Annotated in this window: 400 protein-coding genes, 18 tRNA genes and 2 riboswitches (1 of these 420 running past the window's edge); of the genes, 171 read left to right on the top strand and 247 right to left on the bottom strand. The window is 52.4% G+C overall.

The annotated features are described in order from the left end of the window. Nucleotides 1-296: 296 nt before the first annotated feature. Nucleotides 297-743, bottom strand: coding sequence for an arsenate reductase ArsC (locus PCAR_RS09850; protein WP_011341509.1), 447 nt, complete (start codon nucleotides 741-743; stop codon nucleotides 297-299). 853 nt (nucleotides 744-1,596) lie between these two features. On the opposite strand from PCAR_RS09850, the gene PCAR_RS09845 reads away from it, so the two are divergent. From PCAR_RS09845 to PCAR_RS09820, 6 genes are all read left to right on the top strand, one after another. Beyond that, nucleotides 1,597-1,821: a DUF2061 domain-containing protein gene (locus PCAR_RS09845; protein WP_041531332.1), complete on the top strand. Its 225-nt coding sequence runs from the start codon at nucleotides 1,597-1,599 to the stop codon at nucleotides 1,819-1,821. A gap of 14 nt (nucleotides 1,822-1,835) precedes the next feature. Then, nucleotides 1,836-2,546, top strand: coding sequence for a phosphoadenylyl-sulfate reductase (locus PCAR_RS09840; RefSeq protein WP_011341506.1), 711 nt, complete (start codon nucleotides 1,836-1,838; stop codon nucleotides 2,544-2,546). Between the two features lie 810 nt (nucleotides 2,547-3,356). Then, the gene (cysD, locus tag PCAR_RS09835) at nucleotides 3,357-4,262 is read left to right on the top strand and encodes a sulfate adenylyltransferase subunit CysD (RefSeq protein WP_011341505.1); all 906 of its coding nucleotides are present in this window, start codon (nucleotides 3,357-3,359) and stop codon (nucleotides 4,260-4,262) included. 103 nt (nucleotides 4,263-4,365) lie between these two features. Further along, the gene (gene cysN, locus PCAR_RS09830) at nucleotides 4,366-6,168 is read left to right on the top strand and encodes a sulfate adenylyltransferase subunit CysN (protein WP_011341504.1); all 1,803 of its coding nucleotides are present in this window, start codon (nucleotides 4,366-4,368) and stop codon (nucleotides 6,166-6,168) included. Between the two features lie 179 nt (nucleotides 6,169-6,347). Further along, entirely contained in the window at nucleotides 6,348-7,649 is a 1,302-nt protein-coding gene (locus tag PCAR_RS09825; RefSeq protein ID WP_011341503.1) for a nitrite/sulfite reductase, read from the top strand. A gap of 745 nt (nucleotides 7,650-8,394) precedes the next feature. Then, a complete protein-coding gene (locus PCAR_RS09820; protein WP_200858964.1) occupies nucleotides 8,395-10,293 on the top strand; it encodes a phosphoenolpyruvate carboxykinase (GTP) in 1,899 nt (632 codons plus the stop codon). A gap of 618 nt (nucleotides 10,294-10,911) precedes the next feature. Here the strand turns inward: PCAR_RS09820 and PCAR_RS09815 are convergent. Continuing rightward, on the bottom strand, nucleotides 10,912-13,047 hold the full coding sequence (locus PCAR_RS09815; protein WP_011341501.1) for a thioredoxin domain-containing protein: 2,136 nt from the start codon (nucleotides 13,045-13,047) through the stop codon (nucleotides 10,912-10,914). Between the two features lie 550 nt (nucleotides 13,048-13,597). Here PCAR_RS09815 and htpG point away from each other — a divergent pair. The 5 genes from htpG to PCAR_RS19255 all read left to right on the top strand — a co-directional run bounded on the left by htpG (nucleotide 13,598) and on the right by PCAR_RS19255 (nucleotide 17,128). Continuing rightward, a complete protein-coding gene (gene htpG / locus PCAR_RS09810) occupies nucleotides 13,598-15,445 on the top strand; it encodes a molecular chaperone HtpG (protein WP_011341500.1) in 1,848 nt (615 codons plus the stop codon). 285 nt (nucleotides 15,446-15,730) lie between these two features. Continuing rightward, entirely contained in the window at nucleotides 15,731-15,964 is a 234-nt protein-coding gene (locus PCAR_RS09805; RefSeq protein ID WP_011341499.1) for a hypothetical protein, read from the top strand. Between the two features lie 274 nt (nucleotides 15,965-16,238). Further along, entirely contained in the window at nucleotides 16,239-16,535 is a 297-nt protein-coding gene (locus PCAR_RS09800; RefSeq protein WP_011341498.1) for a hypothetical protein, read from the top strand. A 66-nt stretch (nucleotides 16,536-16,601) separates the two neighbouring features. Then, the gene (locus PCAR_RS09795; RefSeq protein ID WP_011341497.1) at nucleotides 16,602-16,871 is read left to right on the top strand and encodes a hypothetical protein; all 270 of its coding nucleotides are present in this window, start codon (nucleotides 16,602-16,604) and stop codon (nucleotides 16,869-16,871) included. A gap of 65 nt (nucleotides 16,872-16,936) precedes the next feature. Beyond that, a complete protein-coding gene (locus PCAR_RS19255; RefSeq protein ID WP_011341496.1) occupies nucleotides 16,937-17,128 on the top strand; it encodes a GSU3473 family protein in 192 nt (63 codons plus the stop codon). Nucleotides 17,129-17,155: 27 nt separating this feature from the next. On the opposite strand, the gene PCAR_RS17860 is transcribed toward PCAR_RS19255, so the two are convergent. After that, on the bottom strand, nucleotides 17,156-18,367 hold the full coding sequence (locus PCAR_RS17860) for a phosphatase PAP2 family protein (protein WP_011341495.1): 1,212 nt from the start codon (nucleotides 18,365-18,367) through the stop codon (nucleotides 17,156-17,158). 157 nt (nucleotides 18,368-18,524) lie between these two features. On the opposite strand from PCAR_RS17860, the gene PCAR_RS09780 reads away from it, so the two are divergent. Both PCAR_RS09780 and PCAR_RS09775 read left to right on the top strand, forming a co-directional pair. After that, entirely contained in the window at nucleotides 18,525-19,304 is a 780-nt protein-coding gene (locus PCAR_RS09780) for a dolichyl-phosphate beta-glucosyltransferase (protein ID WP_011341494.1), read from the top strand. Nucleotides 19,305-19,367: 63 nt separating this feature from the next. After that, nucleotides 19,368-20,090, top strand: coding sequence for a methyltransferase domain-containing protein (locus PCAR_RS09775; protein ID WP_011341493.1), 723 nt, complete (start codon nucleotides 19,368-19,370; stop codon nucleotides 20,088-20,090). Here PCAR_RS09775 and PCAR_RS09770 read toward each other — a convergent pair. The 14 genes from PCAR_RS09770 to PCAR_RS09705 all read right to left on the bottom strand — a co-directional run bounded on the left by PCAR_RS09770 (nucleotide 20,059) and on the right by PCAR_RS09705 (nucleotide 33,520). Next, a complete protein-coding gene (locus PCAR_RS09770) occupies nucleotides 20,059-21,594 on the bottom strand; it encodes a hypothetical protein (RefSeq protein ID WP_011341492.1) in 1,536 nt (511 codons plus the stop codon). The two genes, PCAR_RS09775 and PCAR_RS09770, sit on opposite strands and share 32 nt — an antisense overlap. 17 nt (nucleotides 21,595-21,611) lie before the next feature. Further along, complete coding sequence (locus PCAR_RS09765; RefSeq protein ID WP_011341491.1) at nucleotides 21,612-22,577, bottom strand: tetratricopeptide repeat protein; 966 nt, start codon at nucleotides 22,575-22,577, stop codon at nucleotides 21,612-21,614. Nucleotides 22,578-22,663: 86 nt separating this feature from the next. Then, on the bottom strand, nucleotides 22,664-23,644 hold the full coding sequence (locus PCAR_RS09760; protein ID WP_011341490.1) for a type II secretion system F family protein: 981 nt from the start codon (nucleotides 23,642-23,644) through the stop codon (nucleotides 22,664-22,666). Nucleotides 23,645-23,655: 11 nt separating this feature from the next. Beyond that, nucleotides 23,656-24,633, bottom strand: coding sequence for a type II secretion system F family protein (locus PCAR_RS09755; RefSeq protein ID WP_011341489.1), 978 nt, complete (start codon nucleotides 24,631-24,633; stop codon nucleotides 23,656-23,658). Nucleotides 24,634-24,642: 9 nt separating this feature from the next. Next, nucleotides 24,643-25,998, bottom strand: a complete 1,356-nt coding sequence (locus tag PCAR_RS09750) for a CpaF family protein (RefSeq protein WP_011341488.1) — start codon at nucleotides 25,996-25,998, stop codon at nucleotides 24,643-24,645. 118 nt (nucleotides 25,999-26,116) lie between these two features. Continuing rightward, entirely contained in the window at nucleotides 26,117-27,295 is a 1,179-nt protein-coding gene (locus tag PCAR_RS09745; protein WP_011341487.1) for a response regulator, read from the bottom strand. A 56-nt stretch (nucleotides 27,296-27,351) separates the two neighbouring features. Further along, the gene (locus PCAR_RS09740) at nucleotides 27,352-28,617 is read right to left on the bottom strand and encodes a TadG family pilus assembly protein (RefSeq protein ID WP_011341486.1); all 1,266 of its coding nucleotides are present in this window, start codon (nucleotides 28,615-28,617) and stop codon (nucleotides 27,352-27,354) included. 20 nt (nucleotides 28,618-28,637) lie between these two features. After that, nucleotides 28,638-29,093, bottom strand: a complete 456-nt coding sequence (locus tag PCAR_RS09735; RefSeq protein WP_011341485.1) for a TadE/TadG family type IV pilus assembly protein — start codon at nucleotides 29,091-29,093, stop codon at nucleotides 28,638-28,640. A gap of 89 nt (nucleotides 29,094-29,182) precedes the next feature. Beyond that, a complete protein-coding gene (locus PCAR_RS09730) occupies nucleotides 29,183-29,452 on the bottom strand; it encodes a hypothetical protein (RefSeq protein ID WP_011341484.1) in 270 nt (89 codons plus the stop codon). 21 nt (nucleotides 29,453-29,473) lie between these two features. Next, nucleotides 29,474-30,997 (bottom strand): type II and III secretion system protein family protein, encoded by a 1,524-nt coding sequence (locus PCAR_RS09725; RefSeq protein ID WP_011341483.1) that lies wholly within the window; start codon nucleotides 30,995-30,997, stop codon nucleotides 29,474-29,476. A 27-nt stretch (nucleotides 30,998-31,024) separates the two neighbouring features. Then, nucleotides 31,025-31,843 (bottom strand): Flp pilus assembly protein CpaB, encoded by an 819-nt coding sequence (gene cpaB / locus PCAR_RS09720; RefSeq protein WP_011341482.1) that lies wholly within the window; start codon nucleotides 31,841-31,843, stop codon nucleotides 31,025-31,027. Nucleotides 31,844-31,962: 119 nt separating this feature from the next. Then, nucleotides 31,963-32,571 (bottom strand): prepilin peptidase, encoded by a 609-nt coding sequence (locus tag PCAR_RS17855; protein ID WP_011341481.1) that lies wholly within the window; start codon nucleotides 32,569-32,571, stop codon nucleotides 31,963-31,965. 48 nt (nucleotides 32,572-32,619) lie between these two features. Beyond that, nucleotides 32,620-33,123: a Flp family type IVb pilin gene (locus PCAR_RS19050; RefSeq protein ID WP_245523282.1), complete on the bottom strand. Its 504-nt coding sequence runs from the start codon at nucleotides 33,121-33,123 to the stop codon at nucleotides 32,620-32,622. A 217-nt stretch (nucleotides 33,124-33,340) separates the two neighbouring features. Next, nucleotides 33,341-33,520 carry a Flp family type IVb pilin gene (locus tag PCAR_RS09705; RefSeq protein ID WP_011341479.1) on the bottom strand — a complete coding sequence of 60 codons (180 nt, stop codon included), beginning with the start codon at nucleotides 33,518-33,520 and terminating at the stop codon, nucleotides 33,341-33,343. A 230-nt stretch (nucleotides 33,521-33,750) separates the two neighbouring features. On the opposite strand from PCAR_RS09705, the gene PCAR_RS09700 reads away from it, so the two are divergent. Next, entirely contained in the window at nucleotides 33,751-34,218 is a 468-nt protein-coding gene (locus PCAR_RS09700; RefSeq protein ID WP_011341478.1) for a GtrA family protein, read from the top strand. A 115-nt stretch (nucleotides 34,219-34,333) separates the two neighbouring features. On the opposite strand, the gene PCAR_RS09695 is transcribed toward PCAR_RS09700, so the two are convergent. The 4 genes from PCAR_RS09695 to lexA form a co-directional block, all read right to left on the bottom strand. Then, on the bottom strand, nucleotides 34,334-34,591 hold the full coding sequence (locus tag PCAR_RS09695; RefSeq protein ID WP_011341477.1) for a hypothetical protein: 258 nt from the start codon (nucleotides 34,589-34,591) through the stop codon (nucleotides 34,334-34,336). A gap of 207 nt (nucleotides 34,592-34,798) precedes the next feature. Beyond that, entirely contained in the window at nucleotides 34,799-37,846 is a 3,048-nt protein-coding gene (locus tag PCAR_RS09690; protein WP_011341476.1) for a DNA polymerase III subunit alpha, read from the bottom strand. A gap of 120 nt (nucleotides 37,847-37,966) precedes the next feature. Then, entirely contained in the window at nucleotides 37,967-39,148 is a 1,182-nt protein-coding gene (locus tag PCAR_RS09685) for a Y-family DNA polymerase (protein ID WP_011341475.1), read from the bottom strand. An 835-nt stretch (nucleotides 39,149-39,983) separates the two neighbouring features. Continuing rightward, the gene (gene lexA / locus PCAR_RS09680) at nucleotides 39,984-40,592 is read right to left on the bottom strand and encodes a transcriptional repressor LexA (RefSeq protein WP_011341474.1); all 609 of its coding nucleotides are present in this window, start codon (nucleotides 40,590-40,592) and stop codon (nucleotides 39,984-39,986) included. Between the two features lie 369 nt (nucleotides 40,593-40,961). On the opposite strand from lexA, the gene modA reads away from it, so the two are divergent. The 6 genes from modA to PCAR_RS09650 all read left to right on the top strand — a co-directional run bounded on the left by modA (nucleotide 40,962) and on the right by PCAR_RS09650 (nucleotide 48,482). Further along, the gene (gene modA / locus PCAR_RS09675) at nucleotides 40,962-41,702 is read left to right on the top strand and encodes a molybdate ABC transporter substrate-binding protein (protein ID WP_011341473.1); all 741 of its coding nucleotides are present in this window, start codon (nucleotides 40,962-40,964) and stop codon (nucleotides 41,700-41,702) included. Nucleotides 41,703-41,795: 93 nt separating this feature from the next. Then, entirely contained in the window at nucleotides 41,796-42,542 is a 747-nt protein-coding gene (locus PCAR_RS09670; protein ID WP_011341472.1) for a Rossmann-like domain-containing protein, read from the top strand. Between the two features lie 76 nt (nucleotides 42,543-42,618). Further along, on the top strand, nucleotides 42,619-43,434 hold the full coding sequence (locus PCAR_RS09665) for an ABC transporter permease (RefSeq protein ID WP_041531330.1): 816 nt from the start codon (nucleotides 42,619-42,621) through the stop codon (nucleotides 43,432-43,434). Beyond that, on the top strand, nucleotides 43,418-44,548 hold the full coding sequence (locus PCAR_RS09660; protein WP_011341470.1) for an ABC transporter ATP-binding protein: 1,131 nt from the start codon (nucleotides 43,418-43,420) through the stop codon (nucleotides 44,546-44,548). The genes PCAR_RS09665 and PCAR_RS09660 overlap by 17 nt, the downstream gene beginning before the upstream one ends. Nucleotides 44,549-45,314: 766 nt before the next feature. Beyond that, nucleotides 45,315-47,207 (top strand): sigma-54-dependent Fis family transcriptional regulator, encoded by a 1,893-nt coding sequence (locus PCAR_RS09655; protein WP_245523281.1) that lies wholly within the window; start codon nucleotides 45,315-45,317, stop codon nucleotides 47,205-47,207. 126 nt (nucleotides 47,208-47,333) lie between these two features. Further along, nucleotides 47,334-48,482 carry an aldo/keto reductase gene (locus PCAR_RS09650; RefSeq protein WP_011341467.1) on the top strand — a complete coding sequence of 383 codons (1,149 nt, stop codon included), beginning with the start codon at nucleotides 47,334-47,336 and terminating at the stop codon, nucleotides 48,480-48,482. Between the two features lie 163 nt (nucleotides 48,483-48,645). Here the strand turns inward: PCAR_RS09650 and metF are convergent, their stop codons facing one another. The 6 genes from metF to nadA form a co-directional block, all read right to left on the bottom strand. Continuing rightward, the gene (gene metF / locus PCAR_RS09645) at nucleotides 48,646-49,551 is read right to left on the bottom strand and encodes a methylenetetrahydrofolate reductase [NAD(P)H] (RefSeq protein ID WP_011341466.1); all 906 of its coding nucleotides are present in this window, start codon (nucleotides 49,549-49,551) and stop codon (nucleotides 48,646-48,648) included. Between the two features lie 255 nt (nucleotides 49,552-49,806). Continuing rightward, complete coding sequence (gene glgP, locus PCAR_RS09640; protein ID WP_011341465.1) at nucleotides 49,807-51,519, bottom strand: alpha-glucan family phosphorylase; 1,713 nt, start codon at nucleotides 51,517-51,519, stop codon at nucleotides 49,807-49,809. 158 nt (nucleotides 51,520-51,677) lie between these two features. Continuing rightward, the gene (locus PCAR_RS09635) at nucleotides 51,678-52,145 is read right to left on the bottom strand and encodes an RrF2 family transcriptional regulator (RefSeq protein ID WP_011341464.1); all 468 of its coding nucleotides are present in this window, start codon (nucleotides 52,143-52,145) and stop codon (nucleotides 51,678-51,680) included. Between the two features lie 220 nt (nucleotides 52,146-52,365). Next, on the bottom strand, nucleotides 52,366-53,523 hold the full coding sequence (locus PCAR_RS09630; RefSeq protein ID WP_011341463.1) for a cysteine desulfurase: 1,158 nt from the start codon (nucleotides 53,521-53,523) through the stop codon (nucleotides 52,366-52,368). A 9-nt stretch (nucleotides 53,524-53,532) separates the two neighbouring features. Continuing rightward, on the bottom strand, nucleotides 53,533-53,793 hold the full coding sequence (locus PCAR_RS09625) for a DUF3343 domain-containing protein (RefSeq protein WP_011341462.1): 261 nt from the start codon (nucleotides 53,791-53,793) through the stop codon (nucleotides 53,533-53,535). A gap of 53 nt (nucleotides 53,794-53,846) precedes the next feature. Beyond that, nucleotides 53,847-54,767 (bottom strand): quinolinate synthase NadA, encoded by a 921-nt coding sequence (gene nadA, locus PCAR_RS09620; protein WP_011341461.1) that lies wholly within the window; start codon nucleotides 54,765-54,767, stop codon nucleotides 53,847-53,849. Nucleotides 54,768-55,111: 344 nt separating this feature from the next. On the opposite strand from nadA, the gene PCAR_RS09615 reads away from it, so the two are divergent. The 4 genes from PCAR_RS09615 to PCAR_RS09600 all read left to right on the top strand — a co-directional run bounded on the left by PCAR_RS09615 (nucleotide 55,112) and on the right by PCAR_RS09600 (nucleotide 60,892). Next, nucleotides 55,112-55,795 carry a response regulator transcription factor gene (locus PCAR_RS09615; protein WP_011341460.1) on the top strand — a complete coding sequence of 228 codons (684 nt, stop codon included), beginning with the start codon at nucleotides 55,112-55,114 and terminating at the stop codon, nucleotides 55,793-55,795. After that, complete coding sequence (locus PCAR_RS09610; RefSeq protein ID WP_011341459.1) at nucleotides 55,785-57,047, top strand: sensor histidine kinase; 1,263 nt, start codon at nucleotides 55,785-55,787, stop codon at nucleotides 57,045-57,047. The genes PCAR_RS09615 and PCAR_RS09610 overlap by 11 nt, the downstream gene beginning before the upstream one ends. 98 nt (nucleotides 57,048-57,145) lie before the next feature. Next, complete coding sequence (locus PCAR_RS09605) at nucleotides 57,146-58,804, top strand: phosphoethanolamine transferase (protein ID WP_011341458.1); 1,659 nt, start codon at nucleotides 57,146-57,148, stop codon at nucleotides 58,802-58,804. A gap of 213 nt (nucleotides 58,805-59,017) precedes the next feature. Continuing rightward, a complete protein-coding gene (locus PCAR_RS09600; RefSeq protein ID WP_011341457.1) occupies nucleotides 59,018-60,892 on the top strand; it encodes a sulfatase-like hydrolase/transferase in 1,875 nt (624 codons plus the stop codon). 176 nt (nucleotides 60,893-61,068) lie between these two features. Here the strand turns inward: PCAR_RS09600 and hydE (PCAR_RS09595) are convergent, their stop codons facing one another. Next, the gene (gene hydE, locus PCAR_RS09595; protein WP_011341456.1) at nucleotides 61,069-62,115 is read right to left on the bottom strand and encodes a [FeFe] hydrogenase H-cluster radical SAM maturase HydE; all 1,047 of its coding nucleotides are present in this window, start codon (nucleotides 62,113-62,115) and stop codon (nucleotides 61,069-61,071) included. Nucleotides 62,116-62,605: 490 nt separating this feature from the next. Here hydE (PCAR_RS09595) and PCAR_RS09590 point away from each other — a divergent pair, with 490 nt between their 5' ends. From PCAR_RS09590 to PCAR_RS09545, 10 genes are all read left to right on the top strand, one after another. Further along, on the top strand, nucleotides 62,606-62,830 hold the full coding sequence (locus tag PCAR_RS09590) for a MoaD/ThiS family protein (protein WP_011341455.1): 225 nt from the start codon (nucleotides 62,606-62,608) through the stop codon (nucleotides 62,828-62,830). A gap of 2 nt (nucleotides 62,831-62,832) precedes the next feature. Continuing rightward, on the top strand, nucleotides 62,833-63,651 hold the full coding sequence (locus tag PCAR_RS09585; RefSeq protein ID WP_011341454.1) for a HesA/MoeB/ThiF family protein: 819 nt from the start codon (nucleotides 62,833-62,835) through the stop codon (nucleotides 63,649-63,651). A gap of 321 nt (nucleotides 63,652-63,972) precedes the next feature. Then, nucleotides 63,973-65,262: a homocysteine synthase gene (locus PCAR_RS09580; protein WP_011341453.1), complete on the top strand. Its 1,290-nt coding sequence runs from the start codon at nucleotides 63,973-63,975 to the stop codon at nucleotides 65,260-65,262. A gap of 76 nt (nucleotides 65,263-65,338) precedes the next feature. Further along, nucleotides 65,339-66,265: a cysteine synthase A gene (cysK, locus tag PCAR_RS09575; RefSeq protein ID WP_011341452.1), complete on the top strand. Its 927-nt coding sequence runs from the start codon at nucleotides 65,339-65,341 to the stop codon at nucleotides 66,263-66,265. A 149-nt stretch (nucleotides 66,266-66,414) separates the two neighbouring features. After that, a complete protein-coding gene (locus PCAR_RS09570) occupies nucleotides 66,415-66,807 on the top strand; it encodes a hypothetical protein (RefSeq protein WP_011341451.1) in 393 nt (130 codons plus the stop codon). Between the two features lie 355 nt (nucleotides 66,808-67,162). Further along, the gene (locus PCAR_RS09565; RefSeq protein WP_011341450.1) at nucleotides 67,163-68,485 is read left to right on the top strand and encodes a TolC family protein; all 1,323 of its coding nucleotides are present in this window, start codon (nucleotides 67,163-67,165) and stop codon (nucleotides 68,483-68,485) included. A 229-nt stretch (nucleotides 68,486-68,714) separates the two neighbouring features. Further along, the gene (locus tag PCAR_RS09560) at nucleotides 68,715-70,217 is read left to right on the top strand and encodes an efflux RND transporter periplasmic adaptor subunit (RefSeq protein ID WP_011341449.1); all 1,503 of its coding nucleotides are present in this window, start codon (nucleotides 68,715-68,717) and stop codon (nucleotides 70,215-70,217) included. Nucleotides 70,218-70,350: 133 nt separating this feature from the next. Then, on the top strand, nucleotides 70,351-73,575 hold the full coding sequence (locus PCAR_RS09555) for an efflux RND transporter permease subunit (protein WP_011341448.1): 3,225 nt from the start codon (nucleotides 70,351-70,353) through the stop codon (nucleotides 73,573-73,575). A gap of 54 nt (nucleotides 73,576-73,629) precedes the next feature. Continuing rightward, nucleotides 73,630-74,106, top strand: coding sequence for a hypothetical protein (locus PCAR_RS09550; protein WP_011341447.1), 477 nt, complete (start codon nucleotides 73,630-73,632; stop codon nucleotides 74,104-74,106). A 54-nt stretch (nucleotides 74,107-74,160) separates the two neighbouring features. After that, nucleotides 74,161-76,464, top strand: coding sequence for a heavy metal translocating P-type ATPase (locus tag PCAR_RS09545; RefSeq protein ID WP_011341446.1), 2,304 nt, complete (start codon nucleotides 74,161-74,163; stop codon nucleotides 76,462-76,464). A gap of 237 nt (nucleotides 76,465-76,701) precedes the next feature. Here the strand turns inward: PCAR_RS09545 and PCAR_RS09540 are convergent, their stop codons facing one another. Then, on the bottom strand, nucleotides 76,702-77,223 hold the full coding sequence (locus tag PCAR_RS09540) for a periplasmic heavy metal sensor (RefSeq protein ID WP_011341445.1): 522 nt from the start codon (nucleotides 77,221-77,223) through the stop codon (nucleotides 76,702-76,704). A 235-nt stretch (nucleotides 77,224-77,458) separates the two neighbouring features. Here PCAR_RS09540 and PCAR_RS17850 point away from each other — a divergent pair, with 235 nt between their 5' ends. The 7 genes from PCAR_RS17850 to PCAR_RS09505 all read left to right on the top strand — a co-directional run bounded on the left by PCAR_RS17850 (nucleotide 77,459) and on the right by PCAR_RS09505 (nucleotide 86,776). Further along, the gene (locus PCAR_RS17850; RefSeq protein WP_011341444.1) at nucleotides 77,459-77,842 is read left to right on the top strand and encodes a VanZ family protein; all 384 of its coding nucleotides are present in this window, start codon (nucleotides 77,459-77,461) and stop codon (nucleotides 77,840-77,842) included. Further along, nucleotides 77,833-80,523, top strand: coding sequence for a PD-(D/E)XK nuclease family protein (locus tag PCAR_RS09530; protein ID WP_011341443.1), 2,691 nt, complete (start codon nucleotides 77,833-77,835; stop codon nucleotides 80,521-80,523). The genes PCAR_RS17850 and PCAR_RS09530 overlap by 10 nt, the downstream gene beginning before the upstream one ends. Beyond that, nucleotides 80,520-83,876, top strand: coding sequence for a UvrD-helicase domain-containing protein (locus PCAR_RS09525; RefSeq protein ID WP_011341442.1), 3,357 nt, complete (start codon nucleotides 80,520-80,522; stop codon nucleotides 83,874-83,876). The genes PCAR_RS09530 and PCAR_RS09525 overlap by 4 nt, the downstream gene beginning before the upstream one ends. 97 nt (nucleotides 83,877-83,973) lie before the next feature. Beyond that, on the top strand, nucleotides 83,974-84,453 hold the full coding sequence (locus tag PCAR_RS09520; RefSeq protein ID WP_011341441.1) for a hypothetical protein: 480 nt from the start codon (nucleotides 83,974-83,976) through the stop codon (nucleotides 84,451-84,453). An 80-nt stretch (nucleotides 84,454-84,533) separates the two neighbouring features. Further along, complete coding sequence (locus PCAR_RS09515; RefSeq protein WP_011341440.1) at nucleotides 84,534-84,911, top strand: DUF4186 domain-containing protein; 378 nt, start codon at nucleotides 84,534-84,536, stop codon at nucleotides 84,909-84,911. A gap of 112 nt (nucleotides 84,912-85,023) precedes the next feature. Then, nucleotides 85,024-85,299 (top strand): DUF4242 domain-containing protein, encoded by a 276-nt coding sequence (locus PCAR_RS09510; protein ID WP_011341439.1) that lies wholly within the window; start codon nucleotides 85,024-85,026, stop codon nucleotides 85,297-85,299. Between the two features lie 328 nt (nucleotides 85,300-85,627). Further along, on the top strand, nucleotides 85,628-86,776 hold the full coding sequence (locus PCAR_RS09505) for an amidohydrolase (protein ID WP_011341438.1): 1,149 nt from the start codon (nucleotides 85,628-85,630) through the stop codon (nucleotides 86,774-86,776). 64 nt (nucleotides 86,777-86,840) lie between these two features. Here PCAR_RS09505 and PCAR_RS09500 read toward each other — a convergent pair whose 3' ends face one another. Together PCAR_RS09500 and PCAR_RS09495 are read right to left on the bottom strand one after the other, a co-directional pair. Further along, nucleotides 86,841-88,259, bottom strand: a complete 1,419-nt coding sequence (locus PCAR_RS09500) for a phenylacetate--CoA ligase family protein (RefSeq protein WP_011341437.1) — start codon at nucleotides 88,257-88,259, stop codon at nucleotides 86,841-86,843. 176 nt (nucleotides 88,260-88,435) lie between these two features. After that, nucleotides 88,436-88,515: riboswitch (cyclic di-GMP riboswitch) on the bottom strand. A gap of 281 nt (nucleotides 88,516-88,796) precedes the next feature. Beyond that, nucleotides 88,797-89,516, bottom strand: a complete 720-nt coding sequence (locus PCAR_RS09495) for a 4Fe-4S binding protein (protein WP_041531328.1) — start codon at nucleotides 89,514-89,516, stop codon at nucleotides 88,797-88,799. Between the two features lie 213 nt (nucleotides 89,517-89,729). On the opposite strand from PCAR_RS09495, the gene PCAR_RS09490 reads away from it, so the two are divergent. Next, nucleotides 89,730-91,148 carry an aldehyde dehydrogenase family protein gene (locus PCAR_RS09490; protein WP_011341435.1) on the top strand — a complete coding sequence of 473 codons (1,419 nt, stop codon included), beginning with the start codon at nucleotides 89,730-89,732 and terminating at the stop codon, nucleotides 91,146-91,148. 122 nt (nucleotides 91,149-91,270) lie between these two features. On the opposite strand, the gene PCAR_RS09485 is transcribed toward PCAR_RS09490, so the two are convergent. Beyond that, the gene (locus tag PCAR_RS09485) at nucleotides 91,271-92,425 is read right to left on the bottom strand and encodes an iron-containing alcohol dehydrogenase (protein ID WP_011341434.1); all 1,155 of its coding nucleotides are present in this window, start codon (nucleotides 92,423-92,425) and stop codon (nucleotides 91,271-91,273) included. A gap of 145 nt (nucleotides 92,426-92,570) precedes the next feature. Here PCAR_RS09485 and PCAR_RS09480 point away from each other — a divergent pair, with 145 nt between their 5' ends. Next, nucleotides 92,571-93,104 carry a hypothetical protein gene (locus PCAR_RS09480; protein ID WP_011341433.1) on the top strand — a complete coding sequence of 178 codons (534 nt, stop codon included), beginning with the start codon at nucleotides 92,571-92,573 and terminating at the stop codon, nucleotides 93,102-93,104. A gap of 96 nt (nucleotides 93,105-93,200) precedes the next feature. Beyond that, nucleotides 93,201-93,551, top strand: coding sequence for a DUF3135 domain-containing protein (locus tag PCAR_RS17845; protein WP_011341432.1), 351 nt, complete (start codon nucleotides 93,201-93,203; stop codon nucleotides 93,549-93,551). 265 nt (nucleotides 93,552-93,816) lie between these two features. Here PCAR_RS17845 and PCAR_RS09470 read toward each other — a convergent pair whose 3' ends face one another. Next, on the bottom strand, nucleotides 93,817-94,083 hold the full coding sequence (locus PCAR_RS09470) for a hypothetical protein (RefSeq protein WP_011341431.1): 267 nt from the start codon (nucleotides 94,081-94,083) through the stop codon (nucleotides 93,817-93,819). A 257-nt stretch (nucleotides 94,084-94,340) separates the two neighbouring features. Here PCAR_RS09470 and PCAR_RS09465 point away from each other — a divergent pair, with 257 nt between their 5' ends. Further along, entirely contained in the window at nucleotides 94,341-94,676 is a 336-nt protein-coding gene (locus tag PCAR_RS09465) for a PilZ domain-containing protein (protein WP_011341430.1), read from the top strand. A 137-nt stretch (nucleotides 94,677-94,813) separates the two neighbouring features. Here PCAR_RS09465 and PCAR_RS09460 read toward each other — a convergent pair whose 3' ends face one another. The 5 genes from PCAR_RS09460 to tmk all read right to left on the bottom strand — a co-directional run bounded on the left by PCAR_RS09460 (nucleotide 94,814) and on the right by tmk (nucleotide 100,594). Further along, complete coding sequence (locus PCAR_RS09460) at nucleotides 94,814-96,208, bottom strand: TatD family hydrolase (protein ID WP_011341429.1); 1,395 nt, start codon at nucleotides 96,206-96,208, stop codon at nucleotides 94,814-94,816. Nucleotides 96,209-96,276: 68 nt separating this feature from the next. After that, nucleotides 96,277-97,812, bottom strand: coding sequence for a methionine--tRNA ligase (gene metG, locus PCAR_RS09455; RefSeq protein WP_011341428.1), 1,536 nt, complete (start codon nucleotides 97,810-97,812; stop codon nucleotides 96,277-96,279). Further along, nucleotides 97,809-98,909 (bottom strand): PSP1 domain-containing protein, encoded by a 1,101-nt coding sequence (locus tag PCAR_RS09450; protein ID WP_011341427.1) that lies wholly within the window; start codon nucleotides 98,907-98,909, stop codon nucleotides 97,809-97,811. Before PCAR_RS09450 ends, metG begins: the two co-directional genes overlap by 4 nt. Nucleotides 98,910-98,978: 69 nt before the next feature. Continuing rightward, on the bottom strand, nucleotides 98,979-99,944 hold the full coding sequence (gene holB / locus PCAR_RS09445) for a DNA polymerase III subunit delta' (RefSeq protein ID WP_011341426.1): 966 nt from the start codon (nucleotides 99,942-99,944) through the stop codon (nucleotides 98,979-98,981). Then, nucleotides 99,944-100,594, bottom strand: a complete 651-nt coding sequence (gene tmk, locus PCAR_RS09440) for a dTMP kinase (RefSeq protein ID WP_011341425.1) — start codon at nucleotides 100,592-100,594, stop codon at nucleotides 99,944-99,946. The genes holB and tmk overlap by 1 nt, the downstream gene beginning before the upstream one ends. A gap of 501 nt (nucleotides 100,595-101,095) precedes the next feature. Between tmk and PCAR_RS09435 the strand changes: the two genes are divergently transcribed. The 26 genes from PCAR_RS09435 to PCAR_RS17835 all read left to right on the top strand — a co-directional run bounded on the left by PCAR_RS09435 (nucleotide 101,096) and on the right by PCAR_RS17835 (nucleotide 122,696). After that, nucleotides 101,096-101,171 (top strand) — tRNA-His (locus PCAR_RS09435). Between the two features lie 163 nt (nucleotides 101,172-101,334). Further along, nucleotides 101,335-101,417 (top strand) — tRNA-Leu (locus tag PCAR_RS09430). 129 nt (nucleotides 101,418-101,546) lie between these two features. Next, the gene (tig, locus tag PCAR_RS09425; RefSeq protein WP_011341424.1) at nucleotides 101,547-102,866 is read left to right on the top strand and encodes a trigger factor; all 1,320 of its coding nucleotides are present in this window, start codon (nucleotides 101,547-101,549) and stop codon (nucleotides 102,864-102,866) included. 4 nt (nucleotides 102,867-102,870) lie between these two features. Continuing rightward, entirely contained in the window at nucleotides 102,871-103,455 is a 585-nt protein-coding gene (gene clpP / locus PCAR_RS09420; protein WP_011341423.1) for an ATP-dependent Clp endopeptidase proteolytic subunit ClpP, read from the top strand. A gap of 23 nt (nucleotides 103,456-103,478) precedes the next feature. Next, the gene (gene clpX, locus PCAR_RS09415; protein ID WP_011341422.1) at nucleotides 103,479-104,729 is read left to right on the top strand and encodes an ATP-dependent Clp protease ATP-binding subunit ClpX; all 1,251 of its coding nucleotides are present in this window, start codon (nucleotides 103,479-103,481) and stop codon (nucleotides 104,727-104,729) included. A gap of 39 nt (nucleotides 104,730-104,768) precedes the next feature. After that, nucleotides 104,769-107,174, top strand: a complete 2,406-nt coding sequence (gene lon / locus PCAR_RS09410; RefSeq protein WP_011341421.1) for an endopeptidase La — start codon at nucleotides 104,769-104,771, stop codon at nucleotides 107,172-107,174. 102 nt (nucleotides 107,175-107,276) lie between these two features. Then, on the top strand, nucleotides 107,277-107,549 hold the full coding sequence (locus PCAR_RS09405) for an HU family DNA-binding protein (protein WP_011341420.1): 273 nt from the start codon (nucleotides 107,277-107,279) through the stop codon (nucleotides 107,547-107,549). Nucleotides 107,550-107,657: 108 nt separating this feature from the next. After that, nucleotides 107,658-107,734: transfer RNA gene (locus PCAR_RS09400), tRNA-Asp, on the top strand. A gap of 8 nt (nucleotides 107,735-107,742) precedes the next feature. Next, nucleotides 107,743-107,818: transfer RNA gene (locus PCAR_RS09395), tRNA-Val, on the top strand. An 18-nt stretch (nucleotides 107,819-107,836) separates the two neighbouring features. Then, nucleotides 107,837-107,913: transfer RNA gene (locus PCAR_RS09390), tRNA-Asp, on the top strand. Nucleotides 107,914-108,000: 87 nt separating this feature from the next. Then, nucleotides 108,001-108,076, top strand: a tRNA-Val gene (locus tag PCAR_RS09385). Between the two features lie 18 nt (nucleotides 108,077-108,094). Next, a tRNA-Asp gene (locus PCAR_RS09380) sits at nucleotides 108,095-108,171 on the top strand. Nucleotides 108,172-108,270: 99 nt separating this feature from the next. Continuing rightward, nucleotides 108,271-109,479: a type II secretion system F family protein gene (locus tag PCAR_RS09375; RefSeq protein ID WP_011341419.1), complete on the top strand. Its 1,209-nt coding sequence runs from the start codon at nucleotides 108,271-108,273 to the stop codon at nucleotides 109,477-109,479. Between the two features lie 18 nt (nucleotides 109,480-109,497). Then, nucleotides 109,498-111,231, top strand: coding sequence for a GspE/PulE family protein (locus tag PCAR_RS09370; protein WP_011341418.1), 1,734 nt, complete (start codon nucleotides 109,498-109,500; stop codon nucleotides 111,229-111,231). Further along, nucleotides 111,228-112,115: a hypothetical protein gene (locus PCAR_RS09365; protein ID WP_011341417.1), complete on the top strand. Its 888-nt coding sequence runs from the start codon at nucleotides 111,228-111,230 to the stop codon at nucleotides 112,113-112,115. The genes PCAR_RS09370 and PCAR_RS09365 overlap by 4 nt, the downstream gene beginning before the upstream one ends. Beyond that, nucleotides 112,116-112,658: a hypothetical protein gene (locus PCAR_RS18795; protein ID WP_011341416.1), complete on the top strand. Its 543-nt coding sequence runs from the start codon at nucleotides 112,116-112,118 to the stop codon at nucleotides 112,656-112,658. It begins immediately after the preceding gene. Between the two features lies 1 nt (nucleotide 112,659). Further along, nucleotides 112,660-113,214: a type 4a pilus biogenesis protein PilO gene (gene pilO / locus PCAR_RS09355; protein ID WP_011341415.1), complete on the top strand. Its 555-nt coding sequence runs from the start codon at nucleotides 112,660-112,662 to the stop codon at nucleotides 113,212-113,214. Continuing rightward, nucleotides 113,211-113,867 carry a hypothetical protein gene (locus PCAR_RS18790; protein WP_011341414.1) on the top strand — a complete coding sequence of 219 codons (657 nt, stop codon included), beginning with the start codon at nucleotides 113,211-113,213 and terminating at the stop codon, nucleotides 113,865-113,867. Before pilO ends, PCAR_RS18790 begins: the two co-directional genes overlap by 4 nt. Then, on the top strand, nucleotides 113,848-116,151 hold the full coding sequence (locus tag PCAR_RS09345) for a secretin N-terminal domain-containing protein (RefSeq protein ID WP_011341413.1): 2,304 nt from the start codon (nucleotides 113,848-113,850) through the stop codon (nucleotides 116,149-116,151). Before PCAR_RS18790 ends, PCAR_RS09345 begins: the two co-directional genes overlap by 20 nt. Then, a complete protein-coding gene (locus PCAR_RS09340; RefSeq protein WP_011341412.1) occupies nucleotides 116,152-116,643 on the top strand; it encodes a type II secretion system protein in 492 nt (163 codons plus the stop codon). It begins immediately after the preceding gene. A 4-nt stretch (nucleotides 116,644-116,647) separates the two neighbouring features. Then, complete coding sequence (locus tag PCAR_RS09335) at nucleotides 116,648-117,061, top strand: type IV pilin protein (protein ID WP_011341411.1); 414 nt, start codon at nucleotides 116,648-116,650, stop codon at nucleotides 117,059-117,061. A 7-nt stretch (nucleotides 117,062-117,068) separates the two neighbouring features. Beyond that, nucleotides 117,069-117,734, top strand: a complete 666-nt coding sequence (ftsE, locus tag PCAR_RS09330; RefSeq protein WP_011341410.1) for a cell division ATP-binding protein FtsE — start codon at nucleotides 117,069-117,071, stop codon at nucleotides 117,732-117,734. A 250-nt stretch (nucleotides 117,735-117,984) separates the two neighbouring features. Further along, nucleotides 117,985-118,881 (top strand): permease-like cell division protein FtsX, encoded by an 897-nt coding sequence (gene ftsX, locus PCAR_RS09325; RefSeq protein WP_011341409.1) that lies wholly within the window; start codon nucleotides 117,985-117,987, stop codon nucleotides 118,879-118,881. 2 nt (nucleotides 118,882-118,883) lie between these two features. After that, the gene (locus PCAR_RS17840; protein WP_011341408.1) at nucleotides 118,884-120,050 is read left to right on the top strand and encodes a murein hydrolase activator EnvC family protein; all 1,167 of its coding nucleotides are present in this window, start codon (nucleotides 118,884-118,886) and stop codon (nucleotides 120,048-120,050) included. 82 nt (nucleotides 120,051-120,132) lie between these two features. Beyond that, complete coding sequence (locus tag PCAR_RS09315; RefSeq protein WP_011341407.1) at nucleotides 120,133-121,458, top strand: S41 family peptidase; 1,326 nt, start codon at nucleotides 120,133-120,135, stop codon at nucleotides 121,456-121,458. 50 nt (nucleotides 121,459-121,508) lie between these two features. Then, nucleotides 121,509-122,696 carry a divergent polysaccharide deacetylase family protein gene (locus PCAR_RS17835; RefSeq protein ID WP_011341406.1) on the top strand — a complete coding sequence of 396 codons (1,188 nt, stop codon included), beginning with the start codon at nucleotides 121,509-121,511 and terminating at the stop codon, nucleotides 122,694-122,696. A 43-nt stretch (nucleotides 122,697-122,739) separates the two neighbouring features. Here PCAR_RS17835 and PCAR_RS09305 read toward each other — a convergent pair whose 3' ends face one another. Continuing rightward, the gene (locus tag PCAR_RS09305) at nucleotides 122,740-124,155 is read right to left on the bottom strand and encodes a ParA family protein (RefSeq protein WP_011341405.1); all 1,416 of its coding nucleotides are present in this window, start codon (nucleotides 124,153-124,155) and stop codon (nucleotides 122,740-122,742) included. A gap of 189 nt (nucleotides 124,156-124,344) precedes the next feature. On the opposite strand from PCAR_RS09305, the gene xseA reads away from it, so the two are divergent. The 8 genes from xseA (at nucleotide 124,345) to PCAR_RS09265 (ending at nucleotide 132,443) form a co-directional block, all read left to right on the top strand. Further along, on the top strand, nucleotides 124,345-125,550 hold the full coding sequence (gene xseA / locus PCAR_RS09300; protein WP_011341404.1) for an exodeoxyribonuclease VII large subunit: 1,206 nt from the start codon (nucleotides 124,345-124,347) through the stop codon (nucleotides 125,548-125,550). An 88-nt stretch (nucleotides 125,551-125,638) separates the two neighbouring features. Then, the gene (gene xseB, locus PCAR_RS09295; protein WP_011341403.1) at nucleotides 125,639-125,863 is read left to right on the top strand and encodes an exodeoxyribonuclease VII small subunit; all 225 of its coding nucleotides are present in this window, start codon (nucleotides 125,639-125,641) and stop codon (nucleotides 125,861-125,863) included. A gap of 43 nt (nucleotides 125,864-125,906) precedes the next feature. Further along, complete coding sequence (locus PCAR_RS09290) at nucleotides 125,907-126,797, top strand: polyprenyl synthetase family protein (protein ID WP_011341402.1); 891 nt, start codon at nucleotides 125,907-125,909, stop codon at nucleotides 126,795-126,797. A gap of 17 nt (nucleotides 126,798-126,814) precedes the next feature. Further along, on the top strand, nucleotides 126,815-128,722 hold the full coding sequence (dxs, locus tag PCAR_RS09285) for a 1-deoxy-D-xylulose-5-phosphate synthase (RefSeq protein WP_052643504.1): 1,908 nt from the start codon (nucleotides 126,815-126,817) through the stop codon (nucleotides 128,720-128,722). A gap of 145 nt (nucleotides 128,723-128,867) precedes the next feature. Then, nucleotides 128,868-129,665 (top strand): 6-carboxyhexanoate--CoA ligase, encoded by a 798-nt coding sequence (locus PCAR_RS09280; RefSeq protein WP_011341400.1) that lies wholly within the window; start codon nucleotides 128,868-128,870, stop codon nucleotides 129,663-129,665. Beyond that, nucleotides 129,662-130,834 carry an 8-amino-7-oxononanoate synthase gene (gene bioF / locus PCAR_RS09275; RefSeq protein WP_011341399.1) on the top strand — a complete coding sequence of 391 codons (1,173 nt, stop codon included), beginning with the start codon at nucleotides 129,662-129,664 and terminating at the stop codon, nucleotides 130,832-130,834. Before PCAR_RS09280 ends, bioF begins: the two co-directional genes overlap by 4 nt. Before the next feature lie 5 nt (nucleotides 130,835-130,839). Beyond that, complete coding sequence (locus tag PCAR_RS09270) at nucleotides 130,840-131,640, top strand: alpha/beta fold hydrolase (RefSeq protein WP_011341398.1); 801 nt, start codon at nucleotides 130,840-130,842, stop codon at nucleotides 131,638-131,640. Further along, on the top strand, nucleotides 131,637-132,443 hold the full coding sequence (locus PCAR_RS09265; protein ID WP_011341397.1) for a methyltransferase domain-containing protein: 807 nt from the start codon (nucleotides 131,637-131,639) through the stop codon (nucleotides 132,441-132,443). Before PCAR_RS09270 ends, PCAR_RS09265 begins: the two co-directional genes overlap by 4 nt. A gap of 15 nt (nucleotides 132,444-132,458) precedes the next feature. Here the strand turns inward: PCAR_RS09265 and PCAR_RS09260 are convergent, their stop codons facing one another. Together PCAR_RS09260 and PCAR_RS09255 are read right to left on the bottom strand one after the other, a co-directional pair. Next, nucleotides 132,459-133,637: a class I SAM-dependent rRNA methyltransferase gene (locus tag PCAR_RS09260; RefSeq protein ID WP_011341396.1), complete on the bottom strand. Its 1,179-nt coding sequence runs from the start codon at nucleotides 133,635-133,637 to the stop codon at nucleotides 132,459-132,461. Continuing rightward, nucleotides 133,634-133,927: an ArsR/SmtB family transcription factor gene (locus tag PCAR_RS09255; RefSeq protein ID WP_011341395.1), complete on the bottom strand. Its 294-nt coding sequence runs from the start codon at nucleotides 133,925-133,927 to the stop codon at nucleotides 133,634-133,636. The genes PCAR_RS09260 and PCAR_RS09255 overlap by 4 nt, the downstream gene beginning before the upstream one ends. 217 nt (nucleotides 133,928-134,144) lie before the next feature. Here PCAR_RS09255 and PCAR_RS09250 point away from each other — a divergent pair, with 217 nt between their 5' ends. From PCAR_RS09250 to PCAR_RS09135, 23 genes are all read left to right on the top strand, one after another. After that, nucleotides 134,145-134,978: a DUF3108 domain-containing protein gene (locus PCAR_RS09250; protein WP_011341394.1), complete on the top strand. Its 834-nt coding sequence runs from the start codon at nucleotides 134,145-134,147 to the stop codon at nucleotides 134,976-134,978. Beyond that, the gene (locus tag PCAR_RS09245; RefSeq protein WP_011341393.1) at nucleotides 134,975-136,621 is read left to right on the top strand and encodes a putative manganese-dependent inorganic diphosphatase; all 1,647 of its coding nucleotides are present in this window, start codon (nucleotides 134,975-134,977) and stop codon (nucleotides 136,619-136,621) included. Before PCAR_RS09250 ends, PCAR_RS09245 begins: the two co-directional genes overlap by 4 nt. A 561-nt stretch (nucleotides 136,622-137,182) precedes the next feature. Further along, on the top strand, nucleotides 137,183-139,342 hold the full coding sequence (locus PCAR_RS09235) for a carboxy terminal-processing peptidase (protein ID WP_011341391.1): 2,160 nt from the start codon (nucleotides 137,183-137,185) through the stop codon (nucleotides 139,340-139,342). A gap of 289 nt (nucleotides 139,343-139,631) precedes the next feature. Further along, nucleotides 139,632-140,498, top strand: a complete 867-nt coding sequence (locus tag PCAR_RS09230) for an outer membrane beta-barrel protein (RefSeq protein WP_052643364.1) — start codon at nucleotides 139,632-139,634, stop codon at nucleotides 140,496-140,498. A 219-nt stretch (nucleotides 140,499-140,717) separates the two neighbouring features. Then, nucleotides 140,718-141,263, top strand: a complete 546-nt coding sequence (locus PCAR_RS09225; RefSeq protein WP_011341389.1) for a hypothetical protein — start codon at nucleotides 140,718-140,720, stop codon at nucleotides 141,261-141,263. Nucleotides 141,264-141,320: 57 nt separating this feature from the next. Then, nucleotides 141,321-141,992, top strand: a complete 672-nt coding sequence (locus tag PCAR_RS09220; protein ID WP_011341388.1) for a MotA/TolQ/ExbB proton channel family protein — start codon at nucleotides 141,321-141,323, stop codon at nucleotides 141,990-141,992. Between the two features lie 14 nt (nucleotides 141,993-142,006). After that, nucleotides 142,007-142,483, top strand: coding sequence for a hypothetical protein (locus PCAR_RS09215; RefSeq protein WP_011341387.1), 477 nt, complete (start codon nucleotides 142,007-142,009; stop codon nucleotides 142,481-142,483). Then, entirely contained in the window at nucleotides 142,480-143,880 is a 1,401-nt protein-coding gene (locus PCAR_RS09210; RefSeq protein WP_011341386.1) for a hypothetical protein, read from the top strand. Before PCAR_RS09215 ends, PCAR_RS09210 begins: the two co-directional genes overlap by 4 nt. 16 nt (nucleotides 143,881-143,896) lie before the next feature. Continuing rightward, nucleotides 143,897-145,927 carry a hypothetical protein gene (locus PCAR_RS09205; RefSeq protein WP_011341385.1) on the top strand — a complete coding sequence of 677 codons (2,031 nt, stop codon included), beginning with the start codon at nucleotides 143,897-143,899 and terminating at the stop codon, nucleotides 145,925-145,927. Between the two features lie 92 nt (nucleotides 145,928-146,019). Next, nucleotides 146,020-146,093: transfer RNA gene (locus PCAR_RS09200), tRNA-Cys, on the top strand. Between the two features lie 256 nt (nucleotides 146,094-146,349). Continuing rightward, entirely contained in the window at nucleotides 146,350-147,153 is an 804-nt protein-coding gene (amrB, locus tag PCAR_RS09195; protein ID WP_011341384.1) for an AmmeMemoRadiSam system protein B, read from the top strand. Between the two features lie 118 nt (nucleotides 147,154-147,271). Next, nucleotides 147,272-148,672, top strand: coding sequence for a glutamate--tRNA ligase (gene gltX, locus PCAR_RS09190; RefSeq protein WP_011341383.1), 1,401 nt, complete (start codon nucleotides 147,272-147,274; stop codon nucleotides 148,670-148,672). A 290-nt stretch (nucleotides 148,673-148,962) separates the two neighbouring features. After that, nucleotides 148,963-151,629 carry an aminopeptidase N gene (gene pepN / locus PCAR_RS09185; protein ID WP_011341382.1) on the top strand — a complete coding sequence of 889 codons (2,667 nt, stop codon included), beginning with the start codon at nucleotides 148,963-148,965 and terminating at the stop codon, nucleotides 151,627-151,629. A 90-nt stretch (nucleotides 151,630-151,719) separates the two neighbouring features. Then, a tRNA-Gln gene (locus PCAR_RS09180) sits at nucleotides 151,720-151,793 on the top strand. A gap of 183 nt (nucleotides 151,794-151,976) precedes the next feature. Further along, nucleotides 151,977-153,122: an acetoin utilization protein AcuC gene (locus PCAR_RS09175; RefSeq protein WP_011341381.1), complete on the top strand. Its 1,146-nt coding sequence runs from the start codon at nucleotides 151,977-151,979 to the stop codon at nucleotides 153,120-153,122. 253 nt (nucleotides 153,123-153,375) lie between these two features. Beyond that, nucleotides 153,376-153,936: a hypothetical protein gene (locus PCAR_RS09170; RefSeq protein WP_245523280.1), complete on the top strand. Its 561-nt coding sequence runs from the start codon at nucleotides 153,376-153,378 to the stop codon at nucleotides 153,934-153,936. A gap of 245 nt (nucleotides 153,937-154,181) precedes the next feature. Beyond that, nucleotides 154,182-155,486, top strand: coding sequence for an aminotransferase class I/II-fold pyridoxal phosphate-dependent enzyme (locus PCAR_RS09160; protein ID WP_011341379.1), 1,305 nt, complete (start codon nucleotides 154,182-154,184; stop codon nucleotides 155,484-155,486). Between the two features lie 65 nt (nucleotides 155,487-155,551). Further along, nucleotides 155,552-156,868, top strand: a complete 1,317-nt coding sequence (locus PCAR_RS09155; protein WP_011341378.1) for a CCA tRNA nucleotidyltransferase — start codon at nucleotides 155,552-155,554, stop codon at nucleotides 156,866-156,868. 38 nt (nucleotides 156,869-156,906) lie between these two features. After that, nucleotides 156,907-156,981, top strand: a tRNA-Gly gene (locus PCAR_RS09150). Nucleotides 156,982-157,155: 174 nt separating this feature from the next. Next, the gene (locus PCAR_RS18380) at nucleotides 157,156-157,377 is read left to right on the top strand and encodes a DNA gyrase inhibitor YacG (RefSeq protein ID WP_011341377.1); all 222 of its coding nucleotides are present in this window, start codon (nucleotides 157,156-157,158) and stop codon (nucleotides 157,375-157,377) included. Between the two features lie 6 nt (nucleotides 157,378-157,383). Continuing rightward, nucleotides 157,384-157,752 (top strand): 6-carboxytetrahydropterin synthase QueD, encoded by a 369-nt coding sequence (gene queD / locus PCAR_RS09145; RefSeq protein WP_011341376.1) that lies wholly within the window; start codon nucleotides 157,384-157,386, stop codon nucleotides 157,750-157,752. Further along, nucleotides 157,724-158,485 (top strand): 7-carboxy-7-deazaguanine synthase QueE, encoded by a 762-nt coding sequence (locus tag PCAR_RS09140; RefSeq protein ID WP_011341375.1) that lies wholly within the window; start codon nucleotides 157,724-157,726, stop codon nucleotides 158,483-158,485. The genes queD and PCAR_RS09140 overlap by 29 nt, the downstream gene beginning before the upstream one ends. A gap of 35 nt (nucleotides 158,486-158,520) precedes the next feature. Then, nucleotides 158,521-159,240: a creatininase family protein gene (locus PCAR_RS09135; protein ID WP_011341374.1), complete on the top strand. Its 720-nt coding sequence runs from the start codon at nucleotides 158,521-158,523 to the stop codon at nucleotides 159,238-159,240. 77 nt (nucleotides 159,241-159,317) lie between these two features. Here the strand turns inward: PCAR_RS09135 and coaD are convergent, their stop codons facing one another. Both coaD and rsmD read right to left on the bottom strand, forming a co-directional pair. Next, nucleotides 159,318-159,818: a pantetheine-phosphate adenylyltransferase gene (gene coaD, locus PCAR_RS09130; RefSeq protein WP_011341373.1), complete on the bottom strand. Its 501-nt coding sequence runs from the start codon at nucleotides 159,816-159,818 to the stop codon at nucleotides 159,318-159,320. After that, complete coding sequence (rsmD, locus tag PCAR_RS09125) at nucleotides 159,815-160,447, bottom strand: 16S rRNA (guanine(966)-N(2))-methyltransferase RsmD (protein WP_281047610.1); 633 nt, start codon at nucleotides 160,445-160,447, stop codon at nucleotides 159,815-159,817. Before rsmD ends, coaD begins: the two co-directional genes overlap by 4 nt. Before the next feature lie 227 nt (nucleotides 160,448-160,674). Between rsmD and PCAR_RS09120 the strand changes: the two genes are divergently transcribed. Then, entirely contained in the window at nucleotides 160,675-161,805 is a 1,131-nt protein-coding gene (locus PCAR_RS09120) for a deoxyguanosinetriphosphate triphosphohydrolase (protein ID WP_011341371.1), read from the top strand. 42 nt (nucleotides 161,806-161,847) lie between these two features. Here PCAR_RS09120 and yhbY read toward each other — a convergent pair whose 3' ends face one another. Beyond that, the gene (yhbY, locus tag PCAR_RS09115) at nucleotides 161,848-162,159 is read right to left on the bottom strand and encodes a ribosome assembly RNA-binding protein YhbY (protein WP_011341370.1); all 312 of its coding nucleotides are present in this window, start codon (nucleotides 162,157-162,159) and stop codon (nucleotides 161,848-161,850) included. Nucleotides 162,160-163,010: 851 nt separating this feature from the next. Between yhbY and PCAR_RS09110 the strand changes: the two genes are divergently transcribed. The 17 genes from PCAR_RS09110 to PCAR_RS09020 all read left to right on the top strand — a co-directional run bounded on the left by PCAR_RS09110 (nucleotide 163,011) and on the right by PCAR_RS09020 (nucleotide 180,467). Further along, nucleotides 163,011-163,529: a complex I 24 kDa subunit family protein gene (locus tag PCAR_RS09110; protein WP_011341368.1), complete on the top strand. Its 519-nt coding sequence runs from the start codon at nucleotides 163,011-163,013 to the stop codon at nucleotides 163,527-163,529. A gap of 17 nt (nucleotides 163,530-163,546) precedes the next feature. Continuing rightward, complete coding sequence (locus tag PCAR_RS09105; protein ID WP_011341367.1) at nucleotides 163,547-163,930, top strand: (2Fe-2S) ferredoxin domain-containing protein; 384 nt, start codon at nucleotides 163,547-163,549, stop codon at nucleotides 163,928-163,930. An 18-nt stretch (nucleotides 163,931-163,948) separates the two neighbouring features. Further along, the gene (locus tag PCAR_RS09100) at nucleotides 163,949-165,409 is read left to right on the top strand and encodes an NADH-ubiquinone oxidoreductase-F iron-sulfur binding region domain-containing protein (protein ID WP_011341366.1); all 1,461 of its coding nucleotides are present in this window, start codon (nucleotides 163,949-163,951) and stop codon (nucleotides 165,407-165,409) included. Between the two features lie 18 nt (nucleotides 165,410-165,427). Beyond that, nucleotides 165,428-167,185 (top strand): NADH-dependent [FeFe] hydrogenase, group A6, encoded by a 1,758-nt coding sequence (locus tag PCAR_RS09095; RefSeq protein ID WP_011341365.1) that lies wholly within the window; start codon nucleotides 165,428-165,430, stop codon nucleotides 167,183-167,185. Nucleotides 167,186-167,370: 185 nt separating this feature from the next. Beyond that, nucleotides 167,371-168,441 carry a [FeFe] hydrogenase H-cluster radical SAM maturase HydE gene (gene hydE, locus PCAR_RS09090; RefSeq protein ID WP_011341364.1) on the top strand — a complete coding sequence of 357 codons (1,071 nt, stop codon included), beginning with the start codon at nucleotides 167,371-167,373 and terminating at the stop codon, nucleotides 168,439-168,441. A gap of 5 nt (nucleotides 168,442-168,446) precedes the next feature. Further along, entirely contained in the window at nucleotides 168,447-169,871 is a 1,425-nt protein-coding gene (gene hydG / locus PCAR_RS09085; RefSeq protein WP_011341363.1) for a [FeFe] hydrogenase H-cluster radical SAM maturase HydG, read from the top strand. A 2-nt stretch (nucleotides 169,872-169,873) separates the two neighbouring features. Next, on the top strand, nucleotides 169,874-171,286 hold the full coding sequence (locus PCAR_RS09080; protein WP_011341362.1) for an aspartate ammonia-lyase: 1,413 nt from the start codon (nucleotides 169,874-169,876) through the stop codon (nucleotides 171,284-171,286). Beyond that, entirely contained in the window at nucleotides 171,283-172,533 is a 1,251-nt protein-coding gene (hydF, locus tag PCAR_RS09075; RefSeq protein WP_011341361.1) for a [FeFe] hydrogenase H-cluster maturation GTPase HydF, read from the top strand. The genes PCAR_RS09080 and hydF overlap by 4 nt, the downstream gene beginning before the upstream one ends. A gap of 561 nt (nucleotides 172,534-173,094) precedes the next feature. Continuing rightward, nucleotides 173,095-173,595 carry a hypothetical protein gene (locus tag PCAR_RS09065; protein ID WP_011341359.1) on the top strand — a complete coding sequence of 167 codons (501 nt, stop codon included), beginning with the start codon at nucleotides 173,095-173,097 and terminating at the stop codon, nucleotides 173,593-173,595. A gap of 312 nt (nucleotides 173,596-173,907) precedes the next feature. Further along, nucleotides 173,908-174,183 (top strand): antitoxin, encoded by a 276-nt coding sequence (locus PCAR_RS09060; RefSeq protein ID WP_011341358.1) that lies wholly within the window; start codon nucleotides 173,908-173,910, stop codon nucleotides 174,181-174,183. An 8-nt stretch (nucleotides 174,184-174,191) separates the two neighbouring features. Next, nucleotides 174,192-174,542 carry a hypothetical protein gene (locus PCAR_RS09055; RefSeq protein WP_011341357.1) on the top strand — a complete coding sequence of 117 codons (351 nt, stop codon included), beginning with the start codon at nucleotides 174,192-174,194 and terminating at the stop codon, nucleotides 174,540-174,542. 267 nt (nucleotides 174,543-174,809) lie between these two features. Beyond that, nucleotides 174,810-175,340: a nitroreductase family protein gene (locus PCAR_RS09050; RefSeq protein WP_011341356.1), complete on the top strand. Its 531-nt coding sequence runs from the start codon at nucleotides 174,810-174,812 to the stop codon at nucleotides 175,338-175,340. Between the two features lie 68 nt (nucleotides 175,341-175,408). Next, on the top strand, nucleotides 175,409-175,939 hold the full coding sequence (locus PCAR_RS09045; protein ID WP_011341355.1) for a nitroreductase family protein: 531 nt from the start codon (nucleotides 175,409-175,411) through the stop codon (nucleotides 175,937-175,939). A gap of 122 nt (nucleotides 175,940-176,061) precedes the next feature. Next, nucleotides 176,062-177,405 carry a DNA recombination protein RmuC gene (locus PCAR_RS09040; RefSeq protein ID WP_200858963.1) on the top strand — a complete coding sequence of 448 codons (1,344 nt, stop codon included), beginning with the start codon at nucleotides 176,062-176,064 and terminating at the stop codon, nucleotides 177,403-177,405. Nucleotides 177,406-177,473: 68 nt separating this feature from the next. Then, nucleotides 177,474-177,872: an NINE protein gene (locus PCAR_RS09035; RefSeq protein ID WP_011341353.1), complete on the top strand. Its 399-nt coding sequence runs from the start codon at nucleotides 177,474-177,476 to the stop codon at nucleotides 177,870-177,872. A gap of 3 nt (nucleotides 177,873-177,875) precedes the next feature. Next, nucleotides 177,876-178,310: a PaaI family thioesterase gene (locus PCAR_RS09030; protein WP_011341352.1), complete on the top strand. Its 435-nt coding sequence runs from the start codon at nucleotides 177,876-177,878 to the stop codon at nucleotides 178,308-178,310. Between the two features lie 411 nt (nucleotides 178,311-178,721). After that, nucleotides 178,722-180,467 carry a chloride channel protein gene (locus PCAR_RS09020; RefSeq protein ID WP_245523278.1) on the top strand — a complete coding sequence of 582 codons (1,746 nt, stop codon included), beginning with the start codon at nucleotides 178,722-178,724 and terminating at the stop codon, nucleotides 180,465-180,467. A 17-nt stretch (nucleotides 180,468-180,484) separates the two neighbouring features. Here the strand turns inward: PCAR_RS09020 and PCAR_RS09015 are convergent, their stop codons facing one another. After that, nucleotides 180,485-182,359 (bottom strand): AMP-dependent synthetase/ligase, encoded by a 1,875-nt coding sequence (locus PCAR_RS09015; protein ID WP_011341350.1) that lies wholly within the window; start codon nucleotides 182,357-182,359, stop codon nucleotides 180,485-180,487. A 273-nt stretch (nucleotides 182,360-182,632) separates the two neighbouring features. Here PCAR_RS09015 and lepA point away from each other — a divergent pair, with 273 nt between their 5' ends. The 11 genes from lepA to PCAR_RS08960 all read left to right on the top strand — a co-directional run bounded on the left by lepA (nucleotide 182,633) and on the right by PCAR_RS08960 (nucleotide 196,390). Next, entirely contained in the window at nucleotides 182,633-184,432 is a 1,800-nt protein-coding gene (gene lepA, locus PCAR_RS09010) for a translation elongation factor 4 (protein ID WP_011341349.1), read from the top strand. A gap of 5 nt (nucleotides 184,433-184,437) precedes the next feature. After that, nucleotides 184,438-185,097 carry a signal peptidase I gene (gene lepB / locus PCAR_RS09005; RefSeq protein WP_011341348.1) on the top strand — a complete coding sequence of 220 codons (660 nt, stop codon included), beginning with the start codon at nucleotides 184,438-184,440 and terminating at the stop codon, nucleotides 185,095-185,097. Nucleotides 185,098-185,318: 221 nt separating this feature from the next. After that, entirely contained in the window at nucleotides 185,319-185,855 is a 537-nt protein-coding gene (gene pyrR, locus PCAR_RS09000; RefSeq protein WP_011341347.1) for a bifunctional pyr operon transcriptional regulator/uracil phosphoribosyltransferase PyrR, read from the top strand. Nucleotides 185,856-185,945: 90 nt separating this feature from the next. Beyond that, the gene (locus PCAR_RS08995; RefSeq protein ID WP_011341346.1) at nucleotides 185,946-186,887 is read left to right on the top strand and encodes an aspartate carbamoyltransferase catalytic subunit; all 942 of its coding nucleotides are present in this window, start codon (nucleotides 185,946-185,948) and stop codon (nucleotides 186,885-186,887) included. Nucleotides 186,888-186,913: 26 nt separating this feature from the next. Next, nucleotides 186,914-188,191, top strand: a complete 1,278-nt coding sequence (locus PCAR_RS08990) for a dihydroorotase (protein WP_011341345.1) — start codon at nucleotides 186,914-186,916, stop codon at nucleotides 188,189-188,191. 187 nt (nucleotides 188,192-188,378) lie between these two features. Beyond that, nucleotides 188,379-189,509, top strand: coding sequence for a glutamine-hydrolyzing carbamoyl-phosphate synthase small subunit (gene carA / locus PCAR_RS08985; protein ID WP_011341344.1), 1,131 nt, complete (start codon nucleotides 188,379-188,381; stop codon nucleotides 189,507-189,509). A 78-nt stretch (nucleotides 189,510-189,587) separates the two neighbouring features. Further along, nucleotides 189,588-192,842, top strand: a complete 3,255-nt coding sequence (gene carB / locus PCAR_RS08980) for a carbamoyl-phosphate synthase large subunit (protein WP_011341343.1) — start codon at nucleotides 189,588-189,590, stop codon at nucleotides 192,840-192,842. A gap of 116 nt (nucleotides 192,843-192,958) precedes the next feature. After that, entirely contained in the window at nucleotides 192,959-193,435 is a 477-nt protein-coding gene (gene greA, locus PCAR_RS08975) for a transcription elongation factor GreA (RefSeq protein ID WP_011341342.1), read from the top strand. Nucleotides 193,436-193,481: 46 nt separating this feature from the next. Next, entirely contained in the window at nucleotides 193,482-193,688 is a 207-nt protein-coding gene (locus PCAR_RS08970; protein WP_011341341.1) for a DUF1858 domain-containing protein, read from the top strand. A gap of 14 nt (nucleotides 193,689-193,702) precedes the next feature. Continuing rightward, nucleotides 193,703-195,856, top strand: a complete 2,154-nt coding sequence (gene recG, locus PCAR_RS08965) for an ATP-dependent DNA helicase RecG (RefSeq protein ID WP_011341340.1) — start codon at nucleotides 193,703-193,705, stop codon at nucleotides 195,854-195,856. A 108-nt stretch (nucleotides 195,857-195,964) separates the two neighbouring features. Continuing rightward, nucleotides 195,965-196,390 carry a hypothetical protein gene (locus PCAR_RS08960; protein WP_011341339.1) on the top strand — a complete coding sequence of 142 codons (426 nt, stop codon included), beginning with the start codon at nucleotides 195,965-195,967 and terminating at the stop codon, nucleotides 196,388-196,390. Between the two features lie 147 nt (nucleotides 196,391-196,537). Here PCAR_RS08960 and hydE (PCAR_RS08955) read toward each other — a convergent pair whose 3' ends face one another. The 8 genes from hydE (PCAR_RS08955) to PCAR_RS08920 form a co-directional block, all read right to left on the bottom strand. After that, nucleotides 196,538-197,551, bottom strand: coding sequence for a [FeFe] hydrogenase H-cluster radical SAM maturase HydE (hydE, locus tag PCAR_RS08955; RefSeq protein WP_011341338.1), 1,014 nt, complete (start codon nucleotides 197,549-197,551; stop codon nucleotides 196,538-196,540). Between the two features lie 65 nt (nucleotides 197,552-197,616). Next, entirely contained in the window at nucleotides 197,617-199,011 is a 1,395-nt protein-coding gene (locus PCAR_RS08950) for a heterodisulfide reductase-related iron-sulfur binding cluster (RefSeq protein ID WP_041531319.1), read from the bottom strand. Between the two features lie 91 nt (nucleotides 199,012-199,102). Beyond that, nucleotides 199,103-200,860: an NADH-dependent [FeFe] hydrogenase, group A6 gene (locus PCAR_RS08945; RefSeq protein ID WP_011341336.1), complete on the bottom strand. Its 1,758-nt coding sequence runs from the start codon at nucleotides 200,858-200,860 to the stop codon at nucleotides 199,103-199,105. An 18-nt stretch (nucleotides 200,861-200,878) separates the two neighbouring features. Next, complete coding sequence (locus tag PCAR_RS08940) at nucleotides 200,879-202,339, bottom strand: NADH-ubiquinone oxidoreductase-F iron-sulfur binding region domain-containing protein (protein ID WP_011341335.1); 1,461 nt, start codon at nucleotides 202,337-202,339, stop codon at nucleotides 200,879-200,881. 18 nt (nucleotides 202,340-202,357) lie between these two features. Further along, nucleotides 202,358-202,741, bottom strand: coding sequence for a (2Fe-2S) ferredoxin domain-containing protein (locus PCAR_RS08935; RefSeq protein WP_011341334.1), 384 nt, complete (start codon nucleotides 202,739-202,741; stop codon nucleotides 202,358-202,360). Nucleotides 202,742-202,760: 19 nt separating this feature from the next. Beyond that, entirely contained in the window at nucleotides 202,761-203,282 is a 522-nt protein-coding gene (locus tag PCAR_RS08930; RefSeq protein ID WP_011341333.1) for a complex I 24 kDa subunit family protein, read from the bottom strand. Nucleotides 203,283-204,249: 967 nt separating this feature from the next. Then, complete coding sequence (locus PCAR_RS08925) at nucleotides 204,250-205,419, bottom strand: DUF2201 family putative metallopeptidase (RefSeq protein ID WP_011341331.1); 1,170 nt, start codon at nucleotides 205,417-205,419, stop codon at nucleotides 204,250-204,252. A 32-nt stretch (nucleotides 205,420-205,451) separates the two neighbouring features. Beyond that, on the bottom strand, nucleotides 205,452-206,450 hold the full coding sequence (locus PCAR_RS08920) for an AAA family ATPase (RefSeq protein ID WP_011341330.1): 999 nt from the start codon (nucleotides 206,448-206,450) through the stop codon (nucleotides 205,452-205,454). 207 nt (nucleotides 206,451-206,657) lie between these two features. On the opposite strand from PCAR_RS08920, the gene PCAR_RS08915 reads away from it, so the two are divergent. Next, on the top strand, nucleotides 206,658-208,085 hold the full coding sequence (locus PCAR_RS08915; protein WP_011341329.1) for a PLP-dependent aminotransferase family protein: 1,428 nt from the start codon (nucleotides 206,658-206,660) through the stop codon (nucleotides 208,083-208,085). A gap of 74 nt (nucleotides 208,086-208,159) precedes the next feature. Here PCAR_RS08915 and PCAR_RS08910 read toward each other — a convergent pair whose 3' ends face one another. Further along, nucleotides 208,160-209,092, bottom strand: coding sequence for a YeiH family protein (locus tag PCAR_RS08910; RefSeq protein ID WP_011341328.1), 933 nt, complete (start codon nucleotides 209,090-209,092; stop codon nucleotides 208,160-208,162). Nucleotides 209,093-209,192: 100 nt separating this feature from the next. Between PCAR_RS08910 and PCAR_RS08905 the strand changes: the two genes are divergently transcribed. The 5 genes from PCAR_RS08905 (at nucleotide 209,193) to PCAR_RS08885 (ending at nucleotide 216,178) form a co-directional block, all read left to right on the top strand. Further along, the gene (locus PCAR_RS08905; RefSeq protein WP_011341327.1) at nucleotides 209,193-210,119 is read left to right on the top strand and encodes a LysR family transcriptional regulator; all 927 of its coding nucleotides are present in this window, start codon (nucleotides 209,193-209,195) and stop codon (nucleotides 210,117-210,119) included. Between the two features lie 212 nt (nucleotides 210,120-210,331). After that, a complete protein-coding gene (locus tag PCAR_RS08900) occupies nucleotides 210,332-212,836 on the top strand; it encodes a heavy metal translocating P-type ATPase (protein ID WP_011341326.1) in 2,505 nt (834 codons plus the stop codon). Continuing rightward, the gene (gene cueR, locus PCAR_RS08895) at nucleotides 212,829-213,242 is read left to right on the top strand and encodes a Cu(I)-responsive transcriptional regulator (RefSeq protein ID WP_011341325.1); all 414 of its coding nucleotides are present in this window, start codon (nucleotides 212,829-212,831) and stop codon (nucleotides 213,240-213,242) included. Before PCAR_RS08900 ends, cueR begins: the two co-directional genes overlap by 8 nt. Before the next feature lie 760 nt (nucleotides 213,243-214,002). Further along, nucleotides 214,003-215,175 carry an iron-dependent methanol dehydrogenase gene (gene mdh, locus PCAR_RS08890; protein WP_011341322.1) on the top strand — a complete coding sequence of 391 codons (1,173 nt, stop codon included), beginning with the start codon at nucleotides 214,003-214,005 and terminating at the stop codon, nucleotides 215,173-215,175. A gap of 355 nt (nucleotides 215,176-215,530) precedes the next feature. Then, entirely contained in the window at nucleotides 215,531-216,178 is a 648-nt protein-coding gene (locus PCAR_RS08885; protein WP_011341321.1) for a redox-sensing transcriptional repressor Rex, read from the top strand. A gap of 156 nt (nucleotides 216,179-216,334) precedes the next feature. Here the strand turns inward: PCAR_RS08885 and PCAR_RS08880 are convergent, their stop codons facing one another. The 13 genes from PCAR_RS08880 to PCAR_RS08815 all read right to left on the bottom strand — a co-directional run bounded on the left by PCAR_RS08880 (nucleotide 216,335) and on the right by PCAR_RS08815 (nucleotide 227,115). Then, nucleotides 216,335-217,366 carry a putative manganese transporter gene (locus PCAR_RS08880; protein WP_011341320.1) on the bottom strand — a complete coding sequence of 344 codons (1,032 nt, stop codon included), beginning with the start codon at nucleotides 217,364-217,366 and terminating at the stop codon, nucleotides 216,335-216,337. Nucleotides 217,367-217,529: 163 nt separating this feature from the next. Beyond that, entirely contained in the window at nucleotides 217,530-217,766 is a 237-nt protein-coding gene (locus tag PCAR_RS18645) for a MoaD/ThiS family protein (RefSeq protein ID WP_011341319.1), read from the bottom strand. A gap of 225 nt (nucleotides 217,767-217,991) precedes the next feature. Further along, nucleotides 217,992-219,035, bottom strand: coding sequence for an Mrp/NBP35 family ATP-binding protein (locus PCAR_RS08870; RefSeq protein WP_011341318.1), 1,044 nt, complete (start codon nucleotides 219,033-219,035; stop codon nucleotides 217,992-217,994). 82 nt (nucleotides 219,036-219,117) lie between these two features. Further along, nucleotides 219,118-219,954 carry an MBL fold metallo-hydrolase gene (locus tag PCAR_RS08865; protein WP_011341317.1) on the bottom strand — a complete coding sequence of 279 codons (837 nt, stop codon included), beginning with the start codon at nucleotides 219,952-219,954 and terminating at the stop codon, nucleotides 219,118-219,120. 139 nt (nucleotides 219,955-220,093) lie between these two features. Continuing rightward, nucleotides 220,094-220,969 (bottom strand): ATP-binding protein, encoded by an 876-nt coding sequence (locus PCAR_RS08860; RefSeq protein WP_011341316.1) that lies wholly within the window; start codon nucleotides 220,967-220,969, stop codon nucleotides 220,094-220,096. A gap of 12 nt (nucleotides 220,970-220,981) precedes the next feature. Continuing rightward, a complete protein-coding gene (locus PCAR_RS08855; protein WP_011341315.1) occupies nucleotides 220,982-221,605 on the bottom strand; it encodes a class I SAM-dependent methyltransferase in 624 nt (207 codons plus the stop codon). Then, nucleotides 221,595-222,575, bottom strand: a complete 981-nt coding sequence (locus tag PCAR_RS08850) for a radical SAM protein (protein WP_011341314.1) — start codon at nucleotides 222,573-222,575, stop codon at nucleotides 221,595-221,597. Before PCAR_RS08850 ends, PCAR_RS08855 begins: the two co-directional genes overlap by 11 nt. A 43-nt stretch (nucleotides 222,576-222,618) precedes the next feature. Beyond that, a complete protein-coding gene (locus PCAR_RS08845) occupies nucleotides 222,619-223,467 on the bottom strand; it encodes an ATP-binding protein (protein ID WP_011341313.1) in 849 nt (282 codons plus the stop codon). A gap of 94 nt (nucleotides 223,468-223,561) precedes the next feature. Beyond that, entirely contained in the window at nucleotides 223,562-223,924 is a 363-nt protein-coding gene (locus PCAR_RS08840) for a NifB/NifX family molybdenum-iron cluster-binding protein (protein ID WP_011341312.1), read from the bottom strand. A gap of 22 nt (nucleotides 223,925-223,946) precedes the next feature. Next, nucleotides 223,947-224,390, bottom strand: a complete 444-nt coding sequence (locus PCAR_RS08835; protein WP_011341311.1) for a CGGC domain-containing protein — start codon at nucleotides 224,388-224,390, stop codon at nucleotides 223,947-223,949. Nucleotides 224,391-224,545: 155 nt separating this feature from the next. Next, on the bottom strand, nucleotides 224,546-224,860 hold the full coding sequence (locus tag PCAR_RS18370) for a DUF5320 domain-containing protein (RefSeq protein WP_200858962.1): 315 nt from the start codon (nucleotides 224,858-224,860) through the stop codon (nucleotides 224,546-224,548). Between the two features lie 63 nt (nucleotides 224,861-224,923). Beyond that, complete coding sequence (locus PCAR_RS18365; RefSeq protein WP_011341309.1) at nucleotides 224,924-225,529, bottom strand: NifB/NifX family molybdenum-iron cluster-binding protein; 606 nt, start codon at nucleotides 225,527-225,529, stop codon at nucleotides 224,924-224,926. Between the two features lie 191 nt (nucleotides 225,530-225,720). Then, on the bottom strand, nucleotides 225,721-227,115 hold the full coding sequence (locus PCAR_RS08815; RefSeq protein ID WP_011341308.1) for a sigma-54 interaction domain-containing protein: 1,395 nt from the start codon (nucleotides 227,113-227,115) through the stop codon (nucleotides 225,721-225,723). 396 nt (nucleotides 227,116-227,511) lie between these two features. On the opposite strand from PCAR_RS08815, the gene PCAR_RS08810 reads away from it, so the two are divergent. Beyond that, entirely contained in the window at nucleotides 227,512-229,212 is a 1,701-nt protein-coding gene (locus PCAR_RS08810; protein ID WP_011341307.1) for an FAD-dependent oxidoreductase, read from the top strand. A 169-nt stretch (nucleotides 229,213-229,381) separates the two neighbouring features. After that, nucleotides 229,382-230,353, top strand: a complete 972-nt coding sequence (locus PCAR_RS08805) for an arsenic resistance protein (RefSeq protein WP_011341306.1) — start codon at nucleotides 229,382-229,384, stop codon at nucleotides 230,351-230,353. A gap of 227 nt (nucleotides 230,354-230,580) precedes the next feature. Here PCAR_RS08805 and PCAR_RS08800 read toward each other — a convergent pair whose 3' ends face one another. From PCAR_RS08800 to PCAR_RS08790, 3 genes are all read right to left on the bottom strand, one after another. Beyond that, entirely contained in the window at nucleotides 230,581-231,354 is a 774-nt protein-coding gene (locus PCAR_RS08800) for a hypothetical protein (protein WP_011341305.1), read from the bottom strand. A 244-nt stretch (nucleotides 231,355-231,598) separates the two neighbouring features. Further along, a complete protein-coding gene (locus PCAR_RS08795) occupies nucleotides 231,599-232,369 on the bottom strand; it encodes an ABC transporter permease (protein WP_011341304.1) in 771 nt (256 codons plus the stop codon). Beyond that, complete coding sequence (locus tag PCAR_RS08790; protein WP_011341303.1) at nucleotides 232,366-233,310, bottom strand: ABC transporter ATP-binding protein; 945 nt, start codon at nucleotides 233,308-233,310, stop codon at nucleotides 232,366-232,368. Before PCAR_RS08790 ends, PCAR_RS08795 begins: the two co-directional genes overlap by 4 nt. A gap of 467 nt (nucleotides 233,311-233,777) precedes the next feature. On the opposite strand from PCAR_RS08790, the gene PCAR_RS19250 reads away from it, so the two are divergent. Both PCAR_RS19250 and PCAR_RS08780 read left to right on the top strand, forming a co-directional pair. After that, a complete protein-coding gene (locus PCAR_RS19250; protein WP_041531318.1) occupies nucleotides 233,778-233,981 on the top strand; it encodes a DUF1722 domain-containing protein in 204 nt (67 codons plus the stop codon). Between the two features lie 104 nt (nucleotides 233,982-234,085). Further along, a complete protein-coding gene (locus PCAR_RS08780) occupies nucleotides 234,086-235,357 on the top strand; it encodes a pyridoxal phosphate-dependent aminotransferase (protein ID WP_011341302.1) in 1,272 nt (423 codons plus the stop codon). 383 nt (nucleotides 235,358-235,740) lie between these two features. Here the strand turns inward: PCAR_RS08780 and PCAR_RS18640 are convergent, their stop codons facing one another. After that, nucleotides 235,741-236,325 carry a flavin-binding protein gene (locus tag PCAR_RS18640; protein ID WP_011341301.1) on the bottom strand — a complete coding sequence of 195 codons (585 nt, stop codon included), beginning with the start codon at nucleotides 236,323-236,325 and terminating at the stop codon, nucleotides 235,741-235,743. Between the two features lie 140 nt (nucleotides 236,326-236,465). Next, entirely contained in the window at nucleotides 236,466-236,639 is a 174-nt protein-coding gene (locus PCAR_RS18785; RefSeq protein WP_011341300.1) for a hypothetical protein, read from the bottom strand. A 226-nt stretch (nucleotides 236,640-236,865) separates the two neighbouring features. On the opposite strand from PCAR_RS18785, the gene PCAR_RS08775 reads away from it, so the two are divergent. After that, the gene (locus PCAR_RS08775) at nucleotides 236,866-237,267 is read left to right on the top strand and encodes a hypothetical protein (protein WP_041531317.1); all 402 of its coding nucleotides are present in this window, start codon (nucleotides 236,866-236,868) and stop codon (nucleotides 237,265-237,267) included. Between the two features lie 805 nt (nucleotides 237,268-238,072). Here PCAR_RS08775 and PCAR_RS08770 read toward each other — a convergent pair. The 28 genes from PCAR_RS08770 to PCAR_RS19245 form a co-directional block, all read right to left on the bottom strand. Then, nucleotides 238,073-238,149, bottom strand: a tRNA-Pro gene (locus PCAR_RS08770). A 120-nt stretch (nucleotides 238,150-238,269) separates the two neighbouring features. Beyond that, entirely contained in the window at nucleotides 238,270-238,701 is a 432-nt protein-coding gene (locus PCAR_RS08765) for an ACT domain-containing protein (RefSeq protein ID WP_011341298.1), read from the bottom strand. Nucleotides 238,702-238,731: 30 nt separating this feature from the next. Continuing rightward, nucleotides 238,732-240,033: a phenylacetate--CoA ligase family protein gene (locus tag PCAR_RS08760; protein ID WP_011341297.1), complete on the bottom strand. Its 1,302-nt coding sequence runs from the start codon at nucleotides 240,031-240,033 to the stop codon at nucleotides 238,732-238,734. Nucleotides 240,034-240,049: 16 nt separating this feature from the next. Next, nucleotides 240,050-240,643 carry an indolepyruvate oxidoreductase subunit beta gene (locus PCAR_RS08755; protein WP_011341296.1) on the bottom strand — a complete coding sequence of 198 codons (594 nt, stop codon included), beginning with the start codon at nucleotides 240,641-240,643 and terminating at the stop codon, nucleotides 240,050-240,052. After that, a complete protein-coding gene (gene iorA / locus PCAR_RS08750; protein WP_011341295.1) occupies nucleotides 240,633-242,399 on the bottom strand; it encodes an indolepyruvate ferredoxin oxidoreductase subunit alpha in 1,767 nt (588 codons plus the stop codon). Before iorA ends, PCAR_RS08755 begins: the two co-directional genes overlap by 11 nt. A gap of 101 nt (nucleotides 242,400-242,500) precedes the next feature. Further along, nucleotides 242,501-243,427, bottom strand: coding sequence for a pppGpp 5'-phosphohydrolase and exopolyphosphatase (locus PCAR_RS08745; protein ID WP_011341294.1), 927 nt, complete (start codon nucleotides 243,425-243,427; stop codon nucleotides 242,501-242,503). A gap of 1 nt (nucleotide 243,428) precedes the next feature. Further along, the gene (locus PCAR_RS08740) at nucleotides 243,429-245,117 is read right to left on the bottom strand and encodes a Na/Pi cotransporter family protein (RefSeq protein WP_011341293.1); all 1,689 of its coding nucleotides are present in this window, start codon (nucleotides 245,115-245,117) and stop codon (nucleotides 243,429-243,431) included. 168 nt (nucleotides 245,118-245,285) lie between these two features. Beyond that, a complete protein-coding gene (locus tag PCAR_RS08735) occupies nucleotides 245,286-245,900 on the bottom strand; it encodes an L-threonylcarbamoyladenylate synthase (protein ID WP_011341292.1) in 615 nt (204 codons plus the stop codon). A gap of 38 nt (nucleotides 245,901-245,938) precedes the next feature. Beyond that, nucleotides 245,939-246,382, bottom strand: a complete 444-nt coding sequence (gene dut / locus PCAR_RS08730; protein ID WP_011341291.1) for a dUTP diphosphatase — start codon at nucleotides 246,380-246,382, stop codon at nucleotides 245,939-245,941. Nucleotides 246,383-246,424: 42 nt separating this feature from the next. Next, nucleotides 246,425-247,684, bottom strand: a complete 1,260-nt coding sequence (locus tag PCAR_RS08725; protein WP_011341290.1) for a M16 family metallopeptidase — start codon at nucleotides 247,682-247,684, stop codon at nucleotides 246,425-246,427. 11 nt (nucleotides 247,685-247,695) lie between these two features. Continuing rightward, entirely contained in the window at nucleotides 247,696-249,795 is a 2,100-nt protein-coding gene (gene pnp, locus PCAR_RS08720; protein ID WP_011341289.1) for a polyribonucleotide nucleotidyltransferase, read from the bottom strand. A gap of 204 nt (nucleotides 249,796-249,999) precedes the next feature. After that, entirely contained in the window at nucleotides 250,000-250,266 is a 267-nt protein-coding gene (gene rpsO / locus PCAR_RS08715) for a 30S ribosomal protein S15 (protein ID WP_011341288.1), read from the bottom strand. A gap of 100 nt (nucleotides 250,267-250,366) precedes the next feature. Next, on the bottom strand, nucleotides 250,367-251,287 hold the full coding sequence (truB, locus tag PCAR_RS08710) for a tRNA pseudouridine(55) synthase TruB (protein WP_011341287.1): 921 nt from the start codon (nucleotides 251,285-251,287) through the stop codon (nucleotides 250,367-250,369). Continuing rightward, nucleotides 251,287-252,243, bottom strand: coding sequence for a DHH family phosphoesterase (locus tag PCAR_RS08705; protein WP_011341286.1), 957 nt, complete (start codon nucleotides 252,241-252,243; stop codon nucleotides 251,287-251,289). Before PCAR_RS08705 ends, truB begins: the two co-directional genes overlap by 1 nt. After that, nucleotides 252,236-252,595 (bottom strand): 30S ribosome-binding factor RbfA, encoded by a 360-nt coding sequence (rbfA, locus tag PCAR_RS08700; RefSeq protein ID WP_011341285.1) that lies wholly within the window; start codon nucleotides 252,593-252,595, stop codon nucleotides 252,236-252,238. Before rbfA ends, PCAR_RS08705 begins: the two co-directional genes overlap by 8 nt. A gap of 12 nt (nucleotides 252,596-252,607) precedes the next feature. Then, entirely contained in the window at nucleotides 252,608-252,895 is a 288-nt protein-coding gene (locus PCAR_RS08695) for a DUF503 domain-containing protein (RefSeq protein ID WP_011341284.1), read from the bottom strand. Nucleotides 252,896-252,912: 17 nt separating this feature from the next. After that, complete coding sequence (gene infB / locus PCAR_RS08690; protein ID WP_011341283.1) at nucleotides 252,913-255,756, bottom strand: translation initiation factor IF-2; 2,844 nt, start codon at nucleotides 255,754-255,756, stop codon at nucleotides 252,913-252,915. Continuing rightward, nucleotides 255,749-256,387, bottom strand: a complete 639-nt coding sequence (locus PCAR_RS08685) for a DUF448 domain-containing protein (protein WP_011341282.1) — start codon at nucleotides 256,385-256,387, stop codon at nucleotides 255,749-255,751. Before PCAR_RS08685 ends, infB begins: the two co-directional genes overlap by 8 nt. After that, nucleotides 256,353-257,573 carry a transcription termination factor NusA gene (nusA, locus tag PCAR_RS08680; RefSeq protein ID WP_011341281.1) on the bottom strand — a complete coding sequence of 407 codons (1,221 nt, stop codon included), beginning with the start codon at nucleotides 257,571-257,573 and terminating at the stop codon, nucleotides 256,353-256,355. Before nusA ends, PCAR_RS08685 begins: the two co-directional genes overlap by 35 nt. A 90-nt stretch (nucleotides 257,574-257,663) precedes the next feature. Continuing rightward, a complete protein-coding gene (rimP, locus tag PCAR_RS08675; protein ID WP_011341280.1) occupies nucleotides 257,664-258,152 on the bottom strand; it encodes a ribosome maturation factor RimP in 489 nt (162 codons plus the stop codon). 167 nt (nucleotides 258,153-258,319) lie between these two features. Beyond that, nucleotides 258,320-259,615, bottom strand: a complete 1,296-nt coding sequence (locus PCAR_RS08670; protein ID WP_041531730.1) for a class I SAM-dependent RNA methyltransferase — start codon at nucleotides 259,613-259,615, stop codon at nucleotides 258,320-258,322. Nucleotides 259,616-259,623: 8 nt separating this feature from the next. After that, nucleotides 259,624-260,358, bottom strand: coding sequence for an RNA methyltransferase (locus PCAR_RS08665; RefSeq protein ID WP_011341278.1), 735 nt, complete (start codon nucleotides 260,356-260,358; stop codon nucleotides 259,624-259,626). A 52-nt stretch (nucleotides 260,359-260,410) separates the two neighbouring features. Continuing rightward, nucleotides 260,411-261,124 carry an RsmE family RNA methyltransferase gene (locus PCAR_RS08660; RefSeq protein ID WP_052643360.1) on the bottom strand — a complete coding sequence of 238 codons (714 nt, stop codon included), beginning with the start codon at nucleotides 261,122-261,124 and terminating at the stop codon, nucleotides 260,411-260,413. Between the two features lie 22 nt (nucleotides 261,125-261,146). Further along, complete coding sequence (locus PCAR_RS08655) at nucleotides 261,147-261,563, bottom strand: DNA polymerase III subunit chi (RefSeq protein ID WP_011341276.1); 417 nt, start codon at nucleotides 261,561-261,563, stop codon at nucleotides 261,147-261,149. 42 nt (nucleotides 261,564-261,605) lie between these two features. Continuing rightward, nucleotides 261,606-262,151, bottom strand: coding sequence for a 2-oxoacid:acceptor oxidoreductase family protein (locus PCAR_RS08650; protein WP_011341275.1), 546 nt, complete (start codon nucleotides 262,149-262,151; stop codon nucleotides 261,606-261,608). Between the two features lie 53 nt (nucleotides 262,152-262,204). Beyond that, nucleotides 262,205-262,963 carry a thiamine pyrophosphate-dependent enzyme gene (locus PCAR_RS08645; RefSeq protein ID WP_011341274.1) on the bottom strand — a complete coding sequence of 253 codons (759 nt, stop codon included), beginning with the start codon at nucleotides 262,961-262,963 and terminating at the stop codon, nucleotides 262,205-262,207. Nucleotides 262,964-262,965: 2 nt separating this feature from the next. Beyond that, on the bottom strand, nucleotides 262,966-264,033 hold the full coding sequence (locus tag PCAR_RS08640) for a 3-methyl-2-oxobutanoate dehydrogenase subunit VorB (protein ID WP_011341273.1): 1,068 nt from the start codon (nucleotides 264,031-264,033) through the stop codon (nucleotides 262,966-262,968). A gap of 79 nt (nucleotides 264,034-264,112) precedes the next feature. Then, entirely contained in the window at nucleotides 264,113-264,382 is a 270-nt protein-coding gene (locus PCAR_RS19245; RefSeq protein ID WP_245523328.1) for a 4Fe-4S binding protein, read from the bottom strand. Between the two features lie 298 nt (nucleotides 264,383-264,680). Between PCAR_RS19245 and PCAR_RS17820 the strand changes: the two genes are divergently transcribed. Beyond that, nucleotides 264,681-265,148, top strand: a complete 468-nt coding sequence (locus PCAR_RS17820; protein ID WP_011341271.1) for a hypothetical protein — start codon at nucleotides 264,681-264,683, stop codon at nucleotides 265,146-265,148. Nucleotides 265,149-265,279: 131 nt separating this feature from the next. After that, complete coding sequence (locus PCAR_RS08625) at nucleotides 265,280-266,476, top strand: 6-phosphofructokinase (RefSeq protein ID WP_011341270.1); 1,197 nt, start codon at nucleotides 265,280-265,282, stop codon at nucleotides 266,474-266,476. 106 nt (nucleotides 266,477-266,582) lie between these two features. Here PCAR_RS08625 and PCAR_RS08620 read toward each other — a convergent pair whose 3' ends face one another. The 31 genes from PCAR_RS08620 to mutS all read right to left on the bottom strand — a co-directional run bounded on the left by PCAR_RS08620 (nucleotide 266,583) and on the right by mutS (nucleotide 311,134). Further along, entirely contained in the window at nucleotides 266,583-268,892 is a 2,310-nt protein-coding gene (locus PCAR_RS08620) for a hypothetical protein (RefSeq protein WP_011341269.1), read from the bottom strand. Beyond that, the gene (locus PCAR_RS08615; RefSeq protein WP_148204323.1) at nucleotides 268,885-269,592 is read right to left on the bottom strand and encodes a tyrosine-protein phosphatase; all 708 of its coding nucleotides are present in this window, start codon (nucleotides 269,590-269,592) and stop codon (nucleotides 268,885-268,887) included. Before PCAR_RS08615 ends, PCAR_RS08620 begins: the two co-directional genes overlap by 8 nt. A gap of 77 nt (nucleotides 269,593-269,669) precedes the next feature. Beyond that, nucleotides 269,670-271,862 carry a GumC family protein gene (locus PCAR_RS08610; RefSeq protein WP_011341267.1) on the bottom strand — a complete coding sequence of 731 codons (2,193 nt, stop codon included), beginning with the start codon at nucleotides 271,860-271,862 and terminating at the stop codon, nucleotides 269,670-269,672. Nucleotides 271,863-271,921: 59 nt separating this feature from the next. After that, nucleotides 271,922-272,728 (bottom strand): SLBB domain-containing protein, encoded by an 807-nt coding sequence (locus tag PCAR_RS08605; protein ID WP_011341266.1) that lies wholly within the window; start codon nucleotides 272,726-272,728, stop codon nucleotides 271,922-271,924. 57 nt (nucleotides 272,729-272,785) lie between these two features. Further along, nucleotides 272,786-274,120 carry an outer membrane beta-barrel protein gene (locus tag PCAR_RS08600; protein ID WP_158447414.1) on the bottom strand — a complete coding sequence of 445 codons (1,335 nt, stop codon included), beginning with the start codon at nucleotides 274,118-274,120 and terminating at the stop codon, nucleotides 272,786-272,788. A gap of 115 nt (nucleotides 274,121-274,235) precedes the next feature. Next, on the bottom strand, nucleotides 274,236-276,179 hold the full coding sequence (locus PCAR_RS08595; protein WP_011341264.1) for a polysaccharide biosynthesis protein: 1,944 nt from the start codon (nucleotides 276,177-276,179) through the stop codon (nucleotides 274,236-274,238). Nucleotides 276,180-276,447: 268 nt separating this feature from the next. Next, a complete protein-coding gene (locus PCAR_RS08590) occupies nucleotides 276,448-277,335 on the bottom strand; it encodes a GNAT family N-acetyltransferase (RefSeq protein ID WP_011341263.1) in 888 nt (295 codons plus the stop codon). A gap of 37 nt (nucleotides 277,336-277,372) precedes the next feature. Then, nucleotides 277,373-278,269, bottom strand: coding sequence for a cysteine synthase A (cysK, locus tag PCAR_RS08585; protein ID WP_011341262.1), 897 nt, complete (start codon nucleotides 278,267-278,269; stop codon nucleotides 277,373-277,375). Nucleotides 278,270-278,313: 44 nt separating this feature from the next. Continuing rightward, a complete protein-coding gene (locus PCAR_RS18360; protein ID WP_081425031.1) occupies nucleotides 278,314-279,360 on the bottom strand; it encodes a sugar transferase in 1,047 nt (348 codons plus the stop codon). Between the two features lie 203 nt (nucleotides 279,361-279,563). Continuing rightward, on the bottom strand, nucleotides 279,564-280,085 hold the full coding sequence (locus tag PCAR_RS08575) for a hypothetical protein (protein ID WP_011341260.1): 522 nt from the start codon (nucleotides 280,083-280,085) through the stop codon (nucleotides 279,564-279,566). A gap of 206 nt (nucleotides 280,086-280,291) precedes the next feature. Beyond that, on the bottom strand, nucleotides 280,292-280,699 hold the full coding sequence (locus PCAR_RS19240) for a transposase (RefSeq protein WP_081425030.1): 408 nt from the start codon (nucleotides 280,697-280,699) through the stop codon (nucleotides 280,292-280,294). 57 nt (nucleotides 280,700-280,756) lie between these two features. After that, nucleotides 280,757-281,971 carry a DegT/DnrJ/EryC1/StrS family aminotransferase gene (locus PCAR_RS08565; RefSeq protein ID WP_011341259.1) on the bottom strand — a complete coding sequence of 405 codons (1,215 nt, stop codon included), beginning with the start codon at nucleotides 281,969-281,971 and terminating at the stop codon, nucleotides 280,757-280,759. Next, nucleotides 281,958-282,638: a sugar transferase gene (locus tag PCAR_RS08560; RefSeq protein WP_011341258.1), complete on the bottom strand. Its 681-nt coding sequence runs from the start codon at nucleotides 282,636-282,638 to the stop codon at nucleotides 281,958-281,960. Before PCAR_RS08560 ends, PCAR_RS08565 begins: the two co-directional genes overlap by 14 nt. Before the next feature lie 296 nt (nucleotides 282,639-282,934). After that, the gene (locus tag PCAR_RS08555; protein ID WP_011341257.1) at nucleotides 282,935-283,999 is read right to left on the bottom strand and encodes a GNAT family N-acetyltransferase; all 1,065 of its coding nucleotides are present in this window, start codon (nucleotides 283,997-283,999) and stop codon (nucleotides 282,935-282,937) included. A 106-nt stretch (nucleotides 284,000-284,105) separates the two neighbouring features. Beyond that, nucleotides 284,106-285,221 (bottom strand): glycosyltransferase family 4 protein, encoded by a 1,116-nt coding sequence (locus PCAR_RS08550; RefSeq protein WP_011341256.1) that lies wholly within the window; start codon nucleotides 285,219-285,221, stop codon nucleotides 284,106-284,108. A gap of 88 nt (nucleotides 285,222-285,309) precedes the next feature. Next, nucleotides 285,310-286,419 (bottom strand): glycosyltransferase, encoded by a 1,110-nt coding sequence (locus PCAR_RS08545; RefSeq protein WP_011341255.1) that lies wholly within the window; start codon nucleotides 286,417-286,419, stop codon nucleotides 285,310-285,312. Between the two features lie 200 nt (nucleotides 286,420-286,619). Then, a complete protein-coding gene (locus PCAR_RS08540) occupies nucleotides 286,620-288,047 on the bottom strand; it encodes an oligosaccharide flippase family protein (protein WP_011341254.1) in 1,428 nt (475 codons plus the stop codon). Between the two features lie 132 nt (nucleotides 288,048-288,179). After that, complete coding sequence (locus PCAR_RS08535) at nucleotides 288,180-289,367, bottom strand: DegT/DnrJ/EryC1/StrS family aminotransferase (RefSeq protein WP_011341253.1); 1,188 nt, start codon at nucleotides 289,365-289,367, stop codon at nucleotides 288,180-288,182. A 48-nt stretch (nucleotides 289,368-289,415) separates the two neighbouring features. Next, a complete protein-coding gene (locus PCAR_RS08530; protein WP_011341252.1) occupies nucleotides 289,416-290,579 on the bottom strand; it encodes a glycosyltransferase family 4 protein in 1,164 nt (387 codons plus the stop codon). Nucleotides 290,580-290,746: 167 nt separating this feature from the next. Beyond that, the gene (locus PCAR_RS08525) at nucleotides 290,747-291,862 is read right to left on the bottom strand and encodes a glycosyltransferase family 4 protein (protein ID WP_011341251.1); all 1,116 of its coding nucleotides are present in this window, start codon (nucleotides 291,860-291,862) and stop codon (nucleotides 290,747-290,749) included. Nucleotides 291,863-291,913: 51 nt separating this feature from the next. Then, nucleotides 291,914-292,591, bottom strand: a complete 678-nt coding sequence (locus PCAR_RS08520) for a metallophosphoesterase family protein (RefSeq protein ID WP_011341250.1) — start codon at nucleotides 292,589-292,591, stop codon at nucleotides 291,914-291,916. A 14-nt stretch (nucleotides 292,592-292,605) separates the two neighbouring features. Beyond that, the gene (locus PCAR_RS08515; RefSeq protein WP_011341249.1) at nucleotides 292,606-293,589 is read right to left on the bottom strand and encodes an ATP-grasp domain-containing protein; all 984 of its coding nucleotides are present in this window, start codon (nucleotides 293,587-293,589) and stop codon (nucleotides 292,606-292,608) included. A gap of 126 nt (nucleotides 293,590-293,715) precedes the next feature. Then, nucleotides 293,716-294,327 carry a sugar transferase gene (locus PCAR_RS08510; RefSeq protein ID WP_041531314.1) on the bottom strand — a complete coding sequence of 204 codons (612 nt, stop codon included), beginning with the start codon at nucleotides 294,325-294,327 and terminating at the stop codon, nucleotides 293,716-293,718. Nucleotides 294,328-294,359: 32 nt separating this feature from the next. Next, on the bottom strand, nucleotides 294,360-295,742 hold the full coding sequence (locus PCAR_RS08505) for a hypothetical protein (protein ID WP_041531313.1): 1,383 nt from the start codon (nucleotides 295,740-295,742) through the stop codon (nucleotides 294,360-294,362). A 313-nt stretch (nucleotides 295,743-296,055) separates the two neighbouring features. Beyond that, the gene (locus PCAR_RS08500; protein WP_011341246.1) at nucleotides 296,056-297,408 is read right to left on the bottom strand and encodes a pectate lyase family protein; all 1,353 of its coding nucleotides are present in this window, start codon (nucleotides 297,406-297,408) and stop codon (nucleotides 296,056-296,058) included. Between the two features lie 189 nt (nucleotides 297,409-297,597). Continuing rightward, nucleotides 297,598-300,693, bottom strand: coding sequence for a Calx-beta domain-containing protein (locus tag PCAR_RS17815; protein WP_011341245.1), 3,096 nt, complete (start codon nucleotides 300,691-300,693; stop codon nucleotides 297,598-297,600). A gap of 161 nt (nucleotides 300,694-300,854) precedes the next feature. Next, nucleotides 300,855-300,933: riboswitch (cyclic di-GMP riboswitch) on the bottom strand. A 924-nt stretch (nucleotides 300,934-301,857) separates the two neighbouring features. After that, the gene (locus PCAR_RS08485) at nucleotides 301,858-303,063 is read right to left on the bottom strand and encodes a cofactor-independent phosphoglycerate mutase (RefSeq protein WP_011341243.1); all 1,206 of its coding nucleotides are present in this window, start codon (nucleotides 303,061-303,063) and stop codon (nucleotides 301,858-301,860) included. Nucleotides 303,064-303,093: 30 nt separating this feature from the next. Further along, nucleotides 303,094-303,981: a site-specific tyrosine recombinase XerD gene (gene xerD, locus PCAR_RS08480; RefSeq protein ID WP_011341242.1), complete on the bottom strand. Its 888-nt coding sequence runs from the start codon at nucleotides 303,979-303,981 to the stop codon at nucleotides 303,094-303,096. Between the two features lie 86 nt (nucleotides 303,982-304,067). Then, the gene (glnD, locus tag PCAR_RS08475; protein ID WP_011341241.1) at nucleotides 304,068-306,788 is read right to left on the bottom strand and encodes a [protein-PII] uridylyltransferase; all 2,721 of its coding nucleotides are present in this window, start codon (nucleotides 306,786-306,788) and stop codon (nucleotides 304,068-304,070) included. Beyond that, nucleotides 306,785-308,518: an N-acetylmuramoyl-L-alanine amidase gene (locus PCAR_RS17810; RefSeq protein ID WP_011341240.1), complete on the bottom strand. Its 1,734-nt coding sequence runs from the start codon at nucleotides 308,516-308,518 to the stop codon at nucleotides 306,785-306,787. The genes glnD and PCAR_RS17810 overlap by 4 nt, the downstream gene beginning before the upstream one ends. 3 nt (nucleotides 308,519-308,521) lie before the next feature. Beyond that, a complete protein-coding gene (gene mutS, locus PCAR_RS08465; protein ID WP_011341239.1) occupies nucleotides 308,522-311,134 on the bottom strand; it encodes a DNA mismatch repair protein MutS in 2,613 nt (870 codons plus the stop codon). A gap of 373 nt (nucleotides 311,135-311,507) precedes the next feature. On the opposite strand from mutS, the gene PCAR_RS08460 reads away from it, so the two are divergent. Beyond that, a complete protein-coding gene (locus PCAR_RS08460; protein WP_011341238.1) occupies nucleotides 311,508-312,452 on the top strand; it encodes a cation diffusion facilitator family transporter in 945 nt (314 codons plus the stop codon). A 105-nt stretch (nucleotides 312,453-312,557) separates the two neighbouring features. Here the strand turns inward: PCAR_RS08460 and PCAR_RS08455 are convergent, their stop codons facing one another. The 6 genes from PCAR_RS08455 to PCAR_RS08430 form a co-directional block, all read right to left on the bottom strand. Further along, a complete protein-coding gene (locus tag PCAR_RS08455) occupies nucleotides 312,558-313,649 on the bottom strand; it encodes a 6-phosphofructokinase (RefSeq protein ID WP_011341237.1) in 1,092 nt (363 codons plus the stop codon). Between the two features lie 78 nt (nucleotides 313,650-313,727). Beyond that, on the bottom strand, nucleotides 313,728-314,687 hold the full coding sequence (locus PCAR_RS08450) for an ROK family protein (protein ID WP_011341236.1): 960 nt from the start codon (nucleotides 314,685-314,687) through the stop codon (nucleotides 313,728-313,730). Next, nucleotides 314,684-315,094 (bottom strand): ExbD/TolR family protein, encoded by a 411-nt coding sequence (locus PCAR_RS08445; RefSeq protein WP_011341235.1) that lies wholly within the window; start codon nucleotides 315,092-315,094, stop codon nucleotides 314,684-314,686. Before PCAR_RS08445 ends, PCAR_RS08450 begins: the two co-directional genes overlap by 4 nt. A 3-nt stretch (nucleotides 315,095-315,097) precedes the next feature. After that, the gene (locus PCAR_RS08440; protein WP_011341234.1) at nucleotides 315,098-315,697 is read right to left on the bottom strand and encodes a MotA/TolQ/ExbB proton channel family protein; all 600 of its coding nucleotides are present in this window, start codon (nucleotides 315,695-315,697) and stop codon (nucleotides 315,098-315,100) included. Nucleotides 315,698-315,848: 151 nt separating this feature from the next. Further along, on the bottom strand, nucleotides 315,849-316,346 hold the full coding sequence (locus tag PCAR_RS08435) for an HIT family protein (protein ID WP_011341233.1): 498 nt from the start codon (nucleotides 316,344-316,346) through the stop codon (nucleotides 315,849-315,851). Nucleotides 316,347-316,369: 23 nt separating this feature from the next. Further along, nucleotides 316,370-316,876, bottom strand: a complete 507-nt coding sequence (locus PCAR_RS08430) for a metallophosphoesterase family protein (protein ID WP_011341232.1) — start codon at nucleotides 316,874-316,876, stop codon at nucleotides 316,370-316,372. Between the two features lie 321 nt (nucleotides 316,877-317,197). On the opposite strand from PCAR_RS08430, the gene thrC reads away from it, so the two are divergent. After that, nucleotides 317,198-318,589: a threonine synthase gene (gene thrC / locus PCAR_RS08425; RefSeq protein WP_011341231.1), complete on the top strand. Its 1,392-nt coding sequence runs from the start codon at nucleotides 317,198-317,200 to the stop codon at nucleotides 318,587-318,589. A 185-nt stretch (nucleotides 318,590-318,774) separates the two neighbouring features. Here thrC and glnA read toward each other — a convergent pair whose 3' ends face one another. From glnA to PCAR_RS08395, 6 genes are all read right to left on the bottom strand, one after another. Continuing rightward, nucleotides 318,775-320,184, bottom strand: a complete 1,410-nt coding sequence (gene glnA / locus PCAR_RS08420; protein WP_011341230.1) for a type I glutamate--ammonia ligase — start codon at nucleotides 320,182-320,184, stop codon at nucleotides 318,775-318,777. A gap of 58 nt (nucleotides 320,185-320,242) precedes the next feature. After that, nucleotides 320,243-320,581 (bottom strand): P-II family nitrogen regulator, encoded by a 339-nt coding sequence (locus tag PCAR_RS08415; protein ID WP_011341229.1) that lies wholly within the window; start codon nucleotides 320,579-320,581, stop codon nucleotides 320,243-320,245. 372 nt (nucleotides 320,582-320,953) lie between these two features. Next, nucleotides 320,954-321,466, bottom strand: a complete 513-nt coding sequence (locus tag PCAR_RS08410; RefSeq protein ID WP_011341228.1) for an NUDIX hydrolase — start codon at nucleotides 321,464-321,466, stop codon at nucleotides 320,954-320,956. Continuing rightward, nucleotides 321,463-321,987, bottom strand: coding sequence for a ferredoxin domain-containing protein (locus PCAR_RS08405; protein WP_041531311.1), 525 nt, complete (start codon nucleotides 321,985-321,987; stop codon nucleotides 321,463-321,465). Before PCAR_RS08405 ends, PCAR_RS08410 begins: the two co-directional genes overlap by 4 nt. Nucleotides 321,988-322,350: 363 nt before the next feature. After that, nucleotides 322,351-323,694, bottom strand: a complete 1,344-nt coding sequence (locus PCAR_RS08400) for a GTPase (RefSeq protein WP_011341226.1) — start codon at nucleotides 323,692-323,694, stop codon at nucleotides 322,351-322,353. A gap of 20 nt (nucleotides 323,695-323,714) precedes the next feature. Then, nucleotides 323,715-325,205, bottom strand: coding sequence for an aldehyde dehydrogenase family protein (locus PCAR_RS08395; protein WP_011341225.1), 1,491 nt, complete (start codon nucleotides 325,203-325,205; stop codon nucleotides 323,715-323,717). A 407-nt stretch (nucleotides 325,206-325,612) separates the two neighbouring features. Here PCAR_RS08395 and lpxA point away from each other — a divergent pair, with 407 nt between their 5' ends. Continuing rightward, nucleotides 325,613-326,404: an acyl-ACP--UDP-N-acetylglucosamine O-acyltransferase gene (gene lpxA, locus PCAR_RS08390; protein WP_011341224.1), complete on the top strand. Its 792-nt coding sequence runs from the start codon at nucleotides 325,613-325,615 to the stop codon at nucleotides 326,402-326,404. Nucleotides 326,405-326,419: 15 nt separating this feature from the next. On the opposite strand, the gene PCAR_RS08385 is transcribed toward lpxA, so the two are convergent. Continuing rightward, on the bottom strand, nucleotides 326,420-326,740 hold the full coding sequence (locus PCAR_RS08385; protein WP_011341223.1) for a DUF2845 domain-containing protein: 321 nt from the start codon (nucleotides 326,738-326,740) through the stop codon (nucleotides 326,420-326,422). Between the two features lie 310 nt (nucleotides 326,741-327,050). Here PCAR_RS08385 and PCAR_RS08380 point away from each other — a divergent pair, with 310 nt between their 5' ends. Continuing rightward, entirely contained in the window at nucleotides 327,051-327,272 is a 222-nt protein-coding gene (locus tag PCAR_RS08380) for a hypothetical protein (protein WP_011341222.1), read from the top strand. A gap of 169 nt (nucleotides 327,273-327,441) precedes the next feature. Here the strand turns inward: PCAR_RS08380 and PCAR_RS08375 are convergent. The 9 genes from PCAR_RS08375 to PCAR_RS08335 all read right to left on the bottom strand — a co-directional run bounded on the left by PCAR_RS08375 (nucleotide 327,442) and on the right by PCAR_RS08335 (nucleotide 335,771). Beyond that, a tRNA-Val gene (locus PCAR_RS08375) sits at nucleotides 327,442-327,516 on the bottom strand. Between the two features lie 111 nt (nucleotides 327,517-327,627). Further along, nucleotides 327,628-328,032 carry an acyl-CoA thioesterase gene (locus tag PCAR_RS08370; protein ID WP_011341221.1) on the bottom strand — a complete coding sequence of 135 codons (405 nt, stop codon included), beginning with the start codon at nucleotides 328,030-328,032 and terminating at the stop codon, nucleotides 327,628-327,630. A gap of 85 nt (nucleotides 328,033-328,117) precedes the next feature. Beyond that, the gene (locus tag PCAR_RS08365; RefSeq protein WP_011341220.1) at nucleotides 328,118-328,792 is read right to left on the bottom strand and encodes a Crp/Fnr family transcriptional regulator; all 675 of its coding nucleotides are present in this window, start codon (nucleotides 328,790-328,792) and stop codon (nucleotides 328,118-328,120) included. Nucleotides 328,793-329,011: 219 nt separating this feature from the next. Further along, a tRNA-Leu gene (locus PCAR_RS08360) sits at nucleotides 329,012-329,098 on the bottom strand. 203 nt (nucleotides 329,099-329,301) lie between these two features. Beyond that, a complete protein-coding gene (locus PCAR_RS08355) occupies nucleotides 329,302-330,213 on the bottom strand; it encodes a tetratricopeptide repeat protein (protein ID WP_011341219.1) in 912 nt (303 codons plus the stop codon). Nucleotides 330,214-330,583: 370 nt separating this feature from the next. Next, nucleotides 330,584-330,670 (bottom strand) — tRNA-Leu (locus PCAR_RS08350). 124 nt (nucleotides 330,671-330,794) lie between these two features. Further along, on the bottom strand, nucleotides 330,795-332,450 hold the full coding sequence (locus PCAR_RS17805; protein ID WP_011341218.1) for an MraY family glycosyltransferase: 1,656 nt from the start codon (nucleotides 332,448-332,450) through the stop codon (nucleotides 330,795-330,797). Nucleotides 332,451-332,734: 284 nt separating this feature from the next. Further along, nucleotides 332,735-334,237, bottom strand: a complete 1,503-nt coding sequence (locus tag PCAR_RS08340; RefSeq protein WP_011341217.1) for an MBL fold metallo-hydrolase RNA specificity domain-containing protein — start codon at nucleotides 334,235-334,237, stop codon at nucleotides 332,735-332,737. A 298-nt stretch (nucleotides 334,238-334,535) separates the two neighbouring features. Continuing rightward, nucleotides 334,536-335,771 carry an MgtC/SapB family protein gene (locus PCAR_RS08335; RefSeq protein ID WP_011341216.1) on the bottom strand — a complete coding sequence of 412 codons (1,236 nt, stop codon included), beginning with the start codon at nucleotides 335,769-335,771 and terminating at the stop codon, nucleotides 334,536-334,538. 198 nt (nucleotides 335,772-335,969) lie between these two features. Here PCAR_RS08335 and PCAR_RS08330 point away from each other — a divergent pair, with 198 nt between their 5' ends. After that, entirely contained in the window at nucleotides 335,970-337,391 is a 1,422-nt protein-coding gene (locus PCAR_RS08330) for a dihydrolipoyl dehydrogenase (RefSeq protein ID WP_011341215.1), read from the top strand. Nucleotides 337,392-337,488: 97 nt separating this feature from the next. On the opposite strand, the gene PCAR_RS08325 is transcribed toward PCAR_RS08330, so the two are convergent. Further along, nucleotides 337,489-338,130 carry a DUF429 domain-containing protein gene (locus tag PCAR_RS08325; protein WP_011341214.1) on the bottom strand — a complete coding sequence of 214 codons (642 nt, stop codon included), beginning with the start codon at nucleotides 338,128-338,130 and terminating at the stop codon, nucleotides 337,489-337,491. Nucleotides 338,131-338,335: 205 nt separating this feature from the next. On the opposite strand from PCAR_RS08325, the gene PCAR_RS08320 reads away from it, so the two are divergent. Further along, a complete protein-coding gene (locus tag PCAR_RS08320; RefSeq protein WP_011341213.1) occupies nucleotides 338,336-338,974 on the top strand; it encodes a retropepsin-like aspartic protease in 639 nt (212 codons plus the stop codon). A gap of 142 nt (nucleotides 338,975-339,116) precedes the next feature. Here the strand turns inward: PCAR_RS08320 and PCAR_RS08315 are convergent, their stop codons facing one another. The 13 genes from PCAR_RS08315 to PCAR_RS08255 form a co-directional block, all read right to left on the bottom strand. After that, nucleotides 339,117-340,514 (bottom strand): glutamate synthase subunit beta, encoded by a 1,398-nt coding sequence (locus PCAR_RS08315; protein WP_011341212.1) that lies wholly within the window; start codon nucleotides 340,512-340,514, stop codon nucleotides 339,117-339,119. Nucleotides 340,515-340,654: 140 nt separating this feature from the next. After that, complete coding sequence (gene gltB, locus PCAR_RS08310) at nucleotides 340,655-345,076, bottom strand: glutamate synthase large subunit (protein ID WP_011341211.1); 4,422 nt, start codon at nucleotides 345,074-345,076, stop codon at nucleotides 340,655-340,657. A 1,372-nt stretch (nucleotides 345,077-346,448) separates the two neighbouring features. Continuing rightward, a complete protein-coding gene (locus PCAR_RS08305; RefSeq protein ID WP_011341210.1) occupies nucleotides 346,449-346,883 on the bottom strand; it encodes a GxxExxY protein in 435 nt (144 codons plus the stop codon). 346 nt (nucleotides 346,884-347,229) lie between these two features. Beyond that, on the bottom strand, nucleotides 347,230-347,592 hold the full coding sequence (locus PCAR_RS08300) for a translation initiation factor Sui1 (RefSeq protein WP_011341209.1): 363 nt from the start codon (nucleotides 347,590-347,592) through the stop codon (nucleotides 347,230-347,232). Then, a complete protein-coding gene (locus PCAR_RS08295) occupies nucleotides 347,592-348,866 on the bottom strand; it encodes a hypothetical protein (protein WP_052643346.1) in 1,275 nt (424 codons plus the stop codon). Before PCAR_RS08295 ends, PCAR_RS08300 begins: the two co-directional genes overlap by 1 nt. Before the next feature lie 14 nt (nucleotides 348,867-348,880). Beyond that, on the bottom strand, nucleotides 348,881-349,780 hold the full coding sequence (locus PCAR_RS08290) for an HD domain-containing protein (RefSeq protein ID WP_081425028.1): 900 nt from the start codon (nucleotides 349,778-349,780) through the stop codon (nucleotides 348,881-348,883). 30 nt (nucleotides 349,781-349,810) lie between these two features. Continuing rightward, entirely contained in the window at nucleotides 349,811-350,221 is a 411-nt protein-coding gene (gloA, locus tag PCAR_RS08285) for a lactoylglutathione lyase (RefSeq protein WP_011341206.1), read from the bottom strand. Nucleotides 350,222-350,518: 297 nt separating this feature from the next. Further along, nucleotides 350,519-352,243 (bottom strand): DUF3592 domain-containing protein, encoded by a 1,725-nt coding sequence (locus PCAR_RS17800; RefSeq protein WP_011341205.1) that lies wholly within the window; start codon nucleotides 352,241-352,243, stop codon nucleotides 350,519-350,521. A 217-nt stretch (nucleotides 352,244-352,460) separates the two neighbouring features. Then, nucleotides 352,461-353,390, bottom strand: coding sequence for a peptidoglycan DD-metalloendopeptidase family protein (locus tag PCAR_RS08275; protein ID WP_011341204.1), 930 nt, complete (start codon nucleotides 353,388-353,390; stop codon nucleotides 352,461-352,463). 150 nt (nucleotides 353,391-353,540) lie between these two features. After that, complete coding sequence (locus PCAR_RS17795; protein WP_011341203.1) at nucleotides 353,541-355,010, bottom strand: DUF6933 domain-containing protein; 1,470 nt, start codon at nucleotides 355,008-355,010, stop codon at nucleotides 353,541-353,543. A 284-nt stretch (nucleotides 355,011-355,294) separates the two neighbouring features. Then, nucleotides 355,295-355,834: an REP-associated tyrosine transposase gene (locus PCAR_RS08265; RefSeq protein ID WP_011341202.1), complete on the bottom strand. Its 540-nt coding sequence runs from the start codon at nucleotides 355,832-355,834 to the stop codon at nucleotides 355,295-355,297. A 175-nt stretch (nucleotides 355,835-356,009) separates the two neighbouring features. After that, nucleotides 356,010-356,336 carry a hypothetical protein gene (locus PCAR_RS08260; protein ID WP_011341201.1) on the bottom strand — a complete coding sequence of 109 codons (327 nt, stop codon included), beginning with the start codon at nucleotides 356,334-356,336 and terminating at the stop codon, nucleotides 356,010-356,012. Nucleotides 356,337-356,385: 49 nt separating this feature from the next. Further along, on the bottom strand, nucleotides 356,386-357,192 hold the full coding sequence (locus tag PCAR_RS08255; RefSeq protein ID WP_011341200.1) for a nitrate/sulfite reductase: 807 nt from the start codon (nucleotides 357,190-357,192) through the stop codon (nucleotides 356,386-356,388). A 376-nt stretch (nucleotides 357,193-357,568) separates the two neighbouring features. On the opposite strand from PCAR_RS08255, the gene PCAR_RS08250 reads away from it, so the two are divergent. Next, nucleotides 357,569-357,796: a hypothetical protein gene (locus PCAR_RS08250; RefSeq protein ID WP_011341199.1), complete on the top strand. Its 228-nt coding sequence runs from the start codon at nucleotides 357,569-357,571 to the stop codon at nucleotides 357,794-357,796. A gap of 412 nt (nucleotides 357,797-358,208) precedes the next feature. Here the strand turns inward: PCAR_RS08250 and PCAR_RS08245 are convergent, their stop codons facing one another. The 12 genes from PCAR_RS08245 to bioB all read right to left on the bottom strand — a co-directional run bounded on the left by PCAR_RS08245 (nucleotide 358,209) and on the right by bioB (nucleotide 373,185). Then, entirely contained in the window at nucleotides 358,209-358,781 is a 573-nt protein-coding gene (locus PCAR_RS08245; protein WP_011341198.1) for an HD domain-containing protein, read from the bottom strand. A 175-nt stretch (nucleotides 358,782-358,956) separates the two neighbouring features. Then, on the bottom strand, nucleotides 358,957-359,919 hold the full coding sequence (locus tag PCAR_RS08240) for an HPP family protein (protein WP_011341197.1): 963 nt from the start codon (nucleotides 359,917-359,919) through the stop codon (nucleotides 358,957-358,959). Between the two features lie 101 nt (nucleotides 359,920-360,020). Continuing rightward, nucleotides 360,021-361,031, bottom strand: a complete 1,011-nt coding sequence (locus PCAR_RS08235; protein ID WP_011341196.1) for an NAD-dependent epimerase — start codon at nucleotides 361,029-361,031, stop codon at nucleotides 360,021-360,023. Between the two features lie 149 nt (nucleotides 361,032-361,180). Continuing rightward, nucleotides 361,181-362,518: a UDP-glucose dehydrogenase family protein gene (locus tag PCAR_RS08230; RefSeq protein ID WP_011341195.1), complete on the bottom strand. Its 1,338-nt coding sequence runs from the start codon at nucleotides 362,516-362,518 to the stop codon at nucleotides 361,181-361,183. A 70-nt stretch (nucleotides 362,519-362,588) separates the two neighbouring features. Next, complete coding sequence (locus tag PCAR_RS08225) at nucleotides 362,589-363,359, bottom strand: tyrosine-protein phosphatase (protein WP_011341194.1); 771 nt, start codon at nucleotides 363,357-363,359, stop codon at nucleotides 362,589-362,591. A gap of 89 nt (nucleotides 363,360-363,448) precedes the next feature. Beyond that, complete coding sequence (locus PCAR_RS08220; protein ID WP_011341193.1) at nucleotides 363,449-365,863, bottom strand: polysaccharide biosynthesis tyrosine autokinase; 2,415 nt, start codon at nucleotides 365,861-365,863, stop codon at nucleotides 363,449-363,451. Between the two features lie 281 nt (nucleotides 365,864-366,144). Beyond that, the gene (locus PCAR_RS08215) at nucleotides 366,145-367,203 is read right to left on the bottom strand and encodes a polysaccharide biosynthesis/export family protein (RefSeq protein WP_011341192.1); all 1,059 of its coding nucleotides are present in this window, start codon (nucleotides 367,201-367,203) and stop codon (nucleotides 366,145-366,147) included. 548 nt (nucleotides 367,204-367,751) lie between these two features. Continuing rightward, entirely contained in the window at nucleotides 367,752-368,957 is a 1,206-nt protein-coding gene (locus PCAR_RS08210; protein WP_011341191.1) for a glycosyltransferase, read from the bottom strand. Between the two features lie 443 nt (nucleotides 368,958-369,400). Beyond that, complete coding sequence (locus PCAR_RS08205; RefSeq protein ID WP_011341190.1) at nucleotides 369,401-369,982, bottom strand: isochorismatase family protein; 582 nt, start codon at nucleotides 369,980-369,982, stop codon at nucleotides 369,401-369,403. A 108-nt stretch (nucleotides 369,983-370,090) separates the two neighbouring features. Continuing rightward, complete coding sequence (gene bioA / locus PCAR_RS08200) at nucleotides 370,091-371,437, bottom strand: adenosylmethionine--8-amino-7-oxononanoate transaminase (RefSeq protein ID WP_011341189.1); 1,347 nt, start codon at nucleotides 371,435-371,437, stop codon at nucleotides 370,091-370,093. A 43-nt stretch (nucleotides 371,438-371,480) separates the two neighbouring features. Beyond that, nucleotides 371,481-372,215, bottom strand: a complete 735-nt coding sequence (gene bioD / locus PCAR_RS08195; protein WP_011341188.1) for a dethiobiotin synthase — start codon at nucleotides 372,213-372,215, stop codon at nucleotides 371,481-371,483. Beyond that, nucleotides 372,202-373,185 (bottom strand): biotin synthase BioB, encoded by a 984-nt coding sequence (bioB, locus tag PCAR_RS08190; protein ID WP_011341187.1) that lies wholly within the window; start codon nucleotides 373,183-373,185, stop codon nucleotides 372,202-372,204. Before bioB ends, bioD begins: the two co-directional genes overlap by 14 nt. Before the next feature lie 236 nt (nucleotides 373,186-373,421). On the opposite strand from bioB, the gene PCAR_RS08185 reads away from it, so the two are divergent. The 3 genes from PCAR_RS08185 to PCAR_RS08175 all read left to right on the top strand — a co-directional run bounded on the left by PCAR_RS08185 (nucleotide 373,422) and on the right by PCAR_RS08175 (nucleotide 375,197). After that, complete coding sequence (locus PCAR_RS08185; RefSeq protein ID WP_011341186.1) at nucleotides 373,422-373,988, top strand: helix-turn-helix domain-containing protein; 567 nt, start codon at nucleotides 373,422-373,424, stop codon at nucleotides 373,986-373,988. A 37-nt stretch (nucleotides 373,989-374,025) separates the two neighbouring features. Continuing rightward, on the top strand, nucleotides 374,026-374,592 hold the full coding sequence (locus tag PCAR_RS08180; RefSeq protein ID WP_011341185.1) for a helix-turn-helix domain-containing protein: 567 nt from the start codon (nucleotides 374,026-374,028) through the stop codon (nucleotides 374,590-374,592). A 326-nt stretch (nucleotides 374,593-374,918) separates the two neighbouring features. Further along, on the top strand, nucleotides 374,919-375,197 hold the full coding sequence (locus PCAR_RS08175) for an HU family DNA-binding protein (protein ID WP_011341184.1): 279 nt from the start codon (nucleotides 374,919-374,921) through the stop codon (nucleotides 375,195-375,197). A 23-nt stretch (nucleotides 375,198-375,220) separates the two neighbouring features. Here the strand turns inward: PCAR_RS08175 and PCAR_RS08170 are convergent, their stop codons facing one another. Continuing rightward, complete coding sequence (locus PCAR_RS08170) at nucleotides 375,221-376,921, bottom strand: NFACT RNA binding domain-containing protein (RefSeq protein ID WP_011341183.1); 1,701 nt, start codon at nucleotides 376,919-376,921, stop codon at nucleotides 375,221-375,223. A gap of 119 nt (nucleotides 376,922-377,040) precedes the next feature. Here PCAR_RS08170 and PCAR_RS08165 point away from each other — a divergent pair, with 119 nt between their 5' ends. Both PCAR_RS08165 and PCAR_RS08160 read left to right on the top strand, forming a co-directional pair. After that, nucleotides 377,041-378,333: an O-acetylhomoserine aminocarboxypropyltransferase/cysteine synthase family protein gene (locus PCAR_RS08165; RefSeq protein WP_011341182.1), complete on the top strand. Its 1,293-nt coding sequence runs from the start codon at nucleotides 377,041-377,043 to the stop codon at nucleotides 378,331-378,333. A 66-nt stretch (nucleotides 378,334-378,399) separates the two neighbouring features. Continuing rightward, on the top strand, nucleotides 378,400-378,870 hold the full coding sequence (locus PCAR_RS08160) for a tRNA (cytidine(34)-2'-O)-methyltransferase (RefSeq protein WP_011341181.1): 471 nt from the start codon (nucleotides 378,400-378,402) through the stop codon (nucleotides 378,868-378,870). 161 nt (nucleotides 378,871-379,031) lie between these two features. Here the strand turns inward: PCAR_RS08160 and PCAR_RS08155 are convergent, their stop codons facing one another. The 19 genes from PCAR_RS08155 to PCAR_RS08065 all read right to left on the bottom strand — a co-directional run bounded on the left by PCAR_RS08155 (nucleotide 379,032) and on the right by PCAR_RS08065 (nucleotide 394,772). Next, nucleotides 379,032-380,342, bottom strand: a complete 1,311-nt coding sequence (locus PCAR_RS08155) for a homoserine dehydrogenase (RefSeq protein WP_011341180.1) — start codon at nucleotides 380,340-380,342, stop codon at nucleotides 379,032-379,034. A gap of 194 nt (nucleotides 380,343-380,536) precedes the next feature. Then, a complete protein-coding gene (locus PCAR_RS08150; RefSeq protein ID WP_011341179.1) occupies nucleotides 380,537-380,995 on the bottom strand; it encodes a M17 family peptidase N-terminal domain-containing protein in 459 nt (152 codons plus the stop codon). Continuing rightward, the gene (gene nusB, locus PCAR_RS08145) at nucleotides 380,992-381,462 is read right to left on the bottom strand and encodes a transcription antitermination factor NusB (RefSeq protein WP_011341178.1); all 471 of its coding nucleotides are present in this window, start codon (nucleotides 381,460-381,462) and stop codon (nucleotides 380,992-380,994) included. The genes PCAR_RS08150 and nusB overlap by 4 nt, the downstream gene beginning before the upstream one ends. 6 nt (nucleotides 381,463-381,468) lie before the next feature. Continuing rightward, complete coding sequence (ribH, locus tag PCAR_RS08140; protein ID WP_011341177.1) at nucleotides 381,469-381,933, bottom strand: 6,7-dimethyl-8-ribityllumazine synthase; 465 nt, start codon at nucleotides 381,931-381,933, stop codon at nucleotides 381,469-381,471. Between the two features lie 219 nt (nucleotides 381,934-382,152). Next, nucleotides 382,153-383,358: a bifunctional 3,4-dihydroxy-2-butanone-4-phosphate synthase/GTP cyclohydrolase II gene (locus PCAR_RS08135; RefSeq protein WP_011341176.1), complete on the bottom strand. Its 1,206-nt coding sequence runs from the start codon at nucleotides 383,356-383,358 to the stop codon at nucleotides 382,153-382,155. A gap of 350 nt (nucleotides 383,359-383,708) precedes the next feature. Next, the gene (locus tag PCAR_RS08130; RefSeq protein ID WP_011341175.1) at nucleotides 383,709-384,359 is read right to left on the bottom strand and encodes a riboflavin synthase; all 651 of its coding nucleotides are present in this window, start codon (nucleotides 384,357-384,359) and stop codon (nucleotides 383,709-383,711) included. Continuing rightward, on the bottom strand, nucleotides 384,344-385,459 hold the full coding sequence (gene ribD / locus PCAR_RS08125; RefSeq protein WP_011341174.1) for a bifunctional diaminohydroxyphosphoribosylaminopyrimidine deaminase/5-amino-6-(5-phosphoribosylamino)uracil reductase RibD: 1,116 nt from the start codon (nucleotides 385,457-385,459) through the stop codon (nucleotides 384,344-384,346). The genes PCAR_RS08130 and ribD overlap by 16 nt, the downstream gene beginning before the upstream one ends. A 28-nt stretch (nucleotides 385,460-385,487) precedes the next feature. Beyond that, a complete protein-coding gene (gene nrdR, locus PCAR_RS08120) occupies nucleotides 385,488-385,961 on the bottom strand; it encodes a transcriptional regulator NrdR (RefSeq protein ID WP_011341173.1) in 474 nt (157 codons plus the stop codon). Further along, a complete protein-coding gene (locus PCAR_RS08115) occupies nucleotides 385,958-386,434 on the bottom strand; it encodes a deoxycytidylate deaminase (protein ID WP_011341172.1) in 477 nt (158 codons plus the stop codon). The genes nrdR and PCAR_RS08115 overlap by 4 nt, the downstream gene beginning before the upstream one ends. Further along, on the bottom strand, nucleotides 386,435-387,685 hold the full coding sequence (gene glyA / locus PCAR_RS08110; RefSeq protein WP_011341171.1) for a serine hydroxymethyltransferase: 1,251 nt from the start codon (nucleotides 387,683-387,685) through the stop codon (nucleotides 386,435-386,437). Nucleotides 387,686-388,004: 319 nt separating this feature from the next. Then, the gene (gene rpiB / locus PCAR_RS08105; protein WP_011341170.1) at nucleotides 388,005-388,460 is read right to left on the bottom strand and encodes a ribose 5-phosphate isomerase B; all 456 of its coding nucleotides are present in this window, start codon (nucleotides 388,458-388,460) and stop codon (nucleotides 388,005-388,007) included. 8 nt (nucleotides 388,461-388,468) lie between these two features. Beyond that, nucleotides 388,469-389,701 carry a beta-ketoacyl-ACP synthase II gene (gene fabF / locus PCAR_RS08100; protein WP_011341169.1) on the bottom strand — a complete coding sequence of 411 codons (1,233 nt, stop codon included), beginning with the start codon at nucleotides 389,699-389,701 and terminating at the stop codon, nucleotides 388,469-388,471. Nucleotides 389,702-389,845: 144 nt separating this feature from the next. Continuing rightward, entirely contained in the window at nucleotides 389,846-390,079 is a 234-nt protein-coding gene (acpP, locus tag PCAR_RS08095) for an acyl carrier protein (protein ID WP_011341168.1), read from the bottom strand. A 77-nt stretch (nucleotides 390,080-390,156) separates the two neighbouring features. After that, on the bottom strand, nucleotides 390,157-390,894 hold the full coding sequence (fabG, locus tag PCAR_RS08090; protein WP_011341167.1) for a 3-oxoacyl-[acyl-carrier-protein] reductase: 738 nt from the start codon (nucleotides 390,892-390,894) through the stop codon (nucleotides 390,157-390,159). A gap of 25 nt (nucleotides 390,895-390,919) precedes the next feature. Beyond that, nucleotides 390,920-391,834 carry an ACP S-malonyltransferase gene (gene fabD / locus PCAR_RS08085; protein WP_011341166.1) on the bottom strand — a complete coding sequence of 305 codons (915 nt, stop codon included), beginning with the start codon at nucleotides 391,832-391,834 and terminating at the stop codon, nucleotides 390,920-390,922. 30 nt (nucleotides 391,835-391,864) lie between these two features. After that, nucleotides 391,865-392,845, bottom strand: coding sequence for a beta-ketoacyl-ACP synthase III (locus PCAR_RS08080; protein ID WP_041531701.1), 981 nt, complete (start codon nucleotides 392,843-392,845; stop codon nucleotides 391,865-391,867). 35 nt (nucleotides 392,846-392,880) lie between these two features. Further along, nucleotides 392,881-393,912: a phosphate acyltransferase PlsX gene (gene plsX / locus PCAR_RS08075; protein ID WP_041531700.1), complete on the bottom strand. Its 1,032-nt coding sequence runs from the start codon at nucleotides 393,910-393,912 to the stop codon at nucleotides 392,881-392,883. A 34-nt stretch (nucleotides 393,913-393,946) separates the two neighbouring features. Next, the gene (gene rpmF, locus PCAR_RS08070) at nucleotides 393,947-394,123 is read right to left on the bottom strand and encodes a 50S ribosomal protein L32 (RefSeq protein ID WP_011341163.1); all 177 of its coding nucleotides are present in this window, start codon (nucleotides 394,121-394,123) and stop codon (nucleotides 393,947-393,949) included. 91 nt (nucleotides 394,124-394,214) lie between these two features. Next, the gene (locus tag PCAR_RS08065; RefSeq protein ID WP_011341162.1) at nucleotides 394,215-394,772 is read right to left on the bottom strand and encodes a YceD family protein; all 558 of its coding nucleotides are present in this window, start codon (nucleotides 394,770-394,772) and stop codon (nucleotides 394,215-394,217) included. A 437-nt stretch (nucleotides 394,773-395,209) separates the two neighbouring features. On the opposite strand from PCAR_RS08065, the gene mazG reads away from it, so the two are divergent. Continuing rightward, nucleotides 395,210-396,016 carry a nucleoside triphosphate pyrophosphohydrolase gene (gene mazG, locus PCAR_RS08060; protein WP_011341161.1) on the top strand — a complete coding sequence of 269 codons (807 nt, stop codon included), beginning with the start codon at nucleotides 395,210-395,212 and terminating at the stop codon, nucleotides 396,014-396,016. Between the two features lie 538 nt (nucleotides 396,017-396,554). Here mazG and PCAR_RS08055 read toward each other — a convergent pair. The 17 genes from PCAR_RS08055 to murJ form a co-directional block, all read right to left on the bottom strand. Then, nucleotides 396,555-396,631: transfer RNA gene (locus PCAR_RS08055), tRNA-Arg, on the bottom strand. Nucleotides 396,632-396,691: 60 nt separating this feature from the next. After that, nucleotides 396,692-397,213: an adenine phosphoribosyltransferase gene (locus PCAR_RS08050; protein ID WP_425358612.1), complete on the bottom strand. Its 522-nt coding sequence runs from the start codon at nucleotides 397,211-397,213 to the stop codon at nucleotides 396,692-396,694. 51 nt (nucleotides 397,214-397,264) lie between these two features. After that, nucleotides 397,265-398,206, bottom strand: coding sequence for a sigma-70 family RNA polymerase sigma factor (locus PCAR_RS08045; RefSeq protein ID WP_052643500.1), 942 nt, complete (start codon nucleotides 398,204-398,206; stop codon nucleotides 397,265-397,267). Between the two features lie 305 nt (nucleotides 398,207-398,511). Further along, nucleotides 398,512-398,850, bottom strand: a complete 339-nt coding sequence (locus PCAR_RS19045; RefSeq protein WP_245523320.1) for a murein hydrolase activator EnvC family protein — start codon at nucleotides 398,848-398,850, stop codon at nucleotides 398,512-398,514. Nucleotides 398,851-399,375: 525 nt separating this feature from the next. Beyond that, nucleotides 399,376-399,969, bottom strand: coding sequence for a YqaA family protein (locus PCAR_RS08035; protein WP_011341157.1), 594 nt, complete (start codon nucleotides 399,967-399,969; stop codon nucleotides 399,376-399,378). 3 nt (nucleotides 399,970-399,972) lie between these two features. Continuing rightward, nucleotides 399,973-400,626, bottom strand: coding sequence for a protein-L-isoaspartate(D-aspartate) O-methyltransferase (locus PCAR_RS08030; RefSeq protein ID WP_011341156.1), 654 nt, complete (start codon nucleotides 400,624-400,626; stop codon nucleotides 399,973-399,975). A 125-nt stretch (nucleotides 400,627-400,751) separates the two neighbouring features. Beyond that, nucleotides 400,752-401,504, bottom strand: a complete 753-nt coding sequence (surE, locus tag PCAR_RS08025; protein ID WP_011341155.1) for a 5'/3'-nucleotidase SurE — start codon at nucleotides 401,502-401,504, stop codon at nucleotides 400,752-400,754. Nucleotides 401,505-401,567: 63 nt separating this feature from the next. After that, nucleotides 401,568-401,918: a MerR family transcriptional regulator gene (locus PCAR_RS08020; RefSeq protein WP_011341154.1), complete on the bottom strand. Its 351-nt coding sequence runs from the start codon at nucleotides 401,916-401,918 to the stop codon at nucleotides 401,568-401,570. Between the two features lie 22 nt (nucleotides 401,919-401,940). Further along, nucleotides 401,941-402,222 carry an integration host factor subunit alpha gene (locus PCAR_RS08015; protein WP_011341153.1) on the bottom strand — a complete coding sequence of 94 codons (282 nt, stop codon included), beginning with the start codon at nucleotides 402,220-402,222 and terminating at the stop codon, nucleotides 401,941-401,943. A 280-nt stretch (nucleotides 402,223-402,502) separates the two neighbouring features. After that, nucleotides 402,503-404,917: a phenylalanine--tRNA ligase subunit beta gene (gene pheT, locus PCAR_RS08010; RefSeq protein ID WP_011341152.1), complete on the bottom strand. Its 2,415-nt coding sequence runs from the start codon at nucleotides 404,915-404,917 to the stop codon at nucleotides 402,503-402,505. A gap of 50 nt (nucleotides 404,918-404,967) precedes the next feature. Further along, nucleotides 404,968-405,984 (bottom strand): phenylalanine--tRNA ligase subunit alpha, encoded by a 1,017-nt coding sequence (gene pheS / locus PCAR_RS08005; protein ID WP_011341151.1) that lies wholly within the window; start codon nucleotides 405,982-405,984, stop codon nucleotides 404,968-404,970. 118 nt (nucleotides 405,985-406,102) lie between these two features. Then, the gene (gene rplT / locus PCAR_RS08000) at nucleotides 406,103-406,459 is read right to left on the bottom strand and encodes a 50S ribosomal protein L20 (protein WP_011341150.1); all 357 of its coding nucleotides are present in this window, start codon (nucleotides 406,457-406,459) and stop codon (nucleotides 406,103-406,105) included. A 108-nt stretch (nucleotides 406,460-406,567) separates the two neighbouring features. Continuing rightward, nucleotides 406,568-406,765, bottom strand: coding sequence for a 50S ribosomal protein L35 (gene rpmI, locus PCAR_RS07995; protein WP_011341149.1), 198 nt, complete (start codon nucleotides 406,763-406,765; stop codon nucleotides 406,568-406,570). A 101-nt stretch (nucleotides 406,766-406,866) separates the two neighbouring features. Next, complete coding sequence (gene infC / locus PCAR_RS07990; RefSeq protein ID WP_011341148.1) at nucleotides 406,867-407,382, bottom strand: translation initiation factor IF-3; 516 nt, start codon at nucleotides 407,380-407,382, stop codon at nucleotides 406,867-406,869. Between the two features lie 11 nt (nucleotides 407,383-407,393). Then, nucleotides 407,394-409,304, bottom strand: a complete 1,911-nt coding sequence (gene thrS, locus PCAR_RS07985) for a threonine--tRNA ligase (protein ID WP_041531308.1) — start codon at nucleotides 409,302-409,304, stop codon at nucleotides 407,394-407,396. A 73-nt stretch (nucleotides 409,305-409,377) separates the two neighbouring features. Continuing rightward, nucleotides 409,378-409,452 (bottom strand) — tRNA-Val (locus PCAR_RS07980). A 152-nt stretch (nucleotides 409,453-409,604) separates the two neighbouring features. Continuing rightward, a complete protein-coding gene (murJ, locus tag PCAR_RS07975; protein ID WP_011341146.1) occupies nucleotides 409,605-411,185 on the bottom strand; it encodes a murein biosynthesis integral membrane protein MurJ in 1,581 nt (526 codons plus the stop codon). A 248-nt stretch (nucleotides 411,186-411,433) separates the two neighbouring features. On the opposite strand from murJ, the gene rpsT reads away from it, so the two are divergent. Continuing rightward, on the top strand, nucleotides 411,434-411,697 hold the full coding sequence (gene rpsT, locus PCAR_RS07970; protein ID WP_011341145.1) for a 30S ribosomal protein S20: 264 nt from the start codon (nucleotides 411,434-411,436) through the stop codon (nucleotides 411,695-411,697). A gap of 56 nt (nucleotides 411,698-411,753) precedes the next feature. Here rpsT and holA read toward each other — a convergent pair whose 3' ends face one another. From holA to PCAR_RS07875, 19 genes are all read right to left on the bottom strand, one after another. Beyond that, nucleotides 411,754-412,746, bottom strand: a complete 993-nt coding sequence (holA, locus tag PCAR_RS07965; RefSeq protein ID WP_011341144.1) for a DNA polymerase III subunit delta — start codon at nucleotides 412,744-412,746, stop codon at nucleotides 411,754-411,756. Nucleotides 412,747-412,769: 23 nt separating this feature from the next. Beyond that, nucleotides 412,770-413,282: an LptE family protein gene (gene lptE, locus PCAR_RS07960; protein WP_011341143.1), complete on the bottom strand. Its 513-nt coding sequence runs from the start codon at nucleotides 413,280-413,282 to the stop codon at nucleotides 412,770-412,772. Continuing rightward, on the bottom strand, nucleotides 413,279-415,834 hold the full coding sequence (leuS, locus tag PCAR_RS07955; protein WP_011341142.1) for a leucine--tRNA ligase: 2,556 nt from the start codon (nucleotides 415,832-415,834) through the stop codon (nucleotides 413,279-413,281). Before leuS ends, lptE begins: the two co-directional genes overlap by 4 nt. Nucleotides 415,835-416,017: 183 nt before the next feature. Next, nucleotides 416,018-416,236 (bottom strand): translation initiation factor IF-1, encoded by a 219-nt coding sequence (gene infA / locus PCAR_RS07950; protein ID WP_011341141.1) that lies wholly within the window; start codon nucleotides 416,234-416,236, stop codon nucleotides 416,018-416,020. 131 nt (nucleotides 416,237-416,367) lie between these two features. Further along, the gene (locus PCAR_RS07945; protein WP_011341140.1) at nucleotides 416,368-416,763 is read right to left on the bottom strand and encodes a response regulator; all 396 of its coding nucleotides are present in this window, start codon (nucleotides 416,761-416,763) and stop codon (nucleotides 416,368-416,370) included. Nucleotides 416,764-416,783: 20 nt separating this feature from the next. Beyond that, entirely contained in the window at nucleotides 416,784-417,611 is an 828-nt protein-coding gene (locus PCAR_RS07940) for a GAF domain-containing protein (protein ID WP_011341139.1), read from the bottom strand. 195 nt (nucleotides 417,612-417,806) lie between these two features. Next, complete coding sequence (locus PCAR_RS07935; RefSeq protein WP_011341138.1) at nucleotides 417,807-418,178, bottom strand: response regulator transcription factor; 372 nt, start codon at nucleotides 418,176-418,178, stop codon at nucleotides 417,807-417,809. 9 nt (nucleotides 418,179-418,187) lie between these two features. Further along, on the bottom strand, nucleotides 418,188-420,728 hold the full coding sequence (locus tag PCAR_RS07930) for a chemotaxis protein CheA (RefSeq protein WP_011341137.1): 2,541 nt from the start codon (nucleotides 420,726-420,728) through the stop codon (nucleotides 418,188-418,190). A 206-nt stretch (nucleotides 420,729-420,934) separates the two neighbouring features. Further along, a complete protein-coding gene (locus tag PCAR_RS07925; protein WP_011341136.1) occupies nucleotides 420,935-422,542 on the bottom strand; it encodes a response regulator in 1,608 nt (535 codons plus the stop codon). A gap of 93 nt (nucleotides 422,543-422,635) precedes the next feature. Further along, nucleotides 422,636-423,955: a ribosome biogenesis GTPase Der gene (gene der, locus PCAR_RS07920; protein WP_011341135.1), complete on the bottom strand. Its 1,320-nt coding sequence runs from the start codon at nucleotides 423,953-423,955 to the stop codon at nucleotides 422,636-422,638. A gap of 162 nt (nucleotides 423,956-424,117) precedes the next feature. Continuing rightward, complete coding sequence (gene era, locus PCAR_RS07915; RefSeq protein WP_011341134.1) at nucleotides 424,118-425,029, bottom strand: GTPase Era; 912 nt, start codon at nucleotides 425,027-425,029, stop codon at nucleotides 424,118-424,120. A 43-nt stretch (nucleotides 425,030-425,072) separates the two neighbouring features. Then, nucleotides 425,073-426,110: an elongator complex protein 3 gene (locus PCAR_RS07910; RefSeq protein WP_011341133.1), complete on the bottom strand. Its 1,038-nt coding sequence runs from the start codon at nucleotides 426,108-426,110 to the stop codon at nucleotides 425,073-425,075. A 90-nt stretch (nucleotides 426,111-426,200) separates the two neighbouring features. Then, entirely contained in the window at nucleotides 426,201-426,899 is a 699-nt protein-coding gene (gene rnc / locus PCAR_RS07905) for a ribonuclease III (RefSeq protein WP_011341132.1), read from the bottom strand. Between the two features lie 185 nt (nucleotides 426,900-427,084). After that, nucleotides 427,085-427,161, bottom strand: a tRNA-Arg gene (locus tag PCAR_RS07900). Nucleotides 427,162-427,168: 7 nt separating this feature from the next. Beyond that, a tRNA-Pro gene (locus tag PCAR_RS07895) sits at nucleotides 427,169-427,245 on the bottom strand. A gap of 106 nt (nucleotides 427,246-427,351) precedes the next feature. Then, nucleotides 427,352-428,200 carry a putative beta-lysine N-acetyltransferase gene (ablB, locus tag PCAR_RS07890; protein ID WP_041531307.1) on the bottom strand — a complete coding sequence of 283 codons (849 nt, stop codon included), beginning with the start codon at nucleotides 428,198-428,200 and terminating at the stop codon, nucleotides 427,352-427,354. Further along, nucleotides 428,193-429,497, bottom strand: coding sequence for a lysine 2,3-aminomutase (gene ablA, locus PCAR_RS07885; protein ID WP_011341130.1), 1,305 nt, complete (start codon nucleotides 429,495-429,497; stop codon nucleotides 428,193-428,195). The genes ablB and ablA overlap by 8 nt, the downstream gene beginning before the upstream one ends. 796 nt (nucleotides 429,498-430,293) lie before the next feature. After that, nucleotides 430,294-430,938 carry a response regulator transcription factor gene (locus PCAR_RS07880; RefSeq protein WP_011341128.1) on the bottom strand — a complete coding sequence of 215 codons (645 nt, stop codon included), beginning with the start codon at nucleotides 430,936-430,938 and terminating at the stop codon, nucleotides 430,294-430,296. Next, nucleotides 430,931-432,628: a PocR ligand-binding domain-containing protein gene (locus PCAR_RS07875; protein WP_011341127.1), complete on the bottom strand. Its 1,698-nt coding sequence runs from the start codon at nucleotides 432,626-432,628 to the stop codon at nucleotides 430,931-430,933. Before PCAR_RS07875 ends, PCAR_RS07880 begins: the two co-directional genes overlap by 8 nt. Before the next feature lie 381 nt (nucleotides 432,629-433,009). On the opposite strand from PCAR_RS07875, the gene PCAR_RS07870 reads away from it, so the two are divergent. From PCAR_RS07870 to PCAR_RS07855, 4 genes are all read left to right on the top strand, one after another. Beyond that, the gene (locus tag PCAR_RS07870) at nucleotides 433,010-433,975 is read left to right on the top strand and encodes a hypothetical protein (RefSeq protein WP_011341126.1); all 966 of its coding nucleotides are present in this window, start codon (nucleotides 433,010-433,012) and stop codon (nucleotides 433,973-433,975) included. A 132-nt stretch (nucleotides 433,976-434,107) separates the two neighbouring features. After that, nucleotides 434,108-436,507 (top strand): glycyl radical protein, encoded by a 2,400-nt coding sequence (locus PCAR_RS07865; protein WP_011341125.1) that lies wholly within the window; start codon nucleotides 434,108-434,110, stop codon nucleotides 436,505-436,507. Nucleotides 436,508-436,598: 91 nt separating this feature from the next. After that, nucleotides 436,599-437,567, top strand: a complete 969-nt coding sequence (locus tag PCAR_RS07860) for a glycyl-radical enzyme activating protein (RefSeq protein WP_011341124.1) — start codon at nucleotides 436,599-436,601, stop codon at nucleotides 437,565-437,567. Between the two features lie 89 nt (nucleotides 437,568-437,656). Further along, nucleotides 437,657-438,925, top strand: coding sequence for a histidine kinase (locus PCAR_RS07855; RefSeq protein ID WP_011341123.1), 1,269 nt, complete (start codon nucleotides 437,657-437,659; stop codon nucleotides 438,923-438,925). 86 nt (nucleotides 438,926-439,011) lie between these two features. Here PCAR_RS07855 and PCAR_RS07850 read toward each other — a convergent pair whose 3' ends face one another. After that, on the bottom strand, nucleotides 439,012-440,367 hold the full coding sequence (locus tag PCAR_RS07850; RefSeq protein WP_011341122.1) for a radical SAM/SPASM family putative metalloenzyme maturase: 1,356 nt from the start codon (nucleotides 440,365-440,367) through the stop codon (nucleotides 439,012-439,014). Nucleotides 440,368-440,576: 209 nt separating this feature from the next. Here PCAR_RS07850 and PCAR_RS07845 point away from each other — a divergent pair, with 209 nt between their 5' ends. From PCAR_RS07845 to nhaA, 4 genes are all read left to right on the top strand, one after another. Next, a complete protein-coding gene (locus PCAR_RS07845; protein ID WP_011341121.1) occupies nucleotides 440,577-441,854 on the top strand; it encodes a M48 family metallopeptidase in 1,278 nt (425 codons plus the stop codon). Continuing rightward, nucleotides 441,851-442,477 (top strand): class I SAM-dependent DNA methyltransferase, encoded by a 627-nt coding sequence (locus tag PCAR_RS07840; RefSeq protein WP_011341120.1) that lies wholly within the window; start codon nucleotides 441,851-441,853, stop codon nucleotides 442,475-442,477. The genes PCAR_RS07845 and PCAR_RS07840 overlap by 4 nt, the downstream gene beginning before the upstream one ends. Before the next feature lie 267 nt (nucleotides 442,478-442,744). Beyond that, nucleotides 442,745-443,212: a YbhB/YbcL family Raf kinase inhibitor-like protein gene (locus PCAR_RS07835; RefSeq protein ID WP_041531694.1), complete on the top strand. Its 468-nt coding sequence runs from the start codon at nucleotides 442,745-442,747 to the stop codon at nucleotides 443,210-443,212. A 332-nt stretch (nucleotides 443,213-443,544) separates the two neighbouring features. Beyond that, nucleotides 443,545-444,735: a Na+/H+ antiporter NhaA gene (nhaA, locus tag PCAR_RS07830; RefSeq protein ID WP_011341118.1), complete on the top strand. Its 1,191-nt coding sequence runs from the start codon at nucleotides 443,545-443,547 to the stop codon at nucleotides 444,733-444,735. Nucleotides 444,736-444,808: 73 nt separating this feature from the next. Here the strand turns inward: nhaA and PCAR_RS07825 are convergent, their stop codons facing one another. The 5 genes from PCAR_RS07825 to PCAR_RS07805 all read right to left on the bottom strand — a co-directional run bounded on the left by PCAR_RS07825 (nucleotide 444,809) and on the right by PCAR_RS07805 (nucleotide 448,845). After that, complete coding sequence (locus PCAR_RS07825; RefSeq protein WP_011341117.1) at nucleotides 444,809-445,210, bottom strand: rhodanese-like domain-containing protein; 402 nt, start codon at nucleotides 445,208-445,210, stop codon at nucleotides 444,809-444,811. A gap of 179 nt (nucleotides 445,211-445,389) precedes the next feature. Beyond that, nucleotides 445,390-446,094, bottom strand: coding sequence for an HAD family hydrolase (locus PCAR_RS07820; protein WP_011341116.1), 705 nt, complete (start codon nucleotides 446,092-446,094; stop codon nucleotides 445,390-445,392). 61 nt (nucleotides 446,095-446,155) lie between these two features. After that, a complete protein-coding gene (locus PCAR_RS07815; RefSeq protein ID WP_011341115.1) occupies nucleotides 446,156-446,680 on the bottom strand; it encodes a GNAT family N-acetyltransferase in 525 nt (174 codons plus the stop codon). A gap of 118 nt (nucleotides 446,681-446,798) precedes the next feature. Continuing rightward, entirely contained in the window at nucleotides 446,799-448,139 is a 1,341-nt protein-coding gene (locus tag PCAR_RS17790; RefSeq protein WP_011341114.1) for an HD domain-containing protein, read from the bottom strand. A gap of 250 nt (nucleotides 448,140-448,389) precedes the next feature. Continuing rightward, nucleotides 448,390-448,845 carry a hypothetical protein gene (locus PCAR_RS07805; protein WP_011341113.1) on the bottom strand — a complete coding sequence of 152 codons (456 nt, stop codon included), beginning with the start codon at nucleotides 448,843-448,845 and terminating at the stop codon, nucleotides 448,390-448,392. Nucleotides 448,846-449,059: 214 nt separating this feature from the next. On the opposite strand from PCAR_RS07805, the gene PCAR_RS07800 reads away from it, so the two are divergent. Then, complete coding sequence (locus PCAR_RS07800) at nucleotides 449,060-450,109, top strand: IS110 family transposase (RefSeq protein WP_011341112.1); 1,050 nt, start codon at nucleotides 449,060-449,062, stop codon at nucleotides 450,107-450,109. A gap of 519 nt (nucleotides 450,110-450,628) precedes the next feature. Here PCAR_RS07800 and PCAR_RS07790 read toward each other — a convergent pair. Further along, nucleotides 450,629-451,039: a hypothetical protein gene (locus tag PCAR_RS07790; protein ID WP_148204320.1), complete on the bottom strand. Its 411-nt coding sequence runs from the start codon at nucleotides 451,037-451,039 to the stop codon at nucleotides 450,629-450,631. Between the two features lie 298 nt (nucleotides 451,040-451,337). Continuing rightward, nucleotides 451,338-452,888 carry a transposase gene (locus tag PCAR_RS07785; protein WP_011341110.1) on the bottom strand — a complete coding sequence of 517 codons (1,551 nt, stop codon included), beginning with the start codon at nucleotides 452,886-452,888 and terminating at the stop codon, nucleotides 451,338-451,340. Nucleotides 452,889-453,295: 407 nt separating this feature from the next. Here PCAR_RS07785 and PCAR_RS07780 point away from each other — a divergent pair, with 407 nt between their 5' ends. Both PCAR_RS07780 and PCAR_RS07775 read left to right on the top strand, forming a co-directional pair. Next, complete coding sequence (locus PCAR_RS07780; RefSeq protein ID WP_011340233.1) at nucleotides 453,296-453,604, top strand: transposase; 309 nt, start codon at nucleotides 453,296-453,298, stop codon at nucleotides 453,602-453,604. Nucleotides 453,605-453,615: 11 nt separating this feature from the next. Beyond that, nucleotides 453,616-454,626 carry an IS3 family transposase gene (locus PCAR_RS07775; RefSeq protein ID WP_011340232.1) on the top strand — a complete coding sequence of 337 codons (1,011 nt, stop codon included), beginning with the start codon at nucleotides 453,616-453,618 and terminating at the stop codon, nucleotides 454,624-454,626. Here PCAR_RS07775 and PCAR_RS07770 read toward each other — a convergent pair. After that, nucleotides 454,614-455,330 carry a prephenate dehydratase gene (locus PCAR_RS07770; RefSeq protein ID WP_052643340.1) on the bottom strand — a complete coding sequence of 239 codons (717 nt, stop codon included), beginning with the start codon at nucleotides 455,328-455,330 and terminating at the stop codon, nucleotides 454,614-454,616. The genes PCAR_RS07775 and PCAR_RS07770 overlap by 13 nt on opposite strands. A gap of 486 nt (nucleotides 455,331-455,816) precedes the next feature. Then, entirely contained in the window at nucleotides 455,817-456,602 is a 786-nt protein-coding gene (locus PCAR_RS07760; protein WP_011341108.1) for a hypothetical protein, read from the bottom strand. Between the two features lie 714 nt (nucleotides 456,603-457,316). Here PCAR_RS07760 and PCAR_RS07750 point away from each other — a divergent pair. Together PCAR_RS07750 and PCAR_RS07745 are read left to right on the top strand one after the other, a co-directional pair. After that, on the top strand, nucleotides 457,317-458,294 hold the full coding sequence (locus PCAR_RS07750; protein ID WP_011341105.1) for an IS481-like element ISPca3 family transposase: 978 nt from the start codon (nucleotides 457,317-457,319) through the stop codon (nucleotides 458,292-458,294). Between the two features lie 421 nt (nucleotides 458,295-458,715). Next, complete coding sequence (locus PCAR_RS07745) at nucleotides 458,716-459,717, top strand: integron integrase (RefSeq protein WP_011341104.1); 1,002 nt, start codon at nucleotides 458,716-458,718, stop codon at nucleotides 459,715-459,717. A 149-nt stretch (nucleotides 459,718-459,866) separates the two neighbouring features. Here the strand turns inward: PCAR_RS07745 and PCAR_RS07740 are convergent, their stop codons facing one another. Beyond that, nucleotides 459,867-461,021, bottom strand: a complete 1,155-nt coding sequence (locus tag PCAR_RS07740) for an NAD(P)/FAD-dependent oxidoreductase (protein WP_011341103.1) — start codon at nucleotides 461,019-461,021, stop codon at nucleotides 459,867-459,869. 100 nt (nucleotides 461,022-461,121) lie between these two features. Continuing rightward, nucleotides 461,122-461,373 carry the end of an AAA family ATPase gene (locus tag PCAR_RS07735; protein ID WP_011341102.1) on the bottom strand. Its footprint extends 2,193 nt past the window's final position, so only the last 252 of its 2,445 coding nucleotides appear in the window; the start codon falls outside the window, past its right edge; it ends in the stop codon at nucleotides 461,122-461,124.

Below are 461,373 nucleotides of genomic sequence, written 5' to 3'. Positions count from 1 at the left end.
CTAACGTATTCCCTACCTAAGGTCAGGTCTTTCTTGAGCTGTTTAATCCCCTTGTGACGCCGCCGGAACGGTGCGACCGGCGGGCGAAACAGGTGGACGACTGAGCGCAGCGAATCTTGTCCGCCCGCCCGTCGGTTGCGCCGTGGAGGGAACCCGCCGCAGGCGGGCCAGGAGCTGGGGCGCCCTTTTCTGATTACTCTTTTGAGGCGTATTAAAAGAGTAATGCGTCGTGCGGGGACGCAACCCCGCGGTTTTGAAAATAAAATTTTAAAAGCGACAATTCTAAATGTTTCGGCTTATCCCTCCCCCTGGCCCATAAGCGCCTCAGGAAGCCTTTCTATAAACGTACGTATCTCATCCCTGACCCGCCTGTAGCAGTTCAGTTGTTCTTCCTCCGTTCCACATTCCTGAGCCATTTTCGGCGGATCGTCGAAGCCGACATGTACCACCTTGGCCTGTCCCGGGAAAATAGGGCAGGTTTCATGGGCATGTCCGCAGACGGTGACGACGTAATCGAAAGGTATGTCGAGAAGGTCGCGGATATTTTGGGATTCGTGGCCGGATATATCAACCCCGACTTCGGCCATGACCTGTACGGCGCGCGGATTAAGGCCGTGGGTTTCGATTCCTGCCGACCAGGCTTCCAGCTGATCGCTCTTAAGATGTCGTGCCCATCCTTCCGCCATCTGGCTGCGGCAGGAGTTGCCGGTGCACAGGAAGAGCACCTTGATTTTGTTCGGCATGGGATTTTCCTTTTTGAAATATTTTTGAATAGTACGCGGATCAAATCTGAAATCAAGCATTTAACCGCAGAGTTCGCCGAGAACGCAGAGGAAAGCCTAGATCTTGTTTTAAACCAAATAACCAAATTCCTGGTTTTGATTATCTCTGTGTCCTCTGTGTTCTCTAGTAAGCGAAGCGAGCGGGCGGTAACATGCTTTTGAATGAGACGCGAACACCCTTAAAATCAAGCATTTAACCGCAGAGCTCGCTGAGGACGCAGAGAAAAACTCAGATCTTGTTTCAAACCAAGAACCAAATTCCTTGTTTTTGCCTCTCTCAGCGTCCTCCGCGTTCTCGAGTGAGCGAAGCGAGCGGGCGGTTATATGGTGGTTCAGTATTATTAATCAAAGGGATGAATATTGGCGCCTATTCAAAGGTGTATGGCTGTCATGTGTCAAGAAAAACTTTTAGTTTGTCCCTGCAATGGGTCCGACGATACAAAATCGAAATGCAGTAGTCCCACCCCGGTGCGTCACGTCTCCTACCTCGGAACATCCTACTCGTAATAGCCTGGCAAGTTCAGCGGACATCTTCCGCACCTGAAAACAGTGCCTATTGTCTGATGTGGGTTAATCACACGTAAATAGGTGTGGAATCTTGCGTGGATAACTTATAAAAAAATATGCGCCGGGAATATATGTCTGAAGCGATGCCAATTGCCTGAAAACACATGCGTAAATTGTTTTTCCATTCAGCAAACCACACCACTACGGTGTGGTTTGCTGAATTTTTTATATTGACCAAACTTGTCGGTTAATGTATCTTCGCGACTACGAACTTGATCAAAACAATAGGGTAACCTGGAGGTGGCTGGTGGATACAACCCGTCGTAGTATCGCAAAAGCTCTGTCGTGGCGGTTTCTTGCATCGGCCATAACGGGTGGAATCGTTTTTCTGGTCACGGGAGAACTTGAGTACGCCGCGGGCATTGGCATGGCCGATACCGTGATCAAACTGGTGGTCTATGTGGGCCACGAGAGGCTCTGGAACAACATTTCGTACGGGCGTGCCGAGAAGCAGCCCGAGTACTACATCTAAGTGGGGAGGTCGACATGTCGCAGGATAAGGACAGTAAAACATTGCCGCTGCTGGATACTCAAGGGTTGACGGCTGAGGATATTATTCGGGCCGGCATTCGCGCTGCCGGGGGCGAAGTTTCCATGGCCAGCTCATTCAGCGTGGAAGATGTGGTCGTCATCGACATGTTGCACAAAATCGCTCCCCAGGTGCGGGTGTTTGCCATCGATACCGGACGACTCAATGAGGAAACGTACCAGGTCGCCGAGTCGGTCAGGGCCCGTTACGACCTCCGGATCGACTGGTATTTTCCCGAGAGGCAGACGGTTGAAAATCTCGAACGTGAAAAGGGTCTGTTCTCTTTTCGGGAAAGTCTCGACAATCGCCATGAATGTTGCCGCATTCGTAAGGTAGAACCTCTGGGACGGGCTCTTGACGGTTTGAGCGGTTGGGTTGTGGGGTTGCGTCGGCAGCAAAGTGTAACTCGGGCACAACTCAGCCCCCTGGAGATTGACGAGGCGCACGGTGGAATAGTTAAGATATCGCCTCTGGCCGATTGGAGCGAAGAACAGGTCTGGGCGTATGCGGAGAAACACGCCTTGCCCATCCATCGCCTGCATCGCATGGGGTATCCCTCCATCGGCTGTGCGCCATGCACGCGCGCGGTTGAAGCCGGTGAAGATCTACGCGCCGGTCGCTGGTGGTGGGAAAATCCGGAACATAAGGAATGCGGGTTGCACCGATAGGGGTGAATGTCAGGCCAGATCGACGTAAATCCCGTATCTCATTCAAAAGCATTTTACCGCCCGTTCGCTTTGCTCACTCGAGAACGCGGAGGACGCAGAGAGAGGCAAAAAACAGGATAAAGGACCCATAGGTTTCCTCCGTGTTCTCTGCGTCTCTAGCGAATGTAATGAGCGGGTGGTGAAAGGTTTTTGTTTTAAAGTCAAAGACATTTGTGGAACACAGATAAATGCGGATAACAGCGGATAACTTCGCAAAAGCCTGTAGGTCAAAGGCAATAGAACGCGGATGCCGCGGAAACTGCAGGGATCAACATCTGATTTAACCCCAAGATCTAGTTTTTGGAATAAGTGCCTTTATCTGTGTTCATCCGCCGTTATCTGTGTTCGCTATGACGATTTTGATTTTCGGTTTGAATCCGCGTAGACCCGCGCGCATCGGATTTGATCCGCGTACCATTAGATCTTAAAGGCAAAAACCAAGGCAAGTTGCCGAACACAGATTAAATGCGGATAACGGCGGATAACTTCGCAAAAACCTGAAGGTCAAAGGCAATAGGACGCGGATGCCGCGGAAACTGCAGGGATAAACATCTGATGTAACCTCAAGGTCCGGTTTTTTGGGTCGAAGAATTTGTCTTTATCCGTGTGTATCCGTCGTTGTCTGTGTTCGATATCACGGTTTTGATTTCAGGTTTAAATCCGTGTGTATCAGAGGTTGTCAGCTGGTTATCCGGATTGAAGATCCAGTTTTTTACAAACAGCATATACAGGCTGACTTCGACAAACCGTCAGCCTTAATCGTAAATCCCGATGGAGAAAGTTATGACTCACCTGGAACAGTTGGAAGCGGAAAGCATACATATCATACGCGAGGTTGCCGCCGAGTTCGAAAATCCGGTGATGCTCTATTCCGTCGGCAAGGATTCAGCGGTGATGCTGCACCTGGCGCGCAAGGCTTTTTATCCTGCGCGGCCACCTTTTTCGTTGTTGCATGTCGATACCACCTGGAAGTTCCGGGAGATGATAACCTTTCGCGATCGTATGGCTGCGGAGTGCGGTTTCGATCTGCTGGTGCATATCAATGAGGAAGGCGTTCGCCAGGGCATCAACCCGTTTGTGCATGGTTCGGCGGTGCATACCGATGTTTTCAAGACTGAAGCTTTGAAGCAGGCTCTCGATAAATACAAGTTCGATGCCGCATTTGGCGGCGCCCGACGTGACGAGGAGAAATCACGCGCCAAGGAACGTATCTTTTCCTTCCGTACCTCGACCCATCGCTGGGATCCGAAAAACCAGAGGCCCGAGCTGTGGAATATTTACAATGCCAAGGTGCAGCAGGGTGAGAGTATTCGCGCCTTCCCGCTGTCCAACTGGACCGAGCTGGATGTGTGGCAGTATATCTACCTCGAAAATATTCCCATCGTGCCCCTGTATTTCGCAAAGGAAAGGCCGGTGGTGGAACGCGACGGCATGTTGATCCTGGTGGATGACGACCGTTTGCAGCTGCGACCCGGCGAGAGGGTCGAAATGAAGTCGGTGCGATTTCGTACCCTGGGTTGCTATCCGCTGACCGGCGCGGTGGAATCGACGGCTGCGACGTTGCCGGAGATCATCCAGGAGATGCTTCTGACGCGGACCTCCGAACGTCAGGGTCGGTTGATCGACCATGATCAAAGCGGATCGATGGAGAAGAAGAAGCAGGAAGGTTATTTTTAGGCTCAAAGTGACAGATGTAAGGGAAAAGGTTGGCCTAAAACCAAACCCCTTGTTCCCTGAGCCTTGCCTCTTGAACCATGAACTTTGAACCAGAGGAATAGATATGTCCCATCAATCCGAACTTATCGCGACCGATATTCATTCTTATCTGAAGCAGCAGGAAGAAAAAAGCATGCTGCGTTTCATCACCTGCGGCAGCGTCGATGACGGCAAAAGCACGCTTATCGGCCGGTTGCTGTGGGATTCTAAGATGGTGTTCGAGGATCAGTTGGCCGCGTTGACAGCCGATAGCAAACGCGTTGGTACCCAGGGAGAGAATATCGACTACGCTCTGTTGCTCGACGGGCTTCAGGCCGAGCGGGAGCAGGGCATCACCATCGATGTCGCGTATCGATATTTTTCCACCGACAAGCGTAAATTTATTGTTGCCGATACACCCGGGCATGAGCAGTACACCCGTAACATGGTCACGGGTGCCTCGACAGCGCAAGTGGCGGTGATCCTGATTGACGCTCGTAAAGGGGTGTTGACCCAGACCCGGCGTCACAGTTATCTCGTGTCGTTGGTCGGCATCCGTCACGTGGTGTTGGCCATCAACAAGATGGATCTGGTCGATTACAGCGCCAAACGGTTCGATACCATTCGTAAAGAATATCAGCTGTTTGCCTCGGGGCTCGGCTTCGAGGATATCACGGCCATACCGATATCGGCCCTGGAAGGGGATAATGTCCTTTCCGCAAGCCATCGCACTGCCTGGTATGAGGGCCCCACGTTAATGGAATATCTCGAGACGGTGCGGGTCGAGGATGCGGCGGCGGCCAGACCGTTTCGGTTGCCGGTCCAGTGGGTGAACCGACCCCATCTCGATTTTCGCGGATTCAGCGGAACCATCGCATCCGGTACGATTCGCACCGGTGACGAGATCGTCGTGACATCCTCCGGGCAAACCAGTCGCGTGGCGCGTATCGTGACCATGGATGGCGATCTGCAGGAGGCCGTTGCCGGCCAGGCGGTTACCTTGACTCTGACGGATGAGATCGATATCAGCCGTGGGGATCTGCTGGCGACCCCCGAACAGCGTCCGCAACACAGTGATCAGCTTGAAGCAAAGCTTGTCTGGCTGCATGAACAACCCCTGTCCAGCAGCCGCAGCTATGTGCTCAAGTCCGCTGCAGGCAGTGCTCCGGCCCAGGTGCGCGAAGTCAAATGCAAAGTCAATGTCAACAGCCTGCAGCAGGAGCCCGGCACCAGTCTGGCCCTCAATGAAGTTGGCGTTTGTCATATTGCTGTCAGCAAAAAGCTGGATTTCGATGCCTATCGGGAAAACGGAGCCACGGGCAGTTTCATTCTTATCGATCGCCTCACCCATGCTACGGTTGCTGCCGGTATGATCGATGGTGCCCTGGCAAGTGTGTCGGAGACGCCATGGACTTCGCTCTGCCTGGATAGAGCGGCTCGTGCCGGCACCAAAGAACAACAACCGAAAGTTCTCTGGTTCAGCGGATTTGACCGGCAAGGGCAGCAGAATCTGCCCCAGCTGTTGGAGAAGAAACTCCACAGTCTGGGCCGCCATACCTATCTGCTGGATAGTGCCGTGCTTGGCGAGTCCCTCCGGGGCGAAATCGGTGAAGATGGAACCCTGCGCCGCGTGCAATTAAAGCAGTTGCTGGAAACGGCCCACATTCTGGTCGATGCCGGACTTATCGTGCTTGTCGCCGCCGATGTTGACCTGACCCGGGCATCACGGATCGCCGGGAATATCCTGGACAGTGAGGATTGCCTGGAGATCTGTCATGCCGATGCCGGCGCCGGAGAAACGTTTACCGATAGGATTATGGTATGCCCGACAGAGTCGGAACACCCTGAAAAACTGATTGAACGGCTCAGCGCAGAGCTGCTGGTCTGAAGTTTTTCTCATGCGAGCTATTGACCTTTGCATTGGTCGGGAGCATATTGGCAAAACCCGGTCGGTTCCGTATGGGGCCGGTCGGGTCAGCTTGTCCAGTTTATCCGCGGAGACTTTACCCTCCGGTTTTACATGTTTCCCGGGAGTTATTTCCAGCCCTTCAAACAAGGAATTGTCAGATGAACGATACTGCAGCCATCGATTATCGAACCCTTAAAATCAACGGCGTCTATCAGCAAAATGCCGCCGGCGACCTGATGGTGAGAGCCAAGCTTCCGGGCGGTGTTCTCTCGGCGGAGCAGGCCGATGCGATATGCGATATTTCCGATTTTTTTTCCAACGGTATGCTGCATTTGACCTGCAGGGGTAACATAGAGGTGCACGGTGTGCAGGGGGATGCGCTGCCGGAGGTGTTCCGGCGTTTCCATGCTGTCGGTTTGACCAGTCGCGGTGCCTGTGGCGGCGCGGTTCGCAGTATTGCCTGCGCAGCGGCTGAAGGGCAGAGCTTCTCACGTATTCAGATACTGGTTCGAGCATTACATGAACACTTTACGGGGAATCCGTATTTTGAAGGGCTGCCCAAGAAATTCAAGTTGGCCGTGGAAAACGGCTATCATGGAGCATATCACCTGTTTCAGGATCTGGTCATGGTCTATCTCGGTAACGAAGAGGGGCGTGATCTGTGTGACATATGGGTGGCAGGCGGCCTCGGTCGCCAGCCGCAGGAGGGATTTTTGCTGGCCGGTAGGGTTCCCTTTGAGCGCCTGATACCGCTTATCGAGGGCGTGATAAAGGTTTATCAGAAGCATGCGCCGGCGGGCAAACGCCTTAAACATCTATTGGCGGATATTGGCGAAAAAGAGTTTCGCGCTCTGCTGGCCGTGGAAACCGGAGGATCTCCCGTGTGTCCGATCGCCAGTCCCTTTGATGATGCCCTGGGTGAAGTGTCTGCTCCGGGGAGTTACGGCTGGATCGACGTGCCGGTGTTTGCCGGAGAGCTGGCGGTTGCCGATTTGCGCAACATCGCCGGCATCGTTCGTGACCTCGGTGACGGATACCTCGCCGTCAGTAGGGATCAGAATCTGCTGGTGTCTTTGGGGGCGGGTATCGATGCTGCGAAGCTGCGAGGCGCTTTGCAGTCCGCCGGATATCTCAAAGACGAAAAACCGTTGCAATGCCGTGCCTGTCCCGGTACCCATGCCTGCCCCAAAGGGCTGGTGGCGACCAGGGATGTCGCACGGCAGCTGCAGGAGGCTTTGGGTAACAAAGGTACCGACCTGACCTGGGCCGTTTCGGGATGCCCCAATAGCTGTTCGCAGCCGCAATTGGCTGATTTTGGTATCATTGGTGTACGCAAGGGCAGCGATAGTAAAGAAGCCCTGTACGATCTCTACCGGCGCGAAGGTGAAGGTTTTGGTAAGGTTGTTCGCGAAAAACTTTCCCTCGATGCGTTGCTGCAGGCGGTTAAAGAGCTTATTTAGGAATTTTGTGCTGAGTTGATTTTCAGCTGTAGAAGTGGTTTTGATATGAAACGCTCCTTTTCTTTTTTGGAAAGGGGCGTTTTTTTATTCTTAACTGTCGGTTCACAGTTGGAAGGCGGCGTTGCCGCTATCGGTGTTGCCGTTAATCCCCTTGTGACGTCGCCGGAACGGAGCAGGCGAAGGGTGAAACCGGTGCCGCTAAATTAAGGCAACTAACAACTCTGTGTCCCGGTGCCCGATTTAGAGCGAAAAGGTTTTACCCAACAGAATCGTACTCGCCCGTTTCGACAGAGAGAAAAAATAAACGATTCCAGAAACACACTTTCAAAAGGGGAAGAGCTTCAAGAAAAGCGGCGCCATGCCAAGGAACTGTAAGAGGGTGATGTCCTCCGACTCCCCGCACCGGACATGCTTTCCCGGAGGGCAAGGCATTTTTTGCTTACTTTTTGTTGCCGTTTGGACAAAAAGTAAGGCGTCTGGCGGGACGCGACCCGCCGGTGTTGAAGTTGATGTAATGGCGAGATTGTACTGCGGGTGGGGACGCGACCCCACGGTGTTTTATTTTATATTTCATTTCCAAGTTTCAAAAAACCAACCGTAAAACAATGAGATGTGGGTTGTTACCTCATGTAGCCTCTCGGTATTTGGGTGCGCTGTTTTATCTGCTCAGGAATAGCCAAATACTCTAAATCCATTAAAATTAAAGACAAGATAATGGATAAAGTCGTTCTCTGCAGAGGAGGGCATGATGAAGAATAGCGACCTAAATAGCCTTTCAGCAGTCATGGACAAGTCGAGTCTCGAAAAGTTGCAGGCTCTTCACAATCCTGATTTGCATAAGTTCATTGCCGAGGCCGTACGCCTTTGCTGCCCGGATCGGGTACTGGTATGTGACGATAGTGCCGAAGATCGGGAACTGATCCGCCAACTGGCGTTGCAACTGGAGGAGGAAACCGCTCTTGTGCAGCCTGGGCACACGGTACATTTTGATGCCTTTAAAGATTGCCGCCTGCACGACCAATCCCGCGATAAGGCCCATACACGCTACCTGCTGCCCCACGGGCAGAATCTCGGTCCCGGCATTGCGACTCTCGAAAGGGAAGCGGGACTCGGCGAAATCAAGGAACTTTTGCGGGGCATCATGACAGGCAAGGTGATGTTGGTGCGTTTTTATTGCCTGGGCCCTGCCCACTCGCCATTCAGCATCCCCTGCGTGCAGATCACCGATTCGGCTTACGTGGCACACAGCGAGGATCTGTTGTTCCGAACGGGATATGCGGAGTTCAAACGACTGGGCGCATTCAACAGGTTTTTTCGCATGCTGCATTCCGCCGGTCGGCTGGAACACCATGTCTGCGCCGACCTGGTTCGCAGGCGCATATACATCGATCTTCAGGAAGATCTGGTCTACAGCGTCAATACCCAGTACGCCGGCAACAGCGTGGGGCTGAAAAAACTGGCTCTGCGCCTGGCCATTCGCAAAGCCGACCAGGAAGGCTGGCTGGCCGAGCACATGTTCGTGATGGGGGTTCATGGACCGCACGGACGAAAAACCTGGTTCACCGGGGCCTATCCCAGTGCCTGCGGTAAAACCTCTACAGCCATGCTGGTTGGCGAGAGTCTGGTTGGGGACGATCTAGCCTATTTGCGCACATGTGAAGGAGAAGTCCGGGCGGTCAATGTTGAACGCGGCATGTTCGGCATTATCGAAAATGTTAACCCCACGGATGATCCGGAATTGTATCGGGTCTTGCACGAGGGGCGGGAGGTGATTTTTTCCAACGTGCTGGTACACGAAGGCCGTCCCTATTGGCTTGGTATGGGTGAGCCGTTGCCGCACAACGGACTGAATTACGCCGGGACCTGGTGCGAAGGCAAGGTCGACAGTTGCGGGCAGGCTATCGCACCATCGTATCGTGGCAATGCACGGTTTGCCGTAAGTCTTGACGAACTGCGCAATCTCGATGCCCGGGTGGATGATCCTGCCGGCGTACCCTTGGCCGGTATTATCTATGGCGGACGGGATCGGGAGACGTCGGTGCCGGTGTTGGAGAGCTACGACTGGGTTCATGGGGTGGTCACCATGGGGGCGTGTCTTGAGAGCGAAACCACGGCGGCGGCCATGGGGGCGGAAGGGGTGCGGGCCTTTAATCCCATGGCCAATCTCGATTTCCTGTCGATTCCCCTCGCTCATTACCTACGCAATCATCTGGCTTTCGGATGTGCACTGAGTCGGCCGCCGCGTATTTTCTCCACAAATTACTGGCTGCGCAACGCTGAAGGGGCCTTTCTTAATGCCAAGCACGATAAAGCGGTGTGGCTTAAATGGATGGAACGCCGCATTCATGGCGATGTCGATGCCTTGGACGGTCCGACGGGGCGTTTGCCGCGTTATGAAGATTTAAAAGCTTTATTCACGGAAGTGCTGGATTGTCCCTATACCCGAGACGACTACAGACAGCAGTTCGGTCTCAAAATTCCCCAGGAACTGGCGCGTATTGAGCGGGTTGAGACGTGTCTGCATCAGGCGGCGGGTATGCCGGCCGTGATATTTGACATGCTTAACGGCCAACGGCGGCGGTTGCACTGGTGGCAGCAGCGGGTTGGTGATCTGCTTTTACCTGGTGAGCTTGAGGGGGATTGATCTGCGAAGATTTGTTTCCCGTTTAAAAGCATTGTTACCGCCCGCTCGCTTCGCTCACTCGAGAACGCAGAGGACGCTGAGAGAGGCAACAACCAGGAATTTGGTTTTTGGTTTAAAACAAGATCTAGGCTTGCTCTGCGTCCTCAGCGAGCTCTGCGGTTAAATGCTTGGTTTTATGTGTGTTCGCGTCTCATTCAAAAGCGTGTTACCGCCCGCTCGCTTCGCTCACTCGAGAACGCAGAGGACGCTGAGAGAGGCAACAACCAGGAATTTGGTTTTTGGTTTAAAACAAGATCTAGGCTTGCTCTGCGTCCTCAGCGAGCTCTGCGGTTAAATGCTTGGTTTTATGTGTGTTCGCGTCTCATTCAAAAGCGTGTTACCGCCCGTTCGCCTCGCTCACTCGAGAACGCGGAGGGCGCAGAGAGAGGCAAAATCAGGAGTTTGGTTATTTGGTTTATAAAAAGATTTAGACTTTCCTCTGCGCTCTCGGCGAACTCTGCGGTTAAATCGCTCTGCGGTGAAATCAGATCCAAAGGTAATAGAACCCGGATGCTGCAAAAGGCCGAGACATAGCGCCTAAAGTAAAGCCGGACTGAAAACTCAGCCCGGCTTTGTTCGTCAACTGTTCAGTCGCTCAAGCAGTTGGTCTACGGTTGTGGCCGGTGCCATGCAGGTTTGGCCGCGGCACAGGTAGGCGGTGGCTTTGCCATTCTGCATTGTTTTGCCGCGCACCAGGGGGGTCACCTCCGACAGGGCATTGTCATCCGGCGTATGCCATAGAATGATCAGGTTGGGGCGGAATCCGGTATGTGCAGCCTTTACCATCCTGGTCCCTTCAGGGTCGTCTTTGGGCGCCGCGATCACCAGTACCTCCCTTTGGGAAAGAGCCAGATCCAGCGCCATGAGCAGCTGGCCGCTGGCTGTCGGCGCATCCGTCCATTGTTTGGAAGAGGCCAGCAGGATTTTTTCGGCATGCTCTTCGAGGGCAGGCTCGCCGGTCAGAGACCCCAAACGCAACAGGGCCATGGCTGCCATGGAATTGCCCGAGATCATCGCTCCGTCGTGCAGAGTCCTTTTGCGAACCAGAACCTCTTCGGCGTCGGTGCCGGTGTCGTAATAGACACCGTCGGGGGTGCCGAACCGTTCTTGCATATCGCGGCCAAGTTGCACTGCTTCGGCCAGATAACGGGCATTGAACCCAGCCTGGTAAAGTTCGATGAGCCCGAGGATAAGAGCGGCATAGTCTTCCAGGAACGCGGGAATGCCGGCTTGTCCTCTGCGCCAGCGCCGCAGCAGGCGACCTTCTTCGTTGCGCATGTTCGATAGGATGAAATCCGCCGCCCGGGTAGCGCCTTCAAGGTATTCGGGGTGGCCGATGAGGCGGGCGGTACGCGCCATGGCGGCGATGGCCAGACCGTTCCAGGCCACCAGCACCTTGTCGTCGCGGTGAGGCCGGACGCGCAATTTGCGGGCCTGAAGCAGTTTGCGCCGGCCGTCTTCCAGCACGGCACCCAGCTCATCCGTATCGGTGCCGAACCACTGGGCCCATTCTTTCAGGTCCATTTCGAGGCGAGGAATGTTGCTGCCTTCGAAATTACCCGCCTCGGAGATTTCGTAGCAGGTACAAAAGATGGTGGCCTGCTGGTGTCCGAGGACCTCTTCGACCTGTTGCGGAGTCCACAGGTAAAAAGTTCCCTCGGCACCTTCGGTATCGGCATCTTCGCCGGAGCAGAAGCCTCCTTCGGGCAGACTCAGATCGCGCAGAACGTAACTCATGGTCTGATCTGCAAGGCTTTCGAAAAAGGTATCGTGGGTGACCTGATAAGCATCGAGGGCGGCCAGCGTTACCAATGCCTGGTCATAGAGCATTTTCTCGAAATGCGGTACCCGCCAGAAAGCATCGACAGAGTAGCGGTGCATGCCGAAGCCGATATGGTCGTACATACCTCCGAGTCGGATATGCTGCAGCGTTTTGATGGCCATGGCTTCGGCCGTTTCCTGGCCGAAACGTTGGGCAATGTGAAACAGCAGGGAAAGATTGTGCGGCATGGGGAATTTGGGGGCTTTTCCGAATCCGCCGCGTTCATGGTCGAAATTTGCCTTGAATCGTTCAAAAGCCTCGGTGAGAGGCGCCTCGGTAAGGGAAGATGCGACAGGGGCAGCGCTGCTTTCCAGGCGTATCAGGGTCTCGCCGATTTCCCGCCCGGTTTGAAGAAGCTGGTCACGATCGGATTGCCACATGGCGCCGATCTTGGTCAGGATGGCGATGATACCCGGCATCTGCCCCCGAGGTCGGCGCGGCATATAGGTTGCGGCATAAAAAGGTGCCTTGTCCGGCGTCAGGAAGACATTCAGCGGCCAACCGCCTCCACCGGTGACGAGTTGACATGCTGTCATGTAGAGGTTGTCGATATCGGGGCGTTCTTCGCGATCGACTTTGATGGGGATGAAAAGCTTGTTCAGAACCTCGGCGACTTCGCGATCCTCAAAGGATTCCTGTTCCATGACATGGCACCAGTGGCAGGTGGAATAGCCGATGGAAACCAGCACCGGTTTGTTCTGCTCCCGGGCCAGATCAAAGGCTTGTTGGCCCCACGGGTGCCAGTCGACGGGGTTGGTGGCGTGTTGCAGAAGATAAGGGCTGCTTTCGAAAATAAGTCGGTTATAGCGATCGCCACCGTCCGGAGGCAACAGACTTGTATCGATCTCGGACAGGCGGCTTACCAGGTTTTCTCTATCCTGCGAGTTCGTCATGACAGCTCCTTTTTCGGTTGGGAACTTTTGTTTAGCTTATCAGTAAGGAAATAAAACCGCAAACATGGCCGGTACCCGCCGACAGCCGGAAATTCGTGCAGACATCGGCACTGCCGCTTTAGTTTTTGCCGTTAATCCCCCTGTGACGCCGCCGGAACGAAGCAGGCGGCGGGCGAATCAGGTGGACGACTGAGCGTAGCGAATTTTGTCCACCCGCCCGTCGGTTGCGTAGTGAAGGGGACCCGCCGCAGGCGGGCAAGGAGTGGGGACACCTTTCTCTGCTTACTATCTTTTGGTGTAAAAAGAGAGTAAGGCGGCGTGTGGGGGGCGCGACCCCACGGTGTTGAAGTTATGGTCTTAAAAGGAAAAAGCATAACTTCGCTATTCCCGGCGGGCAGCCGCCTTACTTCCCTGGCAGGGCAAAACCTGTTTTCAAAGGGAAGAGGCAGACTTTTGCAAGAACGATTCAAGCCTGCGCCTTGACAAACAACATTTCGGTAACTACATTTGCGAGCGAAACAAAGTAATTTACAAGGAGGAATAAACACTTATGTCAGATAACGCCAAGATGGAAAAAGGACAGATTTCCATCCATACCGAAAACATTTTTCCTATTATTAAAAAATGGCTCTACAGCGAAAAAGAGATCTTTCTGCGGGAGTTGGTTTCCAATGCCGTGGATGCCATTCACAAGCTTCAGCACATCAATCTGATTGAAGGGCTGCAGCTGGCTGACGAATACGCCATCGATATCACCGTCGACAAAGATGCTGGCACTCTTACCATTAAAGATAACGGCATCGGCATGACCGGCGATGAAGTCCGCAAATACATCAACCAGGTCGCTTTCTCCTCGGCTGAAGAATTTGTTGAAAAATTCAAGGACCTGGAAGATAAAAACCAGATTATCGGACATTTCGGTCTGGGATTTTACTCCTCTTTCATGGTGGCCGATCGGGTCGAGATTTTTACCCGTTCCTATCAGAAAGATGCACCGGCCGTACATTGGGTCTGCCAGGGATCGACCGATTACAGCCTTGAGGAGTGCGACAAGGAAGCGCGTGGTACCGAGGTGGTGCTGCACCTGACGGACGACGAGAAGGAGTTTCTGGAGCCTGCGCATATTCGCGAAATTCTCAAGCGGTTCTGCAATTTCCTGCCGGTGCCCATTCGCCTGGCCGGCGATGTGGTGAATGACCGGAACCCTTTGTGGACCCGCTCCGCCTCGGAGGTCAAGGACGAAGACTACCTGGAGTTTTATAAAAAACTTTATCCCCTGGCGGATGATCCGCTGTTCTGGATCCATTTGAACATCGATTATCCCTTTAATCTCAAAGGGGTGCTCTATTTCCCCAAATTGACCACCGAATTCGATGTGGCCAAAAGTCATATCAAGCTCTTCTGCAACCAGGTTTTCGTGTCGGACAACTGCCCGGAGCTGATACCGGAATTCCTTAATCCGTTGCAGGGTTGTCTCGATGCCCCCGATCTGCCCCTGAACGTATCGCGTAGCTATCTGCAGAACGAGCCGCAGGTCCGCAAAATCCGCGAGGTTATCAGCAGCCGGGTCGCCTCCAAAATCGCCGATCTTGCCAAAGGCGATCGCGAAAGCTTCATCCCCGTTTGGGACAATATTCACACCTTTGTCAAATACGGCATGATGCGCGATGACAAGTTCAACGACAAGCTCAAGGACCATCTCATCTTCCGCATGGCCGGAAAAGATGCTTACACCACCTTGCCCGAATATCTGGAAAGAGCGGCCGAAAAACATGCCGATAAGGTTTTCTATACCAACAACGAAGCTGCGCAGAGCACCTATCTGAAGCTTTTCGCCAATCAGGGCATGGACGTGCTGGTGCTCGACAGTCTCATCGACAGTCATTTCATCCAGTTCCTTGAAATGAAAGACAGCAAGGTAACTTTCCAGCGGGTGGACAGCGACCTTACGGAAAACCTCATCGAGGAAGATTCCAAGATCCAGCTGGCCGGCAAGGACGAGCGCAAGGAACGCAGCGAACTTCTTCGTAAAGCCTTCGAAGATTCGCTCAAGGTCGACGGGCTTTCGGTCAGGGTTGAAAGTTTCAAGGACGACAGCGTGCCGGGGATGGTGATTCTTTCCGAGCAGACCCGTCGACTGCAGGAAATGACCAAAATGATGGGCAAGGGGGATGAGGATATGTTCGGCGGCCACACCCTGTGCCTGAATGCCAAGTCACCGGTGGTCGATACCATTCTGGACCTGAAAGAGCAGGGGAATGACGACGATGCCGCCATGCTGATGGAGCAGATTTATGATCTGTCCATGCTGCCGCATTGTGCTTTCGACAAAGACAGGATGGCGGCTTTTCTGGAGCGCAGTAACCGAATCCTGTGCAAATTCGGTACCCTCGGATAAAATCCGAGTGGGAGACAGTGACGGTTCATCGCAGGGGCGCGTCTTGTTGCCAACCGTGGCGTCGGTTCGCGCTTCTGCCTTTCATCGGCTCCATGTCCGAAGCTAGATTTCAATGCCAGCAAACAGGAGGAACCTTGTCCCTGCAAAGAGGGACTCGGTTCCGGGACCGGGGCAATCGTACCTTGATAAAAGGTATACGTTGCACTCGGGTTCACTGCTCTGCTATTTTGTAGAGACGATGTTTTAAAATGTGCCCGTTAACCATATGTGGGGAGGAAAGTCGGCATGCTTTTTCGCAACAAGTGCACCGCTTGTGATTTTTGGACCATTTTTGAATTGAAAACCGAAGGAGACAAGTCTTTTCAGGTTTGTACCCATTGCATGGATCAGAACGAAGTGGCTAATGACGGACAGATGGAGACGCGCATTCGCGACGGCGAAAAGGACGTAAAGGCCCTGGAAGGGCATTTTCCTGTTCTGGCTCAGCTCAAAAATCGCGGAGATCATGTGAAATTTTAGTTGGGGGAATTAGCTGGTGTGCATCCGGAAACTCAGGATGCACACTGCGTAGTTTTCATAAGGGAAACGAGTGATTTTTCCCAAGGTCAAGAAAATCGAGCATTTGCGCGGAGGCGTAGTTTTTACGCCGCACAAGCAAGTGGGAAGATTGACGCAGAGATTGGGGAAAAGGATCGTTTCCGGATGAAAACTAGCTGGTAAAAGTTTTCTCAATGGGGTTAAACTTTAATAGGATACCGCTGCCATTCAGTCCAATCACCCAAAGGAGAGGGCCATGGACCTGCCGGTCCGGTCCTTTTGTGAAATGACCAAAAGAGTAAAAGAAGTGGAACCGATTCTGCATCGGCAGAAATGCCCGGCTTGCGACTATTATACGGTATATCGGGCTATCCCCGCCGGGGATAAAGCTTTGGATACCTGTACCCATTGCGGACATCAGGTCGCCATCGAATGGCATCATGAAATCAAGGCTGTTTTCAAGAATACGGAAAAGTTTTTGAAAAATCTTGAAGAAATGTGCCCTGAATTGAAAGAGCTTAAAAATCCCGGTGACCATATAAAATTGGATTGATGATCCCGATTCCGCTCCGGCGTATTGCGACATAAGGTGCGATAGGCAAGGGCATGGAGGAGAGAAGTGAAAGCGACCTTGATCATACCTGATGCTGCCGTGGCCAAGAAATACAACCTGGAAACGACAACCGAGTTGCGATGCAACGAAGAATACTGTGCGACCTCCTACGGATACCCGGTTTTCCAATTGCCCAATGGCGATATTTTCGATTGTCCAACATTCCGTGAGATGCGCGACGCCTGCGGCGCCACGCTGGAAACCGATGACCTGGTGAAGGTCTGTCTCGGTCTTGGGTTTCCCAAAACCGAACCCGGCGTGGTGGTCATAAAATAGATTGTTTGGAGGACTGTGGAATAATCGACAATAAGGTTTGAAAACATTGCGGAAAGGACCCTGTCATGATGATTTCTGTCCGTTATAAAGACGGGACCTACGATCGGATCAAAAATATCTATCTCGATTACCTTATCGCTACAAACAAAGTCGATGTTTTCTGGAGATCCTCAGGGCCTGTGGTCGTGGGACGGGATCCTGTCAGAGGTCAGCAAAACACCTCGTTTTATCGAGGTGTTGAGCGCAGGGGCCATTGATCATTCTCGTCCTGCCGACTGCTCTTTTCAGTGTTGAGGTTCATTGTCCTCTTTTCCGCTGTCAAGATCTATCCGAACAGTTCCTTCTGGAAAAGAATGTTGGCTTTTTTCGCGGCACCTTACCCCTTTTCTGAAACATGCTCCTACCGCGTTCCAGATGAGAATGGTCAGTAGCGTGCTGACGTAGCCATCTATCGCATAATGCCATCCAAGATGTATTGATCCCACCCCGATAACGATCGCAAAAACAGTCAATAACCATCCAGCCCATCGGTTGAAATTCCTATATAGAAGAGCCAACAAGACGGCAATGGAAACGTGCATGCTCGGCATGGCGGAGATACCGCCCAAAGGCATATAAATCCCTGCTTTAAATGCTCTCCACAGTAGCTCCTGGTTAAATACGACCTTGAGGTCGGGAATGCTGCGTAAATATTCGAAAAGCCCCGCGTAAGGACTGGGGGTTACACCGGTTACCTCGGAAAAATAACAGGGCCCGGCCGAGGCCAGCAGGATGGCCAGTAGGTTACCTATCACTACCCAGCACAAAGACAAAGAGATAAAAAATTGCAGACGTAATCTGCGATCTTTATGGCAAGCCATGTATAACATTGAGTATACAAAAATCGAGCCCCACGCAAGATAGGAAAAATCGATTATGCGTGTAATTATTGGATGACCAAGAATGGGGTGCAAAATTTCCCAAGGAGAATGATGAAAGTGGATCGCCTTATCTAAATTATACAGAAATATATCAAATGAAAATTTATGAAATAGTGGGATTGTCTGTTTCAGGCTGCAGTAGGAACACATGAAGAGAGGAATGATAGAATAGATAACCAGAAACCGACTGATTGTTTCCTTGTTGAGGTATTTTTTTCTCGAGCTTGACCATATTAGAGGTATACCGGAAAACCCCATGTCCAAGTTCTTTATGAGGTAATATATCGTTTCAGCAGACCATAATAGAAAAAAGAAAGCGATGAAGTACTGAAAGAAAATGAAATAATAAAAATCAATTTTAGCGGTAATCCTATGTCCCAAAAATGCGCCAACCACAAACGTTAACATGTAATAGAAAAAACAAATGTAAATAAGAATCGCATTTTCCAATAAAGAACCTTTAAAACAAAAAACAATCCTTTTTAAATGTTGGAGTATAACTCCGACGGCTGGTATGTCTTCTTTTGTTTGGTACCCACGGTTGCCTTTAAGAATTTCTGCTATATAATTTCTCATAGTAATTGAAGGTTCCTAAATATTTTAAAAATATCAAGTTTTTCGAACGGGGTGAGAATGCAGTATTGGTTAAATTTAAAGTTTAACATTTGAAAGGTTTAGTTACTCTTAAATATAACGTTGAAGGGCAATTTTTCAAATACACAGGAGGGTAACAATGACAAATGATCATAGAATGCTGTCGGTTGTGGTTCCTGCGTACAACGAAGAAAAACGTTTGTCCGCATCTTTAGAGGTTCTTTGTGAAAAGGTCGGGCTGTTTTTCCCTCGTTTTGAAATTATTGTCGTGGATGATGGTAGTACCGATAAAACAGCGGATATCGTTATGACCCATAGCCGAAAATATTCGGATGTCCGCCTTATTCGTTATGAAAAAAACCGGGGCAAAGGCTATGCTGTTCGTACCGGTGTATTGGCTGCAAAGGGCGATTTCGTGTTGTTCAGCGATGCCGACTTATCAACACCTATCGAAGAGGTTGAGAAGTTGTTTGGTGCACTCGCGGATGGAGCCGATGTCGCTATAGGGTCGCGGGCTGTGCGCCAATCGCTGATTCTAAAGAGTCAGCCTCTTTACCGTATGGTGATGGGGAAAACTTTTAATAAATTTGTACAGCTGCTGGCGATCCCCGGTATTTTAGATACGCAATGCGGATTTAAGCTTTTCACGCGTTCTGCCGCTTTAAATCTTTTCAGAGATTGTCGCATTGATGGTTTTGGTTTCGATGTGGAGGTTCTTTTTCTTGCGCGTAAAAGAGGCATGGATATACGCGAGATTGGCGTAAGCTGGGTCAATTCACCCGATAGCAAAGTACATCCCATCGTTGATTCGGCACGTATGCTCCAAGATTTGGTTGTTATTCGCAGACATGCGTTGTTGGGGGATTACGGGGATTTAAGATTGCCACAAGCTAAAATCGAAACAGTATCTCCCGATTAAATTCCCTTTGTTCCTTTATGTTCAGATGAATCCGCGTCCGGTTATGGGAGACAGGGAAAACGCATGGATCTGAAGGAAGAAGCCATCCTTAAAGATACAATTTCCGATCACTGGTATTACGTATCGAAAGGGAGAGCTTTACGAACATTTCTAGGAGATCTTCGCGCACAGGAAGTTCTGGATATTGGTGCGGGATCCGGTGTCTTCTCCCGACAGATGTTAGATGAAGGGCGATGCAACAGTGCGGTCTGTGTGGATCCCTATTATACCGATGAAAAAATAGAATGGCATAAAGGGAAGCAGATTCAGTTCGTCAAAGGCCTTACAAATCACTCCACCAGCCTTTTGCTGATGATGGATGTTTTGGAACATGTTTCTGATGACTTGGTTTTTATGAAGAACTATGTCGGGCACATGGAAAAGGGCGGATATGCTCTGATTACCGTTCCTGCCTTTCAGTTTTTATGGTCCGGGCATGATGTCTTTCTGGAGCATTACAGACGCTATACCATTAAAACCATGGAAGAGCTTATTGTGCAATCGGGGCTGACTCCTATAAAGAGTCGCTATTTTTTTGGATGCCTTTTCCCAATTGTCGCTGGAATCCGAATGATAAAGGGGATTTTTTCCGGCCGTGGTGCGTTAAAGGCGCAAAGTGAATTGAAGAGTTACCCTGAATGGTTAAACAGGCTATTGATCATAGCACATGACCTTGAGCGTCAATCTTTTTTTGGTTCTAATAAATTGTTCGGTCTCAGTGTTTTTTGTCTGTGCCGAAAAGATTAGTTGGTTCGTTGCGGCGCACTAGAATAGCCGCTTTTTCATCCGCATAGGTTTCCTGCCAGCTTCCTGTCGCCTTAAGGTAGCGCACCAAGGCTGAATCAACAGGGTAGAGTATCCAGTCGATATCATAACGCTTCAAGAGTAATTCTGCTTTTTTATCCAGAGAAATGATTTTTTGATAGTCACTAAAAATCTCTGCACCGTACATATCTGCACGTCCGTCTATAAAGACCTTCCGTTCCGGGCCTAGTTCGTAAATCAGATGTCCTCCCCACGAATATTTATTGAACATCTTCCCCGATGGGTGTGTTTTTTTCAAATGCTGTATGGCTTCTATGGGGTGATTGGTATCGGGCAAAGGGAGAAAAGTTTCCAAAACATCCCGGCTGTGGGGAAAACTGGGGCCACTAAGAAAGCCGAGCAGCATTGCCAGCATAATCGTCAGAACGGGACCGCTGATGGAGGAAGTCTGTAGTTGCTTTCCTTCACTTTTTTTGCCAAAAAAAGAAATACGGGGCCACGGTAAGGATTCAAGGCTCTTGGCGAAATAGGGACAAACAAAAACGGACGCCATGCCCATATAGCGTTGGTGAGTCAAAGCGGCGTTAAAGAAAAATAAAACGAATAGCCGGTCGGTCCAATTGGTTGAGGTTCGTTTAAGAGACATGAGTAAGAGCATGAGCAGTACAAAAAAGCGAAACAGCCAATCCTCCTGAAGGTTGGGCGACAACCATTCCATGATGCTGGCGGAGAAAACCTTGTTGGTTACCTGGAAGGGGAAAAGATAAAGCTTAAACCCGAAGGGATTGATGCCTGCCGCCAGTATCGACAACACAAAAAAAACGGTGGGACGTTTGACTTGTTGCCAAAGGACAGGTACCTGCCGTATTTGTTTCGTTAAAATATCCTCCAATAACGTGCCGCCGATAAAGAGTCCCTGCAAGGCCAGGCCTAGTATAAATCCTCCGTGCAGATTGGCCCATACGGCCGTTAAAGGCGGCAGGAGCCAAAGCCAGCGCCCTTGTTTGTAAAGGGCAAAGAGGCTGATGACACCGAACAACCAGGAAAAAACGTGCGGTCGGGCCAGCAGGTGTGCCATGGAAAAGGTGAGGGCGACGGAAACGGCGAGAGTTGCGATCCATTCATTGGTTACGGTTGCTACCATGCGGAACAGCAGCCAGAAGCTCAAGGCGGCGATGAGGAAGAAAAAGACAACAACACCGATAAGCCCGGTGTGCTGGTGAAGCCAGGCCATGATGATTTCGGATAACCATTCATGGGCCGTCCATGGTTTGCCAAATGCGGTATGGGAGAAGATATCACGAGTCAGAATGGCCCTATCCGCCAACATGTGCTTACCGGCAGCTATATGCCACAAAGTATCGCCATCCAATAGGGCCTTGCCGCTGTCAAAAATCACCAGAAGAGCAAAGGTGATAAAACCGTACATGCCGGCAATATCCGGCAAAACAGCGATTTGGCCGAAACTTTGTCGTTGGCTGCCCATGCTGACCGCCCCTTTTTTCAGTCTGCCGGCTGGGAGCGCAGGCTATTGAGGCGCTCAAGGTTTTGCTGGGCGCGCAGATAGAAAACCGGATTGAGTTCCAGGGCTTTCCGGAAAGATCTCTCCGCTTTGTCCCAGTTCCCCTGGGTCATGTACAGGTAACCGATATTGTTGTAAGCGGCAGGCTTGCCAAGGGTGTCCTCGAAAAGTTGTAAAGCACGTATCTCTTCGTTGTTAAGCAGAAAAGCCGTTGCGAGATTGTTCTTTGCACGCACATCGGCAGGATCGATGGCCAGAGCTTTGGAGAAGAAGGGAACCGCTTCGCTGTAAAGCCCCTGAAGAAGGTAATTGAAACCGAGGTTGTTATATCCGGCCGGTATGTCCGGTTGTAGTTCCAGAACCTGCTTGTGTAAAGGTTCGGCTTTGATGAGTCTATCCTGCCCGATACTGTCATAGGTTATGGCCAGTTCACTCATGATCAGCGGGTTTTCGGGATGGAGAGCATAGAGCCTCTCCAGCAATGTTTCGGCTGTTGCATAATCGCCACGACTTCTGGCCAGTCTGGCAAGGCCGAGCATCGCAACCATATTTTGCGGGTCTTTTTCAAGAACCGTATTGAAGATCTCCCGGGCCCTGGCTGTATTGCCACGTTTGAAGAAAACCTGCCCCATGCCAGCCAGGGGAGGGAGGAATTCCGGCTGTTTTTGGAGGGCGGCGGAGAAGTGCAGTCTTGCCAGCTCCAGATTTCCCTGGTTAAGGTATACATTGCCTTTTTCGGTTAAATCTTCCGCCGGAAGATCGGCTATTTTTTCCTTGAAGGAGTCGTCGTCTCCGTTTTCCAGAACGGTCAGTTTAGCAATTCTCTGGTGGTAGGGATCTGCGACAGGCGCGCAAGCCACCATGCATATAAGCAGTAAAGAGCACAACAAGCCTGTGGCCGCCCTGGGTGCGGAGGTAAGGCAAGGCGTAATAGTCGGATTTTTCAATGATGACTCTCCTTGACAATTCAATAGCATGGAATTTCGATTTTACTACAAGCGTGCCATGATAAAAGATAATGGTTGTGGATCGATTAGCCCCCCATGGCGGGGAACAGCACATTTATGATTCTTATCACACCCGGACCTACGAGAACAACGAAGATTGCAGGGAAGATAAAGAACACCAGGGGAAATATAAGCTTAACGGTTGATTTGGCCGCTTTTTCTTCGGCGATCTGGCGTCGCTTTATGCGCATAGCATCGGAATGAACCCGCAATGCCTTGGCCAGGCTTGTGCCGAATCGGCTCGTTTGAATCAGGATGGTCATGAGATTGCTTACTTCGGGTACTCCGGTTCGTAAGGACATGTTTTTAAAACATTCATTACGGGGTTTCCCGGCTCTGATTTCAAGATTGGTCAGATGAAATTCATCGCTCAGATCGTGGCTTAAGGGCCGGATTTCTTCGCCTACTCGGCGAAAGGTCATATCAAGCCCCAGTCCAGCTTCGACGCAGACTACCATCAGGTCGAGTGCATCCGGCAGAGCGCGCATGATACGGTTCTGGCGCGATCGAACAACGAAGCCGAGGATACTATCGGGGAGGCCGAAACCGATGATAGCCAGCAATAGGCACAGCAGGACGAATTGCAGGGAGAAGGTGAAGAAAAATCGTGAGATCAGGTAAGACAGCGGGAAGATCAGACCGAGCAGAACTTTTGTGGTGATGAAGTTGTAATAAGCGGCATTCGAGCGCCATCCTGCCTGAATAAGGCGCAACCTGATCGATTTATGCAGAGCGCCCGGTTTATTGGCGACAATTTCATCGATCGGTTTGGCAAAGCGTGTAACAAAGCCGTTTCCTTCGCCTTCAAGCAGTTTGGGTTTCTTTTTGAAAGGAATCTTGGAAGAAGGTAACAGCTTCTCCAGGCGTTCCTCTTCTCGTGATTTACGCAGGAAGAGCAGGTAAATCCCCATAACAATCAGGGCCACTGTCAGAAATGTCAGGATAAGTACGGCCCAATACCCTGCATTTTCCAGTAACCGATAATACACATTCAAGATGGTGTTCATAAAGGGCCTCCTTACAACTCGATGGTGACGATCTTTTTAATAATGAAGGCACCCAATATCTGGAGCACTATAGCGCCTGCCAGCATGTATTGGCCCAATGGTTCGGTCCACAGAAGGGACAGATACTGATGGTTGACGAAAAAGATGTAACCAAACAAAGCTATGGGCAAGCCGATCAATACCATGGCGGATAATCGACCCTCGGCGGTCAAGGCTTTGACCTGTCGTTTAAACTGAATTCGTTCGCGGATAAGCCGGCTGATGCTATCGAGGATTTCAGCCACATTGCCGCCGGTTTCGCGTTGAATGATGACGGAAATAGCGAAAAATCTCAGATCGGTACTGGGAACGCGTTCACAGAGGTTTTCGAAAGCCTCCTGAAAAGTCAGCCCCAGATTTATCTCGTCGACAGCGGCGCCGAATTCGGAACTGATCGGCGGGTCCATTTCGGCGGCGACCATTTCAAGCCCTGAGGTCATGGCGTGGCCGGAGCGCAGTGCTCTTGCCAGCAGGTCGAGGGCTTCCGGCAGTTGATCTTGAAATCTAGCGTGATAAGTATTTTCTGCAAGTTTCAGATATGCGAATGGCAAGCAAAAAATCAGGATAGCCAGGGCAATAGTGATGAAAGTATATGGGATGAATTTCAACCCCAATAACAAGGCGATCAGGCCCAATGATAAACTCAGCAGTACGAAGACACTTGCGTTAAATGGCAATCCGGATTTGAGAAGCATACGATCCAGAGTGCTTACGCGGGGCATTTTCAATGCCAGCTTTTGAACCGTACCGGCGTTTCGTAGCACCTTGTCACGATAATTCAGCAACTTTTCCCGACCGTGTTTGCCCCCGGCCGAGATATACAAAAGGCGTTTTTTAATGGCTTTTTTTTCTGCAAAACGGCTTTCCGACCAAGCCATAAAGAGCAGGGCCACCACTGAGGTGGTAAACAGGAAAACCGTGGCCATTATGAGGGTATCAAGAAGATCCATGCGGCCTCCTTATTCAAAGTATTTATGGGCAAGGAACAGATCTTCAGGGACGTCGACGCCGGCTACCTCCAGTTTGTCCGCAAATTTAGGTCGAATACCCGTGGCATGGAATCGTCCGACGACCTTGCCGTTGGCATCGATCCCCTGCCGTTCGAAAACAAAGATGTCCTGCAGGGTGATGACCTCACCTTCCATGCCGACAACTTCTGCTATCGACGTTACCTTACGTGTTCCATCGGCCAGACGGGACACCTGAACAACCATGTCCAAAGCCGAGGAAACCATGAAGCGCATGGCGTGTTCCGGAAGATTGACGCCGGTCATGAGAATCATGGATTCAAGTCGGGTCAGGGAATCTCTTGGCGAGTTCGAGTGAATGGTGGTCAAGGATCCCTCATGGCCGGTATTCATGGCCTGCAGCATGTCGAAAGCCTCCGAGCCGCGAACCTCGCCGACGATAATGCGGTCGGGACGCATGCGCAGACTGTTGCGAACCAGATCACGCTGGGTCACCATGCCGGTGCCTTCGATACTGGCGGGTCGCGTTTCGAGGCGGATCACATGCTCCTGCTGGAGTTGCAGTTCGGCAGAATCCTCGATAGTGATGATGCGTTCATTACCGGGGATAAAACCGGACAGAATATTCAGTAAGGTGGTTTTACCGGCACCGGTACCGCCGGAAATCATGATATTCAGTTTGGATTTTACGCTACCCGCCAGCAGAGTGGCGATATCCGGCGTCAGGGTTTTGTAGTTGATGAGATCGTCCATTTTCAAAGGATTGACGGAAAACCGTCGAATGGACAGGATCGGTCCGTCAAGGGACAGGGGAGGGATGATGGCGTTAACGCGGGAGCCATCAGCCAGTCGGGCATCAACCATAGGGGACGATTCGTCGATCCGGCGTCCGACCCGCGAAATGATACGGTCGATGATGTTCATCAAATGGGCGTTATCGACGAATCGGGCCGGAGTTTTTTCCAGCAGGCCCCTTCGTTCTACATAGATATCCTTGTACGTGTTGCAGAGAATATCCGAAATAGTGGGGTCTTTGAAAAACGGTTCAATAGGACCGAGCCCCGTCAATTCATCGAGGATCTCGAGAATCAGTGCATTGTGTTCTTCCTCGTTTAGAAGAACCTGCTCCTCCCTGAGGAAGTAGTCAACGATCTTTCCTATTTCCTGTTTGACTTCTGCCTGGTCCAGATCATCAAGTGCTGCGAGATTGGCTTCTTCCACGAAGCGGTTATGGATCTTGTGTTTTATTTCATAAAATAACGCGTCCCGTTCACCGGTTCCCGTTTTGGGTTCGGGAACATCGGGCGAAGCAGGCTTGCCTGAAGAAAACAGATCCTTGATTGCCACAGCGTCCTCCTATGTCATGGTATTCAGGTTAACGGTTCGCAGATCGTAGGTTGATCCTTCGTAATAACGTGTCTCTTTAATCGCATTTGGCTGCGCCTCGAGTCTGCAACCTGAATAGTTAAATAGCCTTTCCGAAGGCTCCGCGTATTCCTCGAAAGGTGTGTTTGCCTTCGGGTGATTTAACCTTTTCGACAAACTGGCCGACATTTTTTGCCAGGGGAGTGCCTGAGTGGCCAGACATAAGCGGCTCCCCCTTATTGATGGAAGCAACGACTCCCTTGAAATCATTGGGGAAAAGCCAGAAAACCTTTTTGCCAAGATTTTTTTCGACATCACTAAGGCTCAAGGAACCGCCCTTGATGAAGCGATTTACGACAACCTCGATATGATTGTCGTCGATACCGAGTTTTTGCAAAAGTTTGATCAAACGGGCACAGTTACGGATTGCAGGAACCGACATGTCGGTGACAAGGAAAACAACCTCGGACATCTTGAATATTTCGATATTACTGTCGTTGATCGACATGGAGGTGCAATCGACGACCACCTGGTCATAAATCTTGCGGGCAAGATCCAGTACCTGTGAGACATGTTCCGTTTTGATGAGATCGTAATCTTCGGGGTTATTCGGGGCCGCCATAAATTCCAGACCCGAGGCATGCTTGGTCATGGCGGCCAACAAAAAGGAACTGTCGAGTCGATGGTAATTGCGGACGATATCGCTCATGGTGGTCTGGGGGTAGAGATCGAGCAGAACAGTTGCGTCGCCCGACTGAATGCTCATGTCGAAAAGGGCAATGCGCGATTCCTTGTGTTTGGCCAGGGCGCAAGCGGTATTGACGGCTAGAACGGTCGAACCAAGACCGCCTTTGCTGCTGATAAAACTGTAGATCGATCCCCGCGACACCTGGCCCATGGAGGCAAGTTTAAGTCGAACATCCTCCACGGCGTTTTTAAGGACTTTATCGTTGATTGGCGTTACCAGGTATTCCGATACTCCGGCTTTCATGACTTCAACGATATGTTGCGGAAACTGGTTGGTCGATGTAACGAAAACTGCAGCATGCGGAAAGTTCTGTCGAATAAGTTGGAGGCGGTTGAATATGGATGTGCCATCGGTGGTGTCGTCGAGCAGGATGATATCCGGCAATCCCTTAACGGCGAGGGAACCTTTCTCGGCAGCCGAATCGAACCACTGCGCGATCTCCAGGTTGGGTATTTCCTTGAGTTTTTCCTGGAGCGTGTGGACCAGGCGACTGTCCGCTATTTCAATGGCTACGAGTAGTTTACGTGGCATGGATCACCTTTTCATGAAAATTGCGTTTGTGATACCCGTCTTGGCGTTCTTGAAATTCAATCTACCAACACGGGTATTTTAGCCAATACGCCAAAATTCAATCCCCCCGTTACGCCGGTCGGGTCCTGCTCTTCACAGGAGGGGAGGAAGAATATGTTCTTTTTTTGGTACATTTCCGCATAGTCCTCATCGGATACAGGTGGGCCCTCTACGTTGGCAAGATTAAAATGATCGATGAAGCTTTTCCAGCAATCGAATCCGGGGGTTGCCGCATCGCATGTCCAATCTTCCATTTCTCTTGGTACGTCGTCATACCCTGGGTCGTTCTTATGCACGATCCAGACGACATTAACATTGACCGCACCGACAAGCTTCGCACAATTGCTGACGTTGTTGCCTGGGCATTCAATGACGGGCAGGGTCATGTTCCATAGCTCTTTGGTATCGGTAGCGTCTTCCCAGCAGTCAACCAGTTTGCTCAGGACCACATCCTGTACACCGCCGACCGCGCCTATGCCCTGTCCAAAGGTAACTTCATCCGGGTTTCCGTCGCCGCAGATGAGGGCTTTCATTTCGCTGGCATCAGCTGTGTCGCACGGTTGCGAAAAATTGGTCCATCCGCCTGTGTTGGATGTATTGAGATTCGATCCGCTATTAAGCATCCGGCCCATATTGCAGTTGTAATTGCCATTATCATCGAGAATGGACTCTTCGCATATGGCGATGGGCTGGTCCAATTCTGCCGGATTGATGGTTCCGGAAAAGCCGATATAGGCAATGGCTTCGGCCGTAATCCCGAAGTTTTCAAAGCCGAAGATCTGGGCGAAAAAGGAGGATGCCGGTCTGTCCTGCCGTCGAACGACTACCTTTACGGCGTTGATCAGACCGCCATTGATGTTGGGGTCGGGATTATCCAGGTCCTCTGTCGTATAATTGCCGACATCGATGGCCGTTAGGGAACCGTTGGGGGTGAACTGCCTCGCGGCAAAGCTCCAGTGACCTCTTTGTACGTCCCCTGTGTTGGCAGCGGCATTGTAGTTAACCTCGACGGGAACATCTTCGCTGATATTTTCAATAGCGGTATTGTTGGCGATCACGTTTGCATTGGGATTGACGGATGCGCCACTCTCCAGATACAGTTCCCGTGCACCGGCCAAGGCGCCGGCGTCCGCCGCATTTTGAAGTTCGTTGCGAACTACATATACGTGATAAACGTCGATGGCCAGTGCAGCTATTCCCAAAAATAGAATGAGAAGAATAGCGACCAGGACAATGACCGCTCCATTTTGATCTTTTTTAAGTGAGATTAGTTTTGTTAACATAACTGCCTCGCAGTCGAGCTTTACTCAGCCCTCATGGTGGTTTTCCCAGTCAGTGTAATGGTCTGCGGGATTCCGGCAAACGATGGTAAAACCATGAAATCGTAATCGTATTGTACTTCGACAAGGATGTAATCTCCCTGATTGATGACCACCTCGCCATCTGCGCTGCTGGGGGCAATTGAGAGGTTTTCCGTGCCGAATGTAACCAACCTTAAATCACTGTTGGTCGGATAATCCGTGTAAAGATATCGTTTGATCGTATCTTCTACGGTAGCCCCGTTGTAGATACGATCACCATTACTATTGGTTTCGAAAACGATGGCTCTGCGTGCGCCTTCACGGCTGGCATTGGTGAGAATAGCCTGGTTGTAAAAGATGAATCCGAACTCAACAATGCCGAATACGATCAGGAGCAGCAGCGGAAGGATGACAGCAAACTCTACAATGGCTGCCCCTTTTTGACTGTTAAATTTCATGAGGCTACTCCTTGTTCTTCTTTATGTCTTGTTACGCTGACATGTTGTTTGTGCTGCGACGCTTTTGCATCGCAGCACCCAGTTTAAATCTAATCTTCCAGACCGAATTGAATAATGTCGATTTTTTCAGGTTTCTCGGCATAGGTTTTATTGTGGATGTCCATGATTTCTTCAGCGGTGATGCCTTCCAGGGTTTCCGGTGTTTTTGCCGTATACCGGTAGTCGGGATAAGCGACTTGTTGATCCCATGAGGCTTGGCTGAGTTGTCCGAATTCACGATCGACATAGTAGGCTTCCTGCAATGAGGCACATCCGCTCAGCAGGAGGACGGTCGCGACGATAAAAGTCATTGTTTTCATAATAAAGACCTCCTTTGCGAATTATTGTGCCGTCACGGGTTCATGGCCGAACTCACCTTCGAGTCCACCAGCCGTTTCGTTCATTTGAGGCGGTGCGGCAAAACTATGCTGGCTCAAAGCCGAGGGATCATTCGGGAATCTGCGACCTTCAAGGCGGCCTTCGAGATAAAACTCAAGCCGGTTGGGGGGACGCATGTATTCGCCGGGGAAGCTGAGAGTGCCTTCCTTGCTCGGTTTGACCAGGTGTGGTGTTACAGCAATCAGCAGGTCGGTTTTCTCCTGGGTATAGCTGGTGCTGCGGAACAGGGCACCGAGGATCGGAAGATCACCCAGGCCGGGTATTTTGGATACACTTTCACGCAGAGTATCCTGCAGTAATCCAGCCAATGCCAAGGTCTGTCCGTCATATAGTTGTACGGTGGTTTCGAGTTTGCGGGTTGTCAGGTTGGGCACATTATAGGTGGTTCCCGTAATGCTTGACGGTATGGAACTGGTTGAGGCAATGTCGCTGACGCTTGGAGCCACGCGTAAACTGATCTTCCCATCGCTCATTACTACGGGGGTAAATCGCAGGGAGACCCCGAATTCACGAAATTCAATGGTGATGCCGTCTTCATCCGGTACCGGGATCGGGAATTCTCCACCGGCCAGGAAACTGGCCTCCTGACCGCTCATGGTGACCAATCTCGGTTCGGCGAGGATACGTGCAAGGCCTTCATCCTCAAGGAAGCGTAGGGCCGAGGTGAAATCGCCCATTTGTACAAAGATGTTTGCTGGGTTGCTGGCAAAGTCAGCGAAGTTCAGCAATACGCTGCCGAGTTTGCCTGTAAAATCGCCACCGGAAATATCGCCGGAAATGCCGCCTACACCAGCGACAAGACCGGAATTATCACCCAGGCCGTTGAATCCAAGGGCCGCTTGCCAGTCACGACCGGAGGAGCGGGTGACTTCGGCGAATTTGACTTCGAGCATGACCTGCTGGACACCGCCGACGCTCAACAGGTTGGTGATGCCGCTGCCCGATTTGCCGGTGCCTTTACCGCTCGTTGAAGCCTCAGCCTTTTTGGGTAAAAAGGTTTCCGTCAGGCGAATGACCTGCTCGACCACCTCCGGGCTGGAGACGGTGCCTGAGAGGACCACGCCGGTTTCCGAGGCATAAACCTTGATATTCTCATGTGGGTAGAGCTCGCCGATCTTTTGTTTGAGAGGTGTCAGGTCGAGGTTGACGCTTACGTCGATGATTGCGCGTACCTGGCGAGCGGCATCGTCCCAAACGGTAACCCGGGAAAAGCCTATCTTTTTGCCCAGGTTATAGACGTTGATCAAATTTGGGCGCAACGGTCTGGCGCCTATGATGTCGCCGTTGGAGATGAGGATTTTCATCCGCTGGCTCGGTTCGCGTATTTCGACCAGTTCCGAGCCGCCGATATTGACATCGAGAGTCAGATGCTCGATATCGTCGGCAGCGGCCGTCCCGGTGAACAGAGCCAGGCAAAACAGGCCTAAGAAGCAGATTGCCGGAAGAATGGCTCGGCGTGTTGTCATAATGACCTCCCTTTCAATAAACCCCATTTATTTAGCTTTGAACTGATAGTTTTCCGCCGGTCTTTCGCCGCGTATGACCTCAACTTCGAAAGTTGGTGCCGGTGGCGTGTAAACCCTTGGTTTTGCTCTACGAACACGTGTTCTTTTTACCACCTTTTTAGGTGGCGGAGGAGTTTCTTTTTCGTCCAGAGGGTTGCGCAGGACAAGTTGGATGGGGCCTTCATGGGTTTTTTCCACCAGCTTTTCGGCATCTTCAGGTGTTAATTCAAGAGTTACGGTGCGAACCACTTTAGGCTTGCCTTCCTCGATGAAGGTTTCCTGGGCGATGGCGAGAACTTCGACCTTGTGCAGGAATGTATCGGCTACTTTGGTACGTTTCGATCTTTCGTCCAGAGAAATAATATCGACAAAAGTATTCGGTAGAATGAATCCGCCGACACCGACGACTTCGTTGACTTTAATGGCCATGGCCCGCATGCCGGGCTTGATAAGGGCAACGAGTCCGGCTCCGGAATTGGGTGCGGCAAGTTCCGCCGCCAGGATGGGGGTACCCGTAACCATCTTACTCACGGAAACGCGCCCCACAACCTGCTCGATATCTTCAAAGGCTCCCTTTGGGACGCTGGCCTTGGGCCATTGGGCCATGGCCAGCAGTGTTTGATCGAGTCGGGTGCCGATGTTGACGTCAGCCGCCGCTACGACGATCTCGGTCATGGCGATGGACTCTCTGGGTGTTGTGGCTTCCTGTGATACCTTGGAGGAAAGCCATCTGTTGACCAGAATAACCGCAATGACCCCGAAAATGACGGCCAGTGCCAGGGCGATGATGGTGCCATATTTTTTCATACTGGGCCTCCTGTGAAACGGAACGGTAAAATCGGGCTGCCTTTTCAGGAAATACTGGCTTCAACCCCTTACAAATCCTCCGATAAAATCGAACGGCGAGTTGCAACTTCTACTGTTTGTTACACGATGTCACCCCAAGAGGTCAGGGCAAAAAATCCGAATGCGATGGCTGTTGCATAAGGAAACCGATATGTGGAGCGACTTTCATAGTTTTTAAAGGATGTGTAATCTCTTGTGAGATAAACATTTTTGAGCATGGAAGCATAATGGCGAAGTTCTTTGCGGGTATCCGTCGAGATAAGATGAAAAATAATCCCCAAAAGGCCGCCGATAAGTCCCATATACAGAAATATTTGAAAGGTCTTGCCTGGTCCCAGCAGAGCGCCAAGCGCCGCCAGTGCCTTGACATCGCCGGCTCCCATCCCTCCCAGCAAGAAGGGGATCAGGAGCAACGCAAGGCCCACGCTAAATCCCGTTATCGAAACGATAATGCCGGGCAAGCCCGAGATGACAATGTTGGTAACCAGCCCGATGGTAATCAAGGCCAGAGTGCAGATGTTAGGGATTTTTGAATAAAGGGTGTCGGTTGCACAGATCAGGAACAAATAACCCGAGGCAGCCAGAATGACCATATCCGATGGATGTCGATAAATAAACAACATGGCCAGCGACATGGCCACCAGGCCAAAAGCACAGCGTGTCATTTTAATAGCATGAGTAGTTGTCATTCCAGCTGCCTCGAAATTCATTTTAGATAACAGTATTAAGTGCAGAAATTAACTGGGGTCAGGCAAGCTTTCTGCAATGTTCTGGAACGTGTTGTTGACTTTTTTGCCAAGGAAAGTGATGGCGCCGATGGCAACGATGATAATAAGTGCCAGCATGACGGCGTATTCCGTAGCGGTTGCTCCTTCTTCACTGCGAATCAGTTCCCTGCATTTCATGAGCATTTTTGTCATCTGTTGACCTCCTTCTTGGCCTGTGTGGTGATGATTTCCGGCAGTGATGCCGAAACCCATCGCATACCGTTTAACGATGTGTTGCTGGCAATGGTGCCTTCCCGTGTATGCAATTCGGTCAAAAAGATCAGTGATTGTTGATGCCTGAGCTTTTTGCCGAACTGCTTTTAATTTGAGATTAGCCGGGATTTTTGCCCTGTCAAGGTTTGCGAAAGGCTGGGGATGGAAGGTTTTTCGGTAGATAGAGGCCATTTTGTCGTTAGATACATAGTGGCGCTTCGCAATTAAAATCGGATGGAATTGTCTATATGCCTTATTCATAAGGAAAAATCTGATAGTTTGCACGGGAAAAGGACTCAGATGTAATCAAACGGATATTTTTTAGCACAAAGGTATTTTTTGCCGAAACCTGCCTAGCCGATATCCTTGGGATTGTTTATGTGGGCATGAAAAATTCAGGTTAGGGGCGCACAGAGAATTGTGCACACCACGAGTGTGGAATGCTGTAATTGGCAAAGATTATCATCAATTCGGACGGTTAATTGTCGGGATACTGTTGCGCCATGTCATTGAAGGTATTGTTGACCTTTTTGCCTAGATAAGAAATGGCGGCAATGCAAACGATGATAATCAACGCCAGCATGACTGCATATTCCGGGGAAGTTGCCCCTTCTTCCTTCCATACAAGATCTCGGAGTTTTGACATGACAAAATTCATTGAATGTTCTCCTTGTTTTTCGTGAGGACCAACAGCCTTTGAATATGAAGGAGCCTATGAACTTTTAGAGGAAGGATAGCGCTTAATGGTCTCATGTCAAGATTCTCAGACCACAATGGGGCGAGAGGCCGCCGAATGGATATATATGCAACTGTTCACAGGACAATTATCGGGTATAATATCAGGGACCTGTGACGTTATTCGAGAGGCGATGGGCACATGGAGACAGAATGAAGATTTTGCGATTCGGGCTGGTTGGTATCATTAATACGGTTGTGGATTGCGCTCTACTCAATATATTTGTTCTGGTTTTGCGTGTTTTCACTCCTGGGGGCCTGGTCTTATGCAATGTCTTTTCTTTTCTGGGAGCAAATGTCAATAGTTATGTGATGAATAAAAAATGGACTTTTCGGCACCCTGAACACGCTTCGCAAAAGGAATACCTGGTTTTCCTGGTCTGTTCTCTGGGGGGGCTTGGTATTAACTCCGGCATGATTTTTATTCTATCGCAAGACTTTTTTGATCTGGGACTGTCGTTTTTCCTTCATCTCAATCTTGCCAAAATTGCAGCGACGGTTGTCAGTATGTTGTGGAATTTCTTTTCTTATAAATTGTTTGTCTTCAAAGACGTCAACGTCGCAAAAAGTGTTTCTGCAACCACCTGTCATAGGCGTTCTGTGACTTCGATTCGCGGATAACGCTTTTGAAAATTAAAGTATCATCTGTATAACTTTGCTTGGATAAGAAAAACGGGGCGGGCCTGAGTCCGCCCCGTTTTTCTTACCAACATCGAACTATACAATAGAGTTGGTTTCAGCTTTTCTGGACAGCTTTTTGGTCGAATACTGCGTATTCCTCCGGATCCAGCTTACCATCTTGATTGACGTCGATTTTTCCGAAGTCAATTAAAAGGGATTCGCAGGATGCGGCTTCATCGGTAGAAATGAAACCATTACGGTCTGCGTCCAGAGCTTCGAAGGTTGGGGTACTGTCTTCGGTAGCGGCAAAAGCAGTAGTGGAAAGCAGGCAAAGAGCGGTTACCATCAACAGCGAGGCGGTCAGTTTTTTCATGATTTTCTCCTTTTGACGTTAGAGTTTTATCGTCTCATGACGATATGGTTCTGTTAATCGCAACCATCGTGCCATGTTTGAAAATCATTTAAAAACAGGGTGTTGAGGATTCTTGGGTGGATTTTGCCCTCAGGGGAGGGGGATTGTGTCTCCTGTCGGGGACACGGATGTTGCCTACATCTGTAAGTCTTTAATAATGCTTAAAAATTAAAGTCGCCTCATGGCAACATTTTGTTTTGATAAAGTTTTCCCTTGCTCATCCAGAAACCCCAGCCACATGACATTGATGGTTGCGACACCGAATTCCTCATCGACCACTCCTTTGATGAGATAGGGACGGGATCTGCCGAAATTGCGGCAGAATCGTGCATAGGCTGCGGGAAAGAATGTCGCGTCAAAAAGGGCTGTCGCATCTTCGAATGTGACGAATTCCATCGGCTGGCCCTTGACGGTTCGTACCGGCTTGCCCGTTACCCACCACCCGACGAGGGTGATGTGGCGGCCGATCCAGCGTGACAGTTCGGCGGCAGGGACGGCGCCGCTGGATCGAATGGCTTCGGCATATGGTACCAGGGGATGGGAGCCGACGGGCATGCCGAGGGTCTCGAGCTCCTGAGTTTGCAAGGTCACGGCGTCATAGGGCGGCAGAACCGGCGGCGGTTCGGGCTCTGTAACGAAAAGCGTATCTGCAGCGGTGGCGGGGCCTCGTTGCAACTGCAGCAACCGCCAGATCAGTCCGGGACGCTGTTCGCTGCCTTCGAGCGCATCGAAACAGCCGGCCTTGATCAGTTGTTTGATATCGGCGACAGGCAGATGCGGGAGCCGCCATAGAAAATTTTCGTAGTCTGAAAAAGGGCCGTTTTTTCGGCGCTCGTTCAGAATGACCTCGATGGTGGCCTGCGCAACGGCGGCAATCTGCATCAGGCCGATGCGCAGATCCCGATCTTTGCCACGGTAGGCCCGGTCGCTGGTGTTGATGTCGGGCGTCAGAATGTGAAGTCCCATGCGGCGAGCCTCGGAAAGGTAGCCGAGAGGAGTGTAATAGCCGCCGCCGTTGCTGATGACGGCAGCCATGAACTCCGCGGGATGGTTGGCCTTGAGCCAGGCGGCCTTGCAGCTGACCAGGGCATAGGAGGCCGAATGGGGCTTGCAGAAGGAGTAGCCGGCAAAGGAAAGCACCTGTTGCCAGATTTTTTTCAGCACCGCTGCGGATATGCCGTTGCGGTTTCCGCCCTGCATAAAGCGCTGCCGGTAGTCATCCAGGGTTTTTCCCTTATCCTTTTTGCTGATGATTTTACGCAGCCGGTCTCCTTCGCTGGCACTGAAGCCGGACAGGGCCATGGCGATTTGGGTGATCTGTTCCTGGTAGACGGCCAGGCCGTAGGTTTCGTCGAGAATCGGCTCCAGCAGGGGGTGCAGATGGTGCCAGGGTTTGCCGTGCATGCGGGCGACGAACTCGCGAATGACGTTGTTGGCCGCCGGTCGGATAATCGATGATGCCATGACCAGGTGCTCGAACAGGGTATCTTCATCGGGCATGGGCCGGTTGCCCCACATTTTTTTCAACAACTGGCGGGTGGCCGGCGATTCGATGTAAAAGCAGCCGATGGTGTCGCCGGAACAGAGCAGGGCGCGGGTTTTGGCATCGGTCAACGGTTGCCAGTTGCGGTAGTCGATGTTGTTGCCCGTGTGATGATGTACCGCTGTCAGGGCGTCGCGGATGACCGCCAGGGAGCGGTTGCCGAGAATGTCGATTTTGACCAGCCCGGCGGCTTCGGTCTGATCCTTTTCCCACTGGATGAGTGGTCGGCCTTTTGCGGAAACCTCTGTCGGCACGTATTGCCGGATGTCGTCGGGTACGATCACCAGTCCGCCGCAATGTTGGGACAGGTGGCGCAGCTGGCCGTTGAGGCGGGTGGCGATGGCGAGTATATCCTGCCAGTCGCTGCTCAGGGATTCACCGCGAAACAGCGGGTGGCTGTCCATGGCTTTGGTGCCGCGCTGTATCGACCAGTGGCTTGACAGTCGGCGGGTAATCGTTTTGATTTCATCGGCCGGCATGCCGAATACCTTGGCTACTTCCCGCAGGGCGCCGCGGCTTTTGAATCCGACCTGGTTGGCGACCATGGCGGCGCGCTGGTTTCCGTAGCGTTGAAAGGCGAAGTCGAGCACCGCATCCCGTTCATCCCAGGGGAAATCGATATCGATGTCGGGGGGATCGATGCGGCCTTTGTTGAGGAAACGTTCGAAAAACAGGTTGTAACGCAACGGGTCGACATGGGTGATGCCGAGGCAATAGGCGACCAGAGAGGCGGCGGCGCTGCCCCGGCCGCAGGTGCGTGGCGAGCGCTTCGCCAGTTCCTGCACCACCAGGAAATAATGGGCAAATCCCTTGTCGCGGATGATGGTCAGTTCCTTGCTTAGACGCGCCGCGATTTTAGTGTTCATTTCGCCGTAACGTCGGATGGCACCTTCGTGGGCGCGGCGTTCCAGCAGGGTGCTGGCCTGTTGATCCGCCAGGCCACGGAACCGGGGAAAGATGGTCGCGGAAAAATCCCAGTTGGTCTGGCAGTTATCGGCGATACGCGCGGCATTTTCCAGTGCTTCGGGGTAATGAGGAAAAGCGGCTTTCAGATCCGTCTCCGCCCGCAGGAAATCGGCCGGCCCGGCACAGGTCTCGGCGGAGAGGCGTGACAGCGTGGTATTTCCGGCGATGGCGCGCAATACCCTGTGTGTTTTGATATCCGCGTTTTGCAGAAAGACAGCACGACTGGTGGCGACGGGCGGCAGTCCCAGGCGGCGGGCCAGGAACATGGCCTGCTCCATGCGATGTCCGGGGGATGTTTCGACGAATAAACCCTCGCGGCTCTGCTCGGCGAGTCTGCCGAGCACCGCGGCATTATCGCTGAGGATGTATAATCCTTCCCGCCAGGTTGCCAAGGCCACGGCAAGATCGAACGGCTGCGGGTCGTGCAGTGCTGAAAGCAGGCGGCACAGATTGGCGTAACCGTCCTGGTTTCTGGCCAGCAGCACGGCTCGCTGTGATCCGCTGACGGCTTCGGCGCCGATCAGTGGAGCAATACCGGCTTTTTGGGCTGCTTCGAGAAAACAGGGGATGCCATACATGCCGTTGCGGTCGGTCAGTGCCAGGCGTGTCATACCCGCAGCTTTGGCTGCGGCACACAAGGTGGCAGGGGAATGGATACCCCAGTTGGGAGAAAAGGCCGAGTGTACATGCAGGTGGGTGAAATGCAAGATCCAGATCCGAGTGACAAGTGACAAGTGACAAGTGATAAGTGATAAGTGATAAGTGATAAGTGATAAGTGATAAGTGACTGGGATTAAAACCAATCACCAATCACTAATTACCAATCACTAGTCACCAATCACTGCTTTCCCCCGATTTCTCCCCCATTGTATCGATTCGTGGCCGAACTGCCTGCGCAGGCGATCCAGAGCGGTTTGCAGGGCTTGTTCGTCGTTGCTTTGTTGCGTTGCGGCAAACAGATCCAACTGTCGGGTCAGGGGCGCAAGGCGGTCGCAGCCAAGCCGCAGGGCGCGCAGGCGTACCCGGCGTTGCCAGGTGCGCTGCAGCAGGTGGTCGGCGGCGTGCATAAGTTCCAGGTCGAAGGCCCTGGGCGCGGTGAAACTGTCGGTGCGTTCTTCGCTGAGACCGTCCACATAGCGGACCTGCAGGCGCAGACAGGTAGTGCCCCGGCCCAGTTCGCGCAGGCGCAAACCGCAGCTTTCCGCAAGGCGTCCCAAGGCGGCACGTACCGCCATATCGTCGTTGTCGGCCCGCGGGAGGACGGTTTCCTCGATAATCGCCGAAGAGCGTCGCGGTGGGCATACGGGGCTGGGGTCGATACCTCGGGCCCGCTGCTGCAACAGGGCGGCAAAGGGTCCGCACACCGGTTCCAGTTGGGCGACGGAGAGGGCGGCGACCTGCTCGATGCGTCGCAGGTTGAGATCCGCCAGCAGACGGCCGGTGCGCACGCTGCCGACTCCCGGCAGGGTCGATACGGTCAAAGGTCCGATAAAGCAGCTTTCGCTGCCGCGCAAGACGTCGCAGATACCGGGCCGGTGCAGGTAGTCGGCGGCGATGCGCGCCACCAGTTTGTTGCCGGCCATACCGCAGGTGGCCGACAAACGCAGGCGCTCGACGATATCCCGCTCCAGACGTGCGGCTACGTCCAGTGTGGCGCCAAGCAAACGTCGGCTGCCGGTCAGATCGATGAAAAACCGTCCAGGGCTGCCGGGTTCCCACAGGGGGCTGCAGCAGGCCGCCAATTCCCCGAAGACCCGCGTGGCACGCTGGGCCAACTCCGCCTGGGGCGGCAACAGATGCAAGGCGGGACAACATTTGCGGGCGACATATACGCTCATGCCAGGCTGCACGCCGTCGGAGCGCGCTTCGGCAGAAACGCAACGCAGCAGCGCCCGCTCGCTGACGCCGGTGGCCACGGCCAGGGGACGGCTTTCAAGGCCTGGATCGGCGGCTCGTGCCAGAGCGACGTCGAAGTCGGGCACGGCTACATGCAGAATGTCGCGGGTCATGCTCAATGAATAACTCTGGTTAAACTTCAAATGATATGCGGATAATTCCTACTTCAAGAAGCAATTTCACCGCCCGCTCATTCCATTCGCTGGAGAACGCTGAGAGCGCAGAGGAAAGTCTAAATCTTGTTTTAAACCAAACAACCAAACTCCTGGTTTTGATTCTTGGTTGACTTGCTGCCCTGCGTGATCAGGTTTTGAATTCCCTGAAAAACCGATCTCACGCCCGTTCGCTATGCTCACTTAAGCCGCAAAGCCGCAAAGGAAAGCGAAGTCTTAGGGAAGGATATTGCCTCTCTTTGCGGCTTTGCGTGAGACATGGGGTTTTGGTTTTGGAATTCAAAAATCCTCAGCGGCCTCTGCGTTCTCGAATGAGCGAAGCGAACGGGCGGTAACATGCTTTTGACTGGTACGTGGATAACATCCGGTGCGCATGGATTTACGCGGATTCAAACCGCAAATCAGAACCCTGATACCGAACACAGATAACGGCGGATGCACACGGATAAAGTCAAATTCTTCAACTCCAAAGTCGGGTTCTGGGGTTACACCAGATGTTGATCCCTGCCGTTTCCGCGGCATCCGCGTTCTAGCGCCTTTGATTCTGATTTCACCGCCCGCTCATTCCATTCGCTAGAGAACGCTGAGAACGCAAAGAAAAGTCTGGATTTTTTTTGAAAAACAAACTCTTGATTTTGATTTCCTCAGCGGCCTCTGCGCCCTCGAGTGAGCGAAGCGAACGGGCGGTAACATGCTTTTGAACGGTACGCGGATTCAAACCTTTATGCCGTGGCTCCCGGCATCCATCGTTTTCATTTTTCCCATATACTTTCGATTATGCCGATCGGTAATGCCGGATCACACCGACCACCACCCCTTCGATGCGGAAGTTATCCGGATCGGTGACGACGATGGGTTGCATGGAGGGATTTGCCGGGTGCAGTTCGATCCGGTCATTGCGCCGATGCAGGCGCTTGACCGTTGCCTCGTTGTCAAGCAGGGCGACGACGGTCTGGCCGTGCTCGGCTGTGGCTTGTTTGCGCACCACCACGTAGTCGCCGTCAATGATGCCGTCGCCGATCATGGAATCGCCGGCCACGCGCAATACGAAATGCTCGCCGGAACCGACCATGGTTGGCGGTACTTCAATGACATCGGGTATTTCGATCGCCTCGATAGGTTTGCCGGCTGCAACCGTTCCGGCCAGGGGGAGCTTCATGCCGCGTTCCGAAGCTGTGCGTAGCTGCAATCCGCGGCGGGCGTTCCAGTTGCGTTCCAGCAGTCCTTCGCGTTCCAGGCGCACCAGATAGTTCCGTACCGTGCCCAGGGAACGGAACCCGAATGCCCGCGCGATTTCCTGCTGGGAAGGAGCGAACCCCTGCTCGCCGATATGCCGGGCGATGTAATCGAAAACCTGTTTTTGTTTGGGAGTAAGGGGACTCATATAGCCTCATGCATGGTTATCTTATGCCTGCCGTAAGTGTATGCGTAAGTTTTGCGTAAGTCAAGAGGGCAAGGAGAAAGGAGAAAGGAGAAAGTGACAAGTGACAAGTGACAAGTGACAAGTGACAAACGGAATGTAAAGCAGCTTCTGGCTTGATGCTGTTCTTCGGCAGGCAGACCTGTGCGCAAAAAAAGACCTACCGGAGATAAAACTGCCTGTGGCTTGGGCAGGAGTTCGCCACCTTAAGGGGGGCTCCCGCCCATTTTCGGCATTTTTTTATTGGTATGGACGGTGCATTTAGCATATAGGTATGAAGCGTAGCTCTGAGCCGACGGATTGCCTTGTACCTTGATAGCGGAGGGTAAGCAGATGAAAAAATTGATCCTTATGTTTTTTATTCTTATGACAACGACCTGGCCCCATACCGGATGGGCCGATGACTCTCTGCTGGTATTTGCCGGAGCCGGCATGCGTGCAGCTCTGGATGAGGTTGCCATGCAGTTCGAGGCCGAGTCCGGGATCCGGGTTATTCACGATTACGAAGGGTCCGGACGTCTGGCCAGCAAAATCCTGGCCGGGCAAAAACCGGATGTCTTCATTCCGGGAGCGGAAAAGTGGGCCAAACTGCTTAAGGAAAAAGGCTTTGTCAAAACCTACTTCGGTCTGGCCCAGCATGTGCCGGTGATACTTACGCCTGCAAACAACACAAAAGTAAACAGTCTGCAGGATTTTACCAAACACGATGTTCGCCTGGTGCTGGGGGATCCCAAGGCCTGCGCCATCGGCAGAAACGGCGGCTGCCTGTTGAAAAAGGCGGGATTGGATGAAAGCGGACTGAACGTGGTCTCGAGAGGGGTGACGGTGAAGCAATTGGTTCGCTGGATCGAATTCGGCAATGGGGACGCCACCATCGCATGGCATGCCGACGGCTTCCATAACGATAAGGTGAGGATCGTTCCCATCCCGGAAGAAGTCAATTGTGTCGATATCGTTCCGGTGTGTACGATGACGGACGCATCCCATCCCGAAGCGGCCGCCAGGTATCTGGAATACCTTGCCGCTCATGGTAGTAAAGTTTTCGCAAAATTCGGTTTCAAGAGTGCGAAATAGTTCGGTCGGATACACCCCGCCACGCTGTTTTTAAAAGCTGATTTTTTAGCTCGTCGTTCCATTCCCATCTGGGGACACAAAGGAGAAAAGCTCATGTTTTATCGTCAACTACAGGAGAAATTTCTAGCACTCGCAACGCAAAACAACCTCCTGGATGAAGAAATCACGATCAAAACCAAAATTCTGAAAACTGCGGAGGCCATCGGCAATCCGGATCGGCAGGACTATCCCTTGCTGAAGGGCAAGGAATTCCTTATGGAAGCCACCTACGGGGAAGCCAGGGGGCAGGCTTATACCGACGCGCCTTCTGAGTTTACCGGACCTTTGGCGGATATTATTCGCCTGGAGCTGAAAGATACCAAGCAACGAGCCCTGTTTATCGCCTGTCTCAATGCCATCATGCGTTATCTGGAGCCGGAACTGGGGACCGTTCATTGTAAAAACAACGAGCCGGAAGAATGTGCCACGGAAATTGGCGAATTCGTCGAAAAGTTAGCGCCCTCGTTTGTCGGGCTTGTCGGCCTGCAGCCGGCGATTCTGGAAAGCCTGGCAAAGCGTCTGGGGCCCGAAAAGGTGACCTGCGTGGATCGGGATGAGGAATTCCGCGGGAAGAGCAAATTCGGTGTGCCGATCGTATGGGGAGACAGCAAGTCTATGACAGACATGTTCGTCAAGGCCGATCTTGTTCTGGCGACGGGGTCCACCATTGTGAACGGTTCGTTGCCGGAGATCCTTGCACTGGCCGAGGAGCATAATGTGCCGGTTCACTTTTACGGAACATCGGTTGCGGGAGCCGCCCATCTGCTGGGATTAAACCGTTTGTGTTTCTGCCCGACTTAAGTGTCTATTCAAATGCAGGATTTGCGGAATTTTGGCTGTGTGCGATATCGCTGAACTGCCGTTTTCGAGGTGATATATGGTGAATACAAAAGACGCACAGGCCCTGGGTTTCGATCTTGTTGTTGCCTTGATAACCAGTATCTTCTTCACTTTCGTCGTGTGCGTTCTGCTGGCACTGGTCGCGACGACATCGTTGCATGAATTCTGGTTTCAGGTGCGATCACCGCAGGTTTTTTCAACGGTCTGGATCAGCCTGCAGACCTCTCTGGCGGTCGTTTTCCTGGCGTTTTTTCTCGGGTTTCCCATCGCCTACCTTTTAGCCTTGAAAGACTTCAAGGGGAAGGTTCTGCTGGATACGCTGCTCGATCTGCCGATTGTCATGCCTCCGTTGGTCTCGGGACTGGCCCTGTTGATCCTGCTGAGCGGGGAAGGGCTGGTCGGAGGCTGGTTGAACCGTTGGCACATCGATCTCATTTTCACCAAAAAGGGGATTGTCCTTGCTCAACTTTTTGTGGCGGCGCCGTTTTTCATCAAAACGGTCCGGGAGAGTATCGCCGCGATCCCCAAGAACCTGCTGGCGGCCTCCGCCACCCTGAACGCTTCTTCGATGTTTACCCTCGTGCACCTGATCTTCCCTTTGTGTAAAAAGGGCATCTGGACAGGATTGGTCATGACCTGGGCGCGGGCCCTCGGAGAATTCGGAGCAACCTCCATGGTGGCCGGTTGCATTCCGCAGCAAACCGAGACCATGACCGTTTCGATTTACATGCAGGCCATGAGCGGTGGGCTTGAGACGGCTACTGCCATTGCTCTTATCCTCATGGTTTTCTCCTTTGTGTTTCTACTGATTGTGAAAACCAGATTCGGTCAAAAAGATGAGTATCCAGCTTAATAACATAACCAAGAATTTTGGTGGGCGAACTGTTCTGAACGATCTGGGGCTGAAGATCAAAAATGGCGAGTTTCATGTGATTTTAGGCCCCAGCGGTGAAGGAAAAAGCTCGTTGCTGGCCATTATCGCCGGATTGCTCAAGCCGGATCGTGGCGAAATCTGGATAGGAGACCGGCAGATCAACAGTTTTCCGCCTCGGAAAAGGCCGGTCGGTTTCGTTTTTCAGGACTTTGCCCTTTTCCCACATCTTACTGTCTTTGACAATGTTGCCTATGGGCTGCGTGCCGCAGGGTTAAAAAGTAGCTGCATCAAAGAACGGGTAAATCGCCATCTGCATCTGGTGGGAATGTCCGATCATAGGAGTAAATATCCGGTCACCCTGAGCGGCGGAGAAAAGCAACGGGTCGCTCTGGCCAGGGCGCTGGCGATCGAGCCGGAGGTGTTGCTGCTGGACGAACCTCTGAGTCATCTGGATGTGTCGCTCAAGGAGCAATTGACCGATGAGTTGAAGTGCATCCAGCGGGAATCCGGCGTCACGACCCTGTATGTCACCCATGATAAAATGGAGGCCATGACCCTTGCCAACCGGGTTTCCGTGCTTCACCGGGGACGTATTGAACAGGTGGAAGAGCCGGATAAGGTGTTTTATCAACCCAAGACACCTTTTGTGGCTTCCTTCGTCGGTTCCAAGAATATCCTGAATGTCCGGTTGGTCGATCTGAAGGAAAGCACGGCGACCTTCGATATCGTTCATCCCGAATTAAGGGAAAGACTGCAGATCGATGTGAAAAGGTATCCCGTTTTTACAAGGAAAAAGGAGCTTTCGCTTTGCCTGCATCCGGAAAAAATCAAACTGTGCCGGGAGGTGCGGCCGGCGAATTGTTTTGCCGGTCAGGTGGTCAAGGTCGATTCCAGGGGGGCGTTTTTCGAAGTTACCGTCGATGTTTCCGGGCTCTTGTTGACCGCATCGATACCCAAGGCTGGTTCCATGGAGTTGACGGGTGACATCCAGGTCTGTTTTTCACCCGATGCCTTCCATCCTCTGTGCGGCAGGTGCCATTCTCTGCCTGAATATCTACGGGATTTTGAATGCATTAAGCATGTAGAGGCGTAAGCACGTCGGCCTGTGCCAGGCAAAACACGGATTAGAAATTACGATTTATCTGCCAGAAAAGCCCACCAAGTCAAATTGGTGGGCTTTTCTCGTGTCTGACATGTTTGAGGACAGGAGTGTTTAAGATTGAGTCATCCTTTTGTGCAAGGCAGGAACTTGATGCTTGATCATTATTTAACTTGTCACTGAAAAATGACCACAATTTTTGTAGAAAACTAATGGGCGAACTTGTTGGATTATCTTAAAACCATTAAGAATGCACCATAATGGAGCAATATTTTGTTTCTTTCATGGAAAGCACCCCCTGCTTTATTGCGAGTTGATTTTATGGTGCTACAATCTAGCACCAGTTGTGCCGGAATTGAGTGGGGTTGTTCAGGCTCGTTTGCAGTCCAAATTTGGGTGGGATCAACGTATTCCTGGTAATGGGCGGTATCCAAGCGCGGCTACTCCGGCCTGATCTGTGCCGGCGAAATACAATGGCTCCGTGCTGTTATGGCCCAAAGGAAAATTCCTCTGAGGAAAGTTGAAGAGCCGCAGGATTCATGGCAATGCCTCATTGAGGTGTAAGGGATGTCGGAGCATCGTTTCTCTATCCTAAGGTTGAAGTATGTATCCCCAAGAAACCACCAGTCATACTCAAAAAATCCAGTCCTGTTTAGTTGGAAAAGATCTACAGAACAGTATCAAGATTGATCCATTAATCGCTGCATCTTGGGATCGTTGTTTTCATCATTACGGCATTGACCCGAGTGAATCCCGTCCGGTGCAGGTTCTGACGGCTGCCGAATTGCGGGAGCATACCCGGCCCATCGAACGTTTTACGCGTATTGCCAAAGTGGCGGTGCAGAGACTGCACCGCCAGGTCGCGGATTTGGGCTATGCGACCCTTCTGTGTGATTCCGACGGTGTCACCGTTGACTGGCAGGGCGACAAGCGTTTTTCGCGGCAGTGGAAAGATTGCGGGTTGTATCTCGGAGCCGTGTGGAAAGAACGTCAGGAGGGTACCTGCGGGGTTGGTACTGCACTGGTTGAACAGGTTCCGCTAACGATACACGGGGGGGATCACTTTCGCGCCAAAAATGCCAACCTTACCTGTTCCTGTGCCCCTATCTTAAGCCCGAGCGGCAAGCCTTTGGGGGTCATCGATGTTTCGTCCTTTCGTTCCACCCGCTCCAAAGATCGGCAGCATTTCGCCTTGCAGTTGGTGATGCAGTCCGCACGTATGATCGAATCAGCGTACTTTCTCAGTCAATTCGAAGAACAATGGGTGTTGCGGCTCAGCCTGGAACGGGAACTCGCCGAGGTTGCCAGTGGCTGCCTGGTCGCCCTGGATGGCGATGGTTGCATTCTGGCAGCGGATCGGGTCGCCTGTTCCGTCCTGGCGGAAGAACTCGGCGGCGCGAGCCTGGTCGGGAAACCGATCGGGGATGTGTTCGATGTCGATTTTGAGAAACTGCTGGAAATGTTATCCGGATCCAGTATGGTTCTGCCCCTTCATACGCAAAAAACGGGACACCAGATATTCGCTTCACTGCGGTGTCCGCAGACCCATTCCGCCAAGCCGGTTACCAGGGCCGAGATATCGACTTTACGGAATAAAAAGGTTCCTGCTGAGGGTGAACCCTTCACTCTTGATTATCTGGCAGGAGAGGATAGCAGTCTCAAGGAGCGTGTTGAGCGCATCAAGCGTGTCATGGATAAGCCTATTCCGATTTTACTTAACGGGGAAACCGGCACCGGGAAAGAAATGTTCGCCCAGGCCATCCACCATGCCAGCCGCCGGGCCGGCAAACCGTTCGTGGCGGTTAACTGCGCCGCGATTCCTGAATCGCTCATTGAGAGTGAATTGTTCGGCTACAAAGAAGGCGCTTTTACCGGAGCGCGCTGCAAGGGGATGCGGGGCAAGATCCTGCAATCGGATGGGGGGACCCTGTTCCTCGATGAAATCGGTGATATGCCTGCCAGTCTGCAACCGCGTTTGCTGAGAGTGCTTGCGGAGCGGGAGGTCACGCCCCTGGGCGGGGAGACCCCCATTCCCGTCGATCTGCATGTGATATGCGCAACCCACCGTAATGTTAAAGATATGGTGGCTTGCGGCGCGTTGCGCGAAGATCTCTATTATCGCCTCAATGGCGTATCCTTCGAACTTCCGCCTTTGCGTCAACGTTCGGATATTGAGTGTCTGATCGGCGATGTGTTGGCCATCGAAGCAGGAAACAGTGTCGAGCCAGTGGCTATTGCCGACAAGGCTATGCGTATCATGGCCGATTTTCCCTGGCCCGGCAATATCCGTCAGTTGCGTAATGCCCTGCGTTATGCCTTGGCGGTCTGCGAAAAAGGTGTCATCACCTGCGCCGATCTGCCGGTCGATATTATTTATTCGCAGGATCCTAAGGATGCGATGGTTTCGTGCCTTCCTTTGCAGGCTTTGGGTTGTTTGTCTGAAACAGCCGAGCCGGAGCCTTCTTCTTCTTCTGTTGATGAAGTTATTGGCGGGCTTAGCGCCATGCAACAGGCTGAACGTCAGGTGATCCTGGAAGCGCTGCAAAAACATAAGTGGCAGGTTTCTCGTGCGGTGAAAGAGCTAGGCATCAGTCGGGCAACGATCTATCGAAAAATGGATAAATACGGCATCATCCCGCCAAACAAGCAGTGAATTCCCTTTGTTCTCCTTAGAGTCTGTCGCACAAGTTGACAGTAAATTGGAATAAACCTACTCTGAACAGATGCTGTAGGAGTTGTTCAATTTTCTTTCAACATATTTCCATACGGGATACATGCTATGAAATATCGAAAGATGGGTCGTTCCGGGTGCGAAGTCTCGATTCTCGGTTTTGGCTGCATGCGTCTGCCGATCATCGGCGGCGATGAGGCCGCGATCGACGTACCGAAAGCGGATCGGATGCTAAGAAGCGCCATCGATAAAGGGGTCAATTACCTGGATACGGCTTATCCCTATCATAAAGGCGAGAGCGAAAAATTTCTCGGCCGGGCGTTGAGTGGCGGTTTGCGCGACAAGGTGCATCTGGCGACCAAACTGCCGTCCTGGGCGGTGGAAACGGCGGCCGATTTCGATCGCTTTCTCAACGAACAGTTGGAGCGCTTGCAAACCGACCACATCGAGTTCTACCTGCTGCATGCCCTTAAGGCCGACTGGTGGGATAAACTCCGCCATCTCGGCGTGCTCGAGTTTCTTGACCGGGCGATCCGCGACGGCCGCATCGGCGCTGCCGGGTTTTCCTTCCATGACGAGTTGCCCTTATTCAAGCAGATCGTGGATGCCTATGACTGGAGTTTTTGCCAGATTCAGTACAACTATATGGACGAGCAGATTCAGGCGGGCAGGGAAGGGCTGGATTACGCCGCCGATCGCGGCCTGGGCGTGGTGATTATGGAGCCGTTGCGCGGCGGTCACCTGGCCCGCGAGAGTGCTCCCGATATCCAGAAGCTCTGGGATGCGGCTCCGGTTCGCCGAACCCCGGCGGAGTGGGCATTGCGCTGGGTCTGGGATCATCCCGGCGTCACTTCGGTGCTCAGCGGTATGAACGAGCCCGCGCAGCTCGAGGAAAACTGTCGGATTGCCGATCAGGCCTCGCCCCTTTCGCTGTCCGACCAGGAGCTAACCGTAATCGGACAGGTTCGCGATACTCTGCGCAAACGCATCAAGGTACCCTGTACCGCCTGCGGCTACTGTATGCCGTGCCCGTCCGGGGTCAACATTCCGCGTATCTTCAATCTTTACAATGACCGCTTCATCTACGGTGACTCAGGCTTTCCTCATCGCATGTACACCATCACCATGAATGCCGCCGAATTGGCCAGCAACTGCACTCGTTGCGGTTTATGCGAAAAGCACTGTCCCCAGCACATTCGCATCATGGATATGTTGGAGGAGTGCCATCGAACCCTTTCGGAAAATCCGGACGATTGATCCTTTAAATAGTTGTTTTTGAAGGATTCTCCCGCTACATCCTGTGGGGCAGGGGCCGAGGCCTCAGAGTGGGATGATGAGGCGGTATGGATGAGCACAGAATATAAAAAGGCGGTAGAAAAGTCCCATCTTTTCTACCGCCTTCTTTTATGAATAGCGCGGGCTATTTATGGTTCTGCAGCCCAAGACATTGAAAGATCTGGCGGGTGGCGTCGGAATTGTTGAGGGTGTAGAAGTGGATGCCGCGTACCTCGTTGTCGAGCAGATCGCGGCATTGTTCCGTGGCCCAGTGGATGCCGATGCGGCGTACCGATTCGGGATCGTCTTGGCAGCGGTCCACAGCGCGCAGCAACGGGGCGGGAAAGCGTGCCCCGGCTGCCAGCTCCGCCATGCGTTTCATGCCTTCAACTGAGGCGATGGGCATGATGCCGGCGATGATAGGGATGCTGATACCGGCCAGTTCGCAGCGTTCGCGAAAATCGTAGAAGTCGCGGTTGTCGAAAAACAGCTGGGTGCAGATATAGTCGGCCCCTTCGTCGACCTTGGCTTTAAGGTAATCCATCTCCAGCAGGCGATTGGGGGTGGTCGGATGTCCCTCGGGAAAACCGGCCACACCGATGCCGAAACCGCGCTTGTCGGGATGCAGCCCCTCGTCGTTGAATTTGCGGATAAAGCGTACCAGATCGGCAGCGTGGGGAAAAGCGTCCTGCGAGCGGTCGTAATGCGGCATGTCGGGCGGTGGATCGCCGGCCAGTGCCAGGATATTGCTGATACCGGCTTCGGCGTAGCGCTTCAGAATCTGATGAATCTCCTGCTCGGGGCTGGAGACACAGGTCAGGTGCGGGATAGGGTCGAGGGAGCTGCTTTCGTGAATACGCATGACCAGATCATGGGTGCGTTCACGGGTCGAACCGCCGGCTCCGTAGGTAACCGAGGTGAAATGCGGATGCAGCGATTCAAGCTGGCGAATGGTTTCGTAGAGACGCTCAGCCGCTTTGTCGGTTTTCGGGGGGAAGAATTCGAAAGAAAAGGTCGTTTCGTAGCGGTCGAAAATATCTTGAATATGCATAGAAAATATGGGTCCGGGAATGATGTTGACTCAGGTCTGAGGATGGGGCACCGCAGGTCGATACCCGGTTAGGCAGCTATCGCCCTTATTACCATCCGCATACCTGGCCCTGTAAATTGCAATGCGGGGATAAATGTATATCGTCTGCGGTTCCGGTTCGGATTTGAACCGTTACGCATGAAGACCCATATTATCTTTTGACGGTAATCAAGGTCAACCGCTGATTGTCTGTTTTTAAAGGCGCAAGTAGCTGCATTAATGGCAGTACGCTTCGGTGACGTAACGGCGCATCATGACATGGGTGTTGAAATAGTACGCATTTTTACCGATGGCGTTTTTCATGATGCGTATCCAGCCGGAACGGTCCTGGTAGTACAGCGGTATGATGGTATTTTCCAGCTTGGCATAAAGGTCTTCGACATCCTCGTCCATATGGTTCTGGGAAATGGAGTTTCCGTTGGGTGCAGGGCCGATGGACCATCCGGTGACGCCTTCGATATGACCTTCGATCCACCAACCGTCCAGTACGCTGAAGTTGGGCACACCGTTGATCGCTGCCTTCATGCCGCTGGTTCCGGAAGCTTCCAGCGGGCGCATGGGCGTATTGAGCCACAAGTCGACGCCCGGTATCAGGCGCGAAGCCACATCCATGTTGTAATTAGGCAGGTAGACCATGCGGATACGATCCCCGTACTGACGGATGTTCTGCATCATGCGGTGGATGAGTTCCTTGCCCGGTTCGTCATGGGGGTGGGCTTTGCCGCCGAAAACCATTTGCAGTTTTCCTTCTCCCAGGCTCAGCAGGCGGTCCATGTCGCTGAATATCAGATCTCCGCGCTTATAGGTCGCGACACGTCTGGCAAACCCGATAGTCAGAATGTCCGGATCGAGTTCGACACCGCAGGTCTCGGCAATATATTGAAAAAGATAAGCCTTCGCACCGCAGTGGGTATCCCAGATTTCGTCGTCGGGGATACTGTCGACCCGTACCAGAAGCTCCGGTTCGGTTGCCCAGCTGGGCAGATAGCGGTTGTAAAGGTTGACAAAGTAGGGCGAGGTCCAGGTGAAGGGATGGATGCCGTTGGTGATGGCATGAATATGAAAGCCGGGGAACATGGCCTGGGAAACTTCCCCGTGTTTTTTGGCCACGCCGTTGACATACTGGCTGAGATTCATGGCCAGCAGAGTCATATTCAGGTGCTCCTGTCCTCCAAGATCCTTGAGCAAATCAAGGGGGATTTCGTGATCCAGGATGCGCTCGACCAGATCGTAGGGAAACTGGTCGTGGCCGGCCCGTACCGGGGTGTGTGTAGTGAAGACGCACTTGTTCGTGACCTCCTGAGTGTTCCAGGAGTTTCGTTCATCCCAGGTTTCTTCGAGGGGGCGGCGACCATGGGTAAGCAGCTCCAGGGTCAGCAGGCTGGCGTGGCCCTCGTTCATGTGATATTTGCGGATGTTGAAGCCGAGCTGGTTAAGGATGCGGGCGCCCCCGATGCCGAGAACGATTTCCTGTTTGAAGCGATAGGCCTGATCGCCGCCGTAGAGATGATCCGTTATCCGCCGGTCTTCAGCGGCGTTGCCGGGGATGTCAGTGTCGAGAAACAGAACCGGAACCTGCCCGCGCGACGGGCTGGTCACCCGATAAAGCCAGGCTTGTATCTTGACATCGCGTTCTTCGATGGTGATCAGCGTTTTTATGGGAAGGCACTCGAGCAGATTTTCCGGATGCCACTGGTTGGGACTTTCCTGCTGCCGGCCCTGATCGTCGATGGATTGAGAAAAATACCCCTTGCGGCTCAGTAGGGTGACCGCTACAAGGGGTATTTTTAAGTCCGCCGCGCTTTTAATGGTGTCGCCAGCAAGCACACCGAGCCCCCCGCTGTAGGTAGGGATCTCGGAGGTAAGGCCTATTTCCATGGAGAAATAGGCGATGCGTTGTTCCGGGAGAAATTTTTTCCAGTCACTCATAAAAAAGGCCTTAAGGATATGTTTCGGTCGATTATGCCGGTTCTAATTGAGTACTAGATTAATCGAAATCTCTCCCAGGTCAACTGATGAAACGCAGGATGGAGTATCCCCGTTTTCCGGCAGCTTCGAAACAAGGTCGCACCAGGCTGCACCGGCTGTTATATGTAATACATGAAGCGATGGTCGCTTTCGCGTTTGACCCCCATATCCTGACCGCGTTCGCACAGGGTTTGCAAAGTCAGGCTGTCCAAAAATGTATTGAGATGCTCGGTGGCTTCAAACCATACGGTTTGCGTCACGCACTGTCCATTCATGGTGCAGCATCCTTTGCCTTTCGGGGTTTCGCAGGCACAGGCCACCAGCAGAGTATCGCCTTCGGCAGCTTCGACGATCTGGCGAACGGTTATCTGGTCGGGCTTGCGGGTCAGAAAATATCCGCCTTGAGGCCCTTTTTTACTCTTGAGAATGCCGGCTTTTTTGAAACTCTGAAAGATCTGCTCCAGATAACGGGGAGAGATATCCTGACGACGGGAGATGTCTTTGATCTGTGCGGGCTGGTTCCCTGCGTTGTAGGCAATATCAAATAAGGCCCTCAGTCCATAACGGCTTTTGGTCGATAGTCTCACAGGTTTCCTCACAAAATAGCGGTTTTTTATGGTGTATTTTTAGAAAGATGAGCTGCTTTTATCTCAATAAAAGTACGCGGGGAAATTACCAACTTTATTGGGTAAAAAAGATGCGACGTTTTTCCGTTAAGCATGCGTCAGAATTACCACAATAAAAGATTTCCCGCAAGTTTTGTCAACAAATGGCCCGTACCGATGGCGTAGGATAGGGAAAAGTACCTTATTTGCCATGGTTTGAGAGGGTTTCCAGAGCATGAATCAGAGCCTGGATATCCTCATGTCGGGAAAAATAGCCGGGGCTGACCCTTACTGTGCCGCGGGGGAAAGTATTCAGGCTGCGATGGGTGTCGGGGGCGCAGTGCAGTCCGGCACGCACGCAGATGGCGTGTTCGTTGTCGAGCCAGAAAGCGATTTCCGCAGGATCCAGACCCGAGAGGTTGAAGGACAGGGCACCTGCCAGCAGGGAGATATCGGTGGGCCCGTAACGGCGAATGCCGGGCAGGGCGCTCAGTCCATCTGCGAGGTGCGCCATGAGTTCTTTTTTATGACGGCGCAGATTTACAAAACCAGTCTTTTCCAAAAAGTCGATTCCGGCTTTCAGTCCGGCCAGGGCCGGAAGGTTGGCGGTGCCGCTTTCCAGGCGTTCGGGCATGTGCTCCGGCGGTAGCGGCGAGCCCGAATCCGAACCGCTGCCGCCATACAGCAGGGGGGTAAGCTGCAGCCCCTCACGGACATACAGAAAACCGCAACCGGGTGGCCCCATGAGGTGTTTGTGTCCCGGCACCGCCAGCAGGTCGATGCCCATGTCTTCGACGTCGACAGGGATGTATCCGGCTGTCTGCGCCGCATCGACCAGCAGCGGGATGCCCAGGCTGCGGCACCACGGGCCGATCTCTTCTATGGGTTGGATAGCCCCGGTGACATTGGAAGCGTGGGTGAGGACCACCAGGCGGGTGGCTTTTGCATCGACCATGACCGCTTCGCGCACCGAGTCCGGATGCAGGCGGCCGTCGGCTCCCGGTGGAACTTTGACGACTTTCAGGCCGCGCGTCTGCAGAGCCTGGAGGGGGCACAGTACGGCATTGTGTTCCATGGTCGAGGTGACAACCCGGTCGCCGGGATTAAGCAGGCCGAACAGGGCCAGGTTCAAGGCTTCGGTGGCATTGCCGGTAAAAACCACACGGGAGGTGTCGCGAATGCCGAAAAACCCTGCCGCCGTGTCGCGGCATGCCATCAACAGCCGTCCTGCCTCCAGGGCCATGTGATGACTGCCGCGCCCCGGACTGCCGCCTCGATGTCGCAGGGCATCATCGACCGCCTGATAGACCGATGCGGGTTTGGGGAAGGATGTTGCGGCGTTATCGAGATAGATCGACATAGGGCAAACTCAGGCAACCTGCCAACGGTCCTGCTCCCTGCGGTAGATAGCTTTGGGGCGCAGCTCTTCCGCCTCAAGGGCTTTCTCAACGGCTTGACGCTGCACAGCCTCAAAGCGGATAGCCAGGGTACATCCCGTTGCCAGGCCTGCCGGTGCCGGCAGCAGACGCAGTTGGATATCGGCCTGTTTCAGGACTTTTTCCGCCTTGAGTACTTCGTGCCCCGTTTCAAACAAGGCCAGCAGATCCGTTTCGGATACGGCAGATAACATGGTTCGACTCCGTAATGCGGTTCCGTCTCGACTGAAATCCGGGATTCCGGATTTCAGTCCCTCGGTACGGCCAGCATGCGATCCAGCGAAAGCTTGGCGCGTTGACGAATATCTTCCGGCACGGTGACAACGGGGGCCAGGGTCTGCAAGGCTTCCAGCAGGTCTTCCAGGTTGATCAGCTTCATGTTGGGACAGATCAGCACCTCGGGGTTGGCCAGGATGAATTCCTTGTCCGGATTTTCCTTGCGCATACGGTAGAGGATGCCCATTTCCGTACCGATGATAAACTTTTTGCTCGGATGTGTAGCCACATATTCGTACATGCCGCTGGTCGAACAGATATGGTCGGCCAGTTCGAGGATCTCGGGCAGGCATTCGGGGTGCGCGACGAAGGGTGCGTCGGGGTGCTCCGCCTTGGCCTTCAACACCGCGTCGGCGCGGAGATTGTCATGGGTCGGGCAGAACCCCTCCCAGAAATGGAAAGTCTTTTCCGGGCAGTGGGAAGCGACATAGCGGCCCAGGTTGCGGTCCGGTGCAAAGATGATTTCGTCGGTCGGCAAAGACCGTACCACCCGCAAGGCATTGGCACTGGTGCAACATATATCCGTTTCAGCCTTGGTGGCGGCGGTGCTGTTGACGTAGGTGACGACCGTTGCCTTGGGGTGTCGACGTTTGAAATCGCGCAGCCCTTCAGCGGTAACCATGTCGGCCATGGGACACCCGGCATCCAGGCGCGGCAGCAGGACCTTTTTATTCGGTGCCAGAATGGCTGCGCTTTCCGCCATGAAATGGACCCCGCAAAAGACGATCATATCTTTGTCGGTTTGCGCTGCCTCCATGGACAGGGCCAGCGAATCACCGGTAATGTCGGCGATTTCCTGGATTTCGTCGCGCTGATAGTTGTGCGCCAGGATCAAGGCATTACGTTCCTGAGCCAGACGGCGGATTTCCTTTTTGAGTTTTTCCTGTGACATCAATACCTTCGTCCTCCGAAAAGAGTGGCTTGAGTGAAACGCTACGGTAATAATAATCCATAAAACAAGCAAATAAGTCAAGTATAAAGCCGGCAGGGACGACACGGTCGTCGGGAAGGAATATCGGCGTGTCCGATAAACAGCTCCGGGAACAGGGTGTGCCTGACGTTTTAGCGTCTTGCGCTTACCCGGACTGACCGGAGGCAGGATTTTCGGGCTGTCACGATGTCGTGATTCCCGGGACTGCGGGTTTCTTCACATTAAACATTTCACCCTGCAGACTGAAGAATGTTAATATGCCTCCGACAAGGTACGGATATTTGCTTTTGGAGTAGCGAAACACCATGCGAATCTTAATTGTAGAAGATCAGGAGGACATCCTTCAGAACATCGCAGATTATCTTCATCTGCACGGTTTTACGGTGGATTGCGCCCAAAACGGGCTCGGCGGTCTGCATTTAGCGGTCACGCTCGAATTCGACCTGATCATCCTCGATATCATGCTTCCCGGCATGGACGGTTTGACACTCTGTCGGAAACTTCGCAAGGAGGCGGGGGTGCAGACTCCGGTGATCTTTTTGACGGCGCGGGACAAGCTTGAGGACAAATTAGCCGGCTTCAAAGCCGGGTCGGACGACTATCTGGTCAAGCCTTTTTCTTTGCCGGAACTGCATGCTCGGGTGGAAGCGGTGCTGCGCCGCAGCCAGCCTGTTCAGAGCAACCGATTGCAGGTCGCCGATCTGGTTTTCGACCTGGATACCTTGGAGATCACCCGGCAGGGCAAGAGCCTCAGGCTTAATCCTATCGGCCTGAAACTGCTCGAAAAACTGATGAAATGCAGCCCCAATGTGGTCCGGCGCGAGACGCTCCAGGACATCTTGTGGGGTGACGATGTTCCCGATAGCGATAGCCTGCGAAGTCATATTCATTTACTGCGCCAGACCATCGACAAGCCCTTTGCCACGCCGCTGATCCATACGATTCACGGCATAGGCTATTGCCTTAAAGCAGAAGACCATGCAATTTAAGTCGAAACTGTCGCAGCGCATCATCCTTTCCGTCGTCCTGCTAACCACCATCGTGAGCGGCCTGTTCGCTATCGGCCTGACGGCCACGATTCACTATGTCGAAAAAAGTCTCGTCGCAAGCGAATTGCAGAAGGATTTTGCCCGGGTATTCGCAGATTACCGGAATGGCCTGGACTTGCGGCTGGATGAAGGGTCGGCATTTTTTCCGGCGGGGCCGACGCTGCCCGACTATCTGCGTTCCATTCCGACGGGCTACACGGAAGTTGTTCTGGGCGACCGTCATCGCGCTTATTACGTTTATCACCTCGTCGAGGGCAAAACTTCATACTTTCTGGTCAAAGACCAGACTTCTTTCGAAAAGGCGGAAATCCTCCTGCAAAGAGCGGTCCTGGGTGGGTTCGTCTTCTGTGTCCTGATTTCTTTTGTACTCGGTGTGTTTATGGTCAAGCAGGTCATCGCTCCGGTACGAAAACTGACGCGTCAGGTGGCCGGTCGGGAGACTTTTAAGGAACAGCCGCTTTCCCTTGCATCGGAGTATGCCAACGACGAGGTCGGGGCCCTGGCAAAAGCCTTCGATGCAACCTTCACCAGGCTGCAGCAGACCCTGCGCCGGGAAGTTCTTTTCACCAGTGATGTCAGTCATGAATTGCGCACGCCCCTCATGGTCATCCAGAGTGCCTGCGAGATCCTGGTCGCCAAAAGGGATCTGGATGACTACACCCGCCAGAGAATCGAATCGATCCGCCGGGCCGTGATGAAGATGGAGTCATTGGTCGAGGCGTTTTTAGCCCTTGCCCGCGGCGAAGACACTCCCTCGGAAACGGCTACGCTGGAGGCAATCGTGCAATCGGAACTGCCAACGTGGCAACAGTTGGCGGAACAGAAGAGAAACCGATTCCTTCTCCGGCAGGAAGTGGAAATCCCGGCGCCAAAGGGGATCGAATACCCGGCCGTTTTGCTGCGTACGGTTATCGATAACCTGATCCGCAATGCCGTCCACCACACCGCTGGAGGCGAAATCGTTCTGGTTTTGAAAGCCGACAGCTTTGAGCTTCGGGATACGGGATCGGGTATTGCCATAGATGAAATGACCAAGGTTTTCAAACCCTATTACCGCGGCACGGCATCTCACCGTGAAGGTCTCGGGCTGGGATTGTCGCTGGTACAGCGGATCTGCGAGAGAGAACATTGGTCGGTCGTCCTTGAGCAAAACCAGCCGCAAGGGTGCTGTTTCAGGGTAAATCTCGCATGATTTGCGTCTTTTGACGTTTTTTTGATCTTTTCTTCACCTTTCGAAGACATCCGAATCTCTAAGATGCCTGCATCTCAACTATTTGTGGAGTTGCAGGCATGCAAATTTTTCGCTCGGTTAAACTTCATCGCCCCTCGTTCAGCGCAACCTTCGTTGCGCTATCCGTCGCCCTGTTCATTGTCGCGATGGATAACCGCCTCTTCTGGCGCTCGTTCACCTCCAGACTGGGACTGGATACCTGGAGCCACTGGGCCTTCGTGGCCTCCGTGGGACTGGTTCTGGTGCTTCTACTCAACATCCTGATTTCTCTCTTCGCTTTCCGTCCGGTCTTCAAACCCTTCCTGGTGATTCTGCTACTGACCACGGCTGCCATCAGCTATTTCTCCGACACCTTTGGCGTGGTTATCGACAAATCGATGATTCATAATGTCTTTGAGACCGACGTCAACGAAGCCTTCGAACTTGTGACCTGGTCACTGTTCAACCATCTGCTGTGGTTTGGTGTCATCCCGGCCGTTCTGGTTGTCCTGACGCGCATCCGAACCCGCTCCTGTAAAAGAGAATTGCTGACCCGATGCGGGGTGATCCTCGGCAGTCTGGTCATTGTTCTGGGTCTTGGCATGACGCATTATAAGCAGTTCGTCCTTTTCGGTCGCCAGAACCGGGACCTTCGGATGTGCCTGAATCCTTCCTATTCGTTATATTCCCTGCAAAAAGTCATTCAAAAAAAATATTTCTCCCGGGACGAAGGACCATTGCGCGTGGTGGCGCCCGATGCGGTCAAAAGCCGAAACGGATCCAAGACGGTCGTGGTTCTGGCGCTTGGTGAAACTGCCCGGGCCCGGGAATTTTCTTTCAACGGCTACCAACGCGACACCAACCCGGAGCTTGCCGACCGGGATGTCGTTAATTTTTCCCAGGTCCAGGCATGCGGTACCTCCACCGCCGAATCTCTGCCCTGCATATTTTCCTCGCTTGAGCGGGAGGCATACAGCCGGGACAAAGCTGCCCGTCAGGAAAACCTGCTCGACATCCTCCAGCGGGTCGGGGTCACGGTCATATGGCGGGACAACAATTCGGGAAGTAAAGGAGTCGCCGATCGCATCGCCTACGAGGATCTGTCCCGGCAGTCCGACGCCGAGTTGTGCGAGGGCGGTAACTGCTTCGATGAAATCCTGCTGCACGATCTTGACCGGCGGCTTGCGGAAACCGCGGGGGACATGTTGATCGTGCTGCACATGAAAGGAAGTCACGGTCCCTCGTATTACAGGCGTACTCCGGCTGCCTTTAAGGTCTTTTTTCCCGAATGTAGCCTGGATAATATCCAAGAGTGCCCGCAGCAAACGATCGTCAACGCCTACGACAATACGATCGTTTATACCGATCATGTTTTGGCAAAACTTATCGATCTACTGCGATCTAAGAGTTTTCCTACGGCGATGCTTTATGTCTCCGATCACGGCGAATCGCTGGGAGAGGGAGGGGTATATCTGCATGGACTGCCCTACGCGTTGGCCCCCGCTGAGCAGAAGCAGATACCCATGATGTTCTGGGCCTCGGAAAATTTCATTAGCCGGAAATCCCTGGATATCGATGCTCTTAAAGCCCATAGTAAAACATCCTATAGCCATGACGTGATATTCCACAGTATTTTCGGGTTGTTCGATATCGATAGCGCAATCTATCGTCAAGACCTGGATATCTTCTCCGCTTGCCGTCCCCCCGGGCGACCGTTCGACAGAGGAAGGGCCGGATGAAAACACATGTCATCCCGTCAGTAATCACCATCCTGTATCTAATGTTTACTTGTAACAAGAATCGGTGGTACATATAGGGACCGCTGTGGCGGGGATTTCAGTCAGGTTACCGTCAGGCCTTGACTCTGATCTTTTAAAAACATATCTCCTGCAGTTTTCCGTCCGGCAACCGAGGGTGGAAGCTCTAGGCTTTCAGGAAGGTAGATTTTTTCTATGACCTATACCGAGCGTTCGCGGTTTCTAAACCACTATTTCCTGTTTTCCTATCTTGTCGTTTTGACGCTGGCTTCCGGTTATCTTTTCAAAGTCGATTTCGTCAATACGCGTACCTTTCTTTTCGCCGTCGGTACATACCTGAGTTACTGTGCCGTATACCTTTTGCCTGCTTTCCTGATTACCAGGTTGTGCCATGGCCTGTTTTGCCTGGGAGGGAAATCTTCGTTGGGCTGGAAAGCGGCGCAGGCGGTTGCGGTTCTGACCACCGGACTTACGGCCGTCTTCCTCTATGCGGATTTCTTTATCTTCCGCCTCTACCATTTTCATCTCAACGGCTTTGTCTGGAATCTGGTCAAGACTCCCGGCGGCATTGAGTCCCTGGGCGGGAATAACTCCTCGAACTTGACTTTTGGCCTCATCATCGCCGGATTCTTTGCCGTGCAGGCTTTCCTTCTGTGGCTGACGATAAAGCTCCGGAGCAATCGCCGCTCTGCGAAACCGAGGAAAATCTACCGCTTTATCGCCGCCTTTCTCCTTTTGCTCGCGCTTGGGGAGCGGGGCATCTACGGCGTCAGCCATCTGCAGGCCCATACGCCGGTACTGGCGGCGGCGAGCACCTTCCCCTTTTATCAGCCGACGACTTTTCGCTCTCTGGCAAAAAAACTGGGATACAAGGTTAAGCGCCAATCCAAATTGAAGATGGATCTCGATGCTTTGCAGCCTTCTTATCCCCTCAGGCCCATTGATGTGCAGAAGCCCGCGCGTCCTCTCAACATTGTCTGGCTGATGGCCGAGTCGTTACGGGCCGACATGCTCGATCCTGAGATTATGCCTGCAACCTGGAATTTCGCTCACCAGGCCCACCGTTTCAACCAGCATTACAGCGGCGGCAACGGCACCCGCATGGGGCTTTTTTCCGCCTTCTATGGTATTTACGGCCCCTATTGGTTCCCCTTTCTTGAAGCGCGGCGCTCACCGGTGATCATGGACGTGCTGCAGCAGCAGGGGTATCAGCTCGACCTGCACACCAGCGCTAAATTCAGCTATCCGGAGTTCGACAAGACGATTTTTGCCGGGGTTCCCGATCGCTTTATGCACGAAGTCGGCGACAAGCCCGGCTGGCAGCGTGACAGGGAGAATGTCGATCAGATCATCGAGTTTGTGAAAAACAGGGACAGGAACCGTCCCTTTATGACGTTCATGTTTTTTGAATCTCCCCACGCGCGCTACTATTTTCCCGAAGAATGTGCGATACGCAAACCTTATCTTGAGGATTTCAACTACGCGACCATGTCCGTGGATAAGGATATCGAGCTGATCAGGAATCGGTACATCAATTCCTGCAATCACCTCGATACCCAACTCGGGCGCCTGCTGGCTCTCCTGGAGCAAGAGCGCCTGCTTGAAGACACGATCGTGATTATCACCGGAGACCATGGTGAGGAATTCATGGAAAAAGGGTTTTGGGGACACAACTCCAAATTCACCGAGGAGCAGACAAGGGTTCCTCTGGTCCTCTGGATTCCCGGCACGGGTGCGAGCAAAACGGATCGGATGACAAGTCACCTGGATATCGTTGCCACGATTCTTCCGCTGCTCGGGGTGAAAAATCCAGCCGAAGACTACTCCCTTGGATACGATCTTTTAGGCACAAAACAGCGGGAGTTCTCCGTTATTGCCGACTGGAGCAGGATCTGTTACGTCGGATCGCAGTACAAGGCGAGTTTTCCGCTTAAGGCCGAGGGGTTGGCACGCAACAGCGTAACCCGCAAGGACGACGCATCGGTGGAGGAGGAGGGGGCGTTTGTCTCTACTCACCAGGATGTCATGTTGAGGTTGATGCAGGATCTTTCCCGGTTCCGTCGCAAATAACAGCCTGTAAGTCAAAAAACAGGGACATGGTCCACCGGTCTTGCCGAATTACCGGTTTTGCTGACAAAAAAAATCCCTCCGATCCTTTGCGGATCGGAGGGATTTTGCCTTAATGAACGGATTTTTCAGCAGGTGTAGTGAAGCTCTCGCTATTTAGAGGGTGGGGTTTTGATATTTCAGGCCCGGCGGTAACTTGGAGAGTCGCCGCGCCCTTTGCCGACCTGCCGGCCGATGGACTGGATGCGTCGATGCATACAGGAACGGCAATCGGCAGCGGTTTCATCGATACAGGCCTTGGCGGGATAAATCTCATAGAGGGCGCGGTATTTTTTGGGCGTCAGGTTGGGCATCACCACGTTGGCACCGCGGGACAGGCCGAGTTCCCTCCCGGTAGGGGTGTTGAGGGTCGCCAGGGCCGAGGTTGCCGGAATATTGGCCAGCGGCTGAATCAGCCGTGCCAGGGCCATGACCTTATAGGTCATCAGTTCGGTGTTGGGTACCTGATTTTCCGCAAGAAGGGTCGGTGTTTTGGCGTCGCTCCCCAAGAGCGTTTCGTGGTGGGGAATAAAAGGTCCCACGCCGATCATGTCAAGATCGAGTTCCCGGAACGTTTCGATATCTTTGGCCAGGTCTTCGTAGGTCTGGCCAGGAATCCCGACCATGACGCCGCTACCGGTTTCGTAACCGATTTTTTTAATGATTCGAAGCAGCTCTATCCGGTTCGGCTTGTGGCCGGGCAGGGCGGGGTGGATGCGACGATACAGTTCCGGATCCGATGTTTCAAAGCGCAGCAGATAGCGATCCGCACCGGCATCGCGCCAGGCGGTCAGATCCTCTGCGCTACGCTCTCCCAGGCTCAAGGTGACGGCCAGGGGTGTTTCTCTCTTGATGCGTTGAATAAGCTTGGTCATCCAATCGACGTCAAGGCCGTAGTCTTCTCCCGATTGGAGCACAAGAGTCCCGTAACCGTATGCAACGCCTTCTTCTACGCAGCACATGATTTCCTCTTCCGACATCCGGTAACGCGTCAGTTTGCTGTTGCCGGCACGCAGACCGCAGTAGTGACAATCCCGCGAACAGTGGTTCGAGAATTCAAGAAGTCCACGCAGATGGACGGCATCGCCGACCTGGGAGTGCCGTACATCGTTGGCTTTGTCCCAGAGTTCCGTCAGGGATCGTTCATCCTCGTTTTTAAGCCAGTATAGAATTTCCTCACGCGTCATGGTGTTTCCTTTCCGGGGTTTCCCGTCTGTTTTGCCATTGCTCGTAGTGGCTGCATGAACGGTATTGATGGGCGGGCCTGTCCTTCGTTTTGCATATGTAACGTTATAAAATTTTGGGGCGCCATCGGGATTCCTGGAGGGGCAGCTGCTATACTTGGAACAGTATCCGATGTTGCGCGGAAATTGGGATGCGCAAAACCCGACAAAAAATATAAACAAACATCTAGCAAACATGAAAAAATAAATCAATGATAAATAGGATAATTTCCGTAATAATTTTTGAAAAATGCGGGTTACGGATGGGACATGGCATGGGTGATGTGATAAAAAATCAAGTAAGTACAGGGGATTAAGACTTTTTTTGCGATTTGGCCAGTATGAAAAAAGTAGTTGACAAGGAATGTCGGGTAAATATATTTAAAAAGAAGACAGCATAGATGGGGAATTCGCAAGTCGGTGTTGGCCATGATTATGGGGAGAGGAGACGGATATGAAGGTATGTGTCAAGCTATTTGCTACATTTCGCAATGGTCGATTTAAAGAAAAACTTTGCGAATATGAAGCGGGAACCATGGTGTCCCAGGTCATCAAAGAATTGGATCTTCCTGAGGATCAGCTCGGGGCCGTGCTTATCAACGCACGACATGTGGAAGGTGATCAGGAGTTGAAAGATGGTGACAGCCTGTCCATCTTTCCCCTGGTGGGAGGAGGTTGATCATGGCGGATTTGATCCATTTTCTTAAGGCTTCGGTGCAGGGCGACCTGGTAAGCTGGGCGAGCCAGGTGGCTGCCTCGGAACGCTATGGCCTCTCCATTGCGGAGGTCGAGAAAGCGATTCTCGAGCTTGGACTGCTTCCGGCACGTTATCAGCGTAATCGCAATATGATCAGCACCCGACAGCAATTACGGCTGTTTCAAAGCCATGCCGTGGTTATCGGTTGCGGCGGATTGGGCGGCTATGTTCTCGAGCAGTTGGCGCGTCTCGGGGTGGGCAAGATTACCGCCATCGATCCCGATACCTTTGAGGAACACAACCTTAACAGGCAATTGCTATCTTCTCCACGTCTGCTTGGTCATGCCAAAGTCGATGTCGCCGCAAACCGGATAACGGATATCAATCCGGCGGTAAACCTGATTCCGGTGCGTGCGGCCTTCGGTGCGGAGAACGGGGCTGAGCTGGTTGCAGGTGCCGATGTGGTGGTGGATGCGGTGGATAATGTTCCGGCTCGGCTTGCACTGGCCAATATCTGCGGTAAATCCGGGATCCCTCTGGTGCATGGCGCCATCGCCGGGTGGTACGGACATGTTGCTACCCAGTATCCCGGTGACACGACTTTGCAAAAGATTTATAGCCGTTTTCAAGACAGCAGTGGGGTGGAATCCGAACTTGGCAATCCTTCCTTTACTCCTGGAGTCGCTGCCAGTTTTCAGGTGGCGGAAGCGTGCAAGGTCCTGATCGACGAAGGGGATTCCCTGCGTCATCGCAAATTGCATCTGAACCTGCTCGACATGGAGGTGGTGGAGGTTCCTTTCTAACGATTTCTGCGAGCCGGAAGTCCATGCACAAGGTGAAAGACTTCCGGCAATTTTTTCACGATTAACTTGAGTAAAAAGGTCAATAAGGCATTTACTTAAATACATATATGTAGTAAAGAAAGATCCATGGAAATACTCAAAATAAAATCCTGAGCAAGGTGCATCAGGTACAGCATCATGGTCGAAATGGATCGCCACAACGGTGTTGGCGCATCGACCGATGAAAGATATGTGGCGGAAATTGACGGTTTGGGCGGGTTGATTCCCGAATAAACAGCATTCATATGACTTTGGAGTACGAACAAGGAAAGGAAACACGACATGAGTGACGATATCAAGCGACATGCAGACACCCTGGCCCTGCACGCAGGCCAAAAACCGGACCCGAGCACGAAGGCGCGTGCGGTGCCCATTTATCAGACCACTTCCTATGTTTTCGACGATGCCGATCACGCGGCGCGGCTATTCGGGCTGGAGGAATTCGGTAATATCTATACCCGCCTGATGAATCCGACCACGGATGTTCTGGAGCAGCGGGTCGCTGCACTCGAGGGCGGGGTCGCAGCCCTGGCTGTGGCGTCAGGACAATCGGCCATTACCCTGGCGTTGCTGACCCTTGCTCATGCAGGGCATGAGATCGTCGCTTCGACAAGCCTGTATGGCGGCACCTACAATCTGTTTCGTTACACGCTGCCTCAATTCGGCATCGGGGTGAAATTCGTCGACCCCTCCGATCCGGAAAATTTCCAGGCGGCCATCACCGACAAAACCCGTGCGGTATTTGCCGAAACGCTGGGTAACCCCAAACTTGATACCCTCGATATTGCCGCGGTGGCCGACATTGCGCACAAGCATGGTGTCCCGCTGGTTATTGACAATACCGTAGCTTCGCCTTACCTGGTGAATCCCATCGCCCATGGCGCGGATATTGTGGTTCATTCGGCAACCAAATTCATCGGCGGACACGGAACCTCTCTCGGTGGCGTTATCGTCGACGGTGGGAATTTTGACTGGACCAACGGTAAGTTTCCTCAACTGGCCGAGCCCGATCCCAGTTATCACGGCATTAATCTGGTCGAAGCCCTCGGCAATCTGGCCTATATCATCAAGGTGCGGGTGCAGTTATTGCGGGATGTCGGGCCGGCACTGAGTCCTTTCAACGCTTTTCTGCTGCTGCAGGGAGCGGAGACCCTGCATCTGCGCATGGAACGCCACAGCACCAATGCCGCCAAGGTTGCGGAATTTTTGCAGAACCATCCGAAAGTCGGCTGGGTCAACTATCCTGGATTGTCCACCCACCCGTCGTATGAACAGGCCCGCAAATATTTTCACAGGGGCTTGTTTGGTGCCTTGATCGGATTTGGCATCAAGGATGGCGGCGTGGCAGAGGGTAAACGATTTATCGATCATCTGCAGCTGCATTCTCTGTTGGCCAATATCGGCGACGCCAAGTCTCTGGTCATTCATCCGGCTTCGACCACCCATCAGCAACTGTCACCGGAAGATCAGCTGGCTACCGGGGTTACACCGGACTTTATTCGCTTGTCGGTAGGGCTGGAGCATGTCGATGACATTATTGCAGACCTTGAACAAGCGTTGGATAAGATTTAAAGAGCCAGGATCGGAACCATAATGATCGTCTTGTCTTGAGCGGGTAAAGGCAATATTACCGGAAAGGAAATATATCGTGGCAAATATCCATGACAGCCTTATCGAGTTGATTGGCGGGACGCCGCTTTTGCGGTTGAACCGGATTAACCCGCCTGGCGGAGCTGAGGTGCTGGCCAAACTTGAAGCGTTCAACCCCGGAGGCAGTGTCAAGGATCGAACCTCATTAAGTATGATCCTTGACGCTGAAGATAAAGGGATATTGCAAAGTGACTCGGTCATCATCGAACCGACCAGTGGTAATACCGGCATCGCCCTGGCTATGCTGGCTGCAGTGAAGAATTATCGCCTGATTTTGACTATGCCTGAAAGCATGAGTGTAGAGCGCCGTAACCTGGTAGCTGCTTTCGGGGCTGAGGTTGTGCTTACCCCTAAAGGGTTGGGAATGCAGGGGGCGATTGACAAGGCGGAGGAGCTCGCGTCGAAGATAGAGCATGCTTTTGTTCCACAGCAGTTTCGCAATCCGGCCAATCCGGAGATTCATCGCAGGACCACCGCCGAAGAAATCTGGAGCGATACCGACGGGAGAATCGATATTCTGGTCGCCGGCATCGGCACAGGGGGCACCTTGACCGGCGTTGGTGAAGTTCTCAAGGAGCGTAAACCTGACATTCAGGTGCTGGGTGTCGAACCTGAGGATTCGGCGGTGCTTTCCGGTGGCCCTCCCGGCCCGCATAAGATCCAGGGTATTGGCGCTGGTTTTGTACCTGAAGTTCTGAATAAGGCCGTTATCGATGAGGTCATCAAAATAAGCAATGAAATGGCTCTGCAGACAGCACGCCGTCTGGCTCGAGAAGAGGGCGTTTTGGCAGGTATATCTTCAGGAGCGGCCCTCTGTGCAGCTTTGGAGATAGCCAAGCGGCCTGAAAATCAGGGCAAGCAGATTGTCGTGATCCTACCCGATACCGGAGAGCGCTACCTGTCTACCGAGTTGTTCAGTGATTGAATGTCTAGGGAAAAGTGATTGTTTATTGTTTCTGTCAAATAAGGATTGACATTAAACACTAGCAAAGCTAGTGTTTAATTTAATTGCAGACCTGCAATTCTTGTGGGTTGCAGGTTTGATTAAGACCTGATTTTTTGAGGATTCGCGACATGCTGCTGCGCTTTATTACATCGTTTTTGCTTTTGACCCTGTTTTTTCCGGTCGGGGTTTTCGGTGCCAAAGTGCATTCCTGCGAAATGAAGAGTAACGCACCTCTGGCGTCTTGTTGTCAGAGGGTGGAAAACGAACGCTCGGGGGTAGAGGGTGTTGCGAAATGGACCCATCATTGCTCGAAAGAGTTGCTTGCCGACGCTCTGCAACCGGCTGCTGTCGGGCAGAAAATACAAATAGATGCCCTCCAACTCATGGATGCCGGCATCGGCATTACCCCATCCAAGCACACGTTTGCTGAAATTCACGAGGTATATTTTACCCGGGTGCTATCTTATGGCGCTGGTGGTACCCCTTCTGTCTTTCTCCGCATTTGCTCCTTTCTGATTTGATTCCAGCCAAACCTGATGGCGCCGGTTCAATGAATTCGAACCATGGTGGTTACATATTTACCTGGTGAAGATTTTTGGAGACCGCCTACCTGTCTCTTACAGGTAATAGTTTTTCTTACGATAACCCTTAAAAACAGATGTTCCATGATTCGGTTATAGACGCATTCTTTGGTTTATGACGGAGCCTCCTTGAGGCTGTGTGGACACCGGTTCGATGGTTTCCAGATTGTACTTAAAATAGTACAGCTGAACCCTCAATAAGCATCGGTACTATGCTCGCAAGTCCTCGTATTTCCAGCAATCAGGGCTATAGTTAATGAAGTGTTTTTCGAAAATACTTCAAAGGAGGGAATCCATGAAAATCGGGATTCAATCGGTTGGGGTGCTGTTGGCAGGGGTTCTGTCCATGCTGGCGGTGACACCTGTCACAGCTCTGGAAACGAACCCGTCAGGTGCTGTTGCCACCGAAAACGATCATAGCCTGTTGAGTGATCTGATTGCAGAGGCTTTGGCCAATAACCCGGAGTTGCAATCCGCCAAAGCGCGTTGGGAAATGTATGAACATCGGGTCATTCCGTCCCGCAGTCTGGACGATCCGCGTTTGAGCTTCGCATTATCAAATTATCCCATAGACAGTTTTGCCGATGATGAGACCCCTATGACCGGCAAGGAAATACAGCTGTCGCAGATGTTTCCTTTCCCGGGTAAGTTGGCGGCCAAGGGAGAAATGGCTGAACAACAGGCATTATGGTATCGGGGCGTTTACGATGATGCCCGCCTGCGTCTGGTTCAGCAGGTCAAGGATGCCTGGTATCAACTCTATTTTAAAGAACAGGCCATAGATATCACGCACAAAAATATCACCCTTTTGAAGGATTTCGTTCGTCTGACGGAAACCCGTTACGCCGTTGGAACCGGTTTACAGCAGGATGTGCTTAAAGCCCAGGTGGAACGATCGAAGCTTCAGGATAAGCTTTTTAGCCTGGAGCAACAGCGCATCTCGGCGCTGTCCGATCTTAACAGATTGCTGGGCCGAGCTATTGATGCAACGTTGTCGTTGCCCGATGATTTGTCTCTTACGGAGATCGATGCAGAGATAAACCGGTTATCCGATTTGTCTCGCACCCATCGACCTCTATTTGCCGCCTATGAAGCGATGATTGACCGTTATAAGGCGCAGCGCAAATTAGCCAAACTCAATTATTATCCGGATTTCAATGTTTTCGCAGGGTATCGGGTCCGTGAAGAGGTACCGGGAGATCCGGCCGCAGGCAGCGATTTTATTTCAGCCGGGGTGAGTATCAATCTGCCTTTGTGGCAGGCCAAGCGGCGGGCTGAGGTCGCCGAAGCGGATTCGGCTCTGCGCATGGCCTGGAGCCAGCTCGCTGACATGCGCAATGGGGTCGATTCCACGATTATCGACCAGGTGGCCCGAATGAAGAAAGACCGAGATCTGGTGACGTTGTATCGAACGGGCGTCATTCCCCAGGCCCAACAGAGTTTTGAAGCAAGCCTGGCGGCTTATCAGGTCGGTGATACCGATTTTCTCAATCTTCTCGATGGGCTGATGACCCTTTATCGTTATCAGATAGATTATCAGCGTGCCCTGAGTGACCACGAGCGTAGCGTCGCCCGGCTGGAAGCGGCGGTGGGGGTGACATTCGCTTCTCAGGAATAGAGGGCAAATACAATGGACAAACTGAAAATTCAAAGGCTATCTCACGCCCGCTTCTTACAGTCGCTCAAGACGCAAAGTCGCCAAGAAAACCCTTTAGGATTTGCTTTTTGCCGTTCTTTGCGGCTTTGCGGCTTGAGTGAGCAAAGCGAACGAGCGTGAGGCCGGTTTAGCATTTGCTTTTTACAGCAGGTGCCCCTCTACCTTGATTGTTTATATAAAGGATTAAAGCATGACTCCTTTAAAGAAACGGTTTTTCTTTATCCTCCTTTTCGTTTTTCTCTCCGTCGGCGGTGTCTGGTACGGCGTGCACCGGGCGGGCTCCCTTGCGGAGCATGCATCTCACGACGTCGAAGGAACTCAAATCGCCAGGCAGCAATACACCTGCGGTATGCACCCGATGATCATTACCGATGAACCGGGTGACTGCCCCATCTGCGGCATGGCTCTCACCCCCGTCAAATCGGGAACCACCGGTCAAATGCAGGCCGCAGATGTGCCGCAGGGCGATAAGCCCAAGGGAGAACGCAAGATCAAGTACTGGGTGGCGCCGATGGACCCGACCTACATCCGCGACGAGCCGGGTAAATCGCCCATGGGCATGGACCTGGTGCCGGTCTATGAAGACCAGGCCCCAAGCGGCGCGACCATCGCCATTGATCCGGTAACTGCCCAGAACATGGGGGTGCGCACGGCTTCAGCGGAACGTCGCCATATGCATCGCAAGATCCGCACAGTCGGCACCATTAAATATGACGAGCCGAAGGTAACCTCCATCAACGCCAAAGTCGACGGCTGGATCGAGAGATTGTATGTCGACGAAACCGGGCAGATGGTGAAGAACGGGCAGCCGCTGTTGGCACTCTACAGCCCCAAACTGGTTTCGGCCCAGCAGGAATATCTGCTGGCCCTGCGAAACAGGGATGCGCTGAAAAACAGCTCCTTTGAAGAAATTGCTGCCGGGGGCGATCGTCTGTTGACGGCGGCCCGCCAACGCCTGCGTTATTGGGACATCAGCGAACGGCAGATCAGCCGTTTGGAAAAAACCGGAAAGGTGCACAAAACCTTGACCCTCTACGCTCCCTCCAAGGGGGTGGTGACTATGAAGATGGCCATGCCCGGCCAGTTTATCAAGGCCGGTCAGGAGCTTTTTCAGATCAGCGATATATCCAAAGTATGGGTCTATGCGGATATTTACGAATACGAACTGCCCTGGATCGAGACGGGGCAGGAGGCCGAAGTGATCCTGCCTTTTGTAGGCGGCCAATCCCTTAAGGCGAACATCGACTATATCTATCCCTATGTGGAGCCCCAGACCCGTACGGTAAAGGCACGGATCGTATTCGACAATCCCGGTCTGGAACTCAAACCCGACATGTACGTCAATGTGCGGATTCATGGTATGGAAGTCAAGGATGCCTTGGCTGTGCCGAGCGAAGCCGTGCTCAATTCCGGAGAGAAACAGACGGTGTTCGTCGCTCTGGGTGACGGTAAGTTCGAGCCGCGCCAGGTGAAGACCGGCGTACAGGATCAGGAAGGTTTCACCGAAATCACCCAGGGGCTTCTGGAAGGGGAGACGGTGGTGACCAGCGCCCAGTTCCTGTTCGATTCGGAAAGCAAACTGCGCGAGGCGATCCAGAAGATGCTGGAGCCGAAAACAACCGAGTCTTCGCCGTCCGAGGATCATGCCGGGCACGATATGCCGGAGGAAGATCTCGAGGCACTGTTTGAATAAGGGTCAATCGTCATTTGTCTTTTCAGGAAAATCGTCATTTGTCCTTTGTCATTGGTCATTTGTTTAAACAACGATGATCGGGGCTTTTGGCATTTAACCAATGACAGATGACCAATGACTAAGGACGGTTTTTATGCTCGAAAAAATTATCGAATGGTCGATTTGCAATAAATTCATGGTGGCTCTGCTGACGGTGTTTCTCATCGTCGGCGGGTTGTACGCTCTGAAGAACACACCGCTCGATGCGATCCCCGACCTGTCGGATGTGCAGGTGATCGTGTTCACCGAATACCCCGGACAGGCGCCGCAGGTGGTGGAGGATCAGGTGACTTATCCGCTCACCACCCAGATGCTGGCAGTGCCCAAGGCCAAGGTCGTGCGGGGTTATTCATTTTTCGGTTACAGCTTTGTCTACGTCATTTTCGAAGACGGTACCGATCTCTACTGGGCACGTTCCCGGGTGCTCGAATACCTCAACTATGCCTCGGGCAAACTCCCACGGGGAGTGACGCCAAGTCTGGGGCCCGATGCCACCGGAGTCGGATGGGTCTACGAGTACACACTGGAGAGCGACAAGCATGATCTACAGCAGCTGCGCTCGATCCAGGACTGGTTTCTGCGCTATGAGCTGACCGCCGTGGAAGGGGTCTCCGAGGTGGCCAGTATCGGTGGTTACGTCAAACAGTACCAGGTTGCTGTCGATCCCGACCGCCTGCTGGCTTACCACATCACCATTCCGCAGATCAAAAAGGCCATCCAGCGCAGCAACAACGATGTCGGCGGACGTTTGGTGGAAATGGCGGAAACCGAATTCATGGTGCGCGGTCCCGGCTATATCCAGTCGGTCGCCGATCTGGAAAATGTTGTCGTCGGTACTGATGGTCGAGGAACGCCGATTCTTTTGCGGGACCTGGCCCAGATTCGCGTCGGACCGGAACTGCGGCGCGGGTTGGCGGAACTCGATGGTCGCGGCGAGACCGTCGGTGGCATCGTTGTTATGCGTTACGGCGAAAATGCTCTGAAAACCATCGAAAACGTCAAGAAGAAACTGGAAGAGTTGCAGGCGGGCCTGCCCGAAGGGGTGCATATCAAAACCGCCTATGACCGCTCGGGACTTATCGAACGGGCTGTCGATACCCTCAAGGAAAAATTGATCGAAGAAAGTATCGTGGTGGCCCTGGTGACGGCTTTGTTTCTTTTTCATCTGCCGAGCGCCCTGGTGGCCATCTTTACCTTGCCGGTGGCAATCCTCATGGCTTTCGTCATCATGGGGGGGCAGGGGATCAATGCCAATATCATGAGCCTGGGCGGCATAGCCATAGCCATCGGCGCCATGATCGATGCGGCCATCATCATGATCGAGAACGCTCACAAGCATATCGAACGGGCGCCAGCCGACAAATCGCGGGCCGAGGTCATCCTCGAATCAGCCAAGGAAGTAGGGCCGACTCTATTTTACTCCCTTTTGGTCATTACCGTATCCTTCGTACCGGTTTTCACCTTGCAGGAACAGTCCGGCCGATTATTCAAACCGCTGGCTTATACCAAGACTTATGCCATGGCCGCGGCAGCCCTGTTGTCGATCACCATCGTGCCGGTGCTCATGACCTGGTTTATCCGTGGCAAGATCAAATCGGAGGAGTCCAATCCGATCAACCGCTTGTTGATCCGCCTGTACCACCCGGTGGTCAACCTGGTGCTCAAGTGGCGCAAAACCACGCTGGTGCTGGCCCTTGCGGCTATGCTTTCCATCGCCTGGCCATTGTCGCAGATGGGCAGCGAGTTCATGCCGCCGCTTTACGAGGGCGACCTGCTCTACATGCCGACCACTTTGCCGGGGATCTCCATCACCAAGGCGAAGGAGTTGCTACAGCAGACCGACCGTATCATCCGGCAATTTCCCGAGGTGCATCATGTGTTCGGCAAGGTCGGGCGGGCTGAGTCCGCCACCGATCCGGCGCCTTTGTCGATGATCGAAACCACCATCATGCTCAAGCCGGAGGAGCAGTGGCGCAAGGTGCCGGTGGAGCGTTTTTACAGTGGCTGGCCAGACTGGACGGAATGGCTGAAAAAACCGCTGCGCCTGGTCTGGGCCGAGCAGGAAACCATCACCGTGGAGCAGTTGACCGAAAAACTGAATGAGGCTATTCAGTTTCCCGGACTGACCAATGCCTGGACCATGCCGATCAAGACCCGCATTGACATGCTCTCCACCGGCATCAAGACGCCGGTGGGGATCAAGATCATGGGCCCGGATCTGCAGACCCTCAGTGATCTTGGCGAGAGTATCGAGGCCCTGGTGCGGACCCTGCCCGGAACCTTGAGCGCTTACTCGGAACGTGTGGTGGGAGGCAACTATCTGGACTTCGAGATCGATCGTGACCAGGCCGCCCGCTACGGACTGAATATCGGCGATGTGCAGGACATCATTCAGAGTGCCGTAGGCGGCATGAACGTGACCCAGACGGTTGAAGGGCTTGAGCGGTACCCTGTCAATATCCGCTATTTGCAGGATTATCGCAACGATCTGCCGGCCTTGAAGAGGGTACTGATCCCCATCGCCGGGGGCAAGCATATTCCCATCGGCCAGATCGCCGATATCCGAATCCGCAAGGGGCCGCCAGCCATCAAGAGCGAAAATGCCCGGCGGACCGCCTGGATTTACGTGGATCTCAAGGGGATCGACGTCGGTACCTATGTCAAGCAAGCCAGAGCGGCGGTAGCGGAAAATATCGAACTGCCTTCCGGTTACAGCCTGGTCTGGAGCGGTCAGTACGAGTACATGGAAAAAGCCAAAGAACGCTTCATGCTGGTCATACCGCTGACGGTGCTCATCATCTTCCTGATTCTGTACCTGAACACCAAAAGCCTGATAAAGACCGGTATCGTTTTCCTGGCTGTGCCGTTTTCACTCGTCGGAGCTTTTTGGCTGCTTTACCTGCTGGGCTACGACACCTCGGTTGCGGTTTGGGTCGGGGTTATCGCCCTGGCCGGCCTCGATGCCGAAACCGGGGTGGTGATGCTGCTGTATCTCGACCTGGCCCATAAGCTGTGGGGCGACAACGGCCGCATGCGCACCCGGGGTGACCTGGTGCAGGCCATTCACCACGGCGCAGTCAAGCGCATCCGACCTAAGGTTATGACCATTGCCGTAATTATCGCCGGCCTGCTTCCGATCATGTGGAGCCATGGTGCCGGTGCCGACGTCATGAAGCGGATCGCCGCGCCGATGGTCGGCGGGGTGGTGACCTCGGGGATCATGGAACTGATGGTCTACCCGGTCATCTACTATCTGTGGCGCGGGAGGAAGCTTGATACGACCCTGGAGCCAACGGCGCAGGGAGAACTTGAAGACTAACTGAAAAGCCGCCTGTTTTGACAGCCGGCTCATATCACCAAAACGGAGGTAGAAATGAAACACGTAATAATGGGTTGGGTGGCGGTCCTGATCGTTGGCGGTGCCCTGCTCGCAACACCTGTATTGGCTGCAGAGCATGATATGTCGATGGATATGAACCATGGAAGTATGCAACAGATGCAAGGTGGCATGATCATGCTCGGTCAACAGGAAGTGGACGGAGTCAAGGCCATGTTTCACCTGATGCCTATCGACCCTGAGGTTTTGCCTAGTGGGCATAAGGCGACCCATCACCTGATGGTGATGTTCAACGATGCAAAGACTGGGAAATCCCTCGATAGCGGTACTGTGGCGGTCAAAATCACCGACCCGGAGCAAGTGGAAGCGAAACCCGTTAAACTTATGGGCATGCAGGGCCATTTCGGTGTTGATGTGAGCCTTGATCGTCCAGGTCTCTGGCATTTTCGCATTGCTACGAAACTGGCAGACGGCAAGGTGCGTCAGTTTCATACCCATCACGTGGTGAAGTAGCTGTCGCAAAAGAAAGCGCAAAGGACCCCTTTTGCTCAGAAATAGGAGCCTGCCATGAAAGACCCAGTATGCGGTATGGATGTTATTCCTGAAAAAGCTGCCGGAAAAACGGAACATCAAGGTAAGGATTATTATTTCTGCTCCGTTAAATGTCTGGAAAAATTTAAACAAGATCCTGAAGAATATCTGGATAAAGCTAGGAAAGAAAAAAGAAAAGCAGCAAGCAAGGATGATCGGAGGGAATACACCTGTCCCATGCATCCGGAAGTGGAGCAGATCGGTCCGGGCAGCTGTCCCAAGTGCGGCATGGATCTCGAACCCAAAGTTATCAGCCTCGAGGAGGAAGAGGATACCTCCGAATTGAAGGGTTGGGTACGCCGATTCTGGGTGGCGGCTGTCCTTTCTCTTCCCGTACTGCTGCTGGCCATGGGCGAACTCATTCCTGGGATCGGTGGCTGGATTAAAAACCTGGCCGATCCATATACCCGGAACTGGATTGAATTAGCTCTGGCCACGCCGGTAGTGTTGTGGTGCGGATGGCCGATCCTGGTGCGTTACTGGCAGTCGCTGGTGAATCGCAGCATGAATATGTTCACCCTTATCGGGCTGGGCGTCGGAGTGGCCTATCTTTACAGCATTGTGGCCACGCTTTGGCCGGAGTTTTTTCCCATCTCCTTTCGTGGACCGGAAGGGGAGGTGGCCGTGTACTTTGAAGCGGCTGCCGTCATAACCACCCTTGTATTGATGGGACAGGTTATGGAGTCGCGTGCCCGCAGTCAGACCGGTAAGGCGATCCGAGCATTGTTAGGTCTGGCGGCCAAGACCGCACGCCGCATTGACGATGACGGCAATGAAGAGGATGTACCCCTGGAAGCGGTCGAAGTCGGGGATCGGTTGCGAGTACGTCCTGGCGAAAAAGTACCTGTCGACGGTGTGGTCCTCGAAGGCACCAGTAGCATAGACGAGTCCATGATCAGTGGCGAGCCCCTGCCGGTGGGCAAGCAGCCCGGAGAACCGGTCACGGGAGCGACAGTGAATCAGACCGGCTCTATTATCATGAAGGCCGAAAGAGTTGGGGCCGATACCCTGTTAAGCCAGATTGTGCAGATGGTTGCCGAAGCGCAGCGCAGCCGCGCCCCCATCCAAAAACTGGCCGATATGGTGGCCGGTTATTTCGTGCCGACGGTGGTGGCGGTGGCCTTGATCACTTTCGTTGTATGGTCCCTGGCCGGCCCCGAGCCGCGCATGGCCCATGCACTGATCAATGCCGTGGCGGTGCTTATCATCGCCTGCCCCTGTGCCCTCGGGTTGGCTACTCCCATGTCGATCATGGTGGCAACCGGTAAGGGAGCGACTCTCGGCGTGCTGTTCAAGAACGCCGAGGCCATCGAACACCTGCGTAAGGTTGATACCCTGGTGGTGGACAAGACCGGCACTCTTACCGAAGGCAAACCCAAACTGGTTGCCGTGGAGGCCACCGGCATGGAGGATGATGAGCTGTTGCGCCTGGCGGCGAGCCTTGAGCGTGGCAGCGAGCATCCTCTGGCGGAGGCCATCGTACAAGGTGCGCAGGACCGGAAGGTTGAATTGACCAAGGCTGACGACTTCGAATCCCTTACCGGTAAAGGGGTGATCGGTCGGGTCGATGGGAAAGAGGTGGTTTTGGGCACGCAGGCACTGCTGAAGGAAAGGAACATCGATGCGGAAAACCTTTTGAGCAAGGCAGAAACTTTGCGAAAAGAAGGTCAGACTGCGATGTTCATAGCGGTAAACGGCCAGCCTGCCGGTTTACTGGCGGTAGCCGATCCCATTAAAGAAACAACGCCCCAAGCCATCAGGCAGTTGCATCAAAGCGGCATCCGTATCGTTATGCTTACCGGGGATAATCTCACCACGGCCAAAGCGGTAGCGGATCGATTGAATATTGATGAGGTTCGGGCAGAGGTGCTGCCTCAGGACAAGGCGCTAAAAGTCAAGGAATTGCAGGAAGACGGACGTTTCGTCGCCATGGCCGGTGACGGTATCAACGATGCTCCGGCTCTGGCACAGGCCCAGGTCGGCATCGCCATGGGTACCGGTACCGACGTGGCCATGGAAAGCGCCGATGTGACTTTGGTCAAGGGCGACCTGCGCGGTATCGTCCGCGCCCGCTCATTGAGCCTGGCAACCATGCGTAATATCCGGCAGAACCTGTTTTTCGCTTTTTGCTATAACGCCCTCGGCGTGCCCATCGCTGCGGGGGTGCTCTATCCGGTATTCGATTTGTTGCTTAGTCCCATGATTGCCGCTGCGGCCATGAGTTTCAGCTCCGTATCGGTGGTCAGCAACGCCCTCAGGCTTCGCCGCGTGAAGTTGTAATAGTCAGAGGAGCAGTAAGGGCCCTGCGTATTTGTCCGGCTTACGGAGAAAATGCATGGAATTGAAAAAAATTGTGGCCATTGTTCGGAGCTCGGTATTGGAGGCCGTTGAACAGCGGCCATTTTTTTGCAAATTGATAGAGAGGAAGGGGATAGAAAAGCGGCATGTCAGATGATTCGACATGCCGCCTGGCGGTTTATGACAACCGTTCGTTGTGCGGAGAGTTGATGACTGAGTTTATTCCTGTTCTGGCTGCATCCTGTTCTGGTTCATCATATCTGAGTCCATCATACGACCATCCATCATCATACCCCGGCCCATCATGCCATCATTCATCATCATACCGTGTCCCATTCTACCGCCCGACATGCAGGTGCCATAGTAGGAAACACCTTTTTCGCGCATTTCGATAAACATCTCGGCATGTTGATCCATGAATTTGGATTGCAGCGCGGAGATCTCCTTGCTCAGGGAACGAGCCTTTTTAGCATCGAATTTTTCCTGCGCCATCACGGCGTTAAGCTCGGCGCGTTTGGCAAACAGTTGTTTCTTGAGCTCCATCATGGGGCCGTGATATTTCTGGACCAGATCGTTGACGGTTTTTTGCTCCTCGGCCGTAAGTTGGGACATCATGCCCGAGCCCATCATATGGTATCCGGACCCGCCACGCATCCTGTCGGCATCGCTGTTCAAGGGAATAACGAGAACTCCCAGCAATACAATAACGACGACTTTCAATGCCTGATTTATTCCATTCATGGTTTGTTCCTCCCGTAATGGGTTGTGAGTCACCAGCCTAACTCATTACATGCAAGCAAATATCACAGGTTTTGCAAGGGGTGATAGCGATAATTAGCAACGTTCCTTACAGCTTTTTTTTTAAAGAAAAATAGGATACCGTAGATCGGTCATCGGGAGGCTGGTATTTATGGAGTAAGATCGACTCCTCGTTCTGTCACCGGTTGTTCAATCACTATCTCTTGAAGGTTTTTTTATGATTCAGATTTCGGTAAATTTGCGGCTCATACTGTTTGTCGCTTTTGCTTTGATCATCCTCGTGCTTTCTCTGGTCTCTGCGCCCCCGAAAATTATTCATGAAGTGCTGTCCTGGGATAAAGCGCAGCATGCTTTCGCCTATGCAATCTTTACCCTTTTGGGCGGATGGGCCCTGGCTCCCTTATGGGGAGCTTTACGTGCCTGGCGTCGGGCCCTGGGAGTCGCTATCGTTTATGGGGGGATCCTTGAAGGGGCTCAGGCTTTGAGCGGCTACCGTGTTGCCCAATTCGCCGATATGGTTGCCAACAGTTTGGGTGCCGTAGCGGCATATCTGTGCTGGAGAGCGTTTTTTAAGTTTGGAAACATAACATCATGCAAATAGATCATGTAGCTTTGGATGCATTGCTTGCACGTCTCGAACAAGGGGCCATGGTCCTTACGGTCAATAAACGCCTGGCCCGTTATCTGCGACAGGCTTATGACCGACAGCAACAAAATAAGGGCTGCAGCGCATGGATTTCTCCGGCTGTATATGCCTGCGGCGGCTGGCAGCGACAGATGGCTGAGCGTTTGGGCCTTGACGGCAAAACTCTTGAGCCGCTGCAAGCGCTAAGGCTCTGGGAACGGGCCATCGAAGATGATTTGAGCGCAATGGGCGCCGGTCTTTTGCGGGTTCCCGAAGCTGCCAGGGAAGCTGCCAGGGCACATCAGTTGTTGAGTGAGTACGGCGTTGATTTTGATTCGGAGCAGGCCGGTGAGGATCACCGGACGTTTTTGCGCTGGCGACGGCGCTGGCGGGAGTTGTGCAGGGCGGGAGGCTGGAACGATCCGGCGCTTCTGCCTGGACGGGTTTTAGAGGCGTTGCAAGGGGGGCAACTGCTGTTGCCGTCTGAAGTCTGGCTGGCCGGTTTTGACGATTTGCCGCCGGTGATCGAGGGATTATGTCAGATCATGCAGGAGCGTGGTACGGCTGTTAGGCGGTGGCTCCCTCCTGCCTGCCAGGACCAGGTCGGTGGCCGCGTCGCTTATGCCGACGTCGAACAAGAGGTGCGTTGTTGTGCTCGCTGGGTGCGGCATTTGCTGGAAGGCAAGGCTGAGCGCATCGGTGTTGTGGTTTTGGATATGACCGCCTATCAGAGCCGGTTGCAGAGGATTTTCCGGGAAGAACTCTCGCCGGGAGCGCTGCTACCCGGCGCAGACGCTGAAAAAGCTTTCAATCTGTCTCTGGGAACTCCGTTGCTGAATGAGGGGATGGTTACCACCGCGTTTGAGCTTTTATCGCTGGGGCGAACCGTTTCGCTGGACAGCCTCAGTTATTTACTGCGCTCGCCGTTTGTGTGGGGACATCTTTCCGAGCAGCATGCCAGGGCCGTTTTGGATCGGGAGTTGCGCAATTTACGCATGGGGCAGTTGCCGCTGAAACAGGCAATGGTCCATGCCCGGCGGGGATTCAAAAAAAAGCTGGGTTGTTGCGACCTTTTTTCCCGTCAGCTGGAAATGATCGACAGCTTGTTGAAAGATGCCCAACCGCGATTGCCCGGCGCCTGGGCCCGGCATTTCGCCACACTTCTCGAAACCTGCCAATGGTCTAAAGATCGCCCTTTCAACAGTCGTGAATATCAGGTTTTTACGGCCTGGAAGGAGCTTCTGGCCGGCATGGCCTGCCTCGATGCGGTCAGTGCCCCGATGAAACGTGGCGAAGCATTGCGTTTACTGCGGCGCCTGGCCGCCGATGCCGTGTTCCAACCGGAAGGATCGGAAGGACGTGTGCAGGTTCTGGGGGCATTGGAAGCGGCTGGCATGCAGTTTGATGCCCTGTGGGTGCTGGGTGCCCATGAGGACGTGTTCCCGGCCCCGGCACGTCCTCATCCCTTTATTCCGGTCGCATTACAGAGACGTCTTGAAATGCCCCATGCCGATGCCGCCCGCGAACTCGATTTTGCGCACAAAGTTGCTCAGCGTCTGCTGAATGCGGCACCGCAGCTGGTGGTCAGTTGGCCCGAAGGTCTGGACGGTCGCGAACGTCAGCCAAGCCCCCTGATTCACCAGCTGCCGCCGATCGTGCCCGTATTGGCCGAAAGCCGGCAACCGGCAGCGTTGATTCAGGCTGTCGCGGGGAGACTCGAACAGATTGCGGACAGCAGCGGGCCACCTATAGAGGCCGGCTCCAGGATTTCCGGCGGAACCGGGATTCTCAAAGATCAGGCGCTGTGTCCCTTTCGCGCTTTCGCCCGACATCGATTGGGTGCGCGGGCACTGGCTACGGCCAGTCTCGGATTTGACGGCCTGGACAGGGGATCCCTGGTGCATCGCGTTCTGGAATGGTTCTGGAAGGATATCGGCAATTGGCAAAGCTTGACGGCATTGGATTCAGCTGCCTTGCAACAGTTGCTGGTTAAGTATATCGATCAGGCTTTGGAGGAACTTGAAGCGGAACGTCGCGTGCCGTTTTCCAAAAGTCAGAAACATCTGGAAAGTTCGCGCCTGCTGGCTTTGCTTGGAGAGTGGCTTGCTATCGAGGCGAAGCGCCCTACCTTTACCGTCGATACGCTTGAGGCCTGGCATCGGGAGAAATTCGGCCCTTTGACGTTGCAGACGCGGATCGACCGCATCGACCGACTCGCCGACGGTTCCCAGGTCATTATCGATTATAAAACCGGACTGGCTTCTGTCCGTGACTGGCTTGGAGCGCGTCCCGTGGAGCCGCAATTGCCGCTTTATACCCTTGGTCGCACCGGCTCCGATCTCTCTGCCGTGGCCTTTGCCAAGGTTCGCCGCGGCGATAGCGGTTTTATCGGTATCGGAAGGGACGATGACCTGATTCCGGGGATTGCCGCAACCGACGGACATCGGCAGCTCGAAGCGGAAACGGATATTGCAACCTGGGAGGATCTGCTGCTTTTCTGGCGCCGGACCCTGCAGCAGCTCGGCAGGGATTTTTGCGACGGTCAGGCCATTGTCGATCCCATCAATTCTCAAAAGGCCTGCGATCGCTGTGATTTGCAACCGCTGTGTCGTATTTCCGAAAGGGATGATTTTGCCGAGGACGAGGTTTTGCCATGAAACTGCGTATGACACAGCCCCCCGATCACGATGCGCGCAGACAGGCGCTCGATCCTGCCCGGTCCTTTATCGTGCAAGCTCCTGCAGGCAGTGGTAAAACCGAATTGCTCATCCAACGCATTCTGGCTTTGCTGGGTGGCGTGCAACAGCCTGAAGAGGTGCTGGCCATTACCTTTACACGCAAAGCCGCCGGCGAAATGCGCGATCGCCTGGTTCGGGCGCTTGAAGCGGCCCGTCAACCGGAACCACAGGCGGAGCATGCCCGTACGACCTGGCGCCTGGCCAGGGCGGTGTTGGAAAACGATGCGCGCCATGATTGGCGCCTGCTTGAGAATCCCGTGCGCCTGGCGGTGCAGACCATCGACAGCTTTTGCGCATCTCTGGTGCGGCGCATGCCCTGGTTATCCCGCTTCGGTGCCCAGGCCGCGATTGTTGAGGATGCCAGGGAGCTCTACCGACAGGCCGCTGAAAGGGTGCTGAAGCTTGCCGAGGGCCCTGACAACTATGGGGAAGCGGCCTGCTTGCTTCTGAGTCACCTCGACAACCGCATGGAGCGGCTATGCGAACTGCTGGTCGGTATGCTGGCCCGGCGCGATCAATGGTTACGGCATATCTACGGGCAGCAGCCCGAACAGCGGCGGCAGATTTTTGAAGGGGGCTTGCGCTGTCTGGTAGAAGGCGTGCTGGATCGACTGTATGGCCTGCTGGATCCTGAGCAGAAGGATGCCATGGTGCATCTGGGATGTTTTGCCGGTTCCAACGTACAGGCCCTGGGGATCGAAAACGGCATCCATGTTCTGTCCGGTCTGGACGGTTTTCCAGCGGCATCGGCCGATGCCCTGCCGATCTGGCGCGGTCTTGCTGAATTAGTGCTGACTCGCAGCGGTACGGTGCGCAAGCGGCTGGATAAAAATTGCGGTTTTCCTCCCGGCAAACAGGAACCGGCGGCCTCCATGAAAAAGGAGATGGCGCGCTTATTGGAAACGCTTGCCGCCGATGAAGGCGTACTGGAGCTTTTTGCCGAGGTCCGCTCGCTGCCGCCCGTGGTTTATGAGCCGGACCAATGGCAGGTTCTCGAGGCCCTGACCACCCTGCTGCCGAGGGCCGTCGCCGAGTTGTGGCTGGTATTCAAGGAACAGGGGCAGTGCGACTTTGTCGAGGTGGCGCTGGCCGCCGGCAGGGCCCTTGGCGAGGTTGATGCTCCCACCGATCTGCTGCTGCATCTCGATAGCCGAATTCGCCATATCCTGGTGGACGAGTTTCAGGATACCTCCTGGGGACAGTTCCTGTTGCTGAAAAAACTGACCGCCGGATGGCAACAGGGTGACGGGCGCAGTCTGTTTCTGGTCGGGGATCCCATGCAGTCCATTTATCGTTTTCGGGAGGCCGAAGTCGGACTTTATCTGCAGGCACGGCATCACGGCATCCATCAGTTGCGACTCGAAGCTCTGTACCTGAGTACGAATTTCCGGTCCCAGGCGGGGGTCGTCGATTGGGTCAACCGGGTTTTCCCGGAGTTGTTCCCCCCTCGTGAGGATGAAGCACTGGGCAGCGTGACCTATGCTGCTTCGGTGGCGGCGCGGGATGTTCTGGATGGGCCGGCCGTGACCTGTCATCCTATGGCGGGGCGGGATGACCGCGCCGAGGCCTTGCAGGTTGTGGACCTGGTGCGCCAGGCGCGCCGCGCCGATCCGGAGGGAACCGTTGCGGTGCTGGTGCGTGCGCGCACCCATCTCAGCCAGATTCTCACAGCGTTTCGGGAAGCCGGGTTGCCGTTTCGCGCCCAGGAAATCGATGCTTTGGCCGATCGGTCGGTCGCGCAGGATTTACTTGCTCTGACGCGTGCGTTACTCCATCCTGGCGATCGGGTGGCCTGGCTGGCTGTTCTGCGCGCGCCATGGTGCGGATTAAGTCTGGCCGATCTGCACGCTTTGTGCGGCGAAACTCCGGATGCCACCTTGCCCGAATTGCTGCGTCAGCCGCAGCGGCTTATGCGGATGTCGGCCGATGGCCGCATGCGGGTTGAACGCTGCCTGGGGGTACTGAATCAGTCTCTGTCCCAGCGCGGCAGGGTATCCTTGCGGATGCTGGTTGAAGGGGCCTGGCTGGCTCTTGGCGGGCCTGGGTGTCTGGATGATGCCGGTCTGGTCGATGCCGAAGCGTTGTTCGGTCTGCTGGATCAGCTTGATTACGGCGGGGATATGCTGCCTATGGAGGGTCTGGCCGATAAGCTATCCAAGCTGTTTGCCGCTCCCGATCCCGCTGCTGACGATACTCTCCAGGTCATGACTATCCATAAGGCCAAAGGCCTTGAGTTCGACACCGTTATCCTGCCGGGTCTGGGCCGCCGACCTCGCACCGAAGACGCCCCTCTGATGCGCTGGCTCGAACTGCCGGAGACGGGGTTGTTGTTGGCGCCCCTGGCTCCATTGGATGGCCAGAGCCGCGATCCTATTTACGATGCGATCGGGCGTGTTGAAAAACAGAAATGCGACCTGGAAATCGCCCGGGTCCTCTATGTGGCGGCAACCCGCGCCAAAAAGCGGTTGCATTTGCTGGGCTATGCCAGGCCCTCCAGGGACGGGGAGTTTCGTCCGTCTGGCGGTTCTTTTCTGGAAAAACTCTGGCCGGCCGTAGGCGACCGTTTCGATGGTTTGAATCCTGAGCTCACGGATTCGTCCGATGCCCCGAAAACCGTCAGGCAGATGCGGCTGCTCGGTTCCGACTGGGTTTTACCCGCACTGCCTTCGACATCCGCACAAAGTTCCATGGAGGTGCTGAGCCCTTCTTCGACAGCCCATCACTCTCAGGGGACGACGCTCATGCCGGAAACGGAAGATGGTCGCCATATCGGCACTCTGGTGCATGCCTGTCTGGAGCGTATCGCCAATGAAGGCCTTGAGCATTGGTCGATTGGTCGTGTTGAAAAGGAACGGCCGACGCTGTGTCATCGTCTTGGCCGTATGGGAGTGGCGGTTGATCGCTGTATGCAGGCGGCGGATCGCATCGTTGAGGCGGTGTCCAATACCTTGAACAGTGATCGAGGGCGGTGGATTCTCGGAAAACATGAAAAATCCGCCTGCGAGCTTTCTCTGTCCGGGGTGCTGGACGGCCGTATTATCCATGCCGAAATCGATCGCACGTTTGTTGATAAAGAGGGGGTGCGCTGGGTTGTCGACTATAAAACCGGCGACAGCAAGGGCATGGCGGATGACGTGTTTTTTGAACAGCAAGCTCATATTTATAAAGGCCAGTTGGAACTTTATGCCCGCCTGTTTCAGGCCTTGGAGCCAGGATGCCATGTTCGCACGGCCTTGTATTTTCCCATTCTGGACGGTTGGTTTACTCTGTGAGTGGGGTATGCTTTGTTGCAGGGATGTTTTTAGCCTTTTAGACCGGATGCGACGGTTGGTCCGTGACATCGATTGCAGATGAAAAGGAGAAGAGGAAATGAACTTTAAAGTAACGTTGGCGGTTGTCGGTATGGCAGTCATGATGTTCGGGTGCGGCAAAAAGGAAGAGCAAACCGTGGTCACGGATGATGGAACCAAAGTAACCGTAAACAGTGAAAACGGTACCGCAACCATGACATACGGCACAACGGCCTTGCCTGACGATCTCGGTGTATCCCTTTACCCAGGGGCCAGCGCCGGGCAGGGGGGGACGTTGCAGGTTGAGGGCGAGGGCACGGATGGCGCCGATTCCGTGCTGTCGGTATCGGTGCACAGTGCCGATCCCATCGAGAAGGTGGCCCAGTATTATAAGGATGAGTTTAAAAACGAACAGCCCCGCATCTTTGAAATGGCTATGCCTACAGGGAAAATGGTCACCATAACGATAGAATCCGGCCATACGGTCAAGACTGTCGTATTATCCGAAAATGCGCAGCAAAGTGGCACCGATATCCAGATCTCGCGGATTAAGGAATGATCCTGCCGTTTTTGCGTTAACTCCGTGAGCAGCGTTTCCCGGGCGCTGCTCACTCTTCATTTTTTCCAGAGTACCCACTGATGTTGTCCTCCGAAGAGCTTTTCCGGCGGCTGAAGCGCTCACGTTTCCGCAGCCGTTTTTTCCTGCGTGAACAGGAGATGAATTATCTGCAGAAAAAAGGCCTGGAGACGATACTGTCCCACGGTCGCGATTTTGTCCACGCCAGGTTGGCTCCCGCCAGACCGGACAATGATGGCCGGCAGACGCCCATGCGCAATCATCCCTTTTTTGTGGCCCAGCATGCTACGGCCACCTGTTGTCGCGGCTGTCTGGAAAAGTGGCATGCCATTGCGTGCGGCAGAGAGTTGACGGAACAGGAAGTCGAGTACATCGTCAGCGTTAACGGTACATGGTTGCGCCGACAGATGCTTATATCGGCAGGCCGGGAAAACGCCTGATCTATTTTTGCGTTGCAAGACTTTTTGAATATCGGCATTATGTAACAGCGTTTGATAAGTAGTGTCTATCGTTGTGTCATGTATCTCTTGCTGCCAAGGAAAGGAACAGGTCATGCCGAAGTACATCATCGAGCGGGAAATCCCCGGAGCAGGTAACCTTACCCCTGAGGATCTGCAGAATATATCTCAGAGTTCGCTTGCGATTCTTAAAGACATGGGGCCTGAAATTCAGTGGGTCGAGAGTTTTGTGACGGCCGATAAGATTTATTGCGTATATATTTCACCCAGCGAAAAAGAAATCCTCGAACATGCCCAAAAAGGGGGTTTCCCAGCCAACAGTATCTCCGAAATCAAAACCGTCATCGGACCGGTTACCGCTGAAGGCTGATCGGTTTTTTAGCCTTGTGTGCAGCCGGAAACTCAGGCTGCACACTGCGTAGTTTTCATAAGGGAAATGAGTAATTTTTCCCAAGGTCAAGAAAATCGAGCATTTGCGCGGAGGCGTAGTTTTTACGCCGCATCATGGAGCAGGATGCGCAATGGACAGCCTCCGGCTGCCCGTAGGGCGAGGGCCAGGGATGGCCCAAGTCACAAGCAAGTGGGAAGATTGACGCAGAGATTGGGGAAAAGGACCGTTTCCGGATGAAAACTAGCCTTGTTTCAAGTCCTGGCCCATACAGCGGTCAGGACTTTTTTCATTTAAGGATCATGCACACATGATGTCCGGACTTAATGACCTTCCACCGCAAACACTGAATCTGCTGATCGATCTTAGAAGGCAATTGCATAGCTGTGCCGAACCGCCGGGAAGGGAGGTGCAAACCCGGGAGCTGTTGAAGCGGTTCTTCAAGAGCCATGCTCCGCAATGGGTCTGCCAGGAATATGCCGGAGGCAGTATGGCCATGCTTTATGAGGGCACGAGCATAGGGCCGACGCTTCTGGTGCGTTGTGAACTCGACGCCGTACCTTTGGCTTTGGGATCGGATGAAAAGGTCCGCGCCGCTCATCGCTGCGGCCATGACGGGCATATGGCTATTCTGGCCGGTCTTGCCCTGGCGTTGCAAAGAAAAGCTCCAATGTGTGGACGGATCGTTCTGCTTTTTCAGGCTGCCGAAGAGAACGGCATGGGTGCTCTGACAGTCTGTAAAGATGAGCGGTTTATCGCATTGCGACCCGAGTTTATTTTGGGGCTGCATAATCTTCCGGGATGGCCGTTGGGGCAGGTTGTGGTGCGTGCGGGTAGCATGTGCTGTGCTTCACGTGGACTGGAAGTCGTTTTTACAGGCCAGCCGGGTCATGCAAGTTATCCTGAGTTGGGGGTCAGCGCTGCCATGGCCGTGTCGCGGCTTATCCAGGAGCTGGAAAATCTCGATAGCCCGGATCCGTCCGCATCAGGCATGCGTATGGCGACCATTATCGGTGCCAGACTCGGCGAAAAGCATTTCGGCTCCATTCCCGACCGGGCCGAGGTCTGGGCCACGTTAAGAACCGATACCAACGAAGCCATGACGCGATGGACTCATGATGCGGTCGACCTGGTTCGGATGATTGCGGAGCAACACGGTTTACAGGTCAGCTGGAACTGGCAGGACGTGTTCCCTGTGGTATCCAATGACAAGGAAGCCTGCGTACTGGTGCGCAGGGCAGCGGGTCGGGCCCGTTTGTCCGTATTCGAGCCGAAGGCTCCTTTTCGATGGTCTGAGGACTTTGCGCATTATGCGGCATATGGCCGCGCGGCAATGGTGGGGTTGGGCAGCGGCGAGACATGCGCTACTTTGCACAGCGAGGATTATGTCTTTCCGGATGCTTTAATTCCTGCGGGAGTGTCGCTTCTTTATTCCGTTGTTCAGGAAATGGGCATATGACAACGAGGTTTTTCTGATAAAAGCAGCTGTCGATTTTGCCTGAATCCCGTCGGCGCTTCTTATTTCAACCCAATCCATCCATGCTGTCGGCGGACTTATCCTTGAGCGGGATAATAAGTTTATATTTACCGGTTTTGGGATCATTGCCAATCTCACTCACCAATTCGACGTCAAAAACAACCATGTTATCCAATTGCTTCCTTCGCAAAATAGCGTCCATTCTATTTCGGATAAGAGTGATCGTATCTTTTTCGTCACCGCTTATGATTGCTTTAATCAGCAGTCTGTTTCGGTCTGTCTGGACGACCTGCATGCCGACAAGTCCCGGCACCATGAATTCGACGAAAACTACGGGATGGATAAAATCCAGATTGTCATCAGCTCTTTGAAACCAAAGAAAATCTTCTTCTCTGCCAGCGATTTCTTTAATGGTCGGAAACGGCCATTTGCAGCCGCAGGGTCTTTCGTCGAGGGCGAGTTCGTCGTTCATCTGATAGCGTATAAGTGGTTGCGTGTAGTTGTAGAGATTGGTCAGTACAAGATTGCCGAATTCTCCGTTTTTGGTGGGATTGAGATTGTTATCCAAAACCTCGATGCAATGCCAATCATCGAAGACATGCATATTATGTTGGGCGCTGCACTGTGCCGCGATCCCGATCGATTCGGAGGCTGCATACAGGTTGACGGGGTCAATGCCAAAGGCTTGCTTTATAGCTTTACTTATCCGTGGAGTGAGTGGGTCGGCAGAACACATAATTCCTTTCGGGTGGATGTCAAGTTTGCCTTCTGTTTGGGCCTGTGCCAAAAGGCCTACCCCGGAGGCATATCCACCAAGGAAATCCGGCTGAAATGCATTCAATCTGGCCAGTGCCTTCTCCAGTGGCGAGTTAATATCAAGCGGTAATAAATCAAAAAGGAATGGCGGCGCCGCCTGGGCCAGGCTGATTCCGGCATAATGACCATCCACCACGCCAATAAACGCAAGTTTCTGTTTTCGCAGCGGATTGATCTTTGTCTTAGTGGCTCTCGAAAGGGTTAATGCTTTCAGGGTGGTCCAGTCTTTTGGACCGTATATAAATATTCCCAGCGTTCCACTGGACCCCGAAGAGTGAACCACCTGGAATCGTCCTTGAAATTTTTTGCCGTGATTTATCGGGTTTGCGACAAATTTTTCGAGTTCTTTTCTTTTTAAACGGGAATCGCACACCACACTGTCAAAATTATCCATCATGATTTTTTTCGTCATGATGGGTAAATCCGAAAGATTTACAGTCGCAATATGGTCCAATGTTATTCCATGGGATTTATAAAAATCTTTGTAAAAATTTGAATGGGTTAAAGTATGTTTTAACAATCGTTTCAGGCGCGCCGTTTGAAGTGCTTCAATATGTCGTCTGTCAAAGTTTTCAGCATTTTTTACAGCCGCCCATTTAAAGAGAAGATAGATTGCTGATCCATAATAGCTATCCCTTATAATTTTCAAGGTTTATCCTCCCTTCTTAAAATTTGGATACCCCCGCATTCTTCATGACGCCTTAAACACAATTTCTACCCTATTATCCTTGTCTCAGACTCATTGAGGGGAGAAATCCCACATCCACAAATGACCTGGTTTTATAAAGCAAACAAAAAGACCGAGCATACCGAAATGAATTATCCTTCGGCAGCTCGGCCATCTTCTGGTTCGAAGATCCGTTGCTTTCCGTCCCTGTCTTGCGACAGGTTTGGTTTTATCGGGACTTTTGAGTGCCTTTACTTTTACTCATACCACCAATGCTGTCGGAGTCAATGAGGGGGCCTGCCGAATCTGAAAGGTGCTTATTTGATGAAAGGTTATGTGCTAGAACTTCTTGTGTTATTAAATGTTTATCTGTTATTGAAAGATCCGGACGGACTGCCTTCAGGCCAAAACAACAGGAGGAATAAACGGCGATTTTGATGCAGGAATAAACAATGGTGACCCCAGGCAGGCCCTTTTACTAAGGACCTGCCTGGATTCTCTAAAGCAACCAAGTTGGGTTCAGCGACGTTCTCCCCGGATACCGATACAAACCTTTTGCAGGTCGAGATCCGATCCGCTATCGTTCAAAGCTTGTTGAGCCAGACTCACAAGACCTGAACAGCAGGGCACTTCCATGTAGGCAACGGTAATGGACCGGATATTGTTTTCTGTCAGGATGGCGGCAAGCTTTTGCTGGTACTCCGTGGCATCATCCAATTTGGGGCAGCCGATGAGCAAAACCTTGTCGGCCAACAGTTCCCGGTGGAAGTCGGCATAGGCAAAGGGGGCGCAATCCGCTGCCAGTAACAGATCGGCTTCTTTCAAAAAGGGTGCAGTCACGGGTATCAACTTGAGTTGTACCGGCCAATTACCCAGAGCAGAAGTCTGCGTTTCAGGGCTTAAGACAGGGGGTGTCTGTGGCTTGTCAAATGACATAAGCCTCGCAGAAGGGCAACCGCCATGGCCGTTTCCATGAGCTTGAGGAGTTTTCCTGTTGTCGGGGTTTGCCGTTTTTTTCTCTACTGCGGATTCATCAAATTCATCAGCTTCACGGACTTCGATATGAATGGCATCCTGCGGGCAATGGCCGAGGCAGGCGCCGAGTCCATCGCACAGATTGTCTGCGACAAGACGGGCCTTACCATCGATAATCTGAATGGCACCCTCCGCACAGGCAGGTACACAATGGCCGCAGCCATTACATTTTTCCTCATCGATATGAATGATATTTCTTTTCATCATAAATCTCCCGTTGCTGATTGTTGGAGGTGTGTTTTCTGAATGGCTTTACTCTCTCATAAGCCAAATCAACGGCCCTTGATTCCTGTCAAGAAAACGCATTTTAGTGTCGCGAAGTGGAGTTCCCCGGGAAATGTTCGTGCAGGGCTTCATGGGTGGGAGGCTATTTGGTATAGTTGCACCAATTTCCGAAAAGAAAACAGGAGGCAAGCGATGCTGAAAAGGAATGAATTATACATTAACGGTCAGTGGATACCTGCGTCCGGTGATGGGGTTTTTGAAGTAGTCAATCCTGCAACTGAAGAAACGATCGGGACTGTTCCGGCCGCTTCCGTTGCGGATGCTGACGCCGCGGTCAGGGCCGCGCGAAATGCTTTTGAACAATGGTCCACTACGCCGGTGGCAGAACGCGCGAATTGGCTGGAAAAAATTCACGTCGAACTTAAACATCGCGCGGAGGAAATGAGCCAGGTGATTACGGCCGAACTCGGCATGCCGTTTAAACTTACAAAGATGATCCAGGTCGGTTTGCCGCTGGCTACCCTTGAATCTTTCGTCAACCACGCAAGAAGTTTTTCTTTTGAGGAACGCATAGGCCATTCCCTCATTGTTAAAGAGCCTGCGGGGGTTGTGGCGGCCATTACGCCTTGGAATTATCCTCTGCATCAGATTATTGCGAAAGTGGCGCCGGCCCTTGTTGCCGGTTGCCCCGTGGTTCTCAAACCGAGTGAGGTGACCCCCTTGAATGCATTCCTGCTTGCGGATGTTATAGCGCAGGTAGGTCTACCGCCCGGGGTTTTCAATCTGGTCAGCGGGGCGGGGCCGGTGGTTGGCGAGCACCTTGCGGGGCATGCCGACGTAGATCTGATTTCGTTCACGGGATCCACCCGTGCCGGCAAAAGGGTTGCCGAATTGGCAGCGGAAGGGGTCAAGCGCGTTGCTTTGGAGTTGGGAGGGAAATCCCCCTCCGTTATTCTCGATGATGCAGATCTGCCCGAAGCGGTCAAAGGTACGGTTAAGGCCTGTTTTCTCAATTCCGGGCAGACCTGCAGTGCCTGGACTCGAATGCTGGTTCCCGAGGAGCTCTATGAAGAGGCTGCAGAGTTGGCTGTTAATGTTGCCAGAAAATTCGTTTCGGGGGATCCTATGGACCAGAATACGCGACTCGGTCCTTTGGTTTCCAAACGTCAATATGAGAGAGTTACGGAATATATCCGCGGTGGTATTCAGGAAGGTGCCATGCTGCTCCTCGGCGGCACCGAGGCACCGGCCGGACTGGATCGTGGCTATTATGTTCAACCTACGGTTTTCGGCCGCGTAACGCCGAAAATGACCATCGCTCAAGAAGAGATTTTTGGCCCAGTCTTATCAATCATGACCTATAAGACAGATGAGGAAGCGGTAGCCCTGGCCAATGCCACGCCCTATGGTCTCGCTGCGGGGGTTTGGTCGGCGGATGCGGAACGAGCCATGTCTGTGGCTCGTCGGCTGCGTGCCGGACAGGTAGATATCAATGGTGCGCCGTATAATACCGAGGCGCCTTTTGGCGGCTACCGTCAATCCGGCTATGGCCGTGAGATGGGGAAATACGGACTTGAAGAGTTTCTGGAGATTAAAGCGATTCAGCTTTAAGATATGTGACGCGTAAGTTTATTTGCGGATATCCGAAGGTCGGAGCCCATGATAAGGGTTCCGACCTTTTTTTGTGGCGGTGATGCAATCACCGCATCCGGTGGCATCCTGTATTTATTCGGCTAAATAGTCGCCTCGAGAATAGCACGGATAGCTTTTGTGTCCAGATTTTGGTGCTCCCCGATATGCGGACATCGTTGTCCGAGGCGGTTGGCGATTTTGGCTATAACGGTAGAGGGAATGTGGGCGTCGCTCAGGCGGGTCGGCATGCCGAGGTCCTGGAAAAATTTCCTGGTACATTGTAAGGCGGTGTCAATGGCCGCATTCGTGTCGGTGCATGTTATGCCCCATATCCGGTGGGCAAATTTCAGTAGTTTGTCAGCCTTGGGAACCCGTTGATGATCTAGCAGGGCCGGCATGACGATGGCCAGTGCCCTGGCGTGGTCAATACCGCAGGCCGCTGTCAATTCATGACCGATGGCATGGGTAGACCAGTCCATTGGTACGCCGCAGGCAAGATTGTGGTTCAGCGCCTGCGTTGCGCACCACATCAGATTGGCCCGAACGTCATAGTCGTCATCGGGACCGAACAGCTTGGGTGCCTCCTGAATCAGGGTAAGGAGGATGGCTTCGGCCTGGCGATCCTGCAGGTGTGCATGAACATCGTAAGTCAGGTACTGTTCGCAAACATGAACGAAGGTATCGACGATACCGTTGGCCAGTTGGCGCTGGGGCAGTGAGAAGGTGGTGTCGGGGTCGAGTATGGAAAATTGCGGATAAAGCAATGGACTTTTAAAAGGGATTTTTTCAGCGGTCGATGCCCTTGAAATGACGGCATTGATGTTGGTTTCAGAACCGGTCGCCGGTAGGGTTACCACGCAGCCAAGGGGTAAAGCGTCGGTGACAGGAGCTTTTTTCAAAACCATATCCCAGGGATCGGCACCGGTGTAAGCGGCAGCGGCGGCGATGAATTTAGTTGCATCCATCACCGACCCACCGCCTACGGCGAGCAAAAATCCGACTCCTTCCTGTTTTACCAGATCGGCTGCTTTGATGCAGGTCTCATAAAGAGGGTTGGGTTCGATGCCGGCAAACTCAATCACATCATGGTCATTCAAGGCAGCCTGGACCTGCTCGTAGACGCCATTATGTTTGATGGAACCGCCACCGTAAACCAGCAATATTTTGGGGTTGGTGGGTACGAGTTGCTGTAACTGGGCAATGGAACCACGACCAAAGACAATACGAACCGGATTGTAATAGGTAAAATTATTCATGTCGCGACTTTCCAGTCTTGGGATTAGAGGATAGAGTTGAAGAGTATAAATGGTTGCCGTGGCCAGTATATGGGAAGGGCGCTCAGGCGGCAAGATTATGCATGGAGAAAAGAACATCGTCGATTCCGGGCGAAAGGGGGTATTTGTGGTACCTGCAACAGCCGGGAAGTCTCTGGCCCATTACGCATTCGGAGAAATGGGTTTTACGTCCGATGCTCAATCTTCATCCACTGCAACTCTTCGGGTGTTGGACCGGACGAATACCATCGACTATTTCGGTGAGTCCAAACCGCAGATTCGTGGTGGATTGTTTCTTCAAAAAAACTGTGCCGCCATCGGCATGATGTTGGGTATCGGGCAACTGGTTCGGTATCTCTATATATGCTGGCTGGATTATCATAACGACCGTGATCGACAACTCTTACGCGCCCTTGAGCAACAGACATATTTGATGGTTAATTTTTACGGCAGTAATCGGCAACGTCGTCGGCTTTATTTGGTTGATAATCCGTTGATCCCATTGATTGAACAGGCAAGACGACATATCGGCCGGTTACCGGCCTGGACCGGGGAGCAGTTTACCCAAACCCTTTCTTCCATAACCCTTCAATGTGGAGATGTCAGTCACCTGTGGGATCGATTGGATGCGGAGGTTAATATTGTTCAACTCAAAGAATGACGGGAAGGCTGCAAACAGCTTCAATGACCGGGAATTCCTCGCTTTTCTTGCCTATCGGGAAGGGACTGTTAATATGAAGTAAAGGGAGGTGGCGATATGAATTCTAACGAAGAGAAAAGCCAGGTCCTTGAAATGGTTGGTTTATATCAGACCGACCCGGAAGCCTTTGAAAAAAAGCGGCACGACATGATTCATGAGATGATCGAAAATTTGCCGGAAAAATATCGGCAGCGCGCTTATGGTATCCAGTTCCAGGTGGAGATGCGGTTGAAACGTTACCGCGACCCCGTCGTTCGCATGAACGCCATGATGGGCATGTTCTGGGAACAGTTCGAAGAGTTCAATCGTGTATTACAGGACCCGAACGGCGTTCTCGCTGAAAGGGAAAAGCGGGAACATGCTTCGGCCAAGGTGTTGCCCATGAAAGGGCGTGACGTGAAGCATTAGCGGCTTTATCGAAATATATCGGCCGGTGCCATTGCTTTCTGTTTCCTGTTTTGGCGCGTTGTTTTGTCCTTTTGAGCAACGCGCCATTTATTTACGCTGGTGTTGGATTTTTTGCCTGAGCTGCGGCTTCCGGAACATCCGGGGAAGGTTTATCACATCGAAGCGTCGGCTGCCTGTGGCAGGAACCGCAGGTTTCGCAAGAAACATTGGCCCATTTGAAAAAGCTATCAGGGGTAGAAGGATGTTGTAAATCATTTACCCGGTTTCATGTTTGCTGCGATGTGCTGATACGGTAATAGGTGCCGGCATCGCTGACGATATCGCAGTTGTCTTCATGACCTTTTTCAATGTCGATGATCTGGTAAATGTGCTCCGGAGCGTTATCCATCTGAGCAAGGATTTCTTCTGCCGTGTGACGTTCATGGAAAATCAGCAAGTTGTAGGTAGAATCGAGGATTTCCAGGCAGGTTGCCATCTGTGCCGACCATGAGTCGCACCAATGAGTTTTGTCTTTGATAAGTAAGCCTTTCATGCCGTCATGTCCTTTTTTGATGAGTAAGAACCTTAATTCGCATATTGAACTTACCTCTTCATTTTAGCGGAAAATCCGGGGGCTGTTACAGTATAATTGAATTTTAATCAGTAACCGGGGTATGCCCATTGTTGTATGGGATCTAAAAGGTTGCGTTGTTTCTAATGTTAGGTTAATTTTTACATAGAATTAACGTGTTGATAGATTTTTTATATGGGGATGATGGTGCAAGGGGCTGAAAAGGAGTGGTCATGGGGATGAGCGACCGACGCATAAAGACGCGTGCACGCCGGCGTATCCAGGTGCGGTACGGTGAAGAGAAGCCCGTTCGTATTGCGTTCACTGAAGATGTTCATCGGGAAGGTATTTTTTTAAAAACGGCGCAGCCGTTGCGGCCCGGTACATCTTTGTGCCTTGAATTGACGCTTCCTGGGCAGGGTATCGTATCGGTGCAAGGTCAGGTTCAATGGGCTCGCAAAGTACCGGCGAATTTGATTCGTGTTGCCAAAAAAGGGGGCATGGGTATCCGTATTCTGACCATTACGGAGGGAGCCGATATCTTCGAACGGTATTGTGGCGGGTTGGATCGCTGAAGTATTGCTGATGTAAGGTGTCAAAAATCTATTTCACCACAGAATGAGCCGTCGGACATGGGATATGGCACAAAAAACCTGCTTGGAAACAAGCAGGTTTTTTATGGGCGTCTTTATGATGTTTGGTGTCTGCCGGGTTAACCGACCTCATTGTAGGGTCGAACGCGAAAGTTCACCTTGAGCTCCTGTTCGACAATGTGTCGGCAGGCCTCGACGTCGATTCCCGGCATCGCTACGACACTCGCGGTCACCGAAGGAATATGGAATTTGGCTTCCTTTATAAAATCCTTGACGGCCTGATAGCCGTCTTCTCCGAAACAGGATTGACATATTTTCTGATAGGTGGCGGCGTCGGCTGCATTCAGGGATATGGAGATGGCGTCGACAAAGGTACCGAGCTCGGGCAGGATGTTGCGTCCGTACACGAGATTGGCCTGGCCATCGGTGTTGATACGTACCGGGACTCCTTGTCGGTGCAGCCAGGTGCCGATTTCACGAATGACGTCGAGACGCAACAAGGGTTCGCCGTATCCGCAAAAAACGATTTCTTCATAGTTGCGGGGATCGCCGATCGCCTGCTTGATTTCTTCGACGGAAGGTTCGTGGTCAAGTTTCAGTTGGTGGCCCTTTACAGCAAAATCGCGAAATTTCGCGCAAAAGACACAGGCATTGCTGCATCGGTTGGTAATGTTCAGATAAAGGGAATTGCGGATCCTGTAAGCGATTTTCGTGGCCAGATCGACGCTGCCGATACCGAACAGTTGATAGACATTGAGGTTGGTGACTCGGGCGATATCTTCCACGGTCAGACCTTTGATGCGTGCCATTTCTTCCGCGGTATGGCGCAGCAGGGCCGGTTCGTTGCGTTTGCCTCGCAATGCTTGCGGAGCCAGGTAGGGGCAGTCGGTTTCGATCAGCAAACGGTCGGTGGGTACGGCCTGGAGGACATCGCGCAGTGCCTGGTTTTTCGGATACGTGATGGTGCCGGGGAAGGATAGATAGAACCCCATATCCATACACTCGTGGGCCATGGCCAGATCGCCGCTGAAACAATGCAGTACACCGCCTACTTCCGCGGCTTTTTCCTCGCGCATAATATCCAGGACATCCTGGTGGGCGTCCCGGTCGTGAACGATGATGGGACGACCGAGGCTGCGTGCCAGGCGGATTTGTTGACGAAACGCTTCGACCTGAATGTCTCTGGGGCAGCGGTCCCGGTAATAATCCAGCCCGATTTCACCGATGGCTACGACCTTGGGGTTACGGTCTGCCAGATTTTTGAGGTTCTCAAGGGCGCTTTCATTGAGTTCTGCGGCATCATGCGGGTGGATACCGACCGCGGCATAAACGTTGGCATGCTGCCGTGCCAGTTCCACGCTGGCGCGCGAGCTGGCGAGGTCGCATCCGATGGTGATCATATGTGTTATGCCCGATTGCAGAGCACGTTGAATGACGTCCTGCCGATCCTGGTCATACTGGCGGCTATCGAGGTGCGCATGGGTATCGATAAGTGGCGGTTGTGTTACGCTCATGGGGTTTTGCTCCAAAAACCAAGGGGCGCAGGCGCGCCCCTTGATTGGGATAATGAGTCAGACGGTGATCATGCTTCCATTTCGATGCGTGGGAACAGCGGTTTGGCCTTGGCGATTTCGGAGCCGGGTTCGAGCCCGCCCCAGCAGTCGTCGCCCATCGCTGTCAGCGAATCCGGTTTGCTGTTGAGAAGTGCCAGAATCTTATCGGAAGTATCGGGCATAACCGGGGCGATCAACTGTGCGACAAGACGCAGGGAATCGAGCAGGTTGTACAACACCGTTCCGAGACGATCTTGCTGCGAGGGATCTTTGGCCAATGCCCAGGGGGCGGTGTCATCGATATATTTGTTGCCGAGTCCGATCAGTTCCCAGATGGTCTGCAGGGCTTTGTTGAATGCCAGGTCGTCCATAAAGATATCAACCTTCCGGACGGTATCCGCAAAAGCTGCAATGAAAGGTTCATCTTCGGGCCGACGGTCCTTCGGTTCAGGCAGGATGCCGCCAAAGTATTTGTTCAGCATAGCGGTGGAACGACTGACCAGATTGCCGAGGTCGTTTGCGAGGTCCGAGTTGATGCGGTGGACCAGCGCCGCATGGGAAAAGTCGCCATCCAGGCCGAACGGGACTTCGCGCAGCAGAAAGTAACGGATGGCATCGACACCGTATTTATCAACCAGCATGTTGGGCTCGACAACATTCTGCAGACTTTTGCTCATTTTCTGGCCTTCGACGGTCCACCATCCGTGGGCGAAAACCTTGGCGGGCAGCGGCAGCCCGGCGGCCAACAGGAACGTCGGCCAGTAAACGGTATGGAAACGCAAAATGTCCTTGCCGATGATGTGAACATTGGCCGGCCAGAAATTTTTATAATGGCCTTCGGGGTCGTCGGGGTATCCGAGGGCGGTAATGTAGTTGGTCAGAGCATCGAACCATACGTAGATAACGTGGCGTTCATTGCCGGGGACGGGGATGCCCCATGAGAACGATGTGCGCGAGATGGAGAGATCGCGCAAACCTTCGCGAACAAAGTTGAGGATCTCGTTGCGGCGCGATCTCGGTTGGATGAAGTCCGGATTCTCTTCAATATGCTTTAAAAGCTGATCCTGGTATTTGCTCATGCGAAAGAAGTAGGATTCTTCCTTGAGCTTGTCTGTCGGGCGTCCGCAGTCGGGGCAGCATCCATCCATAAGCTGCGTTTCTGTCCAGAACGTCTCGCAGGGGGTGCAATACCAGTCCTCGTACTCGCCGAGATAGATATCGCCGGTTGCATGCAGCTTTTCAAAGAGATCACAGACCCCTTTTTTGTGGCGTTCCTGCGAGGTCCGGATGAAGTCGGTATGAGAGATGTTGAGCTTCTCCCACAGGGCTTGATAGCGCTTGACCACCCGGTCGGCCAGTTCCAGAGGGGTTTCCCCCTTTGCCTGGGCCGCCTTTTCAACTTTTTGACCGTGTTCATCGGTGCCGGTCAGAAAAAAGACCTCCTGCCCCTGTGCTCTTTTGTAACGAGCCAGCATATCGCAGGCGACGGTGGTATAGGCATGACCGATGTGAGGCACGTCGTTTACGTAATAGATGGGCGTGGTTACATAAAAGCGGTTGCTCATTGCTTGTCTCCTGGAGGCGTATTTTTAGTTGGGCGATTTTTGGAACGACTTTTTCTTCTCGGTCTTTTACGGGCACTCTGCGTACCTTCGGTCTGAGCAGGTGTTTCCCGCTGGGCCGACTTCTGGCCGCGACGTTTCGACGCGGTTTTGCCTTGCGTGGGCTGTTTGCCTTTGTCCTCTTCCCTCTTGCCCGTCGCGGCAGACTCTTTCTTCTGGGCACCTCGGCGCGGGCGTTGAGGGCCTCTTGAGCGTGGTTTGGCCTGGGGAGCGTCCTTGCCGGACTTTTCCCTGGCCGGGCCTTGGGAAACCTGTACTTTATCGAGTGGAACTTCGATTTTCTGGTTTTCTTCAAGTTTGACGGTAACCGTCTGGTCGAGAACATTCTGACCTACGATTTCACCTTCCTTGCCCTCCACGCTGACCTGTCGCCCACATTTAGGCATGCGCTGTTTGAGGGACAGATAGGTTTTGTATTCGTAATTCAGACAGCACAACAGACGCCCGCACTGTCCGGAAATCTTGTTGGGATTGAGGGCCAGTCCCTGTTCCTTGGCCATCTTCACGGATACCGGAACGAAGTCCGTCAGAAAAGTGCAGCAGCATAAGGCGCGGCCGCAGATGCCGATGCCACCGATGAGTTTCGCCTCGTCGCGGACGCCTATCTGACGCATTTCAATGCGGGTGTGAAAATAGTGCGCCAGATCTTTGACCAGTTCGCGAAAGTCGACTCTGCCATCGGCCGTAAAGTAGAAAATGATCTTGGAGCCATCATAAAGATATTCGGCCCGTACCAGTTTCATTTCCATCTGACGGGTTTTGATGCGCTCAAGACAGAAGCGAAAAGCTTCTTTCTCCCTGGCGGCGGATCTTTCGGCCAAGGCAATATCCTCTTCCGAGGTTGTACGAAGAACATTTTTCAGATTTTCCGGTAGCTTGTCCTTCTGGACTTCCTTGGGAGGGGCGACAACGGTACCCAGAGCGCGGCCCCGGTCGGTTTCGACGATGACCGACTGTCCGGACTTCAGTTCGAGGTCGCCGGCATTGAAATGATAGTGTTTTCCGGCCGTTCGGAATTTTATGGAAACGATTCTAGTCATAAATCCTGTCAAATTGAGTAAGCGACACCGCTTCGCCTGGCGAAGCGTGTCGATAAGGTTGTATGAAGATCAGGCGACAAGCCGCAACAGCAGGACTTCCATAGCCAGTTGGCGGTTGACATTTCTTTCAAGGTGTCGCCGTGAAGTCATGAGGGCATCGAGTTTACCCAGCAAAGATGAAACGTTTTCCCTGCGGGATACGGATTGCAGGGTTTCAAGCATGTCGACATTGACCAGATCATCCATGGGGCGACCATGCTGGAGTAGCAGCAGATCCCTATAGAAAGCCTGGATGATCTCCAGGATGTCGAACAGCAGGTCTTTTTCCTCGGCGAATTTCTGCGCCAGGTTTAACAGGGGGATGATGCTTCCCGAACTCAGAGCGGTCAGGTTCTTCAGCAGTTCCTTCCGGCGTTGCAGATACAACTCCCTGTCCTTCCCCAGGGCCTTTTTGAAGCTGCCCTCGGATAAGGTGGCGAGAATGTGCGCTTGGGCATCTTCAATATTCAACTGTTCGACCAACACTTCCTGCAGGCGCTCCCGAGGGATGCGGGAGAACGGCAGTCGCTGACAGCGCGACCGAATGGTTGGCAGGACAGCGTCGGGAGCCGGCGTGAGAAGGATCAACAGGGTCTGACTTCGCGGCTCTTCGAGGGTTTTCAGTAAAGCATTGGCAGCTGCCGGGTTCATTTTTTCCGCGCCATCGATAATGCTTACTTTATAGGGGGCTTCAAGGGGACGGTAAGAGAGCTCTTTTTGAAGCGCCCGTATCTGTTCTATCTTGATAGAGCTACCATCCGGACCGAGCTGATGCAGGTCCGGATGATTGTGATGGTCAACTTTGTGGCAGGCGGGACAATCTCCACAACTGTTGCCGTTGGCGCAAAACAGTATCTTGGTCAGTGCCAGTGCGACCAGGCGTTTGCCGATACCTTCGGGCCCTTCGAAAAGGTAGGCGTGGGGCAGGCGTTTGGAGGATACCGCCTTTTCCAGCAGGTCTTTTTGTCTTTGATGCCCAAGCACTCGGGAAAACATTACATTCCCCCCGGGAGGTTGAGCGCGTTGGAGGTTGTGAGCCAGATACGGTGGCACACCTCGTCGAGAGTACCATTGGCATCGACAACTTTGATGCGCTGCGGTTCCTGGCGGGCCAGGTCGAGATAACCCTGGCGCACTTTGTTGTGAAAAGCCAGGGATTCCTGCTCGAAGCGTCCTTCTTCAGGTCCTGCGCCCAGGGCATTCCGGCTGCGGGCACGTAGCAGGCCACGGTCGTGGGGCATGTCCAGCAACAAAGTCAAGTGAGGCCGGCAATTCCCGGCGGCCAGCTCGTTGAGCTGTTTGACCATAGGCAGATCCAGGCCACGGGCGTACCCCTGATAGGCGAGTGTTGCATCGCAATAACGGTCGCACAGAACGATCTTGCCTTGGTCCAGGGCAGGGCGAATAACCTCGGCCACATGTTGTGCACGTGCCGCGGCGTATAGAAGCAATTCGGCTTTCGGGTCCAGGTGGCCGTTATCGGGATGAAGCAGAATCTGTCGGATCTGATCCGCGATAGGGCAGCCGCCGGGTTCGCGCGTGATCAGTACCGCATGGCCCAGGCTTTCAAGCCGGTCGGCCAAGCGTTTGATCTGCGTAGTTTTTCCGCTTCCTTCAATGCCTTCAAGGCTTATGAAAAAGGACATCCCGTTTCCTACCCATGGGTTAGCTGTAAATGGTGAATTATAGGAACCGGTACCGATATTATCAAGGAAATTCTCCTGTTTAAGGTCGTGTTTCGCCAGGCCGGGTTGTCGCTGCCGCAGATGCTGCTGAATTTTTAAATGAGAATGGTTCTTCCAGGTGTCCCTCTGCCTTCGCGGTTTGGCTTGTACGGATGATAAGAAGGTTGTGCGGATCCGGGGTCGGCAAAGCCGTTTATCTGGGCGTTTGCGGGGCGTGTAGGGGGGCGGTGCAACAAAGGTGAGCTGACGGGTCGATTTGTCTGTATGTTTTTTGTTGACTTGCCGGACTTCGTTGGATATATTCCTGTCCTCTGATCGTGGCGCCACGTGATGTGGTGACAAAAGAGTTGGATTTCCGCCAGGCTGGATCTAAGGAAACGGCGGGGCCTTAAGCCAGGGTTGGAACGGAAAAAAAGATTGACAAACAATGTGACGGTTAAGTAAAATGCCGCCGCTTTCATGGTGGGTGTAGCTCAGTTGGTAGAGCACTGGATTGTGGCTCCAGTTGTCGAGGGTTCGAACCCCTTCACTCACCCCATTTATCTACTACGCCCGTCTACCGTAGACCATGGCGCCGAACCTTGATAGGTTTCCGGCCCGGTTGACGACTGACGGGCTTTTTGTTTTAATGACCGCATATATATTAAGTTGACCTCTGTAGGGCGGTCGGCTTTGCGGCATAACTGTACTTATCCTTTATTGCGAGAGTGGCGGAATTGGCAGACGCACTGGATTTAGGATCCAGCGGGCAACCGTGGGGGTTCGACTCCCCCCTCTCGCACCATTCACTCCGGAACCGCCCCCTATATGAATCTAGCGGGGCGGGAATCGCACATGTCGCTGTGCGACTTTGCGTCAGATGTCCGGCACTTATAAATTACAATAAGTCTTATTTTCAGTGAGGTGACAATCAATGAACGTTAAAGTTGAAGATATCAGCAGCATTAAAAAGAAGCTGTCTTTTGAAATTTCTGTCGAAGCTGTTGATACCGAGTTCAGCAACGAATACAAAAAGTTGTCCAAAACCGCCAAGATTCCCGGGTTCCGCAAAGGTAAAGTGCCTCGGAGCGTTCTTGAGCGTCAGTACGCCGGACACGTTGAAGGGCAGGTTTTTGAACGGTTGGTGAATGAGACCTTTTTTAAAGCCCTTGTAGACGAAAAAATTAATGCCGTTTCCGCACCGGAAGTTGTAGATAACGGTCCATTGAAGCCCGGTCAGGCCTTTACCTACGAGGCCGAAGTGGAAGTTCGTCCCGACGTGGAGGCAAAAGACTATATAGGTCTTGACCTTAAAAAGGAAAATTTTGCCGTTGAAGACCAGGATGTCGAGGATCGTCTGCAGGATATGCTTAAAAGCCGGGCCAAGGTGGAAGTGTCCGAGCGTGAAGTGGCCCAGGCGGGAGATATTGCCGTCATCGATTTTGAAGGTTTTGTAGATGGCGAAGCGTTTGCCGGTGGCAAAGCTGAAGGGCACGAACTCGAACTCGGTTCCAATAGCTTTATCCCTGGTTTCGAAGACCAGGTTGTCGGGATGGAATGTGGGCAGGATAAAGATATCGAGGTTGCCTTCCCCGAAGATTATGGCAACGAGGAACTGGCCGGTAAGCCTGCCGTGTTCAAGGTTCGCCTGAATCAGATCAAAGAACGTGTGTTGCCGGCGTTGGACGAAGAATTCGCCAAGGAAGCCGGGCTGGAATCTGTCGAGGATCTTAAAATCAAGATTCGTGAGTCCATTGAAGGGCAGGAGCGCGATCGCATCGAGAAGGATTTTCGCGAGCGTATGACCGATGCCCTGATTGAAGCCAATGAGTTTGAAGTGCCGGAGGGTATGATCGATTCGCAGATCGACTACATGCTGAAAAACCTGCAGAATCGGATGCAGGCCCAGGGCATGCGCCTTGAGGATATGGGCATCAACGCCGAATCCTTCAGGCAGATTTATCGCGAGGTTGCCGCCAAGCAAGTCAAGGCGAGCCTGATTCTGGAAGCGATCGCACTGCAGGAAAACCTCAAGGTCGAAGAAGACGAAATCAAAGATAAACTCGAGGAAATCGTAGAGACCAGTGGCGCTCCCAAAGAAGCTGTCATGAATTATTACAGCAACGACGAAAGCCGCCGCGGACTGGTTTCTCAGATGGCTGAAGAAAAAGTCGTGGCCTTCCTGACAGGAAAAGCCAAGATCGAAATGGTCGACAAGGAAGCTCTTGAAAATGCCAAAATGACGGAGGAGTGATCTTATGAGTCTTATCCCCATGGTTGTTGAGCAAACTGGCAGAGGCGAACGAGCTTACGATATTTTTTCGCGCCTGCTCAAGGACCGCATTATCTTTTTGGGCGGAGCCGTTGATGATCAGGTTGCCAATCTGATCATTGCTCAAATGCTGTTTCTTGAGTCCGAGGATCCTGAAAAGGAGATTTTTCTCTACATCAACTCGCCCGGCGGAGTGGTGACAGCGGGGATGGCCATTTACGATACTATGCAATATGTGCGCTGTCCGGTGTCCACGCTCTGCGTTGGGCAAGCCGCTAGCATGGGTGCCGTATTGCTGGCTGCCGGGGGTGAGGGGAAACGTTTTGCACTGCCTCACGCCCGTATCATGATTCACCAGCCCTGGGGTGGTTTCCAGGGGCAGGCGACGGATATCAATATTCATGCCCAGGAAATTCTTCGTCTGCGTGAAACGCTCAACGGTGTATTGGCTTCGCACACCGGGCAGACTTTAGAGAAAATCGCTACCGATACCGAACGAGATTTCTTCATGGGTAGCGAGGAAGCTAAAAAGTATGGTATTGTTGACGATATCGTTAAAAGGAAAGTCTAAGCTTTTTAGCACGGAGGATTTTTGTGAGCGATCATGATGGAAAGTCCGGATATCTGACATGCTCTTTCTGCGGCAAGGGGCAGGACGATGTCAAAAAGCTCATTGCGGGTCCTGAAGTTTATATTTGCGATGAATGCATTGAGTTGTGCAAGGACATAATTGCCGAGGAAGCGAAACTGGAGGATGATGCGGAAAGCGGGCCCAAACGCCTGCCCCGTCCATCGGAAATCAAAGACGCTCTTGACGAGTATGTCATTGGGCAGGAGAAGGCCAAAAAGATTCTCTCCGTTGCCGTCTATAACCATTACAAACGTGTTGAAATGGTTCAGGACGGAGATGACATCGAGATTCAGAAAAGCAATATTCTCATGCTTGGTCCGACCGGCAGCGGCAAAACCCTGTTGGCACAAACCCTGGCAAAACTCTTGAACGTGCCTTTTGCCATTGCCGATGCGACCAACCTGACCGAAGCCGGCTATGTGGGAGAAGACGTGGAGAATATCATTCTCAGTCTTCTGCAGGCCGCCGATTATGATCTGGAAAAAGCTCAGCGCGGTATCATCTATATCGATGAGGTCGATAAAATCGCCAGAAAGTCCGATTCGCCGTCCATTACCCGGGATGTTTCCGGGGAGGGTGTTCAGCAGGCGCTTTTGAAGATTATTGAAGGTACAACGGCAAGTGTTCCGCCGAAAGGCGGTCGGAAGCATCCGCAACAAGAGTTTCTCAAAGTTGACACGACCAATATTCTTTTTATATGCGGTGGAGCCTTTTCCGGTCTCGAGAGCGTTATCAAACAGCGTAGCGGAACCAAGGCTTTGGGGTTTGGCGCAGAGATCAAGGAAAAAAAGGAAGAAGGTGTCGGAGAAATTCTTGCCAGGACAGAGCCGATGGATCTTATCCGGTTCGGTCTTATTCCTGAATTTGTCGGACGTTTGCCTGTGGTGGCGACCCTTGAAGAGCTGGACGAAGAATCGCTGGTGCGCATTCTTAAAGAGCCTAAAAATGCTTTGGTTAAACAATACCAGAAGCTTTTCGAAATGGAAAAGGTTCATCTTAAGTTCACTGACGGTGCCTTGGTTGCTGTCGCCGCAGAGGCTTTGAAGCGCAAGACCGGGGCTCGCGGTTTACGGTCAATCATCGAAAATGCCATGCTGGACGTCATGTATGACATTCCTTCTCAGGACCGCGTTAAGGAAGTTGTCATCAATGAGGACGTCATTCGTCAGCAGGGTAAACCTATAATTGTCTATGACTGTGCGGAATCGGCCTAGATCGAGCATGGTCCGATTGCCGGGAAGTATTGAATCATAATGACTATGCAGGAAACTAACACAGGCAGCAACGGAGTACCGTTGCTGCCTTTGCGCGATATTGTCATTTTCCCTTTCATGGTAACGCCCCTTTTTGTTGCGCGCGACAAATCCATTCGCGCTCTGGAAGAGGCCATGGAAGGTGAAAAACTCATCTTTTTAGCTACCCAGGAGGATCCTCAGGTAGACGAGCCCTCCCTCGATGATGTTTATGAAATCGGAACCCTCGCTAATATCGTCCAACTGCTTAAATTGCCGGATGGAACCCTCAAGGTGCTTGTCGAGGGCCAAAGCCGCGGTCGGATAGATCATTGGGCATCGGCGGACGAGTGCATTCGGGTAGAATTTACCGAACTCTCGGATGCCGAGGTGGTCGAAAATGCCGAACTTGAAGCGTTGCTTCGCAGCGTTTGTGAGCTTTTCGAGACCTATGTTTCCCTGAGCAAGAAGATCCCCGCTGAGGTTGCCGCTTCGGTTTCCGCCACCCAGGCTCCGGGACGTTTATCCGATACGGTGGCTGCTCACTTGAGTTTGCGGGTGGACGAAAAACAGGAGCTTTTGGCTCTGGTAGACCCCATTGAACGTCTGGAACGTCTTATCACCCTACTTGCCCGTGAAGTCGAGATTCTCGAAATCGAGAAAAAAATCCGTTCACGGGTCAAGGGGCAGATGGAACGCAGCCAAAAAGAGTACTATCTTAACGAGCAAATGCGGGCCATCCAGAAAGAGCTTGGCGAAAGCGACGAATTCAAAATCGAGTTGAAAGAACTCGAGGACCGGATTCAGCAAGCTTCCATGACCAAAGATGCGCAGGAACGTGCTATGGCGGAGCTGCGCAAACTGCGCATGATGTCGCCGACCTCCGCTGAGGCCACGGTGGTCAGGAATTACGTGGACTGGTTGGCGTCTGTCCCCTGGAAAAAGAAAACCCGGGATCGTCGCGACATGGTTTACGCTGAGAAAATTCTCGAAGCCGACCATTACGGGCTCGAGAAGGTTAAAGAGCGGATCCTGGAATATCTTGCCGTTCAGGCTCTGGTCAAAAAAATCAAGGGCCCGATTCTTTGCCTTGTCGGCCCGCCCGGGGTCGGCAAAACGTCTCTGGGGAAATCCATTGCCCGTGCCCTGGGTCGCAAATTCGCGCGCATCAGTCTTGGCGGTTTGCGGGATGAAGCCGAAATCCGCGGCCATAGGCGGACTTATATCGGTGCCATGCCCGGCAAGATTGTGCAGAATATGCGCAAGGTTGCAGTGAAAAACCCGGTGTTTCTACTTGATGAAATCGATAAGGTGAGCAGCGATTTCAGGGGGGATCCCTCTTCGGCGTTGCTTGAAGTTCTCGATCCGGAGCAGAACGGTACCTTCGGCGATCATTACATGGAGGTCGAATACGATCTGTCCGACGTTATGTTTATCGCCACTGCCAATAGCATGCACAGCATCGCGCGGCCGCTGCTCGATCGCATGGAAGTCATCCGCATCGAGGGTTACACCGAGGACGAAAAGGTCAATATCGCCCAAAAATATCTTGTTGAAAAACAGATTAAGGCCCATGGGCTCAACGCCAAGGGGCTGAATTTCCAGGATAGTGCTATCTATGCCATTATTCGTAGTTATACGCGTGAAGCAGGGGTACGTAACCTTGAACGCGAAATTGCGAATATCTGCCGTAAGGTTGCCCGGCAAGTGGTTCTTTCCAAAGGTAAAAAGGTGGAATTTAACCTCGACGCCGATGCTGTTAAGGAGTTTCTGGGGGTTCCGCGCTACGAGCATGGAATCAAGGAAGAAGACAGCTGCGTCGGCATGGCTACCGGGTTGGCCTGGACTGAAGTGGGAGGAGAGCTTCTCACTATAGAAACCAGTATCCTGCCTGGACACGGCAAGCTTACGGTTACCGGTAAATTGGGTGAAGTCATGCAGGAATCCGCCAAGGCGGCCCTGAGTTATATCCGATCTCGCTGGGAAGAGCTACAACTGGAAAAAGATTTTTATCATAAAATCGACATACATATTCATGTGCCTGAAGGTGCCATTCCCAAAGACGGGCCTTCCGCAGGTATAACGATGGCTACTGCGCTTGCGTCGGCTTTGACCGGGCGTGAAGTCGATCGCAATCTTGCCATGACCGGCGAAATTACCTTGAGAGGCAGAGTCCTGCCCATCGGCGGCCTTAAAGAGAAGCTTCTTGCCGCCAAAAGGGCAGGGATCACCCGTGTCCTCATACCGGCGGAGAACAAAAAGAACCTTGAAGACGTGCCTGAAACTATTCTTTCAGCTCTCGAGGTTTTGCCGGTATCTCATATGGATGAGGTTCTCGAACAGGGGCTTAAAATGTCTTCGCCATTGGCGTCGACTTCAACCGTAAAAGACCAGAGTCTCGGCACCGATGGCCCCGTATGTCATTAGTGGAAAAGTGCAAATAATTGCTTGACACTCTTTTTCGAGTTCTGATATAAGTATCGCACTTTCAGCGGCACCAAATCTTTCAATCAAAAGTGGAGGTATATTGTGACCAAAGCCGATCTTGTCAATGCAATGGCTGAGAAAGCAGGGCTTAGCAAAGCCGAAACCGAAAAAGCCATCAAGGCATTTACCGATGTTATTACTGAAGCTCTGAAAGCCGGAGAAAAAGTAGCGCTGGTCGGATTTGGCACCTTCAGCGTCGGTGAACGAGCTGCTCGTGTAGGGCAGAATCCTCAAACCGGCGAAAAGATGAATATCCCTGCCGCTAAGGTTCCTAAGTTCAAGCCTGGCAAGGCACTGAAAGACTCTGTTAACTAATAGGGTTGCCACAAACTGATTGAAGATTAAAGCGGGAAACAAACGTGTCTGAAAATTGTCCATTTGTCTTCGGGCTACGAACGTTTCCTATTTTAATGCACAAAATCGGGGGCTGTAGTAGAGTCGGTTACAACGCCGGCCTGTCACGCCGGAGGTCGCGGGTTCGAGTCCCGTCAGCCCCGCCATTATACACGGGCGAATAGCTCAGCTGGGAGAGCATCGGCCTTACAAGCCGAGGGTCACAGGTTCGATCCCTGTTTCGCCCACCATTTAAAAACGCAATACCGGGGGCTGTAGTAGAGTCGGTTACAACGCCGGCCTGTCACGCCGGAGGTCGCGGGTTCGAGTCCCGTCAGCCCCGCCATTGAAAAGGTGAATGGCACCGCCGGCCGCGGTGCTTTTTTACTGTACCACCGAAGGTCAAAGTCCGGGGATTCCCGGACTGAAAAATGGGCGAATAGCTCAGCTGGGAGAGCATCGGCCTTACAAGCCGAGGGTCACAGGTTCGATCCCTGTTTCGCCCACCATTTAAAGACGCAAAATCGGGGGCTGTAGTAGAGTCGGTTACAACGCCGGCCTGTCACGCCGGAGGTCGCGGGTTCGAGTCCCGTCAGCCCCGCCATAAAAGTTTAAAGAAAAGGCACCGCAGATTGCGGTGCCTTTTCTTTTTGTGTGGGCCGATATTTTATACCCGGCAAGCTATGGTACAATTTTTAACATCATGGCACTGTTTATTTGCAGGGTAGGCACTCCTGACGGACGGGTCGTCATTCGTAATTGTCGGGCCCGTAACCGTTTTGAACTCCAGGAAAGTCTGGAAGAAGAAGGGTGTTGCGTCTTCAAGATACGGCGTGCCTTTTTTTCCTTTACCTATTTCAGCGAGTATCGTCAAAAAGGCTGGCCAGCCCATAGATTTTTGCTTTTCAACCAGGAAATGCTCGTTCTGTTAAAATCGGGCATGCCTATCCTCCAGATACTTGCTTCTCTTGTTCACGATCAGGATTCCGCAAATACCAAGAACGTTTTAACCGAAGTTTTCACCTCTGTAAAAGGGGGACGTTCCCTGTCGGAAGCCTTTGCCGGATTCCCTGAATATTTTCCGGGTCTTTACGTTGCTTCCGTTGCATCTGGAGAGAAAACCGGTGATCTTCCTCAGACGTTAGCGCGATATCTCGGCTATCAGAAACGTATGGCTCAGGTTAAGGATCGTCTCAAATCCGCCGCACTTTATCCCCTGGTTCTCGTAGCGGCGACGATTCTCGTTTTGCTGTTTATGGTTTTCTTCGTGATCCCCAGTTTCGTTCAAATCTACGCCGATGCACAAGTATCCTTGCCGTTTTTGACCCGTTTTGTTCTGGGTCTTGCCGATTTGGCTGCGCGCGGCTGGTTCGTCGTGCTCGTTCTGGTCATGTCCGGCATGGTTGCGCTGAGGAGATACTCGCAAACGACCATGGGCAAAAGGGGGATCGATCGACTTTTCCTTAAGATTCCTTTGCTCGGTACTTTGTATCGACTCAATGGTCTGGTTAATTTTTCCCGTACCACCGCAACGATTTTGTCCAGCGGCTTGCCCCTTATCGAGGCCATGCAATTGGCTGGCGGCGTGCTTAACAATACCGTTTTGCAAGAGGGTGTTACCAAGGTCATTGGCGCGGTCAATGAGGGCGATAGCCTCGGCAACGCCCTGGAGCGCCATGCCAGCTTTCCCCAGATCGCCGTGCGCATGATCGCTACTGGTGAAAAAACCGGTACGCTTGGCCTGATGTTCGAGGAAGTTGCCGAGTATTATGAATCGGAAATTGATCATAAGCTGGATCGTTTGGCCGCTTTGGCCGAACCGCTCATTCTGCTTTTTGTCGGTCTGGTGATCGGTGGCATAGTGATTGCCATTTATTTGCCGATTTTTCAACTGGCCGGTACGGTTCGTTAGTTCGTCAGGAGTTTTCGAATGGTCTATAGATGGCTTAAAATGGGTGAATTGCTCGTTGAGTTTGGAGCTATCGCACCAGGGCAGATCGAAGTCATTTTGCAAAGAATGAAAGTCCTGGGGTTGCGATTTGGCGAAACCGGTATTGAACTGGGTTTTTATGATGAAGAAATTCTGGCCCGGGTATTGGCTCGTCAATTCGGTCTCGAATATGTAGATATGGCTTCCTTTCACCCTGACCCGGAATTGCTCGATCAATTACCGGAAGACCTGACTCTTCGATTCGGAGTCGTACCGTTGCAACGTACCGATAAAGGTGTGGTTGTTGCGACTGCAGACCCCACGGATATCGACCGCCTCGATCAGCTTAAATGGGCCGTAAGTGTACCGGTTCTCTATAAAGTCGCTGCTAAAAGCCATATCCTGAGACACGTTGCCGGCAGTCAAACCATAACTGGTGAAGCTCTTGAAAGCACTTTGGAGAAGTTCCGTAGTATTCCTGATGATGCGCTTGAAGAGGATAAAGACTTGTTGGCCGGGGAGCAACCGGATGCGGAACATAGTCCGGTTATCAAGTTGATCGACACGACTTTGGTCGATGCCCTGAGTAAGCGGGCCAGCGATATTCATATCGAGTCCGGTCCGCAAGGGGTAACCGTCAAATATCGTATTGACGGCGTGCTTTCCCGGGCCATGGAACCGCTCGATCGTAGATTCCAGGGCCCGATCATTTCGCGCATTAAAGTTATGAGTGAATTGGATATCTCCGAACGCCGTATTCCCCAGGATGGCCGTTTCAAGTCTCGCATCGGAGGTCGTTCTATCGATTTCAGGATCTCCATTTTGCCAAGCAGTTACGGCGAAGATGCCGTGATTCGGATTCTGGATAAAGGCAATATAGCCGCAGATCTCAAAGGCTTAAGCCTGGAGGCGCTGGGGTTTAACCAACGGGAACTCAAACGGTTTCGTAAACAGATTCGTGCTCCCTATGGAATGGTGCTGGTTACCGGCCCGACCGGCAGCGGCAAAACCACGACATTATACGCGGCGCTCGGGGAGATTCATACCGAACAGGAAAAAATCATAACTATCGAGGATCCCGTCGAGTATCAGGTGCCCGGTATCGTCCAGGTGCCGGTGAACGAAAAGAAAGGTTTGACCTTTGCCCGGGGACTTCGTTCCATACTCAGGCACGATCCGGACAAAATCATGGTCGGGGAGATTCGCGATTCGGAAACCGCCGAAATTGCGGTGCAATCGGCGTTGACCGGCCACCTGGTTTTTACCACGGTGCATGCCAACAACGTGTTTGACGTATTGGGTCGTTTTTTACATATGGGGCTCGATCCCTATCACTTTCTTTCCGGTCTGAATATGGTACTGGCCCAACGGCTGGTCAGAAAAATCTGCCCACATTGCAAAGAGCAGGTTCATTACGACCCTTCGGTCCTGTCCAGGGCTGGCCTCGACAGCGAACTTTATGGCAAACGCGCATTTTACGAAGGTCGTGGTTGTGAACATTGTCATGGGCTGGGGTATTCCGGTCGCTCTGCCATCGTCGAGTTACTCGAAGTCAATGATGAATTACGGGAAATGATTATCGGTCGGGCCGCTGTGGGACAATTGCGCGAATATGCGGCGCGTATGGGAACGGTTTTTCTTCGACAGGCGGCGCTGGAGAAAGTTTTCGAAGGTATTACCAGTCTGCCCGAAATCAACAGGGTAACGTTTGTCGAGGGGGAAAGTACGCTATGAAAAGGCGCCGATATATCGGGATAGACCTCCATGATGGCAATATGCGAATCGCAGGCATGCACCGACGTTGGCGCAAGGGTGCCCAGTTGTTTGCCAGTCGTATTGAAAATATGCCGAAGGACATGACGCTGGAGTCGCTTAAACAAGCCTCCCCGGAGGCTGAGCAGGTGTTTGTAAATTCACTGCATAAGCTTTTGTTGCCGATCGCCTCTAAGGAGCGAAGACTGGCATTGTCCTTGCCGGATAGATGCGGTTACGTCATGACCATGGATGTCGCTGGTTTTACCCGGTCGCGCAAGGAGAGCCGAGAAGTCGTCGCGTGGCAACTGCGCAAACTGCTGCCGGGGATTGCCGACCTTCATTTCGACTATCAGGTGCTTAAACGCACAGGGGGTGGGAAAGCCCATCTTCTGGTTGTGGCCATGGAAAAACAGGCTCTCGACAGATATGAGACCCTTTTTCAGAAAGCCGGTTTTATTTTGCACACGGTGGGATTTTTCGGCTTGAACATATATCGACATTGGCGTTACCGGCTTGATCCCGAAGGTGATGCCATTCTCCTGGCGATGAACGAGGATGGTATCATTGTACAAACTTATCGCGACTCGGTGCTGTCCTATTACAGGGCAGGGGCTGTCGGTTCGCGGATCTCTCATCAGTTGCAGGAGTTGCATCGTATCGTAGCCGGTTGTGCGCAGGATTTTTCCCCTCGTAATCGGGCGCGGGTTTTCCTTCATGCCGACAGGCCCGTGGATGAGACAACTTTGGATGCGTTGAATGATTGTTTCGGCCGAAAAGTTCTGTTGTTAACAGGCCATGGGCATATTTCTCCGGCCCTGGCCGCTGCACAGGGTGCGGCGGAACGCATGATGATGGGAGGGTGAATGAAACTGACAGTGAATCTAGTCTCCCCACGCCCTCTGGATAAGGCGGTTTTGCGAAAGATTCGCATGGTTTTGCTGGTGTTTGTCGGCTTTTGGCTGATGGTGAGCCTGGTTGGTATGACGGTGGTTTGGCACCGCCATCAAAAGGTGCTGGACGGTCTGGCTGAAATGACAGCAAAAGAGTCTGCGGCTTATGAGGATGGCGCAGATCACAAGGGGCTTCAGGAAGAAGCCCGAAAAGCCGAGCAGATTATGCAGCGTCGCGACTTTCGGTGGAGCCGCATGCTCAATCATTTGGAACAAACCTGGATAGAGGGGATTCAGGTTCGTTCCATAAAACCGGATTTCGGGAAACAGACACTGTCTATTCTTGTTTTAGCCAAAGATGAAACGGTGTTTCGGGAATATCTTGCCGGCCTGTTGCGCTACAAGCCTTACTCTCAGGTTCTGTTGCTGCGCCAGGAAAACAGCACGGTCAAGGATGCACTGGGGCAAACATATAGCGCGTTGCGCTGTGAACTTCGTATTCAGGGGGGCTTCTGATATGGGCATGAAGCATATCCTTGCCGAACTATGGCGAAGTCGTGATGTCCAATCCTGGGTGGTGTTTGGCGGCCTGCTGGTAAATTTGATCCTTTGTCTGCTCCTGTTCTCTGTCATGTTGCCGGGTCTGAATAAAGACCGGGCCGATCTGATCCGCAAGCAGGCCAATATGCGCGGCCTGGGAGAGCATGACCCAAACCGGCAGGTTAGCCGGATGTCCGCGCAACTCGATGTCTTTTATGGTCGCGTTGCGGCATATGAAAATTTTCCGGATTTTATTCGTCAGTTGTATCAGTACGCCGGGGATTCGGGGTTTAATATCAATAGGATTAACTATCAACCAGGAAAAACCGATCTGCCGACCGTGCTCAAATACGAACTCGATTTTTCCGTGACCGGTCAATACCGCCAGATAAAGACCTTCTTGGAGGCTCTTGAAAACTGGACGCAACTCGTTGTCGTAGAAGAGGTGCAACTTGCCGCCAGGCAACCGGGACGGGATTCTGTGGAATTGCGTATCCGCCTGGTCGCCTATTTTAAAACGGTGTCGTCATGAGTAACTCTGGAAAAACACTGCTCGCACTCCTGGGGGTACTGGCTCTGGCGCTTGTTTACACATATATCAACTGGCCGCGTCAGACCAGGGTCGGCATAGAACGCAGCGCCGTTGTTTCCCCGGTAACCGACGTCACCCCCATCGCATCCGACGTTTTGGGGACATCGGAAAATGAGCAGGGAGCACCTGACCATCTTACCGTGAATATTTTTGCTCCGATTTTTGTTCCCGCTGTCCCTCCGCCCATAGCTGCCAGCGTTGAAGACAGCCCGCAAACCGTTGTTGCGGCACCCGTTATGCCTCCGCCCAGGCCGGTGCCCGTGTTCCTGGGGGTATTGCGCCACGAGGGGGGACAAAAAGCTTTTTTGTCCCTTGAGGGAGAGGTTTTTGTGGTTGCTGCAGGGGAGCTTTTCGGCCCCGAGAATCGCTATCGATTACTGAACATATCCGCGCAGTATCTGACCGTAAAATACGATGAGGAGGATGCCAGCATGCAGATCCCGGCAGCGGAACCCCCTGTTTCGGTGTTACCCGGACCTGGCACCGGCAACGGGATACGCATCGAACCTGATGCAACGCAACCTGCCGGGATCCCGCTCCAGACCGAGGCTTCAGAGGAGGAGGTGCCTATTGATGGCGAACCCGATGAATAAAGCGATAAAGCAATCCGGTTTGTTGTTGGTGCTGATACTTGTATTGGCAGGTTGTGCAGGGAAGCAGGCCTTCAATGCCGGGGACAGATTCTTTCAACAGGGCAAATACGACCTTGCCATGGAGCAGTATGCCGCGGCGGTTGCTGCCGAGCCGGAACGACACGAATATCGTCTGAAATGGCTTAAAGCCCGGAATCGATCGGCATTGCAGCATTACGAAAGGGGAAATCAGCTGGCCGCGGAAAACGAGATTTCCCTGGCGGCTGCGGAATACCGTCAGGCGGTAACCCTCGATGGCAATCTTGCGGTTGCGGTGCAGAGATTGAGGGAGCTTCAGGCTCGGGTAGAGGCGCAACAGCTCGTAGCCGAAGCGGAGGAATTCTACGAAAAGGGAAAATACGGTCAGGCAAAAGCCAACCTGAGAAAAGCACTGCATCTGATGCCATCCGATCCCGGTGCCCAAGATCTTTTGCGCCAGGTGGAATTGGCCAGTCAGACCATCATGGATGGTTACGAGTTGGCTTTGAGTTCACGTGAACCTTTGAGTCTTCAATTCGCCGAGATGGATTTGCACCAGGCCTTTGCAGTTTTGAGCCAGTTGTCCGGGATTCATTTTATTCTGGATGAGGATATAAATCCGCGCCCTGTTTCCCTGTTGCTTAAAAAAGCCTCCTTCGCTCAAGTGCTCGATCTTTTGCTCAAACTCAACGGTTTGGGCAAGCGGGTTCTCAATAGCCAGACCATTCTTGTCTATCCCCGAACCAAGGAAAAGGAAAAGCAATACGAGGACCGGATTATACAGGTATTTTATTTGTCGCATATTGAAGCCAAAAAGGCTGTGAATCTGTTGCGGACCATACTGCAAACGCGAAAAATATATGTGCATGATGAACTTAACGCGATTGTCATGCGTGATAAACCCGAGGTCATCGAGCTGGCCAGGCAGATATTGGAGGCTTCCGACCGTAACGATTCGGAGGTTGTTTTCGATCTCGAACTGGTCGAGGTCAGTCATCGCGATTTGCTGGATATCGGGCCGAAACTCAGTTCCTATTCCATCAGTGCCGGTATGGGGCGAACGATCCTCGATACCGATGGCAATGTCGTGACTAACCTGGTGAGCGATACCCTGGCGGCGGGAGGCACGACAGATACCCTGGTAAGAAGTTTCAGCCGTCTCGAATCCTTCTATACCCTGCCGACCGCGACCTTCGATTTCGCCAAGACACTGATTGACAGCGAAATCCTGGCCAATCCGAAAATCCGGGTTAAAAATCGCGAAAAGGCCAAAGTGCATATCGGCACCAAGGAGCCGATCGTCACGACCAATATCAGCACCACCACCGGGGATGTCACCTCCACCAATGTCCAGTATATCGATGTCGGGGTCAAGCTCGATGTCGAACCCAATATTCAGCTCGACGATACCATCGTCACCAAACTCACCCTGGAGGTCAGCAGCATTCTGGAAAAGGAAGAGATTGCCGGTGGCGGCTCGGCACTGCGTATTTCAACCACCAATGCCGGTTCCTCGCTCATTTTGAAGGATGGCGAACGTACAATTATCGGCGGTCTGATACGTAATGACCTGTCCGACACACGGGATACCTTGCCCTTTATCGGCAGCATCCCGATTATCGGTCATCTTTTCACCGGCCGCAGCAAGGAAAAAAACAAGAGTGAAATCCTGCTTTCCATTACTCCGCATATCGTACGCAGCGTCGATATGCCGAGGCCGGATGTGGCGACCATATGGTCGGGTGGCGAGGACGATCTCGCTCCGGGTGCGCGATTTGCTCGCTTTACGGATGAAGACCCGGCCGAAACGTCTGAGCCGAGCAAGACGGAGGCGGGGCCGAAGGATTCCACGCGGCCTCATGAGTTTCAACTTTCCGGCCCGGAAACAGTGGCTCCGGAGCGGTCCTTTGCTCTGCAAGTGTCGGCGATGGGGATACGGAGCCTTCTGTCAGCGCGGTTTGCTTTGCGCTATCCCTCGGCTCTGGTTCAGCCGGTCGGGGTTGTCCCGGGCGCTTTGATGGGCACGCAGGGGCAGGAGAGTCATGCCACCATGTCGGCTTCCGATGGTTTCGAAGAGGTGGTCATTGATGTGCAGCGTGAGGTGGGGAAAAGCGGCGTATCAGGGGAAGGCCCTGTCGCCATTGTGGAATTCAAGACCATTGGCGAGGGGAGCCTTGTGTTTTCGCTCGACGATTGCACGGTAAATACCGGGCAGGGGCTGAGTGACGCCTGCACGGCCACTCCTTTGACGATCGAGATGGAATAAATGGGAAACAATAAAAACCGCCTGTTGTCTTATGCGCACGGTTTCACTTTGATCGAGGTCGTCGTTACAGTGGCCATACTCGGCATTCTGGTGACGGCTGTGCTGCCTTTGGCCGAAGTCACCGTTAAGCGGACGCGGGAAATGGAGTTGCGACGTGCCTTGAGGGTCATGCGGATGGCCATCGATCAGTACAAGGAGGATTACGACCAGGCGGTCAAAGATAACCATATCATTGCAGAAGCGGATCAGACCGGTTATCCGGCCAGCCTTGACGTACTGGTCGAAGGCAAGGATTGGAAGGGCCTCTACGATTTTCCTCGAAAATATCTTCGAAAATTGCCTCGCGACCCCTTCGATGAGGGGTTGGGATGGGGGCTGCGGGGATACCGGGATGCCCCGGATTCGAGCACCTGGGATGGTAAGGATGTCTATGATATCTACTCTCAAAGCGAACAGACGGCACTCGATGGCACGATTTATAGCAGCTGGTGAGTCGATGGCGCCCAAATGCGCAAAAGGGTGGGGGGGCAGTGCCGGCTTTACGCTTATCGAACTCATGATCGTCATGACAATAGTCGCCATACTTGCGAGTATCTCTCTGCCCCATTATCAGCGTAACCTCATAAGAGCCAGGGAGTCCGTGCTGAGTGAAAACCTCTACCAGATGCGCAAGGCCATCGATGCCTTTTACGCCGACCAGCGCAAATACCCGGATACTCTCGAGGCGCTTGTCGATAAACGATATCTGAGAAGTATCCCCAAGGACCCCTTTACCAGAAGTGCGGAAACATGGTACACCATACCTCCGGAAGTGCTTGATCCTGTCGTCGGTGATACCGGTGCCGTATTCGACGTGCACAGTGGCAGCGATCTTGTCGGACTCAACGGCGTACCTTATCGCGACTGGTAGAGAGCATATGATTCAACTTTACAATGTCTGCATGTCTTACCAAAAGGATGCCACCGCCCTGACTGATTTCAGTCTTAAAATCCCCAAGGGCGACTTTCTTTATTTGACCGGTCCTTCCGGTGCCGGTAAATCCACCCTGTTAAAGCTGCTATACGGTGCCGAAAAACCCACCCGTGGCCAGATATTGGTGAACGGCATGAATATCACGCGCATGCGTTCGTGGCGTATCCCCATGCTGCGTCGAAAGCTCGGCATCGTTTTTCAGGATTTTAAACTTATTTCTACGCGTACCTTGTTTGAAAATGTCGCGTTTCCCCTTGAAGTCCAGGGAAAAAAACGTTACGAGATCAGCAATAAAGTCTATCAGGCTCTCAAACATGTCGGGTTGCAGGGCAAACTTCATCGTTTTCCCTTGCAGCTTTCCGGGGGGGAACAGCAAAGAGCGGCCATCGCCCGCGCTCTGGTCACGGATCCGTTGATTCTGATCGCTGATGAACCGACTGGAAACCTCGACGACGACGTTGCCTGCGAAATTATGGAACTTTTCAAAGGGGCCAATGCCCGGGGGACAACCGTACTGCTTGCAACGCATGACAGGGAAATCATTCGACGTTATCCGCGGCGCATCGTGTCTCTGGACAAGGGGCGTTTGGTGGACGATCAAATGCCTTGACCCTTTGCGGCCCGGTATTTCAAGACACCTGTCGGCATGGTATCTTGTGACCAAAGGTGTGTGCTTTGCCGAACGCGGCACAGCTTTACTGCACTGATACCTCAACCTGTACAGTGTGCCGCATATAATCCGTATTGCCTCATGGGTGATGGGTGATCCAGAGAAAATCATGCCTGATTTTTCTGTTTTCCCGCAACAACGCTTCCTGTAATCCTTTTTGATCGTTACTTTGTTTTGAAGGAATAGAATTGTGCTGCAATCTCTCGGCTATTTTATCCGCAGGGTCGGTCGAAATCTCAAGCAGACCCCTGTTTTGTGCAGTGCTGCTATCGGTACTGTGGCCGTAGCCCTTATGATTATGGGCTTTTTTGCCATTGTGGTCATTAATGTTCAGCAGGTTGCCGAACAGTGGGGCCGCGAAATTCAGGTTGTCGCCTATTTTGATCGTGTCCCGGATAAGGATAAAATCACCGACTGGCGGACGATGCTCGAGGGCATGGAAGAGGTCCAGCAGGTCGATTTTGTGTCACGCGACGAAGCCTTCAGGCGTTTTGAGCAGCGCCTCGGGGAGGATGCCGATCTGCTGGATGGCGTCGGCAGGGATTTTTTGCCGGCTTCCCTGGAAGTTGTGCTTAATGAGGAAAGTCGCAGTCAGATCGGCGTCGAGACCGTGGTCGAAAGGCTTAGGCAGATTCCGGAATTGGCGGATGTAAGTTATGAGCCGGACTGGCTTGAACGTTTTGATGCCTTTGTCGGTCTCTTGAAAGTGGCCGGCGTCGTATTTGGAGGTTTTTTGTTGTTTGCCGCGTTGTTTATCGTTTCGAACACCATTAAGCTGACCCTGTATGCCCGCCGTGAAGAGATTGAAATCATGACTCTTGTTGGTGGCACACCTCTTTTTATCAAGATGCCGTTTCTGCTGGAAGGTGCTTTGCAAGGCCTTTTCGGTGGCCTGCTGGCGCTGTTCGGCGTCTGGAGCGTGTTTACGCTGGTCTTACGCGAAGGCCTTTATGGTGTCCTGATGGTGGCCGGTGCCGATGGTATTCTTTTCCTTTCGGCCTATCAGCAAGGAGCGATCGCGATCTGTGGCCTGGTCCTCGGTTTTACCGGTAGCGTACTTTCTCTACGAAAGTTCGTCAGGATTTGAGCATGAGGTTATTCACAAAAACCGCTGTTTCAGGCATGCCGTTTGGCGTTTTGTTTTTGCTATTGTGTCTTGTATGGCCTGCAAGGGCCGACGATATCGATCGCCAACGCCAGAATCTGAAAGAAATCCAGAATCGCATTGAACGGCTTTCCAAGCAGCTTGACACAAGCAAGGTTCGGGAAGGTGAAGCGCAACAGGAATTGATGGAGCTGGAAAAAGAACTCAGCGGTTTGCAACAGAATTCCACGCGCCTGGAAAAACGCTTAAACAGCGTGAAGAAGGATATCCTAGCGAAAGAAACGCGTATTGCCAGCCTGACCGACCAGATTTCCGAAAAAGAACAGCAGGTGCGGCGGCGCCTTGGAGCTGTCTATCGTCGTGGGGAAATGCGCCTGTTCAAAGTACTGTTTCAAAAAGATTCCCCTTCCCGCGTGGCCGAAAACTTCCTTTATCTTACCCGACTGGTGCGCCAGGATCGTTTACTGCTGAATGATTACCGCGAGGATTGGCGTGCCTTGCAGACAGCCTTGCAGGAACTCGAAAACCTGCATGGTGATCAGCAGCGGCGATTGAGTATCATTGACGCCAGCCAGAAAACCTTGAAAAACGGCAGAAAGATTCGTAAGGCGGCTATAAGCAAGCTACGCAATAAGCGCGAGGCGATAAAAGACGAAATCGCCCAATTGGAGGAAAAAGCCCGACGTTTGCGGAAATTACTTAAAACGCTTGAATCGGAAAAATCCGGCGCGTATAGTGGCTCGGCGGTCGGTTTTAAAAAGCAGAAGGGCAGGTTGCCCTGGCCCGTGCAAGGCAAACTTGTGGTGCGTTTCGGCACCAATTTCAATGCGGGACTGGATACCCGTATCGAAAGTCAGGGTATCGAGATTGCGCAAAAACCGGGGTTGCCCATGTGTGCCGTGGCAGCGGGAAAAGTGGTTTTTTCAAAACCGTTCAGAGGGTTTGGAAATCTGCTGATCCTCGATCATGGTGATGGGTATTACACCTTGTACGCGCAGGCCAGCCAACTTCTTCATAAAGTCGGCGATGTCGTTGCTGCCGGAGACAAGGTCGGTCTCTCCGGCTTTGGAGGCAGTGATACGGTTTATTTTGAGATCAGGCAACGTGGTACGCCGCTGGACCCCCTTCAGTGGCTCAAGCCGCGTTCATGATGTATAGGAGTGTGTCGAACTATACCGGCCGAATTTGCAGCAGGATCATGGATAGTCCGACAGACTCCACAGGGAAGGAGATATGTTCATGACGAAGGGAAAACGGATCGGCGTGTTTTTGCTGTTGACCCTGGTTCTGGGATGCTGGGTGGCGAACCTTTTTGTCGGTTGCAGCGAAGCAAAAACCGGCACGCCCTATGAAGAACTGGAGCAATTCACCGATGTTTTGACGATTATCCAGAAAAGCTATGTCGAGGAAGTTTCTATGGACAAGCTCATCGAAGGCGCCATTAACGGTATGCTTGGTGTCCTCGATCCACATTCGTCCTATCTTTCTCCCGATATGTTTCGCGAAATGCAGATCGATACGTCAGGCGAATTCGGCGGGTTGGGTATCGAAATCACTCTCAAAGAGGGGGTTTTGACGATTGTTTCCCCCATTGAGGATACTCCGGCAGACCGTATGGGACTTGCCGCCGGGGACATGATCGTCAAGATCGGGGATCGACTGACCAAAGACTTGTCCATCATGGAAGCCGTCAAGTTGATGCGCGGTGCCTCCGGCACTCAGGTTACCATCACCATTATGCGCGAGGCTTTCGATAAACCGCGGGAAATCACTCTGACCCGGGAGATCATCAAGGTCAAAAGCGTTAAATCGCGTCTGCTCGACGATGGTTTCGGTTATGTGCGGCTCGCCCAGTTTCAGGAGCGTTCAGGCAAGGATCTCAAAGCGGCTCTTAAAACCTTGCGAGCCGAAAACAAGGGTGAGCTTCGAGGCTTGATCCTTGATCTGCGCAACAATCCCGGCGGCCTTCTTGAACAGGCGGCGGACGTCGCCGATCTGTTCCTTCGCCAGGGCCTGATCGTTTACACCGAGGGACGGATCGAGGACAGTCGGATGCGGTTTGAAGCGCATCGCATGGGTACCGAAGCCGATTACCCCATGGTGGTGCTTATTAATGGTGGCAGCGCCAGCGCCTCAGAAATTGTCGCAGGCGCTCTGCAGGACAACAGACGTGCTGTTATTCTCGGTACCCAGAGCTTTGGTAAGGGTTCCGTGCAAACCGTTATTTCGCTGGAAAATGAAGCGGGTTTGCGTCTTACCACGGCGCGCTACTACACGCCCTCGGGTTCCTCCATTCAGGCCAAGGGGATTACGCCTGATATTGTTGTGCGACCGATGGCGTTGACGGAGGTCCAGGACGGTTTCAGTGTCCGTGAAAAAGATCTGGACAATCATTTTGAAATCGAAGGTAAAACTCAAGGTGAGCCGGAAAATAAACAAATTCCTGCGAGCCCGGTGTCGTCGGATAAGATCATTGAAAAAGACTATCAGCTGCTTCGGGCCCTGGATTTGCTCAAAGGGTGGGAATTGCTTAAGGGCCTGAATAAAACGGCTGCCTGATCCTTTCACCTCATGCGCACAAGGGGGATGCTGCATCCCCCTTTTTTATTATGGCTACCAAAAAAAAGACCGTTCGACGAAAACGCCAGCCGCGAAAAAAGCAGCCGGACCGCACCTTCAAGGTTTTGCTGGCCTCATTGTTCCTTGTGGGATTTCTCGTTGTTTCCCTTGTGTTGTTGACTTTTGTCCAGCGACCACCGTTGCCAAATCGGACCCCCGAGGTTTCGCCGCCCGTAGCGAAACAACCGCCAGACTCGGCCGATACGCGGGATCAGGTTCTGCGAACCTCGGTGCAGATAGAGATTGAACGTGCCTTGTGGCGTCAGGGGATTTCCTTTACCGGGATGGATGTCGTCACCGACGATCATGTTATGCATTATCATCTGCCGTCGGTGTATCCGGGACAGGCCTGGTATGACGGATTGGTTAGGGCCTTGGAGAAGCAGTCTTCCCGGCTGAAGTTCGCATTTGCTGATGCTCCTGCTCCTTTGGTGCGCGTTTCCGTTAACGGAATTCCAAGTTTCGCTCTGCATTTCAAGCGTTCCCGGAGCAAACCTGCCAAAGTGCGCCCAAAGGCCCGGATTGCCATCGTGGTGGATGATCTCGGTCGCGATCTTCGCATGTTGCGGCGGCTGCTGGCCATTGATCTCGATCTGACCATGGCAGTCATGCCCGAGGAACCGCATACGCTGCAATCGGCGGAACTGGCGCATCGCGCCGGTCGCGAAGTGCTGGTGCATATGCCCATGGAACCGGAAAGCTATCCGCGCAACAATCCCGGCCCGGGAGCGTTGCTGCTCGGGCAGGATCGTTTGGAGATTGAGCGGCGAGTAACGCGCATGTTTGAAAATGTGCCCCATGCAGTGGGCGGCAACAATCATATGGGGTCGCGTTTTACCCAATATGCCGAGGGCTTGCAGATTGTTTTCGAGGTGATGAAAAAAAACGGCTTGTTCTTTGTGGACAGTCGCACAAGTCCCGGATCGGTGGCTTTTCTCGAAGCTCGTCGCGCCAGGATTCCCGCGGTTTCAAGGGATATTTTCCTCGATAACAGTCAGAACGTCGATGCCATTGCCCGGCAGATACGTGAAGCGGTGAAGATGGCTCGGTCCCGTGGCAAGGTGGTGGCCATCTGTCATCCTTACCCACAGACGGTGGAGGCTCTGCAGCAGGAAGCGGCGTTTTTACGCCAGCAGGATGTCGAGGTGGTTCCTGTATCGCGCTTGTTGCGGCATTGACGGCCACGCAGACAAGAGAGGGGCCCTGCTACTTGATAGAAATCTAGTCGGAGGAGGCGGGGGGCAGTTTGCTGCCGATGTATTGCATGGCGGCATCGAGCCGGGCATAACTTTCGTCCAGCAGAATCTCTTCAGGGAAATCGCTGTTAATGCGGCGGATGAATAAGAATCGGTCTTTGCGGGCGGTTTCCTCTTCGAATAACGTTGGGGAGGCGAGACGGAACAGCGCCGATGGCTCCTTGTGCAGAAAGCGGCTTTCGTGTTTGCGCAGGGGGATGGATTTATGGGATATTTCAAATCCTTCTTCATCGAAACGATAAAAAAGCAGGCTCTGTGCTGCTTCCGCGGTGTTGTCGTCCGCATGGCGCAAAACAAAATAGGAGCGCAATGCCGATTCCCGGAACAAATCCACAAGGGGGTCGGCCGGGTTTATTCTTTTCTGCGTATGGTAACAGTGGCGGAATACCAGTGATGAAAAACAGGCTTCATCCAGAAACCCCGCCACTTGGTGGTCGGAGGTAATGCAAAAATAGCTGGCCGGTTCCATGGCATTGTGGTGTACCAGCGGCCGTCCGCATATCAGGCAATCCGGCAGTACATGTTTGCGCCGCGTAAGGAAGTTGTTGTCGCGGCTTAAGTTCCGTTGCTCGCATTCCAGACGAATGGTTTCCAGGCGTCGCTGGGTGTTGTCCTTGGCACCGATGAAAATCTGTCGGGCCAGATGGGCAAATTGGAGATGCACATTGGTGCCCCGGCCATGGGTCAGGATCGGATAGATTTTTCCTTCGGGATTGGTGTTGAGGGATTCCACTTTCGGGCTTTTGGCTATAAATCCCTCAAGGCATTTATAGCCCCGATTGATAGCATAGCCTTTCAGAAGCTGATACGCATTTTTAAAGGGTCCATCGTAATGGACTCGGGAATCGATCAGACACGGTAGTAACCGCAAGGGACGTTTGGACATTCCCTGTTCTTCGAAAAAGTCGTAGAGGTTGCGGCAGTTTTCGAGCGACGGGGTGTCCTTTACCGGAATGATGACACGGTCCGCGGCAAACAAGGCATTCTGTGTAAAGATGTCCATGGTCGGACGGGTATCGATGATAACAATACCTTTCAGGCCGGATTGGGCCAGGATTTTCGCCAGGCAGTCACAGCCATCGATGCGATTGGCCACGCTGTCCAATTTACGACTGGAAGGGATAAACTGAACGCCGTACTCGCCAAGCTCCAGAATTTTATCGACAGGTTTTCCCGAAAGCAGATCGAGCATGTCGCCTTTGGGCATGGTGCGGCCCAGGCGGAACATGCGGTCAACGGAAAAATGGTTGTCAAAGCTGAACAGGGTAACCGGCATTTCCTCGTTTAAGGCCTTTAAATAGATGGCCAGATTGGTGGCCAGGGTGGTTTTCCCAACGCCGCCTTTCTCACTGGATACGGTTACCACATAGGGTTCTTGCATCGCTTATCCTTGAGTTTGATAAAAAATCGGCTTCGGAATACGTTCCCAGGGGGATCGACGAATGGCGTCAAGCGCTCAGGCGAGTACCCTGTGTCCGTATCACGAAATCTTCCGGAGTGTGAAGTCTAGCATTTTATAGGGAATCCGGGGTCGGAAGTCAATATCTCGACAGAAAACAGGTTTTCGCACATGAATATTTCTGAAGGAACCGTATCCGTATCACGCCTCGTCTATCTGTTGAAAGAGGTTGTCGAAGATAACTTCGTCCAGGTACTGGTTACGGGAGAAATCGCCAATTTCTCGGCACCGTCTTCGGGGCATTACTACTTTGCCGTAAAAGACGATCAGGCCCAGTTGCGCGGCGTCATGTTTCGATCCAGCAACCGATTGCTGAAATTCACCCCCGAAAACGGTATGCAGGTGTTGTGCGGCGGGCGTGTCTCCCTCTATCCCCAGCGCGGTGAACTGCAGTTGGTGGTCGATCGGATGGAGCCTTTGGGCGTAGGCAGTTGGCAACTGGCTTTTGAAAAACTTAAAACCAAGCTGGATGCCGAAGGTTTATTCGAGGTGGGGCGTAAACGTCGTCTGCCGTCTTTCCCGCGCACCATCGGTGTCGTGACCTCGCCGACGGGGGCTGCCATTCATGATATTCTCAACGTTTTGCGTCGCCGGGGTGCCGGTCTGCACGTGTTGCTGTCTCCGGTCCGCGTGCAGGGGGATGGGGCGGCTGACGAGATCGCCCGGGCAATTGCCGATTTTAACCGCCATGGGCAGGCCGATGTCCTGATTGTCGGTCGCGGAGGAGGCTCGCCGGAGGACTTGTGGGCCTTTAACGAAGAGGTCGTGGCCCGTGCCGTGTTTGCCTCCCGGATTCCTGTTATCTCGGCTGTAGGTCATGAGGTCGATGTGACCATTTCGGATCTTGTCGCCGATCTGCGGGCACCGACTCCCAGTGCTGCTGCCGAACTTGTCGTGCAGGGACGTCAGGAACTGGAAAGGCATGTCGACCACCTGGTCATGCGTCTCAGCGGACAAATGCAGGGACGCCTGTCGTTACTCAAGGAGCGGCTTGACGGTTTGCGCCGCCGTTTGCGGTCACCGGTCGACGATTTGCGCCGCCAGTATCGCGATCTCGAGCAGTTGCGCAAACGGTTGTTTTCGGCTATGGAAAAGACGATGCAGCGTGCTGCCAACCGTCTTGGGCTGGCCGGCAGTCGTCTGCATGCGTTGTCGCCTCTGGCCACCCTCGATCGCGGATACGCCATTGTGTTTTCCGCAAAGACCTCGACGATAGTTCGTGATGCCCGCACATTGACACCGGGCGATCGGGTTCAAATACGTTTTGCAAAGGGATCCGTAGAGGCTACTGTTGACGAGGTGGATCATGGAGATTAAGTATCGGTGCGATTTTTGTGCTTAAAAACCTTGACTCTTTTTGCTCCCGATGTGGATAATCACTCCGAATTTTTTATAAGAGGCATGCATGGATAAACCTGACACATTTGAAGAAGCGCTGCGGTCCCTGGAGGCCGTTGTGGAAAAGCTTGAAGCCGGGGAGTTGTCCCTGGAAGAGTCCCTGACATCTTTCGAGGTCGGCGTAAAGTGTGCCAACCGCTGTCAGGAACTTCTGAAGTCGGTCGAAACCCAGGTGGAAACCCTGCTTAGAAAACAGGACGGTTCCCTGGCCATTGGCAAATTCGAAGAATAATGTTTTAATACCCATTTGAACAATTATTTATATCGGAGGATAAATGGATCTCAATGCCTACTTGAAAGAACGTCGGGCTCAGGTGGATAAGGCACTTGATACCTATCTGCCCGGGGAGGATGTGCTCCCCATAAGCCTTCACAAGGCGATGCGCTATTCCACGTTTGCCGCCGGCAAACGTATTCGGCCGATCCTCATGATGGCTGCCTGCGAGGCTGTCGGTGGTACCGTGGATAAAGTCATGCCGGCAGCCTGTGCCATGGAGATGATACATACCTATTCCCTGATCCATGACGATTTGCCGGCCATGGATGATGATGATTTTCGCCGCGGGCGGCCTACGTGTCACAAGGTTTATGGTGATGCCCTTGCTATCCTGGCCGGCGATGCATTGTTGACCGAAGCATTCATTCTTCTGTCGCGACTGGGAGAGGATGGTGGCGTTTCGCTCGAGGCCGCCCGCAGGGTCAGTGCGGATATTGCGCGCTGCGCCGGTTCCATGGGGATGGTCGGCGGCCAAGTGGTTGATATGGATTCGGAGGGTAAAGAGATTGATCTGGCGACTCTCGAATATATCCATACCCGTAAAACCGGGGCGCTGATTCTGGCATCCGTACAATCCGGTGCCGTGCTTGGCGGGGCCTCTTCAGAGCAGGTTGATAACTTGGGCCGCTATGCCAAGGCGGCAGGTTTAGCCTTTCAGGTTGCCGATGACATTCTCGATATTGTCGGTGATCAGGAACTGCTCGGCAAGGATGTCGGCAGCGACCAGGAACGTGGCAAAGCGACTTATCCGGCTTTGCTCGGCCTTGATGCCGCTCGGGACCGCGCCAAAGAGTTGCGCGATGTAGCCCTCGAAAGTTTGTCCGGCTTTGATGAACGCGCTGAACCGTTAAGAAGCATCGCACATTATATCGTGGACCGCTCCTTCTGAGTGTGACGGAGGTTTCCATAGTGAGTATGTTGAAAAATCTTAAATCTCCCGCGGAGTTAAAGGGTCTTTCCGTGAAAGAGCTTGAAGTTTTGGCTGGGGAGATTCGCACAAAAATCATCGATACCGTGTCGCAGACAGGTGGGCATCTTGCCAGTTCCCTTGGTGTGGTGGAGTTGACCATCGCGCTGCATCACGTCTTGAATACCCCCGTAGATAAAATCGTATGGGATGTGGGACATCAGGCTTATGCCCATAAATTGCTGACCGGACGCCTTGATCGTTTTGATACTTTGCGTCAACTGGGCGGTATCAGCGGTTTTCCCAAGCGCGAGGAAAGCCCTTACGATGCCTTCGATGTGGGCCACTCGAGCACCTCGATTTCGGCTGCTTTAGGTATGGCCGCTGCGCGTGATTGTAAAAACGGCAAGGAAAAATTCGTTGCCGTCATTGGCGATGGCTCCCTTACGGGGGGGATGGCCTTCGAGGCGCTGAATCAGGCCGGCGATCAAAATAAAAACCTCATTGTCATACTTAACGACAATGAAATGTCCATTTCGCAGAACGTCGGGGCGCTTTCTTCTCTTATCAATCGCAAAATGACCTCCGAGTTGGTGGTGCGATTAAAAAAAGAGGCGGAAAATTTCCTGGGGCACGTTCCCCGTATCGGGAAAGATTTGCTCAAGGTTGCGCGCAAGGCGGAAGAATCTCTGAAAGGATTCTTTACTCCCGGAATGCTGTTCGAAGCGTTCGGTTTCGATTATGTCGGGCCGCTTAACGGTCACCGCCTGGAGACCCTGATCCCGGCGCTGGAAAACGTGGCTAACCTCGAAGGACCGGTTCTTGTTCACGTTGTGACCCGCAAGGGTAAGGGGTTCGAGCCGGCGGAAAAAAATCCGAGCCTGTTCCATGGGGTAGGTCCCTTTGACAAGGAAACCGGAGAGGTACGTGCCTCCAAGGGCGGGCCGGCAAGCTTTACCGGTGTCTTTGGCAGTACTCTGACTGCTATGGCTGAAAAAGACGATCGCATTGTGGCTATCACCGCGGCGATGCTGGAAGGTACCGGGCTCAAGGAATTCTCCAAGCGCTATCCCAGTCGATTCTTCGATGTCGGTATTGCCGAACAACATGCTGTCACCTTTGCCGCCGGACTTGCCTGCCAGGGCATGAGGCCGGTGGTTGCTCTCTACTCGACTTTTTTGCAGCGTGCCTACGACAATGTGGTGCATGACGTAGCCTTGCAACGGCTGCCGGTCACTTTTGCCATCGATCGGGGTGGCCTGGTCGGGGCCGATGGCCCGACCCATCATGGTGTGTTCGATTATTCGTTCCTGAGGCATATACCCAATATGGTAGTGATCGCCCCCCGCGACGAGATCGAACTGCAGCGTGCCATGTTGACCGGAACGCAACACGATGGCCCCTTGGCGTATCGTTATCCTCGCGGTAAGGCTCTTGGGCTCGAGTTGCCCGATTCCGTCGAGTCGATGCCTATCGGTAAAGGGGAAAAACTGCGTGACGGCAGCGATGCGGTAATCTTTGCATTGGGCGTTGTGTGCAAGGAAGCTCTGGTCGCCTCGGATATACTTGCCGGGGAGGGGTTGTCGGTAGCGGTTGTTGATCCGCGTTTCCTGAAACCCCTTGATCAGCAACTTCTTATCGCTGAGGCACGGCGTACCGGCGTTGTTGTTACCGTCGAGGAGAATGTGCGCCAAGGCGGTTTCGGTTCAGCGGTACTGGAAATGCTGGCCGATGAAGGTTTGGCGGTCCGTGTCCTGCGTATCGGTTTGCCGGATCGCTTTATCGAGCAGGGTACCCAGCAGCAGCTCTATGCGCGCTACGGTCTGGACGCCGAGGGTATTGCCGCCAGTGTCCGCAATTTTATGCATCATGATCGTGGGGATGCTTCTTCGACCGCCTTAGCTTGATAACGATTTTCCCTCCATGGATGTTCCCGGACCGCCTGTCGAGAGACAGGCGGTTTTTTATCGGGACATAGGCCTTTCATTGAATGTCAACCTTTCATATCCTTATTGTTGACAATCCGACCTTCCGCTGCTAATTTTCATTGCCATGAGTGAGTCTCTTTACAGCATACGCATGCGTTCGTCCTGTGATGAACGCCATATTTCAGGGGCAGAAAACCTGGCCCCTGCCGAGCGCCTCCATGCTCTGGCATCCGCCATGGTTCGGCGGGCTCTGGCCCATGATAAAGGGCAGGCCGAACAGATTTTCCTGTCCATTGAAAAGGTTGATACGGCGGACATCGTGTGTCACGGCTTGCCCGATATTCGCACGATTCGCGTAGCTTCGGTAGAGCAGGGCAGAGATGCGGCTTTGTCGATGCTGGAAAAGGCGGGGGTGAATCCACAGGCAGCTCGTCGGGCTATGGCAACCATGGCGCGCGGCGCCGCGCCCAACGGCGACAGTATGCGCGGTGCGATGTTGGTGGATGCGTCCACCGGACAGCGTCTTGAAAAGGACCGGTATCGCGGTGTCAGGGTGTCGCGGATGGATCTTGACGAACAGACGAGCGTCAGGTTGAAAAATTTGCTGCAGACCGCAGGTCTTGACAATCCGCACGTGCGCGAAGCTTTGGTGCTTGCCGCCAAAGTGATCCATGCCCCCGGCGTGATCGCCGAATTGTGCTGGTCCGATGATCCCGGCTACACCGCGGGGTATGTGGCGGGAGCTTCGCTCGGTTATGTGCGTTTTCCCCTGTTGAAACCCGCCGGAGAGGTTCGAGGGGGGCGGGCTTTTTTCTTGAGTTCCGATGCCGACCTGGCCCAGCTCATACCGTACCTTGAAAGGCAAGTGGTGCTTATTGATCGCATCGGACGCATATTCCCCGACGAAAGGTGGCCTGCATGAAGCTCGATCACTGGCAGAAAACTCTTGACCATCTGCGCGATGAAGAGATGCTGCGTGGTCTGAAAACCGTTTCAGGCGCCCAGCGGGATCATGTTCTGCTGGACGGTAAGGATGTTCTGCTGTTGTGTTCCAATAATTACCTCGGCCTGGCCGACCATCCCGCGCTTATCGAGGCAACTTGCCGGGCGACCAGGGATTGCGGCACCGGTACCGGCGCCAGTCGTCTCGTCTCCGGCAGCATGGCTCTTCACGAGGAACTTGAGAGCAAGCTTGCGCAGTTCAAGGGGACGCAACGCGCGCTGCTTTTCAACGCTGGGTACGCAGCCAACACCGGCATTTTGCAGGGGTTGATGGGAGCGGACGATGTTATTTTTTCCGACAGCCTCAACCATGCTTCGATCATCGACGGTTGTCGGCTCAGTCGGGCCAAAACCGTGGTCTATCCGCACCGGGACACCCATGCTTTGGAACGTCTCATGGCGAAGGAAGCCCCGTTGCGCAAAGGACAGTGGCTGATCGTTACCGACGGCGTTTTCAGTATGGATGGCGACCTTGCCCCGTTGCCGGAACTTGTGGCCCTGAAAAAACGCTACGATTGCCTGCTTATGGTGGATGACGCGCATGGCACCGGCGTGCTCGGTGATAGCGGCAAGGGAACCGGGGAGTATCTTGGGTGCCTGACGGATATCGATCTCCATATGGGGACACTCGGCAAGGCTCTGGGGGGCTTCGGTGCGTTCGTTGCCGGTCCGGATGTTGTGGTGCAATTTTTGATTAACCGTGCCCGTTCTTTTATTTTCTCGACCAGTCTGCCACCCGGCGTGGTTGCGGCCGGTATCGCCGCCCTCGATATCGTCAATGGCAGTGAGGGGCGGCAACGCCGCATGAATCTGCAAAAATTATGCACTCTGTTTACCGGACAGTTGACCGAAAGTCTGCCTCCCGAGGTTCGCGGGGAAACCCCGATTGTTCCTATCCTTACCGGTGATCCCGAGCCGACCATGCGAGCCAGTGCCTGGCTGGAGGCTCAGGGGATCTTTGTGCAGGGTATTCGTCCTCCCACCGTCCCGCAGGGCCGCTGCCGATTGCGGGCTACACTTATGGCAACTCATCAGGTTGAAGACCTGCTGCGGGCCGCGGATTTGATTCGGAAGGTTCTTTCAGCGTGACCACTATGAAATTTTGTCGTCTCGGCGATGGCCGCACCATCAGTTATCGTGAACAGGGCCAAGGGCCTGTTGTGGTGATGCTGCATGGTTGGGGGATGTCTTCGTCCGTCTTTTTACCCTTGATGCAAAATCTGTCCGATTCGTTTCGGATACTGGCCCCCGATCTGCCAGGGCACGGACACTCCGAACCGGGATCCGGCTACGATCTGCCGCAATTAGCTGCCGACATGGAAGAATGGCTCGGTATTATCGGCATTACGGATAGCTACCTGTTGGGCTGGTCCCTCGGCGGTATGGTTGCGCTTGAACTTTTGGAGCATCTTGGTGGGCGGCTGAAAAAACTCATATTGATTTCCACAAGCCCTTGTTTCGTGCAGCGCGACACCTGGAAATCGGGACAACCTGCAACCCAGCTGAAGGTCTTGGGCCGCCAGTTCAGCAGAGACTCCCAGGCGGCATTGCATGACTTTTTTGCCCGTCAGTTCGCGGGCGAGGACCTCGATGACCATGAGATCCTCAACCTTCGACACGCGTTACTGGATAGTTCTCCGCCACCGACCAAAGCGGCGGCACTGGGCGGACTGGACACCCTCGGTCGTAGCGATTTGCGTCGTCGCTGTTGGCCCAGGGTTCCTGCGCTGGTGATTCACGGGGCGTGTGACGCAATTATACCGGTCGATGCGGGGAGGTATTTGTCCCGGCATTTGCCCGATGCGCGGTGGGTGGAATTGGAGCATGTCGGTCACGCCCCCTTTGTCACCCGTACGGGACAGTGTGCGGCGTTGTTCAAGGATTTTTTGGCATGACCGCCATCGATCGTCGTCAGGTTCGGCAGCATTTCTCTGCCAGTTCCGCAGTCTACGATGACCATGCGCAGGTGCAGAAACGGGTAGCGCAACGGGTCGCATCCCTTGTTCATGCGGAAGCCCCCTCTGCAGGGCGCTTGTTGGAAATCGGCACCGGTACAGGTTACCTGACCCGGCAGATTGTGCGTGAAAATCCCCAATTGCGTCCCCTTGTCTCGGATCTGGCCCATGGCATGACGGTGCAGGCCCGGCAAAACGTTCCTGCCGCCCTGGCTCTTGATCTGGATGCCAGTTCTCTGTCTCTGAAATCCGGAAGCATGGCGGTTATATGCAGTTCCTCCGTTTATCAGTGGGTGGAGGACCTCAATATTGCTTTTGGCGAGTCTTTACGGGTTTTGCAGGATGGGGGCATCTTTATTTTCGCACTTTTTGGCGAAAAGACCTTGTGGGAACTCAAAGAATGTTACCGTGAGTCGGTGATCGGCGAGGAGGGCAGGGCTCCGGATCATATGCTTGCCTTGCCCGACAAGGCCACGGTGGAAAATGCGTTACGGGACGGGGGTTTCAAAATCTTTCGCGTTTGGGAAGAGAACGAATGCGAAAATCATGCAACGGTGACGGATTTACTGCGCGCCATCAAGGGGGTCGGCGCCCATAATGCGTCGTCGCGGCGACCACGCGGTTTGGCGTCACGGCGAGTCATGGCGCGTTTGCAGGAGCTTTATACCCGTCGGTTTAACGTTGACGGCTTTTTGCCGGCAACGTACCACGTCATTTACGGTGTGGCACACAAGTGTCGATGAACCGGACGAAAGATTCTATCCGCATGCCTGCATGACAGCGCACTTAAGATATTCGGTTTCGGGACAGGAACATAAAACCGGATGATCGTATGACTGTCCGCGGATTTCAAGCAGCCGCATCTCCCGGCCGGCCTGGAACGCCGCCTTGCGCAGGGTGTCGAGAAAGGTTTCCCGATCCATATGGTGAGAGCAGGTGCAGGTAAATAAAATACCGTCGGTTGCCAGTAGTTCCATGGCCCGACGATTGATGGTCAGATAGCCCTTGATGCCTTCACGTAAACGCTTGCGGTTTTTTATGAACGCCGGCGGGTCGAGAATGATGCCATCGAATCGCTCCTTTTGACTGTGGAGTTCCCGCAGGCGGTCGAAAACATCGGCTTGAACGAATCGGCAAGTCGCATCCTGAAAATTCAGGCGCGCATTTTCCTGCGCCAAAGCCACGGCCCCGGCGGATATGTCGATGCCAAGGACCTCTTTGGCGCCATAGCGTGCTGCGTGGATAGCCCAGCTGCCCGAATAGCAAAACAGATCGAGAATACGTTTACCCGCCACCCTTTCGCGCAATGCGAGGTGGTTTTCTTTTTGGTCGAGAAAATGCCCGGTCTTCTGTCCCTGCAGGACATCGACCATGAAACGGAGGCCATTTTCGATGATTTCCAGGCGCTCGGGAAGTTCGCCGTACAGAATCTCAACTTCCTGCGGCAGATTCTCCAAGGCGCGCACAGCCACGTTGTTGCGGCCAATGATGGCAACGGGGTCAAATACCTGCAGCAAGGCCTGCAATATGAGGTCGCGTCGGCAATCGATACCGAAGGTCAGAAACTGAACCGAAAGAACATTGTCGTATCGGTCAATCACCAGACCCGGTACATGATCGCCTTCGCCGTAAACCATGCGTACCGCGTTGGCTTCGCCGTAAATGGCTTGGCGTATGCGGGAGGCGGTCCGAAAGCGCTCGCAGTAAAAATCGACGGAGTCGATGTCCTCGCGGCTTCTGGATAGCAGGCGTGCGGCGATCAGTGAATGGGGGTTGTAGTATCCGGTGCCAAGATATTCGCCCTGGGCGGTCAGCACTTCGACCGTCTCACCTGGAGCTATCTTGTTACGAAGAGGCTGGAGTTCATTACTGAAAACCCAGGGGTGACCGCGACGAACACGGCGGTCATGCCCGGGCCGGAGGTGCAATTGGATCATAAAGGGTTACTCAATTGAAATACGGCTTGAACGATGCGACGAGCATCATCTGAAATGACGGTGTAAAAAACTTCGACTCCGGTACGATGACCTTCGATGATGCCCTTGCTCTTAAGCAGTGCCAGGTGCTGGGACACGGTAGCCTGGGGCAATTCGAGGCATTCCCAGATCTTTTTAACATTGCAGGTTTCCGAGAGTAATCCGGCAACGATTTTCAGGCGGACGGGATGACCCAAAGCTTTGAGAATCTCCGCTTCGCGCGCATAATTTTTAGTTTTGTCGAAGTCCATCGGTTCGGCTGTCTCTATCAATTTAAGGGAATTTTCGATTGGATATTGCGTGCAATCCGCCTGTTCGCGGTGCCGCCAATGTATGCGCATGGTAGTGGTGCGCGGGATGCATGTCAAGGATTAAGCTGTGATTGCGTCGCTGCCGGTGGACTTTTGAATGTTTCAAGATTAGACTGAAGCGGATTTTTGCATACGTCGGTATCTAAGGAGAGAGCAAGTGAAAGCCGCGTTATTAATCTGTATGGCGTTTCTTTCAGGTATCTGTGGTCCGATCGGCCTGGCGAACGCGTCGCCGTCCTTAGCGGATACCCGTCCCGTGCGTAGGGCGTTGGATCAGCTCTGCGGAGAAACACTGATCTACGATATCGGTTTTCTATGGTTTGATCGCCTTGCTGTCGGGACATTTTCTCTCGAAAAAACCGATGTCCCTGACCGATATAGAGCCGTGCTGAAAGCGCAAACCATGGGGGTCGCCGCATGGCTGACCAGCCATAGGGTGCAGCGCTATGCTTCGGAGTTGCAGCTTTCGGCGGAAGGAACCCTGCGGCCGGTGAGTCACAATGCCGATATCTACAAAACCGTGGGTAATACGGTCAAAACGCGGCTGAAACATTGGGCTTACGACTATACCAATCGGCAGGTTATCGAGAGGGTGACCCGAAATGGGCGACAGCGAAAAGCCAGACATTACAGTATGGGGGAGGGGCCATTCCCCTACGATATACTCGGCGCGTTTTATAATTTCAGGGCCGGTTTGTTCGGTCCACTTCGCAGCGGGGCTGAGTACCGGATCCCTGCCTTTGCCAAAGGGGTCCCGTCTAGCATCGATATTTCAGTGCTCGGTAATGACCGCCATTCCGAGGCGGTGGATTCCCCCGATGATGGCCTGGTGGTGAAGGTGACCCTCGATCCGGAGGTTTTTGATACGGGGGACGGCAACCTTTTCATATGGTTCGATAATACAATGCGTCCCGTTAGGGTCGTGGTGAAAGATGTGATTGGTCTTGGCGATGTGCGCGCCATTTTACAATTTGACAGCGAGGATGAATGAGAGACACGATTTTTGTTGTAGGACATCGTAATCCAGATACGGATTCGGTTTGCAGTGCCCTGGCTTATGCACGTTTACGTCGATTGCAGGGGATGGATAACGTGGTTCCGGCGCGGGCCGGGTATCTGAATCGGCAAACGGAATTCGTTCTGGAGCATCTGGGGGTCGAGCCGCCTCGCTTGCTGTCCGACGTGGTGCCCCGAGTCAGAGATGTGGTCAAGCAACCTGCTGTGACTATTCATGCCGGCGCGCCTCTGGCCTGGGCGCTGGATCTGCTTCACCATCATGCAATCGGAACATTGCCTGTCATCGACAGGGACGGGCGCGCTCTGGGGTTGCTTTTTTTGCGCCAGGCCGCGGAAAAGTTTCTCGTTGCCGGGCAAGAAGGGCGTATCCGTCGCATTCAGACCTCGCCTTTGAGCCTGGCGCGGTGTCTGGGCGCCGAGGTGCTTAATGACGGGCAATCGCAGGAGGTGGAGGAGTTTGACCTTTATGTCGGCGCCATGGCCTTTGAGAGTTTCTGTCGACGCATGGAAGGGCTTGATCCGGCACGCTTGCTGGTGATAACGGGGGATCGCGACGATATCCAACTCCAGGCTGCCAGGCTCGGTGTGCGGATTCTGGTCGTGACGGGCGGGCAGCCGATTAATACGGATGTGCTCGAGGCTGCACGGGCGAACGGTACAAACGTACTCGCCACATCCTACGATACCGCGACAACCGCGTCCCTGACGCGCCTTTCAACGCCGGTCGAATGCCTCATGACCACCGAGTTTTCCACCGCCATGATGGACGAGTCGCTCGAAACACTGCGCTACAGGTTTCTGGATTCGACGCAACCGGGGGTGCTGGTACTGGATGCGGCGCATCGTGTGACGGCGGTAGCCACCAAAAGTACCCTGTTGGCCCAGGTCCCGTTCAAGCTTATGCTGGTCGATCATAACGAATTGAGTCAGGCCGTACCGGGGGCCGATCGTGTCGAGATTCTGGAAATCATCGATCATCATCGACTCGGGAATATGCCGACCGATGCCCCGATCCGATTTGTCAATCAACCGCTGGGCAGCACCTGTTCGGTTGTCGCCGGACTTTTCAGAGATGCCGGCATAACGCCCGACGCCCAGACCGCCGGCCTGTTGTTGGCCGGTCTGCTTTCCGATACGGTATTGCTCCGGTCCCCGACCGCGACCGATATCGATCGTGAATTAAGCGATTGGCTTGCGCAGGCAGCGGATCTGGATCCCCAGGACTTTGGCGCTCGCATGTTCGCCGCGGGCAGCGCCTTGGCTGCCTATGGAACGATGGAAGAGCTGATTCTGTCCGACTTCAAGGAATATAGCCAGGATGGCAAGCATTTTGGTCTGGGGCAGGTTGAGGTGGTCAATTTCGACGAATTCCAGGAACGAAGGATGGAAATTGCCGCTGCTTTGGAAGGCCTGTGCCAAAAACGCGGTCTTGATCTTGGCGGGTTGATGGTGACCGATATTGTCAGGGCAACCAGCCTGTTGTTGCTTTCCGGACGCAGTGAGTTGATGGCTCGAGTCGGGTATCCCCATGTCGATACGGATCTTTTCGAACTTAAAGGGGTTTTGTCCCGTAAAAAACAGTTGTTGCCCCATTTCCTGAAAATACTGAAAAGTTGAAACGATTATCCGTATCGCACTTATAGAGTGGGATTGTTGCGAGCGCTGTTTACCTCCTGGAACGGTCAATTTCACGATTTTGCAGCTTGCCGTTGTACCTGTTGTCCAGTATGAGCAGTAGCCGCATCAGGAAAAGCATGTCTTTCTTTCCATTGTAGGCTTCTGGCCGGAATTGAAACGAGAACTTTTGGAAGCACTTATGCGCAGTTAAGCAGAACAAAGCGCCCTTCATGAGGTACTGCTTGTGGATCGTGCAGAGCTGTCGGCTGGCATCGGGCGTGAAGGGTGGAGGAGCATATCTGTTGTGTATTTGCGACAACTTACACCGGTATTGTTGCACCGGAGCATGCTTGCAAGGTATGTTATTAAAGTTATGCTTACGAAGATGTTCAGAACGGGGCCCGGCTCGGCGATAGCCTGATGCCGGTGCCCTGTGGCAGATTGTTTCTCTCATACATACCCCGAATCGCTGGGTGATGGTTGCCGTTGTATTTCGCGTGCTACCGTTCACCGGATCAACATTGTCATGTGATCGTGGGGTTATCTGAAAGATGACCATTGATGAAATTTAAAAAAATACGCTTTTATCTGCTTGCCGTTATTTTGCTGATCGCAGTTTCCGGTTCCTGGGTTGGCCTGGCCTCGCAACAACCTCCCGAAGATCTCGAGCATTTGAGAATCCGCCTCCTGACGCATCTCATCAGCCAGCAAATGAGCACCAATCATTTCAGTCATAAAGCCCTCGATGACACCTTGTCCGCAGCGGCTTTCGATCTGTATGCCCAACAACTCGATTACCAAAAAAGATTTCTTATTCGCGAGGACATCGATCGATTGGGTGCGGAACGACACAATATTGATGATCAAATTGTTCGTGGCGAGCTTTCATTGCCTAAAACCGGGGCGCGTTTGTTGCGGCTTCGGGTGGAAACGGTTTCCGGGATGATTCCGGAGATTCTGGATCATGGGTTCGACTTTACGGTCAACGAGGTTTTTGAGACTGATCCTGAAAAAATCGACTATGCCGAGGATATGGCCGGTTTAAAAAACCGTTGGCAGCAGATCCTCAAATACCAGGTGCTGATGCGTTATGTTCAACTGTATGAAGAACAAAACAAGGCGGCTGCATCGTCGGAACATAAAGCCCTTCCGGTCAAGGCCGTCATAGACGCTGCCCTGCTTGAACAGGCTGTTCAAAAGGTGCGGCGCAGTACGGAGCATCTTCTCGATCGCCTTTTGGAGCAGACGGAAAAAGATCATTTCGAGCGTTTTCTCAATGCGTTCGTTCGAGCCTATGATCCGCATTCGGCTTATCTGGCACCGGATGCCCTGGAAGATTTCGAAATCTATATGAAGGGTTCCTTGGAGGGTATCGGGGCGACCTTGCGAGAAGATGACGGGTTCATCCGGGTCGTTGAAATCATCCCCGGGAGTCCTGCTGCCAAGCAGGGGCAGCTGGCCGCTGAAGATATCATCCTTAAAGTCGGAGAAGGGAACCAGGAGCCGATAGATGTCACTGAAACCCGTTTACGCGATGCCGTGCGTTTGATCAGAGGGAAGAAGGGTACGGAAGTACATCTGACTATTCGTAAGCCGACCGGCGCCGAGCGGGTGATTGCCATCACTCGTGATGTTGTCGAAATCGAAGAGGGTTTTGCCAAAAGTACCACGGTGCCGGTTTCCGGTCACAAGGGCCAGTGTTATGGCTATTTGCGGATTCCCTCTTTTTATCGAGATTTTCAGGGCAGTCGCGAGGGACGACAGGCACGCAATGTTACCGATGATGTCCGGCGCGAGTTGGAGCAGCTTAAAAAACAGGGAATAACCGGCCTTGTTCTGGATTTAAGGAATAACGGCGGCGGTTCGCTGTCCGATGCCATTAGTGTTGCCGGTCTGTTTATTGCCTCAGGCCCCGTGGTTCAGGTGAAAAGCAGTGATGGAGATATCCGTGTTTTTGAAGACGAGGATCCGGGTATCGTCTATGGCGGTCCGCTGGTGGTTATGGTCAACCGATTCAGCGCTTCGGCCTCTGAAATTCTGGCTGGTGCGATACAGGACTATGGGCGTGGCGTTGTCGTGGGTGGGGACGGGACGCATGGCAAAGGGACGGTTCAGGCTATTTTCGACATGGATCAGCCGCTAACCTATAGTCCTCTGGCCAAACTCAAGCCCTTGGGTGCCTTAAAGGTTACCGTGCAGAAATTTTACCGGATAAACGGCGGGTCTACTCAGGTTAAGGGGGTTGAGCCGGATATTCATTTGCCTGATCGATTGGCTTTTCTTGAATCCGGGGAAAAATATATCGAATATGCGTTGCCCTGGGATACGATCACGAACGTTCCATTCAAGCGCTGGAGTCGCCTTCCGAATGTGGCCGAATTACGTCGTTTAAGCGAACAAAGAGTCACAAATGGGCACCGGTTTGATGCCATTGTCGCAGAAACACGACGTAATCGCCAGCGTAGTCGGGATACCCTGCGGTCTGTCAGGCTGACCGACATACTTGAGGAGCGATCGGCTCTGCGTGCAGCAGGCGCCGAAGATTTCGTAGAGGATCTGGCCTCCAAACGATTGTCCCCCGATAAGGATTTTGAAAATCTGGCGGATGAAATCTCTGGGGATTTGTATGTGGGGGAGGCCATGGCGGTACTTACCGATATGAAACAGCTGACGGCCAATTCAGACTCTCGAATTGCCGGGCAGTTGTCTGCAGTGCATTAGCTTTCGTAGTGTCGCGACAGCCAAATCTTTTCAGCTACCCTTCTTTAGTGGTGTGGTTATTGCTACGGTTATGTGCTCAAGGCCACCGTCAGGCAGAGGTTTCGGTTATACCTATCCGTGCCGCATTCCAGGTTTTTTTTCTTTAAGTGGTCTCATGTGTATGCTATTACATGGTCGATCCGTCGAGGTGAAACCTTATACTGTTTCAAGCATTTGTCAGGTCAGACAAGAGGCTGTCGGTTTGTTGTGCAATGAAGGCTTTTATATGGGATCCAAGGAGATCATGGTTATGCGTCAAAAGAACTTGTTGTTTTATGCTCTTTTTTTGTTCGTATTCACCAGTACGCTGTCTGGTACCGCAATGGCTGAAAATAAGTACCATGTCTTTACTGTCTCGCCATATGTCGGTGGTCGCCTGGTCGAAGGTAACCAGGCGCTCGACGATTCGATCAACGCCGGCCTTGCCGTCGGCTATAATTTTTCCGAGATTTGGAGTGTCGAAGGGGTCCTGGCTTACTCGCCTTCAGAATATGTAGGACGGGATGTTCATTTATTGGATGCACACGTCGATGTTCTATACCATTTCCGTCCCTTCGGGCGTCTGGTTCCCTATCTTGCCGGCGGTGCCGGTGCCCTGTTCATCAAGCCGGAAGGGCAGAGTTCAGATGACGATCTCCAGCTGAATTTTGGCGGCGGCGTCAAGTATTTCATTACAGAAAACCTGGCCTTGCGGGGTGACATCCGTCCCACCCTGGACATCAATGTCGGTGATTCCGCTCATCAGTCTGACACATATTGGAACTTGGTATGTTCGGCAGGGGTGGTTTTCCAGCTTGGTACGCCTCAGGAAACGCGGGAATATCTCGATACGGATGGCGATGGCGTGTTGGATGCGGTGGACGAGTGCCTGGAAACTCCCCCGGGAGTTGCCGTGACTCGCCGTGGGTGCTCCAGGGATGCCGATCGCGATGGGGTTCCGGATTATCGCGACCTCTGTCCGGAAACGGCTGAGGGGGTGACCGTAACCGCGGCAGGGTGTCCTGCACCAACGCGAGGCGACCGCGATGCGGATGGCGTTGAAGATGCGCTTGACCATTGTCCCGAAACGCCCTTCGGCACACCGGTAAACGCTGTCGGGTGCCCCCTGGATCGCTGATAAGCGGTGTTGAACATGGGGCCGATGAATTTTCGAGGTGTTTAAGATTGTGTTGGGAACATGTTGCAAGACGTCCCGTGCCAGGTATGCTGAAGCTTGGGGCCGGGCTTTTCGGTTCCCTGGTATGCCGCGGCATATGCGATCTACGTCAGATTAATGGAATTATTGGTGATATCTGGTTAACTTTTATACGCGAAAGAATCTTTGAAGGAGTCATGCATGAGAAAACAAGCTCTTTTGCTGGGGGTGGCGGTTCTGATTCTGGCACTTTCCGGTTGCTGTGCCTGTAACAAAGCCGATTGGCCTAAAGCACCTGTGTTGGGGCACATGTCTATCCCACAGAAAAAACTTTATCTGGAAAATGTCAGGCAGAACCTTAAGGTTTTTCGCCTGACAGCTTTGGAGTTGGATACCCATCGGCGCATGACTCCGGAAGAGGCCCAGAAACCCTGTAACGGTCAGGGCTTTCGCTGTGAAGTGCAAAAATATGTAGAACTCTATGCCATGCCGATTCTTCAGGACGCAGAGGCTCAGCAGCATGTGGAGACACGTCTTGAGGTCGCCAAAGTCAATCTCCTGAGTGCTTTTATCTATGAAGAAACCGGGCAGGATAGCCGTGCCAGGAAGCTCTTAAAGTTGTTCAACAAACGCTATAAAAAGGATACCGCCATTCAAAACGCGGTTGTGGACCCGACAGAGATGGGCTGTACCCGTCTAGCCGAAGGCGCTGCCAGCCTTGAGGCCAAACTTTTTACTCCAAATTAATTACTCTTAGGTCACGCGCGGATCGGTTGTTGCGGAACTATATCAGAGGTGATGTATATGCCAGAACAAGAAAGCATTTTCAACGTATTGTCTAACGGAATTATCGATGTTCTGACTTACCTGATCAATAGCTACTCAGGGTTGTTGCAACTCATTGTTTATATGATCATGGCCTGCATATTTGGGTTTGCACTTATCAAGTCTTTTCAGTCGTTTCGAGCTCTCGCTTTCTACGATTTCCGAAAGCTTTCAGGACGGCAATCGCTGTACAACTTAAATACCGATATCAAAATGCCGTTGGCATTGATCTCGGCCTCGTTCTTTGCCCGTACCAAATTGCATTATGAACAGGAGCAGCAACGTGGCACCGCGGATAAGGTTATCCCGCCGGATGCCTTTATTCGTGATGCCGCTTTTCAGTTCAGCGAGCGTTACTTCGAGGAGAAATTTCTGGATCCGGTGGGGATGATGGCGAATCTTATGCCTCCCATGGGTTTTATCGGTACCATTATCGGTATGGTTGTCCATTTTCTTGCCAATTCCGGAACCCTCAACAGCGAGATAACCGTAGCCGGGATTGCCACAGCTCTTTATACAACCTTTATCGCTCTTATCTGTTTCACCTTCCTGGAATTTCTTCGCAAGGTATTTTATGCCCTTGCGCACCGGCGTATTGATGAGGGGTTGGCGGCCATTGCACAGTTGGCAGTAGACGATTCCGATAAATAAGGTTGGTGACCGTTATGAAAATGAAGAATGGCCAAACCTGGCTTTTTTCCTTTACCGATCTGGCCTTTTTGCTCCTCATCAGTCTCAGCCTGATTCCGAGTGCGCCAGACAATATTACTATTAAACTGGCTGAAATGGATGTGCCGGTGGTGCCGGAGCACGGCAAGATGGCTCCCATCGCCAAAGTTCAGGAAGCTTGGGAACTGCAGGTGTATGCTGTGTCGGAAAAGCACCCCACGCCTTACCGATTGATCAAGGCGGGCGTTGGTAAAACCACCCCTGCCAGCGATGCGCAGATCCTTGCCAAGGAAGACTTGTTGCCGGCCCTGACAGCGCTCAAGGAGCGTAATATCCGTCCCATGCTTCTACCGGAAAAGAGTTCCTTGAGCCAGGACTTTTTATACGCTGCCGGCGTTATTGCCAGAGTTTGGACGGATGGCACCCGTACTGTCGTGCAAACGGAAACTGAGGCTGGAGAGTCCGGACCATGATTTTTCTGAAGGAAAGTCTTTATGGTTGGGGCGTATGCAACATTCCCCAGCCGCGCGCTACCCAGGATATCTATGCGGACCGAAGAGGGCGTGCGCAGGTTGTCGCTCACGAACAGCGACTGCATTCCGCCTCGGTAGGATTCTGGGGCGTTTGGGCAGGTCTGCTGAAGCGGGATTTTCCGCTGGGTCAGATATTTTCCGTGGTCGCCGCATCCTTGTTCCTGATTATGATGTTCGGCCTTGCCAGCTTTTTGCTGCCAGCTATGGAGCAGCAGGACAATCCCCCCCTTGAAATCCTTGCCATGGTACTTGAGGAGCCTCAACCGGAACCCGCACCTGTCGATGTCGTCATGCCACCTCCGGCGCAACTTCCGGTCGAGCCGGTCAAAACAGTGCAAAAGCCGCGATCCTTACCGTTACCCAAACCTGTTAAAACACCGCCGGCCGTGGTGGTTGTGCGGCCTGAATCCGTACCTGTGGCCAGGCCTCGGCAAGTGGTAACCTTGCCCAAAAAGGCGACGAACGACACGCTGCTGCCGGGACCACGCACCGTGGCCCGTACATACCGTGACGCCGCGCCGACTTCGGGACCGATGCCTGCCGGACGGCCTGACGCATCCTTTGCTGCGCGCTCGGCGAATGAGCTCGAAATAAGTTCTTCCTCGCTGCAAGGTCGTTACAGTCAAACGTCCCAAACGGCATCTTCGGCTATGCCCACACGCAGTGCCCCAAGGTTATCGAACGGATCCGCAACGGAGGTCGATCTTCCCTCGAGTGGGGGTGTATCACGCAATCTTAAAGTTTCTCATGCCACTCAAAGTATGCGGGGTAGTGGCACCGCTAAAACCTTCGTGCCGGCAACGGGCGGTCCCGCCGTCGCCATTCGCGGTGCATCTGGAGTTGCCGGAAATGTTGCCGAGGCAGGGAATCCGGGAACGGCCGCTGTGGCACCGTCCGATTACGCCGCCCGCAGTGTAGGCGAAAGGGTCGGTCTTATTGGCGGAGCCGAAGATGTCGATGTGCCGGTTCTCGTTGGTTCCGGAACCGCTTCGGGAGCGCTGGGTGGTACCGAATTGTCGAATTCCGCTCCTGTCGGAGATGGTCTGGCCTCAGGCGCGATCGATTTCAACGGTGTCGAAGAAGGTCACTACGACCCTGCGCGGATGATCAGCCTCAACCAACTCAAGGCCTGTATCGATCCCGATGCGGAACTGGATTTGAAAACCAGGTTGGCCACCGAGCTTGATACTGCAGGGAAATGTTCCATCCGAAATATGGTTTTCTTTTACAAATACCCTGAGAACGCCTACACGTTGCAGGTTGATGTTTATAATCCTGAAAATTTTGGCGATAGGTGCGATGCGCTTCGTACTGCTATACAATGCGTTAATCCCTAGAAGTGAGGCTCGTTCAATGAAATCAATGAAATTGGCAATCGTTCTTGGAGTGCTGTTGGTTTTGCCGGCCCTGGCTGGTGCAGCTCAGTGGGACAATCTGCTGGATGTTGCTTATCGTTTCAGCTGGTATCCCAAAAGCGACCTGCAAAGTCTTTTGCAGGAAAAAAGCATGGAGTACGGGAGCAGTCTCGAAACTTACCGCGATGGATTGATCGATACTCTCACGTCCGGCACCGGTCCCGATGGGCGCCTGCAACAGGATAGTCTCTTTGTCGGCAAGCCATTAAGCCAGTATTACCGCCTGGCTCTCGCGGAATTCTGTCTGTATCTGGCAAACGACGAAATGGTGCATCTGGACAACGCCGAAACCGCTTTGTCGGTGTTCCCGGATGAGGATCCGCAGGGAGATGTAGCGTTTTGGAAGCATCTGCTGACCGCGTACCGGCGTATGGCGGATAAAGACAGTCCCGGTTTTGTCGCCTCGGTATATTCCTTGTGGGAAAATACCGTGCTGAAACAGGAAGTCGATAACATTCTGATGGACGACACGCGTGCCAAAGTGGGTTTTGTTAAAGAGTTGCCCCACTTGTATGAAAACATTGCCCATCTGGTTATCCGTAGAGCGATTATCGAACAGGAAATGCCCAATCTGTCATCCCTGGGCACAGTGATTTTGTCCATCGAGAACAAGCTTACTCTCGAAAATGGTTATAAAAATCTCGTCAAAGCCATTGTCGAGAGGATGGACGGAGTTTCCTCGGATAATTACAATCTTAACTTTGCCGTGGCTTTTCTTGAAGCGACGGCCAATCGCAATGATTTCGAAGCGGCAACGGAGCCCGATGAACTGGTCGCCAAATTCAATGCGGCACGTAAATTTTATCAGTTAGCCTATTATTGGGCGGACACGAATAAGGGCAGGGCGACGATTATGGGACAGTACATGGGTTTTTTGACCTATGTCACCAGGCGCATGATCGATCCCAACGATCCTGTTGCCACGACGCGCTTCTTCGAAAAACTGCCGGGTATGGCCGTTGCGTACCTGGATAAAGGTATTGAACTGTTCGACCTGCTGGCACTTCATGCCGCTCCAAACGGCAATTTTACCGCAGACGGATATTACAAGCGCGGCAATTACCTGATTTCCATGCATCGCCTGTGGGATGCCACCGGTAAACTTTCCATTATGCTTGCCGACTACTACAAGTCCCGTCGCAAAGCCTATGAAATAGAAACGCTGTTCCCCGTAGAGAGCCCGCTATTGAAGTACTGTGCTCTGTTTCAGAGGCATGCGCGTATCGATCAGGACATCGTTCCGGACAATGCCTATTTCCTGGCGGCTTATGCCGCCCGTGAGCTTGCCGACTTATACCAGCAGCTTTCCGAATATAGCACCGGCGTAGAAGCAAAAGCCCTGTTTTTTGCATATCAGCTGCAGGCTGTCGAATTGTTTCCTGCTGATGTTACGAGTATTTTGCAGTTGGCATATCAATCGAACCTGGATGGTCGGGTTGAAGATTACTTCCGATACATTACCCCTATTGCCGCACGACTGGAACAATCCAAAGTGGTCGATATGTGGCTGGCCAATCACAACACGCCCTTTAATCCGATGGTGGCGCATCTTGGCAAGGAAATTCCCGCCATTATGTTAAATGCCTATACGTATCTCAATGTGATTCGTGAATCGGAAGGTACCGAAGACGGTTTTTATCGTAAGGCTATAATTCTTGAAAAAATCTTTGACGCACGGGATAGCGATAACACCGATGTCGATCGCGTCATGAAGGCCGTCGGCAAAGAAGATCTCTCCAATGCCCGACCGCTGACTTTGCTCTTCGAGGAGCCCTTGAGTGAACCGTTTAACTCCAGAGTTGCTTCCATACTCAACTCAGCCGAGATGTACCCTGTGACACGCCTCAAAAATAAATTATACGGAGCACTGGATGGATCGGAACACGGCTTTTTGCGTGCACTGTTTTACGAAATCCCCTTTGAGGAGCATCAGTATGTGCAACTTATCCGGGCGTTGCGCCAACCGTGAGGGATTTCGGGCACATAAATCATAAAGTTGATTTTTTACTCTTGACACTCGGGGGCACGATCTGATATCACTATCGAGCTTTTGAGACATGGGGCCCCGTCGCCAAGTGGTAAGGCAGAGGTCTGCAAAACCTCCATCACCAGTTCGAATCTGGTCGGGGCCTCCATAACAAATTCAAAGAGCCAGCGATACTGTCGCTGGCTCTTTTTTTTGTCCTGTGCATTTCCTGCATATCAACTTTCCCTGCAGCGCCTTCCGGATTTTTCGACGCTTCCCCAAGGTTTGGAATCCTTGTCTGCGGAGATTGCCAAACATGGGATACATGGTAAAGTGAAACGTCCCGGTAGGTACAATCATCGAGGAATGTTGTGAGACGGCGGATCGCCAATCCGCAGCATTTTGTCAGTACAGGGGAGGTTTGAATGCGACGCATGCCAGCTGTTGCAGGGCAGTTTTACCCTGCGGATCCAAAAAGTTTGCGCTCCATGGTCGAAACATACCTGGAAAAAGCCACCCAATCGCACCCGGCTATCGGACTTATGGTCCCTCATGCCGGATATGTGTTCTCAGGAGCCATTGCCGGACAGACTTTCGGGTGCGTGGATATTCCCTCCAAAGTGTTGGTGATCGGACCGAACCATACCGGATATGGTGAATCTCTGGCCCTGTTCGCCAAAGGTAGCTGGGTTACTCCTTTGGGAGAAGTGCCCATTGCAGAGGGTCTCGCTGATAGAGTTCTTCAGGCCCATCCGCGGCTTATGGCCGACGATCTCGCTCACCGCTTCGAACATTCGCTGGAAGTTCAAATCCCTTTTCTCCAGGTCAGGGCCCCCGATGTGCAAATCGTGCCCCTGTGTCTGGCTCCGGTACCTTATGAAGAATTGCTGGCCTTGGGCAATGCTATCGGCCAGGTATTGGCCGCGGAAAAAGAACCGGTTTTGCTGGTGGCCAGTTCCGATATGACGCATTACGAACCCGGAGCAGCGGCCCGGAAAAAAGATCATATGGCACTCAAACATGTTTGTGATCTCGACCCGGAAGGATTATATCGCACGGTGGCCAGCGAGAACATCAGCATGTGTGGCGTCGTTTCCACGGTCGTTATGTTGGCTGCGGCGCAATGTCTTGGGGCCCAAAAGGGCCGTCTGGTCTGCTATGGAAACTCCGGCGAGGTTACGGGGGACCAATCCGAAGTGGTCGGTTATGCCGGGGTGGTTGTCGAGTAGAGGTTGAAGGCGCTATCCAGAGGCAATTATCACTTGTCAAGCCAATCCCTTTGCAGTATAAAAGTGTGGGCTGTCCAATCGACAGCCCATTTTCATTTTAAGCTTACAGGAGAATCCAATGTCCAAATTGCGCGTGAGATTTGCGCCTAGCCCTACGGGCTATCTTCATATCGGCGGGGCCAGGACCGCTTTGTTTAATTTTCTTCTGGCGCGTAAAGAACAGGGTACATTTGTTCTCAGAATTGAGGATACCGATGTGGCGCGTTCCACCCAGGAGTCGGTCGACGCCATCCTTCAGGCCATGGATTGGCTCGGTATGAGTTGCGATGAAGGGCCCATTTACCAATCCGATCGTTTTGATTTGTATCGCGCAAAGATCGACCAACTGGTAGAACAGGGGAAAGCCTATCGTTGCTATTGCACTGCGGAAGAACTGGAGAAAAAACGCGAAGCGGCCATGCAGGACGGGCGCAAACCTAAATACGATGGTACGTGCAGGCAATTGCAGGAAGTCTGCGACGATAAGCCTTATGTTATCCGCTTCAAGGCTCCGCAGGAAGGGGCGACCACTTTCCACGATCGTATCAAGGGCGACATCACTTTCCAGAACGAGGAGTTGGATGATCTGATTATCCAGCGCACGGACGGTACGCCGACCTATAATTTTGTCGTTGTGGTTGACGATGCCGAAATGGGCATCAATCTGGTGCTGCGCGGAGATGACCATATCAACAATACGCCGCGTCAGATTATGTTGTATAAAGCTCTGGGCTATCCCGTGCCCGATTTCGCTCATGTGCCGATGATTCTGGGGGCAGATAAGAGCCGTCTGTCCAAACGACACGGCGCCACCTCCGTTATGGCATATAAGGAAATGGGCTATTTGCCCGAAGCTCTCGTGAATTACCTTGTGCGCCTTGGCTGGTCCCACGGCGATCAGGAGATTTTTACCCAGGATGAATTGACTCAGCTCTTCAGCCTGGACAATATCGGCAAGTCGGCCAGTGTTTTCAATCCCGAAAAGCTTATATGGCTCAACAGCCATTACATAAAAACCGGGAACCCGGGCAGGCTTGCTCAGCTGCTGGCCGGACATCTTGCGGCCGATGGCATCGATGTTGCGAATATCGCCGACCTGGAGCCCATCGTCGTGGCGTTGCAGGACCGTTCCAAGACACTGGTTGATATGGCACAGCAGGCCCGGTGTTTTTTTGCGGACGATATCCAGTTCGATGAAAAAGCTGCGGCAAAATTTCTTATTGAGGATAATCGTTTCGTGTTCGAAGCGTTGTCGGCTGCGCTTGAATCCTGCGACGATTGGAAGGAAGACATTCTCGACGGAGTGTTTAAAGGCGTGCTTGAAGCTACCGGTCTGAAGTTCGGCAAACTGGCGCAACCCGCCCGTGTCGCTCTGGTTGGCGGTACCACCGGTCCCAGCATCTGTTTGATCATGCAGATCCTGGGACGCGAAAAAACTCTCGCGCGTTTACAGGGAGCCATGTCCCGGTTGGGGCAGTAACCTTTTTCCGCTTTTAATTTGATAAACGCAGGGTGCTTTACCGTATCGATGGTCGGAAGGCACCCTGTTTTATTTGCCGGATATATTTAGTTTTCATCCGGAAACGGTCCTTTTTCCCAATCTCTGCGTCAATCTTCCCACTTGCTTGTGCGGTGTAAAAACTACGCCTCCGCGCAAGTGCTCGATTTTCTTGACCTTGGGAAAAATCACTCGTTTCCCTTATGAAAACTACGCAGTGTGCATCCTGAGTTTCCGGATGCACACTATTTAGCAATCAACGGGGTTTTTGCATGCAGGAAAACAGTTGTCAAGTTGTTCGTCTGGAAGATTATGCGCCATCGGAATTCCTGGTCGAAAAGGTGCATTTGACCTTTGAACTTGCTGAAAGAGATACCGTTGTAAAAACCCTTATGTCCTTGCGACGCAACCCCCGAAGTACAAACCGGGAGCAGACCCTTTTTCTGGACGGCATCGATCTCAAGCTTCGTTCACTGCATATCGATGGCACGCCAGTGGCCGATCGCGATTATCGTCTAGATGAAAGTGGTCTTTATCTTTTCGGGGTGCCGGATGTTTTCGAGCTTCAAACCGAGGTGATTATTCAGCCTCAGGATAATACGGTACTCGAGGGCCTGTACTGTTCTGGAGGGATGTTCTGCACACAATGTGAGGCCGAGGGATTTCGCCGCATCACCTTTTTCCCGGATCGTCCGGATGTCATGGCGACGTATACCACCAGCATTGTTGCAGATAAAAAACGCTATCCCGTACTTCTTTCCAACGGTAACCTGCTTTCAAGCGAAGATCTTCCCGACGGTTTGCATCGAGTCACCTGGCATGACCCCTTTCCCAAGCCAAGCTATCTGTTTGCCCTGGTGGCTGGCGATATCGTATTTGAAGAAGGTGCATTTGTCACCGCTTCCGGCCGTTCAGTGGCGTTGCGCGTCTATCTCCAGCGGCACAACCTGGGGCGCGGCACACACGCGCTTGAAGCCCTTAAAAAGGCCATGCTTTGGGATGAGAAGGTCTTTGGGCTCGAATACGATCTCGATCTGTATATGATCGTGGCTGTGGATGATTTCAATATGGGGGCCATGGAAAACAAGGGCCTCAATATCTTTAATTCAAAATATGTTCTTGCCGATCGGGAAACCGCCACCGACTTGGATTTTCAGGCGATCGAAGAGGTTGTCGCCCACGAATATTTTCACAACTGGACGGGAAACCGCGTCACCTGTCGCGATTGGTTTCAGCTTAGTCTTAAGGAAGGGCTGACCGTTTTTCGGGACCAGCAATTCTCCGCGGACGAGGTGGCCAGGTCTTTGAAGCGTATTCACGATGTGCGTCTTTTGCGAACGGTACAATTTGCGGAAGATTCCGGTCCCCTCGCGCATCCCGTACGCCCGGAGGCCTACCAGGAAATCAACAATTTTTATACGGCCACTGTTTATGAAAAAGGCGCCGAAATTGTGCGTATGCTGCACAATCTGCTGGGCAAGGAAATGTTTCGCCGCGGGCTTGAGCTCTATTTTTCACGTTTCGACGGTACGGCTGTGACCATCGAAGATTTCGTCAAGGCGATGGAGGATGCGGCGCAGGTCGACCTGTCCCAATTTCGCCTGTGGTACAGTCAGGCAGGTACTCCGAATATTCGGGCGACAGGAAATTATGATGAGAGCAGCAAGGAGTTCTGTTTGCGGTTGCAGCAGGGCTGCGCTCCAACCCCCGGCCAATCGGATAAGCAACCTCTGCATATTCCTGTCGCTATCGGATTGCTGAACTCCACGGGGACTGAGATGCCTGTATGCGAAGTGGGTCATTCGGGAACCGACTGTGATACAACCGCTATTTTACCTCTTAAAAAAACCGAACAGGTTTTCCGCTTCAAAGTGTCTGAACGTCCTGTGCCTTCACTGCTTAGGGGCTTTTCTGCTCCTGTAAGACTTACATACAACTATTCCGATGCAGAGCTCATGTTTCTTACGGTGCACGACAGCGACCCCTTCAATCGTTGGGATGCCGCCCAGCAACTGGTTACGCAGGTTATTATGCGCGGAGTCGATCGCATGGCCGATGGTCAGGCTTTCATGGTCGAACCCGTGCTGATCGATGCCTTTCGCCAAGTGTTGCATTCAAGTAGCAAGGATAGGGGGTTGGCCGCCCAAATGTTGATGCTGCCGAGCGAAAACTATCTGGTCGATCAACGCCTCCGGATAGATATCGATGGTATCTGCACGGTTCGACGTAAATTGCGTGAGGCTCTGAGCGATGCTCTGCATGATGAGTGGGCATCCGTTCGGCAGGCCTGTATAAAAGATACATCCGCCGGATACGGTTTCTCTCCGGAGGAAGTGGGTTGTCGGTCTTTGAAAAATGTCTGTTTGAGTTATCTTGCCGCTCAATCCAAGGCTGGTTTCTGGCCACAGGTCAGGCAGTGGCTTGACGAAGCGGATAATATGACGGATCGTCTGGCTCTTCTGACCCTTTTGGCGGAAGTCGAAAATGCCGAAAGCCAGACAGCGTTTGCGCAGTTTTATCAGCGCGCAAAGGACATTCCTCTGGTTCTGGATAAATGGTTTGCTGTCCAGTCCGGTGCGCGGCATCCCCTGATTGTCGACAAGATCCGCAGGTTGCTCGCGCATGAGGATTTCAATCTGTGTAATCCCAATCGGGTGCGTGCTGTGTTGCATACCTTCGCTCGCGGAAATCTTGGAGGATTTCACGCACCGAGCGGCGCCGGGTATCATCTCGTTGGCGACTATGTGATGAAACTTGATCGACTGAATCCACAGGTTTCCGCATCTCTGGCCGGTTCCTTCAGCGCGTGGCGACGATTCGACAATGACAGAAGTGCCTTGATGAAAGAACAGTTGAACAAAATGTTCTCCACGGAGGGGATCTCGCGCGACTTGCGGGAAATCGTTCAGCGCAGTTTGCAAGACATGGAGCATACTTGACGGATCGCGATGTTCGAGTGGTTTTTTTTGAAAAAAAGAATTTTTACCCTTGACACTGACGATAGGCTTTGTTAAAACGTCACTCGCTTTTGGGAGATCGTCTAGCGGCAGGACTACGGACTCTGACTCCGTCAACCAAGGTTCGAATCCTTGTCTCCCAGCCAAAATCATTCACGCAGCAACGCGTGTGAAAATAGATACAGGTTGTCCCGAGGGGCGGCCAACAGGTGGAGCCTTTGCTCCACCTTTTTTTTATTCAAAGACCGACATGCAAGATTGAATGTATGCCCTGGCAGTTGACCTGCCTCCCTGCACGATGTTAAAGCTTTTAGAGGGGAGGGCGTCATATGCATGGCGATTGTGCCTTTATTTATTCCAGCCGTTTTGGGCAAGGTGTTTTTGGCCAGGGGCATCCGTTCAAGGTGGAGCGGTTTGCTTTGACTTACGCTTTGCTTGATGCCTTGCACTTGCTTTCCCGTCCCGGCATCCGTCTTATTGAAGCTCCCCGCGCCACATACGCTGAACTTTTATCCTTTCACCATCCGGATTATCTACGCACCCTTCAGGAATTCAGTTGCGACTCGACTCGCCGGGCCGATTTCCGGTTCGGTCTCGGAGATATGGAAAATCCCGTTTTCGAGGATCTTTTCGATTGGGTCAGTCTTTGTTGCGGCGGCACCATGGAGGCTGCGCGACAGGTATTGGATAAAAACTGTCGCTGTGCCTTCAATATGGCGGGAGGGTGGCATCATGCGCATGCCGCACGCGCATCGGGTTTCAGTTATCTGAACGATGCCGTTGTGGCCATAAATTCCATGGTGGCGCGCGGTTTCAAAGTTGCGTATGTCGATCTTGATGCTCATCATGGCGATGGGGTGCAGGAGGCTTTCTACGCCACAGATCGTGTTCTTACCATTTCGTTGCACGAAATCGGCAAAGACTTTTTTCCGTATACCGGGGTTGTCAAGGAGTTGGGCACGCGGGAAGGGTATGGATACGCGGTGAATATTCCCATGGAGCCCCATGCGGACGATTTGATATTCGAGCAAGCCTTCGGGCGGATCGTCATTCCGCTGCTGCATGCTTTTACCCCCGATATTCTGGTTACCCAGATGGGTATGGATATTCTGCGCACCGATCCTCTTACACGTCTTGAAATGACAACGGGAGCTGTCGAATATGCGGGCCGATTCTTCGCGGAATGCGGCTTGCCCTGGGTGGCCTTGGGTGGGGGAGGGTATGATAAGCTTAATACGGCTCGAGGATGGACTCTGTTGTGGGCAATCATGTCGGGTCAGGAAGTCGGCAATGCGCTGCCCGAAGAGATCCATGAAGCTCTTGAGGTATCCGGCAACAGTCAAAAATCATTACGAGACGTTCCCCATTTGGCGCGACCCGACGATTTTAGCCGTGCCCAGGATCAGCTAGACAGGACTTTGGCATTTTTGGAGCGGCGTCTGTTGCCTTTGCACGGCCTCGGGTTTATTCGATAGGAAGGGCGATCCCTTGAAACAACCGTCTGAAGATAGCGGGAACGTCGGTTCTCTCCGGGGACTGAATGGTCTACCCCGGAAACAAAAGGAGAATATCTATAGAGATTTGATTCCTCCTTCCCTGCTCTCCGATGACCGTAGGTCTGGCAGTGACCAGGGGGAACCCTCGATACGTTATATTTGCCCTCCGGATCTGGGGCTTGTCAGGGTGGAGGTCAGAAGAACCCCCGCAGATTCGGATTGTCTTTTCTTTATGCAGGCTGCGGATACGCCGTATGGCCAGTTGGAGTTAACGCTTTGCATCATTAACGACATCGATGCCCCGCGATTCAATATCGATCGTGATGCCGAAGGTAGGGATAACTGCCTCGGAACGCTGACTCGTAATATCCCGGAGGAAATCCGTGCCATGGAAGCCGGTCTTTGCCCTCACCAGGTTCGGCCGGGGTTGGGGCTGTTTCGTGATTTTATGGGCCGCTTTGACCGATTTGCCGCCTGGCTCGGTATGGATACCATGGTTGCTGAACCCTTATCCTACAATACGGCAATACTCTATGAACAGCTCGGCTTTGACTATCTGACCGGTTACGGATTCATGAAGTGGATCGACCGGGAATTTCAGCCGGGCGGCGAACTAGCGCGGCGTCTGGACGGATCGACGCCGTTCCGGCAGCCTGATATGGGGCAGTCGGTGCGAGGCCGCAGTTGGGCGATACATGATGGAATCTTGCGATGTTCCTGGGATGGGATTAGAATTTACAAAACAGTGGGAAGGACTGCTGCTGTGAGTACTTTTCCCGACGGACGATGGTAATTTTTTCACGGACAATTCGGTCAGGGAAGTGACGCGTATGGTATGCTTCGCTCAGACCCTTTTTCTGTATCTGAGAGGTTCGGAAATCATAGCGGCAACAGAGGTCGGAGTATACGGGTTTAAATTATGGCCAGCGAGCGGTTGTGCGACAATATTTCCGTTGAAAAAAACGGATATTCTTGATTTAATGCGCACCGCCGGTAACCAGAGATCAGTCTGAAACTAAAATTGGGGGAGGAAACACCGTGAATCCGTTGGCGATTGCCTTGAACAAGCAGCTGGAAGCAGAAAATCCCGCTGCCCTTGATTTGCTTTCACGGCTAGGCAAGAATCTCTTTTTTCCCAAGGGGATTTTGACACAGTCCGCTGAAGCCAAAACCAAGGCTCATAAATTTAACGCCACTATCGGTATCGCCACCGAAAACGGCGAGCCCATGTATTTGCCCTGCATCCATAAAAAGCTTGATGCCTTCAAGCCTTCCGACTTGTATGGCTACGCACCTCCTGCAGGCAAACCGGAACTTCGGCAGTTATGGCGGGATAAGATGCTCCGCGACAACCCGAGTCTCGGTGGAAAGTCTTTCGGGACTCCTGTGGTCACCAATGCGCTCACCCATGGCCTGTCCATCGTGGCTGATCTTTTCGTTGAGCAAGGCGACCAGGTCATTATGGCTGACATGATGTGGGGGAACTACAATCTTACCTTCGGGGTCCGCCGTGGCGGCGAGATATGCAAATATGCCACTTTTACCGAAGACGGTGCATACAACATAGAGGCCTTTCGCAAAGTGTTGCACGATGCGGCCACGAAACATGGCAAGGCCGTGGTTGTGTTGAACTTCCCCAATAACCCAAGCGGTTATACCCCCAGCGTGGCTGAAGGGGAAGCTATCGTCGAAGTTTTGCGTCAGGAAGCGGAAAATGGCTGCAATATCGTTGCCGTCACAGACGATGCCTATTTCGGGCTGTTTTATAAGGACTGTCTTAAAGAATCTCTGTTCGGGCGCCTTGTCGATTTGCACCCGCGCTTACTCGCTGTAAAAATCGACGGTTCGACCAAGGAAGATTTTGTGTGGGGCTTTCGGACCGGCTTTATTACGTTCGGTGGCTGCGGGGCCTCCGATAATTCCGACCTGTTAAAGGTGCTGGAGACCAAAACCTTGGGAATTATTCGGGGCACCATCTCCAACTGCCCGCATCCCTCGCAAAGCTTCATCATAGAGGGCATGAAATCTCCCGAATATGCGGAGCAAAAGCGCCAGAAATTCAAAATTATGCAAGGGCGGGCCCTTAAGACGCTGGAAATTCTCGAGAATGGCGCCTATGATGATGCATGGGATTTCTATCCCTTCAACTCCGGCTATTTCATGTGTCTCAAGTTGAAGACGGTAGATGCCGAGCAGCTTCGTCTTCACCTGCTCGATCAATACGGCATAGGAACCATTGCGATTAACAGCACGGATTTGCGCATTGCGTTCAGCTGTATTGAGGAGGAAGACCTGCCGGAATTGTTCGATCTGATTTACCAGGCGGTTAAGGACCTCTGCTGATTTGCTTCTCGTCAAGGCCCGGGGTAATGGGCCTTGACGGTTTCCATCCATGCAGAAGGATGAGAATGCGCTCCCTGTCGAAGGTATGTCGCGATCTGAAATCCTTTTTACCCCTGCGGGAATTGGCCCGGTTGTTACTGCCGAACCAAGCCTGTTTTCTCGTGGGGGGCGCTGTCCGGGATATGTTCCTGGGAAGGCCATGCAGCGATTTCGACTTTACCACTCCCTTTGATCCCACTCCGCTTGCCCGGGCTTTTGCACGGAATCTTTCCGCTAGCTGGTTTTTTCTCGATCAAAAACGCCGTCAAAGCCGTGTCGTTCTTCGCTGCGGCGACAACGATGTCTGTTGCGATTTCAGCCCGTTTCGTGCCACCAGCCTGACGGCCGACCTGCTCTTGCGTGATTTCAGAATCAACGCCATGGCATTACGTGTTTATGCCGATACCAGCCCCGCCGATTTTTTCGATCCGTTATCTGGCCTCTGCGATTTGCGTCGCAGGCATCTTTCTATCTGCTCCGGGACTGTTCTGCAGCAGGATCCGCTACGGATTCTGAAAGGTCTGCGTCATTGCAAAGTCCTGCATTTGACGCCAGGTAACGATACTCTTCAGAAAATGCGTGAAGCTGCTCCGGAACTGCCAGGCGTTGCCGCGGAGAGGGTGAAAAGAGAACTGGGGCTTCTGCTGGACGATGAGGCTGTGACCGCTGCCCTGGAGTCGCTGCTGGATAGCGGTGCGGCTGCGTCAGTGTTTAAGTTCTCAAGGGGGCAGGTTGTGGCTGCCGAGGCCCTGCGGAATATCCAGCGGTATCAAGAAAGGCTCCTTGACGTGGCGGAGGGAAATTATGGCGAATTTGTTCGATGCGCCATGCGCTACAAGTTTGAGGAGTGTTTTAGCAGGCAGGCGGCACTTAATTTAACGGTCATTTTGAAAGGGGTGCCGTCCAAGGTTGCGCGCAATGTTATGGTTGCCCTGAAACTGGCTCGCAACACAACGAGGGCGCTGAATGGATACCTGGATCTAGGAGAGGGCTGTCTTCGCGAAGCAAAGCGCTTGACCAGCGGCTCCCGTGGGCGAATGTGGTGGGTTTCGGGCCTTGGGCCAGATCCCGTCGGCGGCCTGATTTTTCTGGCGTGTAGCGAGTGGTGTCCACGTTCCGCAGATGTGCAACGTGTTTTGGATCTGGCTCTCGACTTTGCATCAGGCGGCCCTCCTGAAGATTTTTTGGATGGCCGGTGGATATGCAGCAATCTTGCATTAAAGCCCGGGCCTCTCGTTGGTAATGCGATTCAAGCCGTGCGCCGTGAGGAGATGGCCGGCAGGGTGCTGACAGCAGAGCAGGCGAGGCAGTTTCTGTTGGGCAGATACCAAAAAACCCATTGACAACATCATGAAGCGCCCCTATAATTCGTGCCCACAGAGCGGGAATAACTCAGTGGTAGAGTGTCAGCTTCCCAAGCTGAAGGTCGCGGGTTCGAATCCCGTTTCCCGCTCCAAAGAATTCAAAGGGGTCAGGCACATTGCCTGGCCCCTTTTTTTTGATTGACGAACCGTGTGCGGCGCTTAAAATGTTCATGCTCTTTCTGCTACTCATTGTGTCCCCATGGCTCCATATGCTAGTTTGAAGGTTGGAAAATTGTATTACATACGGAATTTTCGGGAACCTGCCAATGACAAACGATAAAAAAACATTTACCGTAAAATGTCCGCACTGCGGAGCTTCCAAACCATGGGAAGGGAATGCTTACCGACCCTTTTGTTCCTCGAGGTGCCGGCAGATGGATCTTGGTGCCTGGGTCGATGAGGAATATCGTGTCCCCGATGCATCCTGTCCATCTGACGAGGAACAAAGTTTATCGGAATTGCACCAAAAAACAATAGATTGGAGTTAATACTTAATGTATCGCCTTATGATTTGCACCCACTTTGCCGCGGCTCATAATCTCATGAACTATCAAGGGGATTGCGAAAATCTTCACGGGCATAACTGGAAGGTTGAGGTGACCGTGGCAACTCGCGAGCTCGACAAGGCCGGCCTTGGGGTCGATTTTAAAATTTTGAAAAAAGAAACCAATCGTATTCTTGATCTCCTCGATCACAAATACTTAAACGACCTTCCGTTTTTTAAAGGAATCAGTCCTTCTTCTGAAAATATAGCCCGGTTTGTTTTTGAGGAACTGAGTAAGGTTTTTCAGGAGTCCGTCGTGGTTGAAAATGTGCGTATCTGGGAGTCTGACAATGCCTGTGCCAGCTATTCCCTCGACTGATGCCCAGTTGCTGGAGATATTCTCATCCATTCAGGGGGAGGGCGGCCTTGTCGGCTGCAGGCAGGTTTTTATACGATTGGCCGGATGCAATCTCGATTGCGCCTATTGCGACACCGACTTTGCCCCTCAGGATACTTGTCGCATTGAAGACGCGCCGGGATCCGGACAGTTTCGCAGTGTGACCAATCCTGTTGCGCTGGAGGTTGTTGCCGATATTCTGGGTGCCTGGACGAAGCGAGCTCCCGGGATGCACCATTCCATCAGTTTGACGGGCGGGGAACCGCTTTTGCAAGGACAGCTACTGCGTGACTGGGTGCCGGTTCTTAAGGAAATACTGCCCATCCATCTGGAAACAAACGGTACCTGCCCCGATGCTTTAGCTCCTTTGCTGCCGCACCTTGAGTGGGTTTCCATGGATGTCAAACTTGCTTCCACGACAGGGATGCCCACGCCGTGGAAGCTGCATCGGGCCTTTCTCGAAATAGCTGCGCAAGCTCATGTCTGGGTGAAGGCGGTCGTTTGTGAATCGACTCCTGCTGAAGAGATGCATGATTTGGGTAGACTGGTTCATCAGATCGCTCCCCATGTAACCATTTTTCTTCAGCCGGCAACACGACAGGGTAAGGTCGACATGTCTGCCGAGCGGCTGCTGGCACTGCAGACGGCTCTGTCGCGCCATCACGGCAAAGTGAGAGTCGTTCCTCAGACCCATGTGTTCCTGGGGCTGCTGTAGAATTCTATGAATATTCAGATAAGTGGAGCCGCTGCATGATTATTGAAGACATGACGATGCCCGAGTTTATTGCCGGTCTTGAAAAAACCCGAACCGTTTATATTCCCTTTGGCGCTACGGAGGAGCACGGGCCGCATTTGCCGTTATCCACCGATACCCTGCAGGCGAAGGCCGTCGGTTATCGCCTTGCCGAGCGTCGCCCGATATTTGTGGCTCCTGCTGTTTCTTACGGAGTTTGTCGATCGACCTCGCAACATCCGGGGACGCTTACCATTACAACCGGCACCCTTAAAGCATTGACCTGCGACATCGTCGCTTCACTTTACAAACATGGCCTGCGCAATTTTATTTTACTGACAGGGCATGCCGGGGGGACGCATAACGCAGCCCTGATAGATGCCGGCGAGGAGCTGCTTGAACGTTTTGCGGACTTGAAAATAGCCGTTTTAACCGAATATCAACTGGCCGCAGAGGAAGGCAAGGGGTTGATCGAAACCGCCGGCGATTCTCACGCCGGAGAGATTGAGACATCCCGCGTGCTTTACTCGCATCCTCAGCTTGTCAAGGGGCAGGCGGAACGGGAATTCCCAAGCTTTCCCATGGGAATGTTGGTGAGGAATAAGCAGAAATATTGGCCGGGAGGGGTGTGGGGAGACCCGACCAAGGCTACGGCACAAAAGGGTGCCCAGATAGAACGTCTGGTGGTGGATGCTCTGGAGCGTTTTGTCGATAAATTTGAAGCCTGGGAAGAGTAGAGGGGGAGGGCGTGCGTTGCTGCCACGGAGATACGCGCATCCAATAGTAGCTCCGTAGCAGCGGCCTGTCAGCGGCGTCAGTCGATCCTGGGCGCATCCGGGAATTTTGTTTTTAGGGCATCCTTGACACAAGGAGGTACAAAATCGTCAATGTCTCCTCCCCAGGCCGCAACCTCTTTGACGATGGATGAGCTGAGATAGCCGTAGGAGACCGAGGTCATCATGAAGAGGGTTTCCAGTTGCGTGTTCATGGTGTGGTTCATTTGTGCTAACTGGAATTCGTTCTCGAAGTCCGATACTGCGCGCAGACCTCTCAGAACGATGCGTGCATTCTGGCGGGTGAGATAATCGACCAACAAACCCTTGAAGGTGTCAACGCGTACCTGCGGATAATCTTTAACCGTCTCCCGGATCAAATCCAGACGCTCGTCAATGGAAAACAGGCCGGTTTTTGCCACATTATGGGCTACGGCCACAATCAGTTCATCGAAGATATTCAGTCCCCTTAGAATAATATCCAGGTGACCGTTGGTGATGGGATCAAAAGATCCGGGATAAACTGCAATACGTTTACTCATGGTTGATCTTCCCCGGGCTTGGAAAGAGAAAAAAACGATACGGCCGTCGAACCGTATTCCTTGCGGTCCAACTGGATAAGCCCCGGCACTTCGGAAGGGACCGGATCTTTCCGTGCTGCTTCAACGCATATAATTCCACAGCCGGAAAGCAACTTGTTTTCTACAATCCCGTTTAGAGTCGGTGTGACGAGGTTTTTGTTGTAGGGTGGGTCAAGGAAAATCAGATCAAAGGGAGCATCCTTTGCCGCCTGGTTCTGGTTGACAAAGATACTGGCTGATGTTCTGCAGAGCCGGGTACGGTCTTGCATGCCGCAGGTTTTTATATTCTCGGCAATAACGGCAACAGAGTTGGGGCTCTGGTCAACAAGCACGGCGTATGCGGCTCCCCGACTCAATGCTTCAAGACTTAAAGCACCGGTCCCCGCAAAAAGATCAAGCACCTTCAGCTCGGAAAAAGAACCGAGACGACTTTGCAGACTGCTGAACAGCGCCTCTCGTACCCTGTCCGTCGTCGGACGGATATTCTGTCCCTTGAACTGGCGAAGCTTTCTTCCTTTTGCTGATCCGCTTATGATGCGCACCCTTCGGTTCCTTTTATTGAGCTGATACTTCCGGTTAAAGTGGGGCAAAATCTATCATGGCGCACCCATCTGGTCAAGAAGTCTCCTTTATTGATGTTATGCGGCTTTGCGCTTTTTGAAGATCGGCTGTAATGTATTGAGTCCTGTGCGACAACATAATGTGTTTCTTTTGAGGGAGTGGGGCGTTGGCGTCGTGGCCATAAGAATCCTTGCCACGGATGCGGCTTAAAGTATTTCCTGGTCTTAAAACTGTATTTTGCATAAGGAGGAGGCTGATGGAGCGACCCGATTTGGCTCCCTACGCTGCACGCAGCAATCAAAGTCGTGGAAGGCGCTACCGCGAAGATTTTCGTGATGACCGTAGCGCCTTCGTAAGGGATCGTGATCGTATTATTCATTGCGCGGCCTTTCGCCGACTCGAATACAAGACCCAGGTTTTCGTAAACCATGAGGGAGATTATTATCGAACCCGCCTGACCCACTCTCTCGAGGTTGCGCAGATCGCACGTGGCATCGCCCGTCGTCTATTTTTGAACGAAGACCTTGTCGAAGCGCTGGCGCTGGCTCATGACCTGGGGCATACGCCATTCGGGCATACCGGAGAAGATGTCCTGGATCGGCTCATGGAGGGGTTTGGCGGGTTTGAGCACAATAGGCAATCGTTGCGTATTGTTGAATACCTGGAAGAGCGTTATCCTGACTTTTACGGCTTGAACCTGACCTGGGAGACCCGGGAGGGTATTATAAAGCATTCCGACATATCGTCTCATTCCATGCATGAAGCGCAGGAATATCAACCCCATGTGCCGCCCACGCTAGAGGCGCAGATCATCGATCTGGCTGACGAAATTGCATATAACAATCATGATATAGACGATGGGCTCAAGGCGGGGTACATAACTCTTGCCGAGTTGCACGAGGTGCCATTGTGGAGCGCAGCCTTTACCTCTATTGAGCGACAATTCCCTTCACTGGAGCCTTCGAGGCATATTTATCAAACCATAAGTACATTGATAGGACAACTTATTGAAGATGTAGTGGCAACCACTTCAGCAAATATCGCAGCCCGTGGAATACGCTCCATTGAGGATGTCCGACGACAGAACGATCGTATGGTTTGTTTCAGCAGCGCTGTCCGCACTCAGAACAAAATCTTAAAGCAGTTTCTTCGAGAGCGGCTCTACAGGCACCATAAAGTGGAGAGAATGCGCGTCAAGGTTGAGCGCATTCTCTCAATGATCTTTGAAAGTTACCTTAAGACGCCTTCGTTGCTACCGGCGGAATATCATGCAAGATTTGAAATCCACGGCAAGGAGCGCGCTATATGCGACCTTGTGGCCGGCATGACGGACCGCTATGCCTTGGACGAATATAAAAAACTTTTTGAACCGTACGAGCCGGTGTGAGCGTGTCCGGCTGACACTTGCGGACGCTTCGATTGTCTTCGCTTAAGGAAGTACAATAGTCGGGGATTCGGCCGCACGATAGATCAAAATGGTTCGACCCAGCACCTGAGCTACGTGGCCGCGGGTTTCACTTGCAATCAGGTCGGCTGCTTCCTTGCGATCAAGCGGACAGGTTTCAAGAACCTTGATTTTAAGCAATTCATGACGTGTCAGGCATTCATCGATGCTGCTGATAAGGGCAGCGGAGACCCCTTCTTTGCCTATGAGCACTACGGGTTTTAAATGGTGGCCCAGTGCGCGCAGGTGTCTGACCTGCTTTCCCGTCAACGCCGTACTTTTGTTCGATATATCCATATTCGTAAAGCTCCTTGATTGTTTGTCGAGCAAACTGTGGATACTAGCTTATCTGTCTGGTGGCTGGCAACAAATTTCGGTCTACCTGTTCTGGAATCCTGTTGGGTGCGGACGATAGCGGGGAAAGTGGCAGTTTTCAACGGTTAGGGTGTTCCGAGACGTGTCGTGGCTGGTCTGTTTTTAGACATAGTGCGTCACTTTTAAATGCTAATTAAGGTGTTGACCAAACGCCAAAAAGATGGTTACATATCGGCGTTTTTGGGACGAAATCAAAACAACTCTTTAACGGGCCCCGGCGGCCACAAAAGATGCCTCCATGAATATTGGTCTTGCCAGCATTCAAATACCGAGGAACCCCCTACCCAAAAGGCTGTCCGTGGCGTTTCAGATGCGTCTCCGGCTGTCTGGATGTTTCACTTCTTCTTTTTTATTCCATCGTTATATAAAAGCCATTTTTCCGTTCCCGGTGCATGATAATTCGAGTGAGTGTGCCGGACATGAAATGCGGTTCGCTAAAGTGGCTCATATTGTTACAGTTTGGCGCATGTCCTGGGTCAAACTGCACCAAAAATCGTTATAAAATTATGTAGTTATGTGATTGACAGTGCCGCCCATTATATGGTTTATTTGGAGTGCTTTGGGATAGGTTTGTGATGTGATGTTGCTGCTTGAGTTCAAGAAGGTTTGTCCGACGCGAAAACGCTGTTAGGAATAATGATGTTTTTCGCCCACATGTTCCTAGTTACGTTTTTTGATACAAGGAGGCGCCAATGCTGAAGAAAATCTTGAGTTTCTTTCGTAAACCAAAGCCAAATCCCGATTTGGCGAATCACAAGGAGAGGAAGAACAGTATGCAAACGTCCACATGTCAGAAAAGCGGGGAATGCAGAATTCCAGATCGTGCCACGTTGCCGGCAACGCTGTATCAGCAGCTTGCGGATTTCGTAGCTACGCTGCCCACCAAGGAAGGCCATCTGGTAACGGTTCTCCATAAAGCCCAGAGTCTGTTCGGCTACCTGCCTAAAGAAGTGCAGGAGTTCGTTGCCGATCAGATGGATGAATCTCTGGCTAAAGTTTATGGTGTTGTCAGCTTCTACACCTTCTTCACCATGATCCCCAAAGGCAAGCATCCCATCTCTGTCTGTATGGGTACCGCCTGCTTCGTTAAAGGTGCTGATAAGGTTGTTGACGCCCTCAAGCAGCAGCTTGGTGTTACGGTAAGCGAAGTGACCAAAGATGGTAAGTTCTCCATCGACTGTCTGCGCTGTGTTGGTGCTTGCGCTCTGGCACCGGTTGTTCTGGTCGGCGAGAAGGTTTACGCTAATGTGACGCCTGATCAGGTCAAAGACATTCTTGCTGACTTTGCTTAATAGGGAGATAACTCGATATGGCCAAGATTAATTCTATGGCGGATCTGCAGAAAAAAGCTGAAGAGCTGAAGGCTGCCGCCGTTAAAACTAAAAGCGAAAAAGTACTCGTAAACGTATCTCTGGCTACCTGCAGCATCGCTTCCGGCGGCAAGGAAGTTCTGGAGGCCATGAAAGCTGAAGTTGCAGCTCAGGGGCTGAGCAATGTGGAGTTCCAGCAGGTTGGTTGCCAGACCTACTGTTACGCTGAGCCTACTGTTGAAATTACGCTGCCCGGCAAGGAACCTGTCGTATTCGGCTATGTTAAAGGCGACAAAGCCAAAGAACTGGTTCAGAAATACATCAAAAGCGGGGAACTGGTTGATGGTGTCATCCCTGCCGCCTACGAGCGCGTTGTACTTTAATATAAGGAGAGCATAGCTATGGCAACTCAGCTTAGAATAGCCACCCGCAATAGCGGGTTTATCGATCCGGAATCCGTCGAGTCCTACATTGCCGTCGGCGGCTACCAGGCTCTGGGCAAATGCCTGTCCGAAATGAAGCCTGCCGACGTTATCGAACTGATGAAAAACAGCGGTCTGCGCGGCCGTGGCGGCGCAGGTTTCCCCACCGGCGTAAAATGGGGTTTTGCCGCCAAGTACGACTCCGACATCAAGCATGTCGTATGTAACGCCGATGAAGGCGACCCGGGGGCATTCATGGACCGCGCGGTTCTCGAAGGCGACCCGCACAGCGTTCTGGAAGCTATGGCCATCGGCGCCTACGCCATCGGCGGCAACAAAGGCACCATCTACATCCGTGCCGAGTACCCGCTGGCCATTGCCCGCCTGAAAATGGCCATCGAGCAGGCCAAGGAAATGGGCGTGCTGGGCGACAACATCATGGGCACCGACTTCTGTTTCGACCTCGAGTTGAAATACGGCGCCGGCGCGTTTGTCTGCGGCGAGGAAACCGCCCTGATCAACTCCATGGAAGGTAACCGCGGCGAGCCTTACACCAAGCCTCCTTTCCCTGCCGAAGCCGGTTACTGGAACAAGCCGACCATCGTGAACAACGTCGAGACCCTGGCCAACATCCCGGCCATCATCATGAAGGGCGCCGACTGGTTCAACAAGATCGGTACCGAAACTTCCAAGGGCACCAAGGTTTTCTGTATCTGCGGTAAGATCGCCAATGTCGGTCTGATCGAGGTTCCCATGGGAACCACCCTCAAAGAAGTTATCTACGATATCGGCGGCGGCATCCCCGGCGGCAAGGAATTCAAAGCCGTTCAGACCGGCGGCCCCTCCGGCGGTGCTTTGACCTACAAGGATCTGGACGCTCCTATCGACTACGAAAACCTCGTGGCACGCCAGTCGATGATGGGTTCCGGCGGCATGATCGTCATGGACGAAGAGGACTGCATGGTGTCGGTTGCCAAGTTCTTCCTCGACTTCACCATGGACGAGACCTGCGGCAAATGTACGCCCTGCCGTATCGGCTCCAAGCGTATCTACGAACTGCTTGATAAAATCACCATCGGTCAGGGTACCGAAGCAGATCTGGAAAAACTGCGCAGCCTGTCGGTGAACATCAAGGACACCGCTCTGTGCGGCCTGGGCCAGACCATGCCTAACCCGGTATTGTCGACCATGCGCGTCTTCGAAGACGAGTACCGCGCGCACGTTATCGACAAGAAATGTCCTGCCGGCGTTTGCGCCGAACTGCTCGAATACACTGTTGTGGACCAGAAGTGCGTTGGCTGTACCCTGTGCGCCAAAGTCTGCCCGGTTAACTGCATCAGCGGTAAGCCGAAGGAAGTCCATGTCATCGACCAGGCTGCATGTATCAAGTGCGGCGCATGTCTGGACAAGTGTAAGTTCGACGCCATCATCAAACAGTAACGAAAGGAGACATTCCAGATGTCTATGATGAATATAACCATCGATGGTAAAGCTACTCAGGTGCCGGCGGGTAGCACCATACTGGACGCGGCCAAAAAGCTTGACGTCCACATCCCCACTCTGTGTTTCCTGCAGATGGACGAAATGAAATTCAACAACATGACGGCTTCCTGTCGTATCTGTGTCGTTGAAGTGGAAAAACGCCGCAATCTGGCTCCCGCTTGCGCTACTCCGGTCATGGACGGCATGGTTGTCAAGACCAACACCATCCGCGTTCTCAATGCCCGTCGCAGCGTTCTCGAGCTGATGCTTTCCGACCATCCCAAGGACTGCCTTGTCTGCGCCAAGTCCGGAGATTGTGAGCTTCAGAACTTAGCTGAGTACTTCGGTATCCGCGAAGTGGGTGTCGCCGGTGCCATGTCTACCTATCGCGAGGACGTTTCCCCGTCCATCATCCGCGATATGGACAAATGTATCCTGTGCCGCCGCTGCGAAACCATGTGTAACGACGTTCAGACCTGCGGTGTCCTGTCGGGCGTAAATCGCGGTTTCGATGCAGTTGTTGCTCCTGCTTTCGAGATGAATTTGTACGACACTGTTTGCACCAACTGCGGTCAGTGTACGGCCGTTTGCCCCGTTGGCGCCCTGGTTGAAAACGATCATACCTGGAAGGTCATCGACGCTATCGCCGATCCCGAAAAGGTCACCGTCGTTCAGACCGCTCCTGCTGTTCGCGCTGCATTGGGCGAAGCTTGTGGCATGGAACCCGGTCAGAGCGTTACCGGGAAAATGGCTGCTGCATTGCGTCGCCTCGGTTTCGATCACGTGTTCGATACCGATTTTGCCGCCGACCTTACCATTATGGAAGAGGGCTCCGAATTCCTGGACCGTCTGCAGAAATTCCTCGATGGTGATAAGAACGTCAGATTGCCTATTATGACGTCCTGCTGCCCGGGTTGGGTCAAGTTCTTCGAGCATCAGTTCCCTGACATGCTCGACGTTCCTTCGACCGCCAAATCTCCGCAGCAGATGTTTGGTGCCATCGCCAAAAGCTACTATGCCGAAATCCTTGGCATTCCTCGCGAAAAGATGGTCGTCGTTTCTGTCATGCCTTGTCTCGCCAAGAAATACGAATGTTCTCGTCCGGAATTTGCCGTTAACGGTAACCCCGACGTCGACATCGTTATCTCGACCCGCGAACTCGGTCGTTTGATCAAGCGCATGAATATCGACTTCGCCAAACTGCCTGATGAAGATTTCGATGCACCTCTTGGTGCTTCGACCGGTGCTGCTCCGATCTTCGGTAACAGCGGCGGCGTTATGGAAGCTGCTCTGCGTACCGCTTACGAACTGGCCACCGGCGAAACCCTGCCTGCAGTCGAGTTCGAAGCAGTTCGTACCCTGACCGGTGTTAAGACCGCTGAAATCCAGGTCGGTCCTCATACCCTGAATGTTGGCGTAGCCAGCGGTTTGGGTAATGCCCGTAAACTGCTCGAAATGGTTCGGAACGGTGAAAAGCAGTTCCATGTTATTGAAATCATGGCCTGCCCCGGCGGCTGCATCGGTGGTGGTGGTCAGCCTTACCATCACGGTGATATGGAAATTCTTGCCAAGCGTAATCAGGTTCTGTACAACGAAGATGCTGGTAAAGAGCTCCGTAAATCCCACGAAAACCCGTACATCATTGAGCTGTACGAGAAATACCTGGGTAAACCGCTCAGCGAAAAAGCGCATCACCTGCTGCATACGCACTACTTCAAGCGTCAGCAGCTGTAAGAGGGATTTATCCTTCTGGTTTAACGAAAAGGCCGGGTGCTGTTGCACCCGGCCTTTTTATTTTTGGTATACACCATAAAAAGGAAAAATTTGATGTGCATCAAAGAATGATTGTCGCTTTTTCTTTAATATCCATCTCAACCTTCGAATTCAAATACACGTTTTTAAAGGATGGATAGAACATTATGAATTATCAGGACATCATCCGCTGGTTAAAATGTCCGCCCGGACCTGAGGTTTATCCGCTAAGGGATAGGGCCGACCAGATTCGACAGCAATATGTTGGTGATGCCGTACACCTGCGGGGTTTGGTCGAACTTTCCAATATATGCAGTCGTAATTGTCTTTACTGCGGCATCCGTAGGGACAATCAGGCCATTACACGCTACCGTCTTACCGCTGATGAAGTACTTGATTGTGCACGCAAGGCTGTGGATTTCGGCTTCGGAACCCTTGTTTTGCAAGGCGGTGAAGATCCCGGCTTATCCAAAGATTTCATCGGGGAACTGATTTCTCTTATAAAATCAGAAACGAATCTTGCCGTCACATTGAGTCTCGGAGAGCGCAAGGTCGATGAGTGGGCGGCCTGGAGGGAAGCCGGTGCCGATCGTTATTTGCTGCGCTTTGAAACCTCCAACAGTCAATTGTTCAATTACATCCATCCGCCGCGCGACGGTCATGCGCCATGTGATCGGATTTCCATGCTGAAAACGCTGCAATCGTTAGGTTATGAAACCGGCAGTGGCGTCATGATCGGTATTCCCGGGCAGACCTATGAAGATCTGGCTCGCGATATAGAGTTATTTGGGGAATTGTCTCTTGATATGATCGGCGTAGGTCCCTTTATCCCCCATCCTCAAACACCATTGGGTGCCGGGCAGGTTTCCGACGCGGGTATCGATCAGGTGCCAGGCAGCGTTGAAATGGGGTTAAGGGTTCTGGCTTTGGCGCGCATCGTTTGTCCAGGGGCCAATATCCCCAGTACCACTGCTTTTGCTACCCTGGATCGTCAGGCCGGACGTGAGATGGGCCTCTGTTGGGGGGCCAACGTCGTTATGCCTAACCTGACGCCCTTGCAGTATCGTAAGTTATACGAAATTTATCCCAGCAAGGCCGCTTCCACGGAAACGGCGGAAGAGAGCCGGGATGCAGCATTCAGGCAAATAGAGCATCTCGGCAGGACTCCGGGAAGCGGGCGGGGTGACTCGCCGCATCATCTTCAACAAACCACAACATCCAAGCGGAAAGAGGGCTGATTATTATGTGTGCTTTACCATCCATGGAACTCAGTAAAAACGCCGTCGATTTTATCGATGAGAACCACCTCAATGCGCTTTTGGCCGGCAAGAAACCGGATGCCACTCGGATTCGCGAAATTATTGCCAAAAGTCTGGCTAAAGAAGCGCTTTCCGTTGAGGAAACGGCTGAACTTGTTCTGACCGACGATCCTGCGCTGATTGAGGAAATATTTGCCGCAGCCCGGGAACTTAAAAAAACCGTTTACGGTAATCGTATCGTTCTGTTTGCGCCTTTATATATCGGCAATGACTGTATTAATGATTGCACCTATTGTGCATTTAAGCGGTCGAATTTTGATGCGATACGGCGCACTTTGACTCCCGAGGAAATAGGTCAGCAGGTCGTTGCCCTTGAGGATAAGGGACACAAACGTCTGATACTGGTATTCGGAGAACATCCCAAATACGATGCCGATTTTATTGCGGATACGGTAAAAAATGTTTATTCCGTCAAATCCGGAAACGGGGAGATTCGCCGCGTAAATATCAATGCTGCGCCTCTCGATATCGAAGGCTATAAAAAGGTCAAAGAGGCAGGGATCGGCACGTACCAGATTTTCATGGAAACCTATCATCACGATACCTATTCCATGATGCATCCCGGCAATACCCGAAAAGGAAATTACCTTTATCGACTTGACGGTCTGAGTCGTGCATTTGAAGCCGGTTGCGACGACGTCGGGCTCGGTGTTCTTTTCGGTTTATATGACTGGCGTTTCGAAGTGCTTAGCATGGTTCGTCATGCATTGTATCTTCAGGAGCGGTACAATGTCGGCCCTCACACATTGAGTTTCCCCAGGCTCCGTCCTGCTCAAGGGGTTGACTTCAACGAAGAGTATTTCGTCGACGACGAGGACTTCAAGCGTATTATAGCTATCTTGCGACTTGCGGTACCCTATACGGGGCTGATTCTCACCGCCCGCGAAAAACCTGAACTGCGCAGAGAGCTGATGTCCTTCGGTGTTTCTCAAATCGATGCCGGCAGCCGTATCGAACTCGGCGGATACACCGAAGCGGGAGATGCCCAGGTTATGGAACGGGAACAGTTCAGCCTTGGCGATATTCGTTCCCTGGATGAGGTTATGTGCGAGTTGATTAGCGATGGTTATGTTCCCAGTTTCTGTACCTCCTGTTATCGCAGCGGTCGCACAGGCGAACATTTTATGGAGTTCAGTATCCCCGGTTTCATCAAGCGTTACTGTACCCCCAATGCGTTGTTGACCCTGGAAGAGTACCTGGTCGATTATGCCTCCGAGGAAACACGGGCTGTCGGTGAAAAACTTATTGCCGAAGAACTTGCCAAAATGGAAGATGGCGAGATGAAAAACCGTACTCTTAAACAACTGGAAGAAATCAAGGACCGCAACGTTCGCGATATCTATTTTTGATTATGAGCGCATATCGTACGGAAAAAGATCTTCTTGGCCAGCTTGAAGTTCCGGAGCAGGCATTGTACGGCATCCATACCGTTCGAGCTCTGGAAAACTTTCCCCTGACCGGAAGAAAAGTCAGTCGGGCTCTGGTTCATGCGTTTGGTGCCGTTAAATTGGCGTGTACCCGCACCAACCGCGAATTGGGTTGCTGGCCTGAACCCAAAGCCCAGGCCCTCGAGGACGCCTGTACCGAAATGATGGAAGGGCGGCTTGATGATCATATCGTCGTGGATGCTCTGCAAGGTGGTGCCGGAACTTCGACCAACATGAATGTGAATGAGGTTCTGGCCAACCGCGCCCTGCAGTTGCTGGACAAACCTCTCGGCGAATACGGGACGGTAAACCCTCTCGAGGATGTCAATCGCCATCAATCGACCAACGATACCTTTCCGACCGCCCTTAAAGTCGCTGCGATTCAGCAATTGCGGCTTTTGGAAAGGGAAGTTGTCGCCTTGCTCGAGGCCTTTCAGGCACAGGAAAAAGCCTTGGCCCATGTGGTCAAAATAGGACGCACCCAGTTGCAGGATGCGGCCCTGACCACCCTGGGTCGGGAGATGTCCGCTTATGCCGATGCTTTTGCCAGGGATCGATGGCGTATTTACAAATGTGAAGAGCGCCTCAGGGTGGTTAACCTCGGCGGGACGGCTATCGGTACCGGGCTTGCCGCCCCTCGGCAATATATTTTCAAGGTGGTGGAAAAACTCCGAAGCATAACCGGACTGGGTCTGGCTCGCGCCGAAAACCTGATCGATGCAACGCAGAATGTGGATGCCTTTGTTGAAGTCAGCGGTATTCTCAAGGCGTTAGCGACCAATCTGCTTAAAATTTCTGGGGACCTTCGGTTTTTATCCTCCGGTCCCGATGCTGGCATAGGGGAGCTGAGTCTGCCGCATCGACAGGCCGGATCCTCCATTATGCCCGGTAAGGTCAATCCGGTCATTCCGGAAGCGGTTTCCCAGGCTGCCATGGTTGTCATGTCCAACGATCAGACTATCGCTCAAGCCTGTGCCATGGGCCATCTGGAACTTAATCCGTTTCTTCCGTTAGTGGCCGACGCTTTACTCGGAAGCATCGATCTGTTAAATCATGCATGCAGTATATTACGGCGCTTTTGCGTGGAACAACTCGAAGCCAACGAAGCACGCTGCCGCCAACATGTCATCAATTCAACCGCCAGTGTCACCGCTTTGGTAAGCCTGATCGGATATCAGAAAGCCACCGAACTTGCCCAGCAGGTAGCGACCACGGGGCGGGGTCTTCGCGAGCTCGCCATCGAAGGCGGTCTGGTTACGGCGGAAACTTTTGACGAACTCATCTCTCCGGAGAGCGTTACCCGTCTGGGAACGCCCATAAACAAGGGGCCTCGATGAAAGCTACACCGAAAGGAATGCGGTTGCACATCGGCTTGTTCGGCCGCCGCAACGTAGGTAAATCTTCATTACTCAATGCCTTGACCCGGCAAAATGTTTCTATCGTTTCCAACGTCGCCGGTACGACCACCGATGCCGTTGAAAAACCGATGGAAATGCTTCCCATCGGGCCGGTTTTGTTTATTGATACCGCCGGTATCGATGATGTCGGGGCCCTGGGTGAAATGCGCGTTCAGAAAACCCGGCAGGTTTTTGATCGAACCGACATCGGCTTGATTGTCGCCGAGGCGGGAAGGTGGGACGACTTTGAAGATGCCATCCTTGCTGAGCTTCAGCAACGGCAGATACCTGTCGTCGTTGTTTTTAACAAGACCGATATTGCACAACCGGACACAGGGCATCTGGAGAGTCTTTCGCAAAAGGACGTCCCGTGCGTTGCGACAGCAGCCGAAAAAGGCGAGGGTATCATAGAACTGCGTGAATCACTGATCCGCACGGTGCCTGAGGAATTCATCAATCCCCCGTCCATTGTGGGCGATTTGGTACCCTCCGGGGAGATGGCCGTGTTGGTGGTGCCCATCGATATGGAAGCGCCAAAGGGCCGTCTGATTCTCCCGCAGGTTCAGTCTATTCGGGATATCCTCGATAACGACGCTTATTGCATGGTGGTCAAGGAGAGGGAGTTGCGCGACGCTCTTGATCGTCTGAAACGTCCACCGGCTCTGGTGGTAACCGACTCTCAAGCCTTCCTGAAGGTTGCCGGAGACACCCCGGACGATGTGCTCATGACTTCTTTTTCCATACTTTTTGCGCGATATAAAGGGGATTTGTCTGCTTACGTACGGGGTACCATGGCTATTGAAAACTTGGTCCCCGGGGATCGCATATTGATTGCCGAATCATGCAGTCACCATCCCATCGGGGAAGATATCGGTCGGGTTAAAATACCACGCTGGCTGCAGCAATATGTCGGTGGCAAGCTGGAGTTCGTCCATGTTCAGGGACACGATTTCCCCGAAGACATATCGTCCTATAAATTGGTTATCAATTGCGGATCTTGCATGTGGAACCGGCGCGAAGTCCTTTCCCGTATCATGCGTTGCCAGGAAGCTGGCGTACCATGCAGCAACTATGGCCTGACGATTGCCTACTCACTGGGCATCTTCGAGCGAGCTCTCAAGCCTTTCCCTGCGGCTGAAGATATTTATCGGGAAATGAGCCCGGTATTATCGACTCCCGGCTATTGAGTTAGTGCCCTTACATCTTATTCTGCCGGCCTGAAAAACGAGCTGCCCTCCTGAAAAAAAGGGGGGCCGTTTTACGTTAAAAATGGTCTATTCGTGGATATGGCAACCACCGCAGTCTGTCGGTCCGCGCCCTTTGTTGCGATGACAGTCGAGACATCGTCCATGTCCCTGTTGTTGATCAAGCCTTATTTTGGCGATGTTATCCCGGTGGCAGATGTTACACGCAAAGATTGAGGCATGCCGTGAGTGTGGGAACCGAATGTCGTCCTTACCGTTCTGTCCGATGTTGCTCGCTTGATATGGCGTCGGAACAGGGTCGCGGTTATCCCAATCCGCTTGCTTGCACGCCATCAGGCAGGTTGTCAAAGCGCAGATGATCAGTAGCTTATTCATGGTTTCTCCTGGGCGATAACGCGTTGATACCAATCCTTGACACAAAGCCTTCCAAATAACCACCAATCGCATGTTGGCATGTTCTGTCCATTCCGGCTATAATGCCTGCAGGTCGCGTTGATGAAGGTGGAACAACAGTAACTCTCTTTGCGGGGACAGGGTTTCATAATGATTAAATACGTAAAAATGATGGCATGCTTTGCCATTTTTTCATTGTACATGATATCTCCGGGCTTATCCGGGATAACACAACCGGTTTGGGCCGATGAGTCTGAAACGGAATTCAATATCAAAAATGAAGGTGTGAAAAAGGATAACATTTTCAATCTTTTTTTCGGTGGCGCACCGCTTATGCCCACAGAGAATGGAACGGTTATTATCGATGCCTTTCTCGATGATAATAATAATCAAAAATGGGATGATGGTGAAATTCCCCTTGAAAAAGCCGTGGTGTGCGTGCTTGATAATGTTGAATATCCTTTACCGGCGTTCATTCCCGGCCTTGAAAACGGTACAAATTATCCTTTGAGTTGTTCCAGTGCGGAGTATGATCTCTCAGTTAAGCAGAAGAGTGTTTTTATTAAGAAGAGGGGTGAAATAATCAAAATAGATATCCCCTGCCAACCGACTGAGCAGCGCACTGCCATGAGTTCCAACGCCAGAAATTAAGTTTTTATGGTAGCCCCAGGAATATTTAATCAGGAAAAAATTAAATTTATTCAGGAAGGGGATGTTTCTTTTTTAATGGTTGCGCAGCCTTCTTTTTTGTGAAAATGTATTCTATCTCTCGAGCTTCCCGTCGTTTTACTTATTGCTGTTGTAACTTTCCTTTCCAGGTTTCACTAAGGGCATTATGATCGTGTCCCGGTAGCCACTTTTATCCGCTTAAGTTATTCATCTGGCAAATATTGTTTCGGTTCAAACCGGCACAGCATTTGTGTGTCTACCGAAACGTCTTTATCAATACAGCAGGGAATTGACATGAAAAACCAAATCGACAGAGATATTTTCAAGAAGACCATAACCAAGTGGGGAGATGAAGCCCAGTATGACCAGATGATAGAAGAATGCGCTGAACTGATCGCCGTTCTCAAGCACTACAAACGGGGCAAGGTTGCTGAAGCGGAAGTCATCGATGAACTTGCCGACGTCGTTCTCATGGCGCATCAGCTTATGTTTATGTTCGGCGAGGAAAGCGTTTCTCGTGCCATTGATAAAAAACTTGATAAACTCCGCGGACTTCTCCGGACGGCCTGAGGATCGCCATGGATACCTATCGTTTTCATTCCACAGCCTCATTTGCAGCAAAAATGTCCAAAATCCGGAGAAAAGATCCAACCGGCTACAAGAGGATTCGCAAAGTTATTACACGGTTGCTGCAAAATCCATCGGATGCCGATGGTGTCATGCATGGGGTTCATCATGGACGCTTGAAAAAATATGTAGGCCGTCGTGATTACAGGCTCATCTACCATTGGTGCGAGATATGTCGCAAAGATCGCGACAAACTGGCTAAACTATGCGACCATTGCAAGAAGCTGGCAGACCGCAGCGTTGTCTTTTATGACATTTATCATAAAAATGAAATTCACACCCTCAAACATCTGCACGTTTGACGTGGCAGGTTCCCGAACCGTCTCTCCCCGGCTTTCCTTGAATTTTCCTTACTCAACTGGTAGTGTATTGAAATCATTAGGGCATCACTTTTTCAGGCAAGTGTCTTTTCGGTGGCTCCCGTGAATTCTCTGGATCCCCAGGTGGTGTGACAGACAGCCCCGCAAGCCATGAGACCGTAGCAGTCAACCACGGCATTGGATTCAACATTGAGTGCCGAAACGTCGGCTTTCGTAGATTACTATAGGGTGTTTAGGGAGGACTGTGGAATGTTCATGGAATTACTGCGCAAGCGTCGCAGTATCCGCAGCTTCGATCAATCTCCGATTGAAGAAGAAAAAATTGACCTTCTCGTTGAAGCTCTGCTTCGTTCGCCGACTTCCAAGGGGCGTCACCCCTGGGAGTTTGTTCTGGTCACCGACCCCGATATTATCGCCAACCTGGCTTCGGTAAAACCCAAGGGCGCCGGTTTCCTTGCCCGAGCTCCGTTATGTATCGTCATCTGCGGCGATCCGGGTGTCAGCGATGTCTGGGTGGAAGATTGTGCGGTTGCCGCAACTATTGTTCAATTGGCTGCCGAGGATCTCGGGTTGGGCAGCTGCTGGTCGCAAATTCGTCGTCGGCAACACCAAACAGGGGTCTCTTCGTCAAGTGTGGTGCGCCATCAGCTTGGATTGCCTGAACATCTTGAGGTCGCGTCCATCATCGGCATAGGTTACCCCTTGGCAACGATCGCGGCTCATGGCGCCAATGATTTTGCAGACGATAAAATTCATAGAAATACCTACCGGAACAGATGACCCGCAGGGTAGGGACTGCCCATGTCAAGGGGAGCAGTAGGGATGGCACTTCTAAAGGAGGAGCAATCATGTTACTGTCTTTACTTAAAAAACGACGCAGCGTAAGGAAATACCAGCCACGCCCCATAGAAAAAGAGAAGATCGACATTCTTGTCGAAACCCTGCTGCGATCTCCCTCCTCCAGAAATCTCAATCCCTGGCAGTTCGTTTTCGTCACGGAACCAGGGCTGCTCGCAAAACTCGCTCGAAGCAAAGAACATGGAGCCGCCTTTCTTAAAGGTGCAGCTTTGGCCGTGGTTGTATGTGCCGATCCGCAACGCTGCGATGTATGGATTGAAGATTGCTCCATTGCTGCAGCCAATCTTCAGCTTGTAGCCGAAGAAATGGGTCTTGGAAGCTGCTGGGTGCAGATCAGGTTGCGACAACACAGCAGTCGCAGTGCAGCCGAGGATTATATAAAGGAATTGCTGCAGATACCCGAGGATCTTGTTGTGGAATCGATTATCAGCCTCGGCTATCCTGACGAATCCAAACCGGCCCATTCCGCCGAATCGCTTCAACATGACAAGATTTTCTTTAATATCTATGGCCAAAACTGATCCAGGCGCCCTTATCCGAGGGTTTTGCATAAGTATTTGGCATGACCATTTAAAAAACCTTTGCGCATAAAAAAAATATGGAATGGTTTATCTTCGCGGGTGCTTTTTGCGCCGGATCAGTCTTGGGTGTTTTGTTTGCGGCTATGTTTCTGCAGCGCCGTTCGGCGACGGATCAACAGGCGTTTCGTCAGGAGGCTGCATCGATTCAGGCCGTACTGGAAGAACGCCTCGCCGCGCGAAGCCAGGAGATTGCCTCGCTGCTTGAGCGTTTGGAAAAATCCCAGCAGGAGCGTATGCGTACGGCGCAGGCTCTGACAGCAGCCACTGCGAGCCAAGCCTCTCTGGAAACCAAGCTGGCAGAAGAACGGAAACAGGCCGCTGAGAAGCTTCAATTGCTCAACGATGCCAAAGAGCAGATGAAACTTGAATTTCAGAGCCTGGCATATCGTATTTTTGAAGATAAAAGCCGCAATCTTGTCGATCAGAGTCGTTCCAACCTCGACCAACTGCTGCATCCCTTTCGGGCGCAACTCAAGGATTTTGAAAAGAAGGTCGACGAAACCTACCAGAGGGAAGCCCGAGAGCGTTTTTCATTGCGTCAGGAAATCGTACGATTGCAGGAGTGTAACCAGCAGATTCAGACCGATGCAATCAACCTTACCAACGCCCTTAAGGGACAGGTCAAGACCCAGGGGATCTGGGGAGAAATCGTACTCGAGCGCATCCTGGAGCAGTCCGGGCTCCATAAGGGGCGCGAATACGAAGCGCAAGGCAGTTTTCGCGATGCGCAGGGCCGACAATTGCGACCGGATATCGTCGTGCATCTGCCGGAAAACAAAGATATTGTCGTTGATTCCAAGGTTTCCCTGATCGCCTATGAAAGATATGTGAATGCCTCGGAGGACGAACAACGCAGTCTTGCGTTACGCCAACATCTGACATCTTTGCATAGCCATATCAAGTTACTGCAAAGCAAGCATTACCAGGCGTTGCCGGGTCTTCGCAGTCTCGATTTTGTGCTGATGTTTATTCCTGTCGAGGGGGCCTTCATGTTGGCCCTTGAAGAGGATGAAACCCTTTTTCGCAAAGCCTTTGCACAAAACGTCATGATTGTCTCCCCCTCAACATTACTATTGACGTTGCGAACCATTCAGAATATCTGGCGCTACGAATATCAGAACCAAAACGCTGTAGAGATTGCCCGACAAGCCGGCAATCTTTACGATCATTTCGTACGTTTCGTCAATGATCTGGAAAAAATCGGCGATCTGCTCGAAAAAACGCGCCAAACTTATGGTCAGGCTCATAAACGGCTGACCACCGGGCGGGGGAACCTGGTTCGTCGAGCTGAAAGCCTGCGTCAACTCGGTATTCAAAACAGCAAAGTTTTATCGCCGATTATTCGGGAAAACGCCCGCATCGATCTTGATGACACCGATGCCTTTTCGAACGAACCGGCGACATAAATAACGCGCATACAGGTATTTAAAGATCGAAAGCCAGAAACCGGTTGATCATTGTGAAGGAGGATGAAATGGTTCAGGAAAATACGCACAGTCTTGTTGTCGGCTACATTTTATGGATTTTCGGATTTATCGGTGCGCATCGGTTTTATTACGGAAAACCCATAAGCGGCACTATTTATTTCTTCACCCTCGGCCTGTTTTTTATCGGTTGGATCGTGGATCTTTTTCTCATCCCTCGAATGGATCGTCAAGCCGACGAACGGTTTACCGCAGGGCGTTTGGATTACAACATCGCCTGGCTTTTATTGGGATTTCTCGGGATCGTTGGCATCCACCGCTTTTATCTCGGCAAATGGCTGACCGGGCTTGTGTATCTGTTGACAGGCGGTATTTTCGGTTTGGGCATTCTTTACGATTTCTGGACCTTGAATACTCAGGTTTCTGAAATCAACCGTCTGGGAAGCTGAGCTATGCAGCTCTCCAAAACCGACTCCTGTTTTGTCTGCGGTGGCCATAATCCCATGGGGATAAAGGCCTCCTTTCAGACCGATCATGACCTGTTATGTGCTTTCAGCCGTGTCACGCTGGAGGAACATTTTCAGGGGTGGGGGAGGATTGCGCACGGTGGTGTCCTTGCTGCGTTGCTCGACGAAACGTGTATTTATGCAGCCATGGGTCTGGGAGGACAAGCCGTTACAGCCGAATTGCAGGTACGTTATCGTAAACCTGTTCCCTGCGGATGCGAGATAACCTTGTTCGGGGAAGTGCTCAGTCATCGCAGACGCATTGTGCGTGTACGTTCGAGACTGGTGGTATCCGGAGATATCTGCGCAGAAGCCGAAGCACGCCTGTTTATCGACAGATCTTCATCTCAATCACCTGGAATTCCCCCCGAGCAGCAATGAAATCGTTCTCCGGCTGCGGTGCTGATGGCGCCGCGGCCGGCCATGCCCACCTTCAATATCCCGCCTATTTCGCCGACTGTTTCCCGTGCTCACCGTTTAAAGGGCAAAGTCACGGCCCTGTTCTTTGTTCTGTTTTTCGAGCCCCGGATCTTCGGCAAAAAACGGCCTGCTTACCCTGTGCACAAAGGGATTGTCAGACCGCACTAAACCTCCTATAATCAAACCCTGTTATGAAGATCTTGAAACTCCACGATATTATTATCTTTATCAAGTCCATACGGTTCCGTAGATGACTGCCTGTGCCCTTGCACGGGGTGTGATCGCCTATCCGTAAGAATGGGAAATATGTCTGACTTACTTAAGCCGCGCAGGTCCCTTCACAATCTTGACGTCCGAGCTGTTGGACGATTCATGTTGCTTAGTGCCCTGGTCGGCCTGGTGGCAGGCGCTGGTGCGCTGGCGTTTTATTTCGCCACCGATACGGCAACGGAGTGGATTCTTGTTCATTGGGGCGGGCTGCACACCCCGGGACATGGCAATGCCCTACAAAGCGGTGGGGTTGTAAATTCTCTCAAGATGTCGCATCGATGGTTTCTTTTTGTGATTCCCGTCCTGGGAGGTTTGGTTTCCGGGTGGCTGGTTTTTCGATTTGCCCCCGAAGCCGAAGGGCACGGTACCGATGCAGCCATTGAGGCGTTTCATCAGAAAAAAGGCCTGATACGAGGCCGAGTCCCGGTTGTGAAGGCCATTGCTTCCGTAGCAACCATAAGTACCGGGGGCTCAGCCGGAAGGGAAGGGCCTATTGCCCAGATTGGTGCCGGATTCGGGTCGTTTTTAGCCGATCGTTTAAAACTCTCCGTCTCCGACCGACGCGTTTTGTTGTTGGCAGGCATGGCCGGCGGGGTAGGTGCAACCTTTCGCGCACCTCTCGGCGGGGCACTTTTTGCAGTCGAAGTTCTCTATCAGGATCCCGAGTTCGAGCATGAAGGGCTTATCCCCTGCATCATCTCCTCGATTGTAGCCTACTCTCTGTTTGGAGCCGTGACCGGATGGAGTCCTTTATTGGCAACGCCTGCCTTTCGTTTCGAACACCCGGTTGAACTGGGTTTTTATCTACTGCTTGGTATCGCCTGCGCCATTTTGGGCACCGGTTATGTGAAGACCTTTTATTATGCCAGGGATCGTTTCGTCGCTTTAAATATGCCAACCTGGCTGAAACCGGCTTTAGGCGGTCTCATTCTCGGAGTGATGGCCATGTTCGTACCGCAAGTGCTTGGTTCGGGATACGGCTGGGTACAGGCGGCTCTTTACGGAAAAATGGCGTTGTGGTTGATGGTCCTGCTGGGATTAGGGAAGATCATTGCCACCAGCCTGACGATTTCCTCCGGAGGTTCCGGAGGGGTGTTCGCTCCGAGCCTGGTAATCGGTGCCATGCTGGGCGGTAGTTTCGGCGCCGTTGTGCATGCCTTGTTTCCCATGTTGCTGGCCGAGCCGCGGACCTGTGTGATTATCGGCATGGCCGGCTTTTTTGCCGGAGTTGCCAATACGCCCATTGCCACGCTTATCATGGTAAGCGAATTGACGGGGAATTATGCATTGCTGGCGCCGCTGATGCTGGTATGCGTGGTTGCCATGGTCTTTTTCCGGCGCAGCTCTATTTATCAGCAGCAGGTAACCGGCAGGGTCGATTCGCCCGCTCATCTTGGCGACCTGGTTGTCAATGTCCTGGCCGGCATCTCGGTCGGAGAACTGGCCGAGTTCGGCAGAGAACCGACCCTGATTCCGGAAGACATGCCGCTGAATGATATTATCGAACAGATGTCAGGTAGCGACACCAACTATTTTCCGGTCATCGATCGGCAAGGGGAAATGACCGGCATCTTTTCCATCAACGATTTGCGGCGCATTCTTCACGAAGAGATCCCGCCATCCCTTATCCTGGCAAGAGATGTTGCTATTTCTCAGGTTGTAACCACTATTCCGGAAGAATCCCTGACCCTGGCATTGCGTAAGTTTACCCGGCGCGGTATCGAGGAAATCCCCGTGGTCGATTCGGAGCACCCCGGCAAGGTGTTGTTCATGCTGTCGCGACGCGCGGTATTGACCCGCTATGCCAGCGAGTTGGAAAAGAAAAAAGGGGTTTTTGCAGAAACATGACAGAGTAAAGCATTGCATTAACCGCCGGCCGGTATATCGGCTTCCACTACATAACGCTTGATTTTTCTGGTCGTGGTCTTGGGAAATTCATCATCGCGCAGGGTGAAGCGCTTTACCCTCTTATAATCGGCCAGCCGTTTGCCGGCCTCCAGCACTTCACGCCGGATAAGTTCTTCCACATCCTCTTCATTCAGCGCCGTCAGATCATTGTCTCTCACATAGTGATCAAGTGCTTCCTGGTCCGGGAAAATGATGGCATGCACCTCCTCGGCGGTGGCCGAAAGTTTGTGTCCATAGACCATGACTTCTGCGACAAGGGGGCATTTCAACAGCTCATTTTCGACTTCTTCAGGATACACATTCTTGCCGTTGGGGGTGACGATGAGGTTTTTCATGCGACCGCAGATAGACAAAAACCCGTTTTCATCCATGTGGCCGAGATCCCCGGTATGGTACCAGCCGTCTACGATGGCCTCGGCCGTGGCCTTGGGGCGCTTGTAGTAGCCCTGCATCACGTTGGGTCCCTGAACAAGGATTTCACCGATACCTTCTTCGTTGGGGCGATCGATGCGTACCTGAACGCCGGGAATAACCTGGCCGACGGTTCCGATTTTTCGTCTGGAGGGAGATTCCGCAGAGATGATCGGCGATGTCTCCGTAATGCCGTAACCCTGAAGGACGGTAAATCCCAGCTTGGTCATGCCACGTGCAAGATCCGGATCGAGGGCCGCGCCGCCACTGATAAAGGTAATGTTACGCCCTAACGCTTTTCGAACCTTGGAAGTTACAAGCGGCCGCGTTAAGGGGATGGCAAAAAGGGCTCGGGAAAGGGGCTTTTCTTCGATGCTTCGGCTTATGCGTCCAAGAAGCACTCGGTAAACAGCGGGGACCCCCATAACATGAGAGGGTTTTTCCTCCATCAAATTCTGCCCGATTTTTTTAAGAGATTCGGCGATAGACACGGTCCCGCACAAGGACAGCGGCGCGAGAACGCCGGCAACCTGCTCGAAAACATGATTGATGGGTAAGAAGGACAGGGTGTGCATCCCTTCATCGACTTCGAGGTGACGGACGGCGGCCTCGATATTGGTCACGATATTGGCGTGACTCAGCATAGCTCCTTTGGCGCGCCCGGTGGTGCCCGAGGTGTAGAGTATAACGGCCGGATCTGTGGGGCTGCGATCCACTTCCGGTATCGATCCTTGTGTTGCGAACAGTTCCAGTGATTCGAGGTTAAAGCGCAGGGAAAAGGTATGTTTCCATGACTCGATATCGTTGAAAATACTTGAAGGCGGCTGTTTTTTACGTTCCTTTTTACTCGCGATTTCAGCCTTTTTGTAATGCAGTTGCTCCAGTCGGCGTCCCAGGTTTTCAACCTGCTGCCTTGCCATGTCGGAAATCTGGTATTGCTCCACCAGGCCGCGCCACGCTTCGACAATATCGACCATGACTTGCTCAGTTTGCGAATCCAGGCTGCGCTCTGCCGTCTTTTCCATAACGACGATTTTTGCAAGGGCAGGAAGGCCTTCGCCTATTTCGGCAAGCAGTTCGATGAAGGGACGCTCTGTGAAAAGCAATTTTGCCCCGCAATCGGTAAGAACGTGGCGCAACTCCCCAGCTTTAAGTTCTTTGTCGACCGGAACCACAATCGCACCGCTTTGCATGATAGCCAGGTAGGCTGCGATCCAGTCGGGCGAGGTCGCACCGATCAGAGCGATGCGGTCCCCTTTGCGGATACCCCAATGGTGCAGGCCGCCGGCTATGCGTTCGACTTGATGCCATAATTCCTGATAGGTCATATCCTGCCAGGTGCCCGCAGCCTTGAAGCGCAGGGCGGTTTTTCCCGGCGTTTTATCTACGGAGTGCTTTATCAACTCATCTACGGTTTTCAAAAAATGACCCTCCTGATGACCTCGATTCGCGGTTGACTCTTACAGCAAAATGACGTTCTGGTATAAGATAAAGACGGCTTCAATCAACATACATCCGGAGCGCAAAGGGTATCCATCCCCAGCACAGGAATCAAGTAAAAAGCCTAAGCGCCATGAATGGATCCAAAATAGCCATCGCAGCGTGGAAACCGCCTTTTCACTTTACAAAATCGGGGGGTTTTTGTACATTGATCCATTCGAAATTCTTTTATAAACTCCACGGAAAAGAGCCTCATGGAACGTAGTAAAATTCGCAATTTTTCCATTATAGCCCATATCGATCACGGTAAATCGACTCTGGCGGACCGCCTTCTCGAAACCACCGGAGCCCTTAGCGATCGCGAAAAGACCAACCAGTTTCTCGACAAGCTCGACCTTGAGCGGGAACGTGGCATCACCATCAAGGCGCAAGCCGTTCGCCTTAAATATCGGGCTGAAGACGGTCAGGATTATATTCTGAACCTCATCGACACTCCCGGGCATGTTGACTTCAGCTATGAAGTGAGTCGCTCGCTAGCAGCCTGTGAAGGTGGCATGCTGGTCGTCGATGCATCTCAGGGGGTGGAGGCTCAAACGCTGGCCAATGTCTACCTGGCCATCGACCAAAACCTCGAGGTGTTTCCGGTGCTTAACAAGGTCGACCTGCCCGGTGCCGAACCTGCGCGGATCAAGGAGGAGATCGAGGAGATCATTGGTCTTGATGCCTCTGACGCCGTCGAAGCCAGCGCCAAAGAGGGCATCGGCATTCACGAGATCCTCGAATCCATCGTCGAGAAGGTTCCTGCGCCGAAGGGCGATGCCGATGCGCCGCTTAAAGCATTGATTTTTGATTCCTGGTACGACTCGTATCAAGGCGTCATTATGCTTGTCCGGATCTTCGACGGTACCCTGAAAAAAGGCGACAAGATTCAACTCATGGCCAGCAAACGCAGCTATGAAGTCCTTAAGATCGGGGCTTTTTCGCCTCATCCCGTTGAGTTTTCGGAAATGGCGGCAGGAGAGGTCGGTTTTGTCATTGCGGGCATCAAGGTGTTGCAGGATGCCAAGGTAGGTGACACCGTAACCCATCTTCATCGACCTGCCGAGAACCCTTTAGCCGGTTTTCAGGAAGTCAAACCCATGGTCTACTCCGGACTGTATCCCATAGACAGCGGAGATTATGACGCGTTGCGTGATGCCATGGAAAAGCTGCGCCTGAACGATTCGTCCTTTTCCTTTGAGCCTGAAAATTCCCTGGCCCTTGGATTCGGTTTCCGTTGCGGTTTCCTCGGATTGCTGCATATGGAGATCATTCAGGAACGCCTTGAGCGTGAATTCAATATGGAGCTGATCACCACGGCCCCGACTGTACGCTACCGGGTTATCACCACCAAAGGCGAAGAGCTTATCGTCGATAGTGCCAATAAGCTGCCTGAGCTGCAATATATCGATCAGATCCTGGAACCGTTCATTGTGGCGTCCATCCACGTTCCCAACGATTACGTTGGCGGCGTGCTTGCTCTGTGCGAAGAGAAACGCGGTATCCAGCGCGAGATTAAATATCTGACCTCCAATCGTGTCATGGTCGTCTATGAACTGCCCCTTAACGAAATCGTGCTCGATTTCTACGACCGTCTCAAGACGGTCAGCCGCGGGTACGCTTCCCTGGACTACGAATTCCTCGATTACCGTCCAAGCGATCTGGTGCGTTTGAATATCCTGGTCAACGCCGAAACGGTCGACGCCCTGTCGCTCATAGTGCATCGTGACAAGTCGCAGATGCGTGGCCGGGAGTTGGTCGCCAAGATGAAAGAATTTATTCCGCGCCAGCAATACGAAGTCGCTGTCCAGGCCGCGATCGGCAACAAAGTGGTGGCACGTGCCAACGTCAAGGCGTTGCGTAAGGACGTTACCGCCAAATGTTATGGCGGCGACATCACCCGTAAGCGTAAATTGCTCGAAAAACAGAAAGAAGGCAAGAAGCGCATGAAGCAGGTCGGCAACGTCGAGTTGCCCCAGGAAGCCTTCCTCGCCATCCTCAAAGTAAAGGAATAACACGCATGTCCAATCGCACCTCGTCCGGCACAGCACTCAATAAAAATTCCGGAAAGCCGTGGTATCGTGAGTGGGGCGAAGCGATCGGCGTTGCCTTGATTTTGGCGCTGATCATACGAACCTTCTTGTTTCAGGCTTTTAAAATCCCGTCGGGATCGATGGAAGACACCTTGCTTATCGGTGATCATCTGCTTGTTAACAAATTTATTTATGGATTACAGGTGCCGTGGTCCGAGGAGAGGTTTCTAAGTCTACGCAACCCGCAACGCGGAGATGTTATCGTTTTTGAATTCCCGCTGGATGAAGACCTCCCTTTTTATAAGCGCAGGGACTTCATCAAACGGGTTATCGGCGTCCCCGGAGACACTGTTGAGGTGCGCAGCAAGGTGGTGTATATCAATGGCGAAGCGTTGAACATTCCCCAGGCCGTTCATAAAGGTCCCTTCTTTGCCGAGGATCCGCGCCGCGACAATCTCGCGCCACAACAGGTTCCCGGCGGACAGTATTTTGTCATGGGCGACAACCGAGACCGATCATACGACAGCCGCTTCTGGGGTTTTGTCGAAAAATCCGAGATAAAAGGGCTGGCGTTCATTAAATACTGGTCCTGGGACAGCAAAAAACACAGCCCTCGCTGGAATCGCATGGGGCGGTTGATCAAATAAAACCAGCACGTCAAGGTTGAATTTGAATTGACAAAGGAGCACTTCTTCTGTATCCTTCGAAAGATTTAGTAGGAACGTTCAATAGGCCTTTTAAGTTAATCCAGAGAGGTTAGCAAGGGTGATCATAAAGTCTTACCAAAAAATTAAAACCAAGATGTCCGGGTATCTTCTCCCGAAAGAGAGGATACCTTTTTTTTGCCTGAAATCCGGAGGGTTATCAAATGGGGAAGAGTGAAACCATCATTCTGGATGAAGCCGCCATCAGTAGAGCCCTGACGCGTATCGCCCACGAAATCCTCGAGCATAATCAGGGTACTGACAATGTGGCCCTGGTCGGGATTCGCACCGGGGGAGATCATCTGGCGTTGCGCCTGCAAAGTCGTTTGCAGGACATTGAAGGTGTGACCGTTCCTTTGGGTACCGTCGATATCACCATGTATCGTGACGATCTGGCCTCACGCGGGAGTCTGCCCGTCGGCAAGACAGACATACCTTTTCCCGTCGACGGTAAACGCATTATCCTGGTGGATGACGTGCTTTTCACCGGTCGCACCATTCGTGCCGCCATGGATGCCTTGATGGATATCGGACGTCCGCGAAATATTCAACTGGCGGTGCTGGTTGATCGCGGCCACAGGGAACTTCCCATCCGGCCGGATTTTGTCGGACGCAACGTTCCTACGGCTGCATCCGAACAGGTTATGGTGCGTTTCGATGATCAGTTACGTCCTGTCGAAGTTTGCCTGAGCAAACCGTAGCAGCTTGCGCATCGACTTAAAGGACTTTATTGGTTCTTGCTAGATAAATATTTGATTTAAGGATTTATTTTTTACATCAGGAGATGCGACATGGCGTTCAATCACAAGCATATTCTTGGTATCGAGCAGATGTCGGCCGAGGACATAACCCTCATTCTGGATACTGCCGAGAGTTTCAAGGACGTAAGCCTGCGGTCTATAAAAAAAGTACCCACTTTGCGAGGAAAGACGGTTATCAACGTCTTTTTCGAAGCGAGTACCCGCACTCGGACCTCCTTTGAAATTGCAGGGAAAAGGCTCTCTGCCGATACGGTTAACATCAGCGCATCGACCTCCGCCGTGGTGAAGGGGGAAACGCTGGAGGATACGGCCAAGAATCTTGAGGCCATGAAGCCCGATATCATTGTCATGCGTCACTCCTGCTCCGGCGCTCCTCACTATTTAGCCGAGCGTTGTGATTTTTCGGTCATCAATGCCGGTGATGGCGCTCACGAACATCCCAGCCAGGCACTGCTGGACCTTCTCACCATACGGCAGAAGAAGGGGCATATCGAGGGATTGACAGTGGCTATTATCGGCGACATTACCCATAGTCGCGTTGCCCGATCCAATGTTTACGCTCTAAACAAACTGGGTGCCGAGGTAAGACTGTGTGGTCCCGGTACCATGTTGCCGCCCGGTATTGAGCGTCTCGGGGCCCAGGTGTTCGATCGCATCGACGATGCCGTCAGCGGCGCCGATGTCGTCATGATGCTGCGCATTCAGCAGGAACGACAAGGCAAAACCATGCTGCCTTCCCTGCGGGAATATTCCATGTTTTACGGGCTCACCCCGGATAGAATGAAGCTTGCAAAGCCCGATGCCATTGTCATGCACCCCGGCCCCATGAACCGCGGTGTCGAGATCTCCTCGGCGGTAGCGGATGGACCTCAGAATGTTATTCTGGATCAGGTGGAAAACGGCGTGGCCGTGCGCATGGCACTGCTTTATCTGGTTTCTGGCGGTGAAAAACTCGAAGATTCGGCCCAGTAAACGCGCATGCTTGAAGAGGGATAATAATGAAAATTCTGATTACGAATGGGCGGGTTCTGGATCCGGCCCACGGTATCGATGAAAAGTTTGACGTATTGATCGAAGATAACCGTATCGCGCAGGTCGGTACGGATATTCAAACGGCGGATGCCGAAAAGATCGATGCTGCCGGCTGTCTGGTCGTCCCGGGCCTTATTGACATCCATGTTCATCTGCGCGACCCGGGATTCGAATACAAGGAAGATATCGAATCGGGAACGCGGGCCGCGGCTGCCGGTGGATTTACCGCTGTAGCCTGTATGCCCAACACCTCCCCGGTTAACGACAACAAAGCCACAACCCAATATATTCTGCACAAGGCCGCCCAGGCAGGTCATGCCAAAGTTTATCCCGTAGGGGCTATAACCAAAGGTCTGAAGGGCGAATCCCTTGCCGAACTTGGCGATATGAAACAAGCCGGTTGCGTTGCAGTCACCGACGACGGGCATCCCGTTTCCCACGGTGAAATCATGCGTCGCGCTCTCGAATACGCGCGTTCTTTCGACCTGCCCATTGTCAGTCATTCCGAAGACCTTTCCCTGGTCGGCGACGGCGTTATGAACGACGGTTTCGTCGCTACCGAACTTGGCCTGCGAGGTATTCCGTGGGTTGCTGAAGTCTCCGCTGTTGCGCGGGACGTTATGCTTGCGGAGTATACCAATGCGCGTCTGCATGTGGCCCATGTTTCAACCCGGGGCGCTGTCGAGATCATCCGCGCCGCCAAAGCACGGGGCGCAAGGGTTACTGCCGAAACGGCGCCTCACTACTTTACCCTGACCGAGGATGCCGTTCGCGGCTATGACACGCACGCCAAGATGAACCCGCCTTTGCGTACCAGCGATGACCTGGAAGCCATTCGCGAGGGCTTGGCAGACGGCACCCTGAGCGTCATTGCGACCGATCATGCTCCGCATCATCCCGATGAAAAAAATGTCGAATTCAACCTGGCGTTAAATGGTATTATCGGGCTGGAAACCGCTTTGCCGCTTACCTTGCGTCTGGTTGAAGAGGGGGCTTTGTCCTTGTCCGATGCTATTGCCTGCCTCACTAGCGGTCCCGCCGCTGCGCTGAGCTTGCCCGGTGGCACTCTGGAAGTCGGCCGACCAGCAGACGTGACGATTATCGACCCTGAAATCAAATGGACGTTGGATCCCCAGGCCGGGCAGTCGCGGAGCAGGAATACCCCCTTCGGCGACTGGAAACTCAAAGGTCGCGCCATTTGCACGATCGTCGACGGACGTATAACCTATAGACTGTCTGATTGATCGTTTCATCAGGAAGGGTTACGGTTGATCAGCGGCCGCGGCGTTTGCCAAAGGCGCGCTATAACGGTGATCCTATCCGGAACAACAATAAATGATAATCGACGGCGCTCCCTGAAGGCAGCGCCGTCACCTGCATATAGATTCAACTGCATTGAGCGTATCTTAGAACTGTAAGGAGTAAGGCCCCATGAAAGCAATTCTAGCCCTGGCCGATGGCAGGGTTTTTACCGGCAAAGCGTTTGGCGCCCGAGGGGAAGTAACCGGAGAGGTAGTTTTCAATACCAGCATGACCGGTTATCAGGAGATTCTGACCGATCCCTCCTACTGTGGCGAGATCGTAACCATGACTTATCCTCTGATTGGCAATTACGGTATTAATCCCGAAGATGTTGAATCCGGCCGACCTCATTTATCCGGATTTATTGTCAAGGAGGCCTGTCCTTACCCCAGCAACTGGCGCAGCACCACAACCCTCGACGACTATCTTAAACAGAACCAGATCGTCGGCATTCAGGGCATCGACACCCGCGCTCTGGTGCGCCATATCCGCGATAACGGTGCCCAAACCGGCATCATTTCATCCATCGATCTCGATCCCGAATCGCTGGTCGAAAAGGCCCGCAAGGCCCCATCTATCGTCGGACGCGACCTGGTGAAGGAAGTGACCTGTAAAGAGCCCTATCATTGGACCGAAGGGCCGTGGGATCTTAGCGAAGGCTACCAGCAACAAACCGGAGAGCCTCGCTATAAAGTCGTGGCTTACGACTTCGGCATCAAGCGAAATATTCTGCGCAACCTGGTGGCGATCGGATGCGATGTCACGGTGGTTCCCGCTACAACCCCCGCACAGGACGTCATGGCGATGAATCCTGACGGCGTGTTTTTGAGCAACGGCCCCGGTGATCCCGAACCGATCCAGTATGCTCAGGAAAACATTCGTCAACTGCTTGGCAAAATGCCCATTTTCGGCATCTGCCTCGGACATCAGCTTTTAGCTCTGGCCCTGGGAGGTCATACCTACAAGTTGAAATTCGGGCATCGCGGCGGCAACCAGCCGGTTCAGCGCAAAGCCGAAGGGCAGGTTGAGATAACTTCTCAAAACCATGGTTTTGCGGTGGAAGGAAGCTCTATCGACAACACGGCGGTACTGACACACATCAATCTTAACGACAACACCATCGAGGGCCTGGAACACTGTAAGCTTCCGGCTTTTTCGGTGCAGTATCATCCCGAGGCATCTCCCGGTCCTCACGATGCACGCTACCTGTTCGAGCGCTTTGCCGACCTTATGGAAAAAAATCGCCAAAGTCAGGGCTGACGGACTTTCAGGCGGACAGTGCAAAACCAATAAAACTTTGCGCCCTGCGGGGCTTCAGGATCAAGTGAAGGAAAGACCATGCCCAAAAGAACAGATATTCAGAAAATTCTGATTATTGGCGCCGGGCCCATTATTATCGGCCAGGCCTGCGAATTCGATTATTCCGGAACCCAGGCCTGCAAGGCTCTCAAAGAAGAGGGATACACCGTTATCCTTTTGAATTCGAACCCGGCCACCATCATGACCGACCCGGAAACAGCGGATCGGACCTATGTGGAGCCGGTTACACCGGAAGTCCTCGAGAAAATCATTGAAGCAGAGCGTCCCGACGCCATTTTACCCACTCTCGGTGGCCAGACCGCATTGAATACCGCCGTCGCCGCGGCCCAAAACGGTGTACTCGAACGCTACGGCGTGGAATTGATCGGTGCCAGTCTGCCGGCTATTGAAAAAGCCGAGGACCGCACCCTGTTTAAAGAAGCCATGGCCAAAATAGGCGTAGCCGTACCCCGATCCGGCCTCGCCCACAGTTATGAAGAAGCGATGAAGATCATCGAGTATGTCGGCTATCCGGCCATTATTCGTCCTTCTTTTACCTTGGGCGGAACGGGCGGCGGTATCGCATACAACCGTGAAGAATATGAAGCGCTGGCACTCGGCGGCATCGATGCTTCTCCCACCGATGAGATTCTGGTGGAAGAGTCGATCATCGGTTGGAAAGAATTCGAGCTTGAGGTCATGCGCGACAAGGCCGACAATGTCGTCATCATCTGCTCCATCGAAAACTTCGATGCCATGGGCGTTCATACCGGCGACTCCATCACCGTGGCGCCGGCGCAGACCCTGTCCGACAAGGAATACCAGCTTTTGCGCGATGCCTCCATCAAGATCATCCGCGAAATCGGGGTCGACACCGGCGGTTCCAATATTCAGTTCGCCATCAACCCCGTCGACGGACGCCTGGCGGTCATCGAGATGAACCCCCGGGTATCGCGGTCGTCGGCCCTGGCATCCAAGGCAACGGGTTTTCCCATTGCTAAAATTGCCGCAAAATTATCCGTGGGTTACACCCTGGATGAGATTCCCAACGATATTACCCAGGAAACTTTTGCTTCCTTCGAACCGACCATCGATTATGTGGTCACCAAGATTCCGCGTTTTACTTTCGAGAAATTTCCCCAGGCCGACAGCACACTGACCACCCAGATGAAGTCGGTGGGAGAGGCCATGTCCATCGGCAGGACGTTTAAAGAAAGCCTCCAAAAGGGTCTGCGTTCCATGGAAATCGGATCCTACGGGTTCGAAAGTCGCCTCTACAACTCTCCTGCAGAGTGGGGTTCTCCCCTGGATGATGCCGCCCGGGAACTGCTCAATACCAAGCTGCATGTACCGAACTGGGAGCGTATCTGGTATGTCGCCGACGCATTCCGCGCCGGTATGGATATTCCGCAGATTTATACCGCCACCGGTATCGATCCCTGGTTCCTCTTTCAGATCCAGCAGATCATTGAGATGGAAGAGCAACTGGTCAAATTGGTCGAATTGCCCGCTACCGCCACCGAATGGCCTGAATTGTTGCGCGAAGCCAAGCAAAACGGATTTTCCGATCGGCGTCTGGCGCAACTTTGGGGCAAAACGGAGGACGAGGTACGTCAACTGCGCCTTGACATGAACATTCATCCCGTTTACAAGCGCGTTGACACCTGCGGTGCCGAATTCATAGCCCATACGCCGTATCTTTATTCGACTTATGAAACCGAATGCGAAGCGATGCCGACTGACCGCAAAAAGATCATGATTCTCGGCGGCGGGCCCAATCGAATCGGTCAAGGCATCGAGTTCGATTACTGTTGCGTTCACGGCGTTATGGCCTTGGCTGAGGATGGTTACGAAACCATCATGGTCAATTGCAACCCTGAAACCGTTTCCACCGACTACGATACATCCGACCGACTTTATTTCGAACCTTTGACTTTTGAGGATGTCCTCGAGATCGTCCATATTGAAAAGCCTGTGGGCGTCATTGTGCAGTTCGGCGGTCAGACTCCTTTGAAACTGGCCGTGTCGCTGGAAAAAGCCGGCGTCCCCATCATCGGCACTTCACCCGATGCTATCGACCGCGCCGAGGACCGCGAGCGCTTTCAGGCACTGTTATTCAAGCTCAACCTGTTGCAACCCGACAATGGTCTGGCACGCTCCTTCGACGAAGCTGAGAAGATCGCTGAACGTATCGGTTATCCGGTCGTTGTGCGTCCTTCCTACGTTCTCGGCGGTCGCGCCATGGAAATCGTCTACCATGTCGATGCCTTGCGCAATTATATGCAAAATGCCGTGCAGGCCTCCCCGGATCATCCGATTCTGATCGATAAATTTCTCGAACATGCCATCGAAGTCGATGTCGATGCTCTGTGCGACGGAAAAAGCGTCGTTATCGGCGGTATCATGCAGCACATCGAAGAGGCCGGCATTCACTCCGGCGACTCGGCATGCGCATTGCCTCCGTTCTCTCTGAAACCCGAGATTGTCGATGAAATCCGCCGTCAGACCCGGGAGCTTGCCTTGGAGCTCGGTGTCGTCGGCTTGATGAACATTCAATACGCTGTCAAGGAAGACACCATTTATCTGCTCGAAGTCAATCCGCGCGCCAGTCGCACGGTGCCGTTTGTATCCAAGGCGACCAATCGACCACTGGCCAAACTGGCTGCACGGGTCATGGCAGGAAAAACTCTGGAAGATCTCCAGGTCCACGATGAGATCATTCCGTCCTACATCTCGGTCAAGGAAGCCGTCTTCCCCTTTGTCAAGTTCCCCGGGGTCGATACGCTGCTCGGTCCCGAAATGAAATCGACCGGTGAGGTCATGGGAATCGACACCAACCTGTATCGGGCCTTTGCCAAGGCTCAGCTGGCGGCCGGAGTGATTCTGCCTGTCAAAGGCAAGGTCTTTATCAGCCTCAAGGATGGCGACAAGCAAACCTTCCTTGAGCCGGCACGGCGCCTGGTTGAGGGTGGTTTTTCCCTGGTTGCAACCCGTGGAACAGCTTCTTTCCTCGAGGCCAACGGGCTTCCGGTAACCGCCATCAACAAGGTTAAAGAAGGTCGCCCGCATTGTGTTGATGCACTGAAAAGCAAAGAAATCGACATGGTATTCAACACCACTTTCGGGCCGCAATCCGTATCCGATTCCTATTCCATCCGGCGTACGGCCCTGATGTACAACATTGCCTACTATACAACCCTCGAAGGCATCATTGCCGCCGTGGATGCCGTACTGTCTCTGGGACGAGAAAAGCTTGACGTTGTTCCTCTCCAGGAGTATTATTCAGGGCAATAGCCGCCATTTTCATGGCGGCATTCGAGTATCTTAGACGTAATAAACCAAATATAAGTTAAACTACCGGGCGGGTTTACCCGCCCGCTGATTTTTACAGAAGAGGGTTAAAGCGAACCATGTCCCAAAGCGTACCTATGACTGAAGAAGGTTACCGTAGTCTCCAAGACGAACTAAAGCATCTTATTCGCGTCGAACGCCCCAAAGTGGTCCAGGATATCGCGGAAGCACGCAGCCATGGGGATCTTTCCGAAAATGCCGAATACGATGCCGCCAAAAACCGGCAGGGTTTTATCGAGGGACGCATCAAAGAGCTGAACGACAAAATTGCACGCGCCGAGGTGATTAAACCCGGCGATGTCGTCACGGATAAAATCGTTTTCGGCGCCAGCGTTACCTTGTTCGATGTGGATACGGACAGTGAAGTAACTTATAAAATCGTCGGTGAAGATGAAGCTGATCTCAAACACGGCAAAATCTCTGTCACCTCGCCGGTCGGCAGGGCACTGATCGGACATCGCCTGGATGACGAAGTCCGGATCAAGGTTCCTTCCGGACTGAAAATCTATGAAGTCGTCAACATTGCATATATGTAAAATAGACGGCTATCCTTTTCGATAACGTCCTTCAAAGGAAAAGATTATGAGCGACAAAATCACCAAAGATATGAAATTCAGCGAAATCCTTAACTATGGTCAGCCTGTCGTCCAGGTATTTATGAAATATCAGATGGGATGCCTGGGATGCGCGGTCGCCAAGTTCGAAACTCTTGAGCAGGGAGCCAATGCCCATGGTGTTGATGTCGATGCCCTGTTAAAGGATCTCAACGCTGCCATCGACAACGACTAAGGAGGGCAGGGGGCATGTCCCTTAAGCCCACTTACAAGCAATGCCATGAATTTCTTGGAACTCCCCTGGATACCATCCGGGGGGTTGGTCCCCGTTTGGTCGAAAAATTTGCCAAAATGGGGGTTTTCACTGTTGAACACGCCCTTTATACCCTGCCTTTTCGCTACGAAGACCGTCGCCGTCTCACTCCCATCGCTCAATTAAAACCGGATTGCAAAGAGATCTTCGTCGGTGAAGTCCTTGCTGCCTCCGAAAAAACAACCTCGCGCTCGCGCCGAAAACTCTTTGAAGTTATCGTTGGAGACAGCAGTGGCAGCATCAGTCTCAAATGGTTTCATTACCGGAAAACCTGGATACAAAAGCAGTATCCGCTGGGCCGTCGAGGTATTTTTTACGGTGAAGTCAAGAGGTTCGGGGCCATCCGTGAAATTCATCATCCGGATGTCGATTTCCTGCGCGAAGGGCAAGACCCGCAATCGTTGCTGGAATCCGATCCGCTCAGCTTTGGCCGGATTCTCCCGGTATATCCTCTTACCGAAGGACTGACCCAAAAAACCATCCGTAAAATCTGGAAACAGATCGTTGACCGCTATGCCGAATACGTCGTGGCTCCGCTTCCTGATGAGATACGCAAACGACAAAACCTCATGCCGTTGTCGGATGCTCTCAGGCGGGTACACTTCCCATCCTCTGATTCCTCATTAAAAGAACTGGAAGAGGGGATGAGTCCGGCGAGACGGACCCTGGTGTTTGACGAACTCTTTTATCTCGAACTCGGCATGGCTTTAAAACGGCGTGGGGTTTTACTCGAAGAAGGTCATGCTTTTAAGCTCGATCATATCTACACCAAACCTTTGGCCGGGATGCTGCCATTTCGTCTGACTGAGGCCCAACGCAGAGTGCTGGGGGAAATTAAGCGCGACATGATGTCGCCACACCCGATGAATCGTTTGCTTCAGGGGGATGTCGGCAGCGGCAAAACGGTCGTGGCCCTTATGGCCGCTCTGGTCGCCATCGAAAACCGGACCCAGGTGGCCGTTGTCGCGCCGACAGAAATTCTCGCAGAGCAACACTTTTTTCAATTTCAGGGCTGGATGAAGGCCCTCGGACTAGGCGTCGTCTTTTTAACCGGATCTACGCCGACAGCTCAACGCCGTGAAATCCTTCAACAACTGAAAAACAGCACCGTCGACATGGTGGTGGGTACTCACGCAGTATTGCAGGACGATGTGGAATTCGCAGCACTCGGGCTCGGCATCATCGATGAACAACATCGTTTCGGTGTCTTGCAGCGGGCTTGCCTGCGCAAAAAGGGGAAGCATCCCGATTTGTTGGTCATGACCGCGACGCCCATTCCACGTACCCTTGCACTCACCGTATACGGCGACCTGGCCTTATCGGTCATTGACCAGATGCCTCCCGGTCGGCAACCGGTTAACACTAAAGTCATCGTCGATCAGCAACGGCGGCAGGCCTACCAAACCATCAGGAACGAACTTGTCGAAGGCAGGCAGGCTTACATCGTTTACCCCTTGGTTGAAGAGACAGAGAAAAGCGATCTCATGGCGGCGACCGAGGGCGCCGAGTTCTTGCAGGAGAAGGTTTTTCCCGATAAACGGATCGGTGTTCTGCATGGAAAAATGCGTCCAGCCGACAAAGAAGCGATCATGCGCTGCTTTAAAGCCGGGGAACTCGACATCCTGGTTTCCACAACCGTGATCGAAGTCGGCATCGACGTTCCCAATGCAACTGTCATGATGATTGAGCATGCGGAACGCTTCGGTCTTGCTCAGTTACATCAATTGCGCGGCCGAGTCGGACGCGGCCAGCATCAAAGCTATTGTCTGTTGATCAGATCGCATCGTTGCAGTGAAGATGGGTTACGTCGTCTTGACGTCATGGAGGCAACCACGGACGGATTTAAAATCGCCGAAGCCGACCTCGAGATCAGAGGTCCCGGTGAATTTCTGGGTACGCGGCAGTCCGGGTTACCCGATTTTCGTGTAGCCAACCTGATCCGCGACGGCCGTATCCTTGAACAGGCACGGCAGGAAGCTTTCAGTATTGCGAATGACCCCGGATTTTTGACCTCCGATCATTACGCCGAATTACGACAAGCTCTTAAGGACCGTTGGGGGGATCGCCTTGAATTAGCGAGCCTTGGGTGAGTATCAAAAATACTACCTGTCTGATGCAGGTTAAATTTTATATTGGTTTACATAATATATCTTATCCGACCCAACATTTGTTAGGGTCAATTTCTGCGGGGGTATCTCATGATACCTTCGCTGTCCTTTCTTCGTGAACAACTGACCGTTGAAGCTCTGGATGACGACCAGGTAGCCGTTACCGTTGTCCTTCCTGCGGAGCTGGTCAGATCCTACTGTTTCTTCCTTGATTCCCTTGCCGGGTTCTTTCGAACCACTGACCGTCACAGCACCATTGCCCGGGCTCTGGCTCGTACTAAATCCTCATCGATCAACCAGGAAGCTGAAGACCTGAAAGCTGCCTACCGTGATCGCCTGGTCAAGTCCTATGACAAATATGTTGCTGGCGGCCTCAACCACAAGGAAGCCATCAAGCATATTGTCTCCGACCTTCAGAAGATATCCCACCCTTGGAGAACTCGCGAAGTAGTTAGCTCCACCTTGAAGGCTGCTGGACGCTCTGGCTACACCTACCGGTCCCGTCGAGGGAATTAAAAGGGCCTCCAAAATGGGAGGCATACAATTTTGGAGGCCCATATCAATGGCGTGACAGATATCTTAACATCAACAAGGAGAGGATTGTTTCTATCAAGAAAGTGGCATGCCATCGATTCGTTTATATCTAAATTCGAACATATGTTGTTATCGCCCGACTGTCCGACCAATCGAGGCTATGCGACGATGCATACATACTCGACAATCAGCAGCAGTCTCATCAATACAGGCCTTTGAGGGATAAATTTCGTACATGGGCCTGTACTTTTTAGGGGTTAGATTAGGCATCACAATATTTGCTCCCCGGGACAAGCCCAACTCCCTGCCATAGGAAATATTCAAGGTTGCCAGAGCTGTTGTTGTCGGGATGTTTGCGGACGGGCACACAAGTCTCGTCAAGGCAATAACCCTGTATGGCATCTCTTCCGAACAGGGAACCTGTTCGCCGTCGGGTACCGTCATCAATTTATCTGCATATCCAAGGGGAGTACCTGTATGGGGAATGTAGGGCCCTACCCCTATCATGGACAAACCGAGAGACCGGAAAAGTTCGATATCATTCGCCAGGTCTTCATACGTCTGGCCGGGAATACCGACCATGACCCCACTGCCCACCTCATATCCGAGTTCTTCAAGCTTTTTAAGAAGGGCGATGCGATCGCCGCCTTTTTCGCCACACCGGGGATGTATTTGGTCGTACAGGCTCCGATTAGAGGTTTCAAAACGCAGAAGATATCGATCCGCACCGGCTGTTTTCCAACAGGATAGCTCGGCTCCGGCTCTCTCCCCGAGACTTAAGGTAATCGCCAGGTTTGTCTCCCTTTTTATTCTCCTGATAACGTTTTCCATCCATGCGGCGGACATCCCATAATCCTCACCCGACTGCAGTACTATGGTGCCATAGCCATACCGCATTCCTTTATGCGCACAGTCAAGGATCTCATCTTCCGACATCCTATAGCGTTCAACCGTCGTATTATCCGCCCTAAGGCCACAGTACCAACAATTCCTGTCACAAAAATTGGAAAACTCCAAAAGTCCCCGGAGAAGGATGTCGTCTCCGACATATTGCCGGCGGACATCATCGGCAGCTTTCCATAGTCTTGCGACTTGTCTTGCATCCGTGGTCTTTAACCAGTGAAGAATTAATTCCTTGGTCATTTGAATACTTCCTATCGTTTTAAAATTCGGCCACTTGAAATTGCCGATAACTTGACAATCTCACTTCACCCTTCCTCTACTGTCCCTTTATAGGCCCGGGCCAGCACTTCCACCGGATGAAAGACCGGATATGGCAAACAGTGATTGAACTGCAACCGGCAACTCATACAGTCCGTCACAATGGCTCTGGGGTTTTGCGCACGGATCTTTTCCATCAACGCTCTACCCAGGTCGAGTGACTTCTGGTGGAAATGTTCCTTGAAGCCGAAAACACCGCCCATCCCACAACAATCGTAATCGTTACCGATCTCCTGGATATCGAGTCCGGGAATCATTTTCAGGAGATCGAGATACGGCCGGCCGATTTTCTGCTCTCGCAAATGGCATGGAGCAAAATAAACCATCGGTCCGGATACGCGGGAATAGTCTGTATCCAGCTGGCCATTGGCCTGCAAACGTCTCAGAAACAGTCCGAAATCTTGGAGATGATCGGAGAGTTCTATTCGTTCCATGGGATTAATGGATGAAAAGTATCCGTCATCCTTCAGGATATTGCGATATGCGGACTTTCTAAGAGTCCAGAACTGGTTCTTCCCTTTTTCCGGCGCGGGAACCTTGATTTCTCCATCCCTGGCATCGACCGATTGTTGATACATTCCGGAGTAGTAAGCCCGGTCCTTGAGTAGGTTTTTTAAAAAGTAACCGCAGGTCGGGCAAGAATAGACCAGTTCATAGCCATCCCGGAGAGTTCCTAGCAAGCCATCCATATTGGCCCGAGCCAGTCCCAGGGTACGCTTACGGTCGCCTTCCACAAGATACGGCATGCCACAGCATTGCTGAGGGGGTACATATACCGTTGCGCCATGATGCTGCAATATCTCAACGACGCTGCGGGCTATGGCCGGAAACAGGTAACCTGCGGTACAACCGGCAAAATAGGCAACGCGGTTATTACCGTCTTGCGGGCGATCAAGACCATGCTTTGCCGCCCAACGGAAAAAATCATCTTTGGGAAAGACCGGCAGGTTCCGGTCGGAATGAATGCGGACCGCCTTTCGTAACACTGCTCCGGTGAATCGATTCGATTGCAAAGCCTGAGATAGCCTGGGAAAAGTTCCGCAAAGACGGGCCATGAATGGAACATCGCTGAGAAGACGGGTTGCCAGGGCCATGCCTTCCTTGTCGACATAGAGGCTTTTTGCCTCCATCACATCCATCGGTACCTGCGGACAGGGACACAGGCCGCAGAAAGTGCAGAGTTCGGCCAGGTAACGTAGCTGTTTTTCGCTGATGGGTATACCACTTTCCCGTTTCTGGTCGTTCAGGCGATAAAGTTCAATAAAAAAAGCGCAATCCTCCCCCATCATGTCACGACAAGCGTCGCAATCGGCGCATAGATGAATCACCTCACACAATATTTTTTCAGGGGTCCGCCCTTCCTGACGATCCGATAAGCTCATGTCGTTTTGCCCCTTCATTTAAACCCTTACCGCAATCCTTTTGAGCGCCTGAAGTTCCCACTTTAAAGTGGGAACTTCAGCACTCCTTTTCCTAAAACTTGGATCTCTTGAAATAATGGGTATGCAGTAAGTGGTGCGCTTTTTCACTGAGCGGTTTCCCCAGATACTTTTCATACAGTTCAACGATATAGGGGTTTTCGTGGGACTTTCTTTCCGGTTTGGCCAAATCCTCGTCATAGATCGCCGCCGTACGCTTTTTGAGGAGTTCGACATCGCCATGGTGGTAAGGTTGGCCGCCACCGCCGATACACCCACCCGGGCACGACATGATTTCAATCGCATGATATTGGGACTTGCCTTCCCGGATTTCTTCGAGAAGTTTCCGTGCATTTCCGAGTTTATGTGCAACGCCTATGTTCAAGGTATGAGAGCCAACCTGTACCTTCGCGGATTTAACGCCATCCATGCCGCGAACATCTTCAAAGTCTACTTTGTCCAGTTTTTCTCCCGTATGCAGTTCATAGGCGGTTCGCAAGGCGGCTTCGATAACGCCGCCGGTAACACCGAAAATGACGGCAGCACCGGTCGAATAGCCCAGAGGAGCATCAAAATCCTCATCGGGCAAGGCGTTGAATTCGATATTCATCAGTTTAATCAAACGCGCCAACTCACGGGTCGAAAGGGTAATATCCACGTCAGGATTCCCATCGACCATAAATTCCGGCCGGGAACATTCGTATTTTTTGGCAAGGCAAGGCATGATCGAGACCACAACCATCTTTTCGCGGGGGATACCGAGAAGTTCTGCGTAATAAGACTTGGCGACGGCACCGAACATCTGCATCGGCGATTTAGCGGTCGAAGGAACATCGAGGAGGTCGGGGAATTGATGCTCGAAAAACTTTACCCACGCAGGGCAGCACGAAGTCATGATGGGCAACTTGACTGACGTGTCGCCATCGAGATGCCGCGTCAAACGATCGAGGAATTCGGAACCTTCTTCCATGATAGTGAGGTCGGCCGCGAAGTCGGTGTCGAATACGTGGTCGAAACCTATTTGCCGTAATGCCGCAACCATCTTTCCGGTCACGGAAGTTCCGGCTTCGATTCCAAACTCCTCCCCAAGGGCGGCCCGTACTGCCGGTGCCGTCTGCACCACGGTTACTTTTTCAGGATCAGCAAGAGCGGTAACGACATCCCAAGTATGATCACGCTCAACAAGTGCGCCTACCGGACAAACGGCCGCACATTGCCCGCAGAAGGTACAGGCGGAATCTTCCAGATTCATCTCAAACGGAGGAGCGACCACGGCATTAAACCCCCTGTCTACACCTGAAAGAATGCCGCAAGTCTGAACATCGTTACACATGGTTTCGCAGCGACGGCACAGGATACATTTGTCCATATCGCGGATGATGGCCGGGGATGCGTCCCGGCGATAGGTGGACATGGCTCCTGAAACGCCGATTTCGCGAATATCGAAAGCTTCGGCCAGATCCTGCAGTTCGCAGTTGCCGGACTTGGCGCATACCAGGCAGTCCTTGGGATGGTCGGAAAGCATCAGCTCGAGAACGCTGCGACGGGCATTGAGAACGCGGATGGTGTTGGTTTTGACAACCATGCCGTCCATGACCGGAGTAGCGCAAGCGGGAGCCAGATTGCGGCGTTTTTCCACTTCAACAACACAGATACGGCAGGAAGCCGTCATGTTGTTGAATTTCATTTCGTCCATCTGCAGGAAACACAGGGTGGGGATGTGGACGTCAAGCTTTTTGGCCGCGTCCAGTATGGTGCTACCCGCCGGCACCTGAGTAGCTTTACCATCGATGGTTATATTCATCATAGACATCTGGAATGTCTCCTTTCGTTACTGTTTGATGATGGCGTCGAACTTACACTTGTCCAGACATGCGCCGCACTTGATACATGCAGCCTGGTCGATGACATGGACTTCTTTCGGCTTACCGCTGATGCAGTTAACCGGGCAGACTTTGGCGCACAGGGTACAGCCAACGCACTTCTGGTCCACAACAGTGTATTCGAGCAGTTCGGCGCAAACGCCGGCAGGACATTTCTTGTCGATGACGTGCGCGCGGTACTCGTCTTCGAACACGCGCATGGTCGACAATACCGGGTTAGGCATGGTCTGGCCCAGGCCACACAGAGCGGTGTCCTTGATGTTCACCGACAGGCTGCGCAGTTTTTCCAGATCTTCCTCGGTACCCTGACCGATGGTGATTTTGTCAAGCAGTTCGTAGATACGCTTGGAGCCGATCCGGCAGGGCGTACATTTGCCGCAGGTTTCGTCCATGGTGAAGTCGAGGAAGAACTTGGCAACCGACACCATGCAGTCTTCTTCGTCCATGACGATCATGCCGCCGGAACCCATCATCGACTGGCGTGCCACGAGGTTTTCGTAGTCGATAGGAGCATCGAGGTCTTTGTAGGTCAAAGCACCGCCGGAAGGTCCACCGGTCTGAACGGCTTTAAATTCCTTGCCGCCGGGGATACCGCCGCCGATATCGTAGATAACTTCTTTCAGGGTGGTTCCCATGGGAACCTCGATCAGACCGACATTGGCGATCTTACCGCAGATACAGAAAACCTTGGTGCCCTTGGAAGTTTCGGTACCGATCTTGTTGAACCAGTCAGCGCCCTTCATGATGATGGCCGGGATGTTGGCCAGGGTCTCGACGTTGTTCACGATGGTCGGCTTGTTCCAGTAACCGGCTTCAGCAGGGAAAGGAGGCTTGGTGTAAGGCTCGCCGCGGTTACCTTCCATGGAGTTGATCAGGGCGGTTTCCTCGCCACAGACAAACGCACCGGCGCCGTATTTCAACTCGAGGTCGAAACAGAAATCGGTGCCCATGATGTTGTCGCCCAGCACGCCCATTTCCTTGGCCTGCTCGATGGCCATTTTCAGACGGGCAATGGCCAGCGGGTACTCGGCACGGATGTAGATGGTGCCTTTGTTGCCGCCGATGGCGTAAGCGCCAATGGCCATAGCTTCGAGAACGCTGTGCGGGTCGCCTTCGAGAACCGCGCGGTCCATGAATGCCCCCGGGTCACCTTCGTCGGCGTTACATACGACATGCTTGATGTCGGACTCGTACTTGGCGGCAAAACCCCATTTTACACCGGTGGGGAAACCTGCGCCGCCACGGCCGCGCAGACCGCTGTTTTTCATCAGTTCGATAACGTCGGCAGGCTTCATTTTGGACAGGCATTTGCCCAGAGCCTGGTAGCCGCCGACGGCAATGTAAGACTCGACGGATTCCGGATCGATAAACCCGCTGTTGCGGGTGGCTATTCTAAGCTGAGTTGCCATAGCTGTTCTCCCCTTGTATTAAAAAACAACGCGCTCGTAGTTGGTCGAAATGACACCTTCGACCAGTTCGCCGCTTTTGATGTATTTCTGCACCAGTTCTTTAGCCTTGTCGCCTTTGACATAGCCGAAGGTCACAGGCTCCCTGCCGGGTAGAGTGATCTCAACGGTGGGTTCGGCGTAGCAGTACGTCTGGCAACCCACCTGCTTAAACACGACATTGGCGATGCCCTGGGCGGCACACTCTTCTTTCATGGCTGCCATAAGCTCTTTGCCGCCCGAAGCGATACTGCAGGTAGCCAGAGATACCCTGACGATTACCTTTTCGTTCATAGTTTTTGTTTTCGCAGCCTGCAGTTTTTCAGCTTTTTCCTGCAGATCCGCCAGAGAATTAATCTTGGTCATATCGTGTCATCTCCCTGTATTAATCGAAGTCAGCAATAATGTCTTTAACCTGGTCAGGCGTGACATTGGCATAGACCTTTTCTCCGACCAGAACAACCGGTGCCAAGGCACAGGCACCAACGCAGCGCAGACAGTCGATGGAGAACTTACCATCTCTGGTCACTTCGCTTACCGTAACACCAAGCTGGTTTTTGAAGGCGTCAACAACCTTATCAGCACCTTTAACGAAGCAGGCGGTACCCATGCAGACGGAGATGGGATGCTTGCCTTTGGGGATCATGGTGAAGAAGGTGTAGAAGCTGACAACACCGTAAACCTGGGCAAGTGATACTTCCATATGATCGGCGACGAACTCCTGCACTTCTTTAGGCAGGTAGCCGAACAGACTCTGGGCTTTGTGGAGAACCGTTACCAGATGGCCTTCCTTGGTGGGCAGCGTAGCTACGAAATCCGCAAGCTGCCGATACAGCGTTGCCGGCAACGTGGCACGATCCGGAATTCTGCATTCCCCGCTTTTCTGACATGTTGATCCTGTTTGCATAAATTCAATCTCTCCCTTCTGTGAGCCATGATGAAATTTACTTTCCCGGAGGCCTATGCCCTTCTGTATCGGGAAAGCCCCTTAAGACCCAAACGCATGAAATTTAAAATTAAAAATCCTTACCACAACTTGCAATCAAAGACGGCACCCCTTCTCCTTAAAGATTTCATCACCAACGGTTAAATCTGAAGAAAAAGGCCACTTCCAATGTCATGTAAGATAGGTTTTTTAGTTAAAAACAGACAGAGACAATCGTTACAAATTATTACGGTAACAGTTCTCTGAATAACGGTCTGTTTCTATAATTTTTAGAGAAACTGTTTTGTAAACGAAATACGGTGGGCAATACAGTCAAAATAATGGAAGATGCACTAGATGCAGAGTATGATGGCTGGTATAGAACGTGATGGACGTTCCACTTTCAGAAGGAAACATTGATGAATGATAAATTTAATGTATTACGCTCGTGAAATAGCAGGACACAAAGATTTCGGGGAAAAGAATTTCTTTCTCTGAGGTAATATCGACAAATGCAAACATGCCCATGACGAGAAGTATAGTCATGATTTGAGCCCAACTTTTTTTAGACATACCATAAGCCCTCTATTTCAGGTATTATTCAACTGTGGCATCCAAAGGCAAAAGAAATACTCATGGGGATAATGGATCTGGCTCCTTCGCGACTATACCCTATGGACATATTTCCATTTCTTGACTTTCAAAGGAGCATAATCCCATCAACCGTAAAGCGAGAGCATTCTCTACGGTTGTTGTATAACGCAATAGATATTGCCTGGTGTTGACCTCTCCGGTCCCGAGGTAAAAACATTGGCGCGAGAGTTCAGGAAATCCCGTCCTGAGACTGTCCCGCTGACACAAGGTAAGAAGTATCACTTTATCCATTTTTCCTCTTGATATTCTTATCGATCCATCTCGTGGCCATTACCGAAAACCGAACCTCCCGGAGTTATTCAAGGGTGGCGATTTGCCCGAACTTTGGATAATAGTGCGATGGGATATCCCGGTCACCGATGGTGGAGACCCACAGAGTTGGAATACCGGGATCGATGTCCGGACTGTTTCCCCGCAGGTCTGTCAGGTAAATTATGCAACCGGCATCGGGCACGTTTTTAGAGACCCACTCAAAAGGCGGACACAAATCGGTACCTCCGAACCCTGTCGCATTCAACTCCACAGGATATTGATCCGGGGTAAAGATCTGCGTTCCGGTTATGTCGCTATCGCAATAGACCACACTGACAGTGGAAGGATAACTTTGAAGGATATCGTTCAGTTCGGCCTGAAATTGATTCAACTCGCTCTGCCCGATCGAGCCGGAAGTATCCACGGCAACAACAAGAGGTTTGAGCCCGTTTGAGCAAAAACTCGGAAGATAGATCCCCTTGGCAATGTGGCGCCGGTTCGGTTGTTTCCACGAATAATCGTTGCGGCCCGTACGATCGATAAAACTTCTCAGCATTTCCCGCCAATCGAGAATAGCATGAACACTTTCGTTCACCAGACGTTCAAGGGAAGCCGGCAATTTCCCCTGAGCTTTTGCGGCCTGGGCAGCTTGCTGTATCGCAATGGTAATTTCCGCTTCTTCGCGTTCCCTCTCTGCCCTTGACAGCGGTTTGCCGTATTCGTTCCCGGCATCTTCGAAACCGCCGCATCCACCGGGATCATCCCGATAACCTTCTTCGTCCTCTCGACCGGTTCCCGCGTGTTCCTCCTCGCGCGCAGATCCGGGCAGGCGTTCATAAATTTGCTCTGCGGCAAGATTGGCGAATTCTTTTTTATATAAAGCGCCAGGCAACATGCTGAGACCTGCATCCTTAAGGATTCCGTTTATAGCGTAATCACCGGCTTTATTGAATTTGCCGAGATTTCGCCCTCCCCTCCTCAACGGATGAAAATGGGCAACATGCATAACCAGATGGGCCAGAACAAACACCACCTGATCGACGTGCAAAGAGTCGACAAACTGCGGGTTGTATCGGATTTCCCTTCCGTTGGTACAGGCGGTTTTGGTGTTTGCATCCTCATAAATCCGCATACGGAGCAGCAATGTAGCGAAAAAAGGGTGATCGAGCACCGTCCTCGCAATCGCTTTTGCCAGCTTTGAGGATTTTTCCATCGGTCATTCCTTTTGGATATTATCCTTGGCCCTCAGATCAAAAGATCGCCGTTAACTTTGGCCCAATCGGCAAATTCGTCGGTTCCGGCAAGCTTGGACTCGGCACGTAGAGCATCGCGCAACCAAACGACCTGAAATTCGGTCGGCAAGCGTTTCATATAGCGGAAGGCCCGTGAAACATTCTCTGAATTTATTTTCCGGCTCATGGCTCCACATAAGGCATAGAGCACTGAAGGCTCTCCGGGAATTTCAGCATCATCCGGACTGCACATAATGGCATCTATATCCGGAAGGTCCCGGCATATTCCTAAAAAAGAGGTGAATTCAGCAGCCGCGCCAAAACCTAATGCGCCTGCAAAAAAAGGCAACTCCGCTTCATAAGGCAATGTTCCCAGAAATTTACCGACATTCGCCCATACCCGCGGACACGGGAAAGAATTCCCCTGGGCCTTGGCATCAAAGGAATGAAGCAATTCAGGGCGTAGACGCAAAAAACTGCTAATCTCTACCGGAACATCGTTATCAACCGCCCAAGCACACCATTCATCAAGATCCACGGCTAATTCCAAGTGAGTGGCAAAACGGGAACCCAGGGCTTTGCTGATTTTCCTGCTAAAAGAGCCGTCCATTACCCTGTTTCCTGCAGCCAGTATTCTCCATCCATCGGGTAGGCAGTATTCGCCTAGCTTACGATCAAGGACAAGCTGCAACAACGAACTCTGAACAGATTCGGGCGCCTGGGACAGTTCATCGAGGAAAAGTACCCCCTCCCCTTCTGTTGGCAAGAAGTCCGGAGGATTCCATCGTGTGACGCTGTTATCAACGGAAGGAACACCCCGCAAATCGACGGGATCAAGAAGAACGGCACGTATATCGATTAAAGGTAAGCGCAAATCCGCAGCTACTTGCGCAACAATTTGGGATTTACCTATCCCAGGTGGTCCCCATAGAAACATCGGAACGTTAACGTGTAGTCCGCTCTTGAGAATGGTGATGGCCAGAGAAGGTTTGACCGTAACCGAGGACTCCATAACTTCTCCCCTTACATCGGTATTTAGGTTGGTGTGGCATCAATATAAATTCTCTACGTGATAACCGACAGCCACAGTTTCTGCACCAAAAGATGATAACAGTTACAAAAAACGGCATCTGTTATCGTCTTTTTTTAGACCAACTGTTTTTGCATAAAAATTACGGGAAGTGGTATTCTGTAGGACGATATACACGGGGGGTAGAATATGGACAAAACGCTGCTATACCAGGCTGTCTGCAAGAAAATTCAGGAAATGATCGGAAAGGGTACATTTCGCCAGGGTGAGCGGATACCGTCCATAAGGGTTCTCAGCAGAGAAATGAAAATCAGTCCCAATACCGTCATGGCGGCCTATGCGCAACTGGAAAACATGGGGCTGATCGAAGCCCGCCCTCAATCCGGTTTTTATGTCAAGCCCCAAGCCTTATCCCACGGGATTAAACGCTCCGGTGGCCTTCTACGGGAAAACCTGAAACCGAAACAGGTTGTTCTTGAGGACACAACGCTACAGGTGATGAACACCATTTCCAATCAAATGCTCTTACCTCTGGGCATCGGCATGCCCAATCCCGATAAGTTACCCATCGAAAAACTCACCAGGATGCTCGCTTCGGAATCAAAACGCTTTGGAATCCAGAGTATTTCCTATGCAGATGTCCAAGGGATCCCCCGATTGCGCACCCAGATTGCAAAACGCTCCTTTCTCGCGGGATGTTCCTTGGGAGCAGACGACATCATTATTACTTCGGGGTGCATAGAGGCAATCACTCTCGCCCTTCAGTGTGTGTGTCGACAGGGAGACACAATAGCCATCGGAACTCCCGTTCATCCCGCTTTTCTCAAGTTCATACAATGGATGGGATTGAAAATATTGGAAATCCCATCCTGCCCAGCCGAAGGTATCAACCTTGATGTTCTCAGTTATACCATCAAGCAAAATCACGTTTCGGCCTGCATCGTAATTGCAAATTTCAATAACCCGCTGGGCAGCCTCATGCCCGAAGAAAAAAAACAGGAGCTTGTCTCCCTCCTTGAAAGAAATAACATCCCCCTGATTGAGGATGATATTTACGGAGATTTAGCATTCGGAAAAGCCCGCCCCAACGCTTTGAAAGCCTATGAGCAAAAGGGCCTTGTGCTACACTGCTCTTCTTTCTCCAAGACCCTTGCCCCGGGGTATAGGGTTGGCTGGATAGCACCGGGAAAATTTATGCAGAAACTGATGCAGCGCAAATCTCTATCCAATATTGCGACGGCATCGCCGACCCAACTTGCCATTGCCGAGTTCCTGGTGAACGGTGGGTATGATTCTTATCTGAGGAAGGTCAGACGGACCTATGCCAAGCAAATAGATAGCGTTATAGAAGTCATCGGACTTTATTTTCCAGGAGGTACAATAGCGAGTCGTCCCCGGGGAGGTTACAATCTCTGGGTCGAGTTACCTGAAGGTTATGACACATACAAACTCTACGAGATAGCATTGCAAAATGGCATCAGCATCGCTCCTGGAATGATTTTCACCCTTAAAAAGAACTTCCGTCATTGCTTTCGCATAAACGCTTCCTATTGGTCAAATAGAGTGGAACACGGGGTTGAGTTCCTCGGAAAAGCGGTAAAGGACTGTAAAGTTTGAATAAAGCATTATGGTTTATGGAGGTTGTGTCTTGAAAAGTATCTTCGGATAAACGTGGGATAGAGTTTTCCGAGTCAATGAATCCATCCCGCCAGTATGGCTCCCAACGTCAGGCTGCCGACCAGAAACCAGAGCGTAAGCCCCAAAGCCATCGGAGCGAATCCGACTTTTTTCAACAACGATTTACTCAAACCCGCACCGATCAAAAACAGGGTAAGCACCAGGCATTGCTTGGCAACACCGGCGAGCATCGCATATATGGAAGCGAATTGTGGAATAAAGGTATGAATCATGGATGCGGCAACAAAGCCGATGATAAATAGCGGGATCTTGGCCCTTTTATCGGATTTGAGCACCAAAGCTGTTCCGAGGGCAACCGGTGCAATCCACATAGCCCGGGTCAGCTTGACAGTGGTTCCGACAGCCAGGGCTTCGGGGCCATAAGCCGCAGCAGCTCCGACAACACTGCTGGTGTCATGAATCGCCAGAGCGGCCCATTCTCCAAACTGATACTGACTCAAGTCAAACAAATGTCCCAGCGTCGGGAAGAGAAGCAAGGCAACAGCATTCAGGGTAAATACAGTGGCCAGAGCTATGGCCGTTTCATCGTCCTCCGACTTTAGAACGGGCGCCATGGCGGCTATGGCGCTGCCGCCACAGATGGCGGTACCGAAAGCGATAAGAGCGGCGGTTTTGGGACTGGATGGGAAAATTTTTCGTAGCAATTTACCTAAAACAAGAGTGAGAGTTATGCCGACCATGGTATAGACAACCGAGGCCCTGCCGACGCTCCAGACCTCTCCTATCCCCGATCCGAAGCCGAGCCCCACCACGGATATCTGAAGCAGTTTTTTGCTCCAGGCAGAAGATTCAACAGCCCATGGGTTGCCGAGAAAAATACTGAAAAGAATGCCGGCCACCAAACCCTCCGTCGTCGTGACAAAGGGAACAGCGCACAAACCCAACAAAACCAGAAACAGGCTCTTTCTCCCGAGTTGTTCTATCATGTGATTTTCTCCTTTCAAATTTTTGTTTGGAAAATAACAGAGCATGTATATAATTAAAACTAAATAATTCTTACACTATATATAAGGAACACTTATATCTATGAGTATTACGTTGCGCAAACTGGCTGTTTTCACCAAAGTTGCCGAAACAGGACAGGCTACAAAGTCTGGTGAGTTACTGCTAATGAGTCAGCCGGCAATCAGCATGGCCCTCAAGGAGTTGGAAGAAAATGCCGGCGGGCAATTGTTTATTCGCCAGGGACGTCGGCTGATTCTCAATGACCGTGGCCGGTTGCTATTAGAACCGGCGCAGGAAATTTTGCGAAGAGTCGCCCGCTTTGAAAACCTGCTGGCGGAATCAGAGCGTCAGCCGAGGGGACTTTTGAGAATCGGAGCCAGCACTACTATCGGCAATTATCTGCTGCCTTCCCTAATTGCCAGATATTCGTGTCTCTATACCGATGCCAAGGCTTCTCTCCAGGTGGGGAATACGCACCAGATCGAGGTTTCTCTCGATCGAGGGGACATTGATCTGGGACTGATTGAAGGACCCTCCCATGCCCCCCTTCTTAAAGCTATCCCATGGCGAAATGACGAGTTGGTGGTCATCGCGGGCCGGGAACATCCTATAACCAAGATAAATTCGGTAACTGCCGACATGCTTGAAAAAGCCAACTGGATAATGCGCGAACCGGGATCGGGAACAAGAGAAGTTTTTGAAGCCGCCCTTGCAGAATTTGGCGGCAGCATTAATATCGATCTGGAATTAGGGCATACGGAAGCTATCAAGAAGGCTGTTGAAGCTGGTTTGGGGATCAGTTGCCTGTCGCGACTTGCCGTTCAGCGAGAGTTGGAAAATGGATGGCTGGTTGAAATATCGACGCACCTTAACCTTACACGATCTCTGACCATCCTCCTGCGAGACGACGGTTACCGTACGAAGCTTCTACAATCTTTTCTTGATATGCTTCTGCTCAATGAAGTTCAAGGAAGTGAGTGTGCCTCCCGCAAAGCAATTCAAAAATAACCTGTTAGAGCCCAAGTCCAGGGCCAGATTTTTGTGTACATCGAAGACATCTGCAATCTGAATTGCAACATTGATTTAGAAAAGGCAGAATTGTCAATTCACTACTTGTCAGATATGACAGCCCATCAGGCAAGCCAGTGAACTTTCTCCTTGACCTTCCAACAATGGGAAGGTTTACCCTTCTTCCAGACTTGCATGAGAAAGGAGAAGCCATGTCGACCACAAAAAGAATGAAAGCAAGAGAATTAGGGATTAGGGGGATGAACTGCGCATCCTGTGTCGGACAAGTTGAAAAGGCCATCCGGAGTGTGCCCGGGGTGCTGAACGTTACCGTGAACCTTGCCATGCAGCGCGCCAAGTTTGAGTTATCCGAAAATCCGGCGAATGTCGCCGCCGTTATAAAAGCGATCCGTGCGGCCGGTTACGAGCCTGTCCTGCATACGGTCCAACTGGGAATCGACGGCATGAGCTGCGCCTCTTGCGCCGGCCGCGTGGAACGGGCTCTCAAGACCGTCCCTGGTGTCCTGGAAGCTACTGTCAATATGGCCACCAAGATTGCGACGGTGAACACCCTTTTCGCCACGACACCCTCCGCGACATTCATCGAGGCCGTCAGGACACTCGGTTTCAGCGCTGAAGAAATCGGCAAGTCCCCGGATCGGGTCGACCGCGAGCGGGAGACCCATGAACGCGAGGTTGGCACCCTGAAGCGCGCGGCCATTGTTGCAGCAATGTTCACCGCCCCGCTGTTCATTCTCGAAATGGGCTCCCATTTCGTCCCGGGTCTACATTACTGGCTGATGGACACCATCGGCCGCTCCAACCTCTTCTATCTCTTTTTCGTCCTGGCCACCATGGTGCAGTTGGGACCCGGCCGGCGTTTCTACAGCAAGGGGTGGCCGGCCCTTCAGCGGGGCGCTCCCGACATGAACACCCTGGTCATGCTCGGAGCCTCGGCGGCCTGGGGTTATTCGGTGGTGGCTACCTTCTTTCCAGCCGCCCTTCCGGCAGGAACGGTACATGTCTATTTCGAAGCGGCGGCCGTCATCATTACCCTGATCCTGTTCGGCCGCTATATGGAAGCGATCGCAAGAGGGCGCACCAGCGAGGCGATCAAGCGCCTCATGTGCCTGCAAGCAAAAACCGCTCGGGTGGTCCGCGGCGGCGAGGAAATGGAGATCGCCGTCGAAAAGGTTTGCGTGGGGGATACGGTGTTGGTTCGCCCCGGCGAAAAAATCCCGGTGGATGGAGAGATCCTTGACGGGGAATCGTATGTCGATGAGTCGATGGTTTCCGGCGAGCCCATCCCGAGCCTCAAGGAAAAGGGCGCCGCGGTGGTCGGCGCCACCATTAACAAGACGGGCAGCTTCACCTTCCGCGCGACAAAGGTCGGGGCGGATATGTTGCTGTCGCAGATTGTCCGGATGGTCGAGCAGGCGCAGGGATCGAAACTGCCGATTCAGGCCCTCGCCGACCGGGTGACCACCTGGTTCGTGCCAGCCATCATCGCCGCGGCGCTGGTCACCTTCGGAACCTGGCTTTTGCTCGGCCCCGCTCCGGCGCTGACCTACGCCCTGGTCAACGCCGTCGCCGTCCTGATCATCGCCTGTCCGTGTGCGATGGGTCTCGCCACCCCCACCTCTATCATGGTGGGCACAGGCAGGGGCGCCGACATGGGCATACTTTTTCGCAGGGGGGAGGCGCTGCAGACGATGCGCGACGCCGAGGTCATCGCCATGGATAAAACAGGCACCCTGACCCGGGGCCGGCCGGAGCTTACGAACTTCGCAGCGGCCGAGGGATGGGAGTCGGGCGAAGTGCTTCGCCTGATCGCCTCGGCGGAGAGGCTCTCCGAGCATCCCATCGCTGAGGCTATGGTGAAAGGCGCGAAGGACCATGGTCTTCCCCTTGCCGAGGCGCAGAACTTCAAGGCGCATCCTGGCCTCGGCCTCTCCGCCCGGGTCGAAGGCAGGCGGATCGAAATCGGCGCCGACCGCTACATGAAGCAACTAGGCATCGACCTGCGGTCTTTCGGTCAAACCGCGGAACAGCTGGGAGATGAAGGGAAAACTCCGCTGTACGCCGCCGTAGACGACCGCCTCGCCGCCGTGCTGGCGGTAGCCGATCCGATCAAGGATTCGACGGCGGCGGCTATCGAAGCTCTGCACCGGGCGGGGCTTCGGGTGGCGATGATCACCGGCGACAATCGCCGGACGGCGGAAGCGATCGCCAGGCGCCTGGGGATCGACGAAGTCGTCGCCGAGGTGCTTCCCGACGGCAAGGTGGAGGCGGTCAAGGGCTTACAGAAGGAAGGGCGCAAGATCGTCTTCGTTGGGGACGGGATCAACGATGCTCCGGCGCTGGCCCAGGCCGATGTCGGGATCGCCATCGGGACGGGCACCGACATCGCCATGGAATCGGCCGAAGTCGTCCTCATGTCGGGGGACCTTCGCAACGTGCCGAACGCCATCGCCCTCTCCCGGGCGACAATCCGCAATATAAAGCAGAATCTTTTCTGGGCCTTCGCCTACAACAGCGCCCTGATCCCGATTGCCGCCGGGGCACTCTATCCCGCCTTCGGCGTTCTGCTCTCCCCGGTGATCGCCGCCATCGCAATGGCGGCATCGAGTATCTGCGTGCTCGGCAATGCCCTTCGGCTGCGGCGATTCCGGCCACCGATGAGAGCAGAAATCCGGCAGGAGGCGGGTCATGGATGAGAAAGGCACATTCACCATAGGCAAGGCCTCTCGTGCCTCCGGGGTCCCGGCCAAGATGATCCGGTACTATGAGGACATCGGGCTTTTGGCCCCGGTTTCCAGGGCGCCCAACGGGTACCGGGCTTACTCGGCAGAGGAGGTCCATAACCTCAAGTTCATCCGACGCGGCCGCGCTCTTGGCTTCCCCGTTTCGCGTATTCGCGATCTCCTTGCCTTATGGCGCAACCATGAACGTTCGAGCAGCGATGTAAAAAAAATCGCACTCCAGCAGATCGCCGAACTTGAAAAGAAGATAGCCGAGATGGAAGCCCTCAAACGAACGCTGCAGCAACTAGCGGATCGCTGTCATGGCAACAGCCGACCGGAATGTCCGATCCTCGACGACCTGGCAGAGAACAAAAGCTGAGTAGGCAGATTCGGTCAAAAAGGCGGACTTCTCGTATCCCCCAATATCACCATCCATCAGTCACCAAAAGCCCCCTTTCATCTGGCCAGGGGCTTTTGGTGACTTGAAAGAGGGGGACATAGGACAGACAGACTTTTGATAGTGAAGCCGCCGTCTTTTCCCTGTGGTACCCATTTAAAGGTACAGAGCCAAGATTGCATGATTTACCAAACATCCCAATTCATACCTGCCCCCAACGTCTCCGCATATGTTGGGATTCGTCCTTATTTGGATAAAGCATCAGAACTAATAAGTAACTCTTTACAAGCCACTTTAGCTATTACTTGTTATCCACCTAAAAACAAAGCCTTATAGTCAATTCCATGAGTCATCGATAGATCTCTTCCGCACATTTTAAGCAGCATCAGATCACCGATTTTTCACAACCACCGCACTAAACGGGATTCGTGATACGCGTAAAAAGGTGGCAGATTTTAAAAGAATATTTTTTTATCTAAAGGCTTGACATGTAAAGTTGCCAATGATAGAAGATGGATCAGTTCATGCCAACAAACGATACGAACCGATCCACTTTGCGCCGACGTTCCCTGGGCTACATAACGCCTGTGAGCTTTGAGTTGTCCGGAGAAACGGCACAAGTATTTTATCTTTTTAATGATCCACTAGGAGAATTCACTCTTTTGGATGAAGGGCCACGGTCTACCTCGCAGAAGATAAATAGGGTTCCTTCATCCTCAACGCTCGATTAGGAGGATTCAAAATGGCAGTGGTAAATCTCGCAGAAACTACCTACGGCTTTTTCATCCCCAGCGTTACCCTGATGGGTCCTGGTTGCGCCAAGGAAGTTGGCCCTAAAGCCAATGAACTCGGCGCTAAAAAAGCTCTCCTCGTTACCGATGCCGGCCTGATGAAGATGGGTGTAGCCGACACTATCGCCGGCTACATCAAAGATGCTGGTGTTGAGGTTGTCATTTACCCCGGTGCTGAGCCTAACCCCACCGACAAAAACGTTCACGACGGCGTAAAAGTCTACGAAGACGAAGGCTGTGACTTCATCGTTTCCCTGGGCGGCGGTTCTTCCCATGACTGCGCCAAAGGTATTGGCCTGGTTACTGCCGGCGGCGGCAACATCCGCGACTATGAGGGTGTGAACAAATCCACCGTTCCCATGACCCCCCTGATCGCGATCAACACCACCGCGGGTACCGCTTCCGAAATGACCCGCTTCTGCATCATCACCAACCTCGAAACCCATGTTAAAATGGCTATCGTCGACTGGCGCTGCACTCCGCTGATCGCTGTTGACGACCCCGTTCTGATGCTGGGCAAGCCCCCCGCACTGACCGCAGCCACCGGCATGGACGCCCTGACCCACGCCGTGGAAGCCTATGTTTCCACCATCGCTACTCCGATCACCGACGCTTGCGCCGAAAAAGCCATCCGTCTGATCGCCGAGTGGTTGCGTCCTGCCGTTGCCCTGGGCGCCAACATCGCCGCTCGCGATGCCATGTGTTACGCACAGTACCTGGCCGGCATGGCGTTCAACAACGCCTCTCTCGGCTACGTACACGCCATGGCTCACCAGCTCGGCGGTTTCTACAACCTGCCTCACGGTGTCTGCAACGCCATCCTGTTGCCGGCCGTTTGCGACTACAACATGATCGCCTGCCCGGATCGCTTCGCTGACATCGCCGACTTCATGGGCGTACCCACCGAGGGTCTGAGTGTCACCGAAGCTGCTGCCGCCGGCATCGAAGCCATTCGCGAACTGTCCGCTTCCATCGGCATCCCGGCCGGCCTGACCGAGCTGAATGTCAAAGAAGAAGACCTTAAGACCATGGCAGAAAATGCACAGAAAGATGCCTGTATGCTGACCAATCCGCGTACTGCTACGCTGGACCAGGTCATCGACATCTATAAGGCCGCTATGTAATTAAGCGACTTCCTACAGGAAAATGAAAAGCCCGGCCATTGGTCGGGCTTTTTCTTTTTGAGGGATTTGAAAACATTAGGGAGGAAGGAGTTTTATGACCGGCAACCGTTTTTGGAAATCTGCAACGGCGATAATAGCTCTAACATGACCTTTATCTCGATGAAAAATTATTGTACAATAGCCTCAAAATAAAATGAATGTTCAATATTCAATGCATTGTTTGTCTCAAATAACTATTTAAATCTAATTTACTGCCTGATATTTAATCAATTTTCGAATATTTCCCTTTTGAACAGTCCCAGACAGAGTTCTCTCCTACAATAACCTATTAGCCGGAGGCAGGTCAGAGACCCTTATGAAAAAAGCCCCTTTTAAGGTCGAAAAACTGCCATCTGTAAGGCGTCTTCCCACTTATCTTCAAATTCTCCGTGAGTTGTCGGAAAGTGGCGAAGAATATGTTTCGTCTGTCTATCTTGCAGAAAAAACCCAAGCTCAGCCGATCTTGGTACGTAAAGATCTCGAGTTGACACAGGTCAGTGGAGTGCCGCGAATCGGTTACCCCGTAACGGAGCTCATTAAGGGCATAGAGGATTTTTTGGGATGGGGGAAAGATTTTAATGTCTTTCTGGTTGGCATCGAAAACATTGGGGCCTTCCTCCTTAAAAACCGGGCATTTCTGGAAACCGAGATTAAGATTTTGGCCGCCTTTGACGACAATCCGAAACCTTTCGGAGAAGTATTCCACGGAGTACCTGTTTTTCCGACCACACGTTTGGGTGAACTGCTCCAAAGAACTCAGGTTCGCATGGCCATCCTTTCCGTTCCGTTCGAAAAGGCTCAAAAAACAACGGATTTTCTCGTTGCTTCCGGTATCAAAGGGATCTGGAATTTCACCCCTGCAAATCTTCTTGTTCCTGACGATGTCGTTGTTCAAAAAGAAAACTTCACCCCGGGGCTGGCCGAATTGACGGTAAAAATGAATCAACGGGACAGAGATTTTTAGCAACCCACATCATTCTGAGTAATTCTTACTGTCATGCAAATACATCTGTTGCTTACGGCCGCCGTCTTCAGTTTCCCTCTTAGAGACCTGAATAACTGGGTTGTTCCCATTAACCTTACTTTTGCGAAATCCTGTAATTTACCTGTTTTATCAAAATCACCATCCGATAATATAACCCACAATGCCGATTAAAAGGCCTACGGAAAAGTTTATGGCTTTGATCCTGAGAAAGTTCATACGCGAATCGGCCAATAAAGGCAGCATGCCGTGTCCGTCTTGAACAATGGAACTAGCCATGAGAATACTGAGAGGAACAGCTCCTTGGGTAAACAGTGTAAGAAACACAAGATGTGGGCCTGATTCCGGCACCAACCCGATAAGGCAAGCAATGGCCAATAACAGCAACTGGTTCTCTCTCATCCACCCCGTAAAATGAAAGTAATCCACGAGTACATGCATGAGAAACAGGGCCCCAAAAGTCCAGAGAAACACGCGTTGAACGTGTACCTTTGCCAGGTGTTCCCAAAGATGCTCCTCCAGGAAATGATCCGGTACTGTGGACACAATGAACAGGCCCATCCCAGAAGTCAAAAACAGACTACCTTTAATCCAGTTCCAATCCCGGGGACCTAACTGTCCGCTCAGCAGGCCAAATATGAACAGACACAAGCCAAGTGACATCGCGCCCCGAGCAAGGCTACAATGCCTCCATTGTTCTGCGATGTGGCCGCGGGGGAAGCAATGACAGATCTCTTCCTCATGAAGGTCAAGTTCATGGCATGCTCCTGCCCATTTTGCTGCTTTTTTACCGAACAGGAAGTCGGTCAATACCCCAGCGGCAATTCCTATTATAAACAGGACGAAAAAGATCAGAAGGGCCGTGCCGGGTATCATGGACAACATAACAAATGACTCGTCACCGCTAGTGGCAATCATTGCAGCAACCACCGCCCCTAACGAAACAACCCGATGAGAAAAAAGAGAGACAACAGTGAACGCCCCTAGACAACCAGGAATGGCCCCCAGCAAGGAAGCCAGCAGATATTGTTGCCAGCGACTGCCACGCAACCCTTGTTGCCATGTTCCCTGTGTAAGCACATTAAGATATTCGATCACCAGCATCATGACAAAGACAAAGCCAGTAATCATTATGGCGTGAGTTAGGCTTTCACGAAAAAGCGCGATCATATTGTCTCCTGGAGGGTAATTTTCTTACGCCTTTTTATTATTTCCAGGCTTTTTATCTACTCACTGAAAATCAGGGTGCAAAAAAAGACACTCAAACTGGAGTGCCTTTCCCAACAAGCAGATCCTATGATCGACGACAATTTAACGACAAGCAAAGATAGGATTACATACCACCCGTTTTAGGTGACAGCGCCACTTGGTCCCCCTCTTTTAAGACGCTATCCAAGGTGACCTCCTTGTGGTTCACAAAAATGATCTTAATATCATCCCCATTAAGATCGAGTTTTTTAACCACATCCATTACGGTACCCTTGTCAGGAATCTCACAAGGAGTACTGCCATGATAATCACACGTTCCTTCTTTTGACAGATTGGCGAAGCATTTTACGTTTACTTTCATCCTCTGGTCACCCCCTCTCTACCCACGTACTCTTTAAATTTATCATTTACGCAGTCCTTCTCAAGTTTATTTTGGAAGAAAGGACACTATCGATAAAAGGGTTTTGGGGCACACTCGTTATTTAACAAGAAAAAGCGGAATTTTAAGAGGTTAGTTCGGTTCCGGTCCCTGCGGCCATTGTCTCATTTTTTCATTTTGAACTCGCATGGTGCCCATATTCCCGCTTCAGTTCCTGACAACCCCCATGATTTTTTCTGCAATATTCTGAAATATCCTGCCGGTTTCAGAATCAGGCGCCAATATCATCAGCGGCACTCCAGAGTCGCCGCCCTTTCCTATTTCCAAATCGATGGGAATCTTTCCTAACAACGGTAGTCCGAACTCTTTACTTAATTTTTCACCCCCACCCTGCCCAAAAATCTCAATCGGTTTTTCGCTATGACCGCAGAAGAAATAGGACATATTTTCAAGCAACCCAAGGATACCAATGTTGAATTTATTAAATAAGTCTATAGACCTGCGAACATCGGCCAGAGCCACTTCCTGTGGCGTGGTAACCATCAGGACAGTCGCACCGGGTATGGCTTGCGCCACCGTAATGGAGGGATCTCCGGTGCCGGGTGGAAGATCCACCACCAGATAGTCCAGATCGCCCCACAGAACCTGCCCCAGCAATTGCCTGATCGCCTTGGATACAAGCGGTCCTCGCCAAACAACGGGCTTGCCCTTATCGGTAATCATACCTAACGACATGATCCTGAGTCCGAATTTCTCCACGGGAATCATCATGCCATTTTCCCAGTCCGGCGAATCATTGAGTCCCAGCATGACCGGTACACTCGGTCCGTAGACATCTGCATCGAGAAGGCCAACCCGGTTGCCCTTTGCTGCCAGACCAAGGGCGACGTTCACCGCTGCCGTGGTTTTGCCCACCCCACCCTTGCCGCTGGCCACGGCCAAAACATGACGTACTCTGTTCAGACCGACCAATGGATGTTCTGGAAAAAGTTTCCGAAGTTCTTCCTTCGTCAAAGTCGTCAGTTTTACCTCAACTTTGGAAACGTCGGGCAGATTCTGCAGTACTTGCCTGATCTCCGCTACGATGGCCTCTTTTTTGGGACATTTGGAAGTGGTGAGCGCCAGGGATAGTCTGACCAAGCCTTTTTCTACGAAAATGTCTCGAATCATGCCGAGATCGATAAGACTCTTATTCAGTTCCGGATCCTGAACGACCTTGATAGCTTCAAGAATGCTTTGTTTGTCAGCCATATCGAGCCTCCCTTCAGGTTTGAATCCATCCAATCCGCCCTTGTTGTTAACCTCCTGATGTCGTTGGATTTCTCCCCCTGTCCTAGAACTGATAAGTCATCCCCGCGACCCCAGTCGACACCCGATCACCTAGCTTTTCACGAAGCAAGTCGACAGCCGTTTCACCTGTGCAGTGACAAGCAACCACCGTATCCGTATCCAGCTGCCGCAAAGCTGCTATGGTTTCATCCAAACGTTGACGATTGGCGTTGTGCAGATGAAACCCGCCGATAACAGTCCGAATCCTCAGGCCATGATTCAGGGATCTGATGTAGTTCAGCGTATTTACCAACCCTGCATGGGCACAGCCAACACAAACGATGAGTTCATCGTCCTTACGAATCCAGAGCGCGAGATCATCATCAATAGGGTCGGCGATTTTCGCCTCGGGATTAAGGTAAAACGGACCTCCCGGGTCCTCAAAACTTGTCTCGCGGGGTATCGGACCGGTCAGGCCGATTTTATCCGACAGAAAAATCGGTTGTTGAACCCAGTGAAGTTGTTTAGAAGGTAATTTATCAATAGCCATCATGGATTTACGTGGCATTTGAATGGATTTGGAGGTTCCATTGCTCATGCTGTAGCGCGGCTGAACCATACCGGGATGACCATAAATGTGAACATTATGAGCCCGTTGCAAAACATAAGGCAGACCGCCGGTATGATCGTAGTGTCCATGGCTTAAAACCAGCATATCCGTTTTGCTCAAATCGACACCAAGAGCATATGCGTTGTTCTTGAGGGCACCACCCTGCCCTGTGTCAAATAAAATACGCTGGTCATTTGTCTCTATCCAAAACGACAAGCCGTGCTCGACAATAAGACCTTCACCAACCAGGTTGTCGACAAGGATCGTGATTTTTACATCAGCGGTTTGCATTGAAGTTTCCGACCTTTCATAAATTTAGCTCCTCTCAGTCCATCATCTCCATATCAACAACGGCATTCGTTTCAAGTCAACATGAGGGAGAACCGGTGACATTGATCCCAAAACAGTCAGTTGGTCAAGAACTTTAGAATCATGTAAAGCCAAGGTTGTTCCAGATGGCTTTGATATCCTCGACACAGGGAGCATCCGTTTCCACTACCGCCTTTTCGCCCATCTGGGCTTGGGTGATCGAACCGTCGTAACGGATTCGGCCGGCAATCTTTGCGCCTGCCTGCCGTGCAGTATCCTCAATGCGGGCCGTCATCTCAGGGTTTATGTCCCATTTATTCACACAGATCGCGGTGGGAATCTGAAAATGCCGCGTCAGGGAAAGAACCCGCTCCAAATCGTGTTCCCCGGATACCGTAGGTTCCGTAACCGCCAGCACCATAGTCGCTCCAGTCACCGACGCGATAACCGGGCATCCAATCCCCGGTGGGCCGTCAACAATGACTAAAGGGTGATCCTTCTCTTTTGCAAGTCGGCGGGCTTCCTGGCGAACCGTAGAAACAAGTTTGCCGGAATTTTCCGCGGCTATACCCAGCCTGGCATGAACCATGGGGCCGCAGCGGGTATCTGACACCATCCATTCGCCACAAAGTCTCTCGGGAAAATCGATGGCCTGTTCCGGACAAACGTACACACAGACGCCACACCCCTCGCAGGCAACGGGATCGATGGAAAAAATCGGTTTCCCTGTCTGTTCGGCGCTTTTTTTAACCGCGCAAAAACGGCAATGGACCAGGCAGGCGCCGCAACCGTTACATTTTTCCGCGCGAATAACAGCCTCATGTCCGGCCCTGAATGCGTGGCTTGATTTGACCGAGGGTGATAGAATCAGGTGCAGATCAGCAGCATCCACATCACAATCGGCGATGACCGGGCGTTCGGCAAGCATGGCGAAGGATGCTGTTATACTGGTCTTTCCTGTACCACCTTTACCGCTGATAATTACCAACTCCTGCATTTCTTTCGCTCCCTATATCTGCGCGTTCCTGGTGCCTGAAATGATGTACAAGGCTGCGTCGGCTTCTTTGGCGACAGTTGAAACCTCGTTGTTATCAATGCGAAGAAAATATTCGGTATGCACTGTGAAAAATGCTGTAATCGTTTCCTCCACAGCTTTTAGATCCGTATGTTTGATTTTGGTCATATAAGAACTGGGATCTTGCATTTTTTTCCTGAAAAACATGGACGCCGGGTTCAGCAACATGGCGATAAATTTGCCGTTGGGTCGCAACACGGCGGCTGTTTTCTTAATCGCTTCTCGGTAGTTGTCGACAAACTGCAAAGAGGCCACATAAATTACCGCATCAAAAGAATTGGCAGGGAAAGGCATATCCTCTGCCCGTGCCACCACTGTTCTGATTTTATCCGGTGCGCAGCTCAATGCTTCTTGGGATATGTCCAGCCCCGTGACACTGAAACCAAGCTTGGTCAATTCTCCTTCAAGAATCGCCGGGCCACATCCCACACTGAGGATTTCGCCGCATCCTTCGAGATGCTTGACGAGGTAAGCGAGTTCCAACCGGAAGACCTTTTGCCAGAATTCACTTCGACAGGTTTCAAGATAGCGTTTGCCACTATTTCCGTTATCGGTCATGAGATTCCCTCACCTTCTTTGGAAACTTTCTCAGATAAAAGGTGTGACCATCGTATGTTGTTTTCGTGAGTTTCCCTGTGGCCAGCAACCGGTCTACAACAGCCCATGAAGCTCCAGCCCTGGAAACGAGCATCCGTACAGCGGATGATCTCATCGGATGCACAGCGGTTATGCCCAAAAGATCTTTTTCCACCTCACTGGTAAAGGCAAAATCATCGCCTTCATAATCGATCAGAATCTCCACCTGTTTCAATCTGTCCGCAAACAGTTGATATGTCCAGTTAATGGTCTGGTCGTTCGGGATACCTACCCCTTTCTCTGCCGGAGGACGGGTGGGAACGCTTATATAGCTTAGAGAAGGCTGCAACTTATGGAGAAATTCAGCGACCCCTTGCACACATCCGGGATTATCATTGACTCCCCTGACAAGCATTGTTTCGGTGACCAGTTTGCCGGTAAACTTTCTGCTGAAAGTAAGAATACCATCCAATATTCGGGACAAGCAGAGCGCCTTGTGTGGGCGGTTTATCTTCCGCCAGATAAGTTCATCAACTGTATCAATTTTTACCGAAACCCAATCGGCCTTCGCCAACTCGTTGCGCACATCTTCACGCCACAGAAGAGAACTGTTCGTGATGACACCAATCGGGATATCCAGATTTTCCAAAAGGTGAATTTCTTCGCCCAGGTTCTTGTCCAGGGTGGGCTCTCCATCAGGCACGAAGGTGAGATAATCGACGCATCCTGAAGCCACTCGAGTGTTTTCCAGGCGGTTGTGAACCCCCTGCAACAGCTTTTCAGGTTTATAGAAGGCCTGCCGGGCATTCTGCATCTTTGTCATGCGACCCACTTGGCAGTAAACACAGGAATAAGTACATCTCTTGGCCGGTATATTGTTGATCCCCAAGCTCATTCCCAGTCGGCGTGACGGAACAGGCCCATAGACATATTGAGTATCGCTGGCTGTCATCATTTCACCGCACTACGATTGTTCCGAATGCTCATTACAACCTTCAGGCGGTCTGAGTATTGAACTGATGCATGGTTTTCTCGATCAGTCCCTGAAACAGTTCCCGGTATTCAGGCAAGGCATCAACAATCAATTCTCCGCGGGAGTAGGCTTCCGCAATCCGTCTATCATCGGGAATTTCCAAAAGTACCGGAATCTGTTGTTCTTTGCAGAATTCATGTACCCGATTGTCGCCAACCCCGAACCGATTGACAACCACCCCGAAAGGAATGTCGATTTCCTGCATCATAGCCACGGCAAGCTTCAGATCGTTGAGCCCGAAGGGCGTTGGCTCCGTAACAAGTATAGCGAAATCGGTATCCTGCAAGGTGGCGATCACCGGACATGAGGTCCCGGGCGGTGCATCGAGAATCGCCGGAAGGCCCTGTTGCAAGCGGTTCTTTACGGCACGGATCAAGGGCGGAGCCATGGCCATCCCTATATCAAGCCGACCTTGGACCAGGAGGATGTTTTCCACCTCTGAAGTCTCGACGGTACCGATACGCTTGTCGATTTCGCCAATGGCTTTTTTAGGGCAGACAATGGAGCAGCCGCCGCATCCGTGACACATCTCGGGAAAAATAAGAGGCGTCGTGCCGAAAGAAACAATGGCATGATACTCGCAAAATTTGGCGCACTCGCCGCAGCATTCACAAAGTCCCTCATTGATTTGCGGAACAGGGATCGTAACCACGGTCTGCTCTTTCGGTTCAGACTGCAAAAAAAGATGGGCATTCGGCTCCTCCACATCGCAGTCCAATAGCTGTACTTTGGATCCGAGCATATGAGCCAGATTGACGGACACCGTCGTTTTACCGGTTCCCCCTTTACCCGAAGCCACAGTGATAATCATCGGCCCCCTCCTTTGCCCCATTGCTGGATTCCAGCCGAAACCGCAAGGTGCAGTCCGAAACTATTCCGGAAGCGAAATGTCGGCACAAGAGATCTCATTCCCAATGTCCTTCGACATCTGCGGCATTGGACTCTGTGAGTTTTCCCTGTTTGTATGCATCGAGCGCTTCGCCCACGGTACCCGCTTCGGAATAAAAAACCTTAACCCCTGCCGCCATCAGAACGCGAAACGCTTTAGGACCACAGTGACCGGAGACCAGAGCCTCGGCCCCGGAATTGGTCACTGTTCCCGCTGATTGAATACCGGCTCCCTGTGCCGCGTTTAAATTCTGCTGGTTGTCGACCATCTCGAATGTTTCATTTTCCAGATCATAGATGAGAAATTTACTGGCTCGACCGAAACGGGGATCCAGAGGTGCTGTGAGTTCGTTTCCCGATGTTGTGAATGCAATTTTCATTTTTTTATCCTATCTGTTTGCTTTAATTGTACGATTCCATGATGTCGCACGTCTCCGCCATAAGCTGAGGTGCGAGATCCTGCATGCCTGACTGTTCCCAGAAAGGTAATCGGTTGTGGGTTTCAAGATACTTCAATGGAATCGGATGGGTCCCGATAACAACCGGCAATTCGTAATGTTTTTCGATGAATTCCTTAAACTGTTTTATATGAGGACAAGGTGGATACCCTACCACCAACCCGGTTGCCAGATGGACAACGTCACACCCATTTTTCAAAAACTCGGCAGGAACATATTCCACGTTTCCACCCGGACAGCCCCCGCAACTGGCATATCCGACAATTTCAATCGCCTCGTCGGTGGCATACATAGAAAAACCGCCATGACGTTCACGCAAAGCCCGGAAACATTTGCCCCCACCGCAATCTCGGTAACGGGCACAGATAATGATGGCAATTTTTTTCATTTAGGTCCTTTGTATTGTGCTCCAAACTGGGAAAAAATTGGATGTATTCACCCGTTGCCACTTGAACAGGTATCGCCTTTTTGAAAGATCGCAAACGCCACTGCTGCGCTGGAGCTCACACCGGCGCAGCAGGCGTTGTTTGCTCTGAACGGCAATTATTCAGCTACCGTTTCCTTTTCAACCTCGGCCAGGCGCTTCTTGATCAACGCCAGTTCCGCCTGCAGGTCCTCAGCCTGTCTCTTGAGTAGTTGCTTTTGCATGTCCTGATCGGGTTGATCTGTGGGGCCATAAGGGACGCCATAACCAGCGAAGCGCGCACGACCCGGCAGACCGGTAGCATGGAACATGTTGCGCCATCCGCGACCCCTGCCGCAACTCATGCCGTACCCCCATCCCTGAACAGGATTGGCATAACCCGGCATTTCAAATCCGGCGCAGAATCCCGCTGCTCGTCCGGTTCTTGCTCCCATTCCTCTCGGTCCTGTTCCATCTCCTCTCGGCATATCCACTTCTCCTTTCTTGAAGGATGTTGGCTATTGCCTTGCCATATTGCTTCCGCACTTGGGGCATTTGCGCTCCACGCAAGGCACCCCGCGTTGATGAGGCTCTTTTTGCCCGCATTGCGGACAAATGCAATAACCCGTAGGGCCGGCAGCTTTCGGGCCGCCCATGCGACCGGCTCGCCCGGGAGTTTGGCCGCCTTGCCCTCGCCCGCTGCCTGCACCCATGCCACGTCCACTCTGTTTCATGGTATCGTCCTCCTTTTGTCCCTCGTGCATCATTCTGAATCGCCGTCCTCCTCGTCCGTTGCAACCTGGCATGTTAAAGGAACAACTATCCAAATCGCCACTACGCCAGCACCGTATAACCTCGTCGAGATCACCGGCAACAAAAGGGATCACCTGAATCCCGTAAGCGTTGATCAACTCATACATCGACCTGGAAATCGCACCACAAACCAACGTACCGATACCCAATTCAACCAGTCGAAGAACCTTCCGGACGGGCAGACCTTCTGCCAGAGCTTCCTGTGCCTCTCGGACAACATTTCCGGATTCGATATCGGCAACGTATATCTGGTGAGCGGTGTCGAAAACCGGTGCGATGCGATTATCCCAATGTGCAAATGCTATCTTCATTATGAGAACCCTTGGGTGCTGGTCATCGTTTACACCCATATATAGAGCAAGTGCAGTGCCAAATATGGCCCACGACTTGTTAACGCATAACCTATTGATAATAAAGAATATATGTTCTGGTCGGAAGCTGTTCTGAAGGGAGTGGAGTAGACAATTTGCTACTCTGGGGTAGTGCAAGGGGTGCAAGTTGGCTACTGTGGTTTCTTCCGGTTGGCGCGGCCATCCTGCGCGGGAAGTGGGATACCCAGCTTCTTCATTTTACGGAAAAGCGTGGTCTTGTGGATGCCGAGTTCCTTCGCTGCTGCCAGTCGGTTGAAAGAATTTCGTTCGAGTGCGGATCGAATAGCCTGGACGTCGAGAATATCATGGGCGGATCTAATATCGGTATCGGTATGCGCATCCGATGCAGCCCCATGCCCTGTCAACTCCTTGGGCAGATGTTCAATGCCGATATCCCCGTCGCTGCAAAGGATGAAAGCCCGTTCGACAATATTTTCCAGTTCACGAATGTTGCCTGGCCAATCGTGGGCCATAAGCAGAGACAATGCCTCCGCGGTGATTCCCTTCACGGATCTTTGCTGCAATCGATTGAACTGGACGATAAACTGCTCTACGAGAAAGGGGATATCTTCTTTTCGCCGGTGCAGCGGGGGCAGTTCGATACGCACCACATTTACCCGGTAATAGAGATCTTCACGGAAAATTCCTTGCCGAACCTGGCTGGAAAGATCTTTGTTAGTCGCTACGATAATCCTGACATCGGCGTTTTCGGAGCGGATCCCTCCGAGAGGCTCGTATGTGCGTTCCTGTAGCACGCGCAACAACCTGATCTGGAGGGCGGGGCTTATCTCTCCGATTTCATCGAGAAACAGGGTCCCTCCCCTGGCCAAAGCAAAACGGCCCGGTTTATCCTTGTTGGCGCCAGTGAAAGCTCCGGCTTTGTAGCCAAACAACTCCGACTCCAGAAGCGTATCGGGCAGCGCACCGCAATTGACCGCGATAAAGGGTCCCTTGTGGCGAGGGCTGAGAGAATGAATTGTCCGTGCCATCAACTCCTTGCCGGTGCCGGTCTCTCCAAGGATCAGCACCGTACTGGGACTGGCGGCAATAGCGGGCAAAACCTCGAAAACACGCTGCATGAGAGGACTTCGGCTGGTCAAATCGCCAACCCGGAATTTACCTCCGAGTTCCTGACGCAGTGCCTCGATTTCAGAAAGATCGCGAAAGGTTTCCGCGCCACCTATGACATTACCGGCGGCATCACGCAAAACAGCCGTGGAAATACTGATGGGAATACGGTCGCCATCCGCGTTGATGATGTACCCGGATTTACCGATAATGGGTTCATCGGCTTCCATGGTTTGCCTGAGTGCACAGGCGGTCCCGCACAAACTGGAACGAAATACTTCCGAACAGCGGCGACCGATTGCCTCTTGCCGCGAAACGCCTGTGATCTCTTCGGCGGCTCGATTAAACGAGGTAACGCGCCAATCCATATCCACGGTGAACACCCCGTCCGATATGCTCTCCAGAATAGCTTCGGTCATCGTATGAATTTTGTATCCAGGCTTCTTTTCACTATTCATCCCGATGTACTCCCAAAAATCCGATCCGGTTTATGCGCGTAAAATAAAAACACTGGCCTTTATTTCTAATGAAAAGGGTAACAGAATAAAAACTCAGGGTCATTTCGATTATCATCCCACACCGGTCAATTTAGGGCAAGAGATGAGGCATCTCATCGCTTTGCTATGCAATTCTCTGTATCGGATCGAAAAAATTCCACTCCTGCAAAGCTCAACACCCACCTCATGGAATGTGATCTAACTACCTATATAACAACATTAAAATAATCGTATCCAACCAACGGTATTCAAACATAGTCAATAAGGCGAACACATCTTGCGGCTAAAAAAAACTTGCTAAGTGTATCTTGCATCTGTTATTTCGTATATAACGTTTTCCATATAGGAGGATTAAACATGGATAAAAAGAAACACATTGTAGTAATCGGTGGCTCCGCAGCGGGCCCCAAAACAGCAGCCCGGGCCAAGCGCCTTGATCAGGATGCCGAGGTAACCATCATTCAGATGGCACCGGAACTGTCGATGGCATCCTGCGGTTACCCCTATTTCGTCGGTGGCGTGTTCAATGACCGCAATCAGTTGTTGAGCACCCCTTATGGAGAGGTACGGGATCCGGATTTCTTTTGGAATACAAAGGGTATTACGGCCCGCACCAGCACCGAAGTTACCGCTATTGACCGGGAAAAGCGATTGGTCACCTGCCGCAACCTTGAAACGAATGACATTGACCAGGTGCCTTACGACAAGCTGGTCATCGCTACCGGAGCCACAGCACGCAAACCCCCATTGCCTGGAATCGATCTGGAGGGGGTTACGACGCTGCAATCAATGAAGGATGCAGACTTTTTGCGTAAAATCCGTGACGATAAAGACATCACCAATGCAGTGGTCATCGGCGGCGGCCTGATCGGTATAGAAACCTGTGAAGCCCTGCAGCTATCCGGGATAGACATCACGGTTGTGGAACTGTTACCTCAGATTCTCATGTTTCTTGACTGGGAACTGGCCAAAATTCTTGAAAACCATGTCAAGAGCAAGGCGGCCAACGTATTGACGGATATCGGCGTGGCCGAATTCATCGGCAAAGATGGAAAGCTAACCGCCGTAAAACTGGCCAACGGTACCGAATTACCCTGCAACCTGGCGGTTATGGCCATTGGCGTACAACCCAACACGCGATTGGCCGATGAGGCGGGTCTCAAGATCGGTCCTACCGGTGGTATTGAGGTCAATCCGTTCATGCAAACTACCGATCCCAATATTTACGCTGTCGGTGACTGCGTGGAAATCAACCATCGCATCACCGGCGCTCGAACCCGCGCCCCTTTCGGCGATCTGGCAAATTTACAGGGCCGCGTAACCGGAGAAAACGTGGTGCTCGGCAACACGGCTCAATTCCCCGGAACCATCCATACCGGCATCTGCAAGGTTTTCGATTTTTCCGCGGGCTCCACGGGCCTGTCCGAGGCTAACGCAAAAGCGGCCGGATACGAAAACATCGTCACGGTTATCAACGCAAGTCTTGACAAGCCGGAGTTCATGGGCGCCAAGCTGCTGATCTCCAAACTGGTAGCAGATGGTCGCACAGGAAAGATCCTCGGCGTTCAGTGCGTTGGTCCCGGCGATGTCAGTAAACAGATCGCAACCGCCGCTATGGCCATACTCGGCAACCTGACTGTGCACGACCTGGTCAATGCCGATCTGCCTTATGCACCACCTTTCAGTCTCCCCATCGACCACTTCATCGCCTCTGCCCACTTGCTGGAGAATAAGATGAAAGGCAGGCTGAACGGCATCTCTTCTCTGGAAATGAAAAAGCTGCTTGACAGCGAGTCTACTCCCTTTATCCTCGATGTCAGGACACCAGACGAATACAACATGATGCGCATCGGTATCGGCGAAACCTTGATTCCTATTTCAGACCTGCGCAATCGACTGCAAGACCTTCCGCAAGACAAAGATCAGGAAATCGTTTGCTACTGCAAAATTTCCTTGCGCGGTTACGAAGCTCAGAGACTCCTTGAAGCCCACGGTTGGAAAAACGTCAAGGTGCTTGAAGGTGGCGTAATGGCGTGGCCTTTCGGTCGGGAGAAATAGTTCTCAAAATCCGTAAGCGTTGAAATTTACGGTCATGCCGCACAAGTGTCATGGGAGGCATCTTTCCCGTATTTATATCCCATTGTCAAAAGATCTGATTCCAACGGTTGCCCATACGGTAATTCGTATGGGCAACCATCAATAAGACCCGCCATCCTCTGGAGGCCCTATGTGGAAGATCCTAGGCTATTTGCAAAGAAATCTTATCTGGACAATCCCCGCCATGATGCTGGCCGGTTTGGCAACCGGTTACCTATTCCCGGTGGCGAGCCTGAGAAGTACTATCGTGCCCCTGACTTTTCTCATGGTTTATCCAATGATGGTCAACTTACAAATTGACAAGGTCTTTTCCGCGACTGGCCTGCGTTGCCAGATTGTGACCCAGGCCATCAACTTCGCGCTGATCCCTTTTATCGCCTACGGACTGGGGCAGTGGTTCTTTGCCGACAGGCCACTGATCGCTCTTGGTCTGCTATTGGCCGCTCTGTTGCCTACCAGCGGTATGACCATCACCTGGACCGGTTTTGCCAAAGGGGACATCAATGCTGCGATCAAGATGACGGTCATCGGTTTGGTGGTTGGCTCCATTGCCACGCCCTTATACGTCCAATCCCTGATGGGTACAGTCATTGAAATTCCTCTATTGGAGGTCTTCAAACAGATAGCACTGATCGTTTTCGTCCCAATGATACTCGGTTATTTGACGCAAAAAGGATTGATTCGCAAATACGGTCGGGAAGTTTATCAGCGGGATCTTAAAAAACGATTCCCCATGGTCTCGACTCTGGGCGTGCTCGGTATCGTCTTTGTAGCCATGGCGCTTAAAGCTGACAGTATTCTCCAACAGCCGGGAACGTTGCTGATTTACCTTTTCCCCCTGGCCCTTTTATATTTCATCAACTTTGCTCTGAGCACTTTGGTCGGAAAATTGTTTTTTTCCCGTGGTGAGGGCATCGCGTTAATTTATGGTACCGTTATGCGCAATCTGTCCATCGCCCTGGCTATCGCCATGACAGTATTCAGGGAAAACGGAGCGGAAATCGCAATCATTATTGCCCTAGCCTATGTCGTTCAGGTCCAGGCGGCAGCGTGGTACGTGAAATTTTCCGACCGCATTTTCGGTTTAGCCCCAGAGGGATAAATGCATTGAACGGGCGGCTTGATACCATAACTGCCAGGTCCCGCTTTTTCGTGACAGACCTAATAACCACGGTTTTCAAGGAACAGTTTTTTGTTCTTGTAAATGTCAGCCATATCAGATTTCAGCTCCTTTGAAGGTTCCTAGTTGTAACTATGGGTCGAAAAGGAGCTGAAATATAGGCCAAACAGCCGAATTTGCAGCCGGATCGTGGATAGTCCGACAGACTCCTAGGCAGGACTCTCGCCGTGAACTTTCCCGGTCCATCGGTCAAGCCAGGCAGCATCTGCATCAAATGGGTTTGTATTCATCGCGAAAACAAAGAAGTATGGATAGTGTTTGTGGATGTAATCCATATACGCTACCCACTGCTGAGTAAGCAGGCCGTAAGCGCGTTCGAGATCTTGCTTCGTGTGCTGCCGGTCCTCTTCAGAGAGATCTGTCAGGTCTCGAGCGGCAAGTTCTTCGGTAATATGGAACACCGCCATAAGGGATTCCGTAAAACTCTCGTGTTCAAGAAGATTCGGATTTTGAAGAAGGGAGACCAAGAACCCCCGACGGTCGCGTAGAAACATCTCGAGGTTGCCAAGATTCACCTGCGCCAGATCTATGTTGCCGCGATATCCCGAAATCTTAGCGTTCGCTGCTTTAAAATCCGGGGCCTGTTCGTTGCAATCCATGACAACAGCGTTGCGAATCGAGGGAAGCGTTGTATCGGCACTTGACAAATATGCTATTAAGGGTTTACCGAATTCACTGAAGAATGTTTCAATTACCATGTTCAATTTTTGAAGTTTAGACCGTTTGTCCCATTCGTTAAGAAGGTGATGGATGATCATTGTAACAAGCAAAACTTCAATAAAAACAAAAGCCACATCTCCGACCAAATAAATGAAAATGTGGTGGGCATCATGAAATATCAAGTAATGCAAGGCATAGAAAAATACCGACAAAAGCAGAAGGAATAATCCAAGTAATATACGCCAGTTTAGCAACTGTTTCATGTCAGACTCCTTATCCAATGCTAGCAAGATGCAGGTAACAGGTTATGGTTTCTTTTGAATAGTTCTTCTAGTAGTTACATAGACGAGGCGTGACCAAGTTTTTGCTTGGCATCTACTGCGTTTTGGCATCATTTGTTCTCGAATCGCATATTATCCGTTGTCGCACGGAAGTTTTTATTTTCTCTCGCTTGCTGATACTTCAGATAGGTGCATTTCGGTAAAACTTGAAATCATAAGAATTCTTTCACAAACCTTTCCCCCGCCAAATATTGTGAAATTTGCAGGCCGCCAGAAACATTGTCACCGTAAACAAAACCAGCATAAAGAAGTTCAGCCAAACGGGGAAATACGCCGATTGCCCGAAACCAGAGCGAATCAATGAACTGGCATAGGATAACGGTGAAATCGGTGCAAGCCACCGGGCCCAAACAGGCATCTTGGCAATCGGTATAAATATTCCACTCACAAAAAGCAGCGGGAGTCGCACCAGGTTCGACAGCAGCATGGTGTTAGAGGGGGTTCTTGCAGGGAATGAAGACAGAAGCACCCCTAAAGAAGCAAAGCTCAGTGCAGATATGATGATTCCAGCAATAAGCAGCGACATGTTCCTGACAGAGGCATCGGTAAGAACAAGCCCCAGTAAAACCGGAATTGCCGAAAAACAGGCTCCGAAGATGAATCCGCTAATGACGTCTCCCGCCAGTATCGCGGGCAGCGCAACAGGCGTTGATATCAGACGTTCATAAGTCTTGCCGCTCCGTTCCCAGGGAGTTACCAATGGTCCGACCGCGCTGGAAGTAAACCAAAGTGCCATAGCAACCATGCCTGGAACAATATTTCCTGTCGCGATAGGACGGCCCATCTTGAACGCAAGAAAGAAAAAAACTGGAAAAAGAACCCCGAAGATAAGCACCGGCGGCTTCAGATAGTACAGTCGCGCATTCTTCTTAAGGATGACCAGCGAACCATGCAACTGGTGTGGCCAACGCTGAACCGTCTCCCTTTGATCCGTCATTGCACAGGGTTCTCCTTTTGCCCACCCGTAAAGTGTAGAAATACATCCTCCAGACTGGGCTTACGGTTGCAGAGATCCCGGATTTCCAGCCCCCTCCTGTCTGCCAGCCGGATGACCTCGGTCAGCACGTGGCCAGGCGACTCGGTGTACAACCGAAAAACCCCATTGTTCGCATCAATCTGTGAGACCCCCGGCAGCGATTCGAGCTCTTCATACCCGGGCATGATCCCCCCAAAACGCACTTCAACGAATTGACGGGAGCTCATGGCACTGCGCAGTCTTTCCGGTGTGTCTATGGCAACAATGTTTCCTTTGTCGATAATCGCTACACGGGTGCACATCTCACTGGCCTCACTCATATTGTGCGTGGTCAGGAATACCGTAAGACCCTTCCGGTTCAAATCGCTAACTACACGGCGTATCAGTCCCGCACTTTGGACGTCCAGTCCGCTAGTAGGTTCATCGAGAAACAATATATCCGGATTCGTTACCAACGCGGCACATAGCATTACTCTTTGCCGAAGCCCTTTGGAGAGTTCGCAGGCTTTCTGTTTCTTTCGCTCCGTCAGTCCGAGTTCGTCAAGCAGACGCGCAGCTTCCCGGAATCGTTGATGTCGTGCAACACCGTGTAATTCTGCCATGAGCATGATATTCTCCCAGACAGAAAGATCGCGGTATACATTCGCCTCCTCGGGAACGACGGCGATGTGCGCTCGGGACAGCACCCCCTCTTTACGGATGTCGTGGCCCTGTATGGTTGCGGTACCCTCCGTGGGATCGATCACGCCTGTAAGCATGCGAACAGTTGTCGTTTTGCCGGCTCCGTTTGGCCCCAGAAATCCGAAGATCTCGCCTTGATAAACGTCGAATTCTACGCGGTTCACTGCGACCAAGTCGCCAAACTTCCGTGTCAGACCTTTAACCTTAATAGTTGACTTCATTCCCCTTTAATATCCTTGCTAAACACCGCAATGGCCTCCTTTTTTCTGAGGCCCTCCCCCCCCCCTCGTTTCAACTCTAACATCTATCTGAAAAGTCGTTTCGAACCTTTACCAAAAAATAGGAAAAGGGACAGCAAAATCGGCGGATGCCCAGGAAACTATGGGGCATTTAACACGATACGAGGAATCCGTATTTTCCTTAATAAGACATCACTACTTCGAATGACGGGCGCCCTCTCGAACGAGTTCCACGCGGACTGGTAAGCACGTCAATGTCGGAATATTACCGACTCCCACGATTAACTGTGCTTCTTTAAGGATGAGACCATATCGATTCGTTGATTTTCAGCGCCAATCAGACGAAACGAAATCTGCAGCAATCTTTTAAACTTGCTCTTGGTGGTAAAATGTTTTGCTACAATTGACTCTAATCGATGAGATTTGGCGAATCTTGACTTAACGGAAAGGTGCCGGGAGAGGCTTGCAAGAAAAATTCCCCGAAGCGATTTTTACCTTCCCAAATTGCCAATCTCGTTAATACTTCCGGTTACTTTAAGAGGCCGTTTTCTATCGATGAAAAGCAGGAGGTGCAGAAACTTTTCAGCCAGTACCGGCACGGCATGATCCCCTTGAACGTGCAGATCAAACTTCTGAACTACTTATGTGCGTAAATACCGCCTGCCCTATCCGGCCGAGCAACTCTATCCGAACCCTATCCAGTTGAGCAGCATCTGCGCACGGGACTTAAAAACCTGACTCACGAAGGAGGAACAATATGTATCCGGCCCTCAATCCGTTGGTGCTTAGCCTCAAGGAATCCGCCACCCTGGCCATCAATCTCAAGGCCCTCGAGATGCGCCGCCAGGGCAAGGAAGTGTTTCATTTCGGCTTCGGTCAGTCTCCTTTTCCGGTACCTGAACCGCTGCAGCAGGCCCTGCGGTCCAATGTTGATAAAAAAGATTACCTGCCGACCCGAGGCTTGCCCGAGCTATGCCAGGCTGTAGCCGGCTTTTACCAACAGGAGTTCGGTTATGAATTTGCGGCGGAAAACGTCTGCATCGGCCCCGGTAGCAAAGAACTGATTTTTCAGACCATATACCTCATGGAAGGACCGCTCCTGGTACCGGCTCCAAGCTGGGTCAGCTACGGCCCTCAGGCGGCATTGCGAGGCAAAGAGATCGTACCCATCCCGACCCGGCGCGACAACGGCTACCGGTTACAACCCGAAGAACTCGATCGGGCCTGCAACCGCCTCGGCCAGTGCCAGAAGCTGCTTATACTCAATAACCCCAACAACCCTACCGGCGCCTTCTATCGTAAAAGCGAAATCGAAGAAATGGCCGCGATCTGCCGCGCCTATCAGGTGGTGGTCATCTCCGATGAAATCTATGCCATGCTCAATTTCACGGATCGGCCTCATTGCAGCATCGCCCAATACTATCCAGAAGGGACCATCGTAACAGGCGGCCTGTCCAAGTCCTTTGCTGCCGGCGGTTACCGACTCGGAGTGATGCTGGTTCCACACGGGCTACAACTGGTGCTTGAAGCCCTCAAATCGGTGATCAGCGAAACCTTCAGCGCCGTTTCCGCACCAATCCAATACGCCGCCCTTGAAGCCTACGGCAATTTCGAAACAGTGCGACCGTTTGTGCAACGCACCAATGAAATTCATCGCTGGGCGTGCGAATATCTGCATCGGCGTTTTACCGGCATGGGGCTTAACTGCCCGCGTCCGGAAGGTGCGTTTTACCTCTTCCCCGATTTTCAGAATCAGCGCGAGGCTCTGCGCAAGCAGGGGATATTCACTGGCCGCCAGTTATGCGATCTACTGCTCGAACAGGCCCGTGTGGCAGTATTGCCGGGATCCGATTTTTATCTGGGCGCAACCGAGCTCGGAGTACGGGTCGCCGGCGTCGATTACGACGGAGCCGCCGCCCTGAAGGCCTGGCCCGGTTTCGAGCAAATCAACGACGTTCTGGCAGAACGGCTCTTTCCGCGCCTGGTTGGTGGCTGCGACCGTCTGGAACAGTTTCTCTCTGAGTTGTAAGGAGGGTTTCTCGGTGAGGCTTTAAAGACCTTCAATAAGATCGTATATTCAAGAGACAAAGAAGCAAGCTCTCTGCCCCTCTACTCTACGAGACCCCCGCCTGTTGAAACGGGCGGGGGTCTCGTGTTTTAGAGCTCGTACTAACTAACAGGATAGTTGCTCGAAAGTCTACATCACGCCATACCAAAGCCCCAGAGTAGACCGATACCGACAAATACAGCAAGAAGCAGATTTTCTACCGATAGTCGCTTGATCCCGCGCAGGTAGTTTCCATACCGCAAAACGCTGCTGAAATCATTCGCCTAAGATTTCCAAGGCTTTTCGACATCATAATTTGATAGAAAATTTGAATGAGATGTACGATCGATAAGAACAAGGATGGGTTATATTGGTTTAGCGTTAGACAAACTTCGACCCAAGGCACGGGCTTTCTCTATAGGAAGATCGTCAATGCAGGTGGAATAATGATTATAAGAAGATACCAGACCGATCAAATCAAACCCGCCAGCACTTAAAGTTTTTAACAGATAGCAATCCGCAGGGCGATTGCTTACCTGGTTTATAGAAGCATGAGGCGTTTTTTTCTCCGAGCACACCACAACAGCCGACCTGCCATGATGCCAAGGGCAGGTTTCCCCTTTGTTATTTTTAAAATTAAGAGATGCGGAAATGCGCTCGAGCAAGTGAACGAACCTCCCACCCAGGGCATCCGGAGTCGTACTTAATCCTACCACCAGCGCATCGGCCGCAAAGACCATACGACCAACCCGGTGTGCATCATCTTCAGGCAGAACACAGTCTCCATGCGGACGGCACCTGTGGCACTTTTTGCAGGTGGCAATATTCAATGCGGCCACATCTACCCATTGGATCTCATGAGACACTGAAATCTCATCGCATAGGCACTTGAGCAGAATATATTCTCCCAAGTCATCTTCAGAGCAATCGCACAGGATAACAGCGGTCATAGTCTCCTCTTCAAGCGTAGGAAATCAGGTTGAATGGGACTCATTATTATAACCACAGATTAACCGAATGCAAAAACTATTTCTTAGAATGGGAAAACCGTTTGCACAAAGAGCACCAGCGGAATTCAATCTTGTGTCACTCAGTTACCTCGGGTACTTCGCATGGCACCTGGGCCGAAACCGTGAACAACGGTCCTCTCATTCTTGCCGGCACGACTGCCTTTCAGACCGCATTTCAGGAGTAAACGTTCAATCAGGCCAAGTTTGCGTTGCTGGCGGGGTTGACGAAAAGGAATAACTTTGCACTTTCCCATACATACCTCCCTGCTTAAAAACGCTGATTACGTGGCGGGATTCGCGATCCTCTTTTATACATATAAATCAAATGATGAAAATGGCAAGGCTTGCTACCTGCGTAGCCACATTAAACGCCCTGTTATACAGACAAATAGTGTGAGGAGTGAGGTGCGATTATGGATACCACTCCGAGCCTTATCGCGAAGGGTTCGTATCCCTTGTCATTTCAAAAAGGAGCTTGTCGTGGAAACACCATCCAAAATGCACACCACTGTAAATATCCTTTTTACCGCCGCTGCTTATGCCGACATTTCCCCAGCTGACCTTCTCCAGATCACTGCCGTTGCCTTGGCCGAAAAGCGTTGTAATTGCCGTTACCTGCGAACTGGGGACTGCATCGCCTGTCGCGAAGCTGATTATCTCCATGAGATCGACGGCATGGTTTCTGATCTCTCCGCCGCCGTGGTTCACATTGTCGAAGACTGCCAGATCCCCGGTGCCGACCTGGTGGTGCTGCTGCCGCTGATCGTCGACAGCTTGCTGAATAGGAATCCTGCCGCCCGCATCTGCGACGGAGATGCCATGTGTCCGCTCTGTACCGCTGCCAGGGAACCGGATCTAACGGCCCGAACCTTGGCGGCTTAATCGATAAACGTCAAAATACAAAGGAAAAAGCCCCCGCGTCATGGTTGGCAAGGGGGCTTTCTTTATGCTGTAAAAACACGAAAACCTCCGGCGGCATGCCAGAGGCCTTCATGATCGCTGCGTCGGCCATCGCAACGAATGAGTTACCCGCTTAATTTTCCCATAATGTATACGGCTTGGCAAGGCACGTTTGAAGATTATTGCCGGAATCGGTGGGGAATGGCGAACCGAGCGGCCTACCAGTATATCGAAGCGTCGACTGTTACTGAAAAAGTGTCCAATGGAACACAAACGCAACCATAGAACGCCAAGCCCGCCCACTCACGAAACTCCAACCGGAAGAACAGCCAATTGCCCAGATACACAAAAGCCCCACCACTATGGCAGGGCTCATGCTCGTTACGTGCCGCAAGCACACTAACTCAACAGCTCTGATATTCCAATTCCGACTGAGGCAAAACAATTGGATCCTCCTCGAACGGAATAAACAGTAAAGAATTATTCTCACCTTTGCATCCAGGTATCCATACAAAATTCTTAAGGGGCCTTCCTGACCGTTAAGCCGGGGGTGACGCGCAGATCCCGGACTTTTGCTAGATGGAGGTCAATTTTTTAGGATGAAAAATCCCCCCCCATGTAATTCGAGATCATAACCTGCGAGCGTTTTTTCCGGACGTGGATATTTTTTTAAACGAGTTTAATGCAAAGGGCAACTGAACGACAACCAGAAAACGTAATCACCCAGAACGCAAAAAGGCCACCCATTGCTGAGTGGCCTAAGTGCTTGTTTTTGCAAGTCGCTGAATGGTCGGGGCGAGAGGATTTGAACCTCCGACCCCCTGCACCCCATGCAGGTGCGCTACCAGGCTGCGCTACGCCCCGTCAATCAACGAGGTCGGATTATGCTGCATCCGACAGTAATTGTCAAGGGAAAATTATTTCTTTTTCCCCAAAAAAAAACCCTTAAAAATCAAAGAACTTCAGGGTGTTAACCAAAAGCGGCTAGACGTTGTAGACATTTTCTCCCGACAGAATTCTGATGCCGTTATCCTGCAACACCTTAATGGCATCGTCAGCATTGTCGAAGCGGAAAATGATGACGGCATTTTCCCCTCTGCGTTCCACGAATGCATAGAGGTATTCGACGGTTATCTGGGCTATATCGAGCTGATTAAGTATTTCCGCCAGCCCCAAAGGCCGATCGGGAACCTCTACCGCCACGACATCGGTTTTGGTGACTGTAAATTCATGTTCGGCGAGAACCTTCTTCGCCAAATCAATTTTGTCCACGATGAGACGCAAAACGCCGAAATCGGTAGTATCTGCCAAGGACAAGGCCCGGATATTGACCCCCGACTTCCCAAGCACCGTGGTTACCTCAGCAAGACGACCGGGGATATTTTCAATAAAAATGGAAATCTGCTGAACCTTCATGCGACCTCCTATGCTTCAAGATATAGGTGATTACTTGGGACGTTGATCAATAACGCGCTTGGCTTTTCCCTCTGACCGCGCCAGGGTTTTGGGCTCAACCAGGCGAACTTTGCATGTAATGCCAAGAAGTTCTTTAATTTCCTTGCGTATCCGGCTGGACAGATCCTGAAGGGGTTTGATGGCATCCGAAAAGGTCCCCTCGTTGACTTCTACCTGAACTTCCAGCGTATCGAGATTTTCCTCCCGACTGACGATCAGCTGATAATGAGGCTCAACCCCTTCGATCCCCATCAGAACGCTTTCAATCTGCGAGGGGAAAACATTCACCCCGCGAATGATGAGCATATCGTCGCTGCGGCCACTCATGCGTTCCAGACGACGGTGCGTACGTCCGCAACAGCACGGCTCCACAATTAACCGGGTGATATCCCTTGTCCGATAGCGGATCATGGGGATGCCTTCCTTGGTTATCGTGGTAATCACCAACTCGCCCTGCTCTCCCGGTGGCAATACCTCGCCGGTATCGGGATTGATAATCTCGGCGATAAAATGATCTTCCCAGATGTGCAAGCCATGCTGCGCTTCAATGCATTCGATGGCCACGCCGGGGCCGAGAATTTCGGACAATCCGTAAATATCGATGGCCTTGATATTAAGCTTTTCCTCGATCTCCTTCCGGATCGACTCACTCCAGGGCTCCGCACCCATGATACCGACTCGCAAGGGAAAACTTTTGATGTCGATATTTTGTTCGGCTGCGATCTCGGCAAGATACAGACTGTAGGACGGGGTGCAGGTCAAAACCGTGGAACCGAAATCCTGCATAATCATGATCTGTTTCTTGCTGTTGCCACCCGACATGGGGATAACCGCCGCGCCAAGTTTTTCGGCACCGTAATGCGCTCCCAATCCCCCGGTAAAAAGACCATAACCATAGGCATTATGAATGACATCCCCGCGTCCGACGCCCGCGGCCCCGAATGACCGGGCCATCAACTCGGACCAGATTTCGATATCGCGCCGGGTATAACCGACCACGGTCGGTTTGCCGGTTGTCCCGGAGGACGCGTGAATCCGCACGATGCGTTCCAGGGGTACGGCAAAGAGCCCGTAAGGATAATTGTCGCGCATGTCCTGTTTCAAGGTGAACGGCAGGCGCTGCAGATCCGCAAGCGATTTTATTTTATCGGGTGTTACCCCCGCCTTTTGGAAGGCATTGCGATAAAAGGGCACCGTAGCGTAAACGCGTTCCAGAGTATGTTGCAATCGTTTAAGTTGCAGCGACTCTATGGCTTCACGCGGAAGGGTTTCAAATTCCTCGTTCCAGAGCATGATAACCTGCCTCCTATTAACTGCAAGCGAGCGCGGCACGGCTGCCCAACGTGAAGGCCTCGAGGTTCGCCTCCAGGAACCGTTCGGGCACCATGCAACGTAGCGTATCAGTCCAAAGTTGATTATCTATAGGCAAAGCACCGGACATGGCACCCAGTAAAGCCATATTGACCGTGCGCGGATTGCCGACCTGCTTTGCCAGATCTGCGCCCTTTACCAGCAACGTATCCGGGAAAGCCTGTTGGATTTTTGCTTGAACGTTATCCGGGTAAGTCTCTTTTCCAAGAGTAACCGGTGGCGGCAAGATCTTGAGATCATTGACTATAATCTTGGCACCTTTGCGTAGCAGGGGCAAATAACGATAGGTTTCGAGCAACTCGAAGCCTAACAGAATATCCCCTTCCCCCTCGGGGATGATGGAGGAATATACCTTGGTGCCGAAACGAATGTGGGACACGACACTGCCACCGCGCTGTGCCATACCATGAATTTCATTTTTTTTAACATCGTATCCGGCCAACATAAGCACCTCGGAAAGAACTTCGCTGGCCAACAGGATACCCTGCCCGCCCACTCCGGAGATAAGAACGTTGGTTACTTTATCCTTCACTGTGGCCTCCTATGGCATCAAAATGACACATCTGCGGGCACAAACCGCAGCCGCAGCATAACAAGGGATTGATCACGGCTTTCCCCTTGTCCCCGGCGTCAGGCTGCCATTCGATGGCAGGGCATCCAAGTTGAAGGCAGGCCTTGCACCCGGTACACTTTTCAGCGTCCACTTTAAGCGCAGCCTGTCTCTTCACAGGATCGCGTTTAACCAGCATACAGGCACGGCGGGCGATGACCACGGAAACCTCCGGGCGCTCCATTTCGGCCTTGATCACGGTACGCGTATGATCGATATCGTAGGGATCTACCACGGTGACATTCTTTACCCCGACGCTACGGCAGAGCGCTTCAATATCAATGCGGTAGGATGGATCGCCTGCCAGAGTATAACCGGAGCCGGGGTTTTCCTGACGACCGGTCATGGCAGTAGTACGATTGTCCAGAATGAGAACGGTTGCTTTGGAATTGTTATAGACCATATCCATCAGACCGTTAATCCCGGTGTGAAGGAACGTCGAATCCCCGATAACCGCCACAATGCGCTGGGCCTCCTCGGCATTGAGTACCTTGGCCATGCCGGTAGCGTTACCGATACTGGCGCCCATGCAAATGCAGGTATCCATGGCCGACAGGGGTTCCATAAAACCGAGGGTATAGCAACCTATGTCGCCTGTTACAAATGCCTTGAGGCGATTAAGAGTCAAAAACACACTGCGGTGAGGACAACCGGGGCACATGTTAGGCGGCCGGTTGGGCAAAGGTTCCTGGGGAGCATGAAACGGTACGTCTTCTTTCCCGGTTAAAGCCTTTTTCAAGCGTCCGGGGGTGAGCTCGCCACAGATGGGCAGGATATCTTTGCCATGTACCGCAATACCCATGGCACGAACCTGTTCTTCGATAAACGGATCCAGTTCCTCGATCACATACAGGGTATCGTAACGGCTGGCAAAATCCCGAATCAACTGTTTAGGCAAGGGGTACACCATCCCGAGTTTGAGAATATCCGCTTCCGGCAGAGTCTCTTTGGCATACAGATAAGAAACGCCGCTGGTTATAACCCCGATTTTGCCCTCTCCGATCTCGATGCGGTTAAAAGGTTGCTGGCAGGCCCATTCCTCCATGCGGTGCAGGCGATCTTCGATAACCACATGTCGTTTGCGGGCATTACCGGGTAGCATGACGAATTTGGCGGGATCTTTTTTAATCGATGTATCCGGCAGCGAGGTTACCGGTTCGCCAATTTCAACCACCGACTTGGAATGGGATATACGTGTGGTGGAACGCAGAAAAACAGGCGTATCGAATTGCTCGCTGACTTCCAGTGCCAGACGCGTGAAATCAAGGGCTTCCTGGCTGTCTGCCGGCTCGAACATAGGCATTTTGGCAAACTTGGCATAGTTACGGTTGTCCTGTTCATTCTGTGAAGAATGCAGTTCCGGATCATCGGCCGTCACCAGCACCAGCCCGCCACGGACCCCCGTATACGACAACGTAAAAAGCGGATCGGCTGCGACATTCACACCTACATGCTTCATAGCGACAAGTGCACGACCCCCGCCAAAGGAAGCTCCGATACCGACCTCGAGCGCCACCTTTTCATTGGGTGCCCAGGATGCATCGACGGTCGGATACCGGGTAATGTTTTCAAGGATCTCGGTGCTCGGAGTACCGGGGTAAGCAGAAGCAACCTTAACGCCGGCCTCGAAAGCTCCTCGAGCAATCGCCTCGTTTCCAGATAACATGGTGCGTTTCATGCTAGGTCCTTTTCAGTCTGCAATATTATGATTTTTATTCAAAATGATGTTTTAGAACAACAAGAGTGACTATAGGGAACCATCTTAGGCTTGTCAATTCCTCATGAAACGAATTGCCGGGAAGCCATCTGCAACAGGACCCCCTCCAGTAAACCGAAATCACTGACCTTCGTCATATTTTTCCCGAAAACATCAAGCAGCGCCAGAGTAATGCGAAGGCCCGGAACGATAAGATCTCCCCTCCCCTTTTCGAGTCCTGCCAACTGTTCCCGTTGTTCGACAGACATGGGAGAAAGAGATTTCAGCATCGCGGTCAGTTCCGCATGAAATAGAACCTGATTATTGATGCGCAGACCATCGTAGTCGATCATACGCAATTTCATGGCTGCCAGCGATGTTACGGTACCGGCGGTGCCGACCAGCAGAGTATCGGAAGCCATGGCGTGCTCAAAGTGGGAGGATTTTTTCAGATCGGCAACGGCAAGTGAAAAAATTTTCGATATGTACCGTTGCTGTGCAACGTCCTCCGGATACATTTCACACAGTTCCACAACGCCAAGAGGATAGCTTTTTTTGAATAAAACCTTCTCTTTATGGCTGAAAATCAATTCGGTACTGCCCCCGCCGATATCGAACATCAGGCAGCTTTCCGGTGGCGGAGCGAGAGCGGCAATCATACCGGCGCAACTCAATCGCGCCTCTTCCTCGCCGTCGATAATCTCCAGTCGGATGCCTGCATGGTCCTGCACCCGGCTAACGAATTCATCGGCATTGGGAGCACGGCGCAGCGCCTCGGTACCGACAACGCGTACCTGCTCTACGCCGGCTTGTGCAATGATATTCTGCAGATCCAGCAAAGCGTTGAAAGTATGATCCATGCTTTGCCTGGCTAGACCGACACGGGGATCATAGTTTCCGGCCAGGCGCGTAATATGGCGTACATACCGAACCGGCTTGATGATACCGTGGCAGACCTCTCCCAAAAGGAGACGCACCGTATTTGATCCGACATCGACCCCCGCCAGCATGTTATTTATCCCCGATGACAGCTTTGCTGACATTAAAGGCATGACTGCCGATTTTGGAAAAACCATGCAGCATATCGATATAAATGAGACCCTGCTGGACAGAACATTCCCCTGTATTCAGTCGCGAAATGTGATTGTTCCTGAGGGTGTCTTCCAGATCGTCCACCACCCCGACCATAAAGCTCGATTTTGATTTTATGGTGGTATCTCCGCGATCGAAGGCATCGATAACAAAAGCCAGAAAGTCCCTGGTTTTTTGAGAAAGCTCTTCGATTTCCTGGACAGCCACGGGGGACAGAGCCTGACGCAAATCACGGAGTCTGCCTGCAAGTTTCCACAATGATTCGCAGTGATCGCCTACCCGTTCGAGGTCGTTGACAATATGCATCATGGAAGCTACGTCGCGTGACATGTCCTGGGTGATGGATTTTTGGGATAGATTGACAAGGAAATCTGTGATCTCTTTTTGCAGCAGATCCACGATTTCTTCTTGTTTATCAAGCGCCGTAAGATGTTTTTCGTTGCCGTCACGGAAAAAGGCCATGGTTCCATCCAGCATTTCAAGGGTGATATGGGCCATCCGTTTGGTTTCGGAACGTGCCTGGCCAAGAGCAATTGGCGGGGTATTGAGCACGCGATTGTCGATATATTTCAGATGAAATTCCATCATCTCATCCTTACCGGGTAGCATCAGGCAAGCGAGTTTGGCCAGCAGCCCGATAAGGGGTAGAAAGAGCAAAGTATTGACGATATTGAAAAGACTGTGCGCATTCGCGATATGCCAGGCAATATTGGGTTTATCTCCAATGGCCGCGCCAAAGGTAGCTGCATCCGCAGTACCGCGAATCACGAAGTTGGGGTCGCCAGGCGTCAGGCTGTCGACCAGGTGCAAAAACACCGGGAAGATAAGAAGAATAACCAGGACTCCCAGAACATTGAACAGTAGATGAGCCAAGGCGGTACGTCGCGCGGCCAGGTTGGTTCCAATGGCAGCCAGATTGGCGGTAATGGTGGTACCGATGTTTTCGCCTAAGATAAGGGCCACGCTGACATCGAAAGCAAGCAACCCACTGCTGGCCAGAGCCATGGTAATGCCGATGGTGGCACTGCTGCTTTGCACCGCAATAGTAAGCAACGCTCCTGAAGCGATAGCCAGCAGATAGTTGTCGCCGACCATAAGGAAAAAGTCATGGAAGGCAGTGCTGCCTTTGAGAGGATCAAACGCCCCTTTCATGGTGGCTAAGCCAAAAAACAGAATACCGAAGCCAAGCAGAATTTCCCCACCGTAGATCCATTTCTTGCTGCGGGCAAAAAGCTTGAGACCGGTACCGATGCCGATGGCCGGCAATGCAAAATGGGTAATTTTAAGCGCAAGAAGCTGCGCTGTAACGGTTGTTCCGATATTGGCACCAAGAACGACGCCAATAGCCTGCACCAGGGTCATCAAACCGGCATTGACGAACCCGATAACCATGACAGTCGTAGCACTGGACGACTGAATGATGGCCGTAACGGCCAGACCGACGAAGGTTCCGATCAACCGGTTGTTGGTCAAGGCCGCAAGAATTTTGCGCATCCGGTCGCCGGCGACCTTTTGCAGCCCCTCCGACATAATTTTCATGCCGAACAAAAACAGTCCCAGGCCACCCATGAGTCCAAAGATGGTAGCCTGATTGAAAAAATCCAGCATGAAAATGGTCCTCCCTCGATCAACCGCAGACAACAGAAGGTAAAAATTAACATAAACCGCCGGCACTATACCCGATAGCTCATGTTTTTTCAAGAAGGACCGAAAGGAAGCTCAAGTTGCAACACAACGAGTCTTCCATTGGAGGGAAAGTTTGAAGGTCGCGGAGAATTACAGTTGATGAATCCAGCTGATATCCCCGGCTCCCTGGCGTAGCACTTCAATATTATCGTCGATCAGGCTGATGACCGTTGATGCCTCGCCCTTGATAATGCCGCCATCGACGACCATATTGATCTGCTTACCCAGTTCTTCCTCGATGAGGGAAGGATCGCAACAGGGCTCTTCACCGGAAAGGTTGGCACTGGTGGTTACAAGGGGGTGCCCCAACTCCCTTACGATAGCCAGTGAAATAGGATTGGAGGGAATCCGGATACCCACGGTTTTTTGCTTGGTCACCAAAAGATCCGGGACCACGCGAGTCGCCTCGAGCACGAAAGTATAGGGGCCGGGAAGATAGCGTTTCATAATTTTGAAAGCGAAATTACTGACCTGTGCGTAATTCGCTACATCGGAGAGATCGGCGCAGATAAAGGAGAAAGGCTTACGATGGACACGCTCCTTGATCTGGTAAATCCTCTTAATGCCCTTGCGGTTGAAGATATCGCACCCCAGGCCGTAAATGGTATCCGTGGGATATGCAACGATTCCACCCTGCTTGATGCACTCCACAACGCGACTGATCAGACGTTTTTGCGGCGTTTCGGGATTAATGGTAAGTATCATAGCAAGGCTCCCTTTTCTGGTGTTCCTCCGAAAGAAAGTTAAAAACCGGTATGACCGAAGCCACCTTCATTGCGATCCGTTTCGTCCAGTTCTTCAACCGTTTCAAGGACGGCTCGATGAACCGGGGCTATGACCAACTGAGCTATTCTATCGCCGGGCGACACAACAAAATCCTCATCGCCATGGTTGATAATAATGATACCCAATTCTCCGCGATAGTCAGCATCGATGGTGCCGGGCGTATTGACCAGGGTAACGCCGTGATGCAGAGCGAGCCCCGAGCGCGGTCGCACCTGCCCTTCGTATCCGACAGGGATAGCCAGGGCGATACCTGTGGGGACGATAGTCCTGCAACCGGGTTTAACCACGACTTCGCCATCCGGGCACGCATAGAGATCCATACCGGCGGCATGCGGACTCATGTAGGCTGGCAACATTGCCTTTGAATGCAATCTTTTAACTTTAATTGTAATGGTTTTCATGGAAATGCAAGAAACGCTTTGGATTAGAAGTGTTTATGGTACTCAGCCAAGAGTCAGATCGACCGAAGGAAAACCTTCTCCCGTAATGGGGCCGACCATTTGAAGGTTCAGATGTTCATCCCGCAGATATTTTCCCGTTAACTGCAGAATGTCCTCACCCGTAACCTGCTGCACATGTTCGACAATCTCGTCGGGAGTCTGAACGTGCCCCAGATAGATTTCATTCTTGGCGAGCCGTGTCATACGATTTTCGGTACTCTCCAGCGAAAGCATGAACTGACCTTTGATCAGTTCCTTCGCCGCCTGTAATTCCTCGGGATTCACCTCATGGTGCTGAAAACGCGACAACTCCCTGAGCACGATATTGATGGCATGTTGGACTTCGGAAGCAGAGGTTCCGGCATAGACCACCAAGGCACCCGAATCCGAATGGGATGTCAGATAACTGTAAACGGAATATGCCATGCCGCGTTCTTCGCGCAGGGTCTGAAACAGTCGGGAGCTCATGCTGCCCCCGAGCATGGTATTCAGTATATTACCGGTGAAACGCTGACCGTGACGTTGATCGGGCGCTCTGGTCCCCAGACAGAAATGAACTTGTTCAATGTCTTTATGCGCTACCTGAATCGTTGAATGCGTGAGAGGTGGGGAACCTGCGGCGCTTTTGCAACCGACAGGGAGGTCGCCGGCAAGACGGGAGATCTGTTCAACCAGATCTTCATGCTGAACATCGCCGGCCACGCAAATGATCAGATTGCTGCCACAATAAAATTTTTCGAGATACGCGAGGAGGTCTCTGCGTTCAAGTGATTGTACCGATTGGACCGATCCGGCGATAGGCCGGCCCAGGGGATGCTCCTGCCAGAAAGAGTGCGTAAACATTTCATGAATGCACTCCTCGGGCGAATCTTCGAGCATGTGGATTTCCTGGAGAATAACCCGCCGCTCTTTCTCCAGTTCGTCGAAATCGAATACCGAATTAAGAATGATATCCGCAAGCAGATCCACCGCCATGGACAGGTGGCGCCCTGCGACCTTTGCGTAGTAACAGCTATATTCGCAACTGGTAAAAGCATTGAGGGCCCCGCCCACCGCATCTATTTCTTTGGCGATGGACGGGGCGCTACGGGTAACTGTCCCTTTGAACAGCATGTGTTCCAGAAAATGAGACACGCCGCTTTGTTCAGACGATTCGTGGCGCGACCCGCATTCGACCCAAAAACCTACCGTAGCCGAATAAGCTCCGGGTACGCGTTCGGTAATAATACGGATGCCATTATCCAGGACAGATTTTTGAACCATAATACCTTGGCTTACCCTTCTTCCGGCAGGGATTGCCCCAAGGCTTCCTTACGAGACAACTTGATCTTGCCTTGCCGGTCGATATCCAGGCATTTAACAAGAACCTGATCACCTTCCTGCAAAATATCGGTGACCTTTTTGACACGTTCCTTGGCCAGTTCGGAAATATGCACCAGGCCTTCCGTGCCGGGGAAAATCTCCACAAACGCACCGAATTCCATGATCTTTTTGACGGTCGCCATATAAAGCTTGCCGACAACGGCCTCCTGAGTGAGATTCCGGATCATTTTGATGGCGGCCTTGCAGGCATCCCCATCCGCCGAAGCGATGTTGATACGGCCATCATCTTCGATATCGATGGCGCACCCCGTTGCTTCGATAATTCCGCGAACGTTTTTCCCGCCCGGTCCGATAACGGTACGCACCTGGTCCGGTTTAACCTGTATGGTCGTGATGCGCGGCGCGTAGGGCGACAGATCGCTCCGCGGAGCGGTGATGGCTTCCGCCATTTTATCCAGAATGTGAAGACGACCTTCCCTGGCCTGCTCCAGTGCCTGCTGCATGATTTCCTTGCTGACACCTTTAATTTTGATATCCATCTGCAGAGCGGTGATCCCTTCACGGGTACCGGTGACCTTGAAGTCCATATCGCCAAGGTGGTCTTCGTCGCCAAGGATATCCGAAAGAACGACGATATCATCGCCCTCTTTGATCAGCCCCATAGCGATACCGGCAACGGCTTCGCTGACAGGTACACCGGCATCCATCAGCGCCAGAGAGGCACCGCAGACACTGGCCATGGAAGAAGAGCCGTTGGACTCCAGGATATCGGAGACAACGCGTAGCGTATAGGGGAAGTCATCGTGGTTGGGCAACACCTGCGCAATAGAGCGCTCGGCAAGCATACCATGGCCGATTTCACGACGTCCGGGAAACAGGCGCATGCTGGTTTCGCCTACGCAGAACGGCGGAAAGTTATAGTGCAGCATGAATTTTTTAAATTCCATAGACTGCACATTGTCCATGCGCTGCTCGTCTTTGGAGGTACCAAGGGCTGCAGCCACCAACGCCTGCGTTTCTCCCCGGGTAAACAAGGCACTGCCATGGGCGCGGGGCAACAGACCGATTTCGCATGTAATCGGACGAATGGTATTCTTGTCGCGGCCATCGATACGGACCTTGTCGCGAGCGACCATCTGACGCACAAGGCGTTTTTGCAAATTGCCGAAAGCCTCGCTTATATCGTCTTCCTGATCTTCAAAATCGGCGGCCAGGGTTTCCAGTATTTCCGTTTTGATTTCTGCCACAGCAGCATAACGGTCCTGCTTGGTACGGATTTTAACAGCTTCGGACAGACGGGTTTCTGCCAGTTCCGCAACCTTTTCCACAACCGCAGGATCGATTTCCGGCACGGAAAATTCGCGTTTTTCCTTACCGGCGATTTTGACCAGTTCAAGCTGAACATCGATCAGAGGCTGAATCGCCTCATGAGCGAAGAACAGCGCATCGAGCATTTCCTGCTCGCTGATAAACCGTGTTTCGCCCTCGACCATAATGATGGCATCGCGGGAACCGGAAACGATAATATCCATATCGCTTTCGGCTCGCTGCTCAATGGTCGGATTGGCGATCAAATTACCTTCGACACGACCGACACGAACGGCAGCAACAGGCCCGTCGAAGGGAATGTCGGATACGGCGATGGCAGCGGAAGCGCCGACCATAGCCAAGGTGTCGGGATCGTTCTGTTCGTCAACCGAGATCACAGTCGGCATGATCTGGGTTTCAAACATATATCCTTTAGGAAAAAGAGGTCGCAAGGGTCTGTCGATCAGACGACACACCAGGGTTTCGCGCTCAGTGGCGCCACGTTCCCGGCGGAAGAAAGAGCCGGGAATTTTGCCACCGGCATAAAATTTTTCCTGATAATTGACGGTAAGAGGGAAAAAGCTCTGTCCTTCGCGCATCTGCTTGGCACTGACGGCAGTACACAGAACTTTGGTGCCGCCGAAGCTGACAACCACGGCACCATCGGCCTGACGGGCCATTTTGCCGGTTTCAAGGGTAAGTGTCTGCCCATTGAACTGACATTCTACTTTTTGATAAGCCAAATTATGCTCCTTTGCTTGAGAGGTTAAACCTTAATCTTCAGTACCTCACAAAAACATTCTCTTTAAACGGCTAAAGGAGACTGGCCTGAAACAACAGCCGCTCATCCACGCGGATCGGCTGTTCTCTCCGGACAACCTCCAATAGCATACAAAAAACTCAGGCAGCAGGCCTCCCAACATCGACGGGAAGCGTGCTGCCCTATACTACCTGCGGATACCGAGACTTTTTATGATTGCACGGTAACGTTCGACATCGTTGCTTTTGAGATAATCCAAAAGACGTCTACGCTGCCCGACAATCTTCAGCAAACCTCGACGCGAGTGATGGTCTTTTTTATGAGTCCGAAAATGCTCGGTCAGATAAGTAATGCGTTCTGACAGCAGAGCAATCTGTACCTCAGGAGAACCTGTATCACCCTCATGACGTTTATACTGATCGATGAGTTCCTGCTTTTTTTCAGTGGCCAGCACCTTGCCACCTCCTTTCGTGTTGAAATTCAACCTAAATGGTTATTATAACGTTATAAAGCGTAATTTAAATAGCATAGTTACGTGGTGGTGTAAAGCGCAATTAAGAGCTACCGCCATCATTAAAAACCCGCAACAACTCAAAATCGCCACGGCTTTCCCGCGCCCTCGAAGGCACGTATGTCGCCATGGCGAGCGCTCCCCCGGGACCCACAAGTAAAACCTGGGTTCCCTCTTCGAAATCGATTGTATCCGCTATCATATCCGCCGTGGGAGGAATGCCGTAACCAAGACGTTTTATACCCTCCGGGCAAACATTCAGGGACGGATATTCCCGAAGCGCTTCGGCAATCGACAAAAGCAGTTCCGGACGATCCTCAGGAGCCATCAATTCAATGGCTTCCAGGGTGACGGCTTCCTTGACGTCAAAAGGAGCGCTTCGCAGACGTCGCAGAGCTGTCAAGTGTGCGCCGCAACCGAGTTTAACACCGATATCATGGCAGATAGTACGAACATAAGTCCCCTTCGAACAATGCACATCGAAGGTGATATTCGGAGGCTCGACAGCCAATAATTGCAGATCAAAAATCGTGATACGTCTGGGTTTGCGGCTGACCTCCACACCTTGCCTGGCGAGTTTATATAGCGGCACCCCATCCTTTTTCAGCGCCGAATACATAGGAGGCATCTGATCGTAACTGCCAACCATGCTATGACAGACATCGGCTACAGACTGCGCATCGATGTGTCCCGGATCGCTGGTAGCCACAATCTGCCCTTCGGAATCCTGAGTATCGGTGGTCTTGCCGAGAACCAGCGACGCGCGGTAAACCTTATTTTCCTGCATAAGGAACTGAAGGATCCGGGTAGCCTGACCGAGGGCCACTACCAAGACACCGGTAGCCAGAGGGTCGAGGGTACCGGCATGTCCGACCTTACGCAAACCGAACAGGCGCCTGATACGTCCTACCACAGCATGGGAGGTCATCCCCTGCGGCTTATCGACAATAAGGATACCGTTCATCAGCAGAGCGGAAGAAGTGCGTTCAGGCGGTCGAAAACAACTTCTTGAACTTGTTCCATACTACCTGCAACCGTAGCTCCGGCGGCATTGTGATGCCCTCCTCCCCCAAGTTCACGGGCAAGAGATCCCACATCAACCTTACCTTTGGATCGGAAACTGACCTTAAACAGATCATCTTCGACTTGCCGGAAAAACAAGGCAACCTCAACGCCTCGAATGGAACGAGGATAATTGATAAGACCGTCTGTATGCTCAGGACGAGCGCCTGCTGCCTGCAACATTCCGGTCGTAACCATAACCGACCCGAAACGCCCGCAGGAGGAAACGGTGAGGGTTTCCAATACATGGGAAAGAAGCTTTATCTGTTCGGCAGGCCTGCTTTCATAGAGATTCCCGGCCACATACCATGGCGAAACCCCGACTTCCACCAGCGCCGAAGCGATCTGAAAAGCTTCGGGATTGGCATTGGAATAGCGAAACGACCCGGTGTCGGACAGAATGGCCGTGTAGACACACAATGCAACATCATGTGAAATACTGTAGCCGGCCGTTTGGATAATGCGATAGATAAGCGCGCCTGTGGCACAAGCCTGCTCATCCACATAATTTATGGCACCAAAGGGTTCGGAATGCGGATGGTGATCCACATTGACCAGCTTCGAGCAATGATTTTGCAGGAAATCACCCGCCCGCCCCAATTCGCCGGAGTCAAGAATGAAACCCACATCGTACGAGCTCAAAGCTTCAGGCTGACAGATCACCTCGTCGGCGCCGGGCAAAAACGAAAGCTCTTCAGGTATGCCATCAAGATTAAATGCGACGGCGTTTTTCCCCAATTGGCGCAAAAAGCTGACCAGAGCCAGGGTGGAACCCACAGCATCACCATCCGGATGAGCATGGGAGGCCACCAAAAAACTCTGGCTCTCCCCGATCAATTGGACGATCGCATTAATCATCGCTGGGTTTGTCCTCATTCAGTTGTCGCAACAGACTTTCGATACGGTTTCCGTACTCGAGGGCCTTGTCAAATTCAAATACAAGGTCGGGTACATACCTCATGCGCAGACGCCGGCCAAGCTCCCTACGGAAAAAAGGTGTCGCACTTTCCAGACCCTTTTGCGTTTCCTTGCGCTGCTCTTCTTCACCGTATACGGTGTAATAAACGCGCGCAAGATGCATGTCGGGAGTTACGCTCACAGCGGTGATGGTCACGAATCCCACGCGTGGATCCTTAAGGCCCTTAAGCAACAGGGCCGATATTTCCTTTTGCAATTGCTCGCCGACGCGATGCGGTCGTGGATGATCCAAATTCTACACCTGTCAATAATGTATGAGTTCCATGTCCTGCCGGATAATTTCGGCAAGCGATGATCGCTCGAGTTCTACAATCACCTTCTGCAGGATTCGATCCGCAGAAGCTTCGTCCTTTTCAACTATGGTGAAGCCGATCGTCGTCCTCTGCCATAGATCGCGATGTCCGACCTCGGCGCAACTGACGGGAAAACGCGCACGGCAGCGCCCGATAAGGCTTTTGACCACAGCGCGTTTGGCCTTAAGGTTTTGGGCGCCATGGATAAAGAGTTCAACCTGCATAACCCCGACAACCATGATCGATCCCAAACCTGTCAGAGAGAGGTTTTCACCTCTTCCATTTCAAAGACTTCGATAATATCGCCGACCTTGATGTCATTGTAGTTCTCAAGGCTCAACCCGCATTCATAACCATTCTGAACTTCGCGGGCATCATCTTTAAAACGTTTCAAGGATGCAAGCTTACCTTCCCAAATCACAACGTGATCACGGATCAACCGCACCTGCGCATTGCGCAGCACCTTGCCTTCGGTAACGTAACAACCGGCAATCGTCCCCACTTTGGATACATGGAAGGTTTCACGAACTTCCACCTTACCGAGATGTTTCTCTCTCAGCGTCGGGGCAAGCAAGCCTTCCATAGCATCCCGGATATCATTTACCGCATCATAAATGACATTATAGAAGCGGATATCAACGCCCTCTGTTTCTGCAAGAGCTGCCGCCTTGGATTCGGCGCGCACATTGAAGCCGAGAATGATGGCATCGGAAGCAGAGGCAAGAGACACATCGCTTTCATTGATACCACCGACGGCGGTATGAATGACAACCAGTCGACATGCATCGGTGGAAAGCTTGACCAGCGAATCGCGAACGGCTTCCACGGACCCCTGAACATCGGCCTTGATGATAACTTTAAGCTCCTGAACCTCGCCTTCCTGCATGCGGGCATAGAGTTGTTCCAAAGATATCTTGCTGGTAGATGCCAATTCCTGCTCGCGGACTTTGCGTTGCCTGTGGGTGGCCACTTCCTTGGCGTCTTTTTCGGACTCGACAGCATGGAAAGAATCACCAGCCGTTGGCGTTCCGGAAAGACCTGTGACCTCGACGGGGCAAGCCGGTCCGGCTTCCTCCAGACGTTCCCCACGATCGTTGGTCATGGTGCGAACCTTACCGTAGTGCAGACCCGAAACGATAGGATCGCCGATACGCAAGGTGCCTTCCTCCACCAGAACCGTGGCTACGGGACCGCGTCCACGATCGAGACGCGCTTCTACAATGGCACCTTTTGCACGCTTGTTCGGATTGGCTTTAAGTTCCAGAACCTCTGCCTGAAGCAGAACCATTTCCAGCAAAGAATCGAGATTGGTGCGATTTTTAGCGGACACCTCGACAAAGATGGTATCGCCACCCCATTCCTCCGGGATCATTTCGAACTCGGTGAGTTCCTGCTTGACGCGATCGGAATTGGCGTCGGGCTTATCCATCTTGTTGACAGCCACGATAATGGGAACGCCGGCAGCCTTGGAATGGTTGATGGCTTCCTTGGTTTGCGGCATGACACCGTCATCGGCAGCAACAACCAGAATAACGATATCGGTAACTTTGGCTCCACGGGCTCGCATGGAGGTAAAGGCTTCGTGACCAGGCGTATCGAGGAAGGTGATCTTCTTGTCATCCACACTAACGTCGTAGGCACCGATATGCTGGGTGATCCCGCCGGCCTCTCCGCCGGTTACATTGGTGGCTCGAATCGCATCCAGCAAACTGGTTTTACCATGGTCGACATGGCCCATGATGGTAACGACCGGCGGCCTGGGCACGCACCCTTCTTCACTATCGCCTTCTTCGGTGACAGCGGCAGTATCCGCCAGCAGGTTTTCTTCGTCGAAAGCCACGTTTTCCACTTCGTAATTGAATTCGGAAGCGAGGATGGCAGCGGTTTCGAAATCGAGGGGGTGATTGATGGTGACCATTTGCCCCTGGCGCATAAGTTCGGTGATAAGGTCCTTACTCTTGACCCCCATGCGCTTGGCCAGTTCACCGACGGTAATGACATCGCTGATGCGGATGATACGTTTGATCGCCTTGGAGACGGTAACCTCAGTTTTCTTTTGCGGCTTGGGAGTCTTTTTACCGCGACGCATACGACGTTCATCGCGTTCCGGCTCGTAAACCTGCCTGCGAGCACGACGCCCCTTACCGCCGTCGGCAAAGCCTTTATCCTTATCGTACGAATTGCCTTTGCCCTTTTTACCCTTTTTGCCTCCGCGAACCTCTTTATCAGGGGCCGGACCGCCGTCAAATGGCACAGCCGCCTGGGGTGCGGCTTCTTTAGCGCGAGGCGCCGGACCGCCGGAAGGCTTTGCTCCCTTGGGACGTTCGGGGCGTCCTTTGCCATTTTTAGCGCGTTCCTGGCGTTTGGGAGGCGAGGTCAGCGTGGAGAGCTCCACGCGGCCGAGAATTTTGGCACGATTAGCCGTAGCTTTTTCTACTTTGGGTTTTTCCTTGGTCACCGAAACTTCAGCCGCTTCCGACTGCCCTTTTGATTGATCGGCCGTTTTTGATTCTTCGAGCTCCCCGGAAACAGCCTTGCTTTCAGCTTCAACGGACGGTTGTTCCTCTACCTTTGGCTCTTCTTCGGCGACCGGTGTTGTCTCAACATGTTCTTCCTGCTCAACAGCAGATGGCTCTTCGACCACTTCCTCCACTGCAGGCTCCGCGATTACTTCTTCTACGACCGGCTCCTCCGCCTTGGGTTCCGGCGCAGGCGCTGCAACCTCTTCCTGTTTGCCCGCGGGGGGGGGCTCAACAGCGATCTCCGGTTGATCAGAGACGGGTTGCACTTCTTCTGCGGGAGCTTCTTCGGCGACAGCGGTGTCTACAGAGGAAGGTTCTTCGGCAGCTGCGGGGGGCGCCGCCTTCTCTTCCTGGGGGACTTCTTTGCGACGACGCCGAATGACGCCGGCGGTAATGCGGCGTTCTTCTACGCGTTCCACCTTGGCGGGTGCTTCATCAAGCTTCTCGACATCTTCCTCACTCAAGACACTCATGTGGCTTTTTGCGTCAATGCCGGCTTCGTGGAGCTTTTCCAGCAACACTTTATTATCGACACCCATTTTTTGTGCTAATTCATATACTCGTATTTTTTTACCCATTAAGCTCCCCCGCGAATTTATCCAGCCGTTCCAGTTCATCCACAACGGATACGGCCAGTGAACCACTTTTCAACGCAACGACACCGCGTTCGGATTTCCCAAGCAACTGCCCCATGTGCTCCTTACCGAACGGAGCAAAACACGGAATGCCGCTACATCGGGCCGTTTTATCTACTTTATCGGCAATGGCAGGCGAAAGATCGGATGCCCGCAGAAGTAATCCGAAGTGTTTTCCGGATCGTATTTCGGACAAGACCTGACGGGTGCCGGAGACGACCTGCCCCGCTTTTCTCGCCATGCCGATTAAACTCAATACTTTAGCGCGAACCTGCTCTTGAAGGGCTTGCCACAATACATCCGTGGAAGCAACCTGGCCGCCCCTTAATGAACGTTGCAGCTGGCCTCGTTTTACGGCGGTGTCAACACATTCGTGATTGAAGCAGGTATAAACACCGCGACCTGGCAATTTTCTTCGATAATCGATGACGATCTCACCTTGCGGGCTGAGAACATACCGTACCAAAAGATCCTGGTCAAGAGACTTCCTGCACCCGGCACAGGTTCGCTGAGGACCGGACTTAACGACGCTGCCAGGTTCAGGCCGACGGCTCTTCGACCGATCCTTCTTCATTCGAATCTGAAACCTCCGTCACTTCGTCCGAAGCATCATCCAACACCGCATCTACACTCGGTGATTCCTGTACGGTGGCGTCCTCGGATGCCACATCCTCAGACGAGGCATCTTCAACAGCCACGGACTCCCCAAGGGCCTCCTTGGCGGCCTCTGCGGCACGTGTCTCGCTCTTGATATCGATATTCCAGCCGGTCAACCTAGCCGCCAAGCGGACATTCTGACCCTTTTTACCAATGGCCAGAGACAACTGATCGTCAGGCACAATGACTTCCAGGGCCTGTTCATCGTTGTCGAGATAGATTCTGGTGACCTCAGCCGGCGCGAGAGAGGCACATACAAAGCGTCCCACGTCAGGCGACCAGGGAACGATATCGATCTTTTCACCCCGCAATTCGGAAACCACGTTCTGCACACGAGAACCCCGCATGCCGACACAGGCGCCGACAGGGTCAACATCCGGATCGTAAGAGGCTACTGCAATCTTGGTGCGGCTACCGGCCTCACGGGCCACGGCCTTGATCTCCACGATACCTTCGGCAATCTCGGGCACCTCAAACTGGAAAAGCGATGCCACAAGCCCGGGATGGGTTCGCGACAGAATAATCTGCGGCCCCTTGGTAGAGATTTTAACCTCGGAGATAAGCACGCGTGCCCGATCCCCCTGACGATAGTTTTCCCTGGGCACCTGTTCCCGGTGAGGCAACAGCCCTTCGGCAAGGCCGAGATCGACGATAAGATCACCGCGCTCGTACCTGCGGACGATGCCGTTAACAAGTTCGCCGACACGATCCTTGAACTCATTGTATATTTTTTCCCGCTCGGCTTCGCGCACCTTCTGAATAATGACTTGCTTGGCGGTTTGGGCCGCGATGCGGCTGAAGTTGCCGCTTTCTATCTTCATCCCCAGGGAGTCGCCCACCTCGACTTCTTCATCGATTTCACGGGCTTCCTCGAGATCGATCTCCTTATAGGAGTCAACCACCTCATCGACAACCGTTACGAACTCAAAGAGTTCAACCTCCCCCAGTCCGTCGTTGAAGTGAGCTTCCAGATCGCGAGTATTGCGGTACTTTTTGTTCGCTGCAGAAAGCACGGCAGACTCAAGGGCTTCGACCAGAACTCCCCGATCAATGCCCTTTTCTTTCACAACCTGTTCGATGATATGGTTAAGATTTACCAACATCCAAATCCCCCTCGATGTTTTTTTAGATCCGCCCTTCCTACAAAACATGAAGGCGGCGACCATCCAATGATGACCGCTAGCGGCGTTGAATCAGAATTCAATTTCCAGATTGGCTTTTTCGATATCCTCAAAAGGAATTTCCATCCGGAAACCGTTTTTATCTTTAAGCTCGAGGACAACCTTACCCTCGGACAGACCAGCAAGGACGCCGACAAAGGTCTTTCTTCCGCGCCCCTTGCCATCGACATCGATCGAGACCCGACTTTTCACCTTGGCCAGTCGACCGGCGAACCGCTCGTAGTCTTCGAGCTTGGTTAAAGGACGATCGAGGCCGGGTGACGAAACTTCCAGATTATACGCGGTATCAATGGGGTCCTCAACCTCGAGAAGCACGCCAACCTCCCGACTGACTTCGGCACAGGCATCGAGAGTCACGCCGCCGGGTTGATCAATGTACAAGCGCAGAATCCAGCCCTGTCCTTCCCGTCTGTATTCGACGTCAACGAGTTCGCGCCCCTTTTCTTCCAGAACAGGCAGAACGAGAGAACGGATTTTATCCAGAACGGTCTGTTGCGTCATGCGATCGAATTTTCCTCTGCTTGAAATAAAAAAAGTGAGCTTAGAGCCCACTTTTCCGTAGTGAACGTATTTGACATATGATTGTTACCATAAAGCATTGAATAAAGCAAGAAAGATTTTATATTCAAACCTTTCCCAGACGACCGATTCACTCCTGGCCGCCTCTCTCAAACTCTCTCCAGAAAGGTAATGCTTTCGGTATGATGCGTGTGCGGGAACAAGTCGAAGGGGCGTGACCACACCAACCGATAACCGTTGTGCAGCAACGGCAGCAGATCCCGGACGAGTGTTGGGGGATCGCACGAAACATACAGGATTCTTGCAGGACGCACGGTCACCAGTTCGCGGGCCACATCATAGGCGCCACTCCTGGGCGGATCCATAATCACCAGATCGATCGCACCATCCGCACCGTACTCCGTGGCTGCACCGTACGCTTCCCGGGCAAAGAACGAAACATTTTCTATCTCGTTCAAACGGGCATTGAGGCGTGCCATTTCAATACTTTGCAGATAAGCTTCCACCCCTACCACCTCCTGCGCCAGACGCGCAACGGGCAGGCTGAAATTACCCATACCGCAGAAAAGATCCAACACCCTCCCCGGCGGATTGCTGACCAACGTACCGACAACCTCGCGCACCATGGCTCGATTTTGCGGCAGGTTGATCTGGGCGAAACCACCCGGTCCGTACCCAAGTCGCAGTTCCGGAGTATCGACCTCGATCAGCAACTCCACCGGCCCGCACACATGTTGCAGATTATGCTTGCGACCGGTTTGAACAAAAAGCCCCATATTCGCCGACAGGGCACCCGGCTTCAGGTGAGTCACGAAGTCATCCACATCGTTGGCCAGGCAATGAACGACAGCCCTCACCCGCTCCTGGTCATCGACAGCCAGGTCGATCTGCGAAACAAACTGGCTCCAGCGCGTATTTTCGATCCATGACCGCAACAGGTCCTTGGCTTGATTCAGCAGCGGATGAAGAATGGGGCAATGGTCTACCGGTATGACATAATGACTTCCCCGGCGATAAAATCCGACCAGAAAACCTTTTGGCGTATTCAGACACTTAAGCTGCACCCGGCTGCGATAGCCCCATTGCTGGGGTGATGGCACAATCGGCCGGACAAGCTCGGAATCCACGTCGAGCTTGCGCACCAGAAAGTCTCGAAAAATCGTCTCCTTCCAATGACATTGCTCGGCGTATGGCAGATGCAGCCACTGACAACCGCCGCATTGCCCGAAGGCGGGACAAGCCGGTGCGATGCGATGTTCGGACGCCACCAGGACACGCTCCGCCCGAGCTTCGATATAGCGTTTTTTTTGTCGCACAATCCGGCACTGTACGTGGTCGCCGGGCACGGTAAGGGGCACAAAAACCACCTTTCCGGCATAGCGCCCGACACCGCTGCCGCCATAGGCAAGCGACTCAATGTGCAGGTCGTCTATATAATCGGACATATTTGCCATCACTCTTCCCGACGCTGCCCGTTGAGCCAGTCCAGACGACTCCAGAGCCCTCTCAAGATACGCACCTCCCGATCATTGAGCCCGGCCCGGCCGAAAATCCTGCGGAAGCTGCGCAAAATATGATCCGGATTCTGAGGGTCGAGAAAACCGATATCGGTAAGCGTATCCCGCATGTGTCGGTACATGGCTTCCAGGGTAGCTATGGACGATGTCGATTTCCTGCCCGCCGTCTTGCCACATGCTATCGCAGCAACACGCGACGTCTCGTAAAGACAGATCGATACGGACTGGGCCAGATTCATGGAAGGACAGGCATCGTCCGTAGGAATAGTTACAAAGCGCTGACAGAGATCGAGTTCCGAAGTCTCCAGCCCTTTGTCCTCCCGCCCAAAAACCCAAGCTACCCTGCCACCCTGGGTAGCGGGGATGAATTCCCGGGCAGCATCGTCCGGATGCAGAAAATCCTCGCGATATTTACCAAACCGTCGCGTTGTGCCATACGCAAGATTACAATCCGCCAGCGCAGAGGGCAAATCGGGAAACAGACGCGCCCCTTCCAAAATCCCCGACGCCTTGACCGCCATACGCCGGGCATCATCGCACAAATGATCCGCCACAGGGTTTACCAGACGCAAATCGGAAAACCCGAAATTCATCATGGCCCGACAAACGGAACCTATATTAAGCGGCCCCTGGGGTTCAACGAGAACCACACAGATATGAGCGAAATTCATAATGACCTCATTTCCCCTGTTACCCTATTGCATGACCTATCTTCCGCCACCGTCAGTCGAGACCGCCCAACATAAACTGCACGAGGGCTGCTCCGGCGATGGCGGCAGTTTCCGTACGGAGAATCCGTGGGCCGAGGCTTACCGTCAGAATCCCGGCGTCGGAAGCCTGTTGTGCTTCATGCCGGGCAAAGCCTCCTTCGGGCCCTATTATTATCGAAGCGCTGCTGATATCTTTCGACGTAAAAGCGTCATGCAGCCTCGCCTGCGCATCCCCCTCGTAAAGCATGAGGTTAAGATCCCACATACTCACTTCTTCGAGAACCTGATCGAAGCTCATGACAGGACCAAGCTCGGGGATATCCCCCCTGCGGCACTGTTTGGCCGCACGCAGGACGACTTCGGGCCAGCGATGAGATTTACGCTGCCCGGCATCCCTTTCTGCAAGCGTTGTGGAATGCGAACATACGAACGGCACTATGCGTTGGACACCCAATTCCACACTTTTTTGCAAAATCAGCTCGAAACGCTCTTTTTCCGGCAGTGCCTGATAAAGTGTCAGCGACTTTGACGGAACACATGTCGATACAAGCGGCTGAAACGGCACGACCTTGTTTGAATCGACGAGTCGCGCCCTGAAACAGATACCCTGGCTATCGACAACCGTCACAATAGCCCCGGGACGAATCGACCAATACGACAAAGCCCTGACCGCATCGGGCGGCAGGGCCATTTCCTTTTCAACGACGGCAGGGCAATCGAGCCGCACAACGCTCCGAGCCCCTCCCTTGTTAACGCATGGCAACCTCAAAACCGGTCTCCCGAAAATGCGCATACCGCTTCCTCGCGGCAACCTTAAGCTGCGGCTCGTAAAGCTCCGCAAAATCAATAACCAGATCGAACTGGCGGATAAAATCCAAGGAACAGGGCTTGCCCATAATGAGCACCCCGGCATTGTTCGGATTGCGTTCTTCTACCTCAATAATGACCGGTTCGTCAAGACAATCCACAGCCCCATTATCGTAAACATGCGGAATAAAGGCTCCCTTCTTCCAGGTCCACATGAACCGGTCGAGGGTCACCCCCTGATTATCGTCGCAAACCATGACCAACACCCGTTGCCCCTGAGTGAAAAAATGCTCGGCCAATTCACACAGGTGTTTTGCTTTTTCGGGGCGTTTAATTTTAACGAACTCAACCCGCGTCATGCGTCTAACACCCTATCTTCCTGTAAAAACGGAGCGCAGCCCCTATGCCTTGCGGGCAAAATCGGCGCCACAATCCAGAGCCTGGTTGTTGGCCGGGATAAATCGCTTGTTGCGTTCAGGTAGTATCTTGTCGAGCCCCGATTTTAAACTATCCAGACTTACGACGCCGGTCAGCTCTGCATAAGCGCCCATCACAATCATATTAACGAGGCGCGCGTTGCCGACTTCCGCTGCCAATTCATTGGCCGGAACGCCAAGCAACCGCAGATCGGAGCGATGCTGAGGCACCTGTTCGACGAGAGAGGAGTTATAGATGCACAGACCGCCCGATGCGATACCCTCAAAATACTTATCCATAGCGAGTTGATTGAACAACAAGGCCGTCCCCGGATGGCCGATAACGGGAGAGCCTATTTCTTCCCCGGAGACAATCACGGTACAGGTGGCCGCCCCGCCGCGTTTTTCAGGGCCATAGGCAGGAAAATAGGTCGCATTCTTGTCCTCAAGAATGGCAGCACACGCCAACAGGTTGCCGACAAGCAAAATACCTTGCCCGCCGTACCCGGCCATAAAAACATTATCGCTCATTACGTCAAGTCCATTTCGCAAGCAGTTTCAGGCTTAGGAACAACACTACCGCCCTACCCTTTGGTCGTGATGTCCTTATAAACGCCAAGCGGGAAAAAATCCATCATCTCGTTACCGACCCGGGCATTAGCATCGATGGGCGACATTCCCCAGTTGGTCGGACAGGCGCCCAGAACCTCGACAAAAGCAAAGCCCTGTTTTTTTACCTGCATTTCAAAAGCCTTGAGAATCGTTCGACCGGCCTCAATGGCACGTTTCGGCGTATCCACCGCCACCCGCGCTGAAAAACCGGTACCGTCAAGCATGGCGAGCAATTCGGCCACACGGATCGGATGCCCCTCTTTCGCAACATCGCGACCATAGGGGGAGGTCGTCGTAACCTGCCCCGGCAATGTGGTCGGAGCCATCTGCCCGCCGGTCATGCCGTATGTCGTATTGTTCAGAAAGATAACGGTAATCGGCTCCCCGCGATTGGCTGCGTGAATGATTTCCGCGGTTCCGATCGCGGCCAGATCCCCGTCCCCCTGATAGGTGAAAACCACATTGTCCGGGTGAACGCGCTTCACGCCGGTAGCAACGGCCGGAGCACGTCCGTGAGGGGCCTCGACGACATCGATATCGAAATAGTCGTACAGCAGAACGCTGCACCCGACGGAGCCGATGCCTACCGTTTGCTGTTGCACATCGAGCAGGTCGATAGCTTCCGCCACCAGGCGATGCACCGTACCATGATGACACCCGGCACAATAATGAGTGGGAACTTCCTTCAATGCCGAGGGACGCTGGAAAACCGTCTGAACGTTAGAATCCATGATCAGTCCTTATAGTGCTTACAGATCTGTTCGAAGATTTCTTCAGGATTAGGCAGAGAACCGGTGCCCCCTGGCCGTCCGTAAAAACGTATATCCGCACCGGGATGGGCGGATAGCCGAACGTCTTCGACCATCTGACCGTTATTCAACTCCACACACAGTACCTTGGGCGTCTCGGCCGTTGCCTTGCGATAAATTTCGGCCGGGAAAGGATAGAGCGTGATCGGCCGGATCAGGCCGACTTTAAGTCCTTCCCTGCGCGCCATGGCGATAGCTGTCTTGACGATGCGCGCTGCCCCGCCGAATGCCGTCAGAATCAATTCGGCATCCTCCAGGCCGGTGGCTTCAAAACGGATTTCCCGCTCTTTCAGCCGTTCATATTTAGCATGCAGATGCCAGTTATGCGCCTCCAATTCACCATCGCCAAGGTACAGAGACTTTACAGCGTTGCTGCGGATTCGGCCTCTCTTGCCGGTAACAGCCCAGTCTTTAGCCGGAAGATCCTCGGGAGCCCGGTAGGAATTGGGCACCAACGCTTCTTTCATCTGCCCCAGCATGGCATCGCCGAGAATCATGGCGGGGATACGATACCGGTCGGAAAGATCGAAAGCCAGCATGGTCAAATCGTAAAGCTCCTGAACCGAGTGAGGCGCCAGCACTATCAGATGGTATCCCCCGTGTCCGGCCCCTTTGACCGCCTGAAAGTAATCGGCCTGCGACACATCGATCCCGCCCAGACCGGGACCGGGCCGCTGAATATTGACTATAACGGCAGGCACTTCGGATCCGGCCATAAAAGACATGCCCTCGGCCTTGAGTGAAATGCCCGGCCCGGAGGAGGATGTCATGACGCGCCCTCCGGCGGCACCGGCGCCGAGAACCATATTGATGGCAGCCACTTCGCTCTCGGCCTGGACAAACGTGCCGCCGACCAGGGGCATTTCGCGCGACATGTATTCAGGGATATCGTTCTGCGGAGTGATGGGGTAACCGAAATAATAACGGCAGCCAGCCTCGATAGCTCCCATGGCTATCGCTTCATTACCCTTGACAAATAGACGTTTTTTCAAAACAACCTCCAGGCTGTGTTGAAACACATATAAGGAAAATCGGGATCTTGTTTTAGCGAGCCTGTAGAGGCCTGCGAATTTATGACTTACCGGCCTTGATAACCGTAATGGCGACGTCAGGACAAATCCGCGCACACAACGCGCAGGAGATACAATTTTCCTGATCTGCCTCACTTATTTCAACCAGGGGATACCCCTGCTTGGTAAGCTTGCTCCCGATTCGTAATAGTTTTTTAGGACAGGCCCCGGCACAAAGCCCGCATCCTTTGCAAAAGTCTTCATCAATAAGGATTCTTTTCACCGACAGCACCTTTTGGTAAACATCTGACAATTCTGGGTTCCGCTGCATCACACACGGTCGCCGAAACATATCAAATCACCTGGATTTTGGCAACACCGAATGAAAGTTCCTGCTTTCTTAACAAGGTGCCCTTGCAAAACTTCGTTATGCATCTCTGAAAGGCCATGGCGACATGAAAACACCGCGACAATCGCCGTGTGCGAGGGCCAGACTCACACCTTTCCCCGATGCGTTTGGTTATATCGTGCAAAGACACCATCCGACATTAAATCCAAAAAGTTGAAGTCCCAGGTAAACCTAAAACAGAAAGTTACGTCTATGTTGTCAAAAGAAAGGAGAAAACATCATGAAAAGAAAACTTTTATCGTTAACCCTGTCCGCTGCAACATTAAGTATCGCCTGCCTGATAGGTTCTCCAGCCTGGTCCGCCGACCGGCATGACCCGGTGCAGCGCAACCAGCAACAAAGAATAACCCAGGGGGTTCGGTCAGGCGAAATCACCCGGCCGGAACTACGGAAACTACGTCACGAGCAACGTCGGATCAAACGCTTTTCCCGCCAGGCCCGCGCCGATGGAAAAATGAACAAATGGGAGCGGCGCCATTTGAAGGCCATGAAAAATCACGCCAGCCGCAATATCTATCAGGCTAAACACAATAAACGCTCTTACAATCATTGCCACCCCCAGAACACCAGACACAGGAAGAACTGTCACGCGGCGGCTGGACACAAAACCTGTCGCAAGGTCGACTCGGTCAGAATAGCAATGACGCAGCCGGGGATGTCCTTCGCCTGGAACATGAATCTTCACTAACACCACTTCGTAGATCTCAAAATCCGGCCTGCCATCGCATTATGCAGGCCGGATTTTTGCCTCCCGCCAATGCTCGGTTATAATCGATACACGAACACTGTATTCAATAACCATGGAGAAGGAGGAGGCGTATGAGCTATCGCGGCACCATCGGCATCCTTACCGGCGGGGGAGATGTCCCGGGATTGAATCCGGCCATCCGCGCAGTTACGTTCCGCGCATTACGTGAAGGCTACCGGGTTGTCGGTATTCGTCGGGGCTGGGGCGGACTGGTAGACTATCAACTCGACAATCAGATCGACAACAGCGCTCACGTACAGATTCTCACCGAAGATTTGGTCAATCGTGCCGGCCGTACGGGTGGCACATTTTTACACACGTCCCGCACCCTTCCCGCCCGCCTGCCCCGTTCTGCCGTACCCCAGCATCTGCGCGCCCGATACGATGACGACATCAATGACGTAACACCGCATGTTTTGGATGCCATAGAAGCCATTGGCATCGATTACCTTATTCCCATCGGTGGCGACGACACCCTGAGCTACGCAGAACGACTCCATCGCGAAGGCATTCGCATCGTGGGCATCCCGAAAACCATGGATAACGATGTTCCCGGCACCGACTATTGCATCGGTTTCAGCACCTGCGTGACCCGCACCATCGAACTCACTCATACCCTGCGTACCACCGCCGGTTCCCACGAACGATTACTGGTGATCGAAGTGTTCGGCCGGTACGCGGGCTTTACCGCCATGCTGCCGACCATGGCCGGCGCAGCTGACCGTTGTGTCATCCCCGAACAGCCCTTCGACATGAGGCATTTGACGCGATTGCTGGTAGAGGATCGCAACCACCACCCAAGCGGCTATGCGGTGGTGCTGGTATCGGAAGGTGCTACGATGGTTGATGAAGCGGGAATGTCCTTTGAAGGGCAGGAAAAAGATCAGTATGGCCACCGCAAGTTGGGGGGGATCGGCGACAAGGTCGCCGCGCAGCTCAAAGAACTCTCCCCCGAATTCAACAAGGGGAAGCGCATCAACGTGGTCAACCAGCGCCTGGGATACCTTGTTCGCTGCGGCAACCCGGACGCCATCGATTCCATCGTCCCCATGGCCTACGGTAATTTGGCGCTGGATCTGATACTGAAAAACCGTTCCGGTCAGCTTATCGCATTGCGCAACGGCTGTTATGCCAATGTCCCTATCGATATCGTATCCAGCCGCAAAAAAATTGTGACGGTCGACAAATATTACAACGCGGAACGCCTCAGACCAAAATACGAAACCTTCCGCGACCAGCCCATGTTTATCATGACCAGCGAGATGTAAAAACGCCTACAGACGCCTGCGGATTGCCAACGACGGATGACCTGTGCAAATGCCGTCATAACCCGCAGGCGACTCAAACGGCAGAGTCTTCATCCTATCTCGAACTTTACAGTACCCCCTCGAGCAGATTCAGTCTTTGTCGGGCTTCCTGGTTAGTCGGATTGAGAATAAGCACGTCCTGGTACACTTTCCGGGCCTTGAAGGTAATACCCATTTCCTGATAAATTCTCCCTTTCGCCAGCAGAAAATTGAGATCCTGGGGATACTTGGAACTTGCCACCATCAGCGTGTCCAGGGCATCGTCGTATCCCTGATACCGTTCAAAAAAATGCGCCATGGGCAAAAAAATCGACTTGTCGGGATACTGCTCCTGTCTGGCCAATGCAAGCGCCTTGCGAAAAGCGCCATCCGCTTTGTTGATATCACCATGTTGCATAAGATATAAGCCGTAGTCATGATGACTTCTGGAAAGATCCGGAAGGATTTCAGATCTATGCGAACCGTCGATCCCATAATTGATTACCTGCTGAACCCAGAACAGGGTATCTTCGGGGGACGACTCTATAAAACCACGAATCAACGACAGCGCCTCTGTTTGTTTTTGAGTGTTCACCAACTGCTCAACATAACCGGACTGAAACTCACGCGATGACGGGTCGCTGTCCAGTGCGGCAAGGATCAGGTTTTCTGCGACAACGCTATTTCCAGCGTTGAAAAAGTACTGTCCCAACCCATACAGGGATCGACCGCCGAGAGGGTCCAGACGCATACCGTCGGCAAAATGTTTCAGGGCGCCATGCTCGTCATTCATATCCATGGCCTGATATCCCCGGACATACCGATACCGGGGGTTCAAAGGATCGAAAAAAGAAGCCAACGCTATCAGGTCACGGGAAGTTTCGCGTGCTTCGGTGGCCTCGGAGGCCGAATTCCGCGCTGCGGAATATAATTTTTGTCCAACCGGATCCCCGATGTAAAAATAGCCGGACAATAAAACAGCCAGAATGGTTAAAGCACTCGTCAGCACCCATCTTAAACGATGAGGTTTATCCGGAGCTGTGGCTTGTACCGAAGATTCCGTAGCCGCAGCAAGTACGCCGAAGAACATGAATAGCAGTATGAAAAAACCATTGAAACTCAGCCCACCGGTTGAAAAGTAACCAAGGATAAAAACAAATAGGCTTCCCATGCCTGCAGCATACAGATAAACGGAAAGTTTCTGTCGTCGCTGCAACCATTTGCGAAAGGTCCGACGGATAAAAACAAATAAAAACCATCCCGCCAATCCGAAACCGATCAGCCCCGATTGACTTGCCAGACGAAAGATACGCTGAACCGATGCGCCATGAGTGACATGGGGTTCCGATGGCTGTCTGTAACGCTTACTGATAGCGGAAAAAGAACCGAAGCCCGCACCGGTTAAAGCAAAATCAGAGACGACCTGCCGGGAAACAAGAGGCTCCGGGAATGCTTTTCCCTGCACGGCAGCGGTTCGTACCGGGTCAGGTTGAACCGAACCGGCCAATGGTAAAGAAATGGCCAGTATCAATATCATGAACAGGTAAATAAACAAATACGGACTTTCCCGACGGCCACGACTGCGCAATCCTAAAAATATCAGCATCAACAAAATGGCAATAAAAAGAACCATCAACCCTTCTCGCCAATAGGTTGCCACAGCCAGGGGGATTGCGATGGCCGGAAGTCCGTAAATAAAATACCGACGCTGCCCGAAAGTGACGAAAAATTCACTCAAACGCTCTTTCCAGGTTCCGTAACGAACCGAAGGCCTGTCCGTCAGGAAAAGCGACAGCGACAATGGACAAATCATCAGCATGAAGGTTGTCACTATAGCCGCATGCTGGGGGGAAAGAACCAGCTGAATGCCATTGCGACTCGGGAGAAACCCAAAAACGGCATTCATAACCCATAAAACAAGAATACCTCCGGCAAGTCCCCCGCCAATAGAGGCGAGAACCCCCGCCACCACTTTCAATTGTTTGCGTTGAGCCAGAAGATTGGCGGTGACGGTATAAGCAGCCCAGCAGGCAATCAGGAGAAAAAGACTACCCAGCGTTGCCCTGGGGGCCAGGGTCAGAGGCAACCAGCTCTCCCCCTGCAATATACCGACGGTTTGCTGATAGATCTCCCAGGCATTTGGAGACAAAAGACGCAGCAATTGCGGCGGGATCGGTACAAGTTGGATCAGGCCGAAGACTGCAAGGACCAAAAGAGCGTTGGAACCTTCAGGAAGACGAATACCCGAAGTATCATGCCGATGCTCATATATCAGCAGCAACAGCGCGATGAAAGGAAACAGGCAAACAAAAAAGTCGGACCACCAGACATTAAAAAACCCGGAGCACGGTGCCCAGGAAAACATCAATAAAAGAAGAGCGAAACCGACCCTATTCATCAAGAGGCCTCCCGGCAATAACAGCAGATGGATTGGTAGTAACCAATTCGAGCGCAGCGGATGTCCCGATAATGGCCGCGGCTTCTTCAACCGCTGGGGAAAGGACGGGACGACGGTGGGTTGGAGAGTGCGCATCCGTAGCCAGAAAATGAACGCAATGTTTTTTCAGCAGATAAATCGCGCAATCCCTGGCATCGGCACCAAAGTTTCCGGTCAGGCTGCCGGCCGTCACCTGCACAAGACAACCCGCATCAACCAACCGAAACAACAATTCCGGATCGCGAACCATCGAAGGATTCCGTTCCGGATGGGTGATGATAGGCCGGAGGCCGGCAAGCAGGATCTTGAAAACGATTTCATTTGCATTACGCGGCAAATGACTGTGCGGAAACTCCAGCAGAAAATACGGGCCATTATTAATGGTGTAACAAGCCGCCACTTCAGGCGGCAACACGGAACTGACATCGGCCCCCCTCAGAATCTGCAGAGAAGCGGACTTGCCTTGTAACTTTTCCCTGAATTGCCGAACCCGCTCATCCAGAAACTCCGGTGAATGAATATCCCCTTTTATATGCGGTGTAGCGACGATATGAGAGATACCATCTTCCACCGCGATACGGGCCATCTTTAAGGAGTCAGACAGTGTTGCGGCCCCGTCATCTATTCCAGGCAAGATGTGACAATGAATATCAACCATCATATGAAAGCACTAAGCCTCCTGGCGACCTATACAGGGAACCGTACTCCATCGACAAGCAGGAACCGGCATCCGAAGTCCTAATCCCTATTGCCTTGCGTCTGACACTTTGGAGATTCGTAATAATCATACGAGCTTTGATGGTAATAACCGCTCTTGGCTGCGTCGTGACGATTGATGACCATACCGAGTAGCCGCGCGTTGATATCCTGAAGCATTTTCAGGGATCGTTCCACAAGATCAAAAGTCGTCTGGCCGGCATCGCTCACCAGGATGACACCATCGAACAATCGACCCAGAATACGCGTATCGGCAACGGGCAAAAGCGGGGGCGCGTCACAAATGATAAAGTCGAAATCATGACTGGCCGTTTCCAACAAGGCTTGCATACGTTTGGAAATCAACAGCTCTGCGGGATTCGGAGGAATCGGGCCGGCCGGTATAATCGCCATATGGGGTAACGGTCCCTTATGCATAATCGGCGCATCCACATCCCCGGCCAGGTAATTACTGAGGCCTTTGACATTGCTGATTTTGAAAATTTTATGGAAACGGGGCCTGCGAAGATCGCCCTCGATGAGCAACACCCGATGATTTGATTGCGATGTACTCAAAGCCAGATTGGCGGCGGTGGTTGTTTTCCCCTCTCCCATGACAGAACTGGTCATGAGAATTTTTTTGGGCGGATTATCCGGAAAAGACAACTGAATGGCCGTTCGAATCCCTCGGAAACTCTCCGCCAGAGCCGACTGCGGCTCCGTAACAACCATGTTCTCCAGATGATCGGCATTCCTTTTGCGCTGGACCACACCGATGACAGGCACACCCAGCACGGCTTCGACATCCTCAGGATCCTTGATTGTATTGTCCAGATATTCCAGGAAAAACGCCAGCGCGATCCCGCCCAGGGCGCCGAGCAGAATACCGATCTGAAGATTCAGGGCAACCCACGGTTTGGCAGGTTCGAGAGGTACCGAAGCTTTTTCCACCAGCCAGAGGTTAACCGGTTGGGTTTCTTCGGTAATGCTTTGTTCTTTCAGTTTGAGCAAAAGAGCATCGTACAAAGTCCGGTTGGTATCGATGACTCTTTTCAGATGTCCGTATTGAATGAATTTTTCATTCAGGACCAGGGCTTCCGTTTTGCTGTTTTCCAGTTTTTGACGGAGGCTTCTTTCATTGGAAAGCGCCAGTTCGTATTCGTTTTTGATGGATTCAACAATACGCTCGATTTCCTGATTGCGCTTTCTCTGCAGGACATGCAGATCCCCACGGGTCTTAACCATCAGCGGGTGTTTGGGACCGTACTTGTTTCCCAACTCCATCATCGATTTTTCGGTTTCCACAATCTGTGCACGAAGAGCTTGCAGGGCCGGATCCGAAGCTATGGCAGCAATGGTTTGGGCCGACCGGTAATTCCTGCCGACGGACCTGACCTTACTGTACAGTGCCTGAAGTTCCTTGCGCCGCGATTCGGCACGCAACAGCTGTATATTGATTTCCGACAGCCTTTCCGGAGTGACGGTCATACGGTTCTCAATCGTCACCAGGTTATTGGCTTTCATATAATCCTGCAGAGCCTGTTCCGACTCTTGGAGTTTTATCGCCTCTGCTTCAGCCTTTTGCGTCATCCAATCCAGCCGTCTTCGCGTAGAATCCAGCTTCATTTCGAGGATCTCCTCGATATAGGCCTTTGCCGTCGTGTTGGCGATAAGGGCTGCCAACTCGGGATTCGGGGAAAAGAAATTAATGTTGATTATGCGACTTTCCAAAACAGGACGGACCTGAATTTCTTCGCTGATCTCAATAGCAATTCTTTCTGCGTCTGACAGTTGTCCCTGTTCCTGACGGTTTTGTCGGGCCTCGCGGGTCATAAACAGGTTGCCGACGCTGATAAAAAAGCTTTTGACCTTCGGCAGGATAGTGCCTATAGACGAGTTGCGGTCGGAATGCTTGCCGTAAAACGCTTCGGGATTTTTATCCAGTCCCAACGTTTTTACGACCCTTCGCGCTACGGCGCGACTTTTAATCAACTGAAACTGGGTTCCGTAAAACTCAGGATCGGTGCTTCTACTGACATATCGCCCGGTCAGATTATCGCCTTCCGCTTTCTCGATCATGATTTTGGTACTGCCCTCGTATAGAGGTGTGGACGCAAACGTATAGAGCAACACCACGGAAAAAACGGTTATGAAAAATCCGACCAGAACATTCCTGCGCTTTTTTAATACCCTGAAAATGTCTCTTAAATGAAGGGATTGATTTTTGATCAGCATAGAGATATCACCTTCCTGACTATCGATCATTCAGCGCTAGAATTCTTACCTGCGAGAGATCAGAAAAAACTTTCAGGAACCATAATAACGTCATCCGGTTTAACAGGCGTATGAAGTGGAACCTTTTCCAGAACACGCTCGCTGCCATTGACCTGACGAATGATCTGGATTCTTTTTTGGGAAGCCAGTTCGGTAAATCCACCGGCCATGGTAACGGCTTTTATAACGGAGGTGCCCGCCTCGAATTTATAGGCATCGGGTTTATTTACCTGCCCCGTTACATAAAACACACCAGCCTTCGATACGAATATACTGTCCCCACCGCGGATCGTAAGCTTTGCATTGGTTCCATTTCTTTCCATAAGATTTTTAAGATTAACCGTAATGGTGTCATCCTGATCCGGATTCGCGGGATTTTTTCGTCTGATAGTTACGACATCACCAGCCTCGTCGGTCAGTCCCCCGGCTTTGGAAATCATCTCCATAAGCGTGGTGGCTCCGCTCAATTCATAAAGCCCCGGCACAACCACCTCGCCCATGATGGTGGCTTTCTGACTTCCGAATGTCTCGACAAAAACCGAGACCTGAGGATCGAGGATATAGCCCTGCGCCAGCTTGGAGGCAATTTTCTGTGCCACTTCGGATATGGACAGGCCGTCGATGGCTATTTCTCCAACCAGGGGAAACAGGATAACCCCCTTGCCGCTGACCCGGGTGGTTGTTTCCAAGTCAGGGTTGTCGTATACCATGACCTTGAGGACATCTCCTTCGCCTACCCGGTAATCCAATTCTTCCGCTGAGGAAAATTGTCCAAACAGGACGATCAAAAACAAGATTAAAACTAATCTGGAAATCTGCCTTGTCATGGCTATCTCCTTGTTGGCTAGCATGTTTTATGCAACCATAATCGCCGGATGGTTTTGCTAAAGCGAAAAAATAAAGTTGATATAGACATTGTTTTTGTCGTAACCAGATGTCTTGATATTTGAATGGCGTTTAACAAACGTATAACCGCCGGACACAGCCAACCAGTTGGTCAGGGTGTATTTCACATCGAATCCCACCGTCCCTCGGTGATCTTCCCGATCGATCGCCGTTGATCCCCCTTTGTATTTGGTATTCCCGTAGGTCGCTATAACCGATGCCAGAAGTCTGGCTGTAATACGCTGGTAGTAACGAAATAGAATCCTGTGGGAGACCGTGTATTCCGTATCAAAACTGTCCGTCTCATTGGTGGTTCGGGAAGCACGCAGTTCCGCATAGGTCTTAGGTGTAAACCGGTGCAGAAACTGTAGCTCCGCCAAGACATTGGTGGCATCATCCCGCCCCGAACGGGCAAAATCCTTCTCTCCCATACCAGCCATCACCCGCCACCGTGATTTACGGCTCTGTTCCCACTGCAGGCCCAGATAAACCCTGTGTTCATCACTGTCGGACTGTTCTGCGTCATCGTAGTCGATGGTGATGAAATTATATTCGACCAGCGCGGAGGTCTTGGGCAGGAACCGGTAAAATCCTCGCCAGATGAAACTGTGGTCGTCCCGATTGCGAAATTGGTTTTTTGTCTGATCATAGCTCAGGTTATAAAAACCATACTCGGCTTCCATTGAAGTCTTCGGACTGATTTCATAACTGATTACCGCATTTAAAAGATTGGATTTGAACTTATCCAGAGTGTTGCTGGAACCGGTGTTGTAAGCGTCGTGATTCAATTCGTAAATGTCCAGCAATTCGACAGATAACCCGCCACGGAAATTGTAGCGGAAATACCCCTCGGCCCTTTGATTGACATGATCCTCCGATGTGAATCGGCTGTGTCGTAAAATATCCGCCTGGTAACTGGCATAGCCCTGAAGACGCGATTTGCCCTTGGACCGAAAACGGCTCAAAGCCAGCCCTCCCGGTGCGGTATTGAGGGTGCGAAGCTGACGAATGGGATATTTGCTTGCCGGCAACGTCATCCATATGCCGGGTGTGATCCGGGTAAAGAAATCGCTTTGGCGGTTGGACTCTGTACTGAATAAGTTGTCGGTGAAATATTCTCCAATGCCCAGGTAGGGATGAACGTATCCTGTTTTCGATCCAAGGATTTCGCCGACCCTGTTAGTTGTCGTGCCCTGTTCAAAAGGACTTTCGCTGTAAGCCAAAGCCGGCATTTCAACAGCAGTACTTACCTCCGTCCCACCTGTATCAACGACCTTTTCCTCTGCCAAAGCCGGTTGACAAGCAAGAAACACCAACATAAAAATCCACACCATTCTGCATTTCATAGCACTCTCCCGGTTCTAAATTAATATTTGCCCCTGCAACAGCCAGCGTTTATGTAAGCAATCATCCCACCGAATTGATGCTTCACGATATATTTCAAAAACCTTAGTTGGATAAATTAATACCCTTTCCTGTCCCTTCTCCAGGCTTGGATTCCGAATGCACCAAATTCTGAGTTGTGTGGAATTCCGGCACCATGTTTTTAAGAAGTCGGATAAGTTCTACCTGATCGCCGCGCCGGATCGCCTCGAACAGCAACTCGGTTTCTTCCTTGACCAACCCGCAGGAAGAGCTGGTCGCTTCCAGTACGCGGATTTTTTCATGTACCGTCGGCTTGATCCCTTCGCCGTCGATCAGCAACTCCTCAAACAACTTTTCACCTGCCCGCAACCCCGTAAAGGTGATTTCAATATCCTCATAAGGCCTTCGCCCTGAAAGACGGATCATTTCTTCCGCCAGGCGGATGATTTTTACCGGTTCGCCCATATCGAGGAGGAAAATTTCCCCTCCGTATCCCATGCACCCCGCCTGGAGTACCAGCTGCACGGCTTCCGGGATGGTCATGAAAAAGCGTGTTATCTCCGGATGAGTTACGGTAACCGGGCCACCTTTCAATATTTGCTCCCGGAAAATGGGAATGACACTGCCGTGGCTGCCCAGCACATTACCGAACCGAACAGTGGTAGCCTTGGTGGAACCGTTACGCGGCAGACTCTGAGCGTACATCTCGGCAACCCGCTTGGTTGTACCCATGATATTGGTCGGGTTGACCGCCTTGTCGGTGGAAATCAGAACAAAGTGTTCCGCACCGATATCGAAACTGGCGTCGATGATATTGCGTGTTCCCAGAACGTTATTTTTAACCACTTGAACCGGATTGATTTCCGACATAGGTACGTGCTTGTAAGCCGCGGCATGAAAAACCACCTGAGGTCGGTGTTTTTTAAATACCTGAGATACGCGGGTCTGATCCCGGATGTCACTGAGGCTGGGAATAAGCGATAAACCGGGGAATTTTTCCCGCAGCTCGTTTTCCAGGTGGAAAAGCGGAGTCTCTGCGTTTTCGAACATCACCAGATTTCCCGGACCGAACTGAGCTACCTGGCGACAGATCTCACTGCCGATACTTCCGGCAGCGCCGGTGACCAACACACGTTTACCATGCAGATAGTTGTTGATTTCCTCGACATCCAAACGAATCGGTGGCCGTCCCAAAAGATCTTCAAGACGGACTTCCCGACAGTGTTGCAGAGATACCTGACCGGAAATGATATCCCCCATTGCCGGAAGTATCTTCGATTCAATCTTGTTTTCCTTGCAAAACGCCACAATATTTCGCAATTCCTTAGGCTGAACCGACGACTCGGCAACAATAATCAGATCGATATCATTTTTACCGCAGATTTTGGCCATATCGTCCAAGGTTCCGAGTACCGGTATGCCATTGAAAACCTTCCCCTTGCGTCCCTGGTCGCGATCAATAAATCCCAGTACCGCCTTGAGCATTTTGGGATTCTCCCGCATTTCCCTCACTATGGTCTGGGCGACAATGCCGGAACCAACGACCAGAACACTTTTTTTCTTCCGACGATAACTTTTGGTGAGTTGTCGCCTTTGCTCCCGGAGAATACGGACCAAAACCCGCACGCCGATCATGGTCATGAAACAAACCAGAAAGTCGAGAATAATGACCGATCGCGGCAGGTTATTCATTTCCCTGATGAATACGGCATACAGCACCACCCCGAAAGACGCCACCACATTGGCTTTTAAAATCTGCAGCAAATCCGGAATCGAAACGTAACGCCACCAACCATCAGCCATCCCCATGGTGCGAAAAACCACGAGTTTCAACAGCAACACGACAGGCAGCATCTCCAGAATGGATGGCCATAATTCAGTTGGGATCTGCAAATCGTAACGTAGGGAGAAAGCAAGGAGCAGTGAAAAGGATGCTACCAGGAGATGAAAAAAGAGGATCAGGGTTTTGCGGACCCTGTTATAGAAAACCGGATTTCGGGGGGTTCTTGCTGCAGTCTCCTTTGGCATGCCCCCCCCTTTCCGGAATATAGCGTTGGGAGATAATCCCAACAGATGAACCTTTGTGCTTTCCTGTATATTTAATTGATAACATGACCACTTGGGTTGTCAACATTCGTCATATTCAACTTCGCCACATGGATTGTTCCTTATAGGTGCGCGGGCAGGAGAAAAGTGCACGCTCAGCTTGATCCAACCTTCTCTTGCAAGTTTCGTAATAGATGCGCATGAACAGAACAGGGGCATTGATAAGCAATCAGCGGTCCGGGTGGGTAATTCATTGCTGCTCCAGATAGCGCTTCAGCATGGCACAGCTCTTATCCAGCTTATAGCTTCGTCCCTTTACAATATGTTTATTGATAAATTCTCCAGGATAAATCAGTGATGGTCGAAGAAAAGCTCTTATTTTTTTCCTAAAGTACAAACGTTGCTTAATTGGCTGCATTACATAACCCATTCCTATTTTATATCTATCCAACTCCGGGGTTTCTTCAAGGGAACCTAAACCATAACATATGGGGACAGGGTTACTTTTTTCCGTCAGGTAATGCCGCGTCACATGATATGTCAATAAATTATTCGGACAGTAGTTCAGCAGTCTTGAATCAGAGTTTTGAATAATCATCTCCGTCATAGTTGGCGTTTCCAGAATAACCACATACGCAGCCAGTTGTTCCTGGTAGTATGCACCGAGAATATTTACTCCGTTACCTTTCTCTAAACTAGCGCATATTTTATGCCAGTATTCCAGATTTGCCCTCGGATCATTTCTGTTTTGACGTCTCAAAGTAAGCAGGTTTAATTTATAGCCCTGATTTCTTAATTCCTCAATGCTTACAGATCTTATCTCGCAATTTTTCATTCCTTTCGAAACCCGGTTTCGAAACTTTTTCTTTAGATATTTAAGATCATAACCGGCATGATCACAAACCTCCAATTTGCTGAAAAATCCGTAATTTTCCAACTCTGTCGGAAATCGCAGCCCCCAGGCCCCTGAAATATTCAGCAAATGATCCATTTCTTCCTGCTTGGGATTGATGAGGCAATGGTATGGGATGGACATCAGCATTTTCGGCTGAAGTTCGCACCATTCACCACTTGACGAGGAGTACACCTTAAATCCGGCATTTTTATAAAACTCATAAAAGACACTATGTTCTTCCATAGTTTTCTCCTCTTTATTCTCACCCCGCTTGAAGAATCTAAATTAAGGCTGTGCTGAAATACCTTTCCGCGCGGTCAGGCAAGACGGTAACCACGCGATTCCGGCCATTATCGAATTGAAGAGCTGCAAACACATTGGCTCCGGATGAAGTCCCCACCAACAGGCCCTCTTGCCGAGAGAGCTTTCGTGTTGTATCGATTGCTTCCTCGTCCGAGACGGTAAAAACGCTATCCACCAGATCAAGGTCGAGAACCTCGGGGATGAAACCGTCACCAATTCCTTGGATCTGGTGTAATCCTGGCTCCTTTCCCAAGAGTGTTGCGCTGTTCTTCGGTTCAACGGCAATTATTTTAATAGCAGGATTTTTTTCTTTCAGAAACTTTGCTACCCCCTGAAGCGTACCGCCGCTTCCAACACCTGCGACAAAAATATCTATCTCACCCTTCAGGTCGTCCCAGATTTGAGCGCCGGTTTGCTTATAATGAGTCTCCGGATTGTGGGGATTTGAAAATTGGTTAACAAAAAAATATTTTCCTGGTTCTAACTGCATGATTTCCTTTGCTTTTTTCAAACAACCGATGAGGTTTTCATCAGCAGGCGTAGAAATGGTTTCTCCGCCAAAAGCCCGGATAATTTTCATTCTCTCTTCGCTGACGTTTTCCGGCATGACGCAAACGACGTGATGACCACATTGAGCTCCTACCCACGCAAGGCTGATGCCTGTATTCCCTGAAGTGGCTTCAATAATAGTCATGCCGGATGTAAGTTTCCCTTCTTTCTTTGCCGAATCAATGATGTTCCTGGCCACTCTATCTTTAATACTGCCACCGGGGTTGAGAAACTCGGCTTTAGCAAAAACATTTCCCGTGGATATTTTTGATAGTTGAATGGTTGGTACATTCCCTATAAGTTCAGTAACAGAGCTAACCAACATAGAAATATCCTTTTTAAATTAATGAATTCTGAGTGCAAAGTCCGCTACATTTCATTCAAAATAGCCCTGGTTCCGAGACAGAACTGCTGGGGAGAGTCGCCGGGATGAAAAACACACCGCACACCAAGGGCCAAAACCGTTTCTTCAGAGGTGGCGCTTTCCCGGTAATTATAGAATGCCAATCGTGTACCGCACGGAATGGCCTGCCTAACTGAATGGAGAATTTCTTCTACATCGCCATTTCCCAAAGCAAAACAGTCGAGAAAAAGTAGATTCTTTTGGACCGTTTCGTTCCAGATCACTTGAGATAGTTCGTGCCTGGAGCCTATATTTGTAAACCTGCATCGGCAATGAAGGACATTTTTCATCAAGGCGACAAACAAATCGTTCTGCAGGTGATTTGCCCCAACCAGGCAGACATGAACGCCCTCGCAGACTTTGCATTGCTTTTTCACGATACCAAATGGCTCCAGCAAGCGAGGCAAATCAAATAAACGCAGGAAGGTTCGAAATATCAGGGACAGGTCTGTCCGAAAAGAGATACCCTCAATATATTTGTGATACAACTTGATTTTTTCAGGGAGAACTTTTTCTATATAGGCCGATTCCACATCTTTGCAGACTTTCAATATCTCTTCTTCATACCGGTAATCGATAGCCGCATTATCCGTTATGCCCGGTTTAACAGAAAGGATCTTGGCAAAGTCTTCTCTATGATATTGCACATATTTGATTAACTCCGGTCTTGGTCCGACTAAGGACATGTCGCCCCGAAGAACATTAAAGAGCTGCGGCAGTTCATCAAGCTTGGTTTTACGCAGTAAGCGACCTACCGGGGTAATCCTTGGATCGTTCCCGCAGGTAACCCCAGGACCTGTCCCCGGAGCATCAACTCTCATGGTACGAAATTTGAAGAAAATGAAGGGTTTGCCCCCCTGCCCCATGCGTTGTTGTTTGAAAAGAATCGGGCCGGGAGAGGAAAGTTTGACCAGTATCGCAAGGCAGAACAATACTGGTAGCAGCAATGTAAGTCCGACAAATGTAACGATAAAATCAAAAATCCGCTTGAATATATTCACGTAGATTTTCATGAACTTTTTTGGCTCTCCCCTAAAGCGTCCGGGTAAGTTGGGCTTATCCATGCGGGGTTTGCGCGAAACGGCAAGCGTAGTTTTAAGAATAATTCAAGCTGAACAAGTAGTGTCCACGCCGGAAATTCCAGATGGACACAATGGTGCGTACACTTCTTTTCCGCCGCTACCTCTCGGATTCAAGCATGAGAAACGACGCTGTTTTATTCAACCTTTTCCAACCAGGCTTCCTTCCAGAAAAGCAAGCAATATCGGTCACATGCATGTTTAAAAATGGGGATACCCTGGCCGGAACAATGAATCCCATCGAGCAGGACAAGATCGCGAGATTTGCGCATCTTAACACTCGCCTCGTCAAAAAAATGCTCCATTTTTTTGACCACGGCATATTCCCCGCCACAATATTGCCACATTTCATCCAGGAACGCGCATCCGCCCAAACGCCCGTTTTCATCCAGCGTCTGCCTTATCTGTTCTTTTGAGCGAACCCTGACAATATCTCCCGCCTTAAGATCGAGAGACGGGAGCTGTTTAGAAGCCTTCTTTGTTAAAGATGGGGATCGGTGTTTCCCTAAATAATTCATAAGACAGGTTTTACTTTTTCTCATTTTCTTTCTGATCAGCGGTATTTTTAAAGTAATTAATGTAGATAAAACAAATTGTTCGATTTTTAATCTCAAGGGTCTTTTACAACCCATCTCATGGATATGTTTAACCTGGCACATAGAGACTCATCCTTTCTAAAATCGTTGCTTAATCCGCACAATTCATAAAAATTTGTGCTGCAACTTCCAGATGCACGCCACCTCACTCCGTGTTCAGTCCTTGCGCTTCGGCGTACTGCAAGTACATCTTCAGAGCAACTCCCTGTGCTTGGCCTGAGCTGACGAACACTTGCCGGTTTGGTGAAAAAGCCTCATACATAACCCAGCTAAATAAGTCTGTATGCCAGAAAAAAGTTTAGTACTCGGGTCAACAACATGTTAATTGTAAAGTCTTTGATACCTACTGAAAGACTACCATACAGCACTGATTGATCAAGGCCAATAGTTGCTGTGTTTGAGCCCTTCGCCCAAATCCTTTTTGTGTTTCGAACTGGCATGGGAAAGGATATTGCGCAGAAAATCATCCTGGCAACATTGCCCTCGCCCTGGAAGCAGCACTGAGCCGCGTTCACTAACCCGCTATGGTCATCTGAAACAACGCAGTGAACCTCTTTGAGGCCACACTTTTTCAGGCAGCGAAAGGTATCAAGCCAAAACGCCTCGGATTCCCTGTCGCCGATTCGCAACCCCAGAACCTCCCGATTGCCCTGTTCGTTCAGGCCAGAGACAAGCAGAGGAGTTCGAAAAAGATAACGGGAGGATCGGTTACAGTTCCTGACATGGAGGGAATTTTACCGGCAAGCCTTGGTGAGGACTTTTTTGATACGCTCCGCCATCATAGTGATATCTTCGCTTTTAAGCGTGGGATGGACAAGAAACATGAGGCTTGTGTCATTTAGATGGCGTGCATTCGGTAATCGTTCAAGTGGTCCCAGTCCTGCATCCTTAAAAGCCTTTTCCAGGTAAATCTCGCCACAGGTGCCGGTCAATCCAGGCACTCCCAGCTCTTCGAATGCTTGCAGAATACGATGTCTGTTCCAGGCAGCCTGTAAATGATCAGGGCACAAAAATCCGTAATATTTATAATAGGCATGCTCCATATGAGGCGGGGGCTGCGGCAGTCGCAAAACCGGAAGGCCTTGCAAAGCTTCCGTCAGTAGACCGGCATTCCGTCGCCTTATTCTTAACCATTCATCAAGTTTTTTCAGAGCCATACAGCCCAGGGCCGCCTGCATCTCGGTCATGCGCCAGTTAGTCCCGAAAGTATCGTATAACCATTGAAAACCGGGGTTTTTGTTCCGAGTGTGCGCGGCCGCATAGTTTCGTCCATGGTCCTTATAGGCCCAGGCCCTTTCCCACAAGGCTTCATCATTGGTTATCAGCATGCCACCTTCGCCGCCTGTGGTCATGATTTTATCCTGACAGAAAGAAAAAGTTCCGACATCACCGATACTTCCCACCGGTAGCCCACGATACGTCGCACCATGCGCCTGGGCACAATCCTCGATCACCTTCAAGGAATGTTTACGGGCCAATGCCATAATGGGATCCATTTCGCAAGGCCGACCGGCAAGATGAACAACAATGATCGCACGGGTTCGAGGGGTCAGGAGTCCGGCCACCGCATCGGCGGTGATGTTCTGGCTATCCGGATCGACATCGGCAAGCACAGGCGTAGCACCACACATCACCACCGCACTTGCTGAAGCAATAAAGGTCCGGCAGGTGGTTATCACTTCGTCACCGGGACCGATGCCGAGGGCGCGCAGAGCGAGTTCCAGGGCGACCGTTCCATTCGCCAGGGCGACGGCGTAGCGGGCGCCAAAACGTTTGGCAAATTCCATCTCGAATCGGTTCGCAATTTCACCGGTCCAGTAATTGACTTTGCCTGACTGCAAAACCTGAGTCACAGCCGCAATGTCATTCTCATCAAAGACCGGCCAGGGCGGCATCAACCAATCATCGGTGTCCGCTTTTGCCGCGATATGCATATTACGCTTCGTCATGATTTCCTCTGGGAATCATATTTCCACGATATGTTCCGTCCGTTGAAAGCTCGCACCGTTCGATATCCAGATCGTTTTCCACCAGATCCGGATCGGCAGATACTCCATGGCGGTTCAGGACAAACGAGACGGTCTTCAATAAAATCTTACCATCCAGAAGCAAGGACCGGTTTTCGACATACCAGACATCCATTGCCAGCCGCTGATCCCATGGCAACCTGTTACGTCCGTTAATCTGGGCCCAGCCGGTAATTCCCGGTTTTATCGTATGTCTCAGGCGTTCGCGCTGACTGTACCAGGGCAGATACTTGCTATACAAAGGCCGAGGTCCGACCAGGCTCATATCCCCCTTTAGAACATTGAACAACTCGGGCAATTCATCCAGACTGGTATTGCGCAGAATGCGCCCCAGGGAAGTCAGGCGCGCCCCGTCGGGCAGCAGATTGCCGTCATTGTCCCGATCCATGCTCATGGTGCGGAATTTGTACAAAGTGAAGGGACGCTCATTCAGCCCCGGTCGTACCTGTCGAAAAAAAACGGGTTTACCCAATTTCCAGCGCACCAGCAACCACACCCCCGACAACAGCGGCAACAACAGCAGTAACAGGGTCGCCGCAAAAAACAGATCGAGACAACGCTTCAAGAACATATCAGGCTGCAGTTCCATCCGTGGTCTTCCTCATCCTCGGGTTTATCCCGGTCAAACGAAACATGAAACCTATCACTCTCAATCCGAAAGGACATGATCGCGACCGATGCTCCTTCCCTCCGCCCCCTTCCTGTGCCGGCACAGGGGCATACGACATTCACTATAGTTTACCCGATCGAAGAAACCCTTCGCTCTATTCACCATACCTGCAATAGATGTTCAGGTTTGCATCCGATAACAATCACTTGCAAAATATCGAAAAACAACGAAACCGTGTCGAGCCAAAACCTTTATCCGTCATCAAATACCATAGTCTAAGTGTCCGTTTTTTCAATCTTTCTATAGGCTGGAAAAAAGTCTATTCCAAACATGGGCATGCCGCTTCGCTTTTCCCATGAGGCACATAATGAAGAGTATAGATTTTGGTTCAGAACCAGACGAAAGGTATGGAATGGCGTTAATCGAGAGGAAAATCCTGCTTTGAAGGCAAACAAAGAATCGTTGCGTCCCCCCAAGCCTCCCCCAAGGTGAAATAACCGCTCCCCTTGTCGCTGCCCCCAATTTCGCATGAAAGCGAACATAATTTTTGACGGAGCAAAGTCAAGATAATCGTCCCGACTGCCACCGAGATGATATTCCAGAATGCCGTCGACCAGAGTAAACAACCCGGCCGCCGCAACCTTGCCATCGGGGGAAAGCACACAGCACAGATGAAGGTGTGCTTCGAGAAATGTGCGCAAATCCTCGAAGTAGCTTTCTTTGAAAAAATAAAAGACTTCGGCCCCCACTCTCGCCATGGTCTGGCGATAGATGCGAACAAAATCGGGCAAATATTCCCAGACATCCAGCACCGCATGAAATCCGGCTTTGCACAGCTTGCGTATTCCTCTGCGATGATTGGTGCTCATGTCTCTGGACAATTCATCCGGAGATTGTCGCAGGTCGATACTCACCGTATTTCCATGTTCGACAAGAGTTCCCATGCCGGACAGTACCTGCAATGGACCATCGAGCAGAGGATGCATACGCAAAAACAGGGTAACCAGCCCCTGATCACAAGCGGCCCCGATGAAGGTCTCCATGAGCCTGCGACAAACCTCCGAAGAATCGGGTCGTGTAAACAGCGGCGAGGCATAACCATAAGGACTGACTGCATCCCATAGTTCGTCTCCGCGGCACAGGCCCTGCGGCACCCTGCGCAACAACAGAGGTACAAGCATGGCATCTTCACCGTCACTCGCATGAAATGCGATGGGCCTCCCTCCTTCGCAACGGGCTGCAAGAGCGACATAACCCGGCAAATGATAGACATCATGGCGAACCCCGCGGAGAAAATCGCGCCATCGATTATCCCCGGGGTCCAGAAACGTTCCCATCATAAAACCTTCCCCCAGTGCTGCGGTTTGATCGTTTTCAGAAGTGCGTAAGCCTGCAGATGCCCGCACGGATCATCCAGATACCAAACAGGTAGCCCTTTACGAGCCATCAAAGCTCCAAATTTTCGAAAATCATGTTGTTGACCTTGCGCACATCGTATATCTGAACCGCCCTCTTTCTGCCGGCATCGCCCATTTTTGCCTTTTCCCGTTGGCCGTCAAGCAGACGTTTCATCGCCGCCACCAACGCCGGCACATTGCGCGGAGCCACCAGCAAACCGGACTTGCCGTCGACAACAGCCTCCCTGCAGCCGGCGGTATCCGTGGTGATCACGGCTCGCCCCATAGCCATGGCCTCCAGTACCGTGCGGGGAATACCTTCGCCGCCATGAGTGGGCAGGACATAAACCGAACAATCCGCTATCGCAGATCGGACATCTTTCAGCCTGCCGAGATACTCAACCGCCCCCGCGCCGTTAACTTCGGCAAAGTCCGTCTCCGAAAGATACGAGGTTCCCTTTCCGGGGAAACCCGCCAGGCGAAAGCGGACCTTGGGGTAATCGGCATTCAACACTTTTGCCGCCTCCAGGTATTCGAATACACCTTTTTCCCTGACCAGACGTGCGATCATTAAAAAAGCATCCCGATCGGGGTAAGGCGCCGGTGTGAAATGCTCCACGTCGACCCCGGAGCCGGGTATGACAACGGATCGGACATACCCGGGCAAAAGATGCAGATCGGTGAAAACGTTTAGATCATCGTGGTTCTGAAAAAACACGACACGATTATGACGCAGGGAGATCCTGTACAGGCAAACAGCAAGGACACCCAATGCCCTGGCCAAATGCGTATGGCTGGAAAAGGTATAACCAAGACCTGTTATCATGGAGGAAATATAAGGAATACCTGCAAGCCGGGCGGCCAGAGATACGAAAATAACCGGCTTGATCGTGTAACTCAAAACAAGATCCGGCTTAATGGATCGAAACAAACGAAAAAGCCGCCAAAGATAGATCATGTCGCCAACAGGGGTCAAACCCCTTCGCCGCAGAGGGACATCGAAATAGGAAACCCCCATACGCTCAAGACGGGACTTGATTTCTTCGGAAGCGGACGGCGCAACCGCTCCGACTTTATGTCCCCTGCGCACCAGCCCCTCGAGCAATGCCCCACGAAAGTTGAGCAGGGAAAAAGCCGTGCTGCCAATAACAACGACATGCGCCATAAAAAGCCTCTCACCACTATCGAAGCTTGAACCCTACAACCAAAACTTTCCGATTTTGCGTACCAGCCCCAGGCTTTCCCTCAGCGCATCAATCCCCCCTGAGTAGTTTCAGGTAGGACCGGACCGCCTGCTCCTTTTGAAAGCGACCGAGATCGAGGTCGCCGGGGGAACGCACTCTTCCTTCAAGGACGCCAAGAATAGCCTCCGTCAAGGCGGACAAATCTCCCACCGGCACCAACGAGCCGAGTTCCCCGCCTTTAAGGACTTCAAAAGGCCCGTTCGGGCAGTTCGTGGACACCACCGGTACCCCCACAGCCATGGCTTCGATAAGGACCATGGACAACCCCTCCCAGCGCGAGGACAGGACAAACATGGCTGCATGCCGCATGTAGGCATAAGGATTGGATACAAACCCCGGCAGTGCAACGCTGTCCTGAAGGTCAAGGTCCGTAACAAGCTGCTCCAGAGATACACGTTCCTCTCCTTCCCCAAGGATGATCAAGCGTACAGGCAAGGATTCACGTACTCTTTTTACGGCTCGAACAAGCAAACCGTAATCCTTTTGCTCGGTTAAACGCCCCACCGACAGAAGGACTGGCGGTTCTCCGCTTTTAAACCAGGGATGATCCAGGGGCTCAGAAGCTCTGGTAAGCAATTCGGGAGTGATAGCCGGGTTGTAAATCACGTTTATCCGCTTAAGGGGAAACCCTGTCACCTTTGCGGCATCATCGGCCACCCCTTGAGATACGGCAACCACCGCTGAAGCGCTGCGGTAAGCCCCTCTCAAAATACGAGGAACCAGCATGCGGCGCCATCCTGGCATATCTTTCATTTTAATAGACATGGTATTGTGCAGAGTTGCCACGATACGAGTCGGGACTCGAGCCAACCTGCGAGCAACCAGGGAGGCCACATTGGTATGATCCATAGACGAGATCAGCCCCATGGGACGTTTATGGGCCAGGTAGGATTTAAGGCTCCCAATGGCGTATCGTATCCGCGGGGCATGAAGGTCGATCAGCGATACGCCTTGAGGAACCCGCTGGAGATAAGGGCCTTCTTTCTGCGCCAACACCAAATCGACATTTACCCCCTCTTCAAGAAACCCCTCGGCGAGATTGAGCATGGCACGTTCCGCACCACCTCCACGCAATGAAGGCAGGAACACCGCGACGAGTTCGGACTTATCATTCATCATCAGGCTTCCTTTCTATCCAGTTTTCACCCGGAAACGGCCCTTTCGCCTTATGAAAACTACATAGTGTGCATCCTGAGTTTCCGGATGCACACTATCTATGACACACCTTCCCGAATCTTGTATTTATTGTATCATCGCCCCATTTCTCTGCAGAGTTTTGACGAATATCCGTAAAACCTGGAAATAATCTTTTCACACCATCAAAGACGCGCCCTTTCCTTCCAGAAAAGCATCAATTTCTCCCGGGCATGGGCTACATTTAAAATCACCATCATGGAGGCATATACAACTGCGCTCATTACGATCTGTGCAAAAAAGCCCGCTAGTCCGGTTACACCACGAACAGGCCATAACAAGAGGGCCATACACAAACAGGCCATCGATATTTTGCACATTTCCAAAACAGGCAACGGCAGGGGGAAATATTTTCTACCCGCGATAGCACTGAGAATCATGGAAGAGGCATATGCCAAAACCGTAGCGTATGCGGCACCGACAATGCCAAAAGCAGGGATAAACAGGACGTTCAAGATGACATTCAAGAGTGCCGCAAACCCGATGACAAACACCTGTACCAGGGTATGGCGCCCCAGTTGAAACGCGAGGTCGAAATAATACGCCCGAATACCTGCCATCAAGGAAGCCACGGCTACCCAGGGAATAAGCGGAATGGCCCGACTGCGAAAAGCCTCCCCCAAAAAAAGACCACCGATGTTGGGTGCAAGCATCACCGCACCTACGGAAGCCGGCAAAGCTACCGAAAACAGCAATACGGCATTTTGCCTCAGTTGCCCGCGAGCAGCCTCGACACCGTGCTGCTCAAAAGCGCGCACCGCTAACGGATAAGCAGCCAGGTTCACAAACATCATTAAGGTAATAAGTGGATGACGAGTGATATCGTACCCTGCGGCATAAACACCCGTGGCCTTGTCATCAATGAGCCAGGCAATAAGAAAACGATCCGAACTGCCGACCACAAAGCTTAATGCAAACGCAGCGGTAAGCGGCAGCCCGTAGCGTAGCAATTCCTTTATCAGACCATCGGTATTGCGGGGCAAAACCTCTCGCCACTCCTGCCTTGGAACCCACACGCCGGCAACAAACAAACCGATCAGGATACCCAGCAACGGGCCGTAAACTCCTAATCCCCAAAGCAGAAAAAGAACGCCCAAACATAGGGCCAGGGAGGCTCTGGTACCTGATAGCAGGCCGTACCGAGCGGGATTGAGCTTACTGCGCACGAGTTCCAGATTTAATTCGAACCATGCCTGGGCCCAAAGCAAAGGTACGGCGACTCCGATCAGACCGCGCCACGTGGGATCGGGCCACAAGAACACCAGGAGAATACCGATCACTCCGGTTGTAAGCATCAACAAACTGAATCCCGCGAGAATTGCGGACAGAAAACCTTTGGGATGGCCTTGGTGGGAAGGAAGAAAACGCAATAAAGAAAGGCGAAGCCATTGAAAAAATATGACATTAAATAAACCGACACCGGCAATGACGAGAGCATATCTTCCATAGTTGTCCGGCGACAGCAGGCGCGTATAAGCGGCAATGGCCACAAAATTCAGGGCCCCTGGAAGTCCTCTGCAAACGGCATATGCTGCGGTATGGCGAAGAAGCATAAAATCCCCGTCAAGGCAAAGAGGATATTCCCGCTGTAACGACAGATGAATAACGAAACCGCCAGTACGACTGTTTTAAAAGAGTCTTCAAGGTCCTGCCACCACCCTGCGGATCCCTTGAAATCATCTGTCTTAGTGTTTCAGGATATCCTCTATTGAAGAGCAAATATACTGCAGTTCATTCTCGTTAAGAGACGGATAAATCGGCAGAGAGACACAACCTCGCCAGACTTTTTCTGCATTCGGAAAATCGACTGGGTTCAGAGAATAACGATTCTGGTAATAGGACATCCTGTGCAGCGGTTTGTAGTGAACCGAAGTACCAATCCCCCTGGCTGCCATCCGTTCGATAAAATCGTTTCTATCGACCGATATCGCATCCTGCAAAATAATGGGAAACAGGTGCCAGGCATGATTTTCATAATTATCCAGGATTACGGGAAGATCAACACCCTCGAGATTCTGCAACTTATCGAAATAGAAACGTGCACACCGTTCTCTGTTCTGACGTAAAAGATAGGCTCGATCGAGTTGCGCCAGTCCGATGGCGGCATTGATATCGGGCATATTGTACTTGAACCCCGGCGCCAGTACGTCATATTCCCAGGAAGGTTTATCCGCGGTATATCGATTCCAGATATCACGGTCGATTCCATGCAGACGCATAAGTCTTATCCGGCGGGCAAGCTCGGGATCGTTGGTGGTAACCATCCCCCCCTCACCGGTTGTTATGGGTTTATTGGCGTAAAAGCTAAAGCAGGTTATATCGCCGATACTGCCCACCATCTGTTCCTTTTGCCGTGCGGGAAAAGCGTGCGCGGCATCCTCGATAACGCGTATTCCATTTCTCCGACAAATATCCATCAGCCCGGGACCTTGTCCGCCAAGCATGTCGGCAGCCTGTCCACCGAAATGAACGACGATCAGGGCTTTAGCTCCGGGATGATCGGCAACCGCTTTTTCCAATATGGAGGGAGTAACCAAACTGGTTCCATATTCCACGTCCAGAAAAATCGGATCCGCGCCCAGATATCTGACCACCTCCGCCGTGGCGGTAAAGGTCATGGTTGGAACAAAGATTCGATCCCCGGGGCCAACACCAAGAGATTCCAGGGCCAGATGTAATGCCGCCGTACAGGAATTGACTGCGCAGGCAAATTCGACGTTGACGACAGAGGCGAATTTTTCCTCGAACAGGGCACATTTCCCGGCAGTGGTTAACCAGCCGCTTTCCAGAACTTCCCGTATGAGTTCGAGTTCCTGACCGTCGCAGACAACGCGGGAATAAGGTATATGAACGGAATTTGCGGAAGCATTCATGGTTGCCGAGATACTCCTTGTATGGGATATACCTGTAACGTCCTGTTTTCAGCTTTTAGATTCCATGTTCGGACAAAGGATATCGGAATAGATTTTTTCATACTGCCGAGCAATTTTATCAACAGAGAACCGGTCCTGTATGCGTTGTCGACCGAGAGCACCCAACGTGGCACGACCCTTCTGCCCAAGATCGATCAATTCCTGCCAGGCACGGCACAAGTCCTCTGGCTGACCCGGAGATATAATCCTGCCTGTCTCCCCCACGATATAAGCCGAATCTCCGACATCCGTCACCACAGCAGGCACACCACACGCCATCGCCTCACCTATCGTATTGGAGAAGGCTTCTCCGCAACGTGAAGAGGAAGTTGCGATATCGAAAGCTGCCGTAACCGCAGAAATATCCTTTCGCAGACCGAGCAAATGTACAGAGCCATCAAGGTTTTTTCCACTCATGGAACGAAGAAGATCAGGATTTTCCCGGGTAATATCATATCCACAAAGAACAAAATGGACATTGGGAAAACGTCGTTTAAGCAAATCCGCAGCTTTAAAAAAGGTATCGTGGTCTTTTTGAGGATGATACCTAGCCACCAACCCGATAACTATCGAATCGTTTGGGATGGATAATTCCGCTCTTATTGAATCTTTTGCATGAGTGTCAAATGAAAATTGAGACAAATCAAAACCATTAGGAATAACAACGATTTTTTTAGCGTCATAACCCAGCTTTACATGAATATTTTTAGCCTTTTCAGCGCAACATATGATTTTATGAGGCAAAACAGAAGATATACGACTGCATACTTTGGCTGTCCACACAGTTGTTTTTTTATCAACCTCAGGATCGAGATTACTATGACGAATATTCCATACGACTGGAATATTTCCTGCCAATTTCGCTGCCAATCCGCCAGCGAGATCGGCATGATACATCCACGTCTGAACCAGTTGCGGTTTATCCTTCCTAAACATGTGTATCAGTTTAAATAGGCCTCTTGGATCAGGGATTCCGGGTTTCAAACCGAGAACGGTGACCGGAATGCCTATCTGTTCAAATTTTTCGCGTAGTGTAGCGTAAGCAAGTAGGGAGGTGACTTTAGGTTCGAAAACATCTCGGTTGATATTGGACAACAACTTCAACAGCATCATTTCAGCGCCATTAGAGCCAAGGCCGGTAATCACAAAAGATATTCGAAACTTCCGGTTCACTGTCGACCACCTCGATGCATTCAAAATGTTATTTCTACAACCAGTAACTGGAGAGATATTCGCTGCTGCGATGCTTCCAATGACTGGACAACCATGCCGAGATAGAACATCTCTTCTTCCTCTGGGAGAAAGGCTTTTAAACTAGCGTCTCGAAGCGATAACCCGGACTAAAGAGACAAGTTATCCAAAATGAGTCTATTCACCTGGGCTTCATCGAACTGGGCCTCGGCTATTCTTCGGCTTGCTTCCCCCATGCGTGTTACCAGCTCGGGGTGAAGGATGAATGATTCCATGGCTTGAACCAATGCCGGCACATCTTGAACGGGGATCATAAATCCATTATCGCCATCCCTGACAGTTTCCCGGCAACCGGGAGAATCTGTTGTAATCAGCGCCCTTCCCATGGCCATGCTCTCCAACAAGGTTCGGGGTATGCCCTCGCGGTAATACGATGGGAGAACATAAACCGAAGCTTCGGCGATTGCAGGCCGCACATCAGACAGTTTGCCAAGATACTCCACTATCTCAAGGCGCTGATAACGTTCAATCTCCTCTCTGGAAACGGAACGATGTTGTTCGTCTATCCATCCTGCCAGGCGAAATCTGACTTGAGGATACTTGTCCTTGATGATCCGGGCGGCCTCCAGATATTCGGTAATGCCTTTTTCCTTGATCAAACGAGAGATTAAAATAAACGATATTTCATCCGGCGGTGATTGGAGAGAAAAATATGCAAGATCGACCCCGGAGCCGTTAACCAGAACGGGCTTGCCCTGGTTTTCAATCAAACCAAGCTCTAGAAAAAGTTTGAGATCATCGGGATTCTGAAAAAACACCTTGGCGTTTTTATTAAGAGCAAATTTATACAAACGCCGGACGAGTTGGTTGAGAATCTTTCTTTTGAATGTATCGCAGGAGAAGGAGTGTCCCAGCCCGTTGATCATTGAGCCGACAATAGGTACGCCTGTCAGACTGGCGGCAATGGAACCGTAAACAACCGGTTTGATATTGTACAGAAACACCACATCCGGAGAGATCTGTCCGATTATCCGCACCAGAGCCCGGAGGCTGGCCAGGTCGTGAAAAAGGTTCATACCGGCCCGCTCCAGAGGGATATTCTGATAGCTCACATGCATCCGGGCGAGCTGCTCCTGTACTTCAAGCGCGACATCGGGAGCACAGGCAAAGACCTGGTGCCCTCGGCGGACCATTTCGCCCAAAAGATTGTGCCTGAAATTTCGCAAGGTGTCTGCGAAGGGGCCGATCATGAGGACTTTCGCCATACAAGCCACCTCCCGGAGACAAAAGGATTTGTTTAAATAAGCTTCACGATTTCACCTGCAAAAATATTTCATCAGAATCGCCGGCCAACCTGCTTTTTCAATAGCGCGAATCATACGGGTGGTGTCGTATTCCAGCCTGCTCAGACGAATGTCCCTTGTCGAACTATCGTAGATGGCAAAGCAGGCGAATCCGTAAGCATCCCGGGGTTGGCCGATGGAGCCCGGATTGACCATGCTGAAAGCCGACACCTCTTTCACCATCTGATGATGAGTGTGCCCCAATATCAGTAAGTCTTCGTCATCTAACCGATAATCAACCGGATTGAACTGCTTGTCAGGATAAATGTACTCTTCCAGAAGATTAAAAGGACTACCATGAACAATTTTTATGCGATGACCTTCAAGATCCACAAACTTTTGTTTAGGCAAAGACCATAGGAATTTTAGATTTTCACCACTGATTATAGCTTTTGTCCGGGCGATGCATTCTCTTACTAAACAACTTTTTTTTTCCGGACATCCTGTCATAACATAATAATCATGATTTCCAATGATAGATTCAATGTTGTGTTTCTTTACAAAATCAATCGTCTCATTGACAAGAGGGCTGTATCCAACAATATCCCCGGCACAAAGAACTTTTTCGACATTTTTTGATTTAAAATATTCTATCGCTGATTCAAGGGCAAACGGGTTTGCGTGTAAATCCGATATGATGCCGATCTGCATGGAGAACCTCTTGTTCAGCGCAAAATATCTTTTTTGTCGATCATGACCTCATGGAACATGCGCATGATTATTTTGTTTTTTTCATAGCTGGCGGGAGGGAGGGCTTCACCAAGGATCGAATTGCGATACATCATATCCGGTTCGTTGATGCCCACCATGGCACGAAATGGCGTGGTCCCCGAAAATCTCGGGTTGATTTCGAAAATGAAAAACTCGTTTCCGACCTTGCGCAATTGAATATTAAGGGGACCCCGCGAACCGAGAGCGACCGCGACCCTGGCACAATAATCTTCTATCTCTACATACCCATCGATATGGGCTGTGAGCGTCGCCCCTGCAATCATCCGCCTTTTCATAGCGATTTTACTGATAACACGTCCATCCTTATCTGAAAAAACCCCAACCGTATATTCCTGATCCTGCCGCCCTACCACTTTTTGGATAACAACCGGAATGTTGTTTTTCGCCATGACGTCCAGAACAAAGGAAAGCTCCTGTTCGTTTTCCACGATGTGAATGTTTTGGGAACCGTGTCCGAAAACCGGTTTGATGATGAATGGAAAACTGCTGGACTGAAGAGCGTGGTTGATATTTTCAGGCAGAAAGGTATCAGGGACATGAACAAAATCGAATTGTTTTAGGGTCTTGAAGGTGCTCCACGAATCTTGGAAAGTGGTGATGATTTCGGGGCGGTTGACCATGGGCTGGATGCTTTCTGCCAATAACGCCTTTCGATCTCGAGACAGCACTTTGGTTTCGATTTCCGAGCCTGGATAAACAGCCTTGATTTGATGAGTTTTGCAAATGTCCACCAATTTTGCCAAGTATTCCGGAGACGTTGCGGAAGGCAAGACAAAAGGTGTGGTCAGCTTTGGCATGGACGGAAAAAACGGTTCGTTATTGCCGCCAAACACCTCATAATTATTCATTATCAAGGCTTTGGCTATCCCCTCGCCGACACCGCAACCACCTAGCCCGGTCACAAATACTTTGTACATGTTTTCCCCTTTCCGGAGAATCCGGACACTTCGCAAAACAACCGACCTGCGATCCTCATTACCCTTATATTATGCCATGTTTTCTCAAGCCTTCCCGGTCGTCACTAAATCAGTGAAAAGGAAAATTCAATCTTTATCCTGCCTCACGTATAAGCCTTTGGCAAACATGACATTAACAACCGTTTTGAATATGATTTTAAGGTCTAAAAGCAAAGAATAACTCTCTATATAAATCAGGTCATGTTCAATCCTTTCAGCATGAGAGATTTCATTTCTTCCACTGATTTGCGCCAGGCCGGTTACCCCGGGCAAGACATCTACTTTATGTTTTTGACGCGATGTATATTTCTCGTAGAATTCAGGCAGATCCGGGCGGGGTCCGATGAAGCTCATGTCCCCTTTTAAAATATTGAAAAGCTGGGGCAACTCGTCCAGGCTGGAGGTTCGAAGAATCTTCCCTATCCTCGTTACCCTCGTATCGTCCGCGGCATTATAGGTACTGCCGTCAGGGTTTCTGAGATCGATTGCCCCAGGTACCATCGTCCGGAACTTATAGATGAAAAAAATCTTTCCGCGATACCCGAGGCGTTTTTGCCTAAACAGAACCGGGCCATTGTTGTCAGCCTTAATGACAATGGAAAGAATGAGAAAAACAGGACTTAAAACAACGAGCATGAAAACGGCAAGAATCCTGTCGCAGATCCTTTTGATCGAATATTGGATGCGGTTTCTAACCATATTGGATCTACCATCTCTGGAATGGATACCCATCAAGCCTTTCGGGTATTCAGGGCTGCTTCACGCTGAAAGTCGCGCCGCCGGCAAAGCAACAACAATGCCGTTCCGATCACCAGATAAAATCCGATTTTCAGCGAGATAACCGGACCGCCATACATAATCCGGAAACCAAGAAATAGCATCCAGGCCACTCTGAATACTTCAATAATCGTTTCATTGCGACCGGAGAACAAACGGTCGGCCATCCTGAGGGTGGCTCCGAATATAAGCAGCTGAAGCACCACGCCGATAACTCCGCCACTGTAGTATCCGAAAGAAATCAGGTCGATAGGCATGGGACCGTTAAACTGTGCAAAATTAAAACTATCCGCGGTCTCCGGTAGATTGACATGAAATATTCGCTTTGGAACCAGATAGGCAATGGCCAATGGGAAGTCGACGAACAAGTGATAAGGAACCTCGTAAGGAACAGCAAAACAAACCGTATTGGCTATAGATACCAGGGGAAAAGCGAATTCGCTCAATATAGACACCAGGACAGAAGATTTTTCAGACCCAAGCAATAGAATTTTGCGCGAAATGGCCTCTGGATCGATGATGATATGGGCAAACTGTTTCCCGAACAGGATCACAAATACGGCCAGACCGAGTCCGAACAAAAGGGGCCGTATTTTCAGACGCCCACGGATCATCATACTGACCAATGGAAAGGTAACAACGTAGGAAACGAACCCCAAGCGGCCGGCCATATGAAACAGTTGAACCAGGGACAACAGAAAAGTTACAAAAAACAGCGAACCATAAAACCAGGTTCGACGAGGCTTCTTGAAATCCTTCCACAAGGCGTAATAAAAGAAGGACGAGGATAAAAGCAGAGGCGAGATGTTCTTCAAAAAAGCATAAGGGGTTATCACAGGCGGGTTATCGGATCTCATAGGTCCGGCCAGCCTGATCAATTCAATAAATCCACCAAGCTCCCGAGCGTAAATGAGCAAAGATGATCCGCCCACCACTGCAAGCAATGTACCGCATATAAACAGTGACTTTTGGCTATAAGCACAAGGACTGTCTATATCGGAAAGCGTATCCGTTCGTCTAAATCCATTACAAAGAGAGGAAACCATCCCCCCGGATCCGCAATAACCGAAAAACAGGAGCAGATAGCCGGCCAAGGCGTAGATCTCACCGTAAACCAAAGCAATCGGCTCCAGGGTATGAAACTTCAACCAGCCGAAGCCCGAGTCTGCAAGGCCAGTGTGACTAAAGTAGGCGACCATGATCGGGCAGACGACAAAAACGATGAAGTAGAGCAGACTCAAAAACCCGAAAAAGTCCATGAGTCGGTGGTTTTTGGGCCGAACCATTTCGATCACAACGATCAACAATCCAAGAGTGGCAGCGATAAGGGTAAGCATATTTTGCTCTTGGCACCCCCATAAAAACATCCCTGAGTATACGTTAAGTCAGCAATCCAGCGGCGATCCGACCTGTCGACAATACGCGCTTTCGAATCACCGTGGAATGTGGTCAGCAGGTTCTACTTCAGCATAACAAAAACCGCACACCCCGCAAGGCCACGCCGACTCCGCCACATGCCCTGGCATGAGCCCTGCGGAACAATCTCCACAGAACCCCCTGGCTACTGGCCAGCATTCAGAGAAATCACAGAAACAAAAAGAGAATTGAAATACCCACCAGTAGGATCGAGGCAGCGATATATCGGCGACGTTATTCGACAGATGCAGCCATCTGATGCAATACTTCCTCGATATTGGTGTAGCCGTCACCGTCGTCGTCGCCGTTGGGATTGCCAGGCGCGACAAACTGCCGGGTGTTCTGGGCATACGTCGGCCAACCGCCGCCCTGAGCAGGGGTGTCGATCATGGCCCCGCTGCCGTTCCAGACGTCACTTATGACTCGCTCGTCGATTCTGTCGCCGTAGGTCGTCCAGCGCTCTGCCGGCCGTGCGCCGCTGTTTTTCAGCACATAACTTTTAACGCTGTCCGTCGGAAGGATGGTGACGTTGTCGTAGGGCACCGGCGGCGTCGACACCTGCGGATTGCCCCAGGACGGAGGATCCATCAGCGGTACGGAAGCCACCGACTCGTCAAGGCGCTGTATGAGGTTATCGGAGGCGTAAACCTGCGAACCGGATTTGGTATTGTCGGCCCACCACAGCGGAGCCTGGGTCGCATACTCCGGACCATCCCGGAAAACATTGCCGACGGTCGATTGGAACAGCGGCCCGGCACCATAGGAATCGCTGTAGTGCATGCGACCGCTGCGGCCGGCATTGTACACGTAGTTATTGATCACCACCGAGGTGGTGCCACCCTTGGCGTTCGGACCGTTGCGGTCGTCGCTCGAGGAAATCAGATTGCGCAACACGGTTACCTTCTTGGCATAGTCACCGATGAGGAACCCTTTGGAGTGGGCGCCTTTGGGGTGAATCGAGTTATCCAGACCTTCGCTGACAATGCAGTTGGAAATGGTGATGTTGTCCAGTCGACTGTTGCTATATCCCCACAGCCCGATGACCTCGTCGACCGCCCACTGAAAGGAACAATGGTCAACGACAACGTTGTAGATATCCGAATGACCGACGATCCCCAGGCAATCCCGTTCCCCTTCTTCGGAAGTGTTGTAGGAGCGCTCATCGCCCGGACGTACGCGGATATGCTGAATCACCACATCATGGGCGGATACTTTAAGCCGCCGGTTTTTCAACATGATGCCCGGAGCCGGAGCGGTCTGACCGGCGATGGTGATATAGGGGTTGGTAATGATCAGCTCGCTCTGCAGCTCAATGATGCCGGAGACTTCAAACACCACGATTCGGGCACCGCTGGCCTGTATGGCGGCACGCAAAGATCCCGTACCGCTGTCGTTAAGATTGGTGACCTTAATGATCTGACCGCCTCGACCGCCAGGCGTTTCGGTACCATAGCCTTCGGCACCAGGGTAAATTTTCAACTCACCCCGCTGCGGGGAGATTTGGTAATAACTGCAGGTAGTTAACATGCAGCACATAACGACCATGGCAAACGACATCCAGATGTAGAGAAAAAGATTACGGGCCATGGCTCTGATCCTCTTATGAAAAAAGGCTGAAAGTCATACTCTTAATGTCATTATAACAAGCCATCTCTAATTACAATAACCCCACAGACCGAAAGCCATATCCGATACAGCCTATAAAAAACGGGGTCGTCCAAAGAACGACCCCGCGCGTAACATATGCATAATATCTGTAATGACGTTATCCGTCGTTTATTCGACAGCGGCAGCCATCTGATGCAATACTTCCTCGATATTGGTGTAGCCGTCTCCGTCGTCGTCGCCGTTGGGATTGGCAGGCGCGACAAACTGCCGGGTGTTCTTAGCATATGTCGGCCAACCGCCGCCCTGGGCAGGGGTGTCGATCATGGCCCCGCTGCCGTTCCAGACGTCATTTATGACCCGCTCGTCGAGACTGTCGCCGGCACTCGTTCCACGCTCGGCAGGTCGCGCTCCGCAGTTCTGCAATACGTAGCTTTTGACACTGCTCGTCGGAAGGATGGTGACGTTGTCGTAGGGCACCGGCGGCGTCGACACCTGCGGATTGCCCCAGGACGGAGGATCCATCAGCGGTACGGAAGCCACCGACTCGTCAAGCCGCTGTATGAGGTTATCCGAGGCGTAGACTTGCGAACCGGACTTGGTATTGTCGGCCCACCACAGCGGAGCCTGGGTCGCATACTCCGGACCATCCCGGAAAACATTGCCGACGGTCGATTGAAACAGGGTCCCGGCATTGTAGGAATCGCTGTAGTGCATGCGACCGCTGCGGCCGGCATTGTACACGTAGTTATTAATCACCACCGAGGTGGTGCCACCCTTGGCGTTCGGGCCGTTGCGGTCGTCGCTTGAAGAAATCAGGTTGCGCAGTACGGTTACCTTCTTGGCATAGTCACCGATAAGGAACCCTTTGGAGTGGGCGCCTTCCGGGTGAATCGAGTTATCCAGACCTTCGCTGACAATGCAGTTGGAAATGGTGATGTTGTCCAGTCGACTGTTGCTATATCCCCACAGCCCGATGACCTCGTCGACCGCCCACTGAAAGGAGCAATGGTCAACCACAACGTTGTAGATATCCGAATGACCGACGATCCCCAGGCAATCCCGTTCCCCTTCTTCGGAAGTGTTGTAGGAGCGCTCATCGCCCGGACGTACGCGGATATGCTGAATCACCACATCATGGGCGGATACTTTAAGCCGCCGGTTTTTCAACATGATGCCCGGAGCCGGAGCGGTCTGACCGGCGATGGTGATATAGGGGTTGGTAATGATCAGCTCGCTCTGCAGCTCAATAATGCCGGAGACTTCAAACACCACGATTCGAGCGCCGCTGGCCTGTATGGCGGCACGCAAAGATCCCGTACCGCTGTCGTTAAGATTGGTGACCTTGATGATCTGACCGCCTCGGCCGCCACCCGTTTCGGTACCATAGCCCTCGGCACCCGGGAAAGTCGGCAAATAACCCAGATCCGGATTCACGGTCGTGCCGGAATCGATATCGTTATCCACAATGGTTACGGTCGATTCGGTCACCGCCCCCAAGGTCGTTCCGCCGGTGGGATTCTGCATCAATACGGTAAAGGTTTCGTCATTTTCCGCCAAAGCATCGTCGGTAATGCCGATACTGATGGTCTTCTGGCTTTCGCCGTCGGCGAAGTTCACCACGGTCCAGGAAAAACTGCTGTAGTCGGTAGCGTAATCGGCCGTCACACCCAGGGTACGCACCTCGACGGCGGCTGCGCCGGAAGTACCGCCGACCCGCTTCAGCAGTACATCAACCGTGCCGCCATCTTCATCGACGGAATAAGCGGCTGCCGAAAATTCAAAACTACCCGGCTCCGTGGAGGCGGAGGCAATATTGACGGTTACCGTTACAGGCGAAGACGTGGTCTGATTGCCCGCTTCGTCATAGGCAACAACGGTAAGATTATGCGTACCGTTATCGGTTTCGCTAACATCCAATGAAGCCGAGTAAGTATTGGTGGTATCGGTCCCAATCAAGTTGCTTCCGTCATAAAATTCAACCTTACTGACGGCAACATTGTCACTGGCTTCGGCCACGATGGTCAAAGTCTGAGCGCTGGTCACTTCAAGGCCCGACAAAGGTGTGGTAATGGCTGCAACCGGTGCTGTGGTATCGCCAACCGCCGCTTCGTCGTTATCGACGATAGTTACGGTGGATTCGGTCACGGAACCGAGACTGGTACCACCGGTGGGATTCTGCAACAACACGGTAAAAGTTTCGTTGTCTTCCACCGCTGCATCGTCGGTAACGGCAATGCTGATAGGCTTCTGGGTTTCGCCATCGGCAAAATTTACCGTGGTCCAGGAAAAACTGCTGTAGTCAGTGGCGTAATCGGCCGTCACGCCCAGGGTGCGCACCTCGACGGTAGCCGCACCGGAAGTACCGCCAACCCGCTTCAGCAGAACATCGACCGTGCCGCCGTCTTCAGCGACAGAGTAACCGGCCGCCGCAAACTCGAAACTACCCGGCTCCGTGGAGACAGGAGCCTCTGCTTCGTCGTTGTCAACAATGGTTACGGTGGCTTCGGTCACAGAACCGAGACTGGTGCCACCGGTGGGATTCTGCAACAACACGGTAAAAGTTTCGTTGTCTTCCACCGCTGCATCGTCGGTAACGGCAATGCTGATAGGCTTCTGGGTTTCGCCATCGGCAAAATTCACCGTGGTCCAGGAAAAACTGCTGTAGTCAGTGGCATAATCAGCCGTCACCCCCATGGTACGCACCCCGACGGTAGCCGCACCGGAAGTACCGCCAACCCGCTTCAGCAAAACATCGACCGTGCCGCCGTCTTCAGCAACAGAATAGCCGGCCTGCGCAAATTCGAAACTGCCGGGCAAGGAGTCGTTATCGACAATGGTTACCGCAGTACTGGTAACGGTGCCGAGCGTCGTTCCGTCGCTGGGTTTTCGCAACAAAACATTCAACGTTTCGCTGGATTCCTGCTCCGCATCATCGTTAATGACAACGCTGACGGTTTTTTGGGTCTGGCCATCGGCAAAGCTGACTGTGGTCCAGGAGAAACTCTCGTAATCGGTTTTCCAATCGGTAGTATCCGACAGAGTACGTACCTGAACGGTTGCTGAACCGGACGCGCCACCGACACGCTTCAAAAGAACATTGGCCTGACCGGCGCCTTCATCGACAGAGTAACTGCTTGCATCGAACTCAAAGCTTCCGGTTGCTGCCGCAGCTCTTGCGGGAATAGCCATTTGCATGACAAGCAACAGCACACAAATCAGCCCTCCCATGGTAGATAGATTTTTTAGTAAGGATTTTCTTCTCATATGCTCCCTCTTAATGTTTTTTTTTAGACACCGAATCAACCGGGTCTCTCAATTTTTTGTACCTGTGCGGGCACAAAAAAATGGCGCTGCCGTTATAATTCCAGAGCAAAGCGCCGCAGATGTACCTACTGACCTTGAAGTGTTTTGAAGAATTAAGGATTTTCGGCAACCCGGCTATCCATGAACCATGGACCCGTGGTTTTGCGTGGCCAGATTACTCTGACTTTGCCTTGAACGAAAATTGCTTCCTCATACCATCGACATACCCTCCCAAATCATGTTGGTAATGTAACCCGTCGACATCGAGCGGATATCCGCGCGACCGTATCCTTAGGCCGTCATTTCGTGACGCGCTAAGCATAGAGCAACGGCCATGCCAAAACTTCCCTCGATAATTCGGACACTTAAATGCCTTCTCAGCAGGTTTTTCATAATGAAAAACCTGTCGTTAATATGGTTCGGTCTCATTTCTTTTTTAAGATATACTCCATCTAATGATTTTTTTGCGAGGAAGGCAGGATAGTAATTGTAACGGTAAGTTACAGGGAAAGAGCAAACCATCGGAGGGGTGGAATAATTGGAACCCACTTACCTTTACGTGGAAATTGAACAGATTTTTTGATCTAAAAATTCAATACTTGGACAGTTTCTTCCTGAGTATCCGAACAGATTATGAGAACGATGAAGTGAGGCAGCCTTGTCCTCGTAAAATATTCCATTTGGGAGTGTCACTACCTGGCGACACCTTAGCTCGTGCAGGAAAGCGTCACATAAAATTATATTTCCGTGTATTTTCGGGCACTTAAAAATATACGAAAGCCCCACCAAAACAACATATCGACAAAAACAGGCCCGCCGGAAGGTTTGTCGTTATACTGTGACACCTTGCGGTCCATGGGATCTGTTTCAAAGACTAAAAAAACCGCCCCTGCCAACACCGAACCTCTTTCGCTCAAAAACCAGCATACAATGCCGAATTTTTCTTTGGAATACAAATACTTACAACGAAGCTCTTGAAACACACCCTATTGGAATAAATCTTGTTCAACACACCCGTCGCTTGATTTTTTCGACCAGGTCTGGGCAATTGACAAAAAATGGCCGGTCGGATTACTCCGACCGGCCATTTGACGAAAACCTAACCGCATGAAGACAGTTGTTAATTCAGCAACCGACCAATTTCTCCATAAGACGGAACCCCTGGTCGATAAACAGCCCCGTCGAAGCGGCTGACGATTCGTCATATCCGGCGACCGGCTGGTCGGTCAGGAATTCTCCTGTGGAGTCATAAAGAATAAACGGCACCGGTTTATCCGTATGCGTCATAAGCCTCAAGGGAGTCGGGTGATCGGGCGCTACCAACAGGCGGAAATCCCCCATGGATTGCATGCCCTCGACAATCGTCCCCACCACCAGCTTGTCAAACGATTCGATCGCCTGGATTTTCTCCTGGACCAGCCCCCCATGCGAAGCTTCGTCGGGTGCTTCGACATGAACATAGACATAATCACGGGTTTTCAGGGCTTCCAGCGCAAATTCGGCTTTGCCGAGATAATTGGTATCCAGATAACCGGTAGCGCCGGGAACGTCGATAACATCCAGGCCGGCATAGATGCCGATGCCTTTGATCAGATCGACGGCGGAAATAACGGCTCCGCTCAAACCGAAACGTTCCTGCAGGGTCTGCATGTGCGGTGCGCGCCCCTGCCCCCACAACCACATGGCATTGGCCGGTCGTTTCCCTTCGGACCGACGCCGTTCATTGACGGGGTGCGAAGCAAGGATGCCACGGGCTCGTTCCATCAGTTCCAGCAGGATTTCGGCCCCCTCACCGCGCGGCAACTGCCCTTCGACGGACTGACCGGTAATATCGTGCGGCGGAGTAAAATTCATGCTGTCGATTCCACCGCGCCAGACCAGAAGATGACGGTAGGACACGCCGGGATAAAACTGAAACTGCTCGGTACCGAGTTCCCGCTGCAGGGTCAGCACGATGTCCCGTGCTTCCTCGGTGGAAATGTGCCCGGCAGAGAAATCTTCCATGATCTGCTGATCGTCGTTCTCGCCGAGGGTCACCAGATTGAGGCGAAAGGAGACATCCTCCGCATTCAGAGATACCCCCATACTGGCTGCCTCAAGGGGTGAACGCCCGCTATAACAGCTGGCAGGGTCATAGCCGAACACCGAAAGATTGGCAACATCGCTGCCGGGGGGAAACCCCTCGGGAATCGTCTGGGCAAGGCCAACCTGCCCTTCCCGGGCGAGCCGGTCCATAAACGGCGTATGAGCACATTGCAGCGGAGTCTTGCCGCCAAGTTCGGCCATGGGCTCATCGGCCATGCCGTCTCCTAATAAAACTACATACTTCATGGTATCCTCTGTCGATATGGTCGCCAGCTCTCACCCACGCGGGTGATGCTGTTGGTGAATAACCTTCATTCGCTCTCTGGTTACATGGGTATAAATCTGGGTGGTGGAAATATCCGCATGCCCCAGCATCGCCTGGACGGCACGCAGGTCGGCGCCGTTATCCAGCAGGTGGGTAGCAAATGAATGTCGCAAAGTGTGAGGCGTAATATTTTTATTGATGCCCGCCTCCATCGCTCTGCGCTTCATCATCTTCCAGAACCCCTGTCGTGTCAACCCGTTACCTGAACGATTCAAAAACAAAAACCCCGAACCGACCTCGCCCGCCAACTCGCCACGGCCATGGGATAAATACTCAAGAACAGCCTCTCTGGCGGCATCTCCCAAAGGCACGATACGCTGCTTGGCGCGCTTGCCGAAGGCCGTGAGATAACCGACATCGAGCTGTAAATCCTGCAAGGTAAGTCCTACCAGTTCCGACACCCGCAGGCCTGTGGCATAGAGAATTTCCAGCATGGCCTTGTCACGCAAATCAAAACAGGTGGTATTGCCAGGGGCGCTGAGAAGGCTTTCAACCTCGTCAGGCGTCAATATTTGCGGTAACTTGGCAAAGCTTTTGGGTGCCGCCACCTGCGCAGCGGGATTGGTCGTTGCCAGATTCTCGGCCAGCAAAAAACGATGAAACATACGCAACGAAACCAGTTTGCGGGCGCGACTGCGAGCCGACAGCCCCCGTTCCTTGAGAGCCGACAAAAAGGCCACCACCATGGGCGGGCTGACCTGCTCCAAGCCTGTTACCCCCTTGACAGAGAGAAATTCCAGATATCGGGCAAGGTCGCGCCCGTAGGCATCCAGGGTATTGGCGGAGAGGCCTTTTTCGACCACCAGATAATTAAGAAAAAGGTCGAGATATTGATCCATAAATCACTGATATAAATAGTGTCTTTTACTGATTGCCCGGAGACACTCTCCGTGCCAACCGATACATTCAGGCAGAGTTTCTTCCATCACAGCTTCTCATGATCGAGGCAGTTGAGAAGCTGCGATCGCACCTCTTCCATACGATCGGGATCGGTAATCTTTTGACTGAAAATGTCTTTGACATAAAAGGTATCGGCAACCTGGTCGACCTTGGTCGATATTTTGGCGACCCCCAGATACAGTCCCAAATCACGCAATGTCCGGCAGATCCGATACAGCACACCGACTTCATCGTGCGTAAAAACGTCCAACACGGTGTAATCCTGAGACACCTCATTATCGATATCGACACGACTGGGTACTTTGGGATGACCGGCATCGGCCCAAAAAACAGGCCGCTGACGCTTGCGAATCAGATCCTCGACTTTGAGTCTTCCCTCGATGACGGCCAGCAGCGACTCCTCCACCGTGCGCCATTTTTCACTGGTCGCGTCGGCATAACCGGAAGGTCCCTTGACCTGGAGGATATCAAATGCGGTACCGTCACGCTGGGTAAAGATCTGCGCACCGAAGATATTGATTCCGTAAGCGGCCATAACCCCGGTAATCATCGTAAACAATCCCGGCATGTCGTGGGTAACGATCGTCAGCTGCGTATAGAAACCGTCAGGCCCGTCGGCCACAAAAAATCCGAGACGCTTATCGCGGCTGCCATGAATCAGGCGGATATGCTCAGCGATGCTATGACTGCGGAAGGACAACAGGTAGCGGGTACTGGCTTTGCGCAACCGATCCGCCACGACCTTGGCATCGATTTCGTCTTCCAGCAGAGTTTGGATTTTCCGTTTACGGTTGCGTATCTTTTCAGAACGTTTTTCCAGCAGGAAATTGCCCCGCTCCAGAACCAGGTGGGTTTTATCGAAAAGTTCGCACAGCAACATCGATTTCCATGCGGTCCACACATCCGGACCGACGGCCCTTAAATCGGCGAAGGTAAGCAGATAAAGCATCTTCAGATTTTCGCTCATCCCCATAGTGCGAGCAAAATCGATAATAAGCCGATCGTCATGCATATCGCGACGCTGGGAAATATGCGCCATCTTTAAATGATGCCGCACCAGAAACTCCAGCCGCTGACTGTCTTCGCGGCTCAAACCCAGGCGCCGCGCGACAGTGGGCATCATATCCGCCCCTTTATTGCAGTGATCGCGCCCCTCCCCTTTACCTACATCGTGCAACAGCATGGCCAGCAAAAGCAGCTCGCGCTTTTCGATATCGTTGGCCACCCCCGTCAAGCTCGGCAGTTCCGTTGCGTACTCCCCCTCCCACAACTTGAGTAGCTCGCCGATGGCAAACAGCGAATGGGAATCAACGGTAAAAACATGATACGCATCGTGTTGCACCCTGCAGTAGATGCGTCCGAATTCGGGAATGAAATGATTGAGAAACCGCAGGTAGTGCATATCCTTCAAAGCCTGCATGACTCCGCGATGGTAACGTAGGATATCCATGAAGGTATCCACCATCGGCCTGGAGCGACGAACCGCATTATTGATACGATGAAGATTCTCGCGAATTCGGTTTTTAACCTGCGGACTCAAAGCCACCTCGTGCAACTGCGCAAGGCGGAATGCCAGCATCATGCGCTCGGGATGTTCCTCAAACAGGTTGCTCCGGGAAAGCCGCAACTCGCCATGAAGCGTGTAAAAACCTTCTTCGACCGTACGTCGCGATATGGTCTTGGCACTTGGAGTCGGTGCGGATTGATCGTGCAGCCGCACCTTATCTATCAGGTGCGATGATATGACTTCAACGTGCACGGCGTGGGCATAATAATCCTGCATAAACTGTTCGACCGCCAGGGCGCGCTTGTTGTCTTTGTAACCGAGGAATTTCGCTATTTTTTCCTGCTGATCGAAGCGGAGCTGCTCGTTTTTGCCGGTGGACAGAAAATGGAGTTCATTACGTATGCGCCACAGGTAGTCATACGCCCCCTCGAACTCGACATATTCCTTTTCGGTCATGATGCCCTTAAGAACCAACTCGTAGAGGGAACGCGCCTTGAATTTAACCTGAGCCAACCACTGAGCGGTATGCAGATCCCGCAATCCGCCTTCGCCTTCTTTAATATTAGGCTCGAGCAGATACACGGAGGAACCGTATTTACCTAAGCGCCTGGAACTCTCGTCCAATTTTTCCGAGATATACCCCTTGCTGTTCCAGTTGAGGACCTTGTCCAACACGCCTTTTTCATATTCCTGAAAACATTTCTCGCTGCCACACAAATACCGCGAATCGAGCAGTGCGGTCCGAGCGGTAAGATCCTTCTCGGCAATGTCGATACAATGCCGGGCGGTTCGGATGCTGTAACCGACATCGAGCCCCAGATCCCACAACAGATAAAGCATGCGCTCGGAAACCTGTTCGGTAAATTTTTTCCCCTTGCCGTTATGGAAAAACATAATGTCGATATCAGAGCGTGGATTGAGCTGACATCGTCCATAACCGCCCAAGGCGATGACGGTACACCCGACCCGACCTTTTCCCGGCAGATCCGAAGCTGCAAAATCATAGAGCAAGGCCATCATCGCATCGGCGACATCGGTAAGCCTTGCCACCACTTCATGCCCGCTAGCACCGCGACGGTGATATGCCATGACCACATCCCGGCAATGGCTCCAATAGCTTGTTGCCGCTTCGAGCAGGTCCTTGCGACGATCGTCATAGGGACGCGAAGTATCCCGAGTTATGCTTTGCAGGGCATCGGGAAGTTCAAGATTATCGGACAGATCGGGGATAGAATTCATTTGTTTGCGATCGTTTTAGAATCTTGGGAAAAAGTATGGACAGCACGCGCAATGGCACGGGCCGCGCGTTCCTGATACTTGGAACTGCGCAGTCTGCTCTCCTCGGTTTTATTGCTGATAAAAGCCGCTTCGACCAACACCGAAGGCATATTGGCCCCCAGCAGGACATAAAAAGGCCCCTGGCGCACCCCATGGTTTTTAACCGGGGAATAGTGCTTGCTCAGATTATCCACCAGCGACTTTTGAATTTCGGCGGCAAGTCGGCTGGATTCGTTGATTTTGGCATTGGCCATAAGATCGAACAGAATAAGCTCCAGATCGCTGACCTGCTTCAGAGATGTGCCGTTCTCCCTGGCTGCAACTGCAGCAGCCTTGTCGTTCTTGGAAAAATTGAGGTAATAGGTCTCGACCCCTTGCGCTTTGCGATTATTACTGGCATTGGCGTGGATGGACAGGAAAAGGTCCGCACCTACGCGATTGGCAATGGCGGTTCGTTCTTCCAGGGGCAGAAAAACATCCTTGTCGCGGGTCAGGATAACCTGGCAGCCAAGCTCTTTTTCGAGCCGGACGGCAAGTCGCTTGGCCAGGGCGAGAGTAATATCCTTTTCCTTGACGCCGCTGGGCCCGATGGCCCCAGGATCCTTACCGCCATGGCCGGCGTCGACAACGATGCGGCGCAATTTCCCCGAAACCCGGGAGGCAGGCAGGGTGACTTTTAAAGGTTTCTCCGCGGGTGATTTATCCAGAACCTTGGCGATGGCATCCCCATCTTTGGATACAGGCGCGTGCAGTACAGGCCGCGCGGTTTTCAAACTGGCCGGACGTCGCCCCGACACATCGATAACGATACGTTGCGGGTTGCCCAGAGTGAAAATCTTGTAATCCTCGTACGTTTCCAGATCCAGAACAATCCGCGCCAGATCATCGGAAGGGTTACCGACACGAATGCTTCGCAAAAGACCGTCACCGACTTTCTGGACAGCGGGCACCTGATCATCGACGTTGCCGTCTTTAATATCCACATAAAGACGGACCGGTTGCCCTTCCCTTTTGTCGGCTTGCAGCAGATGTGGGGTATAATGCCCGGTGCGAGTCATCTCAATAACCACACGGGTGTAATCCGGACTCGACCAATAGCGGACCTGATGAATCTTCAAGGGCCCGGAAGCATCGCTCCGGGCACTATCTGACGCAGCGGATTTCCCGACACTGCGCTTTGGCGCATAGGCCGACAAGCGCTTTGCGCCCTCACGGCAAAGCGCAAGCATGTCGCCGCGGGGATGCTTGTCGACTCCCTGCTTGTAGCGCACATAGGCTTCTGAACGGTTATCTAGGTTGTGCTCAAGAATACGTCCGGCCAGATAACAGGCATCGTCCGCCAGGTTACTGGTCGGGTATTTTTTTGCCAGGCGGTCATAAAATTCAAGGGCCTGCCGCGCGTCGCCCTTGCGCCTGGAAATCGCATATAGACCCTCGCTGGCTTTGCCCCCCATATACAAGGCATCATCAGCCCGGCCGTGGCGTGGGTAAGACTCGGCTACCTTTTTGAATCCCTGGATCACCTGCTCCCAATTTTCGCGATAAAGTTTGCCTTTCGAAGAATTCTGCAACTGACGATATTCCGCTTTTGCATGAACAAAAGCCCGTTCTCCGGCATCCGCTGCGGCGAATGCGGGCAAAACAGGCAGCAAAATCAGAAAAATTGCTAAAAAATATCGCAAGACTTTCATCTATCAGACCAATTTTTGAAGTTCATGGAGAAAGTTAAGCCCCTCAAGGGGTGAAATGGTGGAGATATCGAGTGCCGCCAACTTTTCACGAACGGGATCGGCGGCGGCGTCAAACAAGGACATTTGAGGGTTCGGCCTGTGTTGCCCTCCGCCTGCACGTTGTGCAAGACGCGGCTGCCCTTCCTCCGCCAGCTCCCCCGATTCGAGATTGACAAGGATCTCCTTGGCCCGGTCGATAACAGCCACCGGCAGACCGGCAAGCCGCGCCACCTGAATACCGTAGGAGTGGCTGGCAGGCCCTTTGACGATCTTGCGCAAAAAGATGATCTGTTCGTTCCATTCCCGCACGGCAATGTTCAGATTCTTTACCCTCTCACAGGTCAGGATAAGATCGGTCAGCTCATGATAGTGGGTGGCGAAAAGGGTTTTAGCCGCCACATGTCCGTTATCATGCAAATACTCCGCCACTGCCCACGCAATACTGATGCCGTCGAATGTGGAGGTGCCCCGACCGATTTCGTCAAGCACGATGAGGCTGCGGGAGGTGGCATGGTTGAGAATGTGCGCCGCCTCCGTCATCTCGACCATGAATGTCGATTGTCCCTGGGCAAGATTATCGCTGGCGCCGACCCGTGTAAAGATACGGTCGACCAACCCGATATGGGCGGAGGCGGCCGGCACCAGGCTGCCCATATGCGCCATCAGGGTAATCAGGGCCACCTGCCGCATATAAGTCGATTTACCGGCCATGTTCGGTCCGGTAATCACCATGATCTGGTTTTCCCGGCAATCCATCTCCACATCGTTGGGAACAAAGTGTTCCCCCAGATTCATGGCCTCGATAACGGGATGGCGACCGTCCCGAATGACAAGCCGGTCACTGTCATCCATAGTCGGACAGACATAATCGCAACTGTGGGCAACATCGGCCAGAGACAAGAGCACATCGAGTTCCGCCAGGGCCTCGGCGGTCCGCTGTACCCGTTCCCCCTGCTCCGCGACCCGTTCGCGCAAATCCTGAAACAGCTCGAACTCCAGATCGAACAACCGATCTTCCGCACCGAGAACTTTTTCCTCATACTCCTTGAGCTGGGGAGTAAAAAACCGTTCAGCATTGGCCAGGGTCTGTTTCCGCTGATAGTCTTCAGGCACCCGCCCCAGATGGGTCCGTGTGACTTCGATATAATAGCCGAACACTTTATTAAAGCGTACCTTCAGCGAACCGATGCCGGTGCGTTCACGCTCATCGGCCTCCAGCTTGGCAATCCATTCTTTGCCGTTGCGACGGATATCCCGCAATTCATCGAGTTCGAGATGGTAACCATCGCACATCAAACCTCCCTCGCGCAGCACAAACGGCGGATCCTCGACGATAGCACGGCCAATCAGCTCAGCCATATCCGTCAGGGGGTCGATACGGGAGCCGATCCCGGCGGCAAGAGGGGCGGAGAGTTCATCCAGATGCTGCAGAATCCGCGGCAGCTTTTCAAACGATTTTCGGAGTGCGACAAGATCCTTGGCATTGGCGTGGCCCATGGCGATCTTGCTGTTAAGCCGCTCCAGATCGTAGACGCCGTCCAGATCGGCACGAAGATCGCCACGCACCAGGCTTTGCCCCACCAGCTCCTGCACAGACAGATGTCGATCCCGGATCGCCTTCAGATCCACCAGGGGATGATGGATCCACTGGCGGATTTTGCGTCCCCCCATCGCCGTCACGGTGCGATCGAGAACCCCGAGCAGCGAACCTTTGCGGCCGCCATCCTGCAAGGTGGCCGTCAATTCCAGGTTGCGGCGTGTGCTGTTGTCCAGCACCATATAATCGCGGCTGTGATACGTCACCAAGGGCCGGATATGACCTGCAACACCTTTTTGAGTCTGTTCGACATAGTACACGACCCCACCGGCTGCACGGACGGCCTCGGGAAGACGGGCACAACCGAAGCTCTCCAGGGATCCGCAGTTGAAAAACGACTGCAAACGCTGCCCGCACGCTTCGAGATCACATACCCAATCAGGCAACGGATTGATCAGCCAGCTTCCGGACGCCCCCTGCAACAACTGTTCGCAGAACTGCTGTTGATCTTCGGAAACAAGAATTTCACGGGGTTGCAACGACACCACTTCGCTGCATGCGGCCTCCCGTCCCTCGACCTCGGTAACACGAAACTCGCCGGTTGTAATATCGAGCACCGCAATACCGTAGCGCTCCTGGGCAGAGACGGCGATCGCCGCAAGAAAATTATTTTCCTTGGGCGTCAGCGTATCGGCATCGACCACCAGTCCGGGCGTTACCACCCGCACCACTTCGCGTTTGACGATGCCCTTGACCGTCTTGGGATCTTCAACCTGCTCGCAGATCGCAACCTTATGGCCGGCTTCAACCAATCGCGCCACATAGGGTTGACAACTGTGATATGGGATGCCGCATAAAGGAACCTCCTCGGCGGCGCCTTTATTACGGGAAGTCAGGGTAATATCGAGAATTCGCGAAGCGGTAACGGCATCCTCCATGAACATCTCGTAAAAATCGCCAAGGCGAAAAAACAAAATGGCATCGGGATACTGCGCCTTTATGTCCAGATACTGGCGCATCATGGGGGTTAACTTGGTCATAGTACTGAAAAATCCTGCATTCTTCGGCAAGCTGTCACGCACCGAATTGAAAAAGATTAAAAATTACGCGCATGTTAACAAACCACAGTGGCTAAGTAAATACGGATCACTATCCTTTTCCACAACACCGGTATCATGGTGAAAAAGACAGGCAAAACCATGGAGATGCTTTATAATTAGGGGAAATAACTCCGAGGTTATCCTTAATGAAAAAGAAACTGGGCCTCGATTTTTGAGAATACCTGTGCTAATTTTGCCGCACGTCTTCTATTCATGGTTTTAAAAAAAATGCATCTCGTATTCATTGCCTTTGGTGATGCCTCTGCTTCCACCGGACTCTCATCCACAATAGCCCGATTTTGACTGATTATTTATGCAGAATCTTTCCCAACGTAAAATCCGTGCAGCGCGCATTTCCATGGCCACAGCCACAGGCCTGACCTTGCTGAAACTGGTTACCGGTTTCCTCACCGGTTCGATGGCTGTGCTGTCTTCCGCCATCGATTCGTTGCTCGACATCGTGATGTCGGTGGCCAACTTCCTGGCTATACGCCAGGCGGAACAACCGCCCGACCCCAAACACCCCTTCGGGCACGGCAAATTCGAAACTCTGGCAACCATCGTGCAGGCCCTGGCCATTGGCCTGTCCGGCGGATGGGTCTGCTATGAATCGGGGCGCCGACTCTTGACAGGTATCACCCTCGGTCATCTGGAAGGCGGCATGGCCGTACTGGCATTCAGTGCCGTGGTTTCGTGGCAGATCGGACGCTTTCTTATCCGCACCGCTCGCGAAACGGAATCAACCGCCCTTAAGGCCGATTCCCTTCACTTCACCATGGATGTCTATACCAATCTCGCTCTGCTGGTCGGCCTTTTCGCCATCCGCCTGTTCCATATCGCCTGGCTTGATCCCGTGCTGTCCATCGTCGTAGCGCTGTATATTTTCTATCAGGCCTTCGGTCTGTTCCGTTTCGGGCTGCAGGATATTCTGGATGAACGCTTGCCTGAAACGATTCGTGAAGAAATCGCCACTATCCTCGAACAGCATCGCGGTAAACTGCTGGGCTACCATCGGCTTCGTACTCGGAGAGCCGGGTCTCAGAAAATCATCGATTTCCACCTCACCCTCTGCAAGCACTTGTCGGTGGGAGAGGCCCATGACATCGCCGACCATCTGGAAAAACACATGAAGGACCGCATCGGGCGCGCCGACATCACCATCCATGTCGAACCGTGCCCTTATCCGACATGCCCCGGCCGCAACAAATGCCCCGGCGATTTCCCCCTTGGCAAAGATGAGTCCGCAAATAAAAAATAACCGGGATGCCTGTAAGCACCCCGGTACGATCCCGGCAAAAGAATAAGTGCCGACACCGGCACCAGACCCCTGAATATCACATCAGCCCGTCAAGACAAAGTCCCCTCAGCGTCCCAGCATGATACCCAGTTGCTCTGCCGTCCACACCAGATTCGCATCCGGATCGACCAGATTTTGTCCATCAACAGCCTGTTCGATGGGCACCGACACAACATCCCGGCCACGCAGGGCGACCATGTGCCCGTACTCTTCCCGTTCGATAAGCTGCACCGCGCGCACCCCAAAACGGCTGGCCAGGATACGATCAAAAGGCGACGGTGTTCCGCCGCGCTGGACATGTCCCAGCACCACGACACGGGTTTCCAATCCTTTGCGGCGCCCGATTTCAGCGGCTACATAATGACCGATGCCGCCGAGGCGCTCAAGACCATGAGTCTGATCGGCCGAAGCCTGGACGATTTTACGTCCCCCTTTGGGAAAAGCCCCCTCGGCCACAACGATAATCGAAAACCGACTGCCTCGCGCGCGCCTGTCCATGATGTGGTCACATACCAGATCCAGGTCAAAGGGTATTTCAGGCAACAAGATCACCTCTGCGGAACCGGCAATGCCTGCTTCCAGGGCGATCCAGCCTGCATCCCTTCCCATCACCTCGACCACCATGACGCGATGATGACTTTCGGCAGTCGTCTGCAAACGATCGAGAGCTTCGGTGACGATGCCGACCGCGGTATTGTAGCCGAAAGTAACGTCCGTCTCCTGCAAATCGTTATCGATCGTCTTGGGCACACCGACGACCGGTATCCCGAGATCGCTCAAGCGCCGGGCGATCTTGAGCGTCCCATCACCGCCCACGGCCACCAGCGCATCCGCTCCAAGCTTCTGAAAATGGTCCACGACCTGTCTGGACACATCCTTGAGAATAACGTCGCCATTTTCGTTGGCCACCGGATAACGAAAGGGGTTTCCTCGATTGCTGGTACCCAAAATGGTCCCGCCGCGCGGGAGTATGCCGCACACCGATTTGAGATCAAGTTCCCGGCATCGCGGCCCTTCAACAAGACCGTCGAAACCGTCTTCAACCCCCAGCACACGCCAGCCCCGCTGTAAAACGGCAGCCCTCACCACACCGCGAATCACACCGTTCAATCCGGGACAATCACCGCCACCGTTCAATAGGGCAATACATCGACTCATTTATCATTCCCCTGTTGTAAAATGCTGGATTTCAGATGCGCGGTTCAAGCTCAGCCGCAAAAAAACACTTCCGGAAATTCACTTTGCCCGGAGCATTTCTCGAACCAGGCTGGCCGCACCGAGAATACCGGCCTTATCACCCAAAAGCGCTGGCTTTATCTGCATGCGGCGAGCTGCCACGGCAAAGGCCCTATGCTCCAACTCGGCACGCAAAGAAGGAAGAAAAAGATCAAAACTGGCACCGACCCCTCCCCCTATCACGGCAGCCTCCAGATTGAGAAGGTTGGCAACGCCGGCAAGCACCTGACCAAGATAACGACCAGCGACCTCAAAAGCGCCCATCGCAGCAGCATCTCCATTCAAAGCGGCCACAGCAACCTCCTCGGCCGTCTTAGGCTGAACGGCAGGCACATGGATCTTTGAGGTTCCACGACGGACCATAGCCTGATAATTCCTGACCACCGCCGGCCCGGAAGCGTATTGCTCAAGGCAACCTCGGGAACCGCAGCCACAAAGATACCCGTCAGGCTCAACAACAATATGACCAACTTCGCCGGCCGCACCGTCGCAACCACTCCACAGTTGCCGCCGCACGATCAGACCTCCGCCGACGCCCGTCCCGAGAGTCACCATAAGGAAATCGGAACAATCCCGTCCGGCGCCCCAATGAGCCTCCCCCAGGGCAATGGCATTGACATCGTTGGCAACCCGAACCGACATTCCGAGTTCATGGCAAAGACGTTCTCTCAACGCCAATCCGTTAAAAGGGGGCAGATTCGGCGCCACGGTAATGGATCCATCAGCTGCAACCAGGCCGGGGAAACCCAGACCCAGTCCCTCGATCAGGAAACCTTGCGCCTGAGCATCAGCCATCATGGAGCGACAAAACCCCAGAAACCGACGCCAAAAACAGTCAAAGCCCGAGTCGATATCCGTGGCAAAGTTTTGCAGACAAAGCAATTCCCCGGAACCGGTCACCAACGCCCCGCGGCAATTGGTGCCTCCAAGATCAATGCCGATCACAACCGATGGGTTCATGGATTTTTGGCATACTCCGTAGCTATGGCAAGCTTTCCAAACCCATTCACTTTAGCCAGGTCCATAAGCCGCACCACCTGACCATGCAGGGCATTTTTGTCAGCGAGCAATACAAAGGTCATGGCACCGGCCTCAGATCTGTAAGCGCGAAGGCGCCGCTCGAGCTCTTGCTGGGAAACCTTCTCCTTGCCAAGCGATATCTCACCGTCCTGCGACAGATAGACCTTCACCTCGCGGACTTCGGATTCGGAAACCTGCGAGGAAGATTCAGGCAGCTTGACGTCGATACCCGGCGCCTCGACAAAGGTGGTAGAGATCATGAAAAATATCAGCAACAGAAAAACCACGTCCACCATGGAGGTCAGGTCGACACGCGGTGCTTCACGTTTTTTACGAAGAAAGGCCATGAATTATTCTCCCAGCATGTCGACCAGACGCAAGGAACTTTCTTCCATTTTGAGAACCATAAGATCCAAACGACTGGTCAGATACTTGTGCAGGAGAATGGTAGGAATGGCAACCGCCAATCCGGATGCCGTAGTGATCAATGCTTCGGAAATACCGCCGCCAAGCGTTTCGGGAGTACCCATTCCAGCGGTGGCAATGACCGTAAACGCGCGAATCATACCGAGAACGGTGCCCAGCAGACCGAGCAGTGGCGAAATAGTAGCGATGGTACCAAGCAATCCCAGGTAGCGTTCCAGGGGAGCCGACTCTCGACTTCCCGTCTCCTCGACAACGGTCTTGATCTGATCGCGGGTCCTTCCATGGGCGCGCAGAGCCGCCAACAGAATCCGCGCCAGCGGAGTGTCGCTGCGCTGACAAACAACAATGGCCTCGTCGATGCGGAGCTTGGAGACCAGGTTTTCCACCTCGCGAACCAATTCGTCACGACCTCGGCCTACGCGAAAAAAGATCCATAAGCGCTCGAAAAAAATGGCCATTGCCATAATCGAACAGAGCAGAATCGGATACATGAGGGGGCCGCCCTTTTGAAAAATCTCCAGCATGGTTTCACGCGTTCCTTTCACGACAGAAGTAACCCCGGACAGACATCATGCAAAACCTTAGCGATGTATGTTCAGGTATTTGATTTATCGATGCTTTCTAAGACGTTATGTTGTCACAACGAGTAAAAATGACATGGCAGACAGAAGACCCTCAGGTGTCGAGGGCATTAAAGCCGTTCAGGAGGATAGCATAGGTTTCCTCAAGGTGCTGGGGCACAACATGCACATCGGCAAACACCGGCATAAAATTGGTATCGCCGGTCCATCGCGGCACGATGTGCATATGCAGGTGATCCGCCAGGCCCGCACCGGCAATCTTGCCGATGTTGATACCGATATTGAACCCGTGAGGCTTGAGACATTCCTGCAAGACCCTGCGGCACTTACGCAGCAACTGGAACATCTCCACTTCCTCCGCAGATTCAAGATCAAGAATATCCGGAACATGTCGATAAGGAGCGATAAGAAGGTGCCCGTTGGTATAGGGATACTTGTTCATAACCACAAATACATGCTCGCCCCGCCATAGAATTAACCGTTGCGCATCCTCCCCTTGAATATCGCGCACACAAAAAACGCAACAGTCTTTGGCTTGCCGGTCCTTACATTCCAAGTAAGTCATGCGCCATGGCGCCCATAAATGCTTCATACCTACCCCTTTAACGACACGAATCAAAACCGCTGATCATCAAGAGACACAATCCTGCCGCGGATTCCCGAATCGTCCACTTCAAGCATTCCCACACTCGGCGGAAAACCGCCTCGCGGGCTGGTGGCACTCCCCGGATTAAACAACAACATATCGTTCAATCGCCGACAATCGGGCATATGGGAATGTCCATAGACAAGACAATCGAGAGAATCGGCATCAAACTCCCTCAATACGCGGGTGCCCAGCCCCTCAGGTGGCCCCCACCCATGAATCAAGCCGAACCGGAAACCGGACACCTCAAAAACCTTGCGAACAGGCAATGCAACAGCAGGAGAATCCATGTTGCCGCGAACAGCATGGACAACGCGCGGCGCAAAGATATTCAACAAGTCGTGATCGACCAGATCACCGGCGTGCAAAATGACTTCAGCGTCACGAAACAACCTGCCGTCAAGAGCGTCAAGAAAATCTCCATGACGCATGGCCTGCCGTATATGAGTATCGGAGAGTACACCTATTTTCAGCATAAAAGGAAAACATCCTTAGATCACGTGTTTTAAAAATACCCCCATGAAACAGCACTCCAACAAGCTATCCCCTTTCTACAGCCTGAACCGGGTACTGTCAATCCCCATCCGAAAAAGTTCAAGCCCCCCGCCCTTTCCACCGAACTATCAGCATAAACTGGAAATCGGGCCATGTCTGTCAGGCTCAACTCTTTTATTTTCGCTCCGTTACTGGTATAGTTTGCGGGTCGATTGCAACGAGCATTTCGACCTGTCTACAGGATACACATTACTGCCGGCAAACGGCAGATGCCCTTATCAGCATGAAGGAGTTTTCAAGCGATGCAATACATGAGCACCCGCGGTACGACCAGCGGCATTAACTTTAAAGACGCAGTCATGATGGGCCTGGCGGATGACGGCGGCCTGCTGCTACCGGAATCGATCCCCAGTCTTTCCCCCGGAGACATCGCCGCCCTGACTAAAATGGCCTATCCCGACCTGGCCTTTCGCATTATCTCCATGTTTGCCGGGAACATTCCCGCAGCAGACCTGAAGCAGCTTATTGATAAATCCTACCAGACCTTCAGCCATTCGGAAGTTGCACCGGTCGTTCATAAAGACGGAATCTACATCCTCGAACTGTTCCACGGCCCAACCCGGGCTTTCAAAGACATTGCCCTGCAGTTTCTGGGCAACATGTTCGAGTACCTGCTCAAACAAAGCGGTGCGCACATGAATATCCTCGGCGCCACCTCGGGCGACACAGGAAGTGCTGCGATTTACGGTGTTCGAGGCAAAGAAAATATCAATATTTTCATTATGCACCCCCACCAGCGAGTGTCCCCCATTCAGGAACTCCAAATGACCACGGTTACCGACCCCAATGTCTTCAACCTGGCCATCCGCGGAACCTTCGATGACGGGCAACGCATCGTGAAGGAAATTTTTGGCGATCTGGACTTCAAGGGAAGCATGTCCCTGGGCGCCGTCAACTCCATCAACTGGGCAAGGGTCCTTGCGCAAGTCGTATACTATTTTTACGCCTTCGGCCGGGTCCAGCGCGCCACCAACTGCCAGGAGGTCTACTTCTCCGTGCCAACGGGGAACTTCGGCGACATCTTTGCCGGCTATATCGCCAAACGCATGGGGCTGCCCATCCGTCGCCTGATTCTGGCTACCAACGAAAACGACATCCTCACCCGCTTCATCAATCAGGGCGATTACTCGACCGCACAGGTTGTGCCGACCCCATCACCATCCATGGACATCCAGTTGGCCAGCAATTTTGAACGTTACCTGTTCTACCTGTTCAACCAGGACCACGCAAAAGTACGCAATGCCATGGCAGAACTGGCCGCCAATGGCCGCCTGAAGTTCGAAGCTGAAGACATGACGCGCGTAGCCAATGACTTTTTGGCAGGATCGGCGACACGCCAGGAAACCCTGGACACCATTCAAGCGTTCCATAAAGCCACCGGCTACACCCTGGATCCTCATACGGCGGTTGGCGTTAAGGTAGGTAAAGAGCTCACCGGTGGCGAGGTACCCCTGATTTGTCTTTCAACAGCCCATCCGGCGAAGTTCGGAGAAGCCGTCAAGCAGGCCATAGGAGAAGATCCTGAAATGCCTCCGGAGTTCAAAGGGATCGAAACCAGGGAGCGGCGCTGTGAAATTCTCGACGCAGACACAGAAACCATCAAAGATTACATCAGCCGAAAGGCCTTACGATAAAACATTCACCCGCTAAAGCACAAAGCCCCGATCTTTTCAGGATCGGGGCTTTTTTTCTGCCATATTTTTCACCCAGCCCCGATCTTGCACAATACCTTCAAGCCAACGAATACCTAAAGCCTGTTTATGGACAATAAAAAAGGCCCCCGATGAACGGGGGCCTTTTTATTGATCGGTAAAGCTTTTTAGCAGTCGTAGTACAGAGCGAATTCCTCGGGAACCGGACGCATGCGAACGGGATCCACTTCATTTTCGGTCTTGTACTCGATCCATTTCTGGATAACGTCTTCAGTGAAGACATCGCCCTTGAGCAGGAAGGCATGATCTTCCTTGAGAGCACTGAGAGCTTCTTCGAGGCTGCCGGCAACGCTGGGGATGTCGGCCAGCTCTTCGGGGGGAAGACCGTAAATGTCTTTATCCAAAGGCTCGCCCGGATCGATTTTGTTTTCGATACCGTCAAGGCCGGCCATCAGGATGGCGGAGAAGCACAGGTAACCGTTAGCCGAGGGATCGGGAGTACGGTACTCGACACGCTTCGCTTTGGGGCTGGCTGCCTGAGGAATACGCAGAGCGGCAGAGCGGTTACGACCCGAGTAGGCCAGGTTTACCGGAGCTTCAAAGCCGGGCACCAGACGCTTGTAGGAGTTGGTGCTGGGGTTGGTGAAGGCACACAGGGCTTTGGCATGCTTGATGATACCGCCGATGAAGTACAGGGCAGTTTTGGACATGCCGGCATAGCCGTCGCCAGCAAAGGTGTTTTCGCCGTCTTTCCAGATGGAAACGTGGCAGTGCATACCGGTACCGTTGTCGCCGAAGAGAGGCTTCGGCATGAAGGTAACGGTTTTGCCGTTGCGGACGGCAACGTTTTTGATGACGTATTTGAACCACTGCAGGGTATCGCCTTGCTCCAGCATGGTATCGAATTTGAAGTCGATTTCGCACTGACCACCGGTAGCAACCTCGTGGTGAGAAGCTTCGATGTGAATGCCGACTTCCTGGCAAACCTGAACCATCTCGTTACGCAGATCCACCAGGGAGTCGGTGGGAGCGCAAGGGAAGTAGCCTTCTTTGTGACGGGGTTTGTAGCCGAGGTTGGGGAATTCTTCGCGGCCGGTGTTCCAGATACCTTCAGTAGAGTCGACGCTGTAGAAAGACTCGTTGCAGCTGGAGGCATAACGAACATCGTCAAAGATGAAGAATTCGGGCTCGGGACCGAAGAAAGCAGTATCGCCGATACCAGTCGACTTGAGGTACGCTTCAGCTTTCTGGGCAATGAAGCGAGGGTCGCGAGAGTAACCTTCTCTGGTAATAGGATCGATAATGTTGCAAATCAGGCTCAAGGTCGGAACCTTGATGAAAGGATCCAGCTTGGCAGTTTTGGGATCGGGGATAATAGCCATATCGCTGTTATGGATAGGCTGCCAGCCACGAATGGACGAGCCATCGAAACCGAGACCTTCTTCGAAAGTCTCTTCGCTGAATTCACAAATGGGTACCGAAACATGCTGCCAAATACCGACAAAGTCGAGGAATTTATAATCCACCATCTGGATGTTGTTTTCCTTGACGAACTCCATTACCTCTTTAGGCGTCATTGCGATTACTCCTTTGACTGAAATAAAGATAACCGTAAGATCCGGAAACTAGGCCGGCCTACAGCGCGTCCTCACCTGATTCACCCGTGCGGATGCGAACAACTTCATCAACAGGGCTCACAAAGATCTTACCGTCACCGATGCGACCGGTACGAGCCGCATCACTGATTGTTTCGATCACTTTGGCAACCATATCGTCGTTGATGATGATTTCGATTTTAATTTTAGGGATGAAGTCGACCACATACTCAGCACCGCGATACAGTTCGGTATGCCCTTTCTGTCTGCCGAATCCCTTGGCTTCGGTGACAGTAAGACCCTGGATACCAACCTCATTCAGCGCCTCTTTAACTTCATCGAGTTTAAAAGGTTTGATAATTGCCTCAATTTTCCTCATCAATCGGCCTCCTGCAGACGATGTTCCTCGACAGCCCTCGCCGCCCGTTATCACCGTAGCCGGCTACTGGAGCAGCGCCGGTCTCCTCATAGATCCTTGGCAGCGGTCTTTCTACGAACTTGTTCGCAAGAACAAGCAAATTAACTGCCAAAACCGTTACCTTCAAACATAAAAAGACTATCTATATGATTTTCAAGGAGTTTCGTGCGTTCCATGAAAACCTTACGGAACCCGTACCGTCCACACCCCGTTGTCAGTGCCCAATATTTAGACAAAATGGCATAAACGCTGACTATTATTTAAACACAACCTGACCGAAATGCCACAGGATAAAGTCAACGACACCTGGCTCTTAATGCCAACGGAGGGACACTAACACCATTTGCTATACATTTGCCACTCTTCTTCGAAATTAGGCGTAAAATATCCCGTGCCGAGCCTGCTGACAATGTCCTCAGCGGAGAAAAAACGAACCGCATCAATTTCGCTAGGATCGAAACGAATTTCACCATTGTAACGCGTCAAATATGTGGCGACATTCTCTGATTCAAAATGGTTCCGGATACGCGAATGATAGAGAAACTGAAGAGGCACGTCGACAATCCCCAGCTCTTCCCGCATCTCCCTCAAGGCGGCGTCGAGATAAGACTCGCCCGGATCAAGATGCCCTCCGACACTGGTATCCCAGCGCCCCGGTTGCACATCTTTCGACATGGACCGTTTTTGCAGAAGAATCTGCTCTTTGCGGTTCAAAACCAAAACATGCGCAACGCGATGTATCAGGCCGGGATTGCCGTGACAGTCGGCTCGGGTTGCCCGACCGACAATCCGATCGTCGTCATCGACGATATCAAACCACTCCTCGCCAGCCATCCCTTCAATCATTTTCTATCAAAAAACGGATTTTTACCGGTTATCGAGAGAGGAAGACCGTAAGCCAGAGCGATGTCTTCTCCCAGTAACCCGAGTTCGAGAGCCGCCTTGCCCGCCGTGTAGAGAATGCGGTTGTCAATACGCAGATCGGCGGCCCTACTGACGGCTGAACCGATGGCGATACCGAGATCGCCGCTGTTAAAAGCACAGACGCCGCCGGCCCGCTTGAGCTCCTGACAACTGTCGAAACCGCAATATCCGCACTTGGGCAACCCCAGAGGCTGATTTTTGTTGCCAAATAAAATGATAAGTTGAGCCTGACTGACATTGCCGGCATCGCGTTCAAAAAAAGCCAGCCCATCCCTTTTGCCGATATGCCGCATACGCTCAGCCAATCGATCTTTTTCTTCCCCATCAACGATGGCGGTGGTCAAAAGATCCATGCTGCGCCCCTTGGGTGCCGTCCGCGCTGCCGCGCAAATCATCCTGGCCATCTCGAGCATCCCGTTTTTTTCGTCATCAAAGAGCAGCACTTTACCTCCTAGTCATCATGAATGAACAAAATACACCCCGCTGGAAATTAAGGAAAGAAGAAAAAAATACTCCCTAACGTATTGCATCCCAGTCGGAAAAAATAATGAATAGCCGATAGATCTAGATAATTTATCAGCATTTCCGGCACTCGGCGATTTCGCCTTCCGTATACGATATCTTCAAGCCGCAAATATCCTACACTGCCGCGCGTATCTGTCAAGATTTTCTTTATGGGCTCAAACCAGTTCGCGCCAATAAAAACGGATAAAGAAAAGGACCGACAACGAAGATACGGAGATCAACGCGAGACAAGGGAAACAAGGACAGGTTATGGCGTACTTGCGCTGAAGGGTGAGGCGCCCCTATGATACCCCCCTCGCCTTATCGAATTTGGCCAACATTCGGAGAACTTCGGTCATCAAAGCGCCGGGAACCAACTCCTTGAATTCGTACCCCACCCGAATAAGAGGTTTGGCTATAGGTATGAGTCGGCCGAGATCAACCGGGGTCGCCGATAAAACAAGATCGCAGGGAACGGCATCGATAGTGTCTTTCAAATCGTTCAGCTGGGCCTTGCTGTACCCCATGGCAGGGATGATCGAGGCCAGTTTCGGATAATCCATAAACACCTGTTTCAAGCTGCCTGTTGCAAAGGGACGGGGGTCGACAATCTCCGCAGCCCCAAAACGCCTGGCAGCGACCACCCCGGCACCGAAAGCCATCCCGCCATGAGACACCGTAGGGCCATCCTCGATAACCAGGACCCGCCTGCCGGCCACCGCCCCCGGATCCTCCGCGGATACGGACAGATCGCCCTGTATCACCCTAGTTTCAGGTACGGTCCGTTGCAAATTTTGGAGAACAAGGCCGAGTTTTTCCGGAGGAACGCCGTCGAACTTGCCGACGATGACAAGATGAGCGCGCAAGACGTTGATATAGCCTGGATAATAAGACAGCTCATCTCCTGCCCGTAAAGGATCGACAAGAACGATCTCCAGATCCGGACGGTAAAATGGCGTATCGTTATTACCGCCATCCCAAATCAATACATCCCCGGCTTTTTCTGCGACCTTAAGGATAGCCTCGTAATCGATACCGGCAAAAAGCGGCACTCCCAGTTGCAGCAAAGGCTCATACTCTTCGCGCTCTTCAAGGGTGCAACCTTGGGCATCGAGATCTTCCGAAGAACGAAACGACTGTACCGCTCGACGTTCGAGACGACCGTAAGCCATGGGATGGCGCACCACGACCGGGTTGCGACCCTGCTGGCGCAATGCCCGACACAAAAATCGGGTAACAGGACTTTTGCCGCACCCCGTGCGCACAGCACACACCGAAATAACAGGCAAACCGGACTGGAGCATGGTACGGTCGGCACCGATAAAATAAAAATCGCAACCGGCCGCCAAAAGACGCGATGCGATTTCCATGACCCGAACATGGGATATGTCACTGTAAGAAAACACCGCCGCATCGATTTTGAGTCGACCGACCAGCGCCTCCAGGCCGTCGTCGGCAAGAATCGGTATGCCGTCGGGATAAAGAGGGCCGGCCAACTCCGGAGGATACAGGCGTCCCACCTGAAACGGAATCTGTGATGCGGTAAAAGCCACGACCTCCACATCCCTGCGGTGGCGATACAACAGGTTGAAATTATGGAAATCGCGGCCGCCCGCCCCCAAAATAAGAATGCGCATAGGCTTCATATCGGCTCATAGTTGGATTTTCAGGTTATGTCGATCTGGGCCTTCTGCAATTTACCGCTGAAATCGCGATACACCACCTTGATGCGGGAAAAGAAATCAAGTGCCCCCATACGTCCACCAGCCTCCGGATGACCTGACCCCGAATGCTTAAACCCACCGAAAGGCAATTGAATTTCAGCGCCGATGGTGCTGGCGTTGATATACACCAACCCGGAGTCCAAGTCCCCTTCTGCCCGTGCGGAAATGTTTACATCGCGCGTATAAATCGCCGTGGACAGACCGAAGCGGCTTTGATTGACGATGGCAATGCCCTGTTCGTAGGAGTCACATTTTATCAGGCACACCACCGGTCCGAAGATCTCTTCCTGAGCAATGCGCATACTTGGCGTCACGTTGGAAAAAACCGTCGGTTCGACAAAGTAGCCTTCGGTAAGCCCATTGTGCTTGGCCTGGTTGCCGCCGCAACACAACCGCGCCCCCTCATCTTTACCGATGCGTATATAGTTGAGTACTTTGTTTAATGCCCGCCGGTTGATCAAGGGGCCGACGTCGGTATCTTTTTCGAGTCCGTCACCCAGGCGCATGGCATTGGCGGCCCGCACCAGACGATCGAGGAACTCATCGTACACTTTTTCATGCACGATAATGCGACTGGCGGCGGTGCATCGTTGCCCTGTCGTTCCGAACGCGCCCCACAACACACCTTCAAGGGCCAGATCCAGGTCGGCATCGTCCATAATCAGGATGGCATTTTTTCCGCCCATTTCCATGGCAATGGGCCGATGCAATTGGGCCACGGAACAAGCCAGCGCTTCGCCGACGGAACAGGAACCGGTAAAAGATACGCCCTGAACATCAGGATGCATGGCGAGTGTCTCGCCTACTGTTTCCCCGGCACCGGTGATCATATTTACAACCCCCGGGGGCATGCCGGCCTCTTCCAACACCTCCACCAGGCGCGTCGCACACAAAGGCGAATCGGAGGAAGGTTTAAATACGACCGTATTGCCGCAGATGAGACTGGCGAAGATTTTCCATGAAGGGATGGCTATGGGAAAGTTCCAGGGGGTTATCAGAGCGAATACGCCCCATGGAACCCGAAAAGACTTGGCGTCTTTATTCGGAAGTTCGCAAGGCACCGTCTCGCCTTGCAGGCGACGCCCTTCACCGGCCATAAAATAGGCCATATCGATGGCTTCCTGCACATCGCCGAGGCCCTCAGACAAGACCTTCCCCATTTCACGCGTTACCAACTGCCCAAGCTCATCCTTGCGACGGCAGAGAATTTCAGCCGCCCTGAACAGAATCTCGGCACGCCTTGGCGCGGGCATGGCCCTCCACCCCGGAAATGCATCGACTGCGGCCTGAACCGCTCGATCGACATCGGACTTGGCACTTAAGGGATACCGTGCTACCACCTCCATATCATGGGCGGGATTCACACTCTGTCCATATTCGCCCGTCGATGGGGGCACCCATTGACCACCAATGAAATTCTGTATTGTCGTCATCACGATAACTCCTGGCCCTTAGTGATTTTTCGCTATCACACCACGGTAAACTGCACAAAGCAGCGAACATGATCATTTTCAGCTTATCAGATGCACTTTACCTTGCAAGAGACTGCGCAAACCTCACTGACCGGGAAGCTTGTCATGACTAACGGGGGGGAATTACAAGGGATTATAAAATTTTGCGGGAAAGCCATGGCGGCAGAGATCAAATCGTCGCAAGAATATTCACCGACCTCATGTTTGTCCGAAGATTTGCGAAGTCCGACCATCTTCTGGAATCTGACCCCATCGAAAACCCTTGTATGCCAGCCCTATTTGCGGCAGTATATAGGCGATCGGGGCAGCACCGAACCAGCTGAAAAACCTCGCGCTTCATTAACCACCTTATCGTCGAAGGAGCCATTATGGCCATCATCCATCCAACCGCAATCATCGACTCGTCCGTCAACCTGGCTGAAGATGTCGAGATCGGCCCCAATGTCTTCATCGACGCCAACGTCACCATCGGAGCCGGCACCCGCCTCATGCATGGTGCGCATATCGGTCGCTGGACAACGATAGGCAACGGCAACCAGATCTTCCCCTATGCCGTCATCGGGCAGGCCCCGCAGGACATCGGTTACAACCAGGAGGAAGCCCATACCGTTATTGGGGACCATAATATTTTTCGCGAGGGCGTCACCGTCCATCGAGGCAACCGCGAGAACACCTCAACCGTCATAGGCAACAACAACTTTTTTATGGTCAACAGCCATATCGCCCACAATTGTCGCATTGGCGACCACGTCATCCTGGTGAACGGCGCCCTACTGGCCGGCCACGTCGAAGTCGGCAATCGCGCCATCATCTCGGGCAACTGCCAGGTACACCAATTTGTGCGTATCGGCGAGCTGGCCATGATGCGTGGCGGCTCTGGCGCCACCAAGGATGTGCCGCCTTTTTGCATCAACGACGAAATGAGCTGGATCCGTTCCGTCAACCTGATCGGCATGCGACGCAACGGTTTCGACACCTCCCGCATTCTTGCCGTTAAACGAGCTTTCAAAGCCATTTTCCGCACCGGGAAACGCCTCGAAGACAGCATCCAGGAGCTGGAATCTCAAAAAGAGGTGACACCCGATGTGCGCATGCTTATCGATTTCATTCGCGCTTCGAAACGAGGCGTCGGCAGCGGTCGGGGCAAACTTGCCGAATAAGCCCACAAACCGCCACTAAAACCCCTTGTCGCCGTTTCTTATTTCGATAAGCTTGTTCCCTCGAAAATGCAGAATCTGCATGAACTTGCTTGGGCCGAAATTATACGTCCACTCTTCCACAATACGCTTGCTGTAGGTACCGTAGCCGTATTCCATTTCGACATCCTCACCAATGTATTCCCGCAATAAAGGTTGGCCGCATTTGACCAGCACCTCGGCTTTGGTGTCACCCTCTCCCACGATCCTATTCCCACATCGCATGGCCGATACCGTGACCGAACCGGCTGCCAGGAAAATCACGGTAAAAAATGCGGTGAACACTCCGAAATATCGCATATAGCCTCCTTTCGTTTTCAATTAAACAGGGAGATCCCCCCCCCTGTGCTAAACGCTTCGACTTCTATTCTATCAACACGGCAAACGGTAGACACGCCCAGGTTCTGATGTCAGCATAGATTGAGCGCGTTGCGAAACCGAAAAGGCATCGTTCCCCGGCAACCAACAGCCATCTGATGCCTTGACCGGAAGGTCCTCTTAGTTTTAGACGGATATCCGGCAACCATGGTTGACAAAAAATAGAGCCAGCATTTAACTTGGAATTATGGCAGCAGAGTATGTTTCTCCCCCCGCAGCAAAGGAGTTCATCATGGCCACTGAATCTTACAAAATAGCGAACAATCTTGATGAATCGTCCATAACCCGAATTCGCCATCTGGAAAAAGAACTGGGAGCCTGCATCCTCGCCCTGGAGCCTCACAACACCGTTAAACAGCTTTGCGAGGAAGACCTCGAAAAGGTGCAAAAACTGGAAAAAGAGTTGCATGTCGTTTTACTGGCCTATCGCCCGGAGGTCTGCAGTATGCACTAGGTTAATCGAATCCGTCAGATTCGCACGCTCCGATTGAAATGTGGAATTATTGATCTCTTATCTCCGGTAAATAAAACAGCCCGCCCTGTTGCCAGGCGGGCTGTTGAGTCCATATGCTGATCAAATTAAAAAAGGGGTTAGATCTACATGATCTAACCCCTTGAATTTATGGTGGGCGTTACTGGGATTGAACCAGTGGCCCCTGCCGTGTGAAGGCAGTGCTCTCCCGCTGAGCTAAACGCCCGAAGTGATTGAATTTATATCAAGCGGTGCGGAACAAGTCAATAAAATATTGCCCCAATTTCGACCTGCCACCAATCCGTGCCGAGACCTGCTTTGTCCGGCAAACGAATCTTTACGGACGGGCAGCCAAAAGTTTTTCCAATACCGGTTTAGGCAAGGACACAGGTCTCTTGTCAGCCCCCACTACAATATGCCGCGTACGCCCTTCAACCAACAATTTAGCGTCGCTGTTTCGAATCCGATAGGTGAACTCCAGAAGCCGACTGCGGGCTTTTGCCAAAGTCGTCTCTATGCATATCCGGTCTTCATAAAATGCAGGGGCCCGATACGTGGCGGCGACCTCCGAAACGACCACGTAAAATCCGTCGCGCTCCATGTCGCTATAGGCCAACCCCTGCTGGCGCAGAAAATCGGATCGCGCTTCTTCAAACCAGACCAGATAATTGGCGTGATGCACCACGCCTTGCGCGTCGGTTTCCGCATAGCGCACAATCAAATTGGTTGTTGTCGTGACCATGTAGCTCCCAAAAACCGAGTAAAAAAGAGACGCCGATCAGGCGATATGCTGCACGCTCGTAATTAAACCACCTACCGGATGCTAGCTATTCCTTGTATTTGGCTGCCAGGTCCAGGAGCCCCTGAAAATTCAGGATTTCAATATTCCGCCCCCTAACCGCAATAAGATTTTCGTCGGACATCTTACGCAACGAGCGGGACAATGTCTCACCCGCCGTATTCAGATTGGCCGCCAATTGCGTCTTGGAAACGGGCAATCGGACTTCCCGCTGCTTCATCTCAGACAAATCGAGCAGATAGCGAGCTAGCCGCGAAGGCACATCCTTGAATGTCAGGGATTCCATATGATCCATGAGTTCTCGCAGGATTCGCGAAATACCACCGATCATGTTAATGGCGAGCTGCGCATTGCAATGCAGAAGATTAAGAATCGCCTGTTTGGGAAAAAACAACAGAACCGAATCCTCAATCGCCTGCGCATAAGCAGGGAAAACACCCACGTCGAAAATGGCGGCCTCGGCAAAAGTCCGGCCCGGATGGGCAATACGTAAAATGCGTTCACGACCATCCGGAGACAATTTGAATATCTTCACCTTGCCCTCGATAGGAATAAAGAACCCCGTGGCGTCATCCCCCTCGGAAAAAACCATCTGCCCTTTGACATACTTCTGCCGCCGGGCGATGCCCGTCAGGTCATCCAGATCTTTATCGGTGACCCCGGCAAACAAGGGGCAACGCTTTATAGCTTCACGCTCATCCATTCGGGAGTCCCTTGGAACCTCGGCATGTAAGCATCCATGTCCCGAGATCGTAAGCAAAAGCAGCGAAATCAATAACCGTACTTCACGCAATATCATTTTAACGTGAAGGTACACCGAGAAAAGCTGGAAGTCATCGTCACAAGACAACCATCCCATCTACCGTTGACTATGCCAAAGAAAAAAGGGCCAGCGATTCAATCGCCGACCCTTTGATTTCTTTGGTGCCGAAGGGGAGACTCGAACTCCCACGGCCCTACGGCCACTAGACCCTGAACCTAGCGTGTCTACCAATTCCACCACTTCGGCTTGAAGCGAAGGGTCATATTTTCAAGTAGTTAACTTGATTTTGACCTTTCTACATTCACCCTGAATCAAGATCTTGCAACAACCACTGGGATAGCTCATGGCTGCTCTTTCAGGTGACTTTTTCGTACCAGTTTTAGTGCCAGTGTTTGTACCACTATCCCGACTCATCGTCAAGCAAAAGGATAGTGAATACAAAACCTTTCCTACTTATTGATTCTCTCCCAGATTTCCTTGGCCCGTCGCTGCCCCTTTTCAATTTCGGAAGGTGATAACTGACCTTGTGCAGCCTTCATGTTTTCATGAGCCTTCTGATTATTGTTTGCAGCGGACACAACCCACCACGCATAAGCATCTATATTGCTTTGTGTAACACCCAAGCCTTGGATATATAAAAACCCTAGATTCAATTGAGCTTTGGCATCCCCCTGCTCAGCAGCTAACCGGAACCATTTCGCAGCCTCCTTGTAATCTTGAGGTACGCCTTTTCCATTGCAATACATAGTACCAAGAATATGTTGCCCGCCAGCATGCCCCTGCTCAGCAGCTAACCGGAGCCACTTCGCAGCTTCCTTGTAATCTTGGAGTACGCCCTTTCCATTGCAATACATAGCACCAAGAAGATATTGCCCGCTAGCATGACCCTGTTCAGCAGCTAACCGGAGCCACTTCGCAGCTTCCTTGTAATCTTGGAGTACGCCCTTTCCATTGCAACACATAGCACCAAGAAGATATTGCCCGCTGGCATGCCCCTGTTCAGCAGCTAAACGGAGCCACTTCACTGCTTCGTTGTAATCTTGAGGTACGCCTTGGCCTTCTTTATAGCGAACACCAAGGTTATATTGAGCTTTGACATACCCCTTTTCAGCAGCTAACTGGTATAAACTCACTGCCCGTTTGGAATTTTGCGGTACGCCTTGCCCTTTATCATACATGGTACCGATGTTGTATACAGCAACAACACTTCCCTGCTTGGCTGCGGAAAGCCACAAGCTATACGCTTTCCCAAAATCCCCGGCATCGTATGCCTGAAGCCCCTCCTCAAAGAAACCGGCCCAGGCGAAAGACGTAACGACCAACAACAAAATAAGACAAATCGTAGGGACCCTGAGCCGCATGTAGCCTCCTTGGAATGATATGCAACGACCTTAAAAGATTGGAAAGGTACCATGAACATATGGCAGGCTCAAGAAGATAGCACAAGCTCCCACCCTTCGAATCCCGCACATATGGTCCTTCAGGCAACGGTTGACCAGAAGGATCAGGAGGTAAACTTAGAATCATCAATGGACAAGCAGCCTTCAGGTTCACAGTTCTGAATGGACGCTTAGCAGCAACCCTTGAAATGGAGGTAAAAATGAGCGGCGCACTTGAGGGAATACGGAAATGGGGCATAAAAAAACCTGGCTCCTCTCGGCTTGTACCAGACTTGGTACCAACAGAGTGAATCCAGGTTTAAGCCCTTGATCAACAAGGGGTTCTTTTGAATGGTGCCGAAGGGGAGACTCGAACTCCCACGGCCCTACGGCCACTAGACCCTGAACCTAGCGTGTCTACCAATTCCACCACTTCGGCTTGAAGCGAGACAACTTATAGCAAATGGCCGAACCCAATGCAACAAAAAAGTTTTCGGCCATGCGTTTTTTTTCTTCCCCAACTGTCGTGTGAAATTAAGGGGTTGAAAAGAACCGTATAAACCTTACATACCACGCAACACAAACGTAAGCAGCAGGCCGTGAATACCCCAGAACACCCACCGAAGCATCAGCCGCGAATGAACCGCCAGGATCTTAAACGAAATGAACAGCACCATCCCCTTGAGGATAACCTCATGCAATCGATAGGTCAGCTTCAACTCCGGCGAGATAATCGCCAGGGAAAGCGCCATGGCAAACAGCAGAAAATCCATCGACGGCTGATACAGAAGACGCTCACCATTCCGAAACAGGACCTTATAAACAACCAGCAACCCTCCCACGAAAAACAACAGATTGCTGAATATCGACTGAGAAAGCATGAAACCGTCGCCGGAAAGCCCCAGTTGTTCACTCTGAAAAGCGATGAGCATACCCGACATGAAAAGCAGCGCCATCAGAAACGGATTGCGTAAATCCCTGGAGATAAAAAAGGATACGGAGCTGACCAACAGCAAGACAATGGATGTACGGAAAACCTGTTCACCGACATCGATGGGGCTGAAAGCCGTCCAGGTGAAAAACACGAGCAGCAAAACCGCCAATACCGGATCGACCTTGTGGTTCCAATGTGCCAGAAAACAGAACAGCCGTGACTCACGAAGGCTCCGATCCGAATCCCGGTTGAGAAGAGGAATTTTATCTTTGTATTGCAACGACAAACGCAATGCAGAATAAAACAGAACAGACAAGACGATGTAGGAGAAAAGCAACCAGTGGGCAGGCTGCTCATAGCAGAACATGGCCACCAGAGCCCAGAACAGGGTCAAACCGTGAATGATCAATACCGTAAAGCGGTGATGGAAGCCAAGATCCAGAAAACGATGATGAACATGGGTACGATCCGGCAAAAAGGGATTGCCGCGCCGCATCAGACGCTCACCCATGACGCGCACGGTATCGATGATCGGCAAGCCAAGGATGATAAAAGGGATGACAGGCTGTACTGTGGAGCCGGACGCTTGAGTCAGAAAAATCGCCAGAAAACCGAGCAGAAAACCGACGGTAAGGCTGCCGGCATCCCCCATGAATATGCGGGCGGGATAAACATTGAAACGCAAGAAACCAAAAATTCCCCCGACCAGGGCCGCACACAGGCTCACCACGACCATATTACCGTCCAGGTAGCCGAGCAATATGAAAGTCCCCAGAGCCACGGCGGCAAACCCGCCGGCCAGACCATCCAGTCCATCCAGCAGATTGAGGGCATTGATAACGCCGACGATGGCAAAAACGGTAAAGGGAATCCCCAACCATGTCGGCATTTCGATAACGCCGGTACCAAAGATATTACCCAGGCTGGTGATATAGAGATTGCCGACAGCGATCGTTACCAGGCAGCCAAAAATCTCCCCCATAAATTTCTTTTTGGCGGACAGCCCATAAAGATCATCGACCAAACCGGTCGCGAACATGATCAAAGACCCGGCCAGGATCCCCTTGACCTGACGGCCGATATCATCGAAGACCAGCATGGCGAATAAAAAAGCGATAAATATGGCGACCCCACCGAGACGAGGCTTGGGTCGTACATGAACCTTGCGGCCGTTGGGAACATCGAACTGCCGTTTCTCAATGGCCCAACGACGTAGCGCAGGCACCATGATGAGCGCCATGAACAACGCCGTCATAAAAATATACAATTGATGCAACCAAACCATTTTTATCCCCTCCACTTAAACCATCACAGCGATCAAGCCTATGTATAATAAATAACAATGAGACTTTTTCAAGTTTTTTGCAGTAAATACGTTTTTTTGACACGGGTTTATTACCCGAATTCACCCAGCGGCAATCCGTCGACGTTGAAGACCAGCCTGTTCAGGGATTTATTTTAAAACAGAGGATGCTACACGGCTTAAACTTGCTTTTCGACAAACGTTCAATACACAACAGAACTAAAGCGAAGCGATGCTCGAAAAATCGACAGGACGTACAAAAGGCTTCAGAAATCCACACGTATGCGTAGGCCTTGTCCCAACTCCTCCTGCATTACAGCGGCCAGTGCCTGCCGCGCATGCCTGTCACCATGCACAAGGCGTACCTCTTTGGGAGAGACACGCATACGCCGGACAAAATCGACGAGATTTCGCTGATCGGCGTGTGCTGAATACCCCGTAATCGTATGGATACGCGCCCGAATATCGTAGTGTTTTCCATCGATTACCACATACCCCCCATGGGGGCCGTATTTTTGTATATCCCTACCGGCAGTACCCCGAGCCTGGTACCCGACAAACAAAATATCGGTGCGGGAATCCCCGAGCAAGGCTTTCAAATAATTGACAATCCGACCGCCACTGCACATTCCTGAGGCAGCGATAACGACACAGGGGCGCGCTTTGCGCTTAAGGTAATCAACCGCGGACAAATGATCCTCATGGCGATGGATAACCGTCATCTGTTCAAATGACAATGGATGACGGCCCGCCCTCACCCGCCGACTCGCCTCGCGATCCCAGAACTCACGGAGTTCGCGATAGATAGTGGTAAAGCGACTGGCCAGCGGCGAATCGAGGATGATTTCCAGTTCCTCCCATGGCAAACCGGCCGCCGCGAAATGTCGGCGGTTTCGGTGAATAATATCCTCCAGCTCATACAGCAACTCCTGGGTGCGGCCGATACTGAAAGCCGGTATCAGCAGCACCCCCCGGTCCCGTAAAGCTGTTTCGACGATCTCCTGCAACTTAGCGCGACGTGCGCGGCGTCCCTCATGCAAACGGTCACCGTAGGTGCTCTCCAGCACCAGCAGATCTGCTCGCCATGGCGACCGCGGCGCCGGCAACAACGGCGCATAGGGTGCTCCGAGATCACCGGAGAACAGAATACGCACATCCCGATTAACGGACGTTTTTTTCGACGGCGCCTTGGTACCGATGATTTTGGCAGGCGATGTTACCTTATCGGGCCCAAGATCAGCAACAGTTATGCAACGCCGAACACGACATTCCACAAATGCGGAACCGAGGATATGTCCTGCCGGCTGCAATTTGAACGACAACTGCGCGTGGGTACCCGTATCGATTTCCAACCATTGTCCATAAGGTACCGGCGCGATCCGTGAAATCAGCTTTGTCAGAAATTTGTCTAACAACTGACGGTCGGTGGTTAGCGCCGCCTTAACCGCGTCCTCCAAAACCAGCGGCAGTAAAGCGGCCGAAGGCTCGCTGCAATAAATCGGTCCAGCGAAGCCTGCCGCCATCAGATAAGGGATTCTGCCGACATGGTCCAGGTGCACATGGGTAATGATCAATGCCTTGATATGCGCCACGGGGAATTCAATTTCCGGATATTCCTCACTGGCGCCGCCGGCAGAAAACTCTCCCCCCTGAAACATACCGCAATCGATAAGGATCCCCGGCCCTTCAACCAGGCGCAACTCATGACAAGAACCGGTAACACCATCCATGGCGCCGTGATGACAAATTTGAATGAATCGCTCCATCATGTACCATCTCCTTTGTCCAACCTGTTGCGTCCCAACTTGGGAAAAGACAGGAACCTGAAACTTAAAAAGATTATTGATTTCTCACAGACTATCAATAATTGTCGGTACAAAGGAAGAATTAAAACCGTTTTACTACCATGCCGCCACGAACCCTCGGCGATCAACACCCAAGTGATTGCTTTAGAGGGAGGAGAATGTCATTGCGGATTTTGAATAGCTAGGGAAGGAACCAGATCAGCGGACCTGACCGTGTCTCAAAAAGAACGCAGCACAGATTAAACCGCTTCGATATGCGCAATCACCAGAGCCAAAGCAGCAGACCTCCGCCGATCAACGAACATCCGAACAGAACAACGATGCGGCCCAGCATGCGCGCATGCCCCAGCATCGCGACGACTAAGCCCTTGAAAAAAATATTGGACAGCGCGCCGATCATCATCATACGCCAACCGGTATCGATGGTCAGTCGTTGCGCGGTAATCATCTGGGCAGTGGAGAGGGTGATGGCATCCATATCCGTCAATCCGGAAAGTGCCGCCACCAGATACAGACCGCCATCCCCAAGATGTTCTTTGGCTGCCGCCACGGCCAGCAATACCAGCGCATATAAACCACCGAATACAACCGCAGCGACCAGATTCGAAGGATCTTTCGGTTCGGGACCGGCTTCCTGTTTCTGTCGCGAAAAAGTGTATGCCCCTGCGGCAATAAAAGCCATCCAAAGCCCCATCAGAGCAAACTGGGGAAACACCTGCCAGAAAATATCGGGGGCAACAACCGCCACCTCGAAAGCCACCCGGACAAAAACAATGGTCGAGGCGATCATGATGACAAGGGCAGCCAGGGCCGAGGTCTCGGGAGCGGTTTTGGATCGACGGGCATAGCTGACCGTCGTGGCCGTGCTCGAAATAAGCCCGCCAAGAACCCCGCTGACCACCGAACCGGCCCGGGCTCCGACATACCTGGACATCAGATAACTGGCGATACTAATCCCCACAATCAGCACCACCATCAACCAGATGCGGAAAGGATTCAGAACCTCGTAAGGCCCGAAGGAGCTGTCCGGCAACAACGGCAACACCACCAGGGCGATGAGTACCATGCGAAACACGGCCCTTATATCGGTGCCGCCGATGCGCTCGACGAAATGATGCAAAGGCTTTTTCCAGTGAAGAAGCAGGGCCACTCCACCGCCGATAGCAGCGGATTCGGCAATCATGCCGTCCTGCAACAAGGCTCCAACCGCAAACATAACCAGAGCGGCCACCTCCGTGGTCGGTCCCGGGTGGGCTCCCTTCGATCGTTCCCGACCCAGGTTGGCGACCACCATCAGCCCCCCAAGAGCAATGAACCCTCCAGCCAGAATCCAGCCGCCGAACCGTGCCGCCAGGTGGGCACACGCGGTACCCAGCACCGTGATCAACGCAAAGGTCCTGATGCCTGCAGCTTCCGGCTCGGCCCATTCACGTTGCAATCCGACCAGCAACCCCAGACCGAGCGCTATACCGAATTGTTGCCAGATCTGAATATCCATACCCCATCCTCTGTATTAAACCAGTCGCTTACCTTTAATTTTAACGGCGGATAGCGGTTTTCACACCTTCCTATTGCGACTAAGATAAGATTATCCTTTAAATAATGCGCAACCTTATAATATCCTTATAAATAAAGCGCAATAGATATTGGGAATGATGGTTTCCGGGACACCGGAGTTTTGACTGAAGGAGGCTTTATGAATAAAAAAGTCGACGTCATAGTTATCGGGGCGGGCAGCGCCGGGCTAGCCGCCGTGCGGCAAATAGAAAAAACCACCGACAATTATCTGCTCATCGACCAGGGTCCGCTGGGCACCACCTGCGCCAGGGTGGGATGCATGCCGTCCAAAGCCTTTATCAAGGTGGCCAGGGACTTCCATGGAGCAACCCGCCTGGCTCAGGCCGGGCTGACAGGCACCGCCCCTGCCGACTGCGATATTCCCGCCGTGCTCGAACATGTGCGCCGGTTGCGCAATCGTTTCGCTTCCGGCATGGTGGAGGTTACCCGCAAACTTGCCGGAGACCGTTTGATCAAGGGGGCTGCACGCCTGCTCGGACCGAACCGCGTGTTGGTCAACGACGAAGAAATCACATGCTCCAGCATCATTCTGGCAACAGGGTCACGCCCCACCATACCGGAGGCCTGGCGGGGATTTTCCGATCGGATTCTGACCGCCGACACCTTTTTCGAGCAACAGGACCTGCCGCGCCGTATCGCGGTGGTCGGCCTCGGCATTATCGGTCTGGAACTCGGTCAGGCCCTGGCCAGACTGGGCATCGAAGTCACGGGATTCGGCCGCAATCCGCATATCTGCGGCATCCGCGATCCGGAAATCAATCGCGTCGCCCTGGAGACATTGGGCCGGCAATTCCCTCTTCATGTCGGCGATGAAGCGGAAATGACGCCCGCGGGAAAAACCCTCCGCATCCGTAACGGCTTTCACGAAGTCGAAGTCGATGCCGTCATCGCCGCCCTCGGCGTAACCCCCAACATGGATAACCTCGGACTGGAAAATCTCGGCGTCCCGTTAGACGCACGCGGCCTGCCGCCCTACCATCCCTACACCACGCAGATTGGTGATCTGCCGGTCTATGTTGCGGGCGACGCCAACGGCTGCCTGCCGATCCTGCATGAAGCGCAGGACGAGGGATTCATCGCCGGACGCAACGCAACGGGAACCCAGATACAGAAATACCGCCGCCGCGCCGGTCTCAAAATCGTTTTCACAGATCCGCAGGTCGCTGCTGTCGGCCAGACCCTGAATAAACTTGAAGACGCCGACATCATTGTCGCCCGCGCCGATTTTTCAGAGCAATCCCGCGCCATCGCCGAAGGCCGCAACGCCGGTCTCATGCACCTGTACGTGAATAAGGCCGATGCCCGTATCCTCGGCGGTGAAATGATCGTCCCCGACGCCGAGCATCTCGCCCAACTGTTGGCCCTCGCCATCCACCGGGAGATGACGGTGCACGACATGCTGACCATGCCTTTTTATCACCCCACCGTCGAGGAAGGATTACGCACGGCATTGCGCGACGCCGCCCGGCAATTGCACCATATGCATAGCAAAGAAGAACTGACACTCTGCGAAAGTTGCCCCGAACTGCCGCTTTGCTGATCGTGACGACCGGCAAAACATCACAAACAAGGCCGTCCGGTGTCATCACCGGACGGCCTTGTTGCTTCCGTCGACAAACACGTTTTTTCACCTCATACTAACAGGCAAAATCGTAAGGATGGTAGGGAGCACAAGCCGGCCAATACCACACCGAGCGCCCCCGTGACCATTTCCAGGCAGCAAGAGCACAGGCACAGGCAGCGACATAGTGATCGGTAGCATGATCCCGAGCCACTCCCTGCAACCCCTCCCCGGCCAACCACGCCAGCAGACTTTGGCGAGCGACACCATCGGTTTTCATAGCCTTTACAGCCTCAATATCCGCACCGCCAAGAACCATGGCGCCACCCGGATGTACCTCCACCACTCTGAACATGGTACTTCCAACCGCTGCCACCAACCGGGCAATGCCCATACCTCTCAGCGTCAGATACGCCATTCTGGTCATGGTCGGCGTCATGACGCTGCCGGAATGCAATCCCGCCTTTATAATCGCCTGGCGCAGATCTTTGTCCGAGGGTCGGTCTCCGCCTCCTGGGTTGTAGGACAAGGGTGCATCCAACCCGATGACCACGGGTTCGCAATGCTCCACAGCGGCCAGCATAGCCACAATATCCCGATCCGTTGCCCCGTCGATGAAGTCGACCAGACGCAGTAGCGCTCCCTGCTCCTCAAATACCACGCAAACCGTTTCGTCGGTGTTACTCGGCCCCGACAGATCCATACCGATGATTTTCATAAGACTCGCTATCTCTGAAAAAAAATTCGTCCACCCTATCAGCGGATCCAAAGTTTTCACAATATCTCGGCGACAGTAGGTCTATCAACCCTGCAAGCAACCCTTGTCCGGCCTGTTTCCTGCGATACAATGACAGCAAAGTGTTTGTCAAAAAATACCAGTTTCGATCACTTTTCCGGATTTACGATACAGGAAGACGAAAAAGATGCCTCAAACCTTATCGGATACATCGACGAAGCCTCTGCTCTTTTGCCACCTGGTTCCGGGGCGACGCCTTCCGTCCCTGCTCTTTGCCATCATCCTGTTTATCCCCCTTACGGGACATGCAGAAATGATTCGATATCTCGACGAACACGGCACCCCGGTATTCGTCGACGATAGAGATCTCTCCCCGGCAGAACGTCAGGAATACCAACGAAAAACACGCGCCGCCGAGCAAGCCCGGAGCCGCACCGGAATCACCCCGATTGAGGTACATGACAACATGGTGCTGGTACCGGTGGAGATCAGTGACGGCTCAACCCGGGTCACCGTCCGACTGTTGCTCGACACCGGTGCTTCGCAAACGGTTTTCCATCGCCGCACCATGGAATACCTGCACACCAAACGCCTGGCCAGAGGCTGGTCGCGCCTGGCCAGCGGTGAATTGATCGCTACCGACAAGGTTCGTCTGAATTACCTTAAAGTCGGCCCTCATACCATGCAAAAACCTACGGTGTACGTCATCGAAGTACAGGATTCCGAAGCCCCCTTCGATGGCCTGCTCGGCATGGATTTTCTCAGAGATCATCATTACCGCATCGATTATCGAGAACAGGTAATTTACTGGCAAAACATGAAATGACCGTAGATATAAAGGCTTGGATAACGAAACAAACGATTGAGCCTCCCGTCCATAGATTATTTCGGAATCGGGAGGCTCGACCATATCAAGGTAGTAACGAGGATTAAGAAAAAACCGCTAAAAACACCTTTGCCGAAACGGATCAGGCATCATCCAGCAGCTGTGTGATAATCGCCAGGGCCGCACGCCGGCCATCGGCGGCCGCGGTCACTGCCAGGTGCGAGCCGCGCGCGCAATCGCCGCCGGCATAGATTTTCGGATGCGAGGTGCGCCCGCTGCGGGTTTCGGTAACCAGCCGCCGGCGACCGTCGGTCTCCACCCCGACCTGCTGCAAAAAGGCAAATTCCTCGACATCGAAACCGAGAGCCAGAATCAGCACCTCGGCCGGAATGCAGTGCTCGCTGTCGGGGACATTCGCCACCCGATGGCGGCCATCGGCACCGAGACCGGCGAGCTGGGTTTTCAAAACCTCGACCCCGGTCAGATGTCCGTCACCCTCGTCGACAATAATCTTCGTCGGCGCGCGGTGAAAGAGAAAGGTCACCCCTTCCTCCTGAGCGTTATGGTACTCCTTGTGGCTGCCCGGCATATTGGAAGGATCGCGCCGGTAGAGACAGGTCACACTCTCGGCCCCTTCCCTCACCGAGGTCCGCAAGCAGTCCATGGCTGTGTCACCACCCCCGATCACCACCACCTGCTTATCTCGCACATTGAACCGCGGGTGAAGCGGCTCCCCCTCCAGATCATGCTGAATGGCGGTAAGAAACTCCATGGCCCGGAACACGTTGCCGTGCCGCTCGTGCGCCAGGTGCGGCAACCGGCCGCCGGTGGCACCGACACCGAGAAACACCGCATCGTGGCTCTCCAGCAGCTGATCGAAGTCAATGTCGCGCCCCACCTCACAATTGAGATGGAGCTGAAGTCCGGCCTTATCCAGGATCTCGAAGCGATGGCGTACGATGCCCTTGTCGAGCTTGAAGTTGGGGATGCCCAGGGCCAGCAGCCCCCCCGGCTCATCGGCACGTTCGTACATGTCGACGCCGATCCCGGCCCGCAGCAGGAAGTGGGCACTGGAGATACCGGCAGGACCCGAGCCGATCACCGCCACCTTCTTCGGGTGGATGACGCCGGGAAACGGCAACTCCAGCCCGCTGGCGAAGCCAAGGTCGGTGATCGAAGCCTCGATGGGACCGATGGCGATGGCACCGTAGCCGTCGTTGAGGGTGCAGGCGCACTCGCACAGCACATTGTGCGGACAGATGCGGCCCAGGATCTCCGGAAAGGGCGAACTCTCGTTGGACAGCAAAAAAGCCTGCTCCAGATCCTTCGCGGCAATGGCCGCCAGCCACTGGGGGATGTGGTTGCCCAGCGGACAGCCGATAGTGGCACAGAACGGATCACCGCACTGGATGCAGCGCTCCGCCTGCGGCGCCACCTGGGCCAGGTCGTAGTAGTGGTAGATCTCGTCGAAGCTGCGCAGGCGCAGTTTGACGTTCTTCTTTTCCGGATCCCGGCGTTGGTTTTCGATAAAATTCTGCATGGCTCAGATCCTCATAATTATGATTGAAACGAGCAATTTTTTATTGTGGCAAGGAAATCAAAGCGTTGCACGGAGGCGTACATCAGTACTCCGAACAAGCAGGCCTGCCGATTGACGCCGCCACAGCGGAAAAGGACCGTTTAATCCCCTTCCTTAGGGTTCAGCGGCGCCTTCATGTCCTTGGGAGTGACCATCCAGAAATAAGCCAGCTCCTCGTGGAAATTATCGCAAATACGAGCGGCCTTGGGACTGGCGGTGCGATTGAGGTAGGACAGCAGAATCTTGCGCAGGTAGATCTTGCCCTCGCTATCCTCGTCGACATTGATGCGGCGCGCCTCGACCAGCTCTCGATTGAGCTTGTCCATAAAGCTCTTGCAGCGGTCGTAGACGAAGGCCGCCCCTCCGGTCATACCGGCGCCGAAGTTGATCCCGGTCTCGCCGAGGATCACCACCGTGCCGCCGGTCATGTATTCGCAGGCATGGTCACCGGTGCCCTCGACCACCGCCAGCGCTCCCGAATTGCGCACCGCGAAGCGCTCTCCGGCGGTACCTGCGACGAACAGCTTGCCGCCGGTGGCGCCGTACAGGCAGGTATTGCCCACCGCCGATGCACCCTCCTGGTAGATGGACGGGATGACGATGATCCGTCCGCCATGCATCCCCTTACCGACGTAGTCGTTGGCCACCCCCTCGAGGAAGATATTCAGGCCTGTGACCAGGAAGGCGCCCAGCGACTGGCCGGCCACCCCTTTCAGACGAAAGGTCAGGGCGTTGCGCGGCAGTCCCTCGTTGCCGTAGTAGTGGGCCACTTCGCCGCTGATCAGGGCGCCGAAGCTGCGGTTGACATTCTGAATACGCCGTTCCACCAACACCTCTCGGCGTGGATCGCGGATCGCCGGCAGCACCTCTTTGAACACCTCCTTTTCAAAAGCGTTTGCATCGAAGGGTAAATTCGGCAGGCGTTTGCGGTCAGGGCCATCCATGCGATACAGGACCCGCGAGAAATCGAAGTCGGCCGCCTTCGGATGGTCGATCACCGCCAGCAGATCGCTGCGACCGATCACCTCATCGAGGCTGCGCATCCCCAACGAGGCCAGGATCTCCCGCACATCCTCTGCGACGTTGCGCAGGTAAGCCACCACTTTGTCGACGGTGCCGACGAAGTGCTCGCGCAGCACATCGCGCTGGGTGGCAACCCCTACCGAGCAGGCGTTGAGATGGCAAACCCGCAGCATCTTGCAGCCGAGCATCACCAGCAAAGCGGTGCCGAAGCCGAAGAACTCGGCGCCCAGCATGGCCGCCTTGACCACGTCGGCACCGATTTTGAGACCGCCGTCGGTCTGCAACTCCACCAACTCCCGCAGGCCGCTGGCCTTGAGGCTGTTGTGAGCTTCGCTCAGGCCCAGTTCCCAGGGGTTGCCGGCGAACTTGATGGAGGTCTGCGGCGCGGCGCCTGTGCCCCCGTCGCAGCCGGAAACGATGACCCGGTCGGCATAGGCCTTGGCCACTCCGCAGGCAATGGTACCGACCCCGTCGCTGGAGACCAGCTTGACCGAGATGCGCGCCTTAGGGTTGACCTGCCGCAGGTCGAAGATCAGCTGGGCCAGATCCTCGATGGAGTAGATATCGTGGTGGGGCGGCGGCGAGATCAGGGTTACCCCCGGCACCGTATAGCGCAGGGAGGCGATCAACGGACTGACCTTGGTGCCGGGCAGCTGGCCGCCCTCGCCGGGCTTGGCGCCCTGGGCGACCTTGATCTGAATTTCCTTGGCACTGCGCAGATAGGCCGGGGTGACACCGAAGCGACCCGAGGCAATCTGCTTGATCTTGCTGTTACGATTGGTCCGATAGCGGGCCGGATCCTCGCCCCCCTCACCACTGTTGGAGCAGCCACCGAGGGTGTGCAACGCCTCGGCCAGGGCCATGTGGCATTCCGGGGAGATGGAGCCGAGGGACATGGCCGCCGAGTCGAAGCGCCGGGTGATCGCCTCCACCGGCTCCACCTCTTCGAGGGGAATCGGCGTATTCGCACTGGCGAAAGTGAAGAAATCGCGCACGTAGCAACCCTCACGGCGTTCTATCCGCTGCCGGAAATTCAGATAGTCGATGCGCTCAAGAGAATGGGCGAAACGGTGCAAAGCTAGAATTGTCTGCGAAGCGAAATCGTGGTATTCGCCGCCGGGATTGTGGCGATAGAGGCTGCCGATCTCCAGCGGGTAGATCGGCGTCAGGTGAGCGTGTTTGAATACCTGCCCGTGACGTTTGGCGATGCGCTCTTCGATCTGCGCGTACCCGAGACCCGGCAAGTGAATGGCGGTGCCGGGAAAGCACTCCGCGCCGATCTCTTCGGAAAGGCCGATGATGTCGAACAGGGCGGCGTTGCAATAGCTGGCCACGCTGCTGATGCCCATTTTCGACATGATCTTGAGAACACCCATGGTCAGCGCCTGGTAAAGGTTGCGCAGGCCCTGACGGGTCTCCCGCCGACTACACTCGCGGCACCGGCACAGTTCAAGACCGCTGCCGTAGAGCAGCCAGGGGTAGATCGCCATCGCCCCATAGCCGAGCAGCACACAGGCGGCGTGGGGCTCGACCACCTCGCCGGTTACGGCAACGATGCTTACCAGATGTCGCAATCTGGCCTGCAGCAGGCGCTGGTTAAGGTAGCCGACCGCCAGGGCCATGGGAATGATTTTGGTCTGTGCATCAAACGCCCGGTCGTCAAGAACAATGGTCCGCACCCCGTCATCAAGCACCGCCCGTACCACCCGCTCACCGAGATCCTGCAGACTGACGCGCAGATCCTTGTCAAAGCCGGTAGCAAAGGTTGCGACCCTGTAGCTCGGGTCGTAGCGCGGATGGTCGGGATCGCCGAAGGACATCAGCACATCGAAGATTTCGCGGGAGAGGATCGGAGATATGCTCTTCAGACGGTGGGCCCGCTCCGGCGTCTCTAACAGCGGATTCCCCAATTCGCCGAAGCCGACGGTGGTGGACATCACCGCTTTTTCCCGGTAGGGATCGATGGGCGGATTGGTCACCTGGGCGAAACGCTGGCGGAAGAAATCACAGAAACTGCGCGGCTGTTTGGAAAAAGCCGCCATCGGGGTATCGTCGCCCATGGAGCCAGTGGGTTCCTTGCCCGCTTCCAGCATCGGCCGGATGAAGATCTCCTGGATCTCGTGGGTGACGTTGAAATAACGCTGACCGGTCGTCAGGCCGGCGACCTCGTAGCCGGACAGGTCGTCGAACTGCTGCTCGATGAACTCCTGCAGATAGCAGGTGTGGGCGGTCAACCAGTCGCTGTAAGGCTGGGAATCCATCAGGTAGCGGTCGATGTCGCGGGTGGTGAAAAACTGGCCCTGTTGCAGATCGGCGGCGATCATCTCGCCGCTCTGCAGTCGGCCGCGCTCGCGAATCTGCTCCGGCGGAATATCGAGCACCCCGTATTCGCTGGTCACCAGCAGCCGATCGTCGGTGGTGATCAGGTACTTGGCCGGGCGCAGGCCGTTGCGGTCGAGAATACACCCAACGTAACGACCGTCGGTGAGGCTGATCGCCGCCGGGCCGTCCCATGGCTCATAGGCGGTGGAGATGTACTCGTAGAAGGAACGCAGATGGGCGTCCATGTGAGCGACGTTGTGCCGCGGCGGCGGAATCAGCGCCCGCGTCGCCTTGAAGAAATCGATGCCGTTGGCCAGCAGGAACTCGAGCATGTTGTCGAGACTGGCGCTGTCGCTGCCGCCCTCCTCCAGCAGCGGAAACAGCCGCGCCAGTTCCTCGTCGGAAAAGACCGGGCTGCTGGCGTTGTTGAACTTATGCCGGGCGTGAAAACGGTTGGCCTGCAGGGAGTTGATCTCGCCGTTATGAGCCAGGGTGCGCATGGGCTGGGCCAGTTTCCACAGCGGCAGGGTGTTGGTGGAAAAGCGCTGATGAAACAGGACGAAGGAGCAGCGAAAATCCTCCTGGGACAGGTCCGGGTAGAGGGTGCGGATATGGGTCGGCATTACCAACCCCTTGTAAACCACAGTCTTGCTGGATAATGATGGGATGTAAAAATCCGCATCGCTTGCCAGCTGGTGCTCCACCTCCTTGCGAGTCAGATAGAGCAGCGCTTCGAAACGCCGCGTGGCGATCAGCGCGGCAGGCACCACGAAAGCCTGGCGGATCTTTGGCAACAGCTTGAGAGCCCTCTCGCCCAGCACCGAGGTCTCCAGCGGCACCTCGCGCACATGCAGCACGCGCAGATCGTTCTTCTCGCAGACTTCTCGAAAGACGCCGAGCTGGCGCTCCTCATCGTCGAGAAACAGCATTGCCACCGCGTACTGCTCGGGCAGCGCCACCCCGCCTTCCGCCGCAACCCGCCGCATGAAATCACGCGGCATCGAGCAGAGCAACCCGCTGCCGTCGCCGGTCTTGCCATCAGCGGCGATAGCGCCGCGGTGCATCAGCCTCGCCAGGGCCCGCACAGCGTCCTCCACCAGGGCGTGGCTCGGCTGGTTTTTTATCTGGGCCAACAGACCGAAACCACAACCGTCGTAATACCGCTCGCCAAAATCCATCAACGCCTTCTTTCTCGCGTAAGCGCAATGATAAGCCGGGTTTTAGGGGATCTTCCGGGAGAGATATAGCGAAATAAATATGCAAATTGCCATGCTTTTCAACACACGGTCAACAGTATGAATTTATAACATATTTTGGATGAATTGCAGGGATAGGCAAGGATCTGCGGTCAACTAAATCGACGCGTTTAACTGGTATTTCAGAGTGCCCCCAAAACCAGGACTTTTATCATCCGCAGATTTCACGGATTTTCACAGATTAAACCCGATAATCATTGCTTTTAATAATCTACGTCCATCTGCGTAATCTACGAATATTGGGCTTTTCAGACTGTGCTTAGACCAGGACCATAATCAGGATCAGTGACCTCAAATTGCGAAACGGACACCTTTACCCCTTTTATCATCCACAGATTTCACGGATTTTCACAGATTAAACTCGATAATCGTTGCTTTTAATAATCTGTGTCCATCTGCGTAATCTACGAATATTGGGCTTTTCAGACTGTGCTTAGACCAGGACCATAATCAGGATCAGTGACCTCAAATTGCGAAACGGACACCTTTACCCCTTTTATCATCCACAGATTTCACGGATTTTCACAGATTAAACTCGATAATCGTTGCTTTTAATAATCTGTGTCCATCTGCGTAATCTACGAATATTGGGCTTTTCAGACTGTGCTTAGACCAGGACCATAATCAGGATCAGTGACCTCAAATTGCGAAACGGACACCTTTACCCCCTTTTTCATCCGCAGATTTCACGGATTTTCACAGATTAAACTCGATAATCGTTGCTTTTAATAATCTGTGTCCATCTGCGTAATCTACGAATATTGGGCTTTTCAGACTGTGCTTAGACCAGGACCATAATCAGCATCAGTGACCTCAAATTGCGAAACGGACACCTTTACCCCCTTTTTCATCCGCAGATTTCACGGATTTCCACAGATTAAACTCGATAATCGTTGCTTTTAATAATCTGCGTCCATCTGCGTAATCTGCGGATACTAGGTTTTTAAGACTTTGATTGCCCAGGACTTCACAAATTGTCCAAGATTAAGTTTGGCCATCATGTTTTCAATAAATCTATCTCAATCTACGGAACAAACACCTCTAAAACCCATTTTTCATCCACAGATTTCACGGATTTTCGCAGATTAAAACCGATAATCATTGCTTTTAATAATCTGCGTCCATCTGCGTAATCTGCGGATACTAGGTTTTTAAGACTCTGATTGACCCGGATTTATCCTGATCATTAATACTTTCAATAATCAGCATCAATGACCGCAACGTCCGAGTCAAAAACCTTTAAACCCTTTATCATCCGCAGATTTCACGAATTTTCACAGATTAACCGCGACAATCATTGCTTTTGATAATCTGCGTCCATCTGCGTAATCTGCGGATCATCAAACGGTTTTGACCATCGATCTGCGGATAATATGAAACGTTTATGCTGTAGCGATGGTGCGCCGAAATTTATCAGCAACCCCCGTTCAAAGCCGGTGGCCTTAAGGTAATTGAGAATCTGAGACTCCTCGACAGTGGACAATTTCTGCAGTGCCTTTAGTTCAACGATAATGTTGCGGAAGCAAATAAAGTCGGCGCGATACGAAACATCCAGCTGTTTGCCCTTGTAAAAGACGGGAATCTCCGCCTCGCGTTGAAAAGGAATTCCCTGTAATCGAAATTCCCGCTCCAGCGCAGCCTGGTAAACAGGCTCAAGAAATCCATGTCCCAGTTCACTATGAACAGCCATAGCTGCTCCAATGATGGCGTAGGTTTCTGGATCTTTCATAGCCCTCCCCCTTATCATCCACCGATTTCAGTCAATATCTCACGGTTTCTTTAATTTGTGATACCTGCAGAACTAAAACCTCTAAACCGTTGATCATCCGCAGATTTCACAGATTTTCGCAGATTAAGACCAAAACCTTGATTACTTAAGAATTACATGAACTTTCACTGGTCTACCTCGAACATCATGCTTTTAATAATCTGTGTAAATCTGCGTAATCTGTGGATATTCCGCTTTTAAGATCTTGTTTAGCCAAGATTTCACGGATTTTCACAGATTAAACCAGATAATCATTGCTTTTAACAATCTGCGTAAATCTTCGGATATTAGGCTTTTAAGACCGTGATTAGCCTCCCGCCCGTTTAACCGTCCAGCCCTGCTTCTTGAGTTCCTCCATCAGCAGATCACAGTGATCCCCCTGAACCTCGATCACCCCGTCCTTGACCGTGCCACCGGAACCGCAGCGCTGCTTGAGACGCTTGGCCAACGCTTTGATACCCGCCTCACCAAGGGGCACTCCGGTAATCAGGGTCACACCTTTCCCCTTGCGACCCTTGGTCTGGCGTGAAACCCTCACCACCCCATCCGAGGGGGGCGCCGTTTGTTTCCCGGTGCAGGTGCATTGTTTGATCGGCCGCCCGCAACCTGGGCACATGCGTCCGTGCTCGGTGGAATAAACCAATCCGCTGTTATTCTTTTTCGATGTCATTATTTTTCCTCCCCCGCCTCTGGTAACGCCTCTTCCTGCCCGGATGGAGCCAACACCTCGTGCAATATTTTGGTCAAGGGGATGGAGCTGAAAGCGAACAGCAGCCTCTCCTTTTTATCGCCGGGGACAAACCCCCGATCCAGTACCGCCGCCTCGATGGCCGGCATGTGCATCCCACCCCAGGGAACGATAATGGTATCGTAGCGCTGCAGACTCCGCTGCAAGGCATTGATGACCACCGCGTTGCGTTTGTGGAGAATATCGTTCATCAAGCCCGCATACACCTCCGCAGTCCCATGGGCTTTCACCCAGTCCCTATAGGCAGCAAGTCCCTGCGCCAGGGGCTTGTCACCGAGCAGGGTCCGGCCAACGACATTGATAAACTCGACGGTCTGCGGATCGAAGCGGTTGAGATCCATATCGGCCCGCACGATATCCGGTTTGGTCTCGTCTCTCGCAAGTTCATCCACCGGTTCCAGATCATCCAATGCCACCGGATTGCCGTCCAGCTGCATCGTCTCCTGGGAACTGAGGCCCGCCAGGTTGGCCAGCCTGCCGTAATGAAACCGGTTCGTCAGCAAATGATCCTGGTCGGACACCCCCTCGGCGAGAACAATCGTCCCTTGCGCCGGCAGCGAAGCGACCAGTTCCTGGTAATACTCCTTGCGGGCGACATGCATCATCGCCGCCAGGCGCACCAACTTGCCGTCGTGACGGTAACTGCGCTCGGAGGCGTAGATACCGATCGGACTTATCCGCATAAAACCGGCGGTCTGCTGATCGAGATAGTTGCCGGCCAGAGCCATCAACGAAAAAACCAGCACCAGGGGGAGCAGCAGCAGATTGGCTGCCGAAAAGACCAGAGTGTTGCGCCAGCTGAACAGCGGCCGTCGAAAAAACTCCGCCGGCAGCAGATTGCGTCCGTAAAACCCGCGCAGCAAGATCAAGGCAACGCCGCCGATGAAAACCTGCCCGAAAGCCGCCGTCAGTCCCAGGGATTCGTGGGAGATCATGCTCGATAGCGGCCACAACGCCAGGCAGCACCAGAAAGCGTACAGGGTTAACGGCAGAAGAATCCGCTTGGGCAGCCTCCGGTCGATACCCATAAGGACATAAATCGACAGAGAAAAAGCAATAACCAGCAGAGCGATAAGATTGCGAATCCCGGAGAGCACCGGCAGGTGTGCGGCGAAATTTATCAAAAGTTCATCGATCAACGAAAGACCAGCATCGATCAAGAACAAAACAATATAAAAATTGGCGAAACGTCGCATAGGTATCCTTCCAATCATGCACGGTGTCCTGGTAAATAGTTGGTTCCGCCCGGCAACCCGGTTGCAGGATTTTCTCGGCTGCATTCCCGCATCAGCAGCGAAGTCACGGCGGCAAAGATCTTGTTGACGGTTTCCGTTACAGGCAGAGATGCCCGGATGATATCCAGATAACCTTTTTCGCGCAGACGCCGGAAGGAAGGAGAAAAATTCAGGTCATACACCCATCCGACCTGGAGCAGTTTCAGATCGTTGAGGTTTTGCACCTGCCTCAAATCAACGGTGTGGCCGGCGAGCAGATCCGCCGCCACGACTTCGGAAACCTCGGGCGTGTCCGACAGCCCCATCTCCAGGGCCGCGTTGGACACGGGGTTGTCCTGCCGGTAATAATCGGTCACCACCCGCCAGATATCCAGCTTGTCGGCGTCCCGCAACAGGCGCGTGAAGAACAGGAAGCTGGCATCCGCTTCGGCCGGCAGGGCGACGCGATTGTGCCAGGTTATGGCGCGCAACACCAGGTCGCGCATGCCCTCTTCGAGGCCGTCCAACACCTTTTTATCCCGCAGGATTTGGACACCGAGCTGCGCATGATCGACAGAGCGGGAATCCGCGAAAGTACCGTAACGGGCATACTGTTCGAAACGGCCGAGATCGTGAAAAAGAGCCATGATCTCCGCCAGGCGCAGCTGTTCGGTGTCCAGCCCCAGTTGCCGTCCCAGCCCCACGATCTCCGCACAGACCAGCGCGGTGTGCTTCTTCTTGAGGTCGAAATTCCTTTGCAGCTCACTGTCTTTTGAAGTAAAGCCGACAACATAATCAGCGAACCACGCTTTCAGGTCATCGATCTTCCGTGCGTCGAGCATATCCGTGCAATACTCCCGTTCAGTTTGGATAACTTCGGCTAGTCTCGGGGCCATGCAGGCACCCCGTTCATATAACGACTGCAGTTACTCGCCTTCCATCTGAATCAACTCGATCTTGTAACCGTCCGGGTCTTCGACAAAGGCGATGTGGGTCGTGCCATGCTTCATCGGGCCAGGCTCACGCACCACCTTGCCGCCGGCCTCTTTCAGCTTGTCACACAGAACGTAGATATCCCTGGCACCGATGGCGATATGACCGAAAGCATCCCCGAGCACATACGGTTCCTTGCGCCCCCAATTGTGGGTTAATTCGATCACGGACTGCGACGCCTCGTCTCCGTAGCCAACAAAGGCCAAGGTGAATTCGCCTCCGGGATAATCTTTCTTGCGCAACAGTTTCATCCCGAGAATCCGGGTGTAAAAGTCGAGACTGCGATCCAGATCAAAGACACGGATCATGGTGTGCAGAACGCGAAATTCGCTTTCCTCAGCCATGGTAATCTCCCTCGGTTAGTTGTACAAAGCTTGCCTTATGTTGAGAAACTATTTCCTTCATATTTAAAGACTTGAACATCGAAACCTGAGATGGTTTGTAGATATTTATCCACCGGGTTCAGCGAAGGATTTCGCCCAAAAACTCCCCGAAGCGTTTCCAGGATTTCCGATCGGCGTCCTTGCGATAGCCTATATCCAACCCATTTTACCAGCCTGTCAGTTTTGTTTCTTCCTTCCGGTTTCGGCACCGTCCTCCCCCTTTCGCCCCGTTCCTCGAAAGGCGTGCGGACTTTTCCATCAAGAGCGCAGAATCTCCTCAATACGCCGCGCCAGCGCCTGAGCCTGAGAACGACTTTCGAGCCTTGTCGCGAGAGTTCGCCGTCTTCCATCACGGAGCACCAGTTTCAGGCGATAAAACAGTTTACGTCCTGCCTGCATACCTGTTACCGGCTGAAAACGGACGATCTCTTCGGCACGCCAGGAGCGCAGGCGCCCCAGTGCGAAGAGCCCGCCGCGCCGGTTCAATGAGCCGGGCCGCACCTCAATGCGGGTGGCACCGCACCACAGATCAAGCACGCCTATCACCATCAGCAGAGCAAACAGACCGAAAACGATCGGGAACAACCACGGAGCGCCCAACCTGATCATCAGGACGATGGCCCCACACCAGATCCCGAGAAACACCGTCAGCCCCAGCGCGGCGCCGATATTGCGGGCAGCCGCCAGCTTAATCACCAGGGCATCCTCTTCCCTGCACACGCTCAACCCGCCACGCTCAAGCAGATCCTGCCCATCGGCGCGGTCGGCAGTCCAGGACGCAGGCGGCTCATAATCAGGCGAACTGTCCTTCGTCCGAAATACCGGCACTTCAAAACGGGCGCTGTAATCGACACCCGGCACTTCGGCTTCGGCAGTGACGCGCCAAAGAACCCGTTTGTCGCTGTTTTCACCGCCGGTCGGCGGCACCTCGAAGGGGATGGTAAAACGCACCGGCACCGTGGTGCCGGTCGCTCCCGCATGTAGCTGCTCTATGGGGACCCGCAATGATTCCTGGTGCAGCAGTTGCTCCTCCGTCCGGCGTTTGCCGCCGCGGCGGACCACCCGGCGGGCAACGCCCTCAAGGGTGAGATGAAAACCCTTTTCCGGCCAGATCCCGGAGCCGACATGGAGGGTCCCGGCCAGAGGCCCACCGACCACACCAGGCATAGTGTCCAGTTGAAGCCGCGAGTTGCCAAACTTACGCTGCCGGATCAAATGGCGCACCGCCATGACCAACAGCCCGATACCGATCAGCGGAAACATCAGACCGAGCAACGCCAAACGGTTGCCTTTATCCAACACCTCACCCGGTAGAAGAAACAGTATCGGCAGAGAGATAAGATTCCAGAAAACGGCGAATGCCATACCGAAAATCAGCGCCGGGCGCATCGACGAACGCACCTCGCCTTGGGCCCAGTCTGCCCGATGCAGCCAGGGCTGCATCGGATAACGAATTTCCAACTCATCCACCAGACGCTGGCGCTTTCTGCCGGCAACGCCCAGCGCAATCATGCCGTAGCCCACACCGCCGAAAACCAGGGCAAAAACAGCATACAGACCGAGCATCTCCCAGCGCCTCTCCCGATAGAGGATCGATTCCTGCGGAGCGTTGGGATTGACGTAACCGGGAAAGTCCTGACCGGAGTCCCGATAAGCCCGCAACTCCCTATAAACCTTACTCTGCCAATCACCGAGATTATCCGAACCGCCATGCACCCCCACCCTTCGCCCAGTGTATTCACGCCCGGCAAAACGGTAAGCATAATGCGCCGATACTTTGTAGGTATTCGAATCTCCCCGTTGCACTTGGAGGGAAGTACTCAGGATGCGCACCGGCACCTCCTCCCATTTCTGCATGGCAAAATGGAACCAGAGCGAAGACAGCAACAAATAGGCTACAAAGGTACCGGCCCCGGCGAACGGCAGAGCGAACAGGAGCAGGCAACCGATGCCCTTGGATTGGGTGTTTGTCTCTTGGTTCATATTCAGGCACCTCATTTCTCTGCCCATGTTTCTGAAAAACGCCAGCCAGGATAAACAGTCCTCGGTGATAACACCTATTATGTATTTATGCAAATCGGTTGAATGATCAGAAACGAAAAGAATAATAAAGTATGGGAAAGAGAGGGTTTTGACGCGAACATTTCTTTAGGATGGATCCTGGGATTTGAAATCAAACGTACGATCCTTAAATCTCTCGTTAACGCCTAACCACCATCCCTGCCGCCGGAGTGAAGCCCCTTCCCCGGCCGTCCGCAAATTCGAAGGGGATCGAGCGAAGCTCCATGCCGGCGTTTTTCTGGATGACAAAATGCAGATGGGGACCGGACGAATATCCCGTATTGCCCGATTCACCGATGAATTGTCCGCGCTCAACCCGCGTTCCCGATGAATATTGAATGGACTCCAGTTTCAGATGGGCATAAAGCGCCATGGTTCCGTCATCGTGTAGAATCCGGATAAAATTCGCTTTTTCGGCAAAAGCGGCGCCTTTCCCGCCGGTGAAAAAATCGTTGGCGACTTCCATGATCACCCCGCCCCTGGCGGCACATACTCTCGTTCCCTCCGGCATCGCGATATCGACGGCATAAATACTCTGAGGATGGGTATGGGTCGCCTTGCCGTGAAATCCTTGCGTTATACGGAACCCCCTGCCGGCTGGGACGGGAAACAGATAAGGTCTATGAGGAGAGTGCCTTGCCGCGGGATCACCGGAGACAAATTCGGTGGTGTAGGTGTATTTAAACCCTTTGCGTTTATTGGCCTGCCAAACATGCACCAGCGGCTGACTCTTTCTGGCAGGGACAACAACCTTGAACCTTTTGGAGCGATCCCATGCAACGTTTTCGCCCTCATTCATAGTAAACGAAAACTCTACCGGCCCATAACAGTCGTTAACCCCATAAAGCTGCAGATTTTCCTTGCTACCCCGTTTGGAAATATCGAAACAAGCCTTTTTAGCAACCTCGACTTGCTTCACATCCAACACCTGCGTATTGGCTACAGGTCTATCGGAAAACACCAGGGTGCCGCCCTCACTACGGGATTTATACAGTTTTTCCGCCGAAGCACTCACGGCGCAAAGAAAAACCAGTATGAGAGGAAGAAGGATTTTGAACCACTTGTTCATTTGGCCTAACCGTGAGGTTTGAATTTTGTGGAGCAATTTTTATTTAATCCGTAGCAGTAGAAAAACGACCCAAAGAGCAACATGTCCCCGGAATATCACCCTCACCCAATGACACTCTACTCTTCCGATCTCAGAGGCATGTTACAACATTCATAGTGAGTTACAATTCTGCTGTGCTCTCAACCATTCCAACGCTCCAGGAGTTTTTGCCCATCCGGCCAAGTTTCTGGCGGCATAGGAAACCGCCTCCGTCTCGTCGCCAATGGAGATGTATTTCGGCTGGCGCTTCGGGATATCTTTCAAACCAAGCAGATAAGACAGGACATGGGGATTTTGCTTTTGCGCCGCGGCAAATTTCCGGCGTGCGGCAGGGGTGTCGCCACCCGCTCGGAAAGCCAGCAGAGCCTCGCCGAAACTCCACTCGGCACTGACATCGCCAGCATAGCATTTCAACAGTTCTTCCGCCTCCCCATTACGATGGAGTTCCAGAAGACAACTCAGGAGCCAATACCTCACGCCCTGATGATCGTTCGGATTGAGACGTAGCATTTCTCGCCACAGTTCTATCGCTTCGTCCCCCTGACCGATCTCCCAGCATAGGCTGGCCAGAGCTGCCGTGGCCCGCATAAAAGGGCGGCTATCCAACTCCAGCCAGAAATGGCCTTCGTTTTCTTTGAAGTATCTTTTCCCCAAAGACCGCCTCCCGGCTGTGACGCCCTGACGCAACAGTTCGATACGCTCACGGATCGTTGCCGCCGCAAGCTCGGCTAACAACACGTAGGCATCGGCACAGTCAGGTGAAATCTCCAGGGACTGTCGAGCGAGTTTGACAGCTCGGGCCGGAGATGACTCCCAGGCATCGTAAATATATTCCTGAGCCCTATCGAGCAGTTGTTTTTTACTTGCCGGTTTGCGGAACTGGTCGGACATGGCCAGCATCTCTTTCTGAAACTTCATCGTCTCCGCACGCTTTTGCGCCGCCGATTTTACCGCGGTTTTCGATTGCTTGCCTGAAATTTCGGACTTTTGCGTATCGAGCGCCTTTTCCCCTGTAGAAAAAATCGCCGCGTCCTTCTCCCCACCATGCCCGCCAGGAAACGGCAGGATCTTTCCGGTGCCGGGTTCAACCCCATCAGGCAGGTCCGCCAATTTCTCCAGAACATCCCGGGGATACAGATATTCGAGAGCACCCATGGGTGTTTCGTTCAAGCCTTTCACAGCGAAGGCCAAGGATTGGTCGGCAAGACGGCATTTCGCCTGCTGAACGAGTTCGTTCATCGAACCGAGCACACAACGGTCACCGGTTTTGGAAAACCGGATATTTCCGGCCAGCGGAGCGATGTGTTTTTCAAAAACACCGCCATACCTTGCATCCGCCATCTGCTCACCCATGGCCGAAAGAGCATGCTCGATGAATCGATCCGGGTCGTTGATGCCCCGGCCAGGGAAAACCACGCTGTAAAGGGAGGTCGAATGGGTCAAAATGATGTACTGAGCCCTCCCGGCACTAAAAAGATTGGCGGTCCAATCGGAGAATGGGTTCTCGGTGCGGGGTGCCGCATCTGTCGGGAAAACCTTGATCTTCTTGGCCAGTTTCTGTGTTAAACGGATGATCATCATAGGTCTGTCGATTCCTAAAGCCGCTGTCAGCGGTCCCGGTAAATCTTATCGGGGCAATTTTACCGCCAAAATCGGTTTCCAAGGGGGTTTTAAAAAAATATCTTCAAAAAAGGGTACGCCATTCCGGGGGGTTCATTTGGTCTGACCTCAGGAAAATCGCAAATCGATGCGGTTCGTGCCTCACCACATCCTACCTATCATGCAAGCCTGCAAAGGTACAAAAGACAGTAGGATGCCGGTGAGCGAAGCGAACCGCATCGGACATTCTGTCAACAATTCAGAAATCAATCCCCTGCCTCGCCAACATCCAACATTCCTTCAGGCTCCGCTGCCCAATCCGGTGGGAAAAGTCCTCGCTTGACGCCATCATGAAAGCTTGAATAAGGCCAGTCTATCACCCGCGTTACCCAACCATGCTTCACCGGATTCCAATGGATATAATCAACATGTCGCCGATAATCCGGATCATCTCGAATAAAATGTTCCCAATAGCGACGCTGCCAAATACCCCGTTCACCTCTCTTCCCTCGGCTCTCCGACAGGTATTCCCCAGCGCCTATTTGGCGCGAAAAACCGGCCTTGATCAGACTCCACCGAGTTTTGTAATCGGAATCCCCCGGCGGGAGAGTCCAGATACAATGCAGGTGCTCCGGCAAAACAACGATGGCATCAATATGGAACGGATGATCGGCCTTCACCTTGCGAAAAACCTTCCGTAACAAATCGATCCGGTTCACAAGTATTCGATTGTTGCGACGCTCTGCACAATTGACGGTAAAGAAATAGCGTCCTCCAGCAACATAAGTACGCCGATAGTTTGCCACGTCCTCGCTCCCGACATTCCATCAATGATTCGATTCACCACCAGATTTTCGTTAATACCCGCAAAATGCGATGGGGAAAAAGTAGGATGCCGGTGAGCGAAGCGAACCGCATCAAACAACCCAGCTCGCATACCACGGATCGATGCGGTTCGCAGGCTCACCACATCCTACGGGGCTACAACGAATGGAGAAACTCGTAATACTCCTGCAAAGAACGCAAGGCCTCCACAGTGATCAGGTAAAAAACCCAACTGAGCAGAAGGATACCGATGGTGATGCCGATTTTCCAGGCCAAAGCCAATTTGGGCCGCCACCATATCAAAGGTAGCGCCAGCGGGCCGACGCAGCCGAGGGCTATCACGATGGTGGAGGTCCGGAAATACCAGGGCATCTCTGCAGCTGCCAGGCGCGGGTTTTTGGAGGCATCCAAAAACTCGCCGCAGTGCTTGCATTTGATGGCTGCGTCCTGGATTTCTTCGGCGCAGAAGGGACACTTTTTCATGGATCAGCTCCCGTGAAATGAGAAAGTTTTCGCCGAGTCTTCGGTTTCGCTATTCAACCGGGCCAATGGCCTCCCCCTGCTCCATGGCCAGGCGGGCCTGCTTCGCCTCGGCGGCGAGATCGTCGTAGGGTTGATCGAGGTACTGTTCCATCTCGCTTTTAAAGGTTTCGAAACCGAGGCGATCGATAGTTTTAAAGAGTCGTTCGTTAGGCTGAGCCTGTTCCCGGTAAGCGCGCAACATGGCCGCCAGATACTTGGGCACCTCGTCGGTGGAGATCGACAGGGAAATCATCTGGGCAACGACGGGAGCCAGGCCCATCTTGCCCCCGATATAGACCCGCCAACCTTTGGAAGTGGCGTGAATGCCGAAATCGCTGAGCCGGGTATTGGCGCAACAGTTGGCACACCCCGACACACTGATCTTAATCTTCACCGGCATGGGAAGGCACCGAAAGGTATCTTCCAGATAAGTGACCAGGGAAAAGGTGCGTTGCAGGCCAAAGGGAGAAAAATCCGCGCCGGGACAGCACTTGGCGTGGTAAACGTCGTGCCCCACGGAGCGGATCTGAAAACCGGCCTCCAGAACCGCCTGGCGGGCCGGGTAATAGTTTTGCCTGGAAATCCCCAGGAGGATGATACTCTGCGCTGTGGAAAGGTGGCTGACACTTGCGTACCGCTCGACGATATCGGCCAGACTGTGTAGCTGCTGCGCGGTGAAACAGGCCGTGGGCACTCCGACGATCAATGCAAAACCGCCATCACGTTGTTTTCCGAGGCAACGATGCCCCGGCTTTTTTTTGCGTTCCACGGTGGCTTTACGAAGTTCGACGTCGAGTTCAGCTGAAGTATCCATCATCTTGTTACTGTCCTTTTGTTTTCAAGAGGGCCAATGCCGGCCAAAATCCTATATTAATCCCTATCTCACGCAAAGTTACTTTTTTGCATTTGGAAAAGGTCAACGGCAAATCTAAGTCAAAACCTTTATCTCACGCAAAGCCGCTAAGAGAAGCAAATCCCAGTTATTGTTTTCCTTTGCGGCTTTGCGGCTTGAGTGAGCGCAGCGAACGGGCGTGAGAAGGCTTTGGGAGTTAGACCTCTGTTAGAAAACACCTACCTGCATTGCCAACCATACCACCCCCCTATCCAAAAGCATACTGTTTCTGTTATGGTAACAATTAAAGAAATTCTGGACGGGCACTTATGCTCAATTATGCATTAAGGAGAATAGACACGTGCTTGCAGAAGAGATGATTGCCATTGACTGCCCCTACTGCGGTGCAGCGATCTATCAGCCCCTGAGCTGGTTCAAAAAGACCTACTCCACCTGCCCCGCATGCGACCAGGGGCTGGCCGCCAGTCAGTTTGAAACCACCATCGCCCACCTGGAGCAGGCCATGGACGAAAATATCGAAGAGATGGTATATGGGAAACCGCAAGGCAGTTGCTGCGGCTATCATTGACACAACTCTATGGATACAGATCTCATAAATAAGCCGAACCGTGATGCACGGTTCGGCTTATTTCATGAAAATCGCTCCTGTTGACCTCACCCCTCCTCAGACCTCCGGAGATGCCGGCCCATCACTCAAACGGTTGTTCGTCCTGACAACCACTTGTGCCCTCCGGAACCCCTTCAGGCGACCCGCTCCAAGACGGGCTAGCTCACCGGAATCCTTACCGGGCACTTTTTTCAAGTGTTGGCGAACGCCATTTGCCGGTATCGGCACCCCAGAGGCACCACAACCCCTTCTTCCACCTATATTTTAGCATGGTTAGGGGGCGAACCGGCTTATTTTAAGACATGCTGGAAGAACCTCTTTAATGCGCACAAAGTCGGCAGATTCTCAATACCATGCCTCCCACAAAAAATCTTCACAGCTCTCCCAGAGCCGCTTCCGCCAGATTCCGGATTCTCTCTAGCATACGACCTTTGCGACTGATGCCGATGGAACCCGCGGCGTCCGCCTCGGCCACCCTGATCAAAAGCGGGAACAGGGGTTGCCGACAAAAGAGCAATTGCCGCTTGCTTAATCGGCTCCCGCGGATTTTGCCCCACCCAAAGTAAAAATGATGATGGCTGACCAGCCAGGCCACATCCGATGCAATATCGCCGCGGCCGAGCCGGTGCATGACGCTCAAAGCGATGGCGGCCCCGAATTCGGCATGCCCGCGAGCCCGCCACCGTCCACCCTCGAAACGGGTCATGGTGGCTTTACCCAGATCGTGAAACAATACCGCCCAGAACACACGCTCGTCGTCATCATCATCCACAACGTCCAGGGCCAGCAAAGTGTGGGACAACACATCGCCCTCGCCGTGATATTCCGGAGGTTGCGGCACATCTTGCAAAGCCAGTACTTCAGGCAACAAATCCGCCCATTCACCCCTGTCTTGCCACAGGGTCAATAGTCTACGGGCTTCGGCGGCTGTGGCTATCTGCTTCATGACTACTCCCGACAAAGGATTGCAGATACGGAAAAGCATGTCGCTGAAAAATGTCGACCTGACCATTCACGCAAAAACCGCGGTAGAGATACCTAGGAAGTATATCGGGGAATTGTCTGAAAAACATGAAGCAAAGGGCATTCTGCCAGAACTGAGTGGAGGGATTGATTCGACGTTAATTTTCCGCCATCAAATCGGGTTCCTGCGCAACTTCCCTGAAAAAATATATGCCCATAAATATAAAAAGGGAACTGCCCAACAACACATGCAGGGGATATTTCCAGAAATAAATTTCCGGCACCAGAACCGGTAGCAGAGCGATAGCCGCAACCGGCGGAAAAGATGCATTCATGACATAAAACAAACAGAAAACGGTACCGAGAGCCAGCCCCGAAAAAAGCCACAGCGGCCCGTGAAAAACGCCGGTAACCAGGTAAAACCACAGTACTCCCGTACTTGCGGCCAAAAACAGCAGCAGTACCGCTTTGGCAGGTGTGCTTCGTAAGGGCTGATCCGGTCTCGACAGTTCCACAAAGCCGACGATCAGGGGTGGGGCTATCATGAACATGAAGTTGGATTGCAAAGCCAGCGCCGAGATAATCAACACCCCCGCAAAAACCTTTCCCCAATAAGCAAGTCCCGAAACAAGACCGGTTTCCTTTTGGGCCAGCTCAAACATTTCCGACGGCTCTGTCAACCTCCCCTTTTCACCGAACTTATCCAGGCAAGTTTTGCCGAGCACGATAATCGCCATCAGGATGCCGACCGATACAGGATACAGCCAGCTGGTGGCATGGGTGATGATGGCCAAAATGGCGGCGGATATGGAAGGAAAAACCTCGGAGCGCAATAATTTCAATTGCAGAACCACGAGGATAAAGGCCATACCGATAAGAAAAATGGTCGGCAGCGGAACATATCGCAGCAACAAAACCCCGGTCAGCGCAGCCAATGTCGGCGACATCCAGACAGCCAGCAGGCTCCCCCGCCAGGGCGGTTTCTCCATGATCCAGAATCCCAAGGCAAGGGCCGCAATCTCCGGAAAAAGTATTTCTTTTTCCGCGGATATATCAACCAGGGCGAACAGGACCATGATCAGCGCCATTGTAACGATTCGTGTCCAAACCTTTAATGGCATCCTTTGAAATCCTTTCAATCGGAAAGTCCGTTATTTCCGGTTCGACCAGCGCAACGCACCTATCTTCGTAAAAATCGTAACCTCCACAGCACATGCTGCCATCATATCTGAAAATAGTCCCTGTACCACTGCACAAACTTTGCGACCCCATCCTCGATGCTGGTGGAAGGTTTGAATCCGACATCCCGGGTCAGGTCATCGACATCGGCGTAAGTGGCTGGAACGTCGCCCGGCTGCATGGGCAACAGATTTTTTTCAGCGGTTTTCCCGAGGGCTTTTTCCAGAGTCTGGATCAGCGCAAGCAATTCGACGGGATTGTTATTGCCGATATTGTACAAACGGTAAGGTGCGCTGCTGGTGCCAGGATCGGGATGGTCCCCACTCCAATCGGGGTTGCTGAAGGCGGTATGATCGAGGGTACGCACCACGCCTTCGACGATATCGTCGATATAGGTAAAATCGCGCTGCATCTTGCCGTAATTGAAAACGTCGATCGGACGGCCTTCGAGAATCGCCTTGCTGAAAAGAAACAGGGCCATATCAGGACGTCCCCACGGGCCGTACACGGTGAAAAACCGCAACCCGGTTACCGGCAGACGGTACAGATGGGCATAGGTGTGGGCCATCAGTTCGTTGGCTTTTTTGGAGGCGGCGTAAAGCGAAACCGGGTGATCGACATTGTGATGGATGGAAAACGGCATGCTGGTATTGGCGCCGTACACCGAGGAAGATGAAGCGTAGACCAGGTGTTTCACATCGTTATGACGGCAGCCTTCGAGAATATTTACAAAACCGACCAGATTGCTGTCGACGTAAGCATGAGGATTTTTAAGGGAATAGCGCACCCCCGCCTGCGCCGCCAGATTGACCACCCGATCGAACTTTTCCTCACGAAACAGCCTCGCTATCCCTTCACGATCAGCCAGGTCGCATTTGATAAAACGGAAGCGGCTCAAACCTTCGAGCTGGGCCAAACGGGCCTGCTTAAGGCTGACGTCGTAGTAATCATTGAGATTGTCCAGACCGACGACATCGTCACCCCGCTCGAGAAGTACCTTCGCCAGGTGAAAACCGATAAAACCGGCAGCGCCCGTCACTAAAATTTTCGCCATAAAAAACTCCCCAACATAAAACTGTCCGCGCCTGCTCGTGATCCAGTGCCGACAGGTCTAAAAAAAGAGGGACAAGGCATTCCCGCGGCAGGCAGAATTCACACCTTGTCCCTGAAGACTATAGAACATGCTTACGGATACTTCAATCCTTAGCTTTTTCGACCGATCCCCACATACTCGAATCCGGCCTGTTTGGCACTTTGCGGTTCGTACTGATTGCGGCCGTCGAAGATCACGGGTTGTTTCATAAGCTTGTGCATGGCATGGAAATCGGGAGTGCGAAAGGGTTTCCACTCGGTAACCAGAACCATGGCATCAACATCCTGCAGAGCATCGTACTGATGGGTGGCCAGGATCAAATCACCGTTATCGAACCAGGCCTTGGGCAACTGTTGGCGAGCGGCTTCCATGGCCACGGGATCATAAGCACGCACCCTGGCACCGGCGCCGATGAGTTCATGCAACAGCACCACGGCGGGGGCTTCGCGCAGATCGTCGGTGCCCGGTTTAAATGCCAGCCCCCACATACCGAAGGTCAGACCGCTGAGATCCTCGCCAAAACGCTCCCGGATCTTAAGATAGAGGACACGGCGCTGATGCTGGTTACGCTCTTCCACGGAGCGCAGGACTTTCGGCTCGAATTTACAGCTTTCCGCCAGATGGATAATGGCCTTGACGTCCTTGGGAAAACAGGAGCCGCCGTATCCGCAGCCAGGGTAAATGAAAGAATACCCGATGCGTGAGTCGGAGCCGATACCTAGACGGACATTCTCGACATCGACATGGAGCATATCGCAAAGGCCGGCGATTTCATTAATAAAGGAAATCTTGGTCGCCAACATGGCATTGGCGGCATATTTGGTCATTTCGGCATCCCGTACCCCCATGTACAGGGTGCGATCCCGGTTCATGTTGAAGGGAGCGTAAAGCTGGCGCATGATATCGCGGGCGGGGTCGCTGTCGGTACCGACGATGATCCGGTCGGGACGCATGAAATCCTCAATGGCAGCCCCCTCCTTGAGAAACTCGGGATTACTGACCACATCGAAAGGGATAGTTTCGCCGCGCTGAGCCAGTTCTGTTTCGATAACGTCACGAACCTTTTCAGCGGTACCCACCGGGACCGTCGATTTATCGACCACCACGCTGTAATCCCGCATATGTTCACCAATTTCACGCGCAACTCCCAGCACCTGACTCAGATCGGCACTGCCGTCACCATTGGATGGAGTACCCACGGCGATAAAATAAACATGGGAATCAGCCATAGCCTCGGCAAGCGAAGTGGTAAACCGTAACCGCCCTTCCTTGACATTGTTTTTGACCAGATCGTCCAAACCAGGCTCAAAAATCGGTATCTGCCCCTGCTTAAGCTGGGCGACCTTGGCGGGATCGGTATCGACACACGTGACGGTGTTTCCCATTTCAGCAAAACAGGTTCCGGTTACAAGCCCGACATAACCGGTTCCGATAACAGTCAGATTCATCGTTGGTCCTCATTTGAAGTTGATGGTCGGTGGTATTTATACAAGGGACAAAAATTAAATTCGCAGGTCATTAAAGATCGGCATTTGCAGACTGGGGCGCAGGTAATTGGGATTGGGCTGCAGCAAGCCTGTCCAGCCCTTTGGCCAGGTTGCGATTCAACGATCGGACATTATGCCCGTCGCTACCGAAGAAATCGTATAGACCTGCACCAAGGTGCGCATGCGCCTGTTGAGCAACCTCGGGGCCATACCAACCGGAAAAGCTGGTGATATTCCCCTGGAATCGACAGCCCATATGTATCAGGGTCTGCAACAAACTGTCTTTCGCTGATGATTCGGGTGAGGTTTTAGGACGCATCGGCCAAATCCTGGACAACCAACCTGGCACAATGGATTTTTTGACGACATCCGCCTGATCAAAAAGGGTGCACCGCTCCGGGTGGGCCATAACCGGCACCCACTTGCGTCGCGTCAATTGAAACAGAGCGTCTTTGAGAAACTCGGGATGGGTCTGTTGCGCGGCTTCGACAAGAACCAACCGGCTGTCGCCAAGAGGTTGCAGCGAATCCAGATTCCGGAGAAACATCTCATCGAGGTAATATTCCATACCCGGATGGAGTATAAGGGGGATGCGATGTTGACGAAACGCTTCCTGCAGGGCTGCAGTAAGCTGTTGAACATTCCGCGGAGTGTTGTCGTAAGCCCCATGCAGACAATGGGGGGTACAGTAAACTTCGGTGAATCCGGCCTCGGCAAGCAGCCGCCCCATGGCGAGAGAATCATCCAGGCATTTGGAGCCGTCGTCAATACCTGGCAACAAATGGCAATGCCAGTCGATCATAGTATCCCTTCCCTGGGAACCATCGTGAAAAAATACTGGCAACCAGCTCAAAAATCCAGCTGGTTGCCAGTGAATTGTTTTTTGGGAAATCAGTCCTTGTCGGTCCAACGGGTCAGCAGCTTGCCGACCATGCCCATCTTTTCCTCGGGCTGCTCCTGCTGATAGTAGCCGTAACCGTAGCCGTAACCGTAACCGTAGCGGCCATAGGTTCCGTATCGGCCATAACTGCCGTAGTACCCCTGACCTTCCTGGTTTTTATCGTTGAGCACAAACCCTACCAAAGGAGCCTTGATGCTGTCCATGATTTCCTTAACCCGGCGGGCGGCCTTGATGGAAACCCCGCCGACCTGAAGAACCCAGACGACCTGTTCAGCCAGAGAGGTCAGAATCGTTGCGTCGGTAACCGCCAACACCGGCGGCGCATCGAGAAGAATAACGTCGTACTGGCCGCGTAACTGATCCACCAAGGCTCGCATTTTATCGGACTCGAGCAACTCGGCAGGATTGGGAGGAACCGCCCCGGACGGCAGGAAATCGAGTTGAAACAGCCCCGTTGGCTTAATAACGTCTTCGGCCTTGGCATCGCCCACCAGAACTTCGGTCAACCCGCTGGCATCCTTGCCGCCGAACATATCCTGCAAAGTCGGTTTCCGCAGGTCGCATCCGACAAGCAACACCCGGTTACCGGTCTGTGCCAGAGTAACGGCCAGGTTACCGGAAATGGTGGTTTTACCTTCGGAAGGAAAGGCGCTGGTCACCAGCAAAACTTTCTTGTCACGACCGAGCGAGGAGAAATGCAATGCCGTACGCAAGCTGCGGAACGCCTCGGCGGCGGCCGATTTGGGTTTGAACTGAGCGATAAGAACCCGACGGCTGCTATTGCTGTCGACAAGGGCTTGAGTATCCTTGCCCTGACGATCGAACCCGATATAGGGGATCACGGACAGCAACGGCAGGCCTACTTCCCGCTTGGCCAGTTCCCCATCCTTGATGGAATCGTCCAGATACTCCAGCAAAAAGGCCAGACCAATACCGGCCATGCAGCCAACGATGAGGCCAAGCAGCAGGTTTTTGGCTTTTTGCGGTTTAACCGGATGATCCGGCACAATGGCGGGATCGATAATATTGACGCTGCTGATGGTCGCGGCCCTCGCGAGGCGGGCCTCTTCATGTTTTTGCAGCAAAAAGGTGTAGATTTCAGCATTGACGTTAGAGCGCCGGGTCAACCGCGCAAGGTCGCGTTCAGCGGCAGGCAGTTTGCGGACCCGGGCTTCGTAGCGTTGCAGGTCGCGCCGCACCGTCTCGGATTGTTTACTCAAGCCGGATAAAAGCTGCTGGTAGGTGGACAGCATTTTCTCCTGAACCTGATAAATCTGTCCCTGCACGGCACGCACCTCGGGATGCATCTCCGTCATATCGACCAGCAGACGGCGTTTTTCCACTTCCAGCGTTGCCAGTTTCTCGGCCATGGATGCAACCACGGGGTCTTCCATCAAAACTGCCGGCACGTAACTTTTTTTCTCGGCCATGGCCTTTTGCAACGATTCGACGGCAAACCGGGCTTGGCGGCGGAAAAGCTCGACACTGGCCAGTTCCTTTTCCTTGCCGGTCAGAAGCCCGAGCAGACTGGTCGCTTCAGTGCCCATCTCAACCACGCCCGAATCGCTTTTGTAGGCTGCCAACTGCTCTTCGGCTCCGTCGAGATTCGAACGCACCGACTGGAGTTGACGCTCGATAAATTCAACGGACTTATTGGCCTCTTCGGATTTAAAAAGGATATTCCGCTCCAGATAGACATTGGCCAGGGTATTTACAACCTGGCTGGACAGGGCGGGGTCGCAGTTGCGATAGGCAACCTGAATAATATTGGTCCCCTTCCCGACTTCAGAAGCTTTGATCCCTTCTCTCAGGCTCTGTACCTGAGCATTGAACGGCAAGGCGGTGAGTTCTATTTCCTGACCTTTTTCACCCTGCAGATCATCGATAAGCAACCGTATCCCTTTGGCTTTGAACAGATGTCCGGGCCGCCCTTCCCCCAGCAACCTGCCGTCGGCATCACTGACCCGGAAGCGCTGATTGGTAACCAGTTTAATCGTATAGCTGGGATCTTCGGCGGTCGATTCGAAATCCAGCAAAGCAAATTTGAGATCGTCGGCTGATTCTTCAGTCCCCCAATCGAGGTGCAAACGTCGAACGACCTCTTCGATATTCGTCCGGGAGCGCAAAATCTCGATCTCCGTTTCGATCGGGTTTTCGCGGCTCAAACCGAGGTCATCAAGCACCCCGTTGCCCGAAACCTTATCGTCCCGGACGTGCAAGGTCGCCTTGGCCTCAAATACCGGGCTGACCCAGAAGGTATACAACGCCACACTGACAAAAATGACACAAAAGGCAATGATCGCGGCCCGGCGCCGACGAAAAAGCACATTGATATAATCCTGGAGATGAACCTCTTCTTCCTCCAGGTAAGAGTAGCTGTTGTACTCGTTTGAATTTTCCATCATCTTATCCTACTAAATTTAAGGTGATACGAGAGGGAACAATATCCCCTGGCTATAGGGATTTCAGAAAAACATATCCCTTTAAATATTCAGGCCAAAGCCTCTTGGTAATACATGACGGGTATGTGCCAGCTTAAAATCTCAGCACCAGGATCATCGCCAAGCTCATTTCAACTCCCGACACCAATGCCCGCAAGACCGCATTCTACTGGCATGAGGAATGCTGAAATTTTGTAGCCCGAAAAAAAACTGTTACAAGTCAAACGAGCAAATTCTATGCCTCATCAATCACGAGTCAGCACTTTAACCTGCACAAAAGGCTGCAACAAAGAGCTGATGGCCTGCAGGGAAGGCAGAATTTCCTGGATCGCCAGGTTCCACGATCCGAGCCCGTTGCGAGGCACGTAAATAACATCGCCCTCCATCAGAGGAAAGGGAAGCGCTTCGCCCTGCATAATTTTGGTCAAATCCATGACCAGCAACTCACCGCGTGTCGGCGACAGCGAACGGATGATACGAACGTGGGTCGGACGTGCACTTCCTTCGTTGAGTTCAGCACTGGAGAGTGCCTGTGCCAGGGTCAAGCGCCCGTTGGGCATGACAATGGGACCCGCTTTGTCGACCGCACCGAAAACAAAAACATTCTGATTTTTATCGTCCGGCACAAAAATGACATCGTTGGCGGTCAACCAGGTATTTTGCGATTGGTCCCCTTCCTGCAGCAATCGGTAGATATCAACCGGAATGGTTTTACCGTTGCGAATAATGCGGGCCGATCGCAGGTTTGCAATGTCCTTGAGACCATTACCGAGGGCCAGTCCTTCAATCAGACCGTAGGCACGGTCCATATAATAAGTACCCGGTGCATTGAACTGTCCCAGCAAATAAAGGGGCTTGCTGCGATATTCGGAAATCTCGACAACCACCCAGGGATCCTTGAGGTAGGTACGAAAAACTTCCTGTATATGGTCAGTAGCCTCCCCGATAGTCATGCCCTTGACGGAAACGCTACCGGCAAGGGGCAGATGAACCCTGCCAAGACCATCGACCCGACTACCGGACACCTTATTGGTGCCTCCGACCATGATGCCGGGGCTGCTGAGCTCGGGATGGCCTTTAACATTGACGTACAAGATATCGTTTGCACCGATGAGGTATTCAGTCTCAGGCTCTACAGCATCGTCGCCAAGCTGAAGCTCAACGGATTCTCTGTCCACAACTGCCGAGTACCGCTCGCCTTGAATCGGCAACACCGTTCCTGGGTCGAGATCGCTGAACGTGGCGCACCCCGCAGTCAGCAAAAGACACATCACAAAACCAATGAAAATCTTGAAGTCAGCCATGCAGTTCATACTCCCCCTTCTGACGACATTAAAATCGAACTGAAAACAGCCCCAAAACCAGCGAGCCACTAAAAATATGGACAATACGAGAGATTTAATTAAATAAATAATAAAGAAGCCTTGGCAATTCTATACCGAATGTCCCCCAAACGCAATCAAAGAAGTATTACTAAGTACACCTTGCAGCAGACTTAACTCCACTTGCACCCGGCACTTCCATGACGCATGGCGATCCGTGAAATCGAGTCGAGCATTAAGAGTGGGACCAGGCAAATATTCGGAGATACCATTTCACAGCGATTATCGACATAACATTCGGTCAAGTTTGCTGCGGACACTGCAGTTTTTGCAAACGGCGGTGTTTATGCAACATGCATACCCACGATTCAATCCCACCGTCTTCCGAATGCATGGTTAAAACACCACAGATACAAACCCGCCAATGATCGTCAGTAAACGGCCCTCAAACGCCAGCCATCGGGAATTTACCCCGCGGTGAGATTGCCGCCCCCGAAGGCACTTACCTCACAAGGGTCAAAACCATGACATCATTCCGGCGACACACCTTCCCCATAAGTGCGACCTTTCCATGCCCCACCTGCCCCACGAAGAAAACGTACAGCGGAATCAACAGTCATCAGGGTATACAGGCTTGCGGCGAGGGGCAAAAGCAGCGCTAAAGTTTTTCGCTGGTCGTACCATTGCACCATGGGGTAAAAAGTGCGGACCATGACAAACCAGGTCGCGACTCCGAGCGTCACCAAACCCAACCCGAGTTTGGCGCCCGACGGCAAGAGCAAGGCCCAACATCCCGCAATCAGGCAGACTGGCGCCGTCAGAAACACCAGCATCATTCCAAACACGGTTGCCAACAGCAATAACCATGAGTGGTGCAATTGCACAAATGCGGTGCGAACAACCATGCGCCAAACCGTAGCGAGATCGCGACAGGGACGGACACTTACCACCTCCCGAGTAAAGCCCAGCCAGATATTACCGCCATCTGGCCGACCGTGTCGTTTGATCAATCGGCCCAGGGAGCAATCATCGATGAGGGCCCCGGAGATAGCCTGCAACCCACCGGCGTGCTGCAGACTCCGTCGCTGCAGAAGAACACAACCGCCCGCAGCGCCGGCATATCGGCTGCGTTTATCGGCAACGCGCCTGAAGGGATAAAGCATGGCAAAAAAATAGACAAAAGCGGGAATCAGCAGGCGACTCCAGAATCCGCTTGCCTGCAATTTGGCCATAAGAGACACCAGGTCATAATCGCCCTGTCTCAACTGCGTTACAAGTCGGGACAAACTGTCCTTTTCATGAGCGATATCCGCATCGGTAAAAAGTACCAGCGGTGCGCAATCTTTTTCAGATGCACATAACCCTTGCTGAAGGGCCCACAGTTTACCGGTCCATCCTTCGGGCCTGGTCGCGGCCTCCGCCAAAATCAGCCGATCCCCGCAAGGAGACTCAGCAGCCAGCCTGGAAGCGACCAAAGACGTATCATCACAGCTATGGTCATCCACCAGGAAGACCCTCACCTCTCCGGGATAGTCCTGATTCAGTATCGTCGGCAGTGCAGAGGGCAGAATATCGGCCTCATTGCGGGCCGGGATCACAACATCCACCGCAGGCCAGGATGCGAAGCTGCCCGCTTGGGGGAGAAGGGGCGCTACACGCCAGAACCCACCATGCCAGAACCACAACACTATCCATATCAACAACGACAATACGCCGGCAACGGCCAAGATCAACACAAAAATCTCCTGGATAAATCTTTGTTACAACAACGAGTCCGTGCGGAGGATTCGCGCCGGGCTGCAACCGACCCTCGCGCCCATTCCTCCCAACAAGGCACCGAATATGGCACAATTCGGTGGAACAACTCAACCATGCAGATCCTGTGGCCTGAAAAATCCCGAACCCCAGAACCTTAAAGCATTAGATACGTTCCGCTTATTACAAAAAAAAGACCATAGCTTTGCGCCAATGGTCCCGCCCCACCGCATTTCCTATCGCTCACCCATGTTCAAGCCGACATGAAACTAACGTTTCTCACTTCAAAGAATATCCGCTACGTGCCCCATGGACACCCCTCCGCCAGACATAACCGTGCCTGGCCAGGCCACGCGCAAAACCTAGACTCTAGATCATATATGCATAGATAAACCATCGGTTTTCCGTTATTTTCACATGCCTCTCAATCATCAACCTCTTCAAGCAGATAAATATCTGCACCCTTCATGGCCGCGAGCGCAGCCTGGCCTCCTGCGGGCGTTACCGGACGGCATCCTTCGACAATAACCGCAACTTCAAATCCGGATCGAACGCCATCCAGAACCGTTTCCAGCACGCACACATCCAGGGCCAGCCCGGCGACCCACAGTCGATCAACTCCGTCCCGGCGCAATTTGTCTGCGAATCCGGTCTGGTCAAAAACTGATAGCTGATCCTGATCGAACCGCACTCCCTTGACAACCACAACCGATGCCGGCGCCAAAAAAAGGTCGGCGCAAAAATCGGCCCCCGGCGTATGCTGAACGCAATGCTTCGGCCAATCGCCGCCATGTGATTTAAAACTGGGGTGCCCTTCCGGATGCCAATCGCAGGAGTAATAAACCGGGAGATGCTTTTTCAAAGCAGCTTCGGCCCAGGCATTGATCACAGGCACGACTTTATCGCCTTCGGGGATAGGCAAGGCTCCCCCGGGGCAAAAATCCCGCTGCACGTCAACCACCAGCAGCCCGTCACCCATCTGCAGAAATTCCTCAGGATTGCGCATACACACCCCCTCTCATGTCAGAGTATGGATTGTTCAGGAAAACCCTGAAATAAAGGTACCTTCATTGCCGGCAGGAGTCCAGCTTTTACCGATGACACGGTGGGGCCCCTAGCTCCTCAACGCCACAATGGAACGAAAAGCGATATCGAGCAGTTCCTCGAGAGTGGCCTCATCAATGGTCAGGGGGGGCATAAAGTAGACGACGTTGCCCAAAGGACGCAGCAGCGCGCCCATCTGAAGCGCTTTTTGATAAACGCCATATCCTCGCCGCTGTTGCCAGGGATAAGGTGTTTTACGCTGTTTATCCTGAACCATTTCAACCGCAGCAACCATACCGCACCTGCGAAACTCGCCGACTTCTGGCATCCCTTCGAATTTTTGCGCAAATCTATCGAGCAAGGCCATTTTCGGTTTCAACCGCTCCAGAATGTGTTCTTCCTCAAAAATATTTAAAACCTCTACAGCCAGTGCACAGGCCAAGGCATTACCGGTATAGGAATGGGAATGCAGAAAAGCTTTCAGGGTAGAGTAATCGTCATAGAAAGCTTCGTACACGGCATCTCGGGTCAACACCACGGAAAGGGGCATGTAACCGCCGGTAATACCCTTGGAAAGACACAGAAAATCAGGGACCACACCGGCGTGCTCATTGGCGAACATACGCCCTGTTCGGCCAAACCCCACAGCGATTTCATCGGCAATATAATGCACTTTGCAGGCATCGCACAACTGGCGCAGCTTGCGCAGGTAAACCGGCGGATACACACGCATGCCGGCGGCGCCCTGTATAAGGGGCTCGATGATCACGGCTGCGATCTCGCCCTGGCGCTCGGTCACCAGACGCTCCAGATGTTCAAAACATTCGGCGTCACAGCTATCGCGGTGCTTGCCGTAGGGACACCGGTAACAATCAGGTCCCTGGGCTTGAAACGTATCGAGCAGGATAGGCTGGTATATGTCACGATAAAGATCGCAGCCGCCGACAGACAACGCTCCGACGGTTTCACCGTGGTAAGCCTCGCTGATCGATACGAAACGAACTTTTTCGGCATATCCGCTTTGCTGCCAGAACTGAAAGCTCATCTTCAAAGCCACTTCCACGGCGGCCGATCCGTTATCGGCAAAAAAAACCTTATTGAGATCCCCCGGTGCAAGGGCACACAACCGGCTGGCGAGTTCCACAGCGGGCTGATGGGTAAAACCGGCAAAAATATGGTGGGCTACGCGACCAGCCTGCTCCTGCAGGGCGCGGTTGAGTCGTGGATGGTTATGTCCGAAAAGGTTAACCCACCAGGATGAAACACCATCGATATAGCGCTTCCCATCCATATCGATGAGGTGGGCCCCCTCGCCTCGCGCTATGGGAATGGGCGGCAACGATTCATGATCTTTTTCCTGGGTACAGGGATGCCAGACATGCCGGCGGTCCAGGTTGAGTAATTCTTCTTTATTCAAGGAATTTGCCCTCCGTTGTCCATCGGTGCGCGGCTATTTTTCTTCAATCGTCTTTGACCGGCAAACCGAGTTCTCGCAATATCGGCCAAGCATCCATAAGGCTGGCCAGAGACGCCACCTTGTCGTGCGGAGATCCGGCCACCTGCGGCAACACGCCCCAACAAGGGACATCGGTCAAACGGGCTATCTCTTCTGCGGCATGACGTTCGGCAACGTCCGCCGCCGCTGGCACCCCGCTGACAACCCAGCCGGCTACCTGCAGACCTCGAGCTCTGGCCGACTCGAGAGTAAGGAGAGTATGATTGATGGTGCCGAGACCGGCTCGTGCCACGACCAGCAGAGGCCAACCGAGATCCCCTGCCAGATCCGCCACCAGTCGCTTGCCAGCCAAAGGCACCAGCAACCCGCCCGCCCCCTCGACCAGACTGAAATCGCTACGCGCATGCTTGCAGCGAATAACATCCAGCACATGGGACCAATCGATATGCACACCTTCGCGACGTGCCGCAAGGGAGGGAGCCAGTGGCTCTTTCAAGCGATAAGGACAGATAACGTCGTCAGCATCATCGGAACGAGATGCCCAGCGCAGCAACGCACCATCTTCACCGAGACACGACGGCTCGGGGATACCGCTTTCCAAAGGCTTGGTGACCCCGACCTTGCACCCCTTTCGAGCCAAAAGATAGGCCAGCGAGGCGCCGACCAGTGTTTTGCCGACGCCCGTATCGGTACCGGTAACAATCAGCCCGCCGATGTGAGCCAGTTCAGCAGCGTTCATAAGTCAGCCCCGCATCGGTGACCATACGCAGGTCATCGGATAATTGCCGGCCGGCAGTCGTAAGATAGTCCCCTACCATCATGCCGCTGGCCCCGGCCTGAAAAATCCACGATTGAAAATCCCCCAGGGTTACCCCCCGACCGCCGCATACGGTTATATGACGGTCAGGCATAAGATACCTGTAGAGCGCTATAATTTTCAAAGCCTCCATCGGTTCCAGGGGCGTAGCATCGGCCAGCGGCGTGCCGGCCACCGGATTAAGGAAGTTGATGGGCACGGAATCGATATCCAGCTCTCTCAAAGTCAAGCCCAACTCGAGACGCTGCTCGGGGGTTTCCCCCAACCCGAAAAGCCCGCCGCAACAGACTTTCATGCCTGCCGCTTTGGCCACCCGAACGGTCTCCAGATCCTGATCGTAATCGTGAGTGGTACAAATGTGTGGAAAATAGGAACGGGCTGTTTCCAGGTTGTGATGATAGGTCACGCATCCCGCATCGGCAAGCGCGCGCGCCGTCTCCTCATCAAGCAGGCCGAGGGAAGCCGAGGGGGCGATCCGGGTCGTCTCGCGAATCTCTCTGAGCGCCGCCAGAATGGATTCCAGCTCGGCTCCCGGCAGAACGCGCGCGCCGCTGGTCACGATACCGAAACAACGGGCTCCCCGGCTATCGGCACACTGCGCCTCTGCGACTATCTGTTCAGCCGTTTTAAGGGGAAATACCGGCGCACCGGTATGATAATGCGAAGACTGTGCACAAAACCGACAATCCTCCGAGCAATGCCCCGACTTGGCGTTGACAATCATGCACAAACCGACGCCATCGCCGCAATACGTTTCCCGCAACTGTTGTGCACCGGCCATCACCCACCCCAAAGAGGCGCCACCGGCCTGCAAAATCGACCGTCCTTCCGCTTCCGAAAGTCGCCCCCCCTGAATAATCCGATCAACGATTTTCACTATGTCGTTACGCATAAAATTATGACTCCGAAGAAAACTGCAACAGGTTCTCGAATCGTTACCCGCGGTGTTCTCCCATGGGTAACCTTTCGACTTGCATTATTCAAAACCAGCCCCCGATTGTCAACACATTACAAGCACCGGGTTGACAAATGAAAAGTACCTCTCAACAAAGTGAAACTGTTCCATTTTATTGACAAAATACTTGACCGGATGATAAAACTTTCGGATTCAATGGGAGGCAGGTATCTGTGATAAAAACACTCATCGGTAAAAAATTAAAAACCACACGCCTCGGCAAAGGATTGACGATCCAGGGTTTGACCAACCTTTCGGGCGTCTCAGCCAATATGATATCCCGCATCGAGCGCGGGCTTACAGTGCCTTCGGTAAAAATCCTGATGAAACTGGCCTCAGCCCTGGGTATGAGTATCGGCTACTTTGTCGAAGAAGCGGAAAAAAGCTCGACAGTCATCCTCACCAGAAAGGGACAAGGGGAGCCACTGTTCTTTTACAAAGACAAACAGCAGATCAGCAGCCTGACTCAGGGGCTGCAGGATCCAAGTTTCACCGTATTGCACGATACCCTGGAAAAAAACTGCAACAGCGGCGACGCCCCGATGGTTCACACGGGCGAGGAATTCGTCATGGTTTTAAAGGGACGTCTTGAATTTATCATTCAGGACGAAAAGTATATTCTCGAAAGCGGTGATTCCTTATCTTTCAAGGCATCGTTACCACACCTGTGGCGAAATCTTGAAAACGGCCCCACGGAAGTCCTCTGGGTCGTATCGCCCGCCCCCAATATCGCTCAGTAATTCGACGCCAGCAGGCGCCGCAACATGGGAGTTCGCTGTGCAGTTAAAGAATCTGATCGGCAAAAAGCTCAAAGCTATCCGCCTCAAAAACAACCTGACCATACAAGTCGTTTCGGAACGCGCACATGTCTCTGCCAACATGATCTCACGCATAGAGCGCGGCCTGACCACTCCTTCCGTGGAGATCCTGCTGCGCCTTGGTTCCGTTTTTGAAAAAAGCATCAATTACTTCGTTGAAGAAGTCGAGAACACGCATGAGATCGTCCATTCCAGACCTGGAGAAAGATCGTGTACGGTCTTCGACGATAATCAAAATTTACGCACCGAATCGTTTACCGCCGGGTTAAGAGATCCGCAATTCACCAGCTTTTACTGCGTGATCAAGCCCCATGGGACCAGCGGCGACGCTGACATGTTCCACCCCGGGGACGAATTGCTTTATGTTCTGAAGGGACGCCTGGAAATGACCGTTGCCGGAGAGACGTTTCTGATCGAGGAAGGTGAGAGCCTGTCCTTCAAATCCCACCTTCCCCACCGCTGGACCAACGTTAGCGAAACGGAAACCCATGTGATGTGGGTGCTTTCTCCTTTCACGACCCTGTGACAGACATTTTCCCCCGTAAGCGGTAGCGCGACTTGCCGGTTACGGCATGTTTCTTTTCTTTAACGGCTCACAAATTCTTTGTAAATCAACAGGAATTCAACGCCCGCATTCATAGCCTGACTGTCTATTAAATAAGTAAAACTTCCAACAGTTATTGACAGTTGGCGCATCCCCCGATATGTTTTCAGTGTATCAATCAAGACAGATCGGCCCTATTTGCATCAGCCACACCCGTGCACGACCCATACGGGCAATTTTCCTTTACCAAGGACCATGCGAGGCAACCTGCCTGCCGGTGTTGCCGCCACCATTGGAGGTGATGTGCAATGAACAAGTCGGAGTTAATTGATGCCCTGGCAGAAAAAAAAGGCCTGACTTACAAAAGAGCTGAAGAAATTGTGAATATCGTTCTCGATACCATGTCGGACACCCTGGTCGAAGGGGGGCGCATAGAAATTCGAGGATTCGGCAGCCTGGTGGTAAAGGATTATAAAGCCTACATCGGCCGCAACCCGAAAACCGGCGAAGAGATAGAGGTCAAACCCAAGAAACTGCCATTCTTCAAGGTGGGCAAGGAACTCAGGGAACGCATCAACAAAAGCTGAAGTCCCCTTAAGAGCGCGTGATTTTACGGTTCGCGACGCGGCACGACCCGCACCGTACGATATTTCTTGACCTGCACCAGGCCGGGTAACGCACCTTTGGGCTTATAAACGGCTTGCCCTTCTGCGACCATGACATCCGCCACGCCCTCATTACAGGCCCGGGAATGCCCGGCTGCCAGGCCTGCGGCATAACGGATATCTTCCTCGGGAATATCGATACTACGCCGGGGTCGTTTTAAAACCAGATGGCATCCGGGCCGATCCAAGGCATGAAACCAGAGATCATGAGAACCGCAATGGTTTTTGACCAGATAATCGTTGGCGCGATTATTGGTACCCCACTGAACGACAAAACCGCCCGGTGACACGGCTTCTCGCAGCTTGGGGCGCCTCGACACAGGGCGTTTTTTTTGCCTATCGGCTTTTCGCGGCAACAGTCGGAATTCTCGCATTTCTTCTTCCACCATCGCCAACTCCTCATTCGAGGTAACCTCGCTGAGATTTAACATAAGAGCTTCGAGCCAGTCCTTTTCTGCATGACTTTCCTCAATCCTCCGATGCACGTGGATATAACCGCGCCGTATTTTCTTACTCCTATTAAATAAGCGATCGGCGTTTTCCGATGGCGAAAGAGCCGGATCGAGTGGAATGGTCACCACGCCACCCTCATCGAAAAAGTTTTCGACTTCTATCTCCGCCATGCCCTTACTTACACGGAAGAGATTGGACATCAACAACTGCCCGAGCTGTTGGTATCGGTCGGCATCATCGGTGTTGGCCGCTTCCTGGCGCAATCGCTGTAACCGTTTCTCAACCCGCGCCAGGGCTTTCCGGACAACCTTCTCCAACCGGGACCGCTCTTCACCCCGCCCCGGCATGGCGTAATCGTCAAAAAAGCAATCCGCCGCCTCTGAAGCAGACGAGAAGGTGCGGACTGAACTCAGCGAAAGGGTACTCGGACAAAAGACGAAAAGCCTGGGGCTACCTTCCAGTTGAGCGATCTGAAAACTATAGTCGTGTTCCTGCCAGCGTCGGGCAAAACTTCCGAGCACCTCGGCAGCCGTCTCCTTCCGCAACATACGGCCGACGAGATCTCGTGCCACCACAGGCGTCATCGGGCGTATATTGCGCTGCAGCCACGCGGCAAGCGCGTCGTCCACCGGTGCCATTTCGGAACAGTCAGCCACATCCTGCAGAGCCCATTTATGAACCTTTTCCGGTCTGGTCCAAACAGCCCCCTTCATGTAGGTCTGGTGTTCAGATCCCCCTTCCCTGCGATGCAAAACATCAACGATTTTGTCATCCGCGTCGCACAGAATAATATTCGGCCGCCTGCCATATAGCTCAGCTATGAGCTGGTAAGTTGAATCATCCTGGCCGTCGAAGGTAAATACAACGATCCGCTCCCCGAAGAGTTGACGAACCGACCGCAGCCTGCTCAACCTGGCCCGCAGCAGTTGACAAAAGCGTAAGGGATTTGCCGGATTTATCCAGGTGCGTTCGGTAAGATACAAACCGGTGGCACCAACGGTCGCGGAAATACGCAAGCGCAACTCTCGCCGCCCGTTCCAAAGACGCAGGATAATGGTATCGGCATCTGGCTGATGGATTTTTTTTACCGACGCCCCCGTAACCAGCGATTGCAACTGATCCACAACAGCTTCGATATAAAATACGTCCATACCAATTGTTGACCGATGAGACAATCCTGTACTTGCTGCCATCAAACCTCTCTGTTATGCTGGTTCCCTAAAAATTCAAGTAACTTGATTGATAATGGGCCTTCAGGAAAACGACCTGTTTATCACTTTTCAGTCACTGCCTTTAACCAAGGAGAGCCGTTATGTCCGAAGAATCCACACACCGTATCGGCACCATGGCGCTGCATGCCGGCCAAACCCCCGATCCAACGACCGGATCGCGCGCCGTACCCATTTATCAGACCTCTTCTTACAGCTTTAATTCATCCGAGCATGCAGCCCGTCTGTTTGCCCTGGAAGAACCCGGCAATATCTACACCAGGCTCATGAACCCCACGACCGACGTGCTGGAAAAACGTCTGGCAGCATTGGACGGCGGCGTAGGAGCCCTGGCCGTAGCTTCGGGTACGGCAGCCATCTTCATGGCCATTCTCAACCTGGCCAAAGCCGGCGACAACATCGTATCCGGTACCTATTTGTATGGCGGCACCTTCAATCTCTTCAAGCACACCCTGCCACGCATGGGGATTACGGTCAAGTTCGTCGACACCTCGGATCCGGCAAAAATCCAGCAAGCCATCGACGAAAATACCAAGGCGGTATTCACCGAAACCATCGGCAACCCTAAAAACAACATCGATGATTTCGAGGCCATTGCCAAGGTGGCCCATGACTCGGGGGTGCCTTTCATTCTCGACAACACCGTTGCGACACCGATGTTATTCCGCCCCATCGAACATGGAGCCGACATTGTCTGCTACTCCCTGACCAAATTCATCGGCGGGCACGGCACAAGCCTGGGCGGCGCGGTTGTCGACAGCGGAAACTTCGACTGGAGCAATGGACGTTTCCCCGAATTCACCACCCCGGACCCAAGTTATCATGGTCTGGTGTATCACGAAGCTCTCGGCGCACGGGCCTTTATCGACAAAATGCGGGTCACCATATTGCGAGATCTTGGCGCGTGCATTTCGCCTTTCAACAGTTTTCAGCTTCTACAAGGACTGGAAACCTTGCACGTCCGCATGCCCCGGCACTGCCAGAACGCCATGGAGTTGGCAACCTACCTCGAACACCACCCTCAAGTCGCATGGGTTAATTACCCCGGCTTGAAAAGCCACCCTTATCACAACCAGGCGCTTCGCTACTTGCCCACAGGACAGGGCGCCATTCTCGGCTTCGGTATAAAAGGCGGCATCAAAGCCGGAACCCGTTTTATCGACAACGTGAAACTTGCCAGCCATCTGGCCAATATTGGCGACGCCAAAACGCTTGTCATCCATCCGGCCAGCACCACCCACCAGCAACTTTCCGCTGAGGACCAGCTGGCATCAGGAGTCAGTCCCGACTTCATCCGTGTCTCCGTCGGTATCGAAGATATCGAGGACATAAAAAACGACTTTGACAAAGCCCTCACCTTAAGTGCTGAAAACTAACAACCGCAATTCCGGCACTCAAGGCTTACGGAACGTGACAACCCACAATATCATTGAAAAGAACACATGACGAACAAACCTTTCCATATCGTTCTGGTCGAACCGGAAATCCCCCCGAATACGGGCAACATTGCTCGCCTTTGCGGCGCTACCGGCACAATATTACACCTGGTGGGGAAACTCGGTTTTTCCCTGGATGACAGATACCTAAAACGAGCGGGCCTCGATTATTGGGAGGTGATCGATGTTCGCCGATGGGAATCACTGCAGCAACTTGAAGAAGCCTTCCCTGATGGGCGCTGGTGGTATACGTCGAAAAAAGCCGAACGGTCCCATGTGGGAGCGGATTTTCAACCGGGAGACTTTATCGTTTTCGGCAAGGAAACCGCAGGATTGCCCGCAGATTTATTGGCCCGAAACCCGGCACACTGCATTCGCATACCGATCTTCTCGCCGCGCGTCCGGAGTCTGAACCTTTCCACCGCTGCAGGTATCGTGTTGTATGAGGCGTTACGACAAACCGGCCGCCTTGATTAAACCTCCAAACTTCCCGGCAAAAAGCAGAGGGTATTCCGGGTAACGGCACACAGGTTTTGCCTCTTGGGAATCTCGGTTCCCATGGAATACCGTGAAACGAAGTGAATAAAAAAAGCGCCCCGATAGGGCGCTTTTTTTACAAACCATGTTGTTCGGAATCGCTATTCCATATCGTTTTCAATACGGATGAAGTGGCTCGGTTCGCGAACCGTATCGAGTTTGTCGATGTCGGCAAGAGCATCGCTGATAAGCGCTTCAGTGGCTTCGTGGGTCATGATGACCAACGGAACCGCCTCGCTCTTTTTGCGATCCGGCTGAATCATGGACGCGATCCCGATACCGTAGTTGCCCAGAATTCCGGAAATTTTCGCGACCACACCAGGCTTGTCGAGGACCGTAAAACGAAGATAGTACTGGCTTACGATATCCCGCATGGGCTTGATAGGCAGGTCTGCAATGCAATCGGGAATATACCCCATGGCGGGAGTGCGTGCCTGATGACCGGCCAGCTGGTCTCGAGCAATGGCCATGACATCGCCCATAACTGCGCTGGCAGTGGCATCCATCCCCGCACCCTGACCATAAAGCATGACAGGCCCGACAAAATCGCCAACCAACCGCACTGCGTTGAAAACACCTTCCACATCAGCCAGGGGGTAGTTGACAGGTATCATAGTCGGATGGACACGCGCTTCAACCGTGCCATTTTCACGCTTCCCGATAGCCAAAAGCTTGATTTTGTAGCCGAACTCTTTGGCGAACTGGATGTCGAGAGGCGTTATGTTGCTGATCCCTTCGATGGTGATATCATCGAAATCGATTCGGGTGCCGAAACACATGGAGACGAGGATGGCAAGTTTATGTGCGGTGTCCACCCCTTCCACGTCGAAGGTCGGATCCGCCTCGGCGTAACCTTTGGCCTGGGCGTCTTTAAGGACACTGGAAAAATCGGCGCCTTCATTGGTCATACGGGTAAGGATGTAATTGCAGGTACCGTTAAGAATACCGAAAACACAACGGAAATTGTTGGCACAAAGATTTTCCTTGATAGCTGACAAGACAGGAATACCACCGCCTACCGAAGCTTCGAACATGACATCGACACCTTTGGCTGCAGCAGCCGAAAGGATCTCTTCGCCGTGCTTGGCAAGTAAGGCCTTGTTTGCGGTAACAACGTGTTTGCCATGTTCAATGGCTTTGAGAACAAAGGTACGGGCAGGCTCATAGCCACCGATCAACTCGATGACAACGTCGATATCGGGGTCGGTAAGCACCTGCATGGCATCGGTGGTCAGAACCCCTTCTTCAACCGTCACACCGCGATCGGTTGTGATATCGAGATCAGCCACGCTCTTAAGCTTCAGCCGTGCACCAAGGCGGCGTTCCATCACCTCGGCATTGTTCTGAAAAACCCTGATTACCCCGGCGCCAATGGTGCCGAATCCCAGAAGACCAACGTTAATTTCTTTCATAGCCACTCCAAGTAAAAGCTTCACCACTGTATATTGCCAAGCAAAAACCGCCCTCTCGACCTACTTTCAGAGCAAATCGAAAGGGTCCGTTCACGCTAGGCAATTCTGAAAATTCCATTAATATAAAAGTCGGTGGAAAGACAGAAAGCGTAGAATTCAACAGGCAGCCAACTAGAGACTTACCAACGCATGCCCTAGCCTCGCGGTCCACGCCAGGCCAGCACGACCTGCATATTGTTGAATCGATCTTTGTCGAGAAAATCCCACACAATACGCTCGACGTCCTGAATCACCATATCTTCAAGAGCATCCAGAGCAAGGGCGAGGCGTCCGAAACCGGCCCGGTGAACTACCTCAAGCACGGAACCGATCAGGCCGGCCAACGTAAGCGGGGTCAATTCGCGGCGTTGCCCACCCCCGGCGAAAAGAATCCAGGAAGCTGCCATCTTCCCATTGCCTGAGATGAGCACATATTCGCCTTGACGACCCTGTGCACATCCCTTGCGCAATTGGTCGGTTAAAAGGCCGTTCAAACGCCAATCGAGCAACGCTGAAGGGCCGAACAAGGGGCGAATATCCGAGTAGAACAGTGCCGCAGCAACCTCGCCGGGAAGCGTATCGGCAGGCCGGTCGAGCACCTGCAGTCGCGTCATGACGCGACGACAGGCCTGCAGGTGCGTGAGATACGATCGAGGATGCCATTGACAAAGGATGGCGTTTCTTTGGTTCCGTAACGCTTACCGATCTCGACAGCCTCGTTGATGATAACGCTTACGGGCACGTCCAGATGGCCTAGAAGCTCATAGGTTGCCATACGCAGAATAGCAAGATCGACCCGTGCCATACGCTCCAAGGACCAATTGGTGGAGAATTCGCCAATCAACCCATCGATTTTCTCGAGATTCTCGGCTACCCCACGAACCAGATCCTCGGCAAACTCGCGCACCGGTTCGGCAACCGCTTGGCTGCTGTCTTCGAGCGGTTCACCCAACACATCATCCCGAAATCTGAAGTTGCTCCAGAAGGTTGCCAACAGCGCCTCAACGCTGCCGGTGCCATCGAAGCTATAAATTATTTTGATTGCCAGTTCGCGCCCTGTACGGCGCATGCCGCTTGCCATAACGCCTCAAATCACCTTAAACAGATTGACCATTTCAATGGCCGTAATAGCAGCATCGGTGCCCTTGTTGCCCGCTTTGGTACCGGCGCGCTCTATAGCCTGCTCAATACTATCGGTAGTAATAACGCCGAAAGACACAGGCATGCCGGAATCGAGAGATACCGATGCGACCCCCTTGGACACTTCAGCACAGACATAATCGAAATGCGGTGTGGAGCCACGAATGACCGCTCCGAGACAGATCAAGGCGTCGTAACGCTTGCTGGCTGCAGCTTTTTGAGCGGCAACGGGAATCTCGAACGCACCGGGAACACGCAGGATGTCGATATCCCCATCGGCGGCGCCATGCCGAACCAGTGTATCGAGAGCGCCCTCGACCAGGCGATCACAAATAAAACTGTTGAAGCGACTGACAATAATACCGAACTTGAAGCCTTCGGCATTGAGTTTACCTTCAATGATATTGGCCATGAAACTCTCCTTAAAAGACGGTCTCCATATCCGAATCGGCAGATATTTCACCGTACATATCACAGTCACGCGCTCCCTGGCGATAATCCGGTGAGACCGCAACAGAAAAGCGTACGTCGCATTTTACCGGAATAACCCGGCGACACGGGTGTGAGGTTTACCGCGATCATCCCTGCATTCAGTTCATAATGACAGGAACCAGGTTACAAGCTTTACGGGCTAAAGATTTTCCAGCAGATGCCCCATTTTTTCACGTTTGGTTTTAAGATAGCGCAAGTTATCGCAGGTCGCCGGCATTTCTATGGCCACGCGCTCCACCACCTCGAGGCCATAACCTTCCAGACCGACAATTTTTTTAGGATTATTGGTCATCAGGCGGATCTTACGAACACCGAGGTCGGCCAAAATCTGGGCACCGATTCCGTAATCGCGCAAGTCGTCCTCGAACCCGAGAGCCTCGTTGGCCTCGACCGTATCGCAGCCCCCGTCCTGAAGCGCGTAGGCTTTCAGCTTGTTATTCAGACCGATGCCACGGCCTTCCTGCCGCATATAGACGATGACACCGCTTCCCTCCTTGCCGATCTGACACATGGCGGCATGCAACTGATCGCCACAGTCACAGCGCAAAGAACCGAAAACGTCACCGGTCAGGCATTCGGAATGGACGCGTACAAGAACCGGCTTTTCAGGATCGATTTCTCCTTTGACCAGGGCCAGGTGCTGGGCGTTGTCTACGTCATTTTCATAGCCGACCGCGGTGAAATCCCCCCCGTAGGGAGTCGGCAAATTGGTTTCCGCCTCGCGTCGCACCAAGGTTTCCTTGTTCATGCGATAACTCACCAGATCAGCCACGGTGACGATGCGCAAGTTGTGTTTTTCGGCAAATTTTTCGAGTTCAGGCATACGCGCCATCGTACCGTCATCATTCATGATTTCACAGATAACACCGGCGGATTTGAGACCCGCCAACCGTGCGAGATCCACAGATCCTTCGGTCTGCCCGGCACGTACCAACACCCCGCCCTTTTTGGCGCGCAGCGGAAAAACGTGCCCCGGACGGGCCAGGTCATGAGCCTTGCTTTCATCGGCAATGGCAACCTGGATAGTCGTAGCCCGATCTTTAGCGGAAATTCCGGTAGTGACACCTTTACGTGCCTCGATGGATACGGTAAAAGCCGTTCCAAAGGAAGATGAGTTCTCACTGACCATAAGCGGCAGTTGCAAATGGTCGGCACGCTCTTCGGTCAGAGAAAGACAAATAAGGCCACGCCCTTCCTTGGCCATGAAATTGATCGCCTCGGGAGTCACCATCTCGGCGGCCATGGTCAGGTCGCCTTCGTTTTCGCGATCCTCATCGTCGACAAGGATCACCATGCGACCCTGGCGGATATCTTCCAATGCGGCTTCTATATTATCCAAACTCATAAAACATCTCCTTTAAGGTCCGATGTTTCATCACATCGTGCAGCACAGAAACACAAACAGATACTGCTGACCAAGTCAAACAGACGAAAAACGGGTAACAGCGTATCGGACAACACCCGTCGCGCTGAGGTTCCCCACACTGTTTACATCTGGTAATGGCAGACAATAGCACCAAAGACGGGCTTTCTGCAAGGAAAGAAAGCCCCTTGAATGTTTGAAAAATGCCATAGTTACTGTAGGTTTAACCTCACGAACAAAGTCTTTTCGACCTGACGACAAGCTGACTATTTAAAGACCTTCCGTGCCATCGAAGCGTTCGCCATCATGGACAATCAGAGCCATCGACAGTGTTATAAAAACCCGTTTTTGGCAAGAAAGTCCAGGCTGATGGACCCCTGTTCGGTATCGGTTGCGGCCGGGCGCAACAGGCGCTCGACATATTTCCCCAGAATGTCGGTTTCGATATTCACCTGAGTGCCGGGCTCACACCATTGCAAGGTCGTTTTGGACAAAGAATGAGGAATCACCGCAATACCGAAACTCCGCTCGGCAACCGAATTGACGGTCAAACTGATACCATCGACAGTGACAGAGCCTTTTTCTACCAACAAGCGCATCTGCGACTCGGCAACCTCAATGGTGAAGCGCACGGCATTCTGATCCTGGAATCGTTTCGTAACCAAACCCAGCGCGTCGACATGCCCGCTGACAATATGGCCCCCAAGCCTGTCGGAAAGCTTTAGCGCCCGTTCAAGATTGACCCGACTACCGGCTTGCAACTGGCCAAGATTGGTTCTGGAAAGGCTCTCCGGGGATACATCCGCAGTGAATGTACCGTTACCAAAATCGGTAACGGTCAGACAGACACCGTTAACGGCAATGCTTTCACCCATAACGATTTCAGCCATGGGAATAGCGGTAGCCACTGTAATTTTGCCACTTTGAGCCGTTTTCTGAAACCGTTTCAGAACGCCAAGATCTTCGATCAGACCGGTGAACATGTGACCACCTCCCCTTCAATCAAGGTATCGTCTCCAAAGTGTGTTACGCGAACATCCTCCAGAACAGTCGCCTCGGTCATGGTCAAAACGCCCGGGCCTTTGAACACGCCTTTACCCCCGTCGCCACCGACAATTTTGGGTGCAATGAACATCATCACGCGATCGACCAGACCGGCGCGCCAGAATGCGCCATTAAGTTCAGCCCCCCCCTCAAGAAGGATGCTCTGAAGACCGCGGGCACCAAGTGCCGTCATAAGCGCATGCAAGTCCACACGACCACCGCTTTCGGGTAGTACCAGTACTTCCGCGCCGGCAGCACGGATCGCTTCGATTTTGGCCTTGGAAGCCCGTGCGGTCGTTGCGATCAAGGTGGCGGCGCTGGATTGCAGATTTAATATGGCGGCATCTTCGGGTATGCGCAAGGACGAATCCAATACAATGCGCTCGGGATCGCGTCCGCCTTCGTCAGGCAATCGGGTGGTAAGTTGCGGGTCGTCCTGCAAAACAGTGCCGATGCCGACCATGATACCGTCCATGCGGTCCCTCAGCTTATGGACCTCGTGACGACTGGCAGCGCTGGTAACCCATTGAGAATGACCGCTGGCGGTGGCCGTCTTACCGTCCAGAGTCATGGCGCTTTTGAGCACGACAAACGGTTTTGCCGTAAGAATGTGTTTGGCGAAGGGAGCGATGATCCGGCGACACAAATTTTCCAAAACACCGCAATGGACCTCGATGCCGGCACCTTGCAACTTACGTATACCGCCACCGGCGACCTGAGGGTTGGGATCGAGGGTGCCGACATAAACCCGCGCAAGCCCTGCCTCGATAATCGCATCGGCACAAGGCCCGGTTCGCCCATGGTGGCTGCAAGGCTCGAGAGTGACATACATATCGGCGCCACGGGCACGATCACCGGCTTCGCGTAACGCATAAATTTCGGCATGAGGCTGGCCGGCCTTGGGATGAAAACCGCGTCCGACAATCTCGCCATCCTTGACGATCAAAGCACCGACGGCAGGATTGGGACGCGTACGCCCTTCGCCCCGCCGCGCCAGATCGATGGCCTGACGCATAAAATTTTCGATGAGATTTTCCACAGATCAATATCGTTTCGACGTATAGCCGTCAATTATCCCTGACGTTGCCGCCTTCAGCCAGGATATCCTTCAATTCCGCCATAAACTCGTTGATATCCTTGAATTGCCGATAAACGGAAGCAAAGCGTACATAGGCCACCTGATCCAGGTCGTGCAAGGCGTCCATGACAGCCTGTCCGATGATTTTGGACTCGATTTCACGTTCGCCGGATTCCTGCAACTGGCGCTCCAGAGTATCAACGATCTTTTCTATGGTAGCGATGGAAACCGGGCGTTTTTCGCAGGCCCGCTGGATTCCGCCGATGACCTTCTTACGATCAAAAGGCTGCCTGCGGGCATCTTTTTTAATGATGAGGGGTAACATGTCCTCGACACGTTCAAAAGTCGTAAACCGACGTTCGCACTGAGAACATTCTCGCCGCCGACGGATATTGTTGCCCTCTTTACCGAGACGCGAATCGATGACCCGCGTATCGGCAAATCCACAAAATGGACATTTCATAACGGAGACAGCTCCTTATCGGCAAGCAGATCGTTCAGTGCGGATACCGTAACTCCGGATTCAGCCAACATATCAAGGGACAGATGATCGGGATACCCGTCAAGGTAGACCACCTGCCGGATACCGGCGTTGATGATCATTTTGGAGCAGATGACACAGGGAGTGTTGGTGCAGAAAAGAATGGCGCCACTGATATTGGTACCGTGTTTAGCAGCCTGAATAATGGCGTTTTGCTCGGCATGCAGCCCACGACACAGTTCATGACGCTCACCGGAAGGAACGTTCTGCAATTGTCTTAGACAGCCGACCTCGCTGCAATGACGCAGACCGGAAGGCGTACCGTTATAGCCCGTAGCAAGGATATTTTTATCCTTGACCAGAACCGCTCCCACCTGGCGGCGCAGACACGTCGAGCGTCGCGCCACCAGGCGGGCGATTTCCATAAAATATTCTTCCCAGGACGGGCGTTCCATTTATTTCAGAAGATGTGCATACAGGGGGAACCGTTTGCACATCTCACGAACTTCACCCTTAATAGCGGCAAGTTCCGTATCATTTTCCATGTTATCCAAAGCACGAACCACCCAATCGGCCACACGCTCCATTTCGGCTTCCTTGAGCCCGCGTGTCGTGGTGGCCGGCGTTCCCAGACGGATACCGCTGGTAACGAAGGGCGAACGGGTTTCGAAGGGAACCGAGTTTTTATTAACCGTAATACCCGCTTTCTCAAGGGCTTTCTCGGCCATTTTCCCGGTGGTTTCAGTGCCGGTGAAATCGACCAGGATGAGGTGATTGTCGGTACCCCCGGAAACGAGATTGAGTCCCCGTTTGACCAGCGCATCGGCCAATACCTTGGCATTTTTAACCACTTGCGTCGAATACTCTTTAAACTCGGGCGCCAGTGCTTCTTTAAAGGAAACGGCCTTGGCAGCGATAACGTGCATCAACGGACCGCCCTGAATGCCGGGGAAAATATTACTGTCGATAGTTTTTGCAAACTCCTCACGACAAAGAATCATCCCGCCGCGCGGACCGCGCAGGGTTTTATGCGTGGTTGTGGTGACAAATTCGGCATAAGGTACCGGGCTGGGATGTACTCCGGCCGCAACCAGACCCGCGATATGCGCCATATCGACCATGATCTTGGCGCCGACCTTATCCGCTATCTTGCGGAAAGCGGGAAAATCGATGGTCCGAGGATAGGCGCTTGCACCAACAACCAACAGAGTCGGTTTGTGTTCGAGAGCCAGTCGTTCAACCTCTTCATAATCGATGTACCCAGTTTCCTTTTGCACACCGTAGGAAACGATATTGAAAAGTTTACCGGAGAAATTCACCGGTGAACCGTGGGTAAGATGGCCGCCGTGGGCAAGGTTCATACCGAGGACGGTGTCGCCCGGTTTACAAGCGGCAAAATAGACAGCCATGTTAGCCTGCGATCCACTATGCGCCTGCACATTGGCATGTTCGGCACCGAACAGTTCCTTGGCACGCTCGATGGCGAGACGCTCGGCAATATCGACCATTTCGCAGCCGCCGTAGTAGCGTTTTGCAGGATAGCCTTCGGCGTATTTATTGGTCATGATGGAGCCCTGGGCCTCCATGACCTGCTCGGAAACAAAGTTTTCCGATGCGATAAATTCCAGATTGTATTCCTGGCGCTCGGTTTCGAGGCGAATGGCCTCGGCGATTTCGGGATCTTGCTGAATAAGAGTCTGAGACATGTTAACGGCCTCCTGCAATGAATTTATGTCGTAAATACTTGAAAATAATAAGGTGAGAGGATCTATAATAGCCAACGCATGGTTTATGGCGATACCGGCAAAAGTACCACAGCATCAGTATTGTTTACCATGAAGGACACGGAAATGATAAGCGGCATCTTACCTGCTCCGATATAGCTGACACGTATGGAAGATGCTTTTGATGCCTCTTCGTATTTCCCTGCCCTTCAGGGTAGCCTGGCGGCTTTCATAAAGAGCGCTAACGCTAAACAAAAGGCAATGGGCAAGCCGCCGGCTTGCCCATTTTAATCGGCATCTTTCAAAGCCGGCCGGATCTGATATCTTCCTCTATTTGCGCTATTTTATCGAGGCGTTTCTGGTGTCGTCCACCCTCAAAGGTAGCATCGAGCCAAACCCCGACCATCTGGCTGGCCTTGTCGTCGGAGAGCATACGCCCGCCCATGACGATAATATTGGCATTATTGTGTTCCTTGGACATACGCGCGGTGAACTCATCCCAGATCAGGGCTGCGCGGACACCGGGGAATTTATTCGCAACGATCGACATGCCGATGCCGGTACCGCAAATCAGAATGCCTTTTTCGGCTTCACCTGTGGAAATCGCTCTCCCGACACGTTCCCCGAAATCGGGGTAATCGACGGAGTCACCGTTATCGGTTCCTAGGTCTCGCACTTCGATATTACGTTGCTTAAGATATGCCTTGACCTGTTCTTTCAGTTCAAGACCGCCGTGATCACTGGCTATAAGGAACATGCTACTCCCTAAACCTTTCTGAATAACAAGCTGGCGTTTGTACCACCGAATCCGAACGAGTTGGACAACGCACTCTCAACCACGACACGCCTCGCCTCGTTCGGAACGTAATCGAGATCGCACTCGGGATCAGGCTCGCTATAGTTGATGGTGGGCGGCACCTCACCTCGGTCTATAGCCAACACCGAGTAAACTGCTTCCAAACCACCTGCCGCGCCGAGAGCATGGCCTGTCATACTCTTGGTGGAACTGACCATAAGCTTGCGTGCATGATCCTTGAATACCGTTTTGATAGCCATGGTTTCATAAAGATCGTTAAAATGGGTCGATGTGCCGTGTGCATTGATATACGTCACATCTTCAGCCTGCATGCCGCTGTTTTTGAGCGCCATAGCCATGCAACGAGCCGCACCTTCCCCACCGGGTGCCGGTGCCGTAAGGTGATGCGCATCGGAGGTTAATCCGTAGCCGACCAGTTCCGCATAGATATGCGCTCCACGAGCACGTGCGCTTTCATATTCTTCGAGAACAACGATACCCGCACCCTCAGCCATAACGAAACCGTCCCGATTTTTTTCAAAAGGACGACTGGCAGCCTGGGGATCATCATTGCGCGTGGAAAGAGCGCGCATGACGTTGAACCCGCCAACAGCCAGCGGCGTAATGGTCGACTCCGCGCCGCCGGCGATCATCACATCGGCGTCACCGCGGCGGATCACATGGTAGGCATCGCCGATGGAGTGCGTACCGGTAGCGCAGGCAGAAACGGAGGAAACATTAGGGCCCTTGGCACCAAACCGCATGGAAATCTGACCGGGAGCCAGATTGGTGATCAACATGGGAATGAAGAAGGGTGAAATTTTCTTATACCCGCCCTTAAGGTAAGCTGAATGGTACTTTTCAATGGTAGGCAACCCACCGAGACCGGCACCAACCAACACCCCGACTCGCTCGGCGTTGTCATCGTCGATGACGAGTTTGGAATCCTTAACAGCTTCATCGGCGGCCGCAAGGGCATATTGAATAAAGAGATCCATTTTGCGAGTCTCTTTTTTTTCTATATAGTCCTCGGCATTGAAGTCCCTGACTTCACCGGCAATCTGGCTCGGAAAGTCCGATGCATCAAATCGCGTAATACGATCGATACCTGATTTGCCGGCCAGCAGACTTTGCCAGTTTTTTTCTACGCCATTCCCCAAGGCCGATATAGTACCAATACCGGTTACGACAACTCTTCGCATGGTGAACTATGCCTCCGTAATAGGCTTTTATGTGCCGCCTGCGGAAAACCCTGCCAACAGCCGATCACTTGCAAAACAATCAAAAAAGGGGAGGAAACGCGAAAGCAGACGCATCTCCCTCCCCTGAATACCTGCTAAATCAAATCAGGAATTAGCCGAAATGTAATCGACGGCATCCTGAACGGTCTGGATTTTTTCGGCATCTTCGTCGGAGATTTCGATATCGAATTCCTCTTCAAGAGCCATCACCAGTTCTACAGTGTCCAGGGAGTCAGCGCCGAGGTCATCCATAAAAGAAGCGTCACCGGTAACCTGAGCTTCGTCAACACCCAACTGTTCAGCGATAATCTGTTGTACTTTTTCCTCGATAGAAGCCATCTGCTTCACCTCCTTGTTGTTGTTCGGACCGATATTGGAATCGGGCTGAAGGCTATACCTGATACTCGATGATTTATTTACATGTACATGCCGCCGTTAACCCCGAGAACCTGACCGGTAATATAAGCGGCCTGGTCCGATGCAAGGAACATAACGGCGGAAACAATATCTTCTGCTTCACCAAAGCGTCCGAGAGGAATTTGCCCCAGCAGACTTTCTTTGACTTTTTCCGAAAGGACATCCGTCATTTCGGTAACGATAAACCCGGGAGTAACGGCATTTACCGTAACGTTACGCTTTGCCAACTCACGGGCCACCGATTTGGTCATACCGATAAGCCCGGCCTTGCTGGCACAATAGTTCGCCTGCCCGGCATTACCCATCTCGCCGACAACGGAGGAGATGTTGATAATCCTGCCGACACGTTGTTTACCCATGATTTTAGCCGCAGCACGCGTACACAGGAAAGCCCCTTTGAGATTGGTATCGAGTACCGCGTCCCAATCCGCATCCTTCATGCGAACCAGCAGATTGTCGCGGGTAATACCCGCATTGTTGACCAGTACGTCGACCCGACCGAAAGCTTCGACAGCAACTTCGAACAAACGGGCTACATCGTCAGTCCTGGCGATATCGGCAGGGACACTGACAGCGTCCCCTCCTTGAGCCTTAATCTCATCGACAAGTGCAACCAGAGCGTCCGCACTGCGGGCGGAAACCACAATTTTGGCTCCACATGCTGCCATCTTGACGGCCATGGCACGGCCAATGCCACGCGAGGCACCGGTGACGACAACGACTTTGTCCTTCATCATATCTCACTCCTCATCGTGACGCGAATTAAAAACCCTTCAAATCTTCCACTTTGCCCATATTTTGGAGGGAAACACCTTTGACAATGCGCTTGATTAATCCTGAAAGCACCTTGCCGGGACCAATTTCAACAAATCGGTCGACACCCTCATCGGACATGGCCGACACGGACTCTTCCCATCGGACCGGAGAATAAACCTGCTTTACGAGCAATTCCCGCACCGCCTTGGCATCGGAATTGGCACTGGCTTCAACATTGCTGACCACGGGGCAAGCGAGGGTTTCGACAGAAACACCGGCCAAAACCTCATCCAACTGACGCGCGGCAGGTTCCATAAGCGAACAGTGAAAAGGAGCACTGACCGGCAACGGCAGGGCACGCTTGGCTCCACGTTCCTTGGCAAGGGCCATGGCCCTCTCGACCGCAGCAATATGCCCGGCGATAACGATCTGCCCGGGGCTGTTATAGTTGGCCGGTGCTACCACATCGCCCGAAGCGACTTCCGCACAGACCTCATCAACCACCGGGGCATCCAAACCGATGATGGCAGCCATGGTACCGACACCTACAGGAACGGCATCCTGCATGAACGTTCCACGCTTGCGTACGGTTTGAACCGCATCGGCGAAACTCAGGCCACCGGCACACACCAGCGCGGCGTATTCGCCGAGAGAATGGCCTGCAACAAAGTCGGGAACGAGCCCGGTTTCACTCTGCAGCACGCGCAACGCCGCGATACTGGTGGCAACAATAGCAGGTTGCGTATTGGCCGTCAGCTTAAGCTCATCTTCGGGCCCTTCGAAACAGAGCTTGGATAAATCGATACCAAGGACGTCGTTAGCTTCCTCGAAAACCAGCTTAGCCTGACCGAAATTCTCAGCCAGATCCTTCCCCATCCCGGCATATTGAGATCCCTGTCCAGGAAATACAAAAGCAATCATGTTCGGTTTCTCTCCTTTGCGACAGGTGGGTTACCACCGAAACAACGCGGCACCCCATGTAAAACCGCCGCCGAAAGCATTGAGCAACAGGATATCGTCCTGTTTCACCCTGCCGGCTCGATGCGCTTCATCCAGCGCGATGGCGATAGAGGCCGCAGAAGTGTTCCCGACCCGATCCACATTCACCATAACCTTTTCAAGAGGCACTTTAAGACGCTTGGCCGTGGCTTCAAGGATGCGACGGTTGGCCTGATGGGGAATGAGCAGATCGACATCGCCCGCGTTCATATCATTGGCGGCCAACGCTTCCTCACCGGCATCGCATAGCGACCTGACCGCAACCTTGAAAACTTCATTGCCCTGCATCTGTACAAACGGATTGTGGCCCTCGGAAGCGGAACTGTCAGCAGGATTCCGTGATCCCTGCCCCATCTGATACAACAGCGGCCAGCAACTTCCGTCGGCATGCAAGTGGCAACTCAACATACCCCTGTCCCCATCGGAGGCCTCGAGCACTACGGCGCCGGCACCATCACCGAAAAGGATACAGGTGCCACGATCTGTCCAATCGACAATGCGGCTGAACACCTCCGCGCCGATAAGCAGCACCTTCTTGGCACTTCCGGTCTTGATGTAATTATCGGCAACGGACAAACCGTACAAAAAACCGCTGCATGCGGCAGAGATGTCAAATGCAAACGCCCGGGTGGCCTGGAGGTTGGCCTGCACCAGGCAGGCGGTTGCCGGCCAGTTGAAATCCCCGGTTACCGTGGCGACAATGATCAGATCGATATCTTCTGCAACGACACCGGCCATGGTCATGGCACGCCTGGCGGCTTCCGTCGCAAGATCCGAGGTGTGTTCACCCTCAGCAGCGATATGACGCTCACGGATACCGGTGCGCGTAGCGATCCATTCATCGGATGTATCGACGATCTTTTCGAGATCTTTGTTCGTCAGAATCTTTTCGGGCAGATACGATCCAGTACCCGTGACACACATTCGTTTCATCATTCTGCACAACTCCATGCGGGGAATCTCTGGATTCAGCTGGCCCCACGTTTAACAACATCGTCGGAAAGCTCGGGATTTTCCATACCAAGTTGAGCAATCAGACGATCATTAATACGCTGGGATACCGATTCCCTCGCCATGTGAATGGCATTCATGATGGCACGTGCGTTGGATCCGCCATGACAAATCATGCCCGTACCCTGGATTCCAAGCAGGGGCGCTCCACCATATTCCGCGTAATCGACTTTTTTCTTAAATGCACGAAACGCCGGCCGCGCAAGCAAATAACCGAGCTTAGCGAATAACCTCTGCTTTATTTCCCCTCGCAGCATATCGCTGATGGCCTCGGACAGCCCTTCGGAAACCTTAAGAACAACATTGCCGACAAAACCGTCACACACAACCACATCCACATCGCCGCTGAATATATCGCGTCCCTCAACAAAGCCGATATAATTAAGCGACGATTGTTTCAGAAGTTTGTGCGCCTCACGCGCCAGTTCATTGCCCTTGCTTTCTTCTTCACCATTGGAAAGCACCCCTACCCTGGGACGCTCTTTGCCAAGCATAAACTTGGCATAAACAGCTCCCATGGTCCCGAACTGTGACAGGTGAAAGGGTTTGCAGTCCACATTGGCACCACCATCGAGCAACACGGTCTGACTTTTTTTGTTGGGCAGAATGGTAGCGATAGCCGGACGGTCGATTCCCGGTATTCTTTTGCAAAGGAACATTCCCACGGCCATCGTGGCCCCGGAATTCCCGGCACTAACTACGGCCTGAACTTCATTTCCACGCAACAGATCAAATGCGACTCGAATGGATGAATCTTTCTTTTTACGCACTGCATCCGATGGAGAATCATGCATGCCGACGACTTCTGTGGCATGTCGTATGGCAATATCCAGCCCCTTTAAATCGTAACGGGAAAGGACCGCATCCAATCGGCCTTGATCACCAACCAGCACAATCGGTATTTTCCATCGCCTTGCAGCCGCGACAGCACCTTCAACCTCAACCTCAGGGGCGTTATCGCCCCCCATGGCGTCGACGGCAACTACGATTCGTTCGTTCAATCGGACGTCCTCTTATTCGGATTTATTCAGCGTCAACGACGTCCTTACCCTTGTAGCTTCCGCAGCTCTCGCAAACCCGGTGCGGCAATTTGGGCTCTTTGCACTGGGGGCAAGTCGAGATTCCGGGAGCGGACAGAAAGTCATGCGCACGACGCATATCACGTTTTGATTTGGAGGTCTTTTTCTTCGGTACAGCCATCTTTAAAACTCCTTCCAAGCGACCATTCAGGTCGATTAATTGTGTCTTGTGTAAATACCCACGGTTGTGAGCCAACACCTGAGCTATAACATCAATCCTTCTTTTTAACCTTAAAATTCTTCAGGGCAGCGAACTTGCCGTCCATAACCTGCTCATGGCAATCACAGGCGCCTTCATTGAGATCCGCACCACATTGAGAGCAAAGCCCTTTACAGGTTGTTCGGCATAAAGGCTTCACAGGCAACGCCATAACGAGCTGTTCTTGAATGCTCTCCGTGAGATCGATTTCGTCGCCCTCAAACGCGATCAGCCCTAAATCCTCAGCCTGAAGCTCAATCTCGGAATCCTGCTGCTGCTCATCCTCCAGGCTCGGCAATTCGCGCGCGAATGTCACGGAAAAAGTGACATCGAGAGCCTGTTCGAAATCCTGCAAGCAGCGGCAACACTGCAAGCGTACGAGCGTCGACACACTCCCCTCGACAACCACCAGCTCATCGAGCCGCCGAGCCTTCACCTGAATATCCAGGGGTTTGACAAAAAGGGCTTCACCATTGTCGTGAAGCTCTCTTAGTACGGAAAATTGTTCAAAGGATTCGGACAATTCCAGGGTCAGCCCCTGATCCTTAATGTCATCCAACTCGATGATCAAATCGGGTACTCCATAAAAGTGACAGCCCGCAGATAAGCGGGTAGTATAAGGCTTGGCCCTTGTTTGTCAAGGGAAAAGCTCGCCGCCAGGCAGTCCTCTGCCGCATCAAGCCAGCCATTTACTAGCTCATTCCGCAATCCAATGCAAGCAATTATTTTCACCGCTCGGCTTACAACACCGCCACTTAAAGCCCCCTACGCGAGGTAGCGGGACCAAACAGGCACCATGCCCGCCAGCGACCTTTCCCACTCCCTTCTGCGAGCCATCCGACTCAGAGCGCCCACGACATCGCTCCATCCTACCCTGAAAAAAAAGGGATGGTTGCACAGAAGATACGCATAAGCTATTTTCAATGCCACGCAGGCTGCCGCCATTTAATATTCGGCAGGCAGTCATCGCATAAAGAATTTCGCCCATTTTTCGAAGGATTACCCGACATGCCTCAAGCAAAATCGACAGAAGCCCTTATGCGCCTCATACAGACCGTCTCCGCCTTGCGTTCACCTGGTGGCTGCCCCTGGGATGCAAAACAAACGCCCGAAAGCCTTAAACCCTACATCATCGAAGAAGCCTACGAAGTCATAGACGCTATCGACCAGGGCGATACACACAGCATACGCGAAGAACTTGGCGACCTGTTGCTGCAAGTGGTTTTGCAATCGAGAATATTCGAGGAAAGAAACCTATTCAGCCTGAAAGATGTAGCTATCGGGATCGCGGAAAAACTCGAACGCCGGCACCCTCACGTGTTCGGACCGACGCAACAGGACAAGGCTCAAGACATTGAACGCCAATGGGAGCGCATCAAGCAACAGGAAAAAGAACAGCAGGGACAAACACCGACCACCCTGGGCACACTACCTGTCCACCTGCCCGCATTGATGAAGGCCAGGAAGATCACAGAACGCGCCAGCCGTGCAGGCTTCGATTGGCCGGGCGTAGAGGGGGCAATAGAAAAGGTCCACGAGGAGCTATCCGAATGCAAGGAAGCGATCCAGGGAACCGACCGACGAAAAATGGAAGACGAACTGGGGGATCTTCTGTTCTCGGTGGTCAATCTCGGACGGTTTCTCGACATCGACGCCGAAGAAGCCCTCGGCAGAACCATCAAGCGCTTCACCAAGCGCTTCACCTATGTAGAGGAATCCCTGAAAAACCAAAAACGCAGCATGGAAGCCACATCCTTTGAAGAACTCCTCACCCTCTGGCAACAAGCCAAACAGCTGGAGCACGGCAATCTTTGAATTGTAACAAAGCATCGAACGCCTGTCACACCCGTCAGCGTGAAAAGCATACCAGCTGCGCAATCCCAAAAAACCACGCATCTTCAAGCCCCTTTATACTTTTTCCACACGAACAGTGGATAGACAGTGGATAACCCTGTGAAAAGAGCATCAAAGCCCCTATCCAACATGGCCTCCAACAAACTGCTTATTTTCTGAACAGCTAAACATAGCCATGAAATTTCAACAAGTTACGCTGTTTATCACAAAACTTTCGCGTTATATCCAAAATAAATATCGATGCTTTTTATTTTACGGATGAGATTCTTTGATATTTCTAAGGGAGGGTGAATAAGGGAGCAAAAAGACTGGAAAATTGGATCGATTGGCGCCAACTGCCGAAACCAGGAATTTCAACAGTCGGTAAACTCCCCATGACACCAAAAGAACTAGGAGGCTGTCGGACCATCCATGATCCGGCCAGTATAGTCCGACAAACTCCTGGGCAAGACAAGAACAACCCCCTTATTTTACACCAAAAAGGGGGTTGCAGTTCGTATGGCGGCCCCGACAGGATTCGAACCTGTGGCCTATCGCTTAGGAGGCGACCGCTCTATCCAACTGAGCTACGGGGCCGCAAGGGGCTAATTTTATACACTATCGAGGATTTACAAGGCAAGGATTTTCTTGCAACGATTAAAACTTAAGTAAACTGAAGACCCTGTCCAAAGGCAAACGCTCGCGACCTTTTAAAAACTCCAGTTCGGCAAGGAACGCACACTCTACGATTTCCGCCCCGCATTCCTTCACCAGTTCGGCGACGGCCGCCACCGTCCCGCCGGTGGCCAGAAGATCATCGGCCACCACGACCCGGTCTCCGGGCTTGAATGCGTCGGAATGAATTTCCAGGGTATCGGTGCCATATTCGAGCTGATAGGTCTTCTGAATCGTCTTGTAAGGCAGTTTACCCGGCTTGCGTACCAGCGTAATACCGGTTCCCAGCTTATAGGCCAATGCCGCACCCAGAATAAACCCGCGCGCCTCGACGCCGACAATCTGATCGATCTTCTGCCCGATATACCGATGCGCAATCAAATCCACCATGCGGTGGAAACTTTTGGCATCGGCCAACAGCGTTGTAATATCCTTAAAAACTATCCCCTTCTTGGGGAAATCGGGTATATCCCGAATGACGTTCCGCAAGTCCTCCACGTCCATGTTCCTTTCAGTCATAAAACAACTTTCACTGGCAATAGGTTTTTACTCCGGTCAGGAGCGCTTCCCCATCTCACTCTCCATAAAAGCGAGACTGGCACTCTCCTGCTCTTCCATAAGGTTTCTCAGTTTTTGAAGACTCTTTGCCTCGATCTGCCGGATACGTTCGCGGGTCACGCCGAAACGTCGTCCGATCGTATCGAGCGTCTGGGGTTCCTGGTCGTCAAGACCAAAACGAAGCATGAGAATTTCCCGTTCATTCTCACTCAAGGTCTCAAACCAGTTGCAGACGTGCGCATATTTGTCGATATCATCCACAAAAGTACTGGGATTGTCGGCCTTGGGATCCTCAATGGTATCGATAAGGCTGTAATCGCGATTCTCGCCCATGGGATGTTCTATGGAATAGGTCTTTTTGACCAACACCATGAGCCGCCGGATATAGGCCGGTTCGACACCCATGTATTCGGCGATTTCTTCAACCTTTGGTTCCCTGTTGTACTGATGAACAAGCTCTCGACTGATTTTGATGAACTTATTGATATCGTCAGACACATGAACCGGCAAACGAATCGTCCGGCTCTGATTCACGAGGGCGCGCTCTATGGATTGACGGATCCACCAGGTTGCATAAGTGGAAAACCGGCATTCCTTGCTGAGCTTGAAGCGTTCGACCGCTTTGATAAGCCCCATGTTACCCTCCTCGATCAAGTCGAGAAACGGCAAACCACGATTCATATAACGCTTGGCTATTTTAACTACCAGCCGCAGGTTCGATTCGATCATCCTGTCACGGGCAGCCATATCTCCCTGCGAAATGCGCCGAGCAAGCATACGCTCATCTTCGGCAGTGAGCAATTTCGTTTTTTGAATTTCTTTGAGATAAAGCTTTATAGCGTCGTCGGAGGGCCCTTCGTCCTTCTTGCTTTTTTCGGATTCCTCTACTTCGGACTCTTCACGTTCTTCCACCTCATCCACATTGTCCAGAACTCCCATAGCGCCGAGCCCTCCTTCTTTTGCTCCCCCTACGACCTCAACCTCTTCCTCGACTGCACCTGCATCCACGGCAGCCTGACGGCGTTTGCGAACCTTCCCCATAAAAGCTCCATTCCCCCTGTTGGTTACTCAAAACGATCGTTCCCCATGGACCGCAACCGACACTCACTCAAGAAGCGAAATCGGGCAGCCATGGGCAATGGCGGCAGCTGGCAACAAGGCCGTTATTCCGAATAGATTTCACAGACAAAGGGCGATCGACCATACAGTTATATCCGATTCGGGCACACATCACATGCCGCAGATCAGGGCAGACATGAGACGGGGTTCAAAGCATTTTTGCCATGCCTGATTTCAAAGTGCAGGCGCGCGTCCCGACACCCGGGAGGAGACCCTCCCGAAGCGATATGCTCTCCCCTACTGACATAGGTCCCGGTGGACACAAGGTTTTTATTGTTGAATCCGTACACGGTGAAAAAATCGTCGGCATGTTTCAAAATTATCAGATTACCGTATCCCTTGATACCGTTGCCGCTGTAGGTCACGCGACCCGCGGCTGCAGCGACAATTTCCTGCCCTTGCTTGACCGCGATCTCGACTCCTTTGCGACCGCCATAGCCCTGTTGTCCAAACGACTTAACCATTTTACCACGAACTGGCCAAATAAATTTAACAAGGGAAGATTTTACCGGAGTTTTTTTGAGGGCAGGCGTGTTTTTTTTAACGGAAGGTTTGACAACTGAGGCTTGACGCCGACTTGCCGTAGCGCGGGAGCGCGGAGAAGATGCCGTTTTAGCGGCTTTTTTGACGGTGCTCTGAGGGCGGTTCCGTTGCGCACTTGAAACGGTAGCAGGGACATACTTTGGATTTCGCGCTCCAGGAATAAAAAGCCGCTTGCCGACTTTAAGTTGCGAAGGCTCCCGAATGCCGTTAATGCGCGCGAGACGGTCCGTATCGACATTATAAGCCCGTCCTATACGATAGAGTGTCTGTCCGGGCTTGACCGTATGGTAAACACCTCGAGGCGGACTGCAACCCGTCAGCCAGCACAACAAAGCCAGCACCAAAACCGTCCGACCGACACGCCATACGTTGCCCGGCCACAGCTCCCTTCGTCTCCGACCCTTGAATCCACACCTAAGCATGTTAAAGATACCTACGACAGACGTTCAGGTAAAATGCGACACAAAGACAAACCCGCCGATACCGAGAATCATGACGGCAAACGTAAGATAATTGAAGTATTTTTCGATAAATATCCGCACGGTTTCTCCGAAATGAAAAACCAGCCCGGAAATAAGGAAAAATCGCAGGCTGCGGCTCAGCAACGACGCCACCATGAACATAGCGAAGTTAATGTGAAACACCCCCGCACCGATGGTGATGATTTTATAGGGTATGGGCGTGAATCCGGCAGTGAAAACCACCCAGAAATCATATGTTTCGAACAGGCGCTGCACTTCTATGAACCCCTGCTCGCTGAACATCGGGACATAACTATAGAAAAAGTCGCCGAGCACATCCCAGAAACCAAGCCCGATAGCATACCCCAACGCCCCGCCAAGTATCGACCCGACCGAAGCGATAGCGGCGAACCGGTATGAAGCGCGAGGCTTGCCAAGGGCCAAAGCCATGAGCAACACATCGGGAGGAATAGGAAAAAAGGACGACTCCGCAAACGCCAGAAGAAATAATGCGGGCATACCGTAGGAGGTATCCGCCCAGCGTAAAACCCAATCGTAGAGCCGACGAATCAACTTCATTGTTCAATCCCCCTCTTCGTGCCAGCCATACTTCCCTACCAAGGGGACAAAACGGCAATCCAGCAGATCTTCCTCGGAAAATTTTTCGACCCCGGTTCGCACTACCCGCTTGAGAACCTGGCTGCCCCGATTTCCGACAGGAATCACAAGACGCCCGCCAACAGCCAACTGCTCCAGATAGTGATGTGGGATCTGCGGACTGCCGGCAGTAACAACAATACCGTCAAAGGGCGATTCTTCTTCCCATCCGAAGGTGCCGTCGGTAAGTTTGATATTGACGTTCCGGCACCCAACCGAATCGAGTATCCTGCGAGCCCGTCGCGCCAGACCGGGTAAACGCTCCACCGTATAAACACGGGAGACGATCTGACTCAACACTGCAGCCTGATAACCCGAACCCGTACCTATTTCAAGAACTTTTTCACCACCGTGCAAGCACAGGGATTCAGTCATAAACGCAACCATAAAGGGTTGAGAAATGGTCTGTTTTTCGCCGATGGGCAAAGGAAAATCACTGTAGGCCTGCGACCACAAAGCCTCTTCGACAAACAAGTGACGCGGAACCCGCATCATGGCATCAACAACCAGGGGATCGCTCACTCCTCGGCGAATAACCTGCTGTTCAACCATTAATCGCCGGGCTATCGAATAATCCATATCTGATGTTCCTTGGCGCCTGGGGAGCGTCTGCCTTATAACCCTCCCACATACCCTACCCAATAAAAAATATCAGCCCCACAGGCATGGGGCAAGCCTTACAACGTGCCTTTTGTAAAACGGAATCAATCCATGCTGTAAGTCATACTCCATCGAGACAAACATTCAAAGGAACGAAAATTCGTTAAATCGAGATGCAGCGGCGTCACGGAAATAAACCCTTCATGCATGGCATGGCAATCGGTCCCATCGACATAATCGAAATCGCACTCACCGGCACCGAGCCAATAGTACTTGCGCCCACGCGGATCCATCTTTTCCACCACCATGTCACCATAGCGCCTGCGCCCCTGCCGGGTCAGACGTATGCCGCGAATGCGCCCGGCAGGCACATTGACATTAAGAAAGGTATCAGAAGGCAAACCTTCCTCAGAAACTTTTTGAGCAAGAAACAACGCAGCATCGGCAGCCTGCCGGTACTCGGACGAAGCAAAGGTGTCCCCTTCAAGCGAAACGGCCAGCGCGGGTACCCCCATCAAGGTCGCCTCCATAGCGGCACAAACGGTACCGGAGTAAGTAATATCGTCACCAAGGTTGGCACCGCGATTGATGCCGGCAACAACCAGGTCGGGCACCGATGAAAGTAACCCGTGAATACCGAGGTTAACGCAATCGGTAGGTGTCCCGTCAACGGCAAAAACGCCGGGTCGCAATTCGTCAGCACGTAAGGGAGCATGAAGGGTTAGCGCATGGCCAATGGCGCTGCGATCTCTATCGGGCGCGACAACCACGACCTGACCCAACCCGTGCAGGGAATCGGCCAGGGCTGCGATGCCGGGGGCATGGACACCATCATCGTTGGTTACCAGGATCAGCAATAAACGCCTCGTGGGAAGGTTTTAGTTATGCAGAAGGTATGAAATCAAAAACGGCCCCTGGAGTCACGGCTCCAGCGAGGCTCTTAATTGCAGTAAGTCCCGACGTATGTCGCGCAAAAGTTCAACAGCCTCCTCCGGATTAACCGAGGAGGCTGCCTTTTCGGAACCAGCCTGTTTGGCTAATATTTTTTTTGCACCGGCGATCGTATACCCTTGTCCGTACAGGATATCTTTCAGGTTAAGAACGAATTCGATATCGTCGCGTCGATAAAGTCGCTGCTTACCCTGACTTTTAACCGGGCGAATTTGTCGGAACTCGGATTCCCAGTAACGCAGGACATGAGGCTTGACGCCTGTCAACTGCGCCACCTCACCGATCTTAAAGTAAAGCTTATCAGGGATGGATACCTGCATAAAGGGCCCAGGGCGAGCAGAATCAGTCCTGCTCGTTAATAGCTGCCTTAAGTACCTGACTCGGCTTGAAGGTCAGAATATTACGGGAGCTGATTTCTATTTCTTCGCCAGTCTGTGGATTACGCCCGCGGCGGGTAGCTTTTTGCTTGACGACAAAATTACCGAATCCGGCAAGTTTGATCTTTTCACCCTTTTCGAGGGTGTTCTTCATAAGATCAAATACCATCTCAACGATATCTGAAGATTCCTTTTTAGAAAACCCGGTCTTCAGATAAACTTTTTCCACCAGATCAGCCTTAGTCATGGCCACGTCCCCCTTTTGAACCACAGATACTTGAATTCACGCGTTTTTTTATATCACAGGGACTTTCCCTAAGCAACCGATTTTTAGCACTGAGACATTACAGCCTGCTGGACAAACTTGCCCCTGCCACGCGAAAAACAAATCGATTGCCGCAATCATCACCAATTCCCAGGAGCAAGCCCCCATCCGTTCCGACCGGAATCTCCGGGATGTCATCAGGCATAGCCAAAGAAATAAGAAGCCGGCCGCACCTCGGGTTACCCTCCTTAAGCAAGGAGATTTAGCGTATTTCGGCCCCGAGTTTGGCGATCAGCGCCTTAACAATCTTATCATGGGCTTTTTGGATTTCTTCATCCTTGAGCGTTCGATCGTCACTGCGGTAACGCACCCGGATGGCCAAACTCTTCTTGCCTTCGGGAATCCCTTTACCCCGGTATACGTCAAACAATACGATATCCTCTACCAGCTTGCCTGTGGACCGGTTCAATACCTCGGAGATTTCACTGAAGGGGATGTCTTCATCGACCAGAAAGGCACTGTCTCTGGCAACTTGCGGAAACCGGGAGAGTGCACTGAAACCACCATGACCGCCGGCCGCCATAAGCAACTGCTCGAAATCGAGATCCAGCAGATAAACAGGCTGGTCGATATCAAAAGCGGCCAACACCTTGGGATGAACTTCGCCCAGAGTGCCCAATACTGTCTTTTTCTGCTTCAAGGTACAGGATTTACCAGGGTGGAGAAAGTTCTCACTGGAACTTCCATCCCAGGTCACTTTGGCGACATTAAAGCTGTCCAGGATCTGTTCAACGACCCCTTTAAGATCGTAAAAATCGACTTTTTCGTCATTCTGCCTCCAGCCTTCCTGTTCGCGACGACCACACAAAACGGCACAAAGTCGCCACTTTTCGATAGGAAGCACATCGTCCGTATGCGTCAAGAACACAGGGCGCAGCTCGAACAGATGCAGGTCGCTATTCTGATAAGCCACATTCCGCGTAACGCATTCCAACAAGCTGGGCACCAGACTGGTACGCATAACCGACTGATCTTCAGTCAGAGGATTGAGAATTTTAACCGGTTCCCGACGCGGGTCATCGTCCGACAGCTCCAGGCGATCCCAGGCCTCTGGCGCCACAAAAGAGTAATTAACCGTTTCGTTAAAGCCGGCAGCAACCATGACGTCGCGCAAACGTTTAACTTCCCTCAAATGCTGCGGAGGAAGATGACAGAGCATACGACCGGCGGGCATCGTCACAGGGATATTGTCATAACCGTTAAGTCGTGCCACCTCTTCAACCAGGTCGATATCTCTTTCCAGGTCGGGACGAAAAGACGGTATGGTGACCACCAGTCGGTCGATGTCTTTTTCTTCAACCGGTTGCACCTCCAGGCCGATAGAGAGCAAGTGAGCCTGAATATCATCCATCCCCAGCTTAAGGCCGAGGATTTCATTGACACGCTGAACGGCCAAGGTCACCTTGCGTTCGGCCAACGGACGGGGGAATTCGTCTATCATCCCCTTGCAAACGACACCTCCGGCGACCTGAACGATAAGCGCGGCAGCCTTATCCAGAGCAACCGGCACCATAGCGATATCGGCGCCACGTTCGAACCGATGGGACGCCTCGCTGCGCAACGACAGGCGTTTGCTGGTCCGACGAATGGCCAAGGGATTGAAATAGGCGCTTTCAAGCAGGATATCAACCGTTTCAGCCACAACCTCGGAATTTTCGCCACCCATAACGCCGGCCAAAGCAACTGCCCCCTGGCCATCACAAATCACCAGGTCGCTTTTTTCAAGACTGCGACTGACGCTATCGAGAGTGGTAAACTGTTCCTTGCTGGCGGCGCGTTTTACAACGATGCGCCCTTCGGCCAGGCGCTGATAATCGAAAGCATGCAGCGGATGCCCCAATTCCATAAGGATAAAGTTGGTTACGTCAACGACATTGTTAACCGACCGTTGCCCCACCGACTCCAATTTCCTCACCAACCAGTCCGGAGAAGGCCCGACCTTTACACCGCGAATCAGACGAGCGGCGTAGCGCGGGCAATACTCTGCATCCTCAATGGTTACCGAAGTAAGCGCCCGGGTCGACTCATCCCCCTCGGACAAAGGAGGTAAATTTACGTTCAAAGAACGTCCGCACATCGCGGAAACTTCCCTTGCCACCCCCAGTACGCTGAGACAATCGGGACGATTGGGGGTCAATCCAAGCTCGTAACGAACATCCTTAAGCCCCAAAACTTCGAACACGGGTTGCCCAGGCTCACAATCGGGAGACAGGATCATGATACCGTCGGAATCTTGAGCAAGCCCAAGTTCTTTTTCAGAGCAGAGCATCCCGAACGACTCCATGCCGCGAATCTTGGACTTTTTAATTTTAAAATCGCCAGGCAGGACGGTCCCCACCGTGGCTAACGCGACGACATCTCCAGCCTTATGGTTGGTTGCACCGCAAACTACCTGCACCGTATCCTGACCGTAATCCACTTGACAAACAGTCAACTTATCGGCATCGGGATGCTTATCGACGGAAACCAGTCGAGCAGTCACGACGCTGTCAAGACCCTCACCAATAAAATCCATACTATCGACTTCAAGACCGGCCATGGTCAAGCGATGGGCCAATTCATCCGGACTCATTTCAAAATCGACAAACTCTTTCAACCAATTATAGGTAACGATCATAACAGCGATCCTCTGAAATAATTATAGGTGCACAGGAAACGAAAAAGCTCTTAGAACTGACGCAAAAACCGTACGTCATTTTCGAAGAAGAGTCGCAAATCATTGACCCCGTATTTAAGCATGGCAATGCGTTCCACACCCATACCAAAAGCAAAGCCGCTATAAGTTTCGGAATCATAATCGACCGACTTGAACACTTCGGGATCGATCATGCCGCTGCCAAGAATTTCCAGCCAGCCGGAATTCTTGCAAACCCTGCACCCCTTCCCTTTGCACATCACACATTGGATATCGACTTCGGCACTCGGTTCGGTGAAAGGGAAAAATGAAGGACGAAACCTTACATTCAGACCTTTGCCGAAAATCTGGGACAAAAAGCTGGTAAGAATCCCCTTAAGATCGCCAAAGGTGATATTCCGATCAACGAGGAAACCCTCCACCTGGTGAAACATCGGCGTATGCGTAATATCGGAATCCCTTCGATAAACGGTTCCCGGCGCAATCACACGGACCGGCGGGGCATGCTTGAGCATGGTTCGGATTTGAACCGGAGAGGTATGGGTACGCAAAACCACGTCTTCGTTAATGTAAAACGTATCTTGCATATCCCGGGCAGGATGGTCCTTGGGCATATTGAGAGCTTCAAAGTTGTAGAAGTCCTGCTCGATCTCGGGGCCTTCGGCAACGGAAAAACCAAGGGCGGAAAAAATATCGGTAATTTCTTCAATGACAAGAGTGACAGGATGCTTGGTGCCACAGGAATTTCGACGACCGGGCAAGGTGACATCGACACGTTCCTGTTTAAGCCGTTTATCCATTTCCTGCTGACCGACGATACGAGAGCGTTCCTCAAATAATTCTTCGAGTTCACTTTTAACCTGATTGGCCAGAGCACCGACAACCGGTCTCTGCTCAGGAGTCAGTTGCCCCATACCCTTCATGATGGCCGTCAATTCGCCCTTTTTGCCAAGAAAACGAACCCGAATTTCTTGCAATTCAACTGCAGAATCTGCCGATTCGAAGGCCTTGCGGCCAAGTTCCAGCATAGCAACAAGTTTATCTCTCATATCCCGTTCCGTTCGTCCCGTATGTGAAACAAAAGAGGCGGCCCGTTTAAATATCCGCGCCGCATAAAAAAAAAGAGATGAGGCCCGGCCTCATCTCTTTTTTCTCATCTCAGTCAACTCACTGAAGCTGGGCTTTGGCTTTATCTGCGATGGCGGTAAAACCTGCAGGGTCAGTCACAGCGAGTTCTGCCAGGATCTTGCGATCCAGAGCAATTTCGGCCTTTTTCAGACCGTGAACCAACCGGCTGTAGGAAAGACCGTTTTCACGTGCGGAAGCATTGATACGTGCAATCCACAGCGCGCGGAAATCGCGTTTTTTAACGCGCCGATCCCGGAAAGCGTAATTGAGTGCCCGATCGACAGCCTCGGTTGCACTACGAAACAGTTTACTACGTGCGCCGCGATAGCCTTTAGCCAGCTTTAAAACCTTGTTACGACGACGTCTCGCTTTAAAACCTCTTTTTACTCTGGGCATGTAACTACTCCTTGTTACGGTAATGAGCGGATAATCCCGCTGCCGGATCTGAAGGGGGAGACATTTCCCCTCAGTTCACGGTCTTAAACATGGCCCGCTGTCTTACGCCTAGATATAGGGAATAAGACGGCTGATATTCTTCTGGTCAGCTTTTGCGACAAGAGTACCTTGACGCAATTCACGCTTACGCTTGGTCGATTTTTTGGTCAGAATATGGCTGGTAAAGGCCTTATTCCTGCGGATCTTGCCGCTACCGGTTTTACGAAAGCGCTTAGCAGCACCGCGATTGGTTTTGATCTTAGGCATGGAAACGTTCTCCTTGATGTCATGACGCGACAAACGGCCCATATCAGGACTGCGTCGATGGTCGCGGTATCAACCGATTGCACGGCAATCGGCTTTTTCGGCTATTTTTTCTTCGGTGCGATTACCATAGTCATGAAACGCCCCGCCATTCGCGGAGACATCTCCACCTGTCCGGCGTCACCGACTTCCTCGGCAACCCGCTTCATCAGGTCGAAACCGAACTCAGGGTGGGTAACCTCCCGACCACGGAACATAACGGTCACTTTAACTTTGTTGCCAGCCTCGAGAAAACGCATCGCGTTTCTGAGTTTGACCTGAAAGTCATGTTCCTCCGTCTTGGGCCGCATCTTGACTTCTTTAATATCGACACGCGCAGACTTTTTCTTGGCTTCTGCGAGGCGCTTGCTCGCCTGATATTTGTATTTACCGTAATCCATAATACGGCAAACAGGCGGATTCGCATTCGGCGAGACTTCGACGAGGTCCAGACCTCGTTCTTCGGCCGCACGCAGTGCCTCATTGACACTCATGACACCCAGCATCTCACCGACATTGTCGACAACGCGGACTTCCTTGGCTCGAATGGCGCGATTGACGCGCGCTTCCTCCTTAGCTATGGTAGCACCTCCTAACGATACTGATCACACTCTTCCTGAACAAACCGTGCAAAGTCTTCAGGACTCATGGGTTCCAGGTTTTTGCCGGACCGGAAACGTGGAGCCACGGTTCCATCGCTCATTTCCGTATCCCCGACAACCAGCATATACGGAATCTTATCCACCTGGGCCTCTCTGATCTTGAAGCCAAGTTTTTCATTCCGAAGGTCGCATTGAACACGAACTCCGGCGGCTCGCAAGGCGTCGGAAACGCTTTTGGCGTAGTCGGCCTGATTATCCGTCACATTGATAACAACAGCCTGCACGGGGGCAAGCCATAACGGAAAATTGCCGGCATAGTGTTCGATCAGAACGCCGATGAAACGTTCGATTGCGCCAAGTATAACCCGGTGCAGCATAACCGGCCGGTGTTTTTCACCATCCTTGCCGACATAAGTGAGGTCGAAACGCTCAGGCAGGGTAAAATCGCACTGGATTGTAGCACACTGCCATCTTCTGTCAAGGGCGTCCTTAAGCTTGATATCGATCTTGGGACCGTAAAACGCCCCGTCGCCTTCGTTAACATCATGCGGGAGCTCAAGATCCTTCAGCGCGTTCATCAAGGCCCCGGTTGCACGCTCCCAGTCCGCATCGCTGCCGATCGATTTTTCAGGACGCGTGGAAATCTCTATCTCGTACTCAAAACCGAAGATAGCCATCACATCGCGCACGAACTCCAGTACACGCTTGATCTCTTCGTCAAGCTGGTCCGGCGTACAGATTATGTGCGCATCATCCTGGGTAAAGCCCCGAACCCTCAAAAGACCATGCAACACACCGGATTTTTCATGGCGGTGAACGGTACCGAGTTCGAAATATCGCAGCGGCAGATCCCGATAGGATCGTTGCCGAGCTTTATAGATAAGCATATGTGCGAGGCAGTTCATCGGCTTGATGCCGTACCCCTGCCCGTCGACATCCGTGAAATACATATTTTCACGGTAATTGTCGAAATGTCCGGAGGTTTTCCACAGATCCGTACGAAGGATCTGCGGCCCCATGACAATGTCGTAGCCACGCCGCAAATGCTCCCGACGCTCAAAATCCTCCAGCAAGGTGCGCAGCAGGGCACCCTTGGGATGCCAGATCACCAACCCGGCACCGGCCTCTTCGCTGAAGGAAAACAGATCGAGTTCGCGTCCGATACGCCGATGATCGCGCTTGCGAGCTTCTTCCAGCTTGTTCAGATAGGTGCGGAGTTCTTTTTTATCGGGAAAGGCCGTCGCATAGATGCGCTGCAACATGGCATTCTTCTCGCTGCCACGCCAATACGCACCAGCCACACTGGTCAGCTTGAATGCCTTGATTCTGCCGGTGGAGGGCAAATGCGGACCACGGCACAAATCGACGAAATCGCCCTGGCGGTAGAGCGAGACGGTCGGCGCATCCAAGTCCTCTATCAATTCGACTTTGTAATGCTCTCCAAGCTCCCGAAACAGGGCAATGGCACTGTCCCGCGAAACCTCCTCCCGCTCAATGGGCAGGTTGGCCTTGACCAGTTCCTGCATCCGCTTCTCGATTTTTTCGAAATCGTCCGGAGAGAATGCATGGTCTTCACAGTAAAAATCGTAATAGAAACCGTTTTCGACAGCCGGACCGATGGTAACCTGAACCCGGTCACCGTAAAGATCCTTGACCGCATGGGCCATAAGATGTGCGGCGGTATGCCGATAGACCTCAAGTCCCTGCGGAGAATTCAGGGTGATAATTTCAAGACGGCCGCTTTCCGTAATCGGGGTGCACAGATCGACCATACGATCGTTAAATCGTGCAGCCACCGCCTGGCGCGCGAGACCGGATCCGATACCGGCTGCGATGTCACCAGGAGTGGTCGTTTCAGAAAATTCCTTAATAGATCCGTCCGGCAATTCGATCTGAATCATGACCACCCACTTTCTCCGCGAACAAAAAGAGGCATCCGAAGATGCCTCGTGATTGCGCGCAGTTTGTAGAATATGGTAGGCACGGGCGGGATTGAACCGCCGACCCCTACCGTGTCAAGGTAGTGCTCTCCCACTGAGCTACGTGCCTACAAATCAGCGACGGGGCAAAGTAATATCAAAACGCGGGCATGCGTGTCAACATTTTTTCCATGATAACAGTAAAAAAAATCCTGAGCCAGATAAAATTCGTCCGCATCCTCGAGCCAGAGGCCAATAAAACCTTCGCCGTCCGGACGACAATCATGTGCCCCAACCGAGCTTCCGTTTAAGCAGACTGTATGCCTGGGCCGCTTCCGGCACCCGCATGGCAACACAGCCTACGGCAAAGATCGACCCGCCGCCGGCAACGGCAAACCCGAGCAAGGCTATTTTAAACCAGAAAGATCCGGCCTGGCCCCACGATGCATGTTGCAGCACCTCGTAAACAAAACCCGCCATAACCAGGGTACCCGGCAGAATCCGCAGCATGGAACCCAGAACGTACTTCAATCCAAGCGACCCCAGCTTTTGTCGCAAGATGAACAACAACACCGAGCAATTAAAAATACTGGCAAGGGTTAAAGCACACGCCAAACCAACATGGGCATACGGTTGCATGAGCAAAACCCCCAGCCCCGCATTCACCAGCAACGTCCAAAAGGATATCCAGACCGGTGTTCTGGTATCGCCCATGGCGTAAAAACTCGGCACAACCACGCGACTTACCCCGGCAAACAACAGACCTGGCGCATAAGCGGCCAACACCACAGCCGACTGCCGGACATCTTCATAATTAAAGGCACCATGCATGAAAAACAGGCTGTAGACAGGAATCGCGCAAAGTACCAGCCCTACCGCAGCCGGCAAGGTAACCAAAGCAATCAGCACAAGAGCATAACGCAGGGAGTCCTTAAAACCCACATCGTCACCAAGCGCCACTTGACGGCTCATGGCCGGCAACACCGCCTGAGCCAGGGAAACCACAAAGATCCCCTGGGGAAACTCGAACAGTCGTTGCCCGAAATACAGATAGGATACGCTGCCTTCGGGTAAAAACGAGGCCAACAGTCGCGTCACCACAATATTGATTTGATAAATAGCCACCCCGGCGATTCCCGGCAACATCAACCGTGCAACCTGACGAACAGCCGGATGCCTGAAATGGAAATCGAACCGAAACCGATAACCGTATCTTCTCAACACGGGAATCTGTATGGCCAATTGCAACAATCCGCCAACCAACACGCCAATGGCCAGGGCGACCACTGGAGTCTGGAAATAATCCGCTAAAAAGTAGGCCGACAGAATCATGGCCAGATTCAGAAGCACCGGAGAAACGGAAGGCCAGAAATAGTGACCCAACACATTTAAAATGCCGGTGACAAGGGCGAGCAGACTTACGAAGAAGATATAGGGGAACATCAGCCGATTGAGGAAATCGGTCAGTGCGAGTTTCCCGGGAATGGCACCGAAACCGTAGCCGATCAAACGCACGATCCATGGGGATGCCAGAATGCCGCACAAGGTTACAGCGGCCATGATCAACAGCAACAGGGTCCAGCAGATATTTGCCACGCGCCTGCTCTCCGCCTCGCCCTGATCGAGATAAACCCGTGAGAAAGTCGGAACAAACGCTGCGGTAAGAGACCCTTCGGCAAAAAACCGCCGCAAAAGGTTGGGAATGGTGAAAGCCATAAAAAAGGCGTCCGCACCGAATCCGGCACCAAACATGCGGGCAACGACCATATCTCGCACCAATCCGAAGACTCGACTCAAACTGGTTGCAAACCCCATGACACCGGTCGCCCTGGTGATTTCCTTTTGTTCCCTCGTGTTGCCCATATTGTCCCAACCTGCTCCAGAAAACCCCCATGGAGGGATTATTATTTTTTAATCCCCAATCGTTCAACGCTAACATGCTGGATTTGCGTTGTTTTCGAAGAGGTTATTAATATTACCTAACTTGACTAATCCATCGACCAGTGTTATAAGTTCGCTGCAAGTTATGCATATCAACGCGCAGCCTGAATGATTACGCAACAATCGATGGCTTCGCTGGGAAAAACAAACTATCAAATCGGAGGAACACCTTGGCTAACCACAAATCCGCTCTCAAAAGAAATCGTCAAGCGGCAGTACGTAATGCACGCAATACCCATATCCGCAGCACCATGCGCAGCTTGGTAAAAATGGTGCGTGTTGCCGCAGCCAGCGGCAATCAGGAAGAGGCCAAAACGGCGCTGGACCGCGCTGTGCCTTATATCGACAAAGCCGCCACCAAAGGTGTTATTCATAAAGCGACCGCCAGCCGCAAGATTTCGCGTCTGGTAAAGCTTGTCAACACCGTGGGCTGAGAACACTTTTGAAAAGCAAAGCAAAAAGGGGCCTTCAAGGCCCCTTTTTTATTAACCTACTTCGCCGCCAATCGTAAAACCAGAGATTCAAGCACCACCGATGGCGACGATCCCGTTGATTTCAAAGCGAGATCCGTTTCCAGCAAGGCTTCAAAAATCCCCCGGAAACCATGCCCCGGGAAACGACGTGCCTGGGCAACCAAACCACTCACAAAATACGGATTGATACCGATACGACGTGCCATATCCTTTTCCGCGACACGCTGCTGCAACAGCTCATGAGCCTTCCACAGTTGACGAAAATGTCGGGTAATCATGGCCAGAATCAACAACGGCGCGATCCCTTCGGCCAGAAGCCGATGTAACAGCCTTAATGCTTCCCCCACGTCCCTTTTACCGAGAGCATCGCTCAAATCGAAAACGCTATCGACCCGACTGTCAGACACTACGGTCATGACATCGGCAACTTCCGCCACGCGCCGTCCGCCGAGGAAATTAAGCAACTTGCTTAACTCGCCATGGATTTCCTGGAGATGCGATCCGACCCTTTTGCAAAACAACGCCAGAGCCTCTTCGGTAAAATCGAATCCGAGATCTTGGGACTGGTCGGTAACGAAAGAAGGTATCTGGTTATCGTAAAGTTTTTTAAACTCGACCAATGCGCCGAATTTCTTAAAAACCTGGTAGAACTTGCGGCGCCCGTCAATTTTATTACCGGTAAAAACCAGTATGGTTTCGGGTACGGCATCGCTGAGATAAGGAATAATCTGCTCAAGTTCCGCCGCCGGCACATCCTGCGTATCGCGCACGACCACCAACCGGATGGGGCTGAAAACGGGCAACGTACGAGCCGTGTCCAAAATGGACACGGCTCGACTGTCCTTGCCATGAAAAATCTGCAGGTTGAAATCGCGTGCTTCGACGGGAATGGTCGCATCGATAATTTGACGCAGGCTGCGCTCGACAAAAAATGTCTCTTCGCCATAAAGAAACAGCAAAGCCGGCAGAGTCTTGTCGCGTATCCGCTTCTTTAATTCCCCAGGCGTCACGGCCCCACCCTTTCGAGTCCCGGTCAAAAATCGTCCGCCATGCGAGCATAGAGCTCATCCGCCAGACGCTGCGCGATGACCTCAACGGCTGCCGACTCGCGATCATCCTCAAGGGACTTGTCGGCATTGGCCGCGTAATCCTCGGTCCAGCTCGAGCGCCCCTTCCAGAGAATCTGGGCGGTGTCGGCATGTCGCAAGGCAACCTCTACGGTCAAACGCGAACGATATTCGGCGATATTGTCGTTACCATTGTATGACAGGGATTTATTGCTATATCCCACAATGTTTCCGGTTAAAATCGCATCGGCCCTGTCCGGTTTGCCCACCAGTTCAACTCCCGGACTCCTTACCAGTCGATCGATCAAGGCATTGGATACGGCATTTTCCAAAAAAGGCTCATAAGTGCCGTTATGCAGGATACCGACATACACATAGCGGACCCCGCCCGGCAGCGCCGCGTCTTTATCCTGCAGATGATAGCCGCAGCCCCAAAGGCTCAATGCCAGCAATAGGACGATCAGTACACGCGCTGTCATGATACGACGATGTTCACCAGACGGCCGGGAACCACAACCACTTTTCGCACTGTTTTACCCTCCAGAAAACGAACCACGTTATCTGCCTTCAAAGCCGCCTGCTGCACCGTGTCGTTATCGGCATCGGCTGCAATGGTCAGCTTTCCGCGAACCTTACCGTTAACCTGCACAACAATCGTTTTTTCATCTTCGACCAACGCCTCTTCGTCCCAGGCAGGCCAGCCGGCAGCTTCGAGACCGCCCTCATGACCGAGGCAGGCCCACAGTTCTTCACAAACATGCGGAACAAAAGGCGCAAGCAATCTTACCGTAGCTTCCAGTGCTTCGCGCATGACACCGGGATATTGAGCTTTGGCCTCGAAACCATAGATGGCATTGACCAGCTCCATGACTGAGGCGATAGCCGTATTGAAGTGAAAGCGACCATCGATATCCCCGGTAACCTTCTTGATGGTCGCGTGCACCTGGCGGCGTAAATTCCGGGCTGCACCATCGACCGAGGCCGGTACAGCCACCCCGGAAATCATCTCCAGATTATCATATACCGCCCGCCAGACGCGGTGCAGGAAGCGGTAACATCCTTCGACGCCCTGTTCGTTCCACTCCAGATCTTTTTCCGGCGGTGCGGCAAACAAGGAGAAAAGACGTGCCGTATCGGCCCCATAGCTGAGGATAAGTTTATCCGGATCGACAACATTTTTCTTGGATTTACTCATTTTCTCGTTGCGACCGGTTTGAGCGGTGGCACCGCACAAAACACACTTGCCTTCGACCACCTGCTCAGGGAAAAGCCATCCATGCTCCGGACACGACGCCGTCTCCATGCAGACCATCCCCTGGGTAAGGAGATTTTTAAAAGGTTCGTCATGCGCCATCATGCCCAGATCGCGCATCACCTTGGTAAAGAAACGTGCGTAGAGCAGATGCATGACAGCATGCTCGATTCCACCAATGTACTGATCGACAGGCAGCCAATGGTCGACAGTGGCGCGATCCACCGGACCCTGTTCGAAACGCGGACATGTGTAACGGGCAAAATACCAGGAACTTTCCACGAAAGTATCGAAGGTATCCGTTTCCCGGCGGGCATCCCCACCACAGGTAGGACAGGTAACCTTTAAAAATTCCTGATGGCGTGCCAGGGGGCTGCCGCCTTCACCGCTGATCTCGACATCCATCGGCAGCAAGACGGGCAAATCCTCTTCAGGCACGGGAACGATGCCGCAGGCAGGACAATATATGATAGGTATTGGCGTCCCCCAGTAACGCTGCCGTGAGACGCCCCAATCGCGCAAACGATAATTAACGGTCTTGCGACCTACGCCCTGCTCTTCGAGATGAGCAGCGATTTTTTCCTTGGCACTCTCGTTATCCAAACCGTCGAAAGGTGCGGAGTTGACCAGCACCCCCGGCGCAGTCCAGGCCTCGGTCATGGTCGCCGGATCGAGGGTTTGATCTTCGGGCTGAATGACCACGATCATGGGAATATCATATTTGCGGGCAAAATCGAAATCCCTCTGATCGTGCGTGGGAACGGCCATGACAGCACCGGTTCCGTAATCCATCAGGACAAAATTGGCCAGGTAAATGGGGATACGTCGTCCGTTGACAGGATTGATCCCATAGGAGCCGGTAAAAACCCCTTCTTTGACGAAATCATCGCTGGTACGTTTCGCCTTATCCTGAGTACGCACCCTGGCAATGAAGGCCTCAACCTCGGCCTTACATTCAGCGCTCACCAATTCCATGGCCAGGGGGTGCTCCGCCGCAAGGCTCATGAAAGTCGCACCGTACAGTGTATCCTGACGGGTGGTAAACACCTTGATCTTGAGATCGGAATCGGCCACCGGGAAGTCTATCTCGCAACCGGTAGAGCGACCGATCCAGTTGCGCTGCATGGTCAACACAGGTTCGGGCCACCCGCTCAGCTTGCTGGTATCGTCCAGCAATTCCTGGGCGTAATCGGTAATTTTGAAAAACCACTGCTCAAGCTCTTTTTGCTCGACAACGGTGCCGCAGCGCCAGCATGCATCATTTTCTACCTGCTCATTGGCCAGTACCGTCTGACACTCGGAACACCAGTTGACAAAGGAGCTTTTTTTATAAGCCAGTCCCTTCTCAAGCATTTTGAGAAAGATTAACTGCTCCCAGCGATAATATTCAGGATGGCAGGTGGCCACTTCACGGTCCCAGTCGTAGGAGAACCCCATCTTCTTAAGCTGGGCGCGCATATTGTCGATATTTTCGTAGGTCCACTTGCCGGGATGGGTTTTATGTTGAATGGCCGCATTTTCAGCCGGCATGCCAAACGCGTCCCAGCCCATGGGGTGTAATACGTTATACCCCTGCAAACGCTTGAACCGGGCGACCACATCGCCAATGGAGTAATTGCGGACATGGCCCATGTGAATGCGCCCAGAAGGGTAAGGAAACATCTCCAGCAGATAATACTTCTCTCGGGCATCCTTCTCCTTCGCCTTGAAGGTCCGATCCTGCTCCCAACGTTTCTGCCATTTACCTTCAATGCCACCAGCGTCGTAACGCTCTTCCATAAAAACCCTCCGCATCCACACGGATACCGATATAAACAGCAAAACCGGCCAACGCCGGTATCGATGATTCACGAAAATTACGAAGCCAGTCCATTCCAAACATAGCGTATGATCTCAGGAATAAACTGGCCGCATGCAATTCACATATTGCTCACTGCACCCCAAACATTCGCCAACGCTTGATTACTTTTCGCGATAAGTAATGCGTCCACGCGTCAGATCATAGGGGGACAATTCCACGGTCACCCTGTCGCCGGGCAGGATGCGGATATAAAACTTTCGCATCTTGCCTGAAATATGGGCCAAAATGGTGTGACCGTTGTCAAGTTTGACGCGGAACATGGCATTGGGAAGCGGCTCAACAACCTTCCCTTCGACTTCAATGGCTTCTTCTTTTGCCAACGCAACCTCCTCGCAATATTAAGCTAGCGTTATCAGTGAATAATTTGGATCAGACAAACAGCTCTATTTAACATGACCGGCCCGGGCATTGTCAACCCTTTGGCCGCGTCCGGAACGACACTCTTCGGCTTTCAGCTCTCTGCAATGTCTGTAGACAAACCCAGCAGACGCGAGGCTATCTCGACAACATTTCCGGCCTGCACCGGTTTGGTTATATACTCGGTCGCACCCAACGCCATGGCACGATCTCGATCCTCCTCAGCTCCTTCCGTAGTCACCATGACGACGGGAATATCCTTGGTACGCCGATCCCCGCGAAGCATGCGAACCAATTTCAATCCGTCCATGCCGGGCATGTTGACATCCGAAAAAATCAGAGAAAGGTTCTTGTTGGCGATGATCTTCAAAGCCTCCAGTCCATCGCTGGCTTCCATCACAACGATGCCGGGCAAACGGCGCAAAGACATGACCAACAGTTGCCGCATAATGGATGAATCTTCCACTACCAGAACATTGTAACCAGACATGGGTGCATACCTCCCTGATATTACTTGGTCAACAGATCCAGGAAACCCTGAATGGTTGTAAGTTTACGCTCCGATTCCGAATAGAGTTTGGAGGCGAAAATGGCCGTAGCGGCATGACCTGCAAGGAGTGTAAATAATTCGTAATCGATATCGGCAAAATGGCGCTTCTGCAGAAAAAGTTTATATACCGCCAGAACGCCGATAACCCGCTCTTTTATCTTCAGTGGGATACAGGCCAGCGGAGCATCGGATGTTGAAGAACCACCGTCCAGGCTTTGCGCAAAAAAACTCTCCCCGCTGAGGGCAACAACTCCCAGAGGCCCCTCCCCTAAAGAATAAACAGGCAACCTATTTACAGCCACACCTTCGCCGGCCACGGCTTGGAGGGTTTTGGAATTTTCGTCCAGCAGGAATATGGCAAACTCTTCTCCGCCGATAAGATTGATAATAATCTCAGAAATCGTCTTCAATACATCGCGAAAATCGAGAGTCGAATGCAATTGATAGGTGGCAATATACAGATTGGCCAGGCTGTTGTTTTCGGCCTCTATTTCCACATAGCGGTTGGCAAAATCGATATTTTCAGATTCAACACGTTCAATGCGCTGCAAAATACCCTGTTTTTCCCGCTCGAGTTCAGCAACTTGGGCCTTAAGACTTTCGACCTCGCGCATTGCTTGGCCGGCGCAACCGGACAAACGGCTCTGTTCCTCCTGCTGCACCAGTTGAAAACGCAGCTTTTCGTTTTCACGCAACAATTGCTGCGTGAATTCGGCGCCTTTTTTGAAAACGTGCAAAAACTCTTCGGCACGTTGCGTAACTTTACTCTGATCCTCTTTCTGACTCATGCTCTCCCCCAGCAGCAACGCAAGGTCGTTGTCATCTATATGCAATGCAACAGGCACCGACCTGCAGATCGATGCCAACCGCCCCACGCGCGGTATGGCACTCCACATTCTCCATACGGCTGCCCCGGTTACGTATTTCCCAAAAATTCATGACATCGAACGGAACCCACAGAAACGGTCTTCCTTGAAAACACCTCAGGGCAAAAAGCGCTGGATGGTCTCGATAACCATAGCGGATTTAAACGGTTTGGTAATATACCAGTCGGCGCCGACTTCCTGCCCACGGGAGAAGTCGTCCTGACATTTTTTGGCGGTGAGCATGATGACAGGTATATGACAGGTCTCTTCTGTCACCTTGATGATCCGGCAAACTTCAAACCCATCGATCTCGGGAAGCATAATGTCAAGCAGAACCAGATCGGGTTTTTCCGAAGCCATGGCTTCCAAAGCCGCCTTGCCATTGGACACCCCCTTGACATCGTACCCCTTGGAGGTCAACAGAATACTCTCCAACCGAAGGAGACTCTCCTCATCTTCGACAATCAGGATTTTTTTCCGGGTCACCATTCCACTCCTTTACACAACGGTGCGAAAATCGAGCATTGCAGCGAGATCCAGCACACTGATTTCACGTCCATCCCGGCAGACCGACCGAGACAAAAACAAACAGTCATGGGCAGGATGGTGCTCCTGCATACCGATTTTGCCCTCTTCGGTGACATGAAAAATCTGCCCAAGGCGCTCGACCATGACGGCAACGGTCCGATCTCCATAACGAGACACAATAACTGTCCCGCAACATTCCTCCCGGGCATGGGCGGCCCCGATCCTAAAACCGGCATCGAGCACCGGAACAATATGATCACGCCATATGAGGATACCGGCAATAAAAGAAGAGACATGCGGCACCGTAATCCAATCCGCGTCCTCTATTATCTCCACAACGTCTGTGATGTCCAGTGCATATTCATGCCCCTCCAGAAAAAAGGAGAGGAAATCGCTGGATCCGGTTGCCGAGGTCATCGGCTCCGCCCCGGATTCAGCTACCGTATTCGGCGAAGAACCTTCGCCGATACCGGCGACTGGTGGGGCGTTCTCGCCCGCAGCCAGCTTAGCCCGGCAAGTACCGGCAACGCGCGTAGGAGCACAGGACTTTTCTGCAGGCAACTGCTGACGGCCCGCCTCCCGGATCAGATGCCCGAGATCCAGCAACAACACCGGCCCGGTATCGATCAATTCCGCTACGGCCGAAAATCCGGGCACCGGTTTCAACAATTCGTCAAAAGGTCGGATCACCGATTCGCGACGCCCCCCCAGACCATCGACAATAATACCGGCCTGACGATCGCCGAGCCCTATAACCACCAAATAGGCGGGCCCGTTATGCGATCCGGCGGATGCGCGCAGATGTCGTCGCAGATCGAACAGTGGAAGCGATGTCTCAAGCCCCGGCATACCGTCAGGCACGCGGGATTGTCCACCGTCCTCTTCAAAAGGTTCTACATAGCGTACGCCCTCAAGGGCCATGGCGTACATCCTGTCCGCAATGTTGACAACCAAAACGGGCATGATCGTTTTGTGCACGGGCAACGTCAAGGACACCCTGGTTCCTTCTCCGAACCGCGAGTCGATAGCTGCCAGGCCGCCAAGAGCTTCCATTTGGCTGCGTACCACATCCATACCCACGCCACGCCCGGATAATTCAGTCGCTTTTCCACGCGTTGAAAAACCCGGCTGGAAAAGCAGGTCGTACAATTCCTGATCCGAATAATCGGCGCCATCGTTAATCAGGCCCAGATCGCAGCCTTTGGAACGCACATCCTGCAATTTGATGCCTCGACCGTCATCACGCACTTCGATAACGATCTGACCTCCCCGCCGACCGGCCTCAAGCACAATCCGACCTTCACGACTTTTGCCGGCGGCGATGCGCTGTTCGGGAGACTCGATACCGTGATCAATGGCATTACGCACCAGATGCAGCAACGGATCATGTAATTGTTCCAACACGTTACGATCGAGAGGCACCTCGTCGCCGCGCATATCCAGGCGCACTTCGTTACCGGAACGCCTTGAGGCATTCCGCACCACCCGTGTCATGCGTTGGAACAGAAAGCGTATCGGCATCATACGCGCATCGTTGAGCGATCTTTGAAGCCGCAACAGGCCGCGCTCGAGTTCCTGAAATGATCGTTCGACAAGCTCTTTGGAGCCGTCCTCCCCATTTTTTGCGACCTGCTGATAAAACCGTTTAAGTTGCGCCTGCTCAAGCACCAGGTTTTTGGCTATCTCCAGCAGTTCGTCGAGGCGGCCCTTATCGACACGTATCACCTGAGATGTTCCACTGTTTGCCGGTTGCACCGACGACGCATCAGAACTTGAATTCATGGCTCCGCGCAAATTGACGGCACGCACTCTTAGCCGATACTCAGCCGGAAAATGACCGGCCGTACTTTCAGGCAAAGCACCGCAAAACAACAGGTGAAAATCAACCGCATCAGCGGTTCCGAGCCCAGCCGGCATAGTGGCGATAAGCTCCCCATGAATCCGCAGTAATTGCTCGAACTCAGCCAGTAAAGATTGAAAGGACTCCAGAGGCAGACAACAACTGATCAAAAAAACAGGTTTACTCCGCTCAAGACACCATTGCAGCCGATAGCACTCAAAACCGGTAAGGGATTTGAACAGATCCGGATCGAGGGTTGTTGAAGAAGGGGAAAGCGTCGATGAAACCTCTGAACTTTTATCCAGCAGTCCCACGAGGGATAAAATAAACCGGTCACACCGTTTGATCGCATCCGGACGCTGATGTACCAGCCCGCCCAAGAGCATGACCGATTCCGAAAGGGCTTCAAGGAAGGAATCGCCGAGTTGCATACGCCCCATGCGGAACGCATCGAGAAAAGTCTCCAGAAGATGAGACAGCCTGCTCGCCTGATCCAGGCCGACTGCCGCACAGAGCCCTTTCAAGGTATGCAACCTGCGGAAAAGCCGATGGACAAGATCCGCAACGGCAGAGGGATCGCCATGCTGCTGTAACAATTCGGCCAAATCGCCACGAACAGCTTCGAGAAGGTCCTCGGCTTCGCTGACAAACTCAAGATCGGGATCCAACAACCAGCCCCCCTACAAACCAAGAACCAAGATACCTACCGTCTGCGAAGCTGCTTGAACACGCAGATTCGGCTACACACGGCATACCGCGCCGGTTAAAAGAGAAAAATTCTTGTTCGACAACAGTCAGATCTCAAGTTTATCAGCCAGGAAGGTGGTCCGGCAGCAGCAGGGACATCAGGGACAAACCACATATCGTGGATGAACCACTAACCACCGTGCGAACCAAGAAGCCTGCCTTCAAGGAGCGCTTTCTCCATGGCCATACCCGCTTGGGAGAGAAAGATTTCCAGCGCTTCCGTATTGCCCACCGAGGTATGATCCGGCAGATTATCGCCGTACAGAATGGCGACCACACGGCCCTCGCTGAAAATAGGCCCTAGAAAGACCTCCTTGGGCACCTCGCCCCCAAGAGCGACGCACAAGGATTCATCTTCACGGCCATCACCAAAACGGGTCCGTACAGGACGTGGATTGCCAAGCAATCGGCTTAATATCGAATCGCCGTCACGGGGAATGACAATATTTCGAATAGCCTCATCCGTTTCCCCTTCCTGCAACGTCACACCGAACTGACCGAGACCGACGATATTATCCTCTTTGACAGAGAAAATAACCGCCCGATTCATCACTTCGCTGGCAAAACGCAGCACCAGCAGAATGATACCTCCACCCAGCGCAGGATTATTCAACTCCTCGAGCATCCCCCGAAGCAGATGCAAGCCGGGAGAATTCCGATACGGCTTGGAGGCTTCGGTTTCAGGAAGCGACTTCTGTTGTCCGGATGCAGACTGTTGCCCCTCCTCCGGCAGAATGGCAACGGGCGCATCAACGACATTAAGTGCGGCAAACATGACCTGACTGAAATGATCCATGGCCCGACTCTGGCCGATTTCACCCATATCGGAAGATTGCGGCTTGGAAAAAATTTCCGGTAAGCCCAATGCCCAGACTTTACTTTCCGCATCGGAACAGCAGTGATCCGACAAGGGCAGCACGCGCATATCCGGATAGGCATGACAAACCTTTTCCAGCAATTCAAGCCCACCGAGCATGCCTACACCATCCAAACGAGGCATGACAAGGTCGATGACCGCGATCGGACAAATCCCTTCCATACGCGCTTTTTTAAGACTGATCCAAAAATCCGCTGCCGTCTCGAATAATTGGACGGTCATGCCTCTCCGCGTAAGATAGGCGCCCAATTCCTGTCGCAAACAGGGATCATCATCGACAATCCATACGGGTGCGGTGAACGTCTGTTTCGAGCCATGCTCATCGAAAACCCCACTGTTGCCCGCGCTTGCGGAAACATCGGCAGCCCGGTCCGGCGAGCCTGGCTGCGCCTGGAGGCCGTCCATCAGACCTTTACCGAGCAACAGATGCGTGTTTTCGCCGGGTGGAGGCAAAATACCATCATCCTCGCACAGATCGAAACTGAACGCGCCTTCCGTCCAGGAGGTCAATTCCTGCATGAACCGGTGGGCGACCTGGCGACTTACGTTCTCCACAAGATCCTGCGAAACACCGTAGCGACGCACAAGAATCGTCGCCAGGCAAGGTGCATCATCATCGCTAAGCGCTGCAACAGCCCGGTCGATGACGACCGGATCTACAGCAGATTGGCGTTGCAACTCGGCAATCAACGCCGGCAACACATACTCGGACGATAAACGGACAACCTCTCCATGCCAAAAAGCTATCGTCCACTGCTGATCGCGACCGCATACAGTCAACTGTCCGGATTTACGACTTAGATGGATGATCTTAAGGATGTCATCCAAGCTGAGATCTGCCAGTTGGCCGACCAAACTCATGGATCCCGCCTCTCTTGAATTTTATCGCCGCCCCATCGGTCTCAGTCACCAGGGCAGTCTTTCTAACGCGAAACAACATCGGAACCGACAAACTCACTCACGTGCATTGCGATCCTTGAATTTCAACCGAATGGGACACCCGGAAAACCCGAATGCTTCGCGCAATTTATTGGAAAGATAACGTTCATAGGAAAAATGAACTCCGGTAGCACGATTGCCGAAAACCACAAACGAAGGGGGCCGCACACCGGTTTGCGTCATATAGTAAAATTTCAGCCGCTTACCTTGAACCATCGGCGGGGCATGGGAGAGCACGGCCTCTTCAAGGACCCTGTTCAGCACCCCGGTCGGCACCTGGCGATTGAATTCGATGGCAACCTTTTCCACCTCGGCCATAATCTTGGAAACACGCTGGCCGCTCAAGGCGGATACAAATATAATCGGCGCAAACGGGAGAAACTTAAATGCATGCCGAACTTTTTCGGTATATTGCTTCATGGTTCCATGGTCTTTGGTCACCAAATCCCATTTATTTACCACCAGCAACACCGCCCGGCCACGTTCCAGAGCATACCCGGCAACCGTCAGGTCCTGTTCGGTAACACCTTCTTCGGCATCGATCACCACCAACACCACATGGGCCCGTTCCATGGCTTTGAGCGACTGGATGACGCTGTATTTTTCCAGCTTTTGCTGCACCCGCCCCTTACGCCGGATACCAGCGGTATCGATCAATACGTAGCTCTTTTTGTTGTAGACAAAAGGCGTGTCGATACTGTCGCGCGTGGTACCGGCGGTCGGATTGGCGACCAGCCTTTCGACGCCGATCATGCGATTGATAAGGGACGACTTGCCGACATTGGGGCGTCCGATAACGGCAAGACGCGTCTCCTCACAACTGCGGGCATCGAGTTTTGCCGGTGCCGGCAGTGCGGCAAGTACGGCCGCCATCAAATCGTCCATGCCTCGGCCATGCTCGGCAGAAACGGTATAAAGCTGATCTACACCCAACGCATAGAATTCGCTGGCAGCCGCCTCATGCGAATCCCCATCCACCTTGTTGACGACATACAGAACCGGCTTGCCACTGCGACGCAACATACCAGCGACCTCATCGTCCGACGGCGTCAGGCCCTCCTTGGCATCCACCACAAACAGGATGACGTCAGCCTCCTCAACGGCCAGTTCAGACTGCTCACGCATCTGTTTCAACAGCCGATTTTGACTGGCGGGCTCGAAGCCCCCCGTATCGATAAGCACGAACGGCGTCCCGTAGCGGGTCACCTGGGCATAGTTCCTGTCGCGTGTGACACCGGGATAATCCTCGACAATGGCGCGCCGCGTACCGAGAATGCGGTTAAAAAGTGTGGATTTGCCGACATTCGGCCGGCCAACTATTGCAACAACTGACATGAGTAAACCTGCAAGGTTGTAGATGTTTAGATCAGCATGATGACGGATCCCCTCCCGAACCGGTTCATAGCATCAGGATGGGAGTCCGACCGTTTATATGGCTCGAAAACCTTCGACGAACCGCGCACAAGGCGCCGCCCTCGAGGCATCGACCAATGACGCTTACTCGAAACCGAAACGCTTGAGTTGCCGGCGTTCTTCGGTCCAGTTTTTTTCGACCTTGACCAGCAGATCCAAAAACACCCGGGTTCCCAACATACGTTCAATGTCGTAGCGCGCCGCTTTTCCAATGGATTTGATCTTTTCCCCGCCACGACCAAGCACGATCTTTTTATGCCCTTCCCGCGACACATAAATGCATGCTTCGATCACCACCAGGTTCTTTTCGGGTTTCTCCTCGAAATGATCCACCTCGACCGCAACACCATGAGGAATCTCCTGGTGGGTCTGTTTGAGGATCTGTTCGCGAATCATTTCCGCAACAATAAACCGCTCGGGCAGATCGGTCACCATATCTTCCGCATAATAACGCGGTCCCTCGGGAAGATATTTAACCAGCGACGAAACCAGCTGCTCGGTCCCCTCCCCCGTCAGGGCGGAGACAGGTATGATTTCGCTGAATGCATACTTGCCGGTGTAAGCCTCGATCAGAGGCAGCAACTCGGGGCGATGGATCAGATCGACCTTGTTAATGACCAGAATCACCGGAACGTTGCTGCGACTCACCTGTTCCAGCACATAATCGTCACCTCCGCCCAAACGATCATTGGCCTCGACCAGCATGAGCACCACGTCAACATCGCCGCAGGTACTCAAAGCCTGATCTACCATGTAACGGTTGAGCATGCCTTTGGCCTTGTGCACCCCCGGCGTATCGAGAAACAGTACCTGGGCATCAGGCTGGTTGTAGATACCGAGAATGCGATTGCGCGTCGTCTGCGGCTTATTCGAAGTGATGGCGATTTTCTGCCCCAGGACAGAATTGAGCAAGGTCGATTTACCGACATTTGGCCGCCCGATAATGGCAACAAAACCTGATCGAAATGGCTTTTCGGACCGATTTTCAGTATTCAAAGTATTTTGTACTCCCTGTAAAAACTGCCGGCAGCAGCTGCCGTCAGCCGACAGTTATGGATAAAGGCTGCAAATAACAGGCCTTTGACATCATATCGTAGTTATGGCCCTTCACCACAAAGTTTTGGCGGGCCGGAGCGCCTTTAGCGACGATTTCAAAAGAACCGAAACGTCGCTTCAAATAGTCGATATTCGACCTACGGTGACCAAGAGCGTCACTCAGGTCCGCAAAAGCTACATCCACCTGCCGTTCCCCGGTCTGGGAAGCCACGGATTCCAGAGCCCGGCGCCAGATTCGGGATCGAACCAATTGGCCGAAGGCCGGATGATAAGGACCTGCAACAACAGCATCTCCGGTATCCAGTTCGACGGATGCCTGCAGGCCGATTCGAATAACCGGCATACCGACCCTGTGGCAATGCCACATCAGTTCGGCACACAGTTCAACGGCCTCCTCAAGGGTCCACGGTATGTACTCACCTTGCCGCCAGAGTATCTCGAGATCCGTCCCGGCTATCACCACGGTCGGATAGATCCGCAAAAAATCCGGTCTCAGATCCAGGGCACAGGCAAGAGAATAACGGGCCTCTTCCAAACTGCCGCCTGGCAACCCCGGCATCAACTGCAATCCGATCCGGATACCTGCATCGCGCAACAATCCGACAGCATCCCGGGCGGCCTGCGGCCCATGACCGCGCGCCGCCTTTTCAAGAACACGCGCTGAAAACGATTGGCAGCCAAGCTCAACAGTCGTAACCCCCAGAGCAGCAAGACGGGCCACCACATCAAAACCGCAGGCATCCGGTCGCGTCGAAATACGGACCCCGGAAACCCTCCCGGCGGCTATATAAGGCGAAACACACCTCAGATATTCCAGCTGCAAGGAAGCATCGAGCAGCGTAAAGCTGCCGCCGTAAAAAGCCACCTCACCGTCACCGCACAAAGGCAACATGCTATCGAGTTGTTGAGATACCTGCGCAGGGGCGGGAGCGGAAACGACACCGCTTATACGATGTTGCTCGCAAAATACACAACGATGCTTGCAACCTTGATGAGGAATAAAAAAGGGATAAACAGTCATATGCCAAGGTCCCGATTCTGCATCAGGCGACGCCGGGCCAGCGCAGCATCAGCGCCTTTCCGGAAATCGCCAAAGGCAGCATCAACGGGCTCACTCTTCCAGATACTCCAACGCCTGTTTGGCTGCTGCCTGTTCAGCGGACTTTTTACTGCGCCCCTGCCCCTGGCCGATACAGGAACCCCGGAAATGCGCCTCGACCGAGTAGGAACGCTGATGGGGCGGCCCGTCCGCATGAATCAGAACGTACTGGGGGACATCTCCGAACCTTGCCTGCAGGCGTTCCTGCAAGCGGGTTTTGTAATCCACACCTGTCTTGCGACGTGCGGCACGCTGAATATGGGGAATGAACAAGGCCTCGATGACCCGCCGAACACTGTCAAAACCGCCGTCACAAAAAACAGCACCAAGCAATGCTTCCATGGTATTGGCCAGCAAGCTGCTTTTTTGCCGACCGCCGCTGCGCTCTTCCCCTTTGCCGAGACGCATATAATCACCCAGACAGATCGCTTTACCGATAACCGTCAGACCTTTTTCGCTGACGACTTCTGAGCGAATACGGGTTAATTCTCCTTCGGGCAGGTGGGGAAAAGTACGGAAAATGTAGTGGCTGACAACCACCCCCAACACCGCGTCACCGAGGAATTCGAGTCTTTCGTTGTCAGGCTCGGTCCGGTCGTTCTGTTCGTTGCTGAAAGATTTATGTGTCAAAGCTTCCAGCAAAAGAGCCTGGTTATCAAACACATAATCAATGGTATCTTCCAACAACGCGGCACTTTTAGCTTCGAGCAAAACTCCCCTCCGATGACGTCATGCCGATCGACAAAACAAGCGAACCAGCAGTATAACCAAAATCATGCAACGACCGCAATGCTTGCGACAATCCACACCGCGCGGCACTACCGATGCTCTTGCTTTTGCAAGTATGCCACAAAAAAACAAAAGGGCTGGCCATATATGCCAACCCTCGGAGTCTCTGGCGCGCCAGGAAGGACTCGAACCCTCGACCCTGTGATTAGAAGTCACATGCTCTATCCAGCTGAGCTACTGGCGCAAAAAAATGGTCGGGGAGACAGGATTCGAACCTGCGACATCGAGTTCCCAAAACTCGCGCGCTACCAAGCTGCGCCACTCCCCGACAAGAACGAATCTTCTAACACGAGCCGCTCCATTTTGCAACCCAAAAGACTCGACATTCCTTTTTAACAGCCTATCGGCGAAATTCCACTGACGGCATATCCGATTCAAGGAAGCGGCTTGTACCAGACGTTCATGCTCTCCAATCGGCCACAGATCTGGGTATTGTTACGCAAAGTACCACCAAATCGATAACCGGCCCGAGCAAAGGTTATATTCATACCGTAGGAATAGGCCCTGGCGATGGTAAAAGCCGTCCGTATACCATCACCCTTTATTTCCTGCTCCATAAAAGCCAGCAGAGCCTGCGCAAACCCATTCCCCCGGCAAGAGGGCAAGGTGGCAAAATCGGTCATTTCGGCATGCCCGGCAGTCCGATCCATTTCCGCGGAGGCCAGAGCCACCAGACGACCTTCATGCCAGACGCCAAAATAGCGCACATGATCGCGCATCGTCTCGAGCAGGTAGGCAGGATCATGAATGGGGAACGGGTAACTGGCGAACACCTCCCGGTAAACCGCCGCTGCGGCCTCAACATCCGACTCGATCAGGGAACGAAGGACATAACCTTCCGGCAACGAAGGGCACGTTTCATTTTGCCTGCCAGCCCTACCTTTAGCATGGGCTTTGGCCAGCACATCCTTCACCAGATCAGCGTGGGACTCAATGTTACGCTCGGGCTGCAGAAACTTCCCCAGCATCACTCCCTCTTCCTGCCCATGGTACAGCTGAGGAATGCGCGCTTCCGCCAGATAACCCCGATTCAAAAAAAACGAACTGGCGCTTACGGGAACCTTGGCAAAGATCTTGGTATATCCATGCCGCGCCGCCAGATCGTCAAGTTTATCGACAATTCCGGGACAATCTCGGGAAGCAAGCTTCATGAGATAAATGCGTTCACTGTTGGAGCCATGTTGTATCAGGGAGTCGCCGATCCGCTCCATCCGATCAGTCATCTCCCCGCCTCTCCATGCGCTCGTTGTCCTCCGGTGTCAAGGAGATGGTATCATCGTGATCCGACAACAACTTGACGAGACCGGTCGCCTCGCATTCTTCCGCGCCCTTGAGCTTAAGCTGAAGATGACAATCGGAGCAATGACGATCACAAAAAATCGGCTCGTAACTATGAGGCTCCTGATAGGTGGTGATGACCCCTTCGTAATTTCGCAAAATCACTTTATTGGTCGACAACGAAACCAGGTAATTCGGATTCAGCGGGATCTTACCACCGCCGCCCGGCGCATCGACAACATACGTCGGAATGGCAAAACCGCTGGTATGACCGATAAGGCTCTCCATGATTTCGATGCCTTTCCCGACCGGTGTACGAAAGTGCATCAGACCTTCGGAAAGATCGCACTGGTACAGGTAATAGGGACGCACACGGTTATCGACCAGACGATGCATCAGTTCCTTGATGATACGGGGACAATCGTTCACACCGGCCAGCAACACGGTCTGGTTGCCCAGGGGAATTCCGGCATCCGCCAGTTTGCGCAAAGCCGCCCGCGCCGAGGACGTAAGCTCGCGGGGATGATTGAAATGGGTATTGACCCACACCGGGTGATGTTTGCGCAACATGTCGACCAGGTCATCGGTAATGCGATAGGGCAGGACAACCGGCATCCGGGTACCGATACGTATGACCTGAACATGGGGAATATTTCGCAATGCCGTCAGAATCCAGTCCAGATACTCATCCGAAAGCATCAGCGGATCGCCACCGGACAGCAATACGTCGCGGATCTGGGGATTCTCGGCGATATATTCAAGACCCTGCTTGATTTCTTCCCGTCCGGGGATGGAATCCTGATCGCCAACTTTTCGCTTGCGCGTGCAATGGCGGCAGTACATGGCGCACAGATTGCTCACGTGAAACAGGACACGATCCGGATAACGATGGGTAATCCCGGGCACCGGACTGTCCTTGTCTTCCGCAAGGGGGTCGGCCATTTCGCGAGGGTCCACCTCCAACTCATGGGGGGACGGAAATGACTGAATAAAAACGGGGTCGTTTTGATAATCTTCGGGATCAATAAGGGATGCGTAATATGGAGTGATGGAGAGTGGGAATTTTTCGAGTGTTAACGCAACGTTTTCACGAAATTTAGGGTCAAGCTTGATACCCGTTATACGTTCGAATGTATCGATATCTTGAATAGCATGCTTAGCATGCCATTTCCAGTCCTCCCAATGATTTGTAAATGTATCTTTGCCACCGAATTTTTTAGCTATCTTCCTCTGATTCTGCAATAAAATTGTTCTTCTCCTTTCCTGGTTAAAATGCGGGTTAACGTAACATGCCCCTGACAAATCTGTCAAATCGACTAAAAAATTGCTTTAATTTTATCCATATTTTTCTGATATCACGGATGCAATCCGCACAAATTTTTAGTAAAATTATCGGCGTATTTTTGAATCAAGAACAATAATTAAAATAACAAAAACTGTAAATTATATTTATAGCCGCTATTATGATTGGTCGAACTACAAGACATCAAAAACTAACAGATTTTGTAAATAATCATAATCAAAAGTAAACGACAATAAATTCAACCGTAAAATACGTATTAAACCGACGGATCATAATCGGATAAAAGGATACATATTTATGCTACACGGAGCCTTGCCACCGACATCCCCCAAATGTACATGGCCACAAAATAGCGAAAATCAAAAAATATTCAAAATGGCACAGACGATGTTGAAACAAAGGAAAAGCACAGAAAAGTGCTATTTGTGTAGCGGGAAGAGATATGATCAGGGGAAAATATCAGACAGGAGTGAATGGGGCGGCAATAATCGGATTACGCGAAATTACGGAGCATTTTTACTCCCACAGATTACGATATTTAACTTCACCTATTATAACGTAACTACATGAATAATATGATTTTTACCACATGCAAGACAGTTCATCCAGCAATGAAAATGCGTTCGAAACCCAACACCCAACACTTTAGGGTTTTTAGGATGCAATCGCACCGCCTACCCCTGGCAGCAACACTACAAGCCCAGCATCAGGTGACGACGGTTCCGATACAAGCCTTTAAATGATATTTTTCTTACGGGCAACCGCCACAGCCTCCATGCGATTACCGACTTCAAGCTTTTTAAAAATCCTTTGTACATGGGTTTTGATCGTTTCGATACTGACGAATTGAATCTGGGCAATTTCGTTGTTGGTTTTTCCCTCGGCAATATGTTTCAGCACCTTGATTTCGGTTTTGGTCAGATTGTGCTCCGCCCCGCCGTCATCCTGCCGTTGACGCCATTTCACCGCGAGGTTCAACAGATAGGGGGAATGGCTTTCCCGACCTGCGGCAAAATCTTCGATAATCTTGATCAGTTCATCGATCTTGGTATTTTTGGCCACATACCCGTTGGCCCCTTCCATCATGGCCTCCTGAATATATTCCTTTTTGGTATAGGTGGACAAAACGATGATTCTCATGTCCGGCAGGGTTTTACGCAACACGCGGATAGCTTCAATACCTGACAGTCCCGGCATATCGACATCCATAAGTACGACATCCGGCGGATTTTGATTGATGGCATTGACCGCATCAAACCCGTTGTCGGCTTCGCCTATGATTTTGATGTTCTGCTTCGATTCAAGATACATGCTCAGACCGATCCTCAAAATAGGATGGTCATCGGCAATAAAAACAGTAATCGATTGTGCCTCACTCATGCTCATCCCCCCTCGGAACGATGTACTGCTGCCCGGTTGAAACAGGAATACGAAAGCGGAAACGCCCCCCCGTAACCTCTTCACCTTCATCATTGACATAAGGCGACTCCACCCAAATCCTGCCGCCATGAGCCTCGACAACCATCTTGCTGAAAGTTAACCCCAGCCCCACTCCGCGACGTTCATCTCTGTTGCGGATGCTGGTGGTATAAAACTTTTCGAAAATAAGCGCCTGCTTCTCCTTATCGATCCCCTTGCCCTGATCATCGATGGTCACCAGGATATAATCCCCCTGCTCATCGCTGGAAAGTTGCTCCGCCTTGACAACGATTTCACCGCCTAACGGACTGAAACGAACGGCATTTTCCAGCAAGTTCACGCAGGTGCGCTGCAAACGGCTCCAGTCCGCCAACATCCGCACACCGGCCCTGCCGGGTTGAAAGCGTATGCGTATTTTCTTGTCATCGGCGGAGAAACCGACATGTTGAATACTTTCGACCAGAGTGGCATCCATGTCCCCAGGCATCTGACACAGATTCAGACCCGTGCATTCGTCCAGAAAAATATCGAGAAAATTCGAAACCATCCCCGAGAGTTTGTGCGTCGAATTCAGCGCCAGAGCCACCATCTCGTCGCCTCGATGGTTCAGGGAACCGAGATGGCCGTCCAGCATCAATTCCAGCACCCTCTGAGTGGACAGAATCGGATTGCCCATGTCGTGGGTGAGCATGCCGATCAGGTCCTCCTTCATTTTTTCGACCTTTTTTTCCTGGGTAACGTCGCGCAGCACAGTGACATACCCCATAGCTTCCCGTTTACTGAGAAAGATCTCCCGGAATGAAGCCTGGGCATAGAATATCTGGCCATTGGGCCGGAAAACTTCAAATACCGGAGGCATTTCAGAAGCGGCGTGTTGCTTCTTACAGGTCAGATGTTCGCGAAAATCCTCGGGGCGGGCGAAGAATTCAAAAATCGGCTGACCGACAATGGATGAGGACTCACGTCCGAACATTTTTATGGCGGCTTTGTTGATCAACGTCACGGTGCCGTCAAGATCGGTGGAGATAATCGCCTCCGAAACGCTGTTGATGATGTTATGCAGATTTTTTTGGTAGGCCTTCTTGGACAGGTATTTCTGGATCGCCAGCGAACTGATGGTTTTGGCGATGGTACACATCAAATTTACGGCGGACTGCAACCGCTCGTAACTCATCACGGGCACTTCATGCAAGGCCTTGAGATATCCGGCTACATCCTCAATGCCGATCCTCCTGGCCGCATCGACGGCTTTGTCCACGGCGATGGGCTTGGTCAGCACCTGCCCCATGACCAGCGTCGCGACATGATAGCCTTCGACGATAATCGGCGTTGCGCTGTCCATAAGCCCGGCATTCAGGCATTTATAAATGAAGGGTTTTCCTATCTTCTTGCTCTCTTCGCCACCGAACCGGTCGCTGGCATAGCACTTTGCCCGGCCTATGGGTGTCGAACGACAATATTCTTTACATACTCGGGAGAAATTATGTTCCCTGGTGATCGGCTGTCCGTCCAGGTCGACCAGAACCGAGGCGACGCGTGTTGCCTTGGTAAAGTCCCGTACTATTTCCTCGAGAACATCTTTTTCTATCAGATCAAGGATTTTTATCTGCTGACTGGCCACACCCTCTCCTTCGATCATCAATGAGTTCATCGGGCTGTTTCGCCCACTCCGTAAACATCTCCAGTAAGAGTATTTTTCTCCTTAATTAATAACACGAGCACCGATTTGCCCCAAAGGGAAATTGCGTTTACGGCAAAGGGTGACACCTTAAATCACTACTTCGGGGGACAAATGATGCATTTTTGTGGCGTTCGGCAGGGGGGTGAGATTCAGAATCACTATAGTGGGGGACGGTTTTGGCTTTTTGTAGCGATTGTTATTGAACGCCTACTGACCTAAAAATATACCTGCGCGCAACACAACGACCCGAAACAAGGAACATTACAAAAAAGGACGTACGTCAACCGTTCGCAAATCGTTCAACCCTTACAATCACTTTTATTCAATGTGCATCCAGGAAAGGTAAAAACAATGGCTCCATGGTCTGTAGACACGCTTTTACTTTGCTTTGGTGGTGGTATCGTCGGTGCGGCCCTCGGCGGACTGTTCTCTTTCGGCATTTGCGGCCTTATCGTTCTGGCCGGTTGTTTCGTCATCCTTAACGGCGGTTCCGAATTCCTTCTCATGCAGGTCGGCCTGGGACCCATTTTCGCCCCCCACACCGGAGGTTTTGCTGCAGGCGTGGCGGCGGTTGCTTACGCCGCAGGCATCAAGAAGAACCTCGCGAGCGGCAGCGGCAAGGACATCCTCTCACCACTTATGGGCACCTCCTGGGATGTCCTGCTGGTCGGCGGTGTTTTTGCGGTATTCGGTCATGTACTGCTGCAACTGCTGGTCAAAATCCCATTTGTCAACTCGGCGGATTGCATCGCCCTGAGTGTTGTCATCACGGCATGTGTGGCACGGTTGCTGTTCCTCAAGGAATTGCCCTGGGGCAATGGCGCATCGATACGCGAACATGGCTTATTGAGCACCAACGATGGCGCCCTGTCGTGGGTTCCCTGGATGGCGCAACCTGCCCGCCTGATGGTCTTCAGCTTCGGCGTTGGCCTGCTGTCGGCAGCCATGGCCATGGGAACCAAAAATGTCCTCGACCCCATGGTGGTTCAGGGTACCGTCTCGGCCACCGGCGCCTTTGTTGTTCCCTTGATCTTTGCCTGGGGCATCGCCGCGATCAGCCTGTTCGGGCTGGAACTGGGTACCGGCGAAGTCCAGAAATTCCCGGTCTGGCACTGCCAGGCTATCCTCAGCGCCCTGGCCTTCCTGCTCTTCAACTCCCTGGTCCTGGCCGCCATCGTCGGCGTACTGGCGGGACTGCTGCAGGAATTGGTAGCTCGAGCCATGTGGAACCACGGCTCAACGCATATCGATCCGCCGGCCGGTGCCATCGCCGTCGGTACCTTGATCCTGAACCTGGCACACGGCTTCATAAAATAGCACATGTAATATCCGGCGGGAATTCCCGCCGGAATAAACATCCGCTTTTGGCAGCAATTAAATAGCATTCGGCAGGGCATGCTTATCTGCTGAATAAAACAGACATCTCAAAACCCGTCAAAAGGAGAAAACATGTCTATCCAAGTAAAAGTTAACCCCGCTGTCGCATCTCAAGGTCCGACCGAACGCGTCGAAAAAATCAAAGCCCGGTTCCTGGCCACGACTCCGGAAATCTGCGCCGAAAGGGCCAAGCTGATCACCGAATCCTACAAGGAGACCGAAGGTCAGCCCATGAGCATCCGCCGCGCCAAGGCGCTGGAAAAGATCCTCCTGGAAATGTCGGTCTACATCGACGACGACGAACTGATCGTCGGCAACCAGTGCAGCATGCCCCGCTCCGCTCCGATCTATCCCGAATTCTCCTGCGAATGGGTGGAAGATGAACTCGACCGCCTGGCCAAGCGCAGCGCCGATGTTTTCCTGATCAGCGAAGACGTCAAGAAAACCCTTCGCGAAGATGTCTTCCCCTACTGGAAAGGCAAAACCAACCACGAGATCGCTACCGCGCTGATGAAGCAGGAAGCCATCGACGCCGGCAATGCGGTTGTCTACACCGTCGGTAACTACTACTTCAATGGCGTCGGCCACATTTCGGCCAACTACGGCAAGGTCATGAACCAGGGTCTCAACAGCGTCATCGCCAAAGCCGAAGCCGCCAAGGAAAAGTTCGACTTCGCCGACGCTCACCAGATGAAATCGCTGCACTTCCTTGAATCGACCATCATCGCCAACAAGGCCGTGATCGCCTTTGCCAATCGCTTTGCCGACGAAGCCGAGAGCCTCGCCGCAGCGGAGAAAAACGCCGCCCGCAAAGCCGAACTGCTCGAGATCGCCCGTATCTGCCGTAAGGTACCGGCCGAGCCTGCTGAAACCTTCCAGGAAGCAGTGCAGGCTTTCTGGTTCATCCACCTGGTCATCCAGATCGAATCCAACGGGCACTCCATCTCGCCCATGCGCTTCGACCAGTATTGTTACCCCTTCTACGCGGCCAGCAAAAACTCCTTGTCGGACGAAAAAGCTCAGGAAATGCTTGACCTTTTATGGCTTAAATTCAACGGCCTCAACAAAGTACGCGACGAAAACTCCACCATGGCTTTCGCCGGCTATCCGATGTTCATGAACATCATCGTCGGCGGCGTGGATCGCGAAGGCAAGGATGCGACCAACGAGCTGTCTCTGATGCTCCTGCAGTGCGCTGCCAATACCAAGCTCTACGCGCCTTCCCTGTCCATCCGTGTCCATGAAGGAACTCCGGACGTGCTGTACATGAAAGCCGCCGAAGTCAGCCGCATGGGTCTGGGCGTACCGGCTTACTTCAACGACCGCACCATCATTCCGGCCCTGCTGTCCCGCGGCCTGACCCTGGAAGACGCCCGTGACTACGGCATCATCGGCTGCGTCGAGCCGCAGGTGGGCGGCAAAACCGAAGGCTGGCACGATGCCGCTTTCTTCAACATGGCCAAAGTCGTTGAGCTGACCCTTAACAACGGTTACGACAAACGTACCGAAATGCAGGTCGGTCCCAAAACCGGCGACGTCACCGAAATGAAGAGTTTTGACGACGTCATGGCCGCCTATGCCAAGCAGATGGAATATTTCGTCGGCCTGATGTGTCATGCCGACAACATGGTCGATCTGGCCCACGGCCAGAATGTCCCCCTGCCCTTCCTCTCCAGCCTGGTCGAAGACTGCATCGGCCGCGGCAAGTCGTTGCAGGAAGGCGGCGCCATCTACAACTTCAGCGGCCCGCAGGGCGTGGGCGTGGCCAATGCCGGCGACTCCCTGACCGCCATCAAAAAGCTGTGCTTCGATGACAAAGTCATCAGCCTGCCGGAGCTCAAGGAAGTTCTCGACAAGGACTTCGCAGGTGCCGAGGAAATCCGCCAGATGGTCATCAACCGCGCGCCCAAGTACGGCAACGACGATGACTATGCCGATGAAATCGCCGTCGAATCGGCCAATATCTACTGCGCCGAAGTCAACAAATACCGCAACCCCCGCGGCGGCCAGTTCCAGCCCGGCCTCTACCCGGCATCCGCCAACGTGCCTTTCGGCGGCGTTGTTGAAGCGACTCCGGACGGCCGTAAAAAAGGCACCCCCCTGGCTGACGGCGTGTCCCCCATCGGCGGTGCGGACATCTCCGGCCCGACCGCTACGGTCAACTCGGTCGCCAAACTGGACCATGAAGTCACCTCCAACGGCACCCTGCTCAATCAGAAGTTCCACCCCAATGCCGTCAAGGGTGAGGAAGGCCTGCGCAACCTTATCGCAGTGACCGAAACCTACTTCAAAAACGGCGGGTTCCACGTGCAGTACAACGTCATCGACCGCAACACGCTGCTCGACGCCCAGAAAAAACCCGAAGATTTCAAAGGGCTGGTAGTACGTGTCGCCGGTTACAGCGCATTCTTCACCGCGCTGGACAAATCGCTGCAGGACGACATCATTTCCCGTACCGAGCAGGTCTTTTAAGTTATCCGACCTGATGCGAAACCAGGGGCCGGATCTTCCGGATCCGGCCCCGCCCGGGAAATGAGTACACCGTAAAACCTGGAGAATGACCATGAACTGGAGACAAAAGGTCCTCGATTTTGACCATATCGGCGATCGCGGTGAAGGCCTCAAAGGGCTGGTTTTCGATATACAGAAGTTCGCCATCCATGACGGCGGCGGCATTCGCACCCTGGTTTTCCTCAAAGGCTGCCCCCTTGTGTGCCCATGGTGCTCCAATCCGGAATCCCTCGCCGGCAAACCGGAAATAACCTTCGTCAGCAACAACTGTATCGGCTGCGGCAAATGTCTGGAAGTCTGCAAGGCCGGAGCCATCCGCAAAGACGAAACCGGGGCCAAAGGGCTGATCATCGACAGGGACCGCTGCACTCTGTGCGGGCAATGCGCTAAATTCTGCTATGCCGGAGCAATCAATATCATTGGCCGCTACCTGTCGGTACCGGAGTTGGTGACCATGATCGAACGCGACCGGAAATTCTACGAGCAAAGCAACGGTGGCGTTACCTTTTCAGGCGGTGAACCGACAGCACAGCCCGAGTTCCTCAAGGCCGCCTTGCAAGCCATTCAGGCCAGAGGCATTCACACCGCCATCGAAACCAGTTCATTCGTAGCATGGGAAACCTTCGCTTCCATTCTGGAAAATGTCGATCTGGTACTGACCGACATAAAACACATGGACGACGCCGAGCACAAACGGCTTACAGGGGTTTCCAACAAGGTCATCCTCGAAAATATTCGCAACATCTCCAGGCTTGGCATTCCGATTAAAATCCGTCTACCACTGATCCCCGGCTTCAACGATTCTGATCGCAACCTCGCAGCGACCGCCGAATTCGTCGAACAACTGAGCAATGTGCAATCCCTTGACATATTGCCCTATCACCGTCTGGGAGAAATGAAATGGGGACAACTCGGTCAAGACTATTCCCTGACGGGCGTGCCCGCACTCACCCTTGAAGACGTCGAATCCCGGATTCAGCCTTTCAAGGACAGGGGGCTAAATATATCTATCGGCGGTTGATATCGCCATTGCGCCCATTTGAGGGCGCTTTGCAATGAAAATCCACTCTCGCAATTATCCATTTATTGTATCTAGGAGGTACAAGGAATATGCCAGTCATCAAACGACTTTTATGCGGACTTGCCGTTGTCGCTACTCTTTTTTCCGTCTGTCCCGCCCAGGCAGCTTTTGTCGTAGGCGGCGAGGACGGCTGGTCCTTCAGCACCGACGGTAACGTCAACCTGTTTCTGCGTTACGCTACCGCCGATGCGCGTCCCGACAACGTTCACAGTGCTTTCAATACCCTGTCCGACGGAGAAGAGTCTTTCCGAACCCGCAGCGGCTTTCTCCCCGGCGTGCTGGCATTCAACATCAAAGCTCCGACCATGGGCGGTCTCGACATGGCGGCCCGGGTCGGTTTTTATCCGAATCCCCAGAACGCAAACACCAAAAACAGCTTCAGCGGCCAGATCGACCTGCGTGAAATCTTCTTCACCGTCGACGGGAACTTCGGCCAGTTCCTGGTCGGTAAAGCCTTCAGCCTGTTTCAGGGCCAGAACTGCCTGACCGGCATGTCCGTTTACGGCTTCGCCATCGAGGGTGCCGTATCCGGCGGGGGTGCCACTCTGGGCAACATCGGCTACGGTTACATCTATCCCCAGTTCAATGCCCAGGTGCGCTATACCACCCCCGATTTTCACGGCTTCAAACTGGCCGTTGCCATCCATGACCCCAGCCAGATCATAGGCTCGGGCGTCGGACCGGACGGGTCCACCGTCATCACCCCTGAAGCTACGGAAACCAACACCCCTCGATGGGAAGGCGAATTGTCCTATGCCGGTATCTACGCCGATGGCGACGGCAGCTTCAAAACCTGGGTCAGCGGTCTGTACCAGACGGCGAAATTCGTCGATGACAGCCTCTACGATGACGACGAAGTTACTGCCTGGGGTGTCGCCGGCGGCGTTCAGCTCGGCTACAAACGCTACGAACTGGTGGCTTCGGCGTTTACCGGTGAAGCCCTGGGCTCCACGCTGATGCTCGATTACGATTCGCTTGACTACACCGGTGAAGAACGTGAAACCATGGGCTACTTGCTGCAAGGTACCTACACCTGGGACAACCGCTTCGGCAAAACCAAACTCGGTATCTGTTACGGCGCCAACCGCATGGATGAAACCTCCGCCGAAAAAGAAGTCCGCGCCGCCACCGGTAACGGCGAACTGAAACAGCAGGATGTCATCACCGTCGGCCTGTTCCACGACATCAACCCCCACCTCAAGCTGGTGCTTGAATACAACCGCGCCAAACTCGAGTGGTTCAATGACGGCAAGCAGGAAGTCGATATCATTGCCCTGGGTACTTTCTTCATGTGGTAACCCGCAACGAACCGATTGTCTGACCAAACAAAAGCGCCCGATCTTTACGATCGGGCGCTTTTGTTTTTCTCTTTGTTTTTAGCGACTTAATCCTGCAGGCATTGCAGCAAACCCATCGCCCACTGGCAGGCACCGCAAGGCTCCGGGTTGGTAAAACAGTCCTGTTCGAAGTCTTCTTCCTGCACAAGGTCGCAGGGAGCCACACCGCAATTGGAACAATACGGGTAATCGAATTCGACCACGTGTTCGCGGAAAGTACGGAAGCCTTCACCTCGCCATATATCGAGCAGCGGTTGCCGGTTGACATTGCCGAAAACCTTGGGTTTGACCAGACGATCCCAATCATTGACATAACAACGATAATGATGCCAGAGGTAGTAACAGGGATGGACATCGCCATTCCATGAGATAAAGGCCGAGCCTTTGGTGATAAACGGGCATTCGCGTTCATATTGGGGGGTGACGGCCGGCAGTTTGATCTCGACGCCCAATTCATCCGCAACCCTCTGTGCCTCGGCAAAGACATCCTGCACTTCGGCAATCATGGCATCGTCCCGCCGCAGCAATTGCATGACATCCATAAAGATGTCACGCTTGCGCGCCTCGCCCCGCATGCGGTTGACCATTTGGTTTACCTTGCGTATCTGCTCATTGACGGCGCCGGGTATGACCCGTTCCTTTTCCCAGGCCATGTAATCATAAATCTTGATGTCAAGGCCCTGGTCGAGCATCTGCCGTCTCCATCTGTCGTAGATGGCAACCGCCGCATCGCTGGCATTGTCATAAGCTACCTGGGAAATCCCGGAGATGTCATAAGGAAGCGCCTGACTGATAAGGATAAAATCGGCACCGCGCTGCGCCACCCAGCGTACGGTATCGGGCAATTGGCGAAAGTTTTCGCGCATGGTGACGAACTCGGCCCCGACTTTGAGACGGCTCCCCGGTCGTCTGCCGCGGGCTTCGTTCAGCATCCTGAAGGCCCGGTCCATATCGCTGAGATCCTCCCCCTCGCGCACCTTGCTGAAGGTCTCGGGCTTGACGCCGTCTACCGACAGGCAGATACGATCGAGGCCGGCCTCCACCAGATCCCGCGCCCGGTTGCGATCGAGCAACAGGCCGTTGGACTGAAAACCGACCCAGGCGTCATCGGGCATCTTTTGCCGGGCCCGTCGTATCCATTCGAGGATATGGGGATGCATCAGCGGTTCGCCGATGCCGTTGAGCACCAGCGATTCCAGATAGGGAAACACCGGTTCCAACGCGGCGAAGGTCTGTTGGGACATATCGGCATCGATAACCTGACTGTCCGCGGCCTGCTTAACGCACATGGGGCAACGCAGATTGCAAAAAGTGGTGCTTTCAACAAAAAGTTTGCTGGGGTATGCTTTGAGCGCAGCCGACTCCGGACTGGCAGGAGCCTCTGCAGGTCTGGTACACTTCATCGTCGTCTCTTCCTCCCAACCGGCATGCTGTGTGAGTATTTCACATAGGATAACCGGCACATAACAGCAGAACCTTGTTCCGAATCAAGGTTCGACCGATATTCATAACATAAAGGAGATGGGGGTAAAAGCGCAAACGCCCCCGGTAACAACGGCACGCGCACTTAACAGGCGCGCGAAAGAAAATCCATGCACAGCAGGAGTTTCCCATGAAAACCGCCCTATTGAGCGTCTATCTGTTCGTCTTTATCTGCGAGCAAATCCTCGAATGGTTCAATATACGTTACCAGCACCGTCATGCCCACCATATACCGGCCATCTTCGCGCGCCATTACGATCCGTCCACGGTGCATCGCGCCCTCGCCTACGAGACCCGCAAAAAACAAGCCGCCCTTATCGAAACAGGTCTATCCGCTGCCCTCTTCGCCGCCTTCATGTTCGGAGGTTGGCTGCCTCGTTACGATGCCTGGACCAGCGAAATCTCAGAAACCTTTATCGGCCAGGGCGTGTTGTTTTTCCTCGGTCTGTTGATCGTACAAATGCTGCTTGATCTGCCCTTCTCCTGGTACAGAAATTTTCGCATCGAAGCGCATTTCGGTTTCAACACCATGCCGCTGCGCCTGTGGCTGATCGATGCCGGCAAAGGGCTCGTTCTTTCAGTGCTCCTGTATGGCATGCTGCTGACAGGAGTCCTGTGGCTGGTACAGACCAGTCCCCTGCATTGGTGGATCTGGGTCTGGGCATTTATTTTCTTTTTCGGTCTGATGGTGATGGTTATTTCCCCCTACCTCATCGAACCTCTATTTTTTAAATTCACCCCGATCGAAAAAGAGGGCCTGGAGCAAAACATCAGATGCCTGGCGGAAAAAGCCGGACTCCATGCCGGTCGTATCTTTCAGGTCGATGCTTCCCGTCGCAGCCGCCACGGCAACGCCTATTTCACGGGCTTGGGACGTCAAAAACGCATCGTGCTTTTCGACACCCTCCTCGAACACATGGACGAGAATCAAATCCTGGCAGTTCTCGCTCACGAAATCGGGCACTGGAAACACCGGCATATCAGCCGAAGGCTATGCGCAAATGCGGTATTGATGCTTGGGGGGTTGTATCTGGCCGCGCACCTTATGCAATGGGACGGTTTGCCGGGCTTGCTGAACCTACCCTCGGCATCGTTTTCGGCACAGGCCATGATCCTGGCGCTGCTGGCCTCCCTGGTCAGCTTTGCCCTGGCTCCCCTTGGCCATGCCTTATCCCGGCGCCAGGAGCGCCAGGCCGACCGTTTCGCCTGCACACTGACGGGCCGCCCCTTTGATCTGGCGGAGGCCCTGGTCAAACTGGCACATGACAACCTTGCAGCCCTTCACCCCCACCCTCTGTACGCCTGGTTTCACTTTTCCCACCCGCCCCTTGTGCAGCGGGTCGCAGCCCTGCAACAAATGGCTCCTTCCGCACAGGAAAAACACCCCGAAAGGAAAGATCATCTATGACCGACCAGAAACTCTTTGACGATATGGCCGCCGATTGGGACGACAATCCCCGTATCACCGAGATGGCTGCGACATTCGCCGCGCACATCAGGCAGCAGGTCCCCCTGACGGACCAGACCCGGGCCCTCGATTTCGGCTGCGGTACCGGCCAGGTAAGCATCCGACTTTGCCCCGCGCTACATTCCATAGCCATGGTCGACACATCGGAAGGGATGCTGAAGGTGCTGCGAAAAAAAATCGCCCGTACCGGCGTGCGCAATATGCATGTTTTCGAGGGAGACCTGTTTCAGGAAAGGCTCGAAGAAAAAAACTTTGATCTGGCCTACGCCTTGATGACCTTGCATCATATCAAGGAGGTGCCCCCCATCCTGTCCCGCTTTTATGATCTGCTCTCATCGGGGGGATACCTGTGTATCGGTGATCTGGAACCCGAAGACGGTTCCTTTCATGGCGAGGATATGGAGGTGCACTGCGGATTTGACCCCTGCGAACTGCAGAAACAGGTGGAGGACTGCGGGTTCTCCAAAGTGCGTACCTGTCGCATGCTGATGGTGGAAAAAACCACCCAGGACGGCAAGCACAAGCCGTTTCCCCTGTTTTTCCTGATCGCGCAAAAGCCCTGAATGGAAAGTACAGCACTACCCGGTTCAAAGCCGAAGAAACGATTTGCAGCATGATATTGATCCGCTTCCATCTTCAGCTATTCTGCGCAATCCCTTGTGCCTGCCGTTTGCCATCGACGCCAAAACGGCTATGCTGATTTTATCTGCGGATGCATTCCATCATTGCCCATAAAGTTTAAAAATCGGAGGAAACAGATGACCACCCAAACGCTTCGCCTGGTGCTGCTGTTTGCTCTGCTGTTAACCTTTATCGGAAGGGAGACTATCATGGCCATGCAAATCACATCGGCAGCCTTTGACGAAGGCGACGCGATCCCAGCCCTGTACACATGCGAGGGTGATAATATTTCACCGCCCCTTGCCTGGTCCGGAATACCGCCGCAGACCCAAAGCCTTGTGCTTATTGTCGACGACCCCGATGCACCCGATCCCAAAGCCCCGAAAATGACCTGGGTCCACTGGGTGCTTTTCAATCTTCCGCCGAATAGCACCGGCCTTCCCGAAGCGGTCAAGCAGCTTCCGCAGGGCACCACGGAGGGATTGAACGACTGGCACAAAACCGGTTACGGCGGCCCCTGCCCGCCCATCGGTCGGCATCGCTACTTCCACAAACTTTATGCCCTGGATACCCTTCTTAGCGGCCTGAAACACCCGACCAAGGATCAACTCGAAAAAGCCATGGCCGGGCACATCCTCGAGCAGGCGACACTTATTGGAACCTACCGGAAACACTGAGCCATGCCAAAGGCAGGGGCAGCACCGCTTCAGGCACTTAACTCTACGGTTCCCGGGACTATGCAACCGTTCAATAGCACCCGTGAAACCGATTATCGTTGACAACGAGTAAGTTTTTTGGATATTTTAGGCCCCAACAAAGGGGAGTAGCTAACGGCGGGAGAAAACGCCGTCCCGACATTCGTCATTACGGCGGCCCGTCCGCCCGGATGCGGGGTTACGACACCAAGTCGAAATCTGCAAGACCTTTATCCACTGCATATCAATATGCTGCGGGTAGAGGTCTTTTCTTTTACCTGCGGCATGTAAAAATGTATTCGGAGGTAAAAGAAATGACTGTCCAGACTATCCGTGATTTTTTAAAACTCGAATCGGCCAGTGGCCTGCTGCTGATCGGTGCCATGCTGCTGGCCGTGCTATGCGCCAACACGCCGCTTTCCTGGCTTTACGACGGTTTTCTGCAAACCCGGTTCGAGATCCATTTCGGAGCGTTGAGCCTTGCCAAACCCCTGCTGCTATGGATCAACGACGGCCTGATGGCCATCTTTTTTCTGCTGGTCGGACTTGAGGTCAAACGCGAGATACTCGAGGGGGAGTTGTCCAGCCTGCCGCAGATAGCATTGCCCGGAATCGCCGCCGTCGGCGGCATGTTGGTCCCAGCGCTGATCTATACCGGCATCAACTGGTCCGCGCCCGCCACCCTGCAGGGCTGGGCCATCCCGGCAGCCACCGACATCGCCTTTGCCCTGGGGGTGATCGCCCTGCTCGGCAAGAACGTACCGGGCCCTCTCAAGCTTTTTCTGCTCACCCTGGCCATTCTGGATGACCTGGGAGCGATTGTCATTATCGCACTTTTTTATACCGCCGATCTGTCCGTCTTATCGCTGGTGCTGGCGATGATAGCGGTGGCCGGCCTGTTTATCCTGAATCGTACCGGCGTAACGCACATTGCGGCCTACGTCCTTCTCGGGGTATTTCTGTGGATCTGCGTACTTAAATCCGGAGTTCACGCTACCCTCGCGGGGGTAGTTCTGGCCTTCGCCATCCCCTTGCGCACAAAGGATCAGGACGGCCATTCTCTGCTGCGCCATCTTGAACATACCCTGCACCCCTGGGTTGCCTACGGCATCCTGCCGATTTTTGCCTTTGCCAATGCCGGCGTATCCCTCGCCGGAATATCATTTACGGATGTTTTCTCCCCTCTGCCCCTGGGCATAGCCGCCGGACTCTTCGTCGGCAAACAGTTCGGTATCGTTGTCTTCTCCTGGATCGGCGTCAAACTGAGAATGGCCCGCCTGCCGCAGGGCGTCAGCTGGGGCGAATTTCACGGCATGGCGGTATTGTGCGGCATCGGCTTTACCATGAGTCTGTTTATCGCAACCCTGGCGTTGGACGGCAGTCAGGAAACGGCGGATGCCGCTCGTCTAGGAGTCCTGCTAGGCTCTTTGATGTCGGCGCTCAGCGGCTATTACCTGCTGAAAAGGGCTGTTCGAAAACGCGCACTCAGAGCCGAGGCACCCTGATAGGAAAGCAGGCTAGAAAACAGTGCAAAAGAAAAAACTAGGGGCATTCGGGAGTGTCCGTGTTTTTATACCACTACCGCCTTGGCGCATAGGGTTCCAGATGCACACCATTTTTGCGGGCGGCCTGAATTCCGCCACTAAGATTGATAACCGAACCGAAACCGCGATCGGTCAGCATGGCGGAAACTCTGGCCGAACGGTTCCCTCGGCGGCAAAGAATAGCAAACTCCTGTCCGGGTTCAACATGCCGACGCAGTTCGGCGATAAAGCCTTCGAGATCGTAACTGCGATCCTTCCGGTAAAAGGTCTGCAGTACCGATCCGGCAACCACCCCGGTCTCCAGCCACTCCGGTTCAGTACGGATATCGACAATGGTGATGCCCGATGCGACCAGTTCTCCGGTCAAAGGATAGCTTGTATATCCCCCGGCCGAACAGACACCGGCCAGGCCGAACCATGCCACAAACCACAACATAAGACTTTTCCCCTTCAAAATCTTCCCCCTGCAAAATGGAAAACATTTGCTGATAGTAGGTTGACTTGGTCCGACCTCAAATACTCACCCCAAATACTACCAAATACTATTATCTTGCGTGTACCAATAACAGTATTCAAGAAGCTTAGCAGCTATTTTCTGTCAGGTTGATGTCGGTGTTATGATCCTACTAAGGCTAATCCACAGAATTTTTTTGCCAAATTTTCTAAACCTTCCACTCCGTGTGCATGATAATCTGCTTCACTACTAATTCTTTTAGATTTTTTGCTAAACAGAACAGATTTCATGCCTGCTGAGTTTGCACCACCCACATCGTGTTTGATTGAGTCACCAATGTAGATTGCCTTTTCAGGCACAACATTGAGCCTATTTAATATACTAAAAAAAACATTTGGGTCAGGTTTATAAACACCAATCTCTCCAGAGATCAGTATCTCATCAAAGTAGTCATGCAAGCCCGAGGAAGAAATGCGTTTCCGTTGTTCTGGTGCATCATAAGCATTCGTGAGCAAACCAAGTTTGAAGCGCTCTTTCAGCCTTGATAAAACTTCAGCTATTCCATCGAATGGCACACAAGTCCTAAACAATTCATCTTTGTAAATATCAATGGCTGAATCATTTAATTGTATTCCGTGAACCCCAAACGTTCTTTCAAGGCGGAACCTGTGCATCAATAGAGGGTCTATATCCCCTTGGTCAACAAGCTGATGAAAGTTCATTATTTCATCAACTGCTGTGCCAAAAAAGTCTTTGAATGAAACTGTAGTTTCTATTTGGGAGTGCAAGTGTTTAAGGCTCTTGGTGTCCGAATCTACAAAGTCTACTAATGTGCCATCAAAATCAAATATTATTGCTTCAAACACAGTTACCTTCCGGGATCATAACAATTGGCATCACAGGCGCGCGGCTTTTTGCGCGACCTACTCAATGCCCTGGTTCGGAACTCCCCAGTGGCTTTTGGTAACGGACTACTGTCAATTGAGAGCCAAGATTCAGTATTTTAGTTGATCCGTCAGTCACAAACCCCATCGCCTCGTAGAACCCCCTTGCCCGTTGATTGCCCTCCAAAACCCAGAGAACGACACTGGAATAGCCCTGTGACTCGAGAACGCGTAGGCCTTTCTGGCAGAGTAAACGACCAATGCCTTTTCGCCAGTAGCCAGGGTGGAGATAAATGCCATAAATTTCGCCAGTTAAACCCTGACCACAATCGAGGTCGCGACATCCCCCAATCCCGAGGAAACCAATTATGCCGGTTCCTTGCTCCGCCAGAAACATCTCTTCAGAATTTGAAGAAAGGTTTTTCCGAAAACATTCAGCTAGGCGGTCACAATCGAGATTGGCTAGGTAGGTTTCAGGAACCAAGCCACGATAGGCCGACCGCCATGAATCTGTGTGGACATTGGCAAGGATCTCAACATCGCTTACGTTTGCGCGACGGATTTTCATCTCAATTCCAATATATTCCCGAACGGCACAATTTAGCGGGCGCAATAGCGATCCGCTGCATTTGCCTTGTTGTGCGACACTGTGATACGTCCATACGAGCTTCTGGTATGAGGTGAATTTATCCGACTCGCAGTCGCAGCAAAGCACGCTCGATATTCATCTGCGCAGACTCCTCAAAACGTCGCCTATATGGCGCAGTGTGATATAGACAATCACGATTGACAAAGGACTCCAGCATTTCCGTCCGCACTTGTCGATAACTATGTTCGGGAACCCATCGATATTCGGTTCGGACCGAATGGTCATATTCGTCAAATGTCGCCTCGTCGGCACCGAGAATTGAGAGATCTATATCAACTAGCAGGGCCTCATCGGGCGTGCGAGGTTCGCTTGAGTGCGCTGTCGCAAGGATCATTCCCCGAACACGCGCCTTCTCATCCTCCGGTCTTTGGAGTTCTTCCATTACTCTACAGGCCCATTCAGCCGAACGAGCTTCATTGTCTTGCCTGCGAGGATCATAGATCGCGTCGTGAAACAAAAGTGCCCACCGTACTTCGTTCAAGTGTATAGCATATTCCGATACTTCACCCAGTTCCAGTAGACACTTTTCGATATGCGCAAGAGTGTGATAGCAACGGTGTGGTTCCGAATAGGAGGATGTAAGCTCAACAATCAGTTTCTGCCGCAGCCCTTCAATTTGTTCATTCCGCATTTCCAACTGTTCGCTAGAATCATTCATGGCTCCATCATTTTCTCGTGGATACCAATCTATCAATACCGACAACAGAGCTCTGTCGATCTTATTGTCGGTTGACAGGCTATAATCCGAGGACAACGGATCCATTGCAGCTAGACTTATAGCGCGGGAATAAAAGTCCGCGAATGCCTTACGGTTCAAACGTGCCCGCTGAGCGACCAACACATCGTACAGATTGAGAATGGTCCATTCCCACAATCTCGTTCCAAAGTTATACGCGACCATCGCGACAGCGACTTCGCGTCGCCACTTATCCACGGCGTCACGGTTCAGTCCAAGGCTTGCAAACCACAAAAATTGCCTATCGATAGTCTCTTGCTCCTCCCAAGTGTCAAGAAATGGATCAAGTAAGGAACTCCAGACGGATAAACGGTTCTCTATCTTGACATTGTTTTGATTGATGAATGTAACTAGCGCCTCTTTTCCAAGCTCCGAAACGAATAGGATGTCTCCTCCCTTGAGTCGGACTTGAGATGGGTAGCCCAAATTGACTTCAATGATTTGATCAACTTTGACAGTACCGGATGGAAACACCGTTGAAGGTTCAAACGGATAGTTGGTGAAGCACAATGCGGAACCCTCAAGATTAACTTCAGGATGGATGACTGCGCGTAAGTTGGAAACAGTCTTCCAGTATCCCGGATAAAACGAGCTAAGTATCAATGAGCTTTCAATACCGTATTTACCTGGTTTCGACTTCATTCCTCGCTCAAAATATCCTTCTATATTGTAGTGCGCGATCTGCAAAGTTATCCGATGTTGCGGCGTTGGCTTGTGCCGATTCCGACGTCGATTCCGGAGGAACGGTCACTTGTGTCAAAACCAGGACTTGATCTAAGCATTCATTTTGGTCTTCGGACCGCATAACGTTGTGGTAACCGGCTGCGTTGTGCCGGGATGATTTAGTAGAGTCTTCTTCGAGAATAGCCCCTGTATCATCAGTCCGGTTGACTTATGGGTTGGGCATTTGTGCGTGCTCTAAGGGCTTGAGAGTTATTAATAGTTTTACAGCGCCAAAAACCAACATGAATTTGAGCGGAAAAGCTAAATAACCAACAAGGTAAGCGGTGACGAACGTAGCGCCACCACCCTGAATAAAGGTGGTAAGGTACAAAATAATCATGCGTAGAATAAAAGTCGCTACGGCTATAGAGAAAAGAATGTAGCCATAGTTAATAGTAAGCCTTTTATGTATTTTTGCTTTAAGCACGAAAATTGTCGAAATGGCTATAGGTATTGCCCAGCCAAGGATTAACTTGTACACCATAAGCTCATGTTTGCTAAAGCGGCTCTGTGGGTATTGATAAAACTCGACCGGCAAGAGCTTGAGTGCCAAAAGCACGTGTTGGAGATTGAAGAGGTAATTAAATATAAGTGCAAAGCCAAGAATGACAGAAATTGCGCGCAACGGACCCTCCCTTGTTATGCCCAACGGTTCATGATAACCGGCGGCGACGCGAAGGTACGGCCACCACCGCAATTTGGTTTTGTTTTTCGGATTAGCGCAGAGCTATTTTCCGTCCGGTTGATTGATTTGATACTAAGTGCAGGCCCCCTTCAGATACCGGACCATCCGGTATCCTTTGAGCAGACACCAAACCTCAAAGAAAGGAGCCTGCACCATGAGATTTCACACCAAACAGCATCAGCATTATTGTGGCGTCGATCTGCATGCCGGGGCCATGTATGTGTGCATCCTCAATGCGGCCGGTGAGATTGTTGCTCACCAGAACATCCCGACCCGTCCTAAATCTTTTCTGCGCCTGATCAAACCATATCGCAAGTATCTCGCGGTGGCGGCCGAGTGCATGTTTTGCTGGTACTGGCTGGCCGATCTCTGCGCCAAAGAAGGGATTGCTTTCGTCCTCGGCCACGCCCTGTATATGCGAGCCATTCATGGCGGCAAGGCCAAGAACGACCGCATCGACTCGCACAAGATTGCGGTACTGCTGCGCGGCGGAACCTTGCCCCAGGCCTATGTCTATCCCAAGGGCATGCGCTCCACCCGCGATCTGCTGCGCCGTCGAAACCACCTGGCGCGCAAGAAGGGGGAACTACTTTCCCATATTCAGAATACGGCCACGCAGTACAACCTGCCCGAACCCCTGGGACGCATTGCCAAGCCGAGCGAGAGGGGCGACCTGCCTGCCCGCTTTGCCGACCCGGCGGTGCGTCGTATGGTCGAGGTCGATCTGGCAACTATTGAACATTACGAGCATCTGCTCGATGGCCTGGAGCGAGAACTGGTGCGCATGGCCACGCTGCACGACCCGGTCAATTTGGCGCTGCTGCAGTCAATTCCGGGTGTCGGTCGCATCCTGGGTCTGGTGATGCTCTACGAAATCGAAGATATTGCGCGCTTTCCCAGGGTGCAGGATTTCGCCTCCTACTGCAGGCTGGTGAAGCCGTCCAAGGAATCGAACGGCAAAACCTACGGCCACAGCGGCAAAAAGATTGGCAATGCCCATCTGCGCTGGGCTTTTGCGGAAGCGGTGGTGCTGATGCTTAAAGGCAACAAGCCCGCTCAAGCTGTGGTGCAGAAACTGGCCAGCAAGCACGGCAAGGGCAAAGCCTTTGCCATTCTGTCCCATCGCCTTGGTCGGGCCGTGTATTACATGCTCAAGAATCAGGTGCCTTTCGACCCGCAGCAGTTTCTGCGGCAAGGCACTTGAAGGGAGGAGGCGGATCAGCCTGACCGTCTAACTGGAAGGCATCTTGATGTGCAGATCTCTGGACGGCCGAAACGAAGCGAAGACTTCTGGACTAAGAGCCCGCACCAAGGCCGTTTGATCAGCCAGCTACCGCCATCCAGCGGCGATTGATTGGAGGTCCGCCTCGCTCCTACGTTCAGCTTGCGCGATGGTCCGAAGGACCAGCGCCGGATTCTGCCCCTTCCCCGAGCCCAAACCTAACTGCGGCCATCAACTCCAGGATGGACCCCGACTTTTTGACTGGGCCGGCATAAGGGTACGCACGCGTTTCCAGGCGGCGAGAGCTCGACAGGGCCTCGCACAAAAGAGCCTCGATAAGTGTTTGGTGCAGAATTCGTCTGCAACCAGGTGGAAACCAAAGTCGGAGTCGGCAGGTTTCAAGGATCAGTCGCTTTTCAAAGAGCAAAAAGATTCAATCTTTTTCGTTCGCGGGATTAGTTTGTCCTTGACGAACGGGGGCCTTATAAGTGTTAAGAAATGTTAAATATTCATCGTTTTTTTGTTGCATTGCGATAGTTTACGCAATTTACTGATAAACAAATTAAAATTATTATTTTCAATAAATGCATTTAGCTCGCCAGACAATTGCTGAGCTATCATAGAAGAAAGTTCTTTATATTCTGGAAGTGAAGTAAATAATTTAAGCAATGTTTCTTGCACATCATCAGGAACAAGACTCGTTTTGATAGTTTCAAAGAAAGCATCAATGGCTTGTTCTCTTCCATTTTTACACTTAATTATTTCTTCAAAAATATGTATTAAATCATGACTCATGATAAACTTAGGCAGGTTGATTATTTCAACCTGCCCTTTTTTCCTAAACTCGACCAGTACCACCGCAGAGAGTGCAAGCGCCAGGTGTTCCACGCTTACCTTTGCCAGTTCCGCCACAAAGTGGACAAGGGACTCCAGCCATTTTTTTGACCTCCTATAGGTGTGGGCCATAATTTAGTTACTTAAAGTAAAGAGGCCCATCTCTACTTTAAGTATGGGTAACTCGGAAGCCTAACGAGCCTGTAGAAAAACCATTTTGACTGAACCTGTTTTCCGTCAATCTATTCTTCTCGGCCCCGATTCCTATTTTAAGTTCTCTTCGGTTTCCTTCGCCTTATTCTCTCTAAAACGACTCCACAAACCGTACAAAGAAGAAGCTTTTACTCCATCTAGACCCGGATTTCCCGCTTTTACCCTACAAAGTCCATCCATACCGATGAATCTTGCCGATATTGTGGAGCATTGTCATCAATTTCCATTGCCCATCGACTTTGGTGCGACCACGCAGGGAAAACCGTCGCAGCCCAAGCGTTTCGCGCAGATTGCCAAAGACAGGTTCGACGATGCCCAGGCGTTGCCCGTAAATGTGGCGACCGAACACGGAATCGATCTTCTGTTTCATCCGCTCGATGATGCCGATCTTGGGACTCGATAGCGTCTCCAGCAGCACGTTGACCTGGCGGGCTCCTTTTTGGCGGATGTCTCGCAAGCATTGGCTCCGCTTTGCACAGCGATCACAATCAGCCTGATAGCCCATGAATTGCATGAATAAACGCTCGCCGATCTTGGCTTTGGCGCACTTGAGCCACAGAGGGTTACCGGCCGGACAGGCGCAGGTCTTGTTGGCAAGATCGACCTGAAAGTCGCTGACGCTGAAGCGTTTTTTTGGGTGGCTCTTTGACGCACCGGAGTCTTGGGGCTTGTGACGTGACGCGGTCTTGAAACGGGGATCGCGGGAGCGAAAACCAGGATCGGCGATATAGCCGTCTATGCCTTCTGCTTCCAGATGCTCCAGAGTCTGTCCGCTATGAAAACCACTATCGGCCAGGATTTTGGCCTCGCTAAGAATCTCGTCACCACAGTTATGATAGTTACCGTTGAAGGCCTTGCGGATGCCCTCAAGCATCGGTTCGAGCAACCCATGCTCCTGTCCCGTACCGAAGGCTTCGGCATGCACCACCACCTGATGCTCGGCATCGACCGCGGCGACGCCAGTGTAGCCCTGAAGCACGCCGTGGCTGGTCTTCATCTTGGCGCTGTCGTTGTCGGTGATGTTGCTTTTCACTTCCTTGCCGCGACGACCCTGGCGTTTTTTGTTTTCGGTCAGGAACTTCTTGATCTTACGACTGGCCTTGGTCAGAGTCTCTTTCTGCTTTTCCTCCCGCTGCCGCATGGTCGGATCGGGCGGCCCCTTTTTATCTTCTTCGCGGTGCTTGTTGAGCAGAAAGCGTACGGCCCGGTCGATCTTCTTGGCTTTCTTTTTCAAATCGTCGTGGGTGCCGCTCCACTCCTTGGAGGCGTTCGATGGCATCTTGCAACCGTCGACGGCGAACATCTCATGACCAATCAGCCCCAGGGCATCGCAAACCATCAGCACCTGATGAAACAGATCGGCAATCTGTTTGGCAGACCCGGAGATGAAGTCGGCAATGGTGGTGAAATGCGGACGGCTGTCGGCGGACAGGGCCATAAAGATCACGTTTTCACGGCACAGTGCTTCGATCTTGCGACTGCTAGTAACCCCGCGCGAATAGGCCAGCAGCACAATCTTCAGCAGAATGGCCGGATCGTAGGCGGGACGGCCGGCTTCGTCGTTGTTGAATTTACTGTTGAAAATACTCAGGTCGAGTTCGTTGTCGACCAGGTAGTGCAGGGAATACTCGAAGGTGCCGGGCAGGATCTGCTGTTCGAAATCCACCGGCAACATAACGGTTTGCTTGTAGTCGTAGGGTTTGAAACGAGCCATGAGAAAAACCCCTTTAGCATTTCATGAATTTTTTCGCATTCTAACACGTTTTTGGGTTTTCCTACAGCCTCAACGGCTGAGATAAGCCGCGGCGTAAAGGCCTCGGAATTCGTAGAAAGTTTTACGAAACCCGCAGAGCTATCAACCGTCGGCTTAATTGCGTTGTTATACAAGTTTACATTTTGGGTAAGATCCAAGAAACTTAACTTTATTGATCTTTTGAATTTCTTTGAGGGCATCGGAGATATCTGGGTCTTGAACTCGCCCGTCAAAATCTATGAAAAAATGATATTTTCCAAACTCTCTACAGGTCGGTCGGGAGATGATTGACGTTAGATTGTCTTGGTTCAGCGTGAATTGGAGAATCGCTCCGTTTGAGTTAGACTATGCGAACGGAGAAATTAACCATGCGAAAACAACGTAAAAATTACACCGGCAATGAGAAGGTTGCTATTCTCAAGCGGCATCTTGTCGATCAGATACCGGTCTCGGATCTGTGTGACGAATATCAGCTTCAACCCACGGTTTTCTACCGTTGGCAGAAGGAATTTTTTGAGAACGGCGCTGCCGCATTCGAAAAGAGCAACTCTCGCAAAAAGACATCTGATGAAAAACGGATCGCTCAACTCGAAGCCAAATTGCAGACCAAAAACGAAGTCCTCTCTGAGTTGATGGAGGAGCACGTTCAGTTAAAAAAAGATCTTGGGGAACTCTAAAAGCGTCCTGGGTGCCCCATGATATTCGCGATGCCGTTATCGATTTTGTCAAACACTGGGCAAAACGCACCGGCATCGCAGTGACGCACATAATCGACTGGCTGGGCCTGGCTGTCAGTAAGTTTTACAACTGGCAGCAGCGCTACGGCAAAGCCAACGAGCACAACGCCTTGATCCCCCGCGATTTCTGGCTGGAAGAAAAGGAGAAGCAGGCGATCATCAAGTTCTATCAGCAGAAGCCCCAGGAGGGCTACCGCCGCTTGACGTTCATGATGCTCGATCAGGATGTTGTTGCCGTCAGCCCCAGCAGCGTCTATCGTGTTCTGAATGCTGCAGGACTGCTCAGGCGCTGGAACGGCAAACAGTCGAAAAAAGGAACCGGCTTCGTTCAGCCGCTCAAGCCGCACGAACACTGGCATATTGATGTTTCGTACATCAATATTTGCGGCACCTTTTACTATCTATGCTGCCTACTGGACGGTTGTAGCCGCTACATCGTCCACTGGGAGCTACGCGAGGCGATGACCGAAGCAAATGTGGAAATCATCCTCCAACGAGCCCGGGAAAAGCATCCCGCCGCCACCCCGAGGATCATTTCCGACAACGGCCCTCAGTTTATCGCCAAGGACTTCAAAGAGTTTATCCGGGTGGCAGGCATGACCCACGTACGGACATCGCCTTACTATCCGCAAAGCAATGGCAAACTGGAGCGTTTCCACGGCACCATCAAGCAGGAATGTATCCGCCCAAAAGTCCCACTGTCGCTTGAAGAGGCCAGAGCACAAGTGGCAGACTATATTCGCTACTACAATGACGAGCGACTGCACAGCGCGCTGGGCTACGTGGCCCCCAAAGTTAAACTGGAAGGCCGCGAAGAACAGATATTCAAAGAACGTGACAGCAAACTCGAAGCAGCGCGAGAGGCAAGAAAACAAAAAAGGCGGCAGGAAAAAATCCGGCCTGCCCAACACCATAGGGTCCCGGAAAGGGAGACTTTTAACCCACTAACTCAACAGGGCTGATATTCCAATTCCGACTGAGGCAAAACAAGATTGATTGTCCTCTTGGAAAATGAGTTCAATATCTCACTAAGTAAGCCGGGACGGTCTTTGTCGTCCAATACCACAATGCTGGTTTTGTATTCCTCGCCCCCAATCTGTTCTGATGCCCTCGTGTTGTTCGATAATGCGAGGAATCGAGTTTGATTCTTCTTGAAATCATTTATGTTTTCAACCACTAACGGAAAATCGTTTGGTCTAAAGGAGCCTAACGGCACGATAGCAGCACTCTTGTCAGCCGTATTTCGGGCAAGATCTAATGATTCTATATTGCTCTCAGTTGTAACAATTTCGATCTTACCTAGAGATTCAATAAACTCACTGCACTGCCCTTTTGCAACAAATTGGACAAACAGCTGATTGATCTTCGACAGTTCATTGGTCATGCTTACGAGGCAGAAATGAACCGGCAGCATAATTTCGCCAATGATTCTCAGTTCAGCACTAACTAGCTGATCAAGCACCAATGGGATAAAACCTTCTGAAAAGTTTTCGATTGGAAGGACACCAATCTCACATGTTTTTCCAATTGCCTTTAATGCACTTCCTATTGAGGGGAAATACACCACCTGCCATGACCCTCCTAAGGTATCGGTATACTTCGAGGTTGCTGCATCAGAAAAGGTCCCTTGAGGACCCAATGTTAAGATTTTGTTCATACTTTTCATATTATGCTGCTCAGAACGTTTTTATAACGTTCGGGGTGAGGGGCGCGCGGTAAACCGCTTAAAAAAAGACACCCCGCAATTTCGCGTCCCGCTCTACCCCATGGTTAGCCGATCATTTTGGCCATACAAACTTTTCGGCTGCAGGACTGTCAGGATCAAACCAGTTCTCAGCCGACTCTTTGTAGACGGCCTTACCATCCCTGTTCACTCGAACAAGAACCATATCTCCAACAGGAGCGCCATGCAGGTAACGGAGCGTACCCATATTATCGAAAAGCACTTTGCCTTCATCATACAGTTTCTGAAACGTTGACCAGTTGCTGAGGTTCTCTCTCGTTATAGTTATTCGTTTGGGGGGATCTTGATGCCTCATCTTGGTCCTCAGCTAACGGACCGTGCTAAGCGGGCTGGAGCTGGTCCTTTTCAAGTGTGTAGAAACCTATACGCGAACCGCCAAAGTATCACCCAGTCCGCTTGAGCATTTGGTTAGGCGTCCTCTGAGTCTTTCAAAAAGCGGTATGTTGCATCCAAAGCTCTCGCGTGCCAAATGGCTAAATTAGTAAGATCCTTAACCGAATTCTTGTAGGTGTCTGTTCTTTCCTCCATAAAGGTTGCCCCAGAGCGCCCACCATCAAAACCTTCGAAATGGAAAAGACCAACTTCCAAGCTAGCATGTGAAGCAGGATGCTGCACTGTTTCACGGTAAAGCTTTAGATTCTCAACAATTTCACAAGGGGCATTTAATATGTTTCTAAGGGCAGAAAGGAAAGCAGGGTAGATCATGTTGCCTTTCACCTGAGGTTCAATTCTAATGGGTTTTCTACCCTGAAATGTCATTTGAGTTTTGTACAAATCGACAACCTTTTTACCAGGGTTTTCAGAGAGCTTTTTGACCAACTGTAATTTCGGGGGAAGTCTTCGTATAAGTTTGTCTGGTAGGGCAATAAGAATACTCAAGGCTATTAATTCAGATGCGACGCGCCCCTGGCGCTGCGAAGCAGGCGCATTCGATAGTCTTAGTACATTTATGCCCGTCTCAAATTCAGCTGCTGCGCTAAAAAGATTAATGCAAACATCAGCGCCAAGCTCTCTAGGAAGTAGCTGGTTAATGCAGTTTTGCTCAACTTCAGAGTGCCTCAGAATCTTGGCTATTGCTTCTGAAAATTGCGTAAAGGTCCTATCCCCTAGAACAGAATCGACCTTATGCATCCTCTCTGGTGCCCCGCGAAGGTTTGCAATAATCTTGTCCGGTGAATTGAGCCAAGTATTCATAATCCCTTTTTGATGGCTTAAGCCTAACGCCAGCCATAACCGGACGCAAAATGCGGAGCATAGCGCAGCTTTTTGCGGTCCGCGTTTATGGCATTGTTAGGGGTACTTTTAAACATTATTAACTTTCTAGCTCTTGCCTTGTGGTATTTGATATATGTTCATACGCCCACGCATGACCGCAGTAATAGTCCAATAGCCAAAGAGTATCTTGTATTGCGTCTAGAATTTCATCTAACGTGTCGTCGCTTGGGGCTTTAGCGCCGATGTGAGCTATTCTATTTCTAATAGTTACTGCTTTCTTTATTACTTCCATAGTAGTTTTTGGTGGTGGAAGCACCTTTCCACCTACAGTATTACCCACTGGTAACGTCGGCAGGTATTCAATTAGTAACCGAGACACAGGAGGGCTAGGAACATTTTCAACAAGCCAATTAGAATTAGGAACAAGAGTTCCTATCGTTGTCTTGACAGCCACCTCTAGTGCAGAAAGCCCAGTAATAAGTGCGCTTCTACCATTTCCATTCCTTTACCCCCAAGCCTCTCTGAAAAGTTCATGGTGCACTGGTTCTTGAGTGCCACTTTTGATTATTTCTTCAACATCCTCTTTAACTGTTGGGTCCCGGATGATTCCATTAGCAGAAAAAGCTTCCCGTTATTCTTAGCTCGGGATATGCTTTTTGATATTCTCTGCGGTGAAATCTAAAGGAGTCTGATATGACGATACGGTTACACGCTAATGCCACAACGACCCCGAAAATCCGACGATATATCCAAGAGTCGGAAAAATCGCACAAGGCTTTAGCTAAAGAACTGGGCATATCCATTGACACGGTACGTCGCTGGCGCAAACGTGACGATGTTCACGATCGGTCTCATACGGCACACCGACTGAATACAACGATGACCGAAGCCCAGGAAGCCGTTGTCATCGAGTTGCGTCGCTCTTTGTTGTTGTCTCTCGATGATCTCCTGGTCGTCACTCGGGAATTTGTCAATGCTGACGTCTCTCGTGCGGGACTTGACCGTTGTTTGCGACGACATGGGGTATCCCGATTGGCGGACCTGATCCCGAAAGAGGAAACGGCCAACAACAAGCCCAAAACATTTAAAAACTACGATCCGGGGTTCGTTCATGTCGATATCAAATATTTGCCACAGATGCCGGACGAAACCTCTCGGCGTTACCTGTTTGTAGGCATCGACCGTGCTACCCGCTGGGTTTACCTGGAAGTGTGCAAGAGCAAATCCGCCCAAGCCGCAAAGGGCTTTTTGAATCGCCTGGTAGCCAAAGCGCCATTTGTGATCAAAAAATTGCTCACCGACAACGACAAGGCATTCACGGATCGATTTTCCACTGCTGGAGAGAGAAAGCCAACAGGGAATCATGTATTCGACAAAACCTGCGTTCAGCATGGTATTGAACATCGGCTTATTCCTCCACGCCACCCTCAGACCAACGGGATGGTTGAGCGATTCAACGGTCGCATCAGCGAGGTTTTGGCAACAACCCGGTTCGATTCCGCCGAAAATTTGGAGCAGACATTGTTACGTTATGGTTATCTATACAACCAGCATATTCCTCAGCGAGCGTTGGGGCATAAAGCTCCCATACAAGCGCTGAAGGATTGGCAAAAAAAGAAACCAAAACTTTTCCGTAAACAGGTCAGGAATCATGCGGGACCTGACATGTAACCGTATCGTCATATCAGACTCCTTTAGATTTCACCGCAGAGAATATCAAAAAGCATATCCCGAGCTAAGAATAACGGGAAGCTTTTTCTGCTAATGGAATCATCCGGGACCCAACAGTTAGCCATATATAATCCAAACGCTTCCACCATACCTCACCTATTGGCTTCCAAAAGACAAGCCAAAGGTGGAGACCGGCAAGCAATAGTGCCAGAAAACTAAATAGCCACAAGGGATTTGAACCAATTTCAACTATTCGCGGAATTTCAATCACAATATTCTCCAACATTGTGGTTAAGTGGAAAATTTTCCAGCATAACACCCTTATAGCAGGCAAATTTTTCCACTTATTGCATTATTAAAGGGTAAAAAGTGGAAAATATCCCCTTGATTTTTCCATCTGCTGATAATATAAATTTTTCTTATGAAAAACAAGCAAAAGTTCCATCCAAATCCTGAACTGAAACTCATGGACCAGGTCCGTGAGGTGCTGCGATATCACCACTATGCCTACCGAACTGAACAGAATTATTGCCAGTGGATCGTTCGCTTCATCAGGTTTTTCGATGCGAAGATCCATCCCAAGGATATGGGCAAAGGGGAAATCGAATCCTTTTTGAGTCATTTGGCAACCGAGGGAAATGTATCCGCCGCAACGCAGCGACAGGCATTAAATGCCATTATATTTCTTTACAAGAGGGTACTTGATCAACCGGTTGACGAAATACTTGAACACATTAGAGCCAAAAGGAAACGGCGACCACCGATCGTTTTAAGCCAGGGGGAGGTCCAAAAGGTACTCAATCAAATGACGGGCACACATTTGCTGATGACCCAACTGTTATATGGCGGGGGATTGCGATTAATGGAATGCATACGATTACGCATTCAGGGTCTCGATTTTGAAAGGAACCTTATCTATCTTCGCGATGGCAAGGGCGGAAAGGATCGCACAACCATTTTTCCCGCCTCCATGAAAAGAGCATTGCAAAAACACGTCGAGAAGGTCAAACAGCTGCATGAACAGGACCTGGCTGATGGTTACGGTACAGTTTTTCTCCCCCATGCCCTGGCAAAAAAATACCCTAAAGCACCACAGGAGTTTGGCTGGCAATATCTCTTCCCGGCCAGAGGGCGTAGCACCGATCCACGCTCCGGCAAGATTCGCCGCCATCATGTCCTTGAGTCCGGCTTGCAAAAGGCGGTAAAGGTTGCGGTAAACCGTGCCGGAATCCATAAAAGAGTCGGCTGTCATACCTTTCGCCATTCGTTCGCGACCCACTTGCTGGAAAACGGTGTGAATATCCGCGTGGTGCAGGAACTGATGGGGCATGCCGACGTCAAAACCACTGAGATTTACACCCATGTCATGGCCAAGGATATCAATGCGGTGGCCAGCCCTCTGGATTCCCTTGAAAAACCGTAATCCCTCACGCAGACACCGATCAGAACAAGAGGCACGGAAACGCCGCCGGGCGGGACAAAACCGTGTGTTTAATGCCGCTGCCAGATCATCCGGACGATAATGCCGGTAAAGCCAACATCGTGGATGCAACCCGGCACTTCCCCGCTCCCTTATCTCCAGAACTTCGCAAGTTTCAGAAAGGAAGACGGCGACAGATTGACGCTCCGGAAGTTCCGCTTGCCGGTCATAATGTCGGTCATTTTTTCCACGAAAGCCTGGCCGTAAAAACGGAAGATCAGGTTCCGCAGGTGCGGGTGGTGATAAAGCAGTACGGCCAGCTTGCGGGAAACCTCGATGTCGGCCAGCAACCCTTCGGCGAGCTTCTGCCGGTAAATCGCCTGGACCTTCTCCCGCTTCATCTCACCCTCCGCGATCGCTCCGGCAGCGAGCCGTCCACTCTCGAGGGCTGCGGTCAGCCCCTCGGCGGTGAGAGGGTCGGCCAGTCCCGCGGCATCCCCTGTCAAGAGGATCCCTTTGTCTGCGAGCTGCCCAAGACGGGGGAAAACCGGGATCAGTGCGGCGTGGATTTCCCCCGGTTCCTTTGGGACGATGCCCTGATTTTTCAGGTAAGCGTGAAAATCTGCCCGCAGCCCCTTCCCCGAGACCGGACGAACCATGCTGCAGAGGCCGACCGAAAGATGATTTTTCTTCGGGAAGATCCAGGAGTAGCCCCTCCGGGGATGATCGATGTCGAAGCGGGCCGCATCGCAAAAACGCCCGTAGGTTCCGTCATCGACGGCAAGTTCGCACTCGAGCGCCGCAATCGCAAGGGGTGAGGGAGACCAACCTCCCCTGCGCGCCACGACGCTATTGACGCCGTCAGCCCCCACCACGAATCGCGCCCTGACCTCTCCGCGGTCGGTCTTCAGAAGAACCGAATCGGAGGAGGTTTCGAGGTCGCAGACCTTGGGTCCGGACAGGCAGTGGGCACCGCAACGGCCCGCTTCCTCCCAGAGGGCGGCATCGAGGTCGGCCCGCATGACCATTCTCACCACCGGAAAATCCCTGCGCACAACGAAGCCTTCCTGCCTGCCCCCAAAATTAAGCTCGACATTACGGCACGCAACCTCGGTGAAAGGCTCCGGAGAGATGGGGAGTCGTTCCGCGGCGCGGTGGAGAAGGCCTCCGCCGCAGACCTTGTAGCGCGGGTGTTCGGCCTTGTCGAGGATGCAGACATCGATGCCGCGCTTGGCCAGCCCGATCGCCGCCATGGTCCCGGCGGGACCTCCGCCGACAACGGCAACGTCGTAAATTTTTTGATCCATACTTTTAAAAACCTGAAAGTCAAAGAAAAAGGGACAGAACAACGGCCCCGACCCCGCTGACGACCGTTACAGAATCTCCACCGGGATCAAACCGTATCCGTTATTCTCCCAACGGTATCATCTGATCGGTAATCTCCGTGAAGGCGACATCGTGGCTGACCAGGAACAACTGATCGTACCAATGCTCGGTCACCTCCTCACGGCCCACATCGATGGCGCGGAAAGCGTGCGCCAGGTTTTCGCGGCGGGCGGCGTCGAGATTGGAGGTCGGTTCGTCAAAGAAGGCTACCCGCGCGCCGATGGTCTGCAGCAACGCCAGCCGCAGAGCGACCACGGCGCTCATCATCTGCCC

Origin of the sequence: Syntrophotalea carbinolica DSM 2380 (assembly GCF_000012885.1) — a bacterium.
GTDB lineage: Bacteria > Desulfobacterota > Desulfuromonadia > Desulfuromonadales > Syntrophotaleaceae > Syntrophotalea > Syntrophotalea carbinolica.
Note: the sequence above shows the minus strand (reverse complement) of the source record. Positions and strands in the feature narration are given on the sequence as shown.

Coding starts and splice junctions, on each gene's coding strand:
- PCAR_RS09850 (WP_011341509.1), bottom strand. CDS start 743: ATGCCGAACAAAATCAAGGTGCTCTTCCTGTGCACCGGCAACTCCTGC.
- PCAR_RS09840 (WP_011341506.1), top strand. CDS start 1,836: ATGTCGCAGGATAAGGACAGTAAAACATTGCCGCTGCTGGATACTCAA.
- cysD (WP_011341505.1), top strand. CDS start 3,357: ATGGAGAAAGTTATGACTCACCTGGAACAGTTGGAAGCGGAAAGCATA.
- cysN (WP_011341504.1), top strand. CDS start 4,366: ATGTCCCATCAATCCGAACTTATCGCGACCGATATTCATTCTTATCTG.
- PCAR_RS09825 (WP_011341503.1), top strand. CDS start 6,348: ATGAACGATACTGCAGCCATCGATTATCGAACCCTTAAAATCAACGGC.
- PCAR_RS09820 (WP_200858964.1), top strand. CDS start 8,395: ATGATGAAGAATAGCGACCTAAATAGCCTTTCAGCAGTCATGGACAAG.
- PCAR_RS09815 (WP_011341501.1), bottom strand. CDS start 13,047: ATGACGAACTCGCAGGATAGAGAAAACCTGGTAAGCCGCCTGTCCGAG.
- htpG (WP_011341500.1), top strand. CDS start 13,598: ATGTCAGATAACGCCAAGATGGAAAAAGGACAGATTTCCATCCATACC.
- PCAR_RS09805 (WP_011341499.1), top strand. CDS start 15,731: ATGCTTTTTCGCAACAAGTGCACCGCTTGTGATTTTTGGACCATTTTT.
- PCAR_RS09800 (WP_011341498.1), top strand. CDS start 16,239: ATGGACCTGCCGGTCCGGTCCTTTTGTGAAATGACCAAAAGAGTAAAA.
- PCAR_RS19255 (WP_011341496.1), top strand. CDS start 16,937: ATGATGATTTCTGTCCGTTATAAAGACGGGACCTACGATCGGATCAAA.
- PCAR_RS17860 (WP_011341495.1), bottom strand. CDS start 18,367: ATGAGAAATTATATAGCAGAAATTCTTAAAGGCAACCGTGGGTACCAA.
- PCAR_RS09780 (WP_011341494.1), top strand. CDS start 18,525: ATGACAAATGATCATAGAATGCTGTCGGTTGTGGTTCCTGCGTACAAC.
- PCAR_RS09775 (WP_011341493.1), top strand. CDS start 19,368: ATGGATCTGAAGGAAGAAGCCATCCTTAAAGATACAATTTCCGATCAC.
- PCAR_RS09770 (WP_011341492.1), bottom strand. CDS start 21,594: ATGGGCAGCCAACGACAAAGTTTCGGCCAAATCGCTGTTTTGCCGGAT.
- PCAR_RS09760 (WP_011341490.1), bottom strand. CDS start 23,644: ATGAACACCATCTTGAATGTGTATTATCGGTTACTGGAAAATGCAGGG.
- PCAR_RS09755 (WP_011341489.1), bottom strand. CDS start 24,633: ATGGATCTTCTTGATACCCTCATAATGGCCACGGTTTTCCTGTTTACC.
- PCAR_RS09745 (WP_011341487.1), bottom strand. CDS start 27,295: ATGCCACGTAAACTACTCGTAGCCATTGAAATAGCGGACAGTCGCCTG.
- PCAR_RS09740 (WP_011341486.1), bottom strand. CDS start 28,617: ATGTTAACAAAACTAATCTCACTTAAAAAAGATCAAAATGGAGCGGTC.
- PCAR_RS09735 (WP_011341485.1), bottom strand. CDS start 29,093: ATGAAATTTAACAGTCAAAAAGGGGCAGCCATTGTAGAGTTTGCTGTC.
- PCAR_RS09730 (WP_011341484.1), bottom strand. CDS start 29,452: ATGAAAACAATGACTTTTATCGTCGCGACCGTCCTCCTGCTGAGCGGA.
- PCAR_RS09725 (WP_011341483.1), bottom strand. CDS start 30,997: ATGACAACACGCCGAGCCATTCTTCCGGCAATCTGCTTCTTAGGCCTG.
- cpaB (WP_011341482.1), bottom strand. CDS start 31,843: ATGAAAAAATATGGCACCATCATCGCCCTGGCACTGGCCGTCATTTTC.
- PCAR_RS17855 (WP_011341481.1), bottom strand. CDS start 32,571: ATGACAACTACTCATGCTATTAAAATGACACGCTGTGCTTTTGGCCTG.
- PCAR_RS19050 (WP_245523282.1), bottom strand. CDS start 33,123: ATGAATAAGGCATATAGACAATTCCATCCGATTTTAATTGCGAAGCGC.
- PCAR_RS09705 (WP_011341479.1), bottom strand. CDS start 33,520: ATGAATTTTGTCATGTCAAAACTCCGAGATCTTGTATGGAAGGAAGAA.
- PCAR_RS09700 (WP_011341478.1), top strand. CDS start 33,751: ATGAAGATTTTGCGATTCGGGCTGGTTGGTATCATTAATACGGTTGTG.
- PCAR_RS09695 (WP_011341477.1), bottom strand. CDS start 34,591: ATGAAAAAACTGACCGCCTCGCTGTTGATGGTAACCGCTCTTTGCCTG.
- PCAR_RS09685 (WP_011341475.1), bottom strand. CDS start 39,148: ATGACCCGCGACATTCTGCATGTAGCCGTGCCCGACTTCGACGTCGCT.
- lexA (WP_011341474.1), bottom strand. CDS start 40,592: ATGAGTCCCCTTACTCCCAAACAAAAACAGGTTTTCGATTACATCGCC.
- modA (WP_011341473.1), top strand. CDS start 40,962: ATGAAAAAATTGATCCTTATGTTTTTTATTCTTATGACAACGACCTGG.
- PCAR_RS09670 (WP_011341472.1), top strand. CDS start 41,796: ATGTTTTATCGTCAACTACAGGAGAAATTTCTAGCACTCGCAACGCAA.
- PCAR_RS09665 (WP_041531330.1), top strand. CDS start 42,619: ATGGTGAATACAAAAGACGCACAGGCCCTGGGTTTCGATCTTGTTGTT.
- PCAR_RS09660 (WP_011341470.1), top strand. CDS start 43,418: ATGAGTATCCAGCTTAATAACATAACCAAGAATTTTGGTGGGCGAACT.
- PCAR_RS09650 (WP_011341467.1), top strand. CDS start 47,334: ATGAAATATCGAAAGATGGGTCGTTCCGGGTGCGAAGTCTCGATTCTC.
- metF (WP_011341466.1), bottom strand. CDS start 49,551: ATGCATATTCAAGATATTTTCGACCGCTACGAAACGACCTTTTCTTTC.
- glgP (WP_011341465.1), bottom strand. CDS start 51,519: ATGAGTGACTGGAAAAAATTTCTCCCGGAACAACGCATCGCCTATTTC.
- PCAR_RS09630 (WP_011341463.1), bottom strand. CDS start 53,523: ATGTCGATCTATCTCGATAACGCCGCAACATCCTTCCCCAAACCCGCA.
- PCAR_RS09625 (WP_011341462.1), bottom strand. CDS start 53,793: ATGTTATCTGCCGTATCCGAAACGGATCTGCTGGCCTTGTTTGAAACG.
- nadA (WP_011341461.1), bottom strand. CDS start 54,767: ATGTCACAGGAAAAACTCAAAAAGGAAATCCGCCGTCTGGCTCAGGAA.
- PCAR_RS09615 (WP_011341460.1), top strand. CDS start 55,112: ATGCGAATCTTAATTGTAGAAGATCAGGAGGACATCCTTCAGAACATC.
- PCAR_RS09610 (WP_011341459.1), top strand. CDS start 55,785: ATGCAATTTAAGTCGAAACTGTCGCAGCGCATCATCCTTTCCGTCGTC.
- PCAR_RS09605 (WP_011341458.1), top strand. CDS start 57,146: ATGCAAATTTTTCGCTCGGTTAAACTTCATCGCCCCTCGTTCAGCGCA.
- PCAR_RS09600 (WP_011341457.1), top strand. CDS start 59,018: ATGACCTATACCGAGCGTTCGCGGTTTCTAAACCACTATTTCCTGTTT.
- hydE (WP_011341456.1), bottom strand. CDS start 62,115: ATGACGCGTGAGGAAATTCTATACTGGCTTAAAAACGAGGATGAACGA.
- PCAR_RS09590 (WP_011341455.1), top strand. CDS start 62,606: ATGAAGGTATGTGTCAAGCTATTTGCTACATTTCGCAATGGTCGATTT.
- PCAR_RS09585 (WP_011341454.1), top strand. CDS start 62,833: ATGGCGGATTTGATCCATTTTCTTAAGGCTTCGGTGCAGGGCGACCTG.
- PCAR_RS09580 (WP_011341453.1), top strand. CDS start 63,973: ATGAGTGACGATATCAAGCGACATGCAGACACCCTGGCCCTGCACGCA.
- PCAR_RS09570 (WP_011341451.1), top strand. CDS start 66,415: ATGCTGCTGCGCTTTATTACATCGTTTTTGCTTTTGACCCTGTTTTTT.
- PCAR_RS09565 (WP_011341450.1), top strand. CDS start 67,163: ATGAAAATCGGGATTCAATCGGTTGGGGTGCTGTTGGCAGGGGTTCTG.
- PCAR_RS09560 (WP_011341449.1), top strand. CDS start 68,715: ATGACTCCTTTAAAGAAACGGTTTTTCTTTATCCTCCTTTTCGTTTTT.
- PCAR_RS09555 (WP_011341448.1), top strand. CDS start 70,351: ATGCTCGAAAAAATTATCGAATGGTCGATTTGCAATAAATTCATGGTG.
- PCAR_RS09550 (WP_011341447.1), top strand. CDS start 73,630: ATGAAACACGTAATAATGGGTTGGGTGGCGGTCCTGATCGTTGGCGGT.
- PCAR_RS09545 (WP_011341446.1), top strand. CDS start 74,161: ATGAAAGACCCAGTATGCGGTATGGATGTTATTCCTGAAAAAGCTGCC.
- PCAR_RS09540 (WP_011341445.1), bottom strand. CDS start 77,223: ATGAATGGAATAAATCAGGCATTGAAAGTCGTCGTTATTGTATTGCTG.
- PCAR_RS17850 (WP_011341444.1), top strand. CDS start 77,459: ATGATTCAGATTTCGGTAAATTTGCGGCTCATACTGTTTGTCGCTTTT.
- PCAR_RS09530 (WP_011341443.1), top strand. CDS start 77,833: ATGCAAATAGATCATGTAGCTTTGGATGCATTGCTTGCACGTCTCGAA.
- PCAR_RS09525 (WP_011341442.1), top strand. CDS start 80,520: ATGAAACTGCGTATGACACAGCCCCCCGATCACGATGCGCGCAGACAG.
- PCAR_RS09520 (WP_011341441.1), top strand. CDS start 83,974: ATGAACTTTAAAGTAACGTTGGCGGTTGTCGGTATGGCAGTCATGATG.
- PCAR_RS09515 (WP_011341440.1), top strand. CDS start 84,534: ATGTTGTCCTCCGAAGAGCTTTTCCGGCGGCTGAAGCGCTCACGTTTC.
- PCAR_RS09510 (WP_011341439.1), top strand. CDS start 85,024: ATGCCGAAGTACATCATCGAGCGGGAAATCCCCGGAGCAGGTAACCTT.
- PCAR_RS09505 (WP_011341438.1), top strand. CDS start 85,628: ATGATGTCCGGACTTAATGACCTTCCACCGCAAACACTGAATCTGCTG.
- PCAR_RS09495 (WP_041531328.1), bottom strand. CDS start 89,516: ATGAAAAGAAATATCATTCATATCGATGAGGAAAAATGTAATGGCTGC.
- PCAR_RS09490 (WP_011341435.1), top strand. CDS start 89,730: ATGCTGAAAAGGAATGAATTATACATTAACGGTCAGTGGATACCTGCG.
- PCAR_RS09485 (WP_011341434.1), bottom strand. CDS start 92,425: ATGAATAATTTTACCTATTACAATCCGGTTCGTATTGTCTTTGGTCGT.
- PCAR_RS17845 (WP_011341432.1), top strand. CDS start 93,201: ATGAATTCTAACGAAGAGAAAAGCCAGGTCCTTGAAATGGTTGGTTTA.
- PCAR_RS09470 (WP_011341431.1), bottom strand. CDS start 94,083: ATGAAAGGCTTACTTATCAAAGACAAAACTCATTGGTGCGACTCATGG.
- PCAR_RS09465 (WP_011341430.1), top strand. CDS start 94,341: ATGAGCGACCGACGCATAAAGACGCGTGCACGCCGGCGTATCCAGGTG.
- PCAR_RS09460 (WP_011341429.1), bottom strand. CDS start 96,208: ATGAGCGTAACACAACCGCCACTTATCGATACCCATGCGCACCTCGAT.
- metG (WP_011341428.1), bottom strand. CDS start 97,812: ATGAGCAACCGCTTTTATGTAACCACGCCCATCTATTACGTAAACGAC.
- PCAR_RS09450 (WP_011341427.1), bottom strand. CDS start 98,909: ATGACTAGAATCGTTTCCATAAAATTCCGAACGGCCGGAAAACACTAT.
- holB (WP_011341426.1), bottom strand. CDS start 99,944: ATGTTTTCCCGAGTGCTTGGGCATCAAAGACAAAAAGACCTGCTGGAA.
- tmk (WP_011341425.1), bottom strand. CDS start 100,594: ATGTCCTTTTTCATAAGCCTTGAAGGCATTGAAGGAAGCGGAAAAACT.
- tig (WP_011341424.1), top strand. CDS start 101,547: ATGAACGTTAAAGTTGAAGATATCAGCAGCATTAAAAAGAAGCTGTCT.
- clpP (WP_011341423.1), top strand. CDS start 102,871: ATGAGTCTTATCCCCATGGTTGTTGAGCAAACTGGCAGAGGCGAACGA.
- lon (WP_011341421.1), top strand. CDS start 104,769: ATGACTATGCAGGAAACTAACACAGGCAGCAACGGAGTACCGTTGCTG.
- PCAR_RS09375 (WP_011341419.1), top strand. CDS start 108,271: ATGGCACTGTTTATTTGCAGGGTAGGCACTCCTGACGGACGGGTCGTC.
- PCAR_RS09370 (WP_011341418.1), top strand. CDS start 109,498: ATGGTCTATAGATGGCTTAAAATGGGTGAATTGCTCGTTGAGTTTGGA.
- PCAR_RS09365 (WP_011341417.1), top strand. CDS start 111,228: ATGAAAAGGCGCCGATATATCGGGATAGACCTCCATGATGGCAATATG.
- PCAR_RS18795 (WP_011341416.1), top strand. CDS start 112,116: ATGAAACTGACAGTGAATCTAGTCTCCCCACGCCCTCTGGATAAGGCG.
- pilO (WP_011341415.1), top strand. CDS start 112,660: ATGGGCATGAAGCATATCCTTGCCGAACTATGGCGAAGTCGTGATGTC.
- PCAR_RS18790 (WP_011341414.1), top strand. CDS start 113,211: ATGAGTAACTCTGGAAAAACACTGCTCGCACTCCTGGGGGTACTGGCT.
- PCAR_RS09345 (WP_011341413.1), top strand. CDS start 113,848: ATGGCGAACCCGATGAATAAAGCGATAAAGCAATCCGGTTTGTTGTTG.
- PCAR_RS09340 (WP_011341412.1), top strand. CDS start 116,152: ATGGGAAACAATAAAAACCGCCTGTTGTCTTATGCGCACGGTTTCACT.
- PCAR_RS09335 (WP_011341411.1), top strand. CDS start 116,648: ATGGCGCCCAAATGCGCAAAAGGGTGGGGGGGCAGTGCCGGCTTTACG.
- ftsE (WP_011341410.1), top strand. CDS start 117,069: ATGATTCAACTTTACAATGTCTGCATGTCTTACCAAAAGGATGCCACC.
- PCAR_RS17840 (WP_011341408.1), top strand. CDS start 118,884: ATGAGGTTATTCACAAAAACCGCTGTTTCAGGCATGCCGTTTGGCGTT.
- PCAR_RS09315 (WP_011341407.1), top strand. CDS start 120,133: ATGTTCATGACGAAGGGAAAACGGATCGGCGTGTTTTTGCTGTTGACC.
- PCAR_RS17835 (WP_011341406.1), top strand. CDS start 121,509: ATGGCTACCAAAAAAAAGACCGTTCGACGAAAACGCCAGCCGCGAAAA.
- PCAR_RS09305 (WP_011341405.1), bottom strand. CDS start 124,155: ATGCAAGAACCCTATGTGGTAACCGTATCCAGTGAGAAAGGCGGCGTT.
- xseA (WP_011341404.1), top strand. CDS start 124,345: ATGAATATTTCTGAAGGAACCGTATCCGTATCACGCCTCGTCTATCTG.
- xseB (WP_011341403.1), top strand. CDS start 125,639: ATGGATAAACCTGACACATTTGAAGAAGCGCTGCGGTCCCTGGAGGCC.
- PCAR_RS09290 (WP_011341402.1), top strand. CDS start 125,907: ATGGATCTCAATGCCTACTTGAAAGAACGTCGGGCTCAGGTGGATAAG.
- PCAR_RS09280 (WP_011341400.1), top strand. CDS start 128,868: ATGAGTGAGTCTCTTTACAGCATACGCATGCGTTCGTCCTGTGATGAA.
- bioF (WP_011341399.1), top strand. CDS start 129,662: ATGAAGCTCGATCACTGGCAGAAAACTCTTGACCATCTGCGCGATGAA.
- PCAR_RS09270 (WP_011341398.1), top strand. CDS start 130,840: ATGAAATTTTGTCGTCTCGGCGATGGCCGCACCATCAGTTATCGTGAA.
- PCAR_RS09265 (WP_011341397.1), top strand. CDS start 131,637: ATGACCGCCATCGATCGTCGTCAGGTTCGGCAGCATTTCTCTGCCAGT.
- PCAR_RS09260 (WP_011341396.1), bottom strand. CDS start 133,637: ATGATCCAATTGCACCTCCGGCCCGGGCATGACCGCCGTGTTCGTCGC.
- PCAR_RS09255 (WP_011341395.1), bottom strand. CDS start 133,927: ATGGACTTCGACAAAACTAAAAATTATGCGCGCGAAGCGGAGATTCTC.
- PCAR_RS09245 (WP_011341393.1), top strand. CDS start 134,975: ATGAGAGACACGATTTTTGTTGTAGGACATCGTAATCCAGATACGGAT.
- PCAR_RS09235 (WP_011341391.1), top strand. CDS start 137,183: ATGAAATTTAAAAAAATACGCTTTTATCTGCTTGCCGTTATTTTGCTG.
- PCAR_RS09230 (WP_052643364.1), top strand. CDS start 139,632: ATGCGTCAAAAGAACTTGTTGTTTTATGCTCTTTTTTTGTTCGTATTC.
- PCAR_RS09225 (WP_011341389.1), top strand. CDS start 140,718: ATGAGAAAACAAGCTCTTTTGCTGGGGGTGGCGGTTCTGATTCTGGCA.
- PCAR_RS09220 (WP_011341388.1), top strand. CDS start 141,321: ATGCCAGAACAAGAAAGCATTTTCAACGTATTGTCTAACGGAATTATC.
- PCAR_RS09215 (WP_011341387.1), top strand. CDS start 142,007: ATGAAAATGAAGAATGGCCAAACCTGGCTTTTTTCCTTTACCGATCTG.
- PCAR_RS09210 (WP_011341386.1), top strand. CDS start 142,480: ATGATTTTTCTGAAGGAAAGTCTTTATGGTTGGGGCGTATGCAACATT.
- PCAR_RS09205 (WP_011341385.1), top strand. CDS start 143,897: ATGAAATCAATGAAATTGGCAATCGTTCTTGGAGTGCTGTTGGTTTTG.
- amrB (WP_011341384.1), top strand. CDS start 146,350: ATGCGACGCATGCCAGCTGTTGCAGGGCAGTTTTACCCTGCGGATCCA.
- gltX (WP_011341383.1), top strand. CDS start 147,272: ATGTCCAAATTGCGCGTGAGATTTGCGCCTAGCCCTACGGGCTATCTT.
- pepN (WP_011341382.1), top strand. CDS start 148,963: ATGCAGGAAAACAGTTGTCAAGTTGTTCGTCTGGAAGATTATGCGCCA.
- PCAR_RS09175 (WP_011341381.1), top strand. CDS start 151,977: ATGCATGGCGATTGTGCCTTTATTTATTCCAGCCGTTTTGGGCAAGGT.
- PCAR_RS09170 (WP_245523280.1), top strand. CDS start 153,376: ATGCAGGCTGCGGATACGCCGTATGGCCAGTTGGAGTTAACGCTTTGC.
- PCAR_RS09155 (WP_011341378.1), top strand. CDS start 155,552: ATGCGCTCCCTGTCGAAGGTATGTCGCGATCTGAAATCCTTTTTACCC.
- PCAR_RS18380 (WP_011341377.1), top strand. CDS start 157,156: ATGACAAACGATAAAAAAACATTTACCGTAAAATGTCCGCACTGCGGA.
- queD (WP_011341376.1), top strand. CDS start 157,384: ATGTATCGCCTTATGATTTGCACCCACTTTGCCGCGGCTCATAATCTC.
- PCAR_RS09140 (WP_011341375.1), top strand. CDS start 157,724: ATGCCTGTGCCAGCTATTCCCTCGACTGATGCCCAGTTGCTGGAGATA.
- PCAR_RS09135 (WP_011341374.1), top strand. CDS start 158,521: ATGATTATTGAAGACATGACGATGCCCGAGTTTATTGCCGGTCTTGAA.
- coaD (WP_011341373.1), bottom strand. CDS start 159,818: ATGAGTAAACGTATTGCAGTTTATCCCGGATCTTTTGATCCCATCACC.
- PCAR_RS09120 (WP_011341371.1), top strand. CDS start 160,675: ATGGAGCGACCCGATTTGGCTCCCTACGCTGCACGCAGCAATCAAAGT.
- yhbY (WP_011341370.1), bottom strand. CDS start 162,159: ATGGATATATCGAACAAAAGTACGGCGTTGACGGGAAAGCAGGTCAGA.
- PCAR_RS09110 (WP_011341368.1), top strand. CDS start 163,011: ATGCAAACGTCCACATGTCAGAAAAGCGGGGAATGCAGAATTCCAGAT.
- PCAR_RS09105 (WP_011341367.1), top strand. CDS start 163,547: ATGGCCAAGATTAATTCTATGGCGGATCTGCAGAAAAAAGCTGAAGAG.
- PCAR_RS09100 (WP_011341366.1), top strand. CDS start 163,949: ATGGCAACTCAGCTTAGAATAGCCACCCGCAATAGCGGGTTTATCGAT.
- PCAR_RS09095 (WP_011341365.1), top strand. CDS start 165,428: ATGTCTATGATGAATATAACCATCGATGGTAAAGCTACTCAGGTGCCG.
- hydE (WP_011341364.1), top strand. CDS start 167,371: ATGAATTATCAGGACATCATCCGCTGGTTAAAATGTCCGCCCGGACCT.
- hydG (WP_011341363.1), top strand. CDS start 168,447: ATGTGTGCTTTACCATCCATGGAACTCAGTAAAAACGCCGTCGATTTT.
- PCAR_RS09080 (WP_011341362.1), top strand. CDS start 169,874: ATGAGCGCATATCGTACGGAAAAAGATCTTCTTGGCCAGCTTGAAGTT.
- hydF (WP_011341361.1), top strand. CDS start 171,283: ATGAAAGCTACACCGAAAGGAATGCGGTTGCACATCGGCTTGTTCGGC.
- PCAR_RS09065 (WP_011341359.1), top strand. CDS start 173,095: ATGATTAAATACGTAAAAATGATGGCATGCTTTGCCATTTTTTCATTG.
- PCAR_RS09060 (WP_011341358.1), top strand. CDS start 173,908: ATGAAAAACCAAATCGACAGAGATATTTTCAAGAAGACCATAACCAAG.
- PCAR_RS09055 (WP_011341357.1), top strand. CDS start 174,192: ATGGATACCTATCGTTTTCATTCCACAGCCTCATTTGCAGCAAAAATG.
- PCAR_RS09050 (WP_011341356.1), top strand. CDS start 174,810: ATGTTCATGGAATTACTGCGCAAGCGTCGCAGTATCCGCAGCTTCGAT.
- PCAR_RS09045 (WP_011341355.1), top strand. CDS start 175,409: ATGTTACTGTCTTTACTTAAAAAACGACGCAGCGTAAGGAAATACCAG.
- PCAR_RS09035 (WP_011341353.1), top strand. CDS start 177,474: ATGGTTCAGGAAAATACGCACAGTCTTGTTGTCGGCTACATTTTATGG.
- PCAR_RS09030 (WP_011341352.1), top strand. CDS start 177,876: ATGCAGCTCTCCAAAACCGACTCCTGTTTTGTCTGCGGTGGCCATAAT.
- PCAR_RS09020 (WP_245523278.1), top strand. CDS start 178,722: ATGTTGCTTAGTGCCCTGGTCGGCCTGGTGGCAGGCGCTGGTGCGCTG.
- lepA (WP_011341349.1), top strand. CDS start 182,633: ATGGAACGTAGTAAAATTCGCAATTTTTCCATTATAGCCCATATCGAT.
- lepB (WP_011341348.1), top strand. CDS start 184,438: ATGTCCAATCGCACCTCGTCCGGCACAGCACTCAATAAAAATTCCGGA.
- pyrR (WP_011341347.1), top strand. CDS start 185,319: ATGGGGAAGAGTGAAACCATCATTCTGGATGAAGCCGCCATCAGTAGA.
- PCAR_RS08995 (WP_011341346.1), top strand. CDS start 185,946: ATGGCGTTCAATCACAAGCATATTCTTGGTATCGAGCAGATGTCGGCC.
- PCAR_RS08990 (WP_011341345.1), top strand. CDS start 186,914: ATGAAAATTCTGATTACGAATGGGCGGGTTCTGGATCCGGCCCACGGT.
- carA (WP_011341344.1), top strand. CDS start 188,379: ATGAAAGCAATTCTAGCCCTGGCCGATGGCAGGGTTTTTACCGGCAAA.
- carB (WP_011341343.1), top strand. CDS start 189,588: ATGCCCAAAAGAACAGATATTCAGAAAATTCTGATTATTGGCGCCGGG.
- greA (WP_011341342.1), top strand. CDS start 192,959: ATGTCCCAAAGCGTACCTATGACTGAAGAAGGTTACCGTAGTCTCCAA.
- PCAR_RS08970 (WP_011341341.1), top strand. CDS start 193,482: ATGAGCGACAAAATCACCAAAGATATGAAATTCAGCGAAATCCTTAAC.
- recG (WP_011341340.1), top strand. CDS start 193,703: ATGTCCCTTAAGCCCACTTACAAGCAATGCCATGAATTTCTTGGAACT.
- PCAR_RS08960 (WP_011341339.1), top strand. CDS start 195,965: ATGATACCTTCGCTGTCCTTTCTTCGTGAACAACTGACCGTTGAAGCT.
- hydE (WP_011341338.1), bottom strand. CDS start 197,551: ATGACCAAGGAATTAATTCTTCACTGGTTAAAGACCACGGATGCAAGA.
- PCAR_RS08950 (WP_041531319.1), bottom strand. CDS start 199,011: ATGAGCTTATCGGATCGTCAGGAAGGGCGGACCCCTGAAAAAATATTG.
- PCAR_RS08945 (WP_011341336.1), bottom strand. CDS start 200,860: ATGTCTATGATGAATATAACCATCGATGGTAAAGCTACTCAGGTGCCG.
- PCAR_RS08940 (WP_011341335.1), bottom strand. CDS start 202,339: ATGGCAACTCAGCTTAGAATAGCCACCCGCAACAGCGGGTTTATCGAT.
- PCAR_RS08935 (WP_011341334.1), bottom strand. CDS start 202,741: ATGACCAAGATTAATTCTCTGGCGGATCTGCAGGAAAAAGCTGAAAAA.
- PCAR_RS08930 (WP_011341333.1), bottom strand. CDS start 203,282: ATGCAAACAGGATCAACATGTCAGAAAAGCGGGGAATGCAGAATTCCG.
- PCAR_RS08925 (WP_011341331.1), bottom strand. CDS start 205,419: ATGGAAAAATCCTCAAAGCTGGCAAAAGCGATTGCGAGGACGGTGCTC.
- PCAR_RS08920 (WP_011341330.1), bottom strand. CDS start 206,450: ATGGAGTCCTCGGTTACGGTCAAACCTTCTCTGGCCATCACCATTCTC.
- PCAR_RS08915 (WP_011341329.1), top strand. CDS start 206,658: ATGGACAAAACGCTGCTATACCAGGCTGTCTGCAAGAAAATTCAGGAA.
- PCAR_RS08910 (WP_011341328.1), bottom strand. CDS start 209,092: ATGATAGAACAACTCGGGAGAAAGAGCCTGTTTCTGGTTTTGTTGGGT.
- PCAR_RS08905 (WP_011341327.1), top strand. CDS start 209,193: ATGAGTATTACGTTGCGCAAACTGGCTGTTTTCACCAAAGTTGCCGAA.
- PCAR_RS08900 (WP_011341326.1), top strand. CDS start 210,332: ATGTCGACCACAAAAAGAATGAAAGCAAGAGAATTAGGGATTAGGGGG.
- cueR (WP_011341325.1), top strand. CDS start 212,829: ATGGATGAGAAAGGCACATTCACCATAGGCAAGGCCTCTCGTGCCTCC.
- mdh (WP_011341322.1), top strand. CDS start 214,003: ATGGCAGTGGTAAATCTCGCAGAAACTACCTACGGCTTTTTCATCCCC.
- PCAR_RS08885 (WP_011341321.1), top strand. CDS start 215,531: ATGAAAAAAGCCCCTTTTAAGGTCGAAAAACTGCCATCTGTAAGGCGT.
- PCAR_RS08880 (WP_011341320.1), bottom strand. CDS start 217,366: ATGATCGCGCTTTTTCGTGAAAGCCTAACTCACGCCATAATGATTACT.
- PCAR_RS18645 (WP_011341319.1), bottom strand. CDS start 217,766: ATGAAAGTAAACGTAAAATGCTTCGCCAATCTGTCAAAAGAAGGAACG.
- PCAR_RS08870 (WP_011341318.1), bottom strand. CDS start 219,035: ATGGCTGACAAACAAAGCATTCTTGAAGCTATCAAGGTCGTTCAGGAT.
- PCAR_RS08865 (WP_011341317.1), bottom strand. CDS start 219,954: ATGCAAACCGCTGATGTAAAAATCACGATCCTTGTCGACAACCTGGTT.
- PCAR_RS08860 (WP_011341316.1), bottom strand. CDS start 220,969: ATGCAGGAGTTGGTAATTATCAGCGGTAAAGGTGGTACAGGAAAGACC.
- PCAR_RS08855 (WP_011341315.1), bottom strand. CDS start 221,605: ATGACCGATAACGGAAATAGTGGCAAACGCTATCTTGAAACCTGTCGA.
- PCAR_RS08850 (WP_011341314.1), bottom strand. CDS start 222,575: ATGACAGCCAGCGATACTCAATATGTCTATGGGCCTGTTCCGTCACGC.
- PCAR_RS08845 (WP_011341313.1), bottom strand. CDS start 223,467: ATGATTATCACTGTGGCTTCGGGTAAAGGGGGAACCGGTAAAACGACG.
- PCAR_RS08840 (WP_011341312.1), bottom strand. CDS start 223,924: ATGAAAATTGCATTCACAACATCGGGAAACGAACTCACAGCACCTCTG.
- PCAR_RS08835 (WP_011341311.1), bottom strand. CDS start 224,390: ATGAAAAAAATTGCCATCATTATCTGTGCCCGTTACCGAGATTGCGGT.
- PCAR_RS18370 (WP_200858962.1), bottom strand. CDS start 224,860: ATGGGAGCAAGAACCGGACGAGCAGCGGGATTCTGCGCCGGATTTGAA.
- PCAR_RS18365 (WP_011341309.1), bottom strand. CDS start 225,529: ATGAAGATAGCATTTGCACATTGGGATAATCGCATCGCACCGGTTTTC.
- PCAR_RS08815 (WP_011341308.1), bottom strand. CDS start 227,115: ATGAATAGTGAAAAGAAGCCTGGATACAAAATTCATACGATGACCGAA.
- PCAR_RS08810 (WP_011341307.1), top strand. CDS start 227,512: ATGGATAAAAAGAAACACATTGTAGTAATCGGTGGCTCCGCAGCGGGC.
- PCAR_RS08805 (WP_011341306.1), top strand. CDS start 229,382: ATGTGGAAGATCCTAGGCTATTTGCAAAGAAATCTTATCTGGACAATC.
- PCAR_RS08800 (WP_011341305.1), bottom strand. CDS start 231,354: ATGAAACAGTTGCTAAACTGGCGTATATTACTTGGATTATTCCTTCTG.
- PCAR_RS08795 (WP_011341304.1), bottom strand. CDS start 232,369: ATGACGGATCAAAGGGAGACGGTTCAGCGTTGGCCACACCAGTTGCAT.
- PCAR_RS08790 (WP_011341303.1), bottom strand. CDS start 233,310: ATGAAGTCAACTATTAAGGTTAAAGGTCTGACACGGAAGTTTGGCGAC.
- PCAR_RS08780 (WP_011341302.1), top strand. CDS start 234,086: ATGTATCCGGCCCTCAATCCGTTGGTGCTTAGCCTCAAGGAATCCGCC.
- PCAR_RS18640 (WP_011341301.1), bottom strand. CDS start 236,325: ATGACCGCTGTTATCCTGTGCGATTGCTCTGAAGATGACTTGGGAGAA.
- PCAR_RS18785 (WP_011341300.1), bottom strand. CDS start 236,639: ATGGGAAAGTGCAAAGTTATTCCTTTTCGTCAACCCCGCCAGCAACGC.
- PCAR_RS08765 (WP_011341298.1), bottom strand. CDS start 238,701: ATGAAGGTTCAGCAGATTTCCATTTTTATTGAAAATATCCCCGGTCGT.
- PCAR_RS08760 (WP_011341297.1), bottom strand. CDS start 240,033: ATGCTCTGGAACGAGGAATTTGAAACCCTTCCGCGTGAAGCCATAGAG.
- iorA (WP_011341295.1), bottom strand. CDS start 242,399: ATGAAACGCACCATGTTATCTGGAAACGAGGCGATTGCTCGAGGAGCT.
- PCAR_RS08745 (WP_011341294.1), bottom strand. CDS start 243,427: ATGCTGGCGGGGGTCGATGTCGGATCAAATACGGTGCGTCTCCTTTTG.
- PCAR_RS08740 (WP_011341293.1), bottom strand. CDS start 245,117: ATGCTGGATTTTTTCAATCAGGCTACCATCTTTGGACTCATGGGTGGC.
- PCAR_RS08735 (WP_011341292.1), bottom strand. CDS start 245,900: ATGATACTTACCATTAATCCCGAAACGCCGCAAAAACGTCTGATCAGT.
- dut (WP_011341291.1), bottom strand. CDS start 246,382: ATGAAAACCATTACAATTAAAGTTAAAAGATTGCATTCAAAGGCAATG.
- PCAR_RS08725 (WP_011341290.1), bottom strand. CDS start 247,684: ATGGTTCAAAAATCTGTCCTGGATAATGGCATCCGTATTATTACCGAA.
- truB (WP_011341287.1), bottom strand. CDS start 251,287: ATGAACGGTATCCTTATTGTCGATAAGCCGCAGGGGATGACCTCCCAT.
- PCAR_RS08705 (WP_011341286.1), bottom strand. CDS start 252,243: ATGATTAATGCGATCGTCCAATTGATCGGGGAGAGCCAGAGTTTTTTG.
- PCAR_RS08695 (WP_011341284.1), bottom strand. CDS start 252,895: ATGGTTGTCGGGGTTATGCAGGTTGAACTCTTTATCCATGGCGCCCAA.
- infB (WP_011341283.1), bottom strand. CDS start 255,756: ATGGGTAAAAAAATACGAGTATATGAATTAGCACAAAAAATGGGTGTC.
- PCAR_RS08685 (WP_011341282.1), bottom strand. CDS start 256,387: ATGAAGAAGGATCGGTCGAAGAGCCGTCGGCCTGAACCTGGCAGCGTC.
- nusA (WP_011341281.1), bottom strand. CDS start 257,573: ATGTTGGTAAATCTTAACCATATCATCGAACAGGTTGTGAAAGAAAAG.
- rimP (WP_011341280.1), bottom strand. CDS start 258,152: ATGACGCAACAGACCGTTCTGGATAAAATCCGTTCTCTCGTTCTGCCT.
- PCAR_RS08670 (WP_041531730.1), bottom strand. CDS start 259,615: ATGTCCGATTATATAGACGACCTGCACATTGAGTCGCTTGCCTATGGC.
- PCAR_RS08665 (WP_011341278.1), bottom strand. CDS start 260,358: ATGAATTTCGCTCATATCTGTGTGGTTCTCGTTGAACCCCAGGGGCCG.
- PCAR_RS08655 (WP_011341276.1), bottom strand. CDS start 261,563: ATGACGCGGGTTGAGTTCGTTAAAATTAAACGCCCCGAAAAAGCAAAA.
- PCAR_RS08650 (WP_011341275.1), bottom strand. CDS start 262,151: ATGAGCGATAATGTTTTTATGGCCGGGTACGGCGGGCAAGGTATTTTG.
- PCAR_RS08645 (WP_011341274.1), bottom strand. CDS start 262,963: ATGGATTCTAACGTTCAGACGGTTTTCCAGCGTCCCTCGGCATTGAAG.
- PCAR_RS19245 (WP_245523328.1), bottom strand. CDS start 264,382: ATGCAGCGGAACCCAGAATTGTCAGATGTTTACCAAAAGGTGCTGTCG.
- PCAR_RS17820 (WP_011341271.1), top strand. CDS start 264,681: ATGAAAAGAAAACTTTTATCGTTAACCCTGTCCGCTGCAACATTAAGT.
- PCAR_RS08625 (WP_011341270.1), top strand. CDS start 265,280: ATGAGCTATCGCGGCACCATCGGCATCCTTACCGGCGGGGGAGATGTC.
- PCAR_RS08620 (WP_011341269.1), bottom strand. CDS start 268,892: ATGAATAGGGTCGGTTTCGCTCTTCTTTTATTGATGTTTTCCTGGGCA.
- PCAR_RS08615 (WP_148204323.1), bottom strand. CDS start 269,592: ATGATGGTTGATATTCATTGTCACATCTTGCCTGGAATAGATGACGGG.
- PCAR_RS08610 (WP_011341267.1), bottom strand. CDS start 271,862: ATGCTGATCAAAAATCAATCCCTTCATTTAAGAGACATTTTCAGGGTA.
- PCAR_RS08605 (WP_011341266.1), bottom strand. CDS start 272,728: ATGACAAGGCAGATTTCCAGATTAGTTTTAATCTTGTTTTTGATCGTC.
- PCAR_RS08600 (WP_158447414.1), bottom strand. CDS start 274,120: ATGGTGTGGATTTTTATGTTGGTGTTTCTTGCTTGTCAACCGGCTTTG.
- PCAR_RS08595 (WP_011341264.1), bottom strand. CDS start 276,179: ATGCCAAAGGAGACTGCAGCAAGAACCCCCCGAAATCCGGTTTTCTAT.
- PCAR_RS08590 (WP_011341263.1), bottom strand. CDS start 277,335: ATGGAAGAACATAGTGTCTTTTATGAGTTTTATAAAAATGCCGGATTT.
- cysK (WP_011341262.1), bottom strand. CDS start 278,269: ATGTTGGTTAGCTCTGTTACTGAACTTATAGGGAATGTACCAACCATT.
- PCAR_RS18360 (WP_081425031.1), bottom strand. CDS start 279,360: ATGAAAATCTACGTGAATATATTCAAGCGGATTTTTGATTTTATCGTT.
- PCAR_RS08575 (WP_011341260.1), bottom strand. CDS start 280,085: ATGTGCCAGGTTAAACATATCCATGAGATGGGTTGTAAAAGACCCTTG.
- PCAR_RS08565 (WP_011341259.1), bottom strand. CDS start 281,971: ATGACGAAGCGTAATATGCATATCGCGGCAAAAGCGGACACCGATGAT.
- PCAR_RS08560 (WP_011341258.1), bottom strand. CDS start 282,638: ATGGAACTGCAGCCTGATATGTTCTTGAAGCGTTGTCTCGATCTGTTT.
- PCAR_RS08555 (WP_011341257.1), bottom strand. CDS start 283,999: ATGATGGGAACGTTTCTGGACCCCGGGGATAATCGATGGCGCGATTTT.
- PCAR_RS08550 (WP_011341256.1), bottom strand. CDS start 285,221: ATGGCGCATGTCGTTGTTATTGGCAGCACGGCTTTTTCCCTGCTCAAC.
- PCAR_RS08545 (WP_011341255.1), bottom strand. CDS start 286,419: ATGATGAATGATAAGTCCGAACTCGTCGCGGTGTTCCTGCCTTCATTG.
- PCAR_RS08540 (WP_011341254.1), bottom strand. CDS start 288,047: ATGCTTCTTCGCCATACCGCAGCATATGCCGTTTGCAGAGGACTTCCA.
- PCAR_RS08535 (WP_011341253.1), bottom strand. CDS start 289,367: ATGAATGCTTCCGCAAATTCCGTTCATATACCTTATTCCCGCGTTGTC.
- PCAR_RS08525 (WP_011341251.1), bottom strand. CDS start 291,862: ATGGCGAAAGTCCTCATGATCGGCCCCTTCGCAGACACCTTGCGAAAT.
- PCAR_RS08520 (WP_011341250.1), bottom strand. CDS start 292,591: ATGCAGATCGGCATCATATCGGATTTACACGCAAACCCGTTTGCCCTT.
- PCAR_RS08515 (WP_011341249.1), bottom strand. CDS start 293,589: ATGTACAAAGTATTTGTGACCGGGCTAGGTGGTTGCGGTGTCGGCGAG.
- PCAR_RS08510 (WP_041531314.1), bottom strand. CDS start 294,327: ATGGTTAGAAACCGCATCCAATATTCGATCAAAAGGATCTGCGACAGG.
- PCAR_RS08505 (WP_041531313.1), bottom strand. CDS start 295,742: ATGCTTACCCTTATCGCTGCCACTCTTGGATTGTTGATCGTTGTGATC.
- PCAR_RS08500 (WP_011341246.1), bottom strand. CDS start 297,408: ATGGCCCGTAATCTTTTTCTCTACATCTGGATGTCGTTTGCCATGGTC.
- PCAR_RS17815 (WP_011341245.1), bottom strand. CDS start 300,693: ATGAGAAGAAAATCCTTACTAAAAAATCTATCTACCATGGGAGGGCTG.
- PCAR_RS08485 (WP_011341243.1), bottom strand. CDS start 303,063: ATGAAGTATGTAGTTTTATTAGGAGACGGCATGGCCGATGAGCCCATG.
- xerD (WP_011341242.1), bottom strand. CDS start 303,981: ATGGATCAATATCTCGACCTTTTTCTTAATTATCTGGTGGTCGAAAAA.
- glnD (WP_011341241.1), bottom strand. CDS start 306,788: ATGAATTCTATCCCCGATCTGTCCGATAATCTTGAACTTCCCGATGCC.
- PCAR_RS17810 (WP_011341240.1), bottom strand. CDS start 308,518: ATGAAAGTCTTGCGATATTTTTTAGCAATTTTTCTGATTTTGCTGCCT.
- mutS (WP_011341239.1), bottom strand. CDS start 311,134: ATGACCAAGTTAACCCCCATGATGCGCCAGTATCTGGACATAAAGGCG.
- PCAR_RS08460 (WP_011341238.1), top strand. CDS start 311,508: ATGCAGAATCTTTCCCAACGTAAAATCCGTGCAGCGCGCATTTCCATG.
- PCAR_RS08455 (WP_011341237.1), bottom strand. CDS start 313,649: ATGAGTCGATGTATTGCCCTATTGAACGGTGGCGGTGATTGTCCCGGA.
- PCAR_RS08450 (WP_011341236.1), bottom strand. CDS start 314,687: ATGAACCCATCGGTTGTGATCGGCATTGATCTTGGAGGCACCAATTGC.
- PCAR_RS08445 (WP_011341235.1), bottom strand. CDS start 315,094: ATGGCCTTTCTTCGTAAAAAACGTGAAGCACCGCGTGTCGACCTGACC.
- PCAR_RS08440 (WP_011341234.1), bottom strand. CDS start 315,697: ATGCTGGAGATTTTTCAAAAGGGCGGCCCCCTCATGTATCCGATTCTG.
- PCAR_RS08435 (WP_011341233.1), bottom strand. CDS start 316,346: ATGAAGCATTTATGGGCGCCATGGCGCATGACTTACTTGGAATGTAAG.
- PCAR_RS08430 (WP_011341232.1), bottom strand. CDS start 316,876: ATGCTGAAAATAGGTGTACTCTCCGATACTCATATACGGCAGGCCATG.
- thrC (WP_011341231.1), top strand. CDS start 317,198: ATGCAATACATGAGCACCCGCGGTACGACCAGCGGCATTAACTTTAAA.
- glnA (WP_011341230.1), bottom strand. CDS start 320,184: ATGACGCCTAAAGAGGTAATGGAGTTCGTCAAGGAAAACAACATCCAG.
- PCAR_RS08415 (WP_011341229.1), bottom strand. CDS start 320,581: ATGAGGAAAATTGAGGCAATTATCAAACCTTTTAAACTCGATGAAGTT.
- PCAR_RS08410 (WP_011341228.1), bottom strand. CDS start 321,466: ATGATTGAAGGGATGGCTGGCGAGGAGTGGTTTGATATCGTCGATGAC.
- PCAR_RS08400 (WP_011341226.1), bottom strand. CDS start 323,694: ATGAAGCCTATGCGCATTCTTATTTTGGGGGCGGGCGGCCGCGATTTC.
- PCAR_RS08395 (WP_011341225.1), bottom strand. CDS start 325,205: ATGACGACAATACAGAATTTCATTGGTGGTCAATGGGTGCCCCCATCG.
- lpxA (WP_011341224.1), top strand. CDS start 325,613: ATGGCCATCATCCATCCAACCGCAATCATCGACTCGTCCGTCAACCTG.
- PCAR_RS08385 (WP_011341223.1), bottom strand. CDS start 326,740: ATGCGATATTTCGGAGTGTTCACCGCATTTTTTACCGTGATTTTCCTG.
- PCAR_RS08380 (WP_011341222.1), top strand. CDS start 327,051: ATGGCCACTGAATCTTACAAAATAGCGAACAATCTTGATGAATCGTCC.
- PCAR_RS08370 (WP_011341221.1), bottom strand. CDS start 328,032: ATGGTCACGACAACAACCAATTTGATTGTGCGCTATGCGGAAACCGAC.
- PCAR_RS08365 (WP_011341220.1), bottom strand. CDS start 328,792: ATGGATGAGCGTGAAGCTATAAAGCGTTGCCCCTTGTTTGCCGGGGTC.
- PCAR_RS08355 (WP_011341219.1), bottom strand. CDS start 330,213: ATGCGGCTCAGGGTCCCTACGATTTGTCTTATTTTGTTGTTGGTCGTT.
- PCAR_RS17805 (WP_011341218.1), bottom strand. CDS start 332,450: ATGGTTTGGTTGCATCAATTGTATATTTTTATGACGGCGTTGTTCATG.
- PCAR_RS08340 (WP_011341217.1), bottom strand. CDS start 334,237: ATGATGGAGCGATTCATTCAAATTTGTCATCACGGCGCCATGGATGGT.
- PCAR_RS08335 (WP_011341216.1), bottom strand. CDS start 335,771: ATGGATATTCAGATCTGGCAACAATTCGGTATAGCGCTCGGTCTGGGG.
- PCAR_RS08330 (WP_011341215.1), top strand. CDS start 335,970: ATGAATAAAAAAGTCGACGTCATAGTTATCGGGGCGGGCAGCGCCGGG.
- PCAR_RS08325 (WP_011341214.1), bottom strand. CDS start 338,130: ATGAAAATCATCGGTATGGATCTGTCGGGGCCGAGTAACACCGACGAA.
- PCAR_RS08320 (WP_011341213.1), top strand. CDS start 338,336: ATGCCTCAAACCTTATCGGATACATCGACGAAGCCTCTGCTCTTTTGC.
- PCAR_RS08315 (WP_011341212.1), bottom strand. CDS start 340,514: ATGCAGAATTTTATCGAAAACCAACGCCGGGATCCGGAAAAGAAGAAC.
- gltB (WP_011341211.1), bottom strand. CDS start 345,076: ATGGATTTTGGCGAGCGGTATTACGACGGTTGTGGTTTCGGTCTGTTG.
- PCAR_RS08305 (WP_011341210.1), bottom strand. CDS start 346,883: ATGAAAGATCCAGAAACCTACGCCATCATTGGAGCAGCTATGGCTGTT.
- PCAR_RS08300 (WP_011341209.1), bottom strand. CDS start 347,592: ATGACATCGAAAAAGAATAACAGCGGATTGGTTTATTCCACCGAGCAC.
- PCAR_RS08295 (WP_052643346.1), bottom strand. CDS start 348,866: ATGCGACGTTTCGCCAATTTTTATATTGTTTTGTTCTTGATCGATGCT.
- PCAR_RS08290 (WP_081425028.1), bottom strand. CDS start 349,780: ATGGCCCCGAGACTAGCCGAAGTTATCCAAACTGAACGGGAGTATTGC.
- gloA (WP_011341206.1), bottom strand. CDS start 350,221: ATGGCTGAGGAAAGCGAATTTCGCGTTCTGCACACCATGATCCGTGTC.
- PCAR_RS17800 (WP_011341205.1), bottom strand. CDS start 352,243: ATGAACCAAGAGACAAACACCCAATCCAAGGGCATCGGTTGCCTGCTC.
- PCAR_RS08275 (WP_011341204.1), bottom strand. CDS start 353,390: ATGAACAAGTGGTTCAAAATCCTTCTTCCTCTCATACTGGTTTTTCTT.
- PCAR_RS17795 (WP_011341203.1), bottom strand. CDS start 355,010: ATGATGATCATCCGTTTAACACAGAAACTGGCCAAGAAGATCAAGGTT.
- PCAR_RS08260 (WP_011341201.1), bottom strand. CDS start 356,336: ATGAAAAAGTGTCCCTTCTGCGCCGAAGAAATCCAGGACGCAGCCATC.
- PCAR_RS08255 (WP_011341200.1), bottom strand. CDS start 357,192: ATGATGGATACTTCAGCTGAACTCGACGTCGAACTTCGTAAAGCCACC.
- PCAR_RS08245 (WP_011341198.1), bottom strand. CDS start 358,781: ATGAAGCAGATAGCCACAGCCGCCGAAGCCCGTAGACTATTGACCCTG.
- PCAR_RS08240 (WP_011341197.1), bottom strand. CDS start 359,919: ATGCCATTAAAGGTTTGGACACGAATCGTTACAATGGCGCTGATCATG.
- PCAR_RS08235 (WP_011341196.1), bottom strand. CDS start 361,031: ATGGCGAAAATTTTAGTGACGGGCGCTGCCGGTTTTATCGGTTTTCAC.
- PCAR_RS08230 (WP_011341195.1), bottom strand. CDS start 362,518: ATGAATCTGACTGTTATCGGAACCGGTTATGTCGGGCTTGTAACCGGA.
- PCAR_RS08225 (WP_011341194.1), bottom strand. CDS start 363,359: ATGATCGACTGGCATTGCCATTTGTTGCCAGGTATTGACGACGGCTCC.
- PCAR_RS08220 (WP_011341193.1), bottom strand. CDS start 365,863: ATGATGGAAAATTCAAACGAGTACAACAGCTACTCTTACCTGGAGGAA.
- PCAR_RS08215 (WP_011341192.1), bottom strand. CDS start 367,203: ATGGCTGACTTCAAGATTTTCATTGGTTTTGTGATGTGTCTTTTGCTG.
- PCAR_RS08205 (WP_011341190.1), bottom strand. CDS start 369,982: ATGCGCAATCCTGAGGAATTTCTGCAGATGGGTGACGGGCTGCTGGTG.
- bioD (WP_011341188.1), bottom strand. CDS start 372,215: ATGAACGCTGCTGAACTGGCTCACATCGGCGGGCTGATTGTTACCGGT.
- bioB (WP_011341187.1), bottom strand. CDS start 373,185: ATGCGTAACGACATAGTGAAAATCGTTGATCGGATTATTCAGGGGGGG.
- PCAR_RS08175 (WP_011341184.1), top strand. CDS start 374,919: ATGAACAAGTCGGAGTTAATTGATGCCCTGGCAGAAAAAAAAGGCCTG.
- PCAR_RS08170 (WP_011341183.1), bottom strand. CDS start 376,921: ATGGCAGCAAGTACAGGATTGTCTCATCGGTCAACAATTGGTATGGAC.
- PCAR_RS08165 (WP_011341182.1), top strand. CDS start 377,041: ATGTCCGAAGAATCCACACACCGTATCGGCACCATGGCGCTGCATGCC.
- PCAR_RS08160 (WP_011341181.1), top strand. CDS start 378,400: ATGACGAACAAACCTTTCCATATCGTTCTGGTCGAACCGGAAATCCCC.
- PCAR_RS08155 (WP_011341180.1), bottom strand. CDS start 380,342: ATGAAAGAAATTAACGTTGGTCTTCTGGGATTCGGCACCATTGGCGCC.
- PCAR_RS08150 (WP_011341179.1), bottom strand. CDS start 380,995: ATGACGCGACTGCAGGTGCTCGACCGGCCTGCCGATACGCTTCCCGGC.
- nusB (WP_011341178.1), bottom strand. CDS start 381,462: ATGGCAAGCGGCATGCGCCGTACAGGGCGCGAACTGGCAATCAAAATA.
- ribH (WP_011341177.1), bottom strand. CDS start 381,933: ATGGCCAATATCATTGAAGGTAAACTCAATGCCGAAGGCTTCAAGTTC.
- PCAR_RS08135 (WP_011341176.1), bottom strand. CDS start 383,358: ATGAGTTTGGATAATATAGAAGCCGCATTGGAAGATATCCGCCAGGGT.
- PCAR_RS08130 (WP_011341175.1), bottom strand. CDS start 384,359: ATGTTCACCGGTCTGATCGAAGATCTTGGCGTTCTGAAACGGTTTCAG.
- nrdR (WP_011341173.1), bottom strand. CDS start 385,961: ATGAAATGTCCATTTTGTGGATTTGCCGATACGCGGGTCATCGATTCG.
- PCAR_RS08115 (WP_011341172.1), bottom strand. CDS start 386,434: ATGGAACGCCCGTCCTGGGAAGAATATTTTATGGAAATCGCCCGCCTG.
- glyA (WP_011341171.1), bottom strand. CDS start 387,685: ATGTCTCAGACTCTTATTCAGCAAGATCCCGAAATCGCCGAGGCCATT.
- rpiB (WP_011341170.1), bottom strand. CDS start 388,460: ATGTTCCTTATAGCCAGTGATCACGGCGGTCTTGAACTGAAAGAACAG.
- fabF (WP_011341169.1), bottom strand. CDS start 389,701: ATGCGAAGAGTTGTCGTAACCGGTATTGGTACTATATCGGCCTTGGGG.
- acpP (WP_011341168.1), bottom strand. CDS start 390,079: ATGGCTTCTATCGAGGAAAAAGTACAACAGATTATCGCTGAACAGTTG.
- fabG (WP_011341167.1), bottom strand. CDS start 390,894: ATGATGAAGGACAAAGTCGTTGTCGTCACCGGTGCCTCGCGTGGCATT.
- fabD (WP_011341166.1), bottom strand. CDS start 391,834: ATGATTGCTTTTGTATTTCCTGGACAGGGATCTCAATATGCCGGGATG.
- PCAR_RS08080 (WP_041531701.1), bottom strand. CDS start 392,845: ATGAAACGAATGTGTGTCACGGGTACTGGATCGTATCTGCCCGAAAAG.
- rpmF (WP_011341163.1), bottom strand. CDS start 394,123: ATGGCTGTACCGAAGAAAAAGACCTCCAAATCAAAACGTGATATGCGT.
- mazG (WP_011341161.1), top strand. CDS start 395,210: ATGCCTCAAGCAAAATCGACAGAAGCCCTTATGCGCCTCATACAGACC.
- PCAR_RS08050 (WP_425358612.1), bottom strand. CDS start 397,213: ATGGACGTGGAGGACTTGCGGAACGTCATTCGGGATATACCCGATTTC.
- PCAR_RS08045 (WP_052643500.1), bottom strand. CDS start 398,206: ATGGGAGTTCTGGACAATGTGGATGAGGTGGAAGAACGTGAAGAGTCC.
- PCAR_RS19045 (WP_245523320.1), bottom strand. CDS start 398,850: ATGGTTAAGTCGTTTGGACAACAGGGCTATGGCGGTCGCAAAGGAGTC.
- PCAR_RS08035 (WP_011341157.1), bottom strand. CDS start 399,969: ATGAAGTTGATTCGTCGGCTCTACGATTGGGTTTTACGCTGGGCGGAT.
- PCAR_RS08030 (WP_011341156.1), bottom strand. CDS start 400,626: ATGGATTATTCGATAGCCCGGCGATTAATGGTTGAACAGCAGGTTATT.
- PCAR_RS08020 (WP_011341154.1), bottom strand. CDS start 401,918: ATGCAGGTATCCATCCCTGATAAGCTTTACTTTAAGATCGGTGAGGTG.
- PCAR_RS08015 (WP_011341153.1), bottom strand. CDS start 402,222: ATGACTAAGGCTGATCTGGTGGAAAAAGTTTATCTGAAGACCGGGTTT.
- pheT (WP_011341152.1), bottom strand. CDS start 404,917: ATGATCGTTACCTATAATTGGTTGAAAGAGTTTGTCGATTTTGAAATG.
- pheS (WP_011341151.1), bottom strand. CDS start 405,984: ATGAGAGATAAACTTGTTGCTATGCTGGAACTTGGCCGCAAGGCCTTC.
- rplT (WP_011341150.1), bottom strand. CDS start 406,459: ATGCCCAGAGTAAAAAGAGGTTTTAAAGCGAGACGTCGTCGTAACAAG.
- rpmI (WP_011341149.1), bottom strand. CDS start 406,765: ATGCCTAAGATCAAAACCAATCGCGGTGCTGCTAAGCGCTTTCGTAAA.
- thrS (WP_041531308.1), bottom strand. CDS start 409,304: ATGATTCAGATCGAATTGCCGGACGGATCTATTAAGGAATTTTCTGAA.
- murJ (WP_011341146.1), bottom strand. CDS start 411,185: ATGGGCAACACGAGGGAACAAAAGGAAATCACCAGGGCGACCGGTGTC.
- lptE (WP_011341143.1), bottom strand. CDS start 413,282: ATGACAGCGCGTGTACTGATCGTCCTATTGCTGGCATTGAGCCTTTGG.
- leuS (WP_011341142.1), bottom strand. CDS start 415,834: ATGGAAGAGCGTTACGACGCTGGTGGCATTGAAGGTAAATGGCAGAAA.
- PCAR_RS07945 (WP_011341140.1), bottom strand. CDS start 416,763: ATGTCTGGTTACAATGTTCTGGTAGTGGAAGATTCATCCATTATGCGG.
- PCAR_RS07940 (WP_011341139.1), bottom strand. CDS start 417,611: ATGAGTCAGAAAGAGGATCAGAGTAAAGTTACGCAACGTGCCGAAGAG.
- PCAR_RS07935 (WP_011341138.1), bottom strand. CDS start 418,178: ATGGTGACCCGGAAAAAAATCCTGATTGTCGAAGATGAGGAGAGTCTC.
- PCAR_RS07925 (WP_011341136.1), bottom strand. CDS start 422,542: ATGAGTTTGGTCGGCCAACTGGCAGATCTCAGCTTGGATGACATCCTT.
- der (WP_011341135.1), bottom strand. CDS start 423,955: ATGTCAGTTGTTGCAATAGTTGGCCGGCCGAATGTCGGCAAATCCACA.
- PCAR_RS07910 (WP_011341133.1), bottom strand. CDS start 426,110: ATGACTGTTTATCCCTTTTTTATTCCTCATCAAGGTTGCAAGCATCGT.
- ablB (WP_041531307.1), bottom strand. CDS start 428,200: ATGACTGATCGGATGGAGCGGATCGGCGACTCCCTGATACAACATGGC.
- PCAR_RS07880 (WP_011341128.1), bottom strand. CDS start 430,938: ATGAGTGAGGCACAATCGATTACTGTTTTTATTGCCGATGACCATCCT.
- PCAR_RS07875 (WP_011341127.1), bottom strand. CDS start 432,628: ATGAACTCATTGATGATCGAAGGAGAGGGTGTGGCCAGTCAGCAGATA.
- PCAR_RS07870 (WP_011341126.1), top strand. CDS start 433,010: ATGGCTCCATGGTCTGTAGACACGCTTTTACTTTGCTTTGGTGGTGGT.
- PCAR_RS07865 (WP_011341125.1), top strand. CDS start 434,108: ATGTCTATCCAAGTAAAAGTTAACCCCGCTGTCGCATCTCAAGGTCCG.
- PCAR_RS07860 (WP_011341124.1), top strand. CDS start 436,599: ATGAACTGGAGACAAAAGGTCCTCGATTTTGACCATATCGGCGATCGC.
- PCAR_RS07855 (WP_011341123.1), top strand. CDS start 437,657: ATGCCAGTCATCAAACGACTTTTATGCGGACTTGCCGTTGTCGCTACT.
- PCAR_RS07850 (WP_011341122.1), bottom strand. CDS start 440,367: ATGAAGTGTACCAGACCTGCAGAGGCTCCTGCCAGTCCGGAGTCGGCT.
- PCAR_RS07845 (WP_011341121.1), top strand. CDS start 440,577: ATGAAAACCGCCCTATTGAGCGTCTATCTGTTCGTCTTTATCTGCGAG.
- PCAR_RS07840 (WP_011341120.1), top strand. CDS start 441,851: ATGACCGACCAGAAACTCTTTGACGATATGGCCGCCGATTGGGACGAC.
- PCAR_RS07835 (WP_041531694.1), top strand. CDS start 442,745: ATGGCCATGCAAATCACATCGGCAGCCTTTGACGAAGGCGACGCGATC.
- nhaA (WP_011341118.1), top strand. CDS start 443,545: ATGACTGTCCAGACTATCCGTGATTTTTTAAAACTCGAATCGGCCAGT.
- PCAR_RS07825 (WP_011341117.1), bottom strand. CDS start 445,210: ATGTTGTGGTTTGTGGCATGGTTCGGCCTGGCCGGTGTCTGTTCGGCC.
- PCAR_RS07815 (WP_011341115.1), bottom strand. CDS start 446,680: ATGAAAATCCGTCGCGCAAACGTAAGCGATGTTGAGATCCTTGCCAAT.
- PCAR_RS17790 (WP_011341114.1), bottom strand. CDS start 448,139: ATGAAGTCGAAACCAGGTAAATACGGTATTGAAAGCTCATTGATACTT.
- PCAR_RS07800 (WP_011341112.1), top strand. CDS start 449,060: ATGAGATTTCACACCAAACAGCATCAGCATTATTGTGGCGTCGATCTG.
- PCAR_RS07785 (WP_011341110.1), bottom strand. CDS start 452,888: ATGGCTCGTTTCAAACCCTACGACTACAAGCAAACCGTTATGTTGCCG.
- PCAR_RS07780 (WP_011340233.1), top strand. CDS start 453,296: ATGCGAAAACAACGTAAAAATTACACCGGCAATGAGAAGGTTGCTATT.
- PCAR_RS07770 (WP_052643340.1), bottom strand. CDS start 455,330: ATGAAAAGTATGAACAAAATCTTAACATTGGGTCCTCAAGGGACCTTT.
- PCAR_RS07760 (WP_011341108.1), bottom strand. CDS start 456,602: ATGAATACTTGGCTCAATTCACCGGACAAGATTATTGCAAACCTTCGC.
- PCAR_RS07750 (WP_011341105.1), top strand. CDS start 457,317: ATGACGATACGGTTACACGCTAATGCCACAACGACCCCGAAAATCCGA.
- PCAR_RS07745 (WP_011341104.1), top strand. CDS start 458,716: ATGAAAAACAAGCAAAAGTTCCATCCAAATCCTGAACTGAAACTCATG.
- PCAR_RS07740 (WP_011341103.1), bottom strand. CDS start 461,021: ATGGATCAAAAAATTTACGACGTTGCCGTTGTCGGCGGAGGTCCCGCC.